The organism is Agrobacterium sp. NPDC090273, assembly GCF_044772305.1.
Classification (GTDB): domain Bacteria; phylum Pseudomonadota; class Alphaproteobacteria; order Rhizobiales; family Rhizobiaceae; genus Agrobacterium.
The window spans coordinates 1-442,563 of sequence record NZ_JBIVYN010000005.1; the positions used below are offsets into that span (position 1 = coordinate 1).

Annotated in this window: 415 protein-coding genes, 8 tRNA genes, 1 other RNA gene, 4 pseudogenes and 2 riboswitches; of the genes and pseudogenes, 212 read left to right on the plus strand and 216 right to left on the minus strand. The window is 56.9% G+C overall.

Annotation, left to right across the window (positions count from 1 at the left end):
- Nucleotides 1-113: 113 nt before the first annotated feature.
- Nucleotides 114-2,960, minus strand: coding sequence for an NACHT domain-containing protein (locus ACIQT8_RS14345; RefSeq protein WP_400966404.1), 2,847 nt, complete (start codon nt 2,958-2,960; stop codon nt 114-116).
- Nucleotides 2,961-3,756: 796 nt separating this feature from the next.
- Nucleotides 3,757-3,831: transfer RNA gene (locus ACIQT8_RS14350), tRNA-Thr, on the minus strand.
- Between the two features lie 155 nt (nt 3,832-3,986).
- Between ACIQT8_RS14350 and ACIQT8_RS14355 the strand changes: the two genes are divergently transcribed.
- The 10 genes from ACIQT8_RS14355 (at nt 3,987) to ACIQT8_RS14400 (ending at nt 10,819) form a co-directional block, all read left to right on the plus strand.
- Complete coding sequence (locus ACIQT8_RS14355; RefSeq protein WP_210271392.1) at nt 3,987-4,244, plus strand: hypothetical protein; 258 nt, start codon at nt 3,987-3,989, stop codon at nt 4,242-4,244.
- Nucleotides 4,245-4,350: 106 nt separating this feature from the next.
- Nucleotides 4,351-5,643 (plus strand): UDP-N-acetylglucosamine 1-carboxyvinyltransferase, encoded by a 1,293-nt coding sequence (gene murA, locus ACIQT8_RS14360; RefSeq protein WP_138794553.1) that lies wholly within the window; start codon nt 4,351-4,353, stop codon nt 5,641-5,643.
- 112 nt (nt 5,644-5,755) lie between these two features.
- Nucleotides 5,756-6,193: a DUF2948 family protein gene (locus ACIQT8_RS14365; protein ID WP_138794552.1), complete on the plus strand. Its 438-nt coding sequence runs from the start codon at nt 5,756-5,758 to the stop codon at nt 6,191-6,193.
- 136 nt (nt 6,194-6,329) lie between these two features.
- The gene (gene hisD, locus ACIQT8_RS14370; RefSeq protein ID WP_400966409.1) at nt 6,330-7,628 is read left to right on the plus strand and encodes a histidinol dehydrogenase; all 1,299 of its coding nucleotides are present in this window, start codon (nt 6,330-6,332) and stop codon (nt 7,626-7,628) included.
- A gap of 3 nt (nt 7,629-7,631) precedes the next feature.
- A complete protein-coding gene (locus ACIQT8_RS14375) occupies nt 7,632-8,105 on the plus strand; it encodes a UPF0262 family protein (protein WP_138794550.1) in 474 nt (157 codons plus the stop codon).
- Between the two features lie 2 nt (nt 8,106-8,107).
- On the plus strand, nt 8,108-8,596 hold the full coding sequence (locus tag ACIQT8_RS14380) for a low molecular weight phosphatase family protein (RefSeq protein WP_400966412.1): 489 nt from the start codon (nt 8,108-8,110) through the stop codon (nt 8,594-8,596).
- 110 nt (nt 8,597-8,706) lie between these two features.
- Nucleotides 8,707-8,925, plus strand: coding sequence for a translation initiation factor IF-1 (gene infA, locus ACIQT8_RS14385; protein ID WP_004432473.1), 219 nt, complete (start codon nt 8,707-8,709; stop codon nt 8,923-8,925).
- 20 nt (nt 8,926-8,945) lie between these two features.
- Entirely contained in the window at nt 8,946-9,569 is a 624-nt protein-coding gene (locus tag ACIQT8_RS14390; protein WP_262524413.1) for a Maf-like protein, read from the plus strand.
- 4 nt (nt 9,570-9,573) lie between these two features.
- A complete protein-coding gene (yacG, locus tag ACIQT8_RS14395; RefSeq protein WP_262524411.1) occupies nt 9,574-9,798 on the plus strand; it encodes a DNA gyrase inhibitor YacG in 225 nt (74 codons plus the stop codon).
- 160 nt (nt 9,799-9,958) lie between these two features.
- A complete protein-coding gene (locus tag ACIQT8_RS14400) occupies nt 9,959-10,819 on the plus strand; it encodes a DUF6030 family protein (protein WP_400966416.1) in 861 nt (286 codons plus the stop codon).
- On the opposite strand, the gene galE is transcribed toward ACIQT8_RS14400, so the two are convergent.
- The 3 genes from galE to mscL form a co-directional block, all read right to left on the minus strand.
- Complete coding sequence (gene galE, locus ACIQT8_RS14405; protein ID WP_400966419.1) at nt 10,809-11,840, minus strand: UDP-glucose 4-epimerase GalE; 1,032 nt, start codon at nt 11,838-11,840, stop codon at nt 10,809-10,811. The two genes, ACIQT8_RS14400 and galE, sit on opposite strands and share 11 nt — an antisense overlap.
- Nucleotides 11,841-12,146: 306 nt before the next feature.
- Nucleotides 12,147-13,313, minus strand: coding sequence for a pyridoxal phosphate-dependent aminotransferase (locus tag ACIQT8_RS14410; RefSeq protein ID WP_400966422.1), 1,167 nt, complete (start codon nt 13,311-13,313; stop codon nt 12,147-12,149).
- Nucleotides 13,314-13,470: 157 nt separating this feature from the next.
- Nucleotides 13,471-13,899, minus strand: coding sequence for a large conductance mechanosensitive channel protein MscL (mscL, locus tag ACIQT8_RS14415; protein ID WP_138794544.1), 429 nt, complete (start codon nt 13,897-13,899; stop codon nt 13,471-13,473).
- A 218-nt stretch (nt 13,900-14,117) separates the two neighbouring features.
- Here mscL and ACIQT8_RS14420 point away from each other — a divergent pair, with 218 nt between their 5' ends.
- On the plus strand, nt 14,118-17,627 hold the full coding sequence (locus ACIQT8_RS14420; RefSeq protein WP_400966425.1) for a PAS-domain containing protein: 3,510 nt from the start codon (nt 14,118-14,120) through the stop codon (nt 17,625-17,627).
- Nucleotides 17,628-17,695: 68 nt separating this feature from the next.
- Here ACIQT8_RS14420 and ACIQT8_RS14425 read toward each other — a convergent pair whose 3' ends face one another.
- The 13 genes from ACIQT8_RS14425 to ACIQT8_RS14485 form a co-directional block, all read right to left on the minus strand.
- Nucleotides 17,696-19,543: a methyl-accepting chemotaxis protein gene (locus ACIQT8_RS14425; RefSeq protein WP_400966428.1), complete on the minus strand. Its 1,848-nt coding sequence runs from the start codon at nt 19,541-19,543 to the stop codon at nt 17,696-17,698.
- A gap of 141 nt (nt 19,544-19,684) precedes the next feature.
- Nucleotides 19,685-20,428, minus strand: coding sequence for a transcriptional regulator VisR (gene visR / locus ACIQT8_RS14430; RefSeq protein WP_400966431.1), 744 nt, complete (start codon nt 20,426-20,428; stop codon nt 19,685-19,687).
- A gap of 10 nt (nt 20,429-20,438) precedes the next feature.
- Nucleotides 20,439-21,170 carry a transcriptional regulator VisN gene (visN, locus tag ACIQT8_RS14435; RefSeq protein WP_178340708.1) on the minus strand — a complete coding sequence of 244 codons (732 nt, stop codon included), beginning with the start codon at nt 21,168-21,170 and terminating at the stop codon, nt 20,439-20,441.
- A gap of 368 nt (nt 21,171-21,538) precedes the next feature.
- Nucleotides 21,539-23,221 (minus strand): flagellar basal-body MS-ring/collar protein FliF, encoded by a 1,683-nt coding sequence (gene fliF, locus ACIQT8_RS14440; protein ID WP_400966434.1) that lies wholly within the window; start codon nt 23,219-23,221, stop codon nt 21,539-21,541.
- Nucleotides 23,222-23,353: 132 nt separating this feature from the next.
- A complete protein-coding gene (locus ACIQT8_RS14445) occupies nt 23,354-23,737 on the minus strand; it encodes a hypothetical protein (RefSeq protein WP_138794539.1) in 384 nt (127 codons plus the stop codon).
- Between the two features lie 13 nt (nt 23,738-23,750).
- Entirely contained in the window at nt 23,751-24,296 is a 546-nt protein-coding gene (cheD, locus tag ACIQT8_RS14450; RefSeq protein ID WP_138794538.1) for a chemoreceptor glutamine deamidase CheD, read from the minus strand.
- Nucleotides 24,293-24,682 carry a chemotaxis response regulator CheY2 gene (cheY2, locus tag ACIQT8_RS14455; RefSeq protein WP_138794537.1) on the minus strand — a complete coding sequence of 130 codons (390 nt, stop codon included), beginning with the start codon at nt 24,680-24,682 and terminating at the stop codon, nt 24,293-24,295. The genes cheD and cheY2 overlap by 4 nt, the downstream gene beginning before the upstream one ends.
- Entirely contained in the window at nt 24,682-25,737 is a 1,056-nt protein-coding gene (gene cheB, locus ACIQT8_RS14460; RefSeq protein ID WP_400966439.1) for a protein-glutamate O-methylesterase CheB, read from the minus strand. Before cheB ends, cheY2 begins: the two co-directional genes overlap by 1 nt.
- Nucleotides 25,734-26,642 (minus strand): protein-glutamate O-methyltransferase CheR, encoded by a 909-nt coding sequence (gene cheR / locus ACIQT8_RS14465; RefSeq protein ID WP_400966442.1) that lies wholly within the window; start codon nt 26,640-26,642, stop codon nt 25,734-25,736. The genes cheB and cheR overlap by 4 nt, the downstream gene beginning before the upstream one ends.
- A 13-nt stretch (nt 26,643-26,655) precedes the next feature.
- The gene (locus tag ACIQT8_RS14470; RefSeq protein ID WP_400966445.1) at nt 26,656-28,905 is read right to left on the minus strand and encodes a chemotaxis protein CheA; all 2,250 of its coding nucleotides are present in this window, start codon (nt 28,903-28,905) and stop codon (nt 26,656-26,658) included.
- A 16-nt stretch (nt 28,906-28,921) separates the two neighbouring features.
- Nucleotides 28,922-29,287, minus strand: coding sequence for a chemotaxis response regulator CheY1 (cheY1, locus tag ACIQT8_RS14475; RefSeq protein WP_004439870.1), 366 nt, complete (start codon nt 29,285-29,287; stop codon nt 28,922-28,924).
- Nucleotides 29,284-29,583, minus strand: coding sequence for an STAS domain-containing protein (locus tag ACIQT8_RS14480; protein ID WP_138794533.1), 300 nt, complete (start codon nt 29,581-29,583; stop codon nt 29,284-29,286). Before ACIQT8_RS14480 ends, cheY1 begins: the two co-directional genes overlap by 4 nt.
- Nucleotides 29,583-31,208, minus strand: coding sequence for a globin-coupled sensor protein (locus ACIQT8_RS14485; protein WP_400966449.1), 1,626 nt, complete (start codon nt 31,206-31,208; stop codon nt 29,583-29,585). Before ACIQT8_RS14485 ends, ACIQT8_RS14480 begins: the two co-directional genes overlap by 1 nt.
- Nucleotides 31,209-31,692: 484 nt before the next feature.
- On the opposite strand from ACIQT8_RS14485, the gene ACIQT8_RS14490 reads away from it, so the two are divergent.
- The 7 genes from ACIQT8_RS14490 (at nt 31,693) to mnhG (ending at nt 38,176) form a co-directional block, all read left to right on the plus strand.
- Complete coding sequence (locus tag ACIQT8_RS14490; protein WP_400967148.1) at nt 31,693-32,070, plus strand: hypothetical protein; 378 nt, start codon at nt 31,693-31,695, stop codon at nt 32,068-32,070.
- A gap of 105 nt (nt 32,071-32,175) precedes the next feature.
- Nucleotides 32,176-35,094: a monovalent cation/H+ antiporter subunit A gene (locus tag ACIQT8_RS14495; RefSeq protein WP_400966452.1), complete on the plus strand. Its 2,919-nt coding sequence runs from the start codon at nt 32,176-32,178 to the stop codon at nt 35,092-35,094.
- A complete protein-coding gene (locus tag ACIQT8_RS14500) occupies nt 35,094-35,429 on the plus strand; it encodes a Na+/H+ antiporter subunit C (RefSeq protein WP_138794530.1) in 336 nt (111 codons plus the stop codon). Before ACIQT8_RS14495 ends, ACIQT8_RS14500 begins: the two co-directional genes overlap by 1 nt.
- Entirely contained in the window at nt 35,426-37,072 is a 1,647-nt protein-coding gene (locus ACIQT8_RS14505; RefSeq protein WP_262524389.1) for a monovalent cation/H+ antiporter subunit D, read from the plus strand. Before ACIQT8_RS14500 ends, ACIQT8_RS14505 begins: the two co-directional genes overlap by 4 nt.
- On the plus strand, nt 37,069-37,557 hold the full coding sequence (locus ACIQT8_RS14510) for a Na+/H+ antiporter subunit E (RefSeq protein ID WP_400966457.1): 489 nt from the start codon (nt 37,069-37,071) through the stop codon (nt 37,555-37,557). Before ACIQT8_RS14505 ends, ACIQT8_RS14510 begins: the two co-directional genes overlap by 4 nt.
- Nucleotides 37,554-37,835 carry a K+/H+ antiporter subunit F gene (locus tag ACIQT8_RS14515; protein ID WP_080791409.1) on the plus strand — a complete coding sequence of 94 codons (282 nt, stop codon included), beginning with the start codon at nt 37,554-37,556 and terminating at the stop codon, nt 37,833-37,835. Before ACIQT8_RS14510 ends, ACIQT8_RS14515 begins: the two co-directional genes overlap by 4 nt.
- The gene (mnhG, locus tag ACIQT8_RS14520; protein ID WP_400966460.1) at nt 37,832-38,176 is read left to right on the plus strand and encodes a monovalent cation/H(+) antiporter subunit G; all 345 of its coding nucleotides are present in this window, start codon (nt 37,832-37,834) and stop codon (nt 38,174-38,176) included. The genes ACIQT8_RS14515 and mnhG overlap by 4 nt, the downstream gene beginning before the upstream one ends.
- Nucleotides 38,177-38,189: 13 nt before the next feature.
- On the opposite strand, the gene ACIQT8_RS14525 is transcribed toward mnhG, so the two are convergent.
- The 6 genes from ACIQT8_RS14525 to ACIQT8_RS14550 form a co-directional block, all read right to left on the minus strand.
- Nucleotides 38,190-40,169 carry a putative bifunctional diguanylate cyclase/phosphodiesterase gene (locus tag ACIQT8_RS14525; RefSeq protein ID WP_400966463.1) on the minus strand — a complete coding sequence of 660 codons (1,980 nt, stop codon included), beginning with the start codon at nt 40,167-40,169 and terminating at the stop codon, nt 38,190-38,192.
- Nucleotides 40,170-40,811: 642 nt separating this feature from the next.
- Nucleotides 40,812-41,909 (minus strand): porin, encoded by a 1,098-nt coding sequence (locus ACIQT8_RS14530; RefSeq protein ID WP_262524379.1) that lies wholly within the window; start codon nt 41,907-41,909, stop codon nt 40,812-40,814.
- Nucleotides 41,910-42,454: 545 nt separating this feature from the next.
- A tRNA-Phe gene (locus ACIQT8_RS14535) sits at nt 42,455-42,530 on the minus strand.
- Between the two features lie 350 nt (nt 42,531-42,880).
- Nucleotides 42,881-45,094, minus strand: a complete 2,214-nt coding sequence (locus tag ACIQT8_RS14540; protein WP_400966466.1) for an FAD-dependent oxidoreductase — start codon at nt 45,092-45,094, stop codon at nt 42,881-42,883.
- Between the two features lie 16 nt (nt 45,095-45,110).
- Entirely contained in the window at nt 45,111-46,319 is a 1,209-nt protein-coding gene (locus ACIQT8_RS14545) for an acetyl-CoA C-acetyltransferase (protein WP_400966469.1), read from the minus strand.
- A gap of 37 nt (nt 46,320-46,356) precedes the next feature.
- Nucleotides 46,357-48,153 (minus strand): acyl-CoA dehydrogenase C-terminal domain-containing protein, encoded by a 1,797-nt coding sequence (locus tag ACIQT8_RS14550; protein ID WP_400966472.1) that lies wholly within the window; start codon nt 48,151-48,153, stop codon nt 46,357-46,359.
- A 376-nt stretch (nt 48,154-48,529) separates the two neighbouring features.
- On the opposite strand from ACIQT8_RS14550, the gene ACIQT8_RS14555 reads away from it, so the two are divergent.
- The 4 genes from ACIQT8_RS14555 (at nt 48,530) to ACIQT8_RS14570 (ending at nt 54,943) form a co-directional block, all read left to right on the plus strand.
- Nucleotides 48,530-52,363 (plus strand): peptidoglycan-binding protein, encoded by a 3,834-nt coding sequence (locus ACIQT8_RS14555; protein WP_400967151.1) that lies wholly within the window; start codon nt 48,530-48,532, stop codon nt 52,361-52,363.
- Between the two features lie 263 nt (nt 52,364-52,626).
- A complete protein-coding gene (locus ACIQT8_RS14560; RefSeq protein ID WP_138794941.1) occupies nt 52,627-53,553 on the plus strand; it encodes a sulfite exporter TauE/SafE family protein in 927 nt (308 codons plus the stop codon).
- On the plus strand, nt 53,550-54,377 hold the full coding sequence (locus ACIQT8_RS14565) for a TIGR02186 family protein (protein WP_178340704.1): 828 nt from the start codon (nt 53,550-53,552) through the stop codon (nt 54,375-54,377). The genes ACIQT8_RS14560 and ACIQT8_RS14565 overlap by 4 nt, the downstream gene beginning before the upstream one ends.
- A 128-nt stretch (nt 54,378-54,505) precedes the next feature.
- Nucleotides 54,506-54,943, plus strand: coding sequence for a universal stress protein (locus ACIQT8_RS14570; protein ID WP_138794522.1), 438 nt, complete (start codon nt 54,506-54,508; stop codon nt 54,941-54,943).
- Between the two features lie 8 nt (nt 54,944-54,951).
- Here ACIQT8_RS14570 and pdeM read toward each other — a convergent pair whose 3' ends face one another.
- Both pdeM and ACIQT8_RS14580 read right to left on the minus strand, forming a co-directional pair.
- Nucleotides 54,952-55,686, minus strand: coding sequence for a ligase-associated DNA damage response endonuclease PdeM (gene pdeM, locus ACIQT8_RS14575; RefSeq protein ID WP_400966477.1), 735 nt, complete (start codon nt 55,684-55,686; stop codon nt 54,952-54,954).
- A gap of 14 nt (nt 55,687-55,700) precedes the next feature.
- Complete coding sequence (locus ACIQT8_RS14580; RefSeq protein ID WP_400966480.1) at nt 55,701-58,220, minus strand: ligase-associated DNA damage response DEXH box helicase; 2,520 nt, start codon at nt 58,218-58,220, stop codon at nt 55,701-55,703.
- A gap of 106 nt (nt 58,221-58,326) precedes the next feature.
- Between ACIQT8_RS14580 and ACIQT8_RS14585 the strand changes: the two genes are divergently transcribed.
- Nucleotides 58,327-58,827 (plus strand): RrF2 family transcriptional regulator, encoded by a 501-nt coding sequence (locus tag ACIQT8_RS14585; protein ID WP_400966483.1) that lies wholly within the window; start codon nt 58,327-58,329, stop codon nt 58,825-58,827.
- A 93-nt stretch (nt 58,828-58,920) separates the two neighbouring features.
- Nucleotides 58,921-59,382, plus strand: a complete 462-nt coding sequence (locus ACIQT8_RS14590) for a carboxymuconolactone decarboxylase family protein (RefSeq protein WP_138794518.1) — start codon at nt 58,921-58,923, stop codon at nt 59,380-59,382.
- Nucleotides 59,383-59,409: 27 nt separating this feature from the next.
- Here ACIQT8_RS14590 and ACIQT8_RS14595 read toward each other — a convergent pair whose 3' ends face one another.
- The 3 genes from ACIQT8_RS14595 to ACIQT8_RS14605 form a co-directional block, all read right to left on the minus strand.
- Nucleotides 59,410-60,051, minus strand: coding sequence for a YitT family protein (locus tag ACIQT8_RS14595; RefSeq protein ID WP_138794517.1), 642 nt, complete (start codon nt 60,049-60,051; stop codon nt 59,410-59,412).
- A 59-nt stretch (nt 60,052-60,110) separates the two neighbouring features.
- Nucleotides 60,111-60,722, minus strand: a complete 612-nt coding sequence (locus ACIQT8_RS14600; protein WP_138794939.1) for a YitT family protein — start codon at nt 60,720-60,722, stop codon at nt 60,111-60,113.
- Between the two features lie 202 nt (nt 60,723-60,924).
- Entirely contained in the window at nt 60,925-61,869 is a 945-nt protein-coding gene (locus tag ACIQT8_RS14605; RefSeq protein WP_400966487.1) for a methyltransferase domain-containing protein, read from the minus strand.
- A 157-nt stretch (nt 61,870-62,026) separates the two neighbouring features.
- Between ACIQT8_RS14605 and ACIQT8_RS14610 the strand changes: the two genes are divergently transcribed.
- A complete protein-coding gene (locus tag ACIQT8_RS14610) occupies nt 62,027-62,293 on the plus strand; it encodes a DUF6460 domain-containing protein (protein ID WP_003493739.1) in 267 nt (88 codons plus the stop codon).
- A gap of 1 nt (nt 62,294) precedes the next feature.
- A complete protein-coding gene (locus tag ACIQT8_RS14615) occupies nt 62,295-62,792 on the plus strand; it encodes a CAP domain-containing protein (protein ID WP_138794515.1) in 498 nt (165 codons plus the stop codon).
- A gap of 5 nt (nt 62,793-62,797) precedes the next feature.
- Here ACIQT8_RS14615 and ACIQT8_RS14620 read toward each other — a convergent pair whose 3' ends face one another.
- Entirely contained in the window at nt 62,798-63,889 is a 1,092-nt protein-coding gene (locus ACIQT8_RS14620; RefSeq protein WP_400966490.1) for a quinone-dependent dihydroorotate dehydrogenase, read from the minus strand.
- Complete coding sequence (locus tag ACIQT8_RS14625; protein ID WP_400966493.1) at nt 63,886-64,242, minus strand: DUF952 domain-containing protein; 357 nt, start codon at nt 64,240-64,242, stop codon at nt 63,886-63,888. Before ACIQT8_RS14625 ends, ACIQT8_RS14620 begins: the two co-directional genes overlap by 4 nt.
- A gap of 245 nt (nt 64,243-64,487) precedes the next feature.
- On the opposite strand from ACIQT8_RS14625, the gene ACIQT8_RS14630 reads away from it, so the two are divergent.
- Together ACIQT8_RS14630 and ACIQT8_RS14635 are read left to right on the plus strand one after the other, a co-directional pair.
- Nucleotides 64,488-65,138 carry a response regulator transcription factor gene (locus ACIQT8_RS14630; protein WP_138794512.1) on the plus strand — a complete coding sequence of 217 codons (651 nt, stop codon included), beginning with the start codon at nt 64,488-64,490 and terminating at the stop codon, nt 65,136-65,138.
- A gap of 112 nt (nt 65,139-65,250) precedes the next feature.
- Nucleotides 65,251-65,904, plus strand: a complete 654-nt coding sequence (locus ACIQT8_RS14635; RefSeq protein WP_138794511.1) for a helix-turn-helix transcriptional regulator — start codon at nt 65,251-65,253, stop codon at nt 65,902-65,904.
- 6 nt (nt 65,905-65,910) lie between these two features.
- On the opposite strand, the gene ACIQT8_RS14640 is transcribed toward ACIQT8_RS14635, so the two are convergent.
- Nucleotides 65,911-66,672: a transporter substrate-binding domain-containing protein gene (locus tag ACIQT8_RS14640; protein ID WP_262526234.1), complete on the minus strand. Its 762-nt coding sequence runs from the start codon at nt 66,670-66,672 to the stop codon at nt 65,911-65,913.
- Nucleotides 66,673-66,993: 321 nt separating this feature from the next.
- On the opposite strand from ACIQT8_RS14640, the gene ACIQT8_RS14645 reads away from it, so the two are divergent.
- On the plus strand, nt 66,994-67,884 hold the full coding sequence (locus ACIQT8_RS14645) for a LysR substrate-binding domain-containing protein (RefSeq protein ID WP_400966496.1): 891 nt from the start codon (nt 66,994-66,996) through the stop codon (nt 67,882-67,884).
- Nucleotides 67,885-67,890: 6 nt separating this feature from the next.
- On the opposite strand, the gene ACIQT8_RS14650 is transcribed toward ACIQT8_RS14645, so the two are convergent.
- Entirely contained in the window at nt 67,891-68,157 is a 267-nt protein-coding gene (locus ACIQT8_RS14650; RefSeq protein WP_138794509.1) for a cyclic nucleotide-binding protein, read from the minus strand.
- Nucleotides 68,158-68,393: 236 nt separating this feature from the next.
- Between ACIQT8_RS14650 and ACIQT8_RS14655 the strand changes: the two genes are divergently transcribed.
- The 5 genes from ACIQT8_RS14655 to ACIQT8_RS14675 all read left to right on the plus strand — a co-directional run bounded on the left by ACIQT8_RS14655 (nt 68,394) and on the right by ACIQT8_RS14675 (nt 75,436).
- Complete coding sequence (locus ACIQT8_RS14655; protein WP_138794508.1) at nt 68,394-69,956, plus strand: ABC transporter substrate-binding protein; 1,563 nt, start codon at nt 68,394-68,396, stop codon at nt 69,954-69,956.
- Nucleotides 69,956-70,903 (plus strand): ABC transporter permease, encoded by a 948-nt coding sequence (locus ACIQT8_RS14660; RefSeq protein ID WP_262524353.1) that lies wholly within the window; start codon nt 69,956-69,958, stop codon nt 70,901-70,903. Before ACIQT8_RS14655 ends, ACIQT8_RS14660 begins: the two co-directional genes overlap by 1 nt.
- Nucleotides 70,900-71,724 carry an ABC transporter permease gene (locus ACIQT8_RS14665; protein WP_400966501.1) on the plus strand — a complete coding sequence of 275 codons (825 nt, stop codon included), beginning with the start codon at nt 70,900-70,902 and terminating at the stop codon, nt 71,722-71,724. Before ACIQT8_RS14660 ends, ACIQT8_RS14665 begins: the two co-directional genes overlap by 4 nt.
- Nucleotides 71,721-73,331, plus strand: a complete 1,611-nt coding sequence (locus ACIQT8_RS14670; protein ID WP_400966503.1) for an ABC transporter ATP-binding protein — start codon at nt 71,721-71,723, stop codon at nt 73,329-73,331. The genes ACIQT8_RS14665 and ACIQT8_RS14670 overlap by 4 nt, the downstream gene beginning before the upstream one ends.
- A gap of 101 nt (nt 73,332-73,432) precedes the next feature.
- Complete coding sequence (locus tag ACIQT8_RS14675; protein WP_400966506.1) at nt 73,433-75,436, plus strand: CocE/NonD family hydrolase; 2,004 nt, start codon at nt 73,433-73,435, stop codon at nt 75,434-75,436.
- A gap of 129 nt (nt 75,437-75,565) precedes the next feature.
- Here ACIQT8_RS14675 and ACIQT8_RS14680 read toward each other — a convergent pair.
- Nucleotides 75,566-75,639, minus strand: a tRNA-Gly gene (locus tag ACIQT8_RS14680).
- A 56-nt stretch (nt 75,640-75,695) separates the two neighbouring features.
- Nucleotides 75,696-76,793, minus strand: a complete 1,098-nt coding sequence (locus ACIQT8_RS14685) for a 2'-deoxycytidine 5'-triphosphate deaminase (RefSeq protein ID WP_400966509.1) — start codon at nt 76,791-76,793, stop codon at nt 75,696-75,698.
- A 72-nt stretch (nt 76,794-76,865) separates the two neighbouring features.
- Nucleotides 76,866-76,944, plus strand: a riboswitch (SAM riboswitch).
- Between the two features lie 43 nt (nt 76,945-76,987).
- Between ACIQT8_RS14685 and ACIQT8_RS14690 the strand changes: the two genes are divergently transcribed.
- Nucleotides 76,988-78,172, plus strand: a complete 1,185-nt coding sequence (locus ACIQT8_RS14690; protein ID WP_138794448.1) for an O-succinylhomoserine sulfhydrylase — start codon at nt 76,988-76,990, stop codon at nt 78,170-78,172.
- 227 nt (nt 78,173-78,399) lie between these two features.
- Nucleotides 78,400-78,792, plus strand: coding sequence for a Co2+/Mg2+ efflux protein ApaG (gene apaG, locus ACIQT8_RS14695; RefSeq protein WP_138794447.1), 393 nt, complete (start codon nt 78,400-78,402; stop codon nt 78,790-78,792).
- Between the two features lie 49 nt (nt 78,793-78,841).
- Here apaG and ACIQT8_RS14700 read toward each other — a convergent pair whose 3' ends face one another.
- From ACIQT8_RS14700 to ACIQT8_RS14710, 3 genes are all read right to left on the minus strand, one after another.
- Entirely contained in the window at nt 78,842-79,831 is a 990-nt protein-coding gene (locus tag ACIQT8_RS14700; RefSeq protein ID WP_138794446.1) for an Hsp33 family molecular chaperone, read from the minus strand.
- 245 nt (nt 79,832-80,076) lie between these two features.
- The gene (gene argF, locus ACIQT8_RS14705; protein WP_138794445.1) at nt 80,077-80,994 is read right to left on the minus strand and encodes an ornithine carbamoyltransferase; all 918 of its coding nucleotides are present in this window, start codon (nt 80,992-80,994) and stop codon (nt 80,077-80,079) included.
- A 55-nt stretch (nt 80,995-81,049) separates the two neighbouring features.
- Nucleotides 81,050-82,252, minus strand: coding sequence for an aspartate aminotransferase family protein (locus tag ACIQT8_RS14710; RefSeq protein ID WP_400966514.1), 1,203 nt, complete (start codon nt 82,250-82,252; stop codon nt 81,050-81,052).
- Between the two features lie 430 nt (nt 82,253-82,682).
- Between ACIQT8_RS14710 and ACIQT8_RS14715 the strand changes: the two genes are divergently transcribed.
- Entirely contained in the window at nt 82,683-83,216 is a 534-nt protein-coding gene (locus ACIQT8_RS14715; protein WP_138794443.1) for a GcrA family cell cycle regulator, read from the plus strand.
- A gap of 68 nt (nt 83,217-83,284) precedes the next feature.
- On the opposite strand, the gene phoB is transcribed toward ACIQT8_RS14715, so the two are convergent.
- The 7 genes from phoB to phoR all read right to left on the minus strand — a co-directional run bounded on the left by phoB (nt 83,285) and on the right by phoR (nt 91,198).
- Nucleotides 83,285-83,971, minus strand: a complete 687-nt coding sequence (gene phoB / locus ACIQT8_RS14720; protein ID WP_138794442.1) for a phosphate regulon transcriptional regulator PhoB — start codon at nt 83,969-83,971, stop codon at nt 83,285-83,287.
- Between the two features lie 27 nt (nt 83,972-83,998).
- Entirely contained in the window at nt 83,999-84,724 is a 726-nt protein-coding gene (phoU, locus tag ACIQT8_RS14725) for a phosphate signaling complex protein PhoU (protein ID WP_138794441.1), read from the minus strand.
- A gap of 103 nt (nt 84,725-84,827) precedes the next feature.
- Nucleotides 84,828-85,643: a phosphate ABC transporter ATP-binding protein PstB gene (pstB, locus tag ACIQT8_RS14730; RefSeq protein ID WP_138794440.1), complete on the minus strand. Its 816-nt coding sequence runs from the start codon at nt 85,641-85,643 to the stop codon at nt 84,828-84,830.
- Nucleotides 85,644-85,659: 16 nt separating this feature from the next.
- Nucleotides 85,660-86,979, minus strand: a complete 1,320-nt coding sequence (gene pstA, locus ACIQT8_RS14735; RefSeq protein WP_400966519.1) for a phosphate ABC transporter permease PstA — start codon at nt 86,977-86,979, stop codon at nt 85,660-85,662.
- Entirely contained in the window at nt 86,976-88,460 is a 1,485-nt protein-coding gene (gene pstC, locus ACIQT8_RS14740; RefSeq protein ID WP_400966522.1) for a phosphate ABC transporter permease subunit PstC, read from the minus strand. The genes pstA and pstC overlap by 4 nt, the downstream gene beginning before the upstream one ends.
- Nucleotides 88,461-88,699: 239 nt before the next feature.
- On the minus strand, nt 88,700-89,734 hold the full coding sequence (locus ACIQT8_RS14745) for a substrate-binding domain-containing protein (RefSeq protein ID WP_400966525.1): 1,035 nt from the start codon (nt 89,732-89,734) through the stop codon (nt 88,700-88,702).
- A gap of 195 nt (nt 89,735-89,929) precedes the next feature.
- On the minus strand, nt 89,930-91,198 hold the full coding sequence (phoR, locus tag ACIQT8_RS14750) for a phosphate regulon sensor histidine kinase PhoR (protein WP_400966528.1): 1,269 nt from the start codon (nt 91,196-91,198) through the stop codon (nt 89,930-89,932).
- Nucleotides 91,199-91,406: 208 nt separating this feature from the next.
- On the opposite strand from phoR, the gene ppk2 reads away from it, so the two are divergent.
- Complete coding sequence (ppk2, locus tag ACIQT8_RS14755) at nt 91,407-92,288, plus strand: polyphosphate kinase 2 (RefSeq protein ID WP_138794435.1); 882 nt, start codon at nt 91,407-91,409, stop codon at nt 92,286-92,288.
- A gap of 42 nt (nt 92,289-92,330) precedes the next feature.
- On the opposite strand, the gene ACIQT8_RS14760 is transcribed toward ppk2, so the two are convergent.
- Nucleotides 92,331-93,464: a hypothetical protein gene (locus ACIQT8_RS14760; RefSeq protein ID WP_400966532.1), complete on the minus strand. Its 1,134-nt coding sequence runs from the start codon at nt 93,462-93,464 to the stop codon at nt 92,331-92,333.
- 255 nt (nt 93,465-93,719) lie between these two features.
- On the opposite strand from ACIQT8_RS14760, the gene ACIQT8_RS14765 reads away from it, so the two are divergent.
- The 4 genes from ACIQT8_RS14765 (at nt 93,720) to ACIQT8_RS14780 (ending at nt 95,737) form a co-directional block, all read left to right on the plus strand.
- Nucleotides 93,720-94,682 carry an NAD(P)H-dependent flavin oxidoreductase gene (locus ACIQT8_RS14765; protein ID WP_400966534.1) on the plus strand — a complete coding sequence of 321 codons (963 nt, stop codon included), beginning with the start codon at nt 93,720-93,722 and terminating at the stop codon, nt 94,680-94,682.
- A 141-nt stretch (nt 94,683-94,823) separates the two neighbouring features.
- Nucleotides 94,824-94,899: transfer RNA gene (locus tag ACIQT8_RS14770), tRNA-Thr, on the plus strand.
- Between the two features lie 120 nt (nt 94,900-95,019).
- On the plus strand, nt 95,020-95,178 hold the full coding sequence (locus tag ACIQT8_RS14775; protein ID WP_138794432.1) for a YqaE/Pmp3 family membrane protein: 159 nt from the start codon (nt 95,020-95,022) through the stop codon (nt 95,176-95,178).
- A 316-nt stretch (nt 95,179-95,494) separates the two neighbouring features.
- Nucleotides 95,495-95,737, plus strand: a complete 243-nt coding sequence (locus ACIQT8_RS14780; RefSeq protein WP_138794431.1) for a DUF982 domain-containing protein — start codon at nt 95,495-95,497, stop codon at nt 95,735-95,737.
- Between the two features lie 72 nt (nt 95,738-95,809).
- On the opposite strand, the gene ACIQT8_RS14785 is transcribed toward ACIQT8_RS14780, so the two are convergent.
- The 7 genes from ACIQT8_RS14785 to ACIQT8_RS14815 all read right to left on the minus strand — a co-directional run bounded on the left by ACIQT8_RS14785 (nt 95,810) and on the right by ACIQT8_RS14815 (nt 104,004).
- A complete protein-coding gene (locus ACIQT8_RS14785) occupies nt 95,810-96,202 on the minus strand; it encodes a PRC-barrel domain-containing protein (protein ID WP_262524115.1) in 393 nt (130 codons plus the stop codon).
- Nucleotides 96,203-96,289: 87 nt separating this feature from the next.
- Complete coding sequence (locus tag ACIQT8_RS14790; RefSeq protein WP_400966539.1) at nt 96,290-97,171, minus strand: helix-turn-helix domain-containing protein; 882 nt, start codon at nt 97,169-97,171, stop codon at nt 96,290-96,292.
- 109 nt (nt 97,172-97,280) lie between these two features.
- Entirely contained in the window at nt 97,281-97,562 is a 282-nt protein-coding gene (locus ACIQT8_RS14795) for a DUF2218 domain-containing protein (RefSeq protein ID WP_138794429.1), read from the minus strand.
- Between the two features lie 112 nt (nt 97,563-97,674).
- On the minus strand, nt 97,675-99,864 hold the full coding sequence (locus tag ACIQT8_RS14800) for a TonB-dependent siderophore receptor (RefSeq protein WP_400966542.1): 2,190 nt from the start codon (nt 99,862-99,864) through the stop codon (nt 97,675-97,677).
- 169 nt (nt 99,865-100,033) lie between these two features.
- Nucleotides 100,034-101,710 (minus strand): ABC transporter permease, encoded by a 1,677-nt coding sequence (locus ACIQT8_RS14805; RefSeq protein ID WP_400966545.1) that lies wholly within the window; start codon nt 101,708-101,710, stop codon nt 100,034-100,036.
- A gap of 69 nt (nt 101,711-101,779) precedes the next feature.
- Nucleotides 101,780-102,796 (minus strand): Fe(3+) ABC transporter substrate-binding protein, encoded by a 1,017-nt coding sequence (locus ACIQT8_RS14810; protein ID WP_400966548.1) that lies wholly within the window; start codon nt 102,794-102,796, stop codon nt 101,780-101,782.
- A gap of 152 nt (nt 102,797-102,948) precedes the next feature.
- The gene (locus tag ACIQT8_RS14815) at nt 102,949-104,004 is read right to left on the minus strand and encodes an ABC transporter ATP-binding protein (protein WP_400966551.1); all 1,056 of its coding nucleotides are present in this window, start codon (nt 104,002-104,004) and stop codon (nt 102,949-102,951) included.
- A gap of 340 nt (nt 104,005-104,344) precedes the next feature.
- On the opposite strand from ACIQT8_RS14815, the gene ACIQT8_RS14820 reads away from it, so the two are divergent.
- Both ACIQT8_RS14820 and pgi read left to right on the plus strand, forming a co-directional pair.
- A complete protein-coding gene (locus ACIQT8_RS14820) occupies nt 104,345-106,054 on the plus strand; it encodes a long-chain fatty acid--CoA ligase (RefSeq protein ID WP_400966554.1) in 1,710 nt (569 codons plus the stop codon).
- Between the two features lie 108 nt (nt 106,055-106,162).
- Nucleotides 106,163-107,788: a glucose-6-phosphate isomerase gene (gene pgi / locus ACIQT8_RS14825; protein ID WP_262524102.1), complete on the plus strand. Its 1,626-nt coding sequence runs from the start codon at nt 106,163-106,165 to the stop codon at nt 107,786-107,788.
- 151 nt (nt 107,789-107,939) lie between these two features.
- Here the strand turns inward: pgi and ACIQT8_RS14830 are convergent, their stop codons facing one another.
- The 9 genes from ACIQT8_RS14830 to ACIQT8_RS14870 all read right to left on the minus strand — a co-directional run bounded on the left by ACIQT8_RS14830 (nt 107,940) and on the right by ACIQT8_RS14870 (nt 119,327).
- Nucleotides 107,940-108,866, minus strand: coding sequence for a carbohydrate kinase (locus ACIQT8_RS14830; protein ID WP_400966557.1), 927 nt, complete (start codon nt 108,864-108,866; stop codon nt 107,940-107,942).
- Nucleotides 108,867-108,954: 88 nt separating this feature from the next.
- The gene (locus ACIQT8_RS14835) at nt 108,955-109,653 is read right to left on the minus strand and encodes an orotate phosphoribosyltransferase (RefSeq protein WP_138794421.1); all 699 of its coding nucleotides are present in this window, start codon (nt 109,651-109,653) and stop codon (nt 108,955-108,957) included.
- 69 nt (nt 109,654-109,722) lie between these two features.
- The gene (gene pyrC, locus ACIQT8_RS14840; protein WP_400966560.1) at nt 109,723-110,760 is read right to left on the minus strand and encodes a dihydroorotase; all 1,038 of its coding nucleotides are present in this window, start codon (nt 110,758-110,760) and stop codon (nt 109,723-109,725) included.
- A gap of 173 nt (nt 110,761-110,933) precedes the next feature.
- A complete protein-coding gene (locus ACIQT8_RS14845; RefSeq protein ID WP_400966563.1) occupies nt 110,934-111,971 on the minus strand; it encodes a 4-hydroxyproline epimerase in 1,038 nt (345 codons plus the stop codon).
- A 70-nt stretch (nt 111,972-112,041) separates the two neighbouring features.
- Nucleotides 112,042-113,364, minus strand: a complete 1,323-nt coding sequence (locus ACIQT8_RS14850) for an alpha/beta hydrolase (RefSeq protein ID WP_400966566.1) — start codon at nt 113,362-113,364, stop codon at nt 112,042-112,044.
- A gap of 145 nt (nt 113,365-113,509) precedes the next feature.
- Nucleotides 113,510-115,006, minus strand: coding sequence for an acetyl-CoA hydrolase/transferase family protein (locus tag ACIQT8_RS14855; RefSeq protein WP_400966569.1), 1,497 nt, complete (start codon nt 115,004-115,006; stop codon nt 113,510-113,512).
- A gap of 355 nt (nt 115,007-115,361) precedes the next feature.
- A tRNA-Arg gene (locus ACIQT8_RS14860) sits at nt 115,362-115,438 on the minus strand.
- 217 nt (nt 115,439-115,655) lie between these two features.
- Nucleotides 115,656-117,014: an ATP-binding protein gene (locus tag ACIQT8_RS14865; RefSeq protein ID WP_400967155.1), complete on the minus strand. Its 1,359-nt coding sequence runs from the start codon at nt 117,012-117,014 to the stop codon at nt 115,656-115,658.
- 288 nt (nt 117,015-117,302) lie between these two features.
- The gene (locus tag ACIQT8_RS14870) at nt 117,303-119,327 is read right to left on the minus strand and encodes a methyl-accepting chemotaxis protein (RefSeq protein WP_400967157.1); all 2,025 of its coding nucleotides are present in this window, start codon (nt 119,325-119,327) and stop codon (nt 117,303-117,305) included.
- Between the two features lie 358 nt (nt 119,328-119,685).
- On the opposite strand from ACIQT8_RS14870, the gene rpmH reads away from it, so the two are divergent.
- From rpmH to yihA, 4 genes are read left to right on the plus strand one after another with little or no spacing between them, the layout of a single operon-like run.
- Nucleotides 119,686-119,823, plus strand: a complete 138-nt coding sequence (gene rpmH / locus ACIQT8_RS14875; protein ID WP_003493611.1) for a 50S ribosomal protein L34 — start codon at nt 119,686-119,688, stop codon at nt 119,821-119,823.
- Nucleotides 119,824-119,858: 35 nt separating this feature from the next.
- Entirely contained in the window at nt 119,859-120,242 is a 384-nt protein-coding gene (gene rnpA / locus ACIQT8_RS14880; protein ID WP_400966572.1) for a ribonuclease P protein component, read from the plus strand.
- Nucleotides 120,242-122,041, plus strand: a complete 1,800-nt coding sequence (gene yidC, locus ACIQT8_RS14885; protein ID WP_400967159.1) for a membrane protein insertase YidC — start codon at nt 120,242-120,244, stop codon at nt 122,039-122,041. Before rnpA ends, yidC begins: the two co-directional genes overlap by 1 nt.
- Nucleotides 122,038-122,691 (plus strand): ribosome biogenesis GTP-binding protein YihA/YsxC, encoded by a 654-nt coding sequence (gene yihA / locus ACIQT8_RS14890; RefSeq protein ID WP_138794414.1) that lies wholly within the window; start codon nt 122,038-122,040, stop codon nt 122,689-122,691. Before yidC ends, yihA begins: the two co-directional genes overlap by 4 nt.
- Before the next feature lie 13 nt (nt 122,692-122,704).
- On the opposite strand, the gene ACIQT8_RS14895 is transcribed toward yihA, so the two are convergent.
- Nucleotides 122,705-123,082: a hypothetical protein gene (locus tag ACIQT8_RS14895; protein ID WP_400966576.1), complete on the minus strand. Its 378-nt coding sequence runs from the start codon at nt 123,080-123,082 to the stop codon at nt 122,705-122,707.
- A gap of 290 nt (nt 123,083-123,372) precedes the next feature.
- Between ACIQT8_RS14895 and argB the strand changes: the two genes are divergently transcribed.
- Nucleotides 123,373-124,260 (plus strand): acetylglutamate kinase, encoded by an 888-nt coding sequence (gene argB, locus ACIQT8_RS14900; RefSeq protein WP_262524080.1) that lies wholly within the window; start codon nt 123,373-123,375, stop codon nt 124,258-124,260.
- 48 nt (nt 124,261-124,308) lie between these two features.
- On the opposite strand, the gene ACIQT8_RS14905 is transcribed toward argB, so the two are convergent.
- Nucleotides 124,309-125,211: an EamA family transporter gene (locus ACIQT8_RS14905; protein ID WP_400966579.1), complete on the minus strand. Its 903-nt coding sequence runs from the start codon at nt 125,209-125,211 to the stop codon at nt 124,309-124,311.
- A 106-nt stretch (nt 125,212-125,317) separates the two neighbouring features.
- Between ACIQT8_RS14905 and ACIQT8_RS14910 the strand changes: the two genes are divergently transcribed.
- Together ACIQT8_RS14910 and ACIQT8_RS14915 are read left to right on the plus strand one after the other, a co-directional pair.
- Nucleotides 125,318-126,049: a pyrimidine 5'-nucleotidase gene (locus tag ACIQT8_RS14910; protein ID WP_400966582.1), complete on the plus strand. Its 732-nt coding sequence runs from the start codon at nt 125,318-125,320 to the stop codon at nt 126,047-126,049.
- Between the two features lie 112 nt (nt 126,050-126,161).
- Nucleotides 126,162-126,761, plus strand: a complete 600-nt coding sequence (locus ACIQT8_RS14915) for an EF-hand domain-containing protein (protein WP_138794409.1) — start codon at nt 126,162-126,164, stop codon at nt 126,759-126,761.
- A gap of 96 nt (nt 126,762-126,857) precedes the next feature.
- Here the strand turns inward: ACIQT8_RS14915 and ACIQT8_RS14920 are convergent, their stop codons facing one another.
- Entirely contained in the window at nt 126,858-127,115 is a 258-nt protein-coding gene (locus ACIQT8_RS14920; RefSeq protein ID WP_138794408.1) for a DUF1150 family protein, read from the minus strand.
- A 53-nt stretch (nt 127,116-127,168) separates the two neighbouring features.
- Nucleotides 127,169-127,600 (minus strand): Hsp20 family protein, encoded by a 432-nt coding sequence (locus ACIQT8_RS14925; protein ID WP_138794407.1) that lies wholly within the window; start codon nt 127,598-127,600, stop codon nt 127,169-127,171.
- 194 nt (nt 127,601-127,794) lie between these two features.
- Here ACIQT8_RS14925 and ACIQT8_RS14930 point away from each other — a divergent pair, with 194 nt between their 5' ends.
- Nucleotides 127,795-128,739, plus strand: coding sequence for a nucleoside hydrolase (locus tag ACIQT8_RS14930; RefSeq protein WP_400966587.1), 945 nt, complete (start codon nt 127,795-127,797; stop codon nt 128,737-128,739).
- A 67-nt stretch (nt 128,740-128,806) separates the two neighbouring features.
- Here the strand turns inward: ACIQT8_RS14930 and ACIQT8_RS14935 are convergent, their stop codons facing one another.
- Entirely contained in the window at nt 128,807-131,137 is a 2,331-nt protein-coding gene (locus ACIQT8_RS14935) for a methyl-accepting chemotaxis protein (RefSeq protein WP_400966590.1), read from the minus strand.
- A 167-nt stretch (nt 131,138-131,304) separates the two neighbouring features.
- A complete protein-coding gene (locus tag ACIQT8_RS14940) occupies nt 131,305-132,165 on the minus strand; it encodes an LOG family protein (protein WP_138794404.1) in 861 nt (286 codons plus the stop codon).
- 135 nt (nt 132,166-132,300) lie between these two features.
- Here ACIQT8_RS14940 and dapD point away from each other — a divergent pair, with 135 nt between their 5' ends.
- The 3 genes from dapD to ACIQT8_RS14955 are packed head-to-tail and all read left to right on the plus strand — an operon-like array spanning nt 132,301 to nt 134,949.
- Nucleotides 132,301-133,155: a 2,3,4,5-tetrahydropyridine-2,6-dicarboxylate N-succinyltransferase gene (gene dapD / locus ACIQT8_RS14945; RefSeq protein WP_138794403.1), complete on the plus strand. Its 855-nt coding sequence runs from the start codon at nt 132,301-132,303 to the stop codon at nt 133,153-133,155.
- 17 nt (nt 133,156-133,172) lie between these two features.
- Nucleotides 133,173-134,369 carry a succinyl-diaminopimelate desuccinylase gene (dapE, locus tag ACIQT8_RS14950; RefSeq protein WP_400966595.1) on the plus strand — a complete coding sequence of 399 codons (1,197 nt, stop codon included), beginning with the start codon at nt 133,173-133,175 and terminating at the stop codon, nt 134,367-134,369.
- Nucleotides 134,353-134,949, plus strand: a complete 597-nt coding sequence (locus ACIQT8_RS14955; RefSeq protein WP_138794401.1) for a hypothetical protein — start codon at nt 134,353-134,355, stop codon at nt 134,947-134,949. Before dapE ends, ACIQT8_RS14955 begins: the two co-directional genes overlap by 17 nt.
- Nucleotides 134,950-134,951: 2 nt before the next feature.
- On the opposite strand, the gene truA is transcribed toward ACIQT8_RS14955, so the two are convergent.
- Genes truA through def form a run of 3 tightly spaced genes read right to left on the minus strand, consistent with a single transcriptional unit; the run spans nt 134,952 to nt 137,251 of the window.
- Complete coding sequence (gene truA, locus ACIQT8_RS14960) at nt 134,952-135,752, minus strand: tRNA pseudouridine(38-40) synthase TruA (RefSeq protein ID WP_400966598.1); 801 nt, start codon at nt 135,750-135,752, stop codon at nt 134,952-134,954.
- The gene (fmt, locus tag ACIQT8_RS14965) at nt 135,752-136,687 is read right to left on the minus strand and encodes a methionyl-tRNA formyltransferase (RefSeq protein WP_400966601.1); all 936 of its coding nucleotides are present in this window, start codon (nt 136,685-136,687) and stop codon (nt 135,752-135,754) included. Before fmt ends, truA begins: the two co-directional genes overlap by 1 nt.
- Before the next feature lie 51 nt (nt 136,688-136,738).
- Entirely contained in the window at nt 136,739-137,251 is a 513-nt protein-coding gene (gene def / locus ACIQT8_RS14970; RefSeq protein WP_400966604.1) for a peptide deformylase, read from the minus strand.
- 145 nt (nt 137,252-137,396) lie between these two features.
- Here def and ACIQT8_RS14975 point away from each other — a divergent pair, with 145 nt between their 5' ends.
- Together ACIQT8_RS14975 and ACIQT8_RS14980 are read left to right on the plus strand one after the other, a co-directional pair.
- The gene (locus ACIQT8_RS14975; RefSeq protein ID WP_400966607.1) at nt 137,397-138,587 is read left to right on the plus strand and encodes a DNA recombination protein RmuC; all 1,191 of its coding nucleotides are present in this window, start codon (nt 137,397-137,399) and stop codon (nt 138,585-138,587) included.
- A 52-nt stretch (nt 138,588-138,639) separates the two neighbouring features.
- On the plus strand, nt 138,640-139,539 hold the full coding sequence (locus ACIQT8_RS14980; RefSeq protein ID WP_400966610.1) for a ribokinase: 900 nt from the start codon (nt 138,640-138,642) through the stop codon (nt 139,537-139,539).
- A gap of 10 nt (nt 139,540-139,549) precedes the next feature.
- Here the strand turns inward: ACIQT8_RS14980 and trmB are convergent, their stop codons facing one another.
- The 27 genes and pseudogenes from trmB to sppA form a co-directional block, all read right to left on the minus strand.
- Nucleotides 139,550-140,248, minus strand: coding sequence for a tRNA (guanosine(46)-N7)-methyltransferase TrmB (gene trmB / locus ACIQT8_RS14985; RefSeq protein WP_262524048.1), 699 nt, complete (start codon nt 140,246-140,248; stop codon nt 139,550-139,552).
- Nucleotides 140,249-140,358: 110 nt separating this feature from the next.
- A complete protein-coding gene (gene metK / locus ACIQT8_RS14990) occupies nt 140,359-141,621 on the minus strand; it encodes a methionine adenosyltransferase (RefSeq protein WP_262524045.1) in 1,263 nt (420 codons plus the stop codon).
- A 188-nt stretch (nt 141,622-141,809) separates the two neighbouring features.
- Complete coding sequence (locus ACIQT8_RS14995) at nt 141,810-142,229, minus strand: helix-turn-helix domain-containing protein (protein WP_138794393.1); 420 nt, start codon at nt 142,227-142,229, stop codon at nt 141,810-141,812.
- A 135-nt stretch (nt 142,230-142,364) separates the two neighbouring features.
- Nucleotides 142,365-143,954 carry an apolipoprotein N-acyltransferase gene (gene lnt, locus ACIQT8_RS15000; protein ID WP_400966614.1) on the minus strand — a complete coding sequence of 530 codons (1,590 nt, stop codon included), beginning with the start codon at nt 143,952-143,954 and terminating at the stop codon, nt 142,365-142,367.
- Nucleotides 143,955-144,147: 193 nt separating this feature from the next.
- Entirely contained in the window at nt 144,148-145,278 is a 1,131-nt protein-coding gene (locus ACIQT8_RS15005) for a hemolysin family protein (protein WP_400966617.1), read from the minus strand.
- 15 nt (nt 145,279-145,293) lie between these two features.
- Nucleotides 145,294-145,800, minus strand: a complete 507-nt coding sequence (gene ybeY / locus ACIQT8_RS15010) for an rRNA maturation RNase YbeY (protein WP_400966620.1) — start codon at nt 145,798-145,800, stop codon at nt 145,294-145,296.
- Between the two features lie 9 nt (nt 145,801-145,809).
- Entirely contained in the window at nt 145,810-146,865 is a 1,056-nt protein-coding gene (locus ACIQT8_RS15015; protein WP_138794389.1) for a PhoH family protein, read from the minus strand.
- A 40-nt stretch (nt 146,866-146,905) separates the two neighbouring features.
- Nucleotides 146,906-148,309, minus strand: coding sequence for a tRNA (N6-isopentenyl adenosine(37)-C2)-methylthiotransferase MiaB (gene miaB, locus ACIQT8_RS15020; RefSeq protein ID WP_400966624.1), 1,404 nt, complete (start codon nt 148,307-148,309; stop codon nt 146,906-146,908).
- Nucleotides 148,310-148,444: 135 nt separating this feature from the next.
- Nucleotides 148,445-149,239 carry a 1-acyl-sn-glycerol-3-phosphate acyltransferase gene (locus tag ACIQT8_RS15025; RefSeq protein WP_262524035.1) on the minus strand — a complete coding sequence of 265 codons (795 nt, stop codon included), beginning with the start codon at nt 149,237-149,239 and terminating at the stop codon, nt 148,445-148,447.
- A gap of 30 nt (nt 149,240-149,269) precedes the next feature.
- Nucleotides 149,270-149,698, minus strand: coding sequence for a Fur family transcriptional regulator (locus ACIQT8_RS15030; RefSeq protein WP_138794386.1), 429 nt, complete (start codon nt 149,696-149,698; stop codon nt 149,270-149,272).
- Nucleotides 149,699-149,767: 69 nt separating this feature from the next.
- On the minus strand, nt 149,768-150,262 hold the full coding sequence (locus ACIQT8_RS15035) for a GNAT family N-acetyltransferase (RefSeq protein WP_400966629.1): 495 nt from the start codon (nt 150,260-150,262) through the stop codon (nt 149,768-149,770).
- A 39-nt stretch (nt 150,263-150,301) separates the two neighbouring features.
- The gene (gene tsaB, locus ACIQT8_RS15040) at nt 150,302-150,970 is read right to left on the minus strand and encodes a tRNA (adenosine(37)-N6)-threonylcarbamoyltransferase complex dimerization subunit type 1 TsaB (RefSeq protein WP_400966632.1); all 669 of its coding nucleotides are present in this window, start codon (nt 150,968-150,970) and stop codon (nt 150,302-150,304) included.
- A 23-nt stretch (nt 150,971-150,993) separates the two neighbouring features.
- Complete coding sequence (locus tag ACIQT8_RS15045; protein WP_138794383.1) at nt 150,994-151,557, minus strand: NifU family protein; 564 nt, start codon at nt 151,555-151,557, stop codon at nt 150,994-150,996.
- A gap of 177 nt (nt 151,558-151,734) precedes the next feature.
- Entirely contained in the window at nt 151,735-152,226 is a 492-nt protein-coding gene (locus ACIQT8_RS15050; RefSeq protein WP_138794382.1) for a universal stress protein, read from the minus strand.
- Between the two features lie 115 nt (nt 152,227-152,341).
- Nucleotides 152,342-153,406: a tryptophan--tRNA ligase gene (trpS, locus tag ACIQT8_RS15055; RefSeq protein ID WP_400966635.1), complete on the minus strand. Its 1,065-nt coding sequence runs from the start codon at nt 153,404-153,406 to the stop codon at nt 152,342-152,344.
- Nucleotides 153,407-153,510: 104 nt separating this feature from the next.
- Nucleotides 153,511-153,915 carry a VOC family protein gene (locus ACIQT8_RS15060; protein WP_262524026.1) on the minus strand — a complete coding sequence of 135 codons (405 nt, stop codon included), beginning with the start codon at nt 153,913-153,915 and terminating at the stop codon, nt 153,511-153,513.
- Entirely contained in the window at nt 153,915-155,504 is a 1,590-nt protein-coding gene (gene murJ / locus ACIQT8_RS15065) for a murein biosynthesis integral membrane protein MurJ (RefSeq protein ID WP_400966638.1), read from the minus strand. The genes ACIQT8_RS15060 and murJ overlap by 1 nt, the downstream gene beginning before the upstream one ends.
- Before the next feature lie 4 nt (nt 155,505-155,508).
- Complete coding sequence (locus ACIQT8_RS15070; RefSeq protein WP_138794378.1) at nt 155,509-158,337, minus strand: [protein-PII] uridylyltransferase; 2,829 nt, start codon at nt 158,335-158,337, stop codon at nt 155,509-155,511.
- Between the two features lie 94 nt (nt 158,338-158,431).
- Nucleotides 158,432-161,146 (minus strand): DNA mismatch repair protein MutS, encoded by a 2,715-nt coding sequence (gene mutS, locus ACIQT8_RS15075; protein ID WP_400966642.1) that lies wholly within the window; start codon nt 161,144-161,146, stop codon nt 158,432-158,434.
- A 117-nt stretch (nt 161,147-161,263) separates the two neighbouring features.
- Nucleotides 161,264-162,148 carry a GNAT family N-acetyltransferase gene (locus tag ACIQT8_RS15080; RefSeq protein WP_138794377.1) on the minus strand — a complete coding sequence of 295 codons (885 nt, stop codon included), beginning with the start codon at nt 162,146-162,148 and terminating at the stop codon, nt 161,264-161,266.
- 128 nt (nt 162,149-162,276) lie between these two features.
- The gene (locus ACIQT8_RS15085) at nt 162,277-164,541 is read right to left on the minus strand and encodes a hybrid sensor histidine kinase/response regulator (protein ID WP_400966645.1); all 2,265 of its coding nucleotides are present in this window, start codon (nt 164,539-164,541) and stop codon (nt 162,277-162,279) included.
- Between the two features lie 55 nt (nt 164,542-164,596).
- On the minus strand, nt 164,597-165,085 hold the full coding sequence (gene lspA / locus ACIQT8_RS15090; RefSeq protein ID WP_138794375.1) for a signal peptidase II: 489 nt from the start codon (nt 165,083-165,085) through the stop codon (nt 164,597-164,599).
- A complete protein-coding gene (locus ACIQT8_RS15095; RefSeq protein WP_138794374.1) occupies nt 165,085-165,945 on the minus strand; it encodes an RNA methyltransferase in 861 nt (286 codons plus the stop codon). Before ACIQT8_RS15095 ends, lspA begins: the two co-directional genes overlap by 1 nt.
- Complete coding sequence (locus tag ACIQT8_RS15100; RefSeq protein WP_400966649.1) at nt 165,942-167,075, minus strand: class I SAM-dependent methyltransferase; 1,134 nt, start codon at nt 167,073-167,075, stop codon at nt 165,942-165,944. Before ACIQT8_RS15100 ends, ACIQT8_RS15095 begins: the two co-directional genes overlap by 4 nt.
- Before the next feature lie 93 nt (nt 167,076-167,168).
- A complete protein-coding gene (locus ACIQT8_RS15105) occupies nt 167,169-167,501 on the minus strand; it encodes a LapA family protein (RefSeq protein ID WP_262526221.1) in 333 nt (110 codons plus the stop codon).
- Nucleotides 167,502-167,557: 56 nt separating this feature from the next.
- Nucleotides 167,558-167,872, minus strand: a pseudogene (locus ACIQT8_RS15110) (integration host factor subunit beta); the annotation flags it as partial.
- Between the two features lie 14 nt (nt 167,873-167,886).
- Nucleotides 167,887-168,840, minus strand: coding sequence for a signal peptide peptidase SppA (gene sppA / locus ACIQT8_RS15115; RefSeq protein WP_400966652.1), 954 nt, complete (start codon nt 168,838-168,840; stop codon nt 167,887-167,889).
- A 249-nt stretch (nt 168,841-169,089) separates the two neighbouring features.
- Between sppA and lptC the strand changes: the two genes are divergently transcribed.
- From lptC to ptsN, 6 genes are all read left to right on the plus strand, one after another.
- Nucleotides 169,090-169,755 carry an LPS export ABC transporter periplasmic protein LptC gene (gene lptC / locus ACIQT8_RS15120; RefSeq protein WP_138794370.1) on the plus strand — a complete coding sequence of 222 codons (666 nt, stop codon included), beginning with the start codon at nt 169,090-169,092 and terminating at the stop codon, nt 169,753-169,755.
- A 13-nt stretch (nt 169,756-169,768) separates the two neighbouring features.
- Nucleotides 169,769-170,323, plus strand: a complete 555-nt coding sequence (locus ACIQT8_RS15125) for an LptA/OstA family protein (RefSeq protein ID WP_138794369.1) — start codon at nt 169,769-169,771, stop codon at nt 170,321-170,323.
- Nucleotides 170,324-170,356: 33 nt separating this feature from the next.
- Nucleotides 170,357-171,142, plus strand: coding sequence for an LPS export ABC transporter ATP-binding protein (gene lptB / locus ACIQT8_RS15130; RefSeq protein ID WP_178340741.1), 786 nt, complete (start codon nt 170,357-170,359; stop codon nt 171,140-171,142).
- A 152-nt stretch (nt 171,143-171,294) separates the two neighbouring features.
- On the plus strand, nt 171,295-172,848 hold the full coding sequence (gene rpoN, locus ACIQT8_RS15135; protein WP_400966657.1) for an RNA polymerase factor sigma-54: 1,554 nt from the start codon (nt 171,295-171,297) through the stop codon (nt 172,846-172,848).
- A 233-nt stretch (nt 172,849-173,081) separates the two neighbouring features.
- Complete coding sequence (gene hpf, locus ACIQT8_RS15140) at nt 173,082-173,660, plus strand: ribosome hibernation-promoting factor, HPF/YfiA family (protein WP_400967163.1); 579 nt, start codon at nt 173,082-173,084, stop codon at nt 173,658-173,660.
- A gap of 82 nt (nt 173,661-173,742) precedes the next feature.
- Nucleotides 173,743-174,204 (plus strand): PTS IIA-like nitrogen regulatory protein PtsN, encoded by a 462-nt coding sequence (gene ptsN, locus ACIQT8_RS15145; RefSeq protein WP_262523999.1) that lies wholly within the window; start codon nt 173,743-173,745, stop codon nt 174,202-174,204.
- A 103-nt stretch (nt 174,205-174,307) separates the two neighbouring features.
- Here the strand turns inward: ptsN and grpE are convergent, their stop codons facing one another.
- Both grpE and hrcA read right to left on the minus strand, forming a co-directional pair.
- On the minus strand, nt 174,308-174,958 hold the full coding sequence (gene grpE, locus ACIQT8_RS15150; RefSeq protein ID WP_400966660.1) for a nucleotide exchange factor GrpE: 651 nt from the start codon (nt 174,956-174,958) through the stop codon (nt 174,308-174,310).
- Nucleotides 174,959-175,078: 120 nt separating this feature from the next.
- Nucleotides 175,079-176,170, minus strand: a complete 1,092-nt coding sequence (hrcA, locus tag ACIQT8_RS15155) for a heat-inducible transcriptional repressor HrcA (protein ID WP_138794364.1) — start codon at nt 176,168-176,170, stop codon at nt 175,079-175,081.
- A 274-nt stretch (nt 176,171-176,444) separates the two neighbouring features.
- Between hrcA and rph the strand changes: the two genes are divergently transcribed.
- Genes rph through hemW form a run of 3 tightly spaced genes read left to right on the plus strand, consistent with a single transcriptional unit; the run spans nt 176,445 to nt 179,027 of the window.
- Nucleotides 176,445-177,161 (plus strand): ribonuclease PH, encoded by a 717-nt coding sequence (gene rph / locus ACIQT8_RS15160; protein ID WP_138794363.1) that lies wholly within the window; start codon nt 176,445-176,447, stop codon nt 177,159-177,161.
- Nucleotides 177,162-177,177: 16 nt separating this feature from the next.
- On the plus strand, nt 177,178-177,822 hold the full coding sequence (gene rdgB / locus ACIQT8_RS15165; RefSeq protein WP_400966664.1) for an RdgB/HAM1 family non-canonical purine NTP pyrophosphatase: 645 nt from the start codon (nt 177,178-177,180) through the stop codon (nt 177,820-177,822).
- A gap of 5 nt (nt 177,823-177,827) precedes the next feature.
- Nucleotides 177,828-179,027 (plus strand): radical SAM family heme chaperone HemW, encoded by a 1,200-nt coding sequence (gene hemW, locus ACIQT8_RS15170; protein ID WP_400966667.1) that lies wholly within the window; start codon nt 177,828-177,830, stop codon nt 179,025-179,027.
- A gap of 55 nt (nt 179,028-179,082) precedes the next feature.
- On the opposite strand, the gene dnaA is transcribed toward hemW, so the two are convergent.
- From dnaA to mutM, 4 genes are all read right to left on the minus strand, one after another.
- On the minus strand, nt 179,083-180,546 hold the full coding sequence (dnaA, locus tag ACIQT8_RS15175; protein WP_400967166.1) for a chromosomal replication initiator protein DnaA: 1,464 nt from the start codon (nt 180,544-180,546) through the stop codon (nt 179,083-179,085).
- Nucleotides 180,547-181,415: 869 nt separating this feature from the next.
- A complete protein-coding gene (gene rpsT / locus ACIQT8_RS15180; RefSeq protein WP_138794359.1) occupies nt 181,416-181,682 on the minus strand; it encodes a 30S ribosomal protein S20 in 267 nt (88 codons plus the stop codon).
- Between the two features lie 227 nt (nt 181,683-181,909).
- Nucleotides 181,910-182,683 carry an enoyl-CoA hydratase gene (locus ACIQT8_RS15185; RefSeq protein WP_400966670.1) on the minus strand — a complete coding sequence of 258 codons (774 nt, stop codon included), beginning with the start codon at nt 182,681-182,683 and terminating at the stop codon, nt 181,910-181,912.
- Between the two features lie 34 nt (nt 182,684-182,717).
- Nucleotides 182,718-183,614: a bifunctional DNA-formamidopyrimidine glycosylase/DNA-(apurinic or apyrimidinic site) lyase gene (mutM, locus tag ACIQT8_RS15190; protein ID WP_400966673.1), complete on the minus strand. Its 897-nt coding sequence runs from the start codon at nt 183,612-183,614 to the stop codon at nt 182,718-182,720.
- A 144-nt stretch (nt 183,615-183,758) separates the two neighbouring features.
- Here mutM and ubiE point away from each other — a divergent pair, with 144 nt between their 5' ends.
- Together ubiE and ubiB are read left to right on the plus strand one after the other, a co-directional pair.
- Entirely contained in the window at nt 183,759-184,535 is a 777-nt protein-coding gene (gene ubiE, locus ACIQT8_RS15195) for a bifunctional demethylmenaquinone methyltransferase/2-methoxy-6-polyprenyl-1,4-benzoquinol methylase UbiE (RefSeq protein WP_138794356.1), read from the plus strand.
- A 37-nt stretch (nt 184,536-184,572) separates the two neighbouring features.
- The gene (gene ubiB / locus ACIQT8_RS15200) at nt 184,573-186,147 is read left to right on the plus strand and encodes a 2-polyprenylphenol 6-hydroxylase (RefSeq protein WP_138794355.1); all 1,575 of its coding nucleotides are present in this window, start codon (nt 184,573-184,575) and stop codon (nt 186,145-186,147) included.
- On the opposite strand, the gene ACIQT8_RS15205 is transcribed toward ubiB, so the two are convergent.
- The 3 genes from ACIQT8_RS15205 to ACIQT8_RS15215 form a co-directional block, all read right to left on the minus strand.
- Entirely contained in the window at nt 186,140-186,499 is a 360-nt protein-coding gene (locus tag ACIQT8_RS15205; RefSeq protein ID WP_400966677.1) for an MmcQ/YjbR family DNA-binding protein, read from the minus strand. The genes ubiB and ACIQT8_RS15205 overlap by 8 nt on opposite strands.
- Nucleotides 186,496-187,701: a bifunctional phosphopantothenoylcysteine decarboxylase/phosphopantothenate--cysteine ligase CoaBC gene (gene coaBC / locus ACIQT8_RS15210; protein ID WP_400966680.1), complete on the minus strand. Its 1,206-nt coding sequence runs from the start codon at nt 187,699-187,701 to the stop codon at nt 186,496-186,498. The genes ACIQT8_RS15205 and coaBC overlap by 4 nt, the downstream gene beginning before the upstream one ends.
- A gap of 158 nt (nt 187,702-187,859) precedes the next feature.
- Nucleotides 187,860-189,443 (minus strand): peptide chain release factor 3, encoded by a 1,584-nt coding sequence (locus ACIQT8_RS15215; protein WP_400966683.1) that lies wholly within the window; start codon nt 189,441-189,443, stop codon nt 187,860-187,862.
- A 90-nt stretch (nt 189,444-189,533) separates the two neighbouring features.
- On the opposite strand from ACIQT8_RS15215, the gene dut reads away from it, so the two are divergent.
- The 3 genes from dut (at nt 189,534) to cysK (ending at nt 191,815) form a co-directional block, all read left to right on the plus strand.
- Nucleotides 189,534-190,004 carry a dUTP diphosphatase gene (dut, locus tag ACIQT8_RS15220; RefSeq protein WP_400966686.1) on the plus strand — a complete coding sequence of 157 codons (471 nt, stop codon included), beginning with the start codon at nt 189,534-189,536 and terminating at the stop codon, nt 190,002-190,004.
- 80 nt (nt 190,005-190,084) lie between these two features.
- Complete coding sequence (locus tag ACIQT8_RS15225; protein ID WP_400966689.1) at nt 190,085-190,702, plus strand: LysE family translocator; 618 nt, start codon at nt 190,085-190,087, stop codon at nt 190,700-190,702.
- Between the two features lie 144 nt (nt 190,703-190,846).
- On the plus strand, nt 190,847-191,815 hold the full coding sequence (gene cysK / locus ACIQT8_RS15230; RefSeq protein ID WP_400966692.1) for a cysteine synthase A: 969 nt from the start codon (nt 190,847-190,849) through the stop codon (nt 191,813-191,815).
- Between the two features lie 123 nt (nt 191,816-191,938).
- Here cysK and ACIQT8_RS15235 read toward each other — a convergent pair.
- Nucleotides 191,939-192,841 (minus strand): annotated as a pseudogene (locus ACIQT8_RS15235) (YifB family Mg chelatase-like AAA ATPase); the annotation flags it as partial.
- A gap of 33 nt (nt 192,842-192,874) precedes the next feature.
- Here ACIQT8_RS15235 and ACIQT8_RS15240 point away from each other — a divergent pair.
- The 5 genes from ACIQT8_RS15240 to ACIQT8_RS15260 all read left to right on the plus strand — a co-directional run bounded on the left by ACIQT8_RS15240 (nt 192,875) and on the right by ACIQT8_RS15260 (nt 199,539).
- Nucleotides 192,875-194,434 carry a recombinase family protein gene (locus tag ACIQT8_RS15240; protein ID WP_400966695.1) on the plus strand — a complete coding sequence of 520 codons (1,560 nt, stop codon included), beginning with the start codon at nt 192,875-192,877 and terminating at the stop codon, nt 194,432-194,434.
- 263 nt (nt 194,435-194,697) lie between these two features.
- Complete coding sequence (locus tag ACIQT8_RS15245; RefSeq protein WP_400966698.1) at nt 194,698-195,537, plus strand: DNA adenine methylase; 840 nt, start codon at nt 194,698-194,700, stop codon at nt 195,535-195,537.
- Nucleotide 195,538: 1 nt separating this feature from the next.
- On the plus strand, nt 195,539-196,771 hold the full coding sequence (locus ACIQT8_RS15250; RefSeq protein WP_400966701.1) for a metallophosphoesterase family protein: 1,233 nt from the start codon (nt 195,539-195,541) through the stop codon (nt 196,769-196,771).
- Entirely contained in the window at nt 196,764-198,635 is a 1,872-nt protein-coding gene (locus tag ACIQT8_RS15255; protein WP_400966704.1) for a hypothetical protein, read from the plus strand. The genes ACIQT8_RS15250 and ACIQT8_RS15255 overlap by 8 nt, the downstream gene beginning before the upstream one ends.
- On the plus strand, nt 198,625-199,539 hold the full coding sequence (locus ACIQT8_RS15260) for a hypothetical protein (protein ID WP_400966707.1): 915 nt from the start codon (nt 198,625-198,627) through the stop codon (nt 199,537-199,539). Before ACIQT8_RS15255 ends, ACIQT8_RS15260 begins: the two co-directional genes overlap by 11 nt.
- 95 nt (nt 199,540-199,634) lie before the next feature.
- On the opposite strand, the gene ACIQT8_RS15265 is transcribed toward ACIQT8_RS15260, so the two are convergent.
- Complete coding sequence (locus ACIQT8_RS15265; RefSeq protein WP_400966710.1) at nt 199,635-200,900, minus strand: DUF3883 domain-containing protein; 1,266 nt, start codon at nt 200,898-200,900, stop codon at nt 199,635-199,637.
- A 175-nt stretch (nt 200,901-201,075) separates the two neighbouring features.
- Here ACIQT8_RS15265 and ACIQT8_RS15270 point away from each other — a divergent pair, with 175 nt between their 5' ends.
- The 5 genes from ACIQT8_RS15270 to ACIQT8_RS15290 all read left to right on the plus strand — a co-directional run bounded on the left by ACIQT8_RS15270 (nt 201,076) and on the right by ACIQT8_RS15290 (nt 205,061).
- Nucleotides 201,076-201,645: a recombinase family protein gene (locus ACIQT8_RS15270; protein WP_400966713.1), complete on the plus strand. Its 570-nt coding sequence runs from the start codon at nt 201,076-201,078 to the stop codon at nt 201,643-201,645.
- A gap of 324 nt (nt 201,646-201,969) precedes the next feature.
- The gene (locus ACIQT8_RS15275) at nt 201,970-202,272 is read left to right on the plus strand and encodes a hypothetical protein (RefSeq protein ID WP_400966716.1); all 303 of its coding nucleotides are present in this window, start codon (nt 201,970-201,972) and stop codon (nt 202,270-202,272) included.
- 1 nt (nt 202,273) lies between these two features.
- Nucleotides 202,274-203,284 (plus strand): tyrosine-type recombinase/integrase, encoded by a 1,011-nt coding sequence (locus tag ACIQT8_RS15280; RefSeq protein WP_400966719.1) that lies wholly within the window; start codon nt 202,274-202,276, stop codon nt 203,282-203,284.
- Between the two features lie 370 nt (nt 203,285-203,654).
- Nucleotides 203,655-204,176, plus strand: coding sequence for a hypothetical protein (locus tag ACIQT8_RS15285; RefSeq protein ID WP_400966722.1), 522 nt, complete (start codon nt 203,655-203,657; stop codon nt 204,174-204,176).
- A gap of 375 nt (nt 204,177-204,551) precedes the next feature.
- Complete coding sequence (locus ACIQT8_RS15290; RefSeq protein ID WP_400966725.1) at nt 204,552-205,061, plus strand: ribonuclease H; 510 nt, start codon at nt 204,552-204,554, stop codon at nt 205,059-205,061.
- 336 nt (nt 205,062-205,397) lie between these two features.
- On the opposite strand, the pseudogene ACIQT8_RS15295 reads toward ACIQT8_RS15290, so the two are convergent.
- The 10 genes and pseudogenes from ACIQT8_RS15295 to rsmI form a co-directional block, all read right to left on the minus strand.
- Nucleotides 205,398-206,039: pseudogene (locus ACIQT8_RS15295) on the minus strand (magnesium chelatase domain-containing protein); the annotation flags it as partial.
- A gap of 190 nt (nt 206,040-206,229) precedes the next feature.
- Nucleotides 206,230-207,189, minus strand: a complete 960-nt coding sequence (gene gshB / locus ACIQT8_RS15300) for a glutathione synthase (RefSeq protein ID WP_400966728.1) — start codon at nt 207,187-207,189, stop codon at nt 206,230-206,232.
- Nucleotides 207,190-207,300: 111 nt separating this feature from the next.
- Complete coding sequence (locus ACIQT8_RS15305; RefSeq protein ID WP_138794346.1) at nt 207,301-207,813, minus strand: cupin domain-containing protein; 513 nt, start codon at nt 207,811-207,813, stop codon at nt 207,301-207,303.
- 108 nt (nt 207,814-207,921) lie between these two features.
- Nucleotides 207,922-209,022 (minus strand): sn-glycerol-3-phosphate import ATP-binding protein UgpC, encoded by a 1,101-nt coding sequence (locus ACIQT8_RS15310; RefSeq protein WP_400966732.1) that lies wholly within the window; start codon nt 209,020-209,022, stop codon nt 207,922-207,924.
- An 11-nt stretch (nt 209,023-209,033) separates the two neighbouring features.
- On the minus strand, nt 209,034-209,876 hold the full coding sequence (ugpE, locus tag ACIQT8_RS15315; RefSeq protein WP_138794344.1) for a sn-glycerol-3-phosphate ABC transporter permease UgpE: 843 nt from the start codon (nt 209,874-209,876) through the stop codon (nt 209,034-209,036).
- Between the two features lie 18 nt (nt 209,877-209,894).
- A complete protein-coding gene (locus tag ACIQT8_RS15320) occupies nt 209,895-210,866 on the minus strand; it encodes an ABC transporter permease subunit (RefSeq protein WP_262523963.1) in 972 nt (323 codons plus the stop codon).
- A gap of 77 nt (nt 210,867-210,943) precedes the next feature.
- Complete coding sequence (locus tag ACIQT8_RS15325; RefSeq protein ID WP_138794343.1) at nt 210,944-212,242, minus strand: extracellular solute-binding protein; 1,299 nt, start codon at nt 212,240-212,242, stop codon at nt 210,944-210,946.
- Nucleotides 212,243-212,386: 144 nt separating this feature from the next.
- On the minus strand, nt 212,387-212,947 hold the full coding sequence (locus ACIQT8_RS15330; RefSeq protein ID WP_400966737.1) for a sugar O-acetyltransferase: 561 nt from the start codon (nt 212,945-212,947) through the stop codon (nt 212,387-212,389).
- A gap of 11 nt (nt 212,948-212,958) precedes the next feature.
- Complete coding sequence (locus ACIQT8_RS15335) at nt 212,959-213,327, minus strand: YraN family protein (protein ID WP_262523957.1); 369 nt, start codon at nt 213,325-213,327, stop codon at nt 212,959-212,961.
- Nucleotides 213,317-214,189, minus strand: coding sequence for a 16S rRNA (cytidine(1402)-2'-O)-methyltransferase (gene rsmI, locus ACIQT8_RS15340; RefSeq protein WP_400967168.1), 873 nt, complete (start codon nt 214,187-214,189; stop codon nt 213,317-213,319). The genes ACIQT8_RS15335 and rsmI overlap by 11 nt, the downstream gene beginning before the upstream one ends.
- A gap of 311 nt (nt 214,190-214,500) precedes the next feature.
- Between rsmI and dnaN the strand changes: the two genes are divergently transcribed.
- The 6 genes from dnaN to ACIQT8_RS15370 all read left to right on the plus strand — a co-directional run bounded on the left by dnaN (nt 214,501) and on the right by ACIQT8_RS15370 (nt 219,126).
- Complete coding sequence (dnaN, locus tag ACIQT8_RS15345) at nt 214,501-215,619, plus strand: DNA polymerase III subunit beta (protein ID WP_138794339.1); 1,119 nt, start codon at nt 214,501-214,503, stop codon at nt 215,617-215,619.
- Between the two features lie 191 nt (nt 215,620-215,810).
- Nucleotides 215,811-216,404 (plus strand): phospholipid N-methyltransferase PmtA, encoded by a 594-nt coding sequence (pmtA, locus tag ACIQT8_RS15350; protein ID WP_138794338.1) that lies wholly within the window; start codon nt 215,811-215,813, stop codon nt 216,402-216,404.
- A 15-nt stretch (nt 216,405-216,419) separates the two neighbouring features.
- Nucleotides 216,420-217,001 carry a histidine phosphatase family protein gene (locus ACIQT8_RS15355; protein WP_400966742.1) on the plus strand — a complete coding sequence of 194 codons (582 nt, stop codon included), beginning with the start codon at nt 216,420-216,422 and terminating at the stop codon, nt 216,999-217,001.
- Between the two features lie 4 nt (nt 217,002-217,005).
- Nucleotides 217,006-217,713, plus strand: coding sequence for an orotidine-5'-phosphate decarboxylase (pyrF, locus tag ACIQT8_RS15360; RefSeq protein WP_138794336.1), 708 nt, complete (start codon nt 217,006-217,008; stop codon nt 217,711-217,713).
- 23 nt (nt 217,714-217,736) lie between these two features.
- The gene (locus ACIQT8_RS15365) at nt 217,737-218,024 is read left to right on the plus strand and encodes a DUF1330 domain-containing protein (protein WP_138794335.1); all 288 of its coding nucleotides are present in this window, start codon (nt 217,737-217,739) and stop codon (nt 218,022-218,024) included.
- A 121-nt stretch (nt 218,025-218,145) separates the two neighbouring features.
- Entirely contained in the window at nt 218,146-219,126 is a 981-nt protein-coding gene (locus tag ACIQT8_RS15370; protein WP_400966746.1) for a complex I NDUFA9 subunit family protein, read from the plus strand.
- 180 nt (nt 219,127-219,306) lie between these two features.
- Here the strand turns inward: ACIQT8_RS15370 and ACIQT8_RS15375 are convergent, their stop codons facing one another.
- The gene (locus ACIQT8_RS15375; protein WP_400967208.1) at nt 219,307-219,636 is read right to left on the minus strand and encodes a hypothetical protein; all 330 of its coding nucleotides are present in this window, start codon (nt 219,634-219,636) and stop codon (nt 219,307-219,309) included.
- 18 nt (nt 219,637-219,654) lie between these two features.
- The gene (locus ACIQT8_RS15380) at nt 219,655-220,461 is read right to left on the minus strand and encodes an undecaprenyl-diphosphate phosphatase (RefSeq protein ID WP_138794332.1); all 807 of its coding nucleotides are present in this window, start codon (nt 220,459-220,461) and stop codon (nt 219,655-219,657) included.
- Nucleotides 220,462-220,618: 157 nt separating this feature from the next.
- On the opposite strand from ACIQT8_RS15380, the gene ACIQT8_RS15385 reads away from it, so the two are divergent.
- The 14 genes from ACIQT8_RS15385 to ACIQT8_RS15450 all read left to right on the plus strand — a co-directional run bounded on the left by ACIQT8_RS15385 (nt 220,619) and on the right by ACIQT8_RS15450 (nt 234,911).
- Nucleotides 220,619-221,311, plus strand: coding sequence for a glutathione S-transferase family protein (locus ACIQT8_RS15385; protein ID WP_138794331.1), 693 nt, complete (start codon nt 220,619-220,621; stop codon nt 221,309-221,311).
- A gap of 82 nt (nt 221,312-221,393) precedes the next feature.
- The gene (gene queG, locus ACIQT8_RS15390) at nt 221,394-222,542 is read left to right on the plus strand and encodes a tRNA epoxyqueuosine(34) reductase QueG (protein WP_400967171.1); all 1,149 of its coding nucleotides are present in this window, start codon (nt 221,394-221,396) and stop codon (nt 222,540-222,542) included.
- 3 nt (nt 222,543-222,545) lie between these two features.
- The gene (locus tag ACIQT8_RS15395) at nt 222,546-223,418 is read left to right on the plus strand and encodes an SDR family oxidoreductase (protein ID WP_400966751.1); all 873 of its coding nucleotides are present in this window, start codon (nt 222,546-222,548) and stop codon (nt 223,416-223,418) included.
- A gap of 425 nt (nt 223,419-223,843) precedes the next feature.
- A complete protein-coding gene (locus tag ACIQT8_RS15400) occupies nt 223,844-224,212 on the plus strand; it encodes a septal ring lytic transglycosylase RlpA family protein (protein WP_138794328.1) in 369 nt (122 codons plus the stop codon).
- Between the two features lie 60 nt (nt 224,213-224,272).
- On the plus strand, nt 224,273-225,562 hold the full coding sequence (locus ACIQT8_RS15405; protein ID WP_400966754.1) for an RsmB/NOP family class I SAM-dependent RNA methyltransferase: 1,290 nt from the start codon (nt 224,273-224,275) through the stop codon (nt 225,560-225,562).
- A 155-nt stretch (nt 225,563-225,717) separates the two neighbouring features.
- Complete coding sequence (locus ACIQT8_RS15410) at nt 225,718-226,995, plus strand: imelysin family protein (RefSeq protein ID WP_138794326.1); 1,278 nt, start codon at nt 225,718-225,720, stop codon at nt 226,993-226,995.
- A 43-nt stretch (nt 226,996-227,038) separates the two neighbouring features.
- Nucleotides 227,039-228,562: a di-heme oxidoredictase family protein gene (locus ACIQT8_RS15415; RefSeq protein ID WP_400967173.1), complete on the plus strand. Its 1,524-nt coding sequence runs from the start codon at nt 227,039-227,041 to the stop codon at nt 228,560-228,562.
- Complete coding sequence (locus tag ACIQT8_RS15420; protein ID WP_400966758.1) at nt 228,562-229,683, plus strand: imelysin family protein; 1,122 nt, start codon at nt 228,562-228,564, stop codon at nt 229,681-229,683. Before ACIQT8_RS15415 ends, ACIQT8_RS15420 begins: the two co-directional genes overlap by 1 nt.
- Nucleotides 229,683-230,777, plus strand: a complete 1,095-nt coding sequence (locus tag ACIQT8_RS15425; RefSeq protein ID WP_400966761.1) for a DUF1513 domain-containing protein — start codon at nt 229,683-229,685, stop codon at nt 230,775-230,777. The genes ACIQT8_RS15420 and ACIQT8_RS15425 overlap by 1 nt, the downstream gene beginning before the upstream one ends.
- 51 nt (nt 230,778-230,828) lie before the next feature.
- Nucleotides 230,829-231,281, plus strand: a complete 453-nt coding sequence (locus ACIQT8_RS15430; protein WP_400966764.1) for a TspO/MBR family protein — start codon at nt 230,829-230,831, stop codon at nt 231,279-231,281.
- A gap of 78 nt (nt 231,282-231,359) precedes the next feature.
- The gene (locus tag ACIQT8_RS15435; RefSeq protein WP_138794322.1) at nt 231,360-231,809 is read left to right on the plus strand and encodes a PaaI family thioesterase; all 450 of its coding nucleotides are present in this window, start codon (nt 231,360-231,362) and stop codon (nt 231,807-231,809) included.
- Nucleotides 231,806-232,444, plus strand: a complete 639-nt coding sequence (locus ACIQT8_RS15440; protein ID WP_400966768.1) for a 5'-methylthioadenosine/S-adenosylhomocysteine nucleosidase — start codon at nt 231,806-231,808, stop codon at nt 232,442-232,444. The genes ACIQT8_RS15435 and ACIQT8_RS15440 overlap by 4 nt, the downstream gene beginning before the upstream one ends.
- A gap of 83 nt (nt 232,445-232,527) precedes the next feature.
- Nucleotides 232,528-234,105 carry a glutamine-hydrolyzing GMP synthase gene (gene guaA, locus ACIQT8_RS15445; protein ID WP_262523931.1) on the plus strand — a complete coding sequence of 526 codons (1,578 nt, stop codon included), beginning with the start codon at nt 232,528-232,530 and terminating at the stop codon, nt 234,103-234,105.
- A gap of 104 nt (nt 234,106-234,209) precedes the next feature.
- Entirely contained in the window at nt 234,210-234,911 is a 702-nt protein-coding gene (locus ACIQT8_RS15450) for a 2'-5' RNA ligase family protein (RefSeq protein ID WP_400966772.1), read from the plus strand.
- Between the two features lie 136 nt (nt 234,912-235,047).
- Here the strand turns inward: ACIQT8_RS15450 and ACIQT8_RS15455 are convergent, their stop codons facing one another.
- Complete coding sequence (locus ACIQT8_RS15455) at nt 235,048-235,215, minus strand: hypothetical protein (protein WP_178340692.1); 168 nt, start codon at nt 235,213-235,215, stop codon at nt 235,048-235,050.
- Nucleotides 235,216-235,413: 198 nt separating this feature from the next.
- On the opposite strand from ACIQT8_RS15455, the gene ACIQT8_RS15460 reads away from it, so the two are divergent.
- The 3 genes from ACIQT8_RS15460 (at nt 235,414) to ACIQT8_RS15470 (ending at nt 237,583) form a co-directional block, all read left to right on the plus strand.
- Nucleotides 235,414-235,761 (plus strand): ArsC family reductase, encoded by a 348-nt coding sequence (locus ACIQT8_RS15460; RefSeq protein WP_400966776.1) that lies wholly within the window; start codon nt 235,414-235,416, stop codon nt 235,759-235,761.
- A gap of 11 nt (nt 235,762-235,772) precedes the next feature.
- Nucleotides 235,773-236,249 (plus strand): Cys-tRNA(Pro) deacylase, encoded by a 477-nt coding sequence (ybaK, locus tag ACIQT8_RS15465; RefSeq protein ID WP_400966779.1) that lies wholly within the window; start codon nt 235,773-235,775, stop codon nt 236,247-236,249.
- Nucleotides 236,250-236,344: 95 nt separating this feature from the next.
- Nucleotides 236,345-237,583, plus strand: a complete 1,239-nt coding sequence (locus tag ACIQT8_RS15470; protein WP_400966782.1) for an aminopeptidase — start codon at nt 236,345-236,347, stop codon at nt 237,581-237,583.
- On the opposite strand, the gene ACIQT8_RS15475 is transcribed toward ACIQT8_RS15470, so the two are convergent.
- Complete coding sequence (locus ACIQT8_RS15475; RefSeq protein WP_400966785.1) at nt 237,558-238,460, minus strand: EamA family transporter; 903 nt, start codon at nt 238,458-238,460, stop codon at nt 237,558-237,560. The two genes, ACIQT8_RS15470 and ACIQT8_RS15475, sit on opposite strands and share 26 nt — an antisense overlap.
- An 81-nt stretch (nt 238,461-238,541) precedes the next feature.
- Here ACIQT8_RS15475 and ACIQT8_RS15480 point away from each other — a divergent pair, with 81 nt between their 5' ends.
- The 3 genes from ACIQT8_RS15480 to ACIQT8_RS15490 all read left to right on the plus strand — a co-directional run bounded on the left by ACIQT8_RS15480 (nt 238,542) and on the right by ACIQT8_RS15490 (nt 241,084).
- On the plus strand, nt 238,542-239,039 hold the full coding sequence (locus ACIQT8_RS15480; protein WP_400966788.1) for a MarR family winged helix-turn-helix transcriptional regulator: 498 nt from the start codon (nt 238,542-238,544) through the stop codon (nt 239,037-239,039).
- Between the two features lie 117 nt (nt 239,040-239,156).
- A complete protein-coding gene (locus ACIQT8_RS15485; protein ID WP_400966791.1) occupies nt 239,157-239,864 on the plus strand; it encodes a FadR/GntR family transcriptional regulator in 708 nt (235 codons plus the stop codon).
- Between the two features lie 17 nt (nt 239,865-239,881).
- On the plus strand, nt 239,882-241,084 hold the full coding sequence (locus ACIQT8_RS15490) for a mandelate racemase/muconate lactonizing enzyme family protein (RefSeq protein ID WP_138794312.1): 1,203 nt from the start codon (nt 239,882-239,884) through the stop codon (nt 241,082-241,084).
- On the opposite strand, the gene xseA is transcribed toward ACIQT8_RS15490, so the two are convergent.
- Complete coding sequence (gene xseA / locus ACIQT8_RS15495; RefSeq protein WP_400966799.1) at nt 241,085-242,683, minus strand: exodeoxyribonuclease VII large subunit; 1,599 nt, start codon at nt 242,681-242,683, stop codon at nt 241,085-241,087.
- A 184-nt stretch (nt 242,684-242,867) separates the two neighbouring features.
- On the opposite strand from xseA, the gene ACIQT8_RS15500 reads away from it, so the two are divergent.
- Nucleotides 242,868-243,110: a hypothetical protein gene (locus ACIQT8_RS15500; protein WP_138794310.1), complete on the plus strand. Its 243-nt coding sequence runs from the start codon at nt 242,868-242,870 to the stop codon at nt 243,108-243,110.
- A 22-nt stretch (nt 243,111-243,132) separates the two neighbouring features.
- Nucleotides 243,133-243,504: a hypothetical protein gene (locus ACIQT8_RS15505; RefSeq protein ID WP_400966803.1), complete on the plus strand. Its 372-nt coding sequence runs from the start codon at nt 243,133-243,135 to the stop codon at nt 243,502-243,504.
- On the opposite strand, the gene ACIQT8_RS15510 is transcribed toward ACIQT8_RS15505, so the two are convergent.
- On the minus strand, nt 243,501-244,484 hold the full coding sequence (locus tag ACIQT8_RS15510) for a Gfo/Idh/MocA family protein (protein ID WP_400966806.1): 984 nt from the start codon (nt 244,482-244,484) through the stop codon (nt 243,501-243,503). The genes ACIQT8_RS15505 and ACIQT8_RS15510 overlap by 4 nt on opposite strands.
- A gap of 183 nt (nt 244,485-244,667) precedes the next feature.
- On the opposite strand from ACIQT8_RS15510, the gene ACIQT8_RS15515 reads away from it, so the two are divergent.
- The 4 genes from ACIQT8_RS15515 to ACIQT8_RS15530 all read left to right on the plus strand — a co-directional run bounded on the left by ACIQT8_RS15515 (nt 244,668) and on the right by ACIQT8_RS15530 (nt 247,720).
- Nucleotides 244,668-245,228, plus strand: a complete 561-nt coding sequence (locus tag ACIQT8_RS15515) for a cysteine hydrolase family protein (protein WP_400966809.1) — start codon at nt 244,668-244,670, stop codon at nt 245,226-245,228.
- Nucleotides 245,228-246,211 carry a GlxA family transcriptional regulator gene (locus ACIQT8_RS15520; protein ID WP_400967176.1) on the plus strand — a complete coding sequence of 328 codons (984 nt, stop codon included), beginning with the start codon at nt 245,228-245,230 and terminating at the stop codon, nt 246,209-246,211. Before ACIQT8_RS15515 ends, ACIQT8_RS15520 begins: the two co-directional genes overlap by 1 nt.
- Nucleotides 246,212-246,324: 113 nt before the next feature.
- Nucleotides 246,325-247,275, plus strand: a complete 951-nt coding sequence (locus ACIQT8_RS15525) for an aldo/keto reductase (RefSeq protein WP_400966812.1) — start codon at nt 246,325-246,327, stop codon at nt 247,273-247,275.
- A 1-nt stretch (nt 247,276) separates the two neighbouring features.
- Nucleotides 247,277-247,720 carry a GNAT family N-acetyltransferase gene (locus ACIQT8_RS15530; RefSeq protein ID WP_400966815.1) on the plus strand — a complete coding sequence of 148 codons (444 nt, stop codon included), beginning with the start codon at nt 247,277-247,279 and terminating at the stop codon, nt 247,718-247,720.
- Between the two features lies 1 nt (nt 247,721).
- Here the strand turns inward: ACIQT8_RS15530 and ACIQT8_RS15535 are convergent, their stop codons facing one another.
- Complete coding sequence (locus tag ACIQT8_RS15535) at nt 247,722-248,612, minus strand: LysR family transcriptional regulator (protein ID WP_400966818.1); 891 nt, start codon at nt 248,610-248,612, stop codon at nt 247,722-247,724.
- 118 nt (nt 248,613-248,730) lie between these two features.
- Here ACIQT8_RS15535 and ACIQT8_RS15540 point away from each other — a divergent pair, with 118 nt between their 5' ends.
- Nucleotides 248,731-249,732, plus strand: a complete 1,002-nt coding sequence (locus ACIQT8_RS15540; RefSeq protein ID WP_400966821.1) for an aldo/keto reductase — start codon at nt 248,731-248,733, stop codon at nt 249,730-249,732.
- Between the two features lie 81 nt (nt 249,733-249,813).
- Here ACIQT8_RS15540 and pheT read toward each other — a convergent pair whose 3' ends face one another.
- From pheT to infC, 6 genes are all read right to left on the minus strand, one after another.
- Entirely contained in the window at nt 249,814-252,237 is a 2,424-nt protein-coding gene (gene pheT, locus ACIQT8_RS15545; protein ID WP_400966824.1) for a phenylalanine--tRNA ligase subunit beta, read from the minus strand.
- A 25-nt stretch (nt 252,238-252,262) separates the two neighbouring features.
- Nucleotides 252,263-253,345, minus strand: a complete 1,083-nt coding sequence (gene pheS, locus ACIQT8_RS15550; RefSeq protein WP_400966826.1) for a phenylalanine--tRNA ligase subunit alpha — start codon at nt 253,343-253,345, stop codon at nt 252,263-252,265.
- On the minus strand, nt 253,338-254,216 hold the full coding sequence (locus tag ACIQT8_RS15555) for a phosphotransferase (RefSeq protein WP_138794300.1): 879 nt from the start codon (nt 254,214-254,216) through the stop codon (nt 253,338-253,340). Before ACIQT8_RS15555 ends, pheS begins: the two co-directional genes overlap by 8 nt.
- 90 nt (nt 254,217-254,306) lie before the next feature.
- A complete protein-coding gene (gene rplT, locus ACIQT8_RS15560) occupies nt 254,307-254,711 on the minus strand; it encodes a 50S ribosomal protein L20 (RefSeq protein WP_138794299.1) in 405 nt (134 codons plus the stop codon).
- A 40-nt stretch (nt 254,712-254,751) separates the two neighbouring features.
- Nucleotides 254,752-254,955: a 50S ribosomal protein L35 gene (rpmI, locus tag ACIQT8_RS15565; protein ID WP_003493355.1), complete on the minus strand. Its 204-nt coding sequence runs from the start codon at nt 254,953-254,955 to the stop codon at nt 254,752-254,754.
- 162 nt (nt 254,956-255,117) lie between these two features.
- Entirely contained in the window at nt 255,118-255,654 is a 537-nt protein-coding gene (gene infC, locus ACIQT8_RS15570) for a translation initiation factor IF-3 (RefSeq protein ID WP_138794298.1), read from the minus strand.
- A gap of 188 nt (nt 255,655-255,842) precedes the next feature.
- Between infC and ACIQT8_RS15575 the strand changes: the two genes are divergently transcribed.
- Entirely contained in the window at nt 255,843-256,628 is a 786-nt protein-coding gene (locus ACIQT8_RS15575; RefSeq protein WP_400966831.1) for an alpha/beta hydrolase, read from the plus strand.
- A 121-nt stretch (nt 256,629-256,749) separates the two neighbouring features.
- Nucleotides 256,750-257,364: a transglutaminase-like cysteine peptidase gene (locus ACIQT8_RS15580; RefSeq protein ID WP_400966834.1), complete on the plus strand. Its 615-nt coding sequence runs from the start codon at nt 256,750-256,752 to the stop codon at nt 257,362-257,364.
- A gap of 71 nt (nt 257,365-257,435) precedes the next feature.
- Here the strand turns inward: ACIQT8_RS15580 and mbfA are convergent, their stop codons facing one another.
- On the minus strand, nt 257,436-258,419 hold the full coding sequence (gene mbfA, locus ACIQT8_RS15585; protein ID WP_400966836.1) for an iron exporter MbfA: 984 nt from the start codon (nt 258,417-258,419) through the stop codon (nt 257,436-257,438).
- Nucleotides 258,420-258,559: 140 nt separating this feature from the next.
- Between mbfA and ACIQT8_RS15590 the strand changes: the two genes are divergently transcribed.
- Both ACIQT8_RS15590 and ACIQT8_RS15595 read left to right on the plus strand, forming a co-directional pair.
- The gene (locus ACIQT8_RS15590; RefSeq protein ID WP_400966839.1) at nt 258,560-259,033 is read left to right on the plus strand and encodes a group III truncated hemoglobin; all 474 of its coding nucleotides are present in this window, start codon (nt 258,560-258,562) and stop codon (nt 259,031-259,033) included.
- 173 nt (nt 259,034-259,206) lie between these two features.
- A complete protein-coding gene (locus tag ACIQT8_RS15595) occupies nt 259,207-260,310 on the plus strand; it encodes a TRAP transporter substrate-binding protein (protein ID WP_138794293.1) in 1,104 nt (367 codons plus the stop codon).
- Here ACIQT8_RS15595 and ACIQT8_RS15600 read toward each other — a convergent pair.
- A pseudogene (locus ACIQT8_RS15600) lies at nt 260,274-261,408 on the minus strand (helix-turn-helix transcriptional regulator). The gene ACIQT8_RS15595 and the pseudogene ACIQT8_RS15600 sit on opposite strands and share 37 nt — an antisense overlap.
- Nucleotides 261,409-261,545: 137 nt before the next feature.
- On the opposite strand from ACIQT8_RS15600, the gene ACIQT8_RS15605 reads away from it, so the two are divergent.
- Nucleotides 261,546-262,622: an alpha/beta hydrolase family protein gene (locus tag ACIQT8_RS15605; RefSeq protein WP_400966842.1), complete on the plus strand. Its 1,077-nt coding sequence runs from the start codon at nt 261,546-261,548 to the stop codon at nt 262,620-262,622.
- On the opposite strand, the gene ACIQT8_RS15610 is transcribed toward ACIQT8_RS15605, so the two are convergent.
- The 3 genes from ACIQT8_RS15610 to ACIQT8_RS15620 are packed head-to-tail and all read right to left on the minus strand — an operon-like array spanning nt 262,594 to nt 264,196.
- Entirely contained in the window at nt 262,594-263,142 is a 549-nt protein-coding gene (locus ACIQT8_RS15610) for a GNAT family N-acetyltransferase (RefSeq protein ID WP_400966845.1), read from the minus strand. The genes ACIQT8_RS15605 and ACIQT8_RS15610 overlap by 29 nt on opposite strands.
- 15 nt (nt 263,143-263,157) lie before the next feature.
- The gene (locus ACIQT8_RS15615) at nt 263,158-263,736 is read right to left on the minus strand and encodes a helix-turn-helix domain-containing protein (RefSeq protein WP_178340691.1); all 579 of its coding nucleotides are present in this window, start codon (nt 263,734-263,736) and stop codon (nt 263,158-263,160) included.
- Nucleotides 263,737-263,794: 58 nt separating this feature from the next.
- Nucleotides 263,795-264,196, minus strand: a complete 402-nt coding sequence (locus ACIQT8_RS15620; RefSeq protein WP_138794289.1) for a ketosteroid isomerase-related protein — start codon at nt 264,194-264,196, stop codon at nt 263,795-263,797.
- A 73-nt stretch (nt 264,197-264,269) separates the two neighbouring features.
- Here ACIQT8_RS15620 and ACIQT8_RS15625 point away from each other — a divergent pair, with 73 nt between their 5' ends.
- The 3 genes from ACIQT8_RS15625 to lepA all read left to right on the plus strand — a co-directional run bounded on the left by ACIQT8_RS15625 (nt 264,270) and on the right by lepA (nt 267,632).
- Nucleotides 264,270-264,866, plus strand: a complete 597-nt coding sequence (locus ACIQT8_RS15625; RefSeq protein ID WP_400966851.1) for a GNAT family N-acetyltransferase — start codon at nt 264,270-264,272, stop codon at nt 264,864-264,866.
- Nucleotides 264,863-265,732, plus strand: a complete 870-nt coding sequence (locus ACIQT8_RS15630) for a carbon-nitrogen hydrolase family protein (protein WP_400966854.1) — start codon at nt 264,863-264,865, stop codon at nt 265,730-265,732. Before ACIQT8_RS15625 ends, ACIQT8_RS15630 begins: the two co-directional genes overlap by 4 nt.
- Nucleotides 265,733-265,805: 73 nt before the next feature.
- A complete protein-coding gene (gene lepA / locus ACIQT8_RS15635) occupies nt 265,806-267,632 on the plus strand; it encodes a translation elongation factor 4 (protein ID WP_138794286.1) in 1,827 nt (608 codons plus the stop codon).
- 74 nt (nt 267,633-267,706) lie between these two features.
- Here the strand turns inward: lepA and ACIQT8_RS15640 are convergent, their stop codons facing one another.
- On the minus strand, nt 267,707-268,114 hold the full coding sequence (locus ACIQT8_RS15640; protein ID WP_400966857.1) for a DUF2000 family protein: 408 nt from the start codon (nt 268,112-268,114) through the stop codon (nt 267,707-267,709).
- Between ACIQT8_RS15640 and ACIQT8_RS15645 the strand changes: the two genes are divergently transcribed.
- Nucleotides 268,113-268,991: an AraC family transcriptional regulator gene (locus ACIQT8_RS15645; protein WP_400966860.1), complete on the plus strand. Its 879-nt coding sequence runs from the start codon at nt 268,113-268,115 to the stop codon at nt 268,989-268,991. The genes ACIQT8_RS15640 and ACIQT8_RS15645 overlap by 2 nt on opposite strands.
- Nucleotides 268,992-268,998: 7 nt before the next feature.
- On the opposite strand, the gene ACIQT8_RS15650 is transcribed toward ACIQT8_RS15645, so the two are convergent.
- Complete coding sequence (locus ACIQT8_RS15650) at nt 268,999-269,889, minus strand: NAD(P)/FAD-dependent oxidoreductase (RefSeq protein WP_138794283.1); 891 nt, start codon at nt 269,887-269,889, stop codon at nt 268,999-269,001.
- Between the two features lie 159 nt (nt 269,890-270,048).
- Between ACIQT8_RS15650 and ACIQT8_RS15655 the strand changes: the two genes are divergently transcribed.
- A complete protein-coding gene (locus ACIQT8_RS15655) occupies nt 270,049-270,507 on the plus strand; it encodes an Rrf2 family transcriptional regulator (RefSeq protein ID WP_400966864.1) in 459 nt (152 codons plus the stop codon).
- Nucleotides 270,508-270,561: 54 nt separating this feature from the next.
- Here ACIQT8_RS15655 and ACIQT8_RS15660 read toward each other — a convergent pair whose 3' ends face one another.
- Together ACIQT8_RS15660 and ACIQT8_RS15665 are read right to left on the minus strand one after the other, a co-directional pair.
- Entirely contained in the window at nt 270,562-270,879 is a 318-nt protein-coding gene (locus ACIQT8_RS15660) for a hypothetical protein (RefSeq protein ID WP_138794281.1), read from the minus strand.
- Nucleotides 270,880-270,980: 101 nt separating this feature from the next.
- The gene (locus ACIQT8_RS15665) at nt 270,981-272,384 is read right to left on the minus strand and encodes a PLP-dependent aminotransferase family protein (RefSeq protein ID WP_400966867.1); all 1,404 of its coding nucleotides are present in this window, start codon (nt 272,382-272,384) and stop codon (nt 270,981-270,983) included.
- Between the two features lie 106 nt (nt 272,385-272,490).
- Here ACIQT8_RS15665 and ACIQT8_RS15670 point away from each other — a divergent pair, with 106 nt between their 5' ends.
- On the plus strand, nt 272,491-273,366 hold the full coding sequence (locus ACIQT8_RS15670) for a DMT family transporter (RefSeq protein WP_400966870.1): 876 nt from the start codon (nt 272,491-272,493) through the stop codon (nt 273,364-273,366).
- 13 nt (nt 273,367-273,379) lie between these two features.
- On the opposite strand, the gene ACIQT8_RS15675 is transcribed toward ACIQT8_RS15670, so the two are convergent.
- Nucleotides 273,380-274,462, minus strand: a complete 1,083-nt coding sequence (locus ACIQT8_RS15675) for a GH25 family lysozyme (RefSeq protein ID WP_400966873.1) — start codon at nt 274,460-274,462, stop codon at nt 273,380-273,382.
- Between the two features lie 341 nt (nt 274,463-274,803).
- Here ACIQT8_RS15675 and ACIQT8_RS15680 point away from each other — a divergent pair, with 341 nt between their 5' ends.
- Nucleotides 274,804-275,763, plus strand: a complete 960-nt coding sequence (locus ACIQT8_RS15680; protein WP_400966875.1) for a bile acid:sodium symporter family protein — start codon at nt 274,804-274,806, stop codon at nt 275,761-275,763.
- Nucleotides 275,764-275,826: 63 nt separating this feature from the next.
- Here the strand turns inward: ACIQT8_RS15680 and ACIQT8_RS15685 are convergent, their stop codons facing one another.
- Both ACIQT8_RS15685 and ACIQT8_RS15690 read right to left on the minus strand, forming a co-directional pair.
- A complete protein-coding gene (locus ACIQT8_RS15685) occupies nt 275,827-276,525 on the minus strand; it encodes a type 1 glutamine amidotransferase (protein ID WP_262523854.1) in 699 nt (232 codons plus the stop codon).
- Nucleotides 276,526-276,649: 124 nt separating this feature from the next.
- A complete protein-coding gene (locus ACIQT8_RS15690; RefSeq protein WP_138794275.1) occupies nt 276,650-277,099 on the minus strand; it encodes a DoxX family protein in 450 nt (149 codons plus the stop codon).
- A gap of 129 nt (nt 277,100-277,228) precedes the next feature.
- On the opposite strand from ACIQT8_RS15690, the gene ACIQT8_RS15695 reads away from it, so the two are divergent.
- A complete protein-coding gene (locus ACIQT8_RS15695; RefSeq protein ID WP_400966879.1) occupies nt 277,229-277,534 on the plus strand; it encodes a SelT/SelW/SelH family protein in 306 nt (101 codons plus the stop codon).
- A gap of 120 nt (nt 277,535-277,654) precedes the next feature.
- Nucleotides 277,655-277,741, plus strand: a tRNA-Leu gene (locus tag ACIQT8_RS15700).
- A gap of 228 nt (nt 277,742-277,969) precedes the next feature.
- On the opposite strand, the gene ACIQT8_RS15705 is transcribed toward ACIQT8_RS15700, so the two are convergent.
- The gene (locus ACIQT8_RS15705) at nt 277,970-278,380 is read right to left on the minus strand and encodes a pilus assembly protein N-terminal domain-containing protein (protein WP_400966882.1); all 411 of its coding nucleotides are present in this window, start codon (nt 278,378-278,380) and stop codon (nt 277,970-277,972) included.
- A 416-nt stretch (nt 278,381-278,796) separates the two neighbouring features.
- Between ACIQT8_RS15705 and ACIQT8_RS15710 the strand changes: the two genes are divergently transcribed.
- The 9 genes from ACIQT8_RS15710 to ACIQT8_RS15750 all read left to right on the plus strand — a co-directional run bounded on the left by ACIQT8_RS15710 (nt 278,797) and on the right by ACIQT8_RS15750 (nt 287,719).
- Nucleotides 278,797-278,985 (plus strand): Flp family type IVb pilin, encoded by a 189-nt coding sequence (locus ACIQT8_RS15710; protein ID WP_400966885.1) that lies wholly within the window; start codon nt 278,797-278,799, stop codon nt 278,983-278,985.
- A gap of 103 nt (nt 278,986-279,088) precedes the next feature.
- Nucleotides 279,089-279,601 carry a prepilin peptidase gene (locus tag ACIQT8_RS15715; protein WP_400967180.1) on the plus strand — a complete coding sequence of 171 codons (513 nt, stop codon included), beginning with the start codon at nt 279,089-279,091 and terminating at the stop codon, nt 279,599-279,601.
- Nucleotides 279,602-279,739: 138 nt separating this feature from the next.
- On the plus strand, nt 279,740-280,546 hold the full coding sequence (gene cpaB / locus ACIQT8_RS15720; RefSeq protein ID WP_400966888.1) for a Flp pilus assembly protein CpaB: 807 nt from the start codon (nt 279,740-279,742) through the stop codon (nt 280,544-280,546).
- A complete protein-coding gene (locus ACIQT8_RS15725; RefSeq protein WP_400966891.1) occupies nt 280,543-282,132 on the plus strand; it encodes a type II and III secretion system protein family protein in 1,590 nt (529 codons plus the stop codon). The genes cpaB and ACIQT8_RS15725 overlap by 4 nt, the downstream gene beginning before the upstream one ends.
- Nucleotides 282,133-282,185: 53 nt before the next feature.
- Complete coding sequence (locus tag ACIQT8_RS15730; protein ID WP_400967183.1) at nt 282,186-282,875, plus strand: CpaD family pilus assembly protein; 690 nt, start codon at nt 282,186-282,188, stop codon at nt 282,873-282,875.
- Nucleotides 282,876-282,909: 34 nt separating this feature from the next.
- A complete protein-coding gene (locus tag ACIQT8_RS15735) occupies nt 282,910-284,199 on the plus strand; it encodes a CpaE family protein (protein ID WP_400966894.1) in 1,290 nt (429 codons plus the stop codon).
- 32 nt (nt 284,200-284,231) lie between these two features.
- Nucleotides 284,232-285,704 carry a CpaF family protein gene (locus ACIQT8_RS15740; RefSeq protein WP_138794266.1) on the plus strand — a complete coding sequence of 491 codons (1,473 nt, stop codon included), beginning with the start codon at nt 284,232-284,234 and terminating at the stop codon, nt 285,702-285,704.
- Nucleotides 285,705-285,718: 14 nt separating this feature from the next.
- On the plus strand, nt 285,719-286,723 hold the full coding sequence (locus tag ACIQT8_RS15745) for a type II secretion system F family protein (RefSeq protein WP_262523840.1): 1,005 nt from the start codon (nt 285,719-285,721) through the stop codon (nt 286,721-286,723).
- Nucleotides 286,724-286,732: 9 nt separating this feature from the next.
- Nucleotides 286,733-287,719, plus strand: a complete 987-nt coding sequence (locus tag ACIQT8_RS15750; RefSeq protein ID WP_138794264.1) for a type II secretion system F family protein — start codon at nt 286,733-286,735, stop codon at nt 287,717-287,719.
- A 90-nt stretch (nt 287,720-287,809) separates the two neighbouring features.
- Here ACIQT8_RS15750 and ACIQT8_RS15755 read toward each other — a convergent pair whose 3' ends face one another.
- A complete protein-coding gene (locus tag ACIQT8_RS15755) occupies nt 287,810-288,520 on the minus strand; it encodes a tetratricopeptide repeat protein (RefSeq protein ID WP_178340738.1) in 711 nt (236 codons plus the stop codon).
- A gap of 359 nt (nt 288,521-288,879) precedes the next feature.
- Between ACIQT8_RS15755 and ACIQT8_RS15760 the strand changes: the two genes are divergently transcribed.
- Entirely contained in the window at nt 288,880-290,274 is a 1,395-nt protein-coding gene (locus ACIQT8_RS15760; RefSeq protein ID WP_138794263.1) for a M17 family metallopeptidase, read from the plus strand.
- A gap of 78 nt (nt 290,275-290,352) precedes the next feature.
- On the opposite strand, the gene pncB is transcribed toward ACIQT8_RS15760, so the two are convergent.
- The 8 genes from pncB to ACIQT8_RS15800 all read right to left on the minus strand — a co-directional run bounded on the left by pncB (nt 290,353) and on the right by ACIQT8_RS15800 (nt 297,493).
- A complete protein-coding gene (gene pncB / locus ACIQT8_RS15765; RefSeq protein ID WP_262523836.1) occupies nt 290,353-291,657 on the minus strand; it encodes a nicotinate phosphoribosyltransferase in 1,305 nt (434 codons plus the stop codon).
- A 136-nt stretch (nt 291,658-291,793) separates the two neighbouring features.
- Entirely contained in the window at nt 291,794-292,153 is a 360-nt protein-coding gene (locus ACIQT8_RS15770; protein ID WP_400967186.1) for a hypothetical protein, read from the minus strand.
- Nucleotides 292,154-292,247: 94 nt separating this feature from the next.
- On the minus strand, nt 292,248-293,099 hold the full coding sequence (locus tag ACIQT8_RS15775; protein ID WP_400966901.1) for a C40 family peptidase: 852 nt from the start codon (nt 293,097-293,099) through the stop codon (nt 292,248-292,250).
- A gap of 18 nt (nt 293,100-293,117) precedes the next feature.
- Nucleotides 293,118-293,462 (minus strand): helix-turn-helix domain-containing protein, encoded by a 345-nt coding sequence (locus ACIQT8_RS15780; protein WP_262523833.1) that lies wholly within the window; start codon nt 293,460-293,462, stop codon nt 293,118-293,120.
- A gap of 366 nt (nt 293,463-293,828) precedes the next feature.
- Nucleotides 293,829-294,935 carry a DUF475 domain-containing protein gene (locus ACIQT8_RS15785; RefSeq protein ID WP_138794259.1) on the minus strand — a complete coding sequence of 369 codons (1,107 nt, stop codon included), beginning with the start codon at nt 294,933-294,935 and terminating at the stop codon, nt 293,829-293,831.
- Between the two features lie 318 nt (nt 294,936-295,253).
- Nucleotides 295,254-296,174, minus strand: coding sequence for a DMT family transporter (locus tag ACIQT8_RS15790; RefSeq protein WP_138794258.1), 921 nt, complete (start codon nt 296,172-296,174; stop codon nt 295,254-295,256).
- Between the two features lie 126 nt (nt 296,175-296,300).
- On the minus strand, nt 296,301-297,182 hold the full coding sequence (locus ACIQT8_RS15795; RefSeq protein WP_400966905.1) for a LysR family transcriptional regulator: 882 nt from the start codon (nt 297,180-297,182) through the stop codon (nt 296,301-296,303).
- Nucleotides 297,179-297,493, minus strand: coding sequence for a putative quinol monooxygenase (locus tag ACIQT8_RS15800; RefSeq protein WP_400966908.1), 315 nt, complete (start codon nt 297,491-297,493; stop codon nt 297,179-297,181). The genes ACIQT8_RS15795 and ACIQT8_RS15800 overlap by 4 nt, the downstream gene beginning before the upstream one ends.
- 150 nt (nt 297,494-297,643) lie before the next feature.
- Between ACIQT8_RS15800 and ACIQT8_RS15805 the strand changes: the two genes are divergently transcribed.
- From ACIQT8_RS15805 to ACIQT8_RS15815, 3 genes are all read left to right on the plus strand, one after another.
- Nucleotides 297,644-299,140, plus strand: a complete 1,497-nt coding sequence (locus ACIQT8_RS15805) for a CoA-acylating methylmalonate-semialdehyde dehydrogenase (protein WP_262523826.1) — start codon at nt 297,644-297,646, stop codon at nt 299,138-299,140.
- Nucleotides 299,141-299,357: 217 nt separating this feature from the next.
- Nucleotides 299,358-300,428 carry a YjgN family protein gene (locus tag ACIQT8_RS15810; RefSeq protein ID WP_400966911.1) on the plus strand — a complete coding sequence of 357 codons (1,071 nt, stop codon included), beginning with the start codon at nt 299,358-299,360 and terminating at the stop codon, nt 300,426-300,428.
- Nucleotides 300,418-301,488, plus strand: coding sequence for a M48 family metallopeptidase (locus tag ACIQT8_RS15815; protein ID WP_400966914.1), 1,071 nt, complete (start codon nt 300,418-300,420; stop codon nt 301,486-301,488). The genes ACIQT8_RS15810 and ACIQT8_RS15815 overlap by 11 nt, the downstream gene beginning before the upstream one ends.
- A 49-nt stretch (nt 301,489-301,537) precedes the next feature.
- Here ACIQT8_RS15815 and ACIQT8_RS15820 read toward each other — a convergent pair whose 3' ends face one another.
- Nucleotides 301,538-302,587, minus strand: a complete 1,050-nt coding sequence (locus ACIQT8_RS15820; protein ID WP_400966917.1) for a Fe(3+) ABC transporter substrate-binding protein — start codon at nt 302,585-302,587, stop codon at nt 301,538-301,540.
- Nucleotides 302,588-302,759: 172 nt separating this feature from the next.
- Between ACIQT8_RS15820 and rirA the strand changes: the two genes are divergently transcribed.
- The 7 genes from rirA (at nt 302,760) to ACIQT8_RS15855 (ending at nt 309,019) form a co-directional block, all read left to right on the plus strand.
- Nucleotides 302,760-303,230 (plus strand): iron-responsive transcriptional regulator RirA, encoded by a 471-nt coding sequence (gene rirA / locus ACIQT8_RS15825; protein ID WP_138794251.1) that lies wholly within the window; start codon nt 302,760-302,762, stop codon nt 303,228-303,230.
- Between the two features lie 170 nt (nt 303,231-303,400).
- Complete coding sequence (locus ACIQT8_RS15830; RefSeq protein ID WP_400966920.1) at nt 303,401-304,444, plus strand: AbrB family transcriptional regulator; 1,044 nt, start codon at nt 303,401-303,403, stop codon at nt 304,442-304,444.
- A gap of 152 nt (nt 304,445-304,596) precedes the next feature.
- The gene (locus ACIQT8_RS15835; RefSeq protein WP_400966923.1) at nt 304,597-305,508 is read left to right on the plus strand and encodes an ABC transporter substrate-binding protein; all 912 of its coding nucleotides are present in this window, start codon (nt 304,597-304,599) and stop codon (nt 305,506-305,508) included.
- A 33-nt stretch (nt 305,509-305,541) separates the two neighbouring features.
- The gene (locus ACIQT8_RS15840) at nt 305,542-306,708 is read left to right on the plus strand and encodes an ABC transporter permease (protein ID WP_400966925.1); all 1,167 of its coding nucleotides are present in this window, start codon (nt 305,542-305,544) and stop codon (nt 306,706-306,708) included.
- Nucleotides 306,705-307,643: an ABC transporter ATP-binding protein gene (locus ACIQT8_RS15845; protein ID WP_400966928.1), complete on the plus strand. Its 939-nt coding sequence runs from the start codon at nt 306,705-306,707 to the stop codon at nt 307,641-307,643. The genes ACIQT8_RS15840 and ACIQT8_RS15845 overlap by 4 nt, the downstream gene beginning before the upstream one ends.
- Nucleotides 307,640-308,383, plus strand: coding sequence for an ABC transporter permease (locus tag ACIQT8_RS15850; protein WP_400966931.1), 744 nt, complete (start codon nt 307,640-307,642; stop codon nt 308,381-308,383). The genes ACIQT8_RS15845 and ACIQT8_RS15850 overlap by 4 nt, the downstream gene beginning before the upstream one ends.
- A gap of 147 nt (nt 308,384-308,530) precedes the next feature.
- On the plus strand, nt 308,531-309,019 hold the full coding sequence (locus ACIQT8_RS15855; RefSeq protein WP_400967189.1) for a gluconokinase: 489 nt from the start codon (nt 308,531-308,533) through the stop codon (nt 309,017-309,019).
- Here ACIQT8_RS15855 and ACIQT8_RS15860 read toward each other — a convergent pair.
- From ACIQT8_RS15860 to ACIQT8_RS15890, 7 genes are all read right to left on the minus strand, one after another.
- Nucleotides 309,016-310,317 carry an NAD(P)/FAD-dependent oxidoreductase gene (locus tag ACIQT8_RS15860; protein WP_400966933.1) on the minus strand — a complete coding sequence of 434 codons (1,302 nt, stop codon included), beginning with the start codon at nt 310,315-310,317 and terminating at the stop codon, nt 309,016-309,018. The two genes, ACIQT8_RS15855 and ACIQT8_RS15860, sit on opposite strands and share 4 nt — an antisense overlap.
- Before the next feature lie 3 nt (nt 310,318-310,320).
- On the minus strand, nt 310,321-311,682 hold the full coding sequence (locus ACIQT8_RS15865) for a glutamine synthetase family protein (protein ID WP_400966936.1): 1,362 nt from the start codon (nt 311,680-311,682) through the stop codon (nt 310,321-310,323).
- Between the two features lie 203 nt (nt 311,683-311,885).
- The gene (locus tag ACIQT8_RS15870) at nt 311,886-313,133 is read right to left on the minus strand and encodes an NAD(P)/FAD-dependent oxidoreductase (protein WP_400966939.1); all 1,248 of its coding nucleotides are present in this window, start codon (nt 313,131-313,133) and stop codon (nt 311,886-311,888) included.
- A gap of 156 nt (nt 313,134-313,289) precedes the next feature.
- Nucleotides 313,290-314,930, minus strand: a complete 1,641-nt coding sequence (locus tag ACIQT8_RS15875; RefSeq protein WP_400966942.1) for an ABC transporter ATP-binding protein — start codon at nt 314,928-314,930, stop codon at nt 313,290-313,292.
- A 5-nt stretch (nt 314,931-314,935) separates the two neighbouring features.
- Nucleotides 314,936-316,081: an ABC transporter permease gene (locus tag ACIQT8_RS15880; RefSeq protein WP_400966945.1), complete on the minus strand. Its 1,146-nt coding sequence runs from the start codon at nt 316,079-316,081 to the stop codon at nt 314,936-314,938.
- The gene (locus tag ACIQT8_RS15885) at nt 316,081-317,175 is read right to left on the minus strand and encodes a microcin C ABC transporter permease YejB (protein WP_262523793.1); all 1,095 of its coding nucleotides are present in this window, start codon (nt 317,173-317,175) and stop codon (nt 316,081-316,083) included. The genes ACIQT8_RS15880 and ACIQT8_RS15885 overlap by 1 nt, the downstream gene beginning before the upstream one ends.
- A gap of 240 nt (nt 317,176-317,415) precedes the next feature.
- A complete protein-coding gene (locus ACIQT8_RS15890) occupies nt 317,416-319,260 on the minus strand; it encodes an extracellular solute-binding protein (protein ID WP_400966949.1) in 1,845 nt (614 codons plus the stop codon).
- A 194-nt stretch (nt 319,261-319,454) separates the two neighbouring features.
- Here ACIQT8_RS15890 and mepA point away from each other — a divergent pair, with 194 nt between their 5' ends.
- From mepA to dapB, 4 genes are all read left to right on the plus strand, one after another.
- Nucleotides 319,455-320,498, plus strand: coding sequence for a penicillin-insensitive murein endopeptidase (gene mepA / locus ACIQT8_RS15895; RefSeq protein WP_400966953.1), 1,044 nt, complete (start codon nt 319,455-319,457; stop codon nt 320,496-320,498).
- Nucleotides 320,499-320,598: 100 nt separating this feature from the next.
- Nucleotides 320,599-320,982, plus strand: coding sequence for a methylglyoxal synthase (locus ACIQT8_RS15900; protein ID WP_138794239.1), 384 nt, complete (start codon nt 320,599-320,601; stop codon nt 320,980-320,982).
- A 26-nt stretch (nt 320,983-321,008) separates the two neighbouring features.
- On the plus strand, nt 321,009-322,031 hold the full coding sequence (locus tag ACIQT8_RS15905) for a glucokinase (protein WP_138794238.1): 1,023 nt from the start codon (nt 321,009-321,011) through the stop codon (nt 322,029-322,031).
- A 96-nt stretch (nt 322,032-322,127) separates the two neighbouring features.
- Entirely contained in the window at nt 322,128-322,955 is an 828-nt protein-coding gene (dapB, locus tag ACIQT8_RS15910; RefSeq protein ID WP_400966958.1) for a 4-hydroxy-tetrahydrodipicolinate reductase, read from the plus strand.
- Between the two features lie 12 nt (nt 322,956-322,967).
- On the opposite strand, the gene phnF is transcribed toward dapB, so the two are convergent.
- Nucleotides 322,968-323,687 (minus strand): phosphonate metabolism transcriptional regulator PhnF, encoded by a 720-nt coding sequence (phnF, locus tag ACIQT8_RS15915; RefSeq protein WP_138794236.1) that lies wholly within the window; start codon nt 323,685-323,687, stop codon nt 322,968-322,970.
- 98 nt (nt 323,688-323,785) lie between these two features.
- On the opposite strand from phnF, the gene phnG reads away from it, so the two are divergent.
- The 16 genes from phnG (at nt 323,786) to ACIQT8_RS15995 (ending at nt 337,776) form a co-directional block, all read left to right on the plus strand.
- Nucleotides 323,786-324,250 carry a phosphonate C-P lyase system protein PhnG gene (phnG, locus tag ACIQT8_RS15920; RefSeq protein WP_138794235.1) on the plus strand — a complete coding sequence of 155 codons (465 nt, stop codon included), beginning with the start codon at nt 323,786-323,788 and terminating at the stop codon, nt 324,248-324,250.
- Nucleotides 324,250-324,858, plus strand: coding sequence for a phosphonate C-P lyase system protein PhnH (gene phnH / locus ACIQT8_RS15925; RefSeq protein ID WP_400966962.1), 609 nt, complete (start codon nt 324,250-324,252; stop codon nt 324,856-324,858). The genes phnG and phnH overlap by 1 nt, the downstream gene beginning before the upstream one ends.
- A 1-nt stretch (nt 324,859) precedes the next feature.
- Nucleotides 324,860-325,969: a carbon-phosphorus lyase complex subunit PhnI gene (locus ACIQT8_RS15930; protein ID WP_400966965.1), complete on the plus strand. Its 1,110-nt coding sequence runs from the start codon at nt 324,860-324,862 to the stop codon at nt 325,967-325,969.
- 134 nt (nt 325,970-326,103) lie between these two features.
- Nucleotides 326,104-327,006, plus strand: a complete 903-nt coding sequence (locus ACIQT8_RS15935) for an alpha-D-ribose 1-methylphosphonate 5-phosphate C-P-lyase PhnJ (RefSeq protein ID WP_400966968.1) — start codon at nt 326,104-326,106, stop codon at nt 327,004-327,006.
- Entirely contained in the window at nt 327,003-327,779 is a 777-nt protein-coding gene (gene phnK / locus ACIQT8_RS15940) for a phosphonate C-P lyase system protein PhnK (protein ID WP_138794231.1), read from the plus strand. Before ACIQT8_RS15935 ends, phnK begins: the two co-directional genes overlap by 4 nt.
- 28 nt (nt 327,780-327,807) lie before the next feature.
- Entirely contained in the window at nt 327,808-328,515 is a 708-nt protein-coding gene (phnL, locus tag ACIQT8_RS15945; protein WP_138794230.1) for a phosphonate C-P lyase system protein PhnL, read from the plus strand.
- Nucleotides 328,512-329,150, plus strand: coding sequence for a DapH/DapD/GlmU-related protein (locus tag ACIQT8_RS15950; protein WP_400966971.1), 639 nt, complete (start codon nt 328,512-328,514; stop codon nt 329,148-329,150). The genes phnL and ACIQT8_RS15950 overlap by 4 nt, the downstream gene beginning before the upstream one ends.
- Before the next feature lie 81 nt (nt 329,151-329,231).
- Nucleotides 329,232-330,092 (plus strand): phosphonate ABC transporter ATP-binding protein, encoded by an 861-nt coding sequence (gene phnC / locus ACIQT8_RS15955; protein ID WP_400966974.1) that lies wholly within the window; start codon nt 329,232-329,234, stop codon nt 330,090-330,092.
- A gap of 85 nt (nt 330,093-330,177) precedes the next feature.
- Nucleotides 330,178-331,083, plus strand: a complete 906-nt coding sequence (gene phnD, locus ACIQT8_RS15960; protein WP_138794227.1) for a phosphonate ABC transporter substrate-binding protein — start codon at nt 330,178-330,180, stop codon at nt 331,081-331,083.
- Nucleotides 331,084-331,153: 70 nt separating this feature from the next.
- Nucleotides 331,154-332,140: a phosphonate ABC transporter, permease protein PhnE gene (phnE, locus tag ACIQT8_RS15965; protein WP_262526210.1), complete on the plus strand. Its 987-nt coding sequence runs from the start codon at nt 331,154-331,156 to the stop codon at nt 332,138-332,140.
- Nucleotides 332,140-333,489: a phosphonate ABC transporter, permease protein PhnE gene (gene phnE / locus ACIQT8_RS15970; protein ID WP_400966978.1), complete on the plus strand. Its 1,350-nt coding sequence runs from the start codon at nt 332,140-332,142 to the stop codon at nt 333,487-333,489. The genes phnE (ACIQT8_RS15965) and phnE (ACIQT8_RS15970) overlap by 1 nt, the downstream gene beginning before the upstream one ends.
- A gap of 127 nt (nt 333,490-333,616) precedes the next feature.
- Entirely contained in the window at nt 333,617-334,315 is a 699-nt protein-coding gene (locus tag ACIQT8_RS15975; RefSeq protein WP_400966981.1) for a DUF1045 domain-containing protein, read from the plus strand.
- The gene (locus ACIQT8_RS15980; RefSeq protein ID WP_138794224.1) at nt 334,312-335,448 is read left to right on the plus strand and encodes an alpha-D-ribose 1-methylphosphonate 5-triphosphate diphosphatase; all 1,137 of its coding nucleotides are present in this window, start codon (nt 334,312-334,314) and stop codon (nt 335,446-335,448) included. Before ACIQT8_RS15975 ends, ACIQT8_RS15980 begins: the two co-directional genes overlap by 4 nt.
- Nucleotides 335,448-336,077 carry a phosphonate metabolism protein/1,5-bisphosphokinase (PRPP-forming) PhnN gene (gene phnN / locus ACIQT8_RS15985; protein ID WP_400967193.1) on the plus strand — a complete coding sequence of 210 codons (630 nt, stop codon included), beginning with the start codon at nt 335,448-335,450 and terminating at the stop codon, nt 336,075-336,077. The genes ACIQT8_RS15980 and phnN overlap by 1 nt, the downstream gene beginning before the upstream one ends.
- A 56-nt stretch (nt 336,078-336,133) precedes the next feature.
- Nucleotides 336,134-337,174 (plus strand): helix-turn-helix domain-containing protein, encoded by a 1,041-nt coding sequence (locus ACIQT8_RS15990; protein WP_400966984.1) that lies wholly within the window; start codon nt 336,134-336,136, stop codon nt 337,172-337,174.
- A 356-nt stretch (nt 337,175-337,530) separates the two neighbouring features.
- Complete coding sequence (locus ACIQT8_RS15995; protein ID WP_400966987.1) at nt 337,531-337,776, plus strand: transcriptional regulator; 246 nt, start codon at nt 337,531-337,533, stop codon at nt 337,774-337,776.
- Nucleotides 337,777-338,067: 291 nt separating this feature from the next.
- On the opposite strand, the gene ACIQT8_RS16000 is transcribed toward ACIQT8_RS15995, so the two are convergent.
- From ACIQT8_RS16000 to ACIQT8_RS16035, 8 genes are all read right to left on the minus strand, one after another.
- Nucleotides 338,068-339,057 (minus strand): Ldh family oxidoreductase, encoded by a 990-nt coding sequence (locus tag ACIQT8_RS16000; protein WP_400966990.1) that lies wholly within the window; start codon nt 339,055-339,057, stop codon nt 338,068-338,070.
- Nucleotides 339,058-339,195: 138 nt separating this feature from the next.
- The gene (locus ACIQT8_RS16005; RefSeq protein ID WP_400966992.1) at nt 339,196-340,128 is read right to left on the minus strand and encodes a cell envelope integrity protein TolA; all 933 of its coding nucleotides are present in this window, start codon (nt 340,126-340,128) and stop codon (nt 339,196-339,198) included.
- The gene (exbD, locus tag ACIQT8_RS16010) at nt 340,125-340,610 is read right to left on the minus strand and encodes a TonB system transport protein ExbD (protein WP_138794219.1); all 486 of its coding nucleotides are present in this window, start codon (nt 340,608-340,610) and stop codon (nt 340,125-340,127) included. Before exbD ends, ACIQT8_RS16005 begins: the two co-directional genes overlap by 4 nt.
- Before the next feature lie 6 nt (nt 340,611-340,616).
- Nucleotides 340,617-341,786: a tonB-system energizer ExbB gene (exbB, locus tag ACIQT8_RS16015; protein ID WP_400966995.1), complete on the minus strand. Its 1,170-nt coding sequence runs from the start codon at nt 341,784-341,786 to the stop codon at nt 340,617-340,619.
- A 192-nt stretch (nt 341,787-341,978) separates the two neighbouring features.
- On the minus strand, nt 341,979-342,716 hold the full coding sequence (gene hutC, locus ACIQT8_RS16020) for a histidine utilization repressor (RefSeq protein ID WP_400967196.1): 738 nt from the start codon (nt 342,714-342,716) through the stop codon (nt 341,979-341,981).
- Nucleotides 342,717-342,750: 34 nt separating this feature from the next.
- On the minus strand, nt 342,751-343,536 hold the full coding sequence (locus ACIQT8_RS16025) for an ABC transporter ATP-binding protein (protein ID WP_400966998.1): 786 nt from the start codon (nt 343,534-343,536) through the stop codon (nt 342,751-342,753).
- Entirely contained in the window at nt 343,536-344,309 is a 774-nt protein-coding gene (locus tag ACIQT8_RS16030; RefSeq protein ID WP_400967001.1) for an ABC transporter permease, read from the minus strand. The genes ACIQT8_RS16025 and ACIQT8_RS16030 overlap by 1 nt, the downstream gene beginning before the upstream one ends.
- Nucleotides 344,310-344,371: 62 nt before the next feature.
- Nucleotides 344,372-345,313: an ABC transporter substrate-binding protein gene (locus tag ACIQT8_RS16035; protein ID WP_400967004.1), complete on the minus strand. Its 942-nt coding sequence runs from the start codon at nt 345,311-345,313 to the stop codon at nt 344,372-344,374.
- 229 nt (nt 345,314-345,542) lie between these two features.
- On the opposite strand from ACIQT8_RS16035, the gene ACIQT8_RS16040 reads away from it, so the two are divergent.
- On the plus strand, nt 345,543-346,253 hold the full coding sequence (locus ACIQT8_RS16040; protein WP_138794214.1) for a YoaK family protein: 711 nt from the start codon (nt 345,543-345,545) through the stop codon (nt 346,251-346,253).
- Nucleotides 346,254-346,263: 10 nt separating this feature from the next.
- On the opposite strand, the gene ACIQT8_RS16045 is transcribed toward ACIQT8_RS16040, so the two are convergent.
- A complete protein-coding gene (locus tag ACIQT8_RS16045; RefSeq protein ID WP_400967199.1) occupies nt 346,264-346,782 on the minus strand; it encodes a hypothetical protein in 519 nt (172 codons plus the stop codon).
- 76 nt (nt 346,783-346,858) lie between these two features.
- Between ACIQT8_RS16045 and ACIQT8_RS16050 the strand changes: the two genes are divergently transcribed.
- Nucleotides 346,859-347,494 (plus strand): trimeric intracellular cation channel family protein, encoded by a 636-nt coding sequence (locus tag ACIQT8_RS16050; protein WP_400967007.1) that lies wholly within the window; start codon nt 346,859-346,861, stop codon nt 347,492-347,494.
- Nucleotides 347,495-347,550: 56 nt separating this feature from the next.
- Here ACIQT8_RS16050 and irrA read toward each other — a convergent pair whose 3' ends face one another.
- Nucleotides 347,551-347,970 carry an iron response transcriptional regulator IrrA gene (irrA, locus tag ACIQT8_RS16055; protein WP_138794212.1) on the minus strand — a complete coding sequence of 140 codons (420 nt, stop codon included), beginning with the start codon at nt 347,968-347,970 and terminating at the stop codon, nt 347,551-347,553.
- A 305-nt stretch (nt 347,971-348,275) separates the two neighbouring features.
- On the opposite strand from irrA, the gene fabA reads away from it, so the two are divergent.
- The 5 genes from fabA to ACIQT8_RS16080 all read left to right on the plus strand — a co-directional run bounded on the left by fabA (nt 348,276) and on the right by ACIQT8_RS16080 (nt 352,291).
- Nucleotides 348,276-348,791, plus strand: a complete 516-nt coding sequence (gene fabA, locus ACIQT8_RS16060) for a 3-hydroxyacyl-[acyl-carrier-protein] dehydratase FabA (RefSeq protein WP_138794211.1) — start codon at nt 348,276-348,278, stop codon at nt 348,789-348,791.
- Nucleotides 348,792-348,868: 77 nt separating this feature from the next.
- Complete coding sequence (fabB, locus tag ACIQT8_RS16065) at nt 348,869-350,092, plus strand: beta-ketoacyl-ACP synthase I (protein ID WP_400967011.1); 1,224 nt, start codon at nt 348,869-348,871, stop codon at nt 350,090-350,092.
- Nucleotides 350,093-350,098: 6 nt separating this feature from the next.
- On the plus strand, nt 350,099-350,905 hold the full coding sequence (fabI, locus tag ACIQT8_RS16070) for an enoyl-ACP reductase FabI (protein WP_138794209.1): 807 nt from the start codon (nt 350,099-350,101) through the stop codon (nt 350,903-350,905).
- Nucleotides 350,906-351,107: 202 nt separating this feature from the next.
- Nucleotides 351,108-351,704 carry a TadE/TadG family type IV pilus assembly protein gene (locus ACIQT8_RS16075; protein WP_400967014.1) on the plus strand — a complete coding sequence of 199 codons (597 nt, stop codon included), beginning with the start codon at nt 351,108-351,110 and terminating at the stop codon, nt 351,702-351,704.
- Nucleotides 351,701-352,291 (plus strand): TadE/TadG family type IV pilus assembly protein, encoded by a 591-nt coding sequence (locus tag ACIQT8_RS16080; RefSeq protein WP_400967017.1) that lies wholly within the window; start codon nt 351,701-351,703, stop codon nt 352,289-352,291. The genes ACIQT8_RS16075 and ACIQT8_RS16080 overlap by 4 nt, the downstream gene beginning before the upstream one ends.
- Nucleotides 352,292-352,319: 28 nt before the next feature.
- Here ACIQT8_RS16080 and ACIQT8_RS16085 read toward each other — a convergent pair whose 3' ends face one another.
- From ACIQT8_RS16085 to ACIQT8_RS16095, 3 genes are all read right to left on the minus strand, one after another.
- The gene (locus ACIQT8_RS16085; RefSeq protein ID WP_400967020.1) at nt 352,320-354,086 is read right to left on the minus strand and encodes a sulfite reductase subunit alpha; all 1,767 of its coding nucleotides are present in this window, start codon (nt 354,084-354,086) and stop codon (nt 352,320-352,322) included.
- On the minus strand, nt 354,083-359,587 hold the full coding sequence (locus tag ACIQT8_RS16090) for a glutamate synthase-related protein (protein ID WP_400967023.1): 5,505 nt from the start codon (nt 359,585-359,587) through the stop codon (nt 354,083-354,085). Before ACIQT8_RS16090 ends, ACIQT8_RS16085 begins: the two co-directional genes overlap by 4 nt.
- Nucleotides 359,588-359,996: 409 nt before the next feature.
- Nucleotides 359,997-361,322, minus strand: a complete 1,326-nt coding sequence (locus ACIQT8_RS16095; RefSeq protein WP_400967026.1) for an MFS transporter — start codon at nt 361,320-361,322, stop codon at nt 359,997-359,999.
- A 297-nt stretch (nt 361,323-361,619) separates the two neighbouring features.
- Between ACIQT8_RS16095 and cyoA the strand changes: the two genes are divergently transcribed.
- The 9 genes from cyoA to ACIQT8_RS16140 all read left to right on the plus strand — a co-directional run bounded on the left by cyoA (nt 361,620) and on the right by ACIQT8_RS16140 (nt 370,374).
- Nucleotides 361,620-362,699, plus strand: a complete 1,080-nt coding sequence (gene cyoA, locus ACIQT8_RS16100) for a ubiquinol oxidase subunit II (protein WP_400967029.1) — start codon at nt 361,620-361,622, stop codon at nt 362,697-362,699.
- Between the two features lie 71 nt (nt 362,700-362,770).
- Nucleotides 362,771-364,774, plus strand: a complete 2,004-nt coding sequence (gene cyoB / locus ACIQT8_RS16105) for a cytochrome o ubiquinol oxidase subunit I (RefSeq protein ID WP_138794203.1) — start codon at nt 362,771-362,773, stop codon at nt 364,772-364,774.
- 4 nt (nt 364,775-364,778) lie between these two features.
- Nucleotides 364,779-365,405, plus strand: a complete 627-nt coding sequence (cyoC, locus tag ACIQT8_RS16110) for a cytochrome o ubiquinol oxidase subunit III (RefSeq protein ID WP_138794202.1) — start codon at nt 364,779-364,781, stop codon at nt 365,403-365,405.
- Entirely contained in the window at nt 365,405-365,815 is a 411-nt protein-coding gene (gene cyoD, locus ACIQT8_RS16115; RefSeq protein ID WP_138794201.1) for a cytochrome o ubiquinol oxidase subunit IV, read from the plus strand. The genes cyoC and cyoD overlap by 1 nt, the downstream gene beginning before the upstream one ends.
- 124 nt (nt 365,816-365,939) lie before the next feature.
- Nucleotides 365,940-366,707: an SURF1 family protein gene (locus ACIQT8_RS16120; protein ID WP_400967033.1), complete on the plus strand. Its 768-nt coding sequence runs from the start codon at nt 365,940-365,942 to the stop codon at nt 366,705-366,707.
- 100 nt (nt 366,708-366,807) lie between these two features.
- Complete coding sequence (locus ACIQT8_RS16125; protein ID WP_400967036.1) at nt 366,808-368,028, plus strand: phosphopentomutase; 1,221 nt, start codon at nt 366,808-366,810, stop codon at nt 368,026-368,028.
- Entirely contained in the window at nt 368,025-369,002 is a 978-nt protein-coding gene (locus ACIQT8_RS16130; RefSeq protein ID WP_400967039.1) for an adenosine deaminase, read from the plus strand. Before ACIQT8_RS16125 ends, ACIQT8_RS16130 begins: the two co-directional genes overlap by 4 nt.
- Before the next feature lie 99 nt (nt 369,003-369,101).
- Nucleotides 369,102-369,731, plus strand: coding sequence for a uracil phosphoribosyltransferase (gene upp, locus ACIQT8_RS16135; protein ID WP_138794197.1), 630 nt, complete (start codon nt 369,102-369,104; stop codon nt 369,729-369,731).
- A 133-nt stretch (nt 369,732-369,864) separates the two neighbouring features.
- A complete protein-coding gene (locus ACIQT8_RS16140) occupies nt 369,865-370,374 on the plus strand; it encodes a TIGR02281 family clan AA aspartic protease (protein WP_400967042.1) in 510 nt (169 codons plus the stop codon).
- Here the strand turns inward: ACIQT8_RS16140 and deoA are convergent.
- From deoA to ACIQT8_RS16190, 10 genes are all read right to left on the minus strand, one after another.
- Nucleotides 370,367-371,677, minus strand: coding sequence for a thymidine phosphorylase (gene deoA, locus ACIQT8_RS16145; RefSeq protein WP_400967045.1), 1,311 nt, complete (start codon nt 371,675-371,677; stop codon nt 370,367-370,369). The genes ACIQT8_RS16140 and deoA overlap by 8 nt on opposite strands.
- Nucleotides 371,678-371,681: 4 nt before the next feature.
- The gene (deoC, locus tag ACIQT8_RS16150) at nt 371,682-372,455 is read right to left on the minus strand and encodes a deoxyribose-phosphate aldolase (protein ID WP_400967048.1); all 774 of its coding nucleotides are present in this window, start codon (nt 372,453-372,455) and stop codon (nt 371,682-371,684) included.
- Between the two features lie 2 nt (nt 372,456-372,457).
- Entirely contained in the window at nt 372,458-373,258 is an 801-nt protein-coding gene (locus ACIQT8_RS16155; RefSeq protein WP_262523716.1) for a purine-nucleoside phosphorylase, read from the minus strand.
- Nucleotides 373,255-373,647, minus strand: a complete 393-nt coding sequence (locus tag ACIQT8_RS16160) for a cytidine deaminase (protein ID WP_400967051.1) — start codon at nt 373,645-373,647, stop codon at nt 373,255-373,257. Before ACIQT8_RS16160 ends, ACIQT8_RS16155 begins: the two co-directional genes overlap by 4 nt.
- A 3-nt stretch (nt 373,648-373,650) precedes the next feature.
- On the minus strand, nt 373,651-374,622 hold the full coding sequence (locus ACIQT8_RS16165) for an ABC transporter permease (protein ID WP_138794191.1): 972 nt from the start codon (nt 374,620-374,622) through the stop codon (nt 373,651-373,653).
- 6 nt (nt 374,623-374,628) lie between these two features.
- Nucleotides 374,629-375,732, minus strand: coding sequence for an ABC transporter permease (locus ACIQT8_RS16170; protein WP_400967055.1), 1,104 nt, complete (start codon nt 375,730-375,732; stop codon nt 374,629-374,631).
- Between the two features lie 7 nt (nt 375,733-375,739).
- Entirely contained in the window at nt 375,740-377,245 is a 1,506-nt protein-coding gene (locus ACIQT8_RS16175; protein ID WP_138794189.1) for an ABC transporter ATP-binding protein, read from the minus strand.
- A gap of 81 nt (nt 377,246-377,326) precedes the next feature.
- Nucleotides 377,327-378,319, minus strand: a complete 993-nt coding sequence (locus ACIQT8_RS16180; protein ID WP_138794188.1) for a BMP family protein — start codon at nt 378,317-378,319, stop codon at nt 377,327-377,329.
- A 213-nt stretch (nt 378,320-378,532) separates the two neighbouring features.
- On the minus strand, nt 378,533-379,183 hold the full coding sequence (msrA, locus tag ACIQT8_RS16185; RefSeq protein WP_138794187.1) for a peptide-methionine (S)-S-oxide reductase MsrA: 651 nt from the start codon (nt 379,181-379,183) through the stop codon (nt 378,533-378,535).
- A 67-nt stretch (nt 379,184-379,250) separates the two neighbouring features.
- On the minus strand, nt 379,251-379,568 hold the full coding sequence (locus ACIQT8_RS16190; RefSeq protein WP_400967060.1) for a hypothetical protein: 318 nt from the start codon (nt 379,566-379,568) through the stop codon (nt 379,251-379,253).
- Between the two features lie 220 nt (nt 379,569-379,788).
- On the opposite strand from ACIQT8_RS16190, the gene ACIQT8_RS16195 reads away from it, so the two are divergent.
- The 3 genes from ACIQT8_RS16195 to dnaJ all read left to right on the plus strand — a co-directional run bounded on the left by ACIQT8_RS16195 (nt 379,789) and on the right by dnaJ (nt 383,339).
- Nucleotides 379,789-379,878, plus strand: a tRNA-Ser gene (locus ACIQT8_RS16195).
- Between the two features lie 329 nt (nt 379,879-380,207).
- A complete protein-coding gene (gene dnaK, locus ACIQT8_RS16200; RefSeq protein ID WP_138794185.1) occupies nt 380,208-382,112 on the plus strand; it encodes a molecular chaperone DnaK in 1,905 nt (634 codons plus the stop codon).
- Between the two features lie 90 nt (nt 382,113-382,202).
- Nucleotides 382,203-383,339, plus strand: coding sequence for a molecular chaperone DnaJ (gene dnaJ / locus ACIQT8_RS16205; protein ID WP_138794184.1), 1,137 nt, complete (start codon nt 382,203-382,205; stop codon nt 383,337-383,339).
- A 74-nt stretch (nt 383,340-383,413) separates the two neighbouring features.
- Here the strand turns inward: dnaJ and ACIQT8_RS16210 are convergent, their stop codons facing one another.
- The 10 genes from ACIQT8_RS16210 to polA all read right to left on the minus strand — a co-directional run bounded on the left by ACIQT8_RS16210 (nt 383,414) and on the right by polA (nt 395,132).
- Nucleotides 383,414-383,968, minus strand: coding sequence for a DUF924 family protein (locus ACIQT8_RS16210; RefSeq protein ID WP_400967065.1), 555 nt, complete (start codon nt 383,966-383,968; stop codon nt 383,414-383,416).
- Between the two features lie 12 nt (nt 383,969-383,980).
- Complete coding sequence (locus ACIQT8_RS16215; RefSeq protein WP_400967068.1) at nt 383,981-384,193, minus strand: SlyX family protein; 213 nt, start codon at nt 384,191-384,193, stop codon at nt 383,981-383,983.
- Between the two features lie 144 nt (nt 384,194-384,337).
- Nucleotides 384,338-385,843, minus strand: coding sequence for a tripartite tricarboxylate transporter permease (locus tag ACIQT8_RS16220; protein ID WP_138794181.1), 1,506 nt, complete (start codon nt 385,841-385,843; stop codon nt 384,338-384,340).
- 9 nt (nt 385,844-385,852) lie between these two features.
- A complete protein-coding gene (locus ACIQT8_RS16225) occupies nt 385,853-386,314 on the minus strand; it encodes a tripartite tricarboxylate transporter TctB family protein (RefSeq protein WP_400967071.1) in 462 nt (153 codons plus the stop codon).
- 97 nt (nt 386,315-386,411) lie between these two features.
- Complete coding sequence (locus ACIQT8_RS16230) at nt 386,412-387,395, minus strand: tripartite tricarboxylate transporter substrate-binding protein (RefSeq protein WP_262523698.1); 984 nt, start codon at nt 387,393-387,395, stop codon at nt 386,412-386,414.
- A gap of 197 nt (nt 387,396-387,592) precedes the next feature.
- Nucleotides 387,593-388,939 carry a sigma-54-dependent transcriptional regulator gene (locus tag ACIQT8_RS16235; RefSeq protein ID WP_400967074.1) on the minus strand — a complete coding sequence of 449 codons (1,347 nt, stop codon included), beginning with the start codon at nt 388,937-388,939 and terminating at the stop codon, nt 387,593-387,595.
- Nucleotides 388,936-390,762, minus strand: a complete 1,827-nt coding sequence (locus ACIQT8_RS16240) for an ATP-binding protein (RefSeq protein ID WP_400967077.1) — start codon at nt 390,760-390,762, stop codon at nt 388,936-388,938. Before ACIQT8_RS16240 ends, ACIQT8_RS16235 begins: the two co-directional genes overlap by 4 nt.
- 150 nt (nt 390,763-390,912) lie before the next feature.
- Entirely contained in the window at nt 390,913-391,098 is a 186-nt protein-coding gene (gene rpmF / locus ACIQT8_RS16245) for a 50S ribosomal protein L32 (protein WP_138794176.1), read from the minus strand.
- A 191-nt stretch (nt 391,099-391,289) separates the two neighbouring features.
- Nucleotides 391,290-392,009 (minus strand): DUF1868 domain-containing protein, encoded by a 720-nt coding sequence (locus ACIQT8_RS16250; protein ID WP_400967081.1) that lies wholly within the window; start codon nt 392,007-392,009, stop codon nt 391,290-391,292.
- A gap of 129 nt (nt 392,010-392,138) precedes the next feature.
- On the minus strand, nt 392,139-395,132 hold the full coding sequence (gene polA / locus ACIQT8_RS16255; RefSeq protein WP_400967202.1) for a DNA polymerase I: 2,994 nt from the start codon (nt 395,130-395,132) through the stop codon (nt 392,139-392,141).
- A 413-nt stretch (nt 395,133-395,545) separates the two neighbouring features.
- Here polA and ACIQT8_RS16260 point away from each other — a divergent pair, with 413 nt between their 5' ends.
- On the plus strand, nt 395,546-395,980 hold the full coding sequence (locus ACIQT8_RS16260; RefSeq protein ID WP_138794174.1) for a MarR family winged helix-turn-helix transcriptional regulator: 435 nt from the start codon (nt 395,546-395,548) through the stop codon (nt 395,978-395,980).
- A gap of 214 nt (nt 395,981-396,194) precedes the next feature.
- Entirely contained in the window at nt 396,195-397,586 is a 1,392-nt protein-coding gene (locus ACIQT8_RS16265; protein ID WP_262523685.1) for a dipeptidase, read from the plus strand.
- Between the two features lie 429 nt (nt 397,587-398,015).
- Here the strand turns inward: ACIQT8_RS16265 and ACIQT8_RS16270 are convergent, their stop codons facing one another.
- Nucleotides 398,016-398,225 carry a cold-shock protein gene (locus ACIQT8_RS16270; RefSeq protein WP_003492998.1) on the minus strand — a complete coding sequence of 70 codons (210 nt, stop codon included), beginning with the start codon at nt 398,223-398,225 and terminating at the stop codon, nt 398,016-398,018.
- A 480-nt stretch (nt 398,226-398,705) separates the two neighbouring features.
- Here ACIQT8_RS16270 and ACIQT8_RS16275 point away from each other — a divergent pair, with 480 nt between their 5' ends.
- The 3 genes from ACIQT8_RS16275 (at nt 398,706) to ACIQT8_RS16285 (ending at nt 402,619) form a co-directional block, all read left to right on the plus strand.
- A complete protein-coding gene (locus ACIQT8_RS16275) occupies nt 398,706-399,164 on the plus strand; it encodes a YbaK/EbsC family protein (RefSeq protein WP_400967085.1) in 459 nt (152 codons plus the stop codon).
- 148 nt (nt 399,165-399,312) lie between these two features.
- A complete protein-coding gene (locus tag ACIQT8_RS16280; RefSeq protein ID WP_400967205.1) occupies nt 399,313-401,631 on the plus strand; it encodes a transglycosylase domain-containing protein in 2,319 nt (772 codons plus the stop codon).
- A gap of 259 nt (nt 401,632-401,890) precedes the next feature.
- Entirely contained in the window at nt 401,891-402,619 is a 729-nt protein-coding gene (locus tag ACIQT8_RS16285) for a sugar transferase (protein WP_262523682.1), read from the plus strand.
- A gap of 75 nt (nt 402,620-402,694) precedes the next feature.
- On the opposite strand, the gene ACIQT8_RS16290 is transcribed toward ACIQT8_RS16285, so the two are convergent.
- The gene (locus ACIQT8_RS16290; RefSeq protein ID WP_138794169.1) at nt 402,695-403,273 is read right to left on the minus strand and encodes a cytochrome c family protein; all 579 of its coding nucleotides are present in this window, start codon (nt 403,271-403,273) and stop codon (nt 402,695-402,697) included.
- Nucleotides 403,274-403,423: 150 nt separating this feature from the next.
- Here ACIQT8_RS16290 and ACIQT8_RS16295 point away from each other — a divergent pair, with 150 nt between their 5' ends.
- Together ACIQT8_RS16295 and ACIQT8_RS16300 are read left to right on the plus strand one after the other, a co-directional pair.
- Nucleotides 403,424-404,179: a 3-deoxy-manno-octulosonate cytidylyltransferase gene (locus tag ACIQT8_RS16295; protein WP_400967090.1), complete on the plus strand. Its 756-nt coding sequence runs from the start codon at nt 403,424-403,426 to the stop codon at nt 404,177-404,179.
- An 11-nt stretch (nt 404,180-404,190) separates the two neighbouring features.
- Nucleotides 404,191-405,054, plus strand: a complete 864-nt coding sequence (locus ACIQT8_RS16300; protein ID WP_138794167.1) for a prephenate dehydratase — start codon at nt 404,191-404,193, stop codon at nt 405,052-405,054.
- A gap of 59 nt (nt 405,055-405,113) precedes the next feature.
- On the opposite strand, the gene nudC is transcribed toward ACIQT8_RS16300, so the two are convergent.
- Together nudC and ACIQT8_RS16310 are read right to left on the minus strand one after the other, a co-directional pair.
- Entirely contained in the window at nt 405,114-406,076 is a 963-nt protein-coding gene (gene nudC, locus ACIQT8_RS16305) for an NAD(+) diphosphatase (RefSeq protein WP_138794166.1), read from the minus strand.
- A complete protein-coding gene (locus ACIQT8_RS16310; protein ID WP_262523674.1) occupies nt 406,076-406,492 on the minus strand; it encodes an HIT domain-containing protein in 417 nt (138 codons plus the stop codon). Before ACIQT8_RS16310 ends, nudC begins: the two co-directional genes overlap by 1 nt.
- Nucleotides 406,493-406,569: 77 nt before the next feature.
- Here ACIQT8_RS16310 and ffs point away from each other — a divergent pair.
- The 3 genes from ffs (at nt 406,570) to ACIQT8_RS16325 (ending at nt 408,969) form a co-directional block, all read left to right on the plus strand.
- Nucleotides 406,570-406,666, plus strand: an RNA gene (gene ffs, locus ACIQT8_RS16315) — signal recognition particle sRNA small type.
- Between the two features lie 86 nt (nt 406,667-406,752).
- Nucleotides 406,753-408,618, plus strand: coding sequence for a DNA polymerase III subunit gamma/tau (locus ACIQT8_RS16320; protein WP_262523671.1), 1,866 nt, complete (start codon nt 406,753-406,755; stop codon nt 408,616-408,618).
- A gap of 27 nt (nt 408,619-408,645) precedes the next feature.
- Nucleotides 408,646-408,969 carry a YbaB/EbfC family nucleoid-associated protein gene (locus ACIQT8_RS16325; protein WP_138794164.1) on the plus strand — a complete coding sequence of 108 codons (324 nt, stop codon included), beginning with the start codon at nt 408,646-408,648 and terminating at the stop codon, nt 408,967-408,969.
- A 7-nt stretch (nt 408,970-408,976) separates the two neighbouring features.
- Here the strand turns inward: ACIQT8_RS16325 and ACIQT8_RS16330 are convergent, their stop codons facing one another.
- Entirely contained in the window at nt 408,977-409,591 is a 615-nt protein-coding gene (locus ACIQT8_RS16330; RefSeq protein WP_400967096.1) for an MOSC domain-containing protein, read from the minus strand.
- 57 nt (nt 409,592-409,648) lie between these two features.
- Between ACIQT8_RS16330 and recR the strand changes: the two genes are divergently transcribed.
- Nucleotides 409,649-410,254, plus strand: coding sequence for a recombination mediator RecR (recR, locus tag ACIQT8_RS16335; protein WP_138794162.1), 606 nt, complete (start codon nt 409,649-409,651; stop codon nt 410,252-410,254).
- A 27-nt stretch (nt 410,255-410,281) separates the two neighbouring features.
- Entirely contained in the window at nt 410,282-411,547 is a 1,266-nt protein-coding gene (locus ACIQT8_RS16340) for a lytic murein transglycosylase (protein ID WP_400967100.1), read from the plus strand.
- 37 nt (nt 411,548-411,584) lie between these two features.
- Here the strand turns inward: ACIQT8_RS16340 and ACIQT8_RS16345 are convergent, their stop codons facing one another.
- Nucleotides 411,585-413,213 carry an MFS transporter gene (locus ACIQT8_RS16345; protein WP_138794160.1) on the minus strand — a complete coding sequence of 543 codons (1,629 nt, stop codon included), beginning with the start codon at nt 413,211-413,213 and terminating at the stop codon, nt 411,585-411,587.
- Nucleotides 413,214-413,501: 288 nt separating this feature from the next.
- Here ACIQT8_RS16345 and rimP point away from each other — a divergent pair, with 288 nt between their 5' ends.
- The 9 genes from rimP to ACIQT8_RS16390 all read left to right on the plus strand — a co-directional run bounded on the left by rimP (nt 413,502) and on the right by ACIQT8_RS16390 (nt 424,961).
- Nucleotides 413,502-414,098 (plus strand): ribosome maturation factor RimP, encoded by a 597-nt coding sequence (gene rimP, locus ACIQT8_RS16350; RefSeq protein ID WP_400967103.1) that lies wholly within the window; start codon nt 413,502-413,504, stop codon nt 414,096-414,098.
- Between the two features lie 62 nt (nt 414,099-414,160).
- Nucleotides 414,161-415,783 carry a transcription termination factor NusA gene (gene nusA, locus ACIQT8_RS16355; RefSeq protein WP_262523659.1) on the plus strand — a complete coding sequence of 541 codons (1,623 nt, stop codon included), beginning with the start codon at nt 414,161-414,163 and terminating at the stop codon, nt 415,781-415,783.
- On the plus strand, nt 415,780-416,478 hold the full coding sequence (locus ACIQT8_RS16360) for an RNA-binding protein (protein ID WP_400967106.1): 699 nt from the start codon (nt 415,780-415,782) through the stop codon (nt 416,476-416,478). The genes nusA and ACIQT8_RS16360 overlap by 4 nt, the downstream gene beginning before the upstream one ends.
- 102 nt (nt 416,479-416,580) lie before the next feature.
- Nucleotides 416,581-419,334, plus strand: coding sequence for a translation initiation factor IF-2 (gene infB / locus ACIQT8_RS16365; RefSeq protein ID WP_400967109.1), 2,754 nt, complete (start codon nt 416,581-416,583; stop codon nt 419,332-419,334).
- A 274-nt stretch (nt 419,335-419,608) separates the two neighbouring features.
- A complete protein-coding gene (gene rbfA / locus ACIQT8_RS16370; protein ID WP_138794155.1) occupies nt 419,609-420,019 on the plus strand; it encodes a 30S ribosome-binding factor RbfA in 411 nt (136 codons plus the stop codon).
- Nucleotides 420,020-420,028: 9 nt separating this feature from the next.
- Complete coding sequence (truB, locus tag ACIQT8_RS16375; RefSeq protein ID WP_138794154.1) at nt 420,029-420,976, plus strand: tRNA pseudouridine(55) synthase TruB; 948 nt, start codon at nt 420,029-420,031, stop codon at nt 420,974-420,976.
- 165 nt (nt 420,977-421,141) lie between these two features.
- Nucleotides 421,142-421,411, plus strand: coding sequence for a 30S ribosomal protein S15 (rpsO, locus tag ACIQT8_RS16380; RefSeq protein ID WP_027674538.1), 270 nt, complete (start codon nt 421,142-421,144; stop codon nt 421,409-421,411).
- 306 nt (nt 421,412-421,717) lie between these two features.
- A complete protein-coding gene (pnp, locus tag ACIQT8_RS16385) occupies nt 421,718-423,865 on the plus strand; it encodes a polyribonucleotide nucleotidyltransferase (protein ID WP_138794153.1) in 2,148 nt (715 codons plus the stop codon).
- Between the two features lie 76 nt (nt 423,866-423,941).
- Entirely contained in the window at nt 423,942-424,961 is a 1,020-nt protein-coding gene (locus ACIQT8_RS16390; RefSeq protein ID WP_138794152.1) for a class I SAM-dependent methyltransferase, read from the plus strand.
- An 84-nt stretch (nt 424,962-425,045) separates the two neighbouring features.
- On the opposite strand, the gene ACIQT8_RS16395 is transcribed toward ACIQT8_RS16390, so the two are convergent.
- Nucleotides 425,046-425,990: an AEC family transporter gene (locus ACIQT8_RS16395; RefSeq protein WP_400967115.1), complete on the minus strand. Its 945-nt coding sequence runs from the start codon at nt 425,988-425,990 to the stop codon at nt 425,046-425,048.
- A 431-nt stretch (nt 425,991-426,421) separates the two neighbouring features.
- On the opposite strand from ACIQT8_RS16395, the gene ACIQT8_RS16400 reads away from it, so the two are divergent.
- Nucleotides 426,422-427,414 carry an adenosine kinase gene (locus ACIQT8_RS16400; protein WP_138794150.1) on the plus strand — a complete coding sequence of 331 codons (993 nt, stop codon included), beginning with the start codon at nt 426,422-426,424 and terminating at the stop codon, nt 427,412-427,414.
- Here ACIQT8_RS16400 and ACIQT8_RS16405 read toward each other — a convergent pair.
- Nucleotides 427,407-427,949: an SH3 domain-containing protein gene (locus ACIQT8_RS16405; protein WP_138794149.1), complete on the minus strand. Its 543-nt coding sequence runs from the start codon at nt 427,947-427,949 to the stop codon at nt 427,407-427,409. The genes ACIQT8_RS16400 and ACIQT8_RS16405 overlap by 8 nt on opposite strands.
- Nucleotides 427,950-428,122: 173 nt before the next feature.
- On the opposite strand from ACIQT8_RS16405, the gene ACIQT8_RS16410 reads away from it, so the two are divergent.
- Complete coding sequence (locus ACIQT8_RS16410; protein WP_138794148.1) at nt 428,123-429,127, plus strand: D-glycerate dehydrogenase; 1,005 nt, start codon at nt 428,123-428,125, stop codon at nt 429,125-429,127.
- Between the two features lie 5 nt (nt 429,128-429,132).
- Here ACIQT8_RS16410 and ACIQT8_RS16415 read toward each other — a convergent pair whose 3' ends face one another.
- The 3 genes from ACIQT8_RS16415 to recF are packed head-to-tail and all read right to left on the minus strand — an operon-like array spanning nt 429,133 to nt 431,516.
- A complete protein-coding gene (locus tag ACIQT8_RS16415; RefSeq protein WP_400967120.1) occupies nt 429,133-429,609 on the minus strand; it encodes a GNAT family N-acetyltransferase in 477 nt (158 codons plus the stop codon).
- Entirely contained in the window at nt 429,606-430,373 is a 768-nt protein-coding gene (locus ACIQT8_RS16420; protein ID WP_400967123.1) for a molybdopterin-synthase adenylyltransferase MoeB, read from the minus strand. The genes ACIQT8_RS16415 and ACIQT8_RS16420 overlap by 4 nt, the downstream gene beginning before the upstream one ends.
- A 15-nt stretch (nt 430,374-430,388) precedes the next feature.
- Nucleotides 430,389-431,516, minus strand: a complete 1,128-nt coding sequence (recF, locus tag ACIQT8_RS16425; protein ID WP_400967125.1) for a DNA replication/repair protein RecF — start codon at nt 431,514-431,516, stop codon at nt 430,389-430,391.
- Between the two features lie 156 nt (nt 431,517-431,672).
- Between recF and ACIQT8_RS16430 the strand changes: the two genes are divergently transcribed.
- The gene (locus tag ACIQT8_RS16430; RefSeq protein ID WP_400967128.1) at nt 431,673-432,779 is read left to right on the plus strand and encodes an alpha/beta hydrolase; all 1,107 of its coding nucleotides are present in this window, start codon (nt 431,673-431,675) and stop codon (nt 432,777-432,779) included.
- An 89-nt stretch (nt 432,780-432,868) separates the two neighbouring features.
- On the opposite strand, the gene nrdF is transcribed toward ACIQT8_RS16430, so the two are convergent.
- The 8 genes from nrdF to ACIQT8_RS16470 all read right to left on the minus strand — a co-directional run bounded on the left by nrdF (nt 432,869) and on the right by ACIQT8_RS16470 (nt 440,916).
- Nucleotides 432,869-433,855, minus strand: a complete 987-nt coding sequence (nrdF, locus tag ACIQT8_RS16435) for a class 1b ribonucleoside-diphosphate reductase subunit beta (protein WP_400967131.1) — start codon at nt 433,853-433,855, stop codon at nt 432,869-432,871.
- Nucleotides 433,856-433,870: 15 nt separating this feature from the next.
- Entirely contained in the window at nt 433,871-436,060 is a 2,190-nt protein-coding gene (gene nrdE, locus ACIQT8_RS16440) for a class 1b ribonucleoside-diphosphate reductase subunit alpha (RefSeq protein WP_400967133.1), read from the minus strand.
- On the minus strand, nt 436,048-436,446 hold the full coding sequence (nrdI, locus tag ACIQT8_RS16445) for a class Ib ribonucleoside-diphosphate reductase assembly flavoprotein NrdI (protein ID WP_400967136.1): 399 nt from the start codon (nt 436,444-436,446) through the stop codon (nt 436,048-436,050). The genes nrdE and nrdI overlap by 13 nt, the downstream gene beginning before the upstream one ends.
- Nucleotides 436,447-436,455: 9 nt before the next feature.
- Nucleotides 436,456-436,677 carry a glutaredoxin-like protein NrdH gene (gene nrdH, locus ACIQT8_RS16450; protein WP_138794141.1) on the minus strand — a complete coding sequence of 74 codons (222 nt, stop codon included), beginning with the start codon at nt 436,675-436,677 and terminating at the stop codon, nt 436,456-436,458.
- Between the two features lie 249 nt (nt 436,678-436,926).
- Nucleotides 436,927-437,150: riboswitch (cobalamin riboswitch) on the minus strand.
- A 133-nt stretch (nt 437,151-437,283) separates the two neighbouring features.
- Complete coding sequence (locus tag ACIQT8_RS16455) at nt 437,284-437,913, minus strand: nucleoside triphosphate hydrolase (RefSeq protein WP_400967139.1); 630 nt, start codon at nt 437,911-437,913, stop codon at nt 437,284-437,286.
- Nucleotides 437,910-438,692, minus strand: coding sequence for an ATP-binding cassette domain-containing protein (locus ACIQT8_RS16460; protein ID WP_138794139.1), 783 nt, complete (start codon nt 438,690-438,692; stop codon nt 437,910-437,912). Before ACIQT8_RS16460 ends, ACIQT8_RS16455 begins: the two co-directional genes overlap by 4 nt.
- A complete protein-coding gene (locus ACIQT8_RS16465) occupies nt 438,692-439,774 on the minus strand; it encodes an ABC transporter permease (RefSeq protein WP_262523627.1) in 1,083 nt (360 codons plus the stop codon). Before ACIQT8_RS16465 ends, ACIQT8_RS16460 begins: the two co-directional genes overlap by 1 nt.
- Nucleotides 439,775-439,893: 119 nt before the next feature.
- Nucleotides 439,894-440,916, minus strand: a complete 1,023-nt coding sequence (locus ACIQT8_RS16470) for a sugar ABC transporter substrate-binding protein (RefSeq protein ID WP_400967144.1) — start codon at nt 440,914-440,916, stop codon at nt 439,894-439,896.
- 266 nt (nt 440,917-441,182) lie between these two features.
- Between ACIQT8_RS16470 and ACIQT8_RS16475 the strand changes: the two genes are divergently transcribed.
- A complete protein-coding gene (locus tag ACIQT8_RS16475; RefSeq protein WP_138794136.1) occupies nt 441,183-442,415 on the plus strand; it encodes an ROK family transcriptional regulator in 1,233 nt (410 codons plus the stop codon).
- A gap of 58 nt (nt 442,416-442,473) precedes the next feature.
- On the opposite strand, the gene ACIQT8_RS16480 is transcribed toward ACIQT8_RS16475, so the two are convergent.
- Nucleotides 442,474-442,550, minus strand: a tRNA-Met gene (locus ACIQT8_RS16480).
- Nucleotides 442,551-442,563 lie beyond the last annotated feature (13 nt).

The window sequence follows — 442,563 nt, forward strand, 5'->3', positions numbered from 1 at the left end:
TCAATCTGCTTAGTCATAGGACTACCCCCAGTGTTTGCACTAGGACTGGCAGTCCATACCCCATCGCCACAAGACGGCCTTCACCGTGGGCTTACCCCAGAACGAAGGATTTGCTATTTGCACTCGTGAGAGCGCGGATTCGTTAGATGCGCCGGTATCGAAACTCCCGTAACTGCTTCAGATATATTGATTCGTCTCTCCGGGTTCTGAATTAATGCAAAGCACGTTTTTTGGATATGCTGTATAGTCGTGAGATTATTACGGAGTTCTTCGCCGCTCTGAATACGGATCATTCGACAATAATCGAAAAACAGTTCGACTGCGGCCGATGAAGAGATCGTTCGCGTCAGTACTAATGTCAATCCGGGCAACGCCATCACAGGCAAGAAGGCAAATAACACTTCAAAAGAACTGCCAGTTTTGAGAATAGAAAATATAATACTAGCTAAAGACACGATCAATCCGGCCGAAGCCAATGCTATAGCAACGATTCTCTTTACGTACAGCGATCGAAGATTGGTAATCCTCTCCTCTGCCTGCGGTGCATCCAGGCTCGCAAAATCTATTTCACTTATGGTTTTGGCCTTCTTTTTTACTACAGCAATCATAACTTTACGTATGGCATCGCTAGTGAAATCTGAAATATTCTCCAGAAATAGAGACATCTTTATTCTCTTAGCGCTTCTTGAAAAACAGCTTAAATTACCATCAATTAGTCGAATAAGCGGAAATATTGCATCACTAGACCAAAGTGTTTCAGCTTTAAATGCCGTTTTTCCTGACGATATGGCAGTAACAATCTCAGATTCTGGTAGCGACAACCTCAGCCACGCGAACTTAGCAATCAAATACTCGAAATATTGCTTATGTGCGAAGCGAAGATTGCTATCTCCTCCAACTGGATCTGGAACAAACAATCCGGCGGATGCGACGTCCGTGCAGACCTTTTCCAAGAACTCAATTCGGTTCTCAGATTGAAGCCGAAGCTGTAGTTTTCGAGCGGCTTCGCTAACTGGCGTCCTAACTTCTTTTGATTGCATTGCTCGAAGCACGCCGTCGAACACCCGATTTATGACAAGATCGAAACTTGTGCGTGGTATTGTATTGCGAAAATCTTGGACCGCCATTTCCCAGACAACAGCAAGAGTCAGCGCCTCTCTGATAGAGCGTGGAAGTAACAAATAGCTCGAAAGCTCGGGAGCCAAAAACGTAACCCTATCGTTCTCAAGTTCAGCCTCTTTTCGCGCATAAACTGCAGAGAGATACTTCTCAAGCAGCATAGACCCAGTGATCTCATGCCCTTCTTTTTCAGCATTACGGATCTCCGGCCAGATGGTCGCAACCACAGGGAGCATCGACGGTCTCATGACAATTTCACGGAAATCAGGATGCAAATAGAATGTATCCATTATTCCATCCCGGACATCCTCTGGATAAGCTCGACAGGCTTGCCTAACATCGGCCTCGTCAAACATGTTTATGGAATACATTTGAGTGTAAGCATTCGACGCCGCGCCGTTGCTGTCATCTATGCGCAACGTTGAGTTTCGCTCGGACTGATCGATGAAAAAGTTGGGACGCCCTGTAAAAATTAGCTTTGTACCGGGATAGGCGAAGCGCCACAAAGCATTGAAGTGCTCATGCCGTTCGAACTCTCGACCGGCGTTTTTCAATTCGTCGAAACCTTCAAATATTATGAGAACTTGCCCCGAACGGATGAGCGCAAAAAGCTTCTCCCCGGAAAGACTATATCGTGCGCCCCACTGGGCCAAAAGTTCAAGTGGAGAGTTTTCACCAGGACTTTTTCCACGCAACTCCAATAAGAGCGGGATACGTTCATCCTGTGCCTCATCATTAAGATATCTTTCAGCCCACTGTACGCAAAGATGCAACATTGCGGTACTTTTGCCCTGGCCATACTCTCCAGTGATAGCGAGGTGCTTTCTGCCTGTGTCGAGTATCCACTCTTTGACAATATTGGCCAGGCTGGAACTAACTCCGTCGCGATCGGTCACCTTCGCAGGAACAAATGTGCCTGCGAGAGTTGTTTGAGTTCCGCCAACAGTATTAAGTCTGAATTGCTTAATCAACTGTCGAGCATATCCTTGGAGCGGAAGGCCGGATCGTAGAAGCTGATTATATTGAAATGCCTCTACTTTTACCCCTCGAATTATGCAATCTTGAAGATCTTGAGGTACGGGGGCATCAATAACGGCTTTTATTATCTGTCCCTCGCCACCACCAATCTCATCGATCTTTGCAGCTAACTCATCTACAGTGGGAACTTCCTCAAAAACGAAGACTACTAATTGACTGTCGTCACCAATCTTCGCTCCGTGAACAATGCCGATCCACGCTCCTAATTTCTGTCGCCAGCCATTGTCTTCGATTACTATTTCCGGGAAGTGATTTGTTAATGCAACTCGCGCCAAATCCCGGAATTCTTCTCTTTCCGGAGCTTGAGCTATCACCTGCTTCCAGTCTAGCGTCCTCGCGTCGATTATTGGATCATTGTGTTTCTGTATTCTTCTATTCAGCTCCACGTAAGCGAGTGCGATAAGGTCGTCAGCGCGCCCCTCTTCGTGAAGTCGCGCGGTATTGACGGTGATTGGGCCTTCCCAACTCATTACGGCGCGTTTTGCGAATTTCATTATCGCAACAAGCCCAGTAACCCCCACAAGAGATACTAGGACCTTTTCAGCGATTTTTATGTAAATTGTCTGACCCGTCGTTGATAAAACCGGAACAGGTAACCCAAGTATCGCTAAAAGAGAGGTTGTGGCTTCAAGCCAGTCAACAGCGGTGATCGCTCCAGTAATGAACAATACGAGCGAAAATAACGTAATTACTGTATAATACGCGAAGCGAGGCTTAGAGTACCTCTGTTTCCACTTCATCCAAACGATATAAGCGAATAATCCGCAAGCGGTTAGCCCGAACAAGACTGTAGCAACTAACATTCAACCCCCAGCACGCAATTTGCTAACTCTTGGTTGATTTTTCAACATTGGTCTAGAAGGCGAACTTGAAATACCGGAGATATTTTTCCACCTAAACGCCTAAAAGCATCGCGCAGCTCTTCGATGGTTTAGCGCGCAGTGTCTCGCAAGTTCTGCTCGAAAAGCTCTGTCGACGTTGCTAGTGCGGTCCACCCGCACGGGTTGATGAACGCAAGTCAAGCATTGGGTTGCCTCTGGCGTCAATTACTGATCCGTTACCACTACACAGAAAGAATTGCTCGTCACTGGTACTTGCTTCTTATCCGTCACGTTTCGTTAGCACTTCTATTCGCCGTGCTTCGCGGCTCATGAGCTGTCATCAGGCCATCTTTGTTTTCGGAGCGCTCTCATTAAAAGCACCACCAAGGCGGTGGCCATTGGACACTTTAGGAAAAAGTTTAACAAACGCACAGAGTACGAAGAAGTCCAATAACGTCGCAAGGCTCTAATTTCGTTGAAGATGAGCGACCCGGCTTGGGATACGACCACTGTGCAAGCGAAGTCCTACTTGCAAATCAGACTAATGCCTCGCGGGTGCCTCCACGGCTTTACAATGTGTGGGGCCAACATCGGGCCTTTGTTTGGTCAGCGCTCTCACAAATTCCGCAAAGGGCGGAACGAGCCATGAACAAACTGCACGGATTGTGCACGTATTTCGATGCATATTCACGTCTTGTTCTGTCGCTTGGCGCTGCCATGAGCAAGGTAGAACGTTAACGGTAATTTTCTTAAGTGGTTGTTATCACAATGGGAAAACTGGTGCTGCTAGAGAGATTTGAACTCTCGGCCTCTCCCTTACCAAGGGAGTGCTCTACCCCTGAGCTATAGCAGCATCCGGTGCCGAAGCGTTTGCTTCAACATCAAGCGTGGCGCCTATTGCCATAGCTTTTTGACGAGTGCAAGTCGCAAAGTGTCATTAAATCATCCCGAGGGACAAAAAACGTCTCCCTCTGTTGAAAACTCCAATTTTCGGCTATTGCTCAGCCCATGAACGACAATCAAATAGAGACCGAGCCGCACGATGATGCGGACGCCGCGCATTCTGAAGCAGCAGAAAGCGGAAAGCGGCAGGCTGGCCCGGGCGAAACAGCAAAACAGCGCGAAGCGGAGAGAAAAGCCCGTGCGGCGAAAAAGCTGCGCGAGAACCTGCAGCGGCGCAAGCAGCAGGCCCGGGCGCGGCGCGCTGGCGACGCGGATGAGACCGATGGCCTTCCCGCCGCAAAATCGGACGAATCATCGTCATAGAGAACAGACAAGCAAAATTTGAAACGCCGCGGAATTTCGGCTAAGGACGGCTCAATTTTCCGCAAAAGGCACGTAGAGAAAGGCGGGCGCACGCCCGTAGGGACGAATGGATCGCATCAGAATTACGGGTGGCAACAAACTCAATGGCATCATCCCGATCTCCGGCGCCAAAAACGCCGCACTGCCGTTGATGATCGCTTCGCTTCTGACCAGCGATACGCTGACGTTGGAAAACGTGCCGCACCTGGCCGACGTCGAGCAGCTCGTTCGCATTCTCGGCAACCACGGCGTCGATATTTCCGTCAACGGTCGTCGTGAAAGCCAGGGCGAAGCCTATTCCCGCACGATTCACTTTACCTGCCGCACCATTGTCGACACGACCGCACCCTATGAGCTGGTCTCAAAGATGCGCGCCAGCTTCTGGGTAATCGGCCCGCTGCTTGCCCGCGAAGGCAAAGCCCGCGTTTCGCTGCCGGGTGGTTGCGCCATCGGCACCCGTCCTGTCGATCTCTTCATTGACGGTCTTCAGGCACTCGGCGCCAACATGGAAATCGATGGCGGCTACATCAACGCGACGGCGCCCAAGGGCGGCCTGATCGGCGCGACGTACACCTTCCCGAAGGTTTCCGTCGGTGCGACCCACGTCATGCTGATGGCAGCAACCCTCGCCAGAGGAACCACGGTCATCCATAATGCAGCGCGCGAGCCTGAGGTTGTCGATCTTGCCCGCTGCCTCACCGCAATGGGTGCAAAAATCGAAGGTGCCGGCACATCGACGATCACCATCGAAGGCGTAACGTCGCTTTCCGGCGCCCGCCATCGCGTTCTGCCTGACCGCATTGAAACCGGTACCTATGCGATGGCCGTTGCCATGACCGGCGGCGACGTCGTTCTGGAAGGCACGAATGGTTCGTTGCTCGACAACGCGCTCGATACTTTGAAGCTCGCTGGTGCCGAAATTACCGAAACGGAAACCGGTCTGCGCATCGTTCGCAACGGCAACGGCATCCAGCCGGTCGACGTCGTCACTGAACCCTTCCCGGGCTTCCCAACGGACCTTCAGGCGCAGTTCATGGCGCTGATGACCCGCTCTCAGGGTGTATCGCATATTACCGAAACGATTTTCGAAAACCGCTTCATGCACGTGCAGGAACTGGCGCGTCTGGGTGCCAAGATTTCCCTTTCGGGCCAGATGGCACGGATCGAGGGTGTATCGCGCCTAAAGGGCGCACCTGTCATGGCAACCGACCTTCGCGCTTCCGTGTCGCTGGTGATTGCCGGTCTGGCTGCCGAGGGTGAAACGATGGTTTCCCGCGTTTATCACCTCGACCGTGGTTTCGAACGTCTCGAAGAAAAACTGACGCGCTGCGGCGCGCTGGTCGAACGCGTCAGCGATTAATCGCTTCTTTGCCGCTCATCCATTCTCTGCCGTTGCAGAGCGGGCTCAGACTGCCTATTTCCTATACAAGTAAAGGGAATAGCGGCCCGCACCGCAAAAAAGGAAGAAAATGATGAGCGGCCTCAAATTGCTCGCGCTGGACACTGAAGATCTCTCCGTCATCTCGACGCACATGCAAGACAGCGTCTTTAAACTGAAAGACGCATCCTTCGAACCGAAACATGGACAATTCAGCCTCTCTGCCAACCGTTTCGTTTGGGAAGAAGCAGGCAAGAAGGGCACGCCGCCAGAGCGTTGCCGCAGCGTTCTCGTCCTCAAGCGCGTTTCCTCTGTCCGCTCGCACAACGTCAACCGCATGGATAAAGAGCAGGTGCTATCCCTGCTGGCGATCCGTTTCGAGCAGAAGCAGGACGGCCCTGACGGCACGGTGGAACTGACCCTTTCCGGCGGAGGCGCAATCGCCCTCGATGTCGAATGCATCGAGGCGCAGCTCGTCGATGTCAGCGGTGCGTGGGAAACTGCCGCAAAACCACATCATCCGGACGCTTAACCGACGTTACCGCGCTTCGGAACGGTTGCCTTTCCTGCCTGTTTCGATTTATGCCACTTACCAGAGCCGCAAATGTTTTTTGCGGCACATCGTGTGCCCCCGCAAACCGTTGCGGGGAAAGTGAAAGGGTAAAGACGTGGCAATCTGGCTGGAGCGGGCATCGGCGGATTTCGAACAGAAATTTGCGGCCTTCCTGACGACCAAAAGGGAAGTTTCCGAAGACGTCAACGCAACGGTTCGCGAGATCATCGACGACGTTCGCCATCGTGGCGATGCAGCTCTTGCCCATTACTCCCTGAAGTTTGACGGCCTCGACTTTTCCAAGGTTCCGATGCGCGTCACGGCTGCGGAAATCGATGCCGCTGTCGCCGCTGTCGACAAGTCCGTTCTGGATGCCCTCGAGCTGGCCGCAAAACGCATTGAAAAACACCATGCCCGCCAAATGCCGAAGGACGATATCTACGAAGACGATATTGGCGTTGGGCTTGGATCACGCTGGACAGCAATCGAGGCCGTTGGTCTTTACGTGCCGGGCGGTACTGCGAGCTATCCAAGCTCGGTACTGATGAACGCCGTTCCGGCCAAGGTGGCCGGTGTGGACCGTATCGTCATGGTGGTGCCGGCTAATGGTGGGGCGATCAACCCAGCGGTTCTGGCGGCTGCCAAAATCGCCGGCGTTGAGGAAATCTACCGTATCGGCGGCGCGCAGGCTGTTGCCGCGCTGGCCTACGGCACCGAAACGATCGCACCGGTTGCCAAGATCGTCGGCCCCGGCAACGCCTATGTGGCGGCGGCCAAACGGCAGGTGTTCGGTACCGTCGGCATTGACATGATCGCCGGCCCCTCCGAAGTTCTGGTGATTGCCGACAAGGATAACGATCCGGACTGGATTGCTGCCGATCTTCTGGCACAGGCGGAACACGATCGTGGTGCGCAATCCATTCTGATCACCGATGATGCCGAACTCGGCAAGGCGGTCGAAGCCGCCGTGGAACGGCAGCTCAAGCGTCTGTCACGCTCGGAAACGGCGGCGGCGAGCTGGGCCGATTTCGGTGCCATCATCCTGGTTGACGCTCTCGCCGATGCCATCCCGCTTGCCAACCGGATTGCCGCCGAACATCTCGAACTTGCCGTCAACGATCCTGACGTGCTGATGGCAAAAATCCGCAATGCAGGCGCGATTTTTGTTGGTCGCCATACGCCTGAAGTCATTGGGGACTATGTCGGAGGCTCGAACCACGTCCTGCCGACGGCACGTTCCGCCCGCTTCTCTTCAGGTCTTTCAGTGCTGGATTTCGTCAAGCGTACGTCGATCCTGCGTCTCGGTCCCGAGCAACTTCGTCAACTTGCTCCTGCTGCCATCACGCTCGCCCACTCCGAAGGTCTGGATGCCCATGCGCGTTCGGTCGCCATTCGCCTCAATCCGGAAGGATAAAAGATGGCATCAGGCGAGTTCAAGCTCTGCGATGTGGTGCTGGACGAGAGCATTGGCCGTTCCACACCTGACGTCGAGCATGAGCGCGCCGTTGCGATCTTCGATCTGATCGAGGAAAACAGTTTCGAACCCGTGGGGCATGATGGCGGACCTTACCGGCTTTCGCTATCGCTGGTCGATTCCAAACTGGTTTTCTCCATCAGAACGGAAGACGAGACGGATGTCGCGACCCATATCCTGTCGCTCACACCGTTCCGCCGCATCATCAAGGACTACTTCCTGATATGTGAGAGCTACTACGAGGCGATACGCTCTTCCACGCCAAGCCAGATCGAGGCGATCGACATGGGCAGACGTGGTATTCACAATGACGGCTCGCAAACGTTGATGGATCGTCTTTCCGGCAAGATAAAGGTCGACTTCGATACGGCGCGCCGACTCTTTACCTTGGTCTGCGTGCTCTATTGGCGGGGTTGAGCATGAGCGATCCTGCCGCAGTTCCGAATGAAGCGCGTGCGCCGAAATCGGTCCTATTCATGTGCGGCATGAATTCCATCCGCTCCCCCATGGCAGAGGTCATCGCAAAACGGCTGGTCGCTCCCGGCATCTATATCCAGTCCGCCGGCGTGCGCGCAGGTGAGCGCGACCCCTTCGTGGATGCGGTGCTAGAAGAACAGGGACTTTCACTCGGCAAACACAAACCGCGCACATTGGATGAGATCGAGGATGATTTTTTCGATCTGATCATTACATTAACACCGGAAGCACATCACACGGCACTGGAGCTGACCCGGTCCAATTCACTGGATGTGGTCTATTGGCCAACCATGGACCCCACCGTAATTACCGGCACGCGAGAGCAAATTCTCGATGCCTACCGCGAGGTGCGGGATCATCTGACCAGGCTCATTTCCGAGCGGCTGCCCAGACGACCAGCGCCTGCGCCTGACACGCTCCAAAAAGATTGACGAATTAGCGGCGGTCTAGAGGTTCACAAATGTGCGGGGATTGTGTAGTTTCCGCGCAATTTTCCCGGACGTGAGACGTCCGGCACCATCAACAGGAAGAAAACTCTTACATGACAAAAGAAGAAGTCCTCGAATTCCCGGGCATCGTAACCGAATTGCTGCCGAACGCAACGTTCCGCGTCAAGCTTGAAAACGAACATGAAATCATCGCTCATACGGCTGGCCGTATGCGCAAGAACCGTATTCGCGTTCTCGCTGGCGACAAGGTTCTGGTCGAAATGACGCCTTACGACCTGACCAAGGGCCGTATCACCTACCGCTTCAAGTAATCCGTTTCGGCATCAGCGGCATGACTGACCACAAACAAAAGCTCGTTCTGGCATCCGGCTCGCCGCGGCGTCTCGAACTGCTGCATCAGATCGGCATCGAGCCGGCACGCCTGATGCCGATGGATATTGACGAGACGCCTGCAAAGCTGGAGCATCCGCGCACGCTTTGCCGCCGCCTTTCCCTGCAAAAGGCCGAGGCTGCGCGCGACGTCACCAAGAATGAGCTTGGGTGGAAAGATGCCTACGTGCTGGGTTCCGATACGGTGGTCGCAGTTGGCCGCCGCATCGTCGGCAAGGCGGAATATACCGAAGACGCTTCGGCAGCGTTGCATTTGCTGTCAGGCCGCAGCCACTGGGTCTATACCGGCATCTGCCTGATTACACCGGGCGGCAAGGTTCGCCAGAAGGTCTCAGAGACGAAGGTTCGCTTCAAGCGGCTGTCCACGCGCGAGATCGACAGCTATATTGCCTCTGGACAGTGGCGCGGCAAGGCGGGTGCCTATGGCATTCAGGGCATTGCAGGCTGCTTCGTGCAGAAACTGACCGGCTCCTACACCAACGTTGTCGGTCTGCCGCTTTACGAAACATCGACCTTGCTGGCTGGCGAGGGGTTCGATGTGACGGCGGGCTGGCTCGAAGGATAGGATCATGGCGGAAACACCGAAAGAGACGTCAAAGGTCACACCACTTCGGAAATCACAGCCTTGCCCGGAGTGCGGCCGCGCCTCGACGCGCGAAGACTACCCCTTCTGCTCGGACCGTTGCCGTTCTCTCGACCTCGCACGATGGCTGAAAGGCTCTTACGCTATTCCGGTAGCAGACGACGAAAGCAGCCCTGACCGTCCAAGTAACGACAAGAACGCAAGCGACTGAAGTACCCTGGCCACCCAGAGCGGTGGCTTTGATACGAATTGATTATTTATTGTTTTTGGGCAGTTGCCCGCATTTTATTTGATTTCCGGCTTCATGCCTTGAAAAATCATGAAGCACAGAGGCCGCCGGGCGTATTTCCCGCCGTGATAGGGTCTTGCGAATGAGCGCAAGTCTACAGGAGAGACGAAGCAAAATAGCGCCGCTGATTGCAGTGTTGGGCGTGTGCCTGGCAATTGCCGCAACAGTGCTTCTGGCCAATGACAAACGACACCTCAAAAGCCTGCTGCACCACTTTGGTGTCGCACCCGTAGTCAAGCCGATCGACAATCCGCCGAAGATGACGCGTATCAGACGCAAGCCTCTGGTCGCCGGTGACGTCAATGTCCCGGCATATCTCTTGAAATTCGAGCAATCTGTCCCGCCGACATTCTTTGTGCGCAACTTTTTGCTGCCTGGCGCGGCATTGTGTGAGCGCTTCCTGGCCGAAGGGTTCGTCAGCCTGCAGGATGGGAACACCAGCCCTGTTAACGGCGGCAGCTTTGAGTGCATGGCCGACTTCAAGCAGGGCGACGCGAGTGCTGAAAGCGAGCAGGCATCGCTCTTCCTGGATATCCGTGGCAATGCTGCGGGCGAGATTCGTTCCATTCGCATCAAGGCTATTGCGCCTCAAACGCCAGACGGCGATCTGATACGATCGCGCCTGCGTGACGTCCTTGCCTTGATCGTGGGCGCGACCCACTGGAGTGATTTCTCAAGCTTGCCGGATCTGGCAAGCCGGATGCAGGTCTATCAGGAGCAGCGTTTCGGAATCTCTGCCTCCAGCAAACCTGAGCCAAGTGCTCCGCATCGGCTCAATGTGCTGTTGCTCGAAGTAGAGAAACCACGCGAACTGGAACTTGCACGCGCGTTTTTTGACGACACTAGGTGGCTACGAAGTGCCGCCGCGATCGGAAAACCGGAATTCCGGTTTTCCTCGCCCTTGATCCATCGCCACTCGACACGGCCAGATATCAGCCGATAGCCGTCAGCTTGCGCCGAACCGGCTGCATGATCTCGTTACGACGGATTTCGCGCTTTTCTTCCCACTGCAAAGCAGTCCGTACGATCGTCCGCAGATCGTTGTAACGCGGCCGCCAACCCAGTTCCGACTGAATGCGCGTGGAATCCGCTGTCATGGCTGCGACATCGCCTGGACGACGCTCACAGTGAACGACCGGAAAATCCTTGCCCGATTCCTGCTGCACAGCCTGCAGAACTTCCAGCACCGAATAACCAACACCGTAACCGCAATTGAGCGTTTTCGTTTCTCCACCAGCACGCAGGTGCTTCATGGCAAGCAAATGCGCATCAATGAGATCGCTCACATGGATGTAATCGCGCACGCCAGTACCGTCGATTGTCGGATAATCGGTTCCGTAAACCTCTACACGGTCACGCCGTCCAACAGCGGCTTCGCAGGCAACCTTGATCAGATTTGCTACACCGGTCGGCGACGGCCCTGCCCTGCCCGCGACATCGGCACCCGCGACGTTGAAGTAACGCAGTGCAACGTAGTTGAAGTCATGTGCCTGGACGACGTCGCGCAGCATGATTTCAGAGGCGAGTTTGGACATACCATACGGATTTTCGGGGCTGAGGATCGCCGTCTCCGGGACCGGCCCTTCCGTTGGCTGCGTTCCATAAACGGCGGCCGTCGAAGAGAAGATGAAGTTACGAATGCCATATTTCACTGCAGCGCTGACCAGCGCTCGCGTGGTTCCGGTGTTATTTTCATAATATTCGAGGGGCCGGCTGATCGAGTCGGGAACGCTCAAAGATCCCGCAAAATGGAATATGGCGTCGATCTGGTTCTCTTCGAAAATCTGGCCAAGCAGGGCGCTATCTGCCGCATCGCCGAGATAGAAGCGCGCCTGTGGCGCAACCGCCCACCGTGACCCAGTCGACAACCGGTCCACGACAACGACTTCCTCCCCGGCGTCGAGCAAAGCCCACACCATGTGACTGCCTATATAACCGGCCCCGCCTGTGACCAGAACACTCATGACACTCTTCCCTGTTGTCTTTTGTTGCAGTCATCAAATCCAATAATTCTTCATCATTGATTACTTGCACAGCGAAACCGCTGGCCCGCGTCCGCCTGTTTGCAGACGTGGCTTACAGTTGGTTATGGCAATAGGGAGAATTTTATTGATTGGCTGAAAAGGCAGTCAGAACCGCAATATCGAGACAAATACCACAAAAGGTTCCAGCCGTCGATGATATAGGCGCAACACATCGCCCTGAAGTTGAAAAAACCTCAGGTCAATGTGATGTCGGGCTTGTCTGATGTGGAAACCGCGCCTTGGCGCTTATCGACCGAGAATGTAGGAGGCGAGCCTATCGGCCGCGTCTTTTATCTGTGTCGGATTGCGCAGGAAGCAGGCACGCAGGAACAGTTCACCGCCTTGACCGAAGGCCGTTCCTGGCGCAAGGCCGACGCCGGTCTTGTCGACAATGTCGAGCGCGGTATTGCGGCTATCTGTGACACCATCCACCTTCAGGAAGGCGTAGAGGGCGCCATCGGGCTTCAGGGTCTCGACGCGGTTGGTCGCGATCAAGGTATCGCAGAGAATGTCTCGGGACGTCAGGGCCCGCTCGTAATTCTCCCTGATGAAATCGTCACCGTGATCAAGCGCAGCAACAGCGCCCCGCTGCATGAACTGGGCAACGCCTGATGTTGAGTATTGAACGAGGTTTTCAATGACCTGACCGATTTCCGGTGGTGCAACCAGCCAGCCGACCCGCCATCCGGTCATCGACCAGTTCTTGGAGAAGGAGTTCGCAAAAATGATCCGGTCATCCGGCTCCATCACATCGAGGAACGACGGCGCACGCCCCCCGGCATAGTGATAGAGCGCATAGATTTCGTCCGCGACGATCCACAGGCCGTGCTTGCGGGCGAGCGTGAGAATGTCACGCAGATTGTCATGCGTCGCTGTCCAGCCGGTCGGGTTCGACGGTGTATTGATGAACAGTGCCTTGGTCTTTGGCGTAATCGCGCTTTCAAGCTTGCCGATATCGAGATGCCAGCCGCCGTCGTGGAAATCGATGCCGACGGCTACCGCCTTGGCACCAGCAACGCCGATCGCGGCGACGATATTTGGCCACGTCGGGGTCAGGTACACCATCTCGTCGCCAGGCGACGTCAGAGCCTGAACGGCGAGCGCGATGGCCTGCATGCCGGAACCGGTGACGTAAAAATGCTCTTCCGGAAGCGATACGGCAAAATGGCGAGTGTAATAACGGCTCAAAGCCTGACGCAGTTCAGGGATGCCGCGCTGCCAGGTATAAAACGTCTCGCCATTGTTCAACGCATCGATTGCAGCCTGATTGATAAATGCCGGGCTTGGCAAATCGCCTTCACCGGCCCACAGCGGCAAAAGATTATCACGCCCGCGGGCGTAGTTCATGACTTCGACAATACCGCTCTCGGGAGCGGCCAGAGCACGCGCGCTCAGGCTGTTCAAAATGGACATTCAAGACACTCCGTTTGGTGTCGTCTTATCGCATCGAACGGCCGATATGCATGATATTCCGTGAGGCGAAGATGGATTTTCTTTATGGATTGCTCCCCGGTCGGCAATCGGCCCGTTTCTACGGACGCATATTGCCCGACCAGGGATCGTTTAAGCCTTAGCGCGTCTTCAACAGATCGCGGATTTCCGTGAGCAGCTTCACATCTTCCGGTGGAGGAGCAGCTTCTGCCTTCTCCGCGAGCTTCTGACGTTCAACCGAAGCACGGAGTCTGTTTACGCCCTTGACCATCAGGAAAATGATCCAGGCCAGAATGAGGAAGTTGATGACAACCGTCAGAAAATTACCGTAGGCGAAGACGGCGCCCTGATCGCGGGCGGCAGCCAGCGACGTAGCAGTAACGCTCGAACTCAACGGCAGGAAGTAGTTCGAAAAATCGAAACCACCAAAGATCGCACCGACGATTGGCATGATGAGATCGTTGACGACGGAGTCGACGATCTTGCTGAAGGCGGCACCGATAATGACACCGACGGCAAGGTCCATGACATTGCCGCGGGCAATGAACGTTTTAAATTCGTTAAGCATCCAGATTGTCCCTCTCTCCGGCTTCTGAGGCTGAAGCTATGTGACTGTCCCTACGGCGTGAACGATACAGCGTCCGCGCGTTGTATGGAATCCATTAAGATTGTCTTTATTGGATTATTTCAGGCTGACGTTGAACTTTATGCTCAGACCACGCTCATTCTCAACCGCCTGAAATTCCCCTATGCTGTGATCAAGGAGTTCCTGCATGGGGAGGATGCGTGCTTCCTGGATGGATCATATTCGTTTCGGCATTCGCCTACATTCTGCTGCTGTTTGCAGTGGCAAGTTATGGCGACAGAAACAGCCGAAAAAGAAACGCTCCGAAAAAAGGGCGCCCGTTTGTCTATGCGCTGAGCCTGGCGGTCTACTGCACCTCCTGGACGTATTTTGGCGGCGTCGGGCTTGCCGCTGACAAAGGGCTTGAGTTTCTCGGCATCTATACCGGACCGATCCTTGCTTTCACGCTTGGCATGCCTGTCATTCGCCGGATCGTCGAATTGGCGAAAGCGGAGAAGCTGACATCGGTGGCGGACTTCATTGCCGCCCGCTATGGCAAAAACTCCACCGTCGCGATGATCGTTGCCATCATCGCTCTGGTGGGGGCCATTCCCTATATCGCCTTGCAACTGAAAGCCGTTTCCAGCTCCGTCGCGACCATGGTCGATCCTGGCGACTACGGTATAGGCAGTGGAAACCTGTATTTCCTCGACCTGCCGCTTGTCGTCACGCTTGTCATGGCGGGCTTTGCCGTGATGTTCGGCACTCGCCATACGGACGCGACAGAACATCAGGACGGGCTGATCCTGGCGATTTCGATGGAGTCGCTCGTCAAACTGCTCGCAATGTGTACCGTCGGGTTCTACGTCGTCTTCATCCTGTTCGACGGCCCCGCGCATCTGTGGGAACTCGCTTCCGCCAACGAGCAGGCAATGCACGCCATTTCCTATCAGACGCCCGTCAGTCGCTGGATCGTGCTGACCCTGCTATCGGGTTTTGCAATCATTCTGTTGCCGCGCCAGTTTCATGTCACCGTAGTGGAAAACCGCACACCGCAGGAATTGCGAATGGCGGGCGTTCTGCTGCCGCTTTACCTCATCGCAATCAACATCTTCGTTCTGCCGATTGCCGTCGCCGGAATTCTGAAACTCGGCGGAAGCGGAGATGCGGATCTCTACGTGCTGCAGCTTCCTCTAACCCACCAAATGCCCGTCGTTTCGCTGATAACCTTCATTGGCGGGTTTTCGGCAGCCACGGCAATGGTTATCGTGGCATCGGTTGCCCTTTCCATCATGATCTCCAACGACATCGTGATGCCGATCTTTTTGCGGCAGAAACTTCTGAACCGCTCTCCACACCGGGACGACTTCGCCAAAACCCTTCTGAATATCCGGCGAACGGCAATCTTTGCCGTTCTGCTGCTGGGTTACAGCTATTATAGAGCAGCCAATGCCACGTCCGGCCTTGCCTCCATCGGCCTGCTTGCCTTTGCCGCCATCGCCCAGATGGCACCGGCGCTTTTCGGCGGGCTTGTCTGGCGACGCGCCAACGCGCGTGGCGCGATTGCGGGACTGAGTTCCGGCTTTCTGGTCTGGGCTTATCTGCTGTTTCTGCCCAGCCTTGGCGGGCCGGACAATTCCCACATCGCAGCGACCGTGCTTGGTTTTCTGTTCTCCGGCAGCACTGTCTTCAGCGGCCCGCAGGCCGACCCTTTCGTCAATGCCGTACTGCTGAGCCTGCTCGTTAATGGTCTGGCTTTTGTCCTGGGGTCTCTGTCGCGTAATCCGCGACCCATAGAGCGTATTCAGGCGGGCATTTTCGTCAAACGCCACTCTAAATCGCAATTCGCAACGCGTGGCTGGAAAACCCGAGTCAGCGTCGGTGACCTGAAAAGCGCCATTGCCCGTTATCTCGGCGAAGAGCGGATGCTGCGATCGCTGGCGACCTACGAGAAGACCGCGGGCAGAAAGCTGAACGACGAACAGCCGGCGGATATGGCCCTGATCCATTTTTCCGAACAGTTGCTTGGTAGTGCCATCGGCTCGTCTTCGGCCAGGCTGGTGTTGTCGATCATTCTTCAGAAGGCCGAAGACACCAGCGCCGACACGGCATGGCTGCTCGACCAGGCGAGCGAAGCGCTGCAATACAATCAGGACATGTTGCAGACAGCGCTTGCCCAGATGGATCAAGGTATCGCCGTTTTCGACAGTTCGCAGCAGCTCACCATCTGGAACAGGCGCTTCCGGACGTTGCTGGACCTGCCCGAACAATTCGGTCAGGTCGGGCTGCCATTGACCGATATCGTCGTGATGCTGCAACAGCGTGGCGATGTGCCTGCCGGAGAAACAGGTCAGTTGATTGCCCGTTTTCTAACAATGGACATGCCGTTCTCCCTCGTTCTTTCCGGCGGCGAACGCATTATCGAAGTCCGCTCCAACGCGCTTCCTGACAAAGGCATCGTTGCGACGTTCACCGACATTACACAACGCGTGGCAAGCGATCAGGCCTTGAAGCAGGCGAACGAGACGCTGGAGCAGCGCGTGGTGGAAAGAACCGCCGAGCTGACCCGCGTCAACCGTGAGCTTGCTGAAGCGAGAGCATCGGCGGACGAAGCCAATATCGGCAAGACACGGTTCTTCGCTGCGGCTGGACATGACATTCTCCAGCCCCTGAACGCGGCACGGCTCTATTCCTCTTCATTGGTGGAGCGGCTCGGCGCATCCGGGGAGCGGGACCTCGTTCACAATATCGATTCCGCGCTCGAATCGGTCGAGACGATTCTCGGCGCGGTTCTCGATATTTCCCGGCTGGATACCGGGTCGATGAAGGCACGCATGACATCGGTGCCTCTCAATGATCTGTTGCGCCGGATCGAGACGGACTTTGCACCGATGGCACAGGAGAAGAACCTTGATCTTGTGGTGATGCCGACGTCACTGACGGTGCGCTCCGACCCCAATCTACTGCGCCGACTGATCCAGAACCTGGTGTCGAATGCTGTCAAGTACACGCTCTCCGGCAAAGTCGTCGTCGGAGCACGGCGCAAAGGCAACGAGGTTATCATTCAGGTGACGGATTCCGGCATCGGGATACCATCTTCGAAATTCCGAACGATTTTCAAGGAATTCGCCCGGCTGGACGAAGGCGCGAAAACAGCCTCCGGTCTTGGCCTTGGTCTCTCCATCGTCGATCGACTGTCGCGTATCCTCCATCATCCGGTGCAATTGATCTCGACACCGGGCAAGGGCACGACATTCCGCATCCACCTGCAGCGCGAAGCAGGTCGTGTGATGCCAGTCAAAACCGCTGGTAACGACCTTGCGCGGACAGGTCAGGAGCGGCTGCAAGGCATTCGTGTCCTGTGCATCGACAACGAACCGAAAATACTGGAGGGCATGACGCTGCTGTTGAATGGGTGGGGCTGCGAAGTGCTGCCGGCGAGTTCGGTCGCCATGCTCGACGAACCTTTCCTAAGCCACTCGGCAGCGCCTGACATCATCGTTGCAGACTATCACCTCGATGATGGAGACGGGCTTGGCGCCATTCGGATTATCCGGGCGTTCTACGGCAAAACCATCCCAGCTCTTCTGATCACCGCGGATCGCAGCCCGGAAGTGCGCAGCGAGGCTGAACGATACAGCGTTACCGTTCAGCACAAGCCGGTCAAGCCGGCTGCGTTGCGTGCCTATCTCAGTCAGGCATCCGGCCCGCCTCGGGCCGCAGCCGAATGATATCGACTGCGCAAACCCTCGCAACGCTGTTCGGCATTATGTCCGGAAACGCCGTCAGCCGTTGATTGTCAGGCTGCACGCCCGAAACGATCAGCATGGCTTTCGGCATGCTTTTCCATCTGGAAGCGCTGAACGAGCTCAAGAAGTGCCTCGACCTCATTGGACAGAACCTGGCTGGCGGCACTCGACTCTTCGGCCATTGCCGCGTTCTGCTGGGTCATCTGATCCATCTGGTTGACGGTGCCATTGACCTCATGCAGGGCAGACGACTGATCCTGTGTGGCTGTGGCAATGGTTTCAACATGTTTGCTGACGGTGACGATCTGCTGGCTGATGGCGGACAAGACCTTACCGGCTTCCTGAACCAGCATCGAGCCGGAGCTGACTTCCTGCGTCGACTGGTTGATGAGCTGCTTGATTTCACGAGCGGCGTCTGCAGAGCGCTGAGCAAGCTCGCGCACTTCCTGCGCCACAACCGCAAAGCCCTTACCCGCCTCGCCGGCACGCGCAGCCTCGATACCGGCGTTCAGTGCAAGCAGATTGGTCTGGAACGCGATGTCGTCAATAACTTCGATGATCTGTTCGATCTTGCGCGACGCATCTTCAATGCGCTCCATCGCCTCAACCGCATTGCTCACCACCGAGCCGGAATCATCGGCGCTGCGTTTCGTCAGTCGGACAGCCTCATTGGCATCACGGGCGCGTTCCGCCGAGGATTTTACCGTCACTGTGATTTCCTCGACAGCAGCAGCCGTTTCTTCCAGCGACGCGGCCTGCGTCTCCGTTCGGCGCGACAGATCGTCGGAGGACTGGCGCATTTCATAACCGCTGTTCTGAATGACCAACGTGCGATCATGGATCTGACTGAGAACATCGCGCAGATTCAGGAGGGATTCATTGAAATCGACCCGAAGCCGGTCAAGGCGGCCTTCGAACGGTGTCTCGATCGTCCGGGTCAGGTCACCGCGAGAAAGTCGGCCGAGACCAGATGCAATCTCGGTTACTGCAAATTCGATCTGACGCGTGGTTTCCTGACGTTCAGCATCATTCCGGTTGCGTTCGGCGTCGGCAGCGGCGCGTTCCTCGACGCTGCGACCTTCGATGACGAGCTTTTCATGGGCGTTTTCCCGGAAGATACCAAGTGCACGCGCAATGTTGCCGAACTCGTTCTTGTTGCCGGTATAAGGGATCTGCGCTTCCAGATCGCCTTCCGACAGGGCTTTGACGGTTTCGGTCAGCTTGCCGAGAGGCTGCAACGTACGCTTGATGATGAAGTATGCCAGAGCGCCCATCACGATCATCGCAATTGCTCCACAGAGCAGAATGAGATCACGCAGGCCATCCATCTGGGCATTATAAACGTCCATCGGAACGCCAGCGAAGAGAATACCAACTGTCGTACCGGTTTTGTTGAGAACCGGCATGTAGCCTGTCATATAGCTCTTGCCGAACAGATTTGCCGCACCGAAATAGGGCTCGCCCTTGGCCACCTTCGCAAAAGCCGGGTGATCGCTGGCAAGCTTGGTGCCAACAGCTCTTTCACCCTTTTCATTTTTCAGGTTCGTGGAAATGCGAACATATTCGCCGCTCTTGGTTTCGAAGATCGTCGCCACGCCGCCATTGGCAGCCACAGTGCGGTCAACAAGATCATGATCGAGAAGAGTGCCGATGCTGGCGCGATTGACCGTGGTCAGATCGCCCTCGTTCATCTTGAGGGTCACGCCACCCACTTTCATCTCGTAGAGAATGGCCATGCTGCGAAGCGACCCGCGGGTATCCAGCAGTGCCGTTTCCATGATGTTGTCCTTCAACCGCAGGTACGTCGATACGCCGACCGCGGCGATAGCAACCGCTATCAAGCCTATCGTGAGAGCGACCACCTGACCTGCAACGGACTTAAAGAGCCGGTTGTTCATGAAAACAGTTCCCCAGAGCCAAAACTGAAATAGTTTTAATGGGCAACTGTTAAAATTTGGCGAAGTTGACGAAGCGCAAAAAGCGCGGCCCCTCGGCTGTAGTGGCCGATGGCGGATGTCGACAAACCCTGTCGGCGTCTATCAGTGGATGTAGCCGAGCCGGATCGCCTTCGCGATTGCCTGGATGCGGTTGACGGAATCAAGCTTGATCGTTGCCGATCCCAGATAGGCGTTGACCGTGTGAACAGAAAGGCCAAGCTTCACAGCGATTTCTTCGCTGATGCGGCCGTCGCCAGCCAGTTGAAGGCAGGCGATTTCTCGTTCGCTGAGCGCTTCCGAAGGAGCAGCCTTACGCTCATCCAGTGCCAGCATGTCCACCATGATCTCACAGCACTTGATGTGCTGTTCGATGACAATCTCATTGTCGAGGACAAGGTTGCTGCCGCAGAAAACGATATATCCATTGCCGATCGTGCCAAGCCGAACGGGCATCGCGAGACCCGCATAAGGCAAGGTGTCGTTTTCGATCCGGCGCAGCAACGCAGGAACATCGGGGAGGTCCGCGAAACCGCCACCGTTCTTGTTTCGCCAGATCACCGGCAAAAGCGACGTTTCAATATGATCGAGAAGAATATCACCGACAGAGCGAATGAACTGTGTGCTCTGCTCGGCGGCATTCATGCCCCAGTTTTCGAGCTCACATGTCATTTTTTTCTTGTTCGGGAAACCGGAGGCCGCAGCCTTCGATACAACGAAGTTGCGAGCACCGAGCACTTTCTGCATGGACACGAGTTTCGGAAAAAGATCCGACCTGCTCGTCACCGCTGGCCCACGGTGAAACGGCCCTGTCTGTCCCATACCCTCACTGCCCTTCATCTGTACCATCGTCCAACCGTTATACGAGATTGTTTCGCACGGCGTAGGCAATCGCCTCCGAGCGGGTTTTCGTCGCGGTTTTCCGCATGACGCTAGTGATGTAATTATTGATCGTATTTCGCGAAATTCCAAGGATCATCGCGATTTCGTCGCTGGTCTTGCCTTCAGCAATCCAGAACAGGCATTCGAGTTCGCGCTCCGTCAGGTCGATATCACGGACCGTCTTGGCTTCGCTGGCAATGCCGAAGCTGACACAATAACCTGTCAGGAGAGCGATTTCACGCAACCGCTCCGGCAAAGGTACCGCATCTTCCGGAAACAGGAGCAACAGCGACAGACGGATACGCCCGACACAGAACGACAAGGCAGAATATTGCCGGTCAATTCCAGAAGGGATCGACACGTCGTCCGGCAGCAGCAGCAATCGCGGCTTCAACAGCGAGAGGCATTTTTCCATCTCGCTGGATCGGTTCTGGCTGTTTGCAAGCTCAGTGCCCAATCTGCGAACCAGATCGAAAGGCCAATCCGAGGTGACGATAAACTTCAACCCGGTCTCTTCGAGCAAATCGTCCCGTGCCAGAAGATAATGGGATGCACCTGCATAGGTTACGAGCAGGTCCAGAGCACCTGCAACGTTTCCGGCCGCGGCCGAAGCCGCAACATTTTTGGCAAGCTGATCACGCGGCAACGGCTTCCCCATGCCTTCCATAGGCCTGGTCGACAGCCTGCGGATATCAACATCGACTTTCAATCGCCTACGCCCTCTTGCTCCCAGCGGGAGATTATACATCGGGATGGAATCATTCCATTCAAGAAACACACCACCATAACAGCGCGCCCCCGGAGACCGAATCACTTCATTCTATGGAACCGACGCGGAATTGCTATTCCTTGGTCCCAGCATTTCCACGCATTTCCGAATCTGTCCATTCCAAGAAAACATACTGAAAAGCTGGCATATTCATAATTGTCATTCTCGGACTATTCCCAGCAAAGTGCAACGTTGCTGAATAATTTGTAAACGCCGTCCCAAAACGAAAATCCGTGTCCCCCTACGCAACGTAACACCGATCGGCCCAAAAAAGAAAACGGCCGGGATTACCCGACCGTTTGTCAAAATCATGCAGCTTTTTCCAAGGCCCACTTGCGAAGGATCTTCGCTGCTCTTTCCTCGCTGATTTCCACCATGCGGGACAGGCGGCGTTCCGGTCCTTCGCGAACCCGGCGATTGAAGGTGCCATCGCCGTCGTCGCCTGCCAGAAGATCGTCGGTGCTGTCGAACCCGAAGTCGGCGCCGAACCCTTCCATGAGACCACCCGATCCCGCTTCCAGTGCCGGTGCGAAATCCGGAAGTTCCAGACCAGCGGCATCCTGGCTGAGTTCGCTGACCGAGGAGCCACTGCCTGCCACGGTGCGGACCAGAGGACGGACGCCGAGCCAGATGACCAGGAATGCGACGGCAACGAAGGCAAGCGAGTTGATGATGCCAGCCGAATTGCGGCTGAGAACTTCCATGATGCCCGGTCCTGCCACAGCTTCGTCGAGAAGCTGTGTTTCGAGGAAGTCCATGGCCGTCAGCGTGATGACATCACCGCGATCTGAAGAAATGCCGGCGGCAGAGGTAACGATCTTCTGCATTTCCACCAGATAGGCGTCGATCTTTGCCTGATCGGCAGGCTCGCCGACCATTTTCGCAATACGACCCTTGTTGACGACAACGGCGACCGAAACCTTTTCCAGAGTGTAGCCGTTTTTGACAGTCGCGACGGTCTTGGAATTGATCTCGTAGTTGGTCTGCTCTTCCTTCTTGGCCGACTCGTCGGAAGACTGCGGTCCGCCACCACCACCCTGAGGCGCGGCCTGGGGAACGTTCTGCTCTACCGTCGCGGCCGTGTCGGGCTGCGTTTCCTGAGACTTCTGGTCTTCCTTGGTGGTGCGAACAGAACGCTCAACGCGCGATTCAGGGTCGTAAACGGTCTCCTGAACCTGACGGCTGTCGGTATTGATCTGTGCCGTCACGCTGGAACGGAAGTTATCCATACCAAGGAAAGGCGCCAGTGCCTTGTCGATGTTGGTTTCGATTTCCTGCTGAACGTTCTGCGCGAGCGTCAACGACCGGTTCATGGCAGCGTTGGTGACGTCGTCGCCAGAGGCGAGCAGTTGCCCTGTCGAATCAAGCAGTGTCACGTCATCGGCTTCAAGGCCGGGAACAGCCGAGGCGACGAGGTGACGAATGGAGGCAGCAGCCTTGCGGCCGGCAGACGAGCTGGCGCGGATCATGACAGAGGCCGTAGGCTTCTGTTCGCCACGGCGGAAGTTGCCGACATCCGGCAAGACGATGTGAACACGTGCGGCAGCCACTCCGTCGATCTGCTGAATGGACCGTCCGATTTCACCTTCAAGGGCGCGAACACGGGTGACTTCCTGCATGAAGGACGTCAGGCCAAGCGATCCTACGTTATCGAAGAGTTCGTAACCGGCATTAGCGCTGTCCGGCAGGCCACGTTCAGCCAAAAGGAGACGCGCCTTGCTCGTCGCACCCACCGGCACCTGCAGGCTTGCGCCGTCGGCGCCCACCTGGAAATCAAGGTTGGCTTCAGCAAGAGCAACACTGATCTTGTTCAGATCGCTTTTCTCAAGCCCCACATAAAGGGTCTCGTAGGCAGGGCGGTTCACATAAAGCGCTGCTGCAAGGATGATCGCCATGGACAAAATGCCCACGCCACCCAGCATCAGCAGCCGTGTCTGACCCAGTGCCGCGAAATTCTTCAAGACCTGAGGGAGTTGATTTAACAGATTCATTCTGTTCCGCACCGTCATTCATAGAGTCCGAGACCTTATGGTCCCGTCATCACATTAGGATGCGAAGCTTGCGCGAGCGTTGCCTTGCCGCGTGTTATTAGAAAGCTTTAAAACAGGATATTGTGGAAGTCTTCAGAAGAGATCGAAGTCTCCGGCAGCTTTGTCGAGCGGCTGCGAATGACCATGACGGATGGTTGAACCGAGTGCTTTCTGCATTTCGGCAAGTTTGACGAGGCTGAGCGCGGTGCTGACGTCGACGATCCAGTCTCCGGGAATGGAGCCGGTCACCGTATCGATGAATTCAGCAAGCCCGCGGGTCTTCTGCACGGCAAGATCGATGCCCTGCAGCAGCTTGACGCCCTCTGCAGACAACGCGCCATCCGCCAGATCAAGCAATTGCGGTTCGATGCGCTCGATAAGATAGGCGACATCGTGCAGTTCCGACACGACACGCATCAGGACGTCCGGCAACGCTTCTTCAAACGGAGTGGAAACCAAGTGGTCTGCAATCTGCATTAATAACTCCGCACTAAAAGAACTCAATGTCATTCGCGACCGGCTTGGGCGCAGGAGCCGGACGTGTCTCAAGGGCAACCGTCTTCTGAGCTTCCGCGCCGGTCAGCGGATGTTGTCTTGCCCGTCCAGAAACAGGCCAGAATTCGATTTTCCGCCCATGCTCCCCGCCCGTCGAGGAGCTAATGACGCGGATGCCTTCGTCTTTCAGGAACTGCATGGCAAAGGCAGCGTTCTGCTCTCCGACATTGGAGAAGCTGGCGATCGTTTTCGCCCCACCGAAGACCTTTGCTTCCAGCCGGTCACGGCGCGCACCTTTCTTGAGAAGCCCGTTGATGAGCAGCTCCATGAGATGCACGCCATAGCGCGTCGCATCTCCGCCCGTTGTGCCCCCGGTTCCCGGCAGGAGGAAATGGTTCATTCCTCCGACACCGGCAACGGGATCTCTCAAACAGGCAGCCACGCACGAACCGAGCAACGTCGTCAGGACCACATCGGGATCGCTGATGACCTTATACTCACCCTGTATAATATGAACGCGCTTGGCCGCAGTTTCGATCATTTCAGCGATCCAAAAACAGCCTCGATGGCAGCCTTCATTTTTTCAATCGTAAAGGGCTTGGCCAGAACGTTGTTGGCACCGAGCTGGGCTGCCTTCTGAACCAGAGCCCTGTCGCCCTGCGCGGTCAGAATGATGAAGGCGGCTTTCTTGGTGTTCGGGTTGGTACGAACGGCGTGCAGGAAACCCAGACCATCCATCTTCGGCATGTTGAAATCGGAAATGACGAGGTGATGGGGCTGCTGCTCCATGATCTTCATTCCCTGCTCGCCGTCGCCAGCGGCGGTGATCTGCTTGAAGCCGAGCTGTGTCAGGGCATCGCTCAGCAGCAGCCGGCTGGTCACCTGATCATCAACGATCAGAACTTTAATTTTTTCTGCGAGAGACATTATTCAGAACCTTCTTTACGGGCGGTGGTTAGTTTCAGGATTTCTTCGCCGATGGAGCCCAACGGCAATTGTTGTTCGACGGCACCCAGTTCGTGGGCCACTCTGGGCATGCCGTAAACGACACAGGTTTTTTCATTCTGGCCGACCGTTCGCGCGCCAGCGTGGCGCATCTTCAAGAGACCGGCCGCGCCGTCGCGCCCCATGCCGGTGAGAATGACGCCAACGGCATTGCGCCCGGCGAGCTCAGCCACGGAATCAAAGAGAACATCCACAGATGGACGGTGACCGTTGACAGGGTCGCGCTCGACAAGTCTGCAGCAGGGTGCAGAACGATTGGCGATCTGCAGATGGCGCTCGCCACCCGGTGCGAGATAGATCTTGCCTGTCTGCAGACGCGCACCGTCCGTCGCCTCTTCGACGACGGGCGCGCAAATGCGGTTGAGCCTTTCAGCAAAACTTCTCGTAAACGTCGGCGGCATGTGCTGCGTGATGACGGTCGGCGGGCAGTTGACGGGGAACTTCTGAAGCACGGTGATCAACGCCTCGACGCCACCCGTAGACGAACCGATCGCCACAACCTTGCGACCTGCCCGATATTCGGCTGCACCGACCTGTTGCGGTGTCGCGGGCGTTTCGGGTCTCGCCGCACGGAAACCCGACCTTTGCGATCGGGCCGCTGCCTTCACCTTATCAGCCAGATCGCCGAACGGGCGTGCATCGCCGGGCGCCGGCTTTCCAACGCAATCAAATGCGCCGATTTCAAGAGCCGCCAGCGAGGCATCGGCACCGCGATGCGTCAATGACGAGACCATGATGACCGGCATCGGACGCAGGCGCATGATTTTTTCGAGAAACTCGAGACCGTTCATCTCCGGCATCTCGATATCGAGTGTGACGACGTCGGGATTGAGTTGCTTGATCGCGGCGCGCGCTTCCATGGCGTTGCCCGCCTGCCCCACGACCTCGACCTCTGGGTCAGCCTTGAGGACAGCCGAAATCAGTCCACGCATCGTGGGAGAGTCATCAACGACGAGTACCCGTGCTGGCACGCTCATGCGTTTCTCCCCGACTTGTGGCCGATGAGGCGATAGGTCGTGATGCCGGTATTATCGAAGAGGTTCTTCGGATCGCCCGAGACACGTTCGGAGTGACCGATATAAAGATGACCACCCTCCGGCAGCAATCCCGCAAAACGGGACCAGATGCGGACCTGGGTCGGCTCGTCGAAATAGATCACAACGTTGCGGCAGAAGATGACGTCGAAGTTGCCCTTGAACGGCCACTGCGTCATCAGGTTCAGTTCGTTGAAGGTGATGAGGCGTTTCACCTTATCGTCGATGCGGAACTTCCGGCGACCGCCCGCATCCACTTCCGTAAACCATTGCTTGCGCATGACGGGTGAAACGGTTTCCAGCGCGTTCTCGTCGTAGATACCGGCGCGGGCCTGCGCCAATATCTTCGGATCAATATCGGTTGCGAGGATCTTGAAGTCGTAATCGGCCGCATTCGGAAACATGGCGAGCACGGTCAACGCAATCGAATAGGGCTCCTGGCCGTCAGAGCAGGCGGCAGACCATATTCTGACACGCCCCCCCGCCTTGGCCCGTGCCACCAACCCAGGAAGAACCTGGTCGCGCAGGTGCTCGAAATGATGGTTTTCCCGGAAGAACCGCGTGAAGTTGGTCGTGAGATGCGACAGCATCTCGCGCCGTGCCGGTGCACCTTCCGGCGACGACACCAACGCACAATATTCACGGAAACCCGACAGGCCGAGATTGCGAATGTGCTTCGACAGTCGCGAATAGACCAGCGACGCCTTGGTGTCGTTCAGGTAAATGCCCGCATCCGCGTAGATCATCGCAGCAATTTCGGACAGATCGCGCCGTGTCAGCGGGTATTCACCGCTGGCGAGAACTTCGTCTGGAGATTGACGCTGATCGCTGAAACTAAGTGCTGCCATTGACTATCCGCTTTCAACCCGTCGCTGCGAGCGACATTTCCTGCTTGAGCGGCTGCCCGCGCGAAGCGCTGACAATCGCGTCGACATCCAGAATGAGTGCTACGCGGCCATCTCCAAGAATGGTGGCAGCCGCAATACCCGGAACGTGGGTGTAGTTTGCTTCCAGCGACTTGATGACAACCTGACGCTGCCCCTGGATCGCATCGACCATCAGGGCGCGCTGACCGCCGCCTTCGGATTCCACCAGAAGCGCTACGCCTTCTACCGGGTTCGCCTGAACCGGGCGGAAATTCAGAATACGTCCGACATCCACCAGCGGGCAGAAGGAGTTGCGGATCGAGATCAGCCGCTGGTTGGAACCAAAGGAGTGAATATTCTTCGCCTCCGGCTGCAAGGTCTCGACGATTGCCGTCAACGGGACCACAAGTGTCTGGCCGGCGACCGTCACCACCATGCCGTCGAGGACGGCGAGTGTCAGTGGCAGGCTCATCGTAAAGGTCGATCCCTGACCGGGACGGGACGAGATGCTGATACGACCGCCAAGCGCCTGAATGGAGCGCTTGACCACGTCCATGCCGACGCCGCGGCCGGAAATGTCGGAAATCTTGTCGGCTGTGGAGAAGCCCGGAGCAAAAATCAGGTTATCGATTTCTTCGTCGGTCAGATTGGCATCTGCCGCAATCAGATCATTGTCGATGGCTTTCTGCCGCACGCGTTCGCGGTTGATACCGGCGCCATCGTCCTGAAGTTCGATAAGAATGCGGCCCGAGCGGTGTTTGGCCGAAAGCTTGATCGTGCCTTCCGGGTTCTTGCCCGCAGCTTCGCGTTTTTCCGGCGTCTCGACGCCGTGGTCGACGGCGTTGCGGATCATGTGCGTCAGCGGTTCTGCCAGCTTGTCGATCACCGTCTTGTCGACTTCGGTGTTTTCACCCTCCGTGACCAGACGGATCTGCTTACCGATCATGTCAGCCACTTCGCGAACGATACGCGACATGCGCTGGAATACCGGCTTCACCGGCTGAGCGCGGATCGCCATAACGCTGTCCTGAATCTCACGCGTCAACTGCTGGAGCTCTTCCAGCCCCATGTTGACGGCAGAGGTTCCGCTGGCATCGTTTTCGATGACGCTCTGCGAAAGCATGGCCTGATTGATGACCAGCTCGCCCACGAGGTTGATCAGGCGATCGACGCGGTCGAGATCGACGCGGATCGTCTGGCCGGCGCTCGCATTGGCTGCGGCATTGTTGGCCTGGGCGGCTGCGGCAGCGGGAGCTGCGGCTTCGCGCTTTTCGATTGCAGCATTGACGCTTTTCGTGACCTGCGTTGCGGCAACGGCCGTTTCGACAGCAACAACGGCGTCAGACGCCTCTTCGAAAACAGGCTGCACGGCAGGTTCGTCATCTCCACCAAGAATGGAGAGGTCGAACGGAACGGGAATCATTGGAAGTTCTTCGTCTTCCACAGTCTGCGAAGCAATCGGTGTGATTTCCAGATCGCAATCCCACTCGGCAAACTCGAAGACGCTGCGAATGCCTTCTTCGCCCTTGTCGGTCTTGATCGAAACGGTCCAGGAGAAATAGGCAGCTTCAGGGTCGAGCTTGTCGAGAGACGGCAGATCCGACTGATCGCAATTGATGCTCATCTCGCCGATACGCGACAGATCACGCAACAGCAACGCTGCCTCGTTACCCTTGGAATACAGCGATGAGCGCGGCTTGAAGCTGACCTGGAAAGCCGGTGTCTCCATCATCGGCTCGTCGTCGGAAAACTCTGTAAAGGAGAATGGGATCGGCTGAAAGCCACTGTCATCCGTCGGTACAGGCGCGGCAAACAGAGGCGCTTTTGCAGCAACCGGAGCCGGTGCGGAAGCGTGAACCGCTTCTCCGTTCGCCAGCGCTTCCAGCTCCTTCACCAGTCCGCGTGTTCGGCTTTCATCAACACTGCCGCCATCTCTGGCAGCGTTGGTGAGGTCTGCTAGTACGTCTGCCGACTTGAGCATGACCTTGAGAACATCCTGCGTGGGCTCCAGCTTGTTGGAGCGAACGCAATCAAGCGTCGTTTCAAAGACGTGCGCAAAGGCGACGAGATCGTCTAGGCCAAAAGCGCCTGCTCCGCCCTTGATGGAATGAACGGCTCGGAAAACGGCGTTGACGGTTTCCGGGTCCCGGTCACCATCGTTCAATTTAAGAAGCCCCGATTCCAATTCAGCGAGCTGCTCCTCGCATTCCTGGAAAAAGATTTCCTTGATTTCGTTCATATCCATCGTGAAATGTCCCGTATCAGGCGGTTACGCGTTCAATGGCATCGATCAGTTTGGCAGGATCGAACGGCTTGACGATCCAGCCGGTAGCACCTGCCTGACGGGCACGGTTTTTCTTCTCAGCATCGCTTTCGGTCGTCAGAACGAGGATGGGTATCGCGCGATACTTTTCGTTACGACGCACGCCTTCGATGAAACCGAAGCCATCGAGACGCGGCATGTTGATGTCGGTGACAATCACGTCCGGGTTGCTCTGTTCGAGCACTTCAAGACCTTCGACGCCGTCTTCCGCCTGGATCGTTTCGAAACCGGCATTGTTCAACGTCACCAGGAGCATGTTCCGGATGGTTCGGGAATCGTCGACTGTAAGGACTTTTTTCTTCACTGTTGCATCTCCTTGGGGAGCAAATGATCGATGTTGACGCCTATCAATTTCATGGTCTTGTCGAATGCATCGGATACTTTCGCAAAACCGAATGCCTTGCCGTCCTCTTCCCAAGACTTTGCACCGGCCATCAGAACCTGAGCACACAGAGCGCCGACACGTTCCACCTCCGACGCATCCACCGACAACGGTGCTCCTCTCATCGTCATCAGCTTGGCATGCAGCGCCGACGCTTCGTTGAGATCCAGAACCGGTGACAGTTTCAGCGTCGCCTCGGCTGCTTTTCTGGCTGCCATCACATCACTCCTTGGCGTCTGAATTGTTGATAGTCATTTCCGCGAGGCGTCTGCTCGCTTTCATGGGTCGTATAGGAAAAACCCTGATGTTCCGTTTCCATGCGCGCGCTTTCCTCATCCCTGCGCGCAACACGAAACTCTCGGACCGTGCGGCCAAGTTCGAGGATAACTGTGTGAAGGCTGGCGGCCTCTGTGGAGACGTCTGCGATCTCTCCGGCAATCCGTCCGGCTTGACGCTCCATATCCCCAAGGTCTGCGGCAACAGAACGCAGGCCGGCAGCATGCGCCGAGGTGCGGCGAGAGACCTCTACAACGGCTTCGTTAATACCCGAGACCTGCTTTACGACGTCACCGATTGCCTGTTGGGTGCGATCAACCAGTCTTACACCGCCTTCGACCTGAGCCTTCGTTGTGCCAACAAGACTCTTGATCTCACGTGCGGCATCGGCCGAACGCTGCGCGAGTGCACGGACTTCCTGCGCCACGACCGCAAAGCCACGTCCGCTTTCACCTGCACGTGCAGCTTCAATGCCCGCGTTCAGCGCCAGCAGGTTGGTCTGAAAGGCAATCTCATCGATCGTGCCGATGATCTTTCCGATCTGTTCGGCAGACTGCTCGATATCCGACATGGCGTTAATCGCTTCACCGACCGCCTTGCCGCTTTCCATTGCCGCATCGCGAGCGCGACAAACAGCCGTCTCGACCTTGGATATCAGGGCAGCATTTTCCACGACATCGTCGATCATGCCATCGAGCGTACGCGTGGTACCCGAAAACGCCTCTACCTGCTGGTGCGCCTGTTGCGAAATCGAATTGCCTTTATCGGCAAAAGCGGCGCTCAAACCTCCAGCTTGGCTGATCCTGTGCGTCAGTTGAATCAGGCATGTGCCGATCCTGTCCAACGCGGTGTCGAAAGTAATGGCGATATCCCGGTATGCTTCAGGGACATCATGGCCGATACGTGCCCTCAGATCACCAGCGGCAAAAGCGGTCAAAGCCTTGCCCAGCAGCGTTGCTGCTTCCGACCTGTCATTCTGACGCTGTTCCGCCAGTTCGCGGCCGTGGCGAACACGTAATTCGTTGAAGCGTAGGGATACGGCAATTTCGGTATCGACCATGACAAGGCGAACGACGTTCTTGACGGCGTCCGCAAGTTCACGGCTCTTTTTCTTGGCGCCAGGCCAAATCGACCGCGGTGCGTGTTCGGTGACCAGGCCGCCAAGCATATGTTCCAGAACAACCGCATGGCTTGCGATCTGCCAGCGCGGGTCCAGTCCCATACGGCTGGCATTGTCTGACAGAACTTTTACACGTTCGGCATAAAGCGCATCAAACCGCGCATCTGTCAGCACGCTCCAGTGCGAAGTCTGCAAATCATGCAGGCGGTCGAGCTGGCTTTCGCTTTCGAATGATGGCGAACAGTCTGGCATGGACTGGAAACGGTTCATCACATCGCGAAGACCGGCCTTCAGATAAGGCTCCAGCATGCTGCGGTAGTTGCGCAGGAAATCCGTCTGCGGCTGTTCGAGGCCGGCAAAACGCAATCGCCCTGCCAGGCTTCCGCCTGGGGCTCTACGCGTTTGATCCGATGGCAAATCCTGCCCCACCGACATCCCCAAAAACATGACAACCGGCGTCCACCGGTCAATGGCCCGGTTCAGAACGTCAGCACCCAGAGGGGATTATTGAACGAACATGCACATCGCTTGCGATGCGGCATCGACGCTTGCCAGACCTTCTTGAACCAAGAAACGAAGCATACCGGATCGGTCCCGGTACGGCAGTGCGGCGTCATGCCTGGAAGGAGATGATAATCCCATTCCGCCGTGGAAATACCATCAATCTTTATGGTTAATTCCTTGCTTGAAAGTTAAGAAAACTCAGGCACGGCGTCAAACGGTAAAATTTGCGAAATCTTTTAACTGATGCGTTCGCTTCGACACCCGAAATAGACTTTCGATGCGCGAAATGCCGCATCGGCACGGTTTTTCCACCCGATGCGCTGGACAAGCGCGATGGCCTTCCCCTAAAACAAATCAACGAGATATTCGCTGCGCGGTGATGATTTAACGAGAGTTATGCAAAAAGGGAGGTGCGAACTTGCAATGGATGGAAAAATGCCGCTGTTCCGCGCGCCATCCGCAAGTTCTGATCGGCATTGTCGTTGCGAGCCTGCTTATCATGGTCGGCTTTCAGACGCCGTCGAGCATCAAGGCCGTTTCCAAGACAAACCGGCTTGAGCGGTTACAGACCGCCGACCTGTCGCGGACCCCTTTGTCTCCCTATCGCCAGGACTGCACAGATGGCCTGGGCAATGATTGCAAGATCAGCCCTGCAAACAGCCCGATCGGCGTAGAGCCACATTTCGCAAACGATTTTTCGTTTGACGAGGTGGGACCTGCCATCGTCGCTGTTGCGGTTACGCTACACGTCTCTCGAGATTTCTCCGGTGCCGCGCCAAGAGCGCCACCACGCACTATCTGGTAGTTCATCTGGCGGTCCTCACCACCGGTTCCTGTTGGAGCCCTGCGGATTGGAGTCGTCGGAAAATCACCGTCTGCTTCAAACCCTGAAAGAAAACCGCCACCGCATATGACCGTTGCAACTATTTTACCGTTTCTCGTCGCTTTGCCGTTCATCGGCGCCATCGTAACGGCATTCATGCCGCGCGACGGCGCGGCCGCCATTCCTGCCTCTGTCGCAGGCGCTGTCTCACTCTTTGGGCTCGTCAGCAGCCTCTATCTTTATGGCCAGGTCAGCGACGGCGGCGTATTGCGGTATCATGTGGAATGGTTGCCGCAACTCGGGTTGAACTTCACCCTGCGAATGGATGGATTCGCCTGGATTTTTGCAATCCTTATTACCGGCATCGGGCTGCTCGTCGTCCTTTACGCCCGCTATTACATGTCGGCAGAAGACCCCATTCCGCGCTTTTTCGCCTTCCTGCTTGCCTTCATGGGATCGATGCTGGGTGTCGTGGTCTCCGGCAATGTCATTCTGCTGTCGATCTTCTGGGAGATGACGAGTGTTTTCTCTTTCCTGCTGATCGGTTACTGGCACCAGAACGCCGCAGCGCGCGACGGTGCGCGCATGGCTTTGACGGTGACGGGCATTGGCGGCTTCAGCCTGCTTGCCGGCCTGTTGATCCTTGGCCATATGGCCGGAAGTTACGATCTTGACCAGATCATTGCCGCCGGGCCTGATATTCGGGCGCATTCGCTCTACCTCCCGGCGCTTATTCTCATTTTGGGCGGTGCACTGACAAAGAGCGCGCAGTTTCCGTTCCACTTCTGGCTGCCCAATGCGATGGCGGCGCCGACACCTGTTTCAGCCTATCTCCATTCCGCGACGATGGTGAAGGCTGGTGTATTCCTGCTGGTGCGGTTCTGGCCGGTTCTCGCCGGCACACAGGAGTGGTTCTGGCTGGTGGGTGCTGCCGGCATCATCACTCTTCTGCTTGGCGCCTATTTCGCGATGTTCCAGCAGGATCTCAAAGGTCTGCTCGCCTATTCGACCATCAGTCATCTTGGCCTGATTACCACCCTGCTCAGCCTCGGTAGCCCGCTGGCGGCTGTCGCAGCGATCTTCCATATGGTGAACCACGCGACCTTCAAGGCATCGCTGTTCATGGCGGCAGGCATCATCGACCACGAAACCGGGACACGCGATATGCGCCGGTTGAGCGGGCTTTACACCTACATGCCTGCTACCGCCACGCTCGCCATGGCCGCGAGTGCTGCAATGGCCGGGGTACCGCTGTTCAACGGCTTCCTGTCAAAAGAAATGTTCTTTGCCGAAGCGGTCGAAACCCATGCGGATTCGTTGCTGGATCGTGCATTGCCCTATGTTGCGACGCTTTCGGGTGCTTTTGCGGTCGCCTACTCGCTGCGCTTCATCCATACCGTCTTCTTCGGTCCGAAGCCTGTCGACCTGCCCAATCCGCATCCCCACGAGCCGCCGCGCTGGATGCGTTTTCCCATCGAATTTCTCGTCTTCGCCTGCCTCGTGGTCGGCATTGTCCCGAGTTTGTCGATCGGGCCTTTCCTGCATTCGGCGGTGCTGTCGGTTCTTGGACCGCAGACGCCAATCTATAGCCTTTCCATCTGGCACGGGTTCAACCTGCCTCTCATCATGAGTATCGTGGCCTTGGCCGGCGGTGTGGCGATCTATGCGGCCCTCGGCGGCTATTTTTCCAGATGCGAGGATGGCCCACCGATCTTCAGGCACTTGCGGGGACAACGCATTTTCGAGCGCATCCTTGTCACCGTGTCCTGGAAGTGGGCGCGGTGGCTGGAGAACACGCTTGGCACACGCCGCCTTCAGCCGCAGCTCAGGCTGCTTATCCTGGTGGCATTGCTGGCAGGTTTCTCACCGCTCTTCCTCTCGGAATTCTCTCTGACGCTACCGCGCGTCACCTCCTTCGATCCGATCTTCGCGATCCTGTGGCTTATCGGCATGATCGCCGCGCTCGGAGCGGCCTGGCAGGCGAAATACCACCGCCTTGCCGCCCTCGTCATGCTCGGTGTCTCCGGCCTCGTCACCTGCCTGACCTTTGTGTGGCTCTCCGCACCGGATCTAGCCATTACGCAGTTGCTTGTCGAAATCGTCACGACCGTTCTCATTCTGCTCGGCCTGCGTTGGCTGCCGAAGCGCATGGAAAAGGTCGACAACAACAATGAGCTTCCCGCTCAGCTTCGCCGCGCCCGAGACTTTCTGGTGGCTGCAGCAAGCGGTATCGGAATGTCCGTCATCGCTTATGCGGTGATGACGCTTCCGGTCCCCAATGCAATCGCGACCTATTTCCTGGAGCGTGCCTATTCGGAAGGTGGCGGCACCAATGTCGTCAATGTCATTCTGGTCGATTTCCGCGGCTTCGATACATTCGGTGAAATCGCCGTTCTGGCCATCGTTGCGTTGACGGTCTTCGCGCTTCTGAGACGTTTCCGTCCGGCGCACGAAAGTATCGGCTTGCCCGAACAGCAGCAGTTGCAGAACGCCTTCGATTCGGAACGTCCAGAGCGCAGCAAGGGCGATACGGTCCGTGACTATCTCTACGTGCCGTCGATCGTCATGCAGTGGATGTTCCCCGTCATCATCACCTTCTCGATCTTCCTGTTCATGCGTGGCCACGATCAGCCAGGTGGGGGATTTGCCGCCGGCATCACCATGGCGATCGCCTTCCTGCTGCAATATCTGGCGGGCGGTGCACGCTGGGCAGAAGACCGTATCCGCATTCTTCCGCTACGCTGGATGGGCTTTGGACTCTTGATGGCAGCGGCGACGGGGATTGGATCGTGGTACTTCGGTTATCCGTTCCTGACGTCCTATTTCCAGTATACGGAAATACCCTATATCGGCAAAATGCCGACAGCTTCGGCCTTGTTGTTCGATCTCGGCGTATTTTCTCTCGTCGTCGGATCGACTGTTCTTATTCTCATAGCAATCGCCCACCAATCGTTGCGCAACTACCGCGTTCGCACGCCTGAAGCGACACGAGCGGAGGACGCGTAATGGAGCTTATTCTTGCAATCGGCATCGGCATCATGACCGGCTCAGGCGTGTGGCTGGTGCTTCGCCCAAGAACCTATCAGGTCATCGTTGGTCTCTCTCTGCTGTCTTATGCAGTCAACCTTTTCATCTTTGGCGTTGGCGGCATCAAGACCAATGCCCCTCCAGTGCTCAATACGGGTGCCGACATCTCGACCCTGGCAGACCCTGTGCCGCAAGCCCTTGTCCTGACGGCGATCGTCATCGGTTTTGCAACGACCGCGCTGTTCCTAGTCGTGCTGCTTGCCGCGCGTGGTTTGACCGGAACGGACCATGTTGACGGGAGGGAAAGCAAGTGAGCTCATTCCCCTTCCACATCGTCATCGCTCCCATTCTGGTGCCATTGATTACCGCAGCGCTTCTGCTGTTCTTCGATGAGCGCCAACGTGCCATAAAGGCGGGCATCAGCCTGGCTTCGACCTTTATCCTGTTGATTGTCGCGGTGCTGCTGTTCATCGATGTGAACTCAACGGTGAATACCGAAATTGCGGCTGTCATCTCGACTGGGGTCTATCTTCTCGGCAACTGGCCAGCCCCCTTCGGCATCGTGCTCGTTGCAGACCGGCTATCCGGTCTCATGGTGCTGCTGACATCGCTGCTGGCCATTCCATCGCTGATTTATGCGCTGGCGAAATGGCACAAGTCGGGTGCGCACTTCCATTCGCTGTTTCATATGATGTTGATGGGCGTCAACGGAGCTTTCCTGACCGGCGACCTCTTCAACCTCTTCGTTTTCTTCGAAGTGATGCTGGCGGCATCTTACGGACTTCTGCTGCACGGTTCCGGACAGCAGCGCGTGAAGGCCGGCCTGCACTACATCGCGATCAATCTTGTTGCAGCGCTGTTCTTCCTGATCGGCGTGAGCCTGATCTACGGTGTAACAGGAACTCTGAACATGGGCGACCTCGCCCATCGTATCGAAGGGCTCAATACCGACCAGAGAATGTTGCTTGAAACGGGTGCGGCGATCCTGGGTGTCGCGTTCCTCGTCAAAGCCGGCATGTGGCCACTCAATTTCTGGCTTCCATCCGCCTATGGCGCGGCATCCGCGCCCGTGGGCGGACTGTTTGCGATCATGAGCAAGGTCGGCATCTACGTCATTGCTCGCCTGTCTTTCCTTCTCTTCGGCCAGACGGCTGGAGAATCCGCCGGGTTCGGCCATGACGCCCTCCTTGTCGGTGGTATTGCGACCATCATCTTCGGCACGATCGGCGTGCTCGCCTCGCAGGCACTTGGCCGACTGGCGGGTTTCTCGGTTCTTGTGTCTTCCGGTACACTGCTTGCTGCCATGGGCACCGGAAATCCGATGGTGGCTGCGGGTGCGCTCTATTATCTGGTCAGTTCGACGCTGACGATCAGCGCCTTCTTCATGCTGATCGAACTGGTCGAGCGCGGACAGGACGCAGGCGCCAACGTTCTTGCCGTCACGATGGAAGCCTATGGCGATCTCGACGAAGAGGAAGAAGAAGAGGAAGTCGGCACGACCATGCCCGGCACCATGGCGGTACTCGGCACATGTTTTGCCGCCTGTGGCATCCTGCTGGCCGGCCTGCCGCCGCTTTCCGGTTTCATAGCCAAGTTTTCGATGCTCTCGGCCATTCTCAACCCATCCGGGTTGGGCGCCAATGACAGCATTTCGACACTATCGTGGTGGCTCGTCTTCCTGATTGTCTTCTCCGGCTTCGCATCTCTGATTTCCATGACGCGCGCAGGCATCCGTACCTTCTGGGCCTCGATCGAGGGCACTGTGCCGCGCGTTCTTGTGATCGAAATCGCGCCGGTGATGATCCTGCTCTTCCTCACGCTTGCCATGACTGTGCAGGCGGGCTCGATCATGCGCTACATGCAGGAGACGGCACGCATTCTCGATCTGCCCGGCAGTTATATCCAGGGTGTGATTTCTGCCCCACGTGCCGGCAGCGATCCGGAGGCGCAGCCATGATAAGTCGTATCCTGCCCTACCCACTGCTGACCGTTTCGCTGGTGATCTTCTGGATGACAATCAACAGCTTTTCGCCCGGTCATCTGCTGCTTGGCACGGGGGTTGCCCTCATTGCCTCGCGGTCGATGGCATCATTGCGGCCGGCAAAACCCCGCATTCGCAACTGGCATCTTCTCGTCAAGCTGATCGTGATCGTGCTCTACGACATCATCAGGTCGAATATCTCGGTGATGACGATCATTCTTTTCAAACGGGAAAAGAATCGCAAATCAGGCTTCCTGACAGTGCCACTCGAAATCCGTGATCCGATGGGTCTGGCGGTACTGGCTACAATCCTGACCTCCACGCCGGGAAGCGCATGGCTCGAATTCAATTCCAGCCAGGGAACACTTCTCATTCACGTTCTGGATGACGTTGACGAAACCGCCTGGATCAACCTCATCAAGACCCGCTATGAAAAACTACTGATGGAGATATTCGAATGAGTTCGATTATCCTTTTCTGGTCCTTTTCACTCGCACAGTTGATGCTTGCCATCGCCATGGCGATCTCGGTCTACCGGATCGCCATCGGACCACGCGCGCAAGATCGCGTACTCGGAGTCGACACGCTTTATGTGAACGCGATGTTGCTCTTGCTGACCTTCGGCCTTCGCACCGGCAACGACATCTATTTCGAAGCGTCGCTGCTGATCGCGATCCTCGGCTTCGTCTCGACTGTTGCGCTCTCAAAGTTCCTGATGCGTGGCGAGGTGATTGAATGAGCAACGCTGGTGAATTTCCGCTCTGGGGCGCCCTTCTGGTGGCGTTCTTTGTTCTGCTTGGCGCATCTCTGACATTGATCGGGACGATCGGCCTGGCCAGGCTGAACAGCTTTTACGAAAGGCTGCACGCGCCGACACTTGGCACGAGCTGGGGCACGGGCGGCATCGTCATGGCCTCGATGATCTATTTTTCGATCTCCGGCGACCGCCTGGTTTTCCATGAAATTTTCATCGGGATTTTCATGACCGTGACAACGCCGGTTTCCCTGATGCTTCTCGGCCGTTCCGCACTCTATCGTGATCGCTCCGAGCAAAACACCGAAAACCGCGAGCATCTCTGATATCATCAAGCGCTCAGGTTTCCGGCGCAGCGCCATTCCGTTTACCGACGTGGTGGCGCTTCGCCCAGTTTACAGCCTGTTCGAACGACATGGGTTTGGCGAAATAATACCCCTGCAATAACGAGCAGCCAAGCTCGCGAAGCGCTTCCACGTCCTCTTCGCGCTCTACCCCTTCAGCGACGACATCAAAGCCAAAGGCTCTCGATACACCCAGAACCGCGCCTACCAGCGAGCGGTCCTTTTCCGAGCCCGCGACACCAGCAATAAAGGACTTGTCGATTTTGACGCGGTGAACATGAAACTGCTGCAGCAAACCGAGTGACGAATAACCTGATCCGAAATCGTCGATGGCGAGGCTGACACCGGCGGCTTTCAGTCGGGCAAGTTTCTCCTGAACCGCACGCGGATTGACAGCAACCTCCTCGGTCATCTCAAGCTCAAGCATGGATGCAGGCGCACCCTTTTCCTTAAGCTTCCTCAGTACCAGTTCATCGATGGCAATCTGTGCCATTTCGCGTGGCGACACATTCATCGCCACCCTGACATCCGTCATGCCCAGTGCCTTGAGGACACGGATCATGTTGATAACTTCACGCAGGACAAACCGGGTCAGGGTCTCGGAAAGTCCCGATGTCGCCGCAGTGCCGACGATCTCCATAGGGTCAATCCAACCATGTTCAGGATGGTTCCACCGCAGAAGTGCTTCCAGCGTATCTAGCTTCCTGCCGCCGTCCCGCATGATCGGCTGGAACCAGATTTCTGGTTCTTCTTTCGCAAGCGCAGTGGCCAGATCCCGCTCGATGTCCCGCCTTATCAATGCCTGTCGGCGCAGTTCCTCATCAAACATGCGGAAGCGGTTTCGCCCCTCCTTCTTCGCCGAATAGAGCGCTGTATCGGCATAGATCAGCATCTCGTCGATATCCTGCGTCCGCCCCTGATAAATGCCAATACTGACACCGACGCGGCCAGCATCGAGCTGCGAAAAGGGAATGGAGATAGCAGCGATCAATCGTGTCGCCAGAATTTCCGGCTCTTCTTCAACGCTCCTGTCATCGTAGAGGATTGCAAACTCATCTCCGCCCAATCTGGCGACAAGAATGTCATCCGGGACCGTAGCGCGTAATCGTCTTGCGACTTCGATCAGAACACGGTCTCCCGCCTTGTGTCCGAAGGCGTCGTTGACCGATTTGAAGCCGTCCAGATCGAGCAGCATCAAACACACACGCTCTTTGCCCGGAACGTAAAGCTCAAGCGCCTCCGAAAATCCTCTGCGGTTCAGAAGACCGGTCAGCTGGTCGTGGACAGCCCTCTGCTGCATGAGGCTGGCAAAACTGATCGCATTGGCATTGGCGACCTCCAGCGAACGAGACAGAAGCGTCGCCTCATGCTTCAGACGACTGTCACTTCTGACAAGCCGCTGGCCGACGATAGCCCCGCGAACCAGCGCAGCGAGATAGAGCACCATCGTCGCGGCAAGTAAGTTCCTCTCCAGCCCGCCCGCCCAGATAAAGCAGCCGACAGCCGACAGGATCGGAGGGGTGATGAAGGAGATCGCGATAGGGGCGAAAGAATAACCGTAGGTCACCGCACCAGCCGTGATGCCGCAGCCGAGGATCAAATAAAACAGGCTTTCCGGGGCGGTATATCCGTCAGACAGAATGGGGATGGAAGCCCAAACGATGCCTGATGCCAGCGCGAAGACAGCATGCATTACCAGGTGTTGATTGACGCTCAGTTGCGGCAGGCGCGCGCGACCAGCGTTATCGGTGTTGATCGGATAACGACAAAAACCGAAGCGGAACACATTGACGAGAGAAGAGACAAAAAACCAGCCCAAACCGGTTGCCGTCCGGCCGGAGTTGATTGCAATGACAACGGCAGCGATCCCGAGAATAATGTTGACCGGTATCGAAATCGAAACCGTTTTACGCACGGCATACAACTGATCAAGACGGATTGCGTCTTCCAGATTATGCGATTCGACGTGCGACACGAACACCTCGCGGTTTTGAATGAGTGATTGCTGGCCAAACCCTGTCCGATTGCCAGGCAGACACCATCTGGACAGTTCAGACATGTTTCAGTTCTGAAGCGGAATAAGAATCAATAAAGTACAGACAAGTTTTCTTGCTTCTTATCCGCACCGGTTGAAATTACAACCTAAGGGCTCATCCCACCACGAAATTAGGAAGATACGCTTAACGCGTAAATAATAATGTCCGTCGGAACCAGTGATACGCTGATTGTGAACCGACTCGAGACCGGAGACCTGCTCGCAGCTGGAGGCAGCGAACAGGTCCGAGCATTGCCCCTCCCACAGAGGCAACTGAATTGAAACATGCGTCGCTTATATCAGCAAGACCTAAATAAACAGAGAATTGTCGTCGCCAGGATGACGGCACAGGATTTGGAGAGTTTGGGAGATATCGTTCTCTCGTCCGCCCCCCTCGACCCAGGGACAGGCCGAGGGGATTGACTGGGATCAACTAGCGAAAGCCTTCCGGCTGTGGATCTCCGCCAGAACATCAAGCAAACAATACAAGCAATCGATGAATATGTCTTTATTATTATTTTCTAATAAAAAGGCCCCGACAATGCTGCCGGGGCCTCATTCGCTCACAGATGCTAAATTATATTAGAACGAACGCTGAAGGCGAACGAAACCGTTCCATTCTTCGGTATCAAGATCGTCTTCATCGAAGTAATTCACAGCGACCTTGGCAGACAAACCCTCAGTGAACTTGTAGTCAACAGTCACGCCGGCTTGCCAAGCGTCTCGGTTCGACCAGTCGTTGGTGATGAAAGACGTACCAATGCCCGTCACCGAGATCGTGTCAGCAACGTTACCGAAATACTGAGCACCAGGGGTGATGGTTAGTTTGTCGGTTGCCCTGATAGCGTATTCAGCAGCAACGGCCCATTCGGATTCTGCGTAGTAAGCATTTGCGCCGGAAGCCCAAACACCAGCCAAGCCAAGTGTACCCGGGCCCAGATCAGCCGTTGCGATCAGACGAATGGCACCTTCTTCTTGATCCGTGTCATAGCCGCCGATCAGCTGCAGCGAGGCCGCACCGAGCTTTGCTCCTACTCCGAGGGCGATACCAACGTTATTGTCGTTTTCATAGGATACAGGGAAGACACCGGTGACGGGATCGGCCGGCCCAGTGATCGTTGCAAACTGATCCCAAGTCCCCTCGAGTTCATCAACGGAAATACCAGCCCAGAATGAACCCGCATCGTATGTGTAACGAATGGAGTTAAACAGAGCGTTGGTGGAGAGAACGTCCGCCTCGCCGGAAAGACCATCGTCCCACCAGCTGTAGAACTTACCGACCTTCAGACCGCCGAGTTCGATGAAAGCCTGGTCAACAAATACCGAGCTGTCACTGGACGAACCATTGTCGGCATTGCCTCGGAACCCGATGAAGCCACGCAGAGCGCCGAGTTCGGTGTCGGTGCGGGTATCGATTTCGAACTGGGCACGCGTGAACGTGTTCCAGTCGGACGTGCCAGATTCATTACGACCGAAGTCCGTCTGAAAACGAACGTAACCGCCGAACTTCAAGCAGGTTTCGGTACCGGGAATATAGAAGAAGCCGGTCCCGAAAGCGTCACAAACGCGAACGTATTCCATGGGCTCAGGCTCAGCAGCGACGATAGCGTCCGCAGCCTGTGCGCCGGATACTGCTGCAAGTGCTGCAGCGGAGCCGATCAGAAGGCTCTTGATGTTCATGTTGACCTCCAGTCAAAGTTTTATTTTCCACCCACGCAGGTCTTGGAAGTCAGGTTACCGCCGCCAAGGCCTGCGCTCCTCGACAGGAGACAGAAAGTCAGACAAAACTGCAATCGTATTTGCTAATGTACTTATATATCCATGATACGACGCTTTGGCCGTGTGACGAATTTGTAACACATTTGCGCCCGAAGGCTATTCAGTGATCTCTAATATTAAGAAGACGTTAGGATTTCAAGAAGTTAAGTAGTGCACAACATAATGGCGCCCTACCGTACTGCGCCAATTGTCTACTTCATTTTCAGTTCTCACTTCCGCCTCTTGCAGCCATTTTGTTTTGAGATCCTCTCCGGCCTAAAGCTGCTCATGGAAGAACAGATGTGCTGACTTAGTGTATCATACGCATTGCAAACGACTGAAATTGACAACCTCTCGTCAGAAGACGGAAGCCCCATCGAACGACCCGAAAGCATATCGAAGAATACAGGCGGAACAGTCGATTGACTTTTCCGCACCAAAAGAAAGCTGAGACAAGAAATTATAAATGGTGCCCGGAGGCGGATTTGAACCACCGACACGCGGATTTTCAATCCGCTGCTCTACCAACTGAGCTATCCGGGCACTTTAGGCTCTTGAAGAACCTTCGCTTTCGCGACTTGAAGCAGCTCGCTGCCCCGAAAGTGAGCGGGGTTATAACATCTTGTTCGAACATGGCAAGCACCCCTTCGAACTTTTTTGACAGTTTTTTTATTCAGCCTGTGGATGACCATAATATCCGCCCCGGAGAGCCTGCTCACGGCTGAAAAAATGCTGTCTTTCGGTTGGTGAAACCCACTCGTTCCTTTCTCAAACATAAATCAAACCAGCCACTTGCAATGAAATATCCTCCCAAGGCTCTCATCGCGCGTTTGTGCAACATCCTGAAAAAGAAACAGGCCCCGAAGGGCCTGTGTGTTTTATCAGCAATCTTATTACGCTGCCTTGGCGGCATCGGCGTAGGGGTCGAACCGGCCGTAGAAGGTCTCGCCTTTCGCCGCCATGTCCTTCAGGAGCGGCGTTGGCTGGAAGCGCGGGCCATAGATGCCCGCCAGCTTCTCAGCAAGAGCCACGAACGTCTTCACGCCCATTCCGTCGATGTAGGACAAAGCGCCACCGGTATAGGGTGCGAAACCGAAACCGAGGATCGAGCCAACGTCGGCTTCACGCGGATCGGTGACGATGCCTTCTTCGACCGTTCTCGCCGCTTCAAGAGCAACAGTGACCAGGAAGCGCTGTTTCAGCACGTCCATGTCCACGTCTTCTGGCTTCTTTTGCGGGTAAAGCGTCTTCAGGTCCGGCCAGAGAGATTTCTTCGCAGGCTTCGGCGGATAGTCGTAGAAGCCCTTGGCATTCTTGCGCCCAAAACGCCCTTCGTCTTCAACCAGCTTCCTGACCAGCTCCATATGACGCGGATCGACAGCCTTTTCACCCAGATCGACAACGGTGGCCTTGAGGATCTTATAGGAGAGGTCGATGGCGACCTCGTCGTTCAACGCCAGCGGACCGACCGGCATGCCCGCGAACTTCGCGGCGTTCTCGATCATTGCGGCAGGAACGCCTTCGATCAGCATGTCATAGCTTTCCGCCATGTAACGCAGAACGCAGCGATTGACGAAGAAGCCACGCGTATCGTTGACCACGATCGGTGTCTTTTTGATTTTCGCAACGTAGTCCAGCGCGACAGCGAGAGCCTTGTCGCCAGTCTCCTTGCCGAGGATAACCTCCGTCAGCATCATTTTCTCAACGGGCGAGAAGAAGTGGATACCGATGAAATCAAGCGGACGCCTGGAATTCTTTGCAAGATTGGTGATTGGCAAGGTTGAGGTATTGGATGCAAAGATTGCCCCTTCCGGCAGCACCGCTTCCACCTGCTCGATCACCGCCTTTTTCACATCGCGATCTTCGAACACAGCTTCGATCACCAGGTTCGCGGTTTTCAGCGCGGCGTAATCAGAGGTCGGTGTGATGCGAGCGAGGATGGCAGCACCCTCCTCCTGTGTCATGCGGCCCTTGCCGATGCTATCCTTGACCAATCCCTCGCAAGTCACCTTGCCCTTGGCCGCCGCTTCGTCGTCACGGTCAATCAACGTGACATCGAGACCGGCAACGGCTGTGACATAAGCAATCGATGCTCCCATGAAGCCCGCGCCAACAACACCGACGTGTTTCAAGTCGCTCTTCGGCTGGCCTGCAGGACGACGCGCGCCCTTACCAAGCTCCTGCATGGAGATGAACAGCGAGCGGATCATCGCAAAGGCTTCGTTGGAACGAAGAATTTCCGTGAAATAGCGTTGCTCGACCTTCAGCGCCGTATCGAAGGGCAATTGCAGGCCTTCATAGACGCATTTGAGGATGGCAAGCGCTGCCGGATAATTGCCGGCGCTTTCACGCCGCAGGATGGCTGGGGCTGCCGGCCAAAGCTGCGCTGCTGCCGGTGTCCAGATGCCGCCGCCGGGGGCTTTGAAACCCTTCTCGTCCCACGGAGCAACAGGCTTCAGACCGTCCTTGATCAACTGCTTGGCAGCAACGATCAACTGATCCGGTTCCACGACCTGATGTACGAGGTTCATGGCCTTGGCTCGCTGCGCGGTCAAGGACTGGCCTGTCGTCATCATCTGCAGGGCGGATTGTGCATCTGTCAGACGGGGAACACGCTGGGTGCCACCAGCACCGGGGAAGATGCCAACCTTGACTTCCGGCAGGGCTATCTTGACGCTCTTGGCGTTCGAGGCCACACGGCCATGGCAGGCCAGCGACAGTTCAAATGCGCCGCCCATGCAGGTGCCGTTGATGGCAGAGACCCAGGGTTTGCCGTTTGTCTCGATCTTGCGGAACAGTCCATTCATCTTGCCGACGAGATCAAAAAGCTTCTGCGCTGCCTGATCCGGGTTCTTGGCCTTTTCCTCATGGTAGAAGGAAAACATTGACTTGATCATCGAAAGGTCAGCGCCACCGGAGAAGGTGCTTTTACCGGAGGTGAAGACAACAGCCTTTACGGCAGTGTCCGCGACCGTTGCGTCAACGATTGCATTCAACTCTTCCATGACCTGCGCCGTAAAGACGTTCATGGATTTTTCCGGCATGTCCCAGGTAACAAGGGCAATGCCGTCTGCGTCGGTTTCGACGGTGAAATTGGTATAGCTCATCGGTTTCCTCCCGAAATCAAACGCGCTCAATGACGGTTGCCGTGCCCATGCCTGCACCGATGCAGAGCGTGACCAGCGCCGTGTTGAGATCACGGCGTTCCAGTTCATCCAGCACCGTGCCCAGGATCATCGCGCCCGTGGCACCCAGCGGGTGACCCATGGCGATTGCACCGCCGTTGACGTTCATCTTGTCGTGGCTGATATCGAAGGCCTGCATGTAGCGCAGCACGACAGCCGCAAAGGCCTCATTAAGTTCGAACAGGTCGATATCCGATAACGACATGCCGGTCTTCTTCAGCAGCTTTTCCGTTACGTCCACAGGACCTGTTAACATCAAAGCCGGATCGGAGCCGATATTTGCGAACGCCTTGATCCGTGCTCGCGGCTTCAGGCCCATGGATTCACCACCGGCCTTCGAGCCGACCAGCACTGCCGCCGCGCCATCGACGATGCCGGAAGAATTACCAGCGTGGTGGACGTAGTTGATCCGCTCGACTTCCGGATGCGCCATGATGCCCACAGCTTCGAAGCCACCCATTTCACCCGGCATCTGGAAGGATGCATTGAGCGAAGCAAGCGCCTGCATATCCGTGCCCGGGCGCATATGCTCATCCCGGTCGAGAATGACGATGCCGTTCTGGTCCTTCACAGGAACGACGGACTTTTTGAAGTAGCCGTTTTCCCAGGCGTGGGCGGCGCGCTTCTGGCTTTCCACCGCATAGGCGTCCACGTCATCACGGTTGAAACCGTATTTGGTGGCGATGAGATCAGCGGAAACACCCTGCGGCATGAAGAAGGCCGGGAAGTTGACCGACGGGTCCATGTACCAGGCGCCACCAGACATACCCATGCCAACGCGCGACATGCTTTCGACGCCGCCAGCAATGACGATATCGTCGGAACCGGCTGCAACCTTTCCAGCAGCAAAGTTGATGGCATCCAGACCCGACGCGCAGAAGCGCGAGATCTGCATGCCGGGTGCTCTCGTCGAATAGCCGGCCTCAAAAGCTGCGGCTTTCGGAATGACGGCGCCGGCATCCATGACTGGATCAACACAGCCCATGATGATGTCATCGACGGTGGTCGTGTCCAGTCCATTACGGTCGCGGATGGCTTCGAGCGTCTTGGCGGCAAGGCGAACGGACGGCACTTCGTGCAGGCTGCCATCCTTCTTGCCGCGTCCGCGCGGTGTGCGGACGTGATCGTAAATATAAACCTCGGTCATTTCTCAATCTCCCTGCGGCGCACGGGCGCCAGCTTTATCAGAATGCTTCGGCAGCCAGTTCCATCGTCGTATCGGCACCGGTTTCAATGCGGACCTTGCGCAGTACCGTTTCCGGCAGGATACGCTCCATGAAGAACTTCGCTGTGACAAGCTTGTTCTTGAGATATTGCTCGTCCGATGCGGCACCGGACGCGAGCGCAGCCTGCGCAGCCTTTGCCATGCGGGCGTGCATATAGCCCAGAACCACAAGGCCAAAGAGGTGCATGTAGTCGGTCGAACCGGCCCCGGCATTGTCCGGCTTGGCCATGGCGTTCTGCATGAACCACATGGTTGCAGCCTGAAGGTCGTTCAAGCCTTTCTTCAGACCCTTGGTGTAAAGCACCAGGCTTTCATCCGCACGGTTCTCCTCGCAGAAATCGCCGATCTCCTTGAAGAGCGCCATGACGGCACGGCCACCGTTGAGACCGAGCTTGCGGCCAACCAGATCGAGCGCCTGAATGCCGTTGGCACCTTCGTAGATCATGGTGATACGCGCATCGCGAACATATTGGCTCATGCCATGTTCTTCGATGTATCCGTGGCCACCAAAGACCTGCTGGGCTGCAACTGCGTGATCGAAGCCCTTGTCGGTCAACACACCCTTCAGGATCGGCGTGACCAGGCCGAGCAAATCGTCCGCCATCTGCCGCTCCTTCTCGTCCGGTGAGCGATGGGCGATATCCGACTGCAACGCCGTCCAAAGCAGGAAAGCGCGACCTGCCTCGTTAAAGGCGCGGATCGTCATCAACGTGCGGCGCACATCCGGATGAACGATGATCGGATCGGCCTTCTTGTCCGGGTTTTTCGCACCGGTGAGAGAACGGCCCTGGATGCGATCGCGGGCATATTCGGCAGCGTTCTGGTAGGCGATTTCACCAATCGAAAGCCCTTGCAGGCCAACGCCAAGGCGAGCCTCGTTCATCATCACGAACATGGCCGAAAGGCCCTTGTTCTCCGCGCCGATCAGATACCCGGTCGCGTCATCGTAGTTCATGACGCAGGTGGAATTGCCGTGAATACCCATCTTGTGCTCAATCGCACCACAGACAACACCGTTGCGGGCACCAAGCGAACCGTCGCCGTTGACAAGGAACTTTGGCACGATGAACAGCGAAATGCCCTTGGTGCCTTCCGGAGCGCCTTCGATGCGGGCGAGAACCAGGTGAACGATATTGTCCGTCATCGGATGCTCGCCAGCCGAGATGAAAATCTTCTGACCGGAAATCTTGTAGGAACCGTCGCCGTGCGGAACGGCTTTCGTCCGCAACAGACCAAGATCGGTGCCACAATGCGGTTCCGTCAGGTTCATCGTGCCGGACCATGTGCCTTCAACCATCTTCGGCAGATAGGTCTTCTTCTGCTCATCGGTTCCATGAACGAGAATGGCGGCAATCGCGCCCTGCGTGAGGCCCGGATACATCATCAGCGAGAGGTTTGCAGACGACATGTATTCGCCGATCGCCGCATGCAGCGTATAGGGAAGCCCCTGACCGCCAAATTCCGCAGGGACGGCAAGACCTGTCCAGCCACCTTCGCAATAGGCGTCATAGGCTTGCTTGAAGCCATCGGGAACGGAAACGGACCCATCGTCTGCGCGCTTGCAGCCCTGCTGGTCGCCGGAGAGATTGAGCGGGAAGAGCTGTTCCTCTGCAAGCTTGGCAGCCTCGCCGGTAATCGCCTCGATCATGTCAGGCGTCGCATCCTCAAAGCCCGGCAGATTGTTGTATCGCTCCAGGCCGAGCACGTCGTTCAGGATAAAAAGCGTGTCTTTGACAGGGGCCTTGTAAACAGGCATTACCGATGTTCCTCCGCATCGTGAAAGCCGGAGACAATCCGGCGCAATGCACGCACATTATTTGACGTGCGCGTAAACGTCAAATAATTTTGGTCGCTTTATTCGAGCTCTAAAATTCTACCTGAGGTACCCGCTTGGCCGAAGGACACGGCTCTGCCGCAAAAGTTAAAAAATTCTCACCATATTTAACTACTTCTTTACCACGTTTCGTGAATTGTTCCCCGAAAGGTAACTGCTTCGTGAATCGGTGCATTTACCTCCAAATAGGCGGACTCGGCTTGAAAACTCCTTGATGTCACTGCGATGGCGCGGCCAATGGGTCACCATCACGACATCCAGCAGGATAGGCCGGACGGTAAGCGAAGCGAGCGAGAAGATGAACGGATTGCGATCAAAAACTCCACAGCCAAGCGACAGATCGTCTCTTGATGTGCTCAATCGCACCATTGAGGGCCTGGAAGCCCGCATCGAAGGATTGATGAGCCAGAAGTTTCCGCGCGAACAGCGGGCCGGCAGCGCGCCCCTGGAAGCAAGAAACGAAGTGCATCCGACACAAGCGGAGCAGCGCCTCCCGGTCGCACCGCCGCAGCTCGATCCCGTTAACGAAATCCGCCAGCGCCAGCGCTTGCTGGAAGCACGTTTTCAACGCGCGCAAGAGCCCGTGGCACGTCCCGAACGCACGATCAGCCGACCGCTTGTCCGGGCATCCCAGCGACAGGACGCATCTTCCGATACAGCTCGCCCAGCACCCCGTCAGCGCCCGTCGGCTGAACCGCAGCCGCAGCAGAATGACGGTGCCTTGCAGGATATTGCACAGGCCCTGGTCAACTTGCGCCATGAACTGAAACACGACATTTCCGAGGGTGTAGCCCGCGAAATGCACAACCTTCGTGCTGAAATCCGCAACATTCGCTCCTTTGCCGAAGACCAGCAATTTGCAGGCGATCTGCGTGACGACATTTCGCGACTGGCAAGCAGTATCGACCAACTAGGCGGCCTCGCACCGACGGATGCACAGGAACTGAGAGGCGAGTTCGAGGAACTGCGACTGCTGATGGATCAGCTCGCCCGTGAAGACAGCGTTCACCGGATAGAAAGCCGCTGGAACAACGTCGAAGACAGCCTGCGCGGTTTCGATGCTGCGTCCCTCCAGGACGAGATCGTGTCGCTTGCCTATCGTCTGGACGACATCAAGACGCAGCTCGGCAGCATGAGCAACAATCCTGCCGTCCGCGTTCTCGAAGACAAGCTGATTGCCATTGCCGGCGCAGTCGAACAACTTGGCAAACATATGCGGCCGAATGAGGCGGCGTTTACCGAGCAGTTTTCAGGCCTTGACCAGCGGCTCGACGAAATCAGCCGTGCCATTGCCGCCGCTGGCAACCGTTCCAACACACAGGCCATGGACACTGCGCTGGCGCAGCGCCTGGAAACCCGGCTGAGCAGCCTCGCCGAGCAACTTGACGATATCAATCGCCTCGCGGCAAGACCTGACCCGACCTCCGAACTGACGGCTCGCCTCGAAACACTGGCCGGCAAGATCGACGAACTGGGCGGAGCACGCGAAGCCACCGAATTGCATGAGCGACTGGATCAGCTTTCCCTGCTGCTGGAGCATTCGCAGCGCCCGTCACAGCAGGCCGAACTGACGTCTTTCCTGAACGAGATTTCCCGCAAGATCGATGCGCTTGACCACGGCGCCGTCAATGACGGACTGGCTGAGCGGCTCGACGGGATCGCCCGCCGGATCGACGACCTCGATTATCGTTACAGCCAGCAGCAGCCGGCAGCGGCTTTTGATGACAGCGCCTTCCTGCGCCTGGAAGAGCGACTTGGCGACATTGCCGCCCGTCTGGACGAAAGCTCCTACGCTGCACCGACCGACAACAATGCGCTGCTCAGCCTTGAAAGCCAGATCGCACATCTGTCTTCTCTGGTCAGCCAGCCCAGCCGCACGGAAGCAATTGGACTTTCGCCGGAACTCGACGCGCGCATGGCAGCGATCGAAGACTACATGTCGTCGAACGACGAATATATCATCGAGGCAGCACGACAGGCGGCCGAGGCCGTGCTGGAAGCCTATACGCGAAACAATCTCGGTTCGAGCACCAGCCTGACCGACGTGACGGCTCTGAACGACCTCGCAAATGACCTGCGCAGTCTGGAAGAACTGAGCCGAAACACTGAGGAGCGGACGCACCGGACGTTCGAGGCGCTGCACGAGACTCTGGTGCAGATCGCCGGGCGCCTGGACAATCTCGACAATCATGATCTGGGTCGTGACAATGGGCGTGATTTCGGCCGCAGGGCTGCGCCCTCGCCCGTCTATGCCGAGGAAAACCCTGTTCGCAACATTGCGCAGCAGATGATGTCGCCTGTTGCCGAGCCGCAGGCGGCTCGCGACGATGTGAAAATGCCGGCGGCAGTCTTCCCCGAGGAGGGCTATATCGCCGAAGAACAGGCGATCCTCAACGATACGCGAGCATTTGCCGATACCGACGCAGAGACGGCAACGATTGCGCCGCCAGCAGCTGCCAAGCCCGCCAAGAAGGAAAAAACGAGCCTGCTTGCCGGTCTGACGAAGCGCTTCCGCTCCGGCACGGCGAAGGCTCCGACCGCTTCAGAGGAGGCGGTACCTGCTACCTCCGGCCGCACGCAGGTCGAACCGGCACCGTCGCTCGACCCGATCGACGTTCTTCCAGCCGGTCAGGAAAACGAACTGCTGGAGCCGGGTTCCGGCGCACCCGATATCAAGAAGATCCTTGAGCGGGTAAGGGCAAATCAGATCGCCGCCAGCGGCAAGCCGGTTGATGCCGACAGCCGTGCCGACTTCATTGCCGCCGCTCGCCGCGCCGCGCAGGCTGCCGCCATGGAAACGGCCCCGGAAAAGAATGAGACTGGCAAAAAAGCGGGCAAGTCGGGTGCTTCGGCACTTTCCCGTTATCGTCGTCCGCTCCTGCTTGGTATCGGTGCCATTCTTCTCGCGATGATGGCGATGCCGCTTGTCAAGTCGATGATCGGCGGTGGAGAGGCTCCCGCTCCCGCAGCAATCGAACAGAAGACCGGTGAAGCTCCGGTTTCCGCATTGCCTGATGGCGCCGAACAGAGCGTGACCATTCCCTCCGACCTCGTCATCGACCAGAAAGAGGCGACAGCCGCAGACAGCCTTGAAAACGCTGGTCAGCCGGAAAACGTCATCGATGAACGCGTGGTCGGCGGCGCACCGCTGCCTGAAGAGGCCCCTGTTGCCGAGAAGCCAACCGTCGATGCCGCAACCGCCGACACGGTCGCGGAAGCACAACCACAGCAAACCGAAACACCTGTTGTGGCGCCCCCCCAGGCACAGGAGGCGATCGCCGTTCCTGCCGGTATCGAGCCAGCCTCGCTTGCCGATGCCGCCGCGAAAGGTGATGCAACCGCGCTGTTTGAGGTTGCCGTACGCTTCACAGATGGCCGCGGCGTTACCGCAGACCGTGCTGAGGCGGCAAAATGGTACAAACTTTCCGCAGATCGCGGCCTTGCACCCGCGCAATACCGCCTCGCCAACATGTACGAAAAGGCGAACGGTGTTGAGCGTAACCTTGTTGAAGCGAAGCGCTACTACACCATGGCGTCGGAACAGGGGAACGCCGGCGCAATGCATAATCTCGCCGTTCTGCTCGCCTCCGATGCCGCCGGTCAGCCGGATTTCGCCGCTGCGACGCAATGGTTCATCAAGGCTTCGGAACTCGGCGTTCGCGACAGCCAGTTCAACCTGGCCATCCTTTACGCCCGCGGTAGCGGCGTGAAGCAGGACATCGAGGAATCTTACAAGTGGTTCGCGATTGCCGCCAAGGATGGCGATGCTGACGCCGGCCAGAAACGCGATGAAGTGGCAAGGGCTCTGAGCCCTGAGCAGCTTAAAAGTGCGCAGGCAAAGGTTGACGCCTGGAAGGCCACGCCGCTGAACGAAGATGCGAATGGTGTTAATCCGCCCGATGAATGGGCTGGAAAAGAAGGCGTCAAAACCGCATCCGTAGACATGGAAAAGGCGATCCGCAACATTCAGGCCATCCTGAACAACAATGGCTTCAATGCCGGTACGCCCGATGGCAAGCTCGGCAAAAACACGGTTACCGCCATCAAGGACTTCCAGAAGTCAGTCGGGCAGTCACCCGATGGTCGCATCACCAACGAACTGGTGACGGCTTTGCTGGAACGCAACAAGTAAGACGAGCGAACAACAGAAAGCGGCCTAGTGGGCCGCTTTCCCTGTTTTGCGGATGACTGTTTGTCATTGCGCCTTCACACCTCCTCTATCTTTCCAAAATATCAACGTATTTCCCGTTGAATGTTGACACCTCAAGTCCTCGCGGGCATGAGGTGAGAAGGTCGTTACACGCGGCCTTTTCAGACAGAAAATGTAAATCGCGGCGCGGCTGCCCACCCGGACAGATGATGCCGCCCCGGAACCATGCGCCCGAGGTCCGAGCCGTGACTGTCTACCTGCCGATCGCAGAACTGTCGGTGAATATTTTCATCATTCTCGGCATGGGTGCGGCTGTCGGTTTTCTGTCCGGCATGTTCGGTGTGGGCGGTGGATTTCTGATCACCCCGCTGTTGATCTTTTACAACATTCCCCCTGTCGTCGCAGTCGCCACCGGCGCGAACCAGGTCGTAGCCTCATCGGTATCCGGCTCCATCACCCATTTCAGGCGCGGAACGCTGGACGTGAAACTCGGCAGTGTGTTGCTGGTCGGGGGTCTGGCAGGCGCGACGGTCGGTGTCTGGGTATTCTCATTCCTGCGGAGCATCGGACAGCTCGACCTCATCGTATCGCTGCTTTATGTCATCCTGCTTGGCACGGTCGGTAGTTTGATGCTGAAAGAGAGCATTTCGGCGCTTCGCCGCAGCGCCCGCAACGAAAGCGTGGTGCTGCGCAGACCTGGCCAGCACAATTGGGTGCACCGGCTGCCGCTGAAAATGCGGTTCAAGAAATCGAAGATCTACTTGAGCGTCATCCCCGTGATAACGCTCGGCTTTGGTATCGGCGTCCTCACCTCAATCATGGGTGTGGGCGGCGGCTTTATCATGGTCCCGGCAATGATCTATCTCCTGCGTATTCCGACCAATGTTGTCGTCGGAACGTCGCTGTTTCAGATCATTTTCGTCACGGCATATACGACGATCGTGCAGGCTGCGACCAACTATTCGGTCGATGTCGTTCTCGCCTTCATTCTGATGGTTGCCGGCGTTATTGGCGCGCAATATGGCGTACGCGTCGGACAGAAGCTGCGTGGCGAACAGTTGCGCGCATTGTTGGCATTGCTGGTGCTCGCGGTGGCGCTTCGCCTTGCCGTCTCGCTGGTCGTCCGTCCCGACGATCTGTTTTCCGTTGCCGTGGGAGGGTTGGGCTATTGACTTGCCGTCTCCCTGTTGCAGCGATACTTGGCCTGCTTTTACCCCTGTTTGCCGGCACAGCTCTGGCCCAGACGCCTCCACTTGCAATCCCGATAGCTCCGCAGCAGGGGCCATTGCAGGAAAACATAGAAATCGGCGCATCGACAACGGAAATTCCGATCACATCGGATTTTCGCGGCGCGGATTTCACGCTTTTTGGCGCGTTGAACAACACCGACCAGTTGCTGCTGGCGATCGGTCAATACGATATCATCGTCACGCTTGAGGGGCCGAACGACTACATGACCGTGCGCAAGAAGGATCGCGTTGCGGGCATATGGATCAACACCAGTGCAATTACCTTCACGCCTCTGCCAGAATCCTATTCGATGGCGAGCACGCGCGACATTAATTCCATCGCCTCCGCAGGCACGCTACGGGCGATGGGGCTCGGCGTCGATCACCTGCCACTCAAAAGCGCCGCCTTTTCCGGCGTGCCCGACAATGTGTTCGATTTCCAGGAGGCTTACCGGCGGCTCAAGCTCACCAGCGGGATCTATCGCAACGACGCGACTGGCGTGCGCCTGGAGCGGACAGGACTTTTCTGGGCAACCCTTCGCCTTCCCGCCAATGTGCCGAATGGTGTACATACCGCCCATGCCTACCTCTTCAAGAGCGGGCGTTTCATTGCCCAACGAGAGTTGAAACTGCGCGTCGTCAAGACAGGCATGGAGCAGGCCATCACCAATGCCGCGCATGAAACACCTTTGGCCTACGGCACATTGTGCGTCCTGCTTGCCGTCATCACCGGCTGGGGTGCCAGCATCATCTTCCGCAAGGACTGATCAGGCTTCGGCCGCAAAGATAGCATTCGCTTCCTTTATCGCTTTGCAGTAAAATTCAAAGCGTTACGGCCGCGGTGACACGTGGTGTCGCCTCGTCGGCTGTAACCGGGATGAAAAGGAGAAATGTCATGTTCAAGCACATTCTCATTCCCACCGACGGTTCGCCGCTGGCGCAGATTGCGGTCGATAATGGCTTTGCCCTTGCAAAGGACGCGGGCGCGAAAGTGACTGTGGTCACGGTCTCCGAACCTTTTCATGTGATTGCCAGCGATGTCGACGACATCGCCGCCATTGCCGAAGAGGAATTCCACCGCTGCGAGGAGGCCGAGCACCTGCTCAAGAACACGCGAGAACGCGCCGTGTCGATGGGGCTGGAATGCGACGCCCTCCTGGCGAGAGCCGGCCGCCCTGACGAAGCAATCATCGAAACCGCAAACAGGAGCGGCTGCGACCTGATCGCCATGGCCTCACATCGTCGCAAGAGTTTTCTGGAAATGCTGCTCGGCAGCGTCACCGCAAGAGTGCTGAAAAACTCGAAGATTCCGGTTCTGGTCTATCGGCAATAGAGCAGCGCTCACCCCAGAAGGTTCGAGAACCTTACGGCGTAAATTCGATCCCGACCAAGGAGATGCGCAACCAGTGCATTCCGATCGAAGAGGCCTGCCATGGCCTTATGTCGCAAATCCAGACCGCCGCTCATGACCCCAAAAGCCGGCATAAGCAGGCGCACGCCATCAGTTGCAAAACATGGACGGCGAACCGTCTTTTCACGGCGGCGAACCGTTGCCGCAGGATGGAGATGGCCGGCAATTTCCCCAATTGCGTCAGCAGCCCTGGCTTTGGGCTCATGCCGGAAAACGAGGTTTCCGAAAAACATCTCATCCATCGAGGAGCCAGGAAGATCGACTGTGCCATCAGGATCATGGTTGCCGTTGATCCATATCCATTCGCGGCCCGCCGCCATCTCCCTGATGATTTCGCGCAAGGGCAGCGGCAGCAATTCTGAGCCAACGCGGTCGTGAAAATTGTCGCCCAGACTGACGACGATCTTTGGATCGTAACGGGCGACCAGCGAAGCGAGGATTTTCAACGTGGCAATGGTGTCATAAGGCGGCAGCAGTCTTCCCCGCCGAGCAAAAGCCGCGCCCTTTTCGAGATGCAGATCGGACACGACCAATAGCGACAGATCAGGCAAAAACAGCCCACCCAGGGGGTCGCACCAGGCGGAAACGCCGTTGACGTCAATCTCCGAGCCAAGGCACTCGAAGCCGGTTGAGAATCTCTCGCTCAGGGCAAGGCGGCTCAGCACGTTCATTTCCCTCGTCAAGACATCGCGTCGGCGATGAGTTCGTCTGCGGCTTCAGCAAGGACATCGTCCTGCGCCTCGCCTGCGACCGTTTCGCGTCCAATTTCCAGCATTACCGGCACGGCAAGCGGCGAGACATGCTCCAATGCGCAATGGGTGGTGTGGCCCTTGATCCGTCTCAGCATATCTCCAAGTCGGCCAATGTCCAAAAGCCCTGCAGCCGCATCGCGACGGGTCGCTTCCAGCAGGATATGGTCCGGCTCATGGCTGCGAAGAACGTCATAAATAAGGTCTGCCGAGACGGTCACCTGTCGCCCGGTCTTTTCCTTGCCAGGATGGCGGCGCTCAATCAGGCCGGAAATGACCGCACAATTGCGAAAGGTGCGTTTCAGCATGAATGACTCGTCCAACCATGCCTCCAGATCGTCGCCCAACATGTCCTCGTCGAGAAGGTCTGCCAGCGAGAGACGACGAGATTTCAGGCGTCTGCCGATATCCTCCATGGCCCAGATGGCCAAGGAATAGTCTGTGGCGACAAAGCCCATGGGTTTGGCGCCTGCTCTTTCCAGCCGCCGCGTCAAAAGCATGCCGAGTGTCTGATGTGCCAGGCGGCCCTCAAACGGATACATGACCATGAAGAAACGCTTCCGGAAGGGAAATGTCTCCACCAGCAACTCATCCTGTTTGGGAATGATCGACTTCTCTTTCTGGATTGCCAACCAGTCACGCACCTGATCCGGCAACGCGTGCCAACGCTGCGGATCGGCCAGCATCGAGCGCACCTGATCGGCGAGATAGGTCGAAAGCGGAAACTTCCCGCCGGCGTAAGATGGAATTTTGGGGTCCATCGAGAAAGCTTGGGAAACGAGGCATTCGTTTTCCCTGATCCCTTCAAATCGCAAGACTTTTCCGGAAAACAGAAAGGTATCACCCTGCACGAGCTGTTCGAGGAAATATTCCTCGACCTTGCCAAGCGACATGCCACCGCGGCCCAGCGTTCCCTTGGCGTTGCGCTTGACCATTCGAACGTTCAGTTCAGCGGCTTCGACAATGGTACCGAGATTCAGTCGATATTGCTGGGCGACCTGTGGGTTTGAGACACGCCAGCGACCGTCCTTCATCTGGCGGATACGGGCATAGCGCTCATAGGTTCGCAACGCATAGCCACCGGTCGCGGTAAAATCCACCACCCGGTCAAAGGTGTGGCGTGAGAGGGTCGCGTAAGGCGAAGCGCTCGTGACTTCCTGATAAAGCTCATCCGCATCGAACGGTTCGGCGCAGGCCATACCCAAAACATGTTGCGCCAAAACGTCCAGCGCACCTTCGGCGATCGGCGGCGTATCCTGTGCACCGATATAATTCGCATCGAGCGCGGCACGACATTCCATCACCTCGAAACGGTTGGCGGGCACGAGAATGGCCTTTGATGGCTCGTCCATACGGTGATTGGCGCGACCAATGCGTTGCGCCAGGCGACTTGCACCTTTCGGCGCGCCGACATGGACGACCAGATCGACATCACCCCAGTCGATACCGAGATCGAGTGTGGATGTGGCGACCACAGCGCGCAGCTTGTTTTCCGCCATGGCGGCTTCCACCTTCCGCCGCTGCCCGGCATCCAGTGAGCCGTGATGCAGCGCGATCGGCAGACTATCATCATTGATGGTCCAGAGTTCCTGGAAGATCAGCTCCGCCTGCGAGCGGGTGTTGACGAAGATCAGCGTCGTCTGATGCTCTTTCAGCGCCTTATAAAGATCCTGCATGGCATAACGTGCCGAATGACCAGACCACGGGATACGCTGATCCGTCTGCAGAATGGAAATGTCAGGCTTTGCACCGCCCTCAACGGTGATGACACCGGCAGGTTTGGAACCTTCCACCTGCGGTGCGAGATAACGACGCAAATCCATCGGTTCCGCAACCGTCGCGGAAAGGCCTATCGTTCGCATGGCAGGAGCATGTTTGCGGATGCGGGCCAAAGCCAGCGACAGCAGATGGCCTCGCTTGGAGGTGACCAGTGAGTGCAACTCATCCAGCACCACATATTTCAGGTCGCGAAAAAACCGCTCGGCTTCCTTGTTGGCCAAAAGAAGAGAGACCTGTTCTGGAGTCGTCAACAGGATATCCGGTGGCTTTATTCGCTGGCGCTGTCGCTTGCCCTGTGGCGTATCGCCCGTGCGGGTTTCAACGGAAATCGGCAGTCCCATTTCCGAAACAGGCTTCATCAGATTGCGCTCGATATCGACGGCGAGCGCTTTGAGAGGTGAGATGTACAGGGTGTGCACACCGACAAAACCCGAGCCGGGCGGCACCTTACCGCGCTCCGCCAGGTCTGTCAGCGATGCCATGAAGCCGCCAAGCGTCTTGCCCGCACCGGTTGGCGCTATGAGAAGCATGTTTTCGCCGCCATGCGCGCGGGCGGCAAGCTCGAGCTGATGAGCGCGCGGCTGCCACCCCTTTTGCGCAAACCATTTCTGGAACGGCAGAGGCAAGGCGCCGACTTGAATGCCGGAAATGGACGACTCGGCAAGTTTCATCTCTTCAAGGTAGTGAAAAAGCTGCGAAAAAGAAGGGCATGAAAGCGCGCCTTGACAGCAATCCTAATCATGGATATTTTTAATCCACGATAAAGGAGCTGATACGATGAAACTGGGCGACGGCGTGGAACAGGCCATTCACAGCGTGGGAATGCTGGCGGGGCTTTCCGATGGTGGCGTACTTTCGGCCGCCGCGCTGGCGGAGTTTCATGGCGTTTCCACCAGCTACCTCCTGAAACACCTACAACTTCTTTCCGGTGCCGGAATTCTCGCCACCGTTCCCGGACCGAAAGGCGGTTATCGGCTTGCGAAACCGACTGACAAGATCACATTGCTCGATATCGTTCTGGCGGTAGAGGGACCAAAGCCTGCTTTTCGCTGTGCGGAAATCCGCCAGCGGGGCCCAAATCCTTTGCCAAAACGCTATTTTACCAAACCTTGCGGCATCAATGCAGCGATGCTGAAAGCCGAAAAAGCCTATCGGGCAGAACTGGCCAAAACCACCATAGCCGATGTTCTGGGAGATCTCGCCGCCAATGACGACGGCGGCATTGCCGCGCGTGGTTGCGCGTTTCTTGAAATGAACGAGCGCAAGTCCGCACGCTGAACTGACGACATTCCGATACGACACCGGAAAGCCACATGGCTTTTCGGATCGATGACGCATGCCCTGATACCTATCCGAAAAAGGAAAACACTAATGAAAACCCGTTTGAATTACGCCAAAGCATCTCCCGAAGCCTTCAAAGCCGTGATGGCTCTGGAGACCTACGTTCAAAACAGCGGACTGGAGCACCGCTTCATTCACCTCATCAAGCTTCGTGCCTCCATCATTAATGGCTGTGCTTTCTGCGTCGACATGCACGTCAAGGAAAGCCGCAAGGACGGCCTGTCGGAACAGTGGATTAACCTGATGAGTGTCTGGCGGGAATCGACCGTCTATTCCGAGCAGGAACGGGCCTTGCTCGGCTGGGTCGATGCGGTGACGAAGATTGCCGAGACCGGCGCACCGGATGATGCCTATGAGGCGCTGAAGGCGCATTTCAGCGATGAGGATATCGTCAAGGTGACGGTTGCGATTGGCACGATCAACACCTGGAACCGCATTGCCGTCGGCTTCCGCTCGCAACATCCTGTCGACGCCACCGCCAAGGCAGCGTGATCTCGACCCACCTTGGCCGAGCGACCGTTACATCGCTATGTAGCGGTCGTTGCGGTGATTGATCGCCAATGTCAGGTTCATCACCAATGCGCCGAGAACAGAGCAGATGATGACGAAAGGCGTGGCAATGAAACAGGATGCAACGAGCACCATGCCATCGAAGGCGAGTTGCACCAATCCGGCGCGCCAGCCGAAACGGTCCTGCAGATAAAGCGCCAGAATGCCGAAACCGCCAAGACTGGTACGGTGACGAAACAGTGCCAGCATACCGGCTGCGACCGTCAGCCCTCCAAACAGTGCAGCGGCAACGGGATTGATGCTCTCAAATGCAAACAGCCCCGGCATGTAATCCGACAAGACCGCGGTCATGGCGATCGCGCAGAAGGTTTTTACCGTAAAGGCCAGTCCGAGGCGTCGAAACGCGAGATAATAGAAAGGCAGATTGACGAGGAAGAACACCGCGCCGAAGCGCACATCCGTGGCGTAATGGACCAGGAAGGCCAAACCGACCGTACCACCTGTCAGAAGCCCGGCGGATGAAAACAGCGTCACACCAAGCGACACCAGCATGCTGCCTGCCAATACGCCCTGAATGTCTTCCAGCAGCGAATGCCGATCCGGCGTGGAAGCCCAAAATCTGGTCAGCTTGCGTTCGGCAACTTCGCTCATGGTCGTTTCCCGTTTTTCCCGGCTCATTCTCTGCGCCTCAGCGCCTGAAAATTCAAGCGTTAGCGCACGACGATATAACGGTCGGAGCGATGATTGATGGCGAGGAACATGTTGAGGACGAACGCGCCGACAATCGAATAGAGAACTGTTTCGGGGTCGATGACCGCGAAGGCGGCAACCATGACACAGGCGTCAAAGGCAAGCTGAATAAGGCCCGCTCGGACACCAAAGCGATCCTGAATGTAAATGGCCAGAATACCGATACCGCCGAGGCTGGCGCGGTGGCGATAAAGCGCCAGCAGCCCATATCCCAGCAACAGGCCACCCAGCAACGCAGCCCAGAGCGGATTGATGCTGTCGACCACCATCCAGCGGGATTCCAGTTCGGTCAGCACGGAGACAAGGCCGATGGCGATAAAGGTCTTGAGCGAGAATGCGAGACCAAGACGGCGGAAAGAGAGATAATAAAATGGCAGATTAACGAGGAAGAACAGAAGGCCAAAGCTGATGCCGAATGCGTAGTGAATAAGGAACGCAACGCCCGCCGTGCCCCCGGTCAGAAGGCCCACCTTGTTCAGCAGGTAAAAACCGAGCGCCGAAACGATCGCGCCGGTAACAATGCCCTGCACATCTTCCACCGGTGCATGTTTTGCCGGATCGGCACTCCACATGCCATAGACGCTTCTCGTGAATGCCATGTCCGTACCCCCGAAGAGATCTGCCAGAATTGTCGTGAAAATGCTTCGCCGGTTTCCGACGACGTCTCATCGTGGTTCGGCTTTACGAGCATATTTTGCACTGCAAAAGACAGTATTTCAATACGGATATGTAAGCAGGGCTGACCTATTGGCGAAATGGCAAGAAACGAAAAGATCAGCCTTCTTTCCTAGAAAGAAAAAGAATGCCGGAAAGGGGTTTTCCGGCATCCTTGCGAATGGTGGTTTTGACGATGTCCAGCACATCCATGCCATGCGCAGCGAGCAGACCACGGATGTAGCGTTCGGAATGAGCGTAGCGCAATGACGGCTGAAGAACAAAGCCATCCTCCTCGCCCGCATCCTCGACCGAGAAGGCGAACAGACCTCCCGGCGCCAGGAGCGCGTCGACCAGGGGCATCACCGTCTCCAGGCTGCCGAGATACATCATGACATCGGCCGCAGCCACCAGATCGGCGCGGCCTTGAGCAAGACGACCGTCGAAAAGACCGGAGGCTGCAACATCCAGTGACAAGTCGGCCTGGGCCAGATGGTGATAGACGCCCTTCTCTTCAGCCTTGGCCAGCATGTTGGTGGAGATATCGAAACCTTCCAACCGTTCTGCCCAGTCGCTGATTTCCGCTCCCAGCAGACCCGTACCGCAGCCGATATCAACGATGCAGCAAAACTTGCCATTTGCCGGATGGGCTTTTTCGATCAGCGCCGCCAATTTTTGCGGCACGCTGTAGTCAAGCTTCTTCACCAATGAGGTTTCAAAACGCTCGGCATAGTCGTCGAACAATCCTTCGACATAGCGGCTTGGTGGCTGCTCAGGGGTTTCGGCAGCCCCCAAGATCGCAAGCTTCAACTCGGCAGCGAAGATACCTTCGGAATCCAGCCCGGCAACTTTCTCGAAAGCGGCAACAGCCTTTTCCTCATCACCCGCCTTCTCGGCATACTCACCGAGACGGAACCAGCCCGCTGCCCATGATGGCGTCAATTCGAGCGCCTGCTCGATCAGTTCGGCTGCCGCCGCATGATCGCCGCTCTCGGCCAACATGCGAGCATAATCTGCCCTGCGGTCAGCGATCACGTCACCGGAAGAAAACTGGTTTGATGCCATTCATGATTTCCTGAGAAGATGTCGGCTCTCATTTATCAAGCCATAAAAAAACTCAAGTCCTATTTCATGGCACCGGCGACTATAGCGCGATATAGTGCACCGAAACTTGCATCGAAGCAGCCTGCTTCATATGTGAGAGGAAACAGGAGACTTGCTGATGGCCGGTGAGGTCAACAAAATGCTGGGTGATACGGTGGCCCGTACGGTTGTGAAACTGCTGGTGGTTTCATTGCTCGTCGGCTTTCTGATGGCGATCTTCGGCTTGACGCCGTGGAACATCATCTATGGTGCGCGCGATTTCGTGGTTGATCTGTGGAGAAGCGGTTTCCACGCGCTTGGCGCAATCGGCGACTACCTGATCCTTGGCGCAACGATCGTCATTCCCGTCTTCATCATCCTGCGCCTCCTGAGCTACCGCCGCTGATATGACCGAAACATCGCTTATTACGTTCTCCCGGCGCGGTTTCGTGCTGGTTTCCGCTGGCTCGTTGCTATCTGCCTGCGTTTCCATGCCAACCAACAAGGGCGTCCCTTCGGGGACCAAGGATGAAACCGCTGCGGCGCTGCCGATGGTCAATGAGCTGCGGCGCTCCAAAGGGCTTTCATCTCTCTCCGTCAACAGCGCTGCCAGTACCGCCGCCGCCTATCAGGCGGATCGCATGGTCAAGGCGCAGAAGATGGCGCATCTGATCGGCCTGACCGACAGCTTCCTCATTCGTATGAAAGACGGCAAGGTTCCTCTGCCCGCAGCAGAAAACGTCGCAAGCGGTCAGGATAGCGTTGAACGCGTCGTCAAGGCCTGGATCACCTCTCCCCACCATCTCGAGAACATGCTGGGGTCATATAATGGTCTTGGCGTGGCCGTCGCTTACGATGCCGCAAACCGAAACCGCCCCTATTGGGCGATGGTACTCTGCGCCTGAACCAATCAGCCGAGCTTACGGTCGGCCCAACGGTCGACCGTGCTGTCGCGCAGATCGCGGATGTTGTCAACGCGCTCGCGCTCCACGATCTTGGACAGTCCCTTGACCACGGCAGACGGCAGCCCCGGACCTTCATAGACCATGCAGGAGTAAAGCTGCACGAGATCGGCGCCCGCCTTTATCTTCTCCACCGCCGTTTCTGCCGATGAGACACCACCGACACCGATGATCGGCAGGTTTGCGCCAACGCGCTTGCGCATCTTGGCAAGAACCGTGGTCGACAGCTCGAAAAGCGGCTTTCCTGAAAGCCCGCCGGACTCGCTCTTGTTCGGAGCAGCCCGCAGACCATCGCGAGAGAGCGTGGTGTTCGAGACGATCAGACCATCGAGATCGTGCGCCAGTGCCTCCTCGGCAACGTCATCCAACCCTTCTTCCGTCAGATCCGGAGCGATCTTCAGGAATACCGGGATACGCTTACCAGAGCGGGAGGCCTCCGCCTCACGGCTTTCCAGTACGGCTGCCAGCAAGGCGGCGAGGCTTTCACGTGCCTGCAGATCACGCAGTCCCGGCGTATTGGGCGAAGAGATGTTGACGGTAAAATAGGACGCGACCGAATAGAAGGTCTCGATGCCCTTCACATAGTCGGCAATGCGGTCTTCGCTGTCCTTGTTCGCACCGATATTGACGCCGACGATGCCGCGCAGCGAGGCAGCCTTCATGCGTTCAAGTGCAGCGGCGTGCCCCTCATTGTTAAAACCGAGGCGGTTGATAACACCCTCATCCTCCACGAGCCGGAAAATGCGCGGCTTGGGATTGCCCACCTGCGCGCGTGGTGTGACAGTACCGATTTCGGTGAAACCGAAGCCGAGCCGTAAGACCGGTCCAGGCACTTCGGCGTTCTTGTCGTAACCAGCCGCCAAGCCGAGCGGGTTGGGGAACACGAGCCCGGCCACCGTCTGCTGCAAGCGCGGATCGTGCGGCACCATGCATGTTGGCAAAAAGCCGCTCTTCAACGCCGCAATCGATAGTCCATGCGCCTTTTCCGGATCGATCAGGAACACGCCTTTACGGCCGAGAGAGGAAAAAAATCCGTTCATGACAGGTTCTCCGGAAATTGATGGCGACCGTCCTCGCCCAAGACAAGAGGTTTTTCCCAGAGCACGGCGGTCATGGGGAGAGAGGCGTAGAGATGCGGAAAGAGATCGCCGCCTCTCGAAGGCTCATAAACCAGCTTTTCGCCGAGAGCCTCTCCACTCACGGCAACAAGCAACAAACCGGCCTGTCCGGCAAAATGCCGCAATGCGGTTTCCATTGCCTGTTTGGCAGTTGAGAAGTGAACGAAACCATCGGCCAGATCGATCGGTGCGCCTTCAAAAACGCCTTTGGCCTTAGCGGCAGCCCAGAGCGCCTCCGGGACGATTTTATAAATGATCGCGGGCTGTTCCTGCATAGGCGTCTCCGACGGGTGTTCTGAGAGCGGGGTTTGCAGCAAAGCCGAGCGATTGTCCACAGTTTCTGCCGGTTTTTTTGCCGTCGGATGGTCTCAGGCTGTTTCTGTGAAAAGCTTTCCCTTGTAATGCGCAATCGATTGGCGCACTTTTGGGAATGGAGGCGCTGGAGTCGTTTTCGACAAACGGCAGGCAGACGTAAGAAAATAGAAAAGAACCGCATCAACGCCCTTGGGAGGGGGCCACAATGTCGGAACTTGCCATCATCATCGCAGACGATCACCCGCTTTTTCGTGGAGCCCTGAAGCAGGCCGTATCCGGCATTGAGGGCCAGCAGACCATCATAGAGGCCGGGGATTTCGAAGCCGCCCGCAAGGCCGCCGCCGAGCGGAACGATGCGGATCTGATGCTTCTCGATCTTTCCATGCCTGGTGTCAGCGGATTTTCAGGGCTGATGGCGCTACGGGCGGAATTCGCCAGCCTGCCTATCGTCATTGTCTCTGCCACTGATGACGCCACCACGGTGCGCCGCGCAATAGAACTGGGTGCTTCCGGCTTCATCTCCAAATCGTCAGGCATCGACGATATTCGCGACGGCATCCGTGCCGTTCTAGAAGGCGATGTCTGGGTACCGGCCAGCCACAGAGGCGCAAAGGAACAAGATCCTGATGTGGCTGATCTTATTCAGCGGTTGAGGACCCTTACGCCACAACAGAGCCGCGTTCTCGGCATGCTGGCCGAAGGCCTTCTGAACAAGCAGATCGCCTATGAACTGAATGTCTCCGAAGCCACCGTGAAGGCGCATGTGTCGGCAATCCTGCTGAAACTCAAGGTCGATAGCCGCACACAGGCGGTCATCCAACTTTCCAAGATCAACAGTCCGGCAATGGTGGCCTGAGGAAGAGGATTTTATTCCTTATTTCTTTACTCCAAGCTGAATATAGTCTAGATTACAGCCTCTACTGACAGGAGCTTTTTCCTCCACGGGCTCCACCTGCGGGCTTTTAATCATGCTTTCACACGAAACGATCTGGATCGCGATCGATACGCTTGCAGAACGTCACCAGTTGACGCCTTCGGCGCTGGCCAAGCGCGCAGGCCTCGATCCGACATCGTTCAACAAGTCGAAGCGGTTCGGTCCGGACGGTCGCAAACGCTGGCCCTCCACAGAATCCGTCTCGAAAGTCCTGGAGGCGACCGGCGCGAGTATCGACCAGTTTTTTGGCTATGCGTTCGGAAAAACCGGACAGGCGACCCAGCCTGCCGATGCACACAATGCCATTCCGCTGCTCGGTTTCGCTCAGGCCGGCTCCGGTGGCTTTTTCGATGACGGCGGCTTTCCGGCCGGCCAAGGGTGGGACGTTATCGAATTTCCGTCCTCCCCGGACCGCAAGCAGGGTGTCTATGCGCTGGAGGTGCAGGGCGAAAGCATGATGCCACTTTATCGTGATGGCGACATTCTCATCGTCGAGCCCGGCGCACAGGTACGCCGAGGCGATCGCGTGGTGGTGAAAAGCCGGGATGGTGAGGTCATGGCAAAGGTTCTGGCGCGGCAAAGCCCCAAGAACATCGAGCTGCTTTCCCTCAATCCGGAACATCCCAACCGCAGTTTCGACATGGCAGAGGTAGAATGGATTGCCCGGATTATCTGGGCAAGCCAATAACACCGTTCAGTATAATCCATAAGGAAAATAGCGGCGGTAGATTTCCTCTAGCCGGCCATTGCGTGACAGAGCCGCAAGCGCCTGATCGAAAGCCGGAACGAGAACGTTGTCCGGGTCGACGGCCATGATCGTCAGGCCTTCGCCCAGAAAACGATCAGACATATAAGGTCCACCGAACAACGCGCAGCAGCCTTCGGAGGCAGTGCCCGACACCCAGAACGGCAGACGCAGGCCGTCTGCGAAAACGGCATCCACCTTGCCGGTCTTTAGGGCATCATACATGGCGTCATAGCCATCAAAGCCGTTGGCCGCCACTTTCGGAAAAAATGCCTTGAGCATCTGCTCATGGCGCGAACCGGTCAGAACCCCTACCTTCTTGCCGGAGAGAGCATCGATCATCGTCCCTTCGAGCTTTACCGCCTTGTTGACTGCAAAGCGTGCCGGCAAGAGAAGGTAAGGACGTGAGAAGGTGAAGCTCTTTCGCAAGTCCGATGATGACGCGATACCGGAAATGACAGCCTCGCCCTCCCCCATTTCCAGCGCCGCTTCCAGCTCATCAAACGGCAATGCCTGAACCTGGCATTTGCTCTCGACCTTCAATTGCGCGCAGATTTCCCGCACCAGATCGACATGAAAACCTGCGAGCCGCCCTTCCTGATCGGTAAAATTGAAGGGCGGAAAATCGACAGACATCAAGAACCGGATACGCGGCACCGAAGACAGATCGCCGCCGGCAAACCGCTCCTGCGCATCGAAAAGCACCGGCATCTTGCCACCATCCGACAGGCCCTGTGCCGGTGAAACACCCGTGCCGCCAGCCAGAATCGCGAAAATTGCCGCGATGCAAAGTCGTCCAGGGTTTGATCTCATAACCGGCATTCTCATCTCAATAATCCGCTTAGGTCACGGCAGCGCTACCATGATGATAGCGGCAGGATGCAAATTTGTCGGCGACTATACACAAGAATCATGTCCGACGACCCTTTTGGACGAGGAAATTGCGTGATTACCACAGCATCGAATTCCAAAAAAATTGAAGAGTTTATGGCGTAGGTGTATCGGAGCGCAGACTGTTTTGTGGGAACCGGGATGCAACCGTCATTTAGATTGCCGCCATTGGAGGCGCTTGTTGTTTTCGAGGCTGCATCGCGGCTGGGCAGTTTCTCCAGGGCGGGTAATGAGCTTGGTCTGACGCAAAGCGCTGTCAGCCGCCAGATCAGCAAACTTGAAGCGTTTATCGGCTCCAAACTCTTCGAGCGTGTGCCGACAGGTGTGCGATTAACAACCATCGGAGAGAACTACTCGATCGACGTTTCGCGGCTCATCCTCGACATCGCAAGCGTCACGGACGGCGTACGCTCCTGGACCGGCCCCAGCCAGATCACCATCGCCTGCTCGCGCGGGATTGCCGATCAATGGTTCATGCCGCGCCTTCAGACGCTGAAACGCGACATCCCCGGCATCGAACTGCGGTTGCGCGTCACCGATGACGTGGCCCATTTGCGTCTGGACGAATTCGATCTTGCTATCTTCTATCGCAGGGAACGACCAATTGGCGTCTGGCTTTCCGAACTCGGCCAGGAAGAGGTCATTCCCGTATCAGCGGCAGGCATGGCCAACCTCATGGAGCAAAGAGCGCCGGTTCTGATCTCGATCGAAGATTCCATGCGAGAATGGCAGGACTGGCGCGACTGGTGGCGGTCATCACAATTGTCGCCACCGCAGGACGCAATTCAGTGGAAGCTGGGAGACTACGGCCTCTGTGTTGCGGCGGCGTCGCAAGGGCTTGGCGCAACACTTGGATGGACATGGCTGATCCGCGATCAGCTTGATAGTGGGGTCCTTGTCCCTGTCCATTCCCATACGATGCGCTCAGAAGGCAAATTTTACCTGATGCGGCCGGCCGATCGCCACCAGCGAAGGATTGTGCGCGAGGTTTCAGACTGGCTCATTGCCAACAATCAGCAAACCGCGCGCTGACAATCGTCAGGCCTGTGCCGGAGGTGCCTTGCGACGGCGATCCAGCATGAAGCGCGCGTAGCCGATGATAGTGAACAGAAGCCAGGCGACCTGCGAGATCAGGGAGCCGAGATTAAAATTCCATATCAGCGAATAGATCAGCGATACGCCGCCCAGAACGTTAAGAAGCGTGTAGCGCCCGTCATCAATGGTTAGAACGCGTAACTGCAACAGGGCATAGGCAAAGAGATAAAAAAAGGCTCCCGCAAGGCCGACAATGTCCGCAAGCCCCATTTGTGTTCACTCCATAAACGCGCCCGCTCGGCGGGCTTGGGTAAACCGGATCTGGTCCGGCCACGCCCCTTTACTCCGCTTCTCGAACAAGCGGACGCGCTCAGATTTCATGGCCCCATGCACAAAAATCATACCCCTGTATCCCGCTCGAGACCTAGTGCCGAACCGCCGAGTACGATAGGCCAGTCCCCCAGCCGAGCCTCCTCTGGCCCCGATAAAAACAGGGAACCCCCAATATGACATCCTCCCCCTTTTCCTTTTCGCTTGATCGGCGACGTTTCCTTGCTGGCGCGGCCAGCCTGACGGCACTTTCCGCCGGCTTCATCACCACCGCCAATGCGCAAAGCGCGGAAACTCCGAAAAAGGGTGGCGTCCTGAAGCTTGGCATTGGTGGCGGCAGCACGACCGACAATCTAGACCCGCGTATTCTGAAGGATTGGGTTCCCGTCAATCAGGCGTTCATGATCATGAACGGCCTTGTCGAGATCGACGCGAACAATAACGCCGTGCCGGAACTGTTCGAAAGCTGGGAAGCCCAGCCGGGTGCGGTGGAGTGGACCTTCAAGCTGCGCCAAGGTGTTACGTTCCACAATGGCAAGACGCTGACGGTGGAAGACGTCATCTACTCCATCAACCTGCACCGTGGAGACACCACATCTGCAGCACGCTCCGTTGCCTCTGCTCTCAAGGCCATCGAGAAAGTCTCCGATAGCGAGATCAAGATTGTGCTGGAAAGCGGCAACGCCGACCTCCCCTACATTCTTTCCGACTATCACTTCCTTATCGTTCCGGAAGGATGGACGGATTTCAACAAGCCAGTCGGCACCGGACCCTTCGTGTTCGAAAGCTATGACCCCGGCGTCCGCTCACGCTTTACCCGCAATCCAAACTACTGGAAAGCCAATGCCGCTCATGTTGACGCTGTCGAAGTGATCGTCATCAACGACATTGCCGCACGTACGAATGCCATGATGTCGGGACAGGTTCACGCCATCAACCAGCTCGACTTCAAGACAGTCGATCTGCTGCGCCGCAACCCCAATCTCAACATCGTACAGTCGGCCAGCGGCCAGCACTTCACGTTCCTGATGGATTGCACGCAGGCACCCTATACGGACAACAATATCCGTCTCGCCATCAAGCATGCCATCGATCGCGAACAGCTTTTGAAGACCGCTCTGCGTGGCTACGGCCGCATCGGCAACGACCATCCGATACCGAGTTCCGATCGTTTCCACGCAGCAGATTTGCCGCAACGTCCCTATGATCCAGAGAAAGCCAAGTTTTATCTGAAGCAGGCTGGTCTCGACACGCTGAAAATCGAAATTTCCTCTTCTGACGCAGCCTTTTCTGGCGCGGTGGATGCCGCAGCGATCTTCCGGACGAGCGCGGCAAAGGGCGGTATCGACGTTTCGATCAAGCGCGAACCTGCCGACGGCTATTGGGACAATGTCTGGATGAAGGCACCATTCTGCATGTCTTACTGGGGCGGCCGCCCGACAGCCGACCAGATGCTGACCATCGCCTACCAGTCAACCTCGGCGCAGAACGATACGCACTGGAAGAACGAAACCTTCGACAAGAAACTCACCGAGGCACGTGCGCTGCTCGACGATGCAAAGCGCAAGGAAATCTACGCCGAGCTTCAGGCACTCATCTCCAATGAGGGCGGCGCCATGATCCCGATGTTCGGCGATTACCTCGATGCAACATCCAAAAAACTGAAGGGCGTGACCACGCATCCGATGTTCAACTTCATGGGTGCCCGTCTCGCTGAAAAGGTCTGGTTGGACGCATAATGACTAAGCTTATCCTGAAGCGCGTTGCTTTGGGTATTTTGACGCTTCTGCTGGTGTCGGCGCTTATTTTCGCCGGCACACAGCTTCTTCCCGGTGATGTGGCGTCAGCAATACTCGGACAAAATGCGACGCCTGAATCCCTCGCCGTGTTGCGCGCCGATCTCGGTCTCGACCAGCCCATTCTGCAACGCTATCTCTCCTGGCTTGGCGGTTTCGTAACCGGCGACCTCGGCAACTCACTCGCAAACCGTCAGCCCGTCGCAGATCTTCTCTGGCCACGGTTCTGGAACACCATGGCGCTGGCACTTTATGCCGCAGCCGTCTCCGTTCCGATCGCCGTTCTCCTCGGTTTGTTCAGCGCCATCTGGCGTGGCAGCCTGTTTGATCGTGTCATCAATATCGCCGCTCTCGGCTTTGTCTCTCTCCCGGAATATTTTCTTGGGCTTCTGCTCATCCTCTTCGTTTCCGTTCACTACAATCTCTTGCCAAGTCTCGCAGACACCTATCCGGGCATGGGCTTTGCGGATTGGCTCAAAGCCACCACGCTTCCGGCCCTTACCCTGGTCCTGGTCACGGTGGCACAAATGCTGCGAATGACCCGCACCGCAGTTCTCGCGGTCATGGATCAGGCTTATGTCGAAACAGCCTATCTCAAGGGATTGCGGACAAAACGTGCGGTTCTTCGCCATGCGCTTCCCAATGCCGCAGCACCGATCGTCAACGTTGTCTCGTTCAACATCGCCTATCTCATTACCGGCGTCGTGCTGGTGGAGGCCATTTTCAACTATAACGGCCTTGGCCGCTTCATGGTCGACGCCGTTTCAAAACGTGACCTTCCACTGGTTCAGGCCGCAGCCCTCGTGTTCGGCGCAGCCTATGTCATTTTGAACATCATCGCCGATGTTTCGGCAATCGCGCTCAATCCGCGCTTGAGGCATCCCCGATGAAAATGCTGCGTTCCATTACCCCGACCGCATGGGTTGGTCTTTTCATCATCTCGCTCAACATCATCCTATTTGTCGCTGGCCCGCATATTGCGCCATTCGGACAGGAGGAAATTGTCGGATCACCGTTCGATCCACCGTCCGCCGCCCATTGGTTCGGCCTCGATCAGAACGGTCGCGATATGCTTTCGCGTCTCTTGGCTGGCGCACAAATGTCCATCGGCGTGTCGCTGGCCGCTTCGCTGCTGTCCTTCAGCATCGGCATCACGCTCGGTTTCATCGCCGCGATTTTCGGCGGCTGGCTGGATATGGTCCTTTCGCGCATCGTCGACACGGTAATGTGCATACCGGTGCTGATTTCGGCGTTGGTTGTGCTTCAGGCGCTTGGCTCGTCCATTCCCGTCCTGATCGTGACGATTGCGCTTCTGGACTCCACGCGCGTGTTTCGTCTGGCGCGTATCGTGGCCCAGGGCATCAATGTTATGGAATATGCTGAGACGGCGCGTCTGCGCGGCGAAGGCCTGTTCTGGCTGGTGTTCAAGGAAATACTCCCCAACGCCCTTCCGCCGCTGATTGCGGAATTCGGCCTGCGCTTCTGCTTCACCTTCCTGTTCGTGGCCGGCCTGTCGTTCCTGGGCCTTGGCATTCAGCCCCCGTTCGCCGACTGGGGCGGCATGGTGAAGGATAACCAGCAAGCCATTCTGTACGGCCTCTATGCTCCGCTTTACCCGGCCGCCGCCATCGCCATTCTCACCATCGGCGTCAATCTTGTCGTGGACTGGCTGCTTGCTGGCCGCAGTGCAATTCAGGGAGCCGACCGATGAGCGAAAACAAGGTTCTGCAAATTCGCGGCCTGAAAGTTGCCGCTCCCAATGGCGCCATCCTGGTTGACGGTGTCGATCTCGACCTCAAACGCGGCGAGGTCAAAGGTCTGATCGGCGAATCCGGCGCCGGAAAATCCACAATCGGCCTTGCTGCAATGGGATATGGCCGCAATGGCTGCCGCATCGTCGGGGGCGAAATCATCGTCAACGGCGTATCCCTGATGACGGTCGACCGTGCCGGTCGCGAAGCTGTACGTGGCGCACGTATTGCCTATGTGGCACAAAGTGCTGCCGCTGCCTTCAACCCGGCCATGAAGATCGGCGAACAGATCATGGAAGGGCCGCTCTATCACGGCATCATGAACAGGCAGGAAGCTCAGGCCTGGATGCTGGAACTGTTGCAGGCGTTGCAGCTTCCCGACTACCAGAACTTTGGCAGCCGTTATCCGCATCAGGTGTCGGGTGGTCAGTTGCAGCGTGCGATGGTGGCGATGGCGATGTCTTGCCGGCCTGACATTCTCGTGCTGGACGAGCCGACCACGGCGCTTGATGTCACAACGCAGATCGAGGTGCTTGCGCTGCTGCGCAGCCTCATCCAGCGTTATGACACAGCCGCGCTTTACATCACACATGACCTTGCCGTCGTCGCGCAGATTGCCGACAGCATCATGGTTTTGCGTCATGGAAAACAGGTAGAGGCCGGCTCTGCGGAGCAGGTTCTGGAGCAGCCGCAGGAAGACTATACACGCCGTCTCGTGTCCGAACGCGAAGCCAGCATGTCGGGTGAAGGCGTTCATCACAAGGGTGGAGAAGTTCTGCTGGAAGCCCGCGACGTCACAGCTTACTACGGCCGCAAGAAGGTGCTGGACAACATTCAGTGCGAAATTCGCAAGGGCGAGACACTGGCTGTTGTGGGGGAATCCGGTTCCGGAAAATCCACGCTGGCCCGCGTCATTGCCGGCCTGCCGCCACATTCGTCCGGCGTCATCTCACTCACCGGGCACCGGCTTGCCGATAGTTACACCAAGCGCTCCCGCGAGGAGTTACGGCGCATCCAGCTTGTCTATCAGCTTCCCGATGTGGCACTCAATCCACGTCATACCGTGGGCGAAATCATCAGCCGTCCGATGTCGTTTTATTTCGGAATGAACGACGACGAACGCACGTCCGAAGTCAATCGATTGCTGGACCTCATCGGCCTGCCACGGGACTTTGCAGAGCGCCTGCCGAAAGCGCTCTCCGGCGGACAGAAGCAACGCGTCTGTATTGCCCGCGCACTTGCCGCCCGGCCCGACCTGATCATATGCGATGAGGTGACATCCGCGCTTGATCCTCTGGTAGCGGAGGAAATTCTCAAGCTTTTGCGCTCTTTGCAGGATGAACTCGGTGTTTCCTACCTGTTCATCACCCACGATCTCGGCGTGGTGCGCAGGCTTGCTGACAGGACAATGGTGATGCAGCACGGCCGTATTGTCGAAACCGGTACGACCGAGCAGGTTTTTGCGCCGCCTTACCAACCCTATACCGAACAGCTCATCACGTCGGTTCCGGAACTGCGCCGCGACTGGCTGGATGGCGTGCTGGCAAAACGCGGTGTTTCCGCCTGATCTCTATGGTGGCTCATCGCTGCATGTGAGCCACCTCCTCCTTGTTGTTAATGCCCCGTGCGGTGATACCCGCACCGAATGACCTGACTGGAAGCTCCCAAATGACCGTGCATGTTGAAGAACACATCTGGATTACCATGAGCGATGGCGTGCGCCTTGGTGCGCGCCTGTGGCTGCCAGAAGACGCCGAGCAATCGCCTGTGCCTGCCGTTCTAGAATATATCCCTTACCGCAAGCGTGACGGAACGCGCGGACGTGACGAGCCGATGCATGGTTATTTTGCCAGCCAGGGCTACGCCGCCATTCGTGTGGACATGCGCGGCACAGGTGAATCCGATGGCCACATGGCCGATGAATATCTGAAGCAGGAGCAGGACGATGCTCTGGAAGTCATCGACTGGATTTCCCGCCAACCCTGGTGCAGTGGCAATGTCGGCATGATGGGAAAGAGCTGGGGCGGTTTCAACAGCCTGCAGATTGCCGCCCGACGTCCACCGGCCCTGAAGGCCATCATTACCGCCTACTCGACCGACAACCGCTATACCGACGACATCCACTACATGGGTGGCTTGTTGCTGAACGACAATCTGTGGTGGGGAACCATCATGCTTGCCTATCAGAGCCGCCCGCTCGACCCGAAGATCGTTGGCGACGAATGGCGTGACCGCTGGATCGAGAGGCTGGAAAAACTGCCTTTCTTCCCTGCGCTGTGGCTCGAACATCAGCGTTACGACGAATACTGGAAACACGGCTCGGTCTGCGAGGACTGGAGCGCGATCCAGTGCCCGGTCCTTGCCATTGGCGCCTGGGCAGACAGCTACACCAACCCCGTCTCCAGGCTTCTCGAAAATCTTCAGGTTCCACGACGCGGCATCATCGGCCCATGGGGCCACATCTATCCGCAGGATGGTGTTCCCGGTCCGGCGATCGGTTTCCTGCAGGAAGCGACACGCTGGTGGGATCATTGGCTGAAGGGCAAGGACACCGGCGTCATGGACGAGCCGATGATGCGCGCATTTGTCAGTGATACGATCGAGCCCACGGGGACACGAACGACGACACAAGGCCGTTGGGTGGGCGAAGCAGCATGGCCCTCACCGCAAATCTCCACTAGGTCTCTGCATCTTGGTGCCGGCAAGGAACTTGGCAACGCCGCAGGCAAACCTGCGGTTCTCAACATCCGTTCGCCCCAAAGCCACGGCAAGGCCGGCGGCGAATGGATGGCAACCGGCTGCCCGGGTGAACATCCAACCGATCAGCGGCTGGACAATGGTGGTGCACTGGTTTTCGAAACAACGTGCCTCGAAGACGACCTCGACATTCTCGGTGCACCGATTGCACGGCTGCGCATTTCCGCCGATAGCCCCGTCGCGCAGATTTCCCTGCGCCTGAATGATGTCTTGCCGGATGGACGTGTCACGCGCGTCAGCTATCAGGTTTTCAACCTGACACACCGCGACAGCCACGAAAATCCGGAAGCGCTCGAGCCCGGCAGATTTTATGATGTCGCGATCAAGCTCAATGACTGCGGATATCGCTTTGCGAAGGGTCACAAGTTGCAGCTTGCCATCGCAACTGCTTACTGGCCGATGGTCTGGACATCGCCTTTCGACGCCACACTGAGCGTTTCCGTTGCGGAAAGCGCGCTCGACCTGCCGGTGCGGGCTGCAGGAGACGGTATTCCCGTCCGGTTTGAGGCGCCCACCCATGGTCCCTCAACGCCCATCACGCAGGTTGATCCCGGCTCGGTCCGCCGTTGGACCGAACAGGATCACGAGACGGGCATCAACACCTATGTCACGGAAGGCGTGGGGGGACTGTTCGGCGAGGGCGTGCTGCGGTTCGACGAAATCGATACAGAACTCAGCCACAGCCTGCGCCGGGAACTGACCATCCGCGACAACGACCCACTCTCCGCAAAATACGTTCTGACCCAGACCTATGAAATGGGCCGCGATGGATGGCGCATCAAGATCGAGAGCCGGACCGAAATGCGTTCGGACAAAGACAATTTCTACCTGACGGGAGAACTGTCGGCATTCGAAAATGGCGTTGCCGTTAAATCGAAAGCGTGGGACCAGCGCTTCGCTCGCGACCTGATCTGACGGCTAGGGCGCTCCGAAGCCCGAACGCGAGGTTCGGGATGGCATCTGGTTGCCATGCCGGGTGACAGCGGACAAACAAAAGCGCTGAGAAGTCAGCGCTTTTGTTTTTTGATTTCAATGAAAAGATGCTGGAGCGGGTGAAGGGAATCGAACCCTCGTATTCAGCTTGGGAAGCTGCTGCTCTACCATTGAGCTACACCCGCCTGCTGCACAACAATTCCGACAGTTCGTAAAAACTGTCAAGCGGTACAGGATCTATTTAGGCGGCCCGGAAATGCTTGGAGAGCTTCAGGCCCTGTGCCTGATAGTTCGAGCCGAGGCCGGAACCGTAGAGGCCTTCCGGCTTCTCCAGCATATGTTCATAGACAAGGCGTCCAACAATCTGGCCATGTTCAAGAATGAACGGGACTTCATGGCTGCGCACTTCCAGAACGGCGCGGCTACCCGTGCCGCCCGCCTGTGCATGGCCAAAGCCCGGATCGAAGAAGCCGGCATAGTGAACGCGGAATTCGCCGACCAAGGGATCGAACGGTGTCATTTCAGCCGCGAAAAGCGGCGGCACATGCACGGCTTCGCGTGATACGAGAATGTAGAATTCATCGGGGTCAAGGATCAGTTCGGCACGGCCGCGTGCATAAAGCGGTTCCCAGAAATCCAGAACGTCGTGCTGGGCTTTCTTGTCGACATCGATAACCGCGGTATGGTGTTTGCCGCGATAACCGATCAGGCCATCATCACCGAAACCTTTGAGGTCGATGGAAAGCGCGATACCGCCACCCGTAACATTCGGCGTTTCACTGGCAACCAGCGTTTCTGCGGCATGCAGGCCGAGCAATTCGCTTTCGTTGAGCAGGGACTGCCCCATGCGGAAGCGGATCTGCGACAGGCGCGAACCGCGGCGCACGACGATCGGGAATGTGCGCGGGCTGATTTCGAGGTATAGAGGGCCACTGTAGCCAGCCGGAATCTTGTCGAATTCCTGCGCATTGTCGGTGATGACGCGCGTGAAGATATCGAGACGGCCTGTCGAACTTTTCGGATTGGCCGATGCCGACATGTCGGCAGGCAAAGCGAGGCTCTCCATCAGCGGAACGATATAGACGCAGCCGGTTTCCAGCACCGCCCCCTCACTGAGGTCGACTTCGTGCAGTCTCAGGCGATTAAGCTTGTCGAGCACAGGTGTGCCAGGGCCAGGCATGAAGCTGGCGCGAACACGATAAGCCTTCGAGCCCAACCTGAGATCGAGACTGGCAGGCTGCACCTGATCGGCTTCCAGAGGCGCTTCGCTTTTCAGCTTACCGCTGGCAAACAATGCCTTGATTGCGCCATCTGCCAGTATGCCTGTCGTTCTCGTCATTTTCATCATCCCTTTTGTGGCGACAAAACCAAAAGGAAAGCATTGACGCAAGCCAGTAACGGCAGTAAGGCAAGCTTATCCCGTGGTGATTTGGCCGGTCGGCTTGCAGCCACGTTAAACAAGTGGCTAAAAAGACCGGGTGCTTGTAACCGGTCTGCTTTTGCGGCCGGTTTTTTTGTTTTGAAGGTGATCACATGAGCAATAAATGGCGCCCGGCAACCCAACTGGTTCACGGCGGTACGCTACGCTCCCCGTACGGCGAGACGTCTGAGGCGATCTATCTGACACAGGGTTTTGTCTATGAAAACTCCGAGGCTGCGGAAGCACGCTTCAAGGGTGAGACAGACGGCTTCATCTACGCACGTTACGCAAGCCCGACCAACGACATGTTCGAAAAACGCATGTGCCTGCTGGAAGGTGCTGAAGACGCCCGCGCGCTTGCCTCCGGCATGGCTGCCGTCACCGCAGCAATCATGTGCCAGCTTCGCGCCGGCGATCATATCGTTGCAGCTCGCGCACTGTTTGGTTCGTGCCGCTGGGTGGTGGAAACACTTGCCCCGAAATACGGCATCGAGTGCACGCTGATCGACGGTCGTGATCTGGCCAACTGGGAACAGGCGATCCAGCCGAACACCAAGCTGTTCTTCCTTGAAAGCCCGACCAACCCGACACTTGAGGTGGTCGACATCGCCGGTGTTGCCAAGCTTGCCAACCAGATTGGTGCAAAGGTTGTCGTCGACAATGTGTTCGCCACGCCGCTTTTCCAGAAGCCGCTGGAACTCGGCGCGCATATCGTTGTCTACTCTGCGACGAAGCACATTGACGGCCAGGGCCGCTGCCTCGGCGGCGTCATCCTTTCCGACAAGAAGTGGATCGAAGAGGAACTGCAGGATTACTTCCGCCATACGGGCCCGGCGATGTCGCCGTTCAACGCCTGGACGCTGCTGAAAGGTATCGAAACCTTGCCGCTGCGCGTACGCCAACAGACGGCGAACGCAGGCAAGATCGCCGATTTCCTGGCTGGCAACAGCAAGGTTGCGAAGGTCATTTATCCAGGCCGCGCCGATCACCCGCAGGCTGACATCATTGCAAAGCAGATGACCGGTGGCTCGACGCTGGTGGCGTTTGAACTCAAGGGCGGCAAGGATGCGGCCTTCGCACTCCAGAACGCCCTGGAGGTCGTCAAGATTTCCAACAATCTCGGCGATGCAAAGAGCCTGATCACGCATCCGGGCACAACAACGCACAAGAACCTGACCGACGAGGCGCGCGCTGAACTCGGCATTTCCGGCGGCACGCTGCGTCTTTCGTGCGGCATCGAGGACACCGACGATCTGCTGGAAGACTTCGCGAAAGCTCTAGAAGCGGTCTCCGCTTAAGCTCCTGCCCTGGCCCGGCGGCAACGTCAGGCTAGGGTCTACATAATGGGTTTCAGATTTTAACTGCCTGGTTCGGGCAACCGAAATTTACCTTTATCGTTATCCCTAGTGGACGAAACCCGAGCGGCTGGAGCCCCAAGACCTCCGCAAGTCGTTCATTTTCTTGACGATAAGCAGCTCCTATAGTGTAGGATGCAGGCACAAGGCATAATATCGAGGTGGCGCGTATGTACCGTGCTCTGACAAGGGACATCGAGGTGACGGTTGATCCGTATTATCTCGAAGAACAATCCGATCCGGATGACGACCGCTATGTTTGGGGTTACAAAGTCGTGATCTCCAACAACTCAGACCTGTCAGTGACGCTCGTGAACCGATACTGGCACATTACCGATCAGAATGGACAGGTGGATGAGGTCTACGGACCTGGCGTCGTTGGTGAAAAGCCGCATCTGAAACCGGGCGACACCTACGAATATTCATCCGGTTGTCCGCTCGACACACCATCGGGACTGATGTTTGGACATTATGAAATGGAAGCAGACAGCGGCGAAGTGTTCACTGTGACGATACCTGCGTTTTCGCTGGATTCGCCAGGACTTCTGCGTGTTCTGAACTAAGGTTTGAAAAAGGCCGCACCAGAGGACCGGTGCGGCCTTGCTGTTTTTATCAGGCGTTCTCGAGTTCGCTGACGTCGTACCGATAGGTGGTGGAGCAGAACTCGCAGGTCACGGCAATCGCACCGTCTTCCTGGCTTACCTCAATCTCCTCGGCCGTAAAGCCGCTCAACACGCCCTTGATCTTTTCGCGAGAACAATTGCAGCGATCGACGACCGATTGCGGTTCGTAGATGCGCACGCCGCGCTCATGGAAAAGACGGTACAATAGTCGCTCAACCGGCACCTGCGGGTCGGTGAGCTCGTCGGTGTCCACCGTATCCAGCAAGGTCACCGCTTCCGTCCATGCATCGTCTTCGACATGACCATGACCGTTCTCGTCGCCATCACCGCCATGAAGATCACGCGAGCGGAGCCGTTCCGGGGCCTGCGGCAGGAACTGGGCAATCACGCCCCCTGCCCGCCATCCGTGGCGTGGCTTGCCGTTGGCATCACGGTCAAAGAACTCCGCCACACCGAGCCGCACCCGTGTGGGAAGCTGTTCCGACTGACGGAAATAGACACCGGCAATCTCTTCAAGCGAAGAACCGTCGAGCGGCACGATGCCCTGATAAGGCTGCATGCCCGCACCCTGATCGATGGTGAAGGCCAGAATGCCCGTTCCCAGCAACTGCTCCGGCGAGGTTGCGCCAGCAGCCGTAGCTTCGGCCAGCCGCTCATCATCAAACCGCGCATAGGCGCGCATGCTCTCAGGCGCAGAGAAATCCGCGACAAGCAGATCGACGGGGCCATCACCCTTCGTCTGAACCGTCAGCTTGCCGGAAAACTTCAGCGAGGTGCCGATCAAGGCCGTCAGGACCGTCGCCTCTGCCAACAAGCGGGCAACCGGCTCGGGGTAATTATGGCGCTCAAGAATAGCATTCAGCAGCGGCCCCACCTGAACGGCGCGACCGCGCACGTCCAGACCTTCGACCTGAAACGGCACGACCTTATCGTCGCCGGCAAAATCGAGATCATCCAGTTCAACTGTTGCGTCTGCCATATCCATACTCCTTGGCGCAGCCAAATGCGCCGCAACCGGACAATGCCCGGCGTTCCGACTTTCGTTTTTTTGCTTGTCGCACACGTTGCCGGAGAGAGAAACCACTGCCAGACAAAATCGTGCAAAACGTGACGATGGCCCGCCAGGTAATATCCGGCGAGCCCTTTGAAGTGCCTCAGATGGTTATAGGCGCAGCAAAGTTCAAGAACCTGCTGCGATACCGCATGCAAGCGGTGCGGAGAACGTCAGATGACGCCCATGCACCATGCAATGACGGACTTCTGCGCATGCAGGCGGTTTTCGGCTTCATCGAAAACGACCGATTGCGATCCGTCGATGACTGCGTCGGTCACTTCCTCACCACGGTGAGCCGGCAGGCAATGCATGAAGACTGCATCCTTGTCGGCCTTTGCCATCAGGGCTTCATTGACCTGATAGGGCTGGAAGATGTTGTGGCCGCGCGCCTTGTGTTCCTGGTTCATCGAGACCCAGGTATCGGTGACCACGCAATCCGCACCGGCAACAGCCTTGTCAGCATCGTGGCAGAGCATGATGTCACCACCATTGTTGCGGGCCCAGTTCAGGAACTTGTCGTGTGGCTCCGAGCCCATCGGCACGGCCATGTTCATCCGGTAGCCAAAGCGTGCGGAGCCTTCCACGAAGGAATGCAGCACATTGTTGCCGTCGCCTGTCCAGGCAATCGTCTTGCCCTTCACCGGACCACGGTGTTCTTCGAACGTCAGGATATCCGCCATGATCTGGCAGGGATGGGTGTCATCTGTGAGGCCGTTGATGACAGGAACGGTTGCGTGTTCAGCAAGTTCGAGCAGGCGGGTGTGATCCGTGGTGCGGATCATGATCGCGTCCACATAACGCGACAACACCTTGGCAGTGTCGCCGATGGTCTCGGCGCGGCCAAGCTGCATCTCTGTGCCGGAGAGGAAAAGCGTTTCGCCGCCGAGCTGGCGCATGCCTACGTCAAAGGAAACACGGGTTCGGGTAGAGGGCTTTTCGAAAATCATCGCCAGCATTTTGCCGGCAAGCGGCTTTTCTGCCGTACCGTTTTTCGTGGCGATCTTGCGCACCCGCGCATCGTCGAGAATTGTCCGCAAATCCTCTGAGCCGACGGCAGAGAGGTCGAGAAAATGTTTTGGTGAAGCCATGCTACCCTGTCCCAATGCTTGCGGACCTGTCAAAGCAGGTCCGCCTTAACCCTTGTCACGCGATCTTCGCCTGCTTTGCCGCTGTCAGAGAGGCGGCAGCCGTTTCGATACGCGAAAGACCCTCTCGCGCTTCTTCCGCCGTGGTAACAAGCGGCGGCAGAAGGCGCACCACGTTGTCGCCCGCAGGCACGCCGAGCAGATGCTCTGCTCGCATCGCCTGCAGCAATTCGCCTGATGGTACGCGCGCCTTGATGCCGAGAAGCAAACCTTCGCCACGGATTTCCTCGATCACGTCGGGGAAGCGATCCTTGAGCGAAGCAAGCCCCTGACGGAACACCAGCGCGACATCACGCACTCGTTCAAGGAAGCCGTCCGCAAGAACAACGTCCAGTACGGCATTGCCGACGGCCATGGCGAGCGGATTGCCGCCATAGGTCGTGCCGTGCACGCCTGCGGTCATGCCGGAAGCCGCATCAGCCGTCGCAAGGCAAGCGCCGAGCGGGAAGCCGCCCCCAATACCCTTTGCAACAGCCATGATGTCAGGCGCAACGCCAGTCCACTCGTACGCAAACAGTTTGCCGGTACGTCCAACACCCGTCTGAACCTCATCAAAGATCAGCAGCATGCCGTGTTCGTTGCAGAGATCACGAAGCGTCTGCAGGAATTCCTTGCTGGGCGCGCGAATGCCGCCCTCACCCTGGATCGGTTCGATCAGCAGGGCTGCCGTCTCATTGGTGATAACGGCTTTCAAGGCCTCGAGATCACCGAACGGTACCTGATCGAAACCTTCAACCTTGGGGCCGAAACCTTCGAGATATTTCTGCTGCCCGCCTGCAGCGATTGTTGCCAGCGTCCGGCCGTGGAACGCACCTTCAAAGGTGACGATGCGGAACTTTTCCGGGTGGCCCTTGGAGTAGTGATAACGGCGTGCAGTCTTGATGGCACATTCCAGCGCCTCAGCACCGGAGTTGGTGAAGAACACCTTGTCAGCAAATGTTGCTTCGGTCAGGCGCTTTGCGAGCTTTTCCTGTCCGGGCACTTCATAAAGGTTGGAAACGTGCCAGACCTTTTCAGCCTGCGTCTTGATAGCCTCGACGAGATGCGGATGCGCATGCCCCAAGGAATTGACAGCAACACCGGCCGCAAAATCGAGATATCGCTCGCCGCTTTCCGTGAACAGCCAGACGCCCTCACCGCGTTCGAAACGCAGCGGCGCTCTTGAAAACGTATCAAACAATGGCGCGTTGGCTTCGGCCATGGCTGCATCACTCCTTGCGCAAATGCGCTTTCATATCGTTGTCAATAGGTGGACAAGGTTATCCCTTGCCTGAAAATCAAAAATGCCGCCTTGCGGCGGCTGGGGCACTATTGTCACTTCAACTGCCGATGTCAACAAAAGTCCTCATTTTCCGGCGTTCCCAAGTCATAGTGGGAACACGTGACCGAACCACAAGGTGTTGCCTTTCGGACTCTCCTGAACAGCAAGTTGGGGAAAACCGGAAAATCGATTCCAGATGATTCCCGCGACTCTTGCCACGGAGTCAGCCTCACACTAGGTTAATCGTCAATTACTAGACTGCATTGCGGCGGAACTAGTCACCAAAAATCCGGCGGAATTGACACTCGGAGTGCGCTCGCGAGATGGAGAAGGATTCTGCCGAAATAGACGCGACGAGCGGAGAAGCGGCATGAACTGGACGGATGAACGAGTCGAAAAACTCAAGAAACTTTGGTCCGAGGGCCTCAGTGCCAGCCAGATAGCGGCACAGTTGGGTGGTGTAAGCCGTAACGCCGTTATCGGCAAGGTTCACCGTCTCAATCTTCCGGGCCGCGCCAAGGCTGGCGGAACCGTGACATCGGCGCGCTCTGCACCGAAGCGTACGGCACCAGCGGCACCTCGTACGGCAACCTACACCGCCCGCGTCAACACCACGCCGGTTCGGACCGTGGCACGCGCCAGCGTTGCGACAGCCCTTCACGAAGAGATGGATATCGAGACCGCTCAGGTGCTCGAATACGTTCCTTCGCGCGATATCGTTACGCCGGCCTCGCGCCGCCTGACGCTGACGGAATTGACCGAGCGCACCTGCAAGTGGCCGGTTGGCGACCCGCTGAAGGACGACTTCCATTTCTGTGGCTGCGAAGCCCTGGAATCTTCGCCCTACTGCAAGTTCCATGCGAAGCTCGCCTACCAGCCTGTCAGCGAACGCCGCAAGGCATAAGCGGAACAACACGGAATAAAAAAACGGGCCTTACGGCCCGTTTTTCGTTTAGGGTATGTGATGTTGGATTATGCCGCTTCCATGGAATAACCGGCGCCACGGACCGTGCGGATGACATCCTGCATGTTCGAAAAATTGAGCGCCTTGCGCAGACGGCCAACGTGGACGTCAACGGTCCGTTCGTCCACATAGATATCGTGACCCCAGACGCCATCCAGCAACTGCGAACGGGAGAAAACACGACCCGGCGATGTCATCAGGAATTCCAGAAGACGGAACTCGGTCGGTCCCAGGCGCACTTCACGCGTCTTACGATGCACGCGGTGCGTTTCCCGATCCAGTTCGATGTCGCCGCATTTCAGGACTGACGACAAAACCTCTGGGCGGGCGCGACGCAGCATCGCCTTGACGCGTGCCATCAGTTCCGGCGTGGAGAAGGGTTTCACCACATAGTCATCCGCGCCTGTGGCGAGACCGCGAACGCGTTCGCTTTCTTCGCCACGCGCTGTCAGCATGATGATCGGCAAACGTTCGGTTTCCGCCCGCATCCTCAACCGGCGGCACAGTTCGATACCGGAGACGCCAGGCAACATCCAGTCCAGGATCAGGAGGTCGGGAACCCGCTCCTGCAATCTGATCTCGGCCTCATCGCCACGCGGTATCGTGTCGACGTCGTAACCCTCAGCCTCAAGATTGTAACGAAGCAGAACGCTCAGCGCCTCTTCATCTTCAACAACTGCAATCTTCGGTACCATACTGAACTCCGCAGGTCTGCCGGTCTGTTACTCGGTCACGGAACCGAGAGTGTTGGAACTATCGTCCTTCGGACGCTCACCTTCCGGCTGGCTGCCGGTGGTCATGTAGTAGATCGTCTCGGCGATATTGGTCGCATGGTCGCCGATACGTTCGATGTTCTTGGCGCAGAACAGAAGATGCGTGCAGGTCGTGATGTTGCGCGGATCTTCCATCATGTAGGTCAGCAGCTCGCGGAAGAGCGAGGTGTACATCGCGTCGATTTCTTCATCGCGTTCGCGGATGGCCTGCGCCTTCTCAGCCGAACGTGTCGAATAAACATCGAGAACTTCCTTGAGCTGCACGAGGGCAAGCTCGGAGAGATGTTCGAGGCCGCGAGCCAGCTTGCGTGGAACACCGGTTCCTGCAACGGCAATCACGCGCTTGGCGGTGTTTTTGCCGAGATCGCCGACGCGCTCAAGATCCGCCGCAATGCGCAGCGTACCGATGATTTCGCGCAGGTCGGCAGCCATTGGCTGGCGCTTGGCGATGGTGACGATGGCCTTGTCGCCGATTTCACGCTCGGCGTGGTCAAGGATCGCGTCGTCGGAAATCACCTTCTGCGCCAATGCCGCATCGGAATTGACAAGGGCGCGAACGGCGTCCGCGCACATCTGCTCCGCCAGGCCGCCCATTTCGGCAATCCGGCGGCTGAGGAATTTCAACTCGTCGTCGTAAACCGACATGATATGCGAATGCGTCGTTGTCTGTGTCATGATCTCGTCCCTGGGCTTTGCCTTCCGTTTTCACCTGCTGATGGCGGGTGGCAGAACGGAGGCGCCAAACTTGTTCGGTTTCTCTGAGGCGCTGAGCGGGCAATCAGCCGAAGCGGCCCATGATGTAGTCCTGCGTGCGCTGGTCATCCGGGTTGGTGAACATCTTGTCCGTTTCGTTCTCCTCGACCAGATGGCCAAGATGGAACATCGCGGTGCGCTGCGAGACGCGAGCGGCCTGCTGCATGGAGTGGGTTACGATCACGATCGTGAAGTTGGCACGCAGCTCATGGATCAGTTCCTCGACCTTGGCGGTAGCGATCGGGTCGAGGGCCGAGCAAGGCTCGTCCATGAGGATCACTTCCGGGGACACGGCAACTGCGCGTGCGATGCAAAGGCGCTGCTGCTGACCGCCGGACAGACCCGTACCGGATTCATGCAGACGATCCTTCACCTCATTCCACAGACCGGCCTTCTGCAGGCTGGACTCGATGATCTGGTCCATATCCGCCTTGTTACGGGCGAGGCCATGGATACGCGGACCGTAAGCAATGTTTTCGTAGATCGACTTCGGGAACGGGTTCGGCTTCTGGAACACCATGCCGACACGAGCACGCAGTTCCACCACGTCGATTGCCGGATCGTAGATATCATCCGTATCGAGCGTGATCTTGCCGGTGACCTTACAGCCATCGATCGTATCATTCATGCGGTTCAGGGTACGCAGGAAGGTGGATTTGCCGCAACCGGACGGACCAATAAGCGCAGTAACGGTATTTTCGCGGACATTCAGGTTCACGTCGTAAAGCGCGCGCTTTTCGCCGTAAAAAACCGAAACGTCCTTGCCAATCATCTTGTACGAAACTTCATTCATTTTCTTGTCCAGCGCCTTTTCAACTGCTGCTTCCGACAACATGTTCATAGCTTTCTAGCTCCCTTTACCAGCGCCGTTCGAAGCGGCGACGCAACAGGATTGCGCCAACATTCATGACGATGAGGAACAGGAGCAGGATGATGATAGCGCCAGATGTTCTTTCGACAAAGGCACGCTCTGCTTCGTTCGCCCACATGTAAATCTGTACCGGCAGTGCCGTCGAAGGATCGAGCGGCGTCGTCGGGTAGTTCGCAACGAAGGCCACCATGCCGATCAAAAGCAGCGGCGCCGTTTCGCCAAGGGCGTGTGCGAGGCCGATGATCGTGCCGGTCAGAATGCCAGGCATGGCAAGCGGCAGCACGTGGTGGAAGATCGTCTGCATCTTCGATGCGCCAAGACCAAGGGCAGCGGCGCGAATGGACGGTGGCACAGCCTTGAGGGCAGCGCGGGTCGCGATAATGATGGTTGGCAGCGTCATCAATGTCAGGACGAGACCGCCGACCAGCGAGGCCGAGCGCGGAAAGCCCATGAAGTTGATGAAGACCGAGAGACCAAGCAGACCATAAACGATCGAAGGAACAGCCGCGAGGTTGTTGATGTTCACCTCGATAAGATCCGTCAGGCGGTTTTTCGGTGCAAACTCCTCGAGATAGATCGAGGCTGCAACGCCAATCGGCAACGACAGCACGAGAACGATCATCATCATGTAGAAAGAGCCGATCAGCGCCACGCCGACGCCGGCAGCTTCCGGACGGCTCGACGCGCCGTTGACGAAGATGCCCGTGTTGAAATGCTTGGCAAGCTGGCCGCTCTCAACGAGCTGGTTCATCCAGCCAAGCTGCTGGTTCGAAACGCGGCGGTTGTTTTCATCCACCGTCAGGTCGACCTGACCCTTGAAGGCGCTGTCGACATCGCCAGAAGCGAGCAGCGTCACATTTCGCGTCGTGCCGATGATCGAGGGATCAGCGGTGACAATGTCACGCAACTGGGTGCGGACGCTGTCCGAAATCATGGCGTTGACGGCCCGCAGACCGGCGCGGTCCGTCGGTGCCACTCCAAGAACCTTGGCAACCGCATCACGGGCGATCACTGGGTAGTTGGCGGTCATGAGCTTCGTCGGATTGGTCGCACGCTCGTTCTTGGGATCGATGATCTGCTCGGAGAATTCCACCGGCACAGTGATCATCGTCTGTTGGAAGGCCGTGTATCCCTTGCCGACAACCGACCAAAGAAGCAGGAACAGGAAGATCAGACCGAAGGAAATCGCTGCCATTCCATAGGCACGGAAGCGACGTTCTGCGGCATAACGGCGCTTGATGCCGATATCACGCCGGGCCGGTGCACTTGTGGCACCGCCGGTTGCGGGAGAAACGATGTCGGTCATTCATACTGCTCCCGGTATTTGCGCACGATGTAGAGCGCATAGATATTGAGGCATAGCGTGATGGCAAAAAGCGTGATGCCGAGCGCGAAGGCGACCAGCGTTTGTGGCGAGGTGAACTCGAGGTCACCCGTCAACTGGCTGACGATCTTCACGGTGACGGTGGTCATCGGCTCAAGAGGATTGATCTGCAGGCGGGCAGCAACACCGGCGGCGAGAACCACGATCATGGTTTCACCGATGGCGCGAGAGGCCGTCATCAGAAGCGCGCCGACGATGCCTGGAAGAGCGGCCGGAAGAATAACCTTCTTGACCGTCTCCGAGCGGGTCGCACCGAGCCCCAGCGAACCATCACGGAGCGAACGCGGCACGGCGGTGATGATATCGTCCGACAGGGACGAGACGTAAGGGATCAGCATGATGCCCATGACGAAACCGGCCGTCAGAACGCTCTGTGCCTGAATGAAGTTCGTGTAGTTGCCGGTGGCAAGGCCGTTGATCTGTGCGGAAATATCGCGCAGGAACGGTCCGACCGTCGTCAGGGCGAAAAAGCCGTAGACGATCGTCGGAATGCCGGCGAGAACCTCAAGCAAGGGCTTTGCGACCGAACGCAGCTTCGGTCCGGCATATTCCGACATGTAGATTGCCGAGAACAAACCAACCGGAACGGCGACAAGCATCGCGACGAAGCCGATATAAAGTGTGCCTGCGAGCAGCGGGATCAGACCGAACTGACCGGAACTATCCGTCGCACCGGCTGCGGCAAAACGCGGGTCCCAGACCGTGCCGAAGAAAAATTCGTGCGCCGGAACCATGGTGAAGAACTGGATGGCTTCCGTCAGCATCGAAAGTACGATGCCGATTGTCGTCAGGATGGCGATCGAAGAGGCAACCAGCAAGGAGGCAAGAATGACCTTCTCGACCTGATTGCGCGCTCTGAAACGCGGCGCGATGGACCGAAGCGCATATGCGCCGCCAGCCAATGCGGCTGCCAGCACCACAACGATCATCGCCAACCGGCTGGTCGACGTCATGCCATTGAGTGTGCGCGCGGCATCGATCATATAGCGCTCTGGGTCGCCAGCAATTGCGACGCCCTTGGACGCCAGCAACGGACGGGTAGCGGCAGTATCCGCTTCGACCTGCGCCAGTTCCTCGGTGTTCAATCTCTGCAGACCACGTGCAATCGACGTTACCATGCCATAGGTCAGGCTCTGCTGCGCTTCAGGCTGCGCACGCACATCTTCAGGAAATCCGCCGCGCACGGCTGACGTGACCATCAATGGGCTGATCACAAGCCAGACTGCGAGGATGAGCGCTGCGGGCAAAACGGCCCAGACGACAGCGTAAGAACCGTGATAGCCAGCACGGGAATGCATGCTGGAGGGACGCCCCCCAGAAAGCGCAACGGCCCGGCGACTGCCAAGCAGATAACTGCCGATGCCGATCAGCGCCAGTACCAGCAAAAGAATGGATGTGTTCATTAGAGTTCCCTCGGCGTGCCTCAAAGGCACGGTGCGATATCGGGCAAATTTAAAGTCATCAAAAAGGAGACTGCTGGATCATCCTTTGAAAGCCTGCCGCCTCCCTCTAGGAAAGCCGGACAGACGTCAAGGTTGATACGTCCTATCCATCTGAAATCATGCACGCAATGATGAATAGGAACTGTCAACCGAGGACAAACGAAGCGAAGGGCGCGGACAAGCCGCGCCCTTCAGCCTTATTACATCGTGGAGCCGGCGCCGAACTTCGAGCGGATTTCTTCACGCTCTGCGTCCGGAGCTGCAACCAGGCCGTAGTTGGCGAGCGGAGAGTCAGGGCCGATCATCTCGTCCGAAACGAAGAACTCAACATATTCCTTGAGGCCAGGGATAACGCCGAGGTGAGCCTTCTTCACGTAGAAGAACAGCGGGCGCGAAACCGGGTACTTGCCGCTGGCAACAGTCTCGGTCGACGGAACAACACCGCTTACGGTCGCAACCTTGAGGCGGTCAGCGTTGTTTTCGTAGAAAGCCAGACCAAATACGCCGAGGCCGGTCTTGTTGGCGTCGATGCGAGCGAGGGTCTCGGTGTAGTCGCCGTCGATATCAACAGCAGCGCCGTCCTTACGAACAGCTACGCACTTGGCGGCAGCCTGCTTGGCGTCGGAAACCAGACCCTTGATAACGTCGGTTGCGCCAGCTTCCTTGCAGCCGTCAGCCATGATCTTCTCTTCGAAGACTTCGCGCGTGCCGTGCTTGGAGCCAGGGATGTAAGCGGCGATCGCTACATCAGGCAGTTCCTTGTTGATTTCAGACCACTTCTTGTAAGGGTTGGCAACGAGCTTGCCGTCCTTGATAACTTCTGCGGCGAGACCGAGGTAAAGGTCCTTAGGCTCAAGCTTTACGTCCGGGTTGGACTTGTCCATGGCGAAAACGATGCCATCGTAACCGATCTTGACTTCCTGAACGTCGGTCACGCCAGCTGCCTTGCAGGCAGCCAGTTCGTCAGCCTTGATGGCGCGCGAAGCATTGGCAATGTCGATCGTGCCTTCGCCAACGCCCGAGCAGAATGCCTTGAGACCGCCGCCCGTGCCGCCAGACTCAACAACCGGAGCCTTAAAGTTCGGGAAGGTTTCAGCGAAGGTTTCAGCAACGATCTTTGCGTAGGGCAGAACTGTGGAAGAACCAGCAACCTGGATCTGGTCGCGAGCAGCGGCGGCGCCAGCAAAGGCGACAGAGGCCACCAGGGCTGCTGCGGAAAATTTAACGATATTCATTTGTCTCTCCCATCGTGGGCTTGTTTGTGGACGCAGCCGATAGCGGCATTCGCTCGTAGCTTGCGCTCGGCGACCTCTTCTTAACCACCGTAGCCACATCCTTTTATGTCATTTGCATAAAAGATTTGTGACAATCTATACCTTTGAATTTTAATGATTTTATTGAATAAGCCGACAATCGCGGCGTCTTTTATGTCAGAATCTGACGGTAAAGTCGGTTCCGACGTCCAGCTCGGACTTGATAATGAGGCGGGCACGGTGGCGGGTAAGGATATGCTTAACGATGGCAAGCCCCAGCCCGGTCCCCTTTTTCGAGCGGCTGTCAGCAACGCTGACGCGATAAAAACGCTCGGTCAGTCGCGGGACATGCTCGGCCGGAATGCCCGGCCCCTTGTCTACAACGCTTACCTCGACCGGGCTTCCCGGCTCGGCACGTAACCAGACATCGACAATTTTGCCTTCCTGGCCATATTTACAAGCGTTTTCAACGAGGTTCTGGAAAACCTGTACCAACTCGTCACGGTCACCATCCACCTCAACCGGATGGTCCGGCAGGTGCAGATTGATGGTCATCTCGAGATCTTTCGCCAGAGGCAAGAGTGCGTCCCTGACATGGCCGATGACGGATACGAGATCGACCTTCTGATCGGGGGCGATGTTGGCGCGCAATTCAAGCCGCGACAACGACATGAGGTCGTCCACCAGTCTGGCCATTCTGGTGGACTGATCCAGCATGATCGCAAGGAAGCGTTCCTGGGCCTTGGGATCATTGCGCGCCGGACCTTGCATGGTTTCGATGAAACCGCGCAGAGAAGCCAGCGGGGTGCGCAACTCATGGCTCGCATTGGCGACAAAATCGCTGCGCATCCGGTCGATGCGACGCAGTTCCGAGACATCGCGGAACGAGAGTATGTAGAATGCAGGCCCAACACCCTTCTGCACATCGGCAACGGCAATCCGTGCGATGAAAACCCGTTCGGACGGCAGCCGCTCGAAATGTTCGATCTGGTTAGGCTGACCGGTCGCCACGGTTTCGCGGATGGCGTCAAGCAGACCAGGTGAGCGGAGTCTTGCCGAAATATGCGCGCCAACAGGCAAAGCACCGAAAGCCCGTTCCGCAGCCCCGTTCTGAAACAGAATAGCCGTGTTCTTGTCCAAAATAAAAATGGGCGTATCGAGAACGGCCAAACCCGCCCTTACACCGGCAATGACATTTTCACCGACCTCTTCCCGCTCTTCGACAACAGGGGCTTCCTCTTCGATGACAAGGTCGCGCTTTTTGCTTTTAGCGACAAGCAGGATGGCAATGACGGCGCCAAGCCACAATGCGGCAGGCAGATATGGCGAATGCAGCTCAAAAAGGGCGACAATGGCAAGCATCGTGACGATAAGGATCGGCATCCAGCTATGGCGCAACTTCCACCACAAATGCCCGCCCCTCTCCTCACCTTCCATAGATGCCATTTTCGCCTGCTTTCCGATTCTCGCTCAATGACGCAATCGAAATCTCATATGCCAGCTTTATGACAGATATTCATCACGACACGCGTTTCACAGCCTATATCCACGAAATTAAGCCGGCAACATATCCCGCTCCCCGCGCTTGAATTCCGTGTGCGAATGTGAACTCAATGCCGGACAAAGCATTCATAGTGCGATGAAGGGAGCGAGCATGGGAACAGAGGTGAAAGATCGGTCGGTCGAACTGACGATTGACGGAAAGACACGTGTCTTCGATATCGACAATCCTGTCCTCCCGGATTGGGTGGAGAGCAAAAAGCTCTCATCTGGCGGCTTCCCCTACGACAAGAAAATGAAGCAGGACGAATACGATGAGACGCTCGAAGCGCTACAGATAGAACTCGTCAAGGTTCAGTTCTGGTTACAGGCGACCGGTAAACGCATTCTCTCCGTTTTTGAAGGACGTGATGCGGCCGGAAAAGGCGGGGCGATCTTCGCCACCCGCTCCTACCTCAATCCGCGCTATGCACGCGTGGTTGCGCTGCCAAAACCGACGGAAACAGAACGTGGGCAATGGTACTTCCAGCGTTACATCTCGCACTTCCCGACGGCTGGTGAACTCGTTCTCTTCGACAGATCCTGGTACAACCGCGCCGGTGTCGAACCGGTGATGGGCTTTTGCACGCCAGATGAGTACAAGCGATTCCTGAAGGAAACGCCACGGATGGAAAAAATGCTCGCCCATGAGGGGATCTATCTGTTCAAATTCTGGCTCGACATCGGCCGCGAAACACAGCTCGACCGTTTTCATGATCGCCGGCACAGCCCGCTGAAGTGCTGGAAACTGTCAGACATGGATATTGCCGCGCTGACAAAATGGGATGATTACACGGCCAAACGCGACGAGATGCTGGAAAAGACCCACACGGATGTCGCGCCCTGGACTGTGGTACGGGCCAATGACAAACGGCGGGCCCGCGTCAATCTCATCCGTCATATTCTGAGCGCGCTTGATTATGACGGCAAAGATAAAAAAGCGATCGGCGAGATCGACGGCAAAATCCTCGGATCAGGACCGGGCTTTCTGAAATAGCCAAGCTTGCAAAGCGAAAGAGCGCCTTTTCGGCGCTTTTTCTTATTGACCTGGCAGAATACGGACCGAGTAGACGTTGATCGACCGGCCATTGCCGTCGATGTCGCTGTTGATGAAGATACGTCCCGGTGCGTTGGGGGCCAGAGACCGTTCGAAAGTCGCATTCAACAGCATGTCGGCCCGCTCTGCCGTTGCCGTGAAGCGGTGACGCGAACAATCGCCCAAGGTTGCGAAATCGCAAACAATGGAGACCTGGGTCTGCCGGTCGGTGGACGATTGCATGGTGATCGATATAGTCGAGGACTTGCCCGCCATATCTCTCAGCACCTCGACTGGAACCTCGACGCTGACACTGCCGTCCTGCGACGTGGATCTGGATGTCACGCGTGCCGCCTTGCCTGCAGGCGTGGCAATACTTTCGATACCGGCCCTGCTACCCGCCTGAATGCCGGCAGCACCGCGCTCTGCGTTGAACAATTCAACCCAGTCATCTGAAAAACCACGACCTGCGGAAAGACTTGGCGCCGGTTCCGTGCCGGTAAAATCTTCCGACTGAACTTCTGCCGGCGGGTTGGGCACACTCGTATCCCGCTGCTCCGGCGACAACAGCAGACCGGAAGAGTAAACCCACCACGCGCCCATGCCGACAAAGGCAAGGAGCGTCACCATCACGAAAAATTTCGTAAAAAATCCACGCCGTTTCTTGCGCGGTACAGCACCCTCTGGCCGAAAGGCAAGCGAACCGTCACCCGTGCGCTTGTTTTTCACCGGCGATGCTGCCGTTCGCGGTTCCGCCCGGAGCGTCTCCACATGCGGAGCAGTAGGTGTGGCATCCCGCGTTTCGCCGCGCAATTCCGGCTCAACCGAAATCTCGTCGTGCTGCTCTTGATCGGCCGGCTTGGCATGCGCTGCATTGTCATGATCATGCGGCTGCGGCTTCAATTGCCGTTCAACGGCATCGAGAAGGCGATTGCGCTCTTCGTTTTCGATCACATGGATAAGCGTTTCCAGGCGCTGGCGCTGCTGGGCTACCACCTGCGGGTCGTCTATGCCCTGCTTGCGCAAACCTGCCTCAAGTGCCTGCCTTGACGACTGATAAATCCGCGCACGAACTTCGGCGTTCGATCTGTCCGATTTCTCCAGAGCATTTCTGATTGCCGTTTCGAGTCCGCTCACGCCCGATCCTTGTTCTGCTGCCTTGCAAAAATTTGCGGCATTGCGCCATTCTATTCAGGATTCGGTAACGTCTAAGCGCCGCGTCCGCAAGCACCCTTTGGGATAAAGGTCGAAAGGCAATGGGAAAAACCGTTCATTGTGGCGTGGTGACCGCAGATGTTCGACAATCACCATGCCGTTTGTGTTTTCGCTTTCATTCCCTGATCGAGCGCGATAATGCTTACGTGCGCGTAAACGTAATTCATGGGAGGAAATATGTTACCGTCCGTACTGAAAGACAATCTGCGTCTTCCGGTCATTGCCTCGCCGCTTTTCATCATTTCACATCCGCAACTGACGCTGGCGCAATGCAAGGCGGGTATCATCGGCGCGTTTCCCGCCCTCAATGCCCGGCCGGAAAGCCAACTCGACGAATGGCTGGCCATGATCACCGAGGAACTGGCTGCCCATAACAAGGCCAATCCGGATCGACCCGCAGCCCCCTTCGCGGTCAATCAGATCGTTCACATGTCGAACCGGCGTCTGGAGCACGATCTCGGTCTGTGCGTCAAATACAAGGTGCCTATCGTGATTTCCTCGCTTGGGGCAGTGCCAGAGGTCAACGCGGCTGTGCACTCTTATGGCGGCATCGTGCTGCATGACGTCATCAATAACCGGCACGCCCGATCCGCCATTCGCAAAGGTGCAGACGGCCTGATTGCGGTTGCGGCTGGTGCCGGCGGGCATGCGGGTACGCTTTCGCCCTTCGCACTTGTGCAGGAAATCCGAACCTGGTTCGACGGACCATTGTTGCTGGCCGGCGCGATCGCCAATGGCGGCTCCATCCTCGCCGCGCAGGCGATGGGGGCAGATATGGCCTATATCGGCTCACCCTTTATCGCAACGCAGGAAGCGCGCGCTTCCGATGCCTACAAACAGGCAATCGTCGAGGCCCACGCCAACGACATCGTTTATTCGAATTACTTCACGGGCGTTCACGGCAACTATCTGAAACCCTCGATCGTCGCGGCGGGCATGGACCCGGACAACCTGCCGGAAGCCGATCCCTCGAAAATGGACTTCGAAACGGCCACTGGGGGCGCCAAGGCCTGGAAGGATATATGGGGCGCGGGACAGGGCATTGGCGCCGTTAAGGCGATCGAACCCGTCTCAGATCTCGTTGACCGACTGGCCTGCGAATACAATGCCGCCCGCCAGCGCCTTTGCGCGATAGCCTGAAGGCTCGCCATTTAAACATCGGAACAGGCAAGGCTTTTGCGGATTTTTCAAAACTCGTGCATTCAAGACTTGAAATCCGTAAGCATTGCCTGTATCAGCCCGCCATGACGCTGATCCGAGACATTTCGGATCGCAAGTCGGGCCGCTTTAGCTCAGTCGGTAGAGCACATCATTCGTAATGATGGGGTCACGTGTTCGAGTCACGTAAGCGGCACCATTTCTTCCTCCCCCCAGAATTCCATTGTTTCAAGTTCCGCGTTATTGCTTCGCAGACCTGTGAAACCACATATGACCTGCATGCGTTGATCGTTAAACGCGCTCACATGAAAGGTTTATCGTGGACGTTATTCGAATTCTTATTGCCATTCTCCTGCCACCCGTTGGCGTCTTTCTCCAGGTGGGGCTTGGCCTGCATTTCTGGATTAACATTCTTCTGACGATCTGCGGCTATGTGCCGGGCATCATCCACGCGATCTGGGTGATCCTGAGAAAATGAGCATTTAACTGCCTCTCTCTTTCTCGCGTTCCGATGCGCGAGAAAGTGATGACTTATGCCTTTCCGGGAACATCCTTTGATCCTGCACGTTACTAGTCAGCATCAAGGGAGATACGCCATGAACCAGATCATTTACATCGTCGGTCTCGTCGTCATCGTGCTGGCGATATTGTCGTTTTTCGGATTTCGCTAGTCATCGTTGTCAATTCGCGCAGTTGCGAATATTCTTAAAAAGAGGAGCCCGCTTCAAGGCGGCGTTCCCTTTTTTGGTTGCTGTGAATGAATTTCGGTGTCGCGTTGCTCTGGGAGGTGCACGATGAAGAACGAAAGATGGACAGAACCCGTTGAAGTCAACCTTGAGGCTTGCGGCAAGAATACGGTTGTTGGTCCGCTGGAAGCACTGGCACTACTGACGGAGCGCTGGCCGAATACACGCGGGCTCAGCTTCGTAAAAGCGCGAAGCGCCTGCAGAGCTGCGCTCGATGGACGCAAGTCTCCAGAGGAAGCCCGCAGATGTTTCACCGATGCGGTGTCTGAAGTTCAAAACAAGACCCATTGATGAGAAAACAACCCATAAAAAACGGCCCATTCGGGCCGTTTTCTTCGTGTATTCGACGATCTGCCGTAAACACTACATCCAGTATGGCGAGACGCCGTAGTAATCGTAAACCTTACGGTCCTTGGCATTCAGAAGCGCTGCATCGTCGAGTTCAGCAAAATGCGGTGCGTTTTCAATCTGCTCTTTGGTCAGATCGATGCGGTAGCCATCAAGCTCTTCATCGTAGTGGAGCTTTTCCCATGGTAGCGGATAGTAGTCATCGCCAATCCCCAGGAAGCCACCGAAGCTAAGGACCGCGTAAGCAACACGACCACCATGCTTTTCGAGAATGACGCGCTGAATGGAACCGATATGTTTGCCGTCGGCACCGTAAACGCGGGTGCCTTCTACCTTATCGCTCGCGATAAGGCTCGGCGTATCCTTGACATAGGGGTCCTGTCCGGCGCGGGGTTCGTTATGCAACATGACGTAACTCCTTTCGATTTTTCCTCTCTGGTGTCACGTCTGGTAAACCCATGTGTCCGGAAATCGTTCCGGCTTTTTTATAGGCGCCTACTGGCGGCTTCGCTGCCAGGCCGATGGGGAAACGCCAACCATCTTGCGGAATACGCGTGAAAAATGCGCTTGATCCGCGAACCCCGCGACAACCGCAATGTCGGTCAGCGGCATCTCCGCCTTTGCCATCAACTCTTTGACACGATCGATACGTGCCTGCATTTGCCACTGGTGCGGCGGCAGGCCGGTCGATGCCTTGAAGGCGTGGCTGAAATGCGACTGTGACAGGTTGGTCAGTTCCGCCAGTTCCTCAAGACGAATGGAGCGAAGGCAGTTTTCGCGAATATGATCGGTGGCGGCCCTGAGCTGCCAGGCAGCGAGTTTGCTGCGCTTTCTGGCAGGTTCGCGTTTCACCTTGAGAAAATCCGTCAACAGGGCCAGCACCAGGCTTTCGCCGTAGAGATCATGCAACGGATCGGGATTGTCACACTCGGCCGCGATAAGCCGGGCGAGCGTCAGCAAGCGCTCGTCTTCGAACATCAGGTGCGGATCGAGCAGCGCCTCCGGGTCAAACCCTTGGGACAATCGCGTCCCCAGCAATCCGGCATCGAAATGCAGATCGAGATGGCGCACAAAGGAAACGTCCTTCAGCTCCGCATAGACATCCACATCGGCAGGAACGAAAGAAATCCTGTTTGCGTGTGACGCCGTATAGCTGTCACGGCGGCAGCGGTTCATCATGAACCGGCTGTCGTCCTTCCCGTTCATATCCAGCAAGAAGACGAAGCGCGGGTCTTTGCCAACATAACGACCGCCTGCGCGGGGTGCGCAGCGAACGTCCCAGAGATCGGCGACAATACCGTTCCACATGCGCGAGCGCGGCCCGCCGACAACGGCAAAACCCTCGATTTCATTTTCCATGCGAACGCGGAATGCCATCGCGTCTCTATCCCGACAGGCGCGATTACGCGCTATAAACATGAGTTCAATATTCATGTTTATAGCGGCAAAAAGTTGCGACCGCAACAGCAGCCGCCTTTTGCAGTTTTTACTGCCAGCTCAGGCTTTCGACCTTCTCGCGAAACGCGAACCGAAGCAGGTGACTTTCGACAACCGATTTCGCGCGGTCCAGTTTCTCGGCATCGGGTGCGGAAACGAAGATCTTCAATTTTTCAGGCTCTGCATCCAGTTTTGCCGCACCGAAATCAAACTGGCACTCACCATGGGCTTCGTTATAGGTCACCTCGATCTTGTGGGCGAAATGCTTGAACAGTTGCACAAGATATTTGCTGCCGCTTTCGGTTTTCAATTCGGCTCTGGCTTCCAGCATGAAGCGTTTCCTTCCCGGGATATTTCAACAAGACTTTTACAGTCATCTTTTATGGGCCCGGGAAGGCAAACTCAAATGAAGAGTTGGTAATCAAAGCGCGGTCGGCTCTAGCTTACCACTTCTTCGACAGCTTGAAGGTGATCGTCCGGCTGTCACCCCAACCGCAAACGGAAGCCCCGCCGCAGCTCTTGACGTATTCTTTGTCAAACAGGTTCGACACGTTGACGGATGCGGTCCAGTCATTCTTTTCGTAACGGATAGCCGCATCGAAAACAGCCGCATCGGGAACACGCAGCGTATTTTCCGCGTCAGCCCAGGACTTGCCCTGATAACGCACGCCACCACCAATGCTGAGACCCTGCAGCGCATCGTTGGTGAAGGCGTAGTCCAGCCACAGCGACGCCGCATGGTTCGGCACGATCCAAGGCGATTTGCCGATCAGGTTGGGGTTGGCATCCTTGGTAATATCGAGGTCCGTATAAGAATAGGACGCAATCGCCTTCCAGTTCTCATTCAGATTGGCCTTCGCCTCCAGCTCGAAGCCGGTGGATTCCACCTCGCCGAACTGGCCGCTGGTGGTGATACCGCCGGCTGTGTAAGACACGATGGCATTCTGCTTGACCAGCTTGAAGACGGAAGCGGTGATGCTGCCATCAAAGAAACTGGGCTCGTATTTCAAACCGGCCTCGAACTGGTGCCCTTCTTCCGGCACTGCGGCGCTGCCGTCGGCCAGCGTGTCGATCAGCGGATTGAAGAATGTCGCTGCCGAGACATAGGGTGTCAGCCCATTGTCGAACTCATAAGCAAGACCAGCACGACCGCTCAGGGCGTCATCGTTGGAACGGCGCGACACGCCGGACGGCAGACGATTGTCAAGTTTCGTGTCGACGTAGTCATATCGACCGTTCAAGGTTACCAGCCAACCATCGCCGAAACGCAACTGGTCCTGCGCATAGATACCGATCTGCTGCTGCGTCACGACATTGTCGGCGTAGGTAAAATTCGTGCCCTGTGTTGAGCCGTAGATAGGATTGAGCGCACCGATCGGGTTGGACCCGCAGCACTTCTGCACCTGATCGAGCTTGTAATATTTGTAGTCGAGACCGAGAAGCAGCGAATGGCTGATCGCACCGGTGTCAAACTCGCGTTCGGCACGGTTATCGATGCCGAAGCTGTCCACCTTGGAAAGACCGTCATAACCGAAGCGCGTCAGCATGTAGTCGCCGGTGGTTGCGTCAAGGATCGGCTGACCGTTCGCATCCGCGTTCGCCCAGCCGCCCGTGTAGGGTCCGGTTTCACGCTTGTAGAGATGTCCATACCGCGCGTTCTGGCTCAGCTTCCAGCCATTGTCGAATTCGTGGCTGACTTCGTAACCGACCATCGACTGATAAACACGTCCGTTGTCGAGATCAGGTTCGCCATAAAATGCTTCGCGGCTCAACTTGCCGAAGGGCGCATCCACAACCGTGCCGACATAGGGCAGGAAGCCATTGCCAACATGGGTCTGATCGAGCGCCGAGAAATATCCATAGATTGTCGCGCTGGTTTGCGCATCGGGTTCGAAGGTCACCTGCGGCATGATGAAACCGCGCAGATCTTCAGAATAATTGGTGTAGTTGTCGCCGCCAGAGACTTTGCCGGTCACACGATATTTCCACACACCCTGTTCATCGACCTTGTCGCCAAGATCGAACCCAAAGAAGGCATTGCCGAAATTGTTGATGCCGATTTCCGTTTCGCGGATCGGTTCGTCTTGCGGACGTTTGCTGACCATCTGCACGATACCGCCAGGATTCGCGCCGCCATAAAGGACAGAAGCCGGACCCTTCAGAACCTCGACACGTTCCAGGCCATATGCATCCATCTGGAAGCCGCCGAAACCGTAGCTGAACAGGTTCAGGCCATCCAGGAAGACGCCAGTCTGAGTTGCCTGAAAACCGCGGATGTAGAACCAGTCCGTATCAGGATCTGTACCGAAAGGCTCGGCCGTGACGCCAGGCGTGTAGCGCAGTACCTCGTCGACCTTGGTAACGACGCCGCGATTGTTCATCTCCTCGCGTCCGACAACCGAGACAGACTGCGGTATGTCCTTGGTGTCCGTATTGGTTTTGGAACCAGTCGCGGTTTTTTTCGCAACATAACCTCTAACAGGGCCCGTGGCGTTTTGCGTTCCCTGCCCCTCAACGGTAATCTGCTGCAGAACAGTTGTGTCCTGCGCATTCGCCGACAGAGGCAGCATGCAAATTGCGATTGCCGAGCCTGTTGCCAGGCGGCTCAAAAACGCCACGTTCAAATTTTTCAAGACATGCCCCAAAACATACCGGCGGCAGTCACAATTTCGACAAGCCGCAACACCTCATTAAGATGAGTATTTACATCAGGAATAAGGCGGAACGCTTGTTCATTTCTGGCAGGATTTGAAGCTTCTTGGCCTCTTGCGCCGCAAAACACGATCGCGAGGCAACGCAACCTTACGCTCTGCGCCGGCCCACACTTGCGAGCAACATGACAGGGAGAATCCCGATACAGACGATTGCCAAGGCCGCAATCGATGCTTCCTCATAGGTGCCGCGCGCAGCTTCCCCGTAAAGATGGGTAGCAAAGGTTTCAAAGTTCAGCGGTCGCAACAGCAGCGTTGCGGGCAATTCCTTGACGCAATCCACAAAGACCAGAAGGCCTGCAGCAGCCAGAGATGCTCTGGATAGCGGCAGATGAATTTGTCGAAAGGTCTGAGTAGCCGAGCGTCCAAGGGTGCGAGATGCATGGTCGAAGGACAGGGGAATGCGGCTCAATCCTGTATCAATGCCACCCGCCGCGATGGTCAGAAAGCGCGCCGTATAGGCGTAAATCAGGGCTGCACCACTGCCGATCATAAGCAGACCGGTGGAAATGCCAAAAATCTCTTTCATGCCTGCATCGAGAAAACGGTCGAAGCCGCCCAGTGCAATCAGCACACCAATTGCAATTACCGTTCCCGGTGCTGCGTATCCTACCGTTGAAAACCGAAACGACCAGAGCGAAGCTCGACCAGGAGCAAGCCGCATGGCATAGGCGACGACAAGTCCGAAGAAAACCGTCATCAGAGTTGCGATGCCAGCAAAAACGATGGTGTTGAGCGCTTCACTGGCAAAGCGTGCCGAAAGACCATTGAACTGAAAACGCTTCCAGGCCTCAACCACGAGATAGGTGGCGGGTGCAATAAAGCCGATGACGACGGGCACCATACCGAGGCCAAGCGCTGCCAAGGCCTTCAGGCCGTAAAGCCTGACCGGTTCCAGTTCTCTGTTTTTCTGCGCTGAAGAAGCATATCGCTGCTTGCGCCGAGCCCACCGCTCCAATGCCACCAGACCGACAACGATAAACAACATGAATAGCGCAATTTGCGCGGCACCCGGCAGATCGGATTTGGTGATCCAGGTGGTGTAGACGGAGACTGTGAGGGTGCGAACGCCGAGAAACTCCGAAGCGCCAATATCATTCAACGCCTCCATCAGGGCGAGACTGACCCCGACGGCGATGGCCGGTCGCGCCAAGGGAATTGCAACCTTCATGAATGCGGCATGGCGCGAGACGCCAAGCATGCGGGCCGCTTCAAGGAGATTGCCGGCCTGCGTCAGAAACATGGCCCGGACAGGAATGTAGATGTAGGGGAAGAGAACAAAACCGAGAAGAATGATGCAGCCTGCCATGGAGCGTATATCCGGCAGGCGGAATTCCCGAGGGCTGGAGTATCCAAGCAGCCACCTGACAGCACCCTGCACGGGGCCAATCGGGTGGAGAATATCCAGATAGGCATAAGCGACGATGTAGGTCGGCATGGCAAGCGGCAACAGCAACGCCCATTCCAACATTTTTCGCCCTGGAAAGTCATAAGCGGTGACAAGCCAGGCGGAACAGGTTCCGACCACCCCCGCCAACAGGCCGACACCCGCCAAGAGAACGACCGTTTCCGGCAGCGCCGTCATCAGAACGGTCGATCGCAAATGTGCCCAGAGCCCCTCAGAGCCCTGAATGGCCTGCGAAACCAGCGCCAGCACCGGAACCATCGAGGCAATCGCGGCAAGCAACGACAGGCAGAGCCACCAGAACGAGGAGCGAAACCTTGTCCCGGTGCGCGCTACTGGTCGCTGAATGGTGTCTGAGATCATGCGCTTTTCTACAAACAGGCAAAGGCGCCCGCATCAGCGAGCGCCCTCTTTTCATTGTGAATTCGACGTTTAGTTGTCGAAGCCAACCTTGTCGACCAACTCGCTCGCCTGCTTGCGATGGGAGACGATTTCCGTCAGCGGCTTGTTATCGATCTTCAAGGTACCGAAAGAGGCAATGATCTCGTTCAGAGCAGCACCCTGCTTGACCGGATATTCATAGTTGGCTTCGGCGTAGATCTTCTGGGCTTCATCCGAAACGAGATACTCCAGTAGCTTGACGGCTTCGGCTTTGTTCGGTGCATTCTTGGCGACGGCTGCGCCGCTGATGTTGACCTGCGTACCGCCGTCCTTAAAGGTCGGCAGAACTACCTTGATCGCGTCGCCCCACTTGACCTGTTCCTCACCGCCCTTGCCGGAGCGCATCAGGCCGACATAGTAGGAATTGGCGATACCGATATCGCAAATGCCACCGAGAATATCCTTGGCAACGTCGCGATCACCGCCGCCAGCCTTGCGCGCCAGATTGTCCTTCACACCTGCAAGCCACTTTTCGGTCTCTTCAGCACCGTGGTGGGCAATGTAATCTGCAAAAAGCGCGGTGTTGTATGGGTGCTGGCCAGAGCGGATGCAGACCTTGCCCTTCCATTTGGAGTCCGCCAGATCCTCGTAGTTGAACGAGGTCAAGTCGACGTCCTTAGCCGCATAGAGGACGCGTGCGCGCATCGACAAGGCAAACCAGTTGCCTTTTCCATCGCGAAGCTCCGCCGGAATTGCCTTGGTCAGAACCTCGGATTCCACCGGCTGCGTTACGCCCTTTTCAGCCAGGTCGACAAGATTGCCGGCATCAACTGCCATAAGAATATCTGCTGGCGAACTCGCTCCTTCGCTCAACACGCGCTCTGCAAGACCGTCCTTCAAAAACACGGTGTTGACCTTGATACCGCTTGATGCCGTAAAGGAATCGAGAAGCGGCTGGACAAGGCCGGGCTCGCGGGTTGTGTAGATGTTCAATTCGGCCGCAGCGGCTGTGCCGGCAGAAAAGGCAGCCGTGCTTGCAAGCAGGGCAATGTTGGAAAGCTTTGTCATGGTATCGTCTACTCCCTCTTAAACGTCACACAAGATGGGCAGCAGACATCATACCTGATGCATCAAATCAAGTTTTATCTGGACATTCAGGCAGCCGTTACGATCACCAAAAGTTGAAAATCAGCCCGACAGGCGAGGCAAAAACTCTCTATTCAACCTGTGGTAAATATCAACACGCCCGAAGGATCGATACCGAAACGGACCGCCGTTGTTTTGGTGGGGGTGCGTCGCATTGTCCTGACGCGAAGATCGTGCGCCAGACCGGGCACGGCAATTCCGAGCTGCTCGATTTCGCCAAGGAAGACGCGGCTCGATATCTCACCTGCAATACCGTCCTTGACGTCATGGTCCTCAAGGATCGAAATCGCATTGGGACGGACGTAGGCTATGGCCGCCTGCCCCTCGGAAAAATGGGAGGCATCGCCTATAAGACCGAGTGGCGTTGAAACCTTGCCCTGGCTGACCGTGCCATTGATCTTGTTGAAGGCACAGAAGAAGTCGGCCGCGTAGCGGGTCTCGGGATGGTCGTGCATTTCATAACCCGTACCGACCTGCACGATCCGGCCATGCTGCATCAACACGACGCGGTCGCCGGCAGACAAAGCCTCTTCCGGATCGTGTGTGACCATGATTACGGTTGTTCCCAATTGGCGAAGCAGCCCAAGCGTCTCTTCGCGCACGCTGTCTCGCAAACCGCGATCCAGATTGGAAAAAGGTTCATCCATCAGCAAAAGGCTGGGCTGCGGCGCAAGCGCGCGCGCCAGCGCAACACGCTGCTGCTCCCCTCCCGAAAGCGTATGCGGGTAGCGTTTGGCCAGATCCTGAAGGTGAACATGATGGATCATCTCTTCTGCCCGCTGGCGCTTTTGCGCCTTCGGCAGAGATTTAAGGCCAAACATCACGTTCCGTTCGACCGTCAGATGCGGGAAAAGCGCGTAGTCCTGAAACACGAAGCCGATGTTGCGCGTTTCGGGCTCCACAAAAACGGAAGGACCGGCAACCTCGGTACCATTCAGAAAGACGGCGCCCTGCTCCGGTGTTTCCACGCCGGCAACAATGCGCAGCAGCGTCGATTTTCCACAGCCAGAGCGGCCAACGAGGCAGATGATCTCGCCGCGCTCGACAGTCAGGTCGATATCGGACAGCACGTTCATGCCGCCGTAGCTTTTTCCAACCGCCTTCAGTTCAAGCGCTGCACTGCCTGCCATTTCCAGTCCTGCCTTCTCGTCACTGATTATGTTGATCGCTCAAATCAGGATTAAAGTCAAAATCTCGCCGCCGCACACGCCTCAGTGAAGGCGCACAACATTCTTGGCAGCAATATTGACGTTTACGTTAGAGTTAAATACGTTTTGTTCACTGATGGACGATGCGTCGCAACACGTCTATCATCGTCACCGGAAAGCAGGAGGAGCGGCCAACCCGGTGGCACCGCATTGATGTCGATGATTGGGATTGATCGCCCGGCATTTGCGGATGAAAACAGTTTGATGCGTCCAAGGCGTTGATAAGAACGCCTGATGCAACGGAGACTCTGGGAGGAGAAGCATGAGTGAAATGACCCTGGGCCACCAGGAAAATGCCAACGTAGCAAAACGTTGGTTGGCGTCTTACCCGCCGGGTGTCCCTTCAGAGATTCCCGCGCCAAGCCATGCTTCGCTTGTCGACCTTCTCGAGAAAAGCTGCGCGCAGTTTTCCGACAGGAAAGCCTTTTCCAGCATGGGAAAGTCGATCTCCTATCGGGAACTCGACCAGATGACGCGTTCTGTTGCGGCCTGGCTGCAATCGCGTGGACTGGAAAAAGGCGACCGCGTCGCGGTGATGATGCCGAATATCCTGCAAAACCCTGTTGTCGTATACGGCATTCTGCGGGCGGGAATGATCGTGGTCAATGTCAACCCGCTCTACACCCCCAGAGAGCTTGAGCACCAGTTGAAGGATTCCGGTGCCAAGGCACTGTTCGTGCTGGAAAACTTCGCGCATGTCGCACAACAGGCCGTTCCCAGAACCGCCGTGCGACATGTGGTGATTGCGGCCATGGGCGACCTTCTGGGGCTGAAAGGGCATCTCGTCAATCTTGTGGTGCGCAAGGTCAAGAAGCTGGTTCCGGCATATGCCATCCCCGCGTCAGTGACATTCAAAACGGCACTGCATGAAGGAGAAAACCTCAAGCTGAAGCCGGCTGCGCTGGGGCCGCAGGATATCGCCTTCCTGCAGTACACGGGCGGTACGACAGGCATCTCGAAGGGTGCGGTGCTTACCCATGCCAATCTCCTGGCCAACAAGATGCAGATCAGCCTGTGGCTTGATGCAGCCTTCGCAACCAAGAACCGCCCCGAGGTTCTGAACTTCGTCTGCGCATTGCCGCTTTGCCACATTTTCGCGCTGACCGTAAACTCGCTGATGGGCATTGCTCTCGGCGGCCATAATCTCTTGATCGCCAATCCTCGCGATATTCCGGGCTTCGTGAAGGAGCTGTCGCACTACCGGCCGCATATCTTCCCCGGTATCAATACGCTGTTCAACGCCATGATGAACAATGAGGATTTCCGCAAGCTCGATCTCTCGTCGCTGATCCTCGTTCTGGGCGGCGGCATGGCGGTGCAAAGACCGGTTGCCGAGCGCTGGCTGGCGATGATCGGCTGCCCGATCACAGAAGGATACGGTCTTTCGGAAACGTCGCCTGTTGCGACCGTCAACCGGCTGGATGCAGCAGAATTCAGCGGCACGATCGGCCTGCCGATCTCCTCGACGGAAATCGATATTCGTGATGAAGATGGCAACAGCCTTCCGTCGGGCGACATCGGCGAAATATGCATTCGCGGACCGCAGGTGATGGCCGGATATTGGCAGCGACCGGACGAGACGGCCAAGGTCATGACCGCGGACGGCTTTTTCCGTTCCGGCGACATGGGCTTCATGGACGATCGCGGTTACACCAAGATTGTAGACCGGAAGAAGGACATGATTCTCGTTTCCGGCTTCAACGTTTACCCGAACGAGGTTGAGGAAGTGGCTGCGGCTCATCCGGGTGTATTGGAATGCGCCGCAATTGGCATTCCCGACGAACACTCTGGAGAAATCGTCAAGCTGTTCGTTGTCAAGAAAGACCCCGCCTTGACCGAAGCGGACCTGAAAGCCTTCTGCGCCAAAAGCCTGACCAACTACAAAAGACCGAAGATCATCGAGTTCCGCAGCGAACTTCCCAAATCCAATGTCGGGAAGATTTTGCGGCGCGAATTGCGCAATCTCAACTGAACCGAAAGAGCCGGGAGACCGGCTCTTTTCTTTTGTCAAAGTCGCCTTGATTTGGACGACTGAAAGAGAATAGTTTCCTCATCCTTCCACGGAGCCGAGGAGCATAAAATGCAGGCCATCATCGAAAAACTGAAAGCAACGGCGAGCAGCACTGCCGCAACCGATCTTCGTGCCGCCTTTGCGGCCGACGACAAGCGATTCAGCCGTTTCAGCGCAAAATTCGATGACTTGCTGATGGACTATTCGAAATGCGCCGTGAACGACGACATCATTGCACTGCTTGAGAAGCTGGCAGTCGAAGGCGGCGTTGAAGCCAAGCGCGAAGAAATGTTTACCGGCAAGGCCATCAACTTCACCGAAGACCGTGCCGTTCTTCATACCGCATTGCGCAACCGTTCGAACACACCAGTGCTGGTCGACGGCAAGGACGTGATGTCTGACGTCAACAGCGTTCTGGCGTCGATGGGCAAGTTTGCCGATGCAATCCGCTCGGGCTTTCTCAAGGGTTCGACCGGCAAGAAAATCACCGACGTTGTCAATATCGGCATCGGCGGCTCCGACCTCGGCCCAGTGATGGCGACGCTGGCACTAGCTCCATTCCACGATGGCCCACGCGCGCATTTCGTTTCCAACATCGACGGTGCGCACATTGCCGATACGCTGAAGCTGATCGACCCGGAAACGTCCCTTTTCATCATCGCTTCGAAGACGTTCACGACGATCGAGACGATGACGAATGCGGCAACGGCCCGCAAGTTTATCGCCGACAAGCTCGGTGAAAGCGCCGTCAAGCATCATTTCGCGGCGGTTTCCACCGCCCTTGAGAAAGTCTCGGCGTTCGGTATCGAAAGCGACCGCGTCTTCGGTTTCTGGGATTGGGTCGGCGGACGTTATTCGATCTGGTCGGCCATCGGTCTGCCACTGATGATTGCCATTGGCCCGGAAAACTTCGGCAAGTTCCTCGATGGCGCGCACGCCATGGACAAGCACTTCCGCGAAGCGCCAGTCCGCGAAAACCTGCCGATGCTGCTTGGCCTCATCGGCTTCTATCATCGCAACGTGCTCGATTATCCGACACGGGCGATCCTGCCTTATGATCAGCGCCTGTCGCGCTTCCCGGCTTACCTGCAGCAACTCGACATGGAATCCAACGGCAAGGGTGTCACCATCGACGGTACGCCGGTTGAAGGTCAATCTGGCCCTGTCGTCTGGGGTGAACCCGGCACCAATGGCCAGCACGCTTTCTACCAGCTCATCCACCAGGGCACGAGCGTCATTCCGGCTGAATTCATGATCGCGGCAAACGGCTTCGAGCCTGAATTGCGCCACCAGCACCAGCTTCTCATCGCCAATTGCCTTGCACAGTCCGAAGCACTGATGAAGGGCCGCACGTTGGCAGAAGCGAAGGCTCAGCTCACGTCCAAGGGAATGGAAGACAAACTGGCCGACTTCATCGCGCCACACCGTGTCTTTACCGGCAACCGCCCCTCGATCACCTTCGTCTATGACAAGCTGACGCCATTCGCGCTCGGCCGCCTCATCGCTCTCTATGAGCACCGTGTGTTCGTGGAAGGCGTCCTGTTCCGCATCAACTCCTTCGACCAGTGGGGCGTTGAGCTCGGCAAGGAGCTGGCAACCGGCCTGCTGCCCGTTGTCGAAGGCAAGGAAAGCGCTGCCGGCCATGACAGCTCGACTCAGGGTCTCGTCGCGACGCTGGCAGGTTTGGCGAAGTAAAAAAACACTGACACGATCATATGCAAAAGCCGGAAGGAAACTTCCGGCTTTTCTCATTCAAGGTCTTGGTTGAATCGGTCTGTCGCGGAACAACAACTACGACGCAGCGAGCCGGTTGCGGACACGCTGATTCAGAGACCGTGCTATGGATTTAGAGCCCGATCTCATGCGCCCATGGCGGATTTGCACCGGCGCGCGAAACCGTTACCGCAGCAGCCTTGGCACCAAGGGCGAGCGCTTTGCGTATCTGCTCTTCCGTCAGTACGGAGACTTGCGCCTTTGTCAGCAGACCCTGAATTTTCAGCGAAGCGAGAATGCCGGCATCGAATGTATCACCCGCACCAACGGTATCGACGACCTCAACGCGTTCGGATGCGACTTCAACCTTCAGGTTCGATGTATAACCAACCGCACCTTTGGCGCCACGGGTGACAACAACCAGTTTTGCGCCATGATGCAGCCAATGGCGGGCAAGCGTATCTTCATCACCCTCCAGCCCGAACCAGGCCAGATCCTCGTCGGAGAACTTCACGATGTCGGACATCGCCGCCATGCGGCTGATGCGCTCGAGATGTTTCTGCTTGTCCTTGATAAAGCCGGGGCGAATATTGGGATCAAGCGAGATGACGCGCTTGTCATGCTCGCGCACCAACAGCGCCTCATAGGTGCTGCCGCATGGCTCGGGAATGAGGCTGATGGCACCGAAATGCATGGCCTCGCAATCTGCTCCAAGTGCCGGCAAATCATCTTCCGACAACATACGTCCGGCGGTACCTTCGTCATAAAAAGCGTAGGTCGCGTGCCCATCCACCAGCTTGACGAAGGCGATCGTCGACGGGCGGTTGGAGAAGGCGCACAGGCTGAAGTCAACGTTGCTGGCCTTCAGGGTATCCTTCAGAATTTCACCCATCATGTCATCGGGAATGCCCGAGAAAAAAGCCGAGGGCACACCGAGGCGACCGAGCGCAATCGCCGTATTGAAGACCGCACCACCTGCGTAAGGGGCAAAACTCGCCTCTCCCAACGTTGTCTGCCGAGGCAGCATGTCGATAAGGGCTTCACCACAACACAGGATCATCACGGTCCTCCTCAAACCATAAAATCAAATGGACTTAAATCGATTTAGACGATGGCTGGCGAAAAGGCCAGCCACACGCCATCCCAAATTACGATTGCGGCAATTCGCTGACGCCACCATGCTTTGCCGACCACGGCAGCGGGTTGTCGAGGAAGGCCTCGACTTCGGACAAGGTCTTGTCATCGAACAGTTTTTCCTTGCGCGCCACAGCAAGAACATCGCGCCAGGTGCTGAGGTAGTGCAGCGCCACATTGCCATTGGCAAAGCGCGCCTCGGCTTCCCTGAAGATGCCGTAGTAAAACAGCGCGATGCCGTGGTCGACGATGCCACCGGCTGCACGAATGGCGTCGATGAAGGTAAACATCGAACCGCCGGCTGTCGTCAGATCCTCAATAACGAGAACGCGTGCACCTTCGGGCATATGGCCTTCGATCTGTGCATTACGGCCGTGGCCCTTCGGTTTCTTGCGGCAGTAGATCATCGGCAGACCGAGGCGCTCGGCAAGGAAGGCGGCAAAAGGAATGCCCGCCGTTTCACCACCGGCCACGCAATCGAATTTCTCGAAGCCCGCATCGGCCACGATCTTCGCCGCCGCGAAGTCCATCACCGCAGAACGAATACGCGGATAGGAAATCAGCTTGCGCATGTCGATGTAGACAGGGCTCTTCATGCCCGATGCGAAGGTGTAGGGGCTTTCCGAATTGAAATGAACCGCCTTTATCTCCCACAGCATCTTTGCGACAAGCTCCGCCACCACGGCGCGATCGGTAAATGTGAACTGGGACATCGGCGTTTTCCTCTTTTCGTCATCAGTGCATATAAAAACTGCCGGAGAATCCGGCAGCAATTGAAGGATTTATTGGACGTCCCAGTGAAGCGGGAACATCGGATCGAAGACCGTTACCAGTCCGGCGCCGGTCTCGATCTTGTCGGGGAAGCTGACCTGCTCCTCCCGTTTGACCAGGGTGATGGTGTCTTTGTTTGGCGACAGGCCGTACCATGCAGGGCCGTTCAGCGAGGTGAAGGCTTCCAGCTTCTCGAGAGCGTTTTCCTGCTCGAAAACGTGAGCAAGGCAGCTCATCGTATTGATCGATGTATAGATACCGGCGCAACCGCAGGCGCATTCCTTCAGCGGATCGACATGCGGGGCGGAGTCCGTGCCGAGGAAGAAGCGCGCATCGCCGGAGATGGCGGCGGCGCGCAACGCCAGACGATGTTCCTCACGCTTGGCAACAGGCAGGCAATAATAATGCGGCTTGATACCGCCAACCAGAATGGCATTACGGTTGATGATCAAGTGGTGCGTGGTGATGGAACCAGCGAGATTTGCCTTGGAGGACTTGATGTAATCCACGCCATCCTTGGTCGTGACATGCTCCATCGTCACTTTCAGTTCCGGCAGGCGCTGACGAAGCGGTTCCAGAACGGTGTCGATAAAGGCTTTCTCGCGGTCAAAGATATCGACTTCCGGCGTCGTGACTTCGCCATGTACGCACAGTGGCAGACCAATTTTTGCCATGCGCTCCAGCACCGGCGCGACCTTGTTCAGGTCCCTGACACCGCCATGCGAGTTCGTGGTGGCACCAGCCGGGTAAAGTTTGACGGCATGGATCAGACCGCTTTTCTTGCCTTCCTCGACGTCGTCAGCATTTGTGTCTTCGGTCAGGTAAAGTGTCATCAACGGCTCGAAACGGTCACCAGCCGGAATGGCCTTGACGATCCGCTCACGATAGGCGCGAGCATCCGCCGTCGTTACGACCGGAGGAACAAGGTTCGGCATGATGATGGCGCGCGCAAAATGGCGACTTGTATCGGCAATCACACCTTCCAGAACGGCGCCATCGCGCAAATGCAGATGCCAGTCATCGGGGCGGCGAAGGGTGATCGACTTCATCGTGGGAACCTCTAAAGCATGTCGCGCAAAATATGCTGCGGTTTTGCGATCACGACATGCGTAAAACAAGACCGACAGCTTTCTGGAGTCCGGCCCGCTTAGCATCTTTCATCAAAAGAAAACAGCCGCTGAAACAAATCGGCGGCTGTTGATGGCATTTTTTTCGGAAGGCGTCAGATGCCGCCGGCCTGCGGCCCCCAGACATCGGTCATGGCAAAACCATCCGCCAGCGGGTCGAATGGATCGAGACCGACCTGATGTAGCCCGAAGGTGAAACCGCGACCGGCAATGGTCGGGATAACGGCGGGGCGACCCGCTACCTCGGTGACGGCGGAAAGCCCGACGTCAAATTCCGAGCCGATGATGGAGCGCGATTTGTATTCATCTCCGACCTTGACCTTGCCGCGCGCATAAAGCGTCGCAAGATTGGCGGAGTTACCCGTGCCGCAGGGAGAACGGTCTGCGCGTCCCGGCCACATGGTCGTGCAGGTGCGGATCGATCCGTCGGCATCGACATCGCGGAACATCACATAGGCAACACCAGAGATCGCCGGAATCTCCGGATGGACGACCTTCACTTCGCGATTGACGATGTCCTTCAGCGTCATGCCGGCCGCAACCAGTTTCGCGGCATTGGCCTTGTCGATCGTCAGACCGATCTGGCGGACGTCAACCAGCGCGTAGAAGATGCCACCGTAGGAGATGTCCATCGTCACCTTGCCCCATTCGGGCGTGTCGATGCTGACATCAAGTTCATGCACGAAGGATGGCACCATAGTGAGCTTCACCTTCTCGCAGCGGCCATCACGGCAGGTGGCAGTTGCCTTTACCAGACCGGCCGCTGTTTCCAGCATGACAACGGTTTCCGGCTCCTGCATCTCCACCATGCCGCTTTCCAGCAAGGCCGTGGTGGCGCAGATGGAGTTCGAGCCTGAGCTCGCATGGGCCTGATCCGGCTGGAGGATGACAAAAGCAGCGTGCGCATCGGGATGCTTCGGCGGCAACAAAAGATTGACCGAGCCCATCGGCGTACCACGAGGCTCCAAAGTCAGAAAACGGCGAAGCGCGTGCCCTTTGGGATCGGTGTTCATCCAGTCGAGTTGCTCGGCAACCGTATTACCGGGAATTTTCGGCGCGCCGCCCGTCACGACACGGCCGATTTCGCCTTCGCAATGAACATCGAGAAGCTGGAGGGTGCGTTTCCAACGCATGGGACTTACTCCGGAAGTTTACGTCTGAACCGGACCATATCCACAAAAATACAAACTGTACACAAAGATATCAGCGGTTACGGCATTCGGCCCGGTTGCGGTTGGCAGTCGCATTGCAGTTGAGGCCGGAGACGCGAAGTGCGTCCTCATCCACCACGGCGCCAGCCGTATCGCCCACGGAACCAACCGTGTTTTCAACCGACCGGCCAAGCCGTTCCACCTGGCGACCGTAATTCTCGCGTGTACGCGGATCGAAGACGGCGATCGGAGCACTGACCACAACGCTGGCAGCCGTTCCGACCGTTTGTGCAGCGCCGATACTGACAGCGCCCAAGGCTTCGCCCAAACCAACATCCGAATCCGTCACAGTCTGTCCGGCGATCAGGCGATCACCGATCAACCGCACGACCTCCGGGCTTTCGGCGAATTTTCCATGATTCAAGCGATCGCCGGATTGAAGCTTGGTCAAATCCAGAACGGTGATTCCTGCTTTTTCCAGTTCGCTGCGATAGGGCTCAACGGACGGATCGATCTGCCCAAGGCGATCAACATTGCCGGAGATGCGACGCGACAGGCTGAGTGCCCGATCATCCTGAGAGACGAACAGCGTGAACTTGGGCGGCGTATTGCCAAGACTTGCGAACTGCCGGCTGAAAACATCCACATCAAGGTCAGGCGCAGCCAGAATGACATTGCTGATTTTCGGATCGACGCGACCATTGCGGATTGCCATCTGGCGCAATGCTTCCACGGCGAGCCAGGTCCCCATGGAATGCGCCATGACGGTGACTTCACTGATGGATTTGTCTTTCGCCAGACGCGTCAGCATCTCTTCCAGAGCATCACGCGAATAGTTGGTGCTTTCCTTGTCGTAGTTGTAGTCGAAAATGCTGGCGCGAGACGGCCAGGTGAAGACCACGGGAACGACGTCCGTGCCTGAATCATGCACGATCTGTGCAAAGCGATAAACGGATTCCTCGTACCGGTTGTTGAAGCCGTGAACGAAGACAAGAACCCGACGATCCTTCTGGATATGTCGGCCGATCCAGCTTCTCGTGGCCGCTTCCGACGGGATAGGCTCCACCGAGACTGTCGTGAAATCCTTCAGCGGATTGGGCGGCAGCTTTTTCGGCCATTGCACCTGGCCCACCTTGCGATTGGCGTCAGGCGGGATCGACACGGTAACGGCATCGACCTTCAGGCCAGTACCGCGTTCGCCGCCGAAGAGAATGGCCGCATCATCCGATGGCGCGCGTGTCGTCGCGACTAGAAGGTTGACCGGAGTCGTGCCTGCCACAGTCGTTCCTGTTGGCGTCATTACTCCAATGGGCCGCCCGCCGCACCCGGCAAGCAAAGCAACGATGGCGATCATGGCCACGAAGCGAAAGGGCATCAGGTCATTCTCCCACAACCAACAAGCAGCCGGAAAACGGCCAAGCGTTCAGGATTTCTACCCAAGGCTGACCATTTAGGCTAGCAACCGGGGACCGTGCCCGGGTGCATTTCCTGTCCGGTGTGTCCAAAGAGACCCAATCGTCTCAACCTTTGGGCAACATCGTTCCATGCTCACGCAACGCCACATGCCATGAAAATGCTTCCTCAAGGAGATGTGGCGTATGTCCGCCGCGTGTCGCTGCGCGCTCGTAATAATCCATGAGTGCGTCGCGGTAATCCGGGTGGACACAGTTTGCGATGATAACCGGCGCACGCTCGCGTGGAGCCAGCCCGCGAAGATCGGCAAGCCCCATCTCTGTCACCAGAATATCCACGTCATGCTCGGTATGATCGACATGGCTGACCATAGGAACGACACTGGAGATCGCACCGCCCTTGGCAATCGATTTTGTCACGAAGATCGACATGTAGGCGTTGCGTGCAAAATCACCCGAACCGCCAATGCCGTTCATCATGTGCGTTCCACCGACATGGGTGGAGTTCACGTTGCCGTAGATGTCGAATTCAAGCGCCGTGTTGATACCGATGATGCCAAGTCGCCGAATGACTTCCGGATGGTTGCTGACCTCCTGCGGGCGCAAAATCAGCCGGTTCTTGTAATCACCCAGTCGCGGCATGACGCGGTCGTTCATTTCGGACGACAGCGTGATCGATGAGCCAGACGCAAAAACCAGCTTTCCGGCATCGAAAAGTTCAAAGGTCGAATCCTGCAGAACCTCGGAATACATCTTGAGATCGTGAAACGGCGTATCGATGAAACCGTGCAACACCGCGTTGGCGATGGTGCCGATACCTGCCTGCAAGGGCTGAAGTTCATAGCCCATACGCCCCTGCGCGACTTCGTTCAGCAGAAAATCGCTCAGGTGGCCGGCAATCGCCTTTGTTTCGGCGTCCGGCGGCAGCACGGTCGAAAAGCTGTCCGACTTGTCACTCAGGACGATCGCCGCAATCTTTTCCGGCGGCACCGGAATGAATGGCAGGCCGACGCGGCTATCGGGGGCGACGACCGGAATGGGCATGCGGGTCGGTCGCTTGGCCGGAATGAAAATGTCGTGCAATCCTTCAAGGACGGCCGGTTGCGAAAGATTGATTTCGACAATTACCTTGTCAGCAAGGATGGCAAAGCTTGCCGAATTGCCGACCGATGTGGTCGGCACGATGCCGCCATCCGAGGTGATCGCCACCGCCTCGACGATAGCGATATCGACACCATGGATCTGCCCCCCACGAAGCTGCTCGACTGTCTCGGAAAGGTGCTGGTCAATGAACATCACCTTGCCGTCGTTGATTGCCTTCCGCAGAGCTGGATCAGACTGGAAGGGCATGCGACGCGCCAGCATGCCCGCCTCGACCATGGTCTTGTCGAGGTCGTTGCCAAGCGAGGCGCCTGTCATCAGGGTGATTTGCATCGGGTGGGTCTTGGCACGCTCAGCAAGCGCCAGCGGTACGGCCTTCGCCTCACCCGCACGGGTAAATCCGCTCATGCCGACAGTCATGCCATCCTTGATAAGGCTTGCGGCCTCATCAGCCGTGACAATCCTTTTCAACAACGACGCGTTGCGGATGCGCTCCTCGAGCATGCTCTTCTCCCTGATATGCGTTCACGATGACGGCTCTCCGACACCGTGATGATTGTCGCGCGGTCTTGCGGCGTGGAAACTGACATAGATCAAGCCATGCACGAAGAATATTGCAAGGCATATTCCCCTGTTGCGACTGGCGCACGAATGCGACAGGTTCAAGGAAGCATTTTGCTTCTGCAGCTTGCCCATGGGAGAGAGCGATTCGGGCAACGAAAAATCGGCACGGAACCGCGCCAAGGGCATTTCGTAAATCGCTGTATCAGATTCAGGAGAAGAATTCTCTCAACGAAACTTCCTGGTCTCAAGCTGAGTGTCAGCGAGCCAAACAAGTCATTTTTAAGAGAAAGAGAAATGGCGCACCCGAAGAGATTCGAACTCCTGACCCCCAGATTCGTAGTCTGGTGCTCTATCCAGCTGAGCTACGGGTGCGTGCCGTTCCGGTCGTTTCCGGTGGCGTGGCGATCCTCTAAAACGTCCTCATTCCGAATGCAAGCGATTTTGCTGAGAAATTGTCATTTTCCTGTATCAATAATTCCATCTATTTGATTTTAAATGGTTTTTCTTTTCCGGGAATTTTTGAGGGGTTCACGACGCTATTTTTGGCACGGCCAAAAGCCCCATTTGAAGTGGGCAAAACCCCGCATTCTCAGGCGCTTTTAGCGGTCTGAACCGAAGCAGGGCGATCCGCAATTTCGATACGGAACTGGGTTCCAGAGCCCGGTTTTTCGACAAGCGCAATCGTGCCGCCGTGGGCAAGGACCAATTCACGGGCAATGACGAGACCAAGTCCCGTACCACCGGAACGCGCCGACCCCCGGAACGCCGAGAAGAGATTCTCTCTCGCCTTCTGCGGCATCCCCGGGCCGTTGTCATCGATCACGATACTGACGACACCTCCGGTCTTGCGTGCAGAGATGGAGAGCCGCGCCGAGGCCGAAAGCGACGGCTCCGACTGCAGGGCCTGAACGGCATTTCGACAGAGATTGTGCACGACACGGAAAAGCTGCTCCGCATCCGCATCCACCATCAGATCCGTGGGAACATCATCCTCGAACTCAATCCCGCTTTCAGGGTCGATCGCCAGGATGTCTCGAACATCCTGCACCAGCACGCTGAGATTGTTCATTCTGCGCCGTGGTGCGGCCTCCGTCGCCTGACCATAGGCAAGTACCTCCCCCGTATAGGCCACGGCACGGTCGATAGTCCGCAACAGCTTCGGCGCGAAGCTTCGAACAATCGGGTCTTTCGCGTCCACAAGCCGATCGGACATCAACTGGGCAGAAGACAGGATATTGCGCATGTCGTGATTGATCTTCGAGACGGCGAGCCCCAGATCGGCAAGGTTCTTCTGCTGCCGCAGGGTCTTGTGCAACTGTGTCTGCATGTCTGCGAGATGGCGACCCGCAACCGACAATTCGTCGTTTCCGTCCTCGGGCACGAATATTCCGGCGGGATTTTCCGGGTCTTCCGAGAAGCGCTGCATACCGAGCGTGAGGCGGCGGATGGGGCGTATCATGATCCGGTTTATGGAGACGAAGATCAGCACCGCCGTTATCAACGACAGCACGATCGAGATCAGGAAAACGTTGCGCGCATAAGCGAGCATCGCCGCCCGCAGCTTGTACTCACCAATCACCAGTTCGATAATGGTGTCACTGTCTCCGACGACATCAAAAACCCGGATTACCCTGTTGCCACCGAAGAGCAGCGTGGAGAAAGCGTCCCGAACGGCCGTCAACTGCGAGACATCGGAAAGATCGTACTGCTCATCCACACCAGGAGGCGTTTCAGCCGCAGCCAAGAGCCTCGACGTGCCATCCTTGCGCAGAGCGATGAGCTTGGCACCTGTCGCCATCAAGGTGTCGTTCTGAACGCTTTGCGGCAGTTCCGCCTGCAAGCCATCAATCACGGCGCCGGCGGCGGCGGCCGTGTTCAGCCGGTCACGCAGCCAGGACAGGCGCATGTTGGCGACCGACGGCACGAAGATCAGCACTTCGGCAATCATGACAAAGATCACGGTCAACAAGAGCAGGCGACCGGAAAGACCCGCCGTCAGTCCCGTTATACCCGGGCCGGGCTCGCTCTCCTCACCTTTCAAACTGTCTACGCCTTTTGAAAACAACCGGGCCAGTCCTGTATCCGCCGTCGGTTTCTTGGAACGGCTCATTCAAATGCGGATACAATCATAGGAGCAAACGAACATTTTTCCAATGCATCGGCAAAGCCGTCGGCCAGCAAAAAAGCGCCGCCCGAAAAGGCGGCGCTCCAACGAGATGCATTGGTTATGCCCTACTCAGAATTCCTGCCAGTCGCCATCCACCTGTGCAACCGCCTGACCATTCATTGCGCGACCGACGCTGCTGACCAGCCTGCGCGCCGGCGAAGGCACCGGTGCTGAGCGCTCCGACACGGCAACCGGGCGCGACTGAGGTTTGAAGCGGAGATGAGCCTGACCGTCTTCGCCACCCAGCTTGAAGCGCGCCACGAGGCTTACCAAATGGCCTGCCTCGCTGCTCAGCTTGTGCGTTGCTGCAGACGTCTCTTCGACCATGGCGGCATTGCGCTGTGTGACCTGATCCATCTGGTTGATGGCGGTACTGACTTCCTGCAAGCCCGTGGACTGCTCTCTGGCCGCTGTCGCGATGGAATGGATGTGCTCGTTGATCGCAAGAACACGGGTTTCGATTTCGCTCAGCGCATTGCCGGTCTTTTGAACCAGCGAGACACCACGGCCAACCTCCTCACCGGATTTGGTGATCAGCGCCTTGATATCCTTCGCAGCGGTTGCAGAACGCTGGGCAAGCTCACGCACCTCCTGAGCGACGACGGCAAAGCCCTTGCCGGCTTCACCGGCACGCGCGGCTTCCACACCGGCGTTCAACGCCAGAAGGTTCGTCTGGAAAGCGATCTCGTCGATAACATTGATGATCTGGCTGATTTCCCGCGAAGCCTGCTCGATACGATCCATCGCTGAAACCGCATCACCGACGACCTTGGAGGATTCCTCGGTCTTTTCCTTTGCCTCGGAAACCATCTGGCTGGCTTCCTGCGCACGGTCGGTGGAATTGCGAACAACAGCGGTGATCTCGTCGAGCGCGGCAGAAGTTTCCTCAAGGGCCGCGGCCTGCTGCTCGGTTCTTTTCGACAGATCGTCTGCGGCAGAGCGAAGTTCGTTGGCGTTGCCGCTGATACCCTCGGTGCTGCTGCGCACCTCACCCATGGTTTCGCGCAGCTTCAGAAGCGTCTGATTGACGTTTGACTGCAGCCCGGCGAAAACGCCGCGGAAATCGCCTTCCATCGAGCGGGTCAGATCGCCCTGGGCAAGGCTTTCGATAACGCGGCTGACTTCGGATACGCCGTTATCGACACCGACGAGTAGAGCATTGATGTTCTGTGCAAAACGGTTGAGGTTCTCGTCACCGTAATCCTTTTCAATCCGACGACGGAAATCGCCCTGAGCAGCGGCGTCAACGACCACCGCCATCCCGGCCTGCAGATCATCGCTTTTCGCCCGCATGGCCGCTTCCTGGGCATTCATGTCGCGCATTGCACGACCGTTCTGCTTGAAGACTTCAACGGCAGCGGCCATCTCGCCGATTTCGTCCTTGCGACCAAGGTAAGGCACGTCAGCGTCCAGGTCGCCATCCGCTACCGCACTCATGACGTCCGAGACCCTGCGGATCGGCTGGCTGAGCTGCCGCGTCCCAATGTACAGGCCGAAAGCCGCACCGATCAGAATACCGATGAACGTTACGATGGCGACGGCCCAGAACATCATGGTCCCGAAGCTCACCATTCCCTTTTCAATGACGCCAAGTTCGGCGATGTCGCTTTTCACGACAGCATCGATTTCCGCCTGATAGGCCTTGCGGTTAGCGCGGTTCGCGTCGTTGTTGCCCTGCTGGTTTGCTGCCTGAGGGCCGACTTCCTTGCTAAGACGCGCAGTCTCCAGACGGAACGCCTTAAATTCCTTGAAACGGCTGACAAGATTGTCAAATGCCGCTTTTTGCTGCGCCGGAACGAGCGGGGTCCAGGCAGCGATGAGATTTTCCATGGCATCGAGGTTCTTGACGATGCCTTCCGCGAAAGGTGCAGCCGTTGCAGCATCGGGCGCCGCATAGATACCACGCGCTTCCATGACCACGGCGGTCACCAGACGATTGAGGGATTCACCCTTGTAGGCGCGTTCCGCAGCACTTTCGAATTCTGCCGTCCTGACCCGGAATTCACTGACCGCATAAATGGAAAGCCCGCCAATCGTGCAGGCGACCAGGCTCATGAGCCCGACAAGAAGATTGATACGACCACGAATTCTCAAAATCATTCCCCCTCAGCGAAAATGCCAGCCGCTCAGAAAATAGGAAGCTGGCATAACTTTTCTCGCTACAAGATCTATCAATGCAGCGTTAAGAAAGAATTTCGAATTTTATCTTTCCTCCAGTGCCCGAATCTCTTGCCGGGGACGGTTCACAGATGAACGACAGGAATCGCATTTTCCCGAAGAGGTGATCCGCCAAAACCCCTTCGGTGATTGACTTTGCTTGCCCTATGCCCTTATAAGCCGCGCACGCTCGGCCTTTGAAAGCTCGCCCAGGCGGGATCAGCCGTGCAAAAAACGAAACGCTCTTGCAAACAGTGCAAATTCAAGAAGGGCCGCACACCGCGGTATTAAATAAATGTCGAAGCGTACCTACCAACCGTCCAAGCTTGTTCGCAAGCGCCGTCACGGCTTCCGCGCCCGCATGGCAACTGCTGGCGGCCGTAAAGTTCTCGCAGCCCGCCGTGCGCGTGGCCGCGCGCGTCTGTCGGCTTAATTGCCGCCCTGTGGCCCGATGAAAGTCGCGGGCACATGACGCAAAGTAAAAAGAGACCCGACCGGTTGAAAAACCGGTCGGATTTCCTTGCCGTTCAGGCGGGAGAAAAAAGGCGCGGCAGTATCTTCCTCATGGAAGTGCTCAATCGCCAATCCCCGGAGACCGACCCACGCGTCGGCTTTACCGTGACGAAAAGGCAGGGAAACGCGGTCGAGCGAAATCGCATGCGCCGCCGCCTGAAAGAGGCCGTGAGGCTTTCTGCCGGATTCGCAATGAAGCCCGGCCATGATTATGTGATTGTCGCCCGCCGGGATGTTCTTGATGTAACCTTCCCGAAACTCCAGTCGCTCCTGATCGAGCGGATTGAAGGAACGGCGAAACCGAAACGGTCCCAGGAGACCCGCTCCAGGAAAGAATGATGGAAAAGAACCGCAATTACTTCATCGCGATAGCCCTTTCGGTTGTCATCGTCCTTGCCTGGCAATTCCTTTACATGAACCCACGCATTGAGCAGCAGCGCCGCGCCGAAGAGGCTCGCCAGGCGCAGCAGCAGACAACGCAGCAAAGTGCACAGCAGACCGGTACGCAGACCGCGCCTGCCCAGGGTACTCTGCCTGGTTCCGCCGCTCAGCCGGCTGCAACCGCGACCCGCGAAGAATCTCTTGCCAAGAACCAGCGCGTCACGATCGACACCAATGCTGTTTCCGGCTCGATCAACCTGACGGGCGCACGCTTCGACGACATCCGGCTCAAGGAATACCATGAGACCGTAGATGACTCGAGCCCGATCATCACGCTCTTCTCCCCATCCGACTCCAAGGACGGTTACTTCGCCGAGCTCGGCTATATCGCCGGTACGGCGATTGGCTCGGTGCCTGGACCGGCGACGGTCTGGACGCTTTCCAGCGGCGACAAACTGACCGAAACCACGCCTGTTACCCTGACCTACACAAACGACAAGGGCGTTGTGTTCTCGCGCACCATCTCGATCGATGAGCATTACATGATCACGGTCGCCGACAAGGTCGAGAACCCGGGCCAGGAAGCTGTTTCCTTTGCCACCTACGGCCGCGTTACACGCAACAACAAGCCTGCGACACCGTCCGTGTTCGTTATTCACGAAGGCTTTCTCGGCGTCTCCGGCGCCGACGGCAGCCTGACGGAAGAAAAATACAAGGACGTCGAAGAAGCGCCTGTTACGGTTGCCAAGGCAACTGGCGGCTGGCTCGGCATCACCGACAAGTACTGGGCGGCAGCGATCGTTCCGCCGCAGACGACGCCGTTCGAAGCGCGTTATTCGCATTTCACCGACGGCCAGCCGCGTTACCAGGCTGACTTCAAGGCCGACACTCTGACGGTCGAGCCCGGCCAGTCGATCGAAATGAAGAGCCTCGTTTTCGCTGGCGCCAAGGAAGTGCCGTTGGTTGACCGTTACGAGTCGCAGTATGCCATTCCGAAGTTCGACCTCCTGATCGACTGGGGCTGGTTCTACTTCATCACCAAGCCAATGTTCAAAATGATGGACTTCTTCTTCCGTTATTTTGGCAACTTCGGCGTCGCCATCCTGCTCACCACCATTGTCGTGAAGCTTCTGTTCTTCCCGCTGGCAAGCAAGCAGTACGCTTCCATGGCCAACATGAAGCGCGTTCAGCCGAAGATGGAAGAGTTGAAAGCCAAGCATGGCGATGACCGCATGGCCATGCAGCAGGCGATGATGCAGCTCTACAAGGAAGAGAAGATCAACCCGGTTGCCGGCTGCTGGCCGATGCTTCTGCAGATCCCGGTCTTCTTTGCGCTCTACAAGGTCATCTACGTCACCATCGAAATGCGCCATGCGCCGTTCTTTGGCTGGATTCACGACCTTTCCGCGCCCGATCCGACTTCGCTCTTCAACCTCTTCGGATTGCTGCCTTACGACGTTCCGCACTTCCTGATGATCGGTGTATGGCCGCTTATCATGGGCATCACCATGTTCGTTCAGATGCGCATGAACCCGACGCCGCCAGATCCGACCCAGGCCATGATCTTCACCTGGATGCCACTGGTCTTTACCTTCATGCTGGCTTCCTTCCCTGCAGGTCTCGTCATCTACTGGGCATGGAACAACACGCTGTCGGTTACGCAGCAGGCTGTCATCATGAAGCGCCACGGTGCCAAGATAGAGCTGTTTGACAATCTCAAGGGGTTGTTCAAACGAAAGCCGGTGCAATCGAAATGACGCAGACCGGCGTGGCCAACGAAAAGCCCCTGTTCGGGCGTCCCTGGATTTTCATTCGCGGCGTACCCGCGATGAAATTCCTGCCGCCCGAGGGACCGCCGGAGATTGCCTTTGCAGGCCGCTCCAATGTCGGCAAATCCTCGCTCATCAATGCGTTGGTTGGCCACAAGGGTCTTGCGCGGACGTCGAACACACCGGGCCGCACACAGGAACTGAACTACTTCGTCCCTGAAGGCTATTCCGGCGAAGCTGGCGACCTGCCGCCCATGGCGCTGGTCGACATGCCCGGCTATGGTTACGCACAGGCGCCGAAGGATCAGGTCGACGCCTGGACGAAGCTGGTCTTCGACTATCTGCGCGGCCGCGCGACCCTGAAGCGCGTCTATGTGCTGATCGATTCCCGCCATGGCGTCAAAAAGAACGACGAAGAGGTCCTGAGCCTGCTCGACAAGGCAGCGGTATCCTACCAGATCGTGCTGACCAAGACCGACAAGATCAAGGAAGCCGGTGTTCCGCGTCTCATCAACGAAACGCTGGAAAAAATTCGCAAGCGCCCCGCCGCCTATCCGGAAGTGCTGGCGACCTCATCGGAAAAATCTTCTGGTCTCGATGCGTTGCGCGCCGAGATCGTGAGAACGGTCACTCTCTAAGAAACGCCACGCATCAGGCGATTGAGAAAAGCAGGACGGCGGTCCACAGCATCGCCGTCAGCGCCAACAGGCGCCAGAACCGGACCGAGTTCCAGACCTCAGTCAAAATGGCAGCGAGCATCGCACGCTTGCCGCTTGGCATCCCTCTGGACACAAGCTTTTGCCGAACCGGATCATCCTTCAACAGAACGGCGATCGCGGCTTTTTCCCGATATTCGGTTTCTGCCAGATTTTCCTGCCAGCGTTTGACCATCGCCGCAAATTGACGGTCGCTTCCGACACGTCTTTCGAGTTCCGCCATATCGTCCGGAGGCAAGACGCCCAACACGTATTCGCCAGCGAGAACTTCGTCTCGCAGGCCACTCCGCTTGTCTCGATCCGGGACCGTCATATGTTTTCGAACTCCTCGGTCGTTCAGGCCGCCGCAGCGTCGCGACGGGCAGCGTTATCATGTCGCCCCTCTGAATAACCCCTCCCCTTCCACGGACAAGGCTGGTCCGATTGGCGTTATATGTCAATCATATTACGCGTCGAACCGCAGGCTCGGTCAGAATTTTACGCTCCATCGCCACAATAACGCCCGGCCGTTATTTCATCCGTCAAAAACTTGCTTTAGAGCGTTGAGAGGTTCCAGGTCGTGGTGACGATCTGAAGGCCGCAATCACAGACCGGGGTTTTTTCATGACTGCTTCCGAAAGCGAAACACAGGCGCGGCTGCTTGCACAGGCTTTGCCCTTCATGCAGCGATACGAGAACAAGACCATCGTCGTAAAATATGGCGGCCACGCCATGGGCGACGCCACACTCGGAAAAGCTTTTGCGGAAGATATTGCCTTGCTGAAGCAGTCTGGCGTGAACCCGATCGTTGTTCACGGCGGCGGCCCGCAGATCGGCGCCATGCTGAACAAGATGGGTATCGAATCGAAATTTGAAGGTGGCTTGCGCGTCACCGACGCCAAGACCGTCGAGATCGTCGAGATGGTTCTTGCCGGTTCCATCAACAAGGAGATCGTTGCCCTCATCAACCAGACCGGTGAGTGGGCAATCGGCCTCTGCGGCAAGGACGGCAACATGGTGTTCGCCGAAAAGGCGAAAAAGACGGTGATCGATCCAGATTCCAACATCGAGCGCGTTCTCGATCTCGGTTTCGTTGGTGAAGTCGTCGAAGTCGACCGCACCCTGCTCGACCTTCTGGCAAAATCAGAAATGATCCCTGTCATCGCACCAGTTGCTCCGGGCCGTGACGGCGCGACCTACAACATCAACGCCGACACCTTTGCGGGCGCCATTGCCGGTGCATTGAATGCAACACGTCTGCTGTTCCTCACCGACGTGCCCGGTGTTCTCGACAAGAACAAGGAACTCATCAAGGAACTGACGGTGTCGCAGGCCCGTGCGCTCATCAAGGATGGCACGATTTCCGGTGGCATGATCCCCAAGGTCGAAACCTGCATCGACGCCATCAAGGCGGGCGTCCAGGGTGTAGTCATTCTGAACGGCAAGGCCTCGCACTCCGTTCTGCTGGAAATCTTCACCGAAGGCGGCGCAGGCACGCTCATCGTCCCCTGATAGGGAACGTTCGTTTATTGTTGAGCGCGACGAGATCAGCGCGCGCTTCTACCAGAACAGCAAACCAAGGATGCCTGTGACGATCAACAGGCATCCTCCTGCCTCCATGACATTGATGCGTTCGCGAAACAGGAACCATGACGCCATGAAGGTGAAAACCAGTTCAATCTGGCCCAGCGCACGAACGTAGGCCACCTGTTGCAATGTCATGGCCGTGAACCAGCAGGCCGATCCCAGAACGCCTGCGATCCCGACAAGCGATGATGAGCGCCATGTGACAAGAACCTGCACTATTTCGCCTTTGTCTTTCCACAGCATCCAGACCAGCATGAACGCTGTCTGGAACGTGGTCACGCAGGCAAGCGTAACCGCCGCGGACATGATGGGACCGGCACCCTCGAGAGACAGCGACGCACTTCGATAGGCTACGGCTGAAATGCCGAAAACGCCGCCGGAGGCTATGCCGAGAAGAGCCGTGCGACTGGTCATCGCGACGGCAATGTTGCGCCAGGACAGAGGCATGCGCGCCATGGAAATAATCATCACCCCGATGACGCCAACCACGATAGCGATAACAGATCCCGTCGTCAGCTTCTCACCCAACAGAATGAATCCGAAAAGCGCCGCCTGCACCGGCTCCGTTTTGGAATAGGCCGTGCCGACAGCAAAATTGCGCAGCGAAAAAAGATGCACAAGCATCATGGTCGCAAAGATCTGCGCCAATCCGCCGATAACAGCCCATACGAAAAAACCGATGCTGAAGGTTGGGAACATCTCTCCCAAGCCGAAGCGCAAAAAGACCACATAGAGAATTGCCAGCGGAAAGCCGTAACCAAAGCGGACGAAACTGGCCCCGCGCGTTCCGAGCGACGATTGCAAGTGCTTCTGCAGGGCAGAGCGCAGGTTCTGCATGAAAGCTGCAGCGATGGTGATGGGTATCCAGAGTTCCATGCACAATGCGCTAGCATGCGAGGCAAGGGCACCCAAGGTCGGGAAAGCGGAAATCTGGCCTGCTTTTTTGATTTTCTTTCGGCCCAAGCCGTTGCATAAAACAACGATGGACAAGAATCCGAAAAACCTGCCCGATCTCGCCGATTTCTCCCATGTCACAGAATGGGTCTTCGATCTCGACAACACGCTCTACCCGCATCACATCAATCTGTTTTCACAGATCGATCGCAACATGACCGCTTATGTCGCCGAGTTGCTGCAACTCGACACTGATGAAGCACGTGCCTTGCAGAAGCGGTATTACCACGAGCACGGAACGACACTGCAGGGCCTGATGATCCACTACGGCATCAGCCCGGATGAGTTTCTGGAGCGTGCGCATGCCATCGACTATTCGGCACTACAGCCTCATCCGGAACTCGGCGATGCCATCAAGGCATTGCCCGGTCGCAAGTTCATCCTGACAAATGGCAGCGTCAAGCATGCCCAGGCTGCAGCAGGAGCACTCGGAATCCTCGATAATTTCGAGGATATTTTCGATATCGTCGCGGCGGGATATCTGCCGAAACCCGCCAGCGCTACCTATGAAAAGTTCGCAGCACTCGCAAAGCTCGACACGAAACGCGCGGCCATGTTCGAGGACCTGCCTCGCAATCTCGCCGCCCCGAAAACACTTGGTATGAAAACGGTTCTGCTTGTCCCGTCGAACCTTGAAGGCGTCATCATGGAGCGTTGGGAAATTCCGGCGGAGACCGATGAACACATCGACTACATTACAGACGATCTGACCGGATTTCTGACCGGGCTGACGACGGGCAAACCGGCGCCAGCAAAATAGAGCCGCGTTAAAACATTACGACTTCTTCATCCACCTTACGGATGTTTAAGTGGCAGGCGGGCCAGCCCGCCACTACCTTCTCTTCAGGGACACACCAAAGGAAGACAAGGTTATGACGACATCAAAACGCAACATCACCCTCTCTGCTCTCGGCGCAGCCCTCATTCTCGGTACCGCCGTCACGACGAGTTTTGCCGCTCCCCCCGCTCCGGGCAAAGGCCCCGGTGACCGCATGCCGATCCGCCAGGAAGCGGCCTTCGTTCATCTGCTGAAGGTTGCCGATACCAACAAGGACGGAAAGATCTCCAAGGAAGAGTTCGCCGCCCGCCAGGATGGTCTGTTCGCCGAACTCGACAAGGACAAGGACGGCACCGTCACGCCCAAGGAAATGCGCGAATACCGTCAGGCGAAAATGGAAGCATTCCGCGCCGCACACCCGCGCCCTGAGCGCGAAAACGCCAAAGCGGACGACAAGCGTCCTGAACGCCACGCAGAACGCGAACAAGGTGGTCGTTTCGGCCATCACGGTTGGGGCAAACACGGCGGCAAGGGCGCAGGCTTTGCTCTGATCCGCATGGCAGACACCGACGAAAATGGTCAGCTCAGCAAAACCGAATTCACCGGCGCGGGCGAGAAGATGTTTGAACGTCTCGACCGGAACAAGGACGGCGTCATCTCGATCGACGACATGCCGGACCGCCCGTTCCTCTAAGCCACAGACGACAAAGCCCGCTCACAAGGCGGGCTTTTCAACTTCCGACGGGCCGCCAGAAATCTGAACGTAATCGGTGGTAAAGCGTCTGGCGCTTTAATGCAGGCTGACGGTGGTGAGTTCGTCTTCAGCCGCCTTGAAGAAAGTGCTGGAACGATTGTCGGTCAAAAGGATCGGCGTACCATCCGCGCCAAACAGCGCCCAGAGATCGAGCTGCGGATCAAGATCCGGCGCCTCCGGGAAACAGCGGCTGACGTCTTCAGCCCGAATTTTGCGGATATATCCCACTTCTCCTTCGCCGATATGGGCGAGCTGAGACTGGGTAAGGCGCGCATGCGCTTCTTTCAAAAGCATATTTCAGCCTCCTTTTTCACACCGTACGAAAGTCCGAATCCGGCGTTCACGTTCTACTTTGAGACGGAAATATTAATTTTCTTCACTACGTTGGAGATTTCCGGGCGAACGAGATCAATGAAGAGAAGGCCGTTGCGCAAGCTCGCGTCTTTCACCTGCATACCGTCAGCCAGTACAAAAACGCGCTGGAACTGCCGTGCGGCGATACCGCGATAGAGAAAATCGCGCTTGTCCTTTTCCTGATCCTGTTGTCGACCACGAATGATAAGCTGGTTGTCTGCCGTGCTCACATCGAGATCATCTTCCGAAAAACCAGCAACCGCTATGGTGATGCGCAGGCGTTCCGGTGTCACCTCATTGCCCTGCAGGCGTTCGACATTATAGGGGGGATAGCCGTCGTTGGCTTTTGCCATGCGCTCAAGCGTTTTTTCCATGGCATCGAAACCCAGCAAAAGCGGGTGAGTGAATGGCGTCATGCGGCTCATTTCGATCTGTCCTTGCAACCAAGCGACGTTTTCGGCCCCGAAACCGGCAACCTTGCCGATTGAATTGATCGGCTAAAGCAATATGGGAATGCGAACAGCAAAGCGCAAGACAGCGTGCGCACCCCAAGCATTGAGACTTGACAAGTGCGCGTCTGCCGCTCGACAAAAGCGCCTTACCTCCAAAGGCGGGAAAAATGGCAGAACGCAGAAAAATCATCATAGACACAGACCCTGGTCAGGACGATGCCGCAGCAATCATGCTTGCCTTCGCCAGTCCGGACGAAATCGAAATTCTCGGGCTCTGTGCGGTTGCGGGCAATGTTCCGCTGAAGTTGACCAGTCGCAATATTCGCATCATCTGCGAGTTGTGCAACCGAACCGACATCCCCGTCTACGAAGGCGCGGAAAAGCCGCTGGTGCGCAAGCCGATCACTGCCGAACACGTTCACGGCAATACGGGACTTGATGGTCCGGTTCTCGATGAGCCGACGATGGTTGCACAAACGCAGCACGCCGTCGACTTCATGATCGAAACGCTGCTGCGCGAACCGGCCGGAACCGTGACGCTTTGCACACTGGGCGCTTTGACCAACGTCGCGCTGGCGCTGCAGAAGGCACCGGAAATTGCCGGACGCGTCAAGGAACTGGTGATGATGGGAGGCGGCTTCTTTGAAGGTGGCAACATCACTCCGGCTGCTGAATTCAACATCTACGTCGACCCGCAGGCCGCCGACATCGTCTTCCGCTCAGGCATTCCGATCGTCATGATGCCGCTCGACGTGACACACAAGCTTCTGACGACGAAAGAGCGTGTTGCCCGCATTCGCGATATCGGCACCAAGCCGGCGATTGCCATGGCGGAGATGCTGGAATTCTTCGAGCGTTTCGACGTCGAAAAATATGGTTCTGACGGCGGCCCGTTGCACGACCCAAGCGTCATTGCCTACCTTCTGAAACCTGAATTGTTCCAGGGGCGTGACTGCAATGTGGAGATCGAGGTCAACTCCGAGCTCACCATGGGCATGACGGTTGTTGACTGGTGGCGGGTGACCGAACGTGAGCCCAATGCTCTGGTAATCCGCAATGTCGATTCCGATGGATTCTTCGAGTTGTTGACCGAGCGTTTCGCGCGCCTCTAACCAGCTTTGGTAAAAAACAAAAAGGCCGCCGAGAATCTCGGCGGCCTTTTCTAAATGAAAAGGCGGTTCAGAATTCCGTCCAGTCGTCCTGAGCAAGCGCATTTGCACCATGTGTCTGTGGACGGGCACGAGGGGTAGCGCGGGTCTGCACCGCGACAGGCGCCGCAGGCGTCCGCATGACGGCCGCAACATTTCGCAGCTGCTGGCCGGATCGGCTGCCGGAGACTTCAAAACCTGCAACCAGGGTTTTCAGGCTCTCCGCCTCGCCATTCAGCGTGACGCTCGCTGCCGTGGTCTCTTCCACCATGGCCGCGTTTTGCTGAGTGACCTGATCCATCTGGTTGACGGCTGCGTTGATCTCCTTGAGGCCAACGGCCTGTTCGCTCGCAGAGGCGGAAATCTGCCGGATCAGATGATTGATCTGCATGACCTGATCGGCAATCTTCTTCATCGTCTCGCCAGCGCGACCAACGAGTTCCACGCCTTCACCGACCTGCGTCGACGAGGTATTGATGAGCGCCTTGATTTCCTTGGCGGCCGTCGCGGAACGTTGCGCCAGTTCACGCACTTCCTGCGCAACAACGGCGAAGCCCTTGCCCGCCTCACCGGCACGCGCCGCTTCCACGCCCGCATTCAGAGCCAGAAGGTTGGTCTGGAATGCGATCTCATCGATGACACCGATGATGCGGGAAATTTCCTGCGAAGACTGGGCGATGCCTTCCATGGAATTGACCGCCTGCTGTACGACGGCACCGGATTTACCGGCATCGTCACAGGCATGGCTGACCGCACCTGCGGCCTGCGCGGCGTTTTCGGCGCTGGAATTGACCTGAGCCGTCAACTCGTTGAGGGCAGCGGCGGTCTCTTCAAGGCTTGCAGCCTGCTGTTCTGTGCGATGCGACAGATCGCTTGCGGCGCGGGTGATCTCGCCTGTGCCATTTCCGATACTGACGACCGTTGCGTTGACCGTCGCAACCGTTTCCTCGAGGCTTGCGAGCGCGGAATTGAAGTCACTGCGCAGCTTCTCGTATTCGCCGGGAAACTCTTCCTTGATGCGATAGGTAAGATTGCCGTTGGAAAGCGCATTGAGGCCGGAACCCAGGACCGCAACGATGTGCTGCTGCATCCGATTGTTCTCATTGCGCTCCATCTCGGACCGCTGGCGCTCGGATTCCGCATTCCCCCGCTGTGTCGCCGCTTCTGCCTCGACTTCGCGGATTCCGGCAAGTTTGGCCCGGAACCCTTCCAGCGCAGATGCGACGGCGCCCGTCTCGTCGGTACGTTCCTGACCTGACACAGGAACGCCATAACGACCCTCGCTCAGTGTTTTGACATCGGAGACAAGAGCGGCAAGTGGATTTCGGACGAAGTGGCGGACAGCAAAGTAGAGCGCCATGATGACGGCAGCGAGGATAACGAGCGCACCGACAATCATCATGTAAGTCTGCTCATGCACCGGGGCGTTGAGAGCCTGATGGGGAACATCCACCAGAACGACCCAGGTGGCATTGAGCCCCGGCACCGCAAACGGATAGACGAGACGGTTGTAGGGTGTATCGGTATCGAGGCCCAGATTCTCAATCAGCCCCTGCTTGCCGGAAGTGATGGCGGCCTGAACAGTGCTTGCCCCTTCGCCGTCATAGGCCTTCATGTTCAGCTCCGGCGTCGGTGGCACGAGCCACTGTCCACCTTGAGAAACGAGGGTCACACGACCGGTTTCAAACGGGCGCAATGCGCCAAGCTTCTGTGAGAGGGACGAGAGCGAAATATCGACACCCGCAACGCCGATCATCTTGCCACCGGACATGACCGGATAGGCAAGCGAGGTCATGGTTGTGGGGACATCCGTACCTTCGGCCAGATAAGGCTGCGTAATCGCGCCTTTTCCAGTCTTGGCGACGAGCGAATACCACTCCGCCGTATAGTCGTTCTTGAATGTAGAGAACTGGATTTCCCCCTTCTGTGTCTTCGACCAGTAGGGAGCAAAGGCGCCATTTTCGTTGGTGCCGAGTTCAGGTCTGTTGGCAATCTCGGTCGTCTGGCCGTCAAACAGGCCAATCTGCTCGCAGAACCAGCTTCCGAATGCGAAAGCGTTCTGCTCGACATTCGCCTTGAGCACATTGACGATGCCCGGACGATCCATCGACTTGGCTTCGTGAGCTCTGCCGATTACGCCCGCCATGGAGCGGGCAGCACTTCCCAATTCGCCGACGTCGGCCGCGATGACGCTTGCAATCGCCCGCGCCTCGGTATTGGCCTGATCCATCGTCAGGGAGTGGACGCGATCACTGGTCTGGGAAATGAGGAAGGAATTGGATGCGACCAGAACAGCGGTTATTGCACAGCCAGTCACAAGGATCAGCTTGGTCGCAAGCGACCTCACTTTGAAATTGAGCATTTTGGCCTCGATCAAATCGCCAGCCCTGAGACGCCGGCGTCAACGGATTGCTTCTCTCCGTCATGGAGGCCTGCCCAAACGGACAGTGCGCTGCAACGCGACGGGGCAACTCTAGTCGGTGTTTGCTAATGAACCGCTAAAAATTGCCATGCCGCGTTAACACGCTGTCAATGCTCGTAGTGCTCCGCAACGATCTTCCAAGCGTCATCCGCCGTCTCTGCGAAGTGCAGAAGCTCCATGTCCTCAGGGGAAATGGTGCCGAAATCAGCAAGGAACTCGAAGTTGATGAGCGTACGCCAGAACTTCTCACCGAACAGGATCAGCGGGATCGGCGCCATGCGCTTGGTCTGGATGAGAGTGATCGTCTCGAAGAGTTCGTCGAGCGTACCAAAGCCGCCTGGGAAGATGACCACAGCTTTTGCCCGCATGAGGAAGTGCATCTTGCGGATGGCGAAATAGTGGAAGTTGAAGCTGAGGTCCGGCGACACATAGGCGTTTGGCGCCTGCTCATGTGGAAGAACGATGTTCAGGCCGATGGAGGGGCCACCGACATCCGCAGCGCCACGATTGCCGGCTTCCATCACGCCGGGCCCACCACCCGTCACGACGACATATTCGCGGTGGCCGGACTTTTCGCCGTAACTGGTGCAGATCTGGGCGAACTTTCGTGCCTCGTCGTAATAGACGGACGCCTCTTCCAGGTTGCGCTTCTGAGTCTCGTTGCGTGCCGCCCAGGCATCGTTTCCCGGTGCTGGAATACGTGCGCCGCCGAACATGACCACCGTGGAGGTGATGCCGCGTTCAGTCAGGGCCATCTCTGTTTTCAGAAGTTCAAGCTGAAGCCTTACCGGGCGTAATTCTTCGCGGCAGAGAAAATCCATGTCCGCGTAGGCCAGACGATAGGACGGCGAATCCGACTGTGGTGTCTTGGGCGTCACCTCGGCCTGCTGCTTGTCCGCGTCACTGCGCTTCAGGGGGTCCCATGCCCCATCTTTACGCCGCAACTTGCCGTTTTTCAGTCTTGCCATTTCCGTGCCTTTCGTCTCACGCGCCAAATCACGTTGACGCCCTTAAAACACTCCCTTAGAGCAAATGACCATAGCCTTCCAGCGGCGCGGGCCTTATCCGCGACCAACGACCACAAGCGACCTTAAGGAATTCCTATGAGCCTTGCCGATCTCACCTCACTCGAAACCATCATCGAAAGCGCATTCGACAACCGCGACAGTGTGAACGTATCGACCAAAGGCGAAATCCGCGATGCAGTTGAGACGTCACTCCTGCTTCTCGACGGCGGTAAGGCACGCGTTGCCGAAAAGCAGGCCGATGGAAACTGGAAGGTCAACCAGTGGCTGAAGAAGGCCGTTCTGCTTTCCTTCCGTCTGAACGACATGGAAATCGTTACCGGTGGCCCGGGCGAATCGACCTGGTGGGACAAGGTACCGTCGAAGTTCGAGAACTGGGGCGAAAACCAGTTTCGCGCCGCAGGTTTCCGCGCCGTACCGAACGCCGTCGTGCGCCGTTCCGCCTATGTTGCCAAGAACGTTGTTCTGATGCCATCCTTCGTCAACCTCGGCGCCTATGTCGATGAGGGCACGATGGTCGACACATGGGCGACAGTTGGCTCCTGTGCACAGATCGGCAAGAACGTTCACCTCTCGGGTGGCGTCGGCATCGGCGGCGTTCTGGAGCCGCTTCAGGCCGGTCCGACCATCATCGAAGACAATTGCTTCATCGGCGCCCGTTCGGAAGTCGTCGAGGGCTGCATCGTCCGTGAAGGCGCTGTGCTCGGCATGGGCGTGTTCATCGGCAAGTCGACGAAGATCGTCGACCGTGCGACCGGTGAAATCACCTATGGCGAAGTGCCGCCCTACTCCGTCGTCGTCGCTGGCACCATGCCGGGCAAGCCTTTCCCGAACGGCGAGCCGGGCCCGAGCCTCTATTGCGCCGTCATCGTCAAGCGCGTCGATGAAAAGACCCGCTCCAAGACCGGCATCAACGAACTGCTGCGCGACTGATACGAAGTAGAACCGACATGAACGCCACCGATCCCGTTGCCAATCTCGCCGCCCTCATCCGTTGCCCTTCGGTAACGCCCGCAGAGGGCGGTGCGCTCTCACTGCTCGACACGCTGCTTTCGCCACTCGGCTTCAAGGTGGATCGTGTCATGGCGACGGAAGCCGGGACGCCGGACGTTGAAAACCTCTATGCCCGGCTCGGTACCGACGGTCCGCATCTGATGTTTGCAGGCCACACGGACGTTGTCCCCGTTGGCGACGAAGCGGCATGGAGCCACCCTCCCTTTGCCGCCGAGATTGCCGACGGTGAAATGTTCGGGCGCGGTGCGGTGGACATGAAAGGTGGCATAGCCTGCTTTGTGGCGGCGATTGCACGCCATATCGAAAAACACGGGGCTCCAAAGGGCTCCGTGTCTTTCCTGATTACCGGAGACGAAGAAGGCCCTTCGATCAATGGCACGTCGAAACTTCTCGAATGGGCCGCAGCCAAAGGCGAACGCTGGGATGCCTGCGTGGTTGGCGAACCAACCAATCCCGACCAGCTTGGCGACATGATCAAGATCGGCCGGCGTGGTTCGCTTTCGGGCCGTATCACCGTTCATGGTGTGCAGGGCCATGCCGCCTACCCGCATCTGGCCGACAACCCCATTCGCGGGCTGCTGCAACTGACGCAGGCCCTGATGTATCCGCCCTTCGATCACGGAACGGACAATTTCCAGCCCTCCAATCTGGAGGTAACTACCGTCGACACCGGGAATGCCGTCACGAATGTCATTCCAGCAAAGGCGACGGCAGCATTCAACATCCGTTTCAACGATACCTGGACTGCTGAAACCCTGCGGGCGGAAATCCGCCGTCGCCTTGATGCTGCAGCAGCCGAGGGGCAGTTACGGCCCGACCGTTCGCCGGTGAAATACGACATCGTCTGGGCGGATCGTCCCAGCCATGTGTTCCTGACCCGCAACAACGCGCTGATTTCGTCACTCTCTGGCGCCGTGGCGGAGGTCACCGGCAACGAACCGACGCTGTCGACGACAGGTGGCACCTCTGACGCGCGTTTCATCAAGGATTATTGCCCAGTGGTCGAGTTTGGCCTGGTTGGGCAGACCATGCATATGGTCGACGAACGTGTTGCCGTTGCCGATCTGGAAACGCTGACGCGGATCTACGAAACCTTCATCGAACGCTGGTTCGCCCATGCCGACGGCAAGTGAGATAAGCCTTTATATTCGAGGATTGTGGCTGCTGCTGCTCGGCAACCACGAAGGTGCGCGCTATCTCGACCTGACGGATCGCGGCATGGCCCGTTCTTTCTATTCCGCTCTCTGGTGCCTGCCGGCCATGCTGATTTCCTGGCTATGGCTGCGGGCAGCTTTTCTCGCCGGGTACCCGCCCGGCACGGGAACAGGCGCGCTGTTCTTCGTTCGACTGGCTCTGGTGGAGGCGATCTGCTGGATCGTGCCACTGCTTCTGATCGGAGCGTTGCTGTTGATCTTCGGAGCCCGGGAGAAGTTTCCGCCGCTGGTGGTGACAGTCAACTGGCTGTCTGTTCCGTTTTCCTACGCCTACGCGGCGTTGATCCTGATTGCGTTCTTCATCCCAGCGCTACAGGGCGTTATTGCGGTTCTGTGGCTGGCGCTTCTCTTGTCGCTGGTTTTTGCATTTTCGCGGATCGTGAAGTTCTTTATCCGCGACCAACCCCTGCTGGTCTCAGCCATCGTCATGACGTTGCTTGTGCCAGGAATGCTGTTGTCCGAAGCATTGCAACGCTTTCTCGGCGTTTATCCGAGCTGAGATCATTCGCCGTCGTCGATTGCTTCAGCTTCAGATCGGCGGCGCGGCGGAATCACATCGGGATAGTCCACCTGCATGAAGTAAAGTCCGTCAGGAGGAGCCACGGGTCCGCAAGCCTTGCGGTCGCGCGCCTCAAGGGCTGAACGGACGTCTTCCGGCGTCATCGTCCCCTCGCCGGCCAGTTTCAGCGTGCCTGCAAACGACCTGATCTGATTGTGCAGGAAACTCTGCGCCGTCGCGCGTATTTCGATGAGATCGCCATTGCGCGTGACATCCAGACGATCAAGCGTTCTGACCGGACTGTTCGCCTGACAATGTGCTGAGCGGAAAGTGGTAAAATCGTGCCTGCCGACGAGCATCTGCGCCGCCGCATGCATACGTTCGTGATCGAGGTCTTTCGGTACCCACCAGGCGCGCTTGTGTTCCAGCGCAAGCGGGGCTTTCCGCGAAATGATGCGATAGACATAGTGCCGACGAACGGCGGAAAAACGGGCGTCGAAATCCTCGGTCACTTCCATCACATCGAGAACCGACACCGCCTCGTTTGCCATCGAAAGATGCGCGTTCAGTGCATTGCGGAGCTTGTAGGGCTGCCATTCACGTGACAGATCGACATGGATGACCTGCCCCATGGCGTGGACGCCAGAATCCGTACGACCTGCACCACGCACGGACACTTTTTCGCCGGTCAACGACAGGATTGCCCCTTCCAGGGCTCCCTGCGCAGATTGGCCATTGTCCTGCCGCTGCCAGCCGACATAGGGCGTGCCGTCATATTCGACGGTCATCCGGAAACGCGGCATCAGTTAAGCCTCGTCCCGGCAGAAACCGGGGTTCCACGCAGGAAGTCAGACGCCGACATCGGCTTTCCGCCAGCCTTCTGCAGGCGCACCAACCGGACCGCGCCACTGCCACAGGCGACGGTCAGGGCGTCATCCAGTGCCGAGCCAGCTTCTCCCATGCCTGATGCCTGTTCGCTGGCGAGAACCTTGACGCGCTCCGCCTTGCCGCCGATCTGCATTTCAAACCACGCGCCAGGAAACGGTGAGAGGCCGCGTATGTGGCTATGAACATCTTCCGATGGCCGCGAGAAGTCGATGCGGGTTTCCCCCTTGTCGATCTTCGATGCGTAGAGAACACCGTCTTCCGCCTGCGGCGTCAGCGGCAGTTCGCTGGCTTCCAGCTTTTCCATAGCCTGCGCCATAAGACGCGCACCCGCCAGCATCAAACTGTCGTGCAATTCACCTGCGGTCGTGTTTTCACCGATGGCTACTTTTGCCGTCAAGGCAACCGGGCCAGTATCGAGCCCCTTTTCCATTTGCATGACCATCATGCCGGTTTCGGCATCGCCCGCCATGATTGCGCGCTGGATGGGGGCAGCACCGCGCCAACGCGGCAGGAGCGAGGCGTGACCATTGTAACAGCCCAACCGGGTACCGCTCAGGATCGCCTCTGGCAGCAGCAGCCCATAGGCAACCACCACCGCGACATCAGCCTGAAAATCTCGGAACTGCTGACGGTCTTCTTCTGCCTTGAAGTTCAAGGGCGTCAGGACGGGCAATCCAAGCAGTTCAGCGGCCTGGTGCACCGGCGATTTCTGAAGATCAAGGCCACGGCGACCGCCGGGGCGCGGCGGTTGCGTGTAGACGGCAACGACCTCATGACCGGCATCCACCAACGACCGCAAAGTCGGCACGGAAAATTCCGGCGTTCCCATGAAGATGATGCGTAGAGCCATGATCGCCCCCTGCCCGCAATCGTTGCTGCGATGTCCGGCGAAAAGCCGGGATCACACCTTGGCGCGAGCCAGTTTCGTGAATTTCTTGATAACCATGTCGCGTTTCAGGCGCGAAATATGATCGATGAAGAGGACGCCGTTCAGGTGATCGATCTCATGCTGCAGGCAGGTCGCCAGAAGACCATCGGCCTCGACCGTCTGCTGCTTGCCATCGCGATCGACATATTGAACCGTCAAGGCAGCGGGGCGCTCGACCTCGGCATAGTAATCCGGGATAGAGAGGCAGCCCTCTTCGTAGGTCGAAATGTCGTCGGAAACCTTGAGGATCTCAGGGTTGATGAAAACGATCGGCTTTTTTTCTTCGTCTTCACGCGAAACGTCGATTACCAGCATGCGCCGCGCCACGCCGACCTGAATGGCCGCGAGGCCAATGCCCGGCGCATCATACATGGTTTCCAGCATGTCGTCGGCAAGGCGCAACACGTCGCTGTCCACCTGTTCGATGGGCGTCGACTGCTGGCGCAACACGGGATCTGGCAAAATGATAAGTGGTTTGATGCTCATGGCTTCCCATAACGTATCTCGTGCGCAGAGGAAATAAAAAACACGCCATTTCATTACCAGCCGCGACGACCGGCAGACTCATTTTCGCCGCAGGAATGTTCTTGTTTTGATCTTACGAATCACAAGAAACCTGCTAGATTTGGTTATGAACCTCGATCTTTCCGTTCTACTCGCCCCAGCGTTGCGTGCCGGTTCCGTCGATATCAGCTTCGGCGCCCTGCTTGTCGTGCTGGTGCTGGGGCTGGCAATGTTCTGGCTGCTGTCTTCCGGCCGTCGACAAGGAACGTCGCAGAATGACGAGATTTCTCACCTCCTGAAAACGCAGGCGGAGCTGCACGGACGCATCGCAGCCATGGGCGAAACACTGGGTGCGCGACAGAATGAAATGAGCCAGACGCTAAACCAGCGGCTGGACGGCATGTCGCAACGGCTTGGTGACACTCTGACCGAGCAAACCAAGTCCACCCATGAAAACCTGAGCCGCCTGCAGGAACGACTGGCCGTAATCGATGCCGCGCAGGGCAATATCCAGGATCTCGCGAAGGACGTGATCGGACTTCAGGCGATCCTTTCCAACAAACAGACTCGCGGCGCTTTCGGACAGGCACGCATGGAAGCCTTGATTGCCGATGCGCTTCCGGATGGGTCCTACCAGTTACAACCGACGCTATCCAACGGTTACCGGCCGGACTGCACCATCAAGATGCCGAATAACGCGCCACCTCTGGTGATCGACGCAAAGTTTCCACTTGAAGCATGGAACGCCATCAAGGCCGATGAATCTCCCGATGCCAAGCGTCTGGCCACCCAGCAGTTTCGCCGCGATATGGAAGTACATATCCGCGATGTGGCCGAGAAATATCTCATTCGGGGAGAAACCCAGGATACGGCGTTTATTTTCGTGCCCTCGGAATCGATCTTTGCGGATATCCACCAGCATTTCGAATATCTGGTGCAGCGTGCCCATCGCTCACGCGTCGTGATCGTGTCGCCGTCCCTGCTGATGTTGTCGGTTCAGGTCATTCAGTCCGTGCTGAAGGATCAGCGCATGCGCGAGCAAGCACATCTCATTCAGGGTGAAGTCGCACTTTTGATGGATGACGTGCGGCGTCTGGATGACCGTACGCGCAAGCTGCAGGCGCATTTCGGGCTAGCCCAAAAAGACATCGACATGATGCTAATATCCTCGGACAAGGTTCTGGCGCGCGGCCAGAAAATTGAAGGGTTGGATTTTTCCCCGAAGGAGAAGGAAATATCGCGGCCCGAAACTGAGCCGCGTCGTTTCGTTGAAAACAGAGCGGGGATGACCAAGCTTAGGGTAGTTGACGACGAGTGACCGTCTCGGGCAAAGTCGCCGCCTTGCTTGATTTTCACACGGACATGCCCCGATGATTACTGTTTTCGGCTCCATCAACATGGACCTCGTCGCCACTGCAAAACGCCTGCCAAAACCGGGCGAAACCGTAACCGGCGAGAGCTTCTCGACAGCCGCAGGCGGCAAGGGTGCCAATCAGGCACTGGCAGCGCGAAGGGCCGGTGCCAGCGTGAAGATGGCGGGCGCGACCGGCGACGATACCTTCTCGGCACCTGCATTAGCCTTGCTACATGATGCCGGTACCGACCTGTCTCTGGTCAAGACAGTTGCGACCCCCACCGGCACAGCCGTGATCCTGATCGGCGAAGGCGGAGAGAACATGATTTCGGTCATTCCCGCCGCCAATGGCGAAGTTTCAGAAGCCGATGCTGCCAGAACTGTTTCCGAGATGTCCGCAGGCGATATTCTGATGTTGCAGTTTGAAATCCCCGCTCCCGCGATCGAGGCTGCACTTAAGGCCGCCAAGACAAAGCGCATCACCACCGTTATCAACACCGCGCCTTTGACAAAGGATGCGCCGCGGATCGCGCGTTTGGCTGATATCCTGATTGCCAATGAAACCGAGTTCGAGTTGTTAATCGGGAAAAATGGTCTTTCCACCAGCGAGCGCGAAGACGAGTTGAAGGCCTTGCATGCCGAGACCGGCCAGACGTTGATCGTTACTCTCGGTGCGGACGGCGTGATCGCCATGCGTAACGGTAAGGTTTTCAGGGCCGCCGGTCTGAAGATCGAGCCGGTCGACACGGTCGGTGCGGGCGACACGTTCTGCGGATATCTTGCCGCCAGCCTCGATCAGGGGCTCGACTTCGAGAAAGCCCTCAAGCGTGCCGCCGTGGCAGGCTCACTCGCTTGCACACGTGCAGGTGCGCAGCCGTCCATCCCCAATGCTCGGGACGTAGACGCCCAAGTCTGATGATTGGCAATCAGGTCCGGATGAATGTGAGATAGGCCGAGCTTCGGCCTTCTCTTTTCGCCTTGTTCTCGTAACGCGTGCCCGGCCAGTTGGTGTAAGGCGTACGCCAGTCATCGGCACTTTTCGCAGTCCACTCAAAACCGCCGTGCCGGGCGCAATGCTGAAGCGTCCAGTTTATGTAGGTGTCGATATCCGACGCGAAGCAGAATTTACCGCCCGGCTTCAAGACACGGTGGAAGCGGGCCAGATTGACGTCGGACACAAAGCGGCGTTTCCAGTGCTTCTTCTTCGGCCAGGGATCGGGATAGAGCAGATCGATATGATCGATGGAGGCCTCCGGCAACCAGTCGAGCAATTGCGTCGCGTCATCATCGTACAAACGGATATTCATCAGTTCGCGTTCGCGAACACTGCCCAACAGCTTGGCCATGGAGTTGACGAAGGGTTCGACGCCAATAAAACCGGTTTCCGGGTTTTCGACAGCCCGGTGAACCAGATGTTCACCGCCACCGAAACCGATCTCGAGGCGGATCGACTTCACGTCAGCCGGAAAAAGCGCAGCCAGATTTTGCGGCGGCTGGCTTCCCAGATCGATCTTCAGCAATGGCAGCAGGTTTTCGATCGTGTCGACCTGCTGGTTCCGCAATGGCTTGCCTTTACGTCTGCCAAAAAACGCTTCCGTTGCACGCGAGCGCCGCTCTTCCGTCATGTCATACTCTCAAGAACAAATAGATTTAACCCGCACAACGCCTGTTGGTGGCGCTGTGCGGGTTACAAAACTGCTGACGGTATCTCTCAAACACCGCCGAATGACAAGGCTTATGCTGCCAAAGCTTCCTTGAGCGGCTTCACGAGGTCAAGCTTCTCCCAGGAGAAGGAACCGTCGCGGCCAGCCTTGCGGCCGAAGTGACCATAGGAAGATGTCTTGGCGTAGATCGGCTTGTTCAGATCGAGATGACGACGAATGCCCGATGGCGACAGGTCCATGACCTTGCGAATTGCCGCTTCGACCTGATCTTCGTTGACCTTGCCGGTGCCATGCAGATCAACATAGATCGACAGCGGCTGGGCGATACCGATCGCGTAGGAAATCTGGATCGTGCAACGGTCGGCAAGACCGGCAGCAACGACGTTCTTGGCGAGATAACGCGCTGCGTAAGCTGCCGAACGGTCAACCTTCGTCGTATCCTTGCCAGAGAATGCACCGCCGCCGTGCGGAGCTGCGCCGCCGTAGGTGTCGACGATGATCTTGCGACCGGTCAGACCTGCGTCGCCATCCGGGCCGCCGATCACGAACTTGCCGGTCGGGTTGATGTACCACTGGCAATCGTCAGCGATCTTCAGGTCGCCAAGGGCTTCACGGATATAGGGTTCGACAACAGCACGAACCTTCTTGGAGTCCCAGCTTGCATCAAGGTGCTGCGTCGACAGCACGATGGACACTGCCTCTGCCGCCTTGCCGTCAACGTAACGAACCGTGACCTGGCTCTTGGCGTCTGGGCCGAGTTTTGCAGCATCTCCCTCACCCGTTTTACGCGCTGTTGCGAGAAGCTGCAGGATACGATGCGAGTAGTAGATCGGCGCCGGCATCAGATCCGGCGTTTCGCGGCAGGCGTAACCGAACATGATGCCCTGGTCGCCAGCGCCCTCGTCGCCCTGCTTGTCAGATGCGTTATCAACGCCCTGCGCGATATCCGCCGACTGCGGGTGCAACAGCACATCGATCTTTGCCGTCTTCCAGTGGAAGCCGTCCTGCTCATAGCCGATATCACGGATGGCCTTGCGGGCCGCAGATTTGAACTTCGAAGGATTGATGACAGGATGACCGGATGCGTCCTTGAGGACATTGCCTTCCTTGTCTTTTTTCAACAGGGTGTCCGGCACGCGCACTTCACCCGCGATAACGACGCGATTGGTCGTCGCGAGCGTTTCACACGCGATGCGCACGGTCCAGGGATCGACGCCGGTCTTGGCCGCTTCGCGATAAATCAGATCGACAATTTCATCGGAAATACGGTCACAAACCTTGTCCGGATGACCTTCGGCCACGGACTCGCTGGTGAACAGATAATTGGCACGCATGCGGGATTCCCCTCAAAGAACGGTCTTCGTGTGTGTTAGTCATTTCAGCCCAAAAAGACAAGGACACAACCACATAAATATATCTTTATGTGAGAATTCCTTTCTAAATTTCCAAAAAAAACGGCCCTTGCGGGCCGTCGAGAGCGTGCTGCCGGATCATCAGCGCACGCGAGGATTTCAGGAGCCGTTTACTCGGCGTCGCCTTCGGCAGCCAAAGCCTTGACGAGGTCAACGATACGACGGCGAACCTTCGGATCGGCAATTTTCACGAAAGCGCGGTTCAGTTGCAGACCTTCTGCGGAAGACAGGAAATCCACAACGTAGTTCGAGCTGGAAGCTTCGGCCATGCCCGAAGCGCCACCAACCTGCTCACCCGGGGCATCTTCGAAGAAAAAGGAAACCGGAACATTCAGGATTGCCGAAATGTTCTGCAAGCGGCTTGCGCCGACACGGTTGGTGCCTTTTTCATATTTCTGAATTTGCTGGAAGGTGATCCCGAGACTCTCGCCCAGCTTCTCCTGGCTCATGCCAAGCATGGTCCTGCGGAGGCGAATTCGGCTTCCGACATGAATGTCGATGGGGTTAGGCTTCTTTTTATTTTCGGTCATCATGCGGTCCTGACACTCGGAAAGGGTTGATATTTCGGTTCATTATTCACCCACGAAAATGAACCGATATTACGGCTGGCACAGAAACTTGTTTTACGACTGACCTATTCACTATGCAATTCTAGGGGTTTTTGGTCAATTCGTGCGCCGCATGAAACTCAGGCACGATACTACCGCTGCACTCATCATGATTGAAAAAATCAACCAGAAATACGTCCGATGTATGTCGTAGGTAAATGCGCTGTCAGCAGCGCCACTCAGAGTAGCGTCAACAATTCCAATTTGACCATAGTCAAGTCCGTCAATTATTCGCCCATAGGGGTCAATCACCGCCGAAATGCCTGTATTGGCACCGCGAATCACTGGCAATCCGGTTTCGACCGCCCTTACTCTGGCTTGCAGAAAGTGCTGATAAGGGCCGGGCGTGTCCCCAAACCAGCCATCATTCGTGACGTTTAAAATGGCCGTCGACCCTGCCGGAGAGGGCATCATTTCGCCTGGAAATATAATCTCGTAGCAGATCAAAGGGTAGAAGGTTTTGCCGGAAGGCAGGGTCAGGACGCTGCGCGATGCAGCAGCCGAAAACCCACCGGGTAAGCTGACGACATTGTCGAAGCCAAATCTGCGCAGCACGTCTTCAAAGGGCACGTATTCACCGAAGGGCGTCAGGTGAACCTTGTCGGTTGCGCCAATGATCTGGCCCTGGCTGTCGATCGCATAGACAGAATTGTAATAGCGCGGCGGACGACCGGCTCCCGCATCCTCCATCCTGACCGCACCAGTGAACAGCACCTGGCCATCTTCCAGCGTTTTGGCAATCTCGGCCAGCGCATCCGGATTTTGCGTCAAGATAAACGGTACCGAAGTCTCCGGCCACACCACGATATCCGGACGTTTTTTCCCCTCCGCCGGTGGCAATCCCGTCAGACGCAGGTGCTCATTGAAGATATCGGCACGATCGGCATTCAGCATCTTGCGCGACTGATCGATAGACGGCTGAACAATCCTGACGGTCAGGGCATCCGATGGTGTTTCCAACGGCAATCGGAGGCGATAGAGGCCGTAGCCAAAATGACCTGTGAGAAGCAGTCCGGCCAGAACCAGACCCGGCCACATCCCTTTTTTCGTGCCGATAAGAGCCGGGGCCGAAAAAATGAAGACGGCAAGAACGGTCACCCCGAGCACACCCACAAGGTTTGCCGACTGCATCATGACCGGAACCGGCATCATGCCATAGCCGATGGCATTCCATGGAAAGCCGGTCGCGACAAAACTGCGCAGCCATTCCGAAAGCCCGAAAGCCGCAGCAAGCGCTGCAATCCGGCCGAGACCGTCGGACCAGAGGAGGTTCGCAAGCGCAACCGCGAAGCCGTAAAACAGCGCCAGGACAGCCGGCAGGCCCAGGATGGCAAGCGGCAACGCCCAGGCGAACTCATCCGCCTCAAGCAACAAGGCATTGCCGAGCCACCAGAGACCGGCGACAAAATATCCGAAACCAAAACACCAGCCGATGCCGAAGCTCGACCAAAGACGACCGAAGACACCGCTCCCCGGCTTGCCCGTGCAGCCATCCACCAACCAGACGAGCAGGGTGAAAGAAACGAAAAGCGAAGCAAAGAAACCGAACGGCGGCAGAGCCAGCGCTCCCAATGCCCCTGCTGCGATCGCTATGATGGCGCGGCTCAATCTGCCGCCCAGCATCACCTTGCCTGCGAGACGCTCCATACGATCTCCGTTCACGTTCAGCCGGAAGGATCACACCTCATCACCGCATGGTGCGACGTGTTTCCCGTTATTCTTCGACGTAATGGAAAAAAGATTCGTCGTCCACACCATGCCTGCAAGCAGGCCGTGCAGATGACGGGTACAAGAAAAAACCCGGCAGGTAACCTGCCGGGATCTGTCATTTTGCGTTCTATCAATGTGTGATCTGGCGCGTCTCGGGTGCCGGCAAAGCCATCACCTCATCGGGCTCAGCATCATCTGGAGCCCGGTCATCCTGCCCTTCGGACCCATGATCGCGCACGATCCGAACGCCCTTTATGCGACGGCTATCCGCGTCGAGAATCTGGAACTCAAACCCAGGAATCGCTCTAACAGTTTCGCCTTTCGCCGGGATGCGGCCGAGCGCGAAAAAGATCAGACCGCCAAGTGTGTCGATTTCTTCCACGTGCTCGCGAACATCGAACTCCGGGCCAATGGCCTCGCTCAGTTCCCTGAGTTCGGCGCGCGCATCGGCCACCAGAACATCTGCGGAGAGGCGCGAGAACATGGCCTCGTCCTTGTCGTGTTCGTCATCGATATCACCGACGACCATTTCGACGATGTCTTCGTGGCTGACGAGCCCGTCAGTGCCGCCATATTCATCAATGACGAGAGCGAGCTGCGTTCTCTGCGCCTGCATCGTCTTCAGCAAATCCGACGCCAGCATCGAAGGCGGCGCGAAAAGGATCTTGCGGACCAGGCCGGCATTGGCGACGGAGATTTCGAGATCAACACGCGCCAGATCGAAGTTCGGCCGTGTCGTACGGGCCGCGTTTGTTTCGGTATCAAGAGCGATTCTCGTTCCGATACGCCGCTTGTTGCGGGCCTGCTTTGCAACATAGGACAGAAGATCGCGGATGTGGATCATGCCCTTGGGATTGTCGAGGTTCTCGTCGTAGACAGGCATACGGGAACGGCCGGTCTCTTCGAACAGGATCAGCGCTTCGCCGATCGTCATGTTCTGGTCGATGCCATCAATATCCACGCGCGGGATCATGATGTCTTCAACGCGAACCTCGCGGAAACGCAGGATGTTGTTGAGCATTGCCCGCTCTTCGGGCGAAAAGGCAGCACCGATTTCGGTGTCTGACATCAGCGCGTCGGTGATATCCTCGCGCAGACGCTCTCCTTGCGACGGCTTCAGCAACCGTGCGATGCGCGACCAGATTGTCGATCTCGGTTTCGCGCTGAAATCGTAACGTAACTGACTACTGCCCTCCTCCGAGGAGGACTGCTCGCCGTTCTCTCTGCCCTCATTGGCAGGTCGTGCAGAATGTTCGTTCATGGCTCCAGACTATAATTAAAGCGGTTCCTGTCCCGCGTACGGATCAGATAGGCCAAGCACCGCCAGAATGCGAGTCTCAAGCGACTCCATTTCTTCCGCTTCTTCCTCGTCCATGTGATCATATCCGAAGAGATGGAGAAATCCATGGACCAGAAGATGAGTCAGATGATCCTCGAAACTCTTCTCAAGTTCAAGGGCTTCCCGCTCAACCGTTTCGCGAGCGATCACAATATCGCCCAGCATCGGCCCCGGCATGCCGCCGGGTTCGAGCGGAAACGCTGGAAAAGACAACACATTTGTCGCCTTGTCCTTGTCACGCCACTCGGCGTTTATTTCACGAATCTGCTCGTCATCGGTGAAAACGAGCGACAATTCTATCGGCATTTTCGGGAAGGGTTGCTTTTCCTCCCGGCGTAGAAAATCGACCGCCGTGTCCAAAACCTTTTGCGCAAATGCAAAAAGCTCTTCTTCCGAGGCCCAGCCCTGGGCCTCGACGCTGATCTGAATATCCAGTGCTGTCATTCTATTGCGTCAATCGCCCTTCACGAGACTTTCGTCCGGCACGGCCGTATGTGCCTCATAGGCACGCACGATGCGCGCCACCATCGGATGACGTACCACATCGACATCCTTGAAGCGAACAACCGACACGCCTTCCACATCCCCGAGGATCTGGAGCGCTTCGACAAGACCGGACTTCACACCACGCGGAAGGTCGACCTGGCTTGGGTCACCGGTCACGATCATACGACCGTTTTCGCCAAGACGTGTCAGGAACATCTTCATCTGCATGGTCGTGGTGTTCTGCGCTTCGTCCAGAATGACCGCTGCGTTGCCAAGTGTTCTGCCACGCATGAATGCCAGCGGCGCGATTTCGATCACACCTGCCTGAATGGCACGCTCAACCTTATCACCTGGCATCATGTCATAGAGCGCGTCATAAAGTGGCCGCAGGTAGGGATCGACCTTTTCCTTCATGTCGCCCGGCAGGAAGCCAAGACGTTCACCCGCTTCAACGGCAGGGCGCGAAAGAATGATGCGATCGACGGCACCGCGTTCCAGCAATTGCGCGGCATGCGCCACCGCCAGATAGGTCTTGCCCGTGCCGGCAGGGCCAACACCAAAGACCAGTTCGGACCGTTCCAGCGCACGCATGTAGACATCCTGCGTCGGAGTACGGGCAGCAATAGTCTTCTTGCGTGTGGAAATCTGCGCCATCGAGATCTTCGCCTTGCGCTCCATCGTCGGCAAGGTCAGTTGGTCATCGGCAGCCATGGCCATGCGGATCGCGCCCTCAACATCGGAAAGTTCAACCGTCCCGCCTTTCAAAAGGCGTTCATAGAGAAAATCCAGCGCGCGTCGGGCCTGATTGGTGGATACCACGTCGCCCGTGATTGCAACGGAGTTGCCACGCGGGCGGGCGTCGATATTGAGACGCTGCTCCAACAGCTTCAGGTTCTGATCGAACTGACCGAATAGCTCTCCAGCGATTCTGTTATTCTCGAACGTTAGGACGAAGTGATTGGCGTCGGTCGCGGCTGAGCGTGGCTGGCGCGATGAAGGTGATACCAATTCGTGTGCGTTCAAGCGGTCAGGCTCCTGTCCCAGTCAGCTACTGATCCTCACTCTAACTCTCTGCCACCTCGGCAAACAAGCTGTTTGGACCCGTTGCGGTGATTCGTACATTAACAATGTCACCGATTTTCAAAGTCTTTGCATCAAGATTCACAGATTGCAGCCACGGCGAGCGACCTATCAACTGTCCAGGCATGCGACCGGGCTTTTCCAGCAACACATCCATGGTCTTTCCGACGAGAGATTGCGCAAATTCCTGCTGCTGTTTCAGCAACAGCGCCTGCAATCTTTCAAGCCGTTCCGCTTTCACCTCTTCCTCAACCTGATCCGTCAGATCAGCGCCGGGCGTACCCGGGCGGGTCGAGTATTTGAAGGAGAACGCCTGTGCGTATTTCACTTCCTCGACCATGGCCATCGTGTCTTCGAAATCGCGATCGCTTTCGCCAGGGAAACCAACAATAAAGTCTCCCGACATGGCAATATCAGGGCGGGCCGCGCGAATTCTTTCGATAAGCCGGATATATTCCGCGCCGGTATGGCGACGGTTCATCGCTTTCAGAATACGATCAGAGCCTGCCTGTACCGGCAAGTGCAGATACGGCATGAGGATACGCAGATCGCTATGCGCGCCGATCAAGCGATCGTCCATGTCGCGCGGATGGCTGGTGGTATAACGCAGTCTTGCAAGGCCCGGAATTTCCGCAAGCCGATACAGAAGTTCGGCAAGCCCCCATTTTTCGCCCTTCGGCCCCTCACCCTGCCAGGCATTGACGTTCTGACCAAGCAACGTGATCTCGCGCACACCGGCATCGACCAGCTTCATCGCCTCATCAACGATCTGGCGAACGGGGCGCGACACTTCCGAACCACGCGTATAGGGTACGACGCAGAACGTACAGAACTTGTCACAGCCTTCCTGCACCGTCAGGAACGCAGTCACGCCGCGGGAACGAAGTTTTGCCTTTTCCGCGACGGGAAGATGCTCGAACTTGTCTTCGACCGCGTATTCGGTCTCGATGACGCGCTCACCTTCGCGAACGCGTTTCAGGGCATCCGGCAGGCGGTGATAGGTTTGCGGGCCGATAACAACATCGACGGCAGGCGCACGACGCAGGATTTCCTCGCCTTCGGCCTGAGCAACGCATCCAGCAACGCCAATCATGAACTCGCGGCCCTGCTCTTCGCGCGACTTTTTCATGTCGCGCAGACGACCAAGCGCGGAGTAGACCTTTTCAGCCGCCTTCTCGCGGATATGACAGGTGTTGAGCAAAACCAGATCAGCCTCGCTCATGTCTTCCGTCTGGACGTAACCGTCCTTCGCCAACGCATCGCTCATGCGGACGGAATCATAAACGTTCATCTGACAGCCGTAGGTCTTGATGAAGACTTTACGGCTGTTCGAACCCTCACGGGCAGTGATCTCGGCGGCGTCTAGGCCTAGCGTTTCCTGGGTCATGGCGGCTATCTAGTGTTTTTCAACGCCAGATTAAACAGAAAAATACCGGGACCGCCACGCATCGGTATGAAAATCGATCCCGTTTTTGCGAAAGCGTGACACACGCATCAGAAGACGCATCGGTTTATCGCGCCACTATTTCCGCCATCCGCCTCTGAGGCTGAATGCCAGCATCGAGCGAATAGACGCAGCGATATCCGCGGCGAGCCGCTTGCGATTATCGGTATTGTGGAATGGGACACTGTCTCCGAATGTCACCTCGACATCAATGGAGCCCGCCTTGATGACGCCGAGCAGGTGCGGCACCAAGGTTATGCTTCCCGGCCAGGCGGCGATGATACGATGATAACGCCCCATCGCCATGCCCTGGACCCGCGTATAGGCAATCGACACCGGCTGCACATAGACCAGCTTGCCCGGCACCTGTTCCGCAGCGGTGGAGGCCGCACCGAAAAGCGACGACTTGATCGTCAGCAGGCGGTTTCCGTCTGATGTCGTCCCCTCGGGGAACAGAACGACAATCTCGCCGTCCGCCATCCGGCTGGCGATCTCGCCAACCTGGTCACCGGTGCTGCGTTTCTGTTCGCGCTGAACAAAGATGCTTTTCTGCAGACGAGCCAGCCAGCCGAATACCGGCCAGTCGCGGACCTCTGTCTTGGCGATGAACACCACATCCGCAATGCTGCCAAGGACGAGAATGTCTTTCCAGGACGCGTGATTGACGGCAAGCATCAGCGGTTTGGCGCGTTCGATCTCTCCGTGAACATGGACGCGGATACCGAGAACACGACACGCGATACGATGCCAGATACGCGGTATACGCCGGCGAAGACGCCAGTCGAATGCAAGCCCTAGCAATTGAAGTGGCAGCAACACGAGCGTGACGATCAGAAGAACGACCGCAATATAGGTTGCCCGGAGCCACATCACGATTGCACCGCCCGCTTTACCACCGGGGTCTCAGCGTTCGTCGGGCTTTAGAGGAACGCCGTAAAGTTCCAGCCGATGGTCGACGAGCTTGAAGCCATGCTCACGCGCGATCTTTTCCTGGAGTGCCTCGATTTCTGGAGAATGGAATTCGATCACGACGCCATGCTTCAGATCGATCAGATGATCGTGATGTTCCTCCGGCACAGTCTCATAGCGCGAACGCCCGTCACGGAAGTCATGCCGTTCGATGATACCGGCATCTTCGAAAAGCTTCACGGTTCTGTAGACCGTGGAAATGGAAATGCGGGGATCAACGGCGAAAGACCGACGATAGAGTTCTTCCACATCGGGATGGTCGTCGGATTCCTGTAGGACACGGGCGATGACTCGGCGCTGGTCCGTCATCCGCATGCCGCGCTCGGCACAAAGTTCTTCCAGCGTTTTCGAAAGGTCTATCACGTCTTCTGGCCTTCAGATTCTTCCGTTGGAATGGCGCTGCATGCGCCGAACATATTACAGAATTCGGAACTAGCGAAAGTCGCGACGCATGACAAGCGCCGTCGACTTCGATCCATCCCGGGCGGTATAATAAGCCTTGCGCTCCGCGACGGTCTTGAAGCCTAGCTTCCTGTAAAGCCCTACAGCCGATGTATTGGAGTTGTCCACCTCAAGGAACATCGTCTCGGCGCCACGCATCATTGCTTCGCGGGTCGCGGACTGCATCAGACGCCAACCGAGACCGGCTCTTGCAAATTTTTCACCCACGGCGATGGTCAGGATTTCCGCCTCACCCGCCACTTCGCGGGCAAGAACAAAACCGCCGAGAGGTTTGCTGAAAAAAGCGTTGGTCTGGCGTGCCACCGCACCGAAAACCGATGACTGCGTCAGGAGGCTTGAGAACTCGCCGTCATTCCAAGCGCGCGGAAAGCGCAGGGCGTGCATATCCGCCACCGCCGCGCAGTCCTCGTGCTGCATCGGCACGATTTCGAAATAGGGTTTCCAACTCAGGTAATCGTCAAACATTGCAGGGAATCATCCGTCATCGCTTACGGACGCCACCTATCAGGCAACCGAGAGGCGTTCCAGCGCAAAACCCGTTTGCGGTCGGGCATCCGGACCGCGCAAGTACAAAGGCGCGGGTTTCGGCATCCCCTCCGGCTTGCGTGCCGCAGCGCGTGCAACTGTCGCGATCGGGAAGCGATCCGGTCCGGAACCCGTTTCCTCGCCTGCAAACAGTGGTGCAGCAGAGCCGATCACCACGCCGTCAAAGCCCGTGAGCGTCGCCTTCGCGTCTTCCAGAGGCAACAACGCGGCATCGCTTGACGGCAGGCCATCTGCGCCAAAAATCTGGAGATAGGCCTCGCTTCGTTTCGCATCCAACCCCACGGCAACGCGCTGGCCAGGATGCCTCAGCAGGTGGTCGAGGGCCAAAGTTTCGAGCGTGGTCACGCCCACCGCTTCCTTGTGAAGCGACAGCGCAAATCCACGTGCTGCCGCCACCCCGACGCGTATACCAGTAAAAGAGCCGGGACCGATCGTGACGGCAATCCGCTCGACATCGCGCAATGTCATCGACGCCTGCGTCAACGCAGCGTCGATGATGCCCATCAGCAGTTCCGCATGACCCTTGCCGATGTTTTCGGTGACTTCGCCGAGAACGCGATCCGCCGCACTGTCATAAATGCAGGCAGAGCAATCAACGCCAGAGGTGTCGAGCGCCAGAACAATCATGCTTCAACCAGACAACCAGACAATCAGACAGCTTCGACTTCGCGCACTTCCGGCACGAAATGACGCAGCAGGTTCTGAACGCCGTGCTTCAACGTGGCGGTAGAGGACGGGCAACCGGAGCAAGCCCCCTTCATGTTCAGGAAAACCGTTCCATCGCGGAAGCCACGGAAGGTGATGTCGCCACCATCCTGCGCAACGGCCGGACGAACGCGGGTCTCCAGCAATTCCTTGATCGTGGCGACGATGGTTTCATCGCCGGCTTCAAAGAACTCATCTTCCTCGTCGGAAAGTTCAGCTGCAACCGCAGAGCCCATGATCGGGCGACCGGACATGAAATGCTCCATGATGGAGCCCAGAATCGCAGGCTTCAGGTGCTGCCACTCAGCATCGTCCTTCGTGACGGTGATGAAGTCGAAACCGAAATAAACGCCGGTAACACCGGGAATAGCGAACAGGCGTTCAGCCAAGGGTGATGCCTGTGCCTGCGCAGGGTTGAGGAACTCAGCCGTGCCGCTTTCCAAAACGACCTTGCCAGGAAGGAACTTGAGCGTTGCCGGATTTGGCGTGGCTTCCGTCTGAATGAACATTTCGCATCTCCTTCGAGGTCGCCGTTCACGCCCCGCAATTTAGAATTCTTCCAAAAAATACGCCCGGCGAAGTCTGACTTCAAGCCCTGACATGATAATTACATTCAAGAAATCACCAATAGCCGATCGACGTCCGCAAGCCGAGGGCATGTTATCGCCCATCAGAAAACGTCCCTCTCAGCAAAGCGCGTCGATTTCCTCATCCGTCAACGTGTCGGGAAGAACGGTGACAGGCACGGGGAAAGCCGCGCCACGTCCAGCGATCGAAGACACCAGCGGCCCCGGTCCTTCTTTTGTCGATCCCGCCGCCAGAACCAGGATAGCGATATCTCGATCTTCTTCGACCAGGCCATGAATGTTTTCGGTTGCGCTGCCCTCGCGGATCACCGATTCCGGTTCGATCCCAATTGTGTCGCGAACCTTCTGGGCGATTTTCGCGAGCGTGGCTTCCGCTTCCTCGCGCGCTTCCGCACGCATGATCTGCTCGACACCCAGCCATTGCTGGAAATCGCCTTCCGGTATCACGTACAAAAGGACCAGCCCGCCGTTGGAGTTCTTGGCGCGACGACCGGCGTAGTGCACGGCCCTTTCGCATTCCGGTGTCCCATCGATGACTGCAAGAAACTTGCGCCGATGCCCTTCCAGACGCGACAGCCGTTTTGAAACCATTCTGCACTCCCTGTTTCCGCCATGAAACGAAAAGCCGCCCGACGGTTCGGGCGGAGATTATATCAAATCACGGCGGGCGCAAACCGCCCGGCAATGAATGCCGGACGGCAATTCGTTACCGCAGGAAGCCGATGATATCGCGCACTTCGTTCATCGTCTTTTCGGCGATGGCGCCAGCACGCTCGCCGCCCTGCTTGAGGATGGCATCGATGTGGCTCGGATCGTCGAGCAGACGGCGCATCTCGTTGTTGACAGGTGCCAGAACGTTCACGGCGAGCTCGATCAAGGCAGGCTTGAAAGCCGAGAACTGCTGACCGCCGAAGTCCTGCAACACATCCGCCTTGGTCTTGTCGGAGAGCGCTGCATAGATGCCGACAAGGTTTTCCGCCTCGGGACGACCCTTCAAGCCCTCAACTTCGCTCGGCAGCGCGTCCGGGTCGGTCTTTGCCTTTTTGATCTTTTTCGAGATGGCATCCACATCGTCCATCAGGTTGATGCGAGACAGGTCGGACGGGTCCGACTTAGACATCTTCTTGGTGCCATCCTTCAATGACATCACGCGCGGCGCCGGACCACCGATCAGCGGCTCCACCATCGGGAAATACGCGTGTATAGGCTCATCGCCGACAGTGATGTCGACACCGAGACCGGCCTTGCGGATGTGATCGCTGAAATCGATGTTGAACTTCTGGGCGATATCACGGGCAAGCTCGAGATGCTGCTTCTGGTCGTCACCGACAGGCACATGGGTGGCGCGATAGACGAGAATGTCGGCGGCCATCAGGCTCGGATAGGCAAGCAGACCCAGCGAGACCTGTTCGGCATTCTTGCCGGACTTGTCCTTGAACTGGGTCATGCGCTCCATCCAGCCGATGCGCGCTACACAGTTGAACACCCAGGCCAGTTCCGCATGCTGCGGGACGGCGGACTGATTGAAAACGATATGCTTCACCGGGTCGATACCGGAGGCGATGAAGGCTGCGGCGATGGAGCGCGTCTGCGCCTTCAGGTCGGAATGGACGAGCTGCGCGGTGATCGCGTGCATGTCCACGACGCAGTAGATACAGTCGTTATCCTCCTGCAATGCCACGAACTTGCGGATCGCACCGAGATAATTGCCGAGATGCAGATTGCCGGTCGGCTGGACGCCCGAGAAAACCAGCGGCTTGAATGCGTTCATTGTCGTCCTCGAAAAGGCTTGTGGAGGGCCCCGCCCCGTGATTGGAATTGCAAGGCGGGCTTATGCACCCGCAAGCACTGGCAATCAAGGGGTTTCAGGGGATATCAACCACGCGGTTCAAGAAGATCCCAGCGGTTTCCATAGAGATCTTCAAACACGGCGACAGAGCCATAGACTTCGTGGCGGGGCTCTTCCAGAAAGCGCACACCGCGCGCCAGCAAAGCCGCATGGTCGCGGGCGAAATCATCGGTATGCAGAAAGAAGCCGACGCGCCCTCCCGTCTGGCCACCGATGACCTGTCGTTGCGCCTCGCCATCCGCTTCAGCCAACAGAAGGCCGCAGCCTTCCTGTCCCTTCGGCTTGACCACCAGCCAACGCTTGCCATCACCAAGCGGTTGGTCCGCCTGACACTCAAAGCCGAGAACGCCACAATAAAACGCTTTGGCACGATCGTACTCGTCCACCAGAAGGGTGACGATGGCGACGCGGCGATTTTCGGCAAAGGACATCAGTTGCTCTCCGTCTGTGTGGTCTTTTTCCCGCGTTTCTTGATCGCCCTTTTAACCATGCCGATATCCGCCCCGCCGGAAAGGAAAGCCAGACCGAAATAGACCAGCATTGCAGCAAACACGAGTGCCATGATGGTTCCAGCCCGCACCAGGATGGGTGATGCAGAAGACAGTTCGAAGGTCAGATACGCCAGAGCGTAGTGAATGAGAACAGCCATGACGGCAGCCGAGAACAGCAGTCGTGGAATGCGGGTCAGCAGCGGAATATCGATCTGCCAATGGCCGCGCCACATCAAGGTTGCAAACAGCAATGCAGCGTTTATCCAGCCGGCTGTAATTTCGGCGATCGCAATGCCTGATCCGCCCAGACGCGGAAACAGAGTAAGCGCCATAGAGACATTCACAACAACGGAGATCGCCGCAAAGATCATCGGCGTACGCGTATCCTCACGGGCAAAGAAACCCGGAATGAAAGCCTTTATCAGCACGAACGCCGGAAGACCGAGGCCGTAGATACCGAGAATTTGCGACACCGTTACAGTCGCCGATGGCGCAAAGTTTCCACGTTCATACAAAAAGCGCACGATGGGCTCAGCCATGACGAGAAGTGCGGCTGCAGCCGGCAGCGTCAGGAACAGGACGAACTCGACAGAGCGGTTCTGCAGACTGCCAGCTTCCACCATATGCCCGCCCCGCAGAGCGCGCGCCAGCTCCGGCAAAAGCACCGTGGCAACGGCAATGCCGACGACGCCAAGTGGCAATTGATAGATGCGATCGGCATAGGCCAGAGAGGAAATTACACCTTCACCACCGGAGGCGATGTTGGTGTTGATGAGCAGATTGATCTGCGTGATGCCGCCAGTGATCGCAGCCGGAAGAGCAAGGACAAGCAGCCGCCGGACGTTCTTCGTCATCCTGGGACGGCGAAACCCGATCTTCATACCCGCATTGCGCACCGCACCCCAGACGATGGCAAGCTGCACGAGACCGGCTGCCATGACCCCCCAGGACAACGCATACCCTACCTGCAGCGGGTCGTAGTTATTCCACCAGGCCAGAGCCAGAACGCCGATCAGAATAATATTCAGAAAAACCGGGGCGATCGCAGCGGCAAAATATCGGTGCAGCGAATTCAACATGCCGCCCATCATTGCCGCCAGCGACATGCAGGCGAGATAGGGGAACATGATCGTCGCGAGATGAATGGTGTTTTCGAACTTTACCGGATCATCGACGAAGCCCGGAGCAATCACCGTCCGAACAATGAACGGCATCGACAATTCCATCAGGATCGTCAGCGCAAGGAGTACGGTGAACAGAACACCGAAAACCTCTTCGGAAAAGCGCCTCGCGCCTTCCATCCCGTTCGCCTCGATTTCCTTGGCGAAAAGCGGCACGAATGCCGAATTGAAGGCCCCTTCGGCAAACAGCCGCCTGAAGGTGTTGGGAAAGCGGAACGCGGCATTGAATGCATCCGCAACCGGACCCGTGCCGACAGCGGCCGCCATCAGCATTTCACGCATGAAGCCGAAAACACGGCTGCCTAGCGTTGCCATTCCCACCGTGGCGAACTTGCCAATGAGGCTCATGACATCAGGCCTTTGCCGTCGTTGCAGCCGGCAATGCGGCCACGTCGGGGTGCGCAATGATGCCGTTCGGCATACGGTCTCGCAACTCGTCTTCCTGCTCGCTCATGACAGCTTTCAGCCGAACGGAAATATTCGCCTGACGGTTATCGTTGGTCACCTTCTGACCGAACAGGTCTGTGACGTAGAAGGTGTCGATGACCTTTTCACCGAAGGTAGTGATGCGAGCAGAGTGGATATCAAGCGAAAGATCAGCCAGCACCGCCGTCATGTCGGCGAGCAGACCCGGACGGTCAAGGCATTCCACCTCGATGACGGTGAACTTGTTGGAAAGGCCGTTGGAGATGATGACCGATGGCGGAATCGTAAAGGCGCTTTTCTTGCGCCGGCTCTTGGTTCTGGTCGCTATCATTTCCGGCAGGCGCTGCTTGCCGGAGAGCACCTCCTCAATGAGCTTGCCCACGTTGTTGCCACGGCGCATCTCGTCCTCGTCGATCGGGAATTCCCGGTTGATGAGGATCGTGTCCAAGGCCCTGCCGTCAGATGTCGTGAAGATCTGCGCGTCGGCAATGTTTGCGCCAGCAGCGGCACAGGCGCCCGTTATAATTGACAGAAGACGCGGATGGTCCGGTGCCAAGACGGTGATTTCGGTAATGGCGTGGAACGAATGGGTCCTGACCATGGTCGACAGCGCTTTTTCCTGCTTGTCGGCCTCTCGAATGAAGCGGGTATGCCTGACCTGATCCTCCAGCGCCACTGTCAGCAGATAAGGTTCGTAGTGAAGCTTGGTATACTTTCGCCGTGCCTTCTGCCCCCAGTCATCGAGCGCGTCGTCAAGAGCCTGACGGGCAATCTTGGCCCGCTCCTTGCGGGAGACTTCCGAGAAACCGCCTGAAAGCAGCAGTTCCGTCTCGTAATAGAGCGAACGGAGCAACTGCCCTTTCCAGCCATTCCATACGCCGGGTCCAACGGCGCGAATGTCGCACACCGTGAGGATGAGCAGCATTTTCAGCCGCTCCATCGACTGAACCTTGTCAGCGAAATCGGTGATGGTCTTGCGATCGTGCAGATCGCGGGTTTGCGCGACCATGGACATCAACAGGTGTTGTTCGATCAGCCAAACCACCGTTTCCGTCTGCTTGCCGGTCAGCCGGAAGCGTTGGCAAAGCTTGCGGGCAACACGTGCGCCAGCAATCGAGTGATCTTCCTGCCGCCCCTTTGCGACGTCGTGCAGCAAGACCGCAACGTAGAGCGCTTCGCGATCCTCAATGCTCGGCATGAGCTGATTGGCGAGTGGATGAGCATCAACCGCAACACCCTTATCAACTTCAGAGAGAATGCCGACGGAGCGGATCAGATGCTCGTCGACGGTATAGTGATGATACATGTTGAACTGCATCATCGCGACGATCTTGCCGAATTCGGGAATGAATCTGCCGAGAACTCCGGCTTCATTCATCCGCCGCAGCGTCAGGGCCGGATCACGACGTGAGGTAAGGATCGACAGAAACAGCCTGTTGGCCTCGTCGTTTTCACGCAGATCGTTGTTTATGAGCGACAGTGATCGGGTGACGACGCGCAAGGCATCGGGGTGCAGTTCGAGATTGTTGATGTCGGCGATATGGAACAGCCGGATCAGGTTCACCGGGTCGTTCTTGAAGACCTCAGGCTTGGCCAGCGCAATCCGCCCCCTGTCTTCCACAAACTCGACGGAACCGGGAATCTTGCGAAGACGGCGTGCGAAGCGGCTCAGAACACCAGTCAGGCCCGGAACGTCCTTCGCCTGCTTGTCTTCCAGGGCCGCGCAGACGATGCGCGTGAGATCGCCGACATCCTTGGCGACAAGGAAATAGTGCTTCATGAAGCGCTCGACAGCCGAGAGGCCAGGACGGGGCTGGTAACCCAGCGCATCGGCAATCTCTCGCTGGATGTCGAACGACAGACGCTCTTCCGCCTTGCCGGTGATGAAATGCATCTGGCAACGCACAGCCCAGAGGAAGTCGTCGGCCTTGTCGAAAAGCTTCAGTTCACGCTTCGACAGAACACCGAGCTTGACGAGATCGGCAGCATCGCGGACGTGGTAATAATATTTGGCAATCCAGAACAGCGTATGCAGGTCGCGCAGGCCGCCCTTGCCTTCCTTGACATTGGGCTCGACCAGATACCGCGTATCGCCAGCCTTGCGGTGGCGCTGATCGCGCTCGGCAAGTTTCGCGGCGATAAATTCCGGTCCGGTTCCCGTCACGACTTCTGACTCGAAACGTTTTTCAAGATCGTCCGTCAAAGCCTTCTTGCCGCAGATAGCGCGAACTTCCAGGATCGCTGTCCGGATCGTCATGTCGGACTTGGAAAGACGAATGCTTTCATCGACGGTGCGGGTCGCATGACCAACCTTGAAGCCGAGATCCCACAGAAGATAGAGAACAAACTCCACTGCCTTGTGCATGTCGGGCGTGTTTTTAGCCGGCATCAGGAACAGGAGGTCGATGTCCGATCCCGGTGCCAGCGTGCCGCGACCGTAACCGCCGACAGCAGTCACTGCAATCTGCGGGGCGTCCTGCGGATAGACATATTGGCATGTGAGATCGTAGAGCACTTCGATAAGACGATCCTGAAGCCAGGAGATCCGTCTCGCGCAGTCGATGCCGCTGCCATCGGCATTCAACAGATCCCGTGCTTTTTGACGGCCTTCTGTGCTGGCCTTGCGGAAGATCGGCAGCAATTCGGACCGGACGTCAGAAATGCGCTTGCCTTCCCCCTTAAAGACCAGGTCGCATTCCTGCTTGAGTGCCGGAACATCGAGAATTGCAGAAAAATCGAGGTCGCTGATGGCCATCTATGCCGGTATCCATGTCTTGCGGGCAGCCCACCCCTTCGGTCGGCACTGTCCTATATCGAGTTTCGAAGGCAATGGACAGGCAATCTACGCATCAAGCCTTGCCAAGTTCTTTCTTCAGCGCATAGAGCGCGTCCAGTGCCTCTCGCGGCGTCATTTCGTCCGGGTTCATCGCCTTCAGGCTGTCCTCAACCTTGGATGGCCCACTCTTGCGGCTATCGTCGCGACGGACGGCAACCTGAAACAGGGGCAGATCGTCAATGAGTTGGCTTGCCGGGTTCTTGCGATCGGCATCCTCCAGCTTCGTCAACACCTCGCGGGCACGCTCCACAACCGAGGCAGGCAGTCCAGCAAGCTTGGCCACCTGAATGCCGTAAGAACGATCGGCAGCGCCCGGCCCGACCTCATGCAGGAAAATGACATCACCCTCCCACTCCTTGACCCGCATCGTGGCATTGGAAAGGCGGCCGAGTTTTTCGGAAAGGACTGTCAGTTCATGGAAGTGGGTGGCAAAAAGTCCGCGGCAGCGATTGGCTTCGTGCAGATGTTCTACCGCTGCCCAGGCAATCGACAAGCCATCGAAGGTTGCCGTACCACGGCCAATCTCATCCAGAATGACGAGAGATCGATCCGTCGCCTGATTGAGAATGGCGGCCGTCTCCACCATCTCAACCATGAAGGTCGAGCGTCCGCGCGCAAGATCGTCCGAAGCGCCAACGCGGGAGAACAAGCGGTCCACGACACCGATATGGGCTGCTTCCGCCGGGACGAAGGCACCGATCTGCGCCAGAATGGCAATCAGCGCGTTCTGACGCAAGAACGTCGATTTACCGCCCATGTTCGGGCCGGTGAGCAACCAGATCGCACCGTTCTTGCCACCATTGACAGCGGAGAGGTCGCAGTCATTGGCGATGAACGGGCCAGCCGACTGGCGCCGCAACGCCTGTTCGACAACGGGATGGCGCCCGCCCTTGATGGAAAAGGTCATGGATGCGTCGACGATTGGCCGGCAATAGGCCTGTTCGGCAGCAAGATGGGCCAGGCTCCCGGCAACATCGATCACCGCCAGCGCCAAAGCACCCGCCTTGATCGGCTCAGCCTTCTGTACGACGGCTTTCACCATCTGCTCGAACGCATCCAGCTCCATTGTCAGCGCCTGCGCAGCAGCGTTGGCAATACGGCTTTCGAGGTCGGCAAGCTCCGTCGTCGTAAAGCGCATGGCGCCCGCCATCGTCTGGCGGTGAATGAAACGGGCTTTCGCCTCGTCCGTCGAGGTCATGACATCGGCGTTGCCAGCCGTGACTTCGATGAAATAGCCCAGAACATTGTTGTGCTTGATCTTCAGTGACTTGATGCCGGTTTCGTCGGCATATTTTAGCTGCAATCCGGCAACGACACGCCGTGACTGGTCACGCAGCGCACGCACCTCATCGAGATCGGGATTGGAGCCCTCCCGCACGAAGCCGCCATCGCGTTTGAGAAGAGGCATGTCGTCTGCGAGTGTCGCTGCAAGCATGGCCTCCAGATCGCCAGGCAGCGCCTTGAGATCGGCAAGCGCAGCCGCCAGCTCATCCGGCAGGAGCCCCTGGTCGAGAATTGACGCAACGTGGGCGGCGGCCGAAAGCCCTTGACGGATCGCACCGAGGTCACGAGGACCACCACGCTCCAGCGCAAGACGCGACAGCGCACGCGGCATGTCCGCGACCTGCTTCAGGGCATCCCGCAGTTTTTCGCACAAGGACACATCATCAATGAGATAGGCAACCGCATCGAGGCGCGTATTGATCCTCTCCGGATCAGTCAGAGGCGACATCAAACGTTCGGCCAGAAGACGGGCACCGCCGCCGGTCACCGTTCGATTGATGGCGTGCAGCAACGAGCCATCGCGGTCACCGGACAGGGTTTTCACCAACTCCAGATTGGCGCGGGTTGCCGGATCGATGAAAAGCGTGCTGGCGGAACTTTCGCGTTCAGGGCTGCCAAGTGCTGGACGTTCGGCAATCTGGGTTTTCTCGACATAGGCAACGGCCGCTGCGGCAGCAGCCATTTCCACACGCGAAAATGTTCCAAAGCCGTCGAGCGTGGAAACATTGAAATAGCGTGCAATACGCCCTTCGGCGGTGGCGCTATCGAAAAGAATGGCGGGTTGCGGCACCGCGACCCGGCCGAGCACGTCGAAAACCGGCTTCAGTTCCTCGTCATGGAACAGACTATCGGCGACAATGAGTTCTCGCGGATCAATCCGCCAGATATCAGCCAGAAGCCGGGTCAGCGTTGTTTCCGCCAGGCGGAATACGCCAGTGGAAATGTCGATCCACGCCAAGGCGAACTGCGCTTCGGCACTGCCACGAATACGGGCAAGTGCCATGAGGTAGTTGGATTCCGTTGGTGACAGCAACTTTTCTTCGGTCAGCGTACCGGGCGTGACCAGCCGCACCACGTCACGACGGACAACGGATTTCGATCCACGTTTCTTGGCTTCAGCGGGGTCTTCCACCTGCTCGCATACGGCAACGCGATAACCGCGCAGGATCAGCTTTTGCAGGTAATCATCCGCAGCATGAACGGGCACACCGCACATGGGGATGTCCTGCCCCATATGCTGACCGCGCTTCGTCAGCGTGATGCCGAGGGCACGGGATGCTTCCACCGCGTCTTCAAAGAACAATTCGTAAAAATCGCCCATGCGGTAAAACAGCAGCGAACCGGGATTGTTCGACTTGATCTCGATAAATTGCTCCATCATCGGAGTGGCCGAAGCGCGGCTCTCCTCTGAAATCAGCGAGGCAGTGGAATGAACGTCCGTCAATGGCCTGATCGTATCGGTTTCGTGTTACGGGAAAGGAGCGCAGAGACTAGCGACCCCATCACGCAAGGACAACACGCACAAACAGCCTGCCCACAGGAAGCTTGAGGATTTAGCCACTCAGCCGTTAAAGCGCTGCGCTTCACCGCCGCCATAATAGGTGATGTACCGGCCGGCAATCGATGACACCGGCAAGACGACCAGCACATCCGTGGTATTGAATGCGTGATCCACAACGGCACCCGAACCGAACATCGCACCGAGGCGCATGTAACCTTTGATAAGGGGTGGCATGGAATTCAGCGCCTTGCGAGCGTTGACAGCCTCGGCCGGCATCAGATCCATTTCACGATAAAGCTCAGGGAGAGCCTCTGCAGCCCACTCACCTTTCGCAATGCAATTGTGATGCAGGAAGGAAAGAGCAAGCGCATGGCTTTCAGGCTGAACACCGGGGAACGAAGCGCAACCGATCATCGCGTCCATACGGTGCTTCACGGCATAGGCCCAGTTTCCCTGCCAAAGCAGTTCAACCGTTCGCTTGGTACGATATTCCGGAAGGACGCAGGAACGGCCAAGTTCCATGAAACGTTTTCCCGGATGACGCGCGATCAGGCCGGCGATATCGAACTCACTGGCCGAATAAAATCCATTGTTTGCGACCGCCGTATCCTGCCGCAGCAGGCGATACGTACCAACAATCTGATCTTCTGTGTCACCCTCGATTGCATTGTCGAGAACAAGCAGGTGGTCGCACACACTATCCCAGGCATCGATATCGCGTTTGCGTCGCATGGCATCGGCGGGAAGCCGTGCTTTCATCTCTTCAACGAAAACCCGAAAACGGACGGACTGGGCAGCATCGATTTCGCGGTCGGTTCGGGCAAGCCTCGTCTCCAGCGTACCAATCCGGCCGAGAACACCCTCATTGTTTGGCTTCAAACCCGAGATGGGTTTGACGGCACCATCGTTTTCACAAACGTCGTGATTCAGGATTTCCGCAACCATGGGGAATCGCTCCACCGCCAAAGGATTTTATTGTCATAAATCACCAATTGACGACAGAACAGTGACAATATGCCACCGTAATAAATTACCGTCCACGACCGTGGCGACGATGCAATCGTCGATTTGACCTAGGACAGAAACAGACGTTTTCCTTCGAGCAGGCGACGGATTTCCTCGATCAGCCGTTTCGGATCGACCGGCTTTGTCAGCACCGCTCCAGCCCCTGCCTCCAGCAGCCGGTCAGCGGTGCTGCGGTCTGTCTCTCCGGTGAGGACGATCACCGGAATTTGCCTTTCGCCCTTGCGGGACTGGAAAAGCGCCAGCAACACTTCCAGACCATCACCACCAGGCATGTTAAGGTCAGAGATGACGACATCCGGCAAGGTTTCCGCTCCCGGTGCGATCGCCAACCTCAAGGCGTCGAAATCCGAAACAAGTCGGGGCGAAAAGCCGCTTTTGCGAAGCACTGCTTCAATGATGCGCGCATTAACGGCATCGTCTTCGGCGACGAGGACATCGATACCGAATGAACCACTTGTCATGCGTGGCGACAGGCCGACATCGGGATGATTGTCGTTGATGGCATCGCGCCGCTCAATTCCGCGCAGGCGCCCACACAGCACATCAATCAGCGACTTTTCGCGCAGCGGCCGAATGAGCCAGGCGTCGAAATCGCCATGCATTTGCGACGGACGCTCCTCGGGACTAACCAGCAAGGTGCGACGAACGGTTTTTTCGTTGAGCACGGCCGCGTTTCGCAAGACTTCCTTGAAATCATCCGCGATCCGCTGGTCAACGATGACGTCAGTGATATCGGCGAGAGAGTTAGCGGGGCTTTCAAGCAATGCCGTGAGATCGTCGGGCCTGTAAACATGTTTGCACCTGCCACCAAATGCCGAGATCGCGCTCGCCATCGTGCCGGATGCGACGCCAGACGGCGCGAGAATCAGGACATTGGTGTGATCGAGGCAGCGCCTGCGATCGGTGGTTCGTTTGCCTGTCCCCACCGAGCCCGGACGAAATGACAGGGTAAAGACGCTACCCTTGCCCTTACGGCTAGACACCACCAGTTTGCCGCCAAATTCACGCATGATACGAGCAGAAATCGCCAATCCGAGACCTGTTCCGGCGCTGCGTTGTGTCAGAGGTCCGGCCTGCTCGAACTCGCCGAAAATACGTGCCTGCTCCGCTCTGGTCATGCCGGGGCCGCTATCCTCAACGGCGATGCGCAAATACCCATCCACGAAATCAGCGCGCACGACAACGCCACCCTCTTTCGTGAATTTTACCGCGTTTCCAATCAGGTTGAACAGAACCTGGCGCAATCGCGCCGGATCGAAATCGAGATAATCCGGCACATCGACGGAGATCGAAGACGCTATCTCGATGCCTTTTTCATGGGCGCGATGCGCCAGCATTTCCACGACACTCTCGATCAACTGCCGCAGATTTTCAGCCCGTGGATTGAGCGTGAAGCGGCCCGCCTCCATCGTCGAGTAATCAAGCAAATCTTCGACAAGCTGAACAAGAGACTGGCCCGACTGTCTCATGCCATCAAGGTAGTTGCGTTGCTCCTGGTTCAGCCTTGTCTGCGAAAGAAGGTGATTCATGCCCAGAATGCCCGACAAGGGAAGACGGATTTCGTGGCTGACAGTGGCAAGCAGCCTCGCCTTGTCGGCATCGGCCTTTTCCGCTCGGGCCCGCGCATCTTCGCGTGTCGCGACTGCGAACCTTTCCTCGGTCACATCTCGTGCAATGCTGCTGATGAGAAGTCGGCTGCTGCCAATATCCCGCGTGACGGCATCCTGCCATACGAAAATACGCTGCCCGAAAGGCGTCGCAATTTCAACGTCATAGGCATGCGCCCGGTCCCCAGGCCGAAATGCAATGCCGATTTCTTCACATGTCCGCCCTTCTGGAGCAACGCAGCCGGTCATGTCGCGGAAAATCGCATTGGCCTCAACAATGCGGCGATCCATGTCGCGGATCACGACAATATCGCCCATCACCTCATGAATGTCTGCAACGATAGAGCGGTTCTCCATACGTCGTGCGGAGATGCCCTCCTCTTCATGCATGGATATTGCATCCAATGCCTTCGAAGCGAAGAAACGATGATTTACAAAAAATGCGACCGCAGCAACTGCCGCTGAAAGAGCGACCAGAACTGTCGCAGCAAACGGCAGGGCCAGCGCGAACAGTAATCCCAGCGCGACAGCCGCCAGGAAGACAACAGATGTTGGAAAATCGGCAAGGCGGGCGAGCTGCGAAGAGTGTTTCTGGCGACCCAAATGCGGTGAAACGTCTTCAGCCAACGACGATTGCTTTTTTGAAGCAACCGCAGCATCAAAATCGTCCGCAATCTTTTCCCGGAGTTTCGCAAGTTCGCTCATACAAAACCGCTAGCACAGCAACGGTTTTGATATCTTTCGACGAAACTCTAAAATTTTACTTTTTGGCCGCTCTCGCGTGCAAAAACTCGTCCAGAATAACGCAGCCCGCACCGATCGTTATGAAACTGTCAGCAAGATTGAAAACGGCAAAAGACCAGGTTTGCGTGTGGAACAAGATGTAATCGATCACGTGCCCATATAGAAAACGGTCGAAAATGTTTCCTGCCGCGCCGGCGATGATCAGAGCAAAACCAAGATGTGCGAAGGTTCGGTTCGGCTCCGTCTTGCGCCACATCCAGATGACGAAACAGACGATGACGAGGCGCATGCCAACGATGAACCAGCCCTCCATATCCGCCAGCATCGAGAAGGCAACACCGAGATTGTAGGTGCGGTATAGTGCCAGAAATGGCATCACCGGCACCATCTCCTGCAATGGCAGGTAGGCTTCTACCAGCAGCTTGACGACTTGATCCAGCACCAGCGCGGCGACGATCAAAGCGACAGCGGGAACGGTTTTCGAAAAGACGGCTGTGTTCTGCATCATTTCACCGGCGCAAGCTCTAGGAGATGGCGACGTGCCTCAAAAAGCATGACAGCACTCGCTATGGCCAAATTCAGGCTATCGGCGCGCCCCTGCTGGGGAATACGCGCAAGCTGATCCGCCTTGCTGGCGAGTTCCGGCGGCAGACCGGATTGTTCGTTGCCCATCAACAGCACGACCGGTTTTTTTGCGTAATCGATGGTCCGATAGTCGACCGAACCGGCAAGATGGGTCGCAACGACACTGACGTCAGCCGTTTTTTTCCAGGCCAGAAATTCCTCGACGCTAGCTCGTGCGACCGGGATTGCAAAAACAGACCCCATGGTGGCTCGGACCGTCTCCAGTGAAAACGGATCGGTGCAATCGCCAACCAGAATGACGCCGGATGCACCTGCGGCATCAGCGGTACGAATGATGGTGCCAAGATTACCAGGATCGCGCACCCGGTCGAGCGCAATGTAGGTTTCACCCTTAAGCGGGCGAATGTCCCTGAGAGGCTTCCATTTCTGCTCGAAAATACCAACAACCATCTGCGGATTGTCGCGTCGGGTGATGGACGAGATAACCTTTTCGCTGACTTCCAGCACGAGGCCACCGGAAGCCACGGTCTTTGCCGCAACCTGTTCCACCAGCGGCTTGCCCTTGGCAGCCTTGGCATAAACCAGCGTTTTAATCGTCCAGCCCAGTTCGACGGCGTCGATGACCAGTTTCAGCCCCTCCGCCATGAAGGTGCCGGTCTCTTCACGCCCCTTCTTCTGGGTAAGAGCCTTGATGTCCTTGACGATCGGGTTGGCAAGGCTGGTTACTTCCTTGACCTGCCCAACGCGGCGCGCGCCGCTTTCGCGCATATCGTTTGTCATTTCGGCACCCAGCGGCTGAAAAGTGAAGTGGAAAGAGCCCGGCCCGGCGTCTTGCCATCAAGGCCGGCCTCGCGAATGACAAGCTCGCCTGAGGCCACCACGCCACCGGCACCGCGCATCGTTTCGCGCATCAATTCATGCATGGAATAGAAGCTGGCCCGAATGGAGTAAGCGGTCAGCACAAGCCCGACTGCCTTTGGCGACAGAATGTCCCGACACACGTCCAGCATCAGCGGCAGGTGGTCGAAAAGCTCCCAGACCTCGCCATGCGTGCCACGGCCGAACTTCGGCGGGTCGGTCAGAATAATGTCGTAGGTATTGCCGCGTCGTTCCTCGCGCAGAATGAACTTCATGGCATCTTCACAGATCCAGCGGATCGGCGCCTCTTCCAGTCGCGCCAGGGCCTGATTTTCCTTTGCCCAGCCAATTGCTTTCTTGGAGGCATCGACATGGGTGACTTCCGCACCTGCAGCCGCCGCGACCAGCGATGCAACGCCAGTGTATCCAAACAGATTGAGCACCTTCAGCGGCCGATCAGCGGTCTCGATCGTGTTTTTCAGCCATTCCCAGTGCACGATCTGCTCTGGGAAGACACCGACATGACGAAACGCCGTGAAACGGCCAAGGAAATCAACACCGAGAAGCGACAATGGCCAGGTTTCGCCAAGCGCCGCCTTGGGAAAACGCCAGCGGCCCATCCCGTCTTCATCGGTATCGCCGGTGAACACCGCGTCGACATTCTGCCAGACGCGCTCTGGCAGCGTCGGCCGCCATAGGGCCTGCGCTTCCGGGCGAACGATCCGGTAATCGCCATATTGTTCGAGCTTCAGCCCGTTACCGCTGTCAATTAGATGGAAATCGCCTGCACCGCTCGATTCCAGAATGATCGGAACCTGTTCCGCCGGCAGATCGCCGATCCGGGTCTTCAGCGCGCGGGTCGGGACCTGCTCTACGGGAAGGGGCGCAGCAACTTTTTCTTTGGCAACAGCTTTTGGCGCGCTCCTTACGGCGTCGGGCTCACGCTTTTTCGGCGCGGTTTCCGGGCGTCTTGGCGACTTTGCAGAATAAGCCTGTTTTTTTTCGCTCCCGGCACGAACCTTACTGCCCGGCCGGCTGTCTTTTTTCTTCAATGGAAATCTTTCCGCTTCTGCCCAACTCGTTATCAGGCAGCAAATACCACTCCATGCGGCGCTCGCATAGAGACCGCACGAATGTCTGCGATATCACTTTGCCGGGAGTTGCGAAACCTGCGCGGCTGCGGCGGCCTTCTGGCGGTTTGCCTCATCATGCCAGCGCACCGCCTCTTTTGCTTCGGCACGGGCGCGCTTACGATGTTTCCCTTGCGAAAACCATGTCGCCGCCGAGCCCAGCAAAACGCCGAAAATGACCGCGAGGAACAGGAACACGAAAAACGGCGCAGTAAAAGAAAGAACGCTGTCTTCAGGTCTGAACGGATTGAGCGCAAGCGTAGCCGACTGTCGATTGGCGACGCACAGAATAATCAGCACAATTGCCAGCGGCACCAGGATGATGAGGTTGATGAGTTTTTTCGACATCCGCAATACTCCATCTTGGCGGGCAGGCCAGGGTCCGACCTTGAAGGCCGAGAGGATCAATCGTCCTCTTCATCACCCATGCCGGGGTTGAGGCGCTCGCGCAATTCCTTGCCGGTCTTGAAAAACGGCACCCACTTTTCTTCGACAAAAACCGATTCACCCGTACGTGGGTTCCGGCCTGAGCGAGAAGGTCGGTTCTTCACGGAAAATGCGCCGAAACCGCGAAGCTCGACACGATTTCCTGCAGCCAGCGCATCCGTGATTTCATCCAGCACCGCGTTGACGATATTTTCGACGTCGCGGTGATAAAGGTGCGGGTTACGCGCAGCAACGATCTGCACCAGTTCAGACTTTATCACGGTTGCCCCCTGAAAAAATTGGGTTTTTAATTTTGCTCAACCTGCCAAACCGAAACGAGACCGTCAAGAAACAACTTTTCCGCGCCGATCTGCCCAGCCCCTGCAAGCGGTAGAAAATCCTCATATCCGAGTATTCTTGCGATCCCGGCAATGCTGAAGAGCGAAAGTGGCGATTTCGATGACGGCGCGCGCCATTCGACGATCGGCAAATCCTTTGCCACATCGCGTGTCTGGAAATAGTCGCGGATTTCCTTTTCACCACCCAGAGCATCCACCAGCTTGTTGGCCAGCGCCTGCCTGCCCGTGTAGATCGATCCATCCGCCAGTGCCAGAACGGTCTCTTTCGGAAGCTTGCGACGATCCGCCACAAGGTTGACAAACCAGTCGTAGCTGTCCGTCACCATGGCCCTTATCATGGTCTTCGCCTCTTCGGGCGCGTCATGGAACGGCGACGGTTCGGCTTTTAGCGGAGATGACTTGATTTCCTGCAGTGAGACGCCGAGCTTTTCCATCAACGGCCCGAGCTGCGGATACTGAAAGATCACGCCGATCGAGCCGGTGATCGAGGTTTCGCCTGCAACGATCGTGTCGCCAGCCGCAGCAATCATGTATCCTGCCGAGGCAGCAAGAGTACGGATATCGGAAACCACCGGCTTCTTTTCAGCCACAGCACGAAGTGCCTTGAAGATGCGTTCACCGCCATAGGTCGTGCCGCCCGGAGACGAGATCGAAACGATCAGCCCCTTCACATTGTCACTTTTCTCGATTTTGGCGAGGCGCTCAAGAAGCTCGGTATTGTCCTGGATAAGTCCGGAAATTTCGACACGGGCGATATGCGGGCGCTCGCTTTGTTGCGGCGCTGTCCAGAAAACCCGGTAAAGTCCAAAGAGGCCTGCAATCAACAGGAAAACGGCAGCAACCCGCCAGAATGTAAGCTTTCGGCGCAACTGCCTGCGATCCGCTATCGCCATCTGATCCATGAAAACCTCTGCCTCGGCGGTCCTGAGCAAGCGATGCCGCATGCAACGCGCAATGTGGTGGTTCTAGCGTGAAGCTGCAAGGAAGCAATGCGTAAACCGAATAATCATAAAATTAGCGCATCTCTTGCACCTTTCCAGACAAAAACCATATTGGCAGGGCAAGGCACACGTGCCAAACACATCAGGATGAACAAAAAACTTCCGCTGCGGACCATGAATGGCGCGCACGAAGTGACCGGACCCACTCACATGCTTGAAAGACTTCGCGAACCAGCGCCCGCATTTTCATTGCCGAACGGTCAGGCCGCGGCTTACGAACGTGCGCTCAAACATTCCGTGCTGGTCAAGCGTCTGAAGATCATTCTACCGGTCAGCGCGATTGTGGTTTCGCTCGCATTCATTGGCGTCTCGCTTGTCAGAACCTGGGTCCCGGACGAAGTCTCGCTCGAGAGCGCTCGCATTGAAGACGGCAAGATCGTGATGGAGAAACCTGCTGTTGCAGGCCGCAACGAGCAGGGCATCGACTACTCCATGAATGCCGATCGCGCGCTTCAGGACATCGCAAACCCCAATCTCATGACGCTTGAAAAGGTTCTTGCCGCAGTGCCGGTCAATGACAGCATTGCACAGGTTATCGCACAGGAAGGCATTTTCGACCGTTCGACAAACTCGCTGAAGATGACTGCACCTTTTGACATCAATCTCAGCAATGGCATACAAGCAAAGTTCCAGTCTGCGGATGTCGATCTGAAGGCCGGAAAAATGAGCAGCGAAGAGCCCGTTTCCATTAAGACAAAGGACGGCTCCATTGTTGCGCAATCGATTCATATCGCCGATAATGGCAAAACAATCACTTTTTCGGGGCAGGTACGCGCACGTATCGCTGCATCCAATATCAAGAATGAAGGCAAGTGAGAGCCCGGTCCAGATGATGCACATTTCCCGTCCCGTTTTTCTCGGCAAGTCGGCCTATCTTGCGATCGCCGCTGTCTGTTTCGCCTCCACCGCGCTGGCGCAGAACACGACCAGCAACATGCAGGGCGTCAAACTTTCCGGTGACCAGCCGATCGCCATTGAAAGCGACCAGCTCGAGATCCGGGATCAGGAGCGCAAGGCCTATTTCACCGGCAATGTGAAAGTGGTTCAGGGAACGACCACCCTTCAGTCCGGCAAGATGACCGTGAACTACAAGGGTGAAGGTTCGTCGCTGACGAGCGGTGACGCGAATATCGAAAAGATCTTCGTCGACAACAACGTCTTCCTGACATCCGGAACCCAGAAAGCAACCGCCGATCACGGCGAGTTCGACATGGCGGCACAGACATTCATCTTGACCGGCAAACAGGTCGTTCTGTCTGAAGGCACCAATGTCTTCACCGGCTGCAAGCTGACGGTGCTGATGAACACGGGACAGGCCAAGCTTGAAAGCTGTGGTGGCCCGGTTCGAATCATGCTCGACCCCAAGTCGCAAAAGAAACAGTAGTCTTTCCTCGTGAAGATACCATCGTTCTCAAATATGTTCGGCGGCACGCCGGGCCGCTCCGATGAAGCGGCGTCTGGTGCTGACAAGGCACGCTACGAAGGCACGCTGATCGCGCACGGCCTCACGAAAACCTATAATACGCGACGCGTCGTCAATGGTGTTTCGCTGGTTGTACGCCGCGGCGAAGCCGTGGGCTTGCTAGGCCCGAACGGCGCCGGCAAGACGACCTGCTTTTATATGATTACCGGTCTCGTGCCTGTTGATACGGGCAAGATCGCCATTAACGGCAACGACGTCACCTCCATGCCGATGTATCGTCGTTCCCGCCTCGGTGTAGGGTACCTGCCGCAGGAAGCATCAATTTTCCGCGGACTGACGGTCGAAGACAACATCAAGGCCGTTCTTGAGGTGCATGAACCGGACGCCAAGAAACGCAACCACAAGCTCGATGAGTTGCTGGAAGAGTTTCACATCGCGCAGTTGCGCAAGTCTCCGGCCGTTGCCCTTTCGGGCGGTGAGCGCCGTCGTCTTGAAATTGCCCGCGCGCTTGCGACCGACCCAACCTTCATGCTGCTCGATGAGCCTTTCGCCGGCGTTGATCCAATCTCCGTCAGCGATATTCAGAATCTTGTCAGGCACTTGACTGCCCGTGGGATCGGCGTTCTGATTACAGACCATAACGTGAGAGAAACGCTTGGCCTGATCGACCGTGCCTACATTATTCATGCGGGCGAAGTGCTGACTCATGGCCGTGCGGATGACATCGTCAATAATCCCGATGTACGCCGTCTCTATCTCGGCAATAATTTTAGCCTTTGACGGCTGGACGCGAAAGATTCTTCACCTCGCCCCACTCTGACGCTTGACCAAATGAGATAAAAAAGCAATTTTTGGGCCAAGTTTCATTGTCTCCGTGAATTTTCTGGAAAATGAGGCTGTGAGGAAGCTGTAAGGGGAGTTTCGCGTCCACCATGGCATTGTCTGCCAGCCTTTTGCTGCGTCAAAACCAGTCCCTCGTGATGACGCCTCAATTGATGCAGTCGATCCAGCTGCTTCAAATGACGCATTTCGAGCTGACGCAGTTTATCGCGCAAGAGGTCGAGCGAAACCCGCTGCTGGAAATTGCAGCAAACGATAGCGATTTAGGCACGACTGCGCCTGAAAATGTAGCAAACTTCAACGATGGAGATGACGATCTTTCCAGCGCGCCAACGCCTTCAGTCACATCCGATTCGGACGACTGGTACGGGGATCGCGCCGCCAATCTCGGTGAACAACTCGATACCAGCTTCGAGAACGTCTTCCCTGACGACGCGGAACCGCGGAAGGCCGATGCGCCGGAGCTTCTGAGCCAGTGGCGCTCAATGCCGGGCCAGGAAGCTGGCGAAAGCTATGATCTTGACGATTTTGTCGCTGCCAAGCCAAGCCTGCATGACCATCTGAACCAGCAAGTACCCTTCGCCATCACCTCTGCCGAAGATCGCCTGATTGCGGACGCACTGATCGGCCAACTCGACGAGACCGGTTATATTGCCGTCGATGCGGTGCAGGAGACAGCGGAGCGGCTGGGAACGACGACGGCTGCAGCGGAAAACGTCCTGAAAGCACTTCAGGGATTTGACCCACCTGGTGTTTTTGCGCGCTCACTCAGCGAATGTCTGGCCATACAGCTTGCCCAGAAAGACCGGCTCGATCCGGCCATGCGGGCTTTCATCGACAACCTGGAACTCCTGGCAAAACGCGATTTTGCCACGTTAAAAAAACTTTGCGGTGTGGATGAAGAAGACCTCCTCGATATGCTCTCGGAGATCAGAACGCTCAACCCACGACCAGGTGCCGGTTTCGAGTCGACTGTTTCCGAGACGATCGTGCCCGACATCATCGTGCGCCCGTCGTCCGAAGGTGGATGGCTGGTGGAGATCAATCCCGATACCCTGCCAAGGGTGCTGATCAACCAGACCTATTTCGCCGAGGTCTCGAAACACAAGACGCGGGAAGGCGAGGATCAGGATTTCCTGTCGGAGTGCATGCAGACCGCGCACTGGCTGACGCGAAGCCTCGATCAACGCGCCAAGACAATCATGAAAGTCGCCACGGAAATCGTGCGCCAGCAGGATGCGTTCCTGGTCAATGGGGTTGGCCATCTGCGGCCGTTGAACCTCAAGACCGTTGCCGATGCGATCAAGATGCACGAATCCACCGTCAGCCGCGTCACGTCCAAGAAGTACATGCTGACACCTCGCGGGGTTTTCGAGCTGAAATATTTCTTCAGCGTGTCGATCAGCTCCGTGGAGGGTGGCGACAGCCATTCCGCAGAAGCGGTCCGCCATCGTATCAAGACGATGATCGCTCAGGAGGCCGCGGATGCTGTTCTTTCCGACGATGATATTGTCGATAATCTGAAAAGCAGCGGTATCGATCTCGCACGCCGCACGGTTGCAAAATACCGTGAAGCGATGAACATCCCCTCCTCCGTTCAAAGACGTCGCGAGAAAAAGGCGATGGCGAAATTGTCGACCTATTGAGGACCCCAGAGATCACGTTTTCTAGGGTTTTCCGGCATCCCATTGACTCTTACCGATGCAACGGCTAGAAGCCCGCCGCACACGGTAGCAAGGTTGTTTGTAACGGATTCATCTCCACCGTCCAGAGGCGTAAATTTGGAATGGAGGCCCAAAGAGGTCTTCGAAACGCTTGGATGCGCGCGCAGCTTGACGTAAGCTGGTACTCGCAAATCACTACAAAAAGGAAAAATTCCATGAGTGTGCGTGTATCTGGTAAACATATGGAGATCGGCGAATCTTTCCGTCAGCGGATCGAGGACAACATAGGTCTGGCGGTTACCAAATACTTCGATGGGGGGTATTCAGGACAAGTGACCGTTGAAAAATCCGGGCCGCGTTTTGCTGCCGATTGCAAAATTCACCTCGATACGGGTGTTGTTTTGCACGCAGCAGGTCAGGCCAATGATCCTCAGGCAAGCTTCGAAGCTGCTGCGGAACGGATTGAAAAACGCCTGCGTCGCTACAAGCGGAAGCTGAAGGACCACCACAACGGTTCTGCTTCCAACGGCGGCACACAGGAAATTGCTTATACCGTGATGGATGCAATCTCGGACGCGGACGACGAAGTTCCGGAAGATTACGCACCCACCATCGTAGCCGAGAGCTCGAAACAGATTAAGACCATGTCCGTAGCGAGCGCCGTTATGGCCCTCGACATGACGGACGAACCGGTTCTGGTGTTTCGCAGCCCCGGTAAGGAATATCTCAACATCGTCTACCGGCGGAACGACGGCAATATAGGCTGGATCGACGCAGCGACGATCAAGAGCTGAACAGTCTGACAAGACGTGGGAGGCATCCCCGCAACAGCGAATTTGCCTCCCTACCGTCTCGATGGCATGAAGGAAAAATAGAATGGCGTTGGCAGATTTGCTGCAACAAGATGCGATTATTCCCGCCCTCAAGGTGAATTCCAAAAAACAACTGCTCCAGGAACTGGCGGCGAAAGCGGCCAGAATTACTGGAGTGTCGGAACGGGAAGTTTTTGACGTCATCCTCCAGCGCGAGCGGCTCGGCTCGACCGGTGTGGGGCATGGCATCGCTATTCCGCATGGCAAACTCAGCAGCATCAACGCGATCACCGGCGTCTTTGCGCGCCTTGAGACGCCTGTCGATTTCGAAGCGCTGGATGATCAGCCTGTCGATCTGGTGTTTCTTCTTCTTGCCCCCGAAGGGGCTGGCGCCGACCATCTGAAGGCGCTGTCGCGCATTGCGCGTGCGCTGCGTGACCCGGAGCTTGTGGCCAAGCTGCGTGCGACAGATTCCGACACCGCGATCTATGCATTTCTCAATCAGGAGCAGGCAACCGCTGCCTGACAGCGCGAGCCTTTGTGAGAGCGGCTAACCGTTCGGGCAAGACATCCACATAAAAAAACGCGCCCCGAGGCGCGTTTTTTTATTCTTCCGGAGACTTGTTGTCTCAGGCATCTTTTTCATTGAGCGAGCCTGTGCCCGGCTCAGCCGTCGCAACAGCTTCCAGCTTCGGACCACCTTTTGCAACGCCAACCATGGCGGGGCGCAATACACGATCACCGATGGTATAGCCCGCCTGAACGACCTGAAGCACCGTGTTGTTGGGAACAGTCGTGTTCGGGATTTCGAACATTGCCTGATGGAAATTCGGATCGAACTTCTCACCTTCAGCATCGATCTTCTTGACGCCGTGACGCTCAAGCGCAGACAACATCGAGCGTTCAGTCATATCAACGCCTTCGATCAGGCCGCTGATACCGGCTTCGGCATCGGTCTTGAGATGGTCGGGAATAGCTTCCAGCGCACGGCGCAGATTGTCTGATACAGCCAGCATATCGCGCGCAAAACCTGCCACGGAATAAAGCTTCGCATCCTTGACTTCACGTTCTGTGCGACGGCGAAGATTGTCCATTTCTGCGGCAAGACGCAGAAATTTATCACGCAGATCGGTATTTTCGGCTTTCAAAACCTCGATCGGATCGGGTTCTGCTGCCTTGGCGGTGATGTCTTCGAGAGCTTCTTCACCCGCCAGCGCACTGTCGATTACTTCTTCGGCGACGTCCGCGTCAGGTCCGGGCTTTTTTGTATCGTCGGTCATGACGTTCTCCAGATTGGAAGATTAACTTTGTTGTTTGCGCCCGATATCGAGCTTTGGTCGGCAAAAATCAAGGCTTGCGGCAAAAAGCCTGCCGCAATTGTCTGGTCATTAGACCAATTCCTATCGTGTTTTCCTGGAAAGGCGGGCCATAATCTGTGCCGTGTAGTCCACCATGGGAACGATGCGGGCGTAATTGAGCCGCGTCGGGCCGATAACCCCGACCGCTCCAACGACCCGGTTTTCCTCGTCGCGATACGGCGCAACAATCAGCGACGAGCCGGAAAGCGAAAAGAGCTTGTTTTCCGAACCGATAAAAATACGCACACCCGAACCGCTCTCGGCCAGATTGAGAATCTCGATGAGGTTTTCCTTGCGCTCGAGATCATCGAACAACATGCGGACACGATCGATATCCTCTTCGCCCGCAAGGCCCTCCAGCAGGTTGGAGCGGCCACGAACAATGAGACGGCCAAGCTTGCCATCCTCATTATCACCAGCCCATATCGCCAGTCCCCGTTCGACCAGATCCTGCGCGAGCTGGCCGAGCTCTGTCTGGAGCTCCGCCTTATGGATCTGAAACTGGCTCCTCAGTTCCTGCAATGTCTGCCCGCCAAGATGGGCGTTGATGAAGTTTGCGGCTTCCGTGAGTTGCGAGGACGAAATTCCCGCTGGCAATTCGATGATCCGGTTTTCGACCTGGTTGTGATCACCGACCAGCACGGCAAGCGCCTTCGTCGGCTCAAGCCGTATGAACTCGACATGCTTCAATATGACATCGTTTTTGGCGGTCAACACCAAGCCGGCCCCACGCGACATGCCAGAGAGCATGCGGCTTGCTTCGGTCAGCAGTCCGTCGAGCGGCTGCTCCTGGCCCGACATGGGGCCGATCTGACGGTCGATACTGGCACGCTGATCTTCCGGCAGATCGCCGACCTGCATGAAGGCGTCAACGAAAAACCGCAGACCCGTCTGTGTCGGCAGGCGCCCGGCACTGATATGCGGCGAATAGATCAGGCCCAGTTCTTCCAGGTCGCTCATGACATTGCGAACGGAGGCAGGCGAAAGCGACATCGGCAACAATCGAGACAGACTGCGAGAGCCCAAGGGCTCACCTGTTTCCAGATACCCTTCGACAATTCGCCGGAAGATCTCCCGCGAGCGTTCGTCCAGCAACGATGCCTGATCTCTTGAAAGCGGCGCCGAAAAACCCATTTTGCCCGTTCTTTTTCATCGTCATTATTCTGCATCAATATAGTGCGTCGTGCGGCCACGGCAAAACGGAAATTGGCGTAACACAAGGCGCTTCTTGATCGCCTCGCCGAAGGCATTGATGTGGGCGATCCATCGGTATGAAGGACCCTTTCCGAATGCGATCGCAACGATGCAGGCCATTCGCATACATATAATCCCCTCAGAACCCACAGAACTGTTTCCATTTCACCGGGAAACGCTCTAGAAGGCTGAAACGAACAAGGAGAGTGACGAGATGCGGCCTTCAGGCAGAAAAACCGACCAGATGCGCAAGGTTTCCTTCGAGCGTAATTTCTCGAAACATGCGGAAGGTTCCTGTCTTGTCAAATTCGGTGACACGCATGTGCTTGTCACGGCGAGCCTTGAAGAAAAGACGCCGCCGTGGCTGCGCAACAGCGGCAAAGGTTGGGTCACAGCAGAATACGGCATGCTGCCACGCTCCACGCACGAGCGCATGAAGCGAGAAGCTGCATCTGGCAAGCAGGGTGGCCGCACCCAGGAAATCCAGCGCCTCATCGGCCGCTCGCTTCGCGCTGTCGTTGACCTGCAGGCACTTGGCGAGCGCCAGATCAGCATCGACTGCGACGTGATCCAGGCAGATGGCGGGACGCGCACAGCCTCGATCACCGGCGCATGGATTGCCCTGCACGATTGCCTGAAGTGGATGGAAACCCGCAACATGATCAAGGTCGACAAGGTCCTCAAGGACCATGTTGCTGCGATTTCCTGCGGCATCTTTGCCAACCAGCCCGTCATCGATCTCGACTATCTGGAAGACTCTTCTGCCGAAACCGATGCCAATTTCGTCATCACCGGTGCAGGCGGCATCGTCGAAATCCAGGGTACGGCGGAAGGCACGCCTTTTTCCGAAGAAGAGTTTCTGACGCTGCTTGGTCTTGCCAAGACAGGATGCGCTGAACTGGTTGCCCTGCAGAAGCAGGCAATTGCCTGAGCCGATAGGATACGCCATGCGCAAGCTCGATACCCGCACGATCGTCGTCGCCAGCCACAACAAGGGCAAGATTGCCGAAATCGCCGATCTCATCGGACCGTTCGGCTTTTCGGCAAAATCGGCGGCAGAACTCAATTTCGCCGAGCCGGACGAGACCGGGACGACGTTTGAGGAAAATGCTGCCATCAAGGCGCTTGCCTCAGCGAAAGCGTCTGGTCTGCCGGCCCTCTCCGACGATTCCGGTCTGGTGATCTATGCTCTTGATGGCGCACCTGGTGTCTATACGGCCAACTGGGCGGAAACCGCTGACGGCACGCGCGATTTTCAGATGGCCATGCAGAAGGTCGAGGATGCACTTGCCGAGCGCAAGGCTGCAACTCCTGCCGAGCGAGGCTGCCGTTTCGTCAGTGTGCTCTGCCTTGCCTGGCCGGATGGTCATCTCGAGTATTTCCGTGGAGAGGTTGAAGGCTCTGTTGCCTGGCCGCCACGCGGAACGAGCGGGTTCGGTTACGATCCGATTTTCCAGCCGCAAGGCTATGAGGCGACATTCGGCGAAATGACCGCCGAGGAAAAACACGGCTGGAAACCGGGCGATGATTTTGCCCTTTCGCACCGTGCGCGTGCATTCAAGAAATTCGTAGAAACGTGCCTGGAGGCTTGAACCCGATGAACGGGGAGCATCAGATTTCTGCCCCCGGCACATCGCTTCTGCCGGATACGGGCGATCCGGGGTTTGGTATATACCTGCACTGGCCGTTCTGTGCGGCCAAGTGTCCCTATTGTGATTTCAACAGTCATGTCCGCCACAAGCCCGTGGATCAGGAGCGATTTACTGCAGCTTTCCTGAAAGAAATGGAGCGCATGCGGGCCATCAGTGGTCCTCGCGCCGTCACCAGCATCTTCATGGGCGGCGGCACACCATCGCTGATGGACCCGCGGACGGTTGGCGCTGTCCTCGATGGCGTCTCGCGCTTCTGGCATGTGCCAGATGGTATCGAGATTACCATGGAGGCCAACCCATCCAGCGTCGAGGCTGAGCGTTTTCGCGGCTATCGGGCGGCGGGTGTCAACCGGGTGTCACTCGGCGTGCAGGCCCTCAATGATCGTGACCTGAAATTCCTGGGCAGATTGCATGATGTTGCCGATGCCTTGAAAGCGATCCGGCTGGCACGCGAAATCTTTCCACGCATGTCTTTCGATCTGATCTATGCCCGCCCCAGACAGACGGTGGAGGAATGGGACGCGGAACTGAAAGAAGCGGTTTCCTACGCCGTGGATCATTTGTCGCTCTACCAGTTGACGATCGAGGAAGGCACCCCCTTCTACGGTCTGCACAAAGCAGGCAAACTCATCGTGCCGGACGGCGAACATTCGGCTATCCTTTATGAGGCAACGCAAGAAATCACCGAGCGTTACGGCATGCCCGCCTATGAAGTGTCGAACCACGCGCGTCCCGGCGCGGAAAGCCGACACAATCTCACTTACTGGCGGTATGGAGATTATGCCGGCATCGGACCTGGCGCCCATGGGCGTTTGACAAAGGGCTCGTCCAAGCTTGCGACGGCGACCCAGCGACATCCGGAAACCTGGCTCGAAGCCGTGGAACGCGACGGGCACGGCATGGTCGATCAGGAGCTTCTGGGCGTTGACGAACAGTCGGACGAACTGTTGCTGATGGGTCTTCGGCTTCGGGAAGGCGTTGATCTTGCCAGGTGGAGCGAACTTTCAGGTCGTGAACTCGATCCGGAAAAGGAAGACTTCCTGCTGCAACACGGTTTTGTCGAACGCCTCGGCAATTCTCGCTTGCGCTGCACGCCTGCCGGCATGCTCATTCTGGACGCCGTCGTCGCTGATCTGGCCTGCTGACTGAACTTCAAGCCTGTGACAGACAAATAAAAAAGCGGCCCGAAGGCCGCTTTTTTTATGCGTTGTTCTCGTTGATCAAACGTTTCAGCAGTTCGACCTCGTGACCGAGCTTGGTGTCGCCCGAAATCAGTTCCTCGATCTTGCGAACCGCATGCAGAACGGTCGTGTGGTCACGTCCACCGAAACGACGGCCGATCTCCGGGAAGGAGCGAGGTGTCAGCATCTTCGACAGATACATGGCAACCTGACGCGGCTTGACGATAACGCGTGTACGACGGTTGGACACAAGTTCCTGGCGCGACACGTTATAATGCTTGGCAACAATACGCTGGATGTCTTCGATGCGAACACGCTTGGCTTCGCCCGTACCGACGAGATGCGACAGCAGTTCATCAACGCGATCCACAGACAGGTTCGGTTCGAACGAGCGGCGGAACATCAACTGGTTGAAGGCACCCTCAAGCTCGCGCCCACTTGCCGTGACGCTTTTGGCAACATGCGTCAGAATATCTTCCGAAATATCAAAGGACGGATCATCCTGACGGGCCGAGCCGACGCGACGGTTCAGCATTTCATAACGCATGTCGTAATCAGGGCCTTCGATTTCGATGGCCATGCCACCCTGAAGACGCGAACGGACGCGTGGATCAAGCGATTCCAGCTCCCAGGGGGCGCGATCGGCAGCGACAACGACCTGCTTGGCGCTGTCCAGCAGCATGTTCAGCAAATGGCAGAACTCATGCTGGATCATCTTGCCCTGAAGGAACTGCATGTCATCGATGACGAGCAGGTCGATGTTGCGCAAGGTGTCCTTGAGCGTCAGTGCATCATTGTCACGGATCGCCGTTGCAAAACGCCACATGAAGTACTCAGCCGTCAGATAGACGACGCGCGGATTGCGCGGGCTGTCGATGGCTGCATTGGCGATAGCCTGCAACAAGTGCGTCTTACCGAGGCCAACGCCTGCATGAATGAACAGCGGGTTGAAGCGCACAGCGCCAGCACCAGCTTCTGCAATGGTCTTGGCCGCCGCCAAAGCAACACGGTTCGACGAGCCCTCAACGAAGGTATCGAAGGTGAAACGTGTATCAAGCGGAGAGCCGAACAATGGACCAGAGCTACCCTGCCGCACTGTAGGCTGCGCCGTGGCAGACTGAAGCGACGGCGTTAAAGCCGGCTGCTGCGGAATGGATGGCTTGTTCCGCTGGATCGCACCGACTTCCTGTACGGGCTGCATGCGCTCTTCCGCCTGCGCAGGACGAACCGGACGGGTTGCCGAACGGACGAGAATCTCGACCTTCAGAACATCCGCATCCTCGCTCTGCACCAGGCTGGTGATGAGATCCATATAACGGTTGTTGATCCACGACTTCAAAAAGGTCGTTGGAACAGTAAAGCGAACAACGCTTTTGGAAACAGAATGGAGTTTAAGTCTTGCAAACCAGCTAGCGTAAACTTCGGGACCGACCTGTGCCTTGAGCCGCGCGCTAAAACGTTCAAACAGCGCATCGTGCTTCATTGTCGATTTGTCCCCTGCCGCGTCAGAGCAAGCTGCATCGGATGCCTTTGGTGCACGGTCCCCGTCCGTCACCGCACCCATCGCCAAATTCAATTGCATATTGCCGCCTTTCAAATTGCCAATCATAGCCTGACGATCAAATTCACCGTCAGGGATCCCCCTCGTGTTATTCTTGCTTTCGACATTCCCCTCGCAAGAATTGTCCAAAGCGCTACTCGTTCGCGAGCCGGTTATCCCATTTCCCTCTTCATCATGGAGAGGCCTGCGATACGCTAACAACACTCCTTTCGTTGCAACCTGAACATGTATTTCTTCAGACAAAGACTACCCGTTCGCTCCGAGACCGGAACGGCGCAAATAGCTCCATGAACTGAAAAAAACGAACCCCGAAAGATCCGCCCGCAACAAGGGTGAATATCGCCGATATGATCATCGAGATAATCTGTGGACTGAGATCCGCGCCCCTTGTTGAAATGCATTTAGGCAGGATCGATGGCAGAGATCAATGGCGTTTTTTCTGCAAAAACGAACAACGGCCATTGACTCAGGAAAGCCGTTTTGCATCACCGGAACGGCCCGAAGCAGAATCTCTTATGAATCAATGAGATTCAAATTTCTCGTTTTCCGCGAGACGATTTTGGCAAAAAAATAAAAATTATCTTGACTCGAAACTTGCCCCGACTTCCGTAAAGAAAGCCTCGGTGTTTCAAGGCGACCTCCAGCAAGTATTTGATTTATAATCGCTTTTTGTGTCGCCTCCTTGACATGCTATTGTCACGCTACATCAGGAAAGATTAACGTACGGTTAGAATCACAAAAAGCCCGGCCAAAGGCCAGGCTTTTTAAATAGCGAATTGTGATTAGCCGGATTAGGCGGAAAGTGCCTTAACACGCTGCGCCAGGCGAGACACCTTGCGGGAAGCAGTGTTGCCGTGCAGAACGCCCTTTGTAGCAGCGCGCTGGATTTCCGGCTGAGCAGCCTTCAGAGCTTCGGTGGCTACTGCCAGGTCGCCCGATGCGATGGCTTCTTCAACCTTGCGGATGAAGCCGCGAACGCGCGAACGGCGAGCCTTGTTGACTGCGGTACGGCGAGCGATCTTGCGGGTCGCCTTTTTCGCCGAAGTTGTATTGGCCATGTATGCCTCTCTTCGAATTCGAACCAAATTCCGCAACCACAGGATCGGGTCGTTCTACGACCTCACGTAACCCAAGAATGCGGGAGTAATTTCGGACAAGCCGGATGACTTTCCGTAACCGTGGGCGGGCATATACCGTTAAAGCGGACGCCCGTCAACGCGCAATTTCACTGAAAACGCCGTTATTCCGAATCCTTAGCGCGTTTCCTTATTCCATTACAGAGACTCTAACGGTTCCTGAATGCGGGTTTGCGCTTTTCGCTGAAAGCAGCCATTCCCTCCTTCTGGTCCTCCGTTGCGAACAGCGACTGAAACAGACGGCGTTCAAATCTCAGTCCCTCCGAAAGCGACACTTCGAACGAGCGATTGACGCTCTCCTTGGCCATGACAACGGAAGCACGCGACAGTGAAGCAATACGCGTTGCCGCCTCTATTGCGTCCTCGACGAGGCTGGCCGCCGGCACGATGCGCGATACCAGTCCGGCGCGCTCAGCCTCTGCCGCATCCATCATGCGACCCGTCAGCACCATATCCATCGCCTTTGCCTTGCCGACAGCTCTGGTGAGCCTCTGAGAGCCGCCCATGCCCGGAATGACACCTAGGGTAATCTCAGGCTGGCCGAACTTCGCCGTATCCGAGGCAATAATGAAATCGCACATCATTGCCAGTTCGCATCCGCCGCCGAGAGCAAAGCCCGAAACCGCGGCAATGACCGGCTTGCGGGTTGCCGCAACCTCATCCCAACCACCAAGAAAATCGCCGACATAGACATCCACGAAATCGAGAGACTGCATTTCCTTGATATCAGCGCCGGCAGCAAATGCCTTTTCGGAGCCGGTTATAACGATGGCGCCAATGGAATCATCTGCGGAGAAAGAGGCAAGGATATGCCGCAGTTCCTTCAGCAGAGCCGAGTTGAGCGCATTCAGCGCCTTCGGCCGGTTGAGCGTTATGACGCCAACCTCGTCGCGTTTCTCCACCAGTATCGTTTCATAGTCCACAGCGGCCTCCCTTCTCCATATACGTGTTGCCGAGCTACTTCTGGCAGGCGGCACAATAAAACGTCGAACGTCCCGCCTGTACGACCCGTTCAACGGTACCCTTGCAACCGGGTGTGCGGCAAGGCTCGCCCTCCTGATCGTAGACGGAGAAGGAATGCTGGAAATATCCGAGTGTGCCGTCGGTCTGAATATGATCCCGTAGCGAAGAGCCCCCGGCCGCAATCGCATCGGCAATCACATCGCGGATCTTTTCGGTTAGCTCGACAAGCTGGGCCTTGGGTTTTCCTGTCGCCGTCACCAGCGTTCCCGACGCGCGAAGCGGCGAGAGATGCGCGCGCCAGAGAGCCTCGCAGACATAGATGTTGCCAAGACCCGCAATGACCTTCTGATCCAGCAAGGTCGTCTTTAATGGCTGGCTTTTGCCGGCAAATCTCGAGGCCAGATAATCCGCGCTCAAGGCATTGCCTGTCGGTTCGGGTCCGAGCCCGGCGAAAGCGGGATAAAGATCTATCTTGTTCCGCACGACCAGATGCATGAAACCAAACCGGCGGGGGTCATTATAGATGACGCAAACGCGGCCCTGATTGCCCTCAAGATAAAAGATGACGTGATCGTGCTTTCCATCCTTGGAGCGAGCATGGTGGAACTCCCCCGGCGTCTGTGCGCTTTCCGTGTCGTCCACTTCCACACGGAACGAGCCCGACATGCCAAGGTGGCAGATGACCGTCAGCCCGTCCTCAAGCTCGATCAGCAGATATTTCGCCCTTCGACCAAGCGAGACGATCCGCTTTCCTTCGATCAACGAAACAAAGTCTCCCGGAAAAGGAAACCGCAGGTCCGGACGACCGAGATACACCTTTCGGATCGTTGATCCTTCCATGGCGGGCGTGAGGCCACGTCTGACGGTTTCGACTTCAGGCAATTCTGGCATCTGGCTTATCCGGGTGTTTATCGTTAGGACCAAGTGGTCTATAGAGTGCGTGCGAAATGTCGCGGTCAATTGATGCCCGCAACAGATAGCGCTGCCATGGCGTTTCCGCTATGGTCCGCAACGCAATAAATACGGAGACCGACGATGACCGACGCCCGCACGACCGCCGATGGCGGTATGGAAACTTCCTATGGCTTCCACAAGGTGGACGAAGGCAAGAAGCAGGGACTGGTCAACGAGGTTTTCCATAAGGTTGCCAAGCGCTATGACATCATGAACGACGTGATGTCGGCGGGCATGCACCGGTTGTGGAAGGACGCGATGGTCGCTGCACTGGCACCGCGCAAAGAAGCATCATACAAGATTCTGGACGTGGCCGGCGGCACAGGCGATATCGCGTTTCGTATCGTCGAGGCATCCAATCGTCTCGCTCACGCCACCGTGCTCGATATCAACGGTTCGATGCTGGCAGTTGGCGAAGAACGCGCCGCCAAGAGGAAGCTTTCCGACAACCTGACCTTCGTCGAGGCCAATGCCGAAGAGTTGCCCTTCGAGGCAAACAGCTTTGACGCCTATACGGTCGCTTTCGGCATCCGCAACGTACCGCGCATCGACGTGGCGCTCAAGGAAGCACATCGCGTACTGAAACGTGGTGGACGCCTTCTGGTGCTGGAATTCTCCGAAGTCGAAATGCCGCTTCTCGACCGCGTTTACGATGCCTGGTCGTTCAACGCCATTCCGCAGTTCGGCAAGATGATTACCGGCGATGCCGAGCCCTACCAGTACCTGGTGGAATCGATCCGCAAGTTCCCCAATCAGGATGATTTTGCGACGATGATCCGGACTGCCGGCTTCTCTCGCGTCAACTATACCAATTATACCGGCGGCATTGCCGCCCTGCATTCCGGCTGGAAGCTCTGATCGACATGGCTGGTAAGGGCAGGAAGAAAGCATCCGCATGAGCACTCTTGGCGCATATTTCCGTCTCGCAAGAGTCGGCTGGGTTCTCGTGCGCGAAGGCGTGGTGCTGGCCTTGCCTGCCGATGACATGCCGCCGTCAGCGCATCTCGTCAAAGCACTGCTGAAGCCGTTTGCGCGCAGCAAGGCAAAACGTGCCGTTCGCAGCGATCGACTGGCGACGGCTGTGGAACGGTTGGGGCCGTCCTACGTCAAGATGGGACAGTTTCTGGCGACCCGGCCGGATGTTGTCGGGGCGCAGTTTGCCGATGATCTGGCGAGCCTGCAGGACCGGATGGCGTTTTTCCCCGTGGCGGCGGCAAAGGCCAATATCGAAGGCTCCCTGGGACGTCCGGTCTCCGAGCTTTACCGTGACTTCGGCGATCCGATTGCGGCCGCTTCCATAGCGCAAGTGCATCCCGCCACGATCGATACACCCAAAGGACCACGCAAGGTCGCCGTGAAGGTCATCCGCCCCGGCGTCCGCCAGCGCTTCCAGAACGATCTGGAAGCCATGTACCTGATCGCCGACCTGCAGCAGCGCTTCGTCAAATCCGCCCGCCGCCTTCGTCCAGTTGAGGTGACGCGGACGCTGGAGCAGACGACCAAGATCGAGATGGACCTCCGGCTTGAGGCTGCGGCCCTTTCCGAACTCGCCGAGAATACAAAAGACGATCCAGGCTTCCGTGTCCCGGAAGTCGATTGGGAACGCACCGGCCGCGACGTCGTGACGATGGAATGGATCGACGGCGTCAAGATGTCCGATATCGAGGGGCTCAAAGCCGCCGGTCACGACCTCAACGCGCTCGCCGACACGCTGATCCAGTCTTTCCTGCGGCACACGCTGCGCGATGGTTTCTTCCACGCCGACATGCACCCCGGCAATCTTTTCGTCGACCCGCAGGGCATGATCGTTGCCGTGGATATGGGTATTGCCGGACGTCTGGGGAAAAAGGAACGCCGTTTCCTGGCCGAAATTCTCTACGGCTTCATTACCCGCGACTACATGCGTGTGGCGGAAGTCCACTTCGAGGCCGGTTATGTGCCGGGCCACCACGATATTGCCAGCTTCGCACAGGCGATCCGCGCCATTGGCGAGCCGATCCATGGTCAGCCCGCAGAAACCATCTCCATGGGCAAGCTGCTGACGCTGCTGTTCGAAGTCACCGAGCTGTTCGACATGGAAACACGGCCCGAACTGGTCATGCTGCAGAAGACCATGGTGGTGGTGGAAGGCGTTTCGCGCATTCTCAACCCGCGCTTCAACATGTGGAAGGCGGCGGACCCGGTTGTTGCAAGCTGGATTCGCGACAATCTCGGCCCCAAGCGTATCGTCACCGATCTGAAGGACGGTCTGAAAGCCGCCGTCAAACTTGCCGAGGCGGCGCCGGAAATTGCCGCCAAAACCGAAAAATTCCATGCCGATCTGATGGCAATGAGCGAAAACGGCCTGCGTTTCGATGCGCAGACGGCAGAGGCTATCGGCAAGGCAGAAGCCCGCCACACCAAGTGGGGCCGGATCGCGCTTTGGGTGATTGCTGCGACGCTTGTCTACATCGCCGTCCAGGTCAGCTAAAAACGATACCCAGCTCCGTCCGGAGCTTTTTGGTCAGGCCCGAGGCAACCAGCTCATAGGACCGGCGGACATAATGTTTCAGCTCCTCCGGTTCGAGTGGTGCGTGATCGGAAATAGAAATCCACTTTCGCTTGGCAAAATAGGGTGCCTGGCCGATGCCTTCCAATGAGGTGAGAATTTCAAAGCTCTCCTCAGAGCACTTCACCACCAGCCGCCAGTTGTCCCGCTCGCCCAGCACCGCAAAGACCTTCTCGCCCACCTTGGCAACGTGCGAATCCCACTGATCGACAAAACTGACACCCGGCCACGCCTTCAAGGTGGTATCGAAGGTCTTGCGCTCGAACAGGCTCATGCGAGTTTCTCCGCAATCAGCGCAGCAAGGCGCTTCGCTACATCGGCTTTATCAAGATCCGGCCAAGCATCGACGCCCGCTTTCGAGATGATTTTCACGCTGTTGCGGTCACCGCCCATGATGCCGGTCTCAGCCGAGACATCGTTGGCGACGATGAAATCAGCGCCCTTCCGCTCCAGCTTGGCCCGACCGTTCGTTTCGACATTCTGTGTTTCGGCGGCAAAACCGACGACGATCTTCGGGCGGCTTTCGTGGTGACCCACCGTTTTCAGAATATCCGGATTTTCCGTGAGCTCGAGAGCGGGGGGCTGATCGCCCGGCTGTTTCTTGATCTTCTGGTCGGTTGCACTTGCCACACGCCAGTCAGCGACGGCAGCAACCATGACGGCGATATCAACGGGAAGACGGGACACGACAGCGTCGCGCATTTCTTCGGCGCGTTCGACGCGAACGGTCGTGACGCCCACCGGATCAGCAATCGAAACAGGACCGGAAATCAGCGTCACCTCTGCGCCAAGCTCGGCCAGTGCCGCAGCAATCGCATGTCCCTGTTTTCCCGAAGAACGATTGGCGATGTAGCGCACCGGATCGATCGGCTCGTGTGTCGGGCCTGATGTCACGATCGCTGTCTTGCCGCTGAGTGGCCCTGGGCTGCCGCCAAGACACGTTTCAACTGCCTCGACGATCTGCAAGGGCTCAGCCATGCGGCCAAGGCCCGCTTCTCCTTTTTCGGCCATTTCACCTGCCATCGGTCCGATAAAGTGGATGCCATCGCCCTTCAACACCTTGATGTTGCGCTGTGTTGCCTTGGCAGACCACATTTTCGGGTTCATGGCAGGCGCGACCAGAACCGTGTGATCCGTCGCAAGCAGGACCGCCGAGGCTAGATCATCCGCGAGCCCATGCGCCATTTTGGCCATGATATCAGCGGTAGCAGGGGCGACCAGAACGAGATCACACTCGCGCGCCAATCGGATGTGACCGACATCCTGCTCATCCTGCCTTGAGAAAAGCTCGGTAAACACATGGGTTGCAGACAGCACACCCACGGCAAGCGGGGTGACGAATTCCTGCGCGCCCTTCGTCATGATCGGGGTGACTTTCGCACCACGCTCTTTCAGACGACGGATAAGGTCGAGGCTCTTATAGGCCGCGATACCGCCGGAAATGATGAGAAGGATGTGTTTGCCTGAAAGTGCCATGATGCCGGACCAGTTTCCCGTTTGACGGGGAAACTATAGCGCATACCCACAACTGTGAAGCAGTTTTCAGTAAAGAGGCCCAACACCGCAAATTTGCAGCAGCAGGTGTAATCCCGATGCTGCAAGTCCTTGGCACTTAAGGCGCAATTCGGTTGAACTCACGCCGCCTTGGCAACGTGATATTCCTTGATGGCGACCATCTTGATCGCGGGGTAGCGTTCCGCTTCATACCGCAGCGAGAAAGCGTCCTGTGCCAGAAACACCGGATCGCCATCCAGATCGCGGGCAATATCCCCACGCTTGACGTTCAAGAACTTCTCGAATTCCGCAGGCTGGTCGGAGGAAACCCAGCGGCAAACGGAGAAGCGGGACATTTCGAAGGAGACCGGCAGACCGTATTCGCCCATCAACCGCTCCTTCAACACATCGAGCTGCAGCGCCCCGACAACACCGACGATCGCCGGAGAACCATCTTCCGGCGAGAAGAGCTGAACGACGCCCTCTTCCGCCATCTGCTGCAGTGCTTCCTTCAGCTTCTTGGCCTTCATGGCATCTTCAAGTCGTACGCGACGCAGAATTTCCGGCGAGAAATTCGGGACACCCTGGAACACCAGGCTTTCGCCTTCCGTCAGTGTATCACCGATACGCAACGTGCCGTGGTTCGGAATACCGACCACATCGCCTGCATAAGCGGTGTCGGCCAGCTGGCGCTGCGAGGCAAAGAAGAACTGCGGCGCAGTCAGACCCAACTGCTTGCCGGTACGGGCAAGCCGCGCCTTCATGCCGCGCTCCAGCTTGCCCGAGCAGATGCGGGCGAAGGCGATGCGGTCACGATGGTTCGGGTCCATGTTCGCCTGGATCTTGAAGACGAACGCCGTCATCTTTTCTTCGGCGGCATGAACCGTTCTGATATCAGCAACCTGATCGCGTGGCGGCGGAGCGAATTCACCCAGTGCATTGATGAGATCGCGCACGCCGAAGTTACGCAAGGCCGATCCGAAGAAGACCGGTGTCATGTGGCCTTCCAGAAACGCCTGACGATCGAAGGGGCGGCAGGCTTCAAGCGCCAGTTCCGTCTCTTCGATAAAGGCATGGCGTTCGTTTTCCGGAAGCCTATCTGCGACAGCCTGCGGACCGTTGACCGGCAAACCATCCACCTGCGTGTCAACACCACGGAAGGTGTTCTGGGCAAGGTTATAGGCTCCACAGAATGTCTTGGCGCGACCGACCGGCCACGTTACCGGAGCCGTGTCCAGCGCCAGCTTCTCTTCAACCTCATCGAGAATCTCGAAGGGATCGCGGCTCTCGCGGTCCATCTTGTTGATGAAGGTGATGATCGGGATGTCGCGCATGCGGCAGACTTCGAACAACTTCAGCGTTCTCGGCTCGATACCTTTCGCGGCATCGATCACCATGATGGCCGCATCCACCGCCGTCAGCGTGCGATAGGTATCGTCCGCGAAGTCTTCGTGACCAGGTGTATCCAGGATGTTGAAGACCCTGTCGTTGTATTCGAAGGTCATGACCGAGGTGACGACGGAGATGCCGCGCTCTCGCTCGATCTTCATCCAGTCAGAACGGGTCTGAATGCGATCCTTCTTCGCTTTCACTTCACCAGCAAGCTGAATTGCTCCACCGAACAGCAGCAGCTTTTCGGTCAGCGTCGTCTTACCGGCGTCCGGGTGCGCGATAATAGCAAAGGTGCGGCGGCGGGAGACCGCCTCGGCAAGTGTTTCGGCCATTTCATAAATCCTGTGGAATTGCGGGCTATCTAGCGTTTCAGGCCCCATTTTGCAATTGACCTTGGCCTCATGAGCGAAAACTAATGCCGCATGACCCAGCAAAATGACAATCGCCCTGCTCTGAAACTCATCCGCCTCGACAATGGAACGGGCCTCGAACTGCCCTCCTACGAAACGGCCGGAGCAGCCGGCATGGACCTTCGTGCCGCTGTAGCCGCCGACACGCCCCTGGTGTTGAAGCCAGGCAGCCGTGCACTTGTGCCAACCGGCTTCATCTTTGAGGTCCCCTCTGGATATGAGGCGCAAATCCGTCCGCGCTCCGGGCTTGCCATCAAGAACGGCATTACCTGTCTGAATTCGCCTGGCACGGTGGACAGCGATTATCGCGGTGAGGTGAAGGTCATCCTCGCCAATCTCGGCGACGCCGATTTTATTATCGAACGCGGCATGCGCATTGCCCAGATGGTGATTGCACCGGTAACTCAGGTCGTTGTGAGAGAGGTCACAGAGACATCCTCGACCGAGCGCGGCGGCGGCGGCTTTGGTTCGACCGGCGTCTGATCGCACAAGATGCCGTGGTGGCCACGTTGTGAAGGCCTGAGGTTTCGGTTAAGTCTCGCACAGGACCGAGGACACCCTTCATGACTGTGACCACCATTCTCGCGTATGCGACCGCACTCTTCATTGCCGCCGCCATTCCCGGCCCCGGCATGACGGCCATCGTGGCGCGAGCCCTGGGTTCCGGCTTTCGGGAAACCTTCTTCATGGGGCTCGGCCTGGTGCTTGGCGATATGGTCTACCTGACGGCCGTTATCCTTGGACTTGCCTTTGTCGCACAGACCTTTCAGGAAGCTTTCATGGTGCTGAAGTTTGCAGGTGCAGCCTACCTGCTCTACATCGCATGGAAGCTATGGACGGCGGGACTTCTGCCGCAGGACCTGCAGGCCAGGAAAAGCACGAGCATTGGCATGTCCTTTCTCTCCGGGCTTTTCATCACGCTCGGAAACCCCAAGACGATGCTGTTCTATGTGGCACTCGTGCCAACATTGATCGATATCCGTATGATTGGCGCAGCCGAATACGCCACGCTTCTGGGCGTAACCTTTCTTGTGCTGATGGCGGTTCTGTTGCCGTATATTCTGTTGGCCTCGAAAGCTCGCGCGCTCCTCAAGCGGCCCAGCGCTCTGACCATCCTCAACCGCGCCGCTGCGGGCATTCTGGCCGGAACAGCCGCGATGATCGCGATCAGGTCTGCCTGAGGTTTTTCTTCCGAAAAATTCGCTTCCTGAAGTATTTTTCGCTCCGAAAATCGACACATACGCACATCCATTCTCTGGCATCCTCCTTGCATTCGCCCTATCCTGCGCGAAATTTATGCCGGTCAAAAGCACAGGAGGACACTCATGTCGGAAACCAGAAAACCAGGGCGCGGACGCGTCTATTCCTCCATCACCGAGACCATTGGCGACACGCCGATCGTGCGGCTAGACAAGCTGGCAAAGGAAAAGGGTGTTAAGGCCAACCTGTTGGCGAAGCTTGAATTTTTCAACCCTATCGCATCCGTCAAAGACCGTATCGGCGTCGCCATGATTGAGGCACTTGAGGCGCAGGGCAAGATCACGCCCGGCAAGACCACACTGGTCGAGCCAACGTCGGGCAATACCGGTATCGCACTCGCTTTTGCCGCTGCTGCAAAGGGCTACAAGCTTATTCTCACCATGCCGGAAACCATGTCGGTCGAGCGCCGCAAGATGCTGGCTCTGCTTGGCGCGGAACTGGTTCTGACCGAAGGCCCGAAGGGCATGAAGGGCGCGATTGCCAAGGCGCAGGAGCTTGCCGAAACGCTGCCTGACGCGATCATTCCGCAACAGTTTGAGAATCCGGCCAACCCGGAAATTCACCGCAAGACCACGGCAGAAGAAATCTGGAACGACACCAATGGCGAGGTGGATATTCTGGTCGCCGGTATCGGCACCGGCGGCACGATTACCGGCACCGGTCAGGTTCTGAAATCCCGCAAGCCCGATGTAAAAGTCATCGCGGTTGAACCGGCTGACAGCCCGGTGCTTTCAGGCGGTAACCCTGGCCCACACAAAATTCAGGGAATTGGGGCCGGATTCGCACCAGCCATTCTCGACACCAAGGTCTACGACGAGATCGTTACCGTGACCAATGACGAAGCGTTTGCAACGGCCCGTCTCGTTGCGAGCCTCGAAGGCGTTCCGGTTGGCATTTCTTCTGGCGCAGCACTCGCAGCCGCCATCAAGGTTGGCTCGCGCGAGGAAAATGCCGGCAAGAACATTGTCGTCATCATTCCATCCTTCGCGGAACGGTATCTTTCGACGGCCCTGTTCGAGGGGCTTGGTCTCTAATCATCATCAAGATGTAACGCCCCGTTCCGCAAGCGCGAGACGGGGCGTCGTATTCCTTCAGAAGACGGCTGAGGGGTGCGGTACTGTTGCCAGGCAATTACCAGAGACAAGCAGCCCGTGTTATCAGGCTGCCGCTGTCAGTCTCTGACCAGCAATACGATAGGACACAGCTTCCGCAACATGGATGCGGCCAACTGTGGCATTGCCATCGAGATCGGCGAGTGTGCGGGCAACTTTGAGAATGCGGTGATAACCACGCGCAGAAAATTTCAGCCGCTCTGCCGCATCGCGTAACAATTGCAGACCGGGAGCATCGGGCTCTGCGAATTTTTCAATCAACGCAGTCGAGCAGCGTGCATTGGTGCGAATTCCGGCTGCACCTGCCAATGCGTAGCGTTCCTGTTGTGCCGTGCGTGCACGGGCAACGCGGGCTGCGACATCGGCGCTCGATTCAGACGCCGCCGGGCGGATGAGGTCGGCAGCCGAAACGGCCGGTACATCGATACGAATGTCGATACGATCCATCAAAGGACCTGATATCCGCGCCTGATAATCTGCAACGCAACGAGGCCCTCTGGCACAGGTAAAGCCCGGCTCTCCCGCCATACCGCATTTGCACGGGTTCATCGCCGCCACGAGCTGGATATTTGCGGGATAGCTGACGCGGTGATTGGCACGGGCAATAATGCACTCGCCTGTCTCGAGTGGCTGGCGCAATGCATCCAGCGCCTGCGGCGTAAACTCCGGGAATTCGTCGAGGAAGAGTATGCCATGATGAGCGAGCGACGCCTCCCCTGGTTTCGCCTTCAGTCCACCGCCGACAAGTGCAGCCATGGTGGCGGAATGATGCGGGGTGCGGAACGGCCGGCGATCCGATAGTTTCCCGCCCGACAGTTGCCCGGCAATCGAATGCACCATCGACACCTCAAGAAGCTCGGCTGCCTCGAGCGGCGGCAGGATGGAGGGAAGACGGGCGGCCAGCATGGATTTTCCTGATCCCGGCGGTCCGACCATCAGCATGTTATGGACAAAAGACCTCAGAAATAATAAGTTGATATTATGAAGAAAATTTCCAGTTCTGCTCAACCGAGGGCATATTCCTACGTCCGTTTCTCCACTCCAGACCAGATGCGAGGGGACAGTTTCCGGCGACAAACTGAGGCTGCAGCACGTTACGCGGCAACGCATGGACTGACCCTTGATGACACCTTCACCTTCCACGATTTGGGTGTGTCGGCATTCCAAGGGAAGAACCGCGCCGAAGGGATGCTTGGTGAATTTCTAGCATTCGTCCGTTCCGGCGACATACCGAAGGGCTCGTATCTCCTTGTCGAGAATCTAGACCGCATTTCACGAGAGAATGCCCTTGATGCCCTCGACACGCTCAAGGACATCGCCCGAGAGGGAGTCACTGTTGTCACCCTGAACGATGGCCGAGAGTTCACCCATGAGAGCCTTCGGAGAAACCCGATAGACCTTATGGTGGCCGTCATGATGTTCATGCGGGCGAATGAGGAAAGCGAAACCAAATCCCGGCGACTAAGCGCCTCATGGGAGAACAAACGTAGTGAGGCCGGAACAACGCCCCTCACCTCCGTGTCTCCCGCATGGGTGCGCCTCAAAGCAGACCGAAGTGGTTTCGAATTGATGCCCGAGCGAGCCGAAGTGGTCCGCCGCATCTTCCGCATGACACTTGACGGTCTGGGGCAGCACGCCATTACCGGCATTCTTGTCCGAGAAGGCATCCCGGTCTTCGGCAGAGGCAAGCTATGGCACCGCTCATACGTGTCAAAAATACTCCGCAATCCCGCCACAGTAGGCGAGTTCACGCCACACCGATACAGCCGGGTGGACGGAAAGCGCGTCAGAACCCCCACCGACCCGATACAGAACTACTATCCCGCAGTAATCGACAGGGAGACATTTGAGCGCGTTGGGGACCTCACCAGTGGCCGTGCGGCGGCGGGCTCTACCAGTGCTGGAGCCTCCCGAGCGAATATCCTTGCTGGCCTCGCGAAATGCCCCTTGTGCGACAGAACAATGACCCGCGTGAACAAGGGAAGCCGGAAGAAGGCCGGTAAACCTTATCTCGTCTGCACATCCGCAAAGGTTGGAGCGGGCTGCGAATATCACCAAGTTCGACTGGAGTATGTTCACACTGCGATCATCGGGAAAGCGGAAGAACTGATCGCGGAAATGCCATCCCCCGACGACAGCCTACAAACCCAATGGCAAACCCTCGAGGGCGAGATTTGGGGGCTTGATGAAGGCATTGCCAAGATTGTCGAAGCGATCGGAGAGGCGGGCCATTCTCGGGCTCTACTGGATCGACTGACACAGCTTGAGAGCAAATTGGATGGGGCAAAGAAAGAGCAGCTGGACATAGCGTCCCGCATTTCATCGTCACTTACTAATCGCGTTCAGAACGTGGCGTATGTGGAACTTATGGGCGCTATCGAGGCCGAGGATGTGGGCCGGATCAATGCCACCCTGCGACAGCTATTCCGCAAGGCCGTGGTGAACTATCAAACCGGCAAGCTCGAAATGTACTGGAAGCACGTCCCGGGCGAGGTGTCGGAGGTCTTTTACACGATGCCGCTTGTGGTGGGCTTCGACTGATGCAAAACAAGGGTTTTTCTCCGGCGTTGTCAATTCGTGTATTCTGATCGCGTCGGTCCTGACAGCGGTTTCTGTAGATAGATGGCGCCTTGGATATCGTTTGCTTCTTCAAGAGTTAGACTTGATGTGTGGTCTTCTTGCAAATATGTTGTTTATGAGGGGCGGCGGGTCGTCGGCTTGCCCAACTTCCGACTTGATTTGCTAAAGCGCATGAAACACACTGTCGCATAGGTAGAGCGAAAGTAGAGTTACGTGCGGAAGTTATGGGTAAGACAGTGAGCGGTGGGAAAGTTGCGGCGACTGCCGCTGCAAAGCCGTTCTTGCGCTGGGCGGGAAGTAAACGTTCAGTTGTCAAAAAGCTGGCAGAGAACTCCCCGCCTGAATATTCGCGTTACCTAGAACCATTCGTCGGTTCGGGCGCGTTGTACTTCCATCTGAATCCTAGTGCTGCTTTGATATCTGACCTCAATTGGGAGGTCGTAAACCTGTTCATCCAGGTGAAGCATCGCCCGATCGAACTCTATGAGCGACTGATTGCTCATAGCCGGGATAAAGAGACATATTTGGCAATCCGAAAAACTTTTGGCACGGAGGAGGATGATTTAGATCATGCCGCGTCGATGCTCTACCTCAATAGAAATTGCTTCAATGGGCTCTTTAGGACCAACAAATCTGGAAAGTTCAATGTTCCTTACGCCGCACAGCGTCGAGGGAGTTACCCCGCTTGTGACGATCTGCTGACGTGTTCAGAACGTCTTCAGAATACGCAAATAGAGCACGGCGACTTTCACACCGTCATCTCCGCCAACGTTGCAAAAGGTGATTTCGTTTATCTCGACCCGCCTTACGTCAAATCCGAAGGAAGGATTTTCAACGAGTATGTGAAAGGGCATTTCAATCATCAGGATACGGAGCGACTTTCAGCGCTACTCCGGGCGATCGACAAAGCGGGTGCCAAATTTCTGCTAAGCTTCATTGATGATGAGATTGTTGATTTTATTTCAGCTGAGTGGGGAAGCGAGAAGTATCTGGTACAAAAGAATATCGCTGGATTCGCTGCTAATCGACGCAAGAGCGCTGAGATATTAGTTAAGAATTGGTAGTATGAGGATAGCGGTCTTATCTGATCTCCATGCTTTTTGCTCGGACGCACGCAAGGCCCCCGACGGAAAACCTGCGCTTCCGCCTTCACTTATTGATTTCTCCGCGTCGAGTAGAAAGCCCAATATCGATCCACTGGTTGGGTTTGTTAAGCTTTTTGAAAGTGGAGAGATTGAACCGCCCGACCTTATGATTGTCGGCGGTGACCTTGGTGACAAAGCAGACACCCACGCCATCCAATCAGTTTGGCGCGAACTTTCTTCACTTTCTGGAAAATATCCCTCAACGAAACTTGTCGCTACGTGCGGCAATCACGACCTCGACACGCGGCATAAGCAGAACAAATTTGACCCTCGCGGATTCCTTCGAACCCTAGAGCCTGGCTTTCCCTTCCCAAATACCGATGAGCATCGTATTAATTTACTAGAATACTGGGCCAACAATTTTTCAATCTTTGAAGGCGAGAATTATCGGATACTCAACATCAATTCTTGCGCCTTTCATGGCTTCGGTTCTGATGCAGAGCCGGAACTAGAGCGAGGCCGTGTTAGTGATATAACACTTGAAAGCATTGAGGAGCAGTTGAAGGTTGCCGTCAAGGCCGCTCAGCATAAGCAAAACATCTGCCTGTTTCATCACCACATTCGGCCGGTATCTACTGATGCTTTTGACGACAACAGCACGATGAAGGGGTCGGAGCGACTGGCAGACTTGCTGAGTAAGCCAGCATTGGGTGAATGGCTCATCATTCACGGTCATAGGCATAGGTCTAATCTGTTTTGTGCTGGAGGTAACTCCGCCCCAATCGTTCTTTCCTGCGCTAGTTTTGCAGCAACGAGAACGGGCGATGAACATAACCCTTCACCTAATCAGTTCTACATGGTTGATCTGGAAGAAGCAGCCGAAGGTCAAATTGCCCGCGTTGCGGGTTCGGTTCGTGCGTGGAACTGGGCCCCGAGCATCGGGTGGCAGACAAAAACAAGCATCCCTGGTGGCTTGCCTGTCGTGTCAGGATTTGGATATCGAGGATATATCCCAGATTTAGCCAGAAGTATCTCGGAGGCTGTTAAGGCTGCCGGGAAGATTGTTTGGACTGACCTAATCACAAATTTTCCAGATTTGGGCCGCCTCATGCCGACAGATAATGAGTCTTTGATTAAAGCGCTCGAAACAGTTGGTGTGGTCGCCACGGAAGCTGATGGACAAATCAAAGAGTTGGCACAAGTCAATGCGTGAGAACCCATTTTTTGATACGTTTAATGCCAAGCATAAGTCCGACGCCGAGATCGCAGGAACTTTTGTCTCGCCTCCGAATGCGTTGGAACGCCTGATTGGTAGAGGGCATACCATTTTGTCCGGGCCACGAGGGTCTGGCAAGACAACGTTGCTAAAGATGCTTACTCTACCTGCCTTGAATAAATGGGGCGGCGAAGAAGCTGCGATACTCAAAGAAAAGATCGACTTCGTGTCTGTATTCGTTGCGGCAGATAGAAGCTGGCACGGCCAACTAAATGAATTAGCAAAAGATGTACCCGATCAACGCGCCGCCGAACTTCTTGGTATGAGCGCGTTCACAACTCATATATTCAAGGCCATCACGGCGACATTTATTGATTGGGAAAATCTTCCGCAGTCAGGAAAACAATTCTATTCGGAACTCGTCGCAAAACTAGATTCGCAAAAAGAACGCGAAATTTGCGAGAATCTTGCCGCGATATGGCTTCTCAAACCTCGCGCTTTCACGTTCGCTGAAGTTCGTGCTGCGTTGTCGCAAAGGCTGGGCCAGATAGGCATACTGAGAAACCAGCTACGTTTCGGGAACCAAGTCTTAACCAGCGATGACAATCGATTTCTGTATGTCGACTACCGCGAAGGAATACGTGGGGCTGCCGACATCCATAACCATGTCTCGGGGTTGTCCTCTAGACGGTGGAGTTTCCTTTTCGATGAAATGGAGGTCGCTCCATCGTTTGTGCAGGAATCGCTATTCTCTGACTTGCGGGGAGAAGTCGATAAGCTGAAAATCAATTATAAACTGGCGCTCGCCCCGTTTAATAAAAATTTCAGATCATCGCTGGATGACCGAGGTGCGTCGCATAATCATGACTACAGCCATATCGAACTAAGCTTCGCGCGGAAAGAAAACGGCTACGATTTTTCACGTCGTCTGTGCAATTTAATGCTTGAACAAGCAGGTATCGATGCTGATGTCGACGCAATGTTGGGCTCGTCATATTTTGCATTTGAAGACGATGAGGCCAACGATCAGAACTCACCAACCAAGAAATATAGCAACAATAGGCCGCTTGGGAAAATTTTCCAATCTCTGAGCGAAAAAGATTCAAGCTTTCACCATTACCTTCAGTCGCGAGGGATTGATCTATCTAGAGTTGAAGAACTGGACGAGCGGTCAGCGGCAAAAACACTGCGCAAGGTTCGAAATATTGTGGTTTTGCGAGAGTATTTTTCGCGGCCGTCCAAGTCGGGATTGCAGATCGAACAATTAAATAGCCGGTCCAGGAAAAGCTACATCCTGTATTCTGGCAACCCGTCTATGCTCGCCCTCACTGAGGGCAATCCAAGAAGCTTGATCAACCTTTTTGCCCCGCTTATCGCGGATTACAAGCAATTTGAAGCGAAGCGAACTGTTTCAGGTGCGAAGCAAGCGGATGAGGTCCAGAAAGCCATTAGGGTGATGCGATCTCTTCTCAAAACCGTTCCGCATGGTGCTAGAAAATCACAGGGGCGGGGATTATTGCCTTTCCTTGACAGCATCGGCGCGGCGCTTCATCGCGGCCTCATGTCGACTAAATTTAGTGATCAGCCTCCGCTTTCGTTTCGAGTCGATCATGGTGTCAATCCGGATGATCTTTCTGCCATCGGAAAGGCGCTAAATATTGGTGCGCTTGTGTATGTTCCTGATCAGGAATCGGAGGATGTGCTTTCAAGCGTCGTGGGTAACCGCTTTCGTTTAAACTATATGCTCGCGGCTCACTATAAACTTCCTCTGTCGCTTGATAGAGAGATCACCCTTTCGGCCCTGCTAAGTCAGCAAAGCGGGAGTAGGCAAGCGAGAATGGATTTCAGCGATGAGCATTGATCTGTTCAACTTGAACTTGGACGACGACCTTGCGTTTGATCTATTAATTTTTGCCGTCGGATATGAAGCTCGTGCACGCCACGTTGCCGAACGATATCACAAGAAGACGGATTTGGTTCTGGGCTATGTCTTTCCGGATGGCCACACATTAAGTTTCGATGATAACGCGAGCTTCTTGGAGGCCATCGGGGGGCACCGACTTTCCAGTAATGTCAGCATCAGACAGCGCCTTGAAGAAATCACACAACGCACAGATTTTGCAGGTGCCAAAATATGCATCGACGTCTCATCGCTGAATCGTGGCGCAATGGCATCTCTTTTGGCTGAGTTGCTTGATTCAGAATTCTTTCAAAACGCCGAAATTACAGTTTTATACTCTGTAGCTGTTTTTGCTCCTCCGCCTCATGAGGAACTGGATTTCCTCGACTTTTCACCGCTTGAGAACTTTGGCGGCTGGACATCTAATCCGGAACAGCCGACAGCGCTGGTTCTCGGACTAGGCTACGAGACCGATCACGCGGTTGGTGCGCTTGAATTTCTTGATCCCAGTGTGACGTTCGCTTTCTTTCCCATCGGCAGCGATGCGAAATTCCAGCACCAGGTTGCCAAAGCAAATAGTTCATTTTTTGAACTAATAAGTGCTGATCGTGTCATAAAATATCCCGTTCTTTCTCCTTACCAAACGTTCTGGGAAATGAGGTCACTGATCTTGTCCCTCAGTGGCATCGCTAGAACTGTATTGGTACCTATGGGGCCGAAGATTTTCTCCAGCCTTTGCCTTGTATCGCAGCGAATGTTCGGTGATGAGATATCGATTTGGCGAGCTAGCGGGCATTCGCTTGCAACCGCGCGTGATGCACAGGCTTCTGGAGAGATTACCGGATATCTAATCAAGCGCAGTTGAGGGCGAGCGACGAGCGACAAGAGAGCGCGATTTAAAATCGGCAAAAAAATCCGAGCCACTCACCTCGATCGATGGAGAAACGGTATCCCCCTGCCCTAGCCGGTTTGCGAGCATTTCGGTGTTGGCCTTACTGACGCCCGATAGGCGGTAGGTCGCAGCTCCAAGCCGTTCTCCAGAGGTCCTGGGATCACAAAAACCTTCGGTTCGCGACCGAAAGAGAATACTCGATAGATCAAATATTGAGTACCTTTCCTTTCGGCGATTAGTCGCTCTCGCTCAGTGATGAAAAAGGGAGCGTTGATGTCTCCGCGCGTGGTCTTGACCTCAATGAAGATCGCGGTCCCGTCGTCGGCAAAAGACCGAATGTCATAGCCGAGGCCGTCGCCTTCATCTCGCGAGGCCCATACCACTTGATCAATCTTATCCTTCAAGCCTAGCTCCGTTAGCCGAGCTTTCTCTAGCTCAACAACGAACTCTTCACCGCCTTGGCCTAGCGCTTTGTTTCTGGCGTCACGTTTGGCTATGTCGAACTTGCGGGCAACGGGGTCAATCGCGCTTGAAGCATTGATGGTCAGAGCATCCGTCGGGGCGGTGACAAACACATCAGCCGTAGAAGATGGCGCAGGTATCGCTTCAGCAACACTATCAAGGTCTTTTGCCGCAGATCGGAGGAAGTGGGCAACCACGGGAACAAGTGCAGTCTGTACGTTGCCAAGCGGTTTGTACCCCTGAATCCAACGGAAGCCTAGCCGATGCAGCACGGCACTAACGTTCTGATGCTTGCGCTCAATCGAGCCTTCAGAGCGTTGGAGTGATCTCAGCAAGTTCCTTCTGTGTTCGGTCTTAGAGTAGGCAGTGCCGCTCACTTCCTTTTGCAGCATAGCGAAGTAATCGGTCACCAGTGCCGAGATTTCGTCCTCTGTCCAATCTGTCCCTTCGCGCTCTCGTGGATCACTCGGGAGAAGTGCATCCAACGCTGCAGATTGTTCAGGTTTTATTGTATTACCGCTTGCCTGGGCTCCTATTTGAGATGTCTCAAGAACGCTTGCCAATTCCCTAATTGAGATCAAGAGTTTCCCGCGCGGGTCGACCAGTCGAGTGAACCTGACGGGCACCATCATGTGTGATTTGCCCTGATAGATGCGCATAGACGGCTGGCCAGCAATTTCACCAACTCCGAAGATGCCCCGATTTTCACTGCCCTGGCGTAGAAGCCAAACCCGGTCTCCGAGAAATGAACGTTTGAAGGCATTTATGCGCCAAGGTTCGGTAACCGATCCATTCTCTGAATATTCCTTCAACATCCGTTGGACGTTTTCGTAGGGCCAACCCTCAGGTTTCCAAGTCATAAGAAATGGCATTAGCTTACCTCATTGAAAATCATCACATATCAACGGTCATGTTAACGCGATGTGAAATGGGCACATATCGGAAACCCCTTGCACACTAAGGTAAACATTTGTGCACATGGGGATTGACGTGTGCATTAATCGTGCACTAAACAGTGTTCACCAAACATCTTAGGGGATAGTGCACATGGGGGCCATCGTAGGATACGCACGAGTTAGCTCGACAGGGCAGGATTATCAGACTCAGGTAGACAGGCTCAACGCCGCAGGGGCCACAAAGATATTCAGTGAGAAGCAGTCGGGCCTTGACGATGACCGGCCAGAGCTAGGCAAGTGCCTCGACTATGTTCGGGAAGGCGACACGCTGATCGTGACCAAGCTTGACCGCCTCGCACGTTCCGCCTCGCACCTTCATCAGATCGTTGACAAGCTCAACGGGGAGGGCGTGGGCTTCAAGGTCTTGGATGACGCCAGCCTCGATACGACGACGCGCACGGGTAAACTGGTTTTCGGCATTCTCGCCAGTATTGCCCAGTTTGAAACCGAGCTTCGGAAAGAACGCCAGATGGAGGGCATCGCCAAGGCGAAGGCGAAGGCGGAGAAAGCCGGAGAAAAGTGGATCACCGGACGCCCCGTGTCGCTCAACCATGACGAAATTCGGAAGCTCCGGGCGGATGGAATGTCAGTTCGGCAGATTGCCGCTGAGGTTGGCTGCTCGTCGTCCGCAGTCCAAAAGGTATTGAAGGCGGGAGCATAAACATGGAACTGTTGCCTTGGTTGGTCATCGTGCCGGTGGCTCTTGCTGGGCTCTGGGGCGTCTACGACACGTTCTTTAGATGGTGAGCGGGGTGCGACATTCTGTCTGTATCATCCCCGTAATGGGGCCATTGGTGACGCTGAAAATACCCTTTTGCCAGACCATTCAGGCGGCGCCCGCGTTCCTGTAATGGGACGACTTTCCCCGAACTCATCCCACTATAGAGACCGTCCCGATAGTGGGTCATCTATCTGATTTTAATCAATAAAATTGTCTGACAAACATCGCTCTACATGATTTCCATGAACATGAAGGAGTGAAAGAATGTATTGCGGTGGCGCGGGCCTCGACAGCTTGATTGGGGTGCTTGATCCTCTTGAAGACGCAGCCAAGAAGATCGGCGGACCGGCACGGTTTGCCGTGAAGGCCGCAATAGACGTGATCGATCAAGCATTCCAGATGGCAAGTATGTTGGCGTTCGGCAAGGATGCTGACTCTCCTGATGTCCGGGTGGCGTTCCTGTTCGCTGTAGGGAAGTTGTCGCAGGTTCGCTCCATTTTCGAGCTACCGGATGAGGGCCCGGAAGCGCGGTATCTGGAAATCCTCAACGGCAACTGGGAGGACTGACATGGCCCGCCAACGTGGAAACTTTTGGCTGGCTGACGTTCGCACACCGGACGGTGGACGCATTCGCAAGTCATTCAAGACGCGAGATGCCGCAGAGGAATGGGAAGGCAAGGCCCGTGAAGCCGCCCTCATGGGGAAGCCGCTGCCACCAGTGTTCGTCACCGAGAAAGCCCGCACAACCACCGACCTCAACCTCCTCGGAAACCTCTACAACCACGTTTGCCGCACCGAATGGGGCTCGTCGCGATCTGGCGTCGGCCTGAAACGGAACGGGAAGCATGTCGTTGAGTATTTCGGGAAGAACAAAGACATTTCCGAGATCACTCCAGCCGAAGCCGCCGAAATGAAGGTCCATTTCTCGGAGAAGGGGCTGGCTCCAGCGACCGTCAACCGCAAGCTGGCCGCGCTGTCAAAGATGCTGCGTGTCGCCAAGGACAACGGCCTCGTGGTCACTCTGCCTCGTCTCCGGTGGAATAAGGTCGAACAGACCAAGTTCCGGTATCTAGATGACAAGGAGGAGAAGGCCCTGCTTGCCTACTGGGAAGTGCGAGGGTTCCACGACCTCCACGACCTGACCGTCCTCCTGATCGACACCGGAGCAAGTTGCTTCTCCGAAATGATCCCCGTCAAATGGGATGCCTTCGGGCCGGGAATGAAGACGGTGACTTTCTGGCACACCAAGACAGGCAAGCCGCGCACCGTTCCGCTCACCAAGCGTTGCCAAGCGATCCTCAAGCAAAGGAGAAGTGTGCAGTCGAAGGGACCTTTTGACGGATTTGAGGACGGTGCCATGAGGAGTCGGTGGGATGTCATGCGGGCTGACCTTTGTATGGCTGACGTGACGCCGCATACGTTGCGACATACGTGTTGCACACGGTTGGTTCTTGGTGGCGTTGACGTGAAGCGGGTTATGGAATGGATGGGGCATTCGGCCATCGTCACGACTATGCGTTACATGCAGATCAAACCGACCTCCCTTGAGGAGATCGTGCATGTGCTGGAAGCGCAGTAGGGGGCGATGCCAATTACACCCTCGTTAAGGACAATTCGCTTGATCCGCCGATTTTGGGTGTCCGCTTCGGGGGGCGTTCCCGTCCGCCCATCTGTTAACCCCGCCATCGTGCCTCCTGACGCTTTCGGCATCAATGCTGGAGCAGGACGACTGGGGCAAGTACTCACGAACAGTACTAGGTCTTCTTCCCGACAGCGGCTGTCTGTCTGCTCGACCATTCCGAGAAGGCTAAATCCGATTTAGGCGCAAGGGACGTCGCGAACGCCCCGCCAACCTCAGAGCCACCAAATCACACGACATGCAGCCCTCGGTTCAACGCCGGGGACGTTTTCCCATTAGGTCCACGAACGGCCATCGAAAGGTTCCAATCATGAAGACAAATGTCAATCTCAAGCCCCCCGCTTATCACCCCGTCCTTGACGAAATCCGCGACCAGACGGGCGTCTGGCATACCGGCTGGCTCCCGTTCGGAAAACTTGCCGACCTCATTGGAACCACGACAGCGGACCTTCTGCGACGGCTGGTAATTCTCGGTGTTGTAGAACATCGTGAAGGCCGTCACCGGCTGACCAAATGGGCCAAGCGAAAGAGCTATGGGACTATCTATCGGCGTAAGGGCAACGGTAATTTACCACGCCTTGAGGTGGATGTTATCCTGCCGCAGGGCATGGTTCTCGTCGTCAGGAACCTTGCGGCCACCAATCTGCCGCTGACTGAAACTGAACGCCTCCGCAATGAGGGCTTGTCGTTGCGCTCCATTGCCGTTCGGCAAGGCATCACGCTTCGGGCTGTGCAAAAGCGCCTTGAGGCCATACCGCCAAAGCTCCAGAATTGGCCGATTGTCGGTACTTGGGAAGATGACACTGACGACCTGTCCGCATGTGCTGTTTGACGGACAATTCTGCTGAAAGCCTTATTTTGCAGGGGTTTTGTGACTACCTTTCCGCTATTACTATAGTTGCCGATATGGCGCTTCCTCTCCCATCAGCAGTCCAGTGCCATATTAGTTGACCTGTCCACCCTTCTGCAAACCTCGTTCCGAGGACGACAGAAACGCACGGCACGCGGGCTAAACATGCCCCTCGGTGGATATTTTCTTCCTGTCTATGAATAAAGACAGAGAAGGTCTTTCCACCCATCTATCCCGTCAGACATCGGTCTTCTCGACCTTACTTCCCACCGTCATTCGACATCACCCGTAAGTTCACCAAGACATCCTCCTGTCTTCGGAATCGTCCCTCCATGTCTTCACGCCAGAAAGGCCCGTATGAACAACCTTGAAAGCCAACCTCACATCCTCATTTATACCGATGGCTCCTGTCACGGAAATCCCGGTCCCGGAGGCTTCGCCGCCACGCTCCGTCGCATCACTGCCGATGGTGCAGAACTGAAATACCGCCGTGTCGTGGGCTTTGAACCGGATCATACCACCAACATTCCCATGGAAATGACAGCGGTCGCCTCGGCGCTCGGATGTTTGCAAGCGGGTGAACCGCTTCCTGTGATCGTCCGTCCTGACCTCAAATTGATCTACGACGCAATGACCAAATGGGTTCCTGGCTGGATCGCGAACGGCTGGCGTAAGGGTGATGGCAAGTCCGTCTCAAACTGCGATCTTTGGAAACAGATCATCACTGTCGCCGAGGGGAAGACCATCATTTGGGATTGGGTGAAGGGCCACGCTGGCGGCCCACGGAATGAGGAAGTTGACCACCTCGCGGGAAAGCAGACCAAGTTAGCGCGTAGCAAAGCCGCAGAGATCATGTTCGCGGTCTGACACAGCAACGAACAACACCGTATCTTACAGCCTCGTCATTTCCGGCGGGGCTTTTTCATTTGGAGAAGAGTTTGGATAATCGCCTCGCAACCGCCATCATCTGGGAAGCCGAACAGACCCACTCGTCATTCCACATATCATGCCAAACTGCGTGAGCCTCGTCGAAGGACAGGATTTTTGCGGCGTCATTTCGTGCTGCTAGATCGAGATCAAAGATGTAAAATTCCAGATTACGGCAGTTATTTCTCTCAATTTTTCAACATCCAATCGAGGCCCTGCCGGGAAACTGGCGAGGCCTCTGTTTTTTGCGGAATGTGGGTCTTTTGTTCACAATGGGAGGAGATTGTGCCCACCTGCGGCAGCGACCTCCAGCGCACGTTTGGCGCTTTCCTGCCCTTTGATATCGGCAAGATCAGGGAGATTGGCCGGGTTGCTGCGGATGGCCGGCTGCGGCCTGGAGAGATGCTGCGTACCGCGAAAATGATTGGCAAGCGCTATCAGGCTGCGCGGCGCCAGAATGTCGATATCTGCCCCGGCCCAGGCCGCTTCCGGACCGCTTTCGGCCGGACATATGAGCCCCTTGCCTTGAACATTGGCAGCGATAGCTGCGGGCAAAGCACCGGCAACCGCACCGATGGTGCCGTCGAGGTTCAGTTCGCCCAACACCAGATAGCCATTCAGCGCATCCGAAGGAATTGCTCCCAGTGCCGCCATCAGGCCAAGGGCGATGGGGAGATCGAAATGCGACCCCTCCTTGGGCAGATCGGCAGGTGCGAGGTTTACGGTGACTTTCTTGGCAGGGAGCGCAAGTCCGGAGGCATGCAACGCCGCCTGTACCCGCTCCCGGCTTTCGGCAACGGCCTTATCTGGCAGACCGACGATATTGATGCCGACCCTGCCCGGCGCCACCATCACCTGCACTTCAACAGGCACGCCCTCGATACCCTGAAAAGCAACCGTACAAACTCTTGCAACCATGGTCCGCCCCCGCAAACCAGCTACATCAACGAGGCCTTATGCCCCGTCCAGCAGCCAACCGCGGGGAGCCTGCCACAGCGCACACAATAAAACAAGAACATTAAGAGAACAAATACCGCAGCCGACGTTCAGGCCGGATGCGGAGTTTTGCGTGACACAGGTTGCATCAGCACGCCGAACGACGGCCTGTTCAGAGATCCTGCGCTTCGCGCTTTTTCTCGATCGCGTCCCAGAGGAGGCTTGCGACGTCGGCCCCGCCGAACTTTCTGACTTCCCGGATACCGGTTGGCGAGGTCACGTTGATTTCGGTCATGTAGTCGCCAATGACATCGATACCGACAAAAAGGAAACCGCGCTCGCGAAGTGCCGGACCAATCCGCGCGCAAATTTCTTTTTCACGCGTCGTCAGCTCGGTCGGCTCGGGACGGCCACCGGCATGCATGTTGGAGCGGGCATCATTTTCCGCAGGCACGCGGTTGATAGCCCCCACCGGCTCACCATCTACCAGCAGGATACGCTTGTCGCCCTGTCTTACGTCCGGCAGATATTGCTGGGCGATATAGGGCTCGCGGAACATCTGTCCGAACATTTCCAGAAGCGACGAGAAATTGCGATCATCACGCGCCGAATGGAAGACGCCTGCACCGCCATTGCCATAAAGCGGCTTGAGAATGATATCGCCCATCTCCTGGCGGAAGCGGGCAATCTCTGCACCATCCTTGGTAATCAGCGTTGCTGGCATAAGATCGGCAAATTCGGTCACGAAGATCTTTTCGGGCGAATTGCGCACCCAGGCAGGATCGTTCACCACCAGCGTCTTCGGGTGAATACGCTCCAGAAGATGCGTCGAGGTGATGTATGCCATGTCGAAGGGAGGGTCCTGTCGCAGATGGATGACATCCATCGTCGACAGATCAACACGCTCCGGTTCGGAAAGCGAAAAATGATCGCCGTTGATATCCCGCAGTTCCATCTGCTCGACCGTGGCGTAAATCTTGCCGTCGCGCATGGAGAGACGATCCGGCGTATAATGGAACAGGCGGTATCCACGCGCCTGGGCCTCAAGGCTCATCGCGAAAGTGGAGTCACCGGCAATGTTGATGCCGGACACATGATCCATCTGGATCGCGACGTTCTTGATCTTCGCCATGCAAAAGTCCCTCTTAGAAAGCCCGAAAGATGTAGGGCAGCAGGCCTTCAAAGGCAACTGCTGCACGACGGTCGTTCTGTGAGTTTTATTGAACTTTCACACGGGCGCTGGTCATGCCGCCAGAGAATAAGAACGACGGGAGAAAAGCTTGTTCTTGACGCGGTATGCGAACGCCAATGCGGTGGGGAACGGGCGGCGCATGAAGGCAACCTTGCGGACATAATTGTCGACCCGCCATGTGGCCCATGTTCCGGCGCGGAAGTATGCGACGTCGCCAACACGCAGAATGCTGACCGTGCCGTCTTCAGCCGTTACATGTACCTCACCTTCAAGGATGTAGACGGTTTCGTCCCAACCGAAGAACCAACGGAACTCACCCGCCGTGCAATCCCACATGGCCGTGCTGGAGGCGCGGTCACCGCTTCTGGAGTGGTCGGCTGCGCGCGCCTGCGGATTACCGGCGATGATCCATTCCGGATTAATAGGCGCAGACTGCAGCCGCAAATCCGTGCAGGATGCACTGACGACTGCGTCATCTTTTCCCTGCCGCAAATAGGCTGGCAGCAGTGGTACCGTGCGGATCGCCATCGTTGCGGCAGCGGCAAACATCATTTTGAAGGACATATCAGAAAACCCCCGTAAAATATTGGAGGTGTTTTATCAGCGGGACCGTAACGAACCGGTTTGAGCAATCGGCACAATTTTAATGATTGCGCCGATTTTTACTTGTTATCAGGCCATCTGCAATTGGGCGTGCGAGGACGGTGCCTGCTCGCTCGTGCGGTTCAGACGTTTACCGGTTTCGGACGAGAAGAAATGCAGCTTCTCTGGTGCAATCGACAGCGGCAGCGTGGCGGGAACGTCGATATCCGGCGGGAAAACGACCGTCAGTGTCTGGTCCCCGATCGTGCCGTGGACGAGACGCTGGGAGCCCAGTTCCTCAATGTAGTCGACCCGCAGGGAAAAGCCCTGTTCGCCGTCTGCAGCCAAACGGAAGTCCTCGGCGCGCATGCCGACTGTCACCGGACCCGAGGCAGGCGAAAAGCCATTGAGCGAAAGCAGTGACGGACCGATTGCCAGGCAATTGCCATGCAGTTCCCCCTTCAACAGGTTCATGGCAGGCGAACCGATGAAACTCGCGACAAAGGTCGACGCAGGCGTGTGATAAACCTCGAGCGGTGAGCCGATCTGCTCGATGCGGCCAGCATTCAGAACGACCAGGCGATCCGCCAGCGTCATGGCCTCAAGCTGATCATGGGTTACATAAATTGACGTGGTGCCGAGACGCTTCTGCAGGCGCTTGATCTCACCGCGCATGGAAACGCGCAGCTTGGCATCAAGGTTGGAAAGCGGCTCATCGAACAGAAACGCTGCGGGCTTGCGCACGATGGCGCGACCCATGGCGACGCGCTGACGCTGACCACCCGACAGAGCGCGCGGTTTGCGCTCAAGATAAGGTTCAAGCTGCAGCATGCGGGCAGCCTCAGCAACGCGAGCTTCGATTTCCGCCTTGGGTGTCTTGCGGTTTTTCAGGCCGTATTCGAGATTTTCGCGTACGGACATGTGCGGATAAAGCGCATAGTTCTGAAAGACCATGGCGATATCTCGATCGGCCGGGTCGACAGTGTTAACCGCACGATCGCCAATCTTCACCGTCCCTTCGGAAATGTCCTCAAGGCCGGCGACCATGCGCAGCAGCGTGGATTTCCCGCAACCGGACGGGCCGACAAGCACGATGAACTCACCGTCGGCAATGTCGATGTCGACATGATGGACGGCACGCACGCCGCCTGCGTAGTCCTTGCAGACCTGACTGATTTCAATGGAAGCCATTTCTGATTCCTTTACTTGTCGCTTTCGGTGAGGCCCTTGATGAACCAGCGCTGGAAGATGACGACGATCAGCACCGGCGGCAGCATGGCCAGAACGGCGAGCGCGAAAGCTTCGTTATAATCGGGGATTTGCGAACCGACCCAGACCTGCAGGATCGACTTGATGCCACGCATCAGGGTGAAGAAGCTCTCATCCGTCGTCATCAGCATGGGCCAGAGATACTGGTTCCATCCGTAGACGAACATGATGATGAAGATTGCCGCCATCATCGTCCGTGACAGGGGCACAAGCACGTCGATGAAGAACTTCACCGGGCCGGCGCCGTCGATGCGGGCAGCCTCGAGAAGCTCTTCCGGAACCGACTTGAAGAACTGACGGAAGTAGAACGTGCCGGTCGCCGATGCCAGAAGCGGTACGATGAGGCCGGTGTAAGAGTTCAGGAGTCCGAGTTTGCTCATCACCTCGTAGGACGGCATGATACGCACTTCGAGCGGCAGCAGCAGCGTCGTGAAGATGATCCAGAAGGCAAGCGTGGCAAACCGGAAGCGGAAATAGACGATGGCGTAAGCGGCGGTCATGGACAGTACGATCTTGCCGACAGCAAAACCGATGCCGAGGATCAGCGAGTTCATCACCATGCTGAGACCGGTGATCTGGCCGGTGAAGCCGCCCTTCTGGGTCAGCACCTTTTCATAGGTACCGACCATGTTGTCTCCGGGAACGATCATCAGGCCGTTTCGGTGAATTTCTGCGGCCTCATGGGTCGACGTCATGAACGCGACAATCACCGGAACGATCAGAAAGAGCGCGCCAAGAATGAGGATCAGGTGGTCGAGGGGTTTTGTCTTGTGCATTGGTCTATGTCCCCGCGATCACGTGTAGTGGATGCGCTTCTCGAGGAAGCGGAACTGGATGATGGTGAGCACGAAAACGACCAGCATCAGAATGACCGACTGGGCCGATGAACTGCCGATGTCGTTGCCGCGGAAGCCGTCCATGAAGACCTTGTAGACAAGCGTGATCGGGTTGTTGGCCGGCTTGTCCTTCACCATCACGTCGATCACGCCAAAGGTGTCGAAAAGCGCGTAGGTGATGTTGATGATCAGCAGGAAGAAGGCTGTCGGCGCAAGGAGCGGCAGGGTGACCGTCCAGAAACGGCGAAAACCGGATCGGCAGTCGATCGTGGCTGCTTCGCGCACGGAAACCGGAACGCCCTGAAGGCCAGACAGGAAGAATATGAAATTGTAGGGTATCTGCTTCCAGACAGCGACGACGATCATGGCGAAAGCGGTGTCGTAATAATTCAGACCAACGCGCATGTCCCAACCGAACCAGGACGCCAGTTTCACAAAGGGACCGATATGCTGGTCGAAGAACATCATGCCGATCAGGCCGGCGACCGGTGGAGCGATCGCATAAACAGAGATCAGCAAGGTCTTGTAGGTCGAGCTCCCGCGGATGACCGCATCGGCCTTGACCGCGAGCAGCAGCCCCAGCGCAAGCGAAAAGAAGGTAACAAGCACGGTGAAGACAACCGTGAACTTGGCGATACCAAGATATTCAGGGCTGAACATCACGTCCCAATAGTTGCTCATGCCAACGAAAGTCGAGCCGAAACCAAAGGGGTCTTCGATGTAGAACGAAGACTGCACCGCCTGAACGGACGGCCAGTAGAAGAAGATGAAGATCACCGCGAGTTGCGGCGCCAGGAAAAGATAAGGAACGTAGGACGACGAGAACTGGACACGCTTGGCGCCAGCCTGCTCGACCGGCGCTTTCTTGGCGCCCGCTGACAAACCGGGGATAAACCGGCTCAAACGAGGTTGTGAAGGAGTATAGGCCACGCGCGGTCCCCTATCGAGAATGGGACCCCCTTCGTGTGAAGGAGGCCCCTGTTGGTTTCACAGTCCGTAAGGGCTCATCAGCCAGCGGTCTTTGCGAAGCGCGCGAGAAGCTCGTTGCCTTCCTTCTCGATGGTTTCGAAGCCCTGCTTCACAGTGGTTTCACCAGCGAAAATGCGGTTGTATTCGCGCTCCATGATCGAGCGGATCTGCGGGTAGAAGCCAAGGCGGTAACCCTTGGACCATTCGCCGCCCGGCAGCATGAGCTGCTTGATACCAACTTCGGCAACAGGCTCCTTCTCATAGTAGCCTTCCTTCTTGGCCAGCTCGTAAGCGGCTTCAGTGATGGCGACGTAACCGGTTGCCTGGTGGTAGAACTTCTGGATCTCAGGCGAGGTCAGGAACTGGAAGAAGTCGGCAACGCACTTGTTTTCCGCATCAGACTTGCCAGACATTGCGAACAGAGCTGCACCACCGATGAAGGTGTTGGTGCCGGCACCCTTAATCGAGCTCCAGTAAGGCAGGAAATCAGCCGAGAACGGCATGGTTGCGGTCTTCTTCAGGCCACCGAACGAACCGGACGAACCGATCCACATGGCAACCTTGCCTTCTTCAAACGGCTTCTGGTTGTCGTTCCAGCCTGCGCCGTAATAACCGAAGTAACCTTCATCCTTCCAGGTCTTCAGCTTTTCGAACATCATGACGAGGTTCGGGTCGGTCAGCTTCATCTCGGTGCCGGCAACGCTGTCGTAACCGTTGTTGTTCGTGGCGAACTGCAGGTTCTGGCGCGAGAAGAAGTTTTCAGTGAACTGCCATGTGAGCTGCGAAGCGGTAAGCGCGGTGTAGCCGGCTTCCTTCAGCTTCGGCGCGATGGTTTCAAACTCTTCCCAGGTCTTCGGAACCGAAACGCCGGCCTTCTTGAAGGCTTCCTGGTTGATGTACATGATCGGCGCGGACGAGTTAAACGGCATGCCGACGAACTTGCCATCAGCAGCAGCGTAGAAATAACGAACGCCGTTGATGAAGGCGTCACGTTCAAACTTGTAACCAGCCTTGTTGATCAGGTCTTCTGCCGGAATGACGGCGCCCTTGGCGTTGATGATGGTGGCAGCGCCAGCATCAAAGACCTGAAGGATGTTCGGCTGTTCGCCAGAACGGAAAGCAGCGATGCCGCTTGCCAGCGCTTCTTCGTAAGAGCCCTTGGAAACCGGCGTCAGCGCGCACTCTTTCTGGGCTTCATTGAATTTCTGCGAAACTTCGTTGATGACTTCGCCGTTACGACCGCCCATGCCGTGCCACCAGGTAATGTTGGTAGCAGCCATGGAAGACGTTGCGGATACACTGACGGCCATCACAGCCATGGAAAATTTCTTGATCATCTTTTCGATCCTCTACCGCCCGTGGTTGGGTGAGGATGCGAATAGGCTTGTTCCGTGACGGGACTTTTACAGTTTTATTGCAGATTTGTTACACACCACCATGACGTGATGCGTTCGTTCGGCAAAAGCACGAAATGCGGCTGCTCAGGCAATTTTGTGCTGAACCGCACGCGCTGGATTACCAACCACGGTTGTAGCTGGCGCGACGTCCCTGGTGACCACGGAACCGGCACCGACGATGGCACCATCACCAATGGTAACGCCGGCTAAGATGATGGCGCCGCCGCCGATCCAGACGTCCTTGCCAATGGTCACCGGCTTGGCGATCTCGATGCCTTTCGATCGCAAAACCGTATCCTTGTGGTGTTCGGCACAATAGATCTGCACGCCCGGCCCAAGCATGGAGCCGTCGCCAATCTGCACAGGTGCAGAATCGAGAATGGCGCAGCCGGCGTTCAGATAGACGTTGTCGCCAAGGGTAATATTGAAACCATAGCTGCAATGAAACGGCGCTTCGATGAACGCACTTGCCGAAGCGGAGGAAAAAAGCGACCGCAGCAACGGCGCCATTGAGGCGCGCTCATCCGGTGGCATCGTATTGTGCTGATGAACAGCGCGGCGAGCCATTTTTCGCAAAGCGTCGAGCTCATCGTCCAGACAAGAATACCATTCGCCAGCAGCCATTTTTTCCCGTTCACCGGACATGGTGTTTCCTCTTAAAACGCATCGACAAAGTGTCTCGGCAGGCGACGCGGCATGACGGCAACGATATCGAACCGCACGGAAAGCTCGCTGAAATCCTTGCGACGGGACAGCCAGATATCGGCAGCGGCACGAATGCGCTGCTGTGAATGCCAGCCGACCGCGTCGACGGCGCCATTGACCGAGCGCCTCGCCTTGACCTCAATGATGGCAACGACATTTTTCTTGCGCGCAACGAGATCGATTTCTCCGAGACGCGTTCGGTAACGAATGGCGAGAATGCGGTAACCCTTGAGCATGAGATAAAGCGCCGCCCAGTATTCGGCGGTGTGGCCGCGCCGTTCAGCGCGCCGTCTTTTCCTCTCAAGCGGCTCACTTGCCATCAGCATCCTTCATATCAAGAAGCCGCTGGTAAAGCTCCTTGCGCGGAAGGCCCGTAAGCTTTGCCGCCTCGCCGGCTGCCTTGGCGGCGGGCATGGTGGAAACCAGATCCTTCAGCAGCTTTTCGACATCCTCGATATCTGGAATTTCATCGTAGGAAGGGGGTTCGATGAGCAGCACGATTTCGCCCTTCACAACGCGACCATCATCATAATAGTCGGCCAGCTCACCCAATGTGCCGCGTCGGAATTCCTCGAAGGTCTTGGTCAGTTCGCGACACACGACCGCGCGGCGATCCCGACCCAGCACCTCCGAGGCAACTTTCACCGTTGCGGCAATGCGATGTGGCGATTCAAAGAAGATCAGCGTCGCAGGGATCTTTGCCAGTTCCGAAAAACGGTCTCGCTTGCCACGATCCTTGACGGGCAGAAAACCTGCAAACAGAAAGGCATCACTTGGCATGCCCGATCCAACGAGGGCGGCGAGCGGTGCCGATGCACCCGGAATTGGAACGACGCGATGACCTGCTTCAAGGGCCAGTTGACCAAGACGATATCCAGGGTCGGATACCAGCGGCGTTCCTGCATCGGAAACGAGCGCCACCGATTTTCCAGCTTCAAGCGCTGCAATCAGCTTTGGCCCGGCTTCCTGCGCATTGTGCTCATGATAGGCGATGGGACGCGTACGAATGCAGTAACGCTCCAGCAGAACGCGGGTAACGCGGGTATCCTCGCAGGCCAGAACATCGGCCGACGCCAGGGTTTCCAACGCACGCAAGGTGATGTCGCCAAGATTTCCGATCGGCGTGGCAACCAGATAGAGCGCGGATTCAATTGGCCGTGCCGGAACAGTTGCCGTCCCTATCCTGAAACTCTTCGCAGCACTGTTGCTACCGCTGTGGGATACGTCTTCCGTCACACGCCATTCCAATCCTTGGTATTTTCAACCCTTTATGGGGAATAGAAAACCGGCGAACAAGGCCCAAGAGCCACCCTAACCTGTGGATCGAGCTGTATAGCACCAAAATGAAACGTTGAGGGCTCACTCGCCTCTTGCATTTTCGGCAATAACTCTGCCATTTTGCCCGTCCACATCATCCGGCTTCCCGGCCGGACATGACTCTTTTTGCCGATCCGGCGGCGGCCGGGTCGCAACGGTTGAAAGCGGTAGCGTCCATGCGTATTACTCTTGAGCGGTCCAACCTTCTGAAATCGCTGAACCACGTCCACCGGGTCGTCGAGCGTCGCAATACGATTCCGATCCTCTCCAACGTGCTTTTGCGCGCTTCCGGCGCCAATCTCGACATGAAGGCGACGGACCTCGATCTGGAAATCACTGAAGCAACCCCTGCGATGGTCGAGCAGGCTGGCGCGACGACCGTTCCGGCACATCTGCTTTACGAAATCGTCCGCAAACTGCCAGATGGTTCCGAAGTGCTTCTGGCCACCAATCCCGACGGTTCGACCATGACTGTCGCTTCCGGTCGCTCGAAATTCTCGCTGCAATGCCTGCCGGAAGGCGACTTCCCCGATCTGACTGCCGGCACCTTCAGCCACACCTTCAAGCTGAAAGCGACCGATCTGAAGATGCTGATCGATCGCACCCAGTTTGCGATTTCCACCGAGGAAACGCGCTATTATCTGAATGGCATTTTCTTCCACACCATCGAAAGCAAGGGCGACCTGAAGCTGCGCGCCGTGGCGACGGACGGCCACCGTCTGGCGCGTGCCGACGTGGATGCTCCCTCCGGTTCGGAAGGCATGCCCGGCATCATCATTCCGCGCAAGACCGTTGGCGAATTGCAGAAGCTGGTCGACAATCCGGAAATCGAAGTCACCGTCGAAGTCTCCGACGCCAAGATCCGCCTTACCATCGGCTCGATCGTCATGACGTCGAAGCTGATCGACGGAACATTCCCTGACTATCAGCGCGTCATCCCGACGAACAACGACAAGGAAATGCGCGTCGATTGCCAGACCTTCGCTCAGGCTGTTGACCGTGTATCGACCATCTCGTCCGAACGCGGCCGCGCTGTAAAACTCGCACTGACGGACGGTCAGTTGACGCTGACGGTGAACAACCCTGATTCGGGCAGCGCAACCGAAGAAGTCGCTGTCGGATATGAGCATGATTCGATGGAAATCGGCTTCAACGCCAAATATCTGCTCGACATCACGTCACAGCTCTCCGGTGAAGACGCGATCTTCCTTCTGGCGGATGCGGGCTCACCGACGCTCGTTCGCGACACTGCCGGTGACGATGCGCTCTATGTTTTGATGCCGATGCGCGTCTAAAACGACCAATTATCCTCAAAATCGATCGCAAGCGCCGAAGACCACGTCTCCGGCGCTTTTTTGTTTCGATTCGCGACTACACATCAGCGTGATCGAATTTTCCCAATTACGACATTTTGCCTTGTTTTTGCGGCAAATGGGGTCAACATTGCTGTGACCGTTTTTTGACAATGACCAAATCTGAGGGGACTATGGCTCTAAACCTGAAACAGCGCTTCGAAAGAAAATTTGAGGAAGAGATCCGGTTTTTCAAGGGGATGGTCAACCAGCCAAAGAAGGTCGGCGCTATTGTTCCAACCTCCTCGATCACCGCAAAGAAAATGGCGAGTGTCATCAACCCGCATTCAGGTTTGCCGGTTCTCGAACTCGGGCCTGGCACGGGCGTCATCACCAAAGCCATTCTGGCGCGCGGCATCAAGCCTGAAAACCTCACTGCAATTGAATATTCCAGCGACTTCTATCTGCAGCTTCTGAAGAGCTATCCTGGTGTGAACTTCGTCAACGGCGACGCCTTCGACCTCAACACAACGCTCGGCGCAGACAAAAGCCAGATGTTCGACTGTGTGATCTCAGCCGTGCCGATGCTGAACTTTCCGATGGCGGCGCGCATCAAGCTTCTCGACGAACTCCTGAACCGTATTCCCCACGGTCGCCCGGTCGTACAGATTTCCTATGGTCCGGTTTCCCCCATCGTGGCGCAACCCCACCTTTACCACATCCGCCATTTCGATTTTATCGTCCGCAATATTCCGCCTGCGCAATTGTGGACCTACACGCGCGCCTGACATATCGTCGGGCGCATGTTTGCGCTCTACATCACTCACCCTCAGGTCAAGATTGATCCCGACGTCCCCGTTCCCGAATGGGGACTGTCCGATCTCGGCGCGAAACGCGCCCTCAAGGCCAGCCGCCTGCCCTGGGCGCGGCGACTTGGTTGTATCGTTTCAAGCGAGGAGACCAAGGCGATCGAAACGGCCCGCATCCTCGCAGAGGCGAGCGGCGCACCTGTCCAGACAGTTGCGGCCATGCACGAGAACGATCGTTCGGCCACTGGCTTCCTGCCGCCGCCGGCGTTCGAAAAGGCCGCAGACTGGTTTTTCGCGCATCCAACCGAAAGTTTCCACGGATGGGAGCGTGCCGTGGATGCGCAAAACCGCATCGTTGCCGCTGTCGACGCCATTCTTGCAGATCATCCACCGGAGATAACGATCGCCTTTGTCGGCCACGGCGGCGTGGGAACGCTGCTGAAATGCCACCTCGCGCAGCAGCCGATCCGGCGCAGCCACGATCAGCCGGCTGGCGGGGGCAATCTTTTCGGTTTTTCCCTTGCGGACAGGCGCATCACATGCGACTGGACGGCAATGGAAACATGGCAGGGATAAGATAATGACCGCACGCGAACGCTTGATCGTCGGGCTCGACGTTCCGACTGTAAAAGAGGCCGAAAACATCGTTTCGAAGATCGGCGACGAAGTCCTCTTCTACAAGATCGGTTATCAGCTCGTGTTTGCCGGCGGACTGGAATTTGCGCGCGATCTCGCTCAGAGCGGCAAGAAGATCTTTCTCGACATGAAGCTTCTCGACATCGACAACACCGTCGCATCGGGTGTGGAAAACATTGCCAAGATGGGCATGTCGATGCTGACCCTGCACGCCTACCCGAAAGCGATGCGCGCCGCCGTCAAGGCTGCGGAAGGCTCCGGCCTATGCCTGCTTGGCGTCACGGTTCTGACCTCGATGGATGATGCGGACCTCACAGACGCCGGTTATGCATCGGATGCTCGTTCGCTCGTCCTTCGCCGTGCCCAGCAGGCGCGCGAAGCCGGAATGGGCGGCATCGTCTGTTCAGCCGAAGAATCCGGCGCTGTCCGTGAAATTCTCGGCCCTGATCTTGCAGTGGTTACACCCGGTATCCGTCCCGTCGGGGCTGACGCAGGCGATCAGAAGCGCGTGGTGACCCCTTATGATGCCATCAAGGCGGGCTCCAGCCATCTCGTCGTTGGCCGCCCGATCGTCAAAGCGGACGATCCGAAGGCAGCGGCCCGTGCCATTCTGGACGAAATGCTGCGCGCAAGCTTTCCGGCAAACAACTAAATCATAAGAGGGAGGAGACAAACATGGCCAAGGGATACTGGATCGCGCGCGTGGATGTCCGCGACGCTGAGCGGTACAAGGATTATGTATCGACGGCAAAGCCGGCATTCGAGCGCTTCGGAGCGAATTTCCTTGCTCGTGGTGGCTTTTCGACGGAACTGGAAGGCAAATCTCGCGCACGCAACGTCGTTATCGAGTTTCCTTCCGTGCAACACGCGGTCGATTGCTACAATTCGCCGGAATACCAGGCGGCTGCCAAAATCCGTCAGGAAATTGCCGACGCCGAATTTGTCGTTGTCGAAGGTATTTGACGACAATCAAACCGCTTGCCCAAAACAGCACAATTGCCTGCGACAACATGTCTTCACGAGCGCGCAGCTTTGAGCTAAGAGACAAAAAACGCTTTATCTACAGCCTCTGAGGAGCCTTCCCATGACCTTGGCCAACCTTCCACCTCTCGTCACCGTTTTTGGCGGTTCGGGTTTCGTCGGGCGGCATGTCGTGCGAATGCTGGCGAAGCGTGGCTACCGCATCCGTGTCGCGGTCCGCAGGCCGGATCTCGCGGGCTTCCTGCAGCCACTGGGCAATGTCGGTCAGATTTCTTTCGCACAGGCGAACCTGCGTTACCGTGACTCGGTTGTCAAAGCGATTGCGGACGCTGATCACGTCGTCAACTGCGTTGGCATTCTGGCCGAGAGTGGCCGCAACACCTTTGACGCCGTACAGGAATTCGGTGCCAAGACGATTGCCGAAGCCGCACGTGACGCCGGAGCAACCTTGACGCATATCTCTGCCATCGGTGCAGATGCCGGCTCCACGACGGGTTATGGTCGCACCAAGGGCCGCGCTGAGGCTGCTATCCTGTCCGTCCTGCCCAGTGCCGTGATCCTGCGTCCATCGATCGTGTTCGGGCCTGAAGACGACTTCTTCAACAAATTTGCCAAGATGGCCCGTTCGTTGCCATTCCTGCCGCTGATCGGCGGCGGCAAAACGAAATTCCAGCCTGTCTACGTCGAAGACGTCGCGGAAGCTGTCGCCCGCAGTGTCGACGGCAAGCTGAAGCCCGGCGCAACCTACGAACTCGGTGGCCAGGACGTCATGACGTTCCGCGACTGTCTTGAGGCCGTTCTTTCGGCGACGTATCGTGAGCGTCCGTTCGTGAACCTGCCCTTTGGCGTTGCCTCGCTGATCGGCAAGCTCGCCTCGCTCGTCCCGCTCATCGCACCGCCCTTGACGGCAGACCAAGTCACGATGCTGAAAAAGGACAATGTGGTCTCCGCAGACGCCGAAAAGAATGGCCTGACGCTGGAAGGCATCGGCATTACGCCCGTTCGCGTCGCTTCGGTTCTGCCATCCTACATGGTTCAGTACCGGCAGCACGGCCAGTTCTCCAATGCCGGCAAAGCCGCCTGAAGCATCGCTTCAGGCGCAACCATTCCTTCTCTGGCGCGTTTGACCCTCCAATTGGAAGGGATGAATTGTCGTGTTCAAAAAACAGCCTACCGAACGCAAAAAAAGCGATGAAAGCCGCCTGCAGCAAGGCAAGCGTGGCACAAGCGCAACTGTGGAAAATACTTCGCATTAACCCGGTATTCAGCAACCTGGTTTATTGATATTGGCCACAATCAAAGCATATTCCCGAACCCTCAACTTCACTGAACGCGGTGTGCTCCGCGCGAACAAATGTCTGAAAGGCAACAATAAAATGGGCAGATCTATCGCACTCTTTTTTGCGTGTGCGGCTTTGGTGGTTCTGGCGGGTTCTTTCATGGCGCCGGGTACGGTTGCAGCAGGTAAGAGCGGTTGTTCACCGGCATACGGCGTTGACCCTTGCGCAACGGCGTCGATCAAAACCAACTGATCGAATTCATGACGATTTGAAAAAAGCGCCGCCGGATATTCCGGGGCGCTTTTTTGATGCACGGATGGCAGGGTTGATGTTCAGCCGAACACCAGCAACGCAATAAGCCCGAGCGTGCCGATGGCAATCCGCCACCAGGCAAAGGGTGCAAAACCGCGGCGCGAGACAAAATCCAGCAGCGAACGCACGACAAACAGGCCCGATACGAAGGCTGCGATAAAACCGACGGCAATCAACGCGCCGTCATCAAACGTCAGTGCGTCCCTGTTCTTGTAAAGATCGAGCACAAAGGCGCCGAGCATCGTCGGCATGGCCAGGAAGAACGAAAACTCTGCGGCCGAACGTTTATCTGTTCCCATCAACAGCGAGCCCACAATGGTGGCGCCGGAACGCGACGTTCCCGGAATCATTGCAAGGCACTGGAAAAGTCCAATCTTGAAGGCAAGCGAGGGCGGATAGTCCATGACATCTGTATATTTCGGTTTGATGGGCATGCGATCGACAGCAAGAAGGATGATCCCACCGAGGATCAGCACAATGCAGATAAGCATCGGAGTTTCAAACAGCACCGACTTGATAAAATCATGCGCGATGGCGCCGATAACGGCTGCAGGCAGGAAAGCGAGCAGCACGGCCAACACAAACCGACGCGCCTTCTGACTTGTCGGCAGCGATAGAGCGATCGACACAAGCTTTTGAAAATACACCAGAAGAATGGCGAGGATTGCGCCGAGCTGGATCAGCACTGCAAAGGTATTGCCGGGTGACTTGAAGCCGAGAAAGTGACCGGCGAGCAGGACATGCGCCGTTGAGGAAACGGGAATGAACTCCGTCAGACCTTCGATTATCCCCAGTAGAAGCGCACTGATGATCGATTGGTCGCCCATGAGATCTCCTTGATTTTCAGGAAGAGATGAGGATTGAAAGAAATTGCGTTAAACTTGTTTTAAAGTGCCCGCGCTTTTATAGCGTCTTGATGAAGCGAAACTGAAAATGTCTTCGGCAAGCGCCGGACATGAACCTCAATCACAAATTCGAGTACCAATGCCAACTCTCTATCATTCTCCGATGTCGACCGCATCCCGGTTTGTTCGGCTGATCCTTGCGGAATACGGTTTCCAGACCGATCTCGTGGAGGAGCAACCATGGGAGAGACGTCGGGAGTTCCTGGCGCTCAATCCTGCCGGCACCCTGCCCGTCTATGTTGACGACAACATGCGTTCGCTCAGCGGCCCCTATGTGCTGGCCGAGTTTCTTGACGAAACGCATGGCGTGTTGAAGCGCGACAGGCGTCTTCTGGCGGAAGACCCGTTCCAGCGCGCCGAAATCCGTCGCCTGACAGAGTGGTTTTTGCAGAAGATGGAAAACGACGTAACCAGACCATTGGTGCGCGAGCGCGTCTACAAGCTGCAGATGACGGCCGCTCAAGGCGGTGGTCCTCCGGATTCCAAACTGCTGCGCACCGCCCGCAACAATATCCGCCAGCACATCAAATATCTGGAATGGCTGGCCGGCTCCCGGACCTGGCTTGCTGGTGATCGGCTGAGTTACGCGGACCTTGCAGCCGCATCGGCAGTGTCGGTTCTCGACTATCTCGGTGAAATCAACTGGCTCGAAGCACCGATCGCGAAAGAATGGTATCAGCGGGTAAAATCCCGCCCTTCTTTCCGTCAATTCCTGAGCGAACGCATTCCCCGGCTTGCTCCGTCCTCTCACTACGCCGATCTGGATTTCTGAGAGACAATCCTTTTCAGGCTCGATTGCTGCCGGTTAGCCACTATCTATAATCAGGGCACTACGGCCAGCAGGAGACACGACCATCGACGTTGCGAGCGAGAAGCAGCGGTTACGCGCACGCAAGCTGACGGACTTTGTCCGTCAGGAAGCGCTTTCGCTTGGCTTCGATTTGTGCCGCATAACCACCCCGGACAGCATACCGCTTGCGCCAGACAGGCTGCGCGCATTTCTCGAAAGCGGCTACCACGGCACCATGGCGTGGATGGAGGAAACAGAGGCACGTCGCGCGACACCGAAGACGTTGTGGAGCGATGTTCGCTCTATCGTGATGTTCGGACTGAACTACGGACCCGATGAAGATCCACGCCCCATTTTGCAAAAACCCGATAAAGCCGCCATTTCGGTTTATGCCCGCAACCGCGATTACCACGATGTGATCAAGGGGCGGCTGAAGGAAATTGCCACCCGCTTTGCCGCGCGCGCTGGTGAAGACGTCAAAGTCTTCGTGGATACAGCGCCGGTTATGGAAAAACCGTTGGCGGCGGCAGCCGGTCTCGGCTGGCAAGGAAAGCATACCAACCTCGTCAGCCGTACACATGGCTCCTGGCTCTTTCTGGGCAGCATGTTCACCACCGCAGAACTCTGTCCGGATGAACCGGAAAAGGACCATTGCGGTTCATGCCGGGCCTGTCTGGACGCCTGCCCGACCAACGCGTTTCCCGCCCCCTATCAACTCGACGCGCGGCGGTGCATCTCCTACCTCACGATCGAACACAAAGGTCCGATCCCGCACGAATTTCGTCCAATGATCGGCAACCGCATCTACGGGTGCGACGACTGTCTTGCCGCCTGTCCCTGGAACAAGTTCGCAGCCAGCGCCTCGGAAATGAAACTTCAGGCGCGCGACGACCTGAAAGAACCCTCCATCGCTTTTCTCCTGACGCTGGACGATCCGACCTTCCGAAGCTTTTTCAGTGGATCGCCTGTCAAACGTATCGGGCGGAACCGCTTCGTGCGCAATGTCCTGATTGCTGCGGGCAATTCCGGCGACAGGCAATTTATGCCTCAATGCAGACGGCTTGCAGAAGACCCGTCACCGGACGTTCGTGGCATGGCAATCTGGGCACTGTCGCAGCTTATGGACAGGGCCGAATTCCATGCTTACGCTGCAACACGCGCGTCGGAGACAGATCCGGACGTGATGAACGAATGGCAGCAGGCAGAGGCGTGAACCATGCAAGTCATGATTTTCGGTGCAGGATATTCAGGCAAAGCGATTGCAGCCTCTCTGGAGCCTGACTCCGAACGCATCTACGGTACAACGCGCAGTCCCGAGAAATTCGCGAGCCTTACGACGGCTGGAATGTGGCCACATCTCTTCGACGGTGAAACGCTCGGTGATGAAGTGCTGAAGGCGATGCGCACGACCACCCATCTTTTTCAGTCAATCGCGCCAAAGAACGACGACGACCCGTTGTTGCGGCTGACCGAAGGGGATCTAAGACGGTTTTTCCCTGAACTGAGATGGGTTGCGTATCTTTCAACTGTCGGCGTCTACGGCGACCACGACGGCGCCTGGGTCGATGAGGACAGCCCATGCCGACCCGTTTCAAGCCGGTCGGTGGAGAGATTGGCCGCAGAAAATGCCTGGTCGGCCGCAGCGCTCAAAGCCAACATACCTCTTGTCGTGCTGCGATTGTCGGGCATCTATGGGCCCAGCCGCAATGCTTTCGTCAATTTCGAAAAGGGTATTGCCCGGCGGCTGGTAAAAACCGGCCAGGTGTTCAACCGTATCCGTGTCGAGGACATCGGATCTGCCGGTGCTTTTTTGTTACGACGCAACGAGGATGGCATCTTCAACATCACTGATGACGAGCCGTCGCCGCCGCAGGATGTGGTGACCTATGCCGCCTCCCTGATGGGGAAAGAGCCACCGCCCGAACAAGCCTTCGAGACCGCTGAACTGACGCCGATGGCGCGTTCCTTCTACGGTGAGAACAAGCGCGTTTCGAATGGAAAACTTAGTGCGCTTGGCTTCGATTTCGAGTTTCCCAACTACCGGATGTCGCTCGAGCAACTCTGGCAAGACGGCGTTTGGCGGGGCTGAAATCGCGACCTTGAAAGCGATGAAAAATCCTTCCAAAGCCATTTTTCGGGATAGATTTCGTCGCATTTCTGCCTATTATGATTTTATTAACTAGGCGCGATTCGCTAAAATCGTAGCTATTAGAAAAATATTTCACTCACATTTCGTGAACTCGATTCACAAATTCGAGAGTAGCAACGCTATTCCGCTTTGGCGTTGATTCCGCGTTACTTTTTCCAGTTTTGCGCAAAACTTCATCCGCATGGGTTCTCCAAATGCGATCACGAATGTTACAAGCCGTAACAGTTCGTGATTGGAATTCAGCTTTTTTTCGCCATTTTTTCCTCGCCCTACAATCACGCATTCAAACGCGTTCAAGCCGCTCAATGGCTTTCAAGCAAGGGCAAATTCAATCGGCGCGGGGCCGAGTATCAGGGAAGCACAGTTTGTTGAACATCCGCCGTATAACTTTCACCGCTGCAACTATTGCCGTCTGTTCCATCATCGCGCCTCTTCAGGCGTCTGCGGCAAACGGTTGCGGGGGCGCATCGTGGTATGCGTTGAGCTCCAAGACTGCTTCGGGCGAGCGTATGAACGCTGCTCATCTTACCGCGGCACATCGTTCGCTGCGGTTCGGCACCAAGGTCAAAGTCACGAATGCCCGTAACGGTAAAGCCGTTGTCGTCCGCATCAATGATCGCGGACCGTTCATCAAGGGTCGTGTTCTCGACCTGTCCAAGGCAGCCGCCAATCATATCGGCATGATCAGCTCCGGTACGGCCAAGGTTTGCTACGAGATCGTTTCCGCCAAATGAGCCTTGCCCTCGCCGCCATTCGCGTCTACCAACCGGGCAACCAGCAAAAAGAGGTAGACAATGCGTTTAGGCGGACGTTTGGCCGGAGCCATCGAGGTATTGGCGGATATCGAGGGACGTAGACGCCCCGTGGCCGATGCCCTGAAGGATTGGGGCCTCGCGCATCGTTTTGCCGGGTCAGGCGACAGGGCCGCCATTGGCAATATCGTCTACGATGCCCTGCGCATGAAACTCTCCCACGCATGGCTGATGGAAGACGACAGCGCCAATGCGCTCGGTTATGCGGTCATGCTGCGACAATGGGGCAAATCCCTCGAACAGCTTGCAGCGGAATTCGATGGCGACAAGTTCGCACCCGCCGCCCTGTCCGACGACGCCATCAAGGCTTTCACCACGCGCGCGCTTACCGACGCCCCATTGCACATTCAGGGTGACATACCTGAATGGGTGCAGGCCTCTTTCGAGGCCGCTTTCGGGGAAAGATGGCTGGAGGAAGCAAAGGCGCTCAACGAACGCCCGACGCTCGACCTGCGCGCCAACACCTTGAAGGCAACACGCGAGAAGGTTTTGAAGGCGCTGGAGGAAAGCGGCGCCGAAGCAACACGGATCGCCCGCCAGGGTGTACGCATCGCTGCAGGCGAGGGCCCTTCCCGACTGCCAAATGTCACTGCGGAACTTTCCTTTCAAAAAGGCTGGTTCGAGGTTCAGGACGAAGGCTCTCAGATCGTGGCCGATCTGGCTGGCGCTCAAGAAAGCGAGCAGGTTCTTGATTATTGTGCAGGCGGTGGCGGCAAGACGCTGGCCATGGCCGCCAGCATGAACAACAAGGGACAGGTGCATGCCTTCGATGCCGACCGCAAACGTCTGGCACCGATCATCGAACGTCTGAAGCGCGCCGGCACACGCAATGTGCAGGTGCACGACCGTGCGTCCGGCCTTGCTCCGTTCACTGAAAAGTTCGATCGTGTTCTGGTCGATGCGCCCTGCACCGGCACCGGAACCTGGCGCAGACGACCCGACACGAAATGGCGGTTGACGCAGCGCAATCTCGAAGAACGCGTTGGCCAGCAGGCGGAAGCCCTGGATCAGGCAAAGGTGTTCGTACGGCCCGGTGGCGAGTTGCTTTATGTTACCTGTTCGGTCCTGCCAGAAGAAAACGAGCGTCAGGTCCGCCGCTTCTGCGATGAGAACCCGGAGTTTTCCATGGGCTCTGCTGTGGCGCGCTGGACCAGTGTTTTCGGTGCTCAGGCGAGAAAGCCACATTCCGCCGACAACGAGACTGTGACGTTGACGCCTGCAACCACAGATACTGACGGGTTTTTCTTTAGCGTGATGAAACGCAAACAATAAAACGGTCTTTGCACGCACAGATTTTACTGGGCAAAACTTGCAGAAGCTTGTTTCCAAAGGTTCTAAACTAGAATGTTTGACACAAGTTTGTGATTGGTTCAGAACTCGCTTCCCGTAGCGTGATGCAATGTCACGTCTGCTGAAGGAGAGGGATCATGATCCGCAAAACCATACTTGGCGCATCTGCTGCGCTTTTGGCAGCATCCGCAGCGTTCACCGCGCTTCCAGCACGAGCGGCAACCGATGCCGCCGCCGTCGTGAAACATTACGCCGATGTCGCGCACGCGAAATACGAAGATTCACTCATCACGGCCAAGGCACTGGACAAGGCAATCGATGCCCTGATCGCCAGCCCGAGCGATGAAACTCTGAAGGCGGCACGTACGGCATGGATCAAGGCGCGCGTGCCTTACCAGCAATCCGAGGTTTATCGCTTCGGCAACCCGATCGTTGACGAATGGGAAGGCAAGGTCAACGCCTGGCCGCTGGATGAAGGTCTCATCGACTACGTCGACGGCTCCTACGGCACCGAAAGCGATGAAAACGAACTTTACGTCGCAAACATCATAGCCAACAAGACGATCAAGATCGGCGGCGAAGAGGTTGACGCGACCAAGATCACGCCGGAACTGATTGAAAGCCTGAGCGAAGCGGGCGATGTGGAAGCCAATGTGACGACCGGTTACCACGCCATCGAATTCCTGCTGTGGGGCCAGGATCTGAATGGCACCGGACCGGGTGCGGGCAACCGTCCCTATACCGATTACGACAAGGCCAAATGCACCAATGGCAATTGCGATCGCCGTGCCGAATACCTGAAATCCGCCTCCACGCTGCTGGTCAAGGATCTGCAGGACATGGTGGACGCGTGGGCGCCTGAGGGTGAGGCCACCAAGACGATCGAAGCTGATCCCAAGGCTGGCCTGACTGCCATTCTGACGGGTATGGGTTCGCTGTCCTACGGTGAACTCGCGGGCGAGCGCATGAAACTCGGCCTTCTGCTGCACGATCCGGAAGAAGAGCACGATTGCTTCTCCGACAACACATACAACTCGCATCTTTACGATGCTGTCGGGATCGCGTCGGCCTATACGGGCGAATACACCCGCGCTGATGGTACCAAGATGACCGGCGCCTCCCTTTCCGAACTGGTTGGCGCGAAGGACAAGGCGCTTAACGACGAAATGACGTCGAAGCTCAACAAGACACTCGACGCCATGCATGCCATGGAAAAGCGCGCCCAGACCGTTGAAGCCTACGATCAGATGATCGGCGAAGGCAACAAGGAGGGCAACGCTGTTGTCCAGGCCGCCATCGACGGCCTTCTTGACCAGACGAAAACAATCGAGCGGGTGATCGCCGCACTTGATCTCGGCAAGATCGAACTCGAAGGCTCCGACAGCCTCGACAATCCGAATACCGTCTTCAAGTAAGATATGAGGGGTCGTGGTCTTCCACGGCCCCTTCTGCCTTCTCATGTTTTTTGTGCTGCCGCCGATCCGCAAGCCACTTATTTTTGCCGGGGTCGCATGCCTTGCGGCATCGGTGACGCTTGCCTCGCCTCTGCGCGACGATTTAACGGAAAAAGATCGGCAGCGCGTTCTGGCTGTCACAGAGCCAGCCGCAGATTTTTCAAAACCCGAAGCCTTCGAAGCCATGCCAGCCGGGGCTGCGACGAGTAAGTCTAAACCCGGAACCGGTGCCTTTTCTCACCCTTCCGCCAACATGTCCTCCGAGAAGGTACAGGATTTCAGGCTCGGGAACGCGCTCTTCCAGAAGCTCTGGGTCTCCTCCCCTTCGTCGACACAAGCGTCTGATGGCCTGGGACCGCTTTTCAATGCACGCTCCTGCCAGACGTGTCACGTCAAGGACGGCAGAGGTCGCCCCCCGCTTGCTGGTGAGGATGCCGTATCGATGTTCCTGCGGCTGGCACGTCCGGCCCGCAACGAGGCAGAACGACAGGCCATCGCCAACCACGAGATCCTGAATTTTCCCGATGCGATCTATGGCGCACAGCTACAAAACCTTGCCATTCCAGGTCTGAAAACCGAAGGCAAGCTGGTCGTCAGCTATACGGAGCAGCCCGTCCTTCTCGGCGACGGCGAGACCGTTACGCTGCGCAAGCCTCTCTATAGCGTAGCAGAGCCACAATATGGTCCTCTTGGAGAAGACACGACACTGTCGGCGCGTATCGCCATGCCGACGCTTGGTCTCGGACTGATCGAAGCAATTTCTGAGGCGGATATCATCGCCCTTGCCGATCCGAACGACGCCAACAGCGACGGCATTTCTGGCAAGGCAGCGTGGGTACGGGATCACCGAAGCGGCGAGGTCAAACTTGGTCGTTTCGGCTGGAAGGCGCAAAATGCCAGTGTCCGCGACCAGAGTTCGAGTGCTTTTTCACACGACATCGGCATCTCCACGCCGGATGCCGAGAACGCCTATGGCGATTGCACCGAGGCACAGACAGACTGTCTCGCCATGCCGACCGGCGTGCAGCAGCGGCTCGGCTCTTCGGAAGCGCCCGATCCGGTGCTTGATCTTGTGACTTTTTATACCGAAAATCTTGCCGTGCCGCAGCGCCGCAATGTTGGCGACCCGACCGTATTGCGTGGAAAGGCAATGTTTTACGCAGCCGGCTGCACTGCCTGTCACACGCCGAAATTCGTCACCCGGCGGAATGCCAGGAATGATCTTCATTCCTTCCAGCTCATCTGGCCCTACTCCGACTTTCTGTTGCATGACATGGGCGAGGGCCTCGCCGATGGTCAGCAGGTCGGCGACGCAAACGGCAGGGAGTGGCGAACCCAGCCGCTTTGGGGTATCGGCCTGACGCAGGTTGTCAACGGAAACGGCTTTTACCTCCACGACGGGCGCGCGCGCAGCCTGATGGAAGCGATCCTATGGCATGGCGGCGAGGCCGAAAAAGCCCGCAATGCCTTTGCCACCTTGCCAAAATCCGACCGGCAGGCTTTGCTGGCCTTTCTGGAGTCCCTTTGATGAACACCAAAATGCGAAAACTGCCCGGCCTTCTTTCTCTGTTGATGGTGCTGATCGCCCTGCCCGCCAAGGCGCAGGACGTGGAATTGATGCCGCCGCCGCCGCTCAACCCCGCCCAGGTTCGAGGCGTGCTGGAAAAGGCCGTGAACGGCTTCATCCGCCCCGGTTATGAGCGCTTCCAGGCCTCGGCCGAAACGTTGCAAAGCAAGATGATGGCTTTCTGCGCGGCACCTTCGCCTGAGACTGAGGTGGCAGCAAAAGACGCTTTTGTGGATACGGTGCAAAAATGGTCCACCATCGAGATCGTGCGTATTGGTCCGGTCATCGAGCAGAACCGTTTTGAGCGGGTGCTCTACTACCCAGATAAAAAGGGACTTGGGCTGAAACAGGTGCAAGGCTACCTCGCCAGCAAGGACGAAAGTGTCACGACCGCAAATGGCCTGAAGGGTAAAAGCGTTGCGGCACAGGGACTGGGAGCACTGGAATTCGTACTTTACGGTACCAATGCCGACGAGCTCCAGGGGAAAGCCGGCGATTTTCGTTGCCGCTACGGCACAGCGATTGCCGGCAACATCGCCAATGTCGCCAAGGAACTCACCGGCCTTTGGAATGCGCCCGATGGCGCCGCTCAACACTGGACGCAACCCGGACCTGATAATCCCGTGTTCCGTGACGAACGAGAGGCTTTGGTCGCCCTGCTCGGCATTCTCGTGCACGGTTCCGAGGCCATTCGCGACCAGCGAATTGAAACTTTTTATAAGGGGCCGGACAAGGCGGACTTCCCACGGACGGCAATTTACCGCCGTTCAGGCCTTACCTGGAAAAGCATCTCCACCAATATCGCCGCCGTTCAGGGTCTGCTTCATACGGCTGACATGACCGATCTCCTGCCGCCAGACCAACGTTCTATCGTCAGTTCCATCGATTTCCTCGCCAAGTCGATGATCCGCGTTGCCGGCGGAATCGAGCCCGATATCGAAAAGGCACTCGACAACAAGGAGCAGCGCGCCAAGGTGGATTACCTGCTGTTGAACGGCAAGGATCTGATCTACCGCCTCAACGACCAGTATGGTGGTGCAATCGGTCTGAGTTCCGGTTTCTCCTTTGCAGACGGGGACTGATGATGCCAGGCGGTGTTCGCACGCTGATCGACCGGCGAAACTTCATGAAAGCGGCGGGTCTGCCGTTTCTGGCGACCCTTGCTCCCCGTTCGCTTTTCGCCCTCGAGCGGACCGATGCAGTCTTCGCCTCGGCCTTTCGTGGCGCCGATGGTGGCTATGGTATTGCAACCGTCAGCGAAGCAGGACAGATCATCGACCGGGTCACGTTACCGGCACGAGCGCATGGAATGGCGGTCAGCCGGGTATCGGGCACCGTGGTGGCTTTTGCCCGGCGGCCGGGCACCTTCTTCATGGCTCTTGATCCGGTCGGTGGCCGAGAACCCACTGTGGTGCACACCCCGGAGAACCGTCATTTCTACGGCCACGGACAATTCTCGCCTGACGGGACGATCCTCTATGCAAGCGAAAACGACTTCGATGGCAATCGCGGCGTCATCGGGCTTTACGACGCACGTGACAGCTTCCGTCGTATTGGCGAATATGACGCACACGGTATCGGCACCCACGACATGACAGTGAGCGACGATGGCACGATGATCGTCATCGCGAACGGCGGCATCGAAACCCATCCCGACTTTGGCCGCACCAAGCTCAATGTCGATCGCATGGAACCATCGCTGGTGTTGCTGGATGCTGCCACCGGACACCTCGTTCAAAAACACACCATGCCACAAAAGCTGCAACAGCTTTCCACCCGCCATGTCGATCTGGATGGCGACGGGCGCATCTGGTTTGCCTGCCAATATGAGGGACCGCGCAATGACCTGCCACCTCTGGTCGGGTATTTTTCGAAAGGCGAAGACGTCACCTTCATGGATCTCCCCGAAGAGACGACGTTGCGTCTGGCGAACTATGTCGGTGCGATTGCCGTCAACAGGAAAGCCGGCATTGTCGGGCTGACCTCTCCCAATGGCAATTCGGCTGTAGAACTCGATGCAAAAACCGGTCAGGTCATTTCCGAAACGACAGTTCGGGACGCTGCGGGCGTGGCACCTTCAGCAAAAAGCGTTACCGTATCGTCTTATGACGGGCTTTTCGAAACAACCCGCAGCAATGTTGCATGGGACCAGCATATCGTACGTATATCCCGCTAAAATGCTGAAAAACAACGGGAACAAAAGATCACTCAGGACATTGTAGGCGTCATGAAGAACCTGTCCATCTATATTGTTTTCGTTGTTGTCGTCGTGGCCATCGGTGCGTTCATCGGCATCAACAACATCCCCGGCGATTGGTATCAGTCGCTGCAAAAACCGCCCTTCAATCCACCCAACTGGATTTTCGGACCTGTCTGGACAACACTTTACGTTCTGATTGGCATTGCCGGTGCACGAATGTGGATCTTGCGACCGACGGGCACCCGCATGCGGCTTTGGTTCACGCAAATGGCGCTGAACTTTCTTTGGTCGCCGATCTTCTTTGGCATGCAGAGCCCGGTTGGAGCGCTTGTCATTATCGTGCCGATGCTGATCTGCATCATTGCCTTCATCGTCCTCAACTACAGCCGCGACCGCATTTCAATGTGGCTTTTCGTGCCCTATGCCGTTTGGGTTTCTTTCGCGACCTTGCTGAATTTGAGCATCATCCTGTTAAACTAAATCCGGGAACTCCCCTTGCCTTGTCCGTCACCACGCGCCATGTCTGTCTAAGGACAGGATAGAGCGGACAGGCGGGGCATGGAGATCACCGATCCGGGCGATTTTCGTCAGAGGATAGAAAAAAGCTTTGCACGGCAGGGCGTTGTGCAGGCCATCGATGCATCGATTGCTCGTATCGAGCATCGCCTGGTGGAAATCGAACTTCCCTTTCACGAAAAACTGACGCAGCAGCATGGTATATTGCACGCGGGCGTGATTGCTGCCGGTCTCGATACCGCCTGCACCTACGCCGCCTACACGATCATTGAACCTGAAGCCTCATTGCTGACCATCGAGTTCAAGGTCAACCTGATGTCGCCTGGACGTGGCGAGCGCTTTCTGTTCCGCGGCGAAATCATCAAACCGGGAAGCAATCTCATTGTCGCGGATGGACGCGCCTATGCAATTTCCGATGGCCCGGCCAAACTGATCGCCTCGATGACCGGAACCATGATGGTCATGAAGGGCCGCGAGGATATCACCGGATGAGCTACAGTCTCCAGCATGTCGCCGGCAAATCCGTTCTTTTCGTCATGGCTGCGCCTGCCGAATATGGCCCGCACCTGCAGGCCCGCATGTCGCCGCTGATGATCGGTGTGGGACCTGTCGAGGCTGCGATTTCGGTTACGGCCGTCCTGACTGGACTTGATGCCGCCGACCATCTGCCGGACCTCGTTGTATCCCTCGGTTCGGCCGGATCGAGGACGCTTGAGCAAACATCAGTCTATCAGGTTGCTTCGGTTTCGTGGCGCGACATGGACGCATCCGCTTTCGGTTTTGAAAAAGGAAGAACACCTTTTCTCGATCTGCCGGCGGAGGTTGCCCTTCCCCTGCGCATACCCGGCATAACCGAGGCACGGCTCTCGACCGGTGGGAACGTCGTTTCAGGCGCAGCCTATGATCTCATCGATGCGGACATGGTGGAGATGGAAACCTATGCTGTGCTACGCGCCTGTCAGCGCTTCGGGGTCCCGCTGATCGGCCTGCGTGGCATTTCCGACGGCAAGGCAGATGTGAACCACGTCGATGACTGGACCGAGTATCTGCATATCATCGATGAAAAGCTGGCGGAGAGCATCGACAAGCTCAGCCTCGCGATCAAAGACGGTGCGATCGCGCTCTGATGCCTTGCGCAACCGCATATTTTCTGGCTTTTCAGGGCAACTGACGGGTTGCCTAAAGCCCCGGTTTTCTTTAAAGGCTCGCCATGACCCAGATAGCCCATCCCGACAGCATTCTCATCATCGATTTCGGCAGCCAGGTGACGCAGCTTATTGCGCGCCGTGTACGTGAAGCCGGCGTCTATTGTGAAATTCACCCGTTCCAGAACGCAGCGGAAGCTTTTGAGAAGTTGCAGCCGAAAGGCGTGATCTTCTCCGGCGGCCCGGCATCGGTAACGGCTGAAGGCAGCCCCCGCGCACCGCAGGCGGTATTTGATGCCGGTATTCCGATCCTCGGCATCTGCTACGGCCAGCAGACACTCTGCACCCAGCTTGGCGGTGTCGTGGAAGGTGGTCACGCGGCAGAATTCGGTCGCGCCGACATCGACATCAAGAAGGCAAGCCCGCTGTTCGAAGGTTTCTGGGACGTGGGTGGCAGCTATCCGGTATGGATGAGCCATGGCGACCGCGTTACGCAGCTTCCGGAAGGCTTCGAAGTCGCCGCGACCTCCGAAAATGCGCCTTTTGCTATCGCCGTCAACGAAGAGCGTCGCTATTACACCACCATGTTCCATCCGGAAGTGGTGCATACGCCTGACGGGGCAAAGCTTCTTTCCAACTTCGTGCACAAGATCGTCGGGCTGAAGTCCGATTGGACCATGTCCGCCTATCGCGCCGAAATGATCCGCAAGATCCGCGAACAGGTTGGCACTGAGCGTGTGATCTGCGGCCTCTCCGGCGGCGTGGATTCCTCGGTTGCAGCCGTCCTCATCCATGAGGCGATCGGTGACCAGTTGACCTGTATCTATGTCGACCATGGCTTGATGCGGATGGCCGAAAGCGAACAGGTCGTTGGCATGTTCCGTGACCATTATAACATTCCGCTGGTGCACGTAGACGCCTCCGATCTCTTCCTCACGGAACTGGCGGGCGTTTCCGATCCGGAAGTAAAGCGCAAGACCATCGGCCGCTTGTTCATTGAAGTCTTTGAGGCCGAAGCTGCAAAGATCGCTGCTGACGGCAAGGGGGCTCCGAGCTTCCTGGCACAGGGCACGCTTTACCCTGACGTTATCGAAAGCGTTTCCTTCTCCGGCGGTCCATCGGTGACGATCAAGAGCCACCACAATGTCGGCGGCTTGCCGGAACGCATGAACATGAAGCTGGTGGAGCCGCTTCGCGAGCTGTTCAAGGATGAGGTTCGTGCACTTGGCCGGGAACTCGGCCTGCCGGACAGCTTCATCGGCCGCCATCCCTTCCCTGGTCCGGGTCTGGCGATCCGCTGCCCCGGCGCCGTAACGCGCGAAAAGCTCGACATCCTGCGCAAGGCAGATGCCATCTACCTCGATGAAATCCGCAAGGCCGGTCTCTACGACACCATCTGGCAGGCTTTCGCCGTGCTGCTGCCGGTACAGACCGTGGGCGTCATGGGCGACTACCGTACCTATGATTTCGTCTGCGCCCTGCGCGCTGTCACGTCGGTGGACGGCATGACGGCAGATTTCTACCCTTACGACATGAACTTCCTTGGTCGCGCGGCAACCCGCATCATCAACGAGGTGAAGGGCATCAACCGCGTCGTCTACGACGTCACCTCGAAGCCGCCAGGCACCATCGAGTGGGAGTAAGCAGAAGGCGGAGTTTTCTCCGCCTTTGTTCTCTTTTTGTTCTTTAAATTTCTGTCGCCGGATGATATTATGACGACCTTGGCATGAAGCCACGGAGCATCGTCATGGTTTACCTATCGAGCGATGAAACGGTTTCCGACCAGCTTTGTTTCAACTGGACGCAGTCAGCCCCGCAAGCGCGATTTAATGTGCGCTTCCTGAGCAAGCTGTTGTTTTTGTTAAAGCCGCCGCAGCCGTTGAGCGAACAGATTTTTGCGGACGCCTGCCGCCATGCGGAGGGCTGTACACGCCGGAAAGCTTACCCTGCCGACCTGCTGCACATCACGCTCTTTTGCGTCGGATGTTTTGGGGCGATTCCCGAAAGTTTGATCAGCAAAATCCGCAAGGCGATGGACGGGATCAGCGGCCGGCCCTTTCCCGTGACCCTGGACAGATGTGCTGTCTTCGGCAACCGCAGCAGCCATGTCCTGAAAAGCAGTCAAGACATCCCCGAAATTGAAGGCCTTGCGAGACTTCTTCAGCGGCAGCTACGGCGACGCAACCTGCCATTCGTGCCATTCCAGCCGATCGTTCCGCACATCACGACGATTTACGGATGCGGGAAGATCGACACGATGTCGATTGAGCAACCCTATCATTGGACAGCGGACGATTTTGTGCTGGTTTATAGCCACAACGGGCTGACGCGACACGACGAGTTGGGACGATGGTCGCTATCCGCGCAAGCGAACGATTACGAACGACCTGCACGACAACTCATCTTGCAAGGCTCTGACATACAGAGCCACTCGGCATCGGATGTATGAAAAACTGACTACGAGCCACCCGGAGGGATTTTGGCACGGAGCAATCAACGTGCACTTTTAACAGCTCTCACAGAGTGCGCCTATGTTAAAGGCGCACAATCCAGGGCGAGGTAGTCTAACCCCGCCGTTGCGGGTATTAGAGCTGAACCTTGTCGAAAGCCTTGGAATCGATACCGAGGGTTTCCAAGTCTGCGCCAGCAGGCTTGCGATGAGCGCGAACAGCAGCCGAGACAGCCATTGCTGCGCCGAATACGGCGAAGGTTTCACCAAAAAACTTACGCGATGTCTTTGCAACGGAACGCATTTTTCTCTCCATCTTTGATGCCCAGATAATGGGTATAAAAGCAGCTGCTTACAATGCAGGATCAAGCAGCAGAGCTATGCATAAATATGCATCCTCGAAGATAATGTGCCTGCTGAAGCTGCAAAAACGAGCCGCATTGCATTGCGCGCCCAGTTTGTTATGCCACTCGGACACGCAACTCGAACAGGCAGGCATTCCATGACCGTCACCATCTTTGGCATCAAGAATTGCGACACGATGAAGAAAGCCCGGACATGGCTTGAAGCGAACGGCACCGAGTACGCCTTCCACGACTACAAGGCGTCGGGTATCGACAAGGTGCACCTTGAAAGCTGGTGTGATGCAGCAGGATGGGAAACAGTTCTCAATCGGGCTGGCACGACGTTCAAGAAGCTTGATGATGCCGACAAGGCCGACCTGACGCGCGAGAAGGCGATCTCGCTGATGTTCGCACAACCATCGATGATCAAGCGTCCGGTGCTTGAGGCGAAGGGCAAGATCACCGTCGGCTTCAAGCCGGAGACCTATGCAGCCCTGTTCGGCTGAGTGGCTGCATCATGTCCAAGAGCACACGCGCCACCCAGATGCTCGTGAAAGTCGGCGTCTCATTCACCACGGTCACTTATCAATATGACCCGAATGCCGATCGTATCGGTCTTCAGGCTGCCGAGGCTATCGGCGAGCCACCTCACCTCGTGCTGAAGACCCTGATGGCCGAGGTCGATGGCAAGCCGGTCTGCGTTGTTGTGCCTTCCGACCGCGAGGTCAGCATGAAGAAGCTGGCCGCAGCCTTCGGCGGCAAGTCCGCCAACATGATGAAACCCGCTGATGCCGAACGCGCCACGGGATATCATGTGGGAGGCATCAGTCCTTTCGGCCAGAAGAAACTCGTGCCGACCGCCATCGAAGCGCAGGCCATGGGTCACGGCTATGTCTACATGAATGGTGGGCAACGCGGCCTGCAGATCAGGCTCTCGCCTCAGGACGCAATGAAGGCACTCAAAGCCGAAGCCGCGCCGCTCGTCAGCGATTGACGATCCTGTCGGGCCACACGCCTTGAAAGCATTTGGCTTTCACGACGGATGGGCTATGGTTCGGCACTCTTCATGCAAATATACGAAGGCTGATCATGACCGTTTCCCCCATCGATCCCGTCAAACTCGAAAAACTCGCAGAAGTCGCCATCAAGGTTGGCCTGCAATTGCAAAAAGATCAGGATCTGGTGATTACCGCGCCAATGGCGGCACTGCCGCTGGTGCGCCTTTTGACGAAACACGCCTATATGGCTGGCAGCGGTCTCGTCACCACCTTCTATTCCGATGAGGAAACCACGCTTGCACGCTATCGCCATGCAAGCGATGCGAATTTCGACAGGGCCTCGAGCTGGCTTTACGAGGGCATGGCCAAAGCTTACGCCAATGGCGCTGCGCGTCTGGCGATTGCCGGTGACAACCCGATGCTGCTGGCCAACGAAGATCCGGCCAAGGTCGCACGTGCCAACAAGGCCAACTCCACCGCCTATAAACCGGCGCTCGAGAAGATTTCCAACTTCGACATCAACTGGAACATCATCTCCTATCCGAACCCATCCTGGGCAAAACAGGTCTTCCCTGACCTGCCGGAAGATGAGGCCGTAAAGAAACTGGCCGACGCCATCTTCGCAGCGTCGCGTGTCGATCTTGCCGATCCGGTTGCCGCATGGGCCGAACACAACGCCAATCTTGCAAAGCGTTCGAAATGGCTCAACGGCGAACGGTTCGCCTCCTTGCATTTCACCGGCCCCGGCACCGATGTAACGATCGGCCTTGCAGATGGACATGAATGGCACGGTGGCGCCTCCACTGCGAAAAACGGCGTAACCTGCAACCCGAACATTCCAACCGAAGAAGTCTTCACCACGCCGCACGCGTTGCGTGTCGATGGATATGTTTCCAGCACCAAGCCCCTGTCACATCAGGGTACGCTGATTGATGACATCCAGGTGAAATTCGAAGGTGGACGTATTGTCGAAGCCAAGGCTTCCAAGGGCGAAGCGGTGCTGAACAAGGTTCTCGATACCGATGAAGGCGCACGACGGCTCGGTGAGGTGGCGCTCGTTCCGCATTCTTCGCCGATCTCCGCCAGCGGTATTCTCTTCTATAACACGCTGTTTGACGAAAACGCCTCCTGCCACATTGCGCTGGGTCAATGCTATTCGAAGTGCTTCCTTGATGGCGCCTCACTGACACCCGAGCAGATCACGGTACAGGGTGGCAACTCCAGTCTCGTCCACATCGACTGGATGATCGGCTCCAATAAGGTCGACATCGACGGTATCAAGCCTGACGGATCGAAAGTGGCTGTCATGCGTAAGGGCGAGTGGGCGTAACCACCGCTACGATTTTGGGCGGCATCTGGCTTTTCTGACTGAGCCAGACGCTGACCAGCACCATGACGAAGCCGACAATTTGCGTTGGCGCAAGGCTCTGACCAAGCGCCAACCATCCGAGCAGCGTCGCAACCACCGGGCTTAAAAAACCGAGAGAGGCGGCGGCGGAAGGCTCGATGCGGGAAAGCCCGCGAAACCACAGAAGATATGTCAGCGCGGCACCAACAAGGCCAAGATAGGCCATGCCAGAGATGTTGGCGACAGTCAGCGACGGTAAAGCGGGCTCGACCAACAATGCCACAGGAACAAGCAAAATGCCGCCTGCGGTCAACTGCCATGCCGTGAAGGTGAGGCTGGAGACCGGTGGCTTCCACTTGCGCGTCAACACGGTTCCGAATGCCATGGACGCAGCGCCAGCCAGTCCGGCGAGAATACCGATACCGTCCAACGCAGCGCCCGGCGTCAGCACCAGAAGACCCACACCAGCCATGCCGATCAAGCCAGTCACGACTGCGAGCTTTCGGATCGCTGTATCGAGAAAGACCCGAGACAGCACAATGACGATCAGTGGCTGCACCGCGCCGACAGTGGCTGCCACACCACCCGGCAGTCGATAGGCCGAAACGAACAACATTGCCCAGAAAAATGAGAAATTCAGCGCGCCAAGCAGAAGGCTGCGTGCCCACCATTTTCCGTGAGGCAAAGTTCTCACCAGCAACAGTAAGAGCAGGCCAGCGGGAAGCGCTCGCAACATGGCGACATGCAGGGGATATCCCTGCGGCAGAAACTCCGTCGTGACGAAGTAGGTGCTGCCCCAGACAGCCGGGGCGAGAGCCGTCAGCAGGATATCGGCGGTGGATGTGGAATTAATCTTCATTTCAAGAATCTCTACCTCAAGATAAATTCATTATCGCTGCTTTTATCTTGACGTCAAGATATCAGTTGATATGCCTGTTGGATGAGCAAAGACACAGCCGATCACGTCGACCAGATCCTGGCGCAATGGCGCAAGGAAAGACCCGACCTCGACGTTGGACCTATGGGTGTTCTCGGACGGCTACGCCGCCTCAGCATTCACCTCGGCCGCGAAGTGGAGACCGTGCTGTTGAAACACGGACTGTCCTCTTCCGCCTTCGATGTGCTTGCGACCTTGCGCCGCGCGGGCGCGCCTTACCAGTTGTCACCCGGCGATCTGCTGGCGATGACTATGGTCAGCTCTGGCACCATGACCAATCGTATCGACCAGCTCGAAAAGGCTGGCCTTGTGGAACGCGTTCACAACCCGCAAGACCGCCGCAGCGTGCTGATATCGCTTACCGACAAAGGCTTTTCCGTCGTTGAGGACGCCGTGAATGCCCATGTCGACAACCAGCACAGACTGCTCGCCCCGCTCGATGAAAAGGAGCAGGCAGCCCTTGATACGCTGTTGAAACGTTTCCTGCGCGAGTTCGAATAACGGCTCCCTAGCTAAGGTTTCTGGTCATTACACGAATTGCCGCATTGGTGGCTTGTGTTTGCACGAGAAATCCGATACGCAATTTTCCATAAACCTGTCGTACAGGTTGGAGGAAAAATGTACAACGCAGTTCCGCACGACACAGGCTTGGTCAGCAGCGCCATCGGCGCAATCACACGCCATATTCGCGAAAATGAGCTTGCGCCTGGCGCAAAGTTGCCAAGTGAGCTTTCGCTGTCGCAGCAGCTAGGCGTTTCGCGAACGGTTGTTCGTGAGGCATTTCGTTCGTTGTCGGCCATGCGGCTGATCGACGTCAGCCCTGGTAAAAGGGCGACGGTTGCAACGCTCGATCACGGCGCCATGTCACTGATGTTCGAACACGGTATTCATACCGAGCAGATCAACATCCAGCAGATCTATGACGTCCGTCGGACAATCGAAGTCAGAACCGTCACGCTCGCGGCGCTGCGAAGAACCGATGAAGAAGCGTTGATCATTCTCGGCCACGCCAATGCGATGAAAAGTGAGTTCGGCAACAATGACAGGGTGATGGAACATGACCTTGCCTTTCACCTTGCAATTGCGCGCGCATCCAAGAACCCTGTCTTTGAATTGATCCTCGGCGCCTTCCAGAATGTCACGCGTCAGACTTGGCCGATCGGCTGGAAAAGCCGGACATCGGATGACCAGCGCCGCGCGGCGGGTGAGCTTCACATCGCTATCGGTCAGGCTATTGCCGCAGGCGACCCTCAGACAGCCGCGACGCTGATGACGCGGCACTTCGACGAAAGCGTGCACGCCCTTCTGGCGGCAGGCATCGCATAACACTCCGGGAGAGACACATGAAAATCACCAAACTAGAGACCGTCCGCGTGGCGGAACGGGCCAACTTGCTCTGGGTTCTGGTTCATACGGATGAAGGTATCACCGGCCTCGGTGAAACCTTCTACGGCGCAGAGACCGTGGAAACCTATGTGCATGAATACATAGCGCCACGCGTTATCGGCCGCGATCCGCTGCAGATCGATCTTCTGGCACAGGATCTCGTCGGTTATCTCGGTTTCCGTTCTTCCGGTGCGGAAGTGCGTGGTAATTCCGCCTTCGACATCGCACTTTGGGACATTTTCGGCAAAGCCACCAATCAGCCTATCGCACAGCTTCTCGGCGGTTTCAGCCGCAAGGAAATCCGTACCTACAACACCTGCGCTGGCACGGAGTACATCAAGAAGGCGACCGGTCAACAGACGGCCAATTACGGCCTGTCCGGCGGCAAGGACTATGATGATCTGAACGGCTTCCTGCACCGCGCTGACGAACTTGCCCATTCACTGCTCGAAGATGGCATCACTGCCATGAAGATCTGGCCGTTCGATGCAGCCGCGGAAAAGACCCGCGGCCAGTACATCTCGATGCCGGACCTGAAAAGCGCGCTCGAGCCTTTCGAAAAAATCCGCAAGGCTGTCGGCGACAAGATGGATATCATGGTGGAGTTCCACTCCATGTGGCAGCTTCTGCCGGCCATGCAGATCGCCAAGGCACTGGAACCTTATCAGACCTTCTGGCACGAAGATCCGATCAAGATGGACAGCCTGTCCAGCCTGACGCGATATGCGGCCGTTTCGCCGGCGCCGATCTCCGCATCCGAGACACTCGGCTCACGCTGGGCGTTCCGCGACCTCCTGGAAACCGGCGCCGCTGGCGTCGTCATGCTGGATATCAGCTGGTGCGGTGGACTTTCGGAAGCCCGCAAGATCGCCTCGATGGCGGAAGCCTGGCATCTGCCGGTTGCTCCACACGACTGCACCGGACCGGTGGTATTGTGCGCCTCTACCCACCTCTCGCTCAATGCGCCGAACGCGCTTGTGCAGGAAAGCGTGCGCGCCTTCTACAAGACCTGGTATCGCGATCTCGTCACCGCCTTGCCGGAAGTGAAGAACGGCATGATCACCGTACCGCCGGGCGCGGGTCTTGGTATGGAACTGCATCCCGACATCGAAAAATCATTCACTGTCAGCCGCCGCTTCTCGGACGCAAACTCGATCTGATCAGAACAGGCTGCCCTGATTACCTGATCCTGGAGAAGCCGGTTTCACCGGCTTCTTTTTTGGAGCAACCGCTCCTTCCGCAGATGGGGTGACCTCTCCGGTCGTGATTGCCGCGATACGGCCATCGGCAAACTCCATCGAGACCACGGCACCGGATGCTATCGCTTCGGCACGGGTCAGCGGCCGGTTTTCTTCGTCGCGAATGACGGCATAACCACGCTTCAACACGTTCTTGTAAGAAAGCGACTGCAGGATGCGGTCATGCGCCGCAAGACCCGAGCGGTTCTGCGCCATGCGATGCAGCACAGCCGTGTCAGCGCGACGGGTTGCCGTTACGATGCGCTCCTTCTGGCGTTCCAGTTGCCCAAGCAGGCGGGCGGGCAGCGATCGCAGGGAGGAATCCGAGGCAGACACGCGGGCTTGCCCCTGCAGCAGACGGCGCTCCACCAGACCTTCAGCACGCTGCATGCGCTCGGAAATGCGCTGCCGGTGCTGCTTGAGACCGTTGAGCAAAATTTCTGGCCTGAGACCGGAAGCCGGTCGTTCGAAGGCACGACGCTTGTTGAGCGTGGTCATTTCCAGACCCCGTCCAAGGCCGCTCGCTGCCTCATCGAAACGACGACGAGGCAAGGCAAGCAACTGATCGAGTGATGGCAATGCACGCACCAAAGCACGCACACCCTGACGCCGATTTTCCATCTGCCTCGACACGGAGCCTGACAGACGGGCGGCGAGACCGGAAAGCTGCGCATCCAGTTCCGCACGGACCGGCACAGCCATTTCGGCAGCGCCCGTTGGCGTTGGTGCGCGCACATCGGCTGCGTAATCGATCAGGGTCGTATCGGTTTCGTGGCCGACAGCCGAAATCAGCGGAATCTCGCTCTCCGCCGCTGCCCTGACAACGATTTCATCATTGAAGCTCCAGAGGTCCTCAAGGCTGCCGCCGCCGCGTGCAACGATCAGCACATCCGGGCGCGGAATGTCACCACTACGCTCCAATGCGTTGAAACCGCGAATGGCGTTCGCCACCTCTTCACCAGACCCTTCACCCTGCACCTTGACTGGCCAGACAATGACGTGAACCGGAAAGCGATCTGAAATACGGTGAAGAATATCGCGGATGACGGCGCCGGTCGGCGAGGTGACAACCCCGATCACATGCGGCATGAAAGGAAGGCGGCGCTTGCGTGTAGCGTCAAACAGCCCTTCTGCAGCAAGACGGCGGCGGCGCTCTTCCAGCAACGCCATCAGCGCGCCCGCACCCGCCGGCTCGAGGCTCTCAATGACAATCTGGTATTTCGAAGATCCGGGGAAGGTTGTGACCTTGCCGGTGGCAATCACCTCCATGCCCTCTTCGGGACGGAACTTCAGCCGCGAAAAAGTGCCCTTCCAGATCACCGCGTCAATGCGGGATCGGTCGTCCTTCAATGAAAAATAGGCATGGCCGGAAGAATGCGGGCCACGATAACCCGAAATCTCGCCGCGCACCCGAACCTGGTCGAAAGCCGTTTCCACCGTACGCTTGATGGAACCCGAAAGTTCCGAAACCGAGAACTCGGTGAGATTGCTCAAGGGGGCGCTGCCGAAGAAATCACTCATGCCCGTTTGTAACCAAAGCCGACCGATTCGGAAATGCCGCGATTCCCCCTGCATTTTAACAGCGATGAAACCATATTCTCAACCAGAGCGTTCCAAAATGGAGGATGGAGGAGAAAACAAGGGTTCTTTAGGGAATGAGGGCTACGTCTCTCATCGAGCCCGACAACCAAAGAGGAGGTGGCCAATGATCTTTCTTACCGCCACAATCCTGGGCGTAACCGCCGTCGCGTTGCGCTCCGTATTCAGCATCGTTTTCATCTGCCTGATGCTTGTCGGCACCTATCTGGTTGCGATGGCGACCTCGGCTGCCGCTGTACCGGTGATGTCGCTTCTGACGGCTCTGGCTGGCTACAACTTCGGTGTCATCAGCGTTATCATCAGTCTTCTGGTCCTGCAGCGTCCGCGTATTTCCGAGCCAACGCTGTAATGGCACCGAAGAGCGCGCGTCCGTGAGACCGTCGCGTTTCGCGCTGGCTGAATGCAGTGGCCTGAGCGTCGATCTTCTCATCACTGCACTGCTGTTTCTTGGCTCGACTTTCGATCCGATGATCGCGCGCCTGCCCGGCGCCATCACCGGCATGGTCACCACCATGCTCCTCAATCGATCGAACAAGCCGTCAGCGACGGTCAGCCGCTTTCTGAAAAACACGCTCACGCTGTTGTCCCGACTTATGGGCATCGGCCTGTTTGTGCTTCTCCAGGCACAAAATCCGCTGCTGCAGCCGCTCATAACGCTGGCGCTTTCCGCGATGTCCGGTTTAGCACTCGCCCTGATCGGTTATTCGCGTGTGTGCAAAAGACACACGGCCGGGGCGGATTAAACCCGCTCCCAACCGTCCTTTTCGCCGGCGCGGTAGATGGCATCAATGAAGAGCTGATTTTTCTTTGAGCTTTCCAGGCTGACAATCTCACCCTCGCCCCTCACAGCACGGGCGAATGCCTCGGCTTCGAGTTTGTATTGACGGCTATCCTGAAAACGGAAGATTTGTGACTGGCTGTGCGCCTGATTTGTCAATTCGATCTCCTCGGCGCCCCAGCGGTTGGCGTTAAAGGGAGACTTGACCTCAATGTAGCCATCCGTGCCGTGAAATACCATGACCTGACGGGCAGCGAGTTGCGTCGCGAGGTAGAAGCTGAGCTCGAAATCACCGAAATCTGCACGAACGCTGGAATAGATATCCGTACCAAATTCCTTGTCCCGCTCTACGCTCGCCTGCACCCGCTGCGGTTCGGCGCCCGTTGCAAAGCGGGTGACAATTGTTGGGTAGACGCCAATATCAGGCAAGGCCCCACCTCCAAGTTCCGGAATATTGCGCATGTTGCCCGGGTCTCGGTTGAAGTAGCTGAATGCTCCCTGCACGTGTTTCAGCGTGCCAATCGAGCCTTCCGCCAACAAATCCTTCACCTTCTGCCAAACCGGCGCGTAGGTCACCATAAAGGCTTCGGAGATAACCACGCCGTTGCGATCGCGCGCAGCGATCAGGCTGTCGATTTCCTGCGCGTTAAGAGCGATTGGCTTTTCGCACAAAACATGTTTGCCGGCCTCTGCGGCCTTGATTGTCCATTCGACATGCTGAGATGTCGGCAGCGGGATGTAGACAGCGTCGATAACATCTGATGCGAGCATCTCTTCATAAGTACCGAAAGCATGTGGCGCCGAAAAGCGATCGGCAACGCTGCGGGCTTTGCCGAGATCGCGGCTGGCGATGGCCGTCACAACGCAATCTCGCGCGTCCTGTATTGCCGGAATAACGTGATCCTGAGCGATCTTCGCCGTCGAGATTATTCCGAAACGCAGCATTGATACCTCCTGTGGAAAGCTTTGCAGCCGACCTTATCACCCCCCGCCATGCTGACAAGGCGGCACGAAACGAACACCATCGCATAAATGTCCGAATTTGTCCCTTCTTCGGCGGCTCCAATGCTTTCGCACGTGTTTTCAATGGAACATTCTGCTATGGATAGAAACCATGGAGACCACAAAATGTCCCTTCTGAATACGGCACTGCTCGTGATCGATGTACAAGAGTCCTTTCGGCACGCGCCCTATTTCGATGACAGCGAAGTTTCAGCCTTCCTCGGCAAACAGCAGGCGTTGATCGACGGCGCACAGGCTGCGGGTATTCCTGTCGTACAGATATTTCATGTCGACGGCGACAGAGCGTTTTCGCAAGAGAGCGGTTATGTCCGCACCTTCGAGGGTTTGCGCCTTACCCCTTCGGTCATCTTTCACAAGAGCCGCCATTCGGCATTTGCCGGGACTGGCCTCGATATCTGGTTGACGAAGAGCGGCATCAACAGCCTCATCGTCTCCGGCATCCGTACCGAACAATGCTGCGAAACCACGACCCGGCACGCTTCCGACCTTGGCTACAGCGTCAATTATGTGACGGAAGCCACATTGACTTTCCCGATGACACATTCATCCGGCGCAACGTTCACCGCAAAGGATATCCGCACCCGTACCGAACTGGTTCTGGCCGGACGTTTCGCCCGCATTACCACCGTCGAGGGAGCACTCGAAACCCCACACAAGGCTGCATGATGGATCACGGCGGCACGCATATCATTCCGTTCTACACCGTTGTGCCGCCGCACGCCCTTTTGCTGGATATTGCCGGACCGCTGGAAGTCATTCGCTACGCCAATGAGGCACAGAGCGATATCCGTTTCGATTGTCACTACATCGCCGCCCATTCGGTGCAGTCCTCATCCATCGGCCTTGGCATTTGCGGGTTGGAGGCTTTGCCAGACAGTCTTCCCGACAATGCCTTTGTGCTGATCTCCGGCGCCCGATCACGGTTCGACGGAGAACCGGCTGCCGAACGGGAAAAGCGAACTCTTTCGAACTGGCTACGCCGTACAACGCGGGCGGACACGACGGTCATTTCGATCTGCTCAGGCGCTCTGCTTGCTGGCGAAGCAGGGTTGTTCGATGGTCTTAGCTGCACGACCCACGCAGACTGCCTTGAGGAATTGCGCCGGATTGCACCGCTGTCTCAGGTCGTTGAAAACCGCCTGTTCGTCCAGAGTGGAAAACGCTTCTCCAGTGCCGGCATTTCAACCGGCATCGATCTTCTGCTGCATATCGTTTCGCAGATGACATCACCCTCTGTGGCCACGCGCATTGCCAAGACCATGGTGATCTACCTGAGACGCAGCGGTAATGATCCACAAATTTCCCCGTGGTTTACCGGCCGCAATCATATCCATCCCGCCATTCACAGGGTTCAGGACAGGGTCATGGCGGAGCCGGCAAACAACTGGACGCTGGAGGAACTGGCCGATGTCGCCGCACTCAGCGAACGCCATCTATCCCGTCTGTTTCGCGACCACGCCGGCATGGGCGTGATCGATTACGTCAACCTCATGCGGATTAATCTTGCCCGCGAAATTCTCAGTCATACGCGTCTCGGCATGGAAGCCATTGCCGAGAAAACAGGGTTTTCCTCGGCGCGGCATTTCAGGCGGGTCTGGCAACAGCACAATACCCATTCGCCCAGCCATTTTCGCCACCTGCACGGTTAGGTTCGTTCCCCATCATTCGCACCGTGATGGAAACCATCAGCCGAATTGAATGGTTATCCCTGACTGCAGTTGCTAACTTCGCCCCGATTTTCAAAGCAATAGGGAGTTTCTCCGTGGAAAAACGCGCACTTGGCCGCACAGGTCTTTCCGTCGCCCCGATCGTATTTGGTGGCAATGTCTTCGGGTGGACGGCGGATGAAAAGACATCCTTCCAGCTTCTCGATGCTTTTTTCGACGCCGGTTTCAACGCCATCGACACGGCAGACGTCTACTCCGCATGGGTTCCAGGCCACCAGGGCGGTGAGTCCGAGGCGATCATCGGCAAATGGTTGAAACAGAGTTCCGTGAAGCGTGAAGACGCAGTAATCGTCACCAAGGTCGGCTTCGACAACAACGAACGCAAGACCGGCCTCAGCGCCGCGTGGATCGCACAGGCCGTGGACGATTCACTACGACGCCTTCAGACCGATTACATCGATCTCTATCTCGCCCATAAACCAGACGCGGACGTGCCGCTGGAGGAGACGCTCGGTGCCTTCGCCAAGCTGAAAGAACAAGGCAAGATCCGCTCCATCGGTTGCTCAAACTATGATGCCGCGCAGCTTCAGCAGTCGCTCGACGTCGCAGCCAAAACCGATCTGCCGCGTTACGATGTTCTTCAGCCAGAGTATAACCTCTACAACCGTGCCGCCTTCGAAGGCCCGCTGGCCGATCTCTGCGTCAGGGAAGACATCGGCGTCATCAACTATTACAGCCTTGCGGCGGGCTTCCTCACCGGCAAATATCGCAACAAGGCCGATACGGAAGGTGTTGCGCGCAGTTATCGTGTCGGTGAATACGTCAATGCTCGCGGCCTTGCGGTTCTCGGCGCCATGGACACCATTGCCGTGGAAACAGGTGCAAAGCTTGCAGACATCGCCCTGGCGTGGCTGCTGCGCAAACCGGCTGTGACGGCGCCGATTGCCAGCGCGACAAGCCTTTCCCAGCTTGAAAGCTTCAAGCGTGCCGTCAATCTCGACCTCACCGACGAGATGATGACGTTGCTCGACAAGGCTGGTGCGTGAAATGGCACTGACAATTCGTGATGCCCGCAGCCAGGATCATGCAGACTGGCTGCGGCTATGGGCTGATTATCTGGCCTTCTACAGGGTCAATCTCGCCGAGGATGTGACGGCTCATACCTGGGAGCGGATCATCGATCCCGCCTCGCGGGTCTCCATGCGCCTTGCGGTGCTGGATGATAAACCCGTCGGTTTTGCCATTCATCATTTCCACGACTCGACCTGGGTCAAGACACCCGACTGTTATCTGGAGGACCTGTTTATTGACGAAACGATCCGCGGAAAGGGTATCGGGCGCGCGCTGATGGACGATCTGATTGCCATCTGCAAGGAAAAAGGCTGGTCTCGACTCTATTGGCACACCAATGAAGACAACGCCCAAGCCCGCAAGCTTTACGACAGCTACGTGAAGAGCGACGGGCACATCCGCTATCGCGTCAAGTTTTGATCTAGGCCTTGTAGCGGAAAAAATCCACAAAAGCCCTCAGCGCCGGACGCATCTGCCGACGCGAGGGATAATAAATGTAGAAGCCGTCAAAGGGTGCACACCAGTCGCCCAGCACACCGACAAGTCTGCCTGCCTTGATATCCTCTTCGATGCGCTGTTCGAAAACGAAGGCGAGGCCTGCCCCGTCAATGGCGGCGCGGCGGATGAGGCTCTGATCAGACAGGATCAGTGGTCCTTGCACGTCCACCACCAACGACCGCCCGTCCTTTTCCAATTCCCAGCGATAGATCCGACCACTGGAAAAGCGGCGGCGGATACAGCGGTGCTGCATCAAATCACGGGGATGAAGTGGCACAGAATGATTGTCGAAATAGCCGGGTGACGCGACAATTGCGCCGCGCCACGGACCGCTGGCACGCACGGCAATCATATCCGCCTCCAGATTTTCACCTAGCCGCAGGCCCGCATCAAACCCTTTGGCAACGATGTCTTCAAAACGGTCGTCGGTGGAGATTTCCAGCGCGATGTCAGGATAAAGACCGAGAAACTCGCTGATGCGCGGCATCAGCAGATCTTCCGCCGCAAGGCGTGGTAGTGTGACGCGTAACGGCCCGGCGGGGCGGCCGCCATGCTCGGCAAGCGTATCGATGACCGCATCGATATCGGCCAAGGCGGGAGCCAGCGTCTCCAGCAAGCGCCTCCCCTCCTCTGTGGGCGAAACGCTGCGTGTGGTGCGGTGCAGAAGGCGCAAACCCAGGCTTTCTTCCAGCGTCGAGACTGCATGGCTGACAGCGGATGGTGCGATGCCAAGTTCAGCAGCCGCGTTGCGGAAGCTGCGACCTTCGGCGACGGCCGCCAATACGGCCAGTTGCGATAGCTGAATGCGGTTCATTGTTCTATTATTTAGAACAACCTGCCCGGATTTGCAGCGATTATTTTTAGCGCTGCGGGACGTTAATTTGACGTCACGCCCTCACGACAGGGCGGCTCCCTTGTGGAAGGACGAACAGATGAAAAAAAGAACTCTTGGAAACAACCTCTCGGTTTCGGCACTTGGCCTCGGCTGCATGGGCATGACCCATGCCTACAGCCCGGCTGGCGACGAGAGCAGCGCCATTGCCACGCTGCACCGTGCCGTCGAACTCGGGGTTACCTTTTTCGACACCGCCGAAGTTTATGGCCCCTATAACAACGAGATCCTTGTCGGCAAGGGCTTGAAGCCCTACCGCGATCAGGTTGTCATCGCCACCAAGTTCGGCTTCAAGATCGATGCCACCAAACCTGCAGGGCAGATGATGGTGGGCACCGATAGTCGCCCCGAGAACGTGCGCGCTGTTGCGGAAGCGTCGCTCAAGCGCCTTGGCGTTGATGTCATCGACCTGTTCTACCAGCATCGCGTCGATCCGAACGTCCCGATCGAGGATACGGTGGGCGCCATGGCAGAACTCGTTCGTGAGGGGAAGGTCAAACATCTCGGCCTGTCGGAAGCAAGCGCCGAAACGCTTCGCAAAGCACACTCAGTTCACCCAATCGCCGCGATCCAGAGCGAATACTCGTTGTGGACCCGTGATGTGGAGGAAAACGGCGTGCTGGATACCTGCCGCGAACTGGGCATCGGTTTTGTGCCGTTCAGCCCTTTGGGTCGGGGCGTCCTGACCGGCTCACTGAAGAAACTCGACGGGCTGTCGGATAACGATTTCCGTCGCTCCCTGCCGCGCTTCCAGGCAGAAAATTTCGATGCAAATCTGGCGCTCGTTTCGCTGCTGGAAGAAATGGCTGCCGAAAAAGGTGTGACGGCCGGTCAACTGGCGCTCGCCTGGGTCATGGCTCAGGGCGATTTCATCGTGCCAATCCCCGGCACCACGAAGATCGCCAATCTGGAAACCAACGTCGCTGCCGCGGATGTCACGCTGACGAAGGACGAAAGCCGCAAACTCGGCGAGCTTCTCGCGCCATCCAAGGTGGCCGGTGGACGATATCCGGAACAACTTTCCAAGATGACAAGCCGATAATCATCGGGCCAAGTCACTTGGCTCCAATAAAAAAGCCGCGGACATTGCGTCCGCGGCTTTCTTTCATTGATTGACTTCGGCTCAGGCGCGCAACACGCCGCCCGTCGTCTTCTCGACGTTGCCGACGATCTTTGCGGTCAAGGCTTCGAAATCCTCATCCGTCAGGGTCTTGTCGACCGGCTGGATCTGAACCTCGATGGCGATCGACTTCTTGTTTTCACCAAGGGATGCGCCCTCGAAAACGTCGAAAACATTCACGCCGGTCACCAGCTTGCGGTCTGCGCTGGTTGCCGCCTTGATGATGGCACCAGCCTCAACCGACTTGTCGACCACGAAAGCGAAATCGCGCTTCACCGCCTGGAAAGGCGAAAGATCAAGCGCAGGCTTGGTACGCGTCGGCTTCTTCTTCGGCTCGGCCATCGCGTCGAGATAAATTTCGAAACCGGCATAAACGCCTGAAACATCCAGTTCGCCAAGCGTCTTCGGGTGGAATTCACCGAAGTAACCGAGAATGACCTTCGGGCCCATCTTGATCGTGCCTGAACGACCCGGATGATACCAACCCGGTGTACCGGCTTCGATCTGGACATTGGCCATTGGCAGACCGCAGGCTTCAATCACGGCCAAAGCATCAGCCTTGGCATCATAGACGTCGACCGGCTTGCCGCCACCTTTGGCAGCGTTGGACCACATACGGCCCGCACCAGCCAGCGATGCCGTGCCGCGGCGAACGCCGCCAGCTACACGACGCTGAGTTTCGGGCGTATCGCCCTCGTAGGTGCCGGAGACCTCAAAGATCGCCACATCACCATAACCCTTGTCGGCATTGCGCTGAGCAGCCGTCAACAAGCCTGGCAGCAGCGAAGGCCGCATGTCGGACATATCGGCGGCAATCGGGTTGGCGAGCTTCAATGCGGGCAAACCGCCACCGAACAGCTTTGCCTGTGCCTCAGGAATGAAGGACCAGGTCACAGCTTCCAGCATGCCACGGCTTGCCAGTGCGCGCCGCGCAGTGCGGGTGCGGATCTGCAGCGTGGTCAGGATGCGGCCATTGACGGCGCCGAAGCTTTCCAGCGGCTCTGGCTTGATGTTGTCCACGCCATGAATGCGCATGACCTCTTCAACGAGGTCAGCCTTGCCGTCCACGTCCGGGCGCCATGACGGAACCGAAACCTTGACACGCTCGCCAGAACCTTCGACGGCAAAGCCGAGGCCTTTGAGAATGGTCAAGCTTTCTTCGGTCGAAACTTCCAGACCGGTCAGGCGCTTGACTTCGGAAAGCGGGAAGTCAACCACCTTTGGCTGGTAGCCCTTGTACCCGACAACCTTGGCTTCGCCGGCAACACCACCGCACAGTTCCAGCACCAGTTGCGTCGTGCGCTCCAGACCCGGGACCATATATTCCGGATCGACGCCACGCTCGAAACGGTAGCGTGCATCGGTGATGATACCGAGCGAGCGGCCTGTTTTGGCAATGTTGATCGGGTCCCAAAGCGCGGATTCGATCAGTACGTCAACGGTGTTCTCATCGCAGCCGGAGTGTTCGCCACCCATGACGCCGCCGATGGATTCCAGACCGTTGTCGTCAGCGATGACCACATTGGCAGGGCCGAGCTTGTATTCACGCTGGTCGAGCGCGAGGATGGTTTCACCCTCTTTCGCACGGCGCACCACGAGGTCTCCCTTGACCTTGGCGGCGTCGAAGACGTGCATCGGACGGCCCTGGTCAAAGGTCATGTAGTTGGTGATGTCCACCAGAGCATTGATCGGACGGAGACCAATGGCGGAAAGGCGTGCCTGCATCCACTTCGGGCTCGGGCCATTCTTGACGCCACGCACGATGCGCAGCGAAAAGCCTGGGCAGAGCGCCGCATCGTCCAGTTCCAGCTTCACGTCGACCGGCGTGTTGCCTTCGACCTTGAACGACGGCGCGGACGGGGTCTTGAGTGTACCGAGGCCAGATGCCGCCAGATCGCGGGCAATACCGAAGATCGAGGTGCAGTCCGGGCGGTTCGGCGTCAGGTTGATCTCGATGACCGGATCGTCGAGACCGGCATAAGACGCGAATGACGTGCCGACAGGTGCATCTTCCGGCAGGTCGATGATGCCGTTGTGATCCTCGGAAATGTTGAGTTCTTTTTCCGAGCACATCATGCCGTAGCTTTCGACACCACGGATCTTGCCAACCGACAGCGTGACATCGATGCCCGGAACATAGGTGCCCGGACGTGCCAACGCACCGACGAGACCGGCGCGCGCGTTTGGCGCACCGCAGACGATCTGCACCGGCTTGCCGTCACCCGCATCAACGGAAAGAACCTTGAGACGGTCGGCTTCAGGATGTTTTTCAGCCGTCAGAACCTTGGCGATCACGAACGGCTTGTAAGCCGCCTTGTCGTCGACATCCTCGACCTCAAGACCGATGGCGGTCAGGCGCTCGCAGATCTGTTCCAGAGAGGCATCGGTTTCAAGATGCTCTTTCAGCCAGGAGAGTGTGAATTTCATGTATCTTACTCCTCGACTTAACCGATCAAACGCTCAGGCCGCCGAACAGCGTCGGCATATCGAGCGGGCGGAAGCCGTAGTGGTTCATCCAGCGAACATCGGCGTTGAAGAAATCGCGCAGGTCCGGCATGCCGTATTTCAGCATGGCGATGCGGTCGAGACCCATGCCCCAGGCAAAACCCTGGTACTCGTCCGGGTCCAAACCACCGGCGCGCAGAACATTTGGATGCACCATGCCGCAGCCAAGGATTTCCATCCAGTCGTTGCCTTCACCGAACTTGACGATAGGACCGGAGCGATCACACTGGATATCGACTTCGAAGGACGGTTCCGTGAAGGGGAAGAAGGACGGGCGGAAACGCATGACGACACTGTCCACCTCAAAGAAGGTCTTGCAGAACTCTTCGAGAATCCAGCGAAGGTTGCCGACATGCGCCTTCTTGTCGATCACTAGGCCCTCAACCTGATGAAACATCGGCGAGTGGGTCGCGTCCGAATCCTGGCGATAGGTCTTGCCTGGAATGACAATGCGGATCGGCGGCTTCTGGCTTTCCATGGTGCGCACCTGAACCGGCGAGGTGTGTGTGCGCAGTACCTTGCGCTCACCCTTTTCATCCGGCTGGAAGAAGAAGGTGTCGTGCATTTCGCGGGCCGGATGTCCCTCAGGGAAGTTCAGTGCCGTGAAGTTGTAATAGTCCGTCTCGATATCCGGGCCTTCGGCAATGGAGAAACCCATATCGGCGAAAATGGCGGTGATTTCATCGACGATCTGGCTGATCGGATGAATGCGACCACGTTCTGCAGGCGACTGGCGAACGGGAAGGCTGACATCGACCGTTTCAGCCTTGAGACGCGCGGCAATGGCGGCATCCTTCAGGGCGCTCTTGCGTTCGCCGATCAGGTCGGTGATTTCGTTCTTGAGTTGGTTGATGGCGGCGCCGCGTGTCTGGCGCTCTTCCGGGGTCATCGAACCAAGCGTCTTGAGAAGCTCCGAAACCGAGCCCTTCTTGCCCAGTGCGGATACGCGCACGGCCTCGATAGCCGCCTCATCTGCGGCGACGGCGATCTCCGACATCAATTGCGATTTCAAGGTATCAAGTTCAGTCATTTTTTCCTGCCTCGCCGAGAGCTTTCCCGGCGGCTTCGGGTTTCACAGCATTCATCAGATAGTCGGTCGCCATGATAAAGCGTCGCAGATCACTACCCATCCGTACGCGCCCAATCAACCGGGCAAGGGGTAAAAATCGCCCGAGAATGTCGACCAGACGGCGTAATTCCTCAACGGTGGCGGCGGGCGCGTTTCTGTACCAGCCGGCAAAGGCCGCATCACAGGTTGCCGAAGAATTGCAGGCGCGTGTAGCGACCTGCAAAAAGAGCAGCCAGACATCACGCGCCTGCGCGGTCTGAAGCGGCATGACATCCTGTGGACGCTCTTCGAAATCCATGAAACCGACACGGTCGTTTTCAAGGAAGAAGTCTCGAACATGGGGTCGACCGTGGCAGAGGTCGGCGGCATGCAGTTCCCCGAGTGCCGTGGCGGATTTGACCAGCAACGCGTCATGGTCCTGCGGAGCCCTTCCCTTCAATCCATCCATCCGTTCAGCCAGCGTCTGGCCTACGTCACCAAGCACAACGGCGGTCTTGGAGGAATAAATGATCGGGGGGACCGGAAAACCCTTGGCCCTGAACACCTGCATCGTTTCGATCTCGCGGCGCATCAAACCCGCACCATCCAGAGGGGGCGACGGACGCATGAAGGTATAAGGCAGCAGCTTGGCAAGAAAGCTCTGAAGCTTGATCCACGCGGACAGTTTTTCCGTGCCGTGGCGCTTGATCCAGACCGTGAGGCTGGGCAGTTGCAGCTTTTGAATACGCCCCTTGCTCTGCAAGAGGGCCTGCATCAGGGCCGCAATATCTGCGTCCCCCAGATGAACATGAAAACCTTCGGCCTTTTCCGTCTCGCTTGCGGCACCCAACATGTCTTCTGCCCCGCCCAACCCAAAAATAAAAAACCCGCGCCGGTGTACCGGCGCGGGTTTCAAATGAACAACAGATTGTCCGCGCCGTAATTACTTTACAGCGGATTCAAACTCGTTGGTCGTACCAGCATCCTTGAGGTACTCAAGAGCCTTCTTCGCTGCTTCAACGAGCGCGCCGAATGCTGCCGGCTCATGGATAGCCATGTCGGACAGAACCTTGCGGTCAACTTCGATGCCAGCCTTGTTCAGACCGTCGATGAAGCGGCCGTAAGTCAGGCCGAATTCGCGAACAGCAGCGTTGATACGCTGGATCCACAGAGCGCGGAAGTTGCGCTTGTTGACCTTACGGTCGCGATAAGCGTACTGCTTGGAACGATCCACAGCAGCCTTTGCTGCGCGGATGGTGTTCTTGCGGCGGCCGTAGAAGCCCTTGGCTGCCTTGAGTGTCTTGGTGTGCTTGGCGCGGGAAGTTACGCCACGTTTTACGCGTGCCATGTCATGATCTCCTTAAAGTGTCCAAAAATGCGGAAAAGTCTTAGAGACCGTTCGGCAGGTAGTTCTTGACGACCTTTTTGCCGTCAGCTTCGGCGAGAACCATGGTTCCACGCGCGTCGCGAATGAACTTGTTGGTACGCTTGATCATGCCGTGGCGCTTGCCGGCAGCAGCTGCAACAACCTTGCCGGTTGCAGTGATCTTGAACCGCTTCTTAGCAGCGGACTTCGTCTTCATCTTGGGCATTTTGCTACTCCATTTTTTGTATGAACCAGGCAGACGAGGCCAAGTTTCAAGCATTAAGAACGGCCTCGGCATGCCCTGCCGGACCGTTCGGAACGCGCGCTTATAACCGCAGTTATGGAAAAGCGCAACGGGGAATAAAAACTTCCCCGCAAGGATGCCGTATTACTTCGGCGCAAGCACCATCATCATCTGACGGCCTTCCAGCTTCGGCTCGGCTTCCACCTTGGCGATGACCTGGGTATCTTCCTTAACCTGCAGGAGAAGTTTCATGCCGAGTTCCTGGTGGGCCATTTCGCGGCCACGGAACTTCAGCGTTACCTTCACCTTGTCGCCGTCTTCAAAGAAACGACTCATCGCCTTCATCTTCACCTCATAGTCATGGGTGTCGATGTTGGGGCGCATCTTGATTTCCTTGACCTCAACGATCTTCTGTTTCTTGCGCGCTTCAGCGGCCTTTTTCTGGGTCGCGTACTTCAGTTTACCGAGATCGAGGATCTTGCACACCGGCGGTTCAGCGTTCGGCGAAATCTCAACGAGATCGAGACCGGCCTCCTCCGCCAGTTTCAATGCCTGATCCGTCGGCATCGCGCCGAGGTTCTGGCCCTCTTCATCAATAAGCTGAACTCTGGGAACCCGAATTTCCCGGTTGGAGCGCGGGCCCTCCTTGACGGGGGCATCGGCTTTGAAAGGTCTGCGAATGGTCGTATTCTCCTGATCTGTTTCTGGATCACGTCAGCAAAAAACAGCTTGTTCAGTTGCAAGCGGCGGAAATGTCGTTATTGCCGCGGCGAAGTCAATAGCATATCTGCCCGAAAAGATCACCTGTTGTCACGGTTTTTGCAAATCTGCCGCCGTTGTTGCACCAAAATCAGGAGAATTACATTTCCATGGCCGAACACACTGCCGAATTCGTCACTATTGGTACCGGCGACGATGCTCGTGATATCGCGTTTATCTATAGTCCCGCGACATCGAACCCGCAAGCACCGACACTTGTCTGGCTCGGCGGCTATCGTTCCGACATGTCGGGAACCAAGGCGGTCGAACTGGATCGCTTTGCGGCAGAAAACGGCATTGCTTGCCTTCGCCTGGATTATTCCGGCCACGGTGCATCCGGCGGCGACTTCAATAAGGGCACAATTTCCCGCTGGCTTGGAGAAGCGCTCGACGTCGTTAGTCATGTCGCACCCGAACGTGTTGTGTTGATCGGTTCGTCGATGGGCGGCTGGATTGCACTTCGCATGGTCGAGGAACTGCGCAAAGCTGGCGGCTCTCCCACTGTCGCCGGCATGGTTCTGATTGCACCAGCGCCCGATTTCACTGCCGAGCTGATCGAACCCGGCCTTTCGGATGCGGAAAAGGCCTCGCTTGAGGAGAAAGGCTATTTCGAGGAACATTCCGAATATAGCCCCGAGCCGAATATCTTCACTCGCGCACTGATTGACGACGGTCGAGACAATCGGGTGCTCAAGGGCATCATCACCACGGGCTGCGCGGTGCACATTCTGCAAGGCATGCAGGACCCCGACGTCCCCTATCAGCATGCCCTGAAATTGCTTGAACACCTGCCGGCTGACGACGTTGTCCTGACGTTGATCCGCGATGGCGACCATAGACTGTCACGCCCGCAGGATATCGACAGGATGCTGGCCGCCGTCAAAAGCCTTGTATGATAGGCATTTCAGCAACGATCTTAACCATAATTCACGAGTCCCGTTGTTGAATGATTGCTAATGATTGACTCCCGCCCCTGAAGCCTCTTAACTTTTCGTTAAGAATTTAGGGACGGGTTTCATGATGAACGCACGACTGGCGCGTGCGCTGCTGTTTGCAGTTGCCGCCGGGTTTATGACTGCTGCCTCCGCATCTGCGGAGAACAAGGGAAGCCCTTCCATGGTGACGGGTGGCATTACTTCCCAGCCAATCGGCCATTACGAGTTCTGTCAGAAATACGCCGACGAGTGCAATATTCGCAGCAAGGTCACACCGCCACCGCGCGTGACGGAATATGGCTGGGGCGTTGTTCGTGAAATCAACACCTCCGTTAACGCCACAATCGTGGCAATGACCGACCAGGAAATCTACGGCAAGGACGAAGTCTGGGAATACCCGACCACGGCAGGCGATTGCGAAGACTTCGTGCTTTTGAAACGCAAAAAGCTGATCGAAAAAGGGTTTGCCGTTTCGGACCTGTTGATCACCGTCGTCCGCAAGCCGGACGGAGAAGGTCACGCCGTTCTCACCCTTCGCACGACGGATGGAGACTTCATTCTCGACAACCTTTCGGATGATGTGAAGCTCTGGACGTATACCAACTATACCTATCTGAAGCGTCAGGCGTCGTTCAACACGGGCCGCTGGATCTCCATCGAGGACGGTCGCGACGTTCTGGTCGGCGCGCTGCGCTGATCATCACAGCCACTGATGAAAAAGCCCGCAATGCTGCGGGCTTTTTTGTTTGTTGCTGTGCGGTTTGCCAATCAACCGTTGCCGATGATGATGCCTGCGGCCAGCACAAGCGAGCCGCCCAGCACGACCTGGAAGACGGCACGCAGGAACGGCGTTTCCATGAAACGGTTCTGGATGAAGGCAATCGCCCACAATTCAACGAAAACGACGATGGCCGCGATGGCTGTCGCCGTCCAGAAATGCGGAATGAGGTAAGGCAAAGCATGGCCGAGGCCACCGACCGCCGTCATGATGCCGGATGCCAGTCCGCGCTTGAACGGAGAACCACGGCCCGACAGCTTGCCATCATCATGCGCAGCTTCTGTGAAGCCCATGGAAATACCGGCACCCACAGAGGCTGACAGGCCGATCAGAAACGTCTGCCAGGTGTCCTGTGTCGCAAAGGCTGCCGCAAAGATCGGAGCGAGCGTGGAGACGGAACCATCCATTAATCCGGCCAGGCCAGGCTGAACATAGGTCAGCAGGAACTGACGTTTGGAGGTCTGTTCTTCTTCCGAGCGTTCGTCATCGCCAAGATGCCGGTCTTCGAGCATACGCGCTATGTCTTCATGACCGCGCTCCGCCTCTGCCAGATCGCCGAGCAACTTGCGCGTCCCAGCATCAGTCGTGCGCTTCAAGGCCTCGTCGTAAAAGCGGATTGCCTGCGCCTCCATCAATTCGGCCTGAGCACGGACCTTCTCAAGAGACAGGCTCTTCACCAGCCAATCCGGTGCTCTTTCGTAAAAACCCCGGACATGCTCGCGCCGGATCAGCGGGATCGTTTCTCCAAACCGCTCACGGTGCATGTCGATCAAAACATTGCGATGGCGCTGTTCGACATCAGCCATATCGTCGAACACTTTGGCTGACTGCGGATATTGCCCACGCAGATGATCGGCATAAGACCGGTAAATTCGGGAATCGTCCTCCTCAGAGGATATTGCGAGTGCCAGGATTTCCTGTTCGCTCAATGATGAGAACGGGCGTTTGGAAAGTGAAAAGAGACTGCGAAACATGAGAATTGCCTTTTTAGAATAATTCTAAATACAACTCTCTACGCGCCAGATCAAGAATTTTTAGAATAATTCTAATATGGCGAAAGGTCGCATTGTGAATGGCGCAGATCCACCCTAAATTCCGCTGAAAGGAGAAAGCCATGCAGGAACGGTTCGACGCGAAAGCGGCACACAATGCGGAGATCCAGCACCGGGCAGAAGAGGCCATGGCAGCGATCGGCGTCGATGCCCAGTTTATCGACCTTCTGGTGGAAACCTTTTACGCGCGCGTTTTGCAGCATCCTACACTCGGTCCGGTTTTCAACGCCCGCCTCGACGGACGCTGGCCGGAGCACATGGGAAAGATGAAACGCTTCTGGTCCGCGGTTGCCTTCAAGAACGGCGGTTATGGCGGCAAGCCGGTTCAGGCCCATGTTGGCGTGGAAAACATGACGACAGAGCTATTCCCGCAATGGCTCGATCTGTTCTCCGCAACTCTGACCGATATCGCCCCCAGTCGCGAGGCCCATGCGTGGTTTATGGAAACCGCTCAACGGATTGCCAGAAGTCTCACGCTCTCGCTGTTTTATAATCCGGCGCTGGACGATCCCGCCCTGAAAAAAGCACGTTCCTGACGATAATAAGCGTCTGGCGACAGTATTGTCGCAACAATCTTCACGCGTGAAGCAAGTCGGGCGCAATTTTCAGAAATATCCTCTTGATGGCATCAAGGATAAATGATTAGTAGCCCCCGGGAGGCGTACCGTGCGGTTCGCCTGTAATTGACAGACGTACAAGGCTTATCGACATGGATCGCAGATCATTTATCCGCAAGGCAGGCGCAGTTGGCGCTGGTGTCACCGCAACTGCTCTCGCCGCTCCGGCTATTGCGCAGGAAAACCCCAAGATCACCTGGCGCATGACGTCCTCTTTCACCAAGGGGCTCGACATTCTTTTCGGCGCTGGCCAGACCGTCGCTGACCACGTCAAGGAAGCTTCCGGTGGCAACTTCGTCATTCAGCACTTTGCCGGCGGTGAAATCGTACCCGCGCTTCAGGCAGCCGATGCCGTAACGGCCGGAACCGTCGAAATGGCGCATACCTGCGCCTACTATTACGTCGGCAAGGACCCGACCTTTGCTCTCGGAACGTCCGTTCCTTTCGGTCTGAACGCGCGCCAGACCAACGCCTGGTTCAACCAGGCAGGTGGCAACGAACTGCTCAACGAGTTCCTCGCTCAGCACAACATCTACTCCATTCTACTCGGCAACACCGGAGCGCAGATGGGTGGCTGGTTCCGCAAGGAAATCAATACTATCGACGACCTCAAGGGCCTGAAGATGCGTATCGCCGGCCTGACCGGCCAGGTCATGCAGAAGGTCGGTGTCACCCCGCAGCAGATCGCCGGCGGCGATGTTTATGCGGCGCTCGAAAAAGGCACGATCGATGCCACCGAATTCGTCGGCCCCTATGACGATCAAAAGCTCGGCTTCTACAAGGTGGCGAAGTATTATTACTACCCGGCATGGTGGGAAGGTGGACCGGCTGTACACGCCTTCGTAAACCTGCAGAAGTTCAACGAACTGCCGGAAAACTACAAGCGCATCCTCAAGGACGCCTGCGCAGCGGGTAGCGCTTCCATGCTGGAGCGCTATGACGCGCACAACCCGAAGGCATTGAAGGAACTGGTCGCGCAGGGCGCCATCCTGCGTCCGTTCAGTCAGGAAATCCTCGACGTTTGCCACAAGGCTGCACAGGAAACCTACGCCGAAATCTCTGCCAAGAACGAAAGCTTCAAGAAAATCTATGAAAGCCAGCAGGCTTTCAAGAAGGACGCTTACCTCTGGGCGCAGATCGCTGAATACACTTACGACACCTACATGATGATCCAGCAGCGCAACGGCACGCTGTAATCACGCGACTTCTGCCTGATCAAACGGTCATCCGGCTGGCTCCGGATGACCGTTTTTGTTGGGCGATACGAGTTTCCACAGTTCGCGCTCGCGCCAGGCAACCGGGCTCATGCCGGTTATGCGGCGAAATTCGCGGTTGAAGTTGGATTTCGTCTGAAACCCCGAAGACAACATGATCGCCGTGACCGATTGATCGGTTTCTTCGAGCTGACGGCAGGCTTCCCGGATACGAAGCTGATTGACATATTGCGATACGTTGATGCCAAGGGAACGGTTGATGGCGCCGGAAATCTGTCTGGCAGACAGGCCCAACCGGCGGGACAGTCGCGACAGGTTGAGATTTTCATCGCGATAAAGTTTTTGCCCCTGCATGAGATTGTCGAGCTTCTCGAGAACCTCCCTGTCCTCTTCTGATGGAGTGGAATGAATCGGCGCTTCGAGCGTCGGCTCAGAGGCAAGCTGAGGCGCTTTGCTTTCTCCTGCGACAAGGGCCATCAGACCGATCAGCAGCAAACCGAGAAGATTGGCATTGCTGACCAGCGCGGCCGCATTTTCCCCACGCGTCCATTCGAAATCAAGGAAGACCAGAAGATCGAAGGCCGCGGACAGGCACAGGGCGACGGCCGCAATCACCAGAGAGCGGTGCGCCGAAGTGGCACTTGCAAACTGTGCCTCATCCAAGCCATCCGGACCCTGTCGCGCCAGAAGCAGCAAGGCTACCGCGTAACCAACAAAGACCACAATCAGCGCGAAGTCGATCGCGACAGGAAAGACGAAAAGCAGCGCGATCACGACCAAAGGCGACAACAGGAGGCCGCCCCACAGGATATTTCGGCTGGTGCCGCTCAAACCGATCAGCCCGCAAAAAGCAGAATAGGTCAAAGGCGGCAGGCAGGCCGCCAGAACCGGCAGAATGTAACGAACCTGCTCAACGCCGTATCCCCAACGCAATCCGACCAGAACTGACTGCAGAGCACAAAACGCAATCAAGGCGAGGAACGCCCTGTTGGCTTTCAGTTCGCTCCTGCTTCGCAGGAAGGAAATGAAAATCAGGACAAGAAGGAGCGCAACAACGAAGGGTAAAGGAATGAAAAGCACAGCAACATCCGCAAACGACCATAACATCCTTCATGAACCAGATCGCGTTTGAGGACGACCTTGAACACGATCGAGGACGCATTTATCCGCGCAAAAGAGAAAACGAGAGCATCACTTTGTCAAACAGAGAGGCTCTCATGACACCGAAAAACATTCTTGCGGCCGTTTTCGCCGGTTCTCTTTTTTGCGGTCCGGCTTTTGCCGCCGATGCGGTTGGGGTGAAAACCATATCCGTGCCGTCGAAAACGCGGGCAACGGATCTGGCCGTCACCGTCTGGTACCCAACGACAGGCAAGAACGGCACGCAGACGATGTCCGGCGACAACCGCATTTTTGAAGGCGCATCGGTTCTGGAAGGTGCCGAAATCAAAAGAGGACAGTTCCCTCTGGTGTTGATCTCTCACGGCTCCGGCTCGCGTGCGGAGGGCATGGCGTGGATTGCAGCCAGGCTTGCAAGCGAAGGTTTCATCGTGGCGGGCGCGAACCATCCCGGCACTACCAGCGGCGATTCCACCCCGGCCGAAACCCCAAGAATCTGGGAACGGACTGATGATCTTTCGACACTCGTAACAGCCCTGACATCCAGCAAGGATTGGACCGGTACCATCGATGCCGACAAGGTCGGCGTCCTCGGCTTTTCGCTCGGCGGCAGCGCGGCAATGGAAATCGCCGGCGCGCGCGCCGATCTCCAATCCTACATCAACTATTGCGACACCTTTGCCACCTCCATGGATTGCCAATGGTTTGCGGGCGGGCGTGGCTACAAGAATGAAGAGCAGATCGATGTCCCTAAGCTCGATCTCGGCAGCATCGATAAAACCCGTTTCGAACAGCAGAACCGCGACCCACGCATTCGTTCGGCCGTGCTTGTCGATCCTGGTCTGGCACTGGCGTTCCAACCGGAAAGCCTCGAAAAGATCGATATCCCGCTGACCTTCATCAATCTCGGCAGCAAGGGGAAGATTCCACCTGCCGTGCTTGCCGATAAACTCGCAGCCGGGGTGCCCGGCTCCGTCTATGAACAGGTCGACGAAGCCGATCATTTCAGCTTCCTGCCCGTGTGCAAGCCAGGCGCGGCAGCGTTCCTGAAATCTGTCGGCGAACGCGACCCTATCTGCGAACCGGCCGGCTCGCGTGATCGCAAGGATCTTCACGCAGAGCTGGAAACAATGATCGTGGCAGCATTCAATCGGACACTGAAGCCGGGTCAGTGATCGAACCGATCCGCTTGTAAAAAAGGGTCGTGCCGCAATAGCTGCCGTCGGGAAACAGAGCGTAATCGGGAATAACCCCAACGCGCTCCCAGCCGAAGCGAGGATAAATCGCTTCGGCATCGCTGCCGGTGGCGGTATCGAGAACAAGAAGGCTGCGACCAAGATCGGCTGCTTCTTTTTCTACGGCCTCCATGAGCTGGCGCGACAGGCCAAGCCCGCGCGCAGAGCGATGTACGAGCAACTTCATCAGATCGCCGCGATGGGGCTGGTTCGGCTTCGATGCGAGCCCGATCTGGACCGTTCCAACCACCTTGCCTTCAACTTCCGCCACCACATGAATTGTGCCGCCATTGGCGACGGCATCCGCAACAGAACGCCAGAAGGGTTCCGCATCTACCGGTGTAAATGGCAGCATGAAGCCCACGGATGCCCCGCCATTCACACAGTCCGAAAGAACTTCACACAGATCGGGCAATGCGGCGATCGTTTCCTGCGCGTTCAAAACACGAATGCTGACCATAAAAACTCCAAAAAATCAGCGGGATTTGCGATCCAGCACCACTGCGTAACGTGCGGCGATGCTGGATGAATTATGAAATATGTGTCCCTCGCCGACAGGCATGAAAAGGCAGTCACCGGGCTCCAGGCGGTGGGTCTCTCCGCCCGTCGTCATCTCCAACGTGCCCTCGAATACCCAGACATATTGCGTCATGCCGCGGCTTGCCGCGTGCGGCGGAAAGCTGACACGCGCACCGGCCGGAAACTCGACCTCGACAATGTCGACGTCTGAGCCGACGCGAGGCGGCGAAATCGCGCGGCGGACATACCCCGTTTCAGGGTCTTTCCAGAGCGGCTGTTCACACCGTCGCACCAAAGGGGACACCACGTCTTCGTCTTCAGCGAAAAAGCCGGAAAGGGACAGTCCAAGCGCCGAACAAATGCGGGCAAGGAGTGAAGCGGTCGGGCTCGCCTCGCCGCGTTCTATACGCGAAATCATCGCACGGCTGACGCCGGATGCAGAAGCAAGCTGATCCAGCGTCAGGCTGTTCCGTGAGCGCAGCAATTTGATGCGCTCACCGATAGACCGTTCAAGGATGTCATCTTCGTTTTCCATTATGTGAGAATTGCACTCTCACATAATGGAGTCAACATCCATCATAATAGAAAATGGCTCAGGCCCCGACCTGAGCAATCCAGTCATTCAGGTTGTAGTAGTTGGTGACACGGGCCACTTTTCCATCCTTCAGTTCGAAGAAGGCTCCGGCTGGCAGGACGTATTTTTGGCCGTTGGCTTCCGGCAGGCCTTCATCCGTTACAAGGTATTCGCCGTTCACAACGAATTCGGCCGACGCGCGCTTGCCGTCCTCTGCAGCCATGATGACCATGTCCGTGAGGGTTTCCTTGTAGCAACGGTTCATGTGATCCATGAAGGAGGCAAAGGCTGCCTTGCCGGCCTGTCGCTCACCCTGATTGATATCATGCACGACATCGTCAGTGAGCAGCGCCAGAAACGCCTCCATGTCCTGACGGTTGAAGGCATCGTAGTAGGCGCGAATGGTCTCACTAGCGGTCATCATCTTCTCCGTTCAATGCTTGCGCAGGTTTTCCATGACGGTATAACCAGCGGAAACGAAAGTGAAAATGCCCATGACCGTCGAAATCAAGTCTCTTTCCGGCATTGATGCCGTTCCCTATTTTGATGACCTTGCGCATCTGCGCATTACAGTGTTCCGCGCCTTCCCCTATCTTTACGACGGGACGCTGGAACACGAACGCGAATATCTGGCGACCTACGCGCAGGCCGACGGTGCCATTTTCGTGCTGGCACTGGACGGCGACAAGGTGGTGGGCATGTCCACAGGCATGCCCATGGCTGTCGAAACCGAAGAGGTCAAGGCTCCCTTCATTGCCGCCGGATACGATCCCGAGCACATTTTCTATTTTGGCGAAAGCGTGCTTCTGGACACGTATCGCGGCCAGGGTGCCGGCGTGCGTTTCTTCGAAGAGCGGGAAGCCCACGCAAAACGGCTCAGGGGTATCGAATGGTGCACGTTCTGTGCTGTCGAGCGCCCGGACAACCATCCACGCCGGCCTGCAGATTATGTGCCGCTCAACGCTTTCTGGGAAAAGCGCGGTTATCGCCATCACCCCGAACTGCACACCACATTTACCTGGCAGGACTTGGACGAGACGAGCAAAAGTTCAAAACCGCTGTCCTTCTGGATGAAGAGAATTGCTCCATGACCAGACTTGCCGCCAGCCAGTATGCCATAGAACTGATTGAGACATGGGACGCCTATGCCGCGCATCTTTCGGCAATTGTGCGGGAGGCCAAGGACAAGGGAGCTGAACTTCTGCTTCTGCCGGAATATTCCGCGATGACGCTGACCGGACAGTTGCCGCCTGAGGCACGCTCGGATCTGCACCGCTCCATCGAGGAGATACAGCCGCTGCTCCCTTCATGGGTCGAGCTTTGCGAGGAACTGGCCCGGCAACATCAGATTCTCTTTCAACCGGGCAGCGCTCCGGTCAAGGACAACGATGGAAAATTCCGCAACCGCGCCTGGCTGTTCGGACCCGATGGCCTCATCGGATATCAGGACAAGCAGATCATGACGCGCTTCGAGCGCGAGCAATGGAACATTCACGCTGGTACCGAAGGGCTCAAGGCCTTTGACACGGCACTTGGCAAGCTTGGTATCCTTATCTGCTACGACAACGAGTTCCCGATGCTAGGCCGCAAGCTGGCCGAACTCGGTGTGGAACTGGTGCTGGCGCCGAGTTGCACCGATACGCTGGCGGGGGCTTACCGGGTGCGTATTGGCGCTCAGGCGCGGGCGCTGGAAAACCAGTATGCCGTACTCTCCTCCCCCACAGCGGGAGAAGCACCCTGGTCGCCGGCCGTCGATGAAAATCGCGGTCGTGCGGCGCTTTATGTGCCCTCGGATTACGGCATGCCGCCGTCCGGCATCGTGGCGGAAAGCGAGAGCGATGCGGTGATGGAAAGTTCGTTGCTCGTGGTCGATATCGACCTTGCCACAGTGGCAAAACTGCGGACCGAGGGGCAGGTCGCCACCCGCCGCGACTGGCCAGAGCAATTCCAGGGATGAAAAGCCCATTTTAAAAGGCTTTTAACCAAATTCCCGCTTTGCGGCATCACAAGCCCCTGCTATAGCGCGGAACATGAGCACAAATTCGACCCGCACGCCCCTGGACCATATCCGCAACTTCTCGATCGTTGCCCACATCGATCACGGCAAATCGACGCTGGCCGACCGGTTGATCCAGTCGACGGGCGGCCTTGCCGAACGTGATATGTCGGAACAGGTTCTCGACTCGATGGATATCGAGCGCGAGCGCGGCATTACCATCAAGGCCCAGACCGTGCGCCTGCACTACAAGGCGAACGACGGCGAAACCTATGTGCTGAACCTCATTGACACCCCCGGTCACGTCGACTTCGCCTATGAAGTCTCGCGCTCGCTGTCGGCCTGTGAAGGTTCGCTGCTCGTCGTCGACGCCAGCCAGGGCGTGGAAGCGCAGACCCTAGCCAACGTTTATCAGGCCATCGACAACAATCATGAGCTGGTGACGGTCCTCAACAAGATCGACCTGCCTGCGGCCGAACCGGACCGCATCAAGGAGCAGATCGAGGAAGTCATCGGCATCGACGCCTCCGATGCGGTGCTCATCTCCGCCAAGACCGGTCTTGGCATTCCCGATGTCCTGGAAGCCATCGTCCAGAAGTTGCCTGCGCCGAAAAGCGCGGAAGGCGAAAAAGGCCCGCTCAAGGCGCTGCTGGTCGATAGCTGGTACGACACCTATCTCGGCGTCATGGTTCTGGTGCGCGTCATCGACGGCGTACTGGCCAAGGGCCAGCAGATTCGCATGATGGGTACGGGCGCAAAATACAGCGTCGAGCGCGTTGGCGTGCTGACACCGAAGATGGTGAATGTCGATTCACTCGGCCCTGGCGAGATTGGCTTCATCACCGCATCGATCAAGGAAGTCGCCGATACGCGCGTTGGTGACACCATCACCGACGACCGTCGCCCGACGGAAAAGGCTCTGCCAGGCTTCAAGCCCGCACAGCCGGTTGTTTTCTGCGGCCTGTTCCCGGTTGACGCTGCGGATTTCGAAGATCTGCGTTCGGCCGTGGGCAAGCTGCGTCTCAACGATGCGTCGTTCTCGTTCGAAATGGAAAGCTCGGCAGCCCTCGGCTTCGGTTTCCGCTGCGGTTTCCTGGGGCTTCTGCATCTGGAAATCATTCAGGAACGTCTTGAGCGCGAGTTCAACCTCGATCTCGTCGCAACAGCACCGTCGGTCGTCTACCAGATGAGCCTGACGGACGGTAGCGAGAAGGAACTTCACAACCCGGCAGATATGCCGGATGTAGTGAAGATCGATGAAATCCGCGAGCCGTGGATCAAAGCAACCATCCTGACCCCAGATGACTATCTCGGTGGCATTCTGAAGCTGTGTCAGGATCGTCGCGGCATTCAGACGGAGCTGACCTATGTCGGCACCCGTGCGATGCTGACCTATGAACTGCCGCTCAACGAAGTGGTGTTCGACTTCTACGACCGCCTGAAATCCATCTCGAAGGGTTATGCCTCCTTCGATTACAACATCATGGATTACCGTCCGGGCGATCTCGTCAAGATGTCGATCCTCGTCAACGGCGATCCGGTCGATGCCCTTTCCATGCTCGTTCACCGCTCGGCTGCCGACCGTCGCGGACGCGGCATGTGCGAGAAGCTGAAAGAGCTGATCCCGCCGCACATGTTCCAGATCCCGATCCAGGCCGCCATCGGCGGTAAGGTAATTGCGCGTGAAACCGTTCGCGCGCTGCGCAAGGACGTGACGGCCAAGTGCTACGGCGGCGACGCCACCCGCAAGCGCAAACTTCTGGACAAGCAGAAGGAAGGCAAGAAGCGCATGCGCCAGTTCGGCAAGGTCGAAATTCCGCAGGAAGCCTTTATCGCCGCACTGAAGATGAACGACGAATAAGAGCGGAAGCTCTCATCGGAACGTCATTCGGGGAGGCTTGTAGCCTCCCCTTTTCGTTTCCGCTGTGTTCGGTCTCACGCGTGCAACTTTGCACCCTTCGTAATCTTGTCGACGATCTTTTTATCCGCACGTATGGCTAAGCCAACCACCTTGGCGGTATCCGGAGAGAACTCCGAAAAGACCTGCCGGTTGGCTGCGTCGTGGCCGGTGGAAAACATTTCCTCGATATAGAGCGAGGTCGTGACCTCACGCTCAAGCGAACGGCCGTGGATTTTTCGCAGCGTTTCCTGATCCGCTGCGGTGACCACGACAGGCTGTACGGACAAGGGATTATAGACGTTGCCCGCGCCATCGCGATATGGTTCACCGATGACCTCGGGCGTCTGGGCGACAATTCCAGACATCAGAAATGCGGTAACATTCAGTTTTTGCCACGCGGCAAGGTCATCTCGAAGGACAATTGCGATCTTGGTGTCAAACATGCGAATTCAATCCGGTTGCGGTTATCAAAGAGAACCGATCCTAGAACCGCAAGACGATGCCGATCTTGAACGTTCGTGCAGTTTCGAGGGCATTGTTCGTGCGCCGACCAGCGAAGGGATCGAGCGCATCGATGCCCGGTTCCATGGCAACGCATACTCTCCGCATCGTCACGACACCTATGCGCTGGGTGTGACGATTTCCGGTATTCAAACCTTTTCCTATCGTGGGGCATCGCGCTTCAGTGCACCCGGCAACATCATTGTCCTGCATCCGGACGAGATTCATGATGGCGGCGCCGGCACAGAGGAAGGTCTGCACTACCGGATGCTGTATCTGCCGCCGGAATGGATGATCGCGGCTTGTGACGACTATCGCGCCCTTCCCTTTGCAAGAAGCCCGGTCATCGAGGATGAGGATTTCCGTCACTGCCTTGTCGACGCACTGGGCAATCTCGATCTCGAACCGACTGACCTGCAGCTTAGCGATTGGCAGTCTCGCCTCGCAGACCACCTGTGGAAACACGCTGACGCAAAGGTCAAAAGAAGCAAACGGGTTGATCATGCAGCGATGTTGCGCTGCCGCGATTATCTCTTCGAAAACAGCCATCGTATCGTCAGTTCCGAAGACCTTGAGACAATCAGCGGTCTGGATCGCTTCACGCTGTCGCGCCAGTTCCGGGCGCTGTTTTCGACAAGCCCGCACCGCTATCTCATCATGCGGCGACTGGAGAAGAGCAAAGCGATCATGGCGACGGGGGCTGGCCTGGCGGAAACGGCATTTTCATGCGGTTTCGCAGACCAGGCCCATTTCACCCGTCACTTCAAAGGCACTTTTGGCATCACGCCGGGTCGTTGGCTGAGCCTTACCTCACACTGAACCGTCGTCACACATTCGGGAACATCAGGGAACGGTGGGTCGATGCACCGGCCATTGCGCCATCGCCAACGGAAAGCGCAACAGAACTGGCTGCGCGGGCAATGTCTCCGCAGGCAAAGATGCCCGGCGCTGTGGTCTGCTTCATGGCATCCGTTGCAATCGATGCGCCCATGGGTCCATCCTCAAGGGCACAACCGAGTTTGGCGATCCAACGCGCGCTAATACGCATGATCGGCTGTGTGAAAAGCCCGTCCATGACGATGCGCCGGCCGTCTGCAAGCAGGATATCCGCAGCACCTGCAATTTCGGCAATCCTGGTTTCGTCCAGTGCGGTTCCCCTGCTGGCAAGATGAGCCCGCTGGTCCATGTCGGGCGTGAAAACACCATTGGTAAACAGCGTCGTCTCCCCCCAGTCCGGCAACATCAACGCGTGGTGCATGGCAAGCGAAGACGCCGCAATCACACCGATCCGACCCCTGTCGAGTTCATAACCATGGCAGTAAGGGCAATGAAAAATTGTCTGGCCCCAACGTTCCTTCAAGCCCGGAATTTCTGGCAGCTCATCCGTAACACCCATTGAGAGGATGAGACGGGATGCAGTCTCGCGGCGTTCGCCATCAATCTCCACCCTGAAGTCATCGAACGAACCGTCTGCATCCGTCACCCGACCGCTTGCCCACTGTATTGTCGGGTATGTCTCGATCTGACGCCTTGCTTCGGCAATGATCTCTCCTGGCGTCTTGCCATCCTGCCCGAGAAATCCGTGCGAGTGGCTGGCAAAGCGATTTCGCCTTTCGCCCGCATCCACCACGAGAATGTTTCGTCGGGCGCGGCCAAGCTGCAAAGCGGCCGACAACCCGGCATAGCTGCCGCCAATGATGATGGCATCGAATTTCATGGGTAACACCTGTTGTTTGTTGACCTTCAAAGAGCAGGAAGACAGCTCCCGCTTTCGTAACTTATATTGTTACATGAAATTCCATGTCAACAATCATGCAACTTATATTGTTACGTCATCAATCGGTTGGTAGGGTTCAACAAAACAACGGATGCGACCATGAGACACGACACGCGCCTTTCACGGGTGCTGCATATTCTGATCCATATGGAGAAACATGAGCGACCTGCGACATCGGAGGCGATTGCCACAATGTTGCAGACCAACCCTGTTGTCATACGCAGAACGATGGCGGGATTGCGCGATGAGGGTTACGTCACATCTGAAAAAGGCCACGGTGGAGGTTGGGTTCTCGCCCGCCCGCTCGCAGAAATCACGTTGCTCGATATCTACCGCGCACTCGGAAAACCGGAGCTTTTTTCAATTGGCCTTGCTGGCGACAATCCCAACTGCGTTATCGAGCAGGCTGTCAATGAGGCGCTGTCAGACGCAATGAGCGAAGCCCAATCAATCCTTTTGACGCGTTTCGAGCGCATTACGCTTGCTGAACTGGCAAAACAATCGATCAGCCGCTGGGCGATGCTGTCCCACAATCCTGCAGCCATGGACACGTTATAATAAAAAAACCGCCCGCCCATGGGGCGAGCGGCTGCTTTCATGTCGTCCCGCCTGTTAAGGCTGGGTCTGTGTGCCACCCGTGCCTGGTGTCGTCGGCGCAGCATTGTTTGCTGGCGGCGTAGCAGGCGTTGTCGGGGTCATCGGAGCCGGCGCAGGTGCCTGATCGCTGACGGCTGGCGGTGTTGTCGAAGATGTGGTCGATGGGTCAGTCGTCGGACCGCTCATCTGCGACCACGCAAAAATACCCACCAGTACAACAACGATAACAGCCAGCCACGGCGTCCAGGACGAACGGGCGCGTGGTTCATTGGTAATATTCACTTCCGGGCGAAGATCACGCTCCGGACGTGGGTTGCCGGGATCAAAAGTCATGGCATTTCCTCCTCTTCACTCTGAGAAGAAAACGGTGTTCACAAGATTTTGTTCCATTTCGTTTCCCTGCACTCGTAAGAGGTAGAAAAATCGGCAGTCCGTTAACCCTGTAATGCCTGCTGAAGCACCGGCATGGTCTTCGGATCGGACATCTGTGCCACGTTGAAACGCATGAATCCGGCCGCGTTTTCAGACGAGCTGAAGACATTGCCGGGTGCCAGAACCACCTGTTGAGTCAAAGCCCGTTTTGCCAGCTCTGCAGCATCGACGCCGTCCGGCAGCCGACACCACAGGAACATTCCCGCATTTGGTTCGATCCAGGGTGTGCAGCCCAATGCTTTGAGACTGGTTGTCACTTCGGCCATCGTTACGGCGAGACGTTGCCGAAGCGCTTCCACATGCTTGCGATAACTACCATCCTTCAAAAGCGAGAGAACAAGCGCCTCGGAAAAATGCCCGCCGCCAAACGACGTGGCGATCTTGAGATCGATCAACGGCTCCACCCATACGTCTGGAGCGGCGATAAACCCGCATCGAACCGAGGCAGACAGTGTTTTCGAGAAACTGCCGATCTGGACGACACGGTTCAGCCCATCAAACGCAGCAAGACGAGGTGATGGCTGTGTTTCAAAATCCGCGAAAATATCGTCTTCGATAATCGTCAAACCGGCTCTCTCTGCCAACAGGAGAACCCGGTGCGCCGTAACCGGTGAAAGCGAGGCGCCGGTTGGATTATGAACTGCAGAATTGGTGATGTAGAGGCGTGGCTGATGTTCCAGCAGGGCCTGTTCGAACAACACGAGATCCGGTCCCGAAGGGGTGTAGGGGACCGAAACGGTTTTAACACGGTGCGCTTTCAGCAAAGCATGAAAGTTGAAATAGCAAGGGTCATCAACAATGACCGTATCACCGGGCTGAAGCAAAAAGCGGCAGAGAAGATCGATCGCCTGTGTTCCGGACTCCGTCAGAATGATCTGGTGCGCACCGGCCTGAACGCCATGATTTTCGAGCCTGCGTGACAGAAGCTGCCGCAAGGGCGCCAGCCCCATGGGGCTGGCATAGTCCGTCAACATCGCGGCATCGGCGCGCGCAATTCCCCTGGCCGCTCGCCTCAACGCGGCCTGCGGTAACCAGGATGGTGGCAGCCAGCCGCAACCGGGCTTGGCAAAACCGGGGGTATCATCAAGCGCCTGCCTGGAGACCCAAAGAGGGTCGACGCCCCTGTCCGGACGCGGCTCAATCGCGGCAAGAGAAAGGGGTGCAAGCGCGCCTGCCACGTAAAATCCGGAGCCAGGTCGCGAGCGAAGGGTGCCATCGGCAACCAGGCGATCATATGCCTCGATAACGGTGGAGGTTGAAACCTGCATGGATTTTGCCAGAGCCCTGACGGACGGCAGTTTGGCGCCAGGCACAAGATTTCTCGCCGCAATGCGCTGCCGGATATTGACCATGACCGCATCGATTAGCGTACCTGAATTAGCCGCTTTGCCCGCACTCTGTTCCATCTGTATTGCCCCAACAACCATAACAGTTTCATCAAACTGTATACGACCGTCACTGTATCTTCTGCTCATTCCAGAGCAAGGAAAAACGACGGACAGGAGACGACAGATGAACAGAGTAACGAGCGGTTGGTTAAACGGTTTTATCGGTGTGGTTATTTTCAGCGGCTCACTGCCGGCGACCCGATTGGCCATCATGGATTTCGATCCGGTGTTCCTGACGGTCGTCCGCGCCAGCATTGCCGGCATTCTGGCGCTCATGCTTCTTCTACTGTTTCGGGAAAAGCGCCCGTCGCGCAGTAATATGCTCTCGCTTGCAGTCGTGTCCCTTGGCGTCGTGGTTGGATTTCCGCTGCTTACGGCTCTTGCATTGCGTCACGTCACGGCAGCGCATTCCATCGTATTCGTTGGACTTCTGCCGCTGTCAACGGCCATCTTTGCGGTTCTGTGCGGCGGCGAACGCCCGCGCCCGGCATTCTGGTTGTTTTCCTGCGTGGGGAGCGCGCTGGTGGCAGGATTTTCGCTGTCGAACTCCCTGGCAATCGGGTCCGATTCATCGCTCTATGGCGACCTGCTGATGCTGGCGGCAATTCTTGTCTGCGGGCTTGGTTACGCAGAGGGTGCCGCCCTCTCCCGCACGCTTGGCGGCTGGCAGGTCATTTCCTGGGCGCTGGTACTGTCGCTACCCGTCATGGCCACCCTGTCGATCCTGACCATGCCTCAGTCACTCACCGGCATCGGAGCGCAAGCCTGGGGCGGGCTGGCTTATGTCTCGCTCTTCAGCATGCTGATCGGCTTCATATTCTGGTATCGCGGGCTGGCGCTTGGCGGCATTGCCGCCGTGGGACAGTTGCAACTGCTGCAGCCCTTTTTCGGCCTGATCCTGGCCGCAACGCTGCTCGGGGAAAGCGTGAGCAGTGCCATGATTGCCGTTACGCTTGCCGTCGTGTGCTGCGTTGCTGGTGCCAGAAAATTTTCCCGTTGAGTGGCGGCGGTCCTCAGCCTGCGCTGCGAACCCAGCGATGCCACGCCTCCTCGCTGCCGTTGAAGACGTTGAGGTCGATCTTGCCTTCAACGCCGTGCGACAGACCGGAACCGGAATATTGCCAGAACAGCCACTTGCGATCCGGATAGACCTTGGATGGATGCTGGGCAACCGCGCGCAGCCAGAAGGGATAATTCAGGAATTCACCGGAGAGGTGATCCTTATAGAAATCCGGGGCCGTATAGATGATCGGGCGCTGGCCGTAATGGCGCTCGAGCATGTCCATGAAGACCTGCATCTTTTCCAGCACCTTGGCGCGCGGCAGGCGCATCTTGCAGGCGGATTCACCATTATATTCGACGTCGATGACTGGCGGCAGCGCATCAGGATCACGTGGCACATTGCGAATGAACCATTCGGCCTGATGGCTTGCTGGACGGCACCAGTAGAAGAAGTGATAGGCGCCACGGCGAACACCGGCAGCTTTCGCCCGCGCCCAGTTCGTCCTGAACATTGGATCCAGGTGATCGCCGCCATCCGTTGCCTTGATGAAGGCGAAGTTCGCGCCACGCGTTCTCAAACGCTCCCAGTCAATCTCACCCTGCCAGCGAGACACATCAACGCCATGAACCTGATAATGGCGCGGCTGCACCTTGCCGAAGTTGATCGGCTTGGCATCACTAAAGCCAGAGCGGAAAATGCGCGATCGGATCTGTGCACCGGCTCCTGCCGCCGGGGCGACGGCCATGGCCATCTGCACCGGACGCTCGGCCGGGCGCATCACTTCGGCCTGCGGCGCGACTGGAAGACGAATTTCAGGGGCGGCCTGCGGCAATGTTGCCTGCGGGGTTATCGCCGAGAATGCCTTGGGCGCATCCGGCACCGGCCCTCCCCAGGCCAAAACTTCCTGGCGCGGTTGCGCTCTGATCGGGTCCGAGCCGACATTGGCCTGCGGCACCGGCGATGACGGCGTAACCGAACTTGTTGTTTCTTTCGAAGGAAGCCCCGCCATCAGGCTTTCCGGTCCGGAACTGGACGTGCAGCCGCCAAGCACAAGGCAGCCGAAGAAAAGTACTGACACAGCCGATGGACGCATAGGAACCCGTACGCAAAACAATCAGGACACGCTTTCACGCCCCCCGGAGACCTCGAAAATACAATTGCTAACGGAAGATTATCAAAAAAGACTGAATCTTATCTTTACGCGGCGCCGGCCAAAGCCCCCCTTAATTCTGGTAGTGGCCGCGCCTATCCGTCGCCGGCGGAACGGTTTGCCCCTGCATTCGCCTTGACAGGCCGGGGACGAAGGATAAACCGCCAAACCATGCTGGAGAGTATTGAAACAGTCTAACGGGCAACCGCCTGACGTTTTTATTTCCGGGCGCGATATCCGAAACCTCTCCGCCGTTCGATATGCGTCTGGACAGGGAGGCACAATTGAAGGCAATCGCAACCTTTTCAAATTTCGTTGGCAAGACATTTGCCATATGGGTCATTTTGTTCGCCGCACTCGGTTACGTGTTCCCGGACACGTTCAAGCAGATCGCACCGTGGATCGTGACGCTTCTTGCCATCATCATGTTCGGCATGGGACTGACGATATCGGTCGACGATTTCCGCGAGGTGGTGAAGCGGCCATTTGATGTCGGCATCGGCGTTCTGTCGCAGTTCCTCATCATGCCGCTGCTGGCTGTCGCACTAACGAAGATCATTCCAATGTCTCCGGAAGTTGCTGCCGGTGTCATTCTGGTCGGCTGCTGCCCAGGCGGTACGTCATCCAACGTCATGACCTACCTCAGCAAGGGCGATGTAGCACTTTCCGTCGCCTGCACCAGCGTGACGACGCTGGCCGCACCGGTCGTTACGCCGTTCCTTGTCTGGCTTTTCGCCAGCCAGTATCTGCCTGTTGATGCCGCAGCAATGTTCGTCAGCATCGTCAAGGTCGTGCTTGTACCGCTAGCGCTGGGTTTCGCCCTGCAAAAGCTTGCGCCTGGCATTGTCCGCAACGCCGTACCCGCTCTTCCGCTGGTCAGCGTTATCGGTATCGTCCTGATCGTTGCTGCCGTCGTTGGCGCGAGCAAAGGTGCTATTGCTCAGTCGGGACTGCTGATCTTCGTTATCGTGGTGCTGCACAATGGCCTGGGTTACATGCTCGGCTTCTTCGCAGCCAAGGCATTTGGCCTGTCGCTTGCAAAACGCAAGGCTATCGCCATTGAAGTGGGCATGCAGAACAGCGGCCTCGGCGCTGCATTGGCAAACACCTATTTCTCCCCTGTCGCGGCTGTACCAAGCGCCATTTTCAGCGTCTGGCACAACATTTCCGGTGCCTTGCTTGCGAACTTCTTCTCGGGACGAACAGAAGAGGTTTCCGTCGGCTCCCCCAAAAACGCCAGCTAACTTCGGAAAAACAAAAAACCGCACGATCCTGTCGTGCGGTTTTTTAATAGCCAGTGGTATAGTTCAGACAAGTTGAACCCAGGCACGGGCAATCGCAAGCCCAGCCGCATCGGCGGCCTGGCCGCTCTCCTTGCGATGATCCTGATAGTCGCCCAGCCAACCCGGCGACATTTTTTCGATCGAGCCGGAAAATCCGGTGCACCATTCGTCGACCACACCCGTTGCCGCCTCGAAATGGAACTGTGTGCCATAGGCAGCCCGACCGATGCGAAACGCCTGGTTCTTCGTGGCAGGGTTGCTCGCCAGAAGAACTGCGCCTTCCGGCAGGGTGTAGGTGTCACGGTGCCATTGAAAAATCGGGAAGGACGTATCGACAGTGGCCATCAGCGGATCGGAGCGCCCCTCGTCCGTCAAGGCAATCTCTTCCCAACCGAACTCAAGCGTGCCGTTGAGGATGTTTGTCCCGCTATAAGCACGCGCCAATAGCTGGCTTCCCAGGCACACGCCCATAACGGCCTTATCCGCATCACCAAAGGTTTTCATCAACTGCGCCAGATCGGCGAGGTAAGGATGGTTTTCATCGTCGAGAGCGCTTTGTTCGCCACCGAGGACAACAAGCGCATCGTGGCTGCTGGCATCGACAGGAAGCGGCTCTCCGGCATAGGCGCGGATGATATCGAGCTCCGCATCTGCCTCGCTCAGGGCTACGCCAATTTGACCGTGCGGCGTTCCCGCCATGTTTTCGATGATCGCAACGCGCATAGTGTCTCTTCAAGAAAGTAAAAAAGCTGGCTTCGATCGGGATTGCCCGTCGAAGCCAGCCTCATCATAACAAAGCTGCATTTTCAAGAGGTGGTCTACGCCATCTCCATCAATCTGAAAGCTTCTAGAATTCCTTGCGCATTTTTGCGTCAAGCGAATGCCGGTTTCCGCCACGTACGGCAAAGAAAAGGAAGATGGCGGCCCAGAGGATCGACTTCTCCGCACCACCCAGCCCCTCGGCCTTAACGATGCCGTGGAAGTAGACCGTCACCAGCAACACAATCATCGCGGCAAAGGATGCCGGACGCGTGAACAATCCGATTGCCACAAGGATGCCGCCGAAGAATTCCGTTGCCGCCAGCAGCGGCGACCAGAACACGCCGGGGTAGAATCCAAGGCTTTCCACCATGCCGACAGCACCGAAGGGGTTCATGATCTTGCCGAAGCCATGGGTGACAAGCAAAACCCCGGCTGCAACGCGCAGGATCGTTTCCACGACATCGTGGGTAGAATTATAAAGAGGCGCTACTGCGGGAACGAACAGACGTTCCTTGCTGCTGTCGAACTGGGCCATGTCATCTCCGTGTTTAAGCCTTCGATATCTCCCTGTTTGCAAAAAAGATGTTTCGGGAGAAAGATCGCGGCAGTAAAAACATGAGTGTAACAGTTAATATTTTCGTGATTCCACGTGAGGGAGTTTGACATGAGTGAAATCAAGCCGCGCATCGCAATTGCCTATTGTACCCAATGCAACTGGCTCTTGCGCGCGGGATGGATGGCGCAGGAAATTCTTCAGACATTTTCCTCCGAAGTGGGGGAAGTGGGCCTCATTCCGTCGACCGGGGGGCGATTCGAAATCACCGTTGATGGAAACCTGATCTGGGAACGTAAGCGCGACGGCGGTTTTCCGGGCCCAAAAGAGCTGAAACAGCGAATCCGGGATGTCATCGATCCGGAAAGAGACCTCGGTCATGTGGACCGAAGCAGGCACGAGGGACTCGACACCTGATCCGGGAATCATCTTTCAACAACCAAAAGAAAGTTTTTTCCCTTTAAAATCAATGATCGTCATAAAAGTTCAAAAAGTCTGTTGACACCGAGCGGCTGCCCTCGTACATCGCTCTCCGTCGCCCAGATGGCGGAATTGGTAGACGCGCCAGCTTCAGGTGCTGGTACTCGCAAGGGTGTGGAGGTTCGAGTCCTCTTCTGGGCACCATTCCATTTTTGATCTTAGCCAGATCAACTACTTAGCTTTCCAAAGCAGCCGAAAAAACCTGAAGGACACCTCACACGAGGTGGCCTCGGTCTTTGGTCAAAGCGTGCCTTACAGGGCTCACCTTAACCTCCAGAAAACTACGAAATAGAGAACGGACCTAACGGCCCGAGCTGCCGCACGGCGCGCCGATAGAAAGAACCATGCGATGATGGGAGATATGAGTGCCGCTCAGGGCTGAGGCGCATCCGCGCCAGCATTTTCCGTGTGCTGCTCACAGTTCGGCGTGCAGGACAAAACAGTCCGCTCCGTCTGACGGAAAACGCGCACTGTATTTCCCTCATCGATGGATACGAGAATGCGCTCGTCCACGATAGGGTTGCCGTCCGCATCAAGCAGAACAAGATTGGTCGTGCCAAAGCTTCGGCCAGTCAGAACGATCGTGGTTGCGTCAGCCACTGTCGCGTCGGCAACCTTGGAATTGCCGACAATGACCTTGCTAACCGGACGATCAAGCCGCAAGACGCGCGCGTGGTTCATGGAAACGCGCAGCATATCATCCTGGCCGAAAACCGAGTGCGCCGATCCAGAGAGAACCACGGACAAGCCGAGAACGATTTTCGTCAATTTGCGGGATGACATGCGTTTGAGCCCTTGTTCACGACACGCATTGATATCGTCCCAAAATGATCACCTTTAGTGAATGAAGCGTTAAATTGCGGAAAAGTGCCGAATTTTCAGTAACCATCAGCACCCTTGCCTTACGTTCGACTACAACCTTTTGGTTCAAAAAAGCACATCTAGACTAGCGGAATAACCGCTGCCCCATTGTTAGTGACAGCAGGACGACGACGAAATATAGGCATTCTTCGACAAAGATAAAATGTCGCATAATACTTTGATTTTTCATTTACCACACGAAGCGCAAGCGGGCATTTACTTATTGTTAATCTCTTTTTTTAAGCGGTTGGAAATGGCTCCTCTGTAGGTTGAACTCAACCGAACAACGGAAAACAGTTGTCGGCGTGCTGATTAAACCCAAAGAGTAGGAGTTCTCCATGTCCAACATTTTCGCTCGTTTCCTCAAAGACGAATCCGGCGCAACGGCAATCGAATACGGCCTGATCGCAGCTCTGATTTCTGTTGCTATCATTGGCGGTGCTGGCGTCGTTGGTACTCGCCTCGGCGTACTTTTCACCAACATCGGCACCAAGATGACGACTGCAGCTACGACATCCGGTCAGTAATTCCGTCGCCTGTGGAATTAGAATGGCTGCTCTCGCAAGGAGCGGCCATTTCGTCATTGTACACAAGACCGTTTACTCGGCAGGCCATGAACGGAGTTTTCAGATGGTCACTGCGGCAATTTTTCTCATTTTGCCTCTCTGCCTCGCCTTTGCGGCGCTGACAGACCTTATCAGCATGACCATTCCCAACAGGATACCACTCATCCTTCTGGCTTCGTTTTTGATTGTTGCGCCCTTTACAGGAATGGACTGGCAAACTTTCGCAATGAGCCTAGCGGCTGGCGTTGCTGTGTTCGTCTTTTGCTTCGCGCTTTTTGCCAGCAATGTTATGGGCGGCGGGGATGCCAAGCTTTTGACCGCGGCGGCGGTGTGGTTCGGTTTCAATCAGTCCCTCATCGAATTCCTGCTCGGCGTGACCTTTATCGGCGGCATCCTTACGCTCGGGATATTGCTTCTACGCTCCAGAACTCAGGAAATTATGGCCGTTGGACTTCCCATTCCTGAATCGCTGCTGGTCGCGAAGAAGATACCGTACGGCATAGGCATAGCGATCGCAGGGCTTCTGACATACGGGGAAGCACCGCTGGTCAAGGCAGCTATCGCCAGCCTGACCTAGAGTAAACTAAGTAAATATGACACGCGCGATGCGGTTAAACTGTCGTTAACCACAAATCTAAGCGCAAAATTAACCATAATTATACGAATCGCAGGCCATCCTGAGGGGAGAAGAATCTGTTCCCCTCAAGGATCGAGCATGAAACCGTCGCGCATCATCATCCTGTCTGTCGCCCTTGTGGCTGCCGGTCTGGCCGGAGTTCTGGCCATGCAGCTTTCAGGCACGCAGCAGGTGATCGAGAAAGCCGAGACGATCATTCAGAAGGAGCCAACGGTCAACGTTCTGGTCTCCTCCGTCAGTCTGCCTGTCGGCAGCCGCCTGAACGACAGCTCAGTTCGCTGGATGCCGTGGCCGCAAGGAAATGTCGTCGAAAGCTTCATCACCGAAGCACAAAGACCGAACGCCATTACCGAGCTTTCCGGCGCCGTCGTCAGGCTGCCGCTTTTCGAAGGTGAGCCTCTGCGGCCGGAGAAGGTCGTCGATTCCAGCGCACGCATCATGTCTTCGCTCCTGCCTGCCGGCAAACGCGCTGTCGCGACGGAGATATCGGTGTCCACGGGTGCAGGCGGTTTCGTGCTGCCGAACGACCGCGTGGACGTCATCATGGTGCGCAAAAGCGAAACGGGCACCTTTCTGACAGAGAACGTTCTCAACAATGTCCGCGTCCTGGCAATCGACCAGCAAATCAAGGAAGGCGAAGACGGCACATCCGCCGTTGTTGGCGCCACCGCAACGCTGGAACTCACACCTGAGCAGGCAAAAATCATGACGGTCGCACAGCAGATGGCAGAGCGCCTGACCCTGGCATTGCGCTCGGTTGCGGACGCACAGGAAAACGACACGCTTTCCGCCGGCTACCTACTCAATGGTGGTTCCGGACAGCCTGAAATTCAGGTCATCAAATCCGGCTCAATCGTCAAGGGTAGCCAGGGAGCATCACAATGACCGGGGGACATATGGCGAAGCGCTTCAAAAACCATCTGCGCTCATCGATGACGGCGAGCCTGGCATTCTGCCTGGGTTTTTCCGGCATTCCTGGCAATTACGCCCCAACCGTGCTCCGCATGAGTGAAGCATCGGCTCAGAACGCCAGCATCGTGCGCATCACGGAAAGCGGAACCGGTATCCGCAAACGTCTGCAACTTGGCCTGAACAAGGCGCTGGTCATCGATCTGCCGGAAGATGCACATGATATCCTCGTCGCGGACCCCAGCCTTGCTGACGCCGTAACGCGGACATCAAGACGTATCTATCTGTTTGGCAAAACAGTGGGTCAGACCAACATTTTCATTTTTGGCGCCAATGGCCAGGAGATTGTCAGCCTCGATCTCGAAGTCGAACGCGATATTGCCGGCCTTGAAGCCAATATCCGTCGTTTCATCCCCGAATCTGACATCAAGGTGGAAATCGTTTCCGACAACATCGTGTTATCTGGCACGGTGCGCACTCCTCAGGATTCGGCCCGTGCCGTTCAACTCGCCGAAGCCTTCCTGAAGGGTGGCGAGGCCACCACGCGCAACATCACGCTGACCGGTGGCAACAACGGGGGCGATGCAGCAATTTTTGCCGAAAACCGCCAGACTTCGCAGATCGTCAACATGCTGACGATCGAGGGCGAAGATCAGGTTACCTTGAAGGTGACGGTTGCTGAAGTCAGCCGTCAGGTTCTGAAACAGCTTGGTTTCAACGGCTCTATAGGCGTTGGTGGAAATCAGGCGAGTGGTGGCGTCTCCTTCTCCAACCCCGCGAATCTTGGCAACGCCATTGCGCTTGGCTCGACCGGAAACGTTATGGGTGCCATCGGCGAAGTCACGCTTGGAAGCTATTTCAACGCCATGGAGCAGGCGGGCGTGATGCGGACCCTGGCCGAACCGAGCCTCACTGCAATTTCCGGTGAGCAAGCAAAATTCTATGTCGGTGGTGAATTCCGACTGGCGGGAACGCAGGAAATTGACATCAATGAAAGTACCAACCGCGCCGCCGTCACAAGAACCACAGATACCGTGGATTACGGCATCGAGCTGAACTTCCGTCCGGTCGTTCTGTCACCCGGCCGCATCAGTCTGAAAATTGAGACGAACGTGTCTGAGCCGACCTATGAAGGCAATGTAACGACCGGCAACGGCTCAAGCCTCGCCATTCCCGGCAACACGTATATGTCGATCCGGAAACGTGAAGCCTCGACCAGCGTCGAGCTTCCGTCGGGTGGCTCCATCGTCATTGCGGGTCTGGTGCAGGACAACATACGCCAGGCGATGTCAGGGTTGCCTGGCATTTCCAAGGTTCCGGTGTTCGGCACGCTGTTCCGAAGCAAGGACTTCGTTCGCAACGAAACCGAACTGGTCATCATCGCGACGCCATATCTCGTGCGTCCCGTCGCGCGCAATCAGATCGCCCGCCCAGACGACAACTTCAATCCGGAAAACGACGCAGCCATGTATTTCATGAACCGCGTCAACAAGGTCTACGGCCGCAAGGACAAGGTCCAGGCTGCCCCTTACCAGGGATCAGTGGGGTTCATCTACAAATGACGACGCGCACGGCCACTTTCCGTTCAGCTAACCCGCTCACGACAGGACATGTCATGCAGGAAGCCACCTCTTTTACCTTCAAAAGTCCCCTGACAAAGTCCAGACTGGTCATTGCCATGGCCTTTGCCGCCGGACTGCTGCAGGGCTGCGCGCGTGATCCGTTGACGACCAATGCTATCCCCGACGACTACAGGACACGTCACCCGATCACGCTGTCGGAAGCGGAGCATTCACTCGATATCCCTGTCTCCGCTGGCGACAGCCGATTGACGACGTCAATGGCAGACAATGTTCGCGGCTTCGCCCAGAGCTATGCTTCGACATCAACCGGCATCGTCAACATCCAGGCGCCGTCGGGATCGCCGAATTCCGCGGCAGCTTCAAGGATGGTCCGGCAAATCCGCGCAACACTCTCTGGCGCCGGTGTGCCGTCGGGCAAGATCATGGAAACGCGCTATAGTGCAGGTGCGACTGGCGATGCCGCGCCAATCAGGCTCAGCTATGTCGCGGTCACCGCCATGACCGGTCAGTGCGGTCAGTGGCCAGAGGACCTGTCCGATAATACCTCCGCCAACAAGAACTGGTACAATTTCGGCTGCGCCTCCCAGAACAATCTGGCTGCTCAGGTGGCAAACCCCATGGATCTGGTCAGCCCACGCGGCATGAGCGCGATTGATGCGGAACGTCGTGCGGTGGTCATCGACGGATACCGCAGCGGCAAAAATACAGCGACTGCGGACTGATGCACTCTGGACACCTATCACGGCGGATAAAACGATGAGTACGGTAGAATACGAAATCCATACGCAAAATAGCGGCGACATCGATGCTGAGCCGTCAATCCGCGTATCGGATATGGATCGCCTGCGACCGCTTCCCCGCATTTCCGTTCATGCATTCTGCGTCAGCGAAAACATGCAACGGGTCATGGACGCCCTGTCGAACGACAGGCGCATGAGCAAGGTGACTTTACGCGTCACCAACGGCGATATCGGTGCGGCGGCAACCATGTTCTCGTCCTCGCCCACGCCGAACCTCATCGTTCTGGAGACTGCAAGCAATCCTTCCACCCTGCTGGACGATCTGGCTCCACTTGCGGAAGTCTGCGACCCGACAACGCGCGTCATCATCGTTGGCCGCCACAACGACATCACGCTTTATCGCGATCTGATCCGTAACGGCATATCGGAATATCTCGTCGCTCCGGTTGGCATGAGTGACCTACTGGCCTCCATCTCGGCGATTTTTGTCGATCCTGACGCTGAACCTCTTGGCCGTAACATCGCTTTCATTGGCGCAAAGGGTGGGGTTGGTTCCTCGACGATCGCACACAATTGCGCCTTCGGTATTTCCAGCCTGTTCTCGACGGAGACCATCCTGGCGGATATGGACCTCGCCTACGGCACAGCCAATATCGATTTTGATCAGGACCCGGCGCAAGGCATGGCGGAAGCGGTGTTTTCTCCAGAACGTCTGGATGAGGTGTTTCTCGACCGACTTCTGACCAAGTGTTCCGATCACCTGTCTCTTCTCGCCGCGCCTTCACTGCTCGACAGAACCTATGATCTCGACCGGCTGGCATTTCAGCCTGTGATGGAGGTACTGCAGAGAAGCGCCCCGGTCGCCGTTCTGGACCTGCCTCACCATTGGTATGACTGGAATCGCGCCGTGCTTTCAGAAGCCGACGAGGTCGTCATCACCGCCGTTCCCGATCTTGCCAACTTGCGGAACACCAAAAACCTGTTCGATGCGTTGAAAAAGCTTCGCCCAAACGACAAGCCGCCTCACCTCATCCTCAATCAGGTGGGCATGCCGAAACGCCCGGAGATCGCCCCGGCGGACTTTCTCGACCCGTTGGAAATCGATCCGATCGCTATCATCCCCTTCGATGTGCAGCTTTTCGGCAATGCCGCCAACAGTGGGCGCATGATCCGGGAAATCGATGAGAAATCAGCGATTGCCGAAACCTTTTCACAGATCTCACACGTCGTGACCGGCCGCACCATGATCCGCAAAAACAAGCGGGGCGGTCTCGACAAGCTGATGAATCTTATCAAGCGCCAGTAACGCTTGCCTTTGAGCCTGAACGGAAAACACCGATGTTCGGAAAACGCGGCAACGACAGCCCAGCCAAAAGTGTAAAAGCGGATTTTCCCGCCGTGGCAACCGTGCAGGCACCGGTGGCTCCCGAACCTCGTCCAGAACCGACCGCCACCGTGGAGCCGGGGCATGCGCCTGTGGCAAAACAGGCCTATTCGCCTGCCCCGCCGCAGCCGAAAAAACGCGCTCGCACCGAAGATTACTACAACACCAAAAGCCAGGTCTTTTCTGCCCTGATCGACACGATCGATCTATCGCAACTCGCCAAGCTTGATGCCGAAAGCGCGCGCGAGGAAATCCGCGATATCGTCAACGACATCATCACGATCAAGAACTTCGCGATGTCGATTTCCGAGCAGGAAGAACTGCTCGAGGACATCTGCAACGACGTCCTTGGATACGGCCCGCTGGAACCGCTTCTTGCGCGCGATGACATTGCCGACATCATGGTCAATGGCTCGGGCCAGACCTTCATCGAAGTTGGTGGCAAGACCATCGAGTCCGACATCCGCTTTCGCGACAATGCGCAGTTGCTATCGATCTGCCAGCGCATTGTCAGCCAGGTTGGCCGCCGCGTCGATGAGTCCAGCCCAATCTGCGACGCCCGTTTGCCGGATGGATCGCGTGTCAACGTCATCGCACCGCCGCTCGCCATCGATGGCCCTGCGCTGACGATCCGAAAATTCAAGAAAGACAAGCTCACACTGGAGCAGCTGGTGCGGTTCGGGGCGATTACGCCCGAAGGCGCAACCCTGCTCAAGATCATTGGCCGCGTTCGCTGCAACGTGGTCATCTCAGGCGGAACGGGTTCGGGCAAAACCACGCTTCTCAACTGCCTGACCAGCTTCATCGACAAGGATGAGCGTGTCATCACCTGCGAAGACACGGCGGAACTCCAGCTACAGCAGCCGCATGTCGTCAGGCTGGAAACGCGTCCCCCGAATATCGAAGGCGAAGGCGAGATCACCATGCGCGATCTGGTCAAAAACTGCCTTCGTATGCGCCCGGAACGCATCGTCGTCGGCGAAGTGCGCGGACCGGAGGTTTTCGATCTGTTGCAGGCGATGAACACCGGTCACGATGGCTCGATGGGCACGATCCACGCCAACACACCACGCGAGTGCCTCAGCCGTATCGAATCGATGATCGCCATGGGTGGTTTCACGCTTCCGGCAAAGACCGTTCGTGAAATCATTGCCGGCTCGATCGACGTCGTTATTCAGGCTGCTCGCTTGCGCGACGGTTCACGCCGCATCACCCAGATCACCGAGGTCATCGGCATGGAAGGCGATGTGATCGTCACTCAGGATTTGATGCGGTACGAGATCGAAGGCGAAGATGCGCAAGGAAAGCTGATCGGCAAACACGTATCGACCGGCATCAGCAAACCTCACTTCTGGGACCGCGCCCGCTATTACGGTGAAGAAAAGCGGCTGGCGGCAGCTCTCGACGACATGGAAAAGAACTCCTAAGGAAGGCTTCCGCGATGGACCTCACAATCATATTGCTTGTGACGCTTGCCGCCATCTCGGCCGGAGGGCTGGCCTATGCCCTTCTGTTCCCGCAAATTGAAGTCGAGAAAAAAACCACGAGCCGCGTCAAACGGGTCAAGTCAGCCGAAACCGATCACACCAAGATCAAGGCTGCGCGCGACCGCGTTCAAGATCTGAGCAAACGTCGCAAGTCGATGCAGGACAGCCTGCGCGAACTGGAAAAGAAGCAGGACGAAAAAGCCAAGAAAGCCCAAAATATTAGCCTGCGCGAAAGGCTGGTTCAGGCTGGCCTTCAAATCTCGGTTCGCCGGTTCTACGTCATCAGCATAGGGGGTGCCATCGCCGCCAGCTTTGTCGCACTGCTTTACGGCCTGCCGCTCATCATGGTTCCGCTTGTCGGTATCGTCCTAGCATTGGGGCTGCCTCGCTGGATTCTCGGATTTCTGAAAAAACGCCGACAAACGAAGTTCCTTGAGGAATTTCCGAATGCTCTGGACGTGATGTGCCGGTCGATCAAATCCGGTTTGCCGTTGAACGATGCCGTGCGATTGATCGCATCGGATGGGCAGGAGCCAGTCAAAACCGAATTCCAGCGCGTTGTCGATGCCCAACAGGTCGGCATCGGCATTCCGCAGGCCATTGAACGCATGATGCTGACCATGCCGCTTTTCGAGGTGAACTTCTTCAGCACCGTGATCAACATTCAGGCCCAGGCCGGTGGCAACCTCTCTGAAGCTCTGGCCAATCTTTCTAAAGTGCTGCGAGAGCGCCGCAAGATGCGCGCCAAGGTCCAGGCACTGTCCATGGAAGCAAAAGCGTCTGCGGTCATTATCGGCGCCCTTCCGTTCATCGTCATGATGCTGGTCCACTTTACGTCGCCAGACTATCTCGCTGTCCTCTTCACGGACACCCGCGGCCACATCATTCTCGGCGCTTCGGGGCTGTGGATGTCGATCGGCATCATCATCATGCGCAACATGATCAATTTCGATATCTGAGGTAGCGCGATGACCGGAAGCCTTATGTCCAGCCTCACCGACCCGCAAACGCTGATCGCGATCCTCGTGACCGTTGCTGTCTTCGCGACCTTCTATACGCTCATCATGCCCTTCCTCGAAAGGAAGGACCTCAACAAGCGGATGAAGGCCGTGTCTTCGGAGCGTGATCTCATCCGCAGCCGTGAACGCGAGCGGATGGCGACATCCGGCAGAGAGAGCAAGGCTTCATTGCGAAGCGCCAACAACAAATCAGCGCATCGCATTGTGGAGCGCTTCAATCTTCGCGAAGCTCTTGCCGACAAGAACACCATGACCAAGCTGCGCGCAGCCGGTCTGCGTTCGCAGAATGCGTTCAACATGTTTCTTGCTGCACGCTTCATCCTTCCCTTCATTTTTCTGGCACTTGCGTTCACCTGGGTCTTCGTGCTCGGAAATCTTGCCGAGCAGTCCTTTATCGTGCGGCTGATGGCTGTTCTTCTGTTCGGCTATATCGGTTTTTATGCCCCAAACATCTACATCTCCAACCGCGTCACCAAACGTCAGCTCTCCATCAAGCGCGCATGGCCAGACGCACTGGACCTCATGCTGATCTGCATCGAATCCGGTGTATCGATGGAGGCTGCGATGCGTCGCGTCGCGGAGGAAATGGGCGAGCAATCGCCTGAATTGGCGGAAGAGATGATGCTGACAACGGCAGAACTCTCGTTTCTTCAGGACAGACGCGTCGCGCTGGAAAACTTTGGCATGCGCACACAGCTTGACGCGGTCAAGAGTGTTGTCCAGGCACTTATTCAGGCGGAGCGATACGGCACACCGCTGGCGCAGGCATTGCGCGTTCTGGCGCAGGAAGGCCGTGACGAGCGCATGAATGAGGCGGAGAAGAAGGCCGCCGCACTACCGCCAAAGCTGACGGTTCCGATGATCATATTTTTCCTGCCAGTTCTCGTTGCCGTCATTCTCGGCCCGGCAGGCATCCGCGTCGCCGATACATTCTGATCGGGTCGTCGCACCCATCCGTGAACGACAGAGCGCCCCCGTCGACGGAGGGCGCACAGCATTTCACAGGCTTTAACGTCGCAAGCTGGTTCAGCCAGTTGGCTTGCCGTCCTTCTTGGCAAGTTGTTGCCAGGAATTCTGCTGCGAGAGCATGGCACGGAGATAGCTCAGGTTAGCCTGTGCCTGCTGCGCCGAAAGTTCCTGAACCGCAATGCGTTCGGCATCGGCAAAACGCCCCTGCAAACCAACGACGAGGGCAAGGTTCTGACGAACGCGACTGTCGGCGCCCGGCTGGCTGATCGCCGACTGCAGGTAGGTTTCTGCCGTGCGAGGATCGCTCGACAGGACGTAGGACATGCCAAGGTTCGAAAGAACGCTCGGATCGTTCGGTTTCAGATCCAGTGCCTGACGATATTTTGTGCGCGCTTCATTTGACCGCCCAAGCTGATCCAGAACGGCGCCCTCGGCGGAGTAGAGCCGCCAGTCAGGACGATCAGGCGTCTGTGCCCGCTGAATGGTGGAGAGCGCCTGCTCGAGCTGTCCTGCGGACGCCTGAGCCTTGCCAAAGGCAGCGAGCACGTCACGGTCGGCCGGATGAGCAATAGCAATCTGTTGCATGACTGCCAAAGCCTGCGTGTTCTTGCCGGTCATCATCAGCAGGTTGGCATAGTTCATGCCGATGGCTTTGTCCTTGGGACTGCGCTCGTAGGCTTTGCCGGCGCTGCTTTCGGCCTGACGAAGCTGATCCATGTTCATCTGGTCGTAGGAGCGTGTGGCCGTCGGGATCGAGCCGGTGGACATGCGATCCGGCTTGTTCGTGCTTGCGCACCCTGAAACAGCCAGAACCAGCGCCGCCATATAGACGCCGCTCAGCAACCTCTTCCGGTTTTGAGAACCTGAAGAAAAAGCAACCATGACATTGCCCCCGCACATGAGTTATATCGATCTTGCGCCCGACACACGACAGACTCACATGACGCAACCTTCGCTAAAGCAATAATCTGTTAACCCTAACAGAGTGTTAATTGCCCCGATTCACGACGTTGGAGAGCCGTCAATCCGACAAGATGGAAAAGGCCGTTCCAACACCTTGAAACTGCGCATCGTTCCGTCGAAAACAGTTTTCGATTTTTGAGCCGATGCAACAACGAAAGCAGACCATGGCGCCCTATCAATTCATCGAACGCACCACCCCGTTCAGCTCCCAGTCCGGCAACACCCTGCCCGTTTTTGCCGTCACGCCCGCCCATATCGAACAGGGTGCGATCGACCCGGTTGCCCTCGACTGGGCAAAAAAAGCCGGATTCAAGGCCGAAGCTGGAGCCGTGCTGCTGATCCCCTCCGCCGATGGTTCTCTGGGTGGTGTTCTGCTCGGCCTTGGCAGCAACCCTTCCGAGATCCCTTTCATCACGGGGAAGCTGGCGCGTGAGTTACCCGAAGGCGACTGGCATATAGAGACAGCCCCATTGACGGCCAACCGGCTGGCGCTGGGCTTCGGCCTCGGCAGCTACCGTTTCGACAAATACAAAACGGTCAAATCCAACGGCGCGAAACTGCTCGTACCGCAGGATGCGGAAGACGGTGAAATCGGGCGTGTTCTCGCTGGCGTCTTCCTCGCCCGTGACCTCATCAACGTGCCGGCCAATGATATGGGGCCGGATCAACTCGAGATTGCATTCCGTGCGCTTGCCGCGCATTACAAAGCCAAGGTCAAGACCGTTTCCGGCGAAGATCTGCTGAAACAGAACTTCCCTCTCGTCCATGCGGTTGGCCGTGCGAGCGAAAGTGCACCGCGCCTGCTGGAAATGAACTGGGGCAAGAAGGGCAATCCTCGCCTGACGCTCGTCGGCAAGGGCGTATGCTTCGATACCGGCGGTCTCGATATCAAGTCCGCCGCCTCCATGGCACTCATGAAGAAGGATATGGGCGGAGCAGCCAATGTGCTGGGCCTTGCCCTGATGATCATGGATGCCAATCTGCCTGTAGACCTGCGCGTGATCGTGCCAGCGGTTGAAAACTCGATTGCATCGAATGCATTCCGTCCCGGCGACATTTACAAAAGCCGCAAGGGTCTGACAGTCCAGATCGACAATACGGATGCGGAAGGTCGCCTGATTCTGGCGGACGCCCTGGCCTATGCCGATGAAGACGCTCCCGACCTGATGATCGACATGGCGACACTAACGGGTGCTGCCCGTGTCGCGCTCGGTCCTGATCTGCCACCCTTCTTCACCGATGATGAAGACCTCGCGCACAACATCTCCGAAGCCAGCATCGACACCGATGATCCGTTGTGGCGCATGCCGCTCTACATGGGCTACGACAAGGATATTCGCTCGCGCGCAGCCGATATCACCAACGCGCCATCGGGTGGTATGGCAGGATCGATCACCGCTGCCCTGTTCCTGAAGCGCTTCGTCACGAACACCAAAAAGTGGGCTCATTTCGATATTTACGGCTGGTCGCCGAGCGAACGGCACCATTCGTCAATCGGCGGAGAGGCCCAGGGCATCCGCGCCCTGTTCCACTACATCTCGCATCACTTCGCGAAGTAACTCACGCATGAGACAAGAAAGCGGAGGATGGCTTTGCCTTCCTCCGCTTTTCTTTCTGTTTGATCCAGTCGCGATGTCCTAGACCAAAACCTTCTGTTCCTTGAGATCTTCCTGGCCGAAGAACTTCAGGTAACGCTGAACCTCGGCGGGGTCGCCGGTTGCCTTTTGCGGATTGTCGGAGAGTTTTACTGCTGGTCGGCCATTGGCATCGCTCACCTTGCAGACGATCGAGATCGGCTTCAGGCTGGCAATGGTCTTCGGCGCGCAGCCGGCGAAGTCGTTGGTCAGGTTGGTGCCCCAACCGAAACTCATCCTGACACGACCTTCAAAATGCCTGTAGGTATCGATGATCGCATCGACATCGAGACCATCGGAGAAGATAAGCATCTTCTTGCGGGGATCGCGCCCCATCTTTTTCCACCACTCGATGATCTTTTCACCACCTTCAATCGGCGGTGCGCTGTCAGGGCGGAAACCCGTCCAATCGGCCACCCATTCGGGCGCGCTACGCAGGAAGGCAGCGGTGCCGAAAGCATCGGGCAGGACAATCAGAAGGTTGCCACCATAAAGCCGGTTCCAGTCCTTCAAAACCTGATAGGGTGCCGTTGCCAACTCCTCGTCGGTTCTGGCCAGGGCTGCCACCACCATAGGCAATTCATGTGCGTTGGTGCCCACAGCTTCCAGGTCGGAGTCCATGGCCAGCAGGACGTTGCTCGTGCCTGTGAAAGCAGGACCGATGCCTTCCTTGAGTGCTTCCACGCACCAGCGCTGCCACATGAAGCTGTGGCGACGGCGCGTGCCGAAATCGGAAATACGCAGGCCCGGCAACTCGCGCAGACGCTCGACCTTTTCCCACATCTTCGCTTTCGCGCGCGCATAAAGCACATCCAGCGTGAAGTAGCCGAGGGAGCGCATGGCACTGCGCGAACGCAACTCGTTTATGATCGCAAGCGCCGGGATTTCCCAGAGCGTGGTGTCCATCCAGCGACCATGGAAATTTAGTTCGTACTGACCATCACGCTTGAAAAGTTCGTATTCCGGTAGCTGGTAACTGGAAAGCCAGGACAGGAACTCGGGCTCGAATATCTGCGAGCGCCCGTAAAACGTGTTACCGGCGAGCCAGATGTTTTCCTTTTTCGACAGGCGCAGCGTGCGCGCATGATCGAGCTGCTCGCGCAGTTCCATTTCATCGATCTCGTCGGCCAGACGAACCGTCTTGGTGCGATTGATGACGGAGAATGTCGCGTCGACTTCCGGATAAAGCTTCCAGATCATCTGCAACATTAGAAGCTTGTAGAAATCCGTATCGATCAGGCTACGGATAATCGGATCGAGCTTCCATGTGTGATTGTAAACGCGGGTCGCTATATCGGTTTTCGTCATGGCTCGCATTCCCCCATCGGCACGGCCGATGTCACTGCGCATTCCGGCAGTATCAACCTGTCACACCAAAGACTTATCTGAAAAGACGACGACAAGTCCAGACCGGGCGGGATGGAAAGGTGGCCGGGAAACGACCTCAGAAGGTCGGATCAGGCGGATTTATGCCGGGATACCAGTCCTGGGAGGTGGGATTGCGGCCGCCAAAGGTGGAAATGCCGTTTTCATCTGTGCAGCGATACCCCTGGACGGCAAGTCCCCTGCTGCCGAAGACGTCGCGATGGGCACCGCGCGGGTAAGAGGTCACACCCATTTCCGAGTGACACCGATATCGAACCTTCGGCTGCAACGTCTTCGGGTCTTTGACGCCAGGCAAATTTACATAAGCATCGGGTGCCGGCTGGAAACCGTTCTGGAAAACGGTCTGCGCCTGCCCAGTGGCGGACACGAGTGTCGCGACCGCCATTACCATCAGCCGTGTTTTGATCTTTGCCTTCATAAACGCCATTCCCGTCTCGTCACACTAAAGGATGTAAGTCGTCCGGGGCATTCGCACAAAGGTGTCCGCAGGCACAATTTCGTGAAAGTCGCGATCAGGCTCCAAGACGACGAAATGCCGTCGGCTTTTCATACAACCAGCCAATACGCTCGATCGCGGCGTCGAGGTTTTCACGCGCAACATTCATCGTATGGCCGTTGGCATGCAAAAGCGTTTCCTCGTTTTCCATGAGGCCAACATGCCCCTTCCAGAAAACAAAGTCCCCGCGCCGTAGTTCATCGCGTTCGATTTCCACACCAAGCGATTTGACCTGCATGTCGGTGTCGCGCAAAACCCGGCGGCCGGTCATGGCCAGGGAAAGCTGGACAAGTCCGGAACAATCGATGCCGAAGCCCGAGCGCCCACCCCAGAGGTAGGGCGTTTCGATGAAGCGCAATGCGACCGCAACATAGTCGTCTTCCTGAACCGCGTCGATTTGCTGGCAATGGGCGGCGATAATCCCTTCACCCTTTTCCGTCATCAGGTAACGGGTGCCACGGGTTTCCGCCTCGCCGACAATCCGAACCAGGCTTCCCATGGACAGGGCAGCGACTGGAAATTTGCGCAGTTCTGCCGAAGGATAAAGGAAAGTCCGCGGCGCAATCACGCTGTGGGTTGCGGCAACCACGCTGTCGATCGCCGTTTCGGGGAGGTATCCGGTGTAGCCATCCGCATCCGCCTGGACCCAGGCCCAACCATTCGCCCTGTCGAAAACCCTGACCGTTTCACCGAACAACAGTTCCGTGTCGATGCCGCTTGCAAGATCTGGCGATGGTCTGAGCGCAGCGACAGGGATGCTGACCTGGGCCGGCGTGCCGTTTACAAAACGGGTCGCTTCAACAGCACCCTTCAGCTTTTCATCAGCCAGATCGGAGCGGAACACATTCAGGCGGCGGTCGAGTATCATCGTTTCACGTCCAGGGTTTCAAATCTCTCGCGCCTGATCAATAACCAGATCGCCGAACTTTTCCAGATAGAGTGCACCGGCAACCGTTCGTTTTATGATAACGTTGCGTCTGTCCTGATCGTCTCGCTCACGATCCACCAATCCCAAGGTCCCGAGACTGTCCAGCGCACGGGTGATCACGGGTTTTGTAACCCCGAGTATTGCGGCAAGACCGCGTACGGTATGGGGCGGCGGAACGAGATAAATTTGCAGAAGGATGGCGGTTTGCCGCAGGGTGAGATCAGGCGCGTCAGCCCTCACCTGCAATAGGGATACGCGGTGCCAGAGGCCCAAAGCCGCGCTTGGCGATAGTTCAACGGGCACGTCGATAACCCTTCCAGTCGTCCTTCAACACGTTTTCAAACAACGGCAAGGAAAACTCAAGCAGTGATGCGACGAAACACAAACGCCGCGTTACCGGCAATCCCTTTTGGATCGATGGCAACGCGGCGTGTATGGACCCGTTTTCGGGCTTTTTAACGTCCCCTCTGGACTTGCGACAATAGAAGCAGGAAATGTGCCAGTTTTTCTGCATCGCACAAGTATAAAGGGAGTCAATGACTTGCAGCCCTCGAGCTTTCGAAGACTGATAGTTTTCGCCAAATCTTCATTGCTGCAAAAACAGGCTTAGGCGAAAAATTAGGCAACGAGCCTTCCGCCCTTTAGGCGGAAGGCTTTTGTCGATGAGGCTTAGATTTCCGCGCCGCGTGCAGCCTCTACTGCGTCAGCACTCTGCTGACGATTGTAGCGGATCGACGACCAAAGCGAGATCCCGATCAAGGCAGCACCGCCGAGACCCGTGATGACTTCCGGAATATGGAACATCGTCTGGACATACATGATGACCGAGAGGATGAGGATCGCATAAAACGCGCCGTGCTCGAGATAACGGTATTCCGCCAGCGTTCCTTTTTCGACAAGCATGATCGTCATCGAACGAACATACATCGCACCGATACCAAGGCCGATCGCAATGATGAACAGGTTCTGCGTCAAAGCGAAAGCGCCGATCACGCCGTCGAAGGAGAAGCTCGCGTCCAGCACTTCAAGGTAAAGGAACGCGCCGAAGCCGCCCTTTGCCGCACCTTCCAACATCTCCTGGCTACGGTCGAGAATGCCGCCAACCACTTCAACGAGCAGGAAGGTCAAGAGACCCCAGATCGCGGAATGGAAGAAGGTATTGGCTGCAACGGGACCAAGTGCCGGATCTTCGCTCGCACCGATAATGCGGGAAAAGACCAGCATGACGATCAGAACGAAGGCAATTTCGATACCCTTGACGGAGGAATAGGTCGCAGCCTTCTCCTCGATCCAGCGCACCCAGTGCACGTCCTTTTCATGGTCGAAGAAGAAGTTCAGGCCAACCATCATCAAGAACGTGCCACCGAAAGCCGCAATCGGCAGGTGGGCATCATGCATGATTTCCGCATAGCGTTCCGGCTGCGTGGCAGCCATGACCAGTGCGGTCCAGGGGCCGACATTCGCCGCGATGACGACGATCAACAGCGGGAAAACGATACGCATGCCGAAAACGGCGATCAGAATACCCCAGGTCAGGAAGCGATGCTGCCACTCGGGCGTCATGTCCTTGAGCTTGTTGGCATTGACAATAGCGTTGTCGAAGGACAGCGAGATTTCCAGCACGGCGAGAACCGCGCAGATGAAGAAGATCGTGGCTGTTCCACCGATCGTCCCGGTCATCTCCCAACCGAGATACCCGCCAAGGATCAGACCGACGACGGTGACGATAAATGCCCACTTGAAGTAGGACAGCGTGGTTTTCTGGGCGGCGCTCATGTGCGGTCACCTCCGGAAAGGGAAACGATAGCGGAACGACGCGGAGCGTCGTGCCGCACGCAGAAAGCACGCGCGCGAAGCACATTCAGGTTATTCATAATTTTTAATCCGCCGGCCAATTTTGCAGGCGGTACCGACATCACGAGAGCGCCGTAAAACTCTCGCCAGAGGGGCCCGGCACCTTTGTTTCCTCTGTCCTTTCGCGACGTCTCGTCGCAGGACCTCTTTCTACTCTTCGAAGATCACGCTTTCGTCAAGCCCCTGTGATGTTCCCAGCGTAAAGTTCCAACCGGGGACACCACAACGGGCATAGACAATCTATTCCGCCGCGATACGATCTTCGGCCTGACGGCGGCGCTTGAGCGTATTTTCGCGAAAGAAAATATAGAGTCCAGACAAAACGATCAATCCGGCACCGGCAACGATGCTTGCCTGCGGCACATCACCGAAGAACATCCAGCCGAAGATGACCGCCCACAGCAACAGGGTATATTGCAGCGGCGCGACCGTGGCCGCATCGGCGAGCTTCAAGGCGCGGTTGACGAGCACGTGGGCAGTCATGGCCACAACGCCCAGCATGCAAAGCAGGGAAAGATCGAAAGCAGACTGAATGGGCGCCCATCCGGACGGAGCGGCGGCGACGGCCACCACTGCGGCAACGGCTGCGCCGACGATCTGCCAGAATGCCAGAACTGTATCGGGCGTATTGCGAAGCTGGCGGCCTGATAACATCATGAACGCGAATGCCGCACTGCCCAGAATTGAAAAAAGAGCCGCCGAGGTCAGGCTTGCCGAACTTGGTTTCAACGCAATCACGACACCGACAAAACCGATAGCAATCGCGGTCCAGCGGCGCCAGCCGACCTTTTCGCCCAACAGAAACGGCGACAGAGCCGCGACATAGATCGGCGCTGCGAGCCAATAGGTCATGACGTCGGCAAGTGGCAAAGCCTTGACGGCAAAATAGAAACAGAAAAGCTCAGCGGTTGAAAAGAAGACACGAGCAGCCTGAAGAGAGGGGCGCTCGACTTTTACCACACTGGCGAGGCCGCCCCGCCAAAGGATCGGAACCAAGATGACGAGTGCCGCAGCGCTTCTGATGAGCACCACTTGCCCCAGACTATAGGTCGCGACCAACCACTTCCCCATCGCATCATTCAACGCGAAAAGCAGCATTCCAAGCAGCATGACGGCCACGCCGAGACCAGTCGGCGAGAGCTTTCGAAGTATATTCGGCATTTCAGTTCCTGATGTCTCCCAATGGCAGCATTGGTCGTTCAGGCGACGGCCACTGTCAAGTCCGGTGCGAGCGCCTTCCGGCAATAATCATACAATTAGGCTCGCCGAATCTGTTCCGTGTGGATTTCAGGCAAAAATCCGTCGTTCTGCAGCAACCAACTCCTGGAGAAAATCAACCACTGTCCGTACCCGAACAAGTTGGCGCGCAGATTCGTGATACGCGGTCCAATAGGCACGACTGATGCCGATCTCGGGCAATATCCGTATCAACTCTGGATATTGCCCGGCGATATAGTTGTGCAGGATACCGATCCCCGCTCCCGAACGCACAGCCTCTGTCTGGCCGATAGCGCTGGAGATTTCGAACGTCGCATCCCAGTCCCGCATGATTTCGCCGGTATAGTTCAACGACGGCGAAAAGATCAGATCTTCCACGTAGCCGATGCGGCGATGCTGCTTGAGGGCTTCGACATCTTGAGGAGTACCGTATTCTTCGAGATAGACCTTCGAGGCATAAAGCCCGAGCGAATAATCGGTCAGTTTCGACTGCACCAATCTGCCCTGATCCGGCCGTTCAATCGTGATGGCAATGTCCGCTTCTCGCTGCGAAAGGGAAAAGGAGCGCGGCACCGGCACAAGCTGGATCTTGAGATCGGGATAACGCGCTGTCAGCCGACCGAGCCTTGGCGCAAGAAAAGAAACGCCCAGACCATCCGGTGCACCAATGCGCACGGTTCCCGCCACGGCGGTATCAACACGGCCAAGGCTTGCTTGCGCATTGAGCATTTCGGTTTCCATGCGCTCTGCAGAGCCAAGAAAACGCTGCCCCTCCTCCGTCAACTCGCAGCCGTTCGTCCGGCGAATAAAAAGCCGGGTTTTCAGCGCCTCTTCCAGTGAGGTCAATCGCCGGGACAAGGTTGCATGGTTGAGCCCCAGCCGTTTCGATGCGGCAAGGATCTGTCCTGTCCGGGCAACAGCAAGAAATATACGGACATCATCCCAGTTCATGGCTTGCTTCGCATGATGACGGGGTCAACCTCGACTAGGGTCAGAGAGGTAACCATGCCTGCTACCGCATCCTTGTATTTCAGGAAATGCGGCGTCCTTAGGTGGGCCTCGTATGCTGCCTGGCTCGCATAGACCTCAAGGATACGGATTTTTCCTGGACTGCCTTTGAGGGCGACAGCGTTCAATGCCAGCACGCCATCCTCCCGGCTGACTGAAGCCTCGATTTCTTCGGCAAGCAAGCTGCGATAGGCGTCGATATGCAATGGATCGATTTCGATCTCGGCCATTCGCACCACTGGTTCATCCTGCATCGGTCCTGACCCTCCTGACCGCCATGACCGACGTTCGGTCGACATCGCCGTGCTTTAATTTACGCACAACGGTTTCTTATCTGAGTTCATTGATTTGTACAAATTGAAGTGCAATGGTTCCGCCACCACAAAATTCCGGAGGAAAGCCCCATGAAGGAAATCGGTCATTTCATCGACGGCAAGCACGTGCCCGGCACCAGCGGCCGCACGTCGAACGTTTACAACCCGGCAACCGGCGAAGTGCAGGCGACTGTCGCTCTTGCCAGCGATGCCGAACTGCGTGCCGCGGTCGAAAGCGCCAAGAAGGCGCAGCCGAAGTGGGCCGCGACCAATCCGCAGCGCCGTGCCCGCGTGTTCTTCAAGTTCGTCGAACTCCTGAACCAGAACATGGACGAACTGGCCGTTCTTCTGTCGAGCGAACACGGCAAGACGGTGGAAGATTCCAAGGGCGACATCGTTCGCGGCCTTGAGGTTTGCGAATTCGTCTGCGGCATTCCGCATCTGCAAAAGGGGGAATTCACCGAGGGTGCTGGTCCGGCAATCGACATGTATTCGATCCGCCAGCCTGTCGGTATCGGTGCCGGCATCACGCCATTCAACTTCCCCGGCATGATCCCGATGTGGATGTTTGCGCCTGCTATCGCCTGCGGAAACGCCTTCATCCTCAAGCCATCCGAACGCGATCCATCGCTGCCCATCCGACTTGCCGAACTGATGATTGAAGCAGGTCTTCCGGCTGGCATCCTCAATGTCGTCAACGGCGATAAGGGTGCCGTCGATGCGATCCTGACGGACCCGGATATCGGCGCCGTCTCCTTTGTCGGTTCGACGCCGATTGCCCGTTACGTCTACGGCACGGCTGCGATGAATGGCAAGCGCGCTCAGTGCTTCGGTGGTGCCAAGAACCACATGATCATCATGCCGGACGCGGATCTTGATCAGGCCGTCAACGCGCTGATGGGCGCTGGTTACGGCTCCGCGGGCGAGCGTTGCATGGCCGTTTCCGTCGCCGTTCCTGTCGGCGAGGAAACTGCAAATCGCCTCGTCGAGAAGCTTATTCCGCAGATCGAGGCGTTGAAGATCGGTCCCTATACCGACGACAAGGCCGACATGGGTCCGCTGGTAACCAAAGAAGCCCAGACCCGCGTCAAGGGTCTTATCGACAGCGGTGTGGAACAGGGTGCAAAACTGCTGGTCGATGGTCGCGACTTCAAGCTGCAGGGTTATGAAGACGGTTACTTCGTCGGTGGCTGCCTCTTCGACCACGTCACACCCGACATGGACATCTACAAGACGGAAATCTTCGGACCGGTTCTCTCCGTCGTTCGTGCCAAGAACTACGAAGATGCACTCGAACTGCCGATGAAGCACGAATATGGCAACGGTGTCGCCATCTTCACCCGTGACGGCGATGCGGCCCGCGACTTCGCAAGCCGTGTCAATATCGGCATGATCGGCATCAACGTGCCGATCCCGGTTCCGCTGGCATATCACTCCTTCGGCGGCTGGAAGGCTTCAAGCTTCGGTGACCTCAACCAGCACGGTACCGATTCGATCAAGTTCTGGACAAAAACCAAGACGATCACCTCGCGTTGGCCTTCCGGCATCAAGTCGGGTGCGGAATTTGTCATGCCGACGATGAAATAAGCACAACTGCAATTGTTATCTACGCTGAAGCCCTGCCTCACGGCGGGGCTTTTTGCTGCAAACAAGACAAAAAAACTCACATTTTCCGAAAAATAATTCCACTTAAAGCTGTTTTGATATAGCTGTCGCGTTCGAGGTGTGGGGACACCGAGAGACGGGAACACTTTGATTATTTGATTTGATGTGCCTGGAGAGGGGCATGTGAAGAGGGACTCACATGAGCGATATTGCCGTAGCAACGGATACGCGCGCCTATGAGCGCGGAGTCTTCAAGGGAAATGCCGGAGAGTATTTCGGAATCTGGATCGTCAACATTCTGCTGACGATCATAACCATTGGCATCTACTCGGCCTGGGCAAAGGTCCGTCGCAAACGCTATTTCAATGGAAGCACTGAACTGGCCGGACGTGCCTTCGGTTACCACGCAACAGGCGGGCAGATCTTCAAAGGGCGACTGATCGCTTTTGCGTTCATCATCGTCATGCAAATCTTTGCAACGCTTCTGCCGGTTCTCGCCTTCATCCCGGCCATTCTTTTCGTGGCCTTCTTGCCATGGCTTGTCATGCGCAGCATTCGTTTCAACGCGCGTGTAACAAGTTATCGCAACGTACGTTTCGATTTTGCCGGCAAGACAGGCGGCGCGTTCGTTTCCGTCGTACTCGGCGGCTTCGTGGCCTTTATCTCTTTTGGCATTCTGGCACCGCTGGCGAGCCGTTGGGTTAATCGCTACGTTTTCGGCAACCTTCGCTACGGCGACCGGCCGTTCAGTGCCGACCCGAAAATTGGCGCGCTCTATCGCGTCTGGATCATTCCGGCCATCATGGTTGTTGTCGGCGGCACAGTGTTCAGCTTCCTGGGCTTGGCAATCTTTGCAGCCAACAGCGCGCTCGCCGATGACGAGACTACAGCCATCACCATGGCGCTTGGCTCTCTGTACATCGGCCTGTTCGGCGCTTTCCTGGTCTACGGCCTTGCTGGCATCGTCTATCGGGCCGGCGTACGCAACGTCGTGATCTCGTCTATGCTTCTCGATGGAAAACACCGACTCCTCAGCGATGTAAACCGTGGCCGTTATCTCTGGATCGTTGTCTCCAACCTCGTTCTCAGCGTCATCACCCTTGGTCTGATGCGTCCCTGGGCTGCGGTTCGTGAAGCACGTTACAGTGTCGAGCACACGGGGATCCATTTTGATGGCAACATGGGCGAGGTTCTATCTTCGATCGAAGCGACGGGCGCTGCCGTCAGCGCCGAATATATGGATATGGAAGGCTTCGAGTTTGGTTTCTGATACCGGAGAAACCGTTTCGGGCGAGTGGCATGCCGCTCGCTCGAATGTTTCGAGTGCTGCCAGGCTGAAGCTTGGCGGTACTATTCTTCTCGTCCTCGACGGCAAAGATGGCCATACAAGGACACAGGCGGAGATTGGTTCGGTGGAGATCAGCCACCGGATTGGAGCAATCCCGCGCGAGTTGCATTTCCCGGATGGATCGCTGTTCGAAACCTCCGACAACGACGGGATAGACCGTCTGCTGCAGGGCTACATCACAAAGCGTTCCGGGCTGGTAAACTGGCTGGAGCAATTCCGCCTGCGGCTGGTGGGGATCACTCTGTGCGCAGTGCTTCTCGCTTATGGAACCTACAAGCTTGCACTGCCGGCCATGGTGGAAGTGGCAGTTGCCGTCACCCCGCCCATTGTCCCACAGATCATGTCTTCCAGTACACTGGAAGCGCTAGACAGGACGGTCTTTTCCGAAAGCGCACTGCCGGTGGAAAAGCAGGACAGGATAAGGGCCGAATTCGCACGGATCGCAACGCATGCGGAAGGTTCGCCTAAAACCTACAAGCTGAATTTCAGAGATGGCGGCTATATCGGCCCGAACGCATTCGCGCTGCCGGACGGCACGATCGTTCTCACCGACGAACTGGTTGAACTGGCCGGCGACGACACGCAAATGATCACCGGCGTCCTCGCCCACGAAATAGGCCATGTGGAATATGAACATAGCCTTCGTCAGCTGTATCGGGCCGCCGGCGTTGCAGGTCTCGTGATGCTGGTCGCCGGCGACGTCGGATCTGCAATGGAGGATATTCTGACGCAGGGCGGTGGTCTTCTGGCACTTTCCCATTCACGCGATGCAGAACATCAGGCCGACCGACGTTCAGTGGAGCTGATGCGTGCAGCAGGACTGGACGCCACCGCCATCGAACGCTTCTTCGCGATCCTTGAGGAAAAACTGGGCGACAAGGATGGCACCACCATCATCTCCACCCATCCCGGAACGCCGGAAAGGCGAAAGGCTATCCTCGACTACAACGCCTCGCTGGACAGCAAACCGGCTGGCGAGTGAATCATCTTCGCGAGCGCCGCCTCCACACCGGGAAGCGCTTGCGAAATCATCAGTTCGCCGGCCCTTCGTTGAAGCCCACCTCATCCACCAGTTCGGAAGCCTCCTTGCGGTGCGCGGCAATGTCCGTCAACGACAGCTTGTCGGGGTTGATGGGTCCGAAACCCTTCACCACATCGGAAGGCTCGGCACCGGGCAGAACAGGATACTCGAAGACTTGCTGCGCGTAGATTTCCTGGGCTTCACGCGAGGCGAGAAACTCCATCAACTTCAATGCATTGTCTTTGTTGGGCGCGTATTTCGTCATCGACATTCCGGAAATGTTGACATGCGTGCCGCGATCACCAGCATTGGGGAACATGACGCGCACTGAACCTGCCCATTCCTTTTCTTCCGGTTCCCGGTCATTGGTCAGCATCAGCCCGACGTAATAGGTGTTGCCCAGTGCAATATCGCACTCACCAGCAAAGATCGACTTGGCCTGGGTGCGATCCGTTCCGTCCGGTTTGCGAGCCAGATTATTCTTCAGGCCCGTGAGCCAGGTTCGCGTGTACTCGACGCCATGATGGGCAATCATCGAGGCAAACAAGGCGATATTGTAGGAGTGCTGGCCGTCGCGGATACAGATTTTGCCTTTCCACTTCGGGTCGGCAAGCTCTTCATAGGTAATGTCTTTTTGCGCAACACGCTCTTTCGAGGCATAGACGACACGACCACGTGTCGTCAGCCCGAACCACTCTCCTTGCGGATCGCGCAGGTTCGCCGGGATATCCTTTTCAATGACCGGATCATTCAACACCGGTTGCGTCACGCCACCCTCTTTGGCCTCGACCAGCCGGGCAATATCAACCGTCAAAAGCACGTCCGCGGGCGAGTTGACCCCTTCAGCCTGTATCCGTTCAACGAGCCCCTTATCGAGAAAAAGGACATTCGTCTCTATGCCCGTTTCCTTCGTGAACGCGTCGAGGAGTGGCTGAATCAATTCCGGCTGGCGATAGGAGTAAACATTGACCTCCCCTTCGGCAAAAGCTGTCGTAGCCATCGATAACGCAGCAAGACTCACAAAAACGGCACCGGGAAAACGGGATTTCATGCTTGCCATTGAGTTCGTCTCCATTAAAGTCCGATTCTTGAGTTTTCTGTTCATGAATCTGCGGAACCGTCAACAATTCAGTTCGCGAAATCCCGAACAGATGAGATTTTTTCAGTTTCTGGAATTGTTCTAAACTGAAAAAGAGACTATATAACTCCACATTGAGAGTTAGGAGACCAGCATGCGCTTGACCAAACAGACCAACTATGCCGTTCGCATGTTGATGTATTGCGCCGCAAACGAAGGCCATCTGAGTCGCATTCCGGAAATCGCCAGAGCCTATGGCGTGTCGGAGCTGTTCCTTTTCAAAATTCTTCAGCCGCTGAACAAGGCTGGGCTGGTTGAGACCGTCCGTGGCCGTAATGGTGGCGTGAGACTGGGCAAGCCTGCCGACAAGATCAGCCTGTTTGACGTTGTCAAAGTGACAGAAGACAGCTTCGCCATGGCGGAATGCTTCGAGGATGGCGCCGTCGAGTGTCCACTTGTTGACAGCTGCGGCTTGAACTCGGCGCTGCGCAAGGCACTCAACGCCTTCTTCGACGTCCTGACCGAATATTCCATCGACGATCTCGTCAAGGCCCGTCCGCAGATCAACTTCCTGCTCGGCCTCGACACGGAAATGCCGCGCACGGCTTCTCTTCCCGCAGCCTAATTCGTCAAGTTCAAGATACGATCTTACTTGGAACCCGCAACGCCACGTTGCGGGTTTCTTTATGTGACTGCCTCTCCAGGTCCATTATTTTTCCCGCGACGTGTTGACGTCTCAAGCCGAAACGGCGCATGTGGGATTGAGCTTCCCAAGCAATTTCCATTCGCGTTGCAATGATAATCAAGCCGGAATTCCATACATTTTTGCTGACGGCCATCATCGGTAGCATTGGAGCATTTATTGCCAGTCTGCTCGGCATACCGGCACCGTTTCTGTCAGGGCCGGCAGTTGCCGTGACCCTGTCGGGGCTTTCGGGTTTGAAGCTCGGCATCCCCTCCTATATCCGCAACGCCTGTTTTGTCGTCGTTGGCATCTCGATGGGAACCAGCGTTACGCCTTCCGTGATTGACGCGGCAAAGACCTGGCCCATCAGCTTTGTGGTGGTACTCGTCGCCGTCGTCATCATGCTCTACGTCGCCTACTGGATTTTGCATTACGGCTTCGGTTATGACCGGACCACGGCAATGCTTGGCGCCTCCCCAGGTCATCTCAGTTACATCATCAGTCTCAGCGCCGACACCAAGAGCGATCTCGCTACCGTCAGCATCGTACAGAGCGTGCGGGTATTGGCGCTGACGTTGTCGGTGCCGCTGATTGTCGAATATTTCAACCTCGTCAGCACCGAACCGCCAATCATCAACCCACCGATGGGCCTTGTGACATTGGTGTTGACGATTATCGCCTCTCTGGCGATGGGTCTGCTCTTCCTGCGCTTGCGGTTTCCAGCGGCCTTGCTTCTTGGCGGTGTTGCCGTTTCCATCAGTTCGCACATCACCGGCTTTACAGAGGGTGGTGTTCCAAACTGGTTGAGCCTTCCGGTCTACGTTCTCATCGGCTGTCTTATCGGAACGCGGTTTTCCAATGTGTCACTCATGGATGTGCGCAAAGGGTTCATCGCAGGCCTTGTCGTCACGATCGCCGTGATGTTCATCGCTGGCGTCATTGCCTGGATGATTTCCAACATAACAGGCGTACCGCTGAATGCAGTGATGATTGCCTATTCCCCGGGTGGCCTCGAAACCATGGCGGCAATGGCGGTGATGATGCATGCAGACACGGCCTATGTCGGCTCTCATCACGTCTTGCGGCTGCTCTTCCTGTCGGTTTTGATGCCGCTGGTGATGGGCAAGGATGCCCGTAACAAAGGCGATCTTTGACGGGCTCGCAGACGCGCAACCTCTGATCTCTGGATCGCAAAAAATCCGAAGCATTTCTGCAACCATTTTCCGCCTCGGCCGTTCTTGACCGTTGAGCCGGCGACATCGGCGGCTTTTGCGCGTCTGCAGATCGATCACCGGAGGAATTTTTCATGAGCCGCTTGAGGACCTTGACAGGCGCAGCAGTCGCCTTCGCCCTTTATGCTTCCATTGCCCAGGCCCAGGTCGTCGTTTCCTCCAAGATCGATACTGAAGGCGGTGTGTTGGGCAATATCATTCTGGCCGTCTTGAACCAGAACAACATCGAAACGACGGATCGTATTCAACTTGGCGCGACGCCCGTTGTTCGCAAGGCGATCACCGCCGGCGAGATCGATATCTACCCGGAGTACACCGGCAACGCTGCCTTCTTTTTCGAGAAGGCTGATGATCCGCTCTGGAAGGACGCAGGCAAAGCCTATCAGGAAGCCAAGACGCTCGATCTCGAGGCAAACAAGATCGTCTGGCTGACGCCATCGCCCGCCAACAACACCTGGGCAATTGCTATCCGCAAGGACGTTGCCGACAAGAACAACCTCAAGACACTGTCGGATTTCGGCAAGTATGTTGCAGATGGCGGCGAGGTGGTTCTGGCCGCCTCTTCGGAATTCGTCAACTCGGCTGCAGCGCTACCAGCCTTCCAGACCACCTATGGTTTCACCATGAAACCGGCGCAGCTCATCACACTTTCGGGTGGTGATACGGCGGCCACGATCGCGGCGGCTGCAAACCAGACCAACAACGCCAACGCCGCGATGGTTTATGGTACAGACGGCGGCATCGCACCATCCGGTCTTGTTGTGCTGGAAGACGACAAGCATGTTCAGCCCGTCTATCAACCCGCTCCCATCATTCGTGAAGAGGCTCTGAAGAAGAACCCGAATATCGAGGCACTGCTGAAGCCTGTATTCGAAAAACTGGATCTGGCAACATTGCAGGAACTGAATGGACGCGTGCAGGTGGGTGGTGAGCAGGCGAAAGCTGTAGCAATCGATTTCCTGACGAAAAACGGCTTCGTGAAATAACATCACATGAGTGACTGCAGAGGGAGGCAGCCTTTGACCAGACGGCCTGACAAAGTCGGCGTACTGATCTCGTGCCTCCTTTTCTATGCAGTCCTCTTCTCACCCTTCATGACGTTTCGTGCAAACCGCATTGTTGCCGGCGAAACGAAGACGATGTTCGAATCTCTTCCAACATGGGTGGCGGCAACGTTTCTCATCTTCACGCTGTTTGCCGGCGTCATTGCCTTCTTTCGCTCCCCTATAGTTCTGAGACTGGCAGTGTCTCTCATCGGTCTCGTCGCCGTTGCTATCGTCGCGGGTCTCGCGGCGACAACCCTCACACCCGATAACAATAGTTACGCTCGCGTTTCACCAGCCAGCGGCTTCTGGCTTCTTTTGACGGCTTTCCTGCTCCTCGCCACCGACGCGGTCGCGCGTCTGCAACCGAAACCACTGTTGCGGGTCGTCATGCTCGGAGGTGCACTCGCCGTTCTTGCAAGCGTGCTAGCGAGCGGTCTTTCGGATGATCTTTCCATTCTCAAGGAATATGCCAACCGTGCCGACATATTCTGGAGTGAGGCGATCAGACATGTGGAGCTTGCCTTGGGATCACTGTTTGCTGCCACCCTCATCGGAATTCCCATCGGCATCCTCTGTGCCAAAGTCGATCGGCTGCGACCGGCCGTGCTGAACGGGCTCAACATCGTCCAGACCATTCCGTCTATTGCTCTCTTCGGTATTCTTATCGCACCGCTCGGTTGGGTCGCCGCCAACGTTCCGGGTGCTTCAGCGATGGGAATTCGCGGTATCGGCATGGCGCCTGCCTTCGTGGCCTTGTTTCTCTATTCGCTCTTGCCGGTGGTCTCCAACACCGTTGTTGGCCTCGCGGGTGTGTCGCAGGCTGTTCAGGAGGCCGCACGCGGGCTCGGCATGACGACCCTGCAGCGACTGTTCCGCATCGAATTTCCCCTCGCCTTCCCCGTGATCCTGACAGGCATCCGCATCGTGCTGGTTCAGAACATTGGGCTCGCAACAATCGCTGCTCTGATCGGCGGCGGCGGCTTTGGCGTTTTCGTCTTTCAGGGAATCGGCCAGACTGCGATGGATCTGGTGCTGCTCGGGACAATTCCCACAGTCCTGCTTGGGCTGACAACGGCCATTGTGCTCGATGCGCTCATCGACAGCAATCTCTTCAGTGCAAGCAGAAAGCGTGAAGCATGATCGAGATCGAAAACATCACCAAACGATATGGCGGTGCTGCCGTGGTCGACGATGTATCGTTGGTCGTTGCTCCACGTACCGTGACAGTCATCGTCGGTACGTCCGGGTCTGGTAAAACCACGCTGCTGCGAATGATCAACAGACTGGTGGAGCCAAGTTCCGGGACTATCCGCATTGATGGAGATGATGTTGCCGGCATACCGGGTTTCAAGCTTCGCCGGCAGATCGGATATGCCATTCAGGGACACGGTCTGTTTCCACACCGCACGGTCGCTCAGAACATCGCAACCGTCCCTGAATTGATCGGCTGGGATAAAAAGCGGATCGATGCCAAAATCGAAGAGCTTATGCAGCTTTTCCAGCTCGAGCCCTCGCTCTATGCCAACCGATTTCCACATGAACTGTCAGGTGGGCAGCAGCAGCGTGTCGGTGTCGCCCGCGCACTTGCCGCTGAACCGAACATTCTGCTGATGGATGAACCTTTCGGTGCGCTCGATCCGGTCATCCGTGCCAAGGCGCAGATGGATCTTCTTGAGATTCAGAAAAAACTCGGCGTGACGATTGTACTTGTCACGCATGACATGGACGAAGCATTCCGGCTGGCCCAGCAGATCGTCGTGATGGACAAGGGCCATATCGTGCAGAGAGGGTCACCCGCCCAACTGGTTCTCGAGCCCGCAACGGATTTCGTTCGAACGATGATCGGCGAAAACGAGCGATCCCTGAAGCTGCTTTCCGTCCTGCCTGTTGCCGATATCATCGAGCCGGGCCATGCAGAAGGGCGCCCATTGAGCGCTCACGCCAATCAGCGCGACGCACTTTCCGCCATGCTGTGGGCGGGACTGGATGCCCTGCCGGTGCTTGACGATGATGGTAGAGCACTCGGTCGCGTGCGCCGCGACGTTCTCCTCCAGCGCGCCACTGGAGTTCCATGAACAGGGTCGGCGAATTTGTCATCAATGGACTACTTGTCGTGATGCTTGCCGTCTTCCTGGCATCACCGCAGCTTTTCGCACCTCTGTTTCAGCCACTCGTCCAGCCCAATGCGCCACCGATCTATGTGCAGGCCAGCCTCTTGTCGTTGACCTTCTCGCATCTGGAGATCGTCGCTATGGCTACGGCGCTTGCAACGTTGATCGCTGTGGCACTCGCCATCATCGTTACCCGGCCGTTTGGTGCAGCATTTCTGCCGCTCTCGCGCAGCATCGTCAATGTTGGACAGACCTTTCCGCCTGTCGCCGTCCTGGCGCTTGCCGTACCGATGATCGGCTTCGGCGAGAAGCCGACCCTCATCGCACTTTTCCTATATGCCCTACTTCCGGTTTTCGAAAATACGTTGACGGGGCTGACCGTACTCCCGCCAGCAGTCATGGATGCCGCCAAAGGCAGCGGCATGACGGGTTGGCAACGGCTCGTCAAAGTGGAATTGCCGCTCGCGCTTCCGGCCATCCTTGCGGGGATCAGACTTTCGGCCGTCATCAGCCTATCAACCGCAACCATCGGCTCGACCGTTGCTGCGCGGACACTTGGCGAAGTCATCATTGCCGGGCTGCAATCCAACAATCTGGCCTTTATCCTTCAGGGCGGATTGATCGTCGCGGCGCTGGCAATCCTGATCCATGCCGGCTTTTCTGCACTGGAGAAAACCGCATCCAGAAAGGCTGGATATCAGTGAGATCAGCCTTTCCGATTTCCCTGATCCCGCAGTGCGTTTGCTTGTCCTGATCCAACAGAACCGTTTCCCTCGAGCGAGAAATGCTCTAAGGGCTTGGCCATCGAAAACAGGAAATTCGAGGTTCGGGTGACACAGGCAATCGTTGTGATGGGAGTGAGCGGCTGCGGCAAGTCCACAGTCGGAGAGGCACTGGCCGAAAAACTGGGCATCGCTTTCATAGAAGGTGACAAGCTGCATCCGAAATCGAACGTCGACAAGATGTCCGCCGGCACACCTCTGACCGATGAAGATCGCTGGCCCTGGCTCGATCTCATTGGTGTGGAACTGCGCAAAGGTTATGAAGGCGCCGGTATCGTCGTCTCTTGCTCGGCGCTGAAAAAGATCTATCGCGACCGGCTTCGAGAAGCCTGCGACGGCAAGCTCGCTTTCGTCTATCTCGACGGCAGCCTCGAGTTGCTCAGCCGCCGCATGGGCGAGCGCAAGGGACATTTCATGCCGCTTTCACTGCTGCAGACCCAGCTTGCAACCCTGGAAGTTCCGACAGGCGAGCCCGGGGTGGTGACAGTCAGCATCGATGCGACACCGGACGAAATCGTCGAAAACGCCTTTTCCGGCCTGAAGGACGTTCGTTTCTAAAGCCCAAGCTTGTCTCTGAGCCCGTACCACCAGGCCCCGGCCACGGTGAGCGGTACGCGGAATGTCTTTCCGCCAGGAAACGGATAATTCGGCAAGGAACTCCACACATCAAAACGTTCGGCGTGGCCTGCAACGGCCTCGCCGAGTATCTTGCCGAGCAAATGCGTGGTCGTGACGCCGTGACCACTGTCGCCGTGCGAGAAATAGACGCTGTCGGAAAGCTTGCCCATATGCGGGATGCGCGTCAGCGTCAGCGCGAAATTGCCGCTCCAGGCAAAATCGATTTTCGTCTTCGCCAGTTGCGGGAAGGTCTTCAGCATGTTGGGCCTGATAACACCGGTCAGGTCAGCCGGATCGCTTCCACCATAACCAATGCCGCCGCCATAGAGCAGACGATTATCGGACGTGCGGCGATAATAATCGAGAATGTAGTTGGCATCTTCGACGCAATAATTTGCCGGCAAAAGGCTTTCAATCAACTGCGGATCTAGCGGCTCGGTTGCCATGACCTGGCTTGAGACGGGCATCATACGATCCCCGATCTCCGGCAGAAGCGTGCCAAGATAGGCATTGCCGCACACAAGCACGTATTTCACCTTGACGCTGCCAGTCGCGGTGCGAACAACGGGGCTCTCACCCTCTTCGACTGAAATAACCCGCGAATTTTCGAAGATCCGTGCGCCGAGGCTTTCGGCAGCGGCAGCCTCTCCCTGCACCAGATTGAGCGGATGAATGTGACCGCCAAAGCGATCAATCATTCCGCCCGCATAACGGTCCGTCTCCACGTATTTGCCGACATCAGCCTTGGACACCATTTCCAGGCCACCGTGTCCGTGTTTTTCCCAATGCGCCTTATGGGCTTCCATCTCGCGGACCTGCTTGGGCGTGAAGGCCGCGAAGAAACCTCCATCGACAAGATCGCAATCAATCGCATATTTCTTGACGCGCTCACGGATGATGGCGCCACCTTCAAGCGACATCGCTCCGAGCTTCACAGCCTTTTCGCGACCGTAGCGTCCGGCGATGGTTTCAAGATCACGGCTATAGCCGTTGACGATCTGACCACCATTGCGACCCGAGGCGCCGAAACCGACCCGCACGCCTTCCAGCACAACCACGGAATACCCGCGCTCACTGAGTTCCAGCGCCGCGGAGATACCAGTGAAACCACCGCCAATGATGCAGACATCGGCATCCAGATGCCCTTCCAATGAAGGACGCACGGATTTCACGTTGGCTGAGGCCGCATACCAGGACGACGTATGACCGGGATTGGGAATTGGGGTGACCTCTGCCATCTCTCACACCGTCCTGATATAGGCGTCATATTCGACGTCGGTTACACGCAAGGAAAACTCGGATAGCTCCTGCTGCTTGCAGGCGGAGAAGAGCGTGCGGTACTTCTGGCCAAGCGTCGCATAAGCAAAACTCGAACGCGTAAAACGCTGCAGCGCATAATCCCAGTTTGTCGGCAGAGGCTCATGATTGATGGCATGGCTGTCACCGGAAATCGCGCCACCCGGCTGACGTTTCTCCTTCATGCCGGCGAGCGCCGCACTGAGGATCATTGCCAGAACGAGATAGGGATTGGTGTCCGCGCCCGCGACGCGGTGCTCGATGCGTGTTGCCGCCCGACTGGCTGTAATGACGCGCACCGCGGCCGAGCGGTTGTCGAAACCCCAGGATGCGTAGGTCGGGGCGTGTTCACTGGGCGTCAGTCGACGGTAGGAGTTTGCATGGGGCGCAAAGATCGCCATGCTTTCCCCCATGTTCTCCAGAAGACCGCCAACAGAGTGCATCAACGCGTCCGACGGTCCGTTTTCACCGCCATATATGTTGTTGCCGCTCTTATCGAGAACCGAGAAGTGAACGTGCATGCCGTTTCCGGCCTGCATGCCATAGGGCTTGGCCATGAAGGTCGCATCGAGATCATGCTTGCGCGCCACCCCCTTGACGATGCGCTTCAGAAAGACTGCGAAGTCTGCAGCCTGCAACGCATCCGGCACATGGTTGAGATTGATCTCATACTGGCCAGGACCATTTTCCCGCAGCGTCGTGTCCGCAAGAACGCCCTGTGCCCGGCATGCGGTGGCAATATCGTGAAAGACGTCTTCGAAATCCTGCAATTCGGAAATCGACAGCACCTGCGTCTGACCCGTATGCCAACGGCCTTCGCGACTGTTCGGTGGACGGACAGGATCGAGTGCAGACCGGACCGGATCGATGAGGTAAAATTCCAGTTCGGTTGCAACGACCGGTGTGAGGCCGGCTTTGCGGTATCCCTCCAGGACCTGCGACAACACATGACGAGGATCGCCATAAAAGCCTGATCCATCCGGGTTTCTCATCGCGAGAAGAACCTGCGCCGTTGGTCGCCCAAGCCAGCTTACACGTGAAAGAGTATCGGGAACAGGAAAGCAGAAGCCGTCCGGATCGCCTGTTCCCTCCGCCAAACCTGCCGCATGCACATCGCGACCCCAGATATCCAGGGCATAAACGGAGCGGGGTATTGCCATACCTTTTTCAAGAACGTCGATGGCGCGTTCACGCGGTATCCATTTGCCGCGCGGTACACCGTTCGCATCTATGACGAACGCTTCAAGTATTTCGATATCGGGATTGTCAGCGAAAAATTTCTTTGCGTTTTCAATATCATCCATCATGCACCAGCAGGCTGTTTTCCATTTCGGTTCGCGCCATATGATGCGCTAACGAAAATCGTCCTGCTGCTGATAGATGAGAAATCTCGCCGTCATGATGACGTTCGCCCCTTTTTTACGCGACGACCACGCGCCTTTTCCCCTTTATGAAAGGCATGGTACGTGGCCGAACGCCGAAAGGCCAGAGAATTCCTGACAGAGTGCTCTCAGGGATTGAACCTGCCCGGGCGATAGGCATCGATGGGAATGACCGGTGTCTCGCCAAGAATGGTTTCAGCCAGAACCCGACCGGTGATCGGCCCAAGCGTCAATCCGTGATGGGCGTGACCAAAGGCAAACCAGAGCGTGTTGTGCCGTGGCGCCCTGCCGATGATCGGCATCATATCCGGTGTGCAGGGTCGTGAGCCCATCCATGGCTCCGCATCCAGCCGTCCGCCAAGCGGAAAGGCGGTACGGGCAATCCGTTCCGCTCTCTCGATCTGAACCGGTGATTTCGGTGCATCACGTTCAGCAAACTCGGCACCCGTCGTCAGGCGGATACCCTTTCGCATGGGCGCCAGAAAATAACCCCGTTCGGCGTCGATCAACCAGTTGTTGAGTCTCGTTCCCGGCTGCGGCGCATAGTGCATGTGATATCCACGCTTGACGCCAAGTGAAAACCGGTACCCAAGCCGTTCCGTCACCGTATCCGCCCATGGACCGAGAGCAACAACAGCATGTTCAGCCTCAATCGCCCCGGTATCGGTGCGTACCGTCCAGCCTTTAGCGGTCTGGCTCAACGTCGATGCATCGCCGCGCAGAACCATCCCGCCCAGACGTTCAAACAGTCTGACATAGGCAAGCGTCAACGCATGCGGATCGCGAACCGACCACGGATCGTTCCACTTCAGTCCGCCGACGAAATCGCGACGGAGATCCGGCTCGGCCTCTGCCAGTTCCGCCGCGCTCAGTGTCGTGTAGGAAATCCCGTAGTCCCGGGCCAAGCGCTCGGCGCCGGCGTAATCCGCATCGCGCTTTTGAGCTGTGCGGTAAGCTTCCATCCAGCCGCTCTTGACGATCAGGTCGTCAGCATTCGCTTCCTCAATCAGGATTTTGTGTTCAGACACCGAATGTTCGATGAGGGGCGCATAAGCGCGCGAGATCGCAGCATGGCGAGTGGGAGTGGAATGAAACCAGTATCGTCCGAGGAAGGGGGCAATCTTCGGCAAGGCACGCAGGTGATAATGGGCATCAATACGGTTGTTCAACGAATACTTCAGAAGAAGTCCGACGTCCTGCGGAAAACCATAGGGTTCAACCCCTTCGCGCTGAATGAGGCCCGCATTGCCGAACGATGTTTCTTCACCCGGCCCTCTCCGGTCGAGCAACACAACCGATTTGCCTCTACGCGACAGTTGCAAAGCCACCGAAACCCCAATGATTCCGGCTCCCAGAACAACCACATCCACTGCCATTCCAACCACCCATTCACACCGCACAGCCCAGTGGGCACATCTGCAAGATGGGTCGGCAACCTTAGCAAAGCAATGGGAAAATTATCACATTGAACGTCTATGATCGTTTGGACGCACGCAACACGCGTCCAAACGTTTCAGTACCGTACTATGTTGCTATTGGCCGATCGCCCTGGTTTCCATCGCCTCGATGTTGAACGCCGCCGCCAGCAAAGCCTTGGTATAGTCTTCCTGCGGCGAGGCGAAAATGTCGGCGGCGGGACCGCTCTCCACCACCTTGCCATGCCGCATGACGATCAGATCGTTGGCAAGCGCCTTCACGACTTTAAGGTCATGGCTGATGAAGAGATAAGCGAGATCGTGACGGGCCTGCAGGTCGCGAAGAAGATCGACCACCTGAGCCTGCACACTCATGTCGAGCGCCGAGGTCGGTTCATCCAGCATCACAAAGCGCGGCTTCAGAACCATGGCACGGGCAATGGCGATACGCTGGCGCTGGCCACCGGAAAATTCATGCGGGTAACGCCAACGTGTGGCGGGATCGAGCCCCACTTCTTCCAGCGCCTTTGCGACAAGCGTATCCCGCTCATCGGCTGAGAGCGATCGCTCATGAACTTTCAGCCCTTCTTCGATGATCTCACCGACCGACATGCGAGGACTGAGCGAACCGTAGGGGTCCTGAAACACGACCTGAAGCCGGTTTCTCAGCGGCTTCATCATCTTGTAGGAATAGCTGTCGATCGACTGCCCGATGAAGCTGATGCGCCCTTCCGAGGCTATCAGCCGCGATAGAGCGAGGCCAAGTGTCGTCTTGCCCGAACCGGACTCACCGACAACGCCGACGGTCTGCCCCGCGCGAAGCGTAATGTCTATCCCGTCAACAGCCTTCACGTGATCCACCACGCGGCGCATCAAACCCGCCTTGATCGGGAACCAGGCCTTGATATCGTCGCCCTGCATAACGACGGGTTTTCTGTCGTCAGCCGGCGGCGGCTCGCCTTTCGGCTCTGCAGCCAGAAGGTGGCGCGTATAGTCGTGCTGCGGACTGGTAAAGACCTGCTCGACCGTGCCTGTTTCCACGATCTTGCCCTTGGTCATCACGCAGACCCGATCCGCGAATTTCCGGACAATACCCAGATCGTGAGTGATGAACAGCATGGACATGCCGTGCTGCGTCTTGAGATCACTCAACAGTTCAAGGATCTGTGCCTGAACCGTGACATCGAGCGCTGTCGTCGGCTCATCTGCGATCAACAGCTTCGGTCTGTTGGCAAGCGCCATGGCAATCATGACACGCTGGCGCTGGCCGCCTGAAAGCTCGTGCGGATAGGCTTTAAGACGTTTTTCCGGTTCGCGAATACCGACCTGGAGCAAAAGCTCCAGCGTGCGCTTCCTGGCTTCGGCGCCGGTAATCGCCTGGTGCAGTTCGAGAATTTCGCCGATCTGCTGCTCGATGGTGTGAAGCGGATTGAGCGATGTCATCGGCTCCTGAAAGATCATCGTGATGTCGTTGCCGCGAACGCGGCGCAACATCTTTTCCGGCAGGCTCAACATGTCCTTGCCATCGAAGAGGATCTTGCCAGACGGGTGGCTTGCGGCCGGATAAGGCAATAGTTTCAGGACGGAATTTGCCGTCACCGATTTTCCGGAGCCGGATTCACCGACGAGCGCCACGACCTCGCCCGGCATGATGTCGAAGGATACGTTGTCGACGGCGAGGCTTGTTGCACCACCCTGGTGAAAGGCGACCGACAGATCCTGAACGGAAAGAAGGGGTTGTTTCATGGTTTCCGTCATGGCGATCACCGGAACGTCTTGCGCGGATCGAAGGCGTCGCGCACTGCCTCGCCAACGAAGATCAGCAGCGACAGCATGATCGACATGGTGAAGAAGGCGGTCAGACCGAGCCAAGGCGCCTGAAGGTTATTCTTGCCCTGCGCGATCATCTCACCCAGAGACGGCGAGCCGGGCGGCATGCCGAAACCAAGGAAATCGAGCGAGGTCAGCGTTGTGATCGAACCGGACAGGATGAAGGGCAGGAAGGTCAGCGTCGCGACCATGGCGTTGGGCAGCAGGTGCCGGAACATGATTGTCCAGTTGCCGACACCGAGCGCACGGGCGGCACGAACATATTCGAAATTGCGGGCGCGCAGAAACTCGGCACGCACAATGCCGACGAACCCAACCCATGAGAATAGCAGCATGATGCCAAGAAGAACGAAGAAACCAGGTGGCAAAATCGCCGCGATAATCAGCAGGATGTAGAGAACCGGCATGGACGACCAGATTTCGATAAAGCGCTGCATCAACAGGTCGGTCCAGCCGCCGAAATAGCCCTGCACAGCGCCTGCCGTCACGCCGACGATCGCCGAGGCAATGGTCAAAGCCAGACCGAACAGCACCGAAATACGAAAACCGTAGATCATCCGCGCCGTGACGTCGCGAGCCTGGTTGTCAGTGCCGAGCCAGTTGAGATTTCCGACCGTGCAGTTGGGGTCGGCGTCCCCTTGCGGATAGGCCGAGCAACGCTGCTGTCTGTCCATCAACCAGAAGGGCGGCGTCGGCGCAGAATGCGGAATATTCGAATTGACCGTCTGGTAGGAATAACGGATCGGCGGCCAGATCATCCAGCCATTCGCGTTGATTTCATCCTGAATAAAGGACGACTTGTAGTCGGTCTGCGCCAGGAAGCCGCCGAATTTTTCCTCCGGATAATCAACGAGCACAGGTATCAGAAGCTCGCCCTTGTAGGAGGCGAGGACCGGCTTGTCGTTTGCGATAAATTCCGCAGACAAACTGAGGAAAAACAGAATGAGGAACAGCCAGAATGACCAGTAGCCACGGCGGTTGGCCTTGAAATTCTGCCAACGTCGTTTGCTGGTCGGCGAAAACCATGGGCGCTTCGGTGGCACGACAACATCTGCCGTGGTGGGGGCTGCGATTGTCATCACACGTCCCTCCGCTCAAAGTCGATGCGCGGATCGATCCAGGTATAGATGAGGTCGGAGATGAGACCGACTACAAGTCCCATCAGGGAGAAGATGTAGAGCGTGCCGAAAACAATCGGATAGTCGCGGTTGACGACCGAAAGGTAGCCGAGACGACCAAGACCATCCAGCGAGAAGATGTTCTCGATGAGCAGCGAACCCGTAAAAAACGCGGAAATAAACGCGCCTGGAAAACCGGCGATGACGATCAGCATGGCGTTGCGGAACACGTGACCGTAAAGCACCTTGCGCTCAGAGAGCCCCTTGGCGCGGGCTGTCACCACATATTGCTTCTTGATCTCGTCGATGAAGGAGTTCTTCGTCAAAAGTGTCGTCGTTGCAAACGCCGAAAGCGACAGTGCGATCAACGGCAAGGTCAGATGCCAGAAGTAGTCGATGATCTTCTGCCACCAGTTCAATTGGTCAAAGTTATCCGACACCAGGCCACGTAGCGGGAACCAGTCGAAGAATGATCCGCCGGCAAAAAGAACGATCAGGAGAATACCAAACAGGAAGCTCGGCACGGCATAACCGATGATGATGACACCGGAGGTCCAGACGTCAAAAGTCGATCCATCAGAAACGGCCTTCTTGATGCCGAGCGGGATCGAAATCATATAGGAGATGATCAGAATCCAGAAACCGAGCGACATTGAGACTGGCAGCTTGTCGATGATGAGATCGATCACCGAAGAGTTGCGGAAGAAGCTGTCGCCAAAATCGAAGCGGATGTAGTTCCACATCATGTCGAAGAAACGGGTGAGCGGCGGTTTGTCGAAACCGAACTGCTTTTCCAGTTTGGCGATCAAGTCCGGATCAAGGCCCTGCGCACCACGATATTTCGAGCCGCTTTCGTCGAAACCGCCTGACTGGCCGATAAGATCGCCGCCACCGGACAGACGATCGGACGCACTGTCGCCCTGTCCCGTCAATTGCGCGACAACCTGTTCGACCGGGCCGCCCGGCGCGAATTGGATGACAAGAAACGAAATGCCCATAATGCCGATCATGGTCGGGATCATGAGAGCCAGACGTCTGAGAATATATGCTCCCATCAGTCCCTGCCTCGGGCCAATGCGCCAGCGGTTTTCGCTTCTGTCAAACCGGGTCCTTTCTTGAAGGCGCTCATCGCGCCCTGAACGATTCGTATCAGTCTATGTGAATCAAGCCTTCGAAGCGAAAGCAAGGCTTCTGGCGCTGCAGAGGAAAAACGAAGGCCGGTTCACCGTGTCAGCCTCGTGTTTTCGCTTCGGTCATCGCGAAGGTGGCTCACACCTTTCGCAGCCGATTCATTATCATTTTCCAGCTTCGGCCGACCACCAGACGGTCGGCATGCCCAGTGAATATTCGGGCAGGTTTTCAGGATGCGCCAATCGTCCCCAATACGCGATGCGCGAGGATTTTGAGCTGTAACTCGGCACAACGATGTGATGCGCCAACAGAACACGATCTAACGCGTGGACGGCGGCGACCAGATCGTCACGGTCCTTGGCAAAGATGACTTTCTTGATGAGGGCATCGATGCCCGGATCGCTGATGCCGCTGTAATTTTGCGAACCTTCGCGTTTGGCAGCGTCCGAACCCCAATATTCCGCCTGCTCATTGCCGGGGTTCATCGATTCTCCCCAGGCATTGTACATCACGTCAAAATCGCGCGAGCGCCACCGATTGGTGAACTGCGACTGCTCGACGCTTCGAACCGTCGCATCGATGCCGATCTTCTTGAGGTTTTGCGAAAACGACAGCGCTACCGGCTCGATCGTCGGCCCTCCCAGCATGATTTCGAAGCTCAAGGGCTGGCCGGTCTTGGTGTTGACCATCCTGTTGCCCTTCAGCTCGTAACCCGCCTCCTTCAACATGGCGACGGCTTTTCGAAGGTTGTCGCGCAGTTTTGCCGGATCGCCATTGACCGGATTGCTATAGGGCTCCGTGAAAACGCGCGGCGGAACGAGGTCTTTGACCTCATTCAGTATTTCCAGTTCACGCCCTTGCGGCAGGCCGGAGGATGCAAGCTCCGTGCGGAAGAAGTAGCTGTCGACCCGGTCATAAGAGCCATAAAAGATCGTGCGCTTCAGCTCCTCGAAATCGAAGGCATAGTTGAGCGCCTCGCGAACACGCGGGTCGGCAAACTTGTCGCGGCGGGTGTTGAAGATGAAGCCGACCATAACGCCGACCTTTCGCATCTCGTTTTCAAGCTCCTCGCGCTTGATGCGACCATCGTTGACCGCAGGAAAGTTATAGGCCGTTGCCCATCGCCGGGCTGAGTTCTCCCACCAGTAATCGGTATTGCCGGAGCGAAAGGCCTCGAACATCACGTCGCGGTCGGCAAAGTAGCTATAGACGATCGAGCCGAAATTGTTCTGGCCGACGTTCACATTGACGTCCTTGCCCCAATAATCGTCGCGGCGCTCGTAACGGATCGTGGAGCCAGGTGTCACTGCGGCCACGCGATACGGTCCAGACCCCATCGGCACCTCAAGTGTCGTCCTGGTGATGTCGCGAGGTTTTCCGTCCGTGCCATTGGCCTCCCACCAATGTTTGGGAACGATCAGAAGCTGACCGACGATCTGCGGAAGTTCGCGGTTGTTCGGCTCATCGAACTTGAACGTGACCTCGCGCTCCGCCGTTTTCTCGGCGCTGACGACGTGGCGATAATAAAATTCCATTTGCGGATTGGATTTTTTGGCCTGTTCGAAACTGAAAACGACATCCTCAGGGGTCACGGGCTTGCCATCCGACCATGTCGCTTCGGCGCGCAGGCGAAATGTCACAGAACTGAAATCGTCAGGATATTTCAAAGACTCGGCGAGCAGGCCGTACATGGAGGAAATTTCGTCCAATGCCGACGTCATCAACGTCTCGTAGACAAGGCCCAACCCCTCGCCCACCTCACCGCGCGCCAGAAGCGGATTGAGCGTATCGAAGCTGCCTTCTGCCGAAAGCTGCAGCGTTCCACCCTTTGGAGCATTTGGATTGACGTAATCGAAGTGCGAAAAATCACCGGAATGTTTCAGGTCACCAACCGTCGAAATCCCCTTTCGCCAGCCCTGCTCGTCCTGCGCGGAGGCGAAAGCCGGCATTAACAACGCAGATGCGGTCAGCGCGATAACAAAGCGGGATTTCAGTTGTGCCAATACCATACGGGAAAGCCCCTGTTTTTCGTGTCTATTGTGCAGAGCATAAAACAAACAATGTCAAAAAACAGGTGCCGTGGCTCACAAGCTCTTTATCGAAGCAATATCTCAGGTTGCCGGCAAACATGGTTTCAACAAAATCCCGATCCAGTTTAATCTTGGGACAAGAGAATCATTCGGGCGGAGCAGGCGGCGACCATATGACGGCGGGATCATTGCGGGTTTTTAGAGGGGCTTTGTTGGCCATTTCGGTGCTTTCCAGCCTTCAGGTGGCAACGGCATCTGCAGAGGACCGTCCTGCCAAAGAAGTTTTTGGCCACCTCGCCCTTCCGTCTGCCACCGTTTCGCAACCCATCGGGTCTTATGCAAAAGGCTGCCAGTCCGGCGCGATCGCAATGCCAACGGACGGCCCTGGCTGGCAGGCCATGCGGCTTTCCCGCAATCGCCGCTGGGGGCAGCCGCAACTGATCTCCTTCCTCGAGCAGTTTTCGCAGGACGCACAAAAGATCGGCTGGCCGGGCCTCCTGCTTGGCGACATCTCCCAGCCACGTGGCGGGCCTATGCTTTCCGGACACGCATCCCATCAGATCGGCCTCGATGTCGATGTGTGGTGGAGGCCAATGCCCGACCATCGCATGAGCGCGCAAGAGCGCGAAACAGTGCCGTTCATTTCCATGCTCGACAAAAGCAAATTCCTGACGGTCGATGACCGTAAATGGTCGCCGCTCAATGCTCGTCTGGTGATGATGGCAGCCAGCTATCCGCAAGTTGAGCGGGTGTTCGTCAACCCGGCTATCAAGCAGAAACTTTGTCAGACATGGACCGGCGATCGCACGTTCCTCGGCAAAATCCGCCCGATCTACGGCCACGACGAACATTTCCATATCCGGCTTGAATGCCCGCCCGGCGCCGCAAACTGCAAACCGCAGGCGCCCGTCGGCAAGGGTGATGGCTGCGACAAGTCGCTCGCATGGTGGTTCACCAAGGAGCCCTGGGCACCGCCGAAAAAGGACCCCAATGCCAAGCCGATAAAACCGCGCCAGGTTATGGTGTCAGATCTGCCGGCCGCATGTGCAGCCGTTGCTTCAGCGCCCGCCCGCAACGCAGACGCCATGTCTGCCCAGGCCTATGCACCAGCACAGGCCTCCAGTCAGCCAAGTGTGGAATCTGTCATTCAGGCGGCGCCGCCCGTTTCACCTCCTGCGGATATTCCTCTTCCGCTCCAGCGTCCGACATTGAACTGAAACAGAAATGCGGCATTGAAAAGCGCCGCTTTTCAAATGGCGGCAAGCTGCTATAGAAGGCTTCAAATCGATTTAATTATTCATTGGAGAGATGCTGCCCATGGCTGAAGAACGCTGTATCGCGCTCATCGCCCACGACGAGAAGAAGGATGATATGGCGGATTTCGCCCGCCGGCATCAGAAAGCGCTCTCCAAGTTCAGGATCGTAGCAACGGGCACGACAGGCGGCCGGGTTCAGGAGGCGTGTCCGGATCTGAACGTCATCCGTCTGAAAAGCGGACCGCTCGGCGGTGATCAGCAGATCGGTGCAATGATCGCGACGGGAGAGGTGGACATGCTGATCTTTTTCACCGATCCATTGACCCCCATGCCGCACGATGTGGATGTGAAAGCACTGACCCGCCTCGCTACGGTCTACGACATTCCCATGGCGCTTAATCGTGCCACAGCCGAAAAGCTGATCGACTTCAACCTCGCCGACTGATGCTCGCACCAAAAGTGGAACAGGTAATGCCCAAGACGTCCGATACCGAATATCTTTCTTTTCCTATCCTTATTGGCGACATCGGCGGCACCAATGCCCGCTTTTCGATCCTGATCGATTCCTTTGCCGAACCCGTGCATTTCACGACGGTCAAAACAGCCGAGTTTCCGACCATCGACGACGCCATACAGCAGGCGGTTCTCGACAAGACGTCCATCCAGCCGGTTTCGACCATTCTCGCTATCGCGGGCCCGATCGAAGGCGATGAAATTCCGCTGACCAATTGCCACTGGGTCGTCAAACCCAAGGATATGCTTGCCAATCTCGGCCTGAAGGATGTGATCGTCATCAACGATTTCGAAGCGCAGGCGCTGGCCATTGCCGCTCTCGATGACGACAACCGCGAGCTGATCGGCCCTCAGGGCAAGGACGCGCTGGCGTCCCGCGTCGTGCTGGGACCTGGTACCGGTCTTGGCGTCGCAGGCCTCGTTTACGCGCGGCACATGTGGTTTCCTGTTCCGGGCGAAGGCGGTCATATCGACATCGGCCCGAGAACGGAGCGCGATTACGCCGTTTTTCCGCATATCGAAACCATCGAAGGACGCGTCGCGGGAGAACAGATCCTGTGTGGACGAGGACTGGTCAACCTGTACCGCGCCGTTTGCGCTGCCGACGGCATCGAGCCGATATTTTCCGACCCTGCCGATATCACCTCCGAGGGTCTTGCGAACAGCAATGCCCAGGCGCAGGAAACACTATCATTGTTCAGCACCTATCTCGGACGTGTCGCAGGTGACATTGCGCTGATATTCATGGCGAAGGGCGGAGTTTATCTGGCCGGCGGCATCTCGCAAAAGATCATTCCAGCGCTCAAGAGCCCGGAATTCAGAGCCGCATTCGAAGACAAGGCGCCGCACAAGGCCCTGATGCGCAGCATTCCGACCTATGTCGTGACGCATCCGCAGGCAGCCCTTTCCGGCCTTGCAAACTACGCCAGAACACCATCGGATTTCGGCCTCTCGCTTGATGGGCGCCGCTGGAAAGCCTGATAGCTTGCGAAGCGGGCGGATGATCTTTACCTTCCGCCGCCAAATAAGGCAGATATGGGCAGGCTGCGGTCTGTCGAAAGCAGGATGAGTGAGAGCATGAGTGGCAACGATATGAAACTGGTGGTGGTTGGCGCAGCCGGCCGCATGGGGCAGGCCCTTATCCGCCTCATTCATGAGACGCCAGGTGTACAGCTACATGCTGCCGTCAGCCGTGAGGGATCTGCCTTTGTCGGTCGCGATGCCGGCGAAGTCGCTGGCCTCGGGCCGATCGGTGTCGCAATCACCAGCGATCCACTCGAAGCATTTCTGCATGCGGAAGGCGTAATTGACTTCACCTCCCCGGCAACCAGCGTGACCTATGCAGGCCTTGCCGCGCAAGCACGCATCGTCCACGTTATCGGCACCACTGGCTGCTCCCTGGACGACGAGGAGAAGTTCAAGGCGGCATCGCGCCATGCGCGGATCGTCAAATCCGGCAACATGAGCCTTGGCGTCAATCTGCTCAGCGTTCTGACGGCACAGGCGGCACGCGCACTGGACGCGCGGAACTGGGATATCGAAATCCTGGAAATGCATCACAAGCACAAGGTCGATGCTCCTTCCGGCACCGCTTTGCTGCTGGGCGAAGCGGCAGCGTCAGGGCGCAGGATCGATCTGGCAACATCATCCGTCCGCGTACGTGACGGACATACGGGCGCACGGGAGGCCGGAACCATCGGTTTTGCGACGTTGCGCGGTGGCTCGGTGATCGGTGAACATTCGGTGATCTTCGCCGGCGAAGGTGAACGCGTCGAGCTCTCCCACTACGCAGGCGACAGAGGCATTTTTGCGCGCGGTGCGATTGCCGCTGCTGTCTGGGGTCGCGACAAGAAGCCGGGGCTTTACTCGATGCTGGACGTCCTTGGTCTGGCCTTGCCGGAATAGGCAAAGCCTGTTTCAGTTGTCGATGGTGAACTCAACGCTGTCAGCCGAAAAACGGCTGATAGCGTATTGCACTGGCGTACCATCCATATCCGTGTTCAATGCTTGCGTTACAAGAACGATCGCGCCCGGCGACAACTCCAGATCAGACAAGTCACCGGTGTCGGCGTGGGTTGCGGATATAACCGTTGTTGCGCGGATGTAGTCAGACAATCCAAGTTTCGCAAAGGCACTGGTGATCGAACCACTGGCGCGATAAGCCTCTTCAATTCCTGAAAACCGGCTGGCCGGAAACCATGTTGTTGATCTCGAAACCGGCCGATGATCAGCCTTTCTCAAAATTTCCATGCGGATGAGAAAGTCTCCGACATTCAGCTTCAGGCGGGATGCAAGGTCCTCGTTTGCCTGCTCTGTCGAGTGTGACAAAAGCAGCGCCTCCATGTCCTTGACCTGATCGCTGATTCCGGCGGTAAAGCGCGTGCGTTTTGAAATCGGAAAGCTCAGCCGGCCTTTTCGGATAATCATCGTTCCGCGTCCTTGCAGCGGTTCGACGATGCCTTCACTGGCAAGAGCCGCGATAGCGCTGCGGACGGTGTGGCGATTGACACCGAATTTCTCTGAGAGCGACATTTCAGGTGGCAACATGCCTGTCGCGTCATGAGTACCAGCCGAAATCTCCTGCCGTATCCTGTCAGCGATCTGACGCCATAGCGCCACGCCATTCTTTCTTTTCATCGCCCCCACAGACCCCTGTCACACGCTTGTCATTCTTCGACGGTAACTGTACCTTACATTGTATGGTTGTCTATATCAATAGACATTTGAGGTCAATGATGAACCAGCAGGATACAAACCCTCCTCATGCAGAGCGCAAGCGCGTGGCAGCACTGCTTTCCCGCGCCACACTGCAAGAACTCCAAAGCGCATGGACCCGACAGGAGACAGACCCGCAAGCGCAGAGCGTACGCGGTCCCGAAACGGGGCTCGTTATGGTCAAGGGCCGCATCGGTGGTGGCGGGGCGCCATTCAACCTTGGTGAGACCACCGTGACACGCGCCACGGTGAAACTTGCATCCGGCTCCATCGGTCACGCCCATCTTTTGGGAACGAGCCGCAAGAGAGCCTGGTATGCGGCAATCTTTGACGCCCTTTGGCAGGAAGCCCCAAACCGCCGCTTCGTGGAGGATGAGATTCTGACGCCCGTTGAAAAAAGACTGACGGACGAAAAAGACAAGCAGATCAAGGAAACGACTGCCACACGGGTCGACTTCTTTACCATGGTTCGAGGAGAAGACTGATGGCTATAAAGGCCGAGGCACTCACGGGCGGCTTCACCAATGTCGTTCTTGATTCGCAAAAAATCTTCAAAAAATTGATGGACGGCATGTCGCGACCGGGCACGGTTCAGACGATCGATCCTCTGGCCAACCCACCGGCACCGCTTGCGCCTTCAACGGGTGCCGTGCTGCTGGCCCTTTGCGATCACGACACTCCCATCTGGCTCAGCAACGCGATCCGAAAGACCGTCGTGCCAAGCTGGATTGGTTTCCATACCGGCGCGCCGACGACGGAAGAAAAACAGGATGCGCGTTTTGCAATCGTGGAAGCTGGCAGCAGCCTGCCTGCTCTAGGAGCTTTTGCTCAGGGAAGTCAGGAATATCCTGACCGCTCAACGACCATCATCATCGAATTGCCGGATATCGATAACGGCCCAGAACTGGCGCTGTCCGGCCCGGGCATCCGTGACAAAAACCTGATCCGTCCCTCCGGCCTGCCAGAGATGTTCATCACGCTTTGGGCCGAGAACAACGGCATTTTCCCGCGTGGTGTCGATATCATCCTGACGTCGGCCGATCACTTCATCTGCCTGCCTCGCACAACGCGCATCGAACCCGTGGAGATGTAAGATGTATGTCGCCGTCAAAGGCGGGGAAGCCGCCATTGCAAATGCCCACAGACTGCTCGCCGACAAACGGCGCGGTGACCGCAACCTGCCTGCCATGACAGTCGATCAGATTGTCTCGCAGCTTGCGCTCGCCGTCGACCGCGTCATGGCTGAGGCCTCGCTTTACGATCCCGAACTCGCCGGCCTTGCCGTCAAGCAGGCACGTGGCGACATGATCGAAGCGATTTTCCTGTTACGCGCCTATCGCACGACGTTACCGCGTTTCGGCTATTCCGTTCCGATCGACACTGCCGATATGGCGGTTCAGCGGCGGGTTTCGGCAACTTACAAGGATCTGCCCGGCGGGCAATTGCTGGGACCGACATTCGACTATACCCATCGCCTGCTCGATCCATCCCTGCTGGAAGACGAGGTGGTGGAACCCGCCAATGTGCGAGAAGGCAACGCGGAGCATGCGATGCGCGTTTCCGATATTCTTGCAGGCGAGGGATTGATCGAAACCGATGGCGATATGCCCGAAGACCATATCCCGGGCGACCTGACACGCGAGCCGATGGAATTTCCAATGCCGCGTGACCTGCGACTACAATCCCTGGCGCGAGGCGACGAGGGCTTTCTGCTCGCTCTCGCCTATTCGACCCAGCGCGGTTATGGGCGCAACCATCCCTTTGTCGGAGAAATCCGCATCGGCTGCGTCGAAATTGAGCTTGAAGTTCCAGAGCTCGGATTTGCCGTTTCCATCGGCGACATTCAGGTGACTGAATGCCAGATGGTCAACCAGTTCAAAGGCTCGGCCAAGGCACCACCCCAGTTCACACGCGGTTACGGCCTGGTTTTCGGGCAAAGCGAACGCAAGGCAATGGCGATGTCACTTGTGGACCGCGCCCTGAGAGCAAGCGAATTCGGGGAGGACGTTGTCGCGCCCGCGCAAGACGAAGAGTTCGTGATTTCCCATGCCGACAACGTCCAAGCGACGGGCTTCGTGGAACACCTGAAACTGCCACACTACGTGGATTTCCAGGCTGAACTTGTTCTCGTCAGGAAAATGCGCGCCGATTTCGACGCGATGAACGCCTCAGAGTCAGAATGGATGAGCGATGCAGCCGAATAAATCAGCGGCTGCGTTCTTCGCCGAACCAATAGGCGCAAAAGATACTCGATGCTGCGAATACAGCAAAGAAGACTGCGGCAAGAATTCCCATCTCCATGAGCTTTGTACTCCTTTTTTCGCAAGGTTAACGCGCAATGCTTAAAGAAGTTTCATTCGACGACGACTTGGCGACCTACAACTTCGCTTATCTGGACGAACAGACGAAGCGCATGATCCGCAGGGCGATCCTCAAAGCCATCGCCATTCCCGGTTATCAGGTGCCTTTCGCGTCACGGGAAATGCCCATGCCCTACGGCTGGGGAACAGGAGGCGTTCAGGTCACCGCCTCGATCATCGGCCCAGACGACGTTCTGAAGGTCATCGACCAGGGAGCGGACGACACCACGAATGCGGTATCGATCCGAGCCTTCTTCCAGAAGGTCGCAAATGTCGCGGTCACCACCCGCACCGGTGATGCAAGCATTATCCAGACACGCCATCGTATCCCTGAGGAGACACTGCGCGAGGGGCAGGTTCTGGTGTATCAGGTGCCGATCCCCGAGCCCCTGCGTTTTCTCGAGCCGCGCGAGACCGAAACGCGGGTCATGCACGCATTGGAGGAATATGGCCTGATGCATGTCAGGCTCTACGAGGATATTGCCCATAACGGGCGTATCTCCAAGACTTACGCCTATCCGGTAAAAGTGGCGGGTCGCTACGTCATGGACCCTTCGCCGACCCCGAAGTTCGACAACCCGAAAATGCACATGTCGGAAGCGCTGCAGTTGTTTGGAGCCGGACGTGAAAAGCGCATTTACGCCGTTCCGCCCTACACAGAGGTCGTCAGCCTCGACTTCGAGGATCACCCCTTCGAGATCCAGAGCTTTGACAAGCCCTGCGCGCTTTGCGGCGCCGAAAATGTTTATCTGGACGAGGTGGTGCTCGACGACAAGGGCGGGCGAATGTTCGTCTGCTCCGACACCGATCATTGCGAAGACCGGCGCTGCCACGGCCACAAGGGCCTGATGCTGGCAGACGTGAAAGAGGCAGCCGAATGAGTGACGCACCCCTTCTCAAAGTTCAGGACGTTTCGAAATATTATGGCGACCGTGCCGGTTGCCGCAACGTCTCCTTTGAACTGTACGCCGGCGAAGTTCTCGCCATCGTCGGTGAATCCGGGTCCGGAAAGACCACCCTGCTCAACTGCATCTCCACACGGTTGATGCCCACAGCCGGCAGTGTCGAATACCGTCTGCGCGATGGCTCGGTACGTGATCTCTACCGGATGAGTGAGGCTGAGCGTCGCCTGCTGATGCGCACCGACTGGGGCTTTGTGCACCAGAACCCGGCTGACGGCTTACGCATGACGGTCTCGGCCGGCGCCAATGTCGGCGAACGGCTGATGGCTGTCGGCAACCGGCACTACGGCAACATTCGCAATTCCGCCAGCGACTGGCTGGAGCGGGTTGAGATCGGTACCGACCGTATCGATGACCAGCCGCGAGCCTTTTCCGGTGGCATGCGGCAACGTCTGCAGATCGCCCGCAATCTCGTCACGTCCCCTCGCCTTGTTTTCATGGACGAACCGACGGGTGGTCTCGATGTTTCCGTTCAGGCCCGCCTGCTTGACCTCGTCCGTAATCTCGTCACCGATCTGGGCCTCGCGGTCGTCGTCGTGACACACGACCTTGCCGTGGCAAGGCTTCTTTCCCACCGGATGATGGTGATGAAGGGCGGCAACGTCATCGAACATGGCCTGACCGACCGGGTTCTGGACGATCCGCGCGAGCCCTATACCCAGCTTCTCGTTTCCTCGATCCTTCAGGTCTAAGCGCCGCGCAAAAGCGAAAGATATCAACATGCCAACGCCTCTCGTCGTTTCCGAAGTCTTCAAGAGCTTCACCATGCATCTGCGCGACGGCCTTGAACTGCCGGTGGTGCGTGACGTCAATTTCTCCGTGTGCAGTGGAGAGTGCGTCGTTCTGGGTGGTCCGTCCGGCATCGGCAAAAGCTCGATCCTCAAGATGCTCTACGGCAACTACGCCATCGACGGCGGTCAGATCCTGATCCGCCACGAAGGTCAGGTGGTCGACCTTGGCAGTGCCGCACCACGAACCATCCTCGACATCCGTCATCGGACCATCGGTTACGTCAGCCAGTTCCTTCGTACCGTGCCGCGTGTTTCGGCCGTCGATGTCGTGGCCGAACCGCTTCTTGCCCGCAAGGTCGACGCCACGGAAGCACGCGAGCGGGCCGGTGAACTCCTGGCCAAACTCAATCTGCCGCGCGAATTGTGGACGCTGCCACCGGCAACCTTCTCCGGCGGCGAACAGCAGCGCGTAAACATCGCCCGCGGTTTCATCACCGATCACGCAATTTTGTTGTTGGACGAACCAACGGCTTCTCTTGATGGCGCCAACCGCCAGGTCGTCGTGAACATGATCCTCGACAAGAAAAGCAAGGGCACCGCCCTGCTCGGCATTTTTCACGATGAGGAAGTGCGTGAGGCCGTCGCCGACCGCATTATCGACGTCTCACAATTCTCCCCTCGAAAGGCTGCAGCATGAGTGTCAAGGTTGGCCTCGAACCCGCTATCCACGAAACAGCCCGCGTTACCAATTCGACCATTGGCCGCTACACCGAAATTTCGGAACGGTGCCGGCTCGAAGAGGTGGAGATGAGTGACTATTCCTACATCATGCAGGACGGTTCGGTGTGGTGCGCGACCATCGGCAAGTTTGTCAATATAGCCGCGTCAGTGCGCATCAACGCCACCAATCACCCGGTAGAACGGGCAACATTGCACCATTTTACCTACCGCGCCGCCAATTACTGGGATGACGCGGAAAACGAGCACGACTTCTTCGATGCCAGGCGCGCGCGACGGGTGTGGATCGGACACGATGTATGGATCGGCCACGGCGTCACAATCCTGCCAGGCGTCACGGTTGGAAACGGTGCAGTCATTGGTGCCGGTGCTGTAGTATCGAAAGATGTTGCCCCCTATACGATCGTTGGTGGCGTGCCGGCAAAGTTGATCCGCGAACGTTTCACGGCCGAACTCGGTGCCCGTATGGACCGTCTGGCGTGGTGGGACTGGGACCATGCCGCCCTCCGGTCGGCACTCGATGATTTCCGCGCACTGGGTGCCGAAGCATTCGTTTCGAAGTATAGCGGCCAGGTATCTCGGCCTTCCGTGTAATATTTTCTTCATTAAACTGACATTCGGACTTCACGGAGCGCTGTTAGGTCGATCCCCGTCAAAAAAAGATTGGACGGGGAAATGAGCTTTCACCTGAAGCAAATCACGCGCCGTTTCGGCAACCACACTGCCGTCGATGCCGTGAATATCGATATCCCGCAGGGCCAGATGGTCGGCGTGATCGGACGTTCGGGCGCTGGCAAATCGACCCTACTGCGCATGATCAATCGGCTTGTCGATCCTTCCGCAGGCTCGATCCATTTCAACGATCTGGAAGTGTCCGCGCTGAAAGGTGCTGCCCTGCGCAACTGGCAGCGCGATTGCGCCATGATCTTCCAGCAGTTCAATCTGGTACCGCGTCTCGACGTTCTCACCAATGTGATGCTCGGTCGTCTCAACCATCGTTCCACGGCGCTCAGCCTCTTGAACATCTTCACCCATGACGAGCGCCTGATGGCGATCGCGGCCCTCGAGCGCCTCGGGATCGAGCATGTCGCCATGCAGGCCGCCGGTACCCTTTCCGGTGGTCAGCAACAGCGTGTGGCAATCGCCCGCGCCCTTATGCAGTCGCCGAAAATGGTTCTCGCCGACGAGCCGATCGCGTCTCTTGATCCCTTGAATGCCAAGATCGTGATGGACGCGCTGCGCGACATCAACGAACGCGAAGGCATTACCGTCATCACCAACCTGCACACATTGGATACGGCGCGCAATTACTGCGAACGCATCATCGGCATGTCGGGTGGACGCGTCGTTTTCGAAGGCACACCGTCAGAACTGACAGCCACTGCGGTCAAGGCGATCTACGGCACGGACGCACAAGGTGCCGGCATTGATGAGACCATGACGTCCACAAGCATCAACATTCCCGGCGCGCAGCTTCCAGCCCGCGCGTCGCAACAATCTGCCGGTCCTGAACCGCTGGCTATGGCCGGGCTTTAAGACCGTTGAGGATCGTTTGCGCCCGCGTAAAGGGGCCACTTTCACAATAAACAAACCCCGGTTCGCCGGACATGAGGAGAAAACCATGTTGAAGAAAGCCCTTCTTTCGGCAGTCGCAGTTTGCGTTCTGGCCGGCTCCGCAATGGCTCAGGACGTCAAGGTTCTGCGCATCGGTCTCGACGGTTCCGAAAACGAAGCCGACCAGATCCGCAACACGAAGTGCGTTGCCGATGGCCTGAAGGCAGCGACCGGCGTTTCCGAAGTGCAGATCTTCCCGTCGCCGGACTACAACGGCGTTATCCAGGGTCTGCTCGGCGGCACGATCGACATTGCCTCCATGGGCGCGTCGTCCTATGCCAAGATCGCTCTGACCGACCCCAACGCCGTTGACCCGATCCTGACCACGGCTGGCTCTGACGGTGCCACCGGCTATTACACGATCATGGTTGCCCGCAAGGACAGCGGCATCAAGACGCTTGCCGATGCCAAGGGTAAGAAGCTCGGCTTCGCCGATCCCGACTCGACCTCGGGCTACCTCGTTCCTAACGTCGCGCTGCCGAAGGAAATCGGCGGATCGATCAAGGAATACTTCTCCGAAACCGGTTTCGGTGGCGGCCACGAGAACCTCGTTCTCGCCGTTCTCGACAAGAAGTTCGATGTCGGCACCACCTTCGGTTCGGGCGTTGGCAAGTGGGAAGAGGGCTATTCTGCCGGCAACCTTCACCAGATGGTCGCCAAGGGCAACCTCGACATCGACGATATCGTTGAAGTCTGGAAGTCGCCGCTGATCCCGAACGGCCCGCTGATGGTTACCAACAAGCTGGGCGATGCCATGAAACAGAAGGTTGAAGACTTCTTCATGGAACTTCCGAAGAAGGATCTCGCCTGCTTCCAGGGCTTCAGCCAGGGTCAGAACACCGGCTACGTAAAGGTCGATCCGTCCTTCTACCAGACGATCATCGACGCTCGTAAGTCCGTTATCGGCGGCTGATTATCACGACACCATTTCGGAAGCGGCGGTGCCCAAAAGCACTGCCGCTTTTGCCAAAAAGGAAAGCGGTATGGCGACGACCCTGCAACATGGCGACCTGCAAAACGGGGGATTGAGCGCATCGTCCGCCACCGTGATGCGACATTATCAGCGGCAACTTGCCACCCGACGCATCTATACCATCATCTCTCTGGTGGTGTTTCTGATCATTCTCGGCGCATCCCTCAACTTTGCCAATGACGCCAATTCGGGCAAGTTTTTCGAACGCCTGCCTTACTTCTTCGATTTCATGAAGACCTTCGTGCCGGACAGTCCGCTTGAAGTCTTTCGCGCCATGTTCGACCTGCCATCCCCTTATGCGGATGGATCGCTGAAATACGATTATACGGCGGATCGCGTCTATATCAGCGGCAGCTTCTACATTCCGCATTTCATCTACCAACTTATCATCACGCTCAATATTGCGCTGGTTTCAACCATCATCGGCACGGCTTTCGCTTTCGTGCTCTGCTTTTTTGCCTCCACCAATCTCGTCGGCGCGGGCCTGGTGCGTTGGGTGGTGCGCCGGACAATGGAAATCCTTCGTGCCTTCCCCGAAATCGTCATCGCGGGGCTGCTCACCGCCATCCTTTCGATCGGCCCTATTGCCGCGATCATCGCCATTTCCGTTCACACGATCGGCGCGCTCGGCAAGCTGTTCTTCGAGGTGGTCGAGAACGCCGACATGAAGCCGGATGAGGGATTGCGTGCGGCTGGCGCCAACTGGCTGGAGCGCGTTCGTTTCGCGATTGTGCCACAGGTGCTGCCCAACTTCGTTTCCTATGCGCTGCTGCGCGCCGAAATCAACGTGCGTGCTTCCACCATCATCGGCGCTGTCGGTGGCGGCGGTATCGGCGAGGTCTTTCGTCTTGCCATCGGCCGCGATCATGCCGCCAAGACCTATGCCATCATCCTTCTTCTGCTTGTGACGATCATTGCCGTGGATCAGTTTTCCGCCTGGCTTCGCCGCAGACTGATCGGACATCAATCCTTTGAATTCGGACGGGGAGCTGCCTGATGTCGTCCAGTTTCGTTCTCAACGCTGGCGAACGCGAGCGACTGACCTCTGCCCATCCGGAAGTTTTCAAGCGCAGCTTCATGCAACGCTACGGTCTTCTGACCGGTATAACCGTCGTCTTCGCCTATCTCGTCGCCTGCTTTTTCTTTTTCAATGTCGGCCCCACCTTCATGCAGGGTCGCTGGGACCGCGCCTCTACCTATATCCAGGACTGGTATTCGTGGCGGGCGCAGCCGCGCCTGCGTTTCGACGATGGCAAGGTGGTGCCGCAATGGTCGAGCCGTGGGCAGTACCCCGCCGATGCGAACATTAGCTGGCTGCAGCCGATGGCCAACGGTGGCTATAGCGTGAGCTATGGTGGAGAGAACAACCGCCTCGATATCACGCCAACACAGGTCGATGTCTTCATCGATGGCAAAAGCTATCCGGTGTCCATCAATGACGATACGGCCCAGGTACCTTCGGATGCTCCCGCCGCAATCCAGCAGGACGGCAGCAAGGTCATCGTCCACTACGGCTTTGCCGGGCAGGCAGAAATTCGCACCAGCCAGGTTTACGTCCAGCGCCGGTTCCTCGGTTGGGCCAACTTCTGGTTCGACACACGCTCGGAGTTCTGGGGCAAGGGCTATGGCGAACTGGCTGCTCTGGCTCTCTGGGGCGAAAGACTTGATCCGGCGCGCTCTAACATCAGCCATATGGTCGATGATTTTCTTGAAAACGGCGTCTGGCAGCATGCGGATATTCTGTCGAAACTGATGCAGACATTGGTCATGGCCTTTGTCGGCACTCTGTTCGGCACGGTCGTTGCCCTGCCGCTGGCTTTCATTGCCGCGCGAAACATCACCGCCAACAAGGCGGCAAACTGGGGCATGAAGCGGCTGTTCGATTTCCTGCGTTCGATCGACATGCTGATCTGGGCGTTGTTCTTTACACGCAGCTTTGGCCCTGGACCAATCCCCGGGATCGCGGCGATCTTCTTCACCGACACCGGTGCGCTCGGAAAGGTCTATGCGGAAGCGCTGGAAAACGTCGACGACAAACAGCGCGAAGGCGTCAAATCCGTTGGCGCATCGCCGCTCACCGTCAATCGCTTTGGCGTGTTGCCACAAGTTCTGCCGGTGTTCATTTCCCAGTCGCTGTATTTCTGGGAAAGCAACACGCGCTCAGCAACGATTATCGGTGCGGTTGGCGCGGGTGGTATCGGTCTGAAACTTCTTGAGGCCATGGGGACGAACGCCGACTGGGACAAGGTTGCCTATATGGTCTTGCTCATCCTGATGGTGGTTTTCGTGTTCGATAATATCTCGAATGCACTGCGGTCCAGACTGATCGGAAAACAGCACCACTGACGGCGATTTTTGTCGCCTTCATCATCATTCTGTCATGGAAACAATTTACCCCGCATTCCTGACCTTGCGGGGAGCGGGCGAGTCACGCCAAATAGCTTTTCGCTCCCGGTTTCCATGACATTGAAGAGTGCTGAACGTGCGTTACGCCATCTATTTTTCCCCGGCTAAAGATCATCCGTTGACTGAAACGGCGTCGCGCTGGCTGGGACGCGATGCGTTCTCCGGGACGTTGCATGACGACCATAGCGCCTTTGCCGACGTGACGGCGGAACCGCGACGCTATGGCTTCCACGCTACCTTGAAAGCTCCGTTCGAGCTGTCGGAAAAATACAGCGAGGCTGACCTCCTCGCTGCGTTTGACGACTTTGCCGCGAACCAGTCGACCTTCGACATCCCCCGTGTGGTGGTCGACGCGCTCGGACCGTTTTTCGCGCTTGTTCCCGACCGCACCTACCAACCGCTGCAGGACTTCGCCGCCGAGATCGTCGATCATTTCGACAGGTTCCGTGCTCCGCTTTCCGAAAGCGATATCGCACGCCGTCGGCCACAGAGCCTGACGGAAAGCCAGCGGCAAAATCTTTCGCTGTGGGGTTATCCCTATGTCATGGACGATTTCCGTTTTCACATGACGCTGACTGGTCGTGTCGATGACAGCGAGACAACGGGCCTGCGCGATATCCTCACCAGCGAGTTCTCCGAATTTACAGACCGTCCGCTCAGCGTTTCCGGCATTGCCCTGTTTGCCGAAGAAACCCGCGGCGCTCCTTTTGCCGTCCATCGCTGGTTGCCGCTCGGCCATCAGCCAAAGAAAGATGCCACGCCATGACCGAACACGTTCTTTCCAACGCCCGAATCGTCCTGGAGGACGATGTTGTCTCGGGTTCCGTTCTCATCCGCGACGGGAAGATTGCGGATATCAGCGAGGGGCCATCGGCCCACGGTGAAGATTTTGGCGGTGACTTTCTGATCCCGGGACTGGTCGAGTTGCACACGGACCATCTGGAACAACATTATTCGCCGCGCCCTGGCGTAACCTGGGACAAGATCGCCGCCATTCAGGCCCATGATGCACAGGTCGCATCGTCTGGTATCACCACGGTTTTCGACTGCCTGCGGCTTGGCTCTGATGAAGACGGCGGTTTTAAAAAGGGCGAAATGCGCGAAATGGCCGATGCCATCGCAGCGGCGTCCGACCAGAACCGTCTGCGCGCCGATCACCTTCTGCACCTGCGCTGTGAAGTCGCCTCTTCCGACGTCCTTGACCATTTCGAGGATTTCGAGACAGACCCGCGCGTGCGATTGATCTCGCTGATGGATCATTCTCCGGGACAGCGCCAGTTCCAGTCGATGGAGCAGTACAGCTTCTATTATCAAAAGAAGCGCGGACTGAGCGATGATGCGTTCGCCGAATTCGTCAAGCGACGTGTTGCTGCCTCTGCCGCCTATTCTGCCAAGCATCGCGACTATCTGGCGGCAAACTGTGCGGAACGTGGCATAACCGTTGCCAGCCACGACGATGCGACTGAAGCACATGTCGGCGAAGCGATCGGGCACGGCGTAAAGCTTGCAGAATTTCCCACCAGCGTCGAAGCCGCACGTGCATCCCACAGCGCCGGCATGAGCGTCTTGATGGGCGCGCCCAATATCGTTCGCGGCAAGTCCCATTCCGGTAATATCGCTGCCCGCGATCTCGCGGAGCTTGGCGTTCTGGACGTTCTGTCGTCCGACTACGTGCCGTTCAGCCTGCTCTATGCGCCATTCCTGCTTGCCGATCAGGTGGAAGGCATCACCTTGCCGCAAGCCCTGGCGATGGTGACAGCGACGCCAGCCCGGACGGTTGGTCTCGATGATCGCGGCCGCATCAAGACCGGCCTGCGGGCAGACCTCGTCAGAGTTCATCGCGAACACGGCGTTCCGGTCGTTCGTTCCGTTTGGCGCCAAGGCAGACGTGTCGCATGATGGAGGCAGATCGTAGCGCGCGAACTCAGCATTCTGCATCCGGCGTCATGATCGTGGTTGTCGGTCCAAGCGGTGCCGGCAAAGACACGCTGATGGACTATGCCGCAAGACACCTTGCGGACAAGCCATGCTTCCATTTCACAAGACGCGTGATTACACGCAGCGGAGACGCAGGCGGCGAAAGCCACGACTCCGTTTCCACCGAGGAATTCGATCAGCGCCAGCAGCAGGGCGCTTTTGCCGTCTACTGGCAGGCGCATGGATTGAAATACGGGATACCAGCAAGTGTCTACGATCATCTCGATGCGGGGAACGTGGTGATCGCCAATGGCTCCCGGTCCGCTTTGCCGCAATTCCAGACGGTTTTTCCCAAGCTCAAAGTGGTCAATGTCGTTGCAAGGCCGGATGTTCTGGCGAAACGGCTTGAGTTGCGTGGACGCGAAACCAAGGAGGATATCCTCAAGCGGCTGGAACGCAGCACACTCAGTGTGCTCGGCGATTTCGACGTCACGACAGTGGACAATAGCGGCTCAATCGATGAGGCCGGTCAAACCATCATCACCGTCCTGAAGCAAAGCTATTCGACTTGTATGCGTGAAACTTTGCGCAGCACAGCGCTCGACAAATAATTGTTCCCGGCTTAGCATCTGACGACAAATACTCAACATTATGCGCCAGACGACCGATGCCGGGAAAACATCTCAACGACGACATAACGGTCGTGGCCGGTCTCGCTGCCGGTGTGAGCGGTTATGCGCGATCGCGCGGTATTGATATCGTCCCCATCTGCGGGGCTCTGGGCATCGATTCCAACCAATTCGGTAGTCTGACCGAACGCATAAGTCTCGACAAGCTTTGCCGTCTTCTGGAAACCTGTGCGGTGATTTCCGCTGACGACGCCTTTGGCCTGCAATGTGCGTCTGTGTTTCCGGCCGGGGCTTCAGGGGCTTTCGGGTATGGCCTGATGAGTGCTCCAGACGTGCGGTCGTTTCTGCAATTTCTTCAAGATCACGTTTATTACGCAACCAATACCAGCCATTTCACGATGACGATGGATGAGCACCACACGTCGTTGTCATGGACGTTTGCCCCTGTTATTGCCAGACGTGACCAATATGTGGATCTGGCGTTAGGTATTCTTTTTGAGCGGCTGCGCGATATTCTGGCTGAGCGGATCAACCAGATTGAAATTGGCCTGGAACGGCCAAAACCGCAGAATATCCAACTGTTTAAAGATCGGCTGACGCGGCGGATAGGCTTTTCACAAGCGATCAACACGCTGCGTGTGCCAGCCGCATTGCTCGATATTGCCAATCCTCATGCCGATACTCGCCTGTTCGAGTTGATGAACTTGCAATGCCGAATGCTGCGGCCCGAAACATCGGTGGAAGCCACCCAGTTTATCGATCAGGTGAAACGCTACCTGCAAATGCGGCTTACCGACGCGGAACTGTCGCTGACGGAGATTGCACCCTATTTCAATCTGTCAGAACGCAGCTTTCAGCGCAGGTTGACGGAACTTGGAACCAACCTCAACGAGATCAAGGACACGATCCGAAAAGATGCCGGCTACAGACTTCTCATTGAGAGCGATCTGCCGGTTTCCGATATTGGCTACAGGCTGGGATACTCTACCCCAGGCGCCTTTTCGCGCTCTGTTTCAAGATGGTTCGGCGCAACACCGACCGAGATCCGTAAGAGATATACATATCATTCCGCCGAATAAGGCGGTATTTTCGCAATTATATTTCCGATCAAAGAAGAAAACATCACCAAAAAATCCCGGAAAAACTCGAAGTGCCCCAAAATGTAACAACAAAACCATGACGTGTGGCATCTAAAGTTATTTCCTTCATTTTCGATATCGCTTAATAGCGGCCATCTTCCGGACCCGGCAACGGCGCCGCCTCCGGGGTTTTGACGGTGCAAACCGTTATTTTATGACCCAGGCCCAGATACAGACGAACCGACGGGAGCAGTTTCAGGCTTCTGACGACGGAGTGTTTTCTGTTGTTCGCGGGCGCAAAAGACAATGCCCGGTTCCCTTCAAAGAGCCGGTTCCCAAAAAAGAAAAGAACGAACATGTCTTCGCAAGTGCAGCATGGATACGATCATCCGTCCGAGATCGTCCTTTCCGATATGGAGCGAGAATATCTTGGGTTGATCGCTCAGGGACAGCATCCCTCCCGAATAGCGGCCACTACAGGACATGACGAAAAAGACATCAGGGATGTTTTGGACGGCGCACGCGCAAAGCTTGGCGCCGCCAACCTTCTCAATGCGGTCAGTACCGCGCTGATGCGCGGCCTGATTGACCGCGATATCTGACGTTCGCGCAATTCGTCCCCTTTGCGTGAACGTGAAAACTGCTTGATGACTTGATGCGTCATGATCCTGTCGCCCAGAGCCACGGAAAAAGCACGGAACTGGCACTGACGCTCTCAGACAGTTTGTTTTGAGCATCAGGCGCCCATGGATCTGCGTCCAACTTTTCGGTGTTGAGCTCTGGAACGAATGGATGGCGGACCAGAAAATGACCAGGAAATGATTTCCTGTCTGCGTCGAGGCGCGAGCGGTTTAACCCGGCGGATCTTTTTGATCCGCCGGGCTTTCTTTTTTTCAAAGTGCCTGTATTTCCGCGAGGATATCGCTGTCGATCGAAATGCCGCTTTCCAGGGAATTGCGGCGTATACCCTGGCTTCTTCGTCCAGGAAGCCGGACATTCTCCTGGCTTTCAATTTCTCCGACAATCGTGGCCAACCTGTCAGTGAAAAGAGCCGTGCCGGTAGAGGATGGGTCGATTGCGATGATGGTGTGGCCAAGCGATGGGGGACTGCCCTTGTCGTCGAACAGCGAGGACGCCTCAAAAGCGAAGTTGCCGCCTGTCAGCGCTGCGGCCATGATCTCGACCATCAAGGCAAGCGCGGCGCCTTTCGCCTCTCCGGCTGGCGCCATGGTTCCGGCCATTGCCTCTTCGGCATCGGTGGTTGGACGACCGTTGCGATCGAAGGCCCAGTCGCCGGGAATGGTCTCGCCCTTTTGACGGGCCGCCATGATCTTTCCACGCGCAACCTTGGACAAGGCGAGATCGATCACCAGCGGATCGGCATCCTTGACAGGCGTAGCAAAAGCGATCGGGTTCGTCCCGTAAAGAGGTTTCGTCCCACCCCACGGTGCCATGGAAGCCGGTGCATTGGCAAACATCAGGGCTACCAGGCCCATTTCGGCAAAACGCTCCACCGTCAGCGCCATGACCCCCGCATGATGCGAGCGACCGATGACCGCCAGCGCGATGCCCTGTTGTCGTGCGATTTCCGGCAATTCGCCAACGGTCAGATCAATCGCCGGATAGGCGTAACCATAACCGGCGTCGACAGCGAGAACGCCCGGTCTTGTCCGCTCGAAGGAAGGACGCACCTTGCCATCGACTTTGCCGGACCGGGCCTGTTTTACATAGGCAGGAATGCGACGAAACCCGTGACCGCCCTGTCCAGCGGCCTCGGAGGCAACGAGTGCGCGCGCGACCGAGCGTGCATTTTCAGGCAAAACGCCGTTGCGCTCGAAGATGGAGGATACAAAATCCTCCGCCTCTGCAATGGATAGTTTCATGTGTGGGATGCCTTGTTTCTGGGAGACGACAAGACCTACACCATCAAGACAATGAGCGAAATCCATTTCGACGCGGAGACGGGCGGGGACGTCGATATTGTCGACACAAAAAAGGCCGGGAGAGCCCGGCCATTTTGCTTATCGAATGCTGATCGGCACCGTGACTGTCTTACCCGCATCCGGCGGAGGCGCCGGCACTGGCGAAGCGTTCTGAACCCATGCAGCAATCTGTTGGTCGATCGAGGAGTCACCGGTCGACTGTATGACGCTCACACCACTGATGGAGCCTCCATCATTCACGCGAAAACGCACGACCGCTGTCATCGATCCGCCTCTCAACGTACGCGGCTTACGACGTTCAATGTGCGAACGGACCCGCGCACCCCATTTTGCAGGAGAGACGTTGGAAGACGAAAACAGTCCGCCGGTATTGCGAGATGCAGCCGTTCTGTCCGACTGTTGCGCTTCGGCTTTCGCGGTTTCCCGCAGTTGCGATGCCTGCTGCGGCTTCGGACGCTCGCGCTCGACCTTTTTCTTCTCTACCGGCTCTTTCTTCTCGACCTTCTTTTCCACCGGCGGCGGCGGAGGTCGCATGACTGGCAGGGGCACCTCGACATTCTCGAGTGCCGCCATCATTTCTTCCTGCACCGGATCGATCTCTTCGACAGGTTCCGGAATCTCCTCGGGCTCGGCCACTTCTTCTTCGACCGGTTCAGGCGGTGTCACCGGCTCTGGCGGCGGGGTTTCAGCAACCGGCTCAGGTGGCGGCGGTGGGGGCTCTTCAGGAGTAACCTCTTCCACCGGCTGACTGTTGTCGGTTTTCACCTCTTCAGCGTCTTCCATGTCCTGTGCCTGGGTGGTTTCTTCGGTATTCACCGCTTCAGGAATGGCGGCCATTTCGATCATGATTGCAGCGGGCGGAGAACCGTCCGACTCCGGCTCAACGGGCTCCAGCATCAAGTAATATGCGAAACCGGCGTGGACGCCGAACATAACCAGCGCCGCGACGGTCCACAGCGCCAATTCCCCGATACGGGAATGCTTGGACTGCGGGTAACCGTTTTCGGTCATGGTGCTGTTCCCTGCGTGGTGGGCGCCGGTGGTTGAGCTGCGGCGGGAGCTTGCGAAGCGGCAGCGGCGCCCTCCAAACCAACTAGCGCGATCTTGAGGTACCCGGCGTCACGAAGAAGGTTCATGATTTCCATGAAGTGCCCGTAATCCACCGCCTTGTCGGCCCGCAGGAAGATACGCGTGTCTTTCTTGCCACCTGTCTGCTGGTCTATGGCAGCCGCCAGGGCTTCACGCGCCACAGGATCGTTACCCAGATTGAGAGACAGATCATCCTTGACGGTGAGATAAAGCGGTTCATCCGGGCGTTCGGCCGGCTTGGCGGTCGATGCAGGCAGATCAACATTCACATCCACGGTCGCCAAAGGTGCGGCAACCATGAAGATAATGAGCAGAACCAGCATGACGTCGATGAACGGCGTAACGTTGATCTCATGGTTTTCGGAGAGGTCGTCTCCGCTGTTTTCGCGAATGCCGCCAGCCATGACCGATCACCGTCCGACCAGAGATACAGCGGGCTTGCTGCTGCTGCCCGGCGGAATGCGACGGAAATCGAGATCGCGGCTGACAAGACGCTCCACGCCTGCTGCAGCATCCGCCAGCAAATGGCGATAGCCGGTGATCGAGCGGGCGAAGACGTTGTAGATAACAACAGCGGGAATAGCCGCGACCAGACCGATGGCGGTTGCGAGCAGCGCTTCTGCAATACCGGGAGCGACAACGGCAAGGTTGGTCGTCTGCGTTTCGGAAATGCTGATGAACGAATTCATGATGCCCCAGACTGTACCGAACAGACCGACAAACGGAGCGGTGGAGCCAATCGTAGCCAGAACGCCCGTTCCACGCGCCATACGGCGACCGGCATGGGTTTCGATGCGTGACAGCGCAGACGAGACGCGCTCTTTAATGCCGCCACCATCGGTATGATCAACAACGGCGTCCGAGAGGTGCATCTCGTGGCTGGCCATGCGCAGCATGAGCGCAGCAGGACCGCCTCTTTTCTCGACGGCTTCCGTTGCCTCGACAAGCGACTTGGCTTTACGGATAACCTTGAGCGTCTTGCCGGCGCGAACACGTGCGCCAGCAAGCTCGATCGACTTGGCGACCCAAACGGTCCACGTCACAAGCGAGGCAAAGGCAAGTCCGATCATCACACCCTTGACGACCCAATCGGCGGCCATGAACATGCCCCAGGGCGACAGGTTGTGCGGAATGTCTGCACGCTGTGCCGGGTCGGCAATAGGCTCCAGTACCGTCGAGTTCTCATTCGCGGCTGCAGGTGCCGTTGTCTCGCCTTGCGGCTGCGGAGCGACAGTTTCATTGGTCGTCGCGGGAGCGGACGGCGCTGGCTCACCTGGCGCAGCAGCCGGAGGCTGCGTCGCCTCAACGGGTGGCTGCGTCTGCTGTGCTGCCGGTGCTGGCGTTTGCGCCGGCGCAGGAGTTACCGGCGTAGCGGTTGGTGCCTGGTTGGCCGCAGGCGCCTGCGTGACTGGGTTCGTCTGCTGCGGGGCAGTTTCTGTCGACGTTCCGGGCACAGCCTGCGCAAAAACCGAACCAGCGTGAAGGCCGGCCAGCAACGCGATCACTGCAACTTTTGCGATGCGCCGCTCTCTGGTTGCTGTTTTGGTGAGCGCGGAGGAAGTGGAGGTCTGAACTGACATGAATTTTATCCCGGATTTCCGTCGATGAACCCATCCGAAAATTTGGCCAGTTTTTCAAAACCGGGTCATAACGGATGACGTCGTGCATGCACGATGTTCCGATAATAAACATGAGTTCTTTTGACAACTATTATATTGCCAAAAGCGCAACCGTAAACTGATCTTTACAAAAAAGTGACCACTATTGCGCTCTCAAGTCTTCTGGGACGGAGAAAACTGGGCAACTAGTGTATGCCGCTCGCCAGGATATGTGACTTGAACGTGGGTTATGTATTCCGACCCATGCCATGTACGACGCTGAATGACAAGACAGGCAGCCCCGGCCGGAATATCAAGTGCGGCGGCGCTGCGCCGGTCAATAGCGACAGCACTGATCCGATGTTCAGCCGCGCTCCAAGGCACCATTTTCAAAAGCCAGGTTCCAGGCCCTATCTCGGAAAAATCGGCAAACTCCGATTCCGGAACCGCGCCGATATTGATGACGCGCTCTTCCAGACAAAACGGAACGCCACCGGCAAAATGTGTACAGGTCAATTCGACGACAGGCGCACCGAAAGGTAACTCCATCGCCAGCCTGTCCTTCTCATCAGCAGTGCGAAGCAGGCGTTTATCCAGCCTGTAACCGTAAACCAGACCGAGCGCATGTACTTCACGCTCTATATCGTGGATTTCAAGCACGGCAGACTGCACCTGCGGCTGCTTGACGAATGTCCCGAGACGACGACGGCGCTCGATAAGCCCGCGCTGTACGAGTTCGCCCAATGCCTTGTTCACCGTCATGCGTGAACAATCATATTGGCGCGTGATCTCGTGTTCGAACGGAATGCGATGACCGGGTGGCCATTCGCCGGTCACAATCCGGCGCTCGACATCATTGCGTATGCGCTCGTGCAACGACTTTTCCTGAAGACCGGCCTTTGCGCTCACCATTCCCATGGTCTTTCCTCCAAGCCCGATGCGTCAGCTATCCATGCGCTGCCGCAGCAATGGCTTCACCGCGGATTTCCTCGGTCAGCACGGCGCGCAACTGAGAAAACTCAGGGCTTGCCTTGATGGTGTAGTGGCGTGGATGAGGCAGGTTGACCGGCGTGATGGACTTGATACGACCGGGACGCGCCGACATCGTGACGACGCGCGACGCCATGAAGACGGCCTCCTCGATGTCGTGGGTCACAAAGATGACGGTTTTCTGCTCACGCTCCCAAATGCCGAGCAGAAGTTCCTGCATCAAACCTCGTGTCTGGTTGTCGAGAGCACCGAACGGCTCGTCAAGAAGCAGGATCTTCGGGCCGTTCGCCAGCGCACGGGCAATGGCGGTGCGCTGCTGCATACCGCCCGAAAGCTGTTTAGGCCAATGGTTCTCAAACCCGCGCAAACCGACCTTGTCGATGTAGCTATCGACGATCTCCCATTTTTCCTTTTCGGCGACGCCGCGCTCCCTCAAGCCGAAAGCAACGTTCTCACGCACCGTCAACCAAGGAAAAAGCGTGTAGGACTGGAAGACCATGCCGCGATCGGCGCCTGGGCCTTTCACTTCCTGACCGGACAACAGAACCTTGCCCGTCGTGGGTCGATCCAGCCCGGCGATTATGCGCAGGAGGGTCGACTTGCCGCACCCTGACGGGCCAAGGATCGTGACAAAGTCGTTGCGGGGGATGTCCAGATCCGTCGGCTGCAGCGCAAGGGTGGGCTGACCGCCACGGACGCCGGGAAATGTGCGGCTGACGCCTTTGATGACGAGTTCACTCATCAGGCGAGCCTCCATGCAAAAAGCTTCCGGTTCAAGAACTTGAAAGCGAAATCCGAAATCAGCCCGATGATGCCAATGACGATGATGCCAAAGATAATCTGGCCCGTCGCCATCAACGCCTGGCTGTTGATAATCATGTAACCGATACCGGAGGACGCACCGATCAGTTCCGCGACGATCACGTAGGTCCAGGCCCAGCCCAGCACGAGGCGGAGAATTTCTGCAATATCGGGCGCATTTGCCGGAATGAGAACACGGCGCACCACGCCTCTATCTCTGGCACCAAGCGTATAGGCGGCCTCGACCAGATCGCGCCTTGTCCCAGAAACGGCCACGGACACCATCAGCACGATCTGGAATACCGCACCGATAAAAATCACCAGCAGTTTCTGCATCTCGCCAATCCCTGCCCATAGGATCAGAAGCGGGACGAAAGCAGAGGCAGGCAGATAGCGCGCAAAAGAAACAAACGGCTCAAGCAGGGCTTCAACCGGCTTGTAGGCTCCCATGGCGATCCCCAGCGGCACAGCCACAAGCGAGGCCATGACAAATCCACCGACGACACGCCAGACCGTCATGCCGATATCGGTCGCGAACCCCTGATCCGTCAGCAGGTATATGCCATCCTTCAGCATGGTGATCGGATCGGCAAGGAAGGTGGGGGACACAAAACCACCCAAGGTCGCGATGCCCCAGGCGAGAAAAAACAGCACGAAGAACAGGATGCCGAGGCTTATCCTCGCTCCGTTTCCGATCGGTTGAAGAGGGTGCATATTGGCGCCTAGCTAAAGACGGGCGCGGTGCTTTTCGCCACCGCGCCCTTGATGCTGATGCTTTACTTGATGAAAGACGTATCCGCGAGGGTCGAGATATCCGGCTTCGACTTGATCACGCCGATCTCCAGCAGGAGGTCTGCCGCTTTCTCCGAGAAGGTCTTGAACTCGCCTTCGAAGAATTTCTGGTTGGCGGCCTTGTCCTGCCATTCCAGGAACTTCGCCGAACCAGCGAAGGCCTCGCCGGACTGCTTTACGTCTGCCCCCATCGTCTCATAGGACTTCTGCGGATCAGCCTTGATGAGTTCAAGGGCCTCGAAATAGCTGTTGGCCAGCGCCTTGGCTGCTTCGGGGTTTTCCTTCAGGAAAGCCGGTGTGCATCCGAACGTGTCCATCACCGCCGGATAATCGAGCGTCGTGGCAATGATCTTTCCCTGATCCGGCGCAGCGCGAACAGTGGAGAGATACGGCTCATACGTCATGGCGGCATCATTCTGACCGGCGACAAAGGCCTGTGCCGCCGGACCCGGCTCAAGATTGACGACCTTGACGTCTTTCAGCGTCAGACCATTTTCCTTGAGTATCCAGGCGAGGAAGAAATAGGGAGATGTGCCTGGTGCGGATGCGGCGACAGTTTTGCCCTTGAGATCAGCGATCTTGGACACGTCGCTACGAACCACCATGCCATCGGCACCGTGCGACTTGTCCATCTGGAAGATCTGCGTGGACTTCACACCATTGGCATTCCAGGCAACCCACGTCTCAACGGTTGTTGCGGCACACTGAATATCGCCGGATGCCAATGCGAGGTGGCGGCTGGCTTGCGGTATTTTCTTGATATCGACCTTGAGCCCGTTTTTTTCAAAGATGCCCGCTGCCTTGGCAAGCGTCAGCGGCGCGAAACCTGTCCAGCCGGACATACCGATCGAGACAGATGTTTCCGCATGCGCGGCAGTGGACGAAAGCAGCACTACGGCTGCAGCAAACACCCGATTTTTCCTCATTATGAAGTCCCCTGTTGCTTTATTTTTGAGCGATATTCTTAAACGCCTTATTTGAGGCATGGTAGGGGTGGTTTTCTCACTTGTCTAGACAAAATAAATCGCACCGAGCGTTGAGATATTGTTGCCGTATCGGCACCAGACGCCCTACAAATAAGCGCCTTCATCATTTTTCTTTGCCTATTCCGCTGACCGGGCCCAACAACCCTCTTTATCGATGTCGAGCTTTTCCATGACCAGACAGAGACGCCGCAACATCATCAGAACCAGGCGTACCGGAACGGGTATTGCGCTGGTCGCCGCCATATCGTTTATCGCCGGAATGACCGACGCCGTCGGGCTTCGTATTTCCGGTGACTTCGTGTCGTTCATGACGGGCAACACAACACGGGCGGCTGTCTCAGCCGGTACCGGCGCCTATGGCCATGCTGCGAAACTGCTGCTTGCGGTTATCGCCTTCATCGCCGGCAATGCGGGCGGCATCATCATTGCGCACAGCTTCGCCCGCCGCCTGTTTGCGGTCTTGTTTGCGGTCGGCTCTCTGATCGCGATCGCCGCCTTGCTTGGCGGAGAGGACACAGCAGCCATACAGTTTTACCTGATCGTTTTTGCCATGGGCATGGTGAACGCCGCTGTCGAACACATTGAGGGCCTGCCAATCGGCCTCACCTATGTGACGGGTGCCCTTTCTCGCTTTGGCCGAGGCATTGGCCGCTTCATACTTGGCGACCGCAGCTTTGACTGGAATATCCAGATCGTGCCGTGGCTCGGTATGGTGATTGGGGCTCTCTGCGGTGCGATTCTGGGCGGAGCTCTGCAATCTGCCGCATTATGGGTTGTCACTGCGGCGATCTACGCCACGGCCGCCGCAACCCTCTTTCTTCCTCGGTCCCTTCGGGACCGTTACAATCAACGGGTAACGATCAAGCGCATGCCGTCTTGAGGACAAGATATTACTTCCGTGAGATGGTAACGAACTTCGTTCCCCGTACCCGGACGGTCATGAGGCAGGGCTCCTTGTCGGTACGCTCGCAATAACGCGGATGCATTTTGAGAGCGAAGACCATGTTGCCGAAGCGCTTGACGAATTCATAGTCATAGATCCGCGCTGTTGCGATCATCAGATATCCGCCCTCCTTCACCTGAACATAGAAGTTGTAGGGGCAACCATCCTCATCACAACTCTTGCCCTGTTCCCCGTCACAACCCAGCACACCGTGATTGACGACAGCATCCATCAAGCCATCATTGTTGATGTCGAGTCTTGTGACGAACCCCTCCCCGTATGTCGCTGCCTTGCAGGTCTGGTTGAAGTGGTCTTTCTCGTAAATTTCGGGATCGCTGACGAGTTGCTGCTGCGCCGACAATGTGGCCGGAAACATGAATAGAACCAGTGCGTGAAGGGCTGCGACAATGGTTTTCCGCACGGCATTTTCCTTTGCATTCGTTTCGGCTATGGATGTTGCAATCATCCGGTCGGCGACCTTAAAGAGCTGTGCTTGCGCGACACTGACGCGATGACACTTTGTTTTTCGGGGGAACCATTTCATGACACTTCTCGGTTTTCTCGATTATGCCGGGGTTGCGGTCTTTGCCGCCACGGGCGCGCTTGCGGCGTCCCGCAAACAGCTTGACCTGATCGGCTTTCTGTTCTTTGCCGCAGCGACGGGTATCGGTGGCGGAACGGTTCGCGACCTCGTACTGGGGCGAGCGCCGGTTTTCTGGGTGGTCAACCCGACTTATATCCTGGTGTGCGTATCGATCGCAGTGCTGGTGTTTTTCACCGCGCATCTGCTTGAGTCACGCTACAAGCTGCTGCTCTGGCTCGATGCCGTCGGCTTGTCCGCCTATAGCGTCATGGGTGCCGCGAAGGGGTTGGCAGCAACGGGATCGGCAACCGTCGCAATCGTCACCGGCGTTTTGACGGCAACATTCGGTGGCGTTCTTCGCGATATTCTGGCGGGGGAGCCATCGGCCCTGCTGCGTCCCGAGGTCTATGTCAGCTGCGCCCTTGCGGGATCGTCAATTTTCACAGCAGCCTATTTTCTCGGCGCCCCACTCTACCTCGCATCCGGCCTCGGCCTGTTGGTGGCCTTCGGCATTCGTTCAGGCGCCCTGATTTTCGGATGGACCTTCCCACCGTACAAAACCCGGCCCGGAAGGCGGCCGGAAGATATTCTTTAGTAAAAGCCCCACCCAAACAAAAAAGGCGCCCGAAGGCGCCGTATTGCTTGTCTTGCTTAGCCGCGTTTGCGGCGCAGACGGATAATCACGTCCACATGCGCGATTTCCATACCATCGGGCGCTTCGGGAAGATTGTCGATCTGGATGTTGTTGATGGGAATATCGAGAACCTCGTTTTCCCCTTCTACAAAAAAGTGGTGGTGATCGGACACATTGGTATCGAAATAGGTGCGCGCGCCTTCTACGGCCAGAACCCGGATGAGGCCGGCTTCGGTGAACTGGTGCAGCGTATTATAGACTGTGGCCAATGACACGGGAACGCCGGCACAGACCGCCTCATCGTGCAATTCCTCGACCGTCAGGTGGCGATCACCCTTCGCGAAGAGAAGATCGCCCAAAGCCACGCGTTGCCGCGTCGGGCGCAACCCACAGCGCCGCAGCCTCGTTCCGATGTCCAATGTCGCGTCAAATGCCATGCAATCCCATTCCAAACGTGGGGTTAAAACCCGGACAATTACACTAGCATATATCTTTTGCGCCCGTTGCTTTCAATAGTTTCAAAGCTTCGTAAGCGCGGCAAATGGCGGCAAACAGGGCATATTTGCAAATTTCCTCTGGTTCCGCCCTTACGCTTCCTGTATGCGGGCGCCATGTAAAGGCGGTCTTTAGCGACAAGTCATCAGGAACCAGAGTGGGTCGTTGCCCTTGCAGCGCTTCAATTTGAACCTAACTTGCTCTACAGAAGTCGATCAACACCAGTATACGGGGAAACGGAAACACCATGGCAACGAGGCAATCGAGCTACAACTACGAGGAAATCCTGGCGTGCGGTCGCGGCGAACTGTTCGGCCCCGGCAATGCACAGCTTCCTCTGCCTCCTATGCTGATGGTTCACCGCATTACCGAAATTTCCGAAACCGGCGGCGCATTCGACAAAGGTTACATCCGTGCTGAATACGACGTGCGCGAAGATGATTGGTATTTCCCCTGCCACTTCCAGGGAAACCCGATCATGCCCGGCTGCCTTGGCCTTGACGGCATGTGGCAGCTAACCGGCTTCTTCCTCGGCTGGTTGGGTGAAGAAGGCCGCGGCATGGCGCTTTCCACCGGTGAGGTGAAGTTCAAAGGCATGGTGCGCCCGCACACCAAGCTTCTGCAATACGGCATCGACTTCAAGCGCGTCATGCGCGGACGCCTTGTCCTCGGCACCGCTGATGGCTGGCTGAAGGCCGATGGCGAAACCATTTATCAGGCGACGGACCTTCGTGTAGGTTTGTCGAAGGAAAAGACCGCCTGAGACTGACAACGCCTGCCCCGGCACATGCCCGGGCTGCGTTCCCCGTCCAGCCGAAATCTTAAGAAAAGGTCCCTTTCATGAGACGAGTTGTTGTCACCGGCCTCGGTATTGTTTCCTCTATCGGCGGTGATGCCGCTGAAGTCACCGCATCGCTGCGCGACGCCAAATCCGGCATCTCCTTCTCCCCTGATTTTGCCGAGCACGGCTTCAAGTGCCAGGTGTGGGGCAAGCCGTCTCTCGATCCGACCGATCTGGTTGATCGCCGCGCAATGCGCTTCCTCTCCCAGGGTGGAGCGTGGAACCACGTTGCAATGAGGCAGGCGATCGCCGATTCCGGTCTGGAAGAAAGCGACATCAGCGGCAACGAGCGCACCGGTATCATCATGGGATCGGGCGGCCCGTCCACCCGTACGATCGTTGAAGCCGCCGACATTACACTGAAGAACACCAGCCCGAAGCGCATCGGCCCGTTCGCCGTTCCGAAAGCCATGTCCTCTACGGCTTCGGCAACGCTTGCGACCTGGTTCAAGATCCACGGTGTCAACTATTCGATCTCGTCGGCCTGCTCGACCTCGGCGCACTGCATCGGCAACGCTGCCGAAATGATCCAGTGGGGCAAGCAGGACATCATGTTTGCCGGCGGCCACGAAGATCTCGACTGGTCCATGTCGAACCTGTTCGACGCAATGGGCGCCATGTCCTCGAAGTACAATGACACGCCGGCGACCGCCTCGCGTGCCTATGACGCCAACCGAGACGGTTTCGTTATCGCCGGTGGCGCTGGTGTTCTCGTTCTGGAAGAGCTGGAGCATGCCAAGGCGCGTGGCGCCAAGATCTATGCTGAAATCGTTGGCTACGGCGCAACGTCTGACGGCTACGACATGGTTGCTCCGTCAGGCGAAGGCGCAATCCGCTGCATGCGCCAGGCGCTCTCCACCGTGAAGGGCGATGTCGACTACATCAATACGCACGGCACCTCCACGCCGGTCGGCGATAGCAAGGAAATCGGTGCTATCCGCGAAGTCTTCGGTGACAAGATCCCGCACATCCAGTCCACCAAGTCGCTGACGGGTCACTCGCTCGGCGCAGCGGGCGTGCAGGAATCCATCTATGGTCTCCTGATGATGCAGGAACGCTTCATCGGCGAGAGCGCGCACATTTCCGAACTCGACGCGGAATTCGCGGGCGTTCCGATCGTTCGCAGCCGCATCGACAACGCCAAGATCGACACGATCCTTTCCAACTCCTTCGGCTTCGGCGGAACCAACGCTACGCTCGTCTTCCAGCGTTATAACGGATAATTGCCCATGAATGGCATCATGCAGGGAAAACGCGGCCTCATCATGGGCGTCGCAAACAACCATTCTATTGCCTGGGGCATTTCCAAGGCTCTCGCCGCCCAAGGCGCAGAACTGGCCTTCACCTATCAGGGGGAGGCTCTCGGAAAGCGCGTCAAGCCACTCGCTGCCGAACTGGGTTCTGATTTCATCGTTCCTTGCGATGTCGAAGATATCGCTTCCGTCGACGCGCTTTTTGCGGCGATCCGCGAAAAATGGGGTTCGCTCGATTTTGTCGTTCATGCCATCGGCTTTTCCGACAAGAACGAGCTGAAGGGCCTCTACGCCGATACCACGCGCGAGAACTTCAGCCGCACGATGGTCATTTCCTGTTTCTCGTTTACGGAAATCGCCAAGCGCGCCGCTGAGCTGATGACCAATGGCGGCTCAATGCTGACGCTGACCTATAACGGTTCGCAGCGTGTCATCCCGAACTACAACGTCATGGGTGTTGCCAAGGCAGCGCTTGAAGCGTCCGTTCGTTATCTCGCAGCCGACTTCGGTCCACGCGACATTCGCGTCAACGCAATCTCGGCAGGTCCGGTTCGTACACTGGCAGGCGCGGGCATTTCCGACGCACGCGCCATCTATTCGTGGAACCAGAAAAACGCCCCGCTACGGCGGACGGCCGATATCGACGATATCGGCGGATCGGCGCTTTATCTGCTCTCTGGCCTGTCACGCGGTGTAACCGGCGAGTGCCACTATGTCGATTGCGGCTTCAACATCACGTCTACACCGACGCTCGAAGTTTTGTCGAAGGCTGACGCTGAATAACAGCACATTCTTCAAATCTAATATAGAAAAGCCCGGCCATGTGCCGGGCTTTATGCTTTTCATAACCATAGTAACAATGATGAACCCCGGTTAAACTGCAACTTTTCGAGGTAAGACAATTTAAACATCGGCTGGTTATGGTCTGTAATGAATTTGAGTAGCGCGGGTGTTTGCCGCATTTCATGAAGATCGACATCGCCCCATGCGACTGGCCCCTCTCACAGCATTGCTGAGAAAACTCCGTGTCTCGCGCGATGGAGCCGCGGCGATCGAGTTCGCGATCCTTGCGATCCCCTATTTTCTCGTTGTCTTCGCGATCATCGAAACCTTCATTGCATTGATGGCCGAACAGGTCATCGTCAATGCTACAGACACGATGTCAAGGCGCCTGCGCACCGGTCAGATCAGCAGTACCATTACCAAAGAGGATTTCCGCCAGAGTTTCTGCAAGGAAATTTCGATCATGATGACCTGTTCCGCAGACGAGATCAAACAGGAGCAGAAACTCTATATCGATCTGCGGTCGTTCGCGACATTCAAGGATATTCCGACCACCATTGCGCTCAAAGCCAATGGTCAGTATTACGATCTCGACAAAAGCCAATTCGGCTTCAAGCCAGGTGGCCCGGAAACGATCAACATGCTGCGGGTCTATTATCGCTGGCGTGTCGTGGCAGATATCATCCGCCCCTATCTGACAAAGGTCCGACCCGCCGACGGCTCGATGCCATCGCATTTCCTGATTGTGGCGACGGACGCCTACATGAATGAAAAATACATCACGAGTGGCAGCCCATGATCCGTCGCAAGGTGTCTCTCCCCACCCTGAGGAAATTTCGGCTTCCGGCAGTCTTCGCCCGATTTGCGCGAGATAGAAACGGGGTTGGTGCGGTCGAGTTCGCGATCATTTTCCCGATCCTCGTTGCCCTTTACCTTACATCCTTCGAGCTAACACTTGGCTATAGCGCCTACAAGCGCGCGAGCCATGCGACTGCGACAATCAATGATCTGGTTTCAAAGAAGAGCTCCGTCGACAAAGCCTATCTTCAAACAACGAAGGACGTCACGGCGGCAATCTTCGCGCCCTACAGCACCAGCGGACTGAAGCTCAAGATCAGCGGCATCAAGATCGACGATAAAAGCCAGGCCAAAATCGCCTGGTCCTGGGATCAGGACAACCTGGCTCCCTATGCAAAGGGATCAAGCGTTACAGTGCCGAAAGGGCTTGTGGCAGCGAACACCTTCCTGGTTCACGTCGAGTTTTCGCTGCCACACAATCTGCTGATGTTCATGTCTAGCCTTTCCTCGAGCGTCCAGGCATTTACCATCAAGCGGGAATATTTCTTCAAACAACGCGATCAGGAAATCACCTGCTCGGACTGCTGAGGCAGTTACCTGCCTCGGAACACCCCCCTCAGTAGACGTCTCGCAGATATCGTTTTTCCCGTTTCAGGCGATTGACATAGTCACCCGCGGCTTCCGCCGAGATCCCTGCCTCGCTGGCAACGATCGCATGCAGGGCATCATCGACGTCACGCGCCATGCGCGTTGCATCGCCGCAGACATAAAAATGCCCACCCTCTTCCAGCCATTGATAGAGCGCCTTGCCATTTTCCTTCATGCGGGTCTGGACGTAGATCTTTTCCGCCTGGTCGCGGGAAAATGCGAGATCAAGGCGTGTCAGCACGCCCGCCCTGCTCATGTCACCGAGTTCGTCTTCATAGATGAAATCCGCCTGGCGGTGCTGGTCGCCGAAGAACAGCCAGTTGCGGCCCTTCGCGCCGCGTGCCTGGCGCTCCTGAAGGAAAGCGCGGAAAGGCGCAATTCCGGTGCCGGGACCAATCATGATCATCGGCGCATCGTCGTTTTGTGGAACGCGAAATGCCTTGTTCTGCGACACGAAAATACCGGCGTTCTGGTCGGCTGCCACACGATCCGCCAGATAGGTTGAGCAGACACCACCGCGATCACGCCCCTCGGCGCGATAGCGCACGCTTGCGACGGTCAGATGAACGCTGTTTCCAGCCATCAAGGGACTCGACGATATGGAATAGGCTCTGTGCTGCAGTGGCTTCAGAAGCTTTATAAACTCCTCCACTTCGAAAAGCTGCTTGTCGCCAAGCGAGATCAGATCAAGAATATCCTTACTCCAGAGAAACGCCGCAAGTTGCTCGCGATCACCATTCAGAAGGATATGACTCAGTTCCTCGTGGCCTGAACGTTTCGCAACCTCCGTGACGAAATCACGGGAAGGCGTCGAGATTTCGAGCGTCTTGAGAAGAAGGTCTCCAACCGGCTGGTCAAATCCAGCAACAACGGTATCGGCTGTGGCGCCAAGCTTTTCTACCAAAGCTTCGACCAGCTTCGGATTGTTGACGGGCACCACACCCAGCGCATCACCCGCCTCGTACTGAAGTCCGCTCTCACCCAGATCAAATTCGTAGTGGCGAATTTCCTTGGACGAAGACGTGCCGGAGAGATTGCGGTTGACACTCAGACGTGCCGAATAGGGGTTCTTGCGATTCCAGCCCTGTTTTGCCTTTTCAGGCGCGTCCGCTGCTGGTTCCACGGCAACGGAGACTGCACCACCTTCAATGGCAACGGCCAGTGGCAGAGTTTCGCCTATCCAGCTTGCAGCCGCATCCTCGAAATCGATATCGCAATCAAGGCGGGTCTGCATGCGCTTGCCGCCCAATTGTTCCAGCCGTGTGTCGATGAGCTTGCCCGCCTGGCAGAAGCCATCGTAGCCAGTATCGCCGAGGGCCAGAACCGCGAAGTTCATGCCTTCCAGACGCGGTGCAGCCTCGGCCGACAGCGCATCCCAGAAAAGTTGCGCATTGTCCGGCATCTCGCCTTCACCATAGGTGGAGGTTACGACGATGACCCGCTTCATGGTCGCGAGGGTCTCCATCGTCACATCGTCGAGACCGGCGACCACAGGCTGCATGCCCTGTTTCCGCGCCGCTGCAGCAATATCCATCGCCAGCGCTTCGGCATTGCCGGTTTGTGTCCCGAACAGGACGTTCAGAACAGCTTGAGCAGCCTTTGGAGCAGCGGCGGAAACCGCGGCGTCCCCACTCAACGCAGTGCGCGAATGCAGACCGGCCAGAAAGCCGGCAAGCCATGCGCGCTGATCGCCATTGAACGGGGCATCTTCGGGGATATAGGGTATTTTCATCACGCTGCCCTGTTCTGGCTGGATGCGGTTGCAAGGTCGGGAATGGCACGGGCAGCGAAGAGTTCTTCGTAGCCTGGCAGGCGCCCGATCTTTTCGATGTTTTTCCTGTTCTGCTGAATGATCCAGCCGTAGGTGCCGGGGCTATCCACGGACCAGATATTCCGGCGTGCTAAGGCCTGCTTGTAATCGTCCAGTCGCTTGGCAGCGATCATCACGGCAAGCTGCTCATCGGTGTGATCCGAAAGAGCGTCTCGGGCATACTTCAACAACCGCTGCATCAGCGCGTAGTCTTCGGTAAGGATCAGATTGCGTACAGCCTTCACAATCGCAGGATCAGACGGGCCGCTGGCCATCGGTACACGCTGCATGGCAATGGCCTGCGCCATGCTCAACACCGTGTAGTTGTTGAGAAGCGCAAACATGTCTTCCGTGTCGGTTTCGCCATAACCCGGAACAGTCCCGTTCAGGACTGCCTTGCGATCACGGTAGGCCAGCTTGAACTTGCGCACCTGATGAGCAGCGAGCGCCGTCGCCAACTCTTCCAGCAATTCCTTGCGTGGCTTTGCTTTCAGGATTTCGTCGCTGTCCTGATAAAGAAGAAGCGCACGAGGCATGCCATATACGAAATTGTGCTTTTCGCTTTCCCAGTTTTCCAGCAACCATGCTGCCTTGGCAGAACCGGTTTCCGCCACATGCCAGGTCAAAAGGCGGTAGACAGCCTGATGATGGATGGCAGCCTGTTCGTCATCACCGGTGATCGATCCCAGCAGAATGGAATCGTGGCTGACCTTCTTTGGAAGATCACCATAGGGGTCGTACTGATAGACGAAACCACCGCTCATGCCGTTGCCGAAACCCTTGCCGAAACTTCCAAGGTTCAGCACCGCGCCATTGGTCATGTATTCGCAGGCAAAATCGCCCACGCCCTCAACAACGGCCGTTGCGCCCGAGTTACGAACAGCAAAGCGGTCACCCGCCTGCCCTTCGACAAAGGTGCGGCCGCCGGTCGCGCCGAAGAGCGCAAAATTGCCGACCAGCACGTTGCCGCCTGCCTCTTCAGACCCGCCGCCCGGTGAGCGCACCACAATGGTTCCGCCGCAAGCGCTCTTGCCCACGCCGTCATTGCAGGTGCCGGTGTGCACCATCACCATGCCGTCATTGCAGAATGCGCCGAACGACTGACCGGCAGACCCCGATGTGTCGATCCGAACCGAACCGGCCTCAAGGAAGCGACGACCGCGCTCGTCCTGGCGGACAGAAGGCAAACCAGCGACCTGCTCTTCCGTCAGTTCATGGTTGAGCAGCCGTTCGATATCGATGGCAAGCTGGCCACCGACGCTCTTGTTGCAGTTGTTGAGGAAACGGTTGCCACCAAGCTCGATGGTTTCGCGCTTGCTGTCGATCAGCGCAGAGCGCACCAATTCGACAAACGCGTCATCGAGCGCAAAGTCCTTTTCCATGTAGACCGGCTCGTCGATCATCACCTCATCGACCACAGTCAGCATCGCGCGCAGATCGAGCTGCCCGACGCTGGCGGGGTGATCGAGAAGGTGCAAGAGATCCGAACGGCCACGGGCTTCCCGCAGCGACGGCAGGCCAAGTGCCGAAAGAATCTCGCGTGTTTCATGGGCAATGTTCATCAGATATTGCGCCAGAGCACGCGGGTCGCCGTTAAAAGCTTCCTGGTTTGTGGTCAGTCCTGCCGGGCACTTGATGTTGCAGTTCTTGGCCATGACGCATTTCAGCATCATCAGCGCTGTGGTGCCGAACTCGAAGCTGTCACCACCGAGCAGAGCCGACTTCACCACATCGCTTGCCGTCTGATGCGCGCCGGAGCAACGCAGCAGGACCTTGGCGCGCAGACCGTTGGCGCAAAGAGCCTGATGGACTTCGGCAATGCCGATTTCCGCAGCGCGGCCCGTATATTTGAGGCTGGTCACGGCTGCAGCGCCCGTACCACCGGTGTTACCCGCGACGTTGATGACATCAGCGCCAGCCTTCGCCACACCCACCGCAATCGTGCCGATACCTTCCGAGGATACTAGCTTGACGATGACGCGAACACGCGCCGCCTTGGCATCGTGAATGAGTTGAGCCAGGTCCTCGATCGAATAGGTGTCGTGGTGCGGCGGTGGCGACACCAGCTCGACCCCCGGCGTGCCGCCACGTGCAGCAGCGATCTCCACCGTCACCTTGGGCGATGGCAACTGGCCGCCCTCACCCGGCTTGGCGCCCTGGCCGATCTTGATTTCGATCTCTTCCAGCATCGGATCGGCAAGATAGCCGGCCCAGACACCAAAGCGGCCAGAGGCAAACTGCTTGATGCGCGAGGCACGAATGGTGCCATAGCGGGAGATGTGCTCGCCGCCCTCACCCGAGTTTGACATGCCGCCGACCATATTGGTGCCGTGCGCCACTGCCTCGTGTGCGGCAGCGACCAGCGCACCATGACTCATGGCGCCCGAAGCGAGTGTCGCCGTGATCTCGCTTGCCTTCTGCACGGAACCAAGCGGAATGCTGTCCGGCGCAGTGCGGATGAGCGACAGGTAGGCGAGCGCCTCACCCTTTGCCTGTACGGCAAGGGCACCGCTTTCCAGCCAATGACCGGAAATGTCCTGGCCGAAACGGTCAACCAGCGACTGTCCGAGAGCGGCAAGCCGCGCCAGATTATGACCCTGTGTACCGGTCAGTTGCAGACGGAACGTATCGTCATTGATACGATCGGACAGCAGGCCCCGGACCATGAAACTATTATTGCCACGCCGCGAGAACCGCCCCATTTCACGACGAAACTCCTCGGCCGAACCTGCGAAGGTCACATCGGCTGGCAACTCCAGAACGTCGCGCAAGGCGGCAGGGCGGCGTGCTCTTTCTTCCATCATCATGCGGGCGAAAGCACGGTATCCGGGTGTGACCTCGAATTTGTCGATCGCCTCAGGAGTCAGCCGGTCGAAGCTGTTGTGGTAGTAGGCAGCGTCGTTCAGGCCAAAGGCATCTTCCAGCCGGTTGAGTGGCAGAAGACGCAGCATGTCTTCATTGTCGGTTCCGTTGTCGAAACCGATCTTTTCTTCCGTCATGTCAACGAAACCACGAACGGCAGTGGTGCCGTATGAGTGACCCGCACCTTCGGCACGCTCCTTGAAGAGACCGAGCAGCGGGATATCGTTTTCACTCTTCACCGTCAGCGCCTTCTTGTGCCAGTCGGCAACGGCCTGTGCGATAACAGCGAAATTAACACCGCCAACAGGCGTCTTGACGTTGGGGAAATAGCGCTTCAGCACCGGGTCTTCGGTATCCAGGAAGTTTGGCTCGAAGAATTCGCCACCGATGTAACTTTCCGCCGTGCAAAGTCCGACCTTGCCCATTGTTTTCATCAGAGACTTTTCCGCCGCCTTGGCGAAACGCTTGAACGCCTTGTCGGCCTCCCCGCCAAACTTTTCCTCGGCGCGGAACTGGACGCCGAGCGGATAGACGGCGGAAGCACCGAAACCGAGGGCGGCGGCGATGTGATGCGATGACGAAAACTGACCGCTCTCGACAATCAGCGAGACGCGTAGACGCAAACCTTCCTCGATCAGCTTCTGATTGATGGCCGAAACGACCATGATCATTGGCAGGGCCGCACGGTCCGCCGCTACATGGCGGTCAGTCACGACAGCGATACCACCTTCTGCTGCAGCAAAACCTGCAATCTCGTTGCAGAGACTGTCAATCGCCTGCTTCAGCGCGGCTTCGTTCGCCCGCGCTTCCGTGAAGACCGGCGTATAGAGCATTTCGAAACGCCGAACCGGCGTTTCTTCCTGTTCACGAATACGCAGCATGTCGAGGTGCGTCAGGATCGGAGAACGGACGACGATCTGGCGTGCTGTCTTTGCACCGCTGTTCGGCTTGGCGCCCAGCGCGACGCGCAGTGTCATGCCATCCGCCTCACGGATGCTGTCGAGCGGTGGATTGGTCACCTGCGCGAAGCGTTGCGAGAAATACTTGGCGACGCCACCCTCCTGATCGGACAGCGCATTGATGGCGTTGCCATAGCCCATCGCGGAAATCTTTTCAGCGCCGGAAGCCAGCATCGGGTCCATCAGGAACTTGAAGCTTTCCTGATTGTGGGAATAGGCGACGTAACGCTGGTGGCGCTCCAGATCACCATTATAACGCAGCGGCGAACCCTGCTTTTCTGCGGGAACTTCCGGCAATTCCTCGAGCATCACACGCGCCTGCCGCAGCAAGGACGTGTAGTCCCGACGAGAGGCCAGCATCTCGAGCGCTTCCACCGTCGACCAGGCACGACCCTCGGCATGATCATAATAGAGCATGCCGCCCGCCTCGATACGGCCACGACGGATAACGCTTTCCGCAGGGAACGCGATCTGACCTGCTTCCGACATCACACAGAGGTAATCTTCCGTCTCCACCGTACGGAGCGGCCGCAAACCAAGACGGTCAAGGCGGGCGCCGATGATGGTGCCATCACCAAAGATCAGTGCTGCTGGACCATCGTTCTTTTCTTCATAAAGCGAGAAATACTCCAGCATCGCTTTGACGGTGGATGACAGGGTCTCGTCGTTCTCCCAGGCTGGTGGCATCATCGAGACAACAGCCGTCACGAGATCGAGGCCATCTTCCATGACGCGGGCCTGCAAGGTCTGGTCAAGTCGGCAGCTATCAGACTGGCCTTTCGGCCGAATGATGCTGGCATTGCGCGCCAGAGCGACTGCCGCTTCCGAAAGCCGGTTCTTCTTGTCGGTGTTCAGCTCACCGTTGTGCGCCATCAACCGGAATGGCTGAGCCATGGAAGGGTGTGGGTCGGTGTTGGTAGAGAAGCGCGTATGGAAATACATCGTATGCACTTCGTGGCGCGGGTCCACAAGGTCACAGAAATAGGGCATGACCTCATTTGAGTTGAGGCGCCCCTTGAAAACCTGCGTGCGAGCGCTCAGCGACAGCGGGTAAAAACCTGCCAGCTCCGGCACCGTGTAGGCAACCGCTTCGATCGCCAGCAACGCCTTGTGGATGCGCCAATCGAACTCGCCGAGGCTTTTACAGTCTGCCGGCGCCGAAAACACCCATTGGCGGATAGGCAATTGATAACGCACTGCGGCGGGGCGGATCGCCGAATTGTCGACGGGAACATCGCGGACCAGCAACACGGAAAAACCCTGTTCGGCCAATGCGTCACCGATGATGCCGATGGCACGCTCATGAAATGCCGGGTTTTGCGGCAGGAAGAAGTTGCCGACACCAAAGCGACCTGCAGCAAGCGTCTGATTGCCCGTCAGCTTCCGAAAGAAGGAAAGAGACAGATCCACCGAGATGCCGGCGCCGTCCCCCACACCTTCCGCCGACATGCCGCCGCGATGCGGCACCGCACAGAGCGCTTCATGACCACGCTTGAGGACGTCATGCGTTTGAACTGCATCCTTGCGCGTAATGAAACCAACGCCACAGCTGCTTTTTTCAAAAGCTGCATCGTAAAGGCCGGTGCTCTGCTCAGTCGTTGTCACGGACGTCTCCTCTCGTTGCGCATTCCTCTGCGTCGTCGCCCTTTTCCCCAAAAGCGCGGCTGACACAGCCATCCACTCTGCGGGCGGAGCCGCAGGCGACCTGGCTGCTCCTCTTGGTTTTCTGCTTAGCGGCGTTTGATAATGCGAACGGTCACAATGCGAGCGCCAATCAGCGCGGCGGCCGATGCCGCTTTGTCGCAAATAATCGTTTTCGTCGTTCGCATCGCCATTCCTGATGACTATTTAACGGCGTCAAGGCGCCAAATTACGTCAGTATTACTTACATAATATTTCATGATGCATGTAGTCAAGATTAAAATGACCATGGCGCAATAAAAAAACAAAAACGCCGCGAAATCCGACAGGATTCCACGGCGCTTGCGCTGAAGATATTTTTAAATTGCCCTGACTACTCCGATGGCATGTCCAGGGTGCGGCTGAAAAGCAGCGCCACGAGGGTACAGATCGCGCCTGACAGCAAGTAAAGCCCCACTGCAAAGAGACCGAATTTGGACGAAAATCCCAGCGCGACGAGTGGCGCGAAGCCGGCGCCGATGAGCCAGGAAATATCGGAGGTCAGAGATGCGCCCGTATAGCGGTATTCACGGCTGAACCGGGATGCCAGAGCCCCGCCTGCCTGGCCGAACGAAAGACCGAGAAGCGAGAAACCGATCAGTACGAAGAGATACCGGCCGATATCACCTGCGCCAAGCAATACTGGCGCAATAAAGCTGAAGATACCGATCAGCACCGCCGCGATACCCAAAAGCTTGCGGCGACCGATGCGATCCGCGAGGACACCCGACAGCACAATCATGCCGCCACCAATAATGGCGCTGACGAATTGCACAAACAGGAAGTCCGACAGTCGCTGATTTGTGTTGAGCGTCACCCAGCTAATCGGAAAAACCGTGACTAGGTGGAACAGTGCGAAGCTTGCCAGCGGCACGAAAGCGCCGGTGAAAACGACGCGTGACTGGTTGCGCAACATTTCGAACATCGGCTTCGGTTCAAGTTCATGCTGCTCGAGCATGGCCTGGAATTCAGGTGTAACAATCATGCGAAGACGCGCAAACAGCGCCAATACATTGAGTGCAAGCGCCACAAAGAACGGGAAACGCCAGCCCCAGGCCAGGAATTCCGGGGTGGAAAGCTGCGTCACGAAGATGATGAAGAATGCGCTGGCGAGGCCGAAGCCCATGGCCGCACCAATCTGCGGCATCATTGCGTACCAGCCGCGCTGCTTGGCCGGCGCATTCATTGCCAGCAACGATACCAGCCCGTCCCACGCACCACCAAGACCGAGACCCTGACCGAAACGGAAGACTGCCAGCAAGACGGGCGCTATGATGCCCGCTTCCGCGAAAGAGGGAAGGAAGCTGATCGCCATGGTGGAACCACAGAGCGTGAACAGCGCGGCCGTCAACTTGACGGCACGGCCAAACTTTCGATCGATCTGCAGGAAAACGAGGGAGCCGATCGGCCTTGCGATAAAGGCCAGTGAAAAGACCGCGAAGGAATAGAGGGTTGCCGTCAGCGGGTCCGCAAAAGAGAAAAACACGTACGGAATGACGAGTGCAGATGCGAGAGCATAAACGAAGAAGTCGAAGAACTCGGTCATCCGCGCCAGAATGACTGCGATTGTGATGCGATCCGGATCAACGGCAACGGGCGCTGTCTGTCCGTGTGATCCATTCGGCCCATTATAGGATGAGGCCGTATCGATATAACTCATGATATTCCCTCCTGCGTATCGCGAACTATGTCGGTAACGCCAACGGCTCCTCTTCCGTTCACGTTACGTGCGACGGATTGTCACACAGGGGTTGAAGGCCGTCAAACAGAATCCCCCAAGAGGGCTTGCCCCAATAGGGCTCTATGCGATAATCCCCCCGACATCCGCGTCCGAAAGGGTTCCATGCTTTTCTTGCTGCGCCGCGAAAAATCGCTGCGCCGCGACAAAATTACGCATTTATTAAATGACGTTTGGCAACTAACCCCGACACACAATGAAATAATCGAGTTTAAGAACGTGCGCACGATCAAGAAATTCTCCTCGGCCCTTGGGGGCCTGTCGTCGCTGCTGCTGCTCAGCGGCTGTAACCTCGTCGTGATGAACCCTTCGGGGGATGTCGCCCGCCAGCAGGCCGACCTCATCATCACGTCCACCGTTCTGATGTTGCTGATCATCGTTCCGGTTCTGGCACTGACGCTGTTTTTCGCGTGGAAATACCGCGAGTCAGCCAAGTCCACGGATTACGATCCTGAGTGGCATCATTCGACACGTCTGGAAATGATCATCTGGTCTGCCCCTGTCGCCATCATTCTGATGCTCGGCACCGTGACCTGGATCGCGACCCACCGTCTCGACCCTTATCGCCCGATCGACCGCATCGACGAAAACCGTCAGGTCACGGCGGAGGTCAAGCCGATCACTGTTGAAGTGGTGGCAATGGACTGGAAGTGGCTGTTCTTCTATCCGGAACTCGGCATCGGCAGCGTCAACGAGTTCGCAGCCCCTGTCGATGTGCCGATCAACTTCAAGATTACCGGCACAACGGCGATGAACTCGTTCTTCGTTCCGGCTCTGGCTGGCCAGATCTACGCCATGGGCGGCATGCAGACCAAGCTGCACGCAGTGATCAACAAGGAAGGCGTTTATGACGGCTTTTCTGCCAACTTCTCCGGCCCGGGCTTCTCGCACATGCGCTTCAAGTTCCATGGTCTGAGCCAGCAGGGCTTCGACCAGTGGGTCGCCAAGATCAAGGATGGCGGCAAGCCATTCGGCCGCATGGAGTATCTGGACTTCGCCAAGCCTTCCGAGCGCGAGCCTGTGCAGTACTTCGCCAATGTCGATCCGGAACTTTACGACGCAATCCTCAACCGCTGCGTCGAACCGAACAAGCTCTGCATGCGCGACATGATGCACATCGACGCCAATGGCGGCGGTGGCAAGGAAGGCATCGATATCGCCAAGGCACTGAATTCCGTGGTCTGCACCCCGCTGTCGCCTTACGGCGTGGCGAGTGGCCCACAATCCACTCCGGCTGTCATCTCGGGTCAGACTTTCGAACCCGCTGCACTGCCGGAAACGAAACAAGTCGCTGGCTGACGAAACGTCCCGGCTTTCTGCGGCGCGGCTTGTCCGCGCCGAATTTACGTTTTTGAATCCAAGAGGCTAAAATGGTCGTCAACTCCGATCAAACGTCGTTCCTATTCGGGCGGCTAACCTGGGAGTCCATCCCGCTTCACGAGCCCATCCTGATCGTCACATTTGCGGCAGTGGTGCTGGGCGGTCTTGCCGTCGTTGGCGCCCTTACCTACTTCCGCCTGTGGGGCTATCTCTGGAAGGAATGGTTCACGAGCATCGATCACAAGAAGATCGGTATCATGTACATCATTCTGGCTCTGATCATGCTGCTGCGCGGCTTTGCCGACGCGCTCATGATGCGTCTCCAGCAGGCAATTGCCTCTGGCGGATCGGAAGGCTATCTGCCGCCTCACCACTACGACCAGATTTTCACCGCTCACGGCGTGATCATGATCTTCTTCATGGCAATGCCGATGATCACGGGTCTGATGAACTACGTCATTCCGCTCCAGATCGGTGCACGTGACGTTTCCTTCCCGTTCCTCAACAACTTCTCATTCTGGATGACGACGGCCGGCGCGGTGATCACCATGATCTCGCTGTTCATCGGTGAATACGCCCAGACCGGCTGGCTGGCCTACCCGCCGCTTTCCGGCATTCAGGGAAGTCCGAGTGTTGGCATGGACTATTACATCTGGGGTCTGCAGATCGCCGGTGTGGGAACGACGCTATCGGGTATCAACCTGATCGTGACGATCATCAAGATGCGCGCTCCCGGCATGACCATGATGCGCCTGCCGATCTTCGTCTGGACGTCGCTGTGTTCGAACATCCTGATCGTGGCATCGTTCCCGATCCTGACCGGTACACTCGCCCTGCTCACGCTTGACCGTTACGTTGGTACGAACTTCTTCACCAACGATCTCGGCGGCAACCCGATGATGTACGTCAACCTCATCTGGATCTGGGGTCACCCGGAAGTTTACATCCTGGTTCTGCCTGCTTTCGGTATCTTCTCGGAAATCGTATCGACCTTCTCGCAGAAGCGTCTGTTCGGTTATGCCTCGATGGTTTACGCGACGGTGGTCATCACCATTCTCGCCTACGTCGTCTGGCTGCACCACTTCTTCACGATGGGTTCGGGTGCAAGCGTCAACGCCTTCTTCGGCATCACGACGATGATCATCTCGATCCCGACCGGTGCGAAGATCTTCAACTGGCTGTTCACGATGTACAAGGGCCGCATCAAGTTTGATGTCCCCATGCTGTGGGCCGTCGGCTTCATGATCACCTTCGTCATCGGCGGTATGACCGGCGTTCTGCTGGCTGTTCCCCCGGCTGACTTCGTGCTGCACAACTCGCTGTTCCTCATCGCCCACTTCCACAACACCATCATCGGCGGCGTGGTCTTCGGCGTGCTGGCCGGCATCGTCTACTGGTTCCCCAAGGCCTTCGGTTATCGCCTTGACCCGTTCTGGGGCAAGCTGTCCTTCTGGTTCTGGTTTGTCGGTTTCTACTTCGCCTTCATGCCGCTCTACGTACTCGGCCTGATGGGTGTTACCCGCCGCCTCAGCCAGTTCGAAGACACGTCGCTGCAGATTTGGTTCGTAATCGCTGCCTTCGGCGCGGGCCTCATCGCACTCGGTATTGCCAGCTTCGTCATCCAACTCATCGTCAGCTTCCTGAAGCGCGAGCAGCTGCGCGACGTCACCGGCGATCCTTACGACGGCCGCACGCTGGAATGGTCGACCTCTTCTCCGCCGCCTGCCTACAACTTCGCCTTCACGCCGGTCGTGCATGACGTCGATGCCTGGGCAGACATGAAGAAGCGCGGTGCAGAGCGTCCGCTGGAAGGTTTCATCCCCATCCACATGCCGAAGAACACCGGTGCGGGCGTCATCATCAGCGCCATCAACGTCGCGCTTGGCTTCGCTCTGGTCTGGCACATCTGGTGGCTGGCTGCATTGAGCCTGCTTGCTATCATCGCGGTCTCGATCGCCCACACCTTCAACTACAATCGCGACTATTACATTCCGGCATCGGATGTAACGGAAGTCGAAGCAGAACGTACGAAGCTGCTTGCAAATCAGGCGTAACAGAATGTCTCAAGCACCTGCCCAAAGCGCCAATGGCGCGGAAAAGCCGGTCTTCTACCTGAAGGAAGACCACCATCCGGAAAACGGCACTTCGCTGGGTTTCTGGCTGTACCTGATGAGCGACTGCCTTATCTTTGCAACGCTCTTCGCAACCTATGCCGTGGTCGGTCGCAGTTATGCGGCCGGTCCGTCCGGTGCGGATCTCTTTGATCTCAAGCTGGTCGCAATCAACACCGGCTTCCTGCTGTTCTCCTCCATCACCTATGGCTTCGCCATGCTGGAGGCCCAGAAGAAGAACATCAATACGACGCTGATCTGGCTTGCGATCACCGGTGTGTTCGGCCTCGCATTCCTTGGTCTCGAACTCTACGAATTCCACCACCTGATACATGAAGGTGCGGGTCCGCAGCGTTCTGCCTTCCTGTCGGCGTTCTTCGCGTTGGTGGGCACGCACGGTCTGCACGTTACCTTCGGCGTAATCTGGCTCGTGACGTTGATGGTGCAGGTCAAGAAGTTCGGCCTGCATGAAGCAAACATGCGCCGCCTGACGTGCCTTTCGATGTTCTGGCACTTCCTCGACGTCATCTGGATCGGCGTCTTTTCCTTCGTCTATCTGGTTGGAGTTCTGTGATGGGTTCGAACACACACACGCACGACCACGGTCATTCGCATGATCACGGTCACGATCATCACCACGCCAGTGGAGAAGATCATGGCTCCTTCAAGAGCTACATGATCGGCTTCATCCTCTCGGTCATCCTGACGGCTATTCCGTTCTGGCTGGTCATGGGCGATGTCATTGAAAACCGCACAACGACCGTGCTCATCATCATGGTCCTCGGTGTCATCCAGGTTTTCGTGCACATGATCTACTTCCTGCACATGAACACCAAGTCGCAGGGCGGCTGGATCTTCATGTCGCTGCTGTTCACGCTGGTCGTTGTCATGATCACGCTCGTGGGCTCGCTCTGGGTCATGTACAACATGAACAAGAACATGATGCCGACGATGACCATGGAACAGATGCGTAACCTGCCCTGACGGGCCTGGATAGCGTACCATTCGCAGCCCGCATCGCTTGCGGGCTGCCTCTCCGGAAGACCCATAACCCCATGAATCGGAGAGCGGATTCATGGGGTTATGGGTTGAGCAGGATACAGCTCCAATGAACAGCCTGACAAACCCGACTCCTTCCCGACGGATTCGTCCTGCGGCGATTGTCGTGATTTTCCTGACCGTCATTCTCACAGGCTGCCTGCTGGCGCTCGGCACGTGGCAGGTGAAGCGCCTGTCCTGGAAGCTCGATCTCATCGCACGCGTTGAAGAGCGGGCTCATGCCACGCCGGTCGATGCACCCGCCGAGAACGATTGGGCGGCCCTTGCCGATCCAGCCCAATATGAATATCGCCGTGTCCGCCTTACCGGCACCTATCTCCATCAGGACGAGGTGCAGGTCTATACGGTGTCGGATCTGGGTCCCGGATACTGGGTTCTGACCCCCTTGCAGCGCGATGACGGATCGCTTGTCATCGTCAACCGCGGCTTTGTTCCCTCGGATAAACGCGATCCATCCACGCGCGCCGAAGGTGAGGTCACGGGTCCTGTCGACGTGGTGGGACTGATGCGTGCACCCGAAACCGGGGGCCTTTTCCTCAGAACCAACGATCCGGCGAATAATCGCTGGTATTCGCGCAACATTGCCGAAATCACCTCGACCAAGGGTCTGGCGCATGCCGCCCCCTTCTACGTCGATGCGGATGCGACAGCCAATCCCGGTGGTCTGCCGATCGGCGGCAAGACCATGCTGACCTTCCCCAACAGCCATCTCTCCTATGCAATAACCTGGTACATACTGGCTGCGATGGTGGTCGCTGCAGGCTGGTATGTGACCCGCAATCTCAATTCGCCCAAACAGCGCTCAGAGAACGACTGACGGACGCCGACCAATAAAGCGTTTCACAGTTCACCTTCCAGTGTTCTATATAAGTCGTTTTGGGTCGCGGCAGATCGTGCCGCGCTTTTTGTGGTGACACATGGCACGTGCGTTTCTTCTGGTTCTTGATTCCTTCGGTGTGGGCGGCGCGCCGGATGCGGACCATTATGGTGATCTGGGATCGAACACTTTGGGCCACATTGCGGAGTTCTGCGCGGCGGGCGCTGCAGATCGCCCGGGCTTGCGCGCTGGCCCCCTGAAATTGCCGAACATGACATCGCTCGGTCTCCTCAACATTGCGGAACTGGCAAGTGGCGACATGCCCGCAGGCATGGAGTTGCCGGAACGTATCTACGGCCTGCATGGTTGCGCCAGCGAGGTTTCTAAGGGCAAGGATACGCCGTCAGGTCATTGGGAGATTGCCGGTACACCCGTCCGGTTCGATTGGGGCTACTTTCCGACGGAGGGTGACGCCTTTTCCGCCGAACTCGTTGCAGCGATCTGCGAAGAAGGCAATGTTCCGGGCATTCTTGGCAATTGCCATGCGTCAGGAACGGAGATCATCGCCCGTTTCGGCGAGGAGCATATCCGTACGGGCAAACCCATCTGCTACACCTCCTCCGACTCGGTGTTTCAGATTGCAGCCCACGAAACCCATTTCGGGCTGGAGCGGCTTCTTGCATTCTGCCAGATCGTTCGCAAACTCGTCGACCCGCTGAATATTGGCCGCGTCATTGCCCGTCCTTTCGTTGGTGAGACGGTCGCGACGTTCGAGCGCACCGGAAACCGCCGGGACTTTTCCGTTCTTCCACCGGAGCCGACCCTTCTGGACAGACTGGTCGAAGCAGGACGCAAGGTTCACGCCATCGGCAAGATCGGCGACATCTACGCACATCAGGGCATATCTCGCGTCATCAAGGCCAATGGCAATGCGGCGCTGATGGATGCGACCCTGCAGGCGATAGACGAGGCCGAAGAAGGAGATCTGGTCTTCACCAATTTCGTCGATTTCGACATGATCTACGGCCATCGCCGCGATGTGGCAGGTTATGCCGCAGCGCTCGAAGCTTTCGATGCGCGCATTCCCGAAATTCATCGCAAGATGAAGCCGGGAGACATTGCCTTTCTTACCGCCGACCATGGCTGCGACCCGACATGGCGCGGTACGGATCACACCCGAGAACGCGTGCCGATCATGGCATTCGGACCTGGCATACGGTCTCGTGATCTCGGTATTCGACCCTCTTACGCCGATATTGGCGAAAGCATTGCCCGCCACCTTGGAATAGATGCCGGCGTACACGGCAGGAGCTTCATTTGACATCCCATTTGCTGAAAGCAGAAATCCATTGCCATCTCGAAGGTGCGGCACCGCCTGACCTTGTTGCGGCGCAGGCGCAAAAATACGGTATCGACAGCAGCAGCTTTCTGCGTGACGGAAAATATGTCTGGACCGATTTCGCCGAGTTCATTCGCTGCTACGATGCCGTCGCGCAGGTCTTCAAGACAGATGAGGACTATGCGGTCCTGACGGAGGCCTATCTCACCGAGCTTGTCGCTGCCAATACCATCTACAGCGAACTGATCATCTCGCCCGATCATGGCGATCGTATTGGCCTTGGTGCCGATGCCTACCTTCAGGGCATCGCGGAAGGCATTCGCGTTGCCAAGGAAAAGACCGGCATCGAAGCCCGCATCATCGTCACCGGTGAACGGCATTTCGGCCCCGACCGCGTTATTGCCGCAGCCGAATATGCCGCCAGAACGGCACATCCCCTCGTCACCGGCTTCAACATGGCCGGCGAAGAACGCATGGGCCGTGTCGCCGATTATGCACGCGCCTTCGATATCGCCCGTGACGCTGGCCTTGGGTTGACGATCCATGCAGGCGAAGTCTGCGGACCGTTCAGCGTGAGCGATGCGCTCGATCTCGTCAAACCCGCACGCATCGGCCATGGTGTTCGCGCCATTGAAGACGCATCTCTGGTGTCGAGACTTGCCGATAGCGGCACCGTTCTGGAAGTTTGCCCCGGTTCCAACATCGCGCTCAATGTCTATCCGGATTTTGACCAGCATCCGCTCAAGCGGTTGCGTGATGCCGGAGTGCGGGTCTGCATCAACTCCGATGATCCGCCGTTCTTCTTCACATCGCTTGTGCGGGAATACGAACTCGCCTCGACGACGTTCGGGTTCAGCGATGCGGAGATCAACGACATGACCAGAACGGCGCTTCAATGCGCCTTTGTGGACGAACCGACACGGGAACGGCTGCTGGCAAAACTGGATTCGGTTTAAGGGAATGCAATAGGGACAAAAACACCCTGAAACACTTGCGAAAGCGACGCTTTCGGTGAATGACAAAAGTATCAAAGAAACGAGGGAAGGCCAGTTTTCATGGACGGCGTTACAGTAATCGATCATCCGCTGGTGCGGCACAAACTCACCATCATGCGCAAGAAGGAAACGTCCACGGCCGGTTTCCGCCGCCTGCTGCGCGAAATCTCAACGCTGCTCTGCTACGAAGTCACGCGCGATCTGGAAATGACGACGGAGACCATCGATACGCCGCTGGAAACCATTGAAGCACCCGTGCTCGAGGGCAAGAAGCTGGTTTTCGCATCGATCCTGCGCGCCGGAAACGGTCTTCTGGAAGGCATGCTGGAGCTGGTTCCTTCTGCCCGCGTTTCCCATATTGGGGTCTATCGCGACCATGAAACGCTGGAAGCTGTCGAATATTACTTCAAGGCACCAGAGAGTCTCGACGCGCGCCTGATCATCGTTGTCGACCCCATGCTGGCAACGGGCAACTCGTCGATTGCCGCAGTCGAGAAACTGAAAGAACGCGGCGCAAAGAACATTCGCTTCCTGTGTCTGCTTGCTGCACCCGAAGGCATCAAGAACTTTCGCGAAGCGCATCCCGATGTGCCGATCTTTACTGCGTCCATCGACAGCCACCTGAACGAGCAGGGCTACATCGTTCCGGGTCTTGGTGACGCGGGCGACCGGATGTACGGAACGAAGTAATTCCGTCCACCGAACCTTAACCATCAACGCCATTTGCCGGATGACATCTGGCAAATGGCGTTCTTGATTCAGGATTTTTCGGTGTTTTGCGGTTTATGCTCATTTTGGTTCAATCCATTTCGGGAGCATATCCTTGCTGGCGCGTACGATTTTCCTTCTTGTCAGCCTCTCGGTCAGTGCAACGCAGATCCCTGCACTCATAGAAAAATTTCACACGCGCCCTGCTCCCGAAGCTGAAAAAGCGGCGCCGGTGAAAGCCCAGCCGGTATCGCTTGGCACTGTCACGCTCAAAGCGGATGCCAACGGCCACTTCAATGCCGCTTTCCGTCTCAATGGCAAACCGTTCGATGGTCTTGTCGATACCGGTGCTTCAACGGTCGCGATCAATGAATCAACTGCGCGGCGCCTCGGTTTCGGTGTAAACAGTCTCGATTTCAAATATCCGATCTCGACAGCCAACGGCAAAACCAAAGCCGCTTACATCAGGCTGGCCCGGGTGGAAATCGGCGCGATCCGCGTTCAAAACGTCGATGCAATTGTACTGAAGGACAATGCACTCGGCAAAACGCTGATTGGCATGAGCTTTCTGAGGCAACTCTCGTCGTTCAAGGTTGCCGGAGACGAACTGCGGCTCGTCAGGTGATCCGCTCACATATGACCGGAACGATATCAGCCGTGACCGTATCGACCGTATAGCTTTCCAGCACTCTGTCGACTGCGCGTGCAGCGGCGTCCTGTGATGCGGCATGGACGAAGGCGATGGGTTCACCCTTCTCCACCCTGGTCCCCAACGGCAAAATTCCGGACAGGCCCACGGAAGGATCAACGGTGTCCGACGGTTTGCGCCGCCCGCCACCAAGTTCCACAACGATCATTCCCACGTCGCGCGTCCCACAGGACGTCAACCAACCGCTTTGGCCGGCCGGAACGGGCACAACGACAGACGCTGCGGGCAGGTAGTGCGCCGGTCGTTGCACGAAGTCGACAGGACCGCCGAGCGCAGTGACCATACGCGCAAAAGCCTCCATCGCCTGGCCGGAAGCCAAAGCCTCGGCAGCCTTCGCTCTGCCCTCTTCAAGCGTCCCGGCTGCCCCGCCCTGCACCAGCATTTCCGCGGCGAAAGACATGACAACGTCCTCAAGACGGGTTCCCGCCTTCTGTCCATGAAGAAAGTCCAAGCAATTGGCGATTTCGACCGCATTTCCGGCAGCATCGCCAAGTGGCTGGTTCATGTCGGTAATCAAAGCAGCGGTCGGCAGACCAGCACCATTCGCGACGTCGACCAGCGAACGCGCCAGGCTGCGTGCCTCCTCGATATCCTGCATGAAAGCGCCATTGCCAACCTTGACGTCAAGAACAAGTGTTTCCAGACCGGCGGCGAGCTTTTTCGACAGAATGGACGCGGTGATCAACGAAATGGAATCGACTGTAGCGGTCACATCACGAATGGCGTAAAGGCGCTTGTCGGCCGGAGCAAGATCACCGGTCTGGCCAATGATCGCGCAGCCTGCGTCACGCACGGCCTTTCGAAAGAGCATTTCATCCGGCATGACGTTGTAGCCGGGAATGGCCTCAAGCTTATCGAGCGTGCCACCCGTGTGCCCAAGTCCCCTGCCGGAGATCATCGGAACCGCCAACCCACAGGCGGCCACAATCGGGGCCAGCATCAATGAGACATTGTCACCAACGCCGCCGGTCGAATGTTTATCCGCAATGGGCTTGCCAACCTCATTCCAGGAGAGAACATCGCCACTGTCACGCATGGCAAGCGTCAATGCGACTGTTTCGTCGCGGCTCATGCCACGAAAGAAAACTGCCATGGCAAAAGCTGCGGCCTGGCCTTCGGAAATCTGCCCCGATGAAAGGGCCCCGACGAATCCGGAAATCTCCTCCGGATCGAGGTGCAACCCGTCACGCTTGCGGCGGATGATTTCCTGGGGGATCAAGGGGTCAATATCCGCTGGCGGCCTTGGCGGGTTCACCACCGGCCAGCACGTTCAGCACATCGTCCAGCAGGCTTGAGGCACCAAAACGAAAGGTCGAAGGCATGGCCCAGTTCGGCGCCATGATGGTTTCCGCCAACCTGAGATACAGCGTTGCATCCGCCACCGTGCCAATACCGCCAGCAGGCTTGAAACCAACCTTCTGTTTGCTGTCTCGAATTGCCTGCAGCATGATATCGGCTGCTTCCAGCGTTGCATTGACCGACACTTTGCCGGTCGATGTCTTGATGAAATCAGCACCTTCCGCGATGGCAATTTCCGAGGCACGGCGGATCAGCGCCTTGTCCTTCAACTCCCCGGTTTCAAGAATGACCTTGAGCTGGACCGGTGCGACACACGCCTTGCGCACAGCCGCAATCATCGTTGACACAGCGGCTTCATCGCCGGCTATGAACTTCTTGTAGGGAATGACGAGGTCGATCTCATCGGCTCCATCGAGAATGGCCGCCTCGGTTTCGGCCACGACGGTGGCAATCTCGAGATCGCCAGACGGGAAATTAACGACAGTGGCGATCTTGATCGCGTGATCTTTTCCAAAAGCTGCCCTGGCCTGCGCCACAAAACGTGGCCAGATGCAGATCGCGGCCGTATTCCCATACTCGCTGTGCGCTCTCTGGCACAAAGTGGCAATCTGCTCCGGCGTGCAATCTTCTTTCAGGTTGGTCAGGTCCAGCAAGGACAGAGTGAGGGCAGCCGCTTCTCGCGGACGCTGGAGTTCCATGATCATGCTCCTCCTGCAATCATTTCCTTCAGGATGGCGGCAAGTCGTTTGCCGCCCACTGGAGCCATGTCCTTGGTTTCCTCATGGCTCAGTTCCGCACCGGTCATGCCGGCACCGTAATTGGTAATAACGGATGCGGCAGCAACGCGCATCCCGAAAAAGCGTGCGAGGATGACTTCCGGCACTGTCGACATGCCAACCGCATCCGCTCCCAACAGACGCGCCATGCGAATTTCTGCCGGCGTCTCGAAGCTTGGCCCCGAAAACCACATGTAGACACCGCCGAACAACGGCACGGTCGCACGAATGGCAGCGTTGCGCATCGCCAGAACCAGATCGGCGTCATAGGCCGTCGTCATGCCGACAAAGCGACGATCGCTTTCTTCGCCAATCAGCGGGTTCATGCCGGAATAGTTGATGTGGTCAGTGATCTGCATGACAGATCCCGGCGGCATATCTTCTCGAACCGAGCCGGCGGAATTGGTCAGGATCAGCGACTGTACGCCCAACCCGGCAAGCGTTTCGATCACTACCCGCATCGCGGCCGGATCGCCCTTTTCATAATAGTGCACGCGACCGGACAGCATGATGACCGGTTCGCCACCAAGATAACCTGCTACCAGCTCACCCGCATGGCCCGAAACACCGCTTGCCGGAAATCCCGGCAATTCGGCATAAGGAACACGGATAGCCTCTTCGACCTCCTCCACAAGCGAGCCGAGACCGGAGCCGAGCACGATGGCGATACGCGGCATGAGGCCGTTCAGCCGGTCCACCAGGATATCGATCAGCGTGTCCGTCATCCGAGCAACTCGGTCTTGAAGGACAACGGCAAAAGCTCATCCATGGTCACGACCTTCTGCACGCCTGTTTCATCGCAGAGGTACACCTTGGTTTGGGAGGTCGCGAATTCGGCGATCTTCTGGCGGCAGCCGCCGCAAGGTGGGCAGAGAGCCAGCTTTTCCGCGATTACGGCGATTTCCTTGATCTGCTTTGCACCGCCCATCACCATGGCGCCAATGGCCGTCGGTTCAGCACACCACCCTTGCGGGAAGGAGAGGTTCTCGATGTTGGCGCCCTTGTAGATCTTGCCGTCTTCGGCGCGGATCGCCGCACCGACCGGAAACTTCGAATAGGGTGCATGGGCGAGCGCCATCGCGTCTCTTGCCGCTTCGAACAATTCCCGAGACATGGATCAACGCTCCTTCGAGTAGGCGACGCCACCAGCCTTCGGAGGCTTGGCAACACCGATGAAACCCGCCAACAGGATGCAGGTCAGAATATAGGGCATGGCCTGGAAGATCTGCACCGGCACTTCACCTATGCCCGGTACGGACTTGCCCTGCATGAAATTCGCGAAGGCATCGAGGAAACCGAACAACAGGCAGGCAAACATGACTGGAACCGGCTTCCACTTCGCGAAAATCAGCGCTGCAAGCGCGATATATCCCTTGCCCGCAGACATGTTGGCGATGAAGGAAGCCGATTGCGCCACGGCAAGATAGGCGCCGGAAAAACCGCACAGAAAACCTGCAACAATGACGGCACGGAACCGCATCCACGGAACGGAAATGCCCGCCGTATCGACAGCGCCAGGGTTCTCACCGACGGCGCGCAGACGCAAGCCAAAGCGTGTGCGGTAAAGCACCCACCAGGACAAGGGTACCGCGAGAAATGCCAGGTAGGTCAGGATGTTGTTGCCGGAAATGACATTGGCATAAAGCGGCCCGATGAAAGGTACCTCACGCATGGCGTCGGCACCGGGCAGGATGATTGGCGTGAAACGTCCCTCTGAGGTCAGTTGCGGTGTACGACCACCCTGACTGAACCAGGCCTGACCAAGAACCACCGTCAGACCGGCTGCGATAAAGTTGAGCGCAACACCGGAGACGATCTGATTGCCACGATTGGTGATGACGGCAAAACCGTGAATGAGCGAGAAAAGGATCGACACGGTGATGCCGGCCAGCAAACCCGCCCAGGGGTTCGCCGTAAGATAGGCGACGCATGCTGAAGCAAAAGCCGCCGCAAGCATCTTGCCCTCAAGGCCGATATCGAAAACACCCGCACGTTCCGAAAACAGGCCGGCAAGCGCGGTAAAGAGCAAAGGAATGGTCAGGCGGACGGTCGATCCGAGAATGCTGACCAGAATATCGAAGAAGTCCATCTCGGATTACCCCTTTACCAGACGCTGATAGACGCGAACGATTACGGGCCGGTACATATATTCCAGAGCCCCGGCAAACAGGATCACCAGACCCTGGATGACCACGATCATCTCACGGGTAATGTTGGGCATTTCAAACGAAAGATCGGCTCCGCCCTGATAGAGAATCCCAAACAGCAATGCGGAAAACACGATGCCAAGTGGATGGCTTCGTCCCATGAGGGACACGGCGATACCCACGAAGCCCGCGCCGCCAACGAATTCGACCTGCAAGCGCGCGGAGGCGCCCATGACAGGGTTCAGCGCCATCATGCCCGCCAGACCGCCCGACAGGAGCATGGCGATGATGACCGTTCGCGCATAGGGAATACCGGCGTAAACCGCTGCAGAGCGGCTAATGCCGAGGGTACGCATTTCATAACCGAGTTTGGTGCGCCAGATCAGCACCCAGACCACGAAACACATGACAAGCGCGATGATGAACGACACGTTGAAGGGTGCCGGCCCCAGTTTCAGACCGAAAATCGCCATCAGCCAGTCCATCTTCGGCAACTGGCCGCCGGGCAGGAAGGTACGTGTTTCCGGCGCCATCTTGCCGGGAACGATCAGCACGTTGACGAGCAGGTACACCATGAGCGCCGCAGCAATGAAGTTGAACATGATCGTGGTGATCACGACGTGGCTGCCGCGTTTTGCCTGCAGCCAGGCCGGAATGAACGCCCAGGCGGCGCCGAAGACAGCCGCACCGATAACGGCGAAGGGCATGGTCACGTACCAGGGCACATAACGGTCAAGTGTCAGGGCAACCAGCGCAGCACCAAGGCCGCCGACATAAGCCTGCCCTTCCGCACCGATATTGAACAGGCCGGAATGGAATGCCACGGCAACTGAAAGGCCGGTAAAAATGAAGCTTGTCGTATAAAACAGGGTGAACCCGATGGCATCGCCACGGCCGAGAGCGCCTTCAATCAAAAGGCGAAGTGCCGCAAACGGATTTTCACCGATCGACCAGACGACGAGGCCGGAGATGACAAACGCCGTCACGACGTTCAGCAGCGGCAAAAGACCGTAAGTGATCCAGTTTGGTAGGGGGACGGAAGCAGTGCTCATTCATGCCTCATGCAGCGATACCGGCCATCATGAGGCCCAGCGCCTGTTCTTCGGCTTCCGCCGTTTTTTCTCCGACGATACGACCGGCAAACATCACCAGAATCCTGTCGGAAAGCGACCGGATCTCATCGAGCTCCACTGAAACGAGCAGGATTGCCTTTCCGGCATCCCGCATTTCAACGATGCGGCGATGGATGAATTCGATCGCACCGATATCGACCCCGCGCGTCGGCTGACCGATAATCAGCATTTTCGGATCACGCTCGATTTCGCGGGCGACAACAATCTTCTGCTGATTGCCGCCAGAAAAATTGGCGGTCTTGAGGCGCGGATTCGGTGGTCGGATATCGTATTTTTCGATTTTCTCGACGGCATCCTTGCGGATCGCCTCGGGATTGAGGAATGGACCTTTGCCGTAGAGTTCGTCGCGGTGATAACCGAGAATCGAGTTCTCGTACTCCTCAAACCGCAGCACTAGGCCCATGTGGTGTCGATCTTCGGGAATGTGGGCAAGGCCGAGCTTGCGCATAAGGGCGGGATCGACACGATCCACCTTCTGTCCTTCCACGAAAATTTCGCCGGAATGGGGTTTGCGAATGCCTGCAATGGCCTCGAGCAGTTCGGATTGCCCGTTGCCCGCAACGCCGGCAATGCCAACTATTTCTCCACCACGGATGTCAAACGACACGTCATCCACCATGGTGACACCACGGCTGTCCTTGACGGTGAGGTTGCGAACCGACAACAGCACGTCGCCAGGCTTCGCTTCGCCTTTTTCCACCCGCAACAGGACGCGGCGACCGACCATCAGTTCGGCCAGTTCCTCAACCGTGGTTTCCGAGGTCTTGCGCGTCGCAACCATCTCGCCGCGGCGCATGACCGAAACGGAATCGGTAATCGCCATGATCTCGCGCAGTTTGTGGGTGATCAGGATGACGGTCTTTCCCTGATCGCGGAGCACACCGAGAATCTTGAAAAGGTGGTCTGCTTCGGCAGGTGTCAAAACACCTGTCGGCTCATCCAGAATCAGGATTTCAGCACCGCGGTACATCGCTTTCAATATTTCAACGCGCTGCTGCAGACCGACCGGCAGTTCTTCGATCACAGCGTCGGGATCGACCTCGAGACCGTAGTCGTCCTCCAGACGCTTCAGCTCCTTTCGGGACGCAGCCGTGCCTTTGGCGAGCAAGGCTCCGCCCTCTGCGCCCAGCATGACGTTCTCAAGCACGGTGAAATTCTCGACCAGCATGAAATGCTGATGCACCATGCCGATACCCGCGCTGATCGCAGCCTGGCTGTCACGAATGGCTACAGGCGCGCCGTTGACGCGGATTTCCCCTGAGTCCGCATGATAAAATCCGTAGAGAATCGACATCAATGTCGATTTCCCGGCACCGTTTTCCCCGATGATGCCGTGGATCGTACCTTTGGCGACCGTCAAATTGATATTCTTGTTTGCGTGAACGGCACCGAATTTCTTATCGATGCCCACGAGTTCGATTGCTGGGTCCATACTTAAACCGACACGTCTCCGAAGACTGGATATGAAAAGGGCGCAAGGTGACAAGCACCGTGCGCCCCAACAGATATCACGTCATTTCGGGCAAGAGTTATCCGACATATAATCGTGGACCTTGATCGTGCCGGCAATGATGTCAGCCTTGGCCTTGTCGACCGCAGTGACCATCTCCGGGGTGATCAGAGACTTGTTGTTGTCGTCCAGCGCATAGGCAACGCCGTCTTCCTTGATGCCGAGAGCAATGACGCCAGGCGTGAACTTGTCTTCCTTGGCGTCCTTGTAGGCATTGTAGACAGCCAGATCGACGCGCTTGACCATGGAGGTCAGGACGGAACCCGGATGCAGGTGGTTCTGGTTGGAATCGACACCGATCGAGAATTTCTTGTTGTCGGCAGCGGTCTGCAGCACGCCAAGACCCGTTGCGCCGGCCGCCGCGTAAATCACGTCAGCGCCCTGGTCGATCTGGTTCTTGGTCAGTTCACCGCCGCGAACCGGGTCGTTCCAGGCAGCACCCGTCGTACCGGTCATGTTCTGGAAGACTTCGATCTTGTCGTTGGCCGCCTTGGCGCCCTGTACGTAACCGCAGGCGAACTTGCGGATCAACGGAATGTCCATGCCGCCGACGAAGCCGACCTTACCCGTCTTGGAGGCCATGCCAGCCAGAAGGCCGACGAGGTAGGAGCCTTCGTGCTCCTTGTAGACGACCGAACGCACGTTCGGCAGGTCAACGACGGAGTCGACGATTACAAACTTGGTGTCCGGAAACTCGGCTGCAACCTTTTCCATTGCCGACGTCCAGGCGAAGGATACGGCGATGACCGGGTTAAAGCCCTTGCTGGCGAAGTTGCGGATAGCCTGTTCGCCCTGGGTGTCGCTGGTGGGTTCGAAATCGCGGAACTCGATGCCTGTTTCCGCCTTGAACTTTTCAGCGCCAACCGCAGCAGCTTCGTTGAAGGACTTGTCGAACTTGCCACCCGTGCCATAGACCAGAGCCGGCTTGATATCCGCAGCGAGTGCGGAGGCCGACATTGCCGCCATGGCGAAAAGGGTCAGAAGCGATTTTTTCATTTTGCAGCCCTGTTGTTGCAATTGATATTATAGGGTCCTCCCGCATACCCGTTAACCGGGAATGTCTGCGGAACCGCCAACCGTGTCTCCGGTTGTGCTTGGCACGCATCCTTGCATGGCTCAACGAAAAATTCACTCGGTTTTTTTGACCCGGTGGAAAAACTTTAAACTGGCGTTTTTTTGATCTTTCCACCGGAGCAGATTGCGAAAAATCTAATCAATATTACAGGTTACGCCTGTTCCCCGCAGTCCGCAGTAGCCACCTGGATTCTTGGCGAGATACTGCTGGTGATAGTCTTCCGCGTAGTAAAACGTATCAAGCTCCTCGATTTCGGTGGTGATCGTGCGACCATGCCCAGCTTTATCCAGAGATTGCTGGAAGGTATCGCGCACCTTCTGCGCCTGCTGAAGCTGACCTTCTGTCGTTGCGTAGATGACGGACCGATAGGTGGTGCCGATATCGTTGCCCTGACGCATACCCTGTGTCGGATCATGCTCTTCGAAAAAGATCTTCAGCAGCGCGGAAAGTGAAATCTGGGCAGGATCATAGACGACTTTGACGACCTCAGCGTGTCCGGTCTGACCCGTCGTGGTTTCCTGATAGGTGGGGTTGCGCGTGAAGCCACCCGCATAACCGACCGCCGTCACCCACACGCCAGGCGTTTTCCAGAACAGACGCTCCGCGCCCCAGAAACACCCCATACCGAGATAGATGATTTCCAGACCATCTGGATATGGCCCTTTCAACGGCCTGCCATTCACGAAGTGATTTTCCGGCACGACAAGCGCTTCGTCACGGCCCGGCAGAGCGGATTGCGCCGTGGGCATCGTCGTTTTCTTTTCAAAGGTGTCAAACAGGAACATTTCCGTCCTCCTTTTCAGCCCTAACGGGCCGATCTCAGGGTTTCATAATGTCTGCGGACGTTTTCGATCAAATCGCCTGGAATCGCGACAGTCGGTGCTTTTTGTAACCCAGCATCCAGCAAAGAAGAGACAAAACCAGAAGAATGGCAAAAGCAGGCAACATCACGAGTGCGTTTTCGATCCAGCGCCACGCCTCGGGATGAATATAGTGTGCCACTCCCGTTTCCACCATGGCGCGGGACGCAGGAAACGCGTAACCCCAAAGCGAAAGGATGCCGGTGACGTTGATTGAGGACGTGGAAACGGAACGGATCGAATCAAACACACCCTGAACGATCGCTGCAGCGAGGAAAAGAAAGCTCAAAAATCGCAAAAAAGCTTTCATTGGGAACACCTTTGCTCAGCCATTTCGGTTCGACCGCCACATAATGAAACACAGAATGTAGCGATAAAGGCGTAAAAACCGCTTTGCAATCAAGTCGAAACGCAGGAAATTGCCGACAATTCAAAAAACTGTCAGATTCAGGTTGATCCCTGCGAATTCATCGGTATATATCGCGCCGTTCCAGTGATTTGCATTCACCCAAACATGCAGATTTCCAAAAGGACAGGTGGCCGAGTGGTTTAAGGCGCACGCCTGGAACGCGTGTGTGCGTGAAAGCGTACCGTGGGTTCGAATCCCACCCTGTCCGCCATTTCTCTAAAAACCAACATCCCTAATTGTGCGATTGCTTCGGCTTCTGAGAGCTACTCCATATCTGTATTATGGTGCGCCGGGTCTGTCGTGAACCGCTTTTGAAAAGGCCTGCAATCTCAGGGTTGCGCAAGAGTTCACGAAAAGACTTCCGCCGGAACAAAATCATGCATTATTTGCTACGTTCCATTCTCTCTTGCGCCTTGCAGCAGTAAAAATCGCTCCTTATATACGCCGCAGAACTGCAGCGAATGTTGCAAATCCAAGTCAAGGAATCGTCAGTGGAATGCCTTCCGGGGTTCCGACGGTTCGCTTCAAGGAGAGAAGAGCATGGCAAAAGTAATCGGTATCGACCTTGGCACGACCAACTCCTGCGTCGCAGTGATGGACGGCAAGGACACGAAAGTAATTGAAAACGCGGAAGGCGCACGTACGACGCCGTCCATGGTGGCATTTTCCGACGACGGCGAACGCCTTGTCGGCCAGCCGGCCAAGCGCCAGGCGGTCACCAACCCCACCAACACCCTGTTCGCAGTGAAGCGCCTCATCGGCCGCCGCTACGATGACCCGACCGTCGAGAAGGACAAGGGTCTTGTCCCCTTCGAGATCGTCAAGGGTGACAATGGTGACGCATGGGTAAAGTCTCAAGACAAGCCTTATTCCCCGTCGCAGGTTTCTGCGATGATCCTTCAGAAGATGAAGGAAACGGCTGAAGCCTACCTCGGCGAAAAGGTCGAAAAGGCTGTCATCACCGTTCCGGCATACTTCAACGACGCGCAGCGTCAGGCGACCAAGGATGCTGGCCGCATCGCTGGTCTTGAAGTTCTGCGTATCATCAACGAGCCGACCGCAGCCGCTCTCGCTTACGGCCTCGACAAGAAGGACGGCAAGACCATTGCTGTTTACGACCTTGGCGGCGGTACCTTCGATATCTCGATCCTCGAAATCGGCGACGGCGTTTTCGAAGTGAAGTCCACCAACGGCGACACCTTCCTCGGCGGTGAAGACTTCGACATGCGTCTGGTCGAGTACCTCGCAGCCGAGTTCAAGAAGGACAACGGCATCGACCTGAAGAACGACAAGCTCGCTCTGCAGCGTCTCAAGGAAGCTGCTGAAAAGGCAAAGATCGAACTGTCGTCTTCGCAGCAGACCGAAATTAACCTGCCGTTCATTACGGCTGATGCTTCCGGTCCGAAGCACCTGACGCTGAAGCTGACGCGCGCCAAGTTCGAAAGCCTGGTCGATGACCTGGTTCAGCGCACTGTTGCACCGTGCAAGGCAGCCCTCAAGGATGCTGGTGTATCCGCTTCCGAGATCGATGAAGTCGTTCTCGTCGGTGGTATGAGCCGTATGCCGAAGGTTCAGGAAGTCGTGAAGCAGCTGTTCGGTAAAGAGCCGCACAAGGGCGTTAACCCGGACGAAGTGGTTGCCATGGGTGCAGCCATCCAGGCCGGTGTTCTGCAGGGCGACGTCAAGGACGTTCTGCTGCTCGACGTAACCCCGCTGTCTCTCGGCATCGAAACGCTGGGCGGTGTCTTCACCCGTCTGATCGATCGCAACACGACGATCCCGACGAAGAAGAGCCAGACCTTCTCGACCGCCGAAGACAACCAGTCGGCTGTGACCATTCGCGTTTCGCAGGGCGAGCGTGAAATGGCGCAGGACAACAAGCTGCTCGGTCAGTTCGACCTCGTCGGCCTGCCCCCGGCACCGCGTGGCGTTCCGCAGATCGAAGTCACCTTCGATATCGACGCCAACGGTATTGTTCAGGTTTCGGCCAAGGACAAGGGTACGGGCAAGGAACAGCAGATCCGTATTCAGGCTTCCGGTGGTCTGTCTGACGCAGACATCGAAAAGATGGTCAAGGACGCGGAAGCCAATGCTGAAGCCGACAAGAAGCGTCGTGCCGGCGTAGAAGCCAAGAACCAGGCTGAAAGCCTCATTCACTCCACCGAGAAGTCGGTGAAGGAATATGGCGACAAGGTTTCCGAGACCGACCGCAAGGCGATCGAAGATGCCATCGAAAGCCTGAAGACGGCTGTAGAAGCATCCGAGCCGGATGCCGACGACATCCAGGCCAAGACCCAGACCCTCATGGAAGTCTCCATGAAGCTCGGTCAGGCCATCTACGAAGCCCAGCAGGCTGAAGCAGGCGATGCTTCTGCTGAAGGCGGCAAGGATGATGTCGTTGATGCCGACTACGAAGAAATCAAGGACGACAAGAAGTCCGCTTAATTGCGCGACTTCCGGTCTCCTACCGATGCATGAAAGAAATCCGGCTGCCAAAGGGCAGCCGGAAATCCATTTTCGGGGCTTGTTACCTTAATGGCGAAAGCAGACTTTTACGAAACACTTGGCGTCAGCAAGACCGCGGACGAAAAAGAGCTGAAAAGCGCCTTCCGCAAGCTCGCTATGAAATACCATCCGGACAAGAACCCGGACGACGCCGATTCCGAACGGAAATTCAAGGAAATCAACGAGGCCTATGAGACGTTGAAGGACCCGCAGAAGCGGGCGGCCTACGACCGTTTCGGCCACGCTGCTTTCGAAAACGGCGGTATGGGCGGTGGCGGCGGCTTCGGCGGCGGCGGCATGGGTGCTGGCGGCTTCTCCGACATCTTCGAAGATATCTTCGGCGAGATGATGGGCGGCGGCCGTGCACGTCGGTCCTCCGGCGGACGCGAACGTGGCGCCGATCTGCGCTACAATATGGAAATCTCGCTGGAAGAAGCCTTCACCGGCAAGACCGCGCAGATTCGGGTGCCGACTTCGATCACCTGCGATGTCTGTTCTGGCTCCGGGGCAAAGCCCGGCACGCAACCAAAGACCTGCGGCACCTGCCAAGGCTCCGGTCGTGTCCGCGCAGCACAGGGTTTCTTCTCCGTCGAACGCACCTGCCCGACCTGCCATGGTCGTGGGCAGACGATTTCCGATCCTTGCACGAAGTGCCATGGTCAGGGACGCGTAACGGAAGAACGCTCTCTCTCCGTCAACATTCCGTCGGGCATTGAAGACGGCACGCGCATTCGCCTGCAGGGCGAAGGTGAAGCCGGGATGCGTGGTGGCCCAGCGGGAGATCTCTACATCTTCCTGTCTGTGCGTCCGCATGAATTCTTCCAGCGCGATGGCGCCGATCTTTACTGTGTCGTGCCGATTTCCATGACAACGGCGGCACTGGGCGGCACTTTCGATGTGACGACGCTTGATGGAAGCAAGTCCCGAGTGACGGTTCCGGAAGGCACACAGGCCGGCAAACAGTTCAGGTTGAAGGGTAAGGGTATGCCGGTGCTGCGTTCGGCGCAGACCGGCGATCTCTATATCCAGATCCAGATCGAAACACCGCAGAAGCTCAGCAAGCGCCAGCGCGAATTGCTGCAGGAGTTCGAGCAGCTCTCCTCCAAGGAGAACAATCCGGAATCCGCCGGTTTCTTTGCTCGTATGAAAGAGTTTTTCGACGGCTGACCGTCGAGAGCATAAACGTAAAAAGCCGCCATCTTTCGGGATGGCGGCTTTTTTATGTCCAGGTCTATTCTGCATCAGCCGGAAAATCCGCCCTCGTCCAGAAAGTCCTGCTCCTGTGGCGTCGTTTCGCGCAGCATGATGTCGTTGCGATGGGGAAAACGCCCGAAACGCTTAACGATATCCCGGTGCTGTTCGGCGTGATGCAGATAAAGGCCGCCCAGCGGTTGGTTCAATCGGCAAGCATGCTCCTGATCCTGCAGATTTTCGGAATGCGAGAAGGGCAGATAAAAGAAAACCCTGATATCTTCGCCCACAGCCAGGTCGTGGCCACGTTGTATTGCTTCATCGGCATAAACACGCGCCAACGGGTCTGTCGCATACATATGCGCGGTCGCGCGAAAACAATTGCGCGGGAACTGATCGAGAAGAAGCATGAGAGCGAGGCTGCTATCCGCTGTCTCCAACCAGTCATCCAGTTCACGTCGTGCCGCAGCAAAGTGCGCGTCGCGAAAGCGATCGTGAAAATGAATGTCGAAAGATGCATCCTTGTCGAACCATTTGTCTGGCCCCGCATCTTTCCAGAACGCGACAATCTCTCCTGCAACCGCTGCGTTTTTAAAACTGCGCATCATCTCTCCCACTCAGTAATGCGGTGGTCGGGTGATGGCGGGCGCCTCCAGCGACTGTTCCTCAAGGCTCAAAAACCTCTCTGTCAGCCGGTCCAGCTTGACGCGGGTCTGTTCGACAACCTTCCACTGCTCGGCAAGCTGATCGGACAATTCCTCAATGGTCTTCGTCTGGTGTGCGATCGTTTCCTCAAGCGCGAGGATGCGATTTTCGGTGTTTGACGTCATGTCGACCTCTCTTTCCTCCCCTTCCTTGGCATTGCGATCATCAAAGTCAATCATAACCTCGAATGGCTGAACTGGATTTGACAGCGAGAAAATAAAAAAGCCGATGAGGTTACCCTCATCGGCTTTCATTTCAGTCGCTATGGCTCAGCTTTCCTCCTGGAAGACTTCCTCGCGCTTCTTCTTGACGCTTGGCAGGAACACCACGACCAACACGACGAACGCAATGAACAGCAAGGTTGCACTGATCGGACGGGTGACAAAAGTGGAGGGATCACCACGTGACAGGATCATGGCGCGACGCAGGTTCTCTTCCAGAAGCGGGCCCAGGACAAATCCCAACAACAATGGCGCAGGTTCGCAGCGCAGTTTTACCAGCACGTATCCGATGAAGCCGAAGAAGGCGACGGCATATAGATCGTATACGTTGGAATTGACGCTGTAGACCCCGATGGCGCAGAACGCCATGATGATCGGGAAAAGCACGTAATAGGGCACCGTCAGAAGTTTCACCCAGAGACCGATCAACGGCAGGTTCAGGATGACGAGCATCAGATTGCCGATCCACATCGAGGCGATGATGCCCCAGAACAGCGCCGGCTGCTCCGTTGCGACATTCGGACCGGGCACGATGCCCTGAATGATCATGGCGCCAATCATCAGCGCCATAACCGGATTGGCAGGAATACCAAGCGTCAGGAGTGGAATGAACGACGTCTGAGCGCCGGCATTGTTGGCGGATTCAGGACCTGCGACACCAGCAACAGCACCATGACCGAACTCCTCCGGTGTCTTCGAGACACGCTTCTCAACAGTGTAGGATGCGAAGGCTGCCAGAATTGCACCGCCGCCGGGCAAGATGCCGAGAGCGGAACCGATCGCCGTGCCACGCAGCACAGGACCGATGATCTTTTTGAAGTCTTCCTTTGTCGGCAGCAAACCACTGACCTTGGCCATCAGAACCGAACGCGAATGTTCGTTTTCAAGGTTGCGGAGGATTTCGGCGATACCGAAAACACCCACTGCCACGGCAACGAAATTAAGGCCATCGGCATATTCGCGAATGCCAAGGGTGAACCGCGGCGCACCACTGTAGATATCCGTGCCGACCAAACCGAGCAGCAGCCCAAGCACGACCATAGCCAGTGCCTTGACGATGGAGCCATGAGCAAGGGCAATCGATGAGACCAGACCGACGACCATCAGCGAAAAATACTCCGCTGCGCCAAATTCCAGGGCGATTGCCGTCAACGGTGGCGCGAAGATCGCCACAAGGAACGTGGACACTGTGCCGGCAAAAAATGAACCGATCGCGGCAATCGCCAGCGCCGCTCCAGCCTTGCCCTTGCGAGCCATCTGGTAGCCATCGATAGCAGTGACCGCAGACGATGATTCACCCGGCATGTTGATGAGGATTGCCGTGGTTGATCCACCATATTGCGCGCCATAATAGATGCCCGCCAACATGATGAGCGACGACACGGGCTCGAGCTGGAAAGTAATGGGGAGCAGCATGGCGATGGTCGCTGTTGCGCCAATGCCGGGCAAAACGCCGATCAAGGTGCCAAGCAATACGCCAATCAAGCAGAAGAACAGGTTCTCGATGGACGAGGCTGTGCTGAAACCAAGGAGGAGGTTGTTGAACAGTTCCATGCGCAGACCTCAGAATTTGAGCCAGGGGCCAAAGCGCTGGAACGGCAGGCCAAGACCATAGTTGAAAACCGCAACCGAAAAGATGGTGATCCCGATTGAAAGAAGGACGGCCATCAACGGGCTCATCTTATGTGAGGCAAATGACGCGATGAGCGCGCTGAAAAACAGCGCCGGAACGAAACCCAGCCCGCGGACCGTGAAGCCAAAAAATACCGGTGCAGGAAGAATGAAGAAAATGCCACGCCAGGCGATGGCGCCAATGGCCTCACCTTTGACACGCGTGGATCGCAGGAAGATCACGCCCCCCAGAACGACCAGGACAAGTGCCAGCAGCAGCGGGAAATAGCCTGGCCCCATACGGAAGGCCGTACCGATATCGAGTTCATAGGACTGCCAGGCGAAGGCAATGCCGAGGCCAATGAAGATGGCACCGCACAGCGCTTCGGCAGGATCGACGATAAATGATTTCATGAGATGTACCCCTCCGCAGCAAGGCGTCTTAAGCCGCCCGCATTCTCGAAACGTGGAGAGACCGGCAGCGGATGCCGCCGGTCACGATCCGTTGCGATCAATCGGCGTATTGGCCAGCGGATTCGATCACCGGTTTCCAGCGGGCGATTTCGCTTTCAAGCTTCGCTTTGAGGGCTGCCGGTGTCGCGTCGCTTTCCGGCGAAGGTGTTGTGCCAAGTTCGGCAAAGCGGGCGGCAACGTTGGGGTCTTTCAATGCGACCTGAAGCGACTTGGAGAGCTTCTCGTTGATTTCGGCCGGGGTGCCTTTCGGCGTGTAGACGCCGTGCCAGATACCGACTTCGAAATTGGGCAGACCTGCTTCGACTGCAGTCGGCACATCCGGCAGCACGTCCAGACGTTTTGCGGTGGTCACGGCGTAAGCCTTCACCGTTCCACCCTGGATCTGCTTGGTGGTGTTGGTGGTCTGGTCGCACATGATGTCGACCTGTCCGCCAAGAAGATCCGTCATCGCCGGGCCCGTTCCCTTGTAAGGAACCGTGACGAGCGGCGTCTCGATGGCACTCATGAACAGCATGCCGCACAGATGCGATGCCGCGCCGATACCGGCATTGGCAACCGTCACCTTATCCTTGTTGGCCTTGGCGTATTCGATCAGGCCCTTGAGATCTTTTGTCTCGAGCGTCTTGCGCGACAGGATGGTCATCGGTACTTCGGTTACCAGCCCGACATATTCGAACGCGTTCAAGGTGTCGTAGGCGAGCTTGCGGTAAAGCGTGGCGCTCGTTGCCATGCCGATGTGATGTAGCAGAACCGTGTAACCGTCTGGATCGGCTGCTGCGACACGTCCGGCGCCAAGCGTACCGCCAGCGCCACCGACGTTTTCAATGATGATCTGCTGGCCGAGATCTTTCGACATGGATTCAGCAACGAGACGGGCAACCGTGTCGGTCGGACCACCGGCTGCGAACGGCACGATCATGGTGATGTTGCGCTCGGGGTAGGTCTGGGCCGATGCGGCAAGCGCAAAAAGGGAAACGGCAGCGGCGGCTGCAAAGCCGGTGACTGTCTTCAGTATTTTCATCGATTCCTCCCGGATGAAAATGTTCGCCACTTCAGCCGCGCATGCTCCTCCATGGCGACCGGGGTGATCCATTTGCGGCCCGGGATGGCCATTCATCAACGACGGCGTTGTCGCGTCACACGCTTTTGTTGCGCGGTCGGGCAATAATGGGTGGATATCGACCCATTAGCGCGTATGCATGGGTGGAAATCCACCCATCACACCTCCGTCATGTGGCGGTGCAGTTCGTATTTCTGCATCTTTTCATAGAGCGTTTTGCGCGAAATCCCGAGATTCTCGTAGACCGATTTGAGATTGCCACGGTGTGCGGCGATCGCCCGGGCGATCAGGCTTTTTTCGTAAGCGGCGACCTTGGCGGCGAGCCCGCCCCTTTCCTCATCCGAATAGGAGATAACGGCCTCGGTCGCATCACTTTCCAGACCCAAAACGAAGCGGTCTGCAGCATTCCTCAATTCACGCACGTTCCCTGGCCACTCTCGCAGGGAAATCGTCGAGAGCAGATCCTGCGGAACATCCATGTCTTCGAGTCCATACCGTGCCGCAGCCTCGCGCACGAGGTGTAGAAACAGGAGCGGAATATCGGCGCTGCGTTGCGACAGCGATGGAACGAGCAACGTTGCGACATTGAGACGATACAGCAGATCTGGTCGGAAGCGGCCGGCAGCAACCTCGTGCTCCAGATCGACCTTGCTGGTGGCGATAAAGCGCACATCCAGTTCGACCGTTTCATTCGACCCCAAACGGGTAATTACCCGCTCCTGCAGCACACGCAGGAAGCGCCCCTGTAGCTCGAAGGGCATGGAGCCGATTTCATCGAGAAGGATTGTGCCGCCGCGTGCATGTTCAAACTTGCCGTAACGGGGGCGAAGCGCACCTGGAAAGGCGCCCGCTTCATGGCCAAACAGCTCGCTCTCGATCAGGGTTTGCGGCAAGGCGGCACAGTTGATTGCTACGAAAGGCCGATTGCTTCTGGCGCTGACGTCATGCAGCGCCCGAGCCACCACTTCTTTACCGGCGCCCGTATCGCCGACGATCAGCGTATCGGCATCCGTCGAGCCGATGGCACGAATGCGATAGCGCAGATCGACCATGACTTGCGTTCTGCCCGGCAAGCGGGTTTCGAGATCGTCACGTTTTCCAGCAACGGCCTTGAGACGGCGGTTTTCCAGCACCAGTGCGCGCCGATCTTCGGCCCGCTTGATGACACCCGCAAGATATTGTGGCGTGAAAGGTTTCTCGATGAAGTCATAGGCACCGTTACGCATGGCGTTGACGGCAAGCTGCACATCGCCATGGCCGGTCATCAGAATCACTGGAATTTCCGGATCGAGTTCGCGAACCTTCTGCAACAGGGTCATGCCGTCCATACCGGGCATACGAATGTCGCTCACGACAACGCCGTCGAAGCTGTAGCCAATCAGCTCCAGAGCGTGTTCGGCACTGGCAAGCATGGTGACATGGAAGCCGGACAGTTCCAGCGCTTGCGCAGTTGAAAAGCGCAACTCTTCTTCATCATCGATCAGAAGCACCCTGGGATCATTCATTCCGCAGCAACCTCCACAGCAGAAACGGCAGCAGGCAACGTGATTTCAAATTCCGCTCCACCGCCATCATGGTTGCGGACGCGAAGCTGGCCGCCAAAATCCTTGATGATGTTATAGGATATGGAAAGTCCAAGCCCCAAACCGCGCCCCACCCCCTTCGTCGTGAAGAAAGGGTCGAATATACGCTCCGAGATCGCCGGGGGAACACCCGGTCCATGGTCACGGATGAAGATCGATACCGTTGAACCGTTCAGCCGGGCTTGCAACGCGATCTTGCGATCCTTTCTTCCCTCGACCGCATCTGCGGCATTGGAGATGATATTGACGAGAACCTGCTGCAAGCGCACCGGACCTGCCTTTACCGCAAGCGGGATGTCGCCGAGATCGATGTCCAGCACGGCATCCGCAGCCTTCAAACGCGCACCAACGATTTCAAGCGTATCGCGAAGAACAGCATCCAGGGCGACAGCTGTGGTTTTTTCGTTGGGTTTGCGCGCAAAGTTACGCAGATGCCGACTGATCGATGCCATGCGATCAATCAGTCCCGAAATACGTTTGAGGTTTTCGGTCACCTCGCCCACCCTGCCCCGTTCAACGAGAAGTGCCGCGCTTTCCGCGTAGTTCTTGGCGGCCGCAAGCGGCTGATTGATCTCATGCGACAGGGCGGCTGACATCTGGCCAAGGGCGGCAAGCTTGCCAGCCTGAACGAGATCATTCTGCATCTTTCGGAGCTGCTTCTCGGTCTGACGACGCTCGGCAACCTCGTGTTCAATCTCGCGATTGACGCGGGCAAGATCGGCGGTGCGCTCCTCAACCCGGCGCTCAAGCTCGGCCTGGGCTTCTGCCTGGTGATCAAGGCGCTCTCGTAGACGCCGACGTCTCTGCAACATGGCTGCAAGCAGCGCTACTGCAAGGCAAAGGCAGAGAATGACGGCAATCATCGTTGTCTGAACCTGCGTGCGCAAAGAGCCCGTATCGATCAGCACATTTACGGTCCAGCCTGCATCCGCCATCGCCTGCGACAAAACCAGGTATTCTCTCTCGCCATCGTTTTGACGAATGGTCAAAAGCTGGTGTTCGCCAAAGCTGCCGGTCCGCAACGGCAACTCTCTCAACTCGGCATCGGCGTAGCGACGCGACGTTGTGGTACGTGCCAAACGTTCCGTCGTGAGGGGCATCAAGCTGGAATAGAGCCATTGCGGCGTACCGGTCATGAAGATGATACCTTCAGGATCGGACACGAGAATACGATTTTCGCCATCACCGAAGGATGCTTCGATACCCTCGATATCCACCTTGAAGACGATGACGCCTTTGATGTCCTCATCGAACAGAATGGGAGCTGAAAAATAATATCCGCGTTTGTTGGAGGTTGTGCCAAGCGCAAAGAAGCGGGACTGCAAACCCTTGGCCGCATCCTGAAAATAGGGGCGGTAGCTGAAGTTCTGTCCGACAAAGCTCGCCGGGCCATCATAATTGCTGGCGGCAATCGTCTCGCCGTCGAGCGTCATGATGTAGATGTCGGAGGATTCCAGCAGGGTGTTGATGGACTTTAGGTAGACATTCGCGCGCTGACGCAATGCCTGATCCTGAGGATGGGCGACGAGTTCTTCGATATCATCGTGATCGGCAATGAGCGCCGGCAAGGGCTCGTAGCGACTGAGAAGTCCACCGAGGGCGGACACAGCAAGTCTGAGGGTGGTGCGGCCCTGATCGGCCACTTCGCCGAAGTAACGTTCGGCGATCATGTCGCTGCCTTTGGTGACGGCGCCATAACCGAAACCAAGACAAACAAGCACCACCAGTATCCAGCGGGATCTCAACGGCTGCCACCCTCCCAATTCGGACTTTACGCCCGACCTCCAAAACGGATTTTAGGAGGTGTGCGGGACTTTTCCAAGGGAGTGGCCTGCGCCAAAAACAAAAACCGGCCACAAGGGCCGGTTTTCAAAGAATTGCAGAAGCTGAAAAGCTTATGCGCTTTCCTTCGGCGTCAAAACCTGACGGCCACGGTACATACCGGTCTTCAGATCGATATGGTGCGGGCGACGCAGTTCGCCGGAATTCTTGTCCTCAACGTAGGTCGCAGCCGTGAGGCCATCAGCCGAACGGCGCATACCGCGCTTGGACGGGCTTGTTTTTCTTTTTGGTACTGCCATTTTTGTTACTCCACTTTAGCGGCGAAACAACGGAACCGGCCAGAACCAAAGGCCGAATGTCGGGTGTCTCGATATCGGAAATTTGGCGCGCTTATACATGCCAAAACGGGGTTTGACCAGCCCTAACGCACATTTTTTCAGATTCAGCAGAATCCGAAGCGCGGCCAAAGAAGTGCACCGCAAATCACGTGTCATGCTTTATCGAAGACGATGAGCTCTTTGAAGTGGTTCATATCCCGAAATTCACAGAAAGCAGGTGGTCGCAGCTCGATCACAGGAACACTATCGCGCAGTTTTTCGACTTCCTCATCCATCATCGCCTGCCAGCGGGGCAGACAGACGGGATCGAACCAGCGCACGACGTAGGCGAGCGTGAGATGGAATTCGTATTTGTCGTGATCCGGATGGCGATATCCAAAGGCTTTGGCAAACGTATTTCGCCAAAGCGCCAAGGCCCGGTCATCCTCTGCAGTTTTTCCCTTCAACACAAGGCCGGTCGGTCGCAAACCGGTGATCTGCATTGCGAAGTCGGGAAGCGCCGAAAACACGGAAAGGCGCTCGAGATAATACTCCGTCATGGCGTCGATCGAGGCCGTCAGCGGCATTTCTTTTGGCCAGTAGGGCCACATGCGCCTGTACTCGATGATCCCCTGGAACACCGTCATATGAAAGCTGGAGACCGGTGTGAAAGCCAGATTACCAGCTTCCGGCATATCCAGGAAACGTTGCCGCGTCGCGACTACGGCGCTTTGTGACGCCGAACCCTGCACAAGATGGCAAACGATGGCGTTGCCGGGTTCCGGCAAAAACTCGCCTTCAGCGTTGAACCGGGTGCCCGTATGTCGGGGCGGAGCGTCATGACGGGCAGTCGAAAGACGTTCGAGTTCCCTGGAAACGAATCGCGCGTGCATGAAGCCCCCCATGTGGGAATCTCCGTAACTTCGCCGTACGACAGTTCGATGACAGTGAAGACGCGGTTTGTGGGGAGTTAGAACTTGGCGCGCTATACGCGCCAAGTGAGCCGGAACCCCCTTCAGACCTTAGTGTGCCTCGTCCCAGTTGCTGGCGGCTCGCGCATCCACTTTGAGCGGAACCTTCATGGAGATCGCCGGCATGGCGGCATTTTCCATCGTATGGGTAACCGCCTTCAATGTTGCCTCGACGGCCTGATCTTCGACTTCGAATATCAGTTCGTCGTGCACCTGAAGCAACATCCGCACCTGCTCGGCAAGACCAGCCTCGACTAGCGCACCATCCATGCGGACCATCGCCCGACGAATAATGTCGGCCGCAGATCCCTGAATAGGCGCATTGATAGCGGCGCGTTCGTTGAACGCCTTCACCGATGGGTTGGAGGAACGGATTTCAGGGTAATAGGCACGGCGTCCAAAAATCGTTTCAACATAACCGTTGTCACGCGCGAAAGCCTTGGTCTGCTCCATGTAATCGCGAATGCCGGGAAACCGCTCGAAATACTTCTTGATGTATTCTCCAGCTTCGGAGCGAGCAATGCTGAGCTGGTTTGCCAGCCCGAATGCGGAGATACCGTAGATGATGCCGAAGTTGATGGCCTTGGCGCGGCGCCGCACTTCAGACGGCATATCTTCCACCGGCACACCGAACATTTCCGACGCCGTCATCGCATGGATATCGATGCCATTTTCAAAGGCGCTACGGAGCTGGGGAATATCCGCAACGTGCGCCAGGACACGCAGTTCGATCTGGCTATAGTCGGCCGACAGCAGCTTGTGCCCAGGCGTGGAGATGAACGCCGTACGGATCTTGCGCCCTTCCGCGGTACGGACAGGAATGTTCTGCAGGTTCGGCTCGGACGAGGAGAGGCGTCCAGTGGTGGTGGAAGCGAGCGCGTAGGATGTATGCACACGCTTGGTGTCTTGATGGATGTATCCGGGCAGCGCATCCGTGTAGGTCGACTTCAGCTTGGTGAGCTGGCGCCAGTCCACGATCTTGCGCGGCAATTCCACGCCCTCTGCGGCGAGATCCTCCAGAACCTGTGCCGATGTCGACCACTGGCCAGTCTTGGTCTTGGAGCCACCCGGCAGTCCCATCTTCCCGAAAAGGATATCGCCGAGCTGTTTGGGCGAGCCCACGTTGAAACGCTCACCTGCCAGCTCGTAGATTTCCTCTTCAAAGGCGGCGGCCTTCTGGGCTAGCTCTCCTGACAGACGCGACAAAATCTGCCGATCAACGGTGATGCCACGCTCTTCCATATGGGCAAGAACCGGCACAAGGGGGCGCTCCAGCCGCTCATAAACCTTGGTCAAACCTTCGGCAACGAGACGCGGTTTCAGGACCATCCAGAGCCGCAGCGTAACGTCGGCATCTTCCGCCGCATAGGCGGTGGCCTTGCCGATGTCGACGAAATCGAAGGTCACGCCGGACTTACCGGAACCCGCGACATCTTTGTAGGCGATGGGTGTATGTCCGAGCCAGCGCTCAGAGAGCGAATCCATACCATGCGTCGCCTTCCCGGCTTCGAGCACGTAGGAGATCAGCATCGTATCATCGAAGCTCTGCATGACGACGTCATGACGCTTCATCAGCAGGTAATCGTATTTCAGGTTCTGCGCGATCTTCAGAACCGACGGATCCTCCAGCAATGATTTGATGCGATCCATCGCCTCGGCTGCGGGGATTTGACCTTCGACAAGCTTGATGCCGTCGCTGAAAAGATCGCCACCTGAACCAGTCTTGTGCGTCAGCGGAACGTAAGCGGCGCGAATATCTGTCCCCGATGCGTCTTTTCCATTATCGGCAATGGCCAGAGAAAAGCCGACCAGCTCCGCCTGCATGGGGTCAAGCGACGTTGTTTCCGTGTCGAAAGCGACGATGCCCGTCTCACGGGCAGCAGCGATCCAGCGATCGAGCTCACGAATGTCGCGGATCGTGGTGTACGCTTCCGTATTGATCTTGGCGGTGGCAAAAACAGTTCTGCGCGCTTCGGCAAGCTCTGCAGGTGCGCTGCCTTCGGCCGCCACTTTTTTCGCCGGTATCGAAGGCGATGACGGTTGCGCCTCAACTTCCACCCCGGCCTCTGCCGGAGCGGGGTTATCGAGGTCAGGACCGTGCGCTTCATCGCCCCGCTGCACGGCGACATCGGCAGCGTCCACGGAGGAAGCATCGGTATCGGTTGCTTCGGCAACGCGACGCGTCAAGGTGGTGAATTCCATCGCCTTCAGGAAGGCGATTAGCTTGGGGCCATTCTGAGGCTCGAGTACAAGCTGTTCCAGGGATTGATCGAGTGGCACATCCGTTCTGAGCGCCACCAACTGCCTGGAAATACGGGCGAGGTCGGCATTGGCGATAATGTTTTCCCGACGCTTTTGCTGCTTGATTTCTCCAGCCCGCGACAAAAGCGTGTCGAGGTCTCCATATTCCTCGAGAAGCTGAGCTGCCGTTTTCGGGCCAATGCCGGGGATGCCTGGAACGTTGTCGGTGGAATCGCCCGTCATCGCCTGCAGGTCGATCATCTTCTCGGGCGGTACGCCCCATTTCTCAACGACATCCGGAATGCCGATCTGCTTGTCCTTCATCGCGTCGTACATATGCACGTTCGCGGTTACGAGCTGCATCAGATCCTTGTCGGATGAAATGATGGTGACGTCGGCGCCGATGGCCTCGGCCTGGCGGGCATAGGTGGCAATGATGTCGTCAGCCTCAAAGCCTTCGGTCTCAATGCAGGGAAGATTGAAGGCACGTGTGGCTTCGCGGATCAGACCAAACTGCGGCACAAGATCTTCGGGCGGCGCGGAGCGGTTCGCCTTGTACTGATCGTAAAGTTCGTTGCGGAAAGTCTTCGACGAGTAGTCGAAAATGACCGCGAAGTGTGTCGGGGTGACGCCAACATCCGTGTTTCGCGCATCCTTCAGGAGCTTCCACAACATGTTGCAGAAACCGGAGACGGCATTGACTGGCAACCCATCCGACTTGCGGTTCAAGGGCGGGATGGCATGGAACGCCCGGAAGATGAATCCGGAGCCGTCAACGAGGAAGAGATGATCGCCTTTTTTCATGGGTAGCATGGATAGCGCGGGGTCGTTTTGGCGTCCACAGAAACTTCTTAATACGCACTGCTAAGCACGTAACGCGAGAATGTTGAACCCGGCCAAAAATTCACCCGAACGTTACCGATTTGTAATCCGAATTCCCTTGAAAAGCCGCATTTGCAGACACATTTCTTAGAGGACGGCGCCTGATCACGCCGTAGTCTGATTGCAGGCTCGTCCCCCGCCGCGTCAGACCGGACAAAGGCCTTTCCCCCTCTCCGGGCCTTTGTCCTCCAATATGACCGCCATGGCCGACCCCTCCCGGCCATGGCGGTTTTATTTTGGGCATCAGGGACGTGCCACAGCAACATTCCGTGCTATATATATCATGCTATCGAATCCTCGCGACCCCTGTCGCAATTGCTCGCATGGATGCATGAATGGAATTTTCCCGAGACGAATCGGTGATCTACCTCGCCGCCAAAATGGCGCGCGAATTCACCATGGCGCTGCAAAAACGGGCTTCCGCGCTCGGCTTTTCCCCTGGGCAGTTTCCTATCCTTGTAGAGCTTTGGCATGAAGAAGGCCTCACCCAACGTCAATTGCTGGACAGGATCGACATCGAACAGGCGACGCTCGCCAATACGCTGTCGCGTATGGAACGTGACGGCCTGATTGTGCGCAAACCGCACCCAACCGACCGCCGGGCACAAATCATCGAACTGACACCACGTGGAAAGGAACTCGAAGCAAACGCTATTGCCGCATCCAGGGGAACGGAGGACGCACTGCTGAAGGACTTTCGGCAGTTCGAGCGGCAGCTTCTGGTGGAATATATGCGCCGGGCCATCGATTGCGCCAAAACTGCCCGTTAGGAGCTTCGGCAAATTGGTCGCCTCTGCGCTCACCGTTTTTCCACGCTGATCTGATTTTTAGAAAACCGCGTTACACTTTTCAATCCAATGTTCTATCGTGCCGCAGGCCGAAGCCCTGGCGATTCACGAGGGCTTTCCTTCTCGTTTCCTGCGAATGGTGATGCCGTTGTCTCGCATCGTCGCCGGAACCATGACAGACATGACAGGATCAGCGATGACAGACGTTTCTCCAATTCTTTCCACTGTTGATGACAACCTCCCCTCCAGCCTGGAGCGGCTCTTTGAGCTTGTTCGCATTCCGTCGATCTCGACTGACCCGGCTTACAAGCAGGAATGCCGCAAGGCAGCGGAGTGGCTGACCAAAACGCTTTCTGCACTCGGTTTTGAGGCATCCGTCCGCGACACGGCCGGTCACCCTATGGTCGTCGCGCATCACGATGCAGCAACGAAAGATGCACCGCACGTGCTCTTTTATGGTCACTACGACGTGCAGCCTGTCGATCCGCTCAATCTCTGGGAAAATGATCCGTTTGATCCCGCCATCAAGGAGATCGGTGAAGGGCGTCAGGTCATCACGGGCCGTGGAACGGCCGATGACAAGGGTCAGCTTATGACCTTCGTGGAAGCCTGCCGCGCCTATAAAGAGGTCAATGGTGGCCTACCGGTCAGAGTGACCATTCTGTTCGAAGGTGAGGAAGAATCCGGTTCACCGTCGCTGAAACCCTTTCTGGAAGCCAATGCTGCTGAACTGAAGGCGGAATATGCCCTGGTGTGTGACACCGGCATGTGGGACCGCGACACACCGGCAATTGCGGCAGCCCTTCGTGGTCTGGTTGGCGAGGAAGTCGTGATCACGGCAGCGGATCGCGATCTGCATTCAGGTCTTTTCGGTGGCGCTGCGGCAAACCCGATCCACATCCTTACCGACATTCTCTCGGGCCTGCACGACGAGACCGGGCGTGTCACGCTTGAAGGCTTTTACAATGGCGTCGAAGAGACGCCGGCGAACATCAAGGCTTCCTGGGAAACGCTTGGCCGTACGGCGGAAGATTTTCTCGGCGAGGTTGGGCTTTCGGTCCCTTCCGGTGAAAAGGGACGTTCCGTGCTGGAGCAGACCTGGGCGCGGCCGACAGCGGAAGTCAATGGCATCATCGGCGGTTACACCGGCGACGGCTTCAAGACCGTGATCGCCGCGAAAGCATCAGCCAAGATTTCCTTCCGTCTTGTCGGGCATCAGGACCCCGCCGCCATCCGTGAGAGCTTCCGCGCTTACGTGCGCTCGAAAATCCCCGCCGATTGCTCCGTTGAATTCCATGAGCATGGCGCGTCACCTGCTATTCAGCTGTCCTATGATTCACCGGTCCTGACCAAGGCGAAGAACGCGCTTTCTGACGAATGGCCGAAGCCCGCCGTGGTTATCGGCATGGGCGGCTCGATCCCGATCGTAGGCGATTTCCAGAAGATGCTCGGTATGGATTCCCTGCTGGTCGGCTTTGGTCTGACGGATGATCGCATCCACTCCCCTAACGAGAAGTACGACCTGCAGTCCTATCACAAGGGCATTCGCTCCTGGGTTCGAATTCTGGATGCTCTCGCAGCGAAATAAGCTTGCTGGAAACTGGTCGCGATCACGCGGCCAGTTTCCGGACATCCAGCCCAAGGCTGCTAAGTGCTTATGCCAGAAAAACAAAAAGGCCGGGCAAGCCCGACCTTTCCACCCGTTTCTACGTCAGTGCCAGTACATCCGTGGTCAAAGCGTTTGAAACGTCTGATGCTTCAGAGCGCGCCGACTATCGGTCGGCTGCATCTTCAAGGTCAGGATCGACTGCTTCGGTTAATCTTTGGTTAACACGATAACAGCGTCACTTTTCAGCGACCGCCTGACAGGTCTGAAGCACTGTTGAACCGTATATCGTATCGGAACATGGCTTTTACAAGGCCGAACGCCCTGAAAAGAATTCTCCAAAAGAAAAAGGCCGGGCGTGACGTCCGGCCTTCTTATTCCAGGCGTGACCATGAAGGTCACAACGCCTTATTAGGCAGCTACGAGGTTGCCTGCAGACATCTTGCCCGAGCGGCGGTCCTGCATCAGTTCGTAGGACAGCTTCTGACCGTCGTTGAGGGCGGTCAAACCAGCGCGCTCAACTGCAGAGATGTGAACGAATACGTCCTGCGAACCATCATCAGGCTGAATGAAGCCGTAGCCCTTGGTTGCGTTGAACCACTTTACCGTACCAGTCGCCATAACGATTTCCTTCCGTTGGCAAATTGCATTTGCACTGCAAGCAGTGCGGGTCTTGTGTCGAATTTGAAGGAAAGAAAGATCGTCGTGTGCGCCGCGAAGCGCCGAAGCTCTGGTCGTCAAACAAATTTCGATGTCGGAACACCTAGGTGGAGAGACCCAAAAAGTCAAGTTTCTTTGAAAATGACGTGATCTACGGTCAATCCATTCGTGTCATCTGGAAAAATTTCAGAAGCCAGAAATGCAAAAACCCGGCGCGGGAGGAGGTGCGCCGGGTTCTTGAAACTGACTGACAATTGGGAGGAGGAGTATTGTCAGTCCAATCGGGCGACGCTGGGAGGAGGAGTGCGTCGCTTCGATGATTGGAAGATACAACATCCCAGCCCAAAAAACAGACATTCTATCGCAGCGCAGCATTGCATTTTTTGCATGGCTTTCTGCGGACGTCTTGCGGCTTACATGCTTCCAGCCTAATAAATAGCCATGACCATTGAATCCGTCCGCGCCTTTTTCGCCGAAAAATCTCCTGACGTGACCGTCATCGAAACGGAAGCAAGTTCAGCAACCGTTGCGCTCGCGGCAGAAGCGCATGGTGTCGATCCCGATCAGATCGCCAAAACCATCTGCCTAAAAGCAGGAGACACCATTCTTCTGGTCGTGGCTGCCGGCACCAAACGGCTCGACAATCGCAAGTTTCGAGACCGGTTTGGCGCAAAGCCCCGAATGCTTGGCGCGGAAGATGTTGTGTCTGTCACAAGCCATCCCGTTGGTGGCGTCTGCCCTTTCGGTCTGCCGGAACCCATTCCGGTGTTTTGCGATGTCTCGCTGAGAAGCTACAACGAAGTGGTTCCTGCCGCCGGCGCGACCAATGCAGCCGTCAAAATTTCTCCGCACACCATGGCCGAACTGACAGAAGCGGAATGGATCGACGTCTGCCAATGACGTCGAAGTGATCCTTTCTTCTCCTAACGCCGCCTTAAATTGCCGCATTTACGCTCTTCATCCCGGATTAAGGATAATGCGCGCATAAATACTGCAATCGGCGGACATGCGTGCGATCACGCAATCAGAATGGAGCGATATCGGCTGGATGGCAGGTAAAGGCAAATCACGCGAGCGGGTAGAACCTTCCTTCGGGGATTTTCACGATTCCGGCGATGACCTGCGCCTTGACGCCAGCGACCGCATCAGCGGCGGACGAAAGCATGCAGCGAAAGCTGCGAAAGACGACGACCTTCCTCCTCCGAAATCGCCAAAAGGCCAGACGCGCCAAAAGCGTCAGAGACAAAAACGCGTGGAGACACGCGGCATCACCGGCATGTTCCGCTCACTTGTTTACTGGTGCATCGTGCTGGGCATATGGGGCGGGATCGGTGTTGCGGGACTTGTTCTTTATTATGGCGCCCGCATGCCCAGTGCTGCAAGCTGGTCCATCCCTGAGCGTCCGCCGAATGTGAAGATCGTTTCTGTCAACGGGACGGTTCTTGCCAATCGCGGGACGACCGGTGGCGAGGCTTTGGCACTTGAGGATATGTCGCCCTACATTCCGCAAGCGGTCATGGCGATCGAAGACAGGCGTTTTTACTCGCATTTTGGGGTTGATCCGCTCGGCCTCGGCCGCGCCATCGTCACCAACGTACTGACGGGACGCACCGTCCAGGGCGGTTCGACCCTTACCCAGCAGCTTGCCAAGAACCTGTTCCTGTCTCCCGACCGGACATTGGAACGCAAGGTGCAGGAAGTGCTTCTGGCTTTCTGGCTGGAGCACAAATACACCAAGGACCAGATCCTCGCGATGTATCTCAATCGCGTCTATTTCGGTTCCAGTGCCTATGGTGTCGAAGCGGCCTCCAGACGGTATTTCAACAAGTCGGCGCGCGACGTCAATCTGGGTGAAGCAGCGCTGCTGGCGGGCCTCCTCAAGGCACCCTCGCGCCTCTCCCCTGCCCGTGACCCGCAGGCTGCTGAAGAACGCGCACAGGTCGTGCTTCAATCCATGCGCGATGTCGGATTCATCACCGACAGCGAAATCAAGACGGCGATGTCACAGCCCCCAACCAAAGCGAAACGTTTCTGGTCCGGTGCAGAACATTATGCTGCCGACATGGTTCTCGACGAAGTCCGCATGCTGATCGGCGATGTGAAGCAGGACATCGTTGTCGATGCCACCATCGATCCAGACCTGGAACGCGACGCCGAAAAGGCCCTGACGCACATTCTTCAGGGGGACGGTAAAAAGCAGGCTGCGTCCCAGGCAGCTCTGGTTTCCATCGATGGAACCGGAGCCATCCGCGCAGTGGTCGGCGGGGCCGATTACGCCGAAAGCCAGTTTAACCGTGCTGCGAAGGCGAAACGGCAGCCTGGCTCAGCCTTCAAACCCTTCGTTTATGTAGCGGCGCTCGAATCCGGGCTGACACCCTACTCCATCCGCAACGACGCGCCGGTCAAGATCGGCAACTGGACACCGGAAAACTACGAAAAGAAGTACCGCGGTGAAGTGACACTGGCGACAGCGCTTGCCAATTCGCTCAACACCATCGCGGCCCAACTGGTGATGGAAGTCGGCCCCGATCGTGTGACGCAGGTTGCGCATCGTATGGGTATCGAATCCGATTTGCAGAGCAATGCATCGATTGCGCTCGGAACCTCCGAAGTATCACTTCTGGAACTGACCGCGTCTTACGCACCGTTCATGAACGGCGGCTACAAGGCCACCCCGCATATTGTCAAACGTATTACCGATGCCGACGGCAAGGTGCTTTACGAGAACAAATACGACAATCCGCCGCGCGTGCTGAACGAAGACATTGCCGCGACGATGAACGGCATGCTGAGCCGCGTTATCACCGAGGGAACGGGAAAAGCGGCACGGCTGCAGGGATGGCAGGCCGCCGGCAAGTCGGGAACGACCCAGTCTTTCCGTGATGCGCTGTTCGTCGGCTATACCAGCAATCTGACAACCGGTGTCTGGTTCGGCAACGATGATGGTACCTCCATGAAGAAGGTGACCGGTGGCGGGCTGCCCGCAAAAGCCTGGAAAGACTTCATGACGGCTGCACATTCCGGCCTGTCTCCATCACCACTTTTCGGCCTCGGCACAACCGGCGCTCCTCCACTTGGCGAGATGCAGCAGCCACTGTCGGAAAATGCGCCATCATCGATTGGCGACATCATTTCCAACGCGCTTGGTGGAGGCTCGTCGAATACCGAAGCCTATCCAGCCGCCCCAGTTGCGCTTGACCGACCTCAGACAGACGCGCCCATGCCGCCATCCAATATTCCGGGGCAACGAATGGAGCCGAACTATGCCAATGGCGGTCCCGTTCCGCCTGCCGATATTGGTGGTCAGGAGCCAGCAAGAAACGGCGCCAAACAGACCACACTCCTCGACATTCTGATGGGCAATTGAGCGCCCACAGGATCGATAGGCAGCCGGCTGACAGTTTCTCTCTGTATCAATCGCTGAAAAGTCCGCGCTTCCTTAGCGGCAGGAAGTCTCCAGCATAGTTCCGATTGCTCTAAAGCAGGTTGGCGCCGACGTTAACCGTAGATTGGCATTTGCGCAGTTGCGGAGATATTTCGGGATGACTTTTTACAGTAAATGAATTATTAATGCCGCCATATAAATCAGTTTTTTCATTTCAAAAATTTCTTTTTAGGACTTTGTTATGCTGGGTATCAAAGGGTCTCCACGCGCCGCGTTCCAGAGCGCGGCTTCACAATCGGCAATCGCTTTTGAAGAGCCGGACGTAGAACTTTCTCAAGACCAATCAACATTTTCCGCATTGGCACGCGGTCAATTCGCAACCAAACGCGCGATCGATATTGCCGGCGCATCCATTGCCTTGATGGCACTTGCGCCGGTGCTTTTAACGGTCGCCGCTCTGGTCAAGATCGATAGCAAAGGACCTGTCCTGTTTTCCCAGATACGCTGGGGCATGAACGGTCGCCGGATACGCGTCTATAAATTCCGTTCAATGAGGACTGACTTGTGCGACGCGAGTGGCGTGGCACAGACGGTGAAAGATGACCCGCGCGTGACCCGCATCGGCGCCATTCTCCGTCGGTCGAATATCGATGAACTGCCGCAACTGCTGAATGTTCTGAAGGGTGACATGTCGCTCGTCGGACCTCGTTGCCATGCAATCGGCATGCTTGCGGCCGGCCGTCTCTATGAGGATCTCGTTCCCCATTACCATCTGCGTCACAGGATGCGCCCCGGCATAACCGGGCTTGCCCAGATGCGGGGACTGCGGGGACCGACCGACCGCAGTGACAAGGCGCGGGCACGCATTGTCTCCGATCTTTATTACATCGACAATTTTTCCGTCTGGCTGGATATCAAAATCATGATCGGCACAGTCATATCCGAACTGCGCGGCGGCAAGGGTTTCTAAGTCCAGGCTATTTCATGCGCAAACAACAAAAAAGCCCGGATCACTCCGGGCTTTTTTGATTGGAATACCATACACTCAATTGGTTGGCGCAGGGGCCGCCGCCGGATCGGGCAGCGGTGCAGGATTTGCAGAAAGCGTCCGCAGGTAAGCGATCAGATCCGCACGTTCCGTTTCCTTCTTCACACCGGCAAAGCCCATGGCCGTGCCAGCAACGAACTTTTTCGGGCCTTCGAGGAAGTGGCTCAGATGGTCGTAGTCCCAATGAACCGAACCACCCTTCGAGAAATCCTTCATGGCTGCGGAGTAACTGAAACCTTCATGAGAGGCGATCGGCCTGTTGACGATATCGAAGAGATTGGGGCCGACCTTGTTTGCTCCACCACTCTCTCCGGTATGACAGGCCGTACACTTCTTGAAGACCGTCTCACCCTTGGCCGCGTCCGCATTGGCAAGCAACTGGGCGATCGGCGTTGCCGCAGCGGCCGCTCCTGCCTCGCCGCCTGATTCACCGCCGCTCGTTTCCGCGACGATGGCAAAACCTTCCTTCTCCGGCACCGGTGCATGGAAGATGCCCTCGGATGCGATCGACACCGACATGAGGACGAAAACGGTGCCTAATAACGCACCAACGCCCATGTTTACGTATGAATTCATCTATATGCGCTCCCTCGCATCCACTCGATATAAGCCGGGTATCTTGAAATTGCTTGAAAGCTATGGCTTTTGCACAGCCTGCGCAACTTGAATAATGCTCCCCACACCGTGACGTTTTGACACTTTTCGGGCGGGATTTGAAGGTGTCGGATGAAGAATAGAGATTTCGAAAAGGCAGTGGTGCTCATACCTGCCCGTATGGCCTCCACACGTCTGCCTGGTAAACCTCTGGCCGATATCGGCGGCAAGCCGATGATCGTGCAGGTTGCCTTGCGTGCACGCGAAGCCGGTGCAGAGAAAATCGTGGTTGCCGTTGACGACAACGACGTGTTTGCCGCCGTTCAAAATGCCGGCTTTGAAGTGATGATGACACGGGATGACCACCAGTCTGGATCGGATCGTATTTTCGAAGCGCTCCAGAAGGCCGATCCTTATGGCAAGGCCGAATATGTCATCAACATTCAGGGCGATTTGCCAACTATCGAGGCGGAAACCATTCACGCCTCGCTGCGGCCGATGGAAAACCCGTCGGTGGATATCGCCACGCTGACGGTGGAAATCACCGACGAGGAAGAAAAAATCAATCCCAACGTGGTCAAGGTCGTGGGCAGCCCGCTGTCTGAAACCCGGCTGCGTGCATTGTATTTTACCCGTGCGACCGCACCCTATGGTGAAGGACCGCTTTATCATCATATAGGGCTCTACACCTATCGCCGGGCGGCACTCGAAAAATTCGTGCGCCTTTCCCCTTCGCCACTGGAGAAGCGCGAAAAGCTGGAGCAGCTTCGCGCTCTGGAAGCGGGCATGCGGATCGACGCTGAGATCGTGCGCTCGGTACCACTGGGTGTCGATACGCCGGCTGATCTTGAGAAAGCCCGCCAGATCCTTGCAGGCAGAACCCACTGAGGGGACATTCTATGACAACGAGCACAAAACGCATTGCCTTCCAGGGCGACTACGGCGCCAATTCGGACATGGCGTGCCGCGACATGTTTCCGGATATGGACCCGCTTCCCTGCGCGACCTTCGAAGACGCATTCAACGCCATCGAAAATGGCGATGCGGATCTGGGAATGATCCCGATCGAAAACACGCTGGCTGGCCGGGTAGCCGACATCCATCATCTTTTGCCGGAATCCCGTCTCCATATCATCGGCGAATATTTCATGCCGATCCGCTTCCAGCTCATGGTTTTGCCGGGTGTGCAGAGAAGTGAAATCCGCACCGTCCACAGCCATATCCATGCGCTTGGTCAATGCCGCAAGATCATTCGTTCAAACGGATGGAAAGCCATTGTCGCCGGCGATACGGCAGGCGCCGCCAAGCTCGTCTCAGAGCAGGGCGATCGCAGCATGGCAGCACTTGCACCGCGTCTCGCCGCAGATCTCTACGGTCTCGATATCGTTGCAGAAAATGTCGAGGATTCGGAAAACAACGTCACACGTTTCGTTATTCTGTCCCGCGACGAAAAATGGGTCAAACGTACGTCACCGGATGAAGTCATTGTCACGACGTTTGTTTTCAACGTTCGCAACATTCCGGCCGCGCTTTACAAGGCCATGGGCGGGTTTGCCACCAACGGCATCAACATGACGAAGCTCGAAAGCTACCAGATTGGCGGAAAGTTCGTGGCGACGCAGTTCTATGCCGATATCGAGGGCCATCCGGATGATGAAGCCGTTCGTCGCGCGCTGGACGAATTGCGCTTCTTCTCAGAGAAGGTCCGCATCCTCGGCGTCTACAAAGGCCACGCAATGCGTGACAAGCTGAACCAGAGCTAAGAAAATTACGGACGCTGCGCGCCTAGTCGACACGCAGCGTCCAAGACCACGTCAAAGGGTTATTTGGACCATTCCACCCAGTCGCGCATCAGACGGTGCGCAATGGCACCGCCGTGCGGGCCAGATATGCCCTCACCCGGCGTTGCTTCCAGCATTGCTGCAACCTCTTGCCGGGTGAACCAGCGGCAGTCTTCCAGTTCGATTTCATCGCGAGAGATTTCGAACGACAGCGCCTCGGCATAGCAACCGATCATCAGCGAATGCGGCATCGGCCATGGTTGTGAGGCGTGGTAGCGCACACGACCGATTGCGACGCCGGATTCCTCGTGCGTTTCACGACGAACAGCCGATTCGATTGTTTCACCCGGCTCCACAAACCCGGCAAGGCACGAATACATGCCTGGCGAAAAATGCGCGCCACGTCCCAGCAGGCAAAGGTCGCGCTCCACATCAATCGTCAACATGATGACGACGGGATCGGTCCGCGGAAAAATCATGTTGTTGCAGGCGGGGCAGACGCGCTTGTAGCCGCCAATACGCAGCTCCATTTCCGTGCCGCAACGACCGCAAAAGCGGTTTTGGGCGTTCCAGTGTGTCAGGCTGACGGCCTGAGCAACCTCGCCCAGCAATTCCTCGTCGAGCAGGTGGTCACGGTAGAGCGTGCGCGCATCGGCAAGTTTGTGATGGCTGGCCAGCCGATCTTCCGTGACACCAACCGGAACAGCAATTCTCGGCTCACCGGTCTCGCGGTACCCCAGCAAAACTGCGTTATCGAAGTCCGGCTGCAACTCGGCCAGTTCGTACGCGGAAAACAGCGGATCGATCACCTGCTCGTCGTGCTTCAGCACAAGACGACCACCAGCGAGGGCGAGAATATGCGTGCCGTCGATCTTCAGAGCATCGGCAACACAGTTTTCGGTTCTCTTTTCAGCGAAACGATCAAGCGCGTTTTGGGAAAATGCAGTCAGTGCGCTTGCTTCGGGATGGGGGGCAGTGGTTTCAAAAATCGTCATTGAGATCATTAGAGAGCGCCGGAGATTTTTTGCATGAAAGATTTCTTTTCCTCTGCGGGGTACGGCACCGCGGTGCCATGCCCCCATATGGGCCCTGGCCAGCAGGTGTCACCTTCATTACGGGCAATGATATGAACGTGCAGTTGGCGAACGATATTTCCCAACGCGCCGACATTGATCTTGGTGGCCTGGGTAACATCCTTCAAAGCATTGGCAACCAGATTGGTTTCGAAGGTCAGCATCGCCTGATCGAGCGGCGTCAGTTCAAACAGCTCGCTCACATCGTTTCGTTGCGGCACCAGCACCAGCCAGGGCCAGCGGCTGTCGTTCTGCAAGCGCAGTTCGCACAGGCCTAGCCGGGTCACAAGCTCGCTGTCCCGCGCCAATCTTTCGTCCAGGCGGAATGTCTCCAAGGCGTCCTCCATGTTTGTTTTCACTGTGATAGCAGTTTTTTGAATGCTTGGCTTGCATTTGCTTTCGATATTGCCGATATGTGGCGCCGGGAGGTTGGTGGTGGACGAGCCACTCGCCAACCGGGTCAGGTCCGGAAGGAAGCAGCCCTAACGAGCCCGGCACGGGTCGCCGTGCCAGCCTCCCACCTTTTTATTTGCAAAATGATGTGCTCAGCTTTCGCCGGGCCAGTTCCGCGCCCCAAGACAAACTGGCAAAACAAACTGGCGAGGCAATGAGCGACACCGTATCCACCACCCCAAGCACTTCCCAAAACGGAGCTGGATACCGGGTACTGGCGCGCAAATACCGCCCGAAAGATTTTTCCGACCTCATGGTCGGCCAGGAGCCGATGGTCCGGACGCTGACAAACGCGTTCGAAACCGGCCGCATTGCCCAGGCCTATATGCTGACCGGTGTTCGCGGTGTGGGGAAGACAACAACAGCACGCATTCTCGCCCGTGCCTTGAACTACAAGACGCCCGAGATCGACAAACCGACCATTGATCTGCGCATTCCCGGTGAACATTGCCAGGCGATCATGGAAGGGCGACACGTCGATGTCATCGAAATGGACGCCGCCTCTCATACCGGTATCGACGATATCCGCGAGATCATCGAACAGGTTCGGTACCGCCCTGTTTCGGCGCGTTACAAGGTCTACATCATCGACGAAGTGCACATGCTTTCGACGCAGGCATTCAACGGTCTTCTGAAGACCCTTGAAGAGCCGCCGGAACATGTGAAGTTCATTTTCGCGACCACGGAAATTCGCAAGGTTCCAATCACCGTTCTGTCGCGTTGCCAGCGTTTTGACCTGCGCCGAATCAGCGCTGCCGATCTGGTCGGATTGTTTACCGCAATCGCCGGCAAAGAAGGCTTCGAAGCCGATCCGCAGGCCTTGGCAATGATTGCTCGCGCTGCGGAAGGCTCCGCGCGTGACGGTCTGTCGCTGCTCGATCAGGCGATCGCCCACGGCGGCGGACGTGTCGAAACGGAAGCCGTGCGCGGCATGCTTGGCCTTGCCGACCGGGCGCGTATCGTTGATCTGTTCGAGCACGTCGTCAAAGGCGATGTCGCGGCCGCCCTTTCAGAATTTAACGGTCAATACGAAGCGGGTGCAAACCCTGTCGTGGTGTTGAACGACCTCGCAGATTTCACCCATCTTGTCACGCGCATGAAATATGTGCCGGATGCCGCTGACGATCCCTCGCTTTCGGAAGTCGAGCGCGTGCGTGGCGCGGAATTTTCCGAAAGCATCGCCGTTTCGGCGCTGTCGCGCATCTGGCAGATGCTGCTCAAGGGTATTCCCGAAACCGAAAATGCCTCACGCCCGGCAGGTGCCGCAGAAATGGTGCTGATCCGTCTTGCCCATGCCGCGAACCTGCCCGCACCTGAAGATGCCGCGCGCCGTCTGCTGGAACTTTCCAACGGCGAAGGCAGCATTTCGAATGGCGGCGGCAATGGTGGCGGAAACGGCGGCGGTGCCCGCGCCTATGCCTCAACGCAGGCCGTTGCATCCGCCCATGCGGCACCGCAGCGGCAACCATCCGCGCAGCCGACCGCTATGCTGCGTGCTGTGCCGGACAGCCGCCCGCAGGAGATGCAGATCGCTGTCGCGAAGACCGAAGACCGGCCGGAGCCAAAGGTTGCGGTCAATTCCCTTCAGGATATTGCCGATCTCTGCGGAAAGAACCGCGATCCGGTTATGAAGGCAAAGGTGCGCGGTTTCGTGCGCCTGGTGCGACTGGAGCCCGGCCGTCTCGACATGCGGCTTGGAGAAGGTGCGCCGGGGTCTCTCCCCGGCGAACTCGGCGTGAAGCTGAAGGAATGGACCGGCATCCACTGGATCGTCAGCCTGAGCAAAGAACAGGGTCAGCCAACGCTGGTTGAAGCCGAGGTCAACGCCCGCGATGCACGTCTTGTGGATGCGCGACAAGACCCTGACGTGGCCGCGATCCTGCAACAGTTTCCGGGTGCAAAGATCACCGACGTGCGTATTCGCGCCGTTCAGCAGGACGATTCGGAAGAAATCGCGCCGCCATCTGTCGCCGAGTCCAGCGAAGGCGACATTCTGCCCGGCGACGACATCGAGTTTTAAAAGACAACAAGAACAGGAGTTTTGCACATGCGCGACATCATGGGCATGATGGGCAAAGTCAAGGAAATGCAGGCCAAGATGGAAAAGGTGCAGGAAGAAATTGCCGCCCTTGAAATCGAAGGCAAGTCCGGTGGCGGTCTCGTCACCGTCATCCTCAACGGTAAGGGTGAGATGCGCGGCCTGAAGGTTGACCCTTCGCTCTTCAAGGAAGACGAAGTTGAAATCCTCGAAGACCTGATCGTGGCCGCCCATAAGGACGCCAAGGAAAAAGGCGAGGCGCAGGCGCAGGAAAAGATGGCGGGCCTGACCGCCGGGCTTCCGCTGCCGCCAGGCATGAAGTTTCCTTTCTGAGCGAGACTTACACTTCAAGCATTGTGCGAAAGCGTTCAGCAAGCGGCGTGCCGAGATAATCGGCGCGCTCTTTTTGTGTCAGCCGCATCGGACGAAAACGCTGAAGAATGACGGGAATGGGCAGTTTCGTTCCGCGATAAGCCTCGAAGGCAAGGTCTTCTCCCGCCTGCAAGAAACCGCCTTTCAGCACACGACAATAAAAGCCCGGATGTCCGGCTTCGCGAAAACGGGGCGCAAAATCCGGATCACCGAGACGGGTCGACAGAGTGGCGCAAGGAATACGGGCCGCCGTCACCTCCAGAACCACCTCTGTCGCGTAAAGCCGGTCCCCGACATAAAGGGTCGCGCTGTCGAGGCCATCCACCACAAGATTCTCACCGAACAGGCCGGGTTCCACCGCGTAACCGAGGCTTTGCGACCAGAAATCGAGATCGGCAGAGCCCATCGCGTAGATCGCCTGATCCGGGCCGCCGTGATGTTTGCGGTTACAGACGGCATCTCCAACGATGCCCTCGGCATCGATCATGACAGGCCCCGGCACGACGTGTTTGAAAATGCCCGTCTTTGTGGTTTTTCCGGGCAAGGTTTGCGCATCGGCGCGGCAGATTGACTGTATTTTCATGCGAAACCTCCTGCACACGTGATTCCCGGTTCCCGATTTATGCGCTAGAAAGCGCCTATGGCAAAACGAGTCACCGGCCCCGAAATCGAAAAACTCATTCAGCTTCTCGCAAAGGTGCCGGGGCTAGGTCCCCGCTCGGCGCGGCGTGCTGCCCTGCACCTCATCAAGAAGAAGGAACAGCTTCTCGGGCCTCTCGGTCACGCCATGGGCGAGGCCTATGACAAGGTAAAGATCTGCTCCTGCTGCGGCAATGTCGATACTATCGATCCCTGCACCGTTTGTTCGGATGTTCAGCGCGACCAATCGATCATCATCGTGGTCGAAGACGTATCCGATCTGTGGGCCCTGGAGCGTGCAAGTGCCATGAACACTGCCTATCACGTGCTGGGTGGTACGTTGTCGCCGCTCGACGGCGTGGGACCGGAAGATCTGAACATCAAGGGGCTGATCGACCGTGTCAGCGCAGGCGGCATCCGCGAGCTTATCATCGCCGTTAACGCCACTGTCGAAGGCCAGGCGACCGCCCATTACATCACCGACCGGCTCGCCGATCTCGGCGTCAAGATCACCAGGCTTGCACATGGCGTGCCCGTAGGTGGCGAACTCGATTATCTCGATGAAGGCACATTGACCGCGGCGCTTCGAGCTCGCACCACAATCTGAGCCTTTCGTCTTTCCAAAGGAGACCGAATGCGAATCCGATTTTCTGTCGCAGTATTGGCCGCCACGCTTTCCGTTCTCACGGTCACAAGTGTTCATGCACAGGCTGTTCCGACAGGTGCTACTGCCGCGCGCTACAATCAGGATTTCAATACCTGGCTGAAAAAGGAAATCTGGCCGGAGGCGCGCAAGGCGGGTGTGTCGCAGCAAACGCTCGAAGCCGCTCTCAGTGGCCTCTCCATCAACTGGAAACTGCCTGATCTCGTCATTCCCGGGCAGAAACCGCCGAGGGAGCAAAGCCAGAGTCAGGCCGAATTCTCCTCACCGGGCGCCTATTTCTCAGAGAAACGATTGCAGAGCCTTGCAGCGACAGGCCGCTCTCTCGCCGCCACCCACGCCGCCACACTCCGCCGCATCGAAGCGAAATACGGCGTGCCCGGCAACATCATCGTGGCGATCTGGGGACGCGAGTCGGGTTTCGGGCGCGCCAAGCTGCCTCATCAGGTGGTCGATGTGCTGGCTACCAAAGCCTATATGTCAACGCGTAAGGACATGTTCCGCGTCGAATTGATCGATGCCTTGAAGATCGTACAGAGTGGCGACATCGCGTCCTCGCGATTGATGGGCTCGTGGGCAGGCGCACTTGGCCAGCCGCAATTCATGCCATCGAGCTATCTGAAATATGCGGTTGATTTCGACGGTGATGGTCGCCGCGATATCTGGAATTCCGTTCCCGACGCCCTCGCCTCCATAGCCAACTATCTTTCGCAAAAAGGCTGGCAGGCAAACCGGGATTGGGGCTTTGAGGTCTCCATACCCGGCAATGTGTCCTGTGCGCAGGAAGGTCCCGACCTCGCGCGCCCTGTCGCCGACTGGGCGAAAATGGGCATTGGCAGGATTTCTGGAAAGGCTTTTCCGTCCAACGATCTTTCGGCTGATGGAATGATGCTGGTGCCGGCAGGGCGTCATGGGCCAGAATTTGTGGTGACGCCGAATTTTTACGTGATCAAGGAATATAACAATTCCGATCTCTACGCCCTGTTCATCGGCAATCTTGCCGATCGCATCGCCTATGGTGCCGGTCCTTTCCAGGGAGAATGGGGCAATGTCGGCTCCATGCTGCGTTCGGATGTGCTTGCCATGCAGAAAGCCCTTGCTGCGAAAGGCTACGACGTCGGCAAGGTGGATGGGCTGGCAGGCTTCAAGACACGTCGCTCACTTGGCGACTGGCAGGCAAAAAATGGCATTCAGCCGACCTGCTTCCCCGACGCTTCTCTCAAAGCAAAATTGAAATGACGTCAATCCTGGAGAACGGCAAGCGCGCAGTCCTCCATTAATGCTCGTCGGTATGCGGCTTATGAAAAATGTCGTCGGTCGGTGGAATGGTCTGCCGCTCGATCATGCGGTGAACACGCGGGCGCGTCGTGCCACGGTGTAGAGCCAGCAATCGATCCCAGGTTTCGGCATCCGCCTGTGTACGGCGGTGATTGTGGCGTACATATTCCACCCATGTCGGCACATGGTAGCTTTCCGTCCAGATATCCGGGTTTTCCAGATCCCGCATCAGGTTCCAGTTGCGCGCGCCATCACGAATACGGATACGCCGCCGCTCCGCCATGACGGGCAGGAACTCGCCGAGATCCGCATCATCGATCTCATAGTCGATCAGGATTGCGATTGGCCCGCTGCGCGGTTTGATATCGAGCCTTAGCGGAGGTTCGACAAACCGATTAAGCGGATCGAGATTGAGTGACGCAAAAGCCGGCATGGCGAGCTTGAAGCCGACGACCACGCCGAGCAGCATCAGGGCGCACGAACAGAGAAGCGAATAGCTGATGCCCGCCTGTTCGGCGAGGGTACCCCATAACCAGCTACCGACTGCAATACCACCGAAAGTCAGCGTCTGATAAAGCGACAAGGCGCGGCCCACTACCCAGCGTGGCGTGGAAAGCTGGACGATGGTGTTGAACAGGGACAGAGCAAGAACCCAGCAGGCACCTGCGACTGTCAGAACCAGGGCCGTCACAAACGCGCTGGTACTGATTGCAGTGACCCCGGCACTGAAGGCAAATCCCAGGAATGCGACGCGCACGATCCATTCACTTGATAACACTTCACGCAGACGCGCGCTTATCAAGGCACCACCGATCGCCCCTACCCCAAAGGCGCCAAGCATGACGCCGTACGTCAACGGACCTCCCTGCACGAGATCACGCGCGACAATCGGCATGAGGGCAAGGATAGCGCTGGCGGAAAGGCCGAATAGAAAACCACGCACCAGCACCTTACTGATATTTGGCGACATGGCGACATAACGCATGCCGGCGGAAATCGCCGACAAAAGCTGTTCTCGCGGCAAAGGCGACGGATTTTTCGGCGGCTGCCAGCGAAACAGAGCGTAAATCAACGCGAAATAACTCATCGCGTTGACGAAAAACGCTGCCGCTGCACCAGCGGCAGCGACGATGACACCACCAATTGCCGGGCCGACACTGCGGGTAATGTTGAATCCGACGCTGTTCAATGTCACGGCAGCCGGCAGATCTTCGCGCGGCACCATTTCACCAACCGACGCCTGCCAGGATGGGTTGTTGAGAGCCGTTCCACAGCCAATCAGGAAGGTAAAGAACAGCAGCAGCCATGGGGTCAGCCAGCCGGACCAGGCAAAAACGGTCAGCAGGATCGAGGCCGCAAGCATCAGAAGCTGTGCGGAAATCATGATACGGCGACGATCGAAACTATCCGCCAGGGCACCGGAAACCAGCGAAAACAGCATGATCGGCAAGGAGGTCGATGCCTGCACCAGAGCGATCATGTTTTCGGACGTTGACAGAGAGGTCATCATCCACGCCGCACCGACGGCCTGGATCAACCCACCAAAATTCGAAGCAAGACTTGCTATCCAAATTCGTCTGTAGGTCAAATGCCTTAGAGGCGCGAGTGGCGATTTACGGTCGGGCACGATCGGTCCACATGAAGCAATTGCACTTTATCGATTGCCGACTATAGACGGCGCCGGAAATCATGCCAGCCCTTCGCGGATCAGGATGGCAAAAATGTGCCCTCGCTCCGCATACTGGCCGGGCTATCGGGAAAACCTTGCAATTGTACCCTGAAGCGTCTATATGCAGGTTCAAATTCTTGATCGCTTGATGAAGAGTGGGGTCGCAAGGCCCCGCTCTTTTTCGTTAGGCGAACCCAAAAAACGGGGCGCAATGTCCCGGACCGAAATTCAAGACCGGAAGGCCAGATGGCAGACACCGAATACGAACCAAGACTGATAACCGAAACGGGCGTCGACCAGCGCATTGCCGAGATCATCGAGCCTGTTCTGACCGGTATGGGCTATGTTCTGGTGCGGGTCAGACTCCTCAACCAGAACGGCATGACCTTGCAGATCATGGCTGAACGGCAGGACGGCACGATGACCGTTGAGGACTGTGAAGCCATCTCGATGGCGATTTCACCGGTTCTTGATGTGGAAGATCCGGTCGATAAAGCGTATCATCTCGAAGTGTCCTCGCCCGGTATCGACCGGCCGATGGTCCGCAAATCCGATTTCACCCGTTGGCAGGGCCATCTGGTGAAAGCCGAAACGTCGATCCTCGTCGAGAACCGCAAGCGGTTTCGCGGCAAGATTATTGAGGTCGACGCCGATGGCTTCAAACTGGAGCGCGACCAGATCGCTTATGGCGATGCGCTGACAGTCGTTATTCCGTTCAGCGCGCTTTCCGATGCGAAGCTTGTTCTGACGGACGATCTTATTCGTGATGCGTTGCGGGCAGACAAAGCGGCCAAGGCCGCCGCCGCAAATCAGAACGACGAAGACGAAACAGACGAAGACTAATTCCAACGTAAAGCCCGAAAAACGGGCGACCAACGCAACTTGCGACTTACGGAGACAGAAAAATGGCAGTGAGTGCTAACCGGCTTGAGCTTCTGCAGATCGCCGATGCTGTGGCGCGCGAAAAGGTCATCGACCGCGAAATCGTGCTTGCCGCAATGGCCGACGCTATCCAGAAAGCCGCCCGCTCGCGCTATGGCTCGGAAACCAACATTCGCGCCGACATCAACTCCAAGACCGGCGAAATTCGCCTGCAGCGTCTTCTGGAAGTTGTCGAAAAGGCCGAAGACTATTCCACGCAGATCCCGCTGGAACTGGCCCGCGACCGCAACCCTGACGCAAAGCTCGGCGACTTCATTGCCGATCCGCTTCCGCCGATGGATTTTGGCCGTATTGCCGCGCAGTCTGCAAAGCAGGTCATCGTTCAGAAGGTCCGCGAAGCGGAACGGGATCGTCAGTATGACGAATTCAAGGATCGCATCGGCGAAATCGTCAACGGTACCGTCAAGCGCGTCGAATACGGCAACGTCATCGTCGATCTCGGCCGTGGTGAAGGCATTATCCGCCGTGACGAGATGATCCCGCGCGAAAACATGCGTTATGGCGATCGCGTCCGTGCCTATGTTTACGACGTTCGTCGCGAACAGCGCGGCCCGCAGATTTTCCTTTCGCGTACCCATCCGCAGTTCATGGTGAAGCTCTTCACCATGGAAGTTCCGGAAATCTACGACGGTATCATCCAGATCAAGTCGGTTGCCCGTGACCCGGGTTCGCGCGCCAAGATCGCCGTGATCTCGAACGATTCCTCGATCGATCCGGTTGGCGCCTGCGTCGGTATGCGTGGTTCGCGCGTTCAGGCCGTTGTTGGCGAGCTGCAGGGCGAAAAGATCGACATCATTCCGTGGAGCCAGGAACCGGCATCCTTCATCGTCAACGCCCTTCAGCCGGCTGAAGTCGCGAAGGTCGTTCTCGACGAAGAAGCCGAACGCATCGAAGTGGTTGTTCCCGACGAGCAGCTTTCGCTCGCCATCGGTCGTCGTGGTCAGAACGTTCGTCTGGCATCGCAGCTCACCGGCTGGGATATCGACATCATGACCGAGCAGGAAGAGTCCGAGCGTCGTCAGAAGGAATTCAACGAGCGCACCGGTCTGTTCATGGAAGCTCTCGACGTCGACGAAATGGTCGGTCAGGTACTTGCTTCCGAAGGCTTCGCACAGGTCGAAGAACTGGCCTATGTCGACCTCGATGAAATTGCCTCGATCGACGGCTTCGATGAAGACACCGCCAACGAAATCCAGACCCGCGCCCGCGAATATCTCGAGCGCCTGGAAGCTGAAATGGATGCCAAGCGCAAGGAACTCGGCGTTTCGGACGAACTGCGCCAGATCGACGGCCTGACATCGCAGATGATGGTTGCGCTGGGCGAAGACGGCATCAAGTCCATTGAGGATTTCGCAGGTTGCGCTGCGGACGATCTGGTTGGCTGGAGCGAACGCAAGGACGGCGAGACCAAGAAGTTCGAAGGCATCTTCTCCAAGCTCGACGTATCGCGCGTTGAAGCCGAAAACATGGTGCTTCAGGCTCGCCTTCTGGCTGGCTGGATTACCGAAGAAGAACTTGCCGCTGAACAGCAGGCTGCCGAAGAGGCAAATGCTGCCGAGGAGGCGGATACCGCCGAACAGGAATGACATCGCAAGCGCATGAGCCGGATGAGCTGCCCGAGACAGACGACGGGCAGCCCGAAGGCAACGTCAACGGACGTATGTGCATTGTGACACGGCAAAGCGGATCACCCGACGAATTGATCCGCTTCGTCGCAGGCCCGGACGGAAGTGTGGTTCCGGACCTGAAACGCCAATTGCCGGGGCGCGGCTGCTGGGTGAAAGCCGAGCGCGCCCTGATCGAAAAAGCCATCGCGAAAAAGCTTTTCGCACGGGCTCTTAAACGCGACGTCAAGGCCGGTCCTGAACTTCTGGTTCTGATCGACAGGCTGATGGCGCAGCAGGTTGCAGGAATGATGACCATGGCTCGCAAGGCTGGCCAGTTCATCAGCGGCGCGATGAAAGTCGATGCCGCCGTTCGTTCCGGAAACGCCATTGCGGTGTTCCACGCGACAGATGCGGCAGCCGATGGCGTGAGAAAACTGGACCAGGCCCGCAAGGCCTGGACGCTCGGCAGTGATGCCGGGAAAGAAATTCCGTCCTTCCGGCTCTTTAGTGGCGCCGAAATGGACGAGTTGATGGGCCAGAATGCTTTTATCCATGCCTGCGCGCTTGCGGGACAGGCGGGTGAGGGTGTAGTGAAGCGCGCAACGATGCTTGAGCAGTACCGCCACGGCGGTCAGCCCGAAGCGGAATGCGTCGCTGCCCGGACAGAACAATGACGCGGTTACCGAATATGAACGGTCGCCGCGTTCCGATGCAGCAATTGAACGACGAGACCTGATGGACGTCATCCGGCTCTCGTCCGAAGGAACGGGAACGGAATGACCGACAACAACGACGACAAGACACTCAACGCACCAGCCAAGAAGACTCTTACCCTGAAACCGGGCGGGATGAATCAGGGTACGGTTCGTCAGGATATGGGTCGAGGTCGCACCAACGCGGTTGTCGTGGAAACACGTAAACGCCGCCCCATGCGTCCCGAAGACGAGAAGCAGGGCACGCACGCCCCGGTTCAGGCGCCCAAGCCAGCAGCTCCCGTGGCCGCAGCCGCACCGCGCCCGCAGGCTCCCCAGCCACGCGTTCATCAGCCATCTGGTCAGCAGCAGCGTCCGGGTTCTTCCCAGTCGCAGCAGCGCCCCGGCTCCTCCGCTCCTCAGCAGCGTCAGCCTGAACGGCCGCGCGGCAATGTCCTGCACGACCTTTCCGCAGGCGAGATGGAAGCGCGTCGCCGCGCTTTGATGGAAGCCCAGGCTCGCGACGTTCAGGAAGCCAAGCAGCGTGCAGAAGACGAAGCGCGCCGCAAGGTAGAAGAAGAACGCCGCATTGCAGCGGAGAAGGAAGAGGCAGCACGTCGCGCCGCCGAGGAAGCTGCTGCCGCGAAGGCAGCGGCAAGCCAGCCGGTTGCTCAAAATCAGCCTACTCCTGTCGAAGAAAAGCCCGCTCAGGCCGCAACGCCTGCACCGCGTGCTGATGCCCGCCCGCAGCCTTCGGCACGCCCGGCCGCAACGCCCGCACGTCCGGCTCCTGCCGGTGACGCCGCAGCACAGCGCGGACGCCGCACTTCGGATGAGGATGATGATCGCGGTGCACGCCGCACCACCGGCATGCCGGTTCGTGGCAAGGTTGTCGCTCCGGCGCCTGCCAAGCCTGCTGCCCGCCTCAAGACGGAAGAAGAGCGCCGTCGCGGCAAGCTGACCGTAACCGCCGCCAATCTGGAAGAAGACGGCACACCGCGTGGCCGCTCGATGGCCTCCATGCGCCGTCGTCAGGAAAAATTCCGTCGCAGCCAGATGCAGGAAACCCGCGAAAAGGTCATGCGCGAAGTCATCCTGCCTGAGACCATCACCATTCAGGAACTGTCGCAGCGTATGGCCGAACGTGCCGTCGACGTCATCAAGTTCCTGATGAAGGAAGGTCAGATGATGAAGCCCGGCGACGTGATCGACGCCGATCTGGCTGAACTGATCGCAGTCGAGTTCGGCCACACGGTCAAGCGCGTTTCCGAATCCGACGTTGAAGAAGGTCTCTTCAACAAGGTTGACGATGAAGGCGAGATGGTTTCCCGTCCGCCGGTCGTAACGATCATGGGTCACGTCGACCACGGCAAGACATCGCTGCTCGACGCCATCCGTCAGGCAAATGTGGTTGCTGGCGAAGCCGGTGGCATTACCCAGCATATCGGTGCTTATCAGGTCGAGAAGAACGGTCAGAAGATCACCTTCATCGACACCCCCGGCCACGCCGCCTTTACGGCGATGCGTGCTCGTGGTGCGCAGGCGACGGATATCGCCATCCTGGTGGTTGCCGCTGACGATAGCGTGATGCCGCAGACGATTGAATCGATCAATCACGCCAAGGCGGCCAACGTGCCGATCATCGTGGCGATCAACAAGATCGACAAGCACGAGGCAAACCCTGAAAAGGTTCGCCAGCAGCTTCTGCAGCACGAAGTGTTCGTGGAATCCATGGGCGGTGAAGTGCTTGATGTGGAAGTGTCCGCCAAGAAGCAGCTTGGTCTCGACAAACTGCTTGAAGCGATCCTGCTGCAGGCCGAAATTCTCGACCTAAAGGCAGATCCGAACCGTACTGCAGAAGGTACCGTCATCGAAGCGGAACTCGACCGCGGCCGTGGTGCCGTGGCCACCGTTCTCGTGCAGAAGGGTACCCTGAAGCCTGGCCAGATCATCGTGGCTGGCGACCAGTGGGGCCGCGTTCGCGCGCTCGTCAACGACAAGGGCGAACACGTCAAGGAAGCCGGTCCGGCCATGCCTGTCGAGGTTCTCGGTCTTTCCGGTACGCCCTCTGCAGGTGACCGTTTTGCGGTTGTCGAAAACGAAAGCCGTGCTCGCGAGATTTCCGAGTACCGTCAGCGTCTGGCACGTGACAAGGCCGTTGCCCGCCAGACCGGTCAGCGCGGTTCGCTGGAACAGATGATGAGCCAGTTGCAGACTTCGGGAATGAAGGAATTCCCGCTGGTCATCAAGGCAGACGTGCAGGGTTCGGTCGAAGCCATCATCGCTTCGCTCGACAAGCTCGGCACCGACGAAGTCCGCGCTCGTATCGTTCACTCTGGCGCTGGCGCCATCACTGAATCGGATATCTCGCTTGCCGAGGCATCCAACGCCGCGATCATCGGCTTCAACGTTCGCGCCAACGCACAGGCACGTACGGCTTCCGAACGCGCCGGCATCGAGATCCGCTACTACAACATCATCTACGATCTGGTGGATGACGTGAAGGCAGCGATGTCCGGCCTGCTGTCGCCGGAGCGTCGCGAGACCTTCCTCGGCAACGCGGAAATCCTGGAAGTGTTCAACATCACCAAGGTCGGCAAGGTCGCGGGTTGCCGCGTTACCGAAGGCAAGGTGGAACGTGGTGCAGGCGTTCGTCTCATTCGCGACAACGTCGTCATTCACGAAGGCAAGCTCAAGACGCTCAAGCGCTTCAAGGACGAAGTGGCAGAAGTGCCGGTCGGTCAGGAATGCGGTATGGCGTTCGAGAACTACGAAGATATCCGCGCAGGCGATATCATCGAGTGCTTCCGCGTCGAGCACATCACCAGAACGCTCTAAGCGTCCGGTTGAAACGTACATGAAAATCGCAATTGGGCGCCGGCAAGCCGGCGCTCGATTCTTTATAGCGCCCTCAATCACTCGAAGCGTGCAAAGGTCGCCGTAACACCAGAGCACCGCTGATCGTTTCAGACGCAGTCAGGACGCTCTAACACTTTGAAACTGCGCATCGTTCGCATCGAAAATCGATTTCGATTTTCGGACCTATGCGCTAGATTTGCACACGCCCTCCTCGACAGAAAAGATTGAGGGGCGATGTGCAGGGGCAAAAGAAATGGCAAAAGCAACATCATCGGCTCCTTCGCAGCGTATGCTGCGCGTCGGCGAACAGGTTCGCGCGGCCGTGACGCAAATCCTGCAACGCGGCGAAGTTCGCGACGATCTTATTGAAAAGACCGTCATTTCGATCTCGGAAGTGCGCATGTCGCCCGATTTGAAGATCGCGACGGCTTACGTAACGCCACTTGGCGTTGCCGATCACACCGGCACCATCGATGCACTCAATCGTCATGCCAAGTTCATTCGCGGCCGCCTTGGTCCACAGCTTCGGCAGATGAAATACATGCCGGAACTGCGTTTCCGCGACGATACGAGTTTCGATAATTATCAGAAGATCGATGCACTTCTGCGCTCGCCAGAAGTCAGCCGCGATCTCGGCACGTCTGCAGACAAAGACGAAGAATAGAACTGAAGCATGTCCAAACCACGTAAACAGCAGTCCCGTAAACCAAAGGGCCGCCCGGTTTCCGGCTGGCTTATTCTCGACAAGCCGCTTGATTTCGGTTCGACGGAAGCCGTCTCCAAGATCAAGTGGCTGTTCAATGCCCAAAAGGCCGGCCACGCCGGTACGCTCGACCCGTTGGCGTCAGGCATGCTGCCGATCGCCCTTGGCGACGCCACCAAGACTGTCCCTTACGTCATGGACGGCCGCAAGATATACGAATTCACCGTTACCTGGGGTGAAGAGCGGACAACGGATGACCTTGAGGGCGAAGCCGTTGAAACGTCCGATATACGCCCGAACGAACAGGCAATCCGCGATATTCTGCCGAACTACACCGGCACCATCATGCAGACGCCACCGCAGTTCTCGGCCATCAAGATTGCCGGCGAGCGTGCCTATGATCTCGCGCGCGAGGGCGAGACCGTGGAAATTCCTGCCCGCGAAGTCCAGATCCATCGCCTGACGTTGCTCGCCTGCCCGGATGCCGATACCGCCCATTTCGAAGTCGAATGTGGCAAGGGCACCTATGTTCGGGCACTGGCGCGCGACATGGGCCGCGATCTCGGCTGTTTCGGCCATATTTCCGAGCTGCGTCGCACCATGGTTGCGCCATTCGGCGAAGACATGATGGTTCCGCTTGAGAAGCTTGTTGAGCTGGAAGCACTCGAGGATCGCGATGCACGTCTCGAAGCCCTTGATGCCTATCTCATCGATACGGCCGAAGCGCTTTCCTCCCTGCCCCGCCTGATCATCAACGACGATCAGGCCCACCGGTTGAAAATGGGCAATCCCATTCTGCTGCGTGGCCGTGATGCACCAGCCGATCATCCGGAAGCCTATGCCACCGCGCATGGCAAGCTGGTCGCCATTGGCGAGATCGCCCAGGGCGAGTTCCGCCCGAAACGCGTTTTTGGCTGAGACGCCCGCAAAGGGGCGGCTGTCAATCGCCTCTTTCAATTATACCCATAATGGTTTATAGGCAGCGCCAGCTTGGGCGCTTGCCCGCGCTACTGAATGGCCAGAGCTGGACGACATCCCGGCTTTAGGCGTCCCGTTTTTCCTTAAAATAGAAAGGATCGTCCGATGTCGATTACTGCAGAGCGCAAAGCCGCCCTCATCAAGGAATACGCAACGAAGGAAGGCGACACCGGTTCGCCGGAAGTTCAGGTTGCCATCCTGACCGAGCGGATCAACAACCTGACGGAACACTTCAAGGGCCACAAGAAGGACAACCACTCCCGTCGTGGCCTTCTGACGCTGGTTTCGAGCCGCCGTTCGCTTCTCGACTATCTGAAGAAGAAGGACGACGCCCGCTACACCAAGCTGATTGGCGCCCTCGGCATTCGCCGCTAAAACTCTTCCGGCGGGTTTTCGTTACGATACCCGCCGGTTTTTCTATCCGGATCATTCCGGATTTCTTGTTTTCCGGGACTTCGCTGAAAAAGCGTCCCGAACCTAAGGTGGCCCGGATGGGCCGGTGCCGCCTTGTAACCGACGACCTGTCATGGGGCAGGATTGCCGGATGCTTTGGCCAGAGATGGCATGCCGCGCTGTTATGGCCACCGGCAAAAAGCCTCCCGCTGTCTTGCCCGTGATTGTGTCTCAGAGCTGCCCGGTTTCGGCATCTTGCCGAAGGGCAACCAAGATTAAGGACAAGATATGTTCAATCAACACTCCGTGGAAATTGAATGGGCAGGCCGCCCGCTGAAGCTGGAGACCGGCAAGATCGCCCGTCAGGCTGACGGCGCGGTCATCGCAACCTACGGCGAGACGATGGTTCTCGCGACCGTGGTTTCCGCCAAGGCTCCGAAGCCTGGCCAGGACTTCTTTCCGCTGACCGTCAACTATCAGGAAAAGACCTACGCAGCTGGCAAGATCCCTGGCGGCTACTTCAAGCGCGAAGGCCGTCCGAGCGAAAACGAAACGCTGGTTTCTCGCCTGATCGACCGTCCGATCCGCCCGCTTTTCCCTGAAGGCTACAAGAACGACACGCAGGTCGTTGTTACCGTTATCCAGCACGATCTGGAAAACGATCCCGATATCCTGTCGATGGTTGCCACCTCGGCAGCGCTTACGCTCTCCGGCATCCCCTTCATGGGCCCGATCGGCGGCGCACGCGTCGGCTACATCAACGGCGAATATGTTCTGAACCCGCACCTCGACGAGATGGACGAATCCACCCTCGATCTGGTTGTTGCCGGTACGTCCGACGCCGTTCTGATGGTTGAATCAGAAGCCAAGGAACTGAACGAAGACATCATGCTCGGCGCCGTCATGTTCGGTCACCGTGGTTTCCAGCCGGTCATCGACGCGATCATCAAGCTCGCTGAAGTTGCCGCCAAGGAACCGCGCGAATTCGAACCGGAAGACTTCTCCGCTCTCGAAAACGAGATGCTCGGTCTGGCCGAAGCTGAACTGCGCGACGCTTACAAGATCACCGAAAAGGCTGCCCGTTACGCCGCTGTCGACGCCGTCAAGGCGAAGGTCAAGGCTCACTTCCTTCCGGAAGAAGGCGAAGCCAAGTACACGGCAGAAGAAATCGGCGCCGTCTTCAAGCATCTTCAGGCCAAGATCGTTCGCTGGAACATCCTCGACACCAAGAGCCGTATCGATGGCCGCGACCTGTCGACCGTTCGTCCGATCGTTTCGGAAGTCGGCCTTCTGCCACGTACCCACGGTTCTGCGCTTTTCACCCGTGGTGAAACCCAGGCGGTCGTCGTTGCCACGCTCGGCACCGGTGAAGACGAGCAATACATCGACAGCCTGACTGGCATGTACAAGGAACGCTTTCTGCTGCACTACAACTTCCCGCCCTACTCGGTCGGTGAAACTGGTCGCATGGGCTCCCCGGGCCGTCGCGAAATCGGCCACGGCAAGCTCGCATGGCGCGCTATCCGCCCGATGCTGCCGACTGCGGAACAGTTCCCCTACACGCTGCGCGTCGTATCGGAAATCACCGAGTCCAACGGCTCGTCCTCGATGGCAACGGTTTGCGGCACCTCGCTCGCACTGATGGACGCAGGCGTTCCGCTTGCCAAGCCGGTTGCAGGTATCGCCATGGGTCTGATCCTCGAAGGTGAACGCTTCGCCGTTCTCTCCGATATCCTTGGTGATGAAGATCACCTCGGCGACATGGACTTCAAGGTTGCCGGTACCGCCGATGGTATCACCTCGCTCCAGATGGACATCAAGATCGCTGGTATCACCGAAGAGATCATGAAGATCGCTCTTGAGCAGGCTCAGGGCGGCCGCAAGCACATCCTCGGCGAAATGGCCAACGCCATCACCGAGAGCCGCAGCCAGCTCGGCGAATTCGCACCGCGCATCGAAGTGATGAACATTCCGGTCGACAAGATCCGCGAAGTCATCGGTTCAGGCGGCAAGGTCATCCGCGAAATCGTTGAAAAGACCGGCGCCAAGATCAACATCGAAGACGACGGCACCGTCAAGATCGCCTCGTCTTCGGGCAAGGAAATCGAAGCGGCCCGCAAGTGGATTCACTCCATCGTTGCTGAGCCGGAAGTCGGCCAGATCTACGAAGGCACGGTCGTCAAGACCGCTGACTTCGGCGCTTTCGTCAACTTCTTCGGCGCCCGTGACGGCCTCGTGCACATCTCGCAGCTCGCTTCCGAGCGCGTTGCAAAGACCTCCGACGTCGTCAAGGAAGGCGACAAGGTTTGGGTCAAGCTGATGGGCTTCGACGAGCGCGGCAAGGTTCGCCTCTCCATGAAGGTTGTCGATCAGGCAACCGGCAAGGAAATCGTTGTCGAAAAGAAGAAGGAAGAAGGCGAAGCTGCTGCCGAGTAAGGCTGCGCCGCCTGTCCCACATCGAGGCGCGGGAATTTCCCGCGCCTTTTTTCTATTTACCGCTTGAGGAACTCCGATGAGCCGCGACGCCGTCAAAACCCTGTTTCATCCTTTTGCCGCCGACATGCTTGAAATGCCGAAATCCGGCGAACGCGTGCTGTTTCTCGGTGCGGAAGCCGGTACGGCCCGGCCAGCCGGTTTCGATGCCGACATCGTTGCGGTTCAGAACCTGCGCCCGCTTTACCGGACCCTGCAGGCGCACAGCGCCGAGGTAACGCCGGATATTCCCGAGGGCACCTATGATGCTGCACTCATCCTGTGCGGCAAGCACCGCGGCGAAAACGAAAACCGGGTGGCCGAGGCGCTGAACCGGGTCAAGACTGGAGGCATCATCGTTGCTGCCGGCTCCAAGGAAGACGGTATCGTCACGCTTCGCAAAACGTTGGCAAAGCTTGGTGTCGAGGCAGAATCGACACCGAAGTACCACGGTGTTGCGCTGTGGTTCAAAAGACCGGACGATGTTTCAGCTCTGGTTGGCAAACTGAAGCATGGCGCAGTCACCGTCGAGGGCCGCTTCACGGCGATGCCTGGCATGTTCTCGCACGACCGTGTCGATGATGGTTCGGAACTTCTCGTCTCGCGCCTGCCAACGGACTTTGACGGCAATGCCGCAGATTTTGGCGCCGGCTGGGGTTACCTGTCGATCATGCTGGCCGAGAAATCGCCACGCACGGCGCGCATCGATCTCTTCGAAGCAGACTGGAATGCCCTCGAATTCGCCAAGAACAATCTCCTGGAAAACAATCCGCGTCTCACCGCCCGTTTCTTCTGGCAGGATCTCGCCGCCGAGCCGCCGAAGGAAAAATACGACCTCATCATCATGAACCCGCCGTTCCATGCAGCCGGTCAGGCAGCCGAACCAGCACTTGGCCAGGCCTTTATCAAGGCGGCAGCGGCTGCGTTGCGCAGTGGCGGCAAGCTTCTGATGGTCGCCAACCGCGGGATGCCCTACGAGCCGATTCTGGCTGCAGAATTCCGCAACAGCCAGGAAGTGTGCCGCAACGCCCGCTTCAAGATCTTGAGCGCGCAGAAATAATCAGCGCAACTTAAACCCAGAGCACGTCCGTCTCGTTAAGATTGGACGTTCTCTGTTTTGCTTTCCAATTTTTACAGAAATTCCCTAGCTCAGCAGCCAGGCCCAAAGCGACACGGACAGAACGCCCGTCGCGGTCGATATGCTGATCGTGGAGGCCGCGACGCTGTGGCCTATGCCGAAACGGTTGGCGATCAGCCAGGCATTCACGCCCGTCGGCACCGAAGAGGTCAGAACAAGTGCCGCGGTCCATTCATGGCTGAGGCCAAGTGCGCGCCCCATCAGCCAGACGCAGGCGGGCAACAATAACAGCTTGAACACTGTCATCGTGAATGCGATCCGCAGATTGCCACGGACAGTGTATTTCGTCAGTGCCATGCCAAGCGAAATCAGTGCTGCCGGGCCAGCCATTGAGGCGACCTGATCGATAACCGTCTTCATGACGGACGGTATGGGCAGTCCCGAGACATTTGTTGCAAGGCCGATGCAAAGGCCGATCACCAGCGGGTTGGTGACAAGATTGCGCCCAACCTGCTTGAAGACCGCGCCCATGCTCCGCTTTTCACCACCAACGGCCTTATGCGTGGCATTTTCCATCAGAATCGTGCCTGCGATCATCATCACGGGCAGATGAATGGCAAGCAGGATCGACAAAGCGACCAAACCTTCATCGCCAACCGAACGACCGACTAGAGGCAGACCGATAAAGATGTTGTTGGCAAAAGCCGAGGAAATGCCGGCAATGACTGCAATGCGTACATCCTGCTTGAAGACGTAGCGGGTCACGATGTGGCCGAGTGTCCATGTAACGGCGACACCGGCAAAATAGGTGATCCAAAGGCGAAATGGCGACGCCCCGTGGAAATTGGCCTCCGCCAGCGTCCGGAAGATCAGGGTCGGAACCGCAATCTTGAACACGAAGTCGCTTAAAATCTCGCCGGCATCCGCTCTGAACAGTCCTGCTTTGACAGTCAACCAGCCAATCAGGATCAGAATGAAAATAGGGGCAACGTTTGCGGCAACAGCGGACATGAGGAGGGAGACTTTCGCGGCCTTGGGAAGATATCCCGCTTACCCCATCTTCACGGTGCGGACAATGCTTACATGTCCGTCGAACGGAATCTTGCGGCCCGGACCAGCATTCGACATCGTGTCGCAAAAGCACAAAAAGAAAAAGCGGGGTCACCCCCGCCTTTTTTCGGACCGTTATGTTCCACCAGTACATCCGTGGTGAAAACAACGGTTGAGCTGGAAGACCTCATGCCTTCCTTTCGGAACACATATGCGCCCTTTGCTCTGACACCGATATAGCGCGCCCATGTTACAGCCAAATGACGCCCGAATGGACAATATCACGGCGCATATTCCTCCCCGCTCCCGCTTTGGGCTTTTCTTGCCGCGAGAAATGTTTAAGACCAAATTCCGGACACCAGCACGGACCCGTGCGAACCGGAAAAGGGCCTATGACGAAATTCGACGTACTGACGGTCGGCAATGCTATCGTCGACATCATTTCCCGCTGCGATGATCGCTTTCTCAACGACAATGGCATTACCAAAGGCGCGATGAACCTGATCGATGCCGAGCGGGCCGAATTGCTTTACTCCCTGATGGGCCCGGCCCTTGAGGCCTCTGGCGGCAGCGCCGGCAATACGGCGGCCGGCATTGCGAATTTCGGCGGCAAGGCTGCCTATTTCGGCAAGGTCGCCAATGACCAGCTCGGTGAAATCTTCCAGCATGATATTCGTGCGCAGGGCGTCTATTTCGAAACCAAACCGGAAGGCACCTTCCCGCCAACGGCGCGCTCGATGATCTTTGTCACCGAAGACGGCGAGCGCTCGATGAACACCTATCTTGGCGCCTGTGTGGACCTCGGCCCTGAAGACGTTGAAGCCAACGTCGTCGCCGACTCCAAGGTGACCTACTTCGAGGGTTACCTCTGGGACCCACCGCGCGCCAAGGACGCCATTCGCGACTGCGCCCGTATCGCCCATGAAAACGGCCGCGAAGTTTCCATGACGCTCTCGGACAGTTTCTGTGTTGGGCGCTATCGCGACGAGTTTCTCGATCTGATGCGATCCGGCACGGTGGATATCGTATTCGCCAACAAGCAGGAAGCTCTGTCGCTTTATGAAACCGACGACTTCGAGCTGGCACTTTCGAAGATCGCTGCCGACTGCAAGATTGCTGCGGTGACGATGAGTGAAGATGGCGCGGTCATCCTGCGCGGCAACGAACGGGTAAAAGTCGATGCCTTCCCCGTTCACGATGTTGTCGACACGACCGGAGCCGGAGACCTCTTTGCAGCAGGCTTCCTGTTCGGCTACACGCAGGACCGCTCGCTTGAGGATTGCGGCAAACTCGGCTGCCTTGCCGCCGCCGCCGTTATTCAGCAGGTCGGACCGCGGCCGATGTCGTCATTGAAAGCTCTGGGCAGCAAACACGGGCTTATTTGAAGGCTTCGCCCGGATAGGCCCCCCAGATTTCGCCCTGTGATAACCAACCATTTGCCTGGCCGGCTTCGGCCCGGCACCAGTCACCGTTGCATTCCTTGATGATGACCTGAACGCCAGGCTCGAGCTTTGCAACAACGGCCGCGCCCGATTGCGGATCGCGGCGCATGTTGACATATACGTCCTTGCCCTTGCCCCGCATCCACGGGGCTGCAACGGCTGTCCGCTCGCCGGAAAGTAATGCCTGGTTGACCCAACCTTCCGTGCCGTCAGCATCGCGGATACGACGCCAGTTTTCATACTCCTGAATGATCTCCACCGGCATGCCGGACTTCATGTACATCCAGGAGACCGCGTAGTCGGTGCTGGGGCCGATTCGCATGTTGACGCGCTTCGACTTCAAGCTGACGAAACGCGGCAGCGGCAGACCGCTTGCGCCCTTTGCAGCACTTTGAGCGCTGACCTGTGCTGGCGTTGCCGCGAGAAAAGCCAGCGATAATGCAATGCAGACCATAGAAGTTACGCGACGCATGCCCATTTCCGCTTCCTTGCCTTCCGTAAACCACAGGATATCCAGGACACGCGTTTCCAGCGCCTCGCGCCCGCACGAGTTTTGTTTGTCTTCGCCGGTGGGTCTGGTAGAAACGCCCTGAGTGAGAGAAATTATCGCTCTTTCTGGTTAATGACTTCTGAACAAGGCAGCGGCTAACGATGACTCACAAGAAGAGACCAACCGTCTATCTCACCCGCAAACTGCCGGATGTGGTCGAAACCAGAATGCGAGAGCTTTTCGACGCCGAATTGAACATCGATGACACGCTGCGTAGCGAACAGGAACTCGTCGCCGCCATGCAACGGGTGGACGTTCTGGTGCCAACGGTTACCGATCGTATTACCGCTGCAATGATCGAACAGGCCGGGCCACAATTGAAGCTGATTGCCAGCTTTTCCAATGGTATTGACCACGTGGACGTGGATGCGGCAGCGCGCAAGGGCATCACCGTCACGAATACGCCCAATGTGCTCACCGAAGACACGGCCGACATCACCATGGCGCTGGTGCTGGCTGTGCCGCGCCGCATGATCGAAGGCACGCGCGTTCTCGCCAACGGCGCTGACGAGTGGATGGGCTGGTCGCCGACCTGGATGCTTGGACGACGCATTTCCGGCAAACGGATCGGCATTGTCGGCATGGGGCGGATCGGCACAGCGGTTGCCCGACGCGCAAAAGCCTTCGGGCTCTCCATCCACTACCACAATCGCAAACGCGTCAATCCGGCCACTGAAGCGGAACTCGAAGCCACCTATTGGGACAGTCTTGACCAGATGCTGGCCCGCGTCGATATCGTTTCCATCAATTGCCCTGCAACGCCGGCGACCTACCACCTGATCTCGGCACGACGGTTGGCGCTGATGCAGCCGACGAGCTACATCGTCAACACAGCCCGTGGTGATATCATCGATGAAGCCGCGATGATCCAATGCCTGCGAGACGGCAAGATCGCCGGCGCTGGCCTGGACGTCTATTCGAATGAGCCTGCCGTCAATCCCAAGCTCATCAAGCTCGCCAAGGAGGGCAAGGTGGTGCTGTTACCGCATATGGGCTCGGCAACCATCGAAGGCCGCATTGACATGGGGGAGAAGGTCATCATCAACATTCGCACCCTGTTCGATGGTCACCGTCCACCGAACCGCGTTCTGCCGGGCCGCAACTGATCGCATCAGTCGAGTCGCTTGGTCATTTCAATCGAGGTCATTCGATCAAAGCCGGGATGGGCATTTTCGGCTGTTTTGACGAAGCCACAGGATGAGAACCGGGCGTGATTGCCGACAAGCTCAATGCGCGTCTCCAGACGCAATGCCGGGAGCGCCAATTCGCGCGCCAAGGTCTCCGCCCTCGACATCAGCCGGTAACCGACACCCTTGCCCTGTGATTTCGGCGATACAGCCAGTTTGCCGACATAAAGACTGCCAAGCGGTTCAGGCTTGCAAAAGATGCAGCCCAGGATTTCGCCATTTTCCAATGCTGCAAACGCGATTTCGTTTTTGACTTTTTCGGCAAGGTTTTGGAGTGTCAGACGATGGGCGGAGGATGGCGGATCGATAACCCCATCCATATAGGCAAAGGAAGCCATGATGAGCGCCAGCAATTCAGGCTCACGTCCAAATTCTTGATCGATCCCGACAATCTCGATCATGCCGTAGTCCCTTCGCGTCGACGCTTGTAACGGACAGTTTCAAAACGGGCAGCAAGTGCGTCATACAGCAACAGACGACCGATCAGGGGTTCACCAGCGCCCGTTATCGCCTTCACCGCCTCCATGGCCATGATCGTCCCGATAACACCGGTCAGGGCACCAACGATGCCTGTTTCAGCGCAATTCGGAATGAGGCCTTGCGGTGGTGGAGCCGGGAAGAGGTCTCGGTACCCTGGCAGTAAACGCCCATCGGGCCCGGTCTCGTAGGGTTTCAGTACCGTGACCGATCCGTCGAAACGGCCAACGGCCCCTGTCACCAACGGTCGCCTTGCGCTTTCGGCAGCGTCGGCAGCGGCATACCGCGTATCGAAATTGTCCGAGCCATCAATAATGAGATCAAAACCCTTGAGGTGTGTGTCTGCCCAGACAGCGGAGAAACGGTCCTCATAGGCAAGGATGCGGACATGCGGATTAAGCCGGGCAATGGTATTGCGCGCACTCTCCGTTTTCAGTTCCCCAATCGTGCCGCTGTCATGGATCACCTGCCGCTGGAGGTTGGACAACGAAACGACGTCGTCATCGATCAGGCCGAGCGTTCCAACGCCTGCGGCAGCAAGATAAAGCAGAACGGGCGCGCCGAGCCCCCCTGCTCCGATAACCAGTACGCGGGCCGCCTTCAGGCGCTGCTGCCCAACGCCACCGATTTCCGGCAAGAGGATATGGCGCTTGTAGCGTTCGATTTCCTCGGGACTCAAAGGCTCCATCTCGCGCTCCTATCCTCAGCCAGTAATGCTTCCATGCGAAACGTTGAAGAATTGCGCCCGCTCACCGAGTGCAGAGAACATGCCGGTATCCGTGCCCGTCATGAAACTTTGACCGCCAAGAGCGTGGATGAGGTCGAACAGAGCCGCACGTCGACCCTCGTCCAGATGAGCAGCAATTTCATCCAGCAACAGCACCGGCGCGTAACCGGTCATGTTTGCCGTCAACTGTGCGTGCGCCAATACCAGTCCGACAAGCAAAGCTTTTTGTTCTCCCGTCGAACAACGTTCTGCTTCCATGTCCTTTTCCGCGTGACGCACGAAAAGGTCGACCCGGTGTGGCCCATCAAGCGTGCGGCCTGCGGCAGCGTCGCGATAGCGACCGTCACGCAACATCGACGCATACTCATCTTCCAGATCGACCGCCGGTCGGTGAAACGCGTTGTCCATAAAACCGGACAGCGCCAACGCCGCAGACGGAAACGCGGCGTCGCCCTTGCGGGTGTCGATCAGGTTCTTCAAAAGCCCCAGCATCTCGTGACGCGCAATCGCCATGGACATGCCAAGCTCGGCCATCTGCTTTTCAATGCCGTCCAGCCAGACAGGATCGAAGCGCCCTTCGGACAGCAGGCGATTGCGGCCACGCATGGCCTTGTCGAAATCGCTCGCACGACGGCCGTGGGCCGGATCGAGCGACAGAACGAGGCGATCGAGAAAGCGACGACGATCCGAAGATGATCCCGTAAAGAGACCGTCCATGGCCGGTGTCAGCCAAAGGACACGCAGATGATCCGTCAACTCATCGACCGATCGTACAGCCGTACCGTTGAGCCTCAAACGCCGAGAAACGACGTCACCATCCCCTTCGACACCGGTACCAATCGCAACCTCGCCATCCATCCCCTCGACGTCAGCGAAGATCGAAAATCCGGATACTTCCGCGCCAACTCGCGTAACATCCGACAAGACTGCACGACGCAGTCCGCGACCGGGCGAGAGAAACGACACGGCTTCCAACAGGTTGGTCTTGCCTGAACCATTGTCGCCCGTCAGCACCACGTGACGCTCGTCGAGGCTAAGTGATGCCGCCGCATAATTGCGGAAGTCAGTCAGTTTCAGTCGTGTCAGAGAGACCTTGTTCGTCATGGTTACGGCCTAAAACGAACCTCGCGCGATAGCAAGATCGGAGGGCACTTCTCGTTGGCTGAAGGGTGGCGAAACAAAAGGAAATTATTCTGCGCTGGCAACTTTTCAAGCGGATGTTTATTTATGGCCAGTTCAATCTGACCGGTTACCTTGTTCATGCGCCTTGTTGTCTCGCTTATTCTCGCTCTCAGCCTCCTTTCCTCCTGCGCGGGACGACCGGGGGCGGATGTCCTGCAGGCGATCGATACGAAAGCAAACGGTGCGAAAACCCTGACCGCTTACGTGGCAAGCACACGCGATCAAAACGAAGCGGGTAAAGGCTTCGGTACAGGTCGCGCAACGGCACCGAACTATGCCCGCTTTGATATTTCCGTTCCGCCCACCCACAAAAAGGGAAAAATCGAGTGGGCAAGGGGCAAGCCAAATCCCAAAACGGATTTCGTCGTGACCCGCGCCAGCATGCTCAAGGAGCAGGAATTCAATACTGATATGGGACAGATCGCCAAGTCAGGAAAACAGATCGGTCTTTTCGTGCACGGCTACAATTACAGCTATCAGGAAGCCTTGTTCCGTGCAGCGCAAATGGCTGCCGATGCTGATATCAATGGCGTACCGCTGGTATTTTCCTGGCCATCGCAGGCAAATGTTACAGGCTATGTCGCCGACAAGGAATCGGCAACCTATTCCCGCGATGCGCTGGCAGGACTTATGACGGACCTCGCTCGCCAGTCACCCAAAGGAAAGATCGTCGTGTTCGGTCACAGCATGGGCGGTTGGCTGGTGATGGAGGCCTTGCGCCAGTTGCGTTTCGAAGGACGGAACGATGTCATTGCCAAACTTCAGGTCGTTCTGGCGGCTCCGGATATCGACGCAGACGTGTTTCGCAAACAGGTCCAGGTTGTCGGGCGCCTCAATCCACCCCTGACCGTATTGGTCTCCAAGGACGACCGGGCACTCAAGGCATCCTCCATACTCGGCGCCGACGTTACGCGTATCGGCGCCTTGGATGTCGAAGACCCGCAGGTTCAGGAAGCTGCACTCGAAGAGGGTGTGCAGTTTGTCGATATCTCCAATCTGGAAGCATCTGATCCGCTTAATCACGACCGCTACGCGGCGCTGGCGGCCCTACTCCCGCAATTGGAGGCCAACAGGCAGCAAAATGGCTCCGAAATCGGACGGGCGGGCGCTTTCGTTTTCGATGCCATTGGTGCGACAATCTCCAGCCCGTTCCATTTAGCGAGCAAGGTCGTAAACCCGCAATGATGCGGGCTCTTCTTGCAGCAACTCGATATTCAGTCGGGTAACGGGACAGCGGTTTTCGCGAATCCGTAGCATAAGTTCGGCTGGATTTTTCAGAAATCCCAGTCTTCGTCCTCCGTCGCGACGGCCTTTCCGATAACGTAAGACGACCCAGAACCGGAGAAGAAGTCGTGGTTTTCATCGGCGTTGGGTGAAAGCGCCGAGAGGATCGCCGGATTGACCTTGCACGCCTCGGCAGGAAACAGGGCTTCGTAACCCAGATTCATCAAGGCCTTATTGGCATTGTAGTGAAGGAACTTCTTCACATCCTCCGATAAGCCGACGCCATCATAAAGGTCTTCCGTGTACTTCGTTTCGTTGTCGTAGAGTTCCAGAAGCAGGTCGAAAGCAAAATCCTTGATCTCCTGCCGCTCAGCCTCACTCAGCCTTTCCACCGCGCGCTGGAATTTGTAGCCGATGTAGTAGCCATGAACAGCCTCATCGCGGATGATGAGGCGGATGAGATCGGCTGTGTTGGTGAGTTTGGCACGGCTTGACCAGAACATTGGCAGGTAGAAACCGGAGTAGAACAGGAAGCTCTCGAGAAAGACGCTCGCGACCTTCTTTTTCAACGGGTTGCCGCTGTCGTACTCCCGCATGATAAGTGCCGACTTGCGCTGCAGGAACTCATTTTCCTCAGACCAGCGGTAAGCATCGTCAACGTCGGGTGTCAGGCAAAGCGTCGAAAAGATCGAGGAATAGGAACGGGCATGGACGGCCTCCATAAATGAAATGTTGGAAAGCACCGCTTCCTCGTGTTGCGTGACCGCATCCTCCATCAGCCGAACGGCGCCAACACCGTTCTGAATGGTATCGAGCAGAGTGAGACCGGTGAAGACACGGATCGTCAGCTTTTGCTCTTCCGGTCGCAACGTTCCCCATGAGGGAATATCGTTGGACAGCGGCACCTTTTCCGGCAGCCAGAAATTTGACGTCAGACGGTTCCAGACCTCAAGGTCCTTGTCGTCCTCAATGCGGTTCCAGTTTATGGCACGCAAACGGGAAGCAGCCTTTGCGTTGGTCTTGATTTGGATATTCATGTTCGTCACCGGAAATCACAGGGTGCAGGAGACGCAACCCTGCACTTCCGTGCCGGTCAGCGCCATTTGGCGAAGGCGGATGTAGTAGATTGTCTTGATGCCCTTTTTCCAGGCATAGATCTGCGCCCGGTTAATGTCGCGGGTGGTCGCCGTATCGCGAAAAAACAGAGTCAGCGACAACCCCTGATCGACATGCTGCGTTGCTGCAGCATAGGTGTCGATGATCTTTTCAGGTCCGATCTCATAGGCATCCTGATAATAGTCGAGATTGTCATCTGAGAGATAGGCAGCCGGGTAATAAACACGGCCAATCTTGCCCTCTTTGCGAATCTCGATCTTTGAGACGATCGGGTGAATAGAAGAGGTCGAGTGGTTGATATAGGAAATGGAGCCGGTAGGCGGTACTGCCTGAAGGTTCTGGTTATAGAGGCCCGAACTCATCACCGCCTGCTTCAGCGCCAGCCAATCCTCCTGCGTCGGAATAGCAATGCCAGTCTTTTCGAACAGACCTGCCACTTTCTCGGTCGCCGGCTTCCATTCCGTTTGCGTGTATTTGTCGAAATAGTCGCCGGACGCATATTTTGAGTGTTCAAACCCCTTGAAGCTCTGGCCGCGCTCCACTGCCAACCGGTTCGAAGCACGAATGGCGTGATACGTGACCGTGTAGAAGTACATGTTGGTGAAATCGATGCCCTCTTCCGAACCGTAATAAATCCGTTCGCGGGCAAGATAGCCATGAAGGTTCATCTGTCCGAGGCCGATCGCATGGCTGTCGGCATTGCCCTTCGCAATAGAAGGGACGGATGTGATGTTGCTCATGTCAGAGACGGCGGTCAGCGCCCGGATCGATGTCTCTATAGTCTTGCCGAAATCACCCGAATCCATAGCAGCGGCAATATTCAACGAACCGAGATTGCACGAAATATCCTTGCCCAGATGATCATACGTCAAATCGGCATTGTAGGTGCTCGCGTCACTGACCTGCAAAATCTCCGAGCACAAGTTGCTCATGGTGATGCGCCCGGCAATCGGATTCGCCTTGTTCACCGTGTCTTCGAACATGATGTAGGGGTAGCCGCTTTCGAACTGGATTTCGGCAATCACCTGGAAGAAGTCGCGCGCCTTGATCTTCTTTTTCTTGATGCGACTGTCAGCTACCATCTCACAGTATTTTTCCGTGACCGAGATTTCGGTAAACGGCACACCATAGACACGCTCGATGTCATAAGGCGAAAAGAGGTACATATCTTCGTTGTTCTTGGCGAGTTCGAATGTGATGTCAGGTATGACCACGCCAAGTGAGAGGGTCTTGATACGGATCTTCTCGTCGGCGTTTTCGCGTTTTGTATCGAGGAACCGCATGATATCGGGGTGGTGGGCGTTCAGATAGACGGCCCCCGCTCCCTGCCGCGCGCCAAGCTGGTTCGCATAAGAGAATGAATCCTCCAGAAGCTTCATGACGGGAATAACGCCTGAAGACTGGTTCTCGATCTGCTTGATCGGGGCGCCTGCCTCGCGAAGGTTGGTAAGTGACAAAGCCACGCCGCCGCCGCGTTTCGACAATTGCAGCGCTGAATTGATGCCGCGCGCGATGGACTCCATATTGTCCTCGATGCGCAACAGGAAGCAGGAGACAAGTTCGCCACGCTGTTTTTTGCCGGCATTCAGAAAGGTTGGGGTCGCAGGCTGGAAGCGGCCCGAAATGATCTCATCGACCATATCGCGAGCCAGCGACTCGTTGCCACGGGCCAGCGCCAGCGCAACCATGCAAATGCGGTCCTCATAACGCTCGAGGTAACGTTTGCCGTCGAACGTCTTCAGTGTGTAGGAGGTGTAATATTTGAAGGCGCCAAGGAAGGTCGGGAAACGGAACTTCCTGGCATAGGCGTGGTCGAAAAGATCGCAGACGAAGTTGAACGAATACTGATCGAGCACCTCCTGCTCGTAATAGCCTTCCGTCACGAGATAATCGAGCTTCTCCCTGAGGTTATGGAAGAAGACGGTGTTCTGATTGACGTGCTGCAAAAAGTACTGTTTCGCAGCCTGCCGATCCTTGTCGAGCTGGATCTTGCCGTTCTCGTCGTAGAGATTGAGCATGGCATTCAGCGCGTGATAATCAAGCGCTGTATCCAGCGGTTTCGCGGTAACGGAAACTGGCTGTTTTGTGCTCTTGTCCCGAAGGACGTCAGAAGTCAGCGTGTCCAAAATCGTTCCAATCCATGAGTGACGTTGGCGACATCCTCCTCGGTCCCGAGAAGCTCGAAGCGGTAGAGAAAGGGAACCGCGCATTTGCGCGAGACGATCTCTCCAGCCGAGGCGAATGCCGCGCCAAAATTCGTGTTTCCCGCAGCAATGACGCCGCGAATGAGGTTTCGATTGGCTGGCTCGTTCAGAAACCGGATTACGGGTTTCGGAACAGCCCCTTTGGTCCCGCCTCCCCCATAGGTGGGGGTGACGAGGACATAGGGTTCCGACACGAGCAGGGTTTCGTCATCGGTTCCGATAGGTAGCCTGAGCGCCTGGCCACCCAGTTTCTGAACGAAGCGATGGGTGTTTTCGGATCGGCTGGAATAATAGACGATCAGTCCCATCGACCTCTCTCAGGAAATTGCGCTGATCATATCGGGGCGAAAACCGGCCCAATGGCGCTCGCCGGCAATGACGACCGGAACCTGCATGTAACCCAGCCCCCTGACGTGATCGAGGGCATCCGCATCCTCCGAAATATCGATGATTTCGTAGCTGACTCCGATGCGATCAAGCGCGCGATAGGTTGCTGTGCACTGAACGCAGGCGGGTTTGCTGTAAACGGTGACGGTCATGGTGTCCTCTTTCAAAGCTGCTCATACGCGCAGCCGAACGGTCCCGACGGCTCATTACCATCAGGCGGGTGGGTTCATTGATGAATTGGAGCGGCTATGCCGCGACGAACCAAAACCTACGCCGACGAGCGCAGGAAACTATAAAAATACGATGGCATGACTTCACCCCGAAGTTGATCTCTGCGGGATACAGGAAAACGGCGTGCGCAAGTCATTTGCGCCAACACCCTCCTTCCGGACACCCCGCCCGTGGACGTACACGCTCAAGGCAGGTCTCCTGGCTTGCGGGTCTAAACATCAGCTCCAACCTTCCCAGAGCGTAAACCCCAGTGGCACAATATGGAACGACGCTCACCGCTTACAGTTGCGGGGGCAGCCTCGGGATTGTTTCGCCGTCATGGCGTCTCGCACCGAATTCCCGTCTTAGCTCCCAATCCTTGCGAATCGAGAGAACCTTGAACACCACATATAGTATATCATGAATCTTTTCCGTCAACGGATAGACGTGCAAATCCCCGCCATGGTGGATCAAAAAGATTCACCCTATGGTTAGCAAATTCTTATAACGGCTATATTTCAGGCTGTTCCACCCTTATGGGAGTACAGTCACTCCCAGATATCGATGTGGATATCTGCAGGGCGTGAAGATCCGATCACCCGTCTTCCATTCGGAAGATCGTTTTCAAACAGCTTGGCTGCGATCTGGCTTTCGTTCAAACCGTAACCGATCCATCTGTTGCGAAGGCGCTCTTCGAGCACCGCCACGGACGGACCGACGAAAACGCTCATATCAAAACTGTCCGTCAGCCGTGTCCATGGCTCTTCATTGAGAAGCAGGTAATTACCTTCCGCCAAAATGAAACGGGTTTCCGGTGAGATGGCGCGCGCGGACGCGATGGCTATTTCCCTGGAGCGATCGAAAACGGGGACGAGAACTTCCTCGTCGTTTTTGCGAACGGCGGAAACAATATCCAGGAAGCCACGGACATCAAAGGTCTCCGGCGCACCTTTTCTTGCAAGAAGGCTGCGCTCTTCCAGGATACCATTGTCCATATGGAAGCCGTCCATCGGCAACACGGCAGCCATCTCGCCTTTCGCGATCAGAGCGCTGCACAAGGCCTCAGCCAATGTCGATTTGCCGGCCCCAGGGGGACCGGCAATAGCAACGATAAATCGGGGTTTGTCTCCGGCCCGTTGAAGGACCTCTTCAACGATCGTTTCAAGTTTCAATGTCATGCAGCCAGGGTTTCCCGCGGCGGCTCTTTGGCGCCAGTCATGAAGGCGACGGCATCAGACATCGAATACTCCTTCGGATTGATGACGCACAGGCGTCGGCCGAGGCGATGAATATGAATGCGATCAGCCACCTCGAAAACATGCGGCATATTATGTGAAATGAGCACGATCGGAAGCCCTCTGGAACGGACATCGAGTATCAGTTCCAGCACTCTGCGACTTTCCTTGACGCCGAGGGCGGCCGTCGGCTCATCGAGAATGACAACCTTCGAACCAAAAGCGGCTGCGCGCGCCACCGCAACCCCCTGCCGCTGACCACCAGACAGCGTTTCAACCGCCTGATTGATATTCTGGATCGTCATCAAACCAAGTTCGGACAGCTTGTCACGCGCGAATTTTTCCATGGCCGGGCGATCCAGCGCGCGAAACAAGCTTCCACGAATGCCTGACTTACGGATCTCGCGCCCGAGGAACATATTGTCGGCTATGGAAAGTGCGGGGGACAATGCAAGGTTTTGATAGACCGTTTCGATGCCAGCCTTGCGCGCCTCGATGGGCGAGCGGAACTGCACAGTCTGACCTTCGAGCTGGATTTCCCCCTCATCCGGCGTGATTGCACCGGAAATAGCCTTGATCAGCGATGACTTTCCTGCACCGTTATCGCCGATGACCGCGAGGATTTCACCCGGATAGAGATCAAAATCAGCCTGATCCAGGGCGGTGACGCGGCCATAACGCTTAACGAGGCTGCGTGCCGTGAGTATCGGTTCTTTTGTCATCAGCCTGCTACCTTTCTGATCCACTGGTCGATTGCGACAGCCAGGATGATGAGGACGCCGATCAACAGATAGGTCCATTGGGGATCGGTGCCAATGAGACGCAAGCCGAGCGAGAAGACACCGACAATCAAGGCGCCGAAGAGCATTCCAAGGATGGATCCACGACCACCAAACAAGGAGAGGCCACCGATCACCACCGCTGTGATGGATTCAATATTCGCAAACTGGCCAGCAGTCGGAGAAACGGAGCCGATGCGGCCAATCAGCGCCCAACCGGCGAAAGCACAGATGAGGCCTGAGAGAGTGTAAACTGTTGTCAGCATGCGCTTGACGTTGACACCGGCAAGCTCAGCAGCATCCGGATCATCGCCAACGGCGTAGAGATGGCGCCCCCAAGCGGTGTGGTTGAGCACGTACCAGAGGAGTGCGACCAGCAGGACCATGGCAATAACGCCATAGGTGAACACCGCATTACCGAAGCGAACGTTCTGACCGAAGAACTGCAGAATGGGTGCCTGTTGCGCGATATCCTGTGCCCGGATCGTCTCGTTGGCCGAGTAAAGGAAATTGCCGGCAAGAACGATCTGCCACATGCCGAGAGTGACGATAAAGGGTGGCAGGCGCATTCTCGAGACGAGAAGACCGTTGATGAAGCCGCAGAGCGCACCGACAGCAAATCCGCACAGGATGGCGAGTTCCGCTGGCAGACCGTAGCGGAACGCAAATTGTCCCATGACGACGGAAGACAAGACCATGATCGCGCCGACCGAGAGATCGATACCGGCGGTCAGGATCACCAGAGATTGCGCAGCGCCGACGATACCGACGATGGCGACCTGCTGAAGAATGAGGGTCAGCGAAAAGGCAGAGAAGAACTTTCCGCCGAGGATTGCTCCGAAGACAATCAACGAGATCACCAGCACGATCAGCGGCACGGCCGCCGGACTGGAATGCAGAAAGTGCTGAAGCTTCTCCAGAGGAGTTTTGTCGTGCGTATCGAAAGCCGCAACTTGCGTCGAGCTCCCTGAAAGCACCTTTTCGAATTCATTGTGCGGCTGAGCACGCGCCGGCTGATCGCTCATGAATGTTCCTCCCGATCACGCTCGTCTGTTTTGTGTCCCGCTCGCCCGAACATGATGCGGCGGGTTCATGACTGAACAAGGGGGCGAGAGGCCCCCTCGCAGATTTCAGTATCCGGGTATCAACCCCAGCACTTGCCCAGGCCGTCCTTCGTGTCGATCGAATCAAGACCTTTGACGGGCTTGTCGGTCACCAGCGTCACGCCGGTATCGAAGAAATCCTTGCCTTCCGTGGGCTTTGGCTTTTCACCCGTGTCAGCGAACTTCTTCACGGCTTCGACGCCAAGGGCTGCCATCATCAACGGATATTGCTGTGACGTGGCTCCGATCACACCTTCGGCGACGTTCTTGACGCCCGGGCAGCCGCCGTCAACCGAAACGATCAACACATCCTTTTCACGACCGACTGCCTTCAAAGCTTCATAAGCGCCGGCGGCCGCAGGTTCATTGATCGTGTGGACAACGTTCAGGGTCGGATCTTTCTGCAGCATGTTTTCCATTGCTGCTCGTCCACCCTCTTCATTGCCGTTGGTAACGTCATGGCCAACGATACGCGGATCGTCTTCATCGCCAATCTTGTTGATGTCCTTCACGTCGATGCCAAAGCCCTTCATGAAGCCCTGGTTTCGCAGGACGTCCACTGTGGGCTGAGAGGGGGTGAGATTCAAGAAAGCGATCTTCGCATCCTTTGCCTTGTCGCCGAGCGTACCGGCGGCCCATTTGCCGATCAATTCGCCAGCCAGAAGGTTGTCAGTTGCAAAGGTCGAATCGGCAGCATCAATTGGTTCAAGAGGTGTATCGAGGGCGATCACCAGCAGGCCGGCATCGCGCGCCTTCTGGACAGCCGGAACAATACCCTTGGTATCGGAAGCGGTGATCAAAATACCCTTTGCGCCGTCCGCGATGCAGGTTTCGATCGCGGCGACCTGGCTTTCGGAATCGCCATCGATCTTGCCGGCGTAGGACTTCAGGGTCACGCCAAGCTCTTTGGCCTTGGCCGTAGCACCTTCTTTCATCTTAACGAAGAAGGGGTTGGTATCCGTTTTGGTGATGAGGCACACCGACGTGTCGGCGGCAGAAGCGACCGAGGCAAAAGAAACGCCAAGCGCAAGCGCGCCCAAAAGAGCGGAAACAGTGGTCTTCATTTAATCCTCCCAAATGAACAAGTGGGCGCCTTTGCGGCAGCCCGACGATCCCGTCTCCTCCGAGACTGACAATCGCTGAAACAAATGGAACCATCAAAGGCAAACTCTGTCAATAAATAAATCCGATTGAATTATTAATTCGGTGTGGCATTCTAAATCCGTGCAAGCAGGAAAGTCGCAATACTCAAAAACATCGCGATGTATGGCTTGCCAGGAGGCCGGCAGGTGTTGTGTATCGTAAACTCTGCTGGAGGGAGGAAGTGTGAATGAGACAGTCTGTTGACCCGGCGTTGTCAACTCCGGGCAGCGTTACGGATTCGAGCGGAGGGGCCAATCAGATAGGCGTTCGTGCCTATAATGAGCGGCTCGTGATGTCGCTCGTCCGCAGGCATGGAAGCCTTTCTAAAGCCGAGATTTCAAGGCTTTGCGGGCTTTCCGCGCAGACCGTCTCGGTCATCATGCGGTCTCTCGAAAAAGACGGACTTCTTGTGCGCGGCGAAAGGCTTCGAGGAAAAGTGGGACAGCCGTCCACCCCCATGCGACTCAATCCGGATGCAGTGTTTTCCTTCGGTGTCAAAATCGGCCGCCGCAGTGTTGATCTGGTGCTGATGGACTTTGTTGGTCGCATCAAGCTCAAGCTCCACAGAACCTATCCTTACCCGATGCCGGAATGGATCATGCCTTTCGTGATCGAAGGCATCGCCGAAATCGAATCAAAACTGACCGACGCAGAGCGCGAGAAAATCGCCGGTGTGGGCATTGCGGCTCCTTTTGAGCTCTGGAATTGGGCGCAGGAAGTGGGCGCGCCTCAAATAGAAATGGAACGTTGGCGCAGCGTCGATATTCGTGCTGATATCGCTGAGAGCATAAGCTACCCGGTGTTCCTCCAGAATGACGCGACAAGCGCCTGTGGCGCGGAACTGGTTTTTGGAGCAGGTCAGAATTGCCCCGATTTCCTCTATATCTTCATAGGCTCGTTTATCGGCGGCGGGGTCGTCCTCAATTCCGCGCTGTTTTCCGGGCGGACCGGGACTGCTGGTGCAATCGGCCCGCTACCGGTGCAAGGACAGGACGGCAAACCAGTTCAACTTCTGAAAATCGCCTCGATCTTCGTTCTGGAAAACATGTTGCGTGAAGAGGGCATCGATCCGCGACCGCTGTGGTTTTCACCTGATGAATGGATCGATTTTGGTGAGCCGCTGGAGCAATGGATCAGGAATACGGCCGCTGCATTGGCGCAGGCCGTGATTGCCGCCGCATCTATTATCGACTTCTCTTCCGTCATCATCGATGGCGGTTTTCCGGACTGGGTGCGCAAAAGGATCGTGGTTGCCACGCAGCTTGCGCTTGGTCTGCACGATCTTCAGGGCGTTATGATCCCTGAGATCATCGAGGGAGAGGTTGGCAGCCAGGCTCGTGCGGTTGGTGGTGCGAGTTTGCCGTTATTTTCGCGATATTTGATAGACCAGAACGTCTTGTTCAAGGACCCCGGCGGGTGATCTTGGGATGCTGTGGTTTACTTTTCAGATTCTGATTTGGGATTTTTTGGGATGATATTGGTTGCGGGGGCAGGATTTGAACCTGCGGCCTTCAGGTTATGAGCCTGACGAGCTACCGGGCTGCTCCACCCCGCGGCACCATGACTTT

Excerpts from the sequence above, each read along its gene's own strand:
- ACIQT8_RS15245 (WP_400966698.1), top strand. The coding sequence starts at position 194,698 with ATGGGTAAGACAGTGAGCGGTGGGAAAGTTGCGGCGACTGCCGCTGCA.
- ACIQT8_RS16235 (WP_400967074.1), bottom strand. The coding sequence starts at position 388,939 with ATGAATGATCCCAGGGTGCTTCTGATCGATGATGAAGAAGAGTTGCGC.
- ACIQT8_RS15980 (WP_138794224.1), top strand. The coding sequence starts at position 334,312 with ATGACCGAACACGTTCTTTCCAACGCCCGAATCGTCCTGGAGGACGAT.
- ACIQT8_RS15890 (WP_400966949.1), bottom strand. The coding sequence starts at position 319,260 with ATGGTATTGGCACAACTGAAATCCCGCTTTGTTATCGCGCTGACCGCA.
- ACIQT8_RS15450 (WP_400966772.1), top strand. The coding sequence starts at position 234,210 with ATGGTTTACCTATCGAGCGATGAAACGGTTTCCGACCAGCTTTGTTTC.
- phoU (WP_138794441.1), bottom strand. The coding sequence starts at position 84,724 with ATGACACAGACAACGACGCATTCGCATATCATGTCGGTTTACGACGAC.
- ACIQT8_RS15395 (WP_400966751.1), top strand. The coding sequence starts at position 222,546 with ATGCAAGTCATGATTTTCGGTGCAGGATATTCAGGCAAAGCGATTGCA.
- ACIQT8_RS14780 (WP_138794431.1), top strand. The coding sequence starts at position 95,495 with ATGAAGAACGAAAGATGGACAGAACCCGTTGAAGTCAACCTTGAGGCT.
- ptsN (WP_262523999.1), top strand. The coding sequence starts at position 173,743 with ATGGCGTTGGCAGATTTGCTGCAACAAGATGCGATTATTCCCGCCCTC.
- ACIQT8_RS14710 (WP_400966514.1), bottom strand. The coding sequence starts at position 82,252 with ATGGCCGAAGCCAACGCGCCATTGTTTGATACGTTTTCAAGAGCGCCG.
- ACIQT8_RS15675 (WP_400966873.1), bottom strand. The coding sequence starts at position 274,462 with ATGCGTCCATCGGCTGTGTCAGTACTTTTCTTCGGCTGCCTTGTGCTT.
- fmt (WP_400966601.1), bottom strand. The coding sequence starts at position 136,687 with ATGGCTCTACGCATCATCTTCATGGGAACGCCGGAATTTTCCGTGCCG.
- ACIQT8_RS15425 (WP_400966761.1), top strand. The coding sequence starts at position 229,683 with ATGATGCCAGGCGGTGTTCGCACGCTGATCGACCGGCGAAACTTCATG.
- ACIQT8_RS15850 (WP_400966931.1), top strand. The coding sequence starts at position 307,640 with ATGAACAGGGTCGGCGAATTTGTCATCAATGGACTACTTGTCGTGATG.
- ACIQT8_RS14600 (WP_138794939.1), bottom strand. The coding sequence starts at position 60,722 with ATGTGGAGTGCCGATCCGGCAAAACATGCACCGGTGGAAGATGTGCAG.
- ACIQT8_RS16300 (WP_138794167.1), top strand. The coding sequence starts at position 404,191 with ATGACAACGAGCACAAAACGCATTGCCTTCCAGGGCGACTACGGCGCC.
- ACIQT8_RS16045 (WP_400967199.1), bottom strand. The coding sequence starts at position 346,782 with ATGATTGCAACATCCATAGCCGAAACGAATGCAAAGGAAAATGCCGTG.
- ACIQT8_RS15085 (WP_400966645.1), bottom strand. The coding sequence starts at position 164,541 with ATGAGCGAACTTGCGAAACTCCGGGAAAAGATTGCGGACGATTTTGAT.
- ACIQT8_RS15305 (WP_138794346.1), bottom strand. The coding sequence starts at position 207,813 with ATGTCCTTCAAAATGATGTTTGCCGCTGCCGCAACGATGGCGATCCGC.
- ACIQT8_RS15880 (WP_400966945.1), bottom strand. The coding sequence starts at position 316,081 with ATGACAATCGCAGCCCCCACCACGGCAGATGTTGTCGTGCCACCGAAG.
- ACIQT8_RS14470 (WP_400966445.1), bottom strand. The coding sequence starts at position 28,905 with ATGGATATGAACGAAATCAAGGAAATCTTTTTCCAGGAATGCGAGGAG.
- trmB (WP_262524048.1), bottom strand. The coding sequence starts at position 140,248 with ATGACGGAAGAGCGGCGCTCGCGTGCAACGGAAGCGTTTTTTGGCAGA.
- ACIQT8_RS14835 (WP_138794421.1), bottom strand. The coding sequence starts at position 109,653 with ATGTCCCAGTTCACATTTACCGATCGCGCCGTGGTGGCGGAGCTTGTC.
- ACIQT8_RS15285 (WP_400966722.1), top strand. The coding sequence starts at position 203,655 with ATGAAGACAAATGTCAATCTCAAGCCCCCCGCTTATCACCCCGTCCTT.
- ACIQT8_RS15830 (WP_400966920.1), top strand. The coding sequence starts at position 303,401 with ATGATAATCAAGCCGGAATTCCATACATTTTTGCTGACGGCCATCATC.
- rpmF (WP_138794176.1), bottom strand. The coding sequence starts at position 391,098 with ATGGCAGTACCAAAAAGAAAAACAAGCCCGTCCAAGCGCGGTATGCGC.
- ACIQT8_RS14910 (WP_400966582.1), top strand. The coding sequence starts at position 125,318 with ATGGACAAGAATCCGAAAAACCTGCCCGATCTCGCCGATTTCTCCCAT.
- deoC (WP_400967048.1), bottom strand. The coding sequence starts at position 372,455 with ATGGAACTCCAGCGTCCGCGAGAAGCGGCTGCCCTCACTCTGTCCTTG.
- fabI (WP_138794209.1), top strand. The coding sequence starts at position 350,099 with ATGAATGGCATCATGCAGGGAAAACGCGGCCTCATCATGGGCGTCGCA.
- ACIQT8_RS14555 (WP_400967151.1), top strand. The coding sequence starts at position 48,530 with ATGAACGGATTGCGATCAAAAACTCCACAGCCAAGCGACAGATCGTCT.
- ACIQT8_RS14500 (WP_138794530.1), top strand. The coding sequence starts at position 35,094 with ATGGAGCTTATTCTTGCAATCGGCATCGGCATCATGACCGGCTCAGGC.
- ACIQT8_RS14690 (WP_138794448.1), top strand. The coding sequence starts at position 76,988 with ATGAGCAATAAATGGCGCCCGGCAACCCAACTGGTTCACGGCGGTACG.
- ACIQT8_RS14930 (WP_400966587.1), top strand. The coding sequence starts at position 127,795 with ATGGCAGAACGCAGAAAAATCATCATAGACACAGACCCTGGTCAGGAC.
- ACIQT8_RS14595 (WP_138794517.1), bottom strand. The coding sequence starts at position 60,051 with ATGAGCGAAGTTGCCGAACGCAAGCTGACCAGATTTTGGGCTTCCACG.
- phnF (WP_138794236.1), bottom strand. The coding sequence starts at position 323,687 with ATGAAAAGAAAGAATGGCGTGGCGCTATGGCGTCAGATCGCTGACAGG.
- ACIQT8_RS14635 (WP_138794511.1), top strand. The coding sequence starts at position 65,251 with ATGCTTTCACACGAAACGATCTGGATCGCGATCGATACGCTTGCAGAA.
- pheT (WP_400966824.1), bottom strand. The coding sequence starts at position 252,237 with ATGAAATTCACACTCTCCTGGCTGAAAGAGCATCTTGAAACCGATGCC.
- ACIQT8_RS15355 (WP_400966742.1), top strand. The coding sequence starts at position 216,420 with ATGTTTGCGCTCTACATCACTCACCCTCAGGTCAAGATTGATCCCGAC.
- ACIQT8_RS15810 (WP_400966911.1), top strand. The coding sequence starts at position 299,358 with ATGAGCGATATTGCCGTAGCAACGGATACGCGCGCCTATGAGCGCGGA.
- ACIQT8_RS15905 (WP_138794238.1), top strand. The coding sequence starts at position 321,009 with ATGCCCAAGACGTCCGATACCGAATATCTTTCTTTTCCTATCCTTATT.
- guaA (WP_262523931.1), top strand. The coding sequence starts at position 232,528 with ATGACCCAGATAGCCCATCCCGACAGCATTCTCATCATCGATTTCGGC.
- ACIQT8_RS16410 (WP_138794148.1), top strand. The coding sequence starts at position 428,123 with ATGACTCACAAGAAGAGACCAACCGTCTATCTCACCCGCAAACTGCCG.
- ACIQT8_RS15430 (WP_400966764.1), top strand. The coding sequence starts at position 230,829 with ATGAAGAACCTGTCCATCTATATTGTTTTCGTTGTTGTCGTCGTGGCC.
- ACIQT8_RS14700 (WP_138794446.1), bottom strand. The coding sequence starts at position 79,831 with ATGGCAGACGCAACAGTTGAACTGGATGATCTCGATTTTGCCGGCGAC.
- metK (WP_262524045.1), bottom strand. The coding sequence starts at position 141,621 with ATGCGTGCCAATTATCTGTTCACCAGCGAGTCCGTGGCCGAAGGTCAT.
- ACIQT8_RS16275 (WP_400967085.1), top strand. The coding sequence starts at position 398,706 with ATGACCATTGAATCCGTCCGCGCCTTTTTCGCCGAAAAATCTCCTGAC.
- ACIQT8_RS14400 (WP_400966416.1), top strand. The coding sequence starts at position 9,959 with ATGAGCGCAAGTCTACAGGAGAGACGAAGCAAAATAGCGCCGCTGATT.
- pncB (WP_262523836.1), bottom strand. The coding sequence starts at position 291,657 with ATGACGAAAACCGATATAGCGACCCGCGTTTACAATCACACATGGAAG.
- ACIQT8_RS16455 (WP_400967139.1), bottom strand. The coding sequence starts at position 437,913 with ATGACATTGAAACTTGAAACGATCGTTGAAGAGGTCCTTCAACGGGCC.
- ACIQT8_RS14665 (WP_400966501.1), top strand. The coding sequence starts at position 70,900 with ATGAAAATGCTGCGTTCCATTACCCCGACCGCATGGGTTGGTCTTTTC.
- ACIQT8_RS16285 (WP_262523682.1), top strand. The coding sequence starts at position 401,891 with ATGCTGGGTATCAAAGGGTCTCCACGCGCCGCGTTCCAGAGCGCGGCT.
- ACIQT8_RS14895 (WP_400966576.1), bottom strand. The coding sequence starts at position 123,082 with ATGACGGTCCCGGATCGAGACAAGCGGAGTGGCCTGCGAGACGAAGTT.
- yihA (WP_138794414.1), top strand. The coding sequence starts at position 122,038 with ATGACGCAGACCGGCGTGGCCAACGAAAAGCCCCTGTTCGGGCGTCCC.
- phnL (WP_138794230.1), top strand. The coding sequence starts at position 327,808 with ATGCCAACGCCTCTCGTCGTTTCCGAAGTCTTCAAGAGCTTCACCATG.
- ACIQT8_RS16125 (WP_400967036.1), top strand. The coding sequence starts at position 366,808 with ATGGCACGTGCGTTTCTTCTGGTTCTTGATTCCTTCGGTGTGGGCGGC.
- ACIQT8_RS15610 (WP_400966845.1), bottom strand. The coding sequence starts at position 263,142 with ATGGTCAGCATTCGTGTTTTGAACGCGCAGGAAACGATCGCCGCATTG.
- nrdH (WP_138794141.1), bottom strand. The coding sequence starts at position 436,677 with ATGACCGTCACCGTTTACAGCAAACCCGCCTGCGTTCAGTGCACAGCA.
- murA (WP_138794553.1), top strand. The coding sequence starts at position 4,351 with ATGGATCGCATCAGAATTACGGGTGGCAACAAACTCAATGGCATCATC.
- ACIQT8_RS15875 (WP_400966942.1), bottom strand. The coding sequence starts at position 314,930 with ATGACGGAAACCATGAAACAACCCCTTCTTTCCGTTCAGGATCTGTCG.
- ACIQT8_RS16225 (WP_400967071.1), bottom strand. The coding sequence starts at position 386,314 with ATGAAATCATTTATCGTCGATCCTGCCGAAGCGCTGTGCGGTGCCATC.
- pgi (WP_262524102.1), top strand. The coding sequence starts at position 106,163 with ATGCAGGCCATCATCGAAAAACTGAAAGCAACGGCGAGCAGCACTGCC.
- ACIQT8_RS16260 (WP_138794174.1), top strand. The coding sequence starts at position 395,546 with ATGGAATTTTCCCGAGACGAATCGGTGATCTACCTCGCCGCCAAAATG.
- ACIQT8_RS15260 (WP_400966707.1), top strand. The coding sequence starts at position 198,625 with ATGAGCATTGATCTGTTCAACTTGAACTTGGACGACGACCTTGCGTTT.
- polA (WP_400967202.1), bottom strand. The coding sequence starts at position 395,132 with ATGAAAAAAGGCGATCATCTCTTCCTCGTTGACGGCTCCGGATTCATC.
- ACIQT8_RS16040 (WP_138794214.1), top strand. The coding sequence starts at position 345,543 with ATGACCAGACAGAGACGCCGCAACATCATCAGAACCAGGCGTACCGGA.
- ACIQT8_RS14685 (WP_400966509.1), bottom strand. The coding sequence starts at position 76,793 with ATGACGAGAACGACAGGCATACTGGCAGATGGCGCAATCAAGGCATTG.
- ACIQT8_RS15215 (WP_400966683.1), bottom strand. The coding sequence starts at position 189,443 with ATGGCCGAAACACTTGCCGAGGCGGTCTCCCGCCGCCGCACCTTTGCT.
- hrcA (WP_138794364.1), bottom strand. The coding sequence starts at position 176,170 with ATGGGTTTTTCGGCGCCGCTTTCAAGAGATCAGGCATCGTTGCTGGAC.
- rpsT (WP_138794359.1), bottom strand. The coding sequence starts at position 181,682 with ATGGCCAATACAACTTCGGCGAAAAAGGCGACCCGCAAGATCGCTCGC.
- ACIQT8_RS15535 (WP_400966818.1), bottom strand. The coding sequence starts at position 248,612 with ATGAACCGCATTCAGCTATCGCAACTGGCCGTATTGGCGGCCGTCGCC.
- gshB (WP_400966728.1), bottom strand. The coding sequence starts at position 207,189 with ATGGCGAAGATCAAGAACGTCGCGATCCAGATGGATCATGTGTCCGGC.
- fliF (WP_400966434.1), bottom strand. The coding sequence starts at position 23,221 with ATGAATCTGTTAAATCAACTCCCTCAGGTCTTGAAGAATTTCGCGGCA.
- xseA (WP_400966799.1), bottom strand. The coding sequence starts at position 242,683 with ATGAGTGATTTCTTCGGCAGCGCCCCCTTGAGCAATCTCACCGAGTTC.
- dnaN (WP_138794339.1), top strand. The coding sequence starts at position 214,501 with ATGCGTATTACTCTTGAGCGGTCCAACCTTCTGAAATCGCTGAACCAC.
- ACIQT8_RS16400 (WP_138794150.1), top strand. The coding sequence starts at position 426,422 with ATGACGAAATTCGACGTACTGACGGTCGGCAATGCTATCGTCGACATC.
- ACIQT8_RS15705 (WP_400966882.1), bottom strand. The coding sequence starts at position 278,380 with ATGTCATCCCGCAAATTGACGAAAATCGTTCTCGGCTTGTCCGTGGTT.
- ACIQT8_RS14925 (WP_138794407.1), bottom strand. The coding sequence starts at position 127,600 with ATGAGCCGCATGACGCCATTCACTCACCCGCTTTTGCTGGGTTTCGAT.
- ACIQT8_RS14975 (WP_400966607.1), top strand. The coding sequence starts at position 137,397 with ATGAACCTCGATCTTTCCGTTCTACTCGCCCCAGCGTTGCGTGCCGGT.
- ACIQT8_RS16190 (WP_400967060.1), bottom strand. The coding sequence starts at position 379,568 with ATGAAAGCTTTTTTGCGATTTTTGAGCTTTCTTTTCCTCGCTGCAGCG.
- ACIQT8_RS15330 (WP_400966737.1), bottom strand. The coding sequence starts at position 212,947 with ATGTCCGGTGAACGGGAAAAAATGGCTGCTGGCGAATGGTATTCTTGT.
- ACIQT8_RS14830 (WP_400966557.1), bottom strand. The coding sequence starts at position 108,866 with ATGATCCTGTGTTGTGGTGAAGCCCTTATCGACATGCTGCCTCGGCAG.
- ACIQT8_RS15860 (WP_400966933.1), bottom strand. The coding sequence starts at position 310,317 with ATGGCAGAGGTCACCCCAATTCCCAATCCCGGTCATACGTCGTCCTGG.
- ACIQT8_RS14655 (WP_138794508.1), top strand. The coding sequence starts at position 68,394 with ATGACATCCTCCCCCTTTTCCTTTTCGCTTGATCGGCGACGTTTCCTT.
- ACIQT8_RS15470 (WP_400966782.1), top strand. The coding sequence starts at position 236,345 with ATGACCGTTTCCCCCATCGATCCCGTCAAACTCGAAAAACTCGCAGAA.
- ACIQT8_RS14805 (WP_400966545.1), bottom strand. The coding sequence starts at position 101,710 with ATGATCTCAGACACCATTCAGCGACCAGTAGCGCGCACCGGGACAAGG.
- ACIQT8_RS15800 (WP_400966908.1), bottom strand. The coding sequence starts at position 297,493 with ATGCAGGATGAACCAGTGGTGCGAATGGCCGAGATCGAAATCGATCCA.
- ACIQT8_RS16295 (WP_400967090.1), top strand. The coding sequence starts at position 403,424 with ATGAAGAATAGAGATTTCGAAAAGGCAGTGGTGCTCATACCTGCCCGT.
- pstC (WP_400966522.1), bottom strand. The coding sequence starts at position 88,460 with ATGAACACATCCATTCTTTTGCTGGTACTGGCGCTGATCGGCATCGGC.
- pnp (WP_138794153.1), top strand. The coding sequence starts at position 421,718 with ATGTTCAATCAACACTCCGTGGAAATTGAATGGGCAGGCCGCCCGCTG.
- ACIQT8_RS16210 (WP_400967065.1), bottom strand. The coding sequence starts at position 383,968 with ATGCGCAGTTTTAAAAACGCAGCGGTTGCAGGAGAGATTGTCGCGTTC.
- ACIQT8_RS15275 (WP_400966716.1), top strand. The coding sequence starts at position 201,970 with ATGTATTGCGGTGGCGCGGGCCTCGACAGCTTGATTGGGGTGCTTGAT.
- phnD (WP_138794227.1), top strand. The coding sequence starts at position 330,178 with ATGTTGAAGAAAGCCCTTCTTTCGGCAGTCGCAGTTTGCGTTCTGGCC.
- ACIQT8_RS16175 (WP_138794189.1), bottom strand. The coding sequence starts at position 377,245 with ATGGACCCAGCAATCGAACTCGTGGGCATCGATAAGAAATTCGGTGCC.
- ACIQT8_RS14550 (WP_400966472.1), bottom strand. The coding sequence starts at position 48,153 with ATGCCTGTTTACAAGGCCCCTGTCAAAGACACGCTTTTTATCCTGAAC.
- pyrF (WP_138794336.1), top strand. The coding sequence starts at position 217,006 with ATGACCGCACGCGAACGCTTGATCGTCGGGCTCGACGTTCCGACTGTA.
- ACIQT8_RS14745 (WP_400966525.1), bottom strand. The coding sequence starts at position 89,734 with ATGAATATCGTTAAATTTTCCGCAGCAGCCCTGGTGGCCTCTGTCGCC.
- nrdI (WP_400967136.1), bottom strand. The coding sequence starts at position 436,446 with ATGGGACTGATCGTCTATTATTCCAGCCGATCCGAAAACACCCATCGC.
- ACIQT8_RS15265 (WP_400966710.1), bottom strand. The coding sequence starts at position 200,900 with ATGCCATTTCTTATGACTTGGAAACCTGAGGGTTGGCCCTACGAAAAC.
- ACIQT8_RS14585 (WP_400966483.1), top strand. The coding sequence starts at position 58,327 with ATGAAACTGGGCGACGGCGTGGAACAGGCCATTCACAGCGTGGGAATG.
- ACIQT8_RS15270 (WP_400966713.1), top strand. The coding sequence starts at position 201,076 with ATGGGGGCCATCGTAGGATACGCACGAGTTAGCTCGACAGGGCAGGAT.
- phnC (WP_400966974.1), top strand. The coding sequence starts at position 329,232 with ATGAGCTTTCACCTGAAGCAAATCACGCGCCGTTTCGGCAACCACACT.
- ACIQT8_RS14955 (WP_138794401.1), top strand. The coding sequence starts at position 134,353 with ATGCCGACGGCAAGTGAGATAAGCCTTTATATTCGAGGATTGTGGCTG.
- dnaK (WP_138794185.1), top strand. The coding sequence starts at position 380,208 with ATGGCAAAAGTAATCGGTATCGACCTTGGCACGACCAACTCCTGCGTC.
- ACIQT8_RS15530 (WP_400966815.1), top strand. The coding sequence starts at position 247,277 with ATGGCACTGACAATTCGTGATGCCCGCAGCCAGGATCATGCAGACTGG.
- ACIQT8_RS15935 (WP_400966968.1), top strand. The coding sequence starts at position 326,104 with ATGCTTAAAGAAGTTTCATTCGACGACGACTTGGCGACCTACAACTTC.
- upp (WP_138794197.1), top strand. The coding sequence starts at position 369,102 with ATGGACGGCGTTACAGTAATCGATCATCCGCTGGTGCGGCACAAACTC.
- ACIQT8_RS15760 (WP_138794263.1), top strand. The coding sequence starts at position 288,880 with ATGGCGCCCTATCAATTCATCGAACGCACCACCCCGTTCAGCTCCCAG.
- cyoD (WP_138794201.1), top strand. The coding sequence starts at position 365,405 with ATGGGTTCGAACACACACACGCACGACCACGGTCATTCGCATGATCAC.
- ACIQT8_RS15615 (WP_178340691.1), bottom strand. The coding sequence starts at position 263,736 with ATGGAAAACGAAGATGACATCCTTGAACGGTCTATCGGTGAGCGCATC.
- ACIQT8_RS15665 (WP_400966867.1), bottom strand. The coding sequence starts at position 272,384 with ATGGAACAGAGTGCGGGCAAAGCGGCTAATTCAGGTACGCTAATCGAT.
- ACIQT8_RS15845 (WP_400966928.1), top strand. The coding sequence starts at position 306,705 with ATGATCGAGATCGAAAACATCACCAAACGATATGGCGGTGCTGCCGTG.
- exbD (WP_138794219.1), bottom strand. The coding sequence starts at position 340,610 with ATGGCTGGCGGCATTCGCGAAAACAGCGGAGACGACCTCTCCGAAAAC.
- ACIQT8_RS15575 (WP_400966831.1), top strand. The coding sequence starts at position 255,843 with ATGGCCGAACACACTGCCGAATTCGTCACTATTGGTACCGGCGACGAT.
- ACIQT8_RS16170 (WP_400967055.1), bottom strand. The coding sequence starts at position 375,732 with ATGAGCACTGCTTCCGTCCCCCTACCAAACTGGATCACTTACGGTCTT.
- ACIQT8_RS15735 (WP_400966894.1), top strand. The coding sequence starts at position 282,910 with ATGAGTACGGTAGAATACGAAATCCATACGCAAAATAGCGGCGACATC.
- ACIQT8_RS14630 (WP_138794512.1), top strand. The coding sequence starts at position 64,488 with ATGTCGGAACTTGCCATCATCATCGCAGACGATCACCCGCTTTTTCGT.
- nudC (WP_138794166.1), bottom strand. The coding sequence starts at position 406,076 with ATGATCTCAATGACGATTTTTGAAACCACTGCCCCCCATCCCGAAGCA.
- ACIQT8_RS15715 (WP_400967180.1), top strand. The coding sequence starts at position 279,089 with ATGGTCACTGCGGCAATTTTTCTCATTTTGCCTCTCTGCCTCGCCTTT.
- ACIQT8_RS14390 (WP_262524413.1), top strand. The coding sequence starts at position 8,946 with ATGACTGACCACAAACAAAAGCTCGTTCTGGCATCCGGCTCGCCGCGG.
- ACIQT8_RS15640 (WP_400966857.1), bottom strand. The coding sequence starts at position 268,114 with ATGTTTGACACCAAGATCGCAATTGTCCTTCGAGATGACCTTGCCGCG.
- ACIQT8_RS16270 (WP_003492998.1), bottom strand. The coding sequence starts at position 398,225 with ATGGCGACTGGTACGGTAAAGTGGTTCAACGCAACCAAGGGCTACGGC.
- argB (WP_262524080.1), top strand. The coding sequence starts at position 123,373 with ATGACTGCTTCCGAAAGCGAAACACAGGCGCGGCTGCTTGCACAGGCT.
- ACIQT8_RS15775 (WP_400966901.1), bottom strand. The coding sequence starts at position 293,099 with ATGATACTCGACCGCCGCCTGAATGTGTTCCGCTCCGATCTGGCTGAT.
- ACIQT8_RS16265 (WP_262523685.1), top strand. The coding sequence starts at position 396,195 with ATGACAGACGTTTCTCCAATTCTTTCCACTGTTGATGACAACCTCCCC.
- ACIQT8_RS15690 (WP_138794275.1), bottom strand. The coding sequence starts at position 277,099 with ATGGCCCAGTTCGACAGCAGCAAGGAACGTCTGTTCGTTCCCGCAGTA.
- ACIQT8_RS15590 (WP_400966839.1), top strand. The coding sequence starts at position 258,560 with ATGCAGGAACGGTTCGACGCGAAAGCGGCACACAATGCGGAGATCCAG.
- ACIQT8_RS14530 (WP_262524379.1), bottom strand. The coding sequence starts at position 41,909 with ATGAACATCAAGAGCCTTCTGATCGGCTCCGCTGCAGCACTTGCAGCA.
- pstA (WP_400966519.1), bottom strand. The coding sequence starts at position 86,979 with ATGACCGACATCGTTTCTCCCGCAACCGGCGGTGCCACAAGTGCACCG.
- ACIQT8_RS15670 (WP_400966870.1), top strand. The coding sequence starts at position 272,491 with ATGAACAGAGTAACGAGCGGTTGGTTAAACGGTTTTATCGGTGTGGTT.
- hpf (WP_400967163.1), top strand. The coding sequence starts at position 173,082 with ATGAGTGTGCGTGTATCTGGTAAACATATGGAGATCGGCGAATCTTTC.
- ACIQT8_RS15900 (WP_138794239.1), top strand. The coding sequence starts at position 320,599 with ATGGCTGAAGAACGCTGTATCGCGCTCATCGCCCACGACGAGAAGAAG.
- ACIQT8_RS15485 (WP_400966791.1), top strand. The coding sequence starts at position 239,157 with ATGTACAACGCAGTTCCGCACGACACAGGCTTGGTCAGCAGCGCCATC.
- rph (WP_138794363.1), top strand. The coding sequence starts at position 176,445 with ATGCGGCCTTCAGGCAGAAAAACCGACCAGATGCGCAAGGTTTCCTTC.
- ACIQT8_RS16120 (WP_400967033.1), top strand. The coding sequence starts at position 365,940 with ATGAACAGCCTGACAAACCCGACTCCTTCCCGACGGATTCGTCCTGCG.
- ACIQT8_RS15080 (WP_138794377.1), bottom strand. The coding sequence starts at position 162,148 with ATGGTTGCGGAAATCCTGAATCACGACGTTTGTGAAAACGATGGTGCC.
- ACIQT8_RS15790 (WP_138794258.1), bottom strand. The coding sequence starts at position 296,174 with ATGCCGAATATACTTCGAAAGCTCTCGCCGACTGGTCTCGGCGTGGCC.
- tsaB (WP_400966632.1), bottom strand. The coding sequence starts at position 150,970 with ATGATTGTTCTGGCGCTCGACACCTCTGGCGTTGATTGCTCTGCCTGC.
- yidC (WP_400967159.1), top strand. The coding sequence starts at position 120,242 with ATGGAAAAGAACCGCAATTACTTCATCGCGATAGCCCTTTCGGTTGTC.
- ACIQT8_RS15515 (WP_400966809.1), top strand. The coding sequence starts at position 244,668 with ATGTCCCTTCTGAATACGGCACTGCTCGTGATCGATGTACAAGAGTCC.
- ACIQT8_RS14810 (WP_400966548.1), bottom strand. The coding sequence starts at position 102,796 with ATGACAAAGCTTTCCAACATTGCCCTGCTTGCAAGCACGGCTGCCTTT.
- ACIQT8_RS15435 (WP_138794322.1), top strand. The coding sequence starts at position 231,360 with ATGGAGATCACCGATCCGGGCGATTTTCGTCAGAGGATAGAAAAAAGC.
- murJ (WP_400966638.1), bottom strand. The coding sequence starts at position 155,504 with ATGAGCCTCATTGGCAAGTTCGCCACGGTGGGAATGGCAACGCTAGGC.
- ACIQT8_RS15440 (WP_400966768.1), top strand. The coding sequence starts at position 231,806 with ATGAGCTACAGTCTCCAGCATGTCGCCGGCAAATCCGTTCTTTTCGTC.
- ACIQT8_RS15005 (WP_400966617.1), bottom strand. The coding sequence starts at position 145,278 with ATGAACGAACATTCTGCACGACCTGCCAATGAGGGCAGAGAGAACGGC.
- cheD (WP_138794538.1), bottom strand. The coding sequence starts at position 24,296 with ATGATCGAAACTGCGGCCAAGCGCGTTCATATTATACAGGGTGAGTAT.
- ACIQT8_RS15655 (WP_400966864.1), top strand. The coding sequence starts at position 270,049 with ATGAGACACGACACGCGCCTTTCACGGGTGCTGCATATTCTGATCCAT.
- rplT (WP_138794299.1), bottom strand. The coding sequence starts at position 254,711 with ATGGCACGCGTAAAACGTGGCGTAACTTCCCGCGCCAAGCACACCAAG.
- ACIQT8_RS15995 (WP_400966987.1), top strand. The coding sequence starts at position 337,531 with ATGTCTTCGCAAGTGCAGCATGGATACGATCATCCGTCCGAGATCGTC.
- truB (WP_138794154.1), top strand. The coding sequence starts at position 420,029 with ATGTCCAAACCACGTAAACAGCAGTCCCGTAAACCAAAGGGCCGCCCG.
- msrA (WP_138794187.1), bottom strand. The coding sequence starts at position 379,183 with ATGTTCCTGTTTGACACCTTTGAAAAGAAAACGACGATGCCCACGGCG.
- ACIQT8_RS15660 (WP_138794281.1), bottom strand. The coding sequence starts at position 270,879 with ATGACTTTTGATCCCGGCAACCCACGTCCGGAGCGTGATCTTCGCCCG.
- ACIQT8_RS14675 (WP_400966506.1), top strand. The coding sequence starts at position 73,433 with ATGACCGTGCATGTTGAAGAACACATCTGGATTACCATGAGCGATGGC.
- ACIQT8_RS16395 (WP_400967115.1), bottom strand. The coding sequence starts at position 425,990 with ATGTCCGCTGTTGCCGCAAACGTTGCCCCTATTTTCATTCTGATCCTG.
- ACIQT8_RS14905 (WP_400966579.1), bottom strand. The coding sequence starts at position 125,211 with ATGGAACTCTGGATACCCATCACCATCGCTGCAGCTTTCATGCAGAAC.
- cheB (WP_400966439.1), bottom strand. The coding sequence starts at position 25,737 with ATGAGCGTGCCAGCACGGGTACTCGTCGTTGATGACTCTCCCACGATG.
- dnaJ (WP_138794184.1), top strand. The coding sequence starts at position 382,203 with ATGGCGAAAGCAGACTTTTACGAAACACTTGGCGTCAGCAAGACCGCG.
- ACIQT8_RS16180 (WP_138794188.1), bottom strand. The coding sequence starts at position 378,319 with ATGAAAAAATCGCTTCTGACCCTTTTCGCCATGGCGGCAATGTCGGCC.
- ACIQT8_RS15730 (WP_400967183.1), top strand. The coding sequence starts at position 282,186 with ATGCAGGAAGCCACCTCTTTTACCTTCAAAAGTCCCCTGACAAAGTCC.
- phoB (WP_138794442.1), bottom strand. The coding sequence starts at position 83,971 with ATGGTACCGAAGATTGCAGTTGTTGAAGATGAAGAGGCGCTGAGCGTT.
- ACIQT8_RS15755 (WP_178340738.1), bottom strand. The coding sequence starts at position 288,520 with ATGTCCACCGGCTCGATCCCGACGGCCACACGCTCCTACGACCAGATG.
- ACIQT8_RS14650 (WP_138794509.1), bottom strand. The coding sequence starts at position 68,157 with ATGGGGCTTGCGGACATTGTCGGCCTTGCGGGAGCCTTTTTTTATCTC.
- ACIQT8_RS16080 (WP_400967017.1), top strand. The coding sequence starts at position 351,701 with ATGATCCGTCGCAAGGTGTCTCTCCCCACCCTGAGGAAATTTCGGCTT.
- cyoC (WP_138794202.1), top strand. The coding sequence starts at position 364,779 with ATGTCTCAAGCACCTGCCCAAAGCGCCAATGGCGCGGAAAAGCCGGTC.
- dapB (WP_400966958.1), top strand. The coding sequence starts at position 322,128 with ATGAGTGGCAACGATATGAAACTGGTGGTGGTTGGCGCAGCCGGCCGC.
- ACIQT8_RS15095 (WP_138794374.1), bottom strand. The coding sequence starts at position 165,945 with ATGACAAACGATATGCGCGAAAGCGGCGCGCGCCGCGTTGGGCAGGTC.
- ACIQT8_RS14480 (WP_138794533.1), bottom strand. The coding sequence starts at position 29,583 with ATGGCAGCCAGAAAAGCAGCCGAGGCGACGCTGAAACTGTCACCGGTT.
- ACIQT8_RS15865 (WP_400966936.1), bottom strand. The coding sequence starts at position 311,682 with ATGATGGATGATATTGAAAACGCAAAGAAATTTTTCGCTGACAATCCC.
- ACIQT8_RS15630 (WP_400966854.1), top strand. The coding sequence starts at position 264,863 with ATGACCAGACTTGCCGCCAGCCAGTATGCCATAGAACTGATTGAGACA.
- argF (WP_138794445.1), bottom strand. The coding sequence starts at position 80,994 with ATGGCTTCACCAAAACATTTTCTCGACCTCTCTGCCGTCGGCTCAGAG.
- ACIQT8_RS15625 (WP_400966851.1), top strand. The coding sequence starts at position 264,270 with ATGACCGTCGAAATCAAGTCTCTTTCCGGCATTGATGCCGTTCCCTAT.
- ACIQT8_RS14570 (WP_138794522.1), top strand. The coding sequence starts at position 54,506 with ATGTTCAAGCACATTCTCATTCCCACCGACGGTTCGCCGCTGGCGCAG.
- ACIQT8_RS15555 (WP_138794300.1), bottom strand. The coding sequence starts at position 254,216 with ATGTTGGGTGCCGCAAGCGAGACGGAAAAGGCCGAAGGTTTTCATGTT.
- ACIQT8_RS14940 (WP_138794404.1), bottom strand. The coding sequence starts at position 132,165 with ATGGCAAGACTGAAAAACGGCAAGTTGCGGCGTAAAGATGGGGCATGG.
- ACIQT8_RS16075 (WP_400967014.1), top strand. The coding sequence starts at position 351,108 with ATGCGACTGGCCCCTCTCACAGCATTGCTGAGAAAACTCCGTGTCTCG.
- phnN (WP_400967193.1), top strand. The coding sequence starts at position 335,448 with ATGGAGGCAGATCGTAGCGCGCGAACTCAGCATTCTGCATCCGGCGTC.
- ACIQT8_RS14485 (WP_400966449.1), bottom strand. The coding sequence starts at position 31,208 with ATGTTTTTGGGGATGTCGGTGGGGCAGGATTTGCCATCGGATCAAACG.
- ACIQT8_RS15595 (WP_138794293.1), top strand. The coding sequence starts at position 259,207 with ATGGATCGCAGATCATTTATCCGCAAGGCAGGCGCAGTTGGCGCTGGT.
- ACIQT8_RS15835 (WP_400966923.1), top strand. The coding sequence starts at position 304,597 with ATGAGCCGCTTGAGGACCTTGACAGGCGCAGCAGTCGCCTTCGCCCTT.
- ACIQT8_RS15510 (WP_400966806.1), bottom strand. The coding sequence starts at position 244,484 with ATGCTGCGTTTCGGAATAATCTCGACGGCGAAGATCGCTCAGGATCAC.
- ACIQT8_RS16360 (WP_400967106.1), top strand. The coding sequence starts at position 415,780 with ATGACATCGCAAGCGCATGAGCCGGATGAGCTGCCCGAGACAGACGAC.
- phnG (WP_138794235.1), top strand. The coding sequence starts at position 323,786 with ATGAACCAGCAGGATACAAACCCTCCTCATGCAGAGCGCAAGCGCGTG.
- phnE (WP_400966978.1), top strand. The coding sequence starts at position 332,140 with ATGTCGTCCAGTTTCGTTCTCAACGCTGGCGAACGCGAGCGACTGACC.
- ACIQT8_RS16160 (WP_400967051.1), bottom strand. The coding sequence starts at position 373,647 with ATGTCTCGGGAATTGTTCGAAGCGGCAAGAGACGCGATGGCGCTCGCC.
- ACIQT8_RS15750 (WP_138794264.1), top strand. The coding sequence starts at position 286,733 with ATGACCGGAAGCCTTATGTCCAGCCTCACCGACCCGCAAACGCTGATC.
- ACIQT8_RS15475 (WP_400966785.1), bottom strand. The coding sequence starts at position 238,460 with ATGAAGATTAATTCCACATCCACCGCCGATATCCTGCTGACGGCTCTC.
- ACIQT8_RS16005 (WP_400966992.1), bottom strand. The coding sequence starts at position 340,128 with ATGACCGAAAACGGTTACCCGCAGTCCAAGCATTCCCGTATCGGGGAA.
- ACIQT8_RS14790 (WP_400966539.1), bottom strand. The coding sequence starts at position 97,171 with ATGGCATTCCGCGTTCGCATGGAAAATGAAATCGAGGGTTTTGCCGTT.
- ACIQT8_RS15745 (WP_262523840.1), top strand. The coding sequence starts at position 285,719 with ATGGACCTCACAATCATATTGCTTGTGACGCTTGCCGCCATCTCGGCC.
- phoR (WP_400966528.1), bottom strand. The coding sequence starts at position 91,198 with ATGGCATCTATGGAAGGTGAGGAGAGGGGCGGGCATTTGTGGTGGAAG.
- ACIQT8_RS14795 (WP_138794429.1), bottom strand. The coding sequence starts at position 97,562 with ATGCTGGAAGCCAGAGCCGAATTGAAAACCGAAAGCGGCAGCAAATAT.
- ACIQT8_RS15770 (WP_400967186.1), bottom strand. The coding sequence starts at position 292,153 with ATGAAGGCAAAGATCAAAACACGGCTGATGGTAATGGCGGTCGCGACA.
- ACIQT8_RS14920 (WP_138794408.1), bottom strand. The coding sequence starts at position 127,115 with ATGCTTTTGAAAGAAGCGCATGCGCGCCTTACCCAGTCTCAGCTCGCC.
- ACIQT8_RS15645 (WP_400966860.1), top strand. The coding sequence starts at position 268,113 with ATGCGAATTCAATCCGGTTGCGGTTATCAAAGAGAACCGATCCTAGAA.
- ACIQT8_RS16460 (WP_138794139.1), bottom strand. The coding sequence starts at position 438,692 with ATGACAAAAGAACCGATACTCACGGCACGCAGCCTCGTTAAGCGTTAT.
- ybaK (WP_400966779.1), top strand. The coding sequence starts at position 235,773 with ATGTCCAAGAGCACACGCGCCACCCAGATGCTCGTGAAAGTCGGCGTC.
- ACIQT8_RS14545 (WP_400966469.1), bottom strand. The coding sequence starts at position 46,319 with ATGACCGAGGTTTATATTTACGATCACGTCCGCACACCGCGCGGACGC.
- dnaA (WP_400967166.1), bottom strand. The coding sequence starts at position 180,546 with ATGAAGCACGATGCGCTGTTTGAACGTTTTAGCGCGCGGCTCAAGGCA.
- rimP (WP_400967103.1), top strand. The coding sequence starts at position 413,502 with ATGGCAGACACCGAATACGAACCAAGACTGATAACCGAAACGGGCGTC.
- ACIQT8_RS14935 (WP_400966590.1), bottom strand. The coding sequence starts at position 131,137 with ATGCTCAATTTCAAAGTGAGGTCGCTTGCGACCAAGCTGATCCTTGTG.
- fabA (WP_138794211.1), top strand. The coding sequence starts at position 348,276 with ATGGCAACGAGGCAATCGAGCTACAACTACGAGGAAATCCTGGCGTGC.
- ACIQT8_RS14715 (WP_138794443.1), top strand. The coding sequence starts at position 82,683 with ATGAACTGGACGGATGAACGAGTCGAAAAACTCAAGAAACTTTGGTCC.
- rpmH (WP_003493611.1), top strand. The coding sequence starts at position 119,686 with ATGTCGAAGCGTACCTACCAACCGTCCAAGCTTGTTCGCAAGCGCCGT.
- nusA (WP_262523659.1), top strand. The coding sequence starts at position 414,161 with ATGGCAGTGAGTGCTAACCGGCTTGAGCTTCTGCAGATCGCCGATGCT.
- rbfA (WP_138794155.1), top strand. The coding sequence starts at position 419,609 with ATGGCAAAAGCAACATCATCGGCTCCTTCGCAGCGTATGCTGCGCGTC.
- ACIQT8_RS15740 (WP_138794266.1), top strand. The coding sequence starts at position 284,232 with ATGTTCGGAAAACGCGGCAACGACAGCCCAGCCAAAAGTGTAAAAGCG.
- ACIQT8_RS14765 (WP_400966534.1), top strand. The coding sequence starts at position 93,720 with ATGTTACCGTCCGTACTGAAAGACAATCTGCGTCTTCCGGTCATTGCC.
- ACIQT8_RS15855 (WP_400967189.1), top strand. The coding sequence starts at position 308,531 with ATGGGAGTGAGCGGCTGCGGCAAGTCCACAGTCGGAGAGGCACTGGCC.
- hemW (WP_400966667.1), top strand. The coding sequence starts at position 177,828 with ATGAACGGGGAGCATCAGATTTCTGCCCCCGGCACATCGCTTCTGCCG.
- pmtA (WP_138794338.1), top strand. The coding sequence starts at position 215,811 with ATGGCTCTAAACCTGAAACAGCGCTTCGAAAGAAAATTTGAGGAAGAG.
- rpmI (WP_003493355.1), bottom strand. The coding sequence starts at position 254,955 with ATGCCCAAGATGAAGACGAAGTCCGCTGCTAAGAAGCGGTTCAAGATC.
- pheS (WP_400966826.1), bottom strand. The coding sequence starts at position 253,345 with ATGACTGAACTTGATACCTTGAAATCGCAATTGATGTCGGAGATCGCC.
- ACIQT8_RS16430 (WP_400967128.1), top strand. The coding sequence starts at position 431,673 with ATGCGCCTTGTTGTCTCGCTTATTCTCGCTCTCAGCCTCCTTTCCTCC.
- cheY2 (WP_138794537.1), bottom strand. The coding sequence starts at position 24,682 with ATGTCTCTCGCAGAAAAAATTAAAGTTCTGATCGTTGATGATCAGGTG.
- phnE (WP_262526210.1), top strand. The coding sequence starts at position 331,154 with ATGGCGACGACCCTGCAACATGGCGACCTGCAAAACGGGGGATTGAGC.
- ACIQT8_RS15785 (WP_138794259.1), bottom strand. The coding sequence starts at position 294,935 with ATGAGCGCCGCCCAGAAAACCACGCTGTCCTACTTCAAGTGGGCATTT.
- mepA (WP_400966953.1), top strand. The coding sequence starts at position 319,455 with ATGACGGCGGGATCATTGCGGGTTTTTAGAGGGGCTTTGTTGGCCATT.
- infB (WP_400967109.1), top strand. The coding sequence starts at position 416,581 with ATGACCGACAACAACGACGACAAGACACTCAACGCACCAGCCAAGAAG.
- ACIQT8_RS15710 (WP_400966885.1), top strand. The coding sequence starts at position 278,797 with ATGTCCAACATTTTCGCTCGTTTCCTCAAAGACGAATCCGGCGCAACG.
- ACIQT8_RS15280 (WP_400966719.1), top strand. The coding sequence starts at position 202,274 with ATGGCCCGCCAACGTGGAAACTTTTGGCTGGCTGACGTTCGCACACCG.
- rnpA (WP_400966572.1), top strand. The coding sequence starts at position 119,859 with ATGACGCAAAGTAAAAAGAGACCCGACCGGTTGAAAAACCGGTCGGAT.
- ACIQT8_RS14660 (WP_262524353.1), top strand. The coding sequence starts at position 69,956 with ATGACTAAGCTTATCCTGAAGCGCGTTGCTTTGGGTATTTTGACGCTT.
- rpsO (WP_027674538.1), top strand. The coding sequence starts at position 421,142 with ATGTCGATTACTGCAGAGCGCAAAGCCGCCCTCATCAAGGAATACGCA.
- cysK (WP_400966692.1), top strand. The coding sequence starts at position 190,847 with ATGTCGGAAACCAGAAAACCAGGGCGCGGACGCGTCTATTCCTCCATC.
- trpS (WP_400966635.1), bottom strand. The coding sequence starts at position 153,406 with ATGAACGCATTCAAGCCGCTGGTTTTCTCGGGCGTCCAGCCGACCGGC.
- ACIQT8_RS14490 (WP_400967148.1), top strand. The coding sequence starts at position 31,693 with ATGGAAAAATGCCGCTGTTCCGCGCGCCATCCGCAAGTTCTGATCGGC.
- ACIQT8_RS16155 (WP_262523716.1), bottom strand. The coding sequence starts at position 373,258 with ATGACGGACACGCTGATCGATATCCTGGTGGACCGGCTGAACGGCCTC.
- ACIQT8_RS15050 (WP_138794382.1), bottom strand. The coding sequence starts at position 152,226 with ATGGTTTCAAAACGGCTGTCGCGTCTGGAAGGGCATCGGCGCAAGTTT.
- ACIQT8_RS16340 (WP_400967100.1), top strand. The coding sequence starts at position 410,282 with ATGCGAATCCGATTTTCTGTCGCAGTATTGGCCGCCACGCTTTCCGTT.
- ACIQT8_RS14915 (WP_138794409.1), top strand. The coding sequence starts at position 126,162 with ATGACGACATCAAAACGCAACATCACCCTCTCTGCTCTCGGCGCAGCC.
- ACIQT8_RS14580 (WP_400966480.1), bottom strand. The coding sequence starts at position 58,220 with ATGAAACTTGCCGAGTCGTCCATTTCCGGCATTCAAGTCGGCGCCTTG.
- ACIQT8_RS15620 (WP_138794289.1), bottom strand. The coding sequence starts at position 264,196 with ATGACCGCTAGTGAGACCATTCGCGCCTACTACGATGCCTTCAACCGT.
- ACIQT8_RS16250 (WP_400967081.1), bottom strand. The coding sequence starts at position 392,009 with ATGCACGCGCGATTCGTTTCCAGGGAACTCGAACGTCTTTCGACTGCC.
- ACIQT8_RS15255 (WP_400966704.1), top strand. The coding sequence starts at position 196,764 with ATGCGTGAGAACCCATTTTTTGATACGTTTAATGCCAAGCATAAGTCC.
- ACIQT8_RS15605 (WP_400966842.1), top strand. The coding sequence starts at position 261,546 with ATGACACCGAAAAACATTCTTGCGGCCGTTTTCGCCGGTTCTCTTTTT.
- ACIQT8_RS15580 (WP_400966834.1), top strand. The coding sequence starts at position 256,750 with ATGATGAACGCACGACTGGCGCGTGCGCTGCTGTTTGCAGTTGCCGCC.
- ACIQT8_RS14785 (WP_262524115.1), bottom strand. The coding sequence starts at position 96,202 with ATGTTGCATAACGAACCCCGCGCCGGACAGGACCCCTATGTCAAGGAT.
- ACIQT8_RS14980 (WP_400966610.1), top strand. The coding sequence starts at position 138,640 with ATGATTACTGTTTTCGGCTCCATCAACATGGACCTCGTCGCCACTGCA.
- ACIQT8_RS14495 (WP_400966452.1), top strand. The coding sequence starts at position 32,176 with ATGACCGTTGCAACTATTTTACCGTTTCTCGTCGCTTTGCCGTTCATC.
- mnhG (WP_400966460.1), top strand. The coding sequence starts at position 37,832 with ATGAGCAACGCTGGTGAATTTCCGCTCTGGGGCGCCCTTCTGGTGGCG.
- ACIQT8_RS14640 (WP_262526234.1), bottom strand. The coding sequence starts at position 66,672 with ATGCCGGTGCTTTTCGATGCGCAGGAGCGGTTTGCCGGCGGCGATCTG.
- ACIQT8_RS16325 (WP_138794164.1), top strand. The coding sequence starts at position 408,646 with ATGCGCGACATCATGGGCATGATGGGCAAAGTCAAGGAAATGCAGGCC.
- ACIQT8_RS14515 (WP_080791409.1), top strand. The coding sequence starts at position 37,554 with ATGAGTTCGATTATCCTTTTCTGGTCCTTTTCACTCGCACAGTTGATG.
- ACIQT8_RS15480 (WP_400966788.1), top strand. The coding sequence starts at position 238,542 with ATGAGCAAAGACACAGCCGATCACGTCGACCAGATCCTGGCGCAATGG.
- ACIQT8_RS14850 (WP_400966566.1), bottom strand. The coding sequence starts at position 113,364 with ATGCCCTTTCGCTTCGTGGCCATGATCGCCATCGTTGCTTTGCTTGCC.
- ACIQT8_RS15380 (WP_138794332.1), bottom strand. The coding sequence starts at position 220,461 with ATGGGCGACCAATCGATCATCAGTGCGCTTCTACTGGGGATAATCGAA.
- truA (WP_400966598.1), bottom strand. The coding sequence starts at position 135,752 with ATGCCGCGTTTCCGGATGACCGTCGAATATGACGGCACGCCCTATGTC.
- ACIQT8_RS16000 (WP_400966990.1), bottom strand. The coding sequence starts at position 339,057 with ATGAAACTATCCATTGCAGAGGCGGAGGATTTTGTATCCTCCATCTTC.
- ACIQT8_RS14670 (WP_400966503.1), top strand. The coding sequence starts at position 71,721 with ATGAGCGAAAACAAGGTTCTGCAAATTCGCGGCCTGAAAGTTGCCGCT.
- exbB (WP_400966995.1), bottom strand. The coding sequence starts at position 341,786 with ATGTCAGTTCAGACCTCCACTTCCTCCGCGCTCACCAAAACAGCAACC.
- ACIQT8_RS16050 (WP_400967007.1), top strand. The coding sequence starts at position 346,859 with ATGACACTTCTCGGTTTTCTCGATTATGCCGGGGTTGCGGTCTTTGCC.
- ACIQT8_RS16025 (WP_400966998.1), bottom strand. The coding sequence starts at position 343,536 with ATGAGTGAACTCGTCATCAAAGGCGTCAGCCGCACATTTCCCGGCGTC.
- ACIQT8_RS15455 (WP_178340692.1), bottom strand. The coding sequence starts at position 235,215 with ATGCGTTCCGTTGCAAAGACATCGCGTAAGTTTTTTGGTGAAACCTTC.
- ACIQT8_RS16390 (WP_138794152.1), top strand. The coding sequence starts at position 423,942 with ATGAGCCGCGACGCCGTCAAAACCCTGTTTCATCCTTTTGCCGCCGAC.
- rirA (WP_138794251.1), top strand. The coding sequence starts at position 302,760 with ATGCGCTTGACCAAACAGACCAACTATGCCGTTCGCATGTTGATGTAT.
- ACIQT8_RS15795 (WP_400966905.1), bottom strand. The coding sequence starts at position 297,182 with ATGAACTGGGATGATGTCCGTATATTTCTTGCTGTTGCCCGGACAGGA.
- ACIQT8_RS15520 (WP_400967176.1), top strand. The coding sequence starts at position 245,228 with ATGGATCACGGCGGCACGCATATCATTCCGTTCTACACCGTTGTGCCG.
- ACIQT8_RS15410 (WP_138794326.1), top strand. The coding sequence starts at position 225,718 with ATGATCCGCAAAACCATACTTGGCGCATCTGCTGCGCTTTTGGCAGCA.
- infA (WP_004432473.1), top strand. The coding sequence starts at position 8,707 with ATGACAAAAGAAGAAGTCCTCGAATTCCCGGGCATCGTAACCGAATTG.
- grpE (WP_400966660.1), bottom strand. The coding sequence starts at position 174,958 with ATGACCGACGATACAAAAAAGCCCGGACCTGACGCGGACGTCGCCGAA.
- ACIQT8_RS14615 (WP_138794515.1), top strand. The coding sequence starts at position 62,295 with ATGACCGAAACATCGCTTATTACGTTCTCCCGGCGCGGTTTCGTGCTG.
- ACIQT8_RS16290 (WP_138794169.1), bottom strand. The coding sequence starts at position 403,273 with ATGAATTCATACGTAAACATGGGCGTTGGTGCGTTATTAGGCACCGTT.
- pyrC (WP_400966560.1), bottom strand. The coding sequence starts at position 110,760 with ATGAAGTCGATCACCCTTCGCCGCCCCGATGACTGGCATCTGCATTTG.
- ACIQT8_RS15500 (WP_138794310.1), top strand. The coding sequence starts at position 242,868 with ATGATCTTTCTTACCGCCACAATCCTGGGCGTAACCGCCGTCGCGTTG.
- rpoN (WP_400966657.1), top strand. The coding sequence starts at position 171,295 with ATGGCATTGTCTGCCAGCCTTTTGCTGCGTCAAAACCAGTCCCTCGTG.
- miaB (WP_400966624.1), bottom strand. The coding sequence starts at position 148,309 with ATGACCCAGGAAACGCTAGGCCTAGACGCCGCCGAGATCACTGCCCGT.
- ACIQT8_RS16310 (WP_262523674.1), bottom strand. The coding sequence starts at position 406,492 with ATGGAGGACGCCTTGGAGACATTCCGCCTGGACGAAAGATTGGCGCGG.
- ACIQT8_RS16280 (WP_400967205.1), top strand. The coding sequence starts at position 399,313 with ATGGCAGGTAAAGGCAAATCACGCGAGCGGGTAGAACCTTCCTTCGGG.
- dapD (WP_138794403.1), top strand. The coding sequence starts at position 132,301 with ATGAGCCTTGCCGATCTCACCTCACTCGAAACCATCATCGAAAGCGCA.
- def (WP_400966604.1), bottom strand. The coding sequence starts at position 137,251 with ATGAGCATCAAACCACTTATCATTTTGCCAGATCCCGTGTTGCGCCAG.
- yacG (WP_262524411.1), top strand. The coding sequence starts at position 9,574 with ATGGCGGAAACACCGAAAGAGACGTCAAAGGTCACACCACTTCGGAAA.
- ACIQT8_RS15225 (WP_400966689.1), top strand. The coding sequence starts at position 190,085 with ATGACTGTGACCACCATTCTCGCGTATGCGACCGCACTCTTCATTGCC.
- apaG (WP_138794447.1), top strand. The coding sequence starts at position 78,400 with ATGTACCGTGCTCTGACAAGGGACATCGAGGTGACGGTTGATCCGTAT.
- ubiE (WP_138794356.1), top strand. The coding sequence starts at position 183,759 with ATGACCGACGCCCGCACGACCGCCGATGGCGGTATGGAAACTTCCTAT.
- sppA (WP_400966652.1), bottom strand. The coding sequence starts at position 168,840 with ATGGATCAGATGGCGATAGCGGATCGCAGGCAGTTGCGCCGAAAGCTT.
- ACIQT8_RS16415 (WP_400967120.1), bottom strand. The coding sequence starts at position 429,609 with ATGATCGAGATTGTCGGGATCGATCAAGAATTTGGACGTGAGCCTGAA.
- ACIQT8_RS15060 (WP_262524026.1), bottom strand. The coding sequence starts at position 153,915 with ATGTCCTTTGCCGAAAATCGCCGCGTCGCCATCGTCACCCTTCTGGTG.
- ACIQT8_RS15420 (WP_400966758.1), top strand. The coding sequence starts at position 228,562 with ATGAACACCAAAATGCGAAAACTGCCCGGCCTTCTTTCTCTGTTGATG.
- ACIQT8_RS14445 (WP_138794539.1), bottom strand. The coding sequence starts at position 23,737 with ATGCAGATTGCAGACCACTTGGTTTCCACTCCGTTTGAAGAAGCGTTG.
- ACIQT8_RS16035 (WP_400967004.1), bottom strand. The coding sequence starts at position 345,313 with ATGAGGAAAAATCGGGTGTTTGCTGCAGCCGTAGTGCTGCTTTCGTCC.
- recF (WP_400967125.1), bottom strand. The coding sequence starts at position 431,516 with ATGACGAACAAGGTCTCTCTGACACGACTGAAACTGACTGACTTCCGC.
- ACIQT8_RS16465 (WP_262523627.1), bottom strand. The coding sequence starts at position 439,774 with ATGAGCGATCAGCCGGCGCGTGCTCAGCCGCACAATGAATTCGAAAAG.
- ACIQT8_RS14590 (WP_138794518.1), top strand. The coding sequence starts at position 58,921 with ATGAAAACCCGTTTGAATTACGCCAAAGCATCTCCCGAAGCCTTCAAA.
- ACIQT8_RS16215 (WP_400967068.1), bottom strand. The coding sequence starts at position 384,193 with ATGACGTCAAACACCGAAAATCGCATCCTCGCGCTTGAGGAAACGATC.
- ybeY (WP_400966620.1), bottom strand. The coding sequence starts at position 145,800 with ATGACAGCACTGGATATTCAGATCAGCGTCGAGGCCCAGGGCTGGGCC.
- ACIQT8_RS14510 (WP_400966457.1), top strand. The coding sequence starts at position 37,069 with ATGATAAGTCGTATCCTGCCCTACCCACTGCTGACCGTTTCGCTGGTG.
- ACIQT8_RS14645 (WP_400966496.1), top strand. The coding sequence starts at position 66,994 with ATGCAACCGTCATTTAGATTGCCGCCATTGGAGGCGCTTGTTGTTTTC.
- ACIQT8_RS16470 (WP_400967144.1), bottom strand. The coding sequence starts at position 440,916 with ATGAAGACCACTGTTTCCGCTCTTTTGGGCGCGCTTGCGCTTGGCGTT.
- ACIQT8_RS14540 (WP_400966466.1), bottom strand. The coding sequence starts at position 45,094 with ATGAGCTATACCAATTTCACCGTCGAAACCGACGCAGACGGCATTGCC.
- ACIQT8_RS16165 (WP_138794191.1), bottom strand. The coding sequence starts at position 374,622 with ATGGACTTCTTCGATATTCTGGTCAGCATTCTCGGATCGACCGTCCGC.
- ACIQT8_RS15950 (WP_400966971.1), top strand. The coding sequence starts at position 328,512 with ATGAGTGTCAAGGTTGGCCTCGAACCCGCTATCCACGAAACAGCCCGC.
- mbfA (WP_400966836.1), bottom strand. The coding sequence starts at position 258,419 with ATGTTTCGCAGTCTCTTTTCACTTTCCAAACGCCCGTTCTCATCATTG.
- lptC (WP_138794370.1), top strand. The coding sequence starts at position 169,090 with ATGCTTGAAAGACTTCGCGAACCAGCGCCCGCATTTTCATTGCCGAAC.
- ACIQT8_RS15035 (WP_400966629.1), bottom strand. The coding sequence starts at position 150,262 with ATGTTTGACGATTACCTGAGTTGGAAACCCTATTTCGAAATCGTGCCG.
- ACIQT8_RS14425 (WP_400966428.1), bottom strand. The coding sequence starts at position 19,543 with ATGAACAACCGGCTCTTTAAGTCCGTTGCAGGTCAGGTGGTCGCTCTC.
- mutM (WP_400966673.1), bottom strand. The coding sequence starts at position 183,614 with ATGCCAGAATTGCCTGAAGTCGAAACCGTCAGACGTGGCCTCACGCCC.
- ACIQT8_RS15460 (WP_400966776.1), top strand. The coding sequence starts at position 235,414 with ATGACCGTCACCATCTTTGGCATCAAGAATTGCGACACGATGAAGAAA.
- ACIQT8_RS15290 (WP_400966725.1), top strand. The coding sequence starts at position 204,552 with ATGAACAACCTTGAAAGCCAACCTCACATCCTCATTTATACCGATGGC.
- ACIQT8_RS15540 (WP_400966821.1), top strand. The coding sequence starts at position 248,731 with ATGAAAAAAAGAACTCTTGGAAACAACCTCTCGGTTTCGGCACTTGGC.
- ACIQT8_RS16420 (WP_400967123.1), bottom strand. The coding sequence starts at position 430,373 with ATGGAGCCTTTGAGTCCCGAGGAAATCGAACGCTACAAGCGCCATATC.
- pstB (WP_138794440.1), bottom strand. The coding sequence starts at position 85,643 with ATGAACATGTTGTCGGAAGCAGCAGTTGAAAAGGCGCTGGACAAGAAA.
- ACIQT8_RS15695 (WP_400966879.1), top strand. The coding sequence starts at position 277,229 with ATGAGTGAAATCAAGCCGCGCATCGCAATTGCCTATTGTACCCAATGC.
- mscL (WP_138794544.1), bottom strand. The coding sequence starts at position 13,899 with ATGCTTAACGAATTTAAAACGTTCATTGCCCGCGGCAATGTCATGGAC.
- ACIQT8_RS15240 (WP_400966695.1), top strand. The coding sequence starts at position 192,875 with ATGAAGAAAATTTCCAGTTCTGCTCAACCGAGGGCATATTCCTACGTC.
- ACIQT8_RS14380 (WP_400966412.1), top strand. The coding sequence starts at position 8,108 with ATGAGCGATCCTGCCGCAGTTCCGAATGAAGCGCGTGCGCCGAAATCG.
- hutC (WP_400967196.1), bottom strand. The coding sequence starts at position 342,716 with ATGGTGAGCGCAAAGGCCGGTCTTCAGGAAAAGTCGTTGCACGAGCGC.
- ACIQT8_RS15365 (WP_138794335.1), top strand. The coding sequence starts at position 217,737 with ATGGCCAAGGGATACTGGATCGCGCGCGTGGATGTCCGCGACGCTGAG.
- ugpE (WP_138794344.1), bottom strand. The coding sequence starts at position 209,876 with ATGCACAAGACAAAACCCCTCGACCACCTGATCCTCATTCTTGGCGCG.
- ACIQT8_RS14620 (WP_400966490.1), bottom strand. The coding sequence starts at position 63,889 with ATGAACGGATTTTTTTCCTCTCTCGGCCGTAAAGGCGTGTTCCTGATC.
- ACIQT8_RS14410 (WP_400966422.1), bottom strand. The coding sequence starts at position 13,313 with ATGTCCATTTTGAACAGCCTGAGCGCGCGTGCTCTGGCCGCTCCCGAG.
- ACIQT8_RS14605 (WP_400966487.1), bottom strand. The coding sequence starts at position 61,869 with ATGGCATCAAACCAGTTTTCTTCCGGTGACGTGATCGCTGACCGCAGG.
- ACIQT8_RS15370 (WP_400966746.1), top strand. The coding sequence starts at position 218,146 with ATGACCTTGGCCAACCTTCCACCTCTCGTCACCGTTTTTGGCGGTTCG.
- ACIQT8_RS14815 (WP_400966551.1), bottom strand. The coding sequence starts at position 104,004 with ATGGCAGGCAGTGCAGCGCTTGAACTGAAGGCGGTTGGAAAAAGCTAC.
- ACIQT8_RS15990 (WP_400966984.1), top strand. The coding sequence starts at position 336,134 with ATGCCGGGAAAACATCTCAACGACGACATAACGGTCGTGGCCGGTCTC.
- ACIQT8_RS14345 (WP_400966404.1), bottom strand. The coding sequence starts at position 2,960 with ATGTTAGTTGCTACAGTCTTGTTCGGGCTAACCGCTTGCGGATTATTC.
- cheR (WP_400966442.1), bottom strand. The coding sequence starts at position 26,642 with ATGGCAGCACTTAGTTTCAGCGATCAGCGTCAATCTCCAGACGAAGTT.
- ACIQT8_RS15650 (WP_138794283.1), bottom strand. The coding sequence starts at position 269,889 with ATGAAATTCGATGCCATCATCATTGGCGGCAGCTATGCCGGGTTGTCG.
- ACIQT8_RS14375 (WP_138794550.1), top strand. The coding sequence starts at position 7,632 with ATGGCATCAGGCGAGTTCAAGCTCTGCGATGTGGTGCTGGACGAGAGC.
- ACIQT8_RS16330 (WP_400967096.1), bottom strand. The coding sequence starts at position 409,591 with ATGAAAATACAGTCAATCTGCCGCGCCGATGCGCAAACCTTGCCCGGA.
- recR (WP_138794162.1), top strand. The coding sequence starts at position 409,649 with ATGGCAAAACGAGTCACCGGCCCCGAAATCGAAAAACTCATTCAGCTT.
- ACIQT8_RS16030 (WP_400967001.1), bottom strand. The coding sequence starts at position 344,309 with ATGCACCCTCTTCAACCGATCGGAAACGGAGCGAGGATAAGCCTCGGC.
- ACIQT8_RS15490 (WP_138794312.1), top strand. The coding sequence starts at position 239,882 with ATGAAAATCACCAAACTAGAGACCGTCCGCGTGGCGGAACGGGCCAAC.
- fabB (WP_400967011.1), top strand. The coding sequence starts at position 348,869 with ATGAGACGAGTTGTTGTCACCGGCCTCGGTATTGTTTCCTCTATCGGC.
- ACIQT8_RS15070 (WP_138794378.1), bottom strand. The coding sequence starts at position 158,337 with ATGGCCATCAGCGACCTCGATTTTTCTGCAATTCTCGATGTTCCGGCA.
- lepA (WP_138794286.1), top strand. The coding sequence starts at position 265,806 with ATGAGCACAAATTCGACCCGCACGCCCCTGGACCATATCCGCAACTTC.
- ACIQT8_RS15125 (WP_138794369.1), top strand. The coding sequence starts at position 169,769 with ATGATGCACATTTCCCGTCCCGTTTTTCTCGGCAAGTCGGCCTATCTT.
- ACIQT8_RS16095 (WP_400967026.1), bottom strand. The coding sequence starts at position 361,322 with ATGAGTTATATCGATACGGCCTCATCCTATAATGGGCCGAATGGATCA.
- ACIQT8_RS15820 (WP_400966917.1), bottom strand. The coding sequence starts at position 302,587 with ATGGCAAGCATGAAATCCCGTTTTCCCGGTGCCGTTTTTGTGAGTCTT.
- lnt (WP_400966614.1), bottom strand. The coding sequence starts at position 143,954 with ATGGAGCGTCTCGCAGGCAAGGTGATGCTGGGCGGCAGATTGAGCCGC.
- ubiB (WP_138794355.1), top strand. The coding sequence starts at position 184,573 with ATGAGCACTCTTGGCGCATATTTCCGTCTCGCAAGAGTCGGCTGGGTT.
- ACIQT8_RS15885 (WP_262523793.1), bottom strand. The coding sequence starts at position 317,175 with ATGGGAGCATATATTCTCAGACGTCTGGCTCTCATGATCCCGACCATG.
- ACIQT8_RS15105 (WP_262526221.1), bottom strand. The coding sequence starts at position 167,501 with ATGTCGAAAAAACTCATCAACCTCATCATCCTGGTGCCGCTGGCAATT.
- ACIQT8_RS14820 (WP_400966554.1), top strand. The coding sequence starts at position 104,345 with ATGAGTGAAATGACCCTGGGCCACCAGGAAAATGCCAACGTAGCAAAA.
- ACIQT8_RS14610 (WP_003493739.1), top strand. The coding sequence starts at position 62,027 with ATGGCCGGTGAGGTCAACAAAATGCTGGGTGATACGGTGGCCCGTACG.
- ACIQT8_RS16320 (WP_262523671.1), top strand. The coding sequence starts at position 406,753 with ATGAGCGACACCGTATCCACCACCCCAAGCACTTCCCAAAACGGAGCT.
- ACIQT8_RS14625 (WP_400966493.1), bottom strand. The coding sequence starts at position 64,242 with ATGCAGGAACAGCCCGCGATCATTTATAAAATCGTCCCGGAGGCGCTC.
- phnK (WP_138794231.1), top strand. The coding sequence starts at position 327,003 with ATGAGTGACGCACCCCTTCTCAAAGTTCAGGACGTTTCGAAATATTAT.
- ACIQT8_RS15930 (WP_400966965.1), top strand. The coding sequence starts at position 324,860 with ATGTATGTCGCCGTCAAAGGCGGGGAAGCCGCCATTGCAAATGCCCAC.
- ACIQT8_RS16230 (WP_262523698.1), bottom strand. The coding sequence starts at position 387,395 with ATGAAAATACTGAAGACAGTCACCGGCTTTGCAGCCGCCGCTGCCGTT.
- ACIQT8_RS15685 (WP_262523854.1), bottom strand. The coding sequence starts at position 276,525 with ATGCGCGTTGCGATCATCGAAAACATGGCGGGAACGCCGCACGGTCAA.
- ACIQT8_RS15870 (WP_400966939.1), bottom strand. The coding sequence starts at position 313,133 with ATGGCAGTGGATGTGGTTGTTCTGGGAGCCGGAATCATTGGGGTTTCG.
- ACIQT8_RS16405 (WP_138794149.1), bottom strand. The coding sequence starts at position 427,949 with ATGGGCATGCGTCGCGTAACTTCTATGGTCTGCATTGCATTATCGCTG.
- ACIQT8_RS15310 (WP_400966732.1), bottom strand. The coding sequence starts at position 209,022 with ATGGCTTCCATTGAAATCAGTCAGGTCTGCAAGGACTACGCAGGCGGC.
- ACIQT8_RS14995 (WP_138794393.1), bottom strand. The coding sequence starts at position 142,229 with ATGACCGAAAATAAAAAGAAGCCTAACCCCATCGACATTCATGTCGGA.
- nrdF (WP_400967131.1), bottom strand. The coding sequence starts at position 433,855 with ATGAATATCCAAATCAAGACCAACGCAAAGGCTGCTTCCCGTTTGCGT.
- ACIQT8_RS16475 (WP_138794136.1), top strand. The coding sequence starts at position 441,183 with ATGAGACAGTCTGTTGACCCGGCGTTGTCAACTCCGGGCAGCGTTACG.
- ACIQT8_RS15335 (WP_262523957.1), bottom strand. The coding sequence starts at position 213,327 with ATGGCAAGTGAGCCGCTTGAGAGGAAAAGACGGCGCGCTGAACGGCGC.
- galE (WP_400966419.1), bottom strand. The coding sequence starts at position 11,840 with ATGAGTGTTCTGGTCACAGGCGGGGCCGGTTATATAGGCAGTCACATG.
- dapE (WP_400966595.1), top strand. The coding sequence starts at position 133,173 with ATGAACGCCACCGATCCCGTTGCCAATCTCGCCGCCCTCATCCGTTGC.
- phnH (WP_400966962.1), top strand. The coding sequence starts at position 324,250 with ATGGCTATAAAGGCCGAGGCACTCACGGGCGGCTTCACCAATGTCGTT.
- ppk2 (WP_138794435.1), top strand. The coding sequence starts at position 91,407 with ATGGGAACAGAGGTGAAAGATCGGTCGGTCGAACTGACGATTGACGGA.
- ACIQT8_RS15805 (WP_262523826.1), top strand. The coding sequence starts at position 297,644 with ATGAAGGAAATCGGTCATTTCATCGACGGCAAGCACGTGCCCGGCACC.
- visR (WP_400966431.1), bottom strand. The coding sequence starts at position 20,428 with ATGGTACAGATGAAGGGCAGTGAGGGTATGGGACAGACAGGGCCGTTT.
- cpaB (WP_400966888.1), top strand. The coding sequence starts at position 279,740 with ATGAAACCGTCGCGCATCATCATCCTGTCTGTCGCCCTTGTGGCTGCC.
- cyoB (WP_138794203.1), top strand. The coding sequence starts at position 362,771 with ATGGTCGTCAACTCCGATCAAACGTCGTTCCTATTCGGGCGGCTAACC.
- ACIQT8_RS15250 (WP_400966701.1), top strand. The coding sequence starts at position 195,539 with ATGAGGATAGCGGTCTTATCTGATCTCCATGCTTTTTGCTCGGACGCA.
- ACIQT8_RS16220 (WP_138794181.1), bottom strand. The coding sequence starts at position 385,843 with ATGGAACTGTTCAACAACCTCCTCCTTGGTTTCAGCACAGCCTCGTCC.
- ACIQT8_RS15205 (WP_400966677.1), bottom strand. The coding sequence starts at position 186,499 with ATGAGCCTGTTCGAGCGCAAGACCTTCGATACCACCTTGAAGGCGTGG.
- ACIQT8_RS14365 (WP_138794552.1), top strand. The coding sequence starts at position 5,756 with ATGAGCGGCCTCAAATTGCTCGCGCTGGACACTGAAGATCTCTCCGTC.
- ACIQT8_RS15405 (WP_400966754.1), top strand. The coding sequence starts at position 224,273 with ATGCGTTTAGGCGGACGTTTGGCCGGAGCCATCGAGGTATTGGCGGAT.
- ACIQT8_RS14355 (WP_210271392.1), top strand. The coding sequence starts at position 3,987 with ATGAACGACAATCAAATAGAGACCGAGCCGCACGATGATGCGGACGCC.
- rdgB (WP_400966664.1), top strand. The coding sequence starts at position 177,178 with ATGCGCAAGCTCGATACCCGCACGATCGTCGTCGCCAGCCACAACAAG.
- irrA (WP_138794212.1), bottom strand. The coding sequence starts at position 347,970 with ATGGCATTTGACGCGACATTGGACATCGGAACGAGGCTGCGGCGCTGT.
- ACIQT8_RS14845 (WP_400966563.1), bottom strand. The coding sequence starts at position 111,971 with ATGCGTTGGAAACGCACCCTCCAGCTTCTCGATGTTCATTGCGAAGGC.
- ACIQT8_RS14865 (WP_400967155.1), bottom strand. The coding sequence starts at position 117,014 with ATGATTGCCGAAGTGCTGATCTTCGTGCCGTCGGTCGCCAACATGCGC.
- ACIQT8_RS15415 (WP_400967173.1), top strand. The coding sequence starts at position 227,039 with ATGTTTTTTGTGCTGCCGCCGATCCGCAAGCCACTTATTTTTGCCGGG.
- coaBC (WP_400966680.1), bottom strand. The coding sequence starts at position 187,701 with ATGGCACTTTCAGGCAAACACATCCTTCTCATCATTTCCGGCGGTATC.
- lspA (WP_138794375.1), bottom strand. The coding sequence starts at position 165,085 with ATGCAGAACACAGCCGTCTTTTCGAAAACCGTTCCCGCTGTCGCTTTG.
- lptB (WP_178340741.1), top strand. The coding sequence starts at position 170,357 with ATGTTCGGCGGCACGCCGGGCCGCTCCGATGAAGCGGCGTCTGGTGCT.
- dut (WP_400966686.1), top strand. The coding sequence starts at position 189,534 with ATGACCCAGCAAAATGACAATCGCCCTGCTCTGAAACTCATCCGCCTC.
- ACIQT8_RS15045 (WP_138794383.1), bottom strand. The coding sequence starts at position 151,557 with ATGTTCATTCAGACGGAAGCCACGCCAAATCCGGCAACGCTCAAGTTC.
- ACIQT8_RS15725 (WP_400966891.1), top strand. The coding sequence starts at position 280,543 with ATGACCGGGGGACATATGGCGAAGCGCTTCAAAAACCATCTGCGCTCA.
- ACIQT8_RS15325 (WP_138794343.1), bottom strand. The coding sequence starts at position 212,242 with ATGATCAAGAAATTTTCCATGGCTGTGATGGCCGTCAGTGTATCCGCA.
- ACIQT8_RS14855 (WP_400966569.1), bottom strand. The coding sequence starts at position 115,006 with ATGCTCGAGGAGCGCATCCGCAACGCGTCGTTGTTGAAAAGGATTGTC.
- ACIQT8_RS15385 (WP_138794331.1), top strand. The coding sequence starts at position 220,619 with ATGCCAACTCTCTATCATTCTCCGATGTCGACCGCATCCCGGTTTGTT.